The 447,812-nt window shown below is 68.6% G+C and carries 454 protein-coding genes, 1 tRNA gene, 3 pseudogenes and 3 riboswitches (2 of these 461 cut by a window edge); of the genes and pseudogenes, 239 read left to right on the forward strand and 219 right to left on the reverse strand.

Annotated features, from left to right (window positions below; genetic code table 11):
* From ACXYX3_RS01360 to ACXYX3_RS01400, 9 genes are all read right to left on the reverse strand, one after another.
* Nucleotides 1–567, reverse strand: partial view of an ABC transporter substrate-binding protein gene (locus tag ACXYX3_RS01360; RefSeq protein ID WP_458609840.1) — the 5' portion only. Its footprint begins 396 nt before the window's first position; 567 of the gene's 963 nt are visible here — the first part of the coding sequence; its start codon is at nucleotides 565–567; the stop codon falls past the left edge of the window.
* A gap of 47 nt (nucleotides 568–614) precedes the next feature.
* Nucleotides 615–1,199 (reverse strand): acyl-CoA-like ligand-binding transcription factor, encoded by a 585-nt coding sequence (locus tag ACXYX3_RS01365; RefSeq protein ID WP_458609841.1) that lies wholly within the window; start codon nucleotides 1,197–1,199, stop codon nucleotides 615–617.
* Nucleotides 1,200–1,243: 44 nt separating this feature from the next.
* Nucleotides 1,244–1,852, reverse strand: coding sequence for an L-lysine exporter (gene lysE, locus ACXYX3_RS01370; RefSeq protein WP_458609842.1), 609 nt, complete (start codon nucleotides 1,850–1,852; stop codon nucleotides 1,244–1,246).
* Nucleotides 1,853–1,947: 95 nt separating this feature from the next.
* Nucleotides 1,948–4,281: a transketolase-like TK C-terminal-containing protein gene (locus ACXYX3_RS01375; RefSeq protein WP_458609843.1), complete on the reverse strand. Its 2,334-nt coding sequence runs from the start codon at nucleotides 4,279–4,281 to the stop codon at nucleotides 1,948–1,950.
* A 20-nt stretch (nucleotides 4,282–4,301) separates the two neighbouring features.
* Nucleotides 4,302–6,083 (reverse strand): FAD-dependent monooxygenase, encoded by a 1,782-nt coding sequence (locus tag ACXYX3_RS01380; protein WP_458609844.1) that lies wholly within the window; start codon nucleotides 6,081–6,083, stop codon nucleotides 4,302–4,304.
* Nucleotides 6,084–6,086: 3 nt separating this feature from the next.
* Nucleotides 6,087–6,776, reverse strand: a complete 690-nt coding sequence (locus ACXYX3_RS01385) for a VOC family protein (RefSeq protein ID WP_458609845.1) — start codon at nucleotides 6,774–6,776, stop codon at nucleotides 6,087–6,089.
* The gene (locus ACXYX3_RS01390; protein WP_458609846.1) at nucleotides 6,773–7,684 is read right to left on the reverse strand and encodes a fumarylacetoacetate hydrolase family protein; all 912 of its coding nucleotides are present in this window, start codon (nucleotides 7,682–7,684) and stop codon (nucleotides 6,773–6,775) included. Before ACXYX3_RS01390 ends, ACXYX3_RS01385 begins: the two co-directional genes overlap by 4 nt.
* Nucleotides 7,685–7,851: 167 nt before the next feature.
* The gene (locus tag ACXYX3_RS01395) at nucleotides 7,852–9,174 is read right to left on the reverse strand and encodes a PucR family transcriptional regulator (protein ID WP_458609847.1); all 1,323 of its coding nucleotides are present in this window, start codon (nucleotides 9,172–9,174) and stop codon (nucleotides 7,852–7,854) included.
* On the reverse strand, nucleotides 9,167–10,459 hold the full coding sequence (locus ACXYX3_RS01400; RefSeq protein ID WP_458609848.1) for a cytochrome P450: 1,293 nt from the start codon (nucleotides 10,457–10,459) through the stop codon (nucleotides 9,167–9,169). Before ACXYX3_RS01400 ends, ACXYX3_RS01395 begins: the two co-directional genes overlap by 8 nt.
* A 207-nt stretch (nucleotides 10,460–10,666) precedes the next feature.
* On the opposite strand from ACXYX3_RS01400, the gene ACXYX3_RS01405 reads away from it, so the two are divergent.
* Nucleotides 10,667–11,500, forward strand: a complete 834-nt coding sequence (locus ACXYX3_RS01405) for a GNAT family N-acetyltransferase (RefSeq protein ID WP_458609849.1) — start codon at nucleotides 10,667–10,669, stop codon at nucleotides 11,498–11,500.
* 70 nt (nucleotides 11,501–11,570) lie between these two features.
* Here the strand turns inward: ACXYX3_RS01405 and ACXYX3_RS01410 are convergent, their stop codons facing one another.
* From ACXYX3_RS01410 to ACXYX3_RS01430, 5 genes are all read right to left on the reverse strand, one after another.
* On the reverse strand, nucleotides 11,571–12,647 hold the full coding sequence (locus ACXYX3_RS01410; RefSeq protein WP_458609850.1) for an NAD-dependent epimerase/dehydratase family protein: 1,077 nt from the start codon (nucleotides 12,645–12,647) through the stop codon (nucleotides 11,571–11,573).
* Between the two features lie 4 nt (nucleotides 12,648–12,651).
* On the reverse strand, nucleotides 12,652–12,780 hold the full coding sequence (locus ACXYX3_RS01415) for a hypothetical protein (RefSeq protein ID WP_255730977.1): 129 nt from the start codon (nucleotides 12,778–12,780) through the stop codon (nucleotides 12,652–12,654).
* A gap of 25 nt (nucleotides 12,781–12,805) precedes the next feature.
* On the reverse strand, nucleotides 12,806–13,888 hold the full coding sequence (locus ACXYX3_RS01420; RefSeq protein WP_458609851.1) for a YihY/virulence factor BrkB family protein: 1,083 nt from the start codon (nucleotides 13,886–13,888) through the stop codon (nucleotides 12,806–12,808).
* A 63-nt stretch (nucleotides 13,889–13,951) separates the two neighbouring features.
* A complete protein-coding gene (locus ACXYX3_RS01425) occupies nucleotides 13,952–15,142 on the reverse strand; it encodes a YihY/virulence factor BrkB family protein (protein WP_458609852.1) in 1,191 nt (396 codons plus the stop codon).
* 52 nt (nucleotides 15,143–15,194) lie between these two features.
* On the reverse strand, nucleotides 15,195–16,280 hold the full coding sequence (locus ACXYX3_RS01430; protein ID WP_458609853.1) for a spore photoproduct lyase family protein: 1,086 nt from the start codon (nucleotides 16,278–16,280) through the stop codon (nucleotides 15,195–15,197).
* Nucleotides 16,281–16,351: 71 nt separating this feature from the next.
* Between ACXYX3_RS01430 and ACXYX3_RS01435 the strand changes: the two genes are divergently transcribed.
* Entirely contained in the window at nucleotides 16,352–16,768 is a 417-nt protein-coding gene (locus tag ACXYX3_RS01435; RefSeq protein ID WP_458609854.1) for a phage holin family protein, read from the forward strand.
* On the forward strand, nucleotides 16,752–17,048 hold the full coding sequence (locus tag ACXYX3_RS01440; protein ID WP_458609855.1) for a DUF3618 domain-containing protein: 297 nt from the start codon (nucleotides 16,752–16,754) through the stop codon (nucleotides 17,046–17,048). Before ACXYX3_RS01435 ends, ACXYX3_RS01440 begins: the two co-directional genes overlap by 17 nt.
* A gap of 4 nt (nucleotides 17,049–17,052) precedes the next feature.
* On the opposite strand, the gene ACXYX3_RS01445 is transcribed toward ACXYX3_RS01440, so the two are convergent.
* On the reverse strand, nucleotides 17,053–17,175 hold the full coding sequence (locus ACXYX3_RS01445; RefSeq protein ID WP_255731004.1) for a hypothetical protein: 123 nt from the start codon (nucleotides 17,173–17,175) through the stop codon (nucleotides 17,053–17,055).
* A gap of 50 nt (nucleotides 17,176–17,225) precedes the next feature.
* Here ACXYX3_RS01445 and ACXYX3_RS01450 point away from each other — a divergent pair, with 50 nt between their 5' ends.
* The 8 genes from ACXYX3_RS01450 to ACXYX3_RS01485 all read left to right on the forward strand — a co-directional run bounded on the left by ACXYX3_RS01450 (nucleotide 17,226) and on the right by ACXYX3_RS01485 (nucleotide 24,798).
* A complete protein-coding gene (locus ACXYX3_RS01450; RefSeq protein ID WP_458609856.1) occupies nucleotides 17,226–18,035 on the forward strand; it encodes a DUF5718 family protein in 810 nt (269 codons plus the stop codon).
* A 114-nt stretch (nucleotides 18,036–18,149) separates the two neighbouring features.
* Complete coding sequence (locus tag ACXYX3_RS01455) at nucleotides 18,150–18,863, forward strand: cutinase family protein (protein WP_458609857.1); 714 nt, start codon at nucleotides 18,150–18,152, stop codon at nucleotides 18,861–18,863.
* Nucleotides 18,864–18,890: 27 nt separating this feature from the next.
* Entirely contained in the window at nucleotides 18,891–20,384 is a 1,494-nt protein-coding gene (locus ACXYX3_RS01460) for a flavin-containing monooxygenase (protein ID WP_458609858.1), read from the forward strand.
* Between the two features lie 31 nt (nucleotides 20,385–20,415).
* Entirely contained in the window at nucleotides 20,416–21,282 is an 867-nt protein-coding gene (locus tag ACXYX3_RS01465) for a LysR family transcriptional regulator ArgP (protein ID WP_458609859.1), read from the forward strand.
* A 24-nt stretch (nucleotides 21,283–21,306) separates the two neighbouring features.
* Nucleotides 21,307–22,077 (forward strand): precorrin-6A synthase (deacetylating), encoded by a 771-nt coding sequence (gene cobF, locus ACXYX3_RS01470; RefSeq protein ID WP_458609860.1) that lies wholly within the window; start codon nucleotides 21,307–21,309, stop codon nucleotides 22,075–22,077.
* Complete coding sequence (locus ACXYX3_RS01475) at nucleotides 22,077–23,540, forward strand: cobyric acid synthase (RefSeq protein WP_458609861.1); 1,464 nt, start codon at nucleotides 22,077–22,079, stop codon at nucleotides 23,538–23,540. Before cobF ends, ACXYX3_RS01475 begins: the two co-directional genes overlap by 1 nt.
* Nucleotides 23,537–24,277: a cobalt-precorrin-6A reductase gene (locus ACXYX3_RS01480; RefSeq protein ID WP_458609862.1), complete on the forward strand. Its 741-nt coding sequence runs from the start codon at nucleotides 23,537–23,539 to the stop codon at nucleotides 24,275–24,277. Before ACXYX3_RS01475 ends, ACXYX3_RS01480 begins: the two co-directional genes overlap by 4 nt.
* The gene (locus tag ACXYX3_RS01485) at nucleotides 24,274–24,798 is read left to right on the forward strand and encodes a bifunctional adenosylcobinamide kinase/adenosylcobinamide-phosphate guanylyltransferase (RefSeq protein ID WP_458609863.1); all 525 of its coding nucleotides are present in this window, start codon (nucleotides 24,274–24,276) and stop codon (nucleotides 24,796–24,798) included. Before ACXYX3_RS01480 ends, ACXYX3_RS01485 begins: the two co-directional genes overlap by 4 nt.
* 12 nt (nucleotides 24,799–24,810) lie before the next feature.
* On the opposite strand, the gene bluB is transcribed toward ACXYX3_RS01485, so the two are convergent.
* From bluB to ACXYX3_RS01500, 3 genes are read right to left on the reverse strand one after another with little or no spacing between them, the layout of a single operon-like run.
* Nucleotides 24,811–25,437 carry a 5,6-dimethylbenzimidazole synthase gene (gene bluB, locus ACXYX3_RS01490; protein ID WP_458609864.1) on the reverse strand — a complete coding sequence of 209 codons (627 nt, stop codon included), beginning with the start codon at nucleotides 25,435–25,437 and terminating at the stop codon, nucleotides 24,811–24,813.
* Entirely contained in the window at nucleotides 25,434–26,207 is a 774-nt protein-coding gene (cobM, locus tag ACXYX3_RS01495; protein WP_458609865.1) for a precorrin-4 C(11)-methyltransferase, read from the reverse strand. Before cobM ends, bluB begins: the two co-directional genes overlap by 4 nt.
* Nucleotides 26,200–27,408 (reverse strand): MFS transporter, encoded by a 1,209-nt coding sequence (locus ACXYX3_RS01500; RefSeq protein WP_458609866.1) that lies wholly within the window; start codon nucleotides 27,406–27,408, stop codon nucleotides 26,200–26,202. The genes cobM and ACXYX3_RS01500 overlap by 8 nt, the downstream gene beginning before the upstream one ends.
* A gap of 57 nt (nucleotides 27,409–27,465) precedes the next feature.
* On the opposite strand from ACXYX3_RS01500, the gene ACXYX3_RS01505 reads away from it, so the two are divergent.
* Entirely contained in the window at nucleotides 27,466–28,002 is a 537-nt protein-coding gene (locus ACXYX3_RS01505; protein WP_458609867.1) for a TetR family transcriptional regulator, read from the forward strand.
* 1 nt (nucleotide 28,003) lies between these two features.
* Here ACXYX3_RS01505 and ACXYX3_RS01510 read toward each other — a convergent pair whose 3' ends face one another.
* Together ACXYX3_RS01510 and ACXYX3_RS01515 are read right to left on the reverse strand one after the other, a co-directional pair.
* Nucleotides 28,004–29,092, reverse strand: coding sequence for an NAD(P)H-dependent amine dehydrogenase family protein (locus ACXYX3_RS01510; protein WP_458609868.1), 1,089 nt, complete (start codon nucleotides 29,090–29,092; stop codon nucleotides 28,004–28,006).
* An 8-nt stretch (nucleotides 29,093–29,100) separates the two neighbouring features.
* Nucleotides 29,101–30,132 carry a Rieske 2Fe-2S domain-containing protein gene (locus ACXYX3_RS01515; protein ID WP_458609869.1) on the reverse strand — a complete coding sequence of 344 codons (1,032 nt, stop codon included), beginning with the start codon at nucleotides 30,130–30,132 and terminating at the stop codon, nucleotides 29,101–29,103.
* 89 nt (nucleotides 30,133–30,221) lie between these two features.
* On the opposite strand from ACXYX3_RS01515, the gene ACXYX3_RS01520 reads away from it, so the two are divergent.
* The gene (locus tag ACXYX3_RS01520; protein WP_241207489.1) at nucleotides 30,222–30,854 is read left to right on the forward strand and encodes a TetR/AcrR family transcriptional regulator; all 633 of its coding nucleotides are present in this window, start codon (nucleotides 30,222–30,224) and stop codon (nucleotides 30,852–30,854) included.
* A 3-nt stretch (nucleotides 30,855–30,857) separates the two neighbouring features.
* Here ACXYX3_RS01520 and ACXYX3_RS01525 read toward each other — a convergent pair whose 3' ends face one another.
* The gene (locus ACXYX3_RS01525) at nucleotides 30,858–31,916 is read right to left on the reverse strand and encodes an NAD-dependent epimerase/dehydratase family protein (RefSeq protein ID WP_458609870.1); all 1,059 of its coding nucleotides are present in this window, start codon (nucleotides 31,914–31,916) and stop codon (nucleotides 30,858–30,860) included.
* Between the two features lie 65 nt (nucleotides 31,917–31,981).
* Nucleotides 31,982–32,977 carry a LacI family DNA-binding transcriptional regulator gene (locus ACXYX3_RS01530; protein WP_458612266.1) on the reverse strand — a complete coding sequence of 332 codons (996 nt, stop codon included), beginning with the start codon at nucleotides 32,975–32,977 and terminating at the stop codon, nucleotides 31,982–31,984.
* A gap of 155 nt (nucleotides 32,978–33,132) precedes the next feature.
* Between ACXYX3_RS01530 and ACXYX3_RS01535 the strand changes: the two genes are divergently transcribed.
* From ACXYX3_RS01535 to ACXYX3_RS01550, 4 genes are all read left to right on the forward strand, one after another.
* Complete coding sequence (locus ACXYX3_RS01535; protein ID WP_458609871.1) at nucleotides 33,133–34,038, forward strand: sugar phosphate isomerase/epimerase family protein; 906 nt, start codon at nucleotides 33,133–33,135, stop codon at nucleotides 34,036–34,038.
* A 10-nt stretch (nucleotides 34,039–34,048) separates the two neighbouring features.
* On the forward strand, nucleotides 34,049–35,080 hold the full coding sequence (locus tag ACXYX3_RS01540; RefSeq protein WP_458609872.1) for a Gfo/Idh/MocA family protein: 1,032 nt from the start codon (nucleotides 34,049–34,051) through the stop codon (nucleotides 35,078–35,080).
* 4 nt (nucleotides 35,081–35,084) lie between these two features.
* Complete coding sequence (locus ACXYX3_RS01545; RefSeq protein ID WP_458609873.1) at nucleotides 35,085–35,969, forward strand: sugar phosphate isomerase/epimerase family protein; 885 nt, start codon at nucleotides 35,085–35,087, stop codon at nucleotides 35,967–35,969.
* Nucleotides 35,970–36,045: 76 nt separating this feature from the next.
* Nucleotides 36,046–36,621, forward strand: a complete 576-nt coding sequence (locus ACXYX3_RS01550) for a TetR/AcrR family transcriptional regulator (RefSeq protein ID WP_241207494.1) — start codon at nucleotides 36,046–36,048, stop codon at nucleotides 36,619–36,621.
* Between the two features lie 82 nt (nucleotides 36,622–36,703).
* On the opposite strand, the gene ACXYX3_RS01555 is transcribed toward ACXYX3_RS01550, so the two are convergent.
* Nucleotides 36,704–37,483, reverse strand: a complete 780-nt coding sequence (locus ACXYX3_RS01555; protein WP_458609874.1) for an MBL fold metallo-hydrolase — start codon at nucleotides 37,481–37,483, stop codon at nucleotides 36,704–36,706.
* Here ACXYX3_RS01555 and ACXYX3_RS01560 point away from each other — a divergent pair, their 5' ends adjacent.
* Nucleotides 37,484–38,215 carry a TetR/AcrR family transcriptional regulator gene (locus tag ACXYX3_RS01560; protein WP_458609875.1) on the forward strand — a complete coding sequence of 244 codons (732 nt, stop codon included), beginning with the start codon at nucleotides 37,484–37,486 and terminating at the stop codon, nucleotides 38,213–38,215.
* Nucleotides 38,216–38,241: 26 nt separating this feature from the next.
* Here ACXYX3_RS01560 and ACXYX3_RS01565 read toward each other — a convergent pair whose 3' ends face one another.
* The 5 genes from ACXYX3_RS01565 to ACXYX3_RS01585 all read right to left on the reverse strand — a co-directional run bounded on the left by ACXYX3_RS01565 (nucleotide 38,242) and on the right by ACXYX3_RS01585 (nucleotide 44,234).
* Nucleotides 38,242–39,654 (reverse strand): NCS2 family permease, encoded by a 1,413-nt coding sequence (locus tag ACXYX3_RS01565; protein WP_241207496.1) that lies wholly within the window; start codon nucleotides 39,652–39,654, stop codon nucleotides 38,242–38,244.
* A 265-nt stretch (nucleotides 39,655–39,919) separates the two neighbouring features.
* A complete protein-coding gene (locus tag ACXYX3_RS01570) occupies nucleotides 39,920–41,128 on the reverse strand; it encodes an acyl-CoA dehydrogenase family protein (RefSeq protein WP_458609876.1) in 1,209 nt (402 codons plus the stop codon).
* Nucleotides 41,121–42,311 (reverse strand): acyl-CoA dehydrogenase family protein, encoded by a 1,191-nt coding sequence (locus ACXYX3_RS01575; RefSeq protein ID WP_458609877.1) that lies wholly within the window; start codon nucleotides 42,309–42,311, stop codon nucleotides 41,121–41,123. Before ACXYX3_RS01575 ends, ACXYX3_RS01570 begins: the two co-directional genes overlap by 8 nt.
* A gap of 126 nt (nucleotides 42,312–42,437) precedes the next feature.
* Entirely contained in the window at nucleotides 42,438–42,845 is a 408-nt protein-coding gene (locus ACXYX3_RS01580; protein WP_241207499.1) for an STAS domain-containing protein, read from the reverse strand.
* Between the two features lie 150 nt (nucleotides 42,846–42,995).
* On the reverse strand, nucleotides 42,996–44,234 hold the full coding sequence (locus ACXYX3_RS01585; protein ID WP_458609878.1) for a DNA polymerase domain-containing protein: 1,239 nt from the start codon (nucleotides 44,232–44,234) through the stop codon (nucleotides 42,996–42,998).
* 55 nt (nucleotides 44,235–44,289) lie between these two features.
* On the opposite strand from ACXYX3_RS01585, the gene fadD2 reads away from it, so the two are divergent.
* Both fadD2 and ACXYX3_RS01595 read left to right on the forward strand, forming a co-directional pair.
* Nucleotides 44,290–45,981 (forward strand): long-chain-fatty-acid--CoA ligase FadD2, encoded by a 1,692-nt coding sequence (gene fadD2, locus ACXYX3_RS01590; protein WP_458609879.1) that lies wholly within the window; start codon nucleotides 44,290–44,292, stop codon nucleotides 45,979–45,981.
* A gap of 41 nt (nucleotides 45,982–46,022) precedes the next feature.
* A complete protein-coding gene (locus ACXYX3_RS01595) occupies nucleotides 46,023–46,802 on the forward strand; it encodes an SDR family NAD(P)-dependent oxidoreductase (RefSeq protein ID WP_458609880.1) in 780 nt (259 codons plus the stop codon).
* A 4-nt stretch (nucleotides 46,803–46,806) separates the two neighbouring features.
* On the opposite strand, the gene ACXYX3_RS01600 is transcribed toward ACXYX3_RS01595, so the two are convergent.
* The 5 genes and pseudogenes from ACXYX3_RS01600 to ACXYX3_RS01620 form a co-directional block, all read right to left on the reverse strand.
* Nucleotides 46,807–47,136, reverse strand: coding sequence for a hypothetical protein (locus ACXYX3_RS01600; RefSeq protein WP_241207799.1), 330 nt, complete (start codon nucleotides 47,134–47,136; stop codon nucleotides 46,807–46,809).
* 41 nt (nucleotides 47,137–47,177) lie between these two features.
* Nucleotides 47,178–48,748 (reverse strand): annotated as a pseudogene (locus tag ACXYX3_RS01605) (acyl-CoA dehydrogenase family protein).
* A gap of 47 nt (nucleotides 48,749–48,795) precedes the next feature.
* A pseudogene (locus ACXYX3_RS01610) lies at nucleotides 48,796–49,745 on the reverse strand (2-hydroxyacid dehydrogenase).
* Between the two features lie 20 nt (nucleotides 49,746–49,765).
* Nucleotides 49,766–50,086 (reverse strand): EthD family reductase, encoded by a 321-nt coding sequence (locus ACXYX3_RS01615; protein WP_241207801.1) that lies wholly within the window; start codon nucleotides 50,084–50,086, stop codon nucleotides 49,766–49,768.
* 18 nt (nucleotides 50,087–50,104) lie between these two features.
* Entirely contained in the window at nucleotides 50,105–50,554 is a 450-nt protein-coding gene (locus ACXYX3_RS01620) for a DUF2000 family protein (RefSeq protein ID WP_458609881.1), read from the reverse strand.
* 80 nt (nucleotides 50,555–50,634) lie between these two features.
* Between ACXYX3_RS01620 and ACXYX3_RS01625 the strand changes: the two genes are divergently transcribed.
* Nucleotides 50,635–51,090 (forward strand): Lrp/AsnC family transcriptional regulator, encoded by a 456-nt coding sequence (locus ACXYX3_RS01625; protein WP_458609882.1) that lies wholly within the window; start codon nucleotides 50,635–50,637, stop codon nucleotides 51,088–51,090.
* Nucleotides 51,091–51,094: 4 nt separating this feature from the next.
* Here the strand turns inward: ACXYX3_RS01625 and ACXYX3_RS01630 are convergent, their stop codons facing one another.
* Together ACXYX3_RS01630 and ACXYX3_RS01635 are read right to left on the reverse strand one after the other, a co-directional pair.
* On the reverse strand, nucleotides 51,095–52,141 hold the full coding sequence (locus tag ACXYX3_RS01630) for a cupin domain-containing protein (RefSeq protein WP_458609883.1): 1,047 nt from the start codon (nucleotides 52,139–52,141) through the stop codon (nucleotides 51,095–51,097).
* A 105-nt stretch (nucleotides 52,142–52,246) separates the two neighbouring features.
* On the reverse strand, nucleotides 52,247–52,873 hold the full coding sequence (locus ACXYX3_RS01635) for a TetR/AcrR family transcriptional regulator (protein WP_241207805.1): 627 nt from the start codon (nucleotides 52,871–52,873) through the stop codon (nucleotides 52,247–52,249).
* Nucleotides 52,874–52,960: 87 nt separating this feature from the next.
* Between ACXYX3_RS01635 and ACXYX3_RS01640 the strand changes: the two genes are divergently transcribed.
* A complete protein-coding gene (locus ACXYX3_RS01640) occupies nucleotides 52,961–53,827 on the forward strand; it encodes an oxygenase MpaB family protein (RefSeq protein ID WP_458609884.1) in 867 nt (288 codons plus the stop codon).
* Between the two features lie 7 nt (nucleotides 53,828–53,834).
* Here the strand turns inward: ACXYX3_RS01640 and ACXYX3_RS01645 are convergent, their stop codons facing one another.
* Nucleotides 53,835–55,037 (reverse strand): alpha/beta hydrolase family protein, encoded by a 1,203-nt coding sequence (locus ACXYX3_RS01645; protein ID WP_458609885.1) that lies wholly within the window; start codon nucleotides 55,035–55,037, stop codon nucleotides 53,835–53,837.
* Nucleotides 55,038–55,077: 40 nt separating this feature from the next.
* Here ACXYX3_RS01645 and ACXYX3_RS01650 point away from each other — a divergent pair, with 40 nt between their 5' ends.
* Nucleotides 55,078–55,851 carry a trans-aconitate 2-methyltransferase gene (locus ACXYX3_RS01650; RefSeq protein WP_458609886.1) on the forward strand — a complete coding sequence of 258 codons (774 nt, stop codon included), beginning with the start codon at nucleotides 55,078–55,080 and terminating at the stop codon, nucleotides 55,849–55,851.
* On the opposite strand, the gene cysC is transcribed toward ACXYX3_RS01650, so the two are convergent.
* The 4 genes from cysC to ACXYX3_RS01670 are packed head-to-tail and all read right to left on the reverse strand — an operon-like array spanning nucleotide 55,839 to nucleotide 60,867.
* Nucleotides 55,839–57,701: an adenylyl-sulfate kinase gene (cysC, locus tag ACXYX3_RS01655; protein WP_458609887.1), complete on the reverse strand. Its 1,863-nt coding sequence runs from the start codon at nucleotides 57,699–57,701 to the stop codon at nucleotides 55,839–55,841. The two genes, ACXYX3_RS01650 and cysC, sit on opposite strands and share 13 nt — an antisense overlap.
* Nucleotides 57,701–58,624: a sulfate adenylyltransferase subunit CysD gene (gene cysD / locus ACXYX3_RS01660; RefSeq protein WP_458609888.1), complete on the reverse strand. Its 924-nt coding sequence runs from the start codon at nucleotides 58,622–58,624 to the stop codon at nucleotides 57,701–57,703. Before cysD ends, cysC begins: the two co-directional genes overlap by 1 nt.
* Nucleotides 58,621–59,421 carry a trehalose 2-sulfotransferase gene (gene stf0, locus ACXYX3_RS01665; RefSeq protein ID WP_241207811.1) on the reverse strand — a complete coding sequence of 267 codons (801 nt, stop codon included), beginning with the start codon at nucleotides 59,419–59,421 and terminating at the stop codon, nucleotides 58,621–58,623. Before stf0 ends, cysD begins: the two co-directional genes overlap by 4 nt.
* A gap of 51 nt (nucleotides 59,422–59,472) precedes the next feature.
* Nucleotides 59,473–60,867 (reverse strand): sulfatase family protein, encoded by a 1,395-nt coding sequence (locus tag ACXYX3_RS01670; protein ID WP_458609889.1) that lies wholly within the window; start codon nucleotides 60,865–60,867, stop codon nucleotides 59,473–59,475.
* 116 nt (nucleotides 60,868–60,983) lie between these two features.
* Here ACXYX3_RS01670 and ACXYX3_RS01675 point away from each other — a divergent pair, with 116 nt between their 5' ends.
* A complete protein-coding gene (locus ACXYX3_RS01675) occupies nucleotides 60,984–61,283 on the forward strand; it encodes a CDGP domain-containing protein (RefSeq protein WP_241207813.1) in 300 nt (99 codons plus the stop codon).
* A 3-nt stretch (nucleotides 61,284–61,286) separates the two neighbouring features.
* Here ACXYX3_RS01675 and ACXYX3_RS01680 read toward each other — a convergent pair whose 3' ends face one another.
* A complete protein-coding gene (locus ACXYX3_RS01680) occupies nucleotides 61,287–61,769 on the reverse strand; it encodes a hypothetical protein (protein WP_241207814.1) in 483 nt (160 codons plus the stop codon).
* 52 nt (nucleotides 61,770–61,821) lie between these two features.
* Between ACXYX3_RS01680 and ACXYX3_RS01685 the strand changes: the two genes are divergently transcribed.
* On the forward strand, nucleotides 61,822–62,493 hold the full coding sequence (locus ACXYX3_RS01685) for a phosphatase PAP2 family protein (RefSeq protein ID WP_458609890.1): 672 nt from the start codon (nucleotides 61,822–61,824) through the stop codon (nucleotides 62,491–62,493).
* Here ACXYX3_RS01685 and ACXYX3_RS01690 read toward each other — a convergent pair.
* Nucleotides 62,447–63,949 carry a bifunctional phosphatase PAP2/diacylglycerol kinase family protein gene (locus tag ACXYX3_RS01690; protein ID WP_458609891.1) on the reverse strand — a complete coding sequence of 501 codons (1,503 nt, stop codon included), beginning with the start codon at nucleotides 63,947–63,949 and terminating at the stop codon, nucleotides 62,447–62,449. The genes ACXYX3_RS01685 and ACXYX3_RS01690 overlap by 47 nt on opposite strands.
* 108 nt (nucleotides 63,950–64,057) lie before the next feature.
* Between ACXYX3_RS01690 and ACXYX3_RS01695 the strand changes: the two genes are divergently transcribed.
* Complete coding sequence (locus ACXYX3_RS01695; protein ID WP_458609892.1) at nucleotides 64,058–64,729, forward strand: L,D-transpeptidase family protein; 672 nt, start codon at nucleotides 64,058–64,060, stop codon at nucleotides 64,727–64,729.
* Here the strand turns inward: ACXYX3_RS01695 and ACXYX3_RS01700 are convergent.
* Nucleotides 64,724–65,188, reverse strand: coding sequence for a nuclear transport factor 2 family protein (locus tag ACXYX3_RS01700; protein ID WP_458609893.1), 465 nt, complete (start codon nucleotides 65,186–65,188; stop codon nucleotides 64,724–64,726). The two genes, ACXYX3_RS01695 and ACXYX3_RS01700, sit on opposite strands and share 6 nt — an antisense overlap.
* Nucleotides 65,189–65,286: 98 nt before the next feature.
* Here ACXYX3_RS01700 and ACXYX3_RS01705 point away from each other — a divergent pair, with 98 nt between their 5' ends.
* Nucleotides 65,287–67,122 carry an Hsp70 family protein gene (locus ACXYX3_RS01705; protein WP_458609894.1) on the forward strand — a complete coding sequence of 612 codons (1,836 nt, stop codon included), beginning with the start codon at nucleotides 65,287–65,289 and terminating at the stop codon, nucleotides 67,120–67,122.
* Between the two features lie 129 nt (nucleotides 67,123–67,251).
* Here the strand turns inward: ACXYX3_RS01705 and ACXYX3_RS01710 are convergent, their stop codons facing one another.
* Genes ACXYX3_RS01710 through ACXYX3_RS01730 form a run of 5 tightly spaced genes read right to left on the reverse strand, consistent with a single transcriptional unit; the run spans nucleotide 67,252 to nucleotide 72,885 of the window.
* Nucleotides 67,252–68,250 carry an ABC transporter ATP-binding protein gene (locus ACXYX3_RS01710; protein ID WP_458609895.1) on the reverse strand — a complete coding sequence of 333 codons (999 nt, stop codon included), beginning with the start codon at nucleotides 68,248–68,250 and terminating at the stop codon, nucleotides 67,252–67,254.
* The gene (locus ACXYX3_RS01715; RefSeq protein WP_458609896.1) at nucleotides 68,247–69,239 is read right to left on the reverse strand and encodes an ABC transporter ATP-binding protein; all 993 of its coding nucleotides are present in this window, start codon (nucleotides 69,237–69,239) and stop codon (nucleotides 68,247–68,249) included. The genes ACXYX3_RS01710 and ACXYX3_RS01715 overlap by 4 nt, the downstream gene beginning before the upstream one ends.
* A 29-nt stretch (nucleotides 69,240–69,268) precedes the next feature.
* On the reverse strand, nucleotides 69,269–70,231 hold the full coding sequence (locus tag ACXYX3_RS01720) for an ABC transporter permease (RefSeq protein ID WP_458609897.1): 963 nt from the start codon (nucleotides 70,229–70,231) through the stop codon (nucleotides 69,269–69,271).
* A complete protein-coding gene (locus tag ACXYX3_RS01725; RefSeq protein WP_458609898.1) occupies nucleotides 70,231–71,268 on the reverse strand; it encodes an ABC transporter permease in 1,038 nt (345 codons plus the stop codon). The genes ACXYX3_RS01720 and ACXYX3_RS01725 overlap by 1 nt, the downstream gene beginning before the upstream one ends.
* A gap of 3 nt (nucleotides 71,269–71,271) precedes the next feature.
* The gene (locus tag ACXYX3_RS01730) at nucleotides 71,272–72,885 is read right to left on the reverse strand and encodes an ABC transporter substrate-binding protein (RefSeq protein WP_458612267.1); all 1,614 of its coding nucleotides are present in this window, start codon (nucleotides 72,883–72,885) and stop codon (nucleotides 71,272–71,274) included.
* A 249-nt stretch (nucleotides 72,886–73,134) separates the two neighbouring features.
* Here ACXYX3_RS01730 and ACXYX3_RS01735 point away from each other — a divergent pair, with 249 nt between their 5' ends.
* Entirely contained in the window at nucleotides 73,135–74,577 is a 1,443-nt protein-coding gene (locus ACXYX3_RS01735) for an HNH endonuclease signature motif containing protein (protein WP_458609899.1), read from the forward strand.
* Nucleotides 74,578–74,691: 114 nt separating this feature from the next.
* Nucleotides 74,692–75,339: a VldE C-terminal domain-containing protein gene (locus ACXYX3_RS01740; protein WP_458609900.1), complete on the forward strand. Its 648-nt coding sequence runs from the start codon at nucleotides 74,692–74,694 to the stop codon at nucleotides 75,337–75,339.
* Here the strand turns inward: ACXYX3_RS01740 and ACXYX3_RS01745 are convergent.
* From ACXYX3_RS01745 to ACXYX3_RS01780, 8 genes are all read right to left on the reverse strand, one after another.
* Nucleotides 75,330–76,571, reverse strand: coding sequence for an FAD-dependent oxidoreductase (locus tag ACXYX3_RS01745; protein WP_458609901.1), 1,242 nt, complete (start codon nucleotides 76,569–76,571; stop codon nucleotides 75,330–75,332). The genes ACXYX3_RS01740 and ACXYX3_RS01745 overlap by 10 nt on opposite strands.
* A gap of 9 nt (nucleotides 76,572–76,580) precedes the next feature.
* Entirely contained in the window at nucleotides 76,581–77,348 is a 768-nt protein-coding gene (locus ACXYX3_RS01750; RefSeq protein ID WP_458609902.1) for an SDR family NAD(P)-dependent oxidoreductase, read from the reverse strand.
* A 17-nt stretch (nucleotides 77,349–77,365) separates the two neighbouring features.
* Nucleotides 77,366–78,166 (reverse strand): ABC transporter permease, encoded by an 801-nt coding sequence (locus tag ACXYX3_RS01755; protein ID WP_241207829.1) that lies wholly within the window; start codon nucleotides 78,164–78,166, stop codon nucleotides 77,366–77,368.
* Nucleotides 78,167–79,006 carry an ABC transporter permease gene (locus tag ACXYX3_RS01760; RefSeq protein ID WP_458612268.1) on the reverse strand — a complete coding sequence of 280 codons (840 nt, stop codon included), beginning with the start codon at nucleotides 79,004–79,006 and terminating at the stop codon, nucleotides 78,167–78,169.
* Nucleotides 79,006–80,196: an ABC transporter substrate-binding protein gene (locus tag ACXYX3_RS01765; RefSeq protein ID WP_458609903.1), complete on the reverse strand. Its 1,191-nt coding sequence runs from the start codon at nucleotides 80,194–80,196 to the stop codon at nucleotides 79,006–79,008. The genes ACXYX3_RS01760 and ACXYX3_RS01765 overlap by 1 nt, the downstream gene beginning before the upstream one ends.
* Nucleotides 80,193–81,305 (reverse strand): ABC transporter ATP-binding protein, encoded by a 1,113-nt coding sequence (locus ACXYX3_RS01770; RefSeq protein WP_458609904.1) that lies wholly within the window; start codon nucleotides 81,303–81,305, stop codon nucleotides 80,193–80,195. Before ACXYX3_RS01770 ends, ACXYX3_RS01765 begins: the two co-directional genes overlap by 4 nt.
* Nucleotides 81,306–81,382: 77 nt before the next feature.
* Nucleotides 81,383–82,258 (reverse strand): SDR family NAD(P)-dependent oxidoreductase, encoded by an 876-nt coding sequence (locus ACXYX3_RS01775; protein ID WP_458609905.1) that lies wholly within the window; start codon nucleotides 82,256–82,258, stop codon nucleotides 81,383–81,385.
* On the reverse strand, nucleotides 82,255–83,619 hold the full coding sequence (locus tag ACXYX3_RS01780) for an NAD-dependent epimerase/dehydratase family protein (protein ID WP_458609906.1): 1,365 nt from the start codon (nucleotides 83,617–83,619) through the stop codon (nucleotides 82,255–82,257). Before ACXYX3_RS01780 ends, ACXYX3_RS01775 begins: the two co-directional genes overlap by 4 nt.
* Before the next feature lie 153 nt (nucleotides 83,620–83,772).
* On the opposite strand from ACXYX3_RS01780, the gene ACXYX3_RS01785 reads away from it, so the two are divergent.
* Nucleotides 83,773–84,321 (forward strand): hypothetical protein, encoded by a 549-nt coding sequence (locus ACXYX3_RS01785; protein WP_241207835.1) that lies wholly within the window; start codon nucleotides 83,773–83,775, stop codon nucleotides 84,319–84,321.
* A 71-nt stretch (nucleotides 84,322–84,392) separates the two neighbouring features.
* Complete coding sequence (locus ACXYX3_RS01790) at nucleotides 84,393–85,793, forward strand: MFS transporter (RefSeq protein WP_458612269.1); 1,401 nt, start codon at nucleotides 84,393–84,395, stop codon at nucleotides 85,791–85,793.
* 4 nt (nucleotides 85,794–85,797) lie between these two features.
* Here ACXYX3_RS01790 and ACXYX3_RS01795 read toward each other — a convergent pair whose 3' ends face one another.
* Nucleotides 85,798–86,283, reverse strand: a complete 486-nt coding sequence (locus ACXYX3_RS01795) for a hypothetical protein (RefSeq protein ID WP_458609907.1) — start codon at nucleotides 86,281–86,283, stop codon at nucleotides 85,798–85,800.
* A gap of 42 nt (nucleotides 86,284–86,325) precedes the next feature.
* The gene (locus tag ACXYX3_RS01800; protein ID WP_458609908.1) at nucleotides 86,326–86,853 is read right to left on the reverse strand and encodes a hemerythrin domain-containing protein; all 528 of its coding nucleotides are present in this window, start codon (nucleotides 86,851–86,853) and stop codon (nucleotides 86,326–86,328) included.
* A gap of 52 nt (nucleotides 86,854–86,905) precedes the next feature.
* On the opposite strand from ACXYX3_RS01800, the gene ACXYX3_RS01805 reads away from it, so the two are divergent.
* Nucleotides 86,906–88,096, forward strand: coding sequence for an NAD(P)/FAD-dependent oxidoreductase (locus ACXYX3_RS01805; RefSeq protein WP_458609909.1), 1,191 nt, complete (start codon nucleotides 86,906–86,908; stop codon nucleotides 88,094–88,096).
* Here ACXYX3_RS01805 and ACXYX3_RS01810 read toward each other — a convergent pair.
* Entirely contained in the window at nucleotides 88,080–89,867 is a 1,788-nt protein-coding gene (locus ACXYX3_RS01810; protein WP_458609910.1) for a lipocalin family protein, read from the reverse strand. The genes ACXYX3_RS01805 and ACXYX3_RS01810 overlap by 17 nt on opposite strands.
* 81 nt (nucleotides 89,868–89,948) lie before the next feature.
* On the opposite strand from ACXYX3_RS01810, the gene ACXYX3_RS01815 reads away from it, so the two are divergent.
* Nucleotides 89,949–90,104 carry a DUF2256 domain-containing protein gene (locus tag ACXYX3_RS01815; protein WP_241205505.1) on the forward strand — a complete coding sequence of 52 codons (156 nt, stop codon included), beginning with the start codon at nucleotides 89,949–89,951 and terminating at the stop codon, nucleotides 90,102–90,104.
* Here ACXYX3_RS01815 and ACXYX3_RS01820 read toward each other — a convergent pair.
* Nucleotides 90,079–90,957, reverse strand: a complete 879-nt coding sequence (locus ACXYX3_RS01820; RefSeq protein WP_458612270.1) for a glycoside hydrolase family 16 protein — start codon at nucleotides 90,955–90,957, stop codon at nucleotides 90,079–90,081. The genes ACXYX3_RS01815 and ACXYX3_RS01820 overlap by 26 nt on opposite strands.
* Nucleotides 90,958–91,050: 93 nt before the next feature.
* On the opposite strand from ACXYX3_RS01820, the gene ACXYX3_RS01825 reads away from it, so the two are divergent.
* Complete coding sequence (locus ACXYX3_RS01825) at nucleotides 91,051–91,959, forward strand: short-chain dehydrogenase/reductase (RefSeq protein ID WP_458609911.1); 909 nt, start codon at nucleotides 91,051–91,053, stop codon at nucleotides 91,957–91,959.
* A 1-nt stretch (nucleotide 91,960) separates the two neighbouring features.
* Here ACXYX3_RS01825 and ACXYX3_RS01830 read toward each other — a convergent pair whose 3' ends face one another.
* Genes ACXYX3_RS01830 through ACXYX3_RS01845 form a run of 4 tightly spaced genes read right to left on the reverse strand, consistent with a single transcriptional unit; the run spans nucleotide 91,961 to nucleotide 96,020 of the window.
* Nucleotides 91,961–93,601 (reverse strand): hypothetical protein, encoded by a 1,641-nt coding sequence (locus tag ACXYX3_RS01830; protein ID WP_458609912.1) that lies wholly within the window; start codon nucleotides 93,599–93,601, stop codon nucleotides 91,961–91,963.
* A gap of 31 nt (nucleotides 93,602–93,632) precedes the next feature.
* Complete coding sequence (nagA, locus tag ACXYX3_RS01835; RefSeq protein WP_458609913.1) at nucleotides 93,633–94,763, reverse strand: N-acetylglucosamine-6-phosphate deacetylase; 1,131 nt, start codon at nucleotides 94,761–94,763, stop codon at nucleotides 93,633–93,635.
* 1 nt (nucleotide 94,764) lies between these two features.
* Nucleotides 94,765–95,550, reverse strand: a complete 786-nt coding sequence (gene nagB, locus ACXYX3_RS01840; RefSeq protein WP_458609914.1) for a glucosamine-6-phosphate deaminase — start codon at nucleotides 95,548–95,550, stop codon at nucleotides 94,765–94,767.
* Nucleotides 95,550–96,020, reverse strand: coding sequence for a PTS sugar transporter subunit IIA (locus tag ACXYX3_RS01845; protein ID WP_458609915.1), 471 nt, complete (start codon nucleotides 96,018–96,020; stop codon nucleotides 95,550–95,552). Before ACXYX3_RS01845 ends, nagB begins: the two co-directional genes overlap by 1 nt.
* A gap of 151 nt (nucleotides 96,021–96,171) precedes the next feature.
* On the opposite strand from ACXYX3_RS01845, the gene ACXYX3_RS01850 reads away from it, so the two are divergent.
* The gene (locus tag ACXYX3_RS01850) at nucleotides 96,172–97,698 is read left to right on the forward strand and encodes a PTS transporter subunit EIIC (RefSeq protein WP_458609916.1); all 1,527 of its coding nucleotides are present in this window, start codon (nucleotides 96,172–96,174) and stop codon (nucleotides 97,696–97,698) included.
* Nucleotides 97,699–97,700: 2 nt separating this feature from the next.
* Here ACXYX3_RS01850 and ACXYX3_RS01855 read toward each other — a convergent pair whose 3' ends face one another.
* On the reverse strand, nucleotides 97,701–98,096 hold the full coding sequence (locus ACXYX3_RS01855; protein ID WP_458609917.1) for a hypothetical protein: 396 nt from the start codon (nucleotides 98,094–98,096) through the stop codon (nucleotides 97,701–97,703).
* Between the two features lie 137 nt (nucleotides 98,097–98,233).
* Nucleotides 98,234–98,905 carry a TetR/AcrR family transcriptional regulator gene (locus tag ACXYX3_RS01860; protein WP_241205515.1) on the reverse strand — a complete coding sequence of 224 codons (672 nt, stop codon included), beginning with the start codon at nucleotides 98,903–98,905 and terminating at the stop codon, nucleotides 98,234–98,236.
* A gap of 82 nt (nucleotides 98,906–98,987) precedes the next feature.
* Here ACXYX3_RS01860 and ACXYX3_RS01865 point away from each other — a divergent pair, with 82 nt between their 5' ends.
* Complete coding sequence (locus ACXYX3_RS01865; RefSeq protein ID WP_458609918.1) at nucleotides 98,988–100,652, forward strand: alpha/beta hydrolase family protein; 1,665 nt, start codon at nucleotides 98,988–98,990, stop codon at nucleotides 100,650–100,652.
* On the opposite strand, the gene ACXYX3_RS01870 is transcribed toward ACXYX3_RS01865, so the two are convergent.
* The 9 genes from ACXYX3_RS01870 to ACXYX3_RS01910 form a co-directional block, all read right to left on the reverse strand.
* A complete protein-coding gene (locus tag ACXYX3_RS01870) occupies nucleotides 100,585–101,259 on the reverse strand; it encodes a lipocalin family protein (protein WP_458609919.1) in 675 nt (224 codons plus the stop codon). The genes ACXYX3_RS01865 and ACXYX3_RS01870 overlap by 68 nt on opposite strands.
* Before the next feature lie 582 nt (nucleotides 101,260–101,841).
* Complete coding sequence (locus tag ACXYX3_RS01875) at nucleotides 101,842–102,354, reverse strand: hypothetical protein (protein ID WP_458609920.1); 513 nt, start codon at nucleotides 102,352–102,354, stop codon at nucleotides 101,842–101,844.
* Between the two features lie 4 nt (nucleotides 102,355–102,358).
* On the reverse strand, nucleotides 102,359–102,940 hold the full coding sequence (locus tag ACXYX3_RS01880; RefSeq protein ID WP_458609921.1) for a Panacea domain-containing protein: 582 nt from the start codon (nucleotides 102,938–102,940) through the stop codon (nucleotides 102,359–102,361).
* A gap of 340 nt (nucleotides 102,941–103,280) precedes the next feature.
* On the reverse strand, nucleotides 103,281–104,693 hold the full coding sequence (locus ACXYX3_RS01885; RefSeq protein WP_458612271.1) for a phage major capsid protein: 1,413 nt from the start codon (nucleotides 104,691–104,693) through the stop codon (nucleotides 103,281–103,283).
* Nucleotides 104,694–104,808: 115 nt separating this feature from the next.
* Complete coding sequence (locus ACXYX3_RS01890) at nucleotides 104,809–105,336, reverse strand: HK97 family phage prohead protease (protein WP_458609922.1); 528 nt, start codon at nucleotides 105,334–105,336, stop codon at nucleotides 104,809–104,811.
* Nucleotides 105,337–105,497: 161 nt separating this feature from the next.
* Nucleotides 105,498–105,998 (reverse strand): hypothetical protein, encoded by a 501-nt coding sequence (locus ACXYX3_RS01895; protein WP_458609923.1) that lies wholly within the window; start codon nucleotides 105,996–105,998, stop codon nucleotides 105,498–105,500.
* A 464-nt stretch (nucleotides 105,999–106,462) separates the two neighbouring features.
* Nucleotides 106,463–108,100 (reverse strand): hypothetical protein, encoded by a 1,638-nt coding sequence (locus ACXYX3_RS01900; RefSeq protein ID WP_458609924.1) that lies wholly within the window; start codon nucleotides 108,098–108,100, stop codon nucleotides 106,463–106,465.
* The gene (locus tag ACXYX3_RS01905; protein WP_458609925.1) at nucleotides 108,097–108,450 is read right to left on the reverse strand and encodes a DUF2742 domain-containing protein; all 354 of its coding nucleotides are present in this window, start codon (nucleotides 108,448–108,450) and stop codon (nucleotides 108,097–108,099) included. The genes ACXYX3_RS01900 and ACXYX3_RS01905 overlap by 4 nt, the downstream gene beginning before the upstream one ends.
* Nucleotides 108,447–108,968, reverse strand: a complete 522-nt coding sequence (locus ACXYX3_RS01910; protein WP_458609926.1) for a hypothetical protein — start codon at nucleotides 108,966–108,968, stop codon at nucleotides 108,447–108,449. Before ACXYX3_RS01910 ends, ACXYX3_RS01905 begins: the two co-directional genes overlap by 4 nt.
* A 273-nt stretch (nucleotides 108,969–109,241) precedes the next feature.
* Here ACXYX3_RS01910 and ACXYX3_RS01915 point away from each other — a divergent pair, with 273 nt between their 5' ends.
* Both ACXYX3_RS01915 and ACXYX3_RS01920 read left to right on the forward strand, forming a co-directional pair.
* Nucleotides 109,242–109,838: a helix-turn-helix domain-containing protein gene (locus ACXYX3_RS01915; RefSeq protein ID WP_458609927.1), complete on the forward strand. Its 597-nt coding sequence runs from the start codon at nucleotides 109,242–109,244 to the stop codon at nucleotides 109,836–109,838.
* Entirely contained in the window at nucleotides 109,831–111,000 is a 1,170-nt protein-coding gene (locus ACXYX3_RS01920; RefSeq protein ID WP_458609928.1) for a tyrosine-type recombinase/integrase, read from the forward strand. The genes ACXYX3_RS01915 and ACXYX3_RS01920 overlap by 8 nt, the downstream gene beginning before the upstream one ends.
* Nucleotides 111,001–111,082: 82 nt before the next feature.
* Here the strand turns inward: ACXYX3_RS01920 and ACXYX3_RS01925 are convergent.
* Both ACXYX3_RS01925 and ACXYX3_RS01930 read right to left on the reverse strand, forming a co-directional pair.
* Nucleotides 111,083–111,156: transfer RNA gene (locus ACXYX3_RS01925), tRNA-Gly, on the reverse strand.
* A gap of 110 nt (nucleotides 111,157–111,266) precedes the next feature.
* On the reverse strand, nucleotides 111,267–113,702 hold the full coding sequence (locus ACXYX3_RS01930; protein ID WP_458609929.1) for an Ig-like domain-containing protein: 2,436 nt from the start codon (nucleotides 113,700–113,702) through the stop codon (nucleotides 111,267–111,269).
* A 525-nt stretch (nucleotides 113,703–114,227) separates the two neighbouring features.
* Between ACXYX3_RS01930 and dcd the strand changes: the two genes are divergently transcribed.
* The 10 genes from dcd (at nucleotide 114,228) to ACXYX3_RS01980 (ending at nucleotide 126,250) form a co-directional block, all read left to right on the forward strand.
* Nucleotides 114,228–114,800: a dCTP deaminase gene (gene dcd, locus ACXYX3_RS01935; protein ID WP_458609930.1), complete on the forward strand. Its 573-nt coding sequence runs from the start codon at nucleotides 114,228–114,230 to the stop codon at nucleotides 114,798–114,800.
* Between the two features lie 207 nt (nucleotides 114,801–115,007).
* On the forward strand, nucleotides 115,008–116,627 hold the full coding sequence (locus tag ACXYX3_RS01940) for a DUF7159 family protein (RefSeq protein WP_458609931.1): 1,620 nt from the start codon (nucleotides 115,008–115,010) through the stop codon (nucleotides 116,625–116,627).
* Nucleotides 116,628–116,785: 158 nt separating this feature from the next.
* A complete protein-coding gene (locus ACXYX3_RS01945; protein WP_458609932.1) occupies nucleotides 116,786–118,114 on the forward strand; it encodes a UDP-glucose dehydrogenase family protein in 1,329 nt (442 codons plus the stop codon).
* Nucleotides 118,111–118,434, forward strand: a complete 324-nt coding sequence (locus ACXYX3_RS01950) for a DUF1330 domain-containing protein (RefSeq protein WP_458609933.1) — start codon at nucleotides 118,111–118,113, stop codon at nucleotides 118,432–118,434. Before ACXYX3_RS01945 ends, ACXYX3_RS01950 begins: the two co-directional genes overlap by 4 nt.
* Nucleotides 118,434–119,756: a cytochrome P450 gene (locus tag ACXYX3_RS01955; RefSeq protein WP_458609934.1), complete on the forward strand. Its 1,323-nt coding sequence runs from the start codon at nucleotides 118,434–118,436 to the stop codon at nucleotides 119,754–119,756. Before ACXYX3_RS01950 ends, ACXYX3_RS01955 begins: the two co-directional genes overlap by 1 nt.
* Before the next feature lie 4 nt (nucleotides 119,757–119,760).
* The gene (locus ACXYX3_RS01960) at nucleotides 119,761–120,507 is read left to right on the forward strand and encodes a maleylpyruvate isomerase family mycothiol-dependent enzyme (RefSeq protein WP_458609935.1); all 747 of its coding nucleotides are present in this window, start codon (nucleotides 119,761–119,763) and stop codon (nucleotides 120,505–120,507) included.
* A gap of 44 nt (nucleotides 120,508–120,551) precedes the next feature.
* Complete coding sequence (locus tag ACXYX3_RS01965) at nucleotides 120,552–120,908, forward strand: nuclear transport factor 2 family protein (protein ID WP_458609936.1); 357 nt, start codon at nucleotides 120,552–120,554, stop codon at nucleotides 120,906–120,908.
* A complete protein-coding gene (gene rfbA, locus ACXYX3_RS01970) occupies nucleotides 120,908–121,771 on the forward strand; it encodes a glucose-1-phosphate thymidylyltransferase RfbA (RefSeq protein WP_458609937.1) in 864 nt (287 codons plus the stop codon). Before ACXYX3_RS01965 ends, rfbA begins: the two co-directional genes overlap by 1 nt.
* 85 nt (nucleotides 121,772–121,856) lie before the next feature.
* A complete protein-coding gene (locus tag ACXYX3_RS01975; RefSeq protein ID WP_458609938.1) occupies nucleotides 121,857–124,037 on the forward strand; it encodes an NHL repeat-containing protein in 2,181 nt (726 codons plus the stop codon).
* Nucleotides 124,038–124,039: 2 nt separating this feature from the next.
* Nucleotides 124,040–126,250, forward strand: a complete 2,211-nt coding sequence (locus ACXYX3_RS01980) for a hypothetical protein (RefSeq protein WP_458609939.1) — start codon at nucleotides 124,040–124,042, stop codon at nucleotides 126,248–126,250.
* On the opposite strand, the gene ACXYX3_RS01985 is transcribed toward ACXYX3_RS01980, so the two are convergent.
* Genes ACXYX3_RS01985 through ACXYX3_RS02000 form a run of 4 tightly spaced genes read right to left on the reverse strand, consistent with a single transcriptional unit; the run spans nucleotide 126,247 to nucleotide 131,115 of the window.
* Entirely contained in the window at nucleotides 126,247–128,352 is a 2,106-nt protein-coding gene (locus ACXYX3_RS01985; RefSeq protein WP_458609940.1) for a xanthine dehydrogenase family protein molybdopterin-binding subunit, read from the reverse strand. The genes ACXYX3_RS01980 and ACXYX3_RS01985 overlap by 4 nt on opposite strands.
* On the reverse strand, nucleotides 128,349–129,341 hold the full coding sequence (locus ACXYX3_RS01990; RefSeq protein WP_458609941.1) for an FAD binding domain-containing protein: 993 nt from the start codon (nucleotides 129,339–129,341) through the stop codon (nucleotides 128,349–128,351). Before ACXYX3_RS01990 ends, ACXYX3_RS01985 begins: the two co-directional genes overlap by 4 nt.
* Complete coding sequence (locus ACXYX3_RS01995) at nucleotides 129,338–129,847, reverse strand: 2Fe-2S iron-sulfur cluster-binding protein (protein ID WP_458609942.1); 510 nt, start codon at nucleotides 129,845–129,847, stop codon at nucleotides 129,338–129,340. Before ACXYX3_RS01995 ends, ACXYX3_RS01990 begins: the two co-directional genes overlap by 4 nt.
* A gap of 35 nt (nucleotides 129,848–129,882) precedes the next feature.
* Entirely contained in the window at nucleotides 129,883–131,115 is a 1,233-nt protein-coding gene (locus ACXYX3_RS02000; RefSeq protein WP_458609943.1) for a YibE/F family protein, read from the reverse strand.
* A 119-nt stretch (nucleotides 131,116–131,234) separates the two neighbouring features.
* Between ACXYX3_RS02000 and ACXYX3_RS02005 the strand changes: the two genes are divergently transcribed.
* A complete protein-coding gene (locus ACXYX3_RS02005; RefSeq protein WP_458609944.1) occupies nucleotides 131,235–131,906 on the forward strand; it encodes a DUF4304 domain-containing protein in 672 nt (223 codons plus the stop codon).
* Here ACXYX3_RS02005 and ACXYX3_RS02010 read toward each other — a convergent pair.
* The 5 genes from ACXYX3_RS02010 to ACXYX3_RS02030 form a co-directional block, all read right to left on the reverse strand.
* Nucleotides 131,890–133,158, reverse strand: coding sequence for a pyridoxal phosphate-dependent aminotransferase (locus tag ACXYX3_RS02010; protein WP_458609945.1), 1,269 nt, complete (start codon nucleotides 133,156–133,158; stop codon nucleotides 131,890–131,892). The genes ACXYX3_RS02005 and ACXYX3_RS02010 overlap by 17 nt on opposite strands.
* A 46-nt stretch (nucleotides 133,159–133,204) precedes the next feature.
* Nucleotides 133,205–134,206, reverse strand: a complete 1,002-nt coding sequence (locus ACXYX3_RS02015) for a nucleoside hydrolase (protein WP_458609946.1) — start codon at nucleotides 134,204–134,206, stop codon at nucleotides 133,205–133,207.
* A gap of 5 nt (nucleotides 134,207–134,211) precedes the next feature.
* On the reverse strand, nucleotides 134,212–137,364 hold the full coding sequence (locus tag ACXYX3_RS02020; protein WP_458609947.1) for a heterodisulfide reductase-related iron-sulfur binding cluster: 3,153 nt from the start codon (nucleotides 137,362–137,364) through the stop codon (nucleotides 134,212–134,214).
* A gap of 133 nt (nucleotides 137,365–137,497) precedes the next feature.
* Nucleotides 137,498–140,038 (reverse strand): isoniazid response ATPase/transcriptional regulator IniR, encoded by a 2,541-nt coding sequence (gene iniR, locus ACXYX3_RS02025; RefSeq protein ID WP_458609948.1) that lies wholly within the window; start codon nucleotides 140,036–140,038, stop codon nucleotides 137,498–137,500.
* Nucleotides 140,039–140,046: 8 nt separating this feature from the next.
* Entirely contained in the window at nucleotides 140,047–141,852 is a 1,806-nt protein-coding gene (locus ACXYX3_RS02030) for an Hsp70 family protein (protein ID WP_458609949.1), read from the reverse strand.
* A 236-nt stretch (nucleotides 141,853–142,088) separates the two neighbouring features.
* Between ACXYX3_RS02030 and ACXYX3_RS02035 the strand changes: the two genes are divergently transcribed.
* The 5 genes from ACXYX3_RS02035 (at nucleotide 142,089) to ACXYX3_RS02055 (ending at nucleotide 149,207) form a co-directional block, all read left to right on the forward strand.
* The gene (locus tag ACXYX3_RS02035; protein ID WP_458609950.1) at nucleotides 142,089–142,610 is read left to right on the forward strand and encodes an Rv0340 family IniB-related protein; all 522 of its coding nucleotides are present in this window, start codon (nucleotides 142,089–142,091) and stop codon (nucleotides 142,608–142,610) included.
* 255 nt (nucleotides 142,611–142,865) lie between these two features.
* Nucleotides 142,866–143,969, forward strand: a complete 1,104-nt coding sequence (locus ACXYX3_RS02040) for an IniB N-terminal domain-containing protein (protein WP_458609951.1) — start codon at nucleotides 142,866–142,868, stop codon at nucleotides 143,967–143,969.
* A 92-nt stretch (nucleotides 143,970–144,061) separates the two neighbouring features.
* A complete protein-coding gene (iniA, locus tag ACXYX3_RS02045) occupies nucleotides 144,062–145,891 on the forward strand; it encodes an isoniazid-induced dynamin-like GTPase IniA (RefSeq protein WP_458609952.1) in 1,830 nt (609 codons plus the stop codon).
* Between the two features lie 28 nt (nucleotides 145,892–145,919).
* Complete coding sequence (locus ACXYX3_RS02050) at nucleotides 145,920–147,401, forward strand: dynamin family protein (protein ID WP_458612272.1); 1,482 nt, start codon at nucleotides 145,920–145,922, stop codon at nucleotides 147,399–147,401.
* 48 nt (nucleotides 147,402–147,449) lie between these two features.
* On the forward strand, nucleotides 147,450–149,207 hold the full coding sequence (locus ACXYX3_RS02055; protein WP_458609953.1) for an Hsp70 family protein: 1,758 nt from the start codon (nucleotides 147,450–147,452) through the stop codon (nucleotides 149,205–149,207).
* On the opposite strand, the gene ACXYX3_RS02060 is transcribed toward ACXYX3_RS02055, so the two are convergent.
* The 6 genes from ACXYX3_RS02060 to ACXYX3_RS02085 are packed head-to-tail and all read right to left on the reverse strand — an operon-like array spanning nucleotide 149,143 to nucleotide 153,734.
* A complete protein-coding gene (locus tag ACXYX3_RS02060; RefSeq protein ID WP_458609954.1) occupies nucleotides 149,143–149,649 on the reverse strand; it encodes a hypothetical protein in 507 nt (168 codons plus the stop codon). The two genes, ACXYX3_RS02055 and ACXYX3_RS02060, sit on opposite strands and share 65 nt — an antisense overlap.
* Nucleotides 149,650–149,674: 25 nt before the next feature.
* Nucleotides 149,675–150,121: a hypothetical protein gene (locus ACXYX3_RS02065; protein WP_458609955.1), complete on the reverse strand. Its 447-nt coding sequence runs from the start codon at nucleotides 150,119–150,121 to the stop codon at nucleotides 149,675–149,677.
* Nucleotides 150,122–150,161: 40 nt separating this feature from the next.
* On the reverse strand, nucleotides 150,162–151,094 hold the full coding sequence (locus ACXYX3_RS02070; protein ID WP_458609956.1) for an LLM class F420-dependent oxidoreductase: 933 nt from the start codon (nucleotides 151,092–151,094) through the stop codon (nucleotides 150,162–150,164).
* Between the two features lie 14 nt (nucleotides 151,095–151,108).
* Nucleotides 151,109–151,732: a TIGR03085 family metal-binding protein gene (locus ACXYX3_RS02075; RefSeq protein WP_458609957.1), complete on the reverse strand. Its 624-nt coding sequence runs from the start codon at nucleotides 151,730–151,732 to the stop codon at nucleotides 151,109–151,111.
* Between the two features lie 9 nt (nucleotides 151,733–151,741).
* On the reverse strand, nucleotides 151,742–153,154 hold the full coding sequence (gene zwf / locus ACXYX3_RS02080) for a glucose-6-phosphate dehydrogenase (RefSeq protein ID WP_458609958.1): 1,413 nt from the start codon (nucleotides 153,152–153,154) through the stop codon (nucleotides 151,742–151,744).
* A 37-nt stretch (nucleotides 153,155–153,191) separates the two neighbouring features.
* Complete coding sequence (locus ACXYX3_RS02085) at nucleotides 153,192–153,734, reverse strand: hypothetical protein (protein ID WP_458609959.1); 543 nt, start codon at nucleotides 153,732–153,734, stop codon at nucleotides 153,192–153,194.
* A gap of 364 nt (nucleotides 153,735–154,098) precedes the next feature.
* On the opposite strand from ACXYX3_RS02085, the gene dnaK reads away from it, so the two are divergent.
* The 5 genes from dnaK (at nucleotide 154,099) to ACXYX3_RS02110 (ending at nucleotide 159,502) form a co-directional block, all read left to right on the forward strand.
* Nucleotides 154,099–155,958, forward strand: a complete 1,860-nt coding sequence (gene dnaK / locus ACXYX3_RS02090) for a molecular chaperone DnaK (protein ID WP_458609960.1) — start codon at nucleotides 154,099–154,101, stop codon at nucleotides 155,956–155,958.
* Nucleotides 155,955–156,581, forward strand: a complete 627-nt coding sequence (grpE, locus tag ACXYX3_RS02095; protein WP_458609961.1) for a nucleotide exchange factor GrpE — start codon at nucleotides 155,955–155,957, stop codon at nucleotides 156,579–156,581. The genes dnaK and grpE overlap by 4 nt, the downstream gene beginning before the upstream one ends.
* 40 nt (nucleotides 156,582–156,621) lie before the next feature.
* Nucleotides 156,622–157,803, forward strand: a complete 1,182-nt coding sequence (gene dnaJ, locus ACXYX3_RS02100) for a molecular chaperone DnaJ (RefSeq protein WP_458609962.1) — start codon at nucleotides 156,622–156,624, stop codon at nucleotides 157,801–157,803.
* Nucleotides 157,785–158,174, forward strand: coding sequence for a heat shock protein transcriptional repressor HspR (locus tag ACXYX3_RS02105; protein WP_241205550.1), 390 nt, complete (start codon nucleotides 157,785–157,787; stop codon nucleotides 158,172–158,174). Before dnaJ ends, ACXYX3_RS02105 begins: the two co-directional genes overlap by 19 nt.
* Before the next feature lie 68 nt (nucleotides 158,175–158,242).
* Nucleotides 158,243–159,502, forward strand: a complete 1,260-nt coding sequence (locus tag ACXYX3_RS02110; protein ID WP_458612273.1) for a DoxX family protein — start codon at nucleotides 158,243–158,245, stop codon at nucleotides 159,500–159,502.
* Here ACXYX3_RS02110 and ACXYX3_RS02115 read toward each other — a convergent pair.
* From ACXYX3_RS02115 to ACXYX3_RS02125, 3 genes are read right to left on the reverse strand one after another with little or no spacing between them, the layout of a single operon-like run.
* Complete coding sequence (locus ACXYX3_RS02115) at nucleotides 159,495–160,397, reverse strand: aldose 1-epimerase (protein ID WP_458609963.1); 903 nt, start codon at nucleotides 160,395–160,397, stop codon at nucleotides 159,495–159,497. The two genes, ACXYX3_RS02110 and ACXYX3_RS02115, sit on opposite strands and share 8 nt — an antisense overlap.
* Nucleotides 160,398–160,421: 24 nt before the next feature.
* Nucleotides 160,422–161,582 (reverse strand): FAD-binding oxidoreductase, encoded by a 1,161-nt coding sequence (locus ACXYX3_RS02120; protein WP_458609964.1) that lies wholly within the window; start codon nucleotides 161,580–161,582, stop codon nucleotides 160,422–160,424.
* Nucleotides 161,583–161,617: 35 nt separating this feature from the next.
* Nucleotides 161,618–162,289 (reverse strand): GAP family protein, encoded by a 672-nt coding sequence (locus tag ACXYX3_RS02125; RefSeq protein ID WP_458609965.1) that lies wholly within the window; start codon nucleotides 162,287–162,289, stop codon nucleotides 161,618–161,620.
* Nucleotides 162,290–162,323: 34 nt separating this feature from the next.
* Between ACXYX3_RS02125 and ACXYX3_RS02130 the strand changes: the two genes are divergently transcribed.
* Together ACXYX3_RS02130 and ACXYX3_RS02135 are read left to right on the forward strand one after the other, a co-directional pair.
* The gene (locus ACXYX3_RS02130) at nucleotides 162,324–163,283 is read left to right on the forward strand and encodes an antibiotic biosynthesis monooxygenase (protein ID WP_458609966.1); all 960 of its coding nucleotides are present in this window, start codon (nucleotides 162,324–162,326) and stop codon (nucleotides 163,281–163,283) included.
* 35 nt (nucleotides 163,284–163,318) lie between these two features.
* On the forward strand, nucleotides 163,319–163,672 hold the full coding sequence (locus tag ACXYX3_RS02135) for a VOC family protein (RefSeq protein WP_458612274.1): 354 nt from the start codon (nucleotides 163,319–163,321) through the stop codon (nucleotides 163,670–163,672).
* Here ACXYX3_RS02135 and ACXYX3_RS02140 read toward each other — a convergent pair.
* On the reverse strand, nucleotides 163,669–164,286 hold the full coding sequence (locus ACXYX3_RS02140; protein ID WP_458609967.1) for a CYTH domain-containing protein: 618 nt from the start codon (nucleotides 164,284–164,286) through the stop codon (nucleotides 163,669–163,671). The genes ACXYX3_RS02135 and ACXYX3_RS02140 overlap by 4 nt on opposite strands.
* 221 nt (nucleotides 164,287–164,507) lie before the next feature.
* Between ACXYX3_RS02140 and clpB the strand changes: the two genes are divergently transcribed.
* Nucleotides 164,508–167,054, forward strand: coding sequence for an ATP-dependent chaperone ClpB (clpB, locus tag ACXYX3_RS02145; protein ID WP_241205566.1), 2,547 nt, complete (start codon nucleotides 164,508–164,510; stop codon nucleotides 167,052–167,054).
* A gap of 84 nt (nucleotides 167,055–167,138) precedes the next feature.
* On the opposite strand, the gene ACXYX3_RS02150 is transcribed toward clpB, so the two are convergent.
* Nucleotides 167,139–167,813: an SDR family NAD(P)-dependent oxidoreductase gene (locus ACXYX3_RS02150; RefSeq protein ID WP_458609968.1), complete on the reverse strand. Its 675-nt coding sequence runs from the start codon at nucleotides 167,811–167,813 to the stop codon at nucleotides 167,139–167,141.
* 108 nt (nucleotides 167,814–167,921) lie between these two features.
* On the opposite strand from ACXYX3_RS02150, the gene ttfA reads away from it, so the two are divergent.
* Genes ttfA through ACXYX3_RS02170 form a run of 4 tightly spaced genes read left to right on the forward strand, consistent with a single transcriptional unit; the run spans nucleotide 167,922 to nucleotide 171,014 of the window.
* Entirely contained in the window at nucleotides 167,922–168,686 is a 765-nt protein-coding gene (ttfA, locus tag ACXYX3_RS02155; RefSeq protein ID WP_458609969.1) for a trehalose monomycolate transport factor TtfA, read from the forward strand.
* Between the two features lie 13 nt (nucleotides 168,687–168,699).
* Nucleotides 168,700–169,476 carry an SDR family NAD(P)-dependent oxidoreductase gene (locus ACXYX3_RS02160; protein ID WP_458609970.1) on the forward strand — a complete coding sequence of 259 codons (777 nt, stop codon included), beginning with the start codon at nucleotides 168,700–168,702 and terminating at the stop codon, nucleotides 169,474–169,476.
* Between the two features lie 6 nt (nucleotides 169,477–169,482).
* Entirely contained in the window at nucleotides 169,483–170,370 is an 888-nt protein-coding gene (locus tag ACXYX3_RS02165; protein WP_458609971.1) for a hypothetical protein, read from the forward strand.
* Entirely contained in the window at nucleotides 170,370–171,014 is a 645-nt protein-coding gene (locus ACXYX3_RS02170) for a TrmH family RNA methyltransferase (protein WP_458609972.1), read from the forward strand. The genes ACXYX3_RS02165 and ACXYX3_RS02170 overlap by 1 nt, the downstream gene beginning before the upstream one ends.
* Here the strand turns inward: ACXYX3_RS02170 and ACXYX3_RS02175 are convergent.
* Nucleotides 170,907–172,499, reverse strand: a complete 1,593-nt coding sequence (locus tag ACXYX3_RS02175) for an MFS transporter (RefSeq protein ID WP_458609973.1) — start codon at nucleotides 172,497–172,499, stop codon at nucleotides 170,907–170,909. The two genes, ACXYX3_RS02170 and ACXYX3_RS02175, sit on opposite strands and share 108 nt — an antisense overlap.
* Complete coding sequence (locus ACXYX3_RS02180; protein ID WP_241205573.1) at nucleotides 172,496–173,032, reverse strand: TetR/AcrR family transcriptional regulator; 537 nt, start codon at nucleotides 173,030–173,032, stop codon at nucleotides 172,496–172,498. The genes ACXYX3_RS02175 and ACXYX3_RS02180 overlap by 4 nt, the downstream gene beginning before the upstream one ends.
* Nucleotides 173,033–173,105: 73 nt before the next feature.
* Here ACXYX3_RS02180 and ACXYX3_RS02185 point away from each other — a divergent pair, with 73 nt between their 5' ends.
* From ACXYX3_RS02185 to ACXYX3_RS02200, 4 genes are all read left to right on the forward strand, one after another.
* Nucleotides 173,106–174,212 carry a glycoside hydrolase family 76 protein gene (locus ACXYX3_RS02185; RefSeq protein WP_458609974.1) on the forward strand — a complete coding sequence of 369 codons (1,107 nt, stop codon included), beginning with the start codon at nucleotides 173,106–173,108 and terminating at the stop codon, nucleotides 174,210–174,212.
* Entirely contained in the window at nucleotides 174,209–176,068 is a 1,860-nt protein-coding gene (nhaA, locus tag ACXYX3_RS02190; protein WP_458609975.1) for a Na+/H+ antiporter NhaA, read from the forward strand. The genes ACXYX3_RS02185 and nhaA overlap by 4 nt, the downstream gene beginning before the upstream one ends.
* A 158-nt stretch (nucleotides 176,069–176,226) precedes the next feature.
* On the forward strand, nucleotides 176,227–176,628 hold the full coding sequence (locus tag ACXYX3_RS02195) for a DUF2510 domain-containing protein (protein ID WP_458609976.1): 402 nt from the start codon (nucleotides 176,227–176,229) through the stop codon (nucleotides 176,626–176,628).
* A 156-nt stretch (nucleotides 176,629–176,784) separates the two neighbouring features.
* The gene (locus ACXYX3_RS02200) at nucleotides 176,785–177,429 is read left to right on the forward strand and encodes an Ltp family lipoprotein (RefSeq protein WP_458609977.1); all 645 of its coding nucleotides are present in this window, start codon (nucleotides 176,785–176,787) and stop codon (nucleotides 177,427–177,429) included.
* Nucleotides 177,430–177,840: 411 nt separating this feature from the next.
* On the opposite strand, the gene ACXYX3_RS02205 is transcribed toward ACXYX3_RS02200, so the two are convergent.
* Complete coding sequence (locus ACXYX3_RS02205; RefSeq protein WP_458609978.1) at nucleotides 177,841–179,277, reverse strand: MFS transporter; 1,437 nt, start codon at nucleotides 179,275–179,277, stop codon at nucleotides 177,841–177,843.
* Nucleotides 179,278–179,326: 49 nt separating this feature from the next.
* Between ACXYX3_RS02205 and ACXYX3_RS02210 the strand changes: the two genes are divergently transcribed.
* Entirely contained in the window at nucleotides 179,327–179,938 is a 612-nt protein-coding gene (locus ACXYX3_RS02210; RefSeq protein ID WP_241205577.1) for a TetR/AcrR family transcriptional regulator, read from the forward strand.
* Here the strand turns inward: ACXYX3_RS02210 and ACXYX3_RS02215 are convergent.
* The gene (locus ACXYX3_RS02215) at nucleotides 179,935–180,174 is read right to left on the reverse strand and encodes a helix-turn-helix domain-containing protein (RefSeq protein ID WP_241205578.1); all 240 of its coding nucleotides are present in this window, start codon (nucleotides 180,172–180,174) and stop codon (nucleotides 179,935–179,937) included. The two genes, ACXYX3_RS02210 and ACXYX3_RS02215, sit on opposite strands and share 4 nt — an antisense overlap.
* Nucleotides 180,175–180,237: 63 nt before the next feature.
* Here ACXYX3_RS02215 and map point away from each other — a divergent pair, with 63 nt between their 5' ends.
* The gene (map, locus tag ACXYX3_RS02220) at nucleotides 180,238–181,059 is read left to right on the forward strand and encodes a type I methionyl aminopeptidase (RefSeq protein ID WP_241205579.1); all 822 of its coding nucleotides are present in this window, start codon (nucleotides 180,238–180,240) and stop codon (nucleotides 181,057–181,059) included.
* On the opposite strand, the gene ACXYX3_RS02225 is transcribed toward map, so the two are convergent.
* A complete protein-coding gene (locus ACXYX3_RS02225; RefSeq protein WP_255730530.1) occupies nucleotides 180,965–181,639 on the reverse strand; it encodes a DedA family protein in 675 nt (224 codons plus the stop codon). The genes map and ACXYX3_RS02225 overlap by 95 nt on opposite strands.
* A 57-nt stretch (nucleotides 181,640–181,696) precedes the next feature.
* Here ACXYX3_RS02225 and ACXYX3_RS02230 point away from each other — a divergent pair, with 57 nt between their 5' ends.
* Nucleotides 181,697–182,710, forward strand: a complete 1,014-nt coding sequence (locus ACXYX3_RS02230; protein WP_458609979.1) for an alcohol dehydrogenase catalytic domain-containing protein — start codon at nucleotides 181,697–181,699, stop codon at nucleotides 182,708–182,710.
* A 52-nt stretch (nucleotides 182,711–182,762) separates the two neighbouring features.
* Nucleotides 182,763–183,800 carry a class II fructose-bisphosphate aldolase gene (gene fbaA / locus ACXYX3_RS02235; RefSeq protein ID WP_458609980.1) on the forward strand — a complete coding sequence of 346 codons (1,038 nt, stop codon included), beginning with the start codon at nucleotides 182,763–182,765 and terminating at the stop codon, nucleotides 183,798–183,800.
* Nucleotides 183,801–183,836: 36 nt separating this feature from the next.
* Here fbaA and ACXYX3_RS02240 read toward each other — a convergent pair whose 3' ends face one another.
* On the reverse strand, nucleotides 183,837–184,583 hold the full coding sequence (locus ACXYX3_RS02240) for an Rv0361 family membrane protein (RefSeq protein ID WP_458609981.1): 747 nt from the start codon (nucleotides 184,581–184,583) through the stop codon (nucleotides 183,837–183,839).
* A gap of 87 nt (nucleotides 184,584–184,670) precedes the next feature.
* Here ACXYX3_RS02240 and ACXYX3_RS02245 point away from each other — a divergent pair, with 87 nt between their 5' ends.
* Nucleotides 184,671–185,087: a DUF3151 domain-containing protein gene (locus tag ACXYX3_RS02245; RefSeq protein ID WP_458609982.1), complete on the forward strand. Its 417-nt coding sequence runs from the start codon at nucleotides 184,671–184,673 to the stop codon at nucleotides 185,085–185,087.
* Here ACXYX3_RS02245 and ACXYX3_RS02250 read toward each other — a convergent pair.
* Genes ACXYX3_RS02250 through ACXYX3_RS02265 form a run of 4 tightly spaced genes read right to left on the reverse strand, consistent with a single transcriptional unit; the run spans nucleotide 185,084 to nucleotide 188,966 of the window.
* Entirely contained in the window at nucleotides 185,084–186,655 is a 1,572-nt protein-coding gene (locus tag ACXYX3_RS02250) for an FUSC family protein (protein WP_458609983.1), read from the reverse strand. The two genes, ACXYX3_RS02245 and ACXYX3_RS02250, sit on opposite strands and share 4 nt — an antisense overlap.
* Nucleotides 186,634–187,533 (reverse strand): cation diffusion facilitator family transporter, encoded by a 900-nt coding sequence (locus ACXYX3_RS02255; protein ID WP_458609984.1) that lies wholly within the window; start codon nucleotides 187,531–187,533, stop codon nucleotides 186,634–186,636. The genes ACXYX3_RS02250 and ACXYX3_RS02255 overlap by 22 nt, the downstream gene beginning before the upstream one ends.
* Before the next feature lie 52 nt (nucleotides 187,534–187,585).
* Nucleotides 187,586–188,368, reverse strand: a complete 783-nt coding sequence (locus ACXYX3_RS02260; RefSeq protein ID WP_458612275.1) for a site-2 protease family protein — start codon at nucleotides 188,366–188,368, stop codon at nucleotides 187,586–187,588.
* A 25-nt stretch (nucleotides 188,369–188,393) separates the two neighbouring features.
* Nucleotides 188,394–188,966 (reverse strand): peptidase M50, encoded by a 573-nt coding sequence (locus tag ACXYX3_RS02265; protein WP_458609985.1) that lies wholly within the window; start codon nucleotides 188,964–188,966, stop codon nucleotides 188,394–188,396.
* 90 nt (nucleotides 188,967–189,056) lie between these two features.
* Here ACXYX3_RS02265 and ACXYX3_RS02270 point away from each other — a divergent pair, with 90 nt between their 5' ends.
* From ACXYX3_RS02270 to ACXYX3_RS02285, 4 genes are read left to right on the forward strand one after another with little or no spacing between them, the layout of a single operon-like run.
* Complete coding sequence (locus tag ACXYX3_RS02270; RefSeq protein ID WP_458609986.1) at nucleotides 189,057–190,346, forward strand: adenylosuccinate synthase; 1,290 nt, start codon at nucleotides 189,057–189,059, stop codon at nucleotides 190,344–190,346.
* Nucleotides 190,343–190,951 carry a PaaI family thioesterase gene (locus ACXYX3_RS02275; RefSeq protein ID WP_458609987.1) on the forward strand — a complete coding sequence of 203 codons (609 nt, stop codon included), beginning with the start codon at nucleotides 190,343–190,345 and terminating at the stop codon, nucleotides 190,949–190,951. Before ACXYX3_RS02270 ends, ACXYX3_RS02275 begins: the two co-directional genes overlap by 4 nt.
* 19 nt (nucleotides 190,952–190,970) lie before the next feature.
* Entirely contained in the window at nucleotides 190,971–192,065 is a 1,095-nt protein-coding gene (locus ACXYX3_RS02280) for a GGDEF domain-containing protein (RefSeq protein WP_458609988.1), read from the forward strand.
* The gene (locus ACXYX3_RS02285) at nucleotides 192,062–192,694 is read left to right on the forward strand and encodes a hypothetical protein (RefSeq protein WP_458609989.1); all 633 of its coding nucleotides are present in this window, start codon (nucleotides 192,062–192,064) and stop codon (nucleotides 192,692–192,694) included. Before ACXYX3_RS02280 ends, ACXYX3_RS02285 begins: the two co-directional genes overlap by 4 nt.
* Here the strand turns inward: ACXYX3_RS02285 and ACXYX3_RS02290 are convergent.
* The 3 genes from ACXYX3_RS02290 to ACXYX3_RS02300 are packed head-to-tail and all read right to left on the reverse strand — an operon-like array spanning nucleotide 192,636 to nucleotide 196,134.
* A complete protein-coding gene (locus ACXYX3_RS02290; protein ID WP_458612276.1) occupies nucleotides 192,636–192,794 on the reverse strand; it encodes a ferredoxin in 159 nt (52 codons plus the stop codon). The genes ACXYX3_RS02285 and ACXYX3_RS02290 overlap by 59 nt on opposite strands.
* A 50-nt stretch (nucleotides 192,795–192,844) precedes the next feature.
* Nucleotides 192,845–194,071: a cytochrome P450 gene (locus ACXYX3_RS02295; protein ID WP_458609990.1), complete on the reverse strand. Its 1,227-nt coding sequence runs from the start codon at nucleotides 194,069–194,071 to the stop codon at nucleotides 192,845–192,847.
* Nucleotides 194,072–194,100: 29 nt separating this feature from the next.
* Nucleotides 194,101–196,134 carry an MMPL family transporter gene (locus ACXYX3_RS02300; protein WP_458609991.1) on the reverse strand — a complete coding sequence of 678 codons (2,034 nt, stop codon included), beginning with the start codon at nucleotides 196,132–196,134 and terminating at the stop codon, nucleotides 194,101–194,103.
* A 60-nt stretch (nucleotides 196,135–196,194) separates the two neighbouring features.
* Here ACXYX3_RS02300 and ACXYX3_RS02305 point away from each other — a divergent pair, with 60 nt between their 5' ends.
* Genes ACXYX3_RS02305 through ACXYX3_RS02330 form a run of 6 tightly spaced genes read left to right on the forward strand, consistent with a single transcriptional unit; the run spans nucleotide 196,195 to nucleotide 200,303 of the window.
* On the forward strand, nucleotides 196,195–196,677 hold the full coding sequence (locus ACXYX3_RS02305) for a MarR family winged helix-turn-helix transcriptional regulator (RefSeq protein WP_458609992.1): 483 nt from the start codon (nucleotides 196,195–196,197) through the stop codon (nucleotides 196,675–196,677).
* A 24-nt stretch (nucleotides 196,678–196,701) separates the two neighbouring features.
* Nucleotides 196,702–197,826: a formate-dependent phosphoribosylglycinamide formyltransferase gene (purT, locus tag ACXYX3_RS02310; protein ID WP_241205595.1), complete on the forward strand. Its 1,125-nt coding sequence runs from the start codon at nucleotides 196,702–196,704 to the stop codon at nucleotides 197,824–197,826.
* Nucleotides 197,823–198,263 carry an Rv0361 family membrane protein gene (locus ACXYX3_RS02315; protein WP_458609993.1) on the forward strand — a complete coding sequence of 147 codons (441 nt, stop codon included), beginning with the start codon at nucleotides 197,823–197,825 and terminating at the stop codon, nucleotides 198,261–198,263. The genes purT and ACXYX3_RS02315 overlap by 4 nt, the downstream gene beginning before the upstream one ends.
* A 19-nt stretch (nucleotides 198,264–198,282) precedes the next feature.
* Nucleotides 198,283–198,696, forward strand: coding sequence for a rhodanese-like domain-containing protein (locus ACXYX3_RS02320; RefSeq protein WP_458609994.1), 414 nt, complete (start codon nucleotides 198,283–198,285; stop codon nucleotides 198,694–198,696).
* Nucleotides 198,693–199,898 carry an O-succinylhomoserine sulfhydrylase gene (locus tag ACXYX3_RS02325; protein WP_458609995.1) on the forward strand — a complete coding sequence of 402 codons (1,206 nt, stop codon included), beginning with the start codon at nucleotides 198,693–198,695 and terminating at the stop codon, nucleotides 199,896–199,898. The genes ACXYX3_RS02320 and ACXYX3_RS02325 overlap by 4 nt, the downstream gene beginning before the upstream one ends.
* Complete coding sequence (locus tag ACXYX3_RS02330) at nucleotides 199,899–200,303, forward strand: hypothetical protein (protein WP_458609996.1); 405 nt, start codon at nucleotides 199,899–199,901, stop codon at nucleotides 200,301–200,303.
* Here ACXYX3_RS02330 and ACXYX3_RS02335 read toward each other — a convergent pair.
* A complete protein-coding gene (locus ACXYX3_RS02335; protein WP_458609997.1) occupies nucleotides 200,267–201,124 on the reverse strand; it encodes an alpha/beta fold hydrolase in 858 nt (285 codons plus the stop codon). The two genes, ACXYX3_RS02330 and ACXYX3_RS02335, sit on opposite strands and share 37 nt — an antisense overlap.
* Nucleotides 201,125–201,185: 61 nt before the next feature.
* Between ACXYX3_RS02335 and ACXYX3_RS02340 the strand changes: the two genes are divergently transcribed.
* Nucleotides 201,186–201,797 (forward strand): TetR/AcrR family transcriptional regulator, encoded by a 612-nt coding sequence (locus ACXYX3_RS02340; protein WP_458609998.1) that lies wholly within the window; start codon nucleotides 201,186–201,188, stop codon nucleotides 201,795–201,797.
* On the opposite strand, the gene ACXYX3_RS02345 is transcribed toward ACXYX3_RS02340, so the two are convergent.
* The gene (locus tag ACXYX3_RS02345) at nucleotides 201,794–202,654 is read right to left on the reverse strand and encodes an SDR family oxidoreductase (RefSeq protein ID WP_241205602.1); all 861 of its coding nucleotides are present in this window, start codon (nucleotides 202,652–202,654) and stop codon (nucleotides 201,794–201,796) included. The two genes, ACXYX3_RS02340 and ACXYX3_RS02345, sit on opposite strands and share 4 nt — an antisense overlap.
* Before the next feature lie 123 nt (nucleotides 202,655–202,777).
* Between ACXYX3_RS02345 and ACXYX3_RS02350 the strand changes: the two genes are divergently transcribed.
* Entirely contained in the window at nucleotides 202,778–204,511 is a 1,734-nt protein-coding gene (locus ACXYX3_RS02350) for a DUF222 domain-containing protein (RefSeq protein WP_458609999.1), read from the forward strand.
* On the opposite strand, the gene ACXYX3_RS02355 is transcribed toward ACXYX3_RS02350, so the two are convergent.
* Nucleotides 204,469–205,194, reverse strand: coding sequence for a DUF899 domain-containing protein (locus ACXYX3_RS02355; protein WP_458610000.1), 726 nt, complete (start codon nucleotides 205,192–205,194; stop codon nucleotides 204,469–204,471). The genes ACXYX3_RS02350 and ACXYX3_RS02355 overlap by 43 nt on opposite strands.
* A 75-nt stretch (nucleotides 205,195–205,269) precedes the next feature.
* On the opposite strand from ACXYX3_RS02355, the gene ACXYX3_RS02360 reads away from it, so the two are divergent.
* From ACXYX3_RS02360 to ACXYX3_RS02375, 4 genes and pseudogenes are all read left to right on the forward strand, one after another.
* Nucleotides 205,270–205,599, forward strand: coding sequence for an ArsR/SmtB family transcription factor (locus ACXYX3_RS02360; protein WP_458610001.1), 330 nt, complete (start codon nucleotides 205,270–205,272; stop codon nucleotides 205,597–205,599).
* Nucleotides 205,596–206,024: pseudogene (locus ACXYX3_RS02365) on the forward strand (SRPBCC family protein); the annotation flags it as partial. The gene ACXYX3_RS02360 and the pseudogene ACXYX3_RS02365, both read left to right, overlap by 4 nt.
* Entirely contained in the window at nucleotides 206,004–206,498 is a 495-nt protein-coding gene (locus ACXYX3_RS02370; RefSeq protein ID WP_458612277.1) for a GNAT family N-acetyltransferase, read from the forward strand. The pseudogene ACXYX3_RS02365 and the gene ACXYX3_RS02370, both read left to right, overlap by 21 nt.
* Before the next feature lie 23 nt (nucleotides 206,499–206,521).
* Nucleotides 206,522–206,812: a hypothetical protein gene (locus ACXYX3_RS02375; RefSeq protein ID WP_374238376.1), complete on the forward strand. Its 291-nt coding sequence runs from the start codon at nucleotides 206,522–206,524 to the stop codon at nucleotides 206,810–206,812.
* Here the strand turns inward: ACXYX3_RS02375 and ACXYX3_RS02380 are convergent.
* A complete protein-coding gene (locus ACXYX3_RS02380; RefSeq protein WP_458610002.1) occupies nucleotides 206,794–207,534 on the reverse strand; it encodes an MBL fold metallo-hydrolase in 741 nt (246 codons plus the stop codon). The genes ACXYX3_RS02375 and ACXYX3_RS02380 overlap by 19 nt on opposite strands.
* Nucleotides 207,535–207,557: 23 nt before the next feature.
* Here ACXYX3_RS02380 and fgd point away from each other — a divergent pair, with 23 nt between their 5' ends.
* Nucleotides 207,558–208,568, forward strand: coding sequence for a glucose-6-phosphate dehydrogenase (coenzyme-F420) (fgd, locus tag ACXYX3_RS02385; RefSeq protein WP_458610003.1), 1,011 nt, complete (start codon nucleotides 207,558–207,560; stop codon nucleotides 208,566–208,568).
* On the forward strand, nucleotides 208,565–209,533 hold the full coding sequence (locus ACXYX3_RS02390) for an endonuclease/exonuclease/phosphatase family protein (RefSeq protein WP_458610004.1): 969 nt from the start codon (nucleotides 208,565–208,567) through the stop codon (nucleotides 209,531–209,533). The genes fgd and ACXYX3_RS02390 overlap by 4 nt, the downstream gene beginning before the upstream one ends.
* Here ACXYX3_RS02390 and ACXYX3_RS02395 read toward each other — a convergent pair.
* Genes ACXYX3_RS02395 through ACXYX3_RS02410 form a run of 4 tightly spaced genes read right to left on the reverse strand, consistent with a single transcriptional unit; the run spans nucleotide 209,479 to nucleotide 215,942 of the window.
* The gene (locus ACXYX3_RS02395) at nucleotides 209,479–211,134 is read right to left on the reverse strand and encodes a hypothetical protein (protein WP_458610005.1); all 1,656 of its coding nucleotides are present in this window, start codon (nucleotides 211,132–211,134) and stop codon (nucleotides 209,479–209,481) included. The two genes, ACXYX3_RS02390 and ACXYX3_RS02395, sit on opposite strands and share 55 nt — an antisense overlap.
* Complete coding sequence (locus ACXYX3_RS02400; protein WP_458610006.1) at nucleotides 211,131–213,098, reverse strand: hypothetical protein; 1,968 nt, start codon at nucleotides 213,096–213,098, stop codon at nucleotides 211,131–211,133. Before ACXYX3_RS02400 ends, ACXYX3_RS02395 begins: the two co-directional genes overlap by 4 nt.
* The gene (locus ACXYX3_RS02405) at nucleotides 213,095–214,519 is read right to left on the reverse strand and encodes a glycosyltransferase family 2 protein (RefSeq protein WP_458610007.1); all 1,425 of its coding nucleotides are present in this window, start codon (nucleotides 214,517–214,519) and stop codon (nucleotides 213,095–213,097) included. Before ACXYX3_RS02405 ends, ACXYX3_RS02400 begins: the two co-directional genes overlap by 4 nt.
* Entirely contained in the window at nucleotides 214,512–215,942 is a 1,431-nt protein-coding gene (locus tag ACXYX3_RS02410; protein WP_458610008.1) for a hypothetical protein, read from the reverse strand. The genes ACXYX3_RS02405 and ACXYX3_RS02410 overlap by 8 nt, the downstream gene beginning before the upstream one ends.
* Nucleotides 215,943–216,157: 215 nt before the next feature.
* On the opposite strand from ACXYX3_RS02410, the gene pta reads away from it, so the two are divergent.
* A complete protein-coding gene (pta, locus tag ACXYX3_RS02415; protein WP_458612278.1) occupies nucleotides 216,158–218,239 on the forward strand; it encodes a phosphate acetyltransferase in 2,082 nt (693 codons plus the stop codon).
* Nucleotides 218,239–219,399 carry an acetate kinase gene (locus tag ACXYX3_RS02420; protein WP_458610009.1) on the forward strand — a complete coding sequence of 387 codons (1,161 nt, stop codon included), beginning with the start codon at nucleotides 218,239–218,241 and terminating at the stop codon, nucleotides 219,397–219,399. Before pta ends, ACXYX3_RS02420 begins: the two co-directional genes overlap by 1 nt.
* On the opposite strand, the gene ACXYX3_RS02425 is transcribed toward ACXYX3_RS02420, so the two are convergent.
* From ACXYX3_RS02425 to glnX, 4 genes are all read right to left on the reverse strand, one after another.
* Complete coding sequence (locus ACXYX3_RS02425; protein WP_241205614.1) at nucleotides 219,319–219,750, reverse strand: STAS domain-containing protein; 432 nt, start codon at nucleotides 219,748–219,750, stop codon at nucleotides 219,319–219,321. The two genes, ACXYX3_RS02420 and ACXYX3_RS02425, sit on opposite strands and share 81 nt — an antisense overlap.
* A 181-nt stretch (nucleotides 219,751–219,931) precedes the next feature.
* Nucleotides 219,932–222,244, reverse strand: coding sequence for a serine/threonine-protein kinase PknG (locus tag ACXYX3_RS02430; protein ID WP_458610010.1), 2,313 nt, complete (start codon nucleotides 222,242–222,244; stop codon nucleotides 219,932–219,934).
* Nucleotides 222,244–223,206, reverse strand: coding sequence for a glutamate ABC transporter substrate-binding protein (locus tag ACXYX3_RS02435; RefSeq protein WP_241205616.1), 963 nt, complete (start codon nucleotides 223,204–223,206; stop codon nucleotides 222,244–222,246). The genes ACXYX3_RS02430 and ACXYX3_RS02435 overlap by 1 nt, the downstream gene beginning before the upstream one ends.
* Before the next feature lie 3 nt (nucleotides 223,207–223,209).
* Entirely contained in the window at nucleotides 223,210–224,529 is a 1,320-nt protein-coding gene (gene glnX / locus ACXYX3_RS02440; protein ID WP_458610011.1) for a protein kinase G-activating protein GlnX, read from the reverse strand.
* A gap of 156 nt (nucleotides 224,530–224,685) precedes the next feature.
* Here glnX and ACXYX3_RS02445 point away from each other — a divergent pair, with 156 nt between their 5' ends.
* Nucleotides 224,686–225,171 (forward strand): NUDIX hydrolase, encoded by a 486-nt coding sequence (locus ACXYX3_RS02445; RefSeq protein ID WP_458610012.1) that lies wholly within the window; start codon nucleotides 224,686–224,688, stop codon nucleotides 225,169–225,171.
* Between the two features lies 1 nt (nucleotide 225,172).
* Here the strand turns inward: ACXYX3_RS02445 and thiE are convergent, their stop codons facing one another.
* Nucleotides 225,173–225,817, reverse strand: coding sequence for a thiamine phosphate synthase (gene thiE / locus ACXYX3_RS02450; protein WP_458610013.1), 645 nt, complete (start codon nucleotides 225,815–225,817; stop codon nucleotides 225,173–225,175).
* A 45-nt stretch (nucleotides 225,818–225,862) separates the two neighbouring features.
* Nucleotides 225,863–225,972: riboswitch (TPP riboswitch) on the forward strand.
* Between thiE and thiO the strand changes: the two genes are divergently transcribed.
* The 8 genes from thiO (at nucleotide 225,965) to ACXYX3_RS02490 (ending at nucleotide 234,132) form a co-directional block, all read left to right on the forward strand.
* The gene (gene thiO, locus ACXYX3_RS02455) at nucleotides 225,965–226,984 is read left to right on the forward strand and encodes a glycine oxidase ThiO (RefSeq protein WP_458610014.1); all 1,020 of its coding nucleotides are present in this window, start codon (nucleotides 225,965–225,967) and stop codon (nucleotides 226,982–226,984) included. It overlaps the preceding riboswitch by 8 nt.
* On the forward strand, nucleotides 226,981–227,178 hold the full coding sequence (gene thiS / locus ACXYX3_RS02460; RefSeq protein ID WP_241205621.1) for a sulfur carrier protein ThiS: 198 nt from the start codon (nucleotides 226,981–226,983) through the stop codon (nucleotides 227,176–227,178). Before thiO ends, thiS begins: the two co-directional genes overlap by 4 nt.
* Nucleotides 227,171–227,932, forward strand: coding sequence for a thiazole synthase (gene thiG, locus ACXYX3_RS02465; protein ID WP_458610015.1), 762 nt, complete (start codon nucleotides 227,171–227,173; stop codon nucleotides 227,930–227,932). The genes thiS and thiG overlap by 8 nt, the downstream gene beginning before the upstream one ends.
* Before the next feature lie 38 nt (nucleotides 227,933–227,970).
* Nucleotides 227,971–228,702, forward strand: coding sequence for an SGNH/GDSL hydrolase family protein (locus ACXYX3_RS02470; RefSeq protein WP_458610016.1), 732 nt, complete (start codon nucleotides 227,971–227,973; stop codon nucleotides 228,700–228,702).
* 77 nt (nucleotides 228,703–228,779) lie between these two features.
* Nucleotides 228,780–230,249: a flavin-containing monooxygenase gene (locus ACXYX3_RS02475; RefSeq protein WP_458610017.1), complete on the forward strand. Its 1,470-nt coding sequence runs from the start codon at nucleotides 228,780–228,782 to the stop codon at nucleotides 230,247–230,249.
* Nucleotides 230,250–230,259: 10 nt separating this feature from the next.
* On the forward strand, nucleotides 230,260–231,159 hold the full coding sequence (locus ACXYX3_RS02480) for an alpha/beta fold hydrolase (RefSeq protein WP_458610018.1): 900 nt from the start codon (nucleotides 230,260–230,262) through the stop codon (nucleotides 231,157–231,159).
* A 1-nt stretch (nucleotide 231,160) separates the two neighbouring features.
* Nucleotides 231,161–232,675, forward strand: coding sequence for a M28 family metallopeptidase (locus ACXYX3_RS02485; RefSeq protein ID WP_458610019.1), 1,515 nt, complete (start codon nucleotides 231,161–231,163; stop codon nucleotides 232,673–232,675).
* A complete protein-coding gene (locus ACXYX3_RS02490) occupies nucleotides 232,672–234,132 on the forward strand; it encodes a M28 family peptidase (protein ID WP_458610020.1) in 1,461 nt (486 codons plus the stop codon). Before ACXYX3_RS02485 ends, ACXYX3_RS02490 begins: the two co-directional genes overlap by 4 nt.
* Here ACXYX3_RS02490 and ACXYX3_RS02495 read toward each other — a convergent pair.
* From ACXYX3_RS02495 to ACXYX3_RS02505, 3 genes are read right to left on the reverse strand one after another with little or no spacing between them, the layout of a single operon-like run.
* On the reverse strand, nucleotides 234,086–235,375 hold the full coding sequence (locus ACXYX3_RS02495) for a uracil-xanthine permease family protein (protein ID WP_458610021.1): 1,290 nt from the start codon (nucleotides 235,373–235,375) through the stop codon (nucleotides 234,086–234,088). The genes ACXYX3_RS02490 and ACXYX3_RS02495 overlap by 47 nt on opposite strands.
* 40 nt (nucleotides 235,376–235,415) lie before the next feature.
* A complete protein-coding gene (locus ACXYX3_RS02500) occupies nucleotides 235,416–235,940 on the reverse strand; it encodes a DUF6611 family protein (RefSeq protein WP_458610022.1) in 525 nt (174 codons plus the stop codon).
* Nucleotides 235,934–236,566, reverse strand: a complete 633-nt coding sequence (locus ACXYX3_RS02505) for a type III PLP-dependent enzyme domain-containing protein (protein WP_458610023.1) — start codon at nucleotides 236,564–236,566, stop codon at nucleotides 235,934–235,936. Before ACXYX3_RS02505 ends, ACXYX3_RS02500 begins: the two co-directional genes overlap by 7 nt.
* 457 nt (nucleotides 236,567–237,023) lie before the next feature.
* Between ACXYX3_RS02505 and ACXYX3_RS02510 the strand changes: the two genes are divergently transcribed.
* Genes ACXYX3_RS02510 through ACXYX3_RS02535 form a run of 6 tightly spaced genes read left to right on the forward strand, consistent with a single transcriptional unit; the run spans nucleotide 237,024 to nucleotide 244,955 of the window.
* Nucleotides 237,024–237,113: a potassium-transporting ATPase subunit F gene (locus ACXYX3_RS02510; RefSeq protein WP_458610024.1), complete on the forward strand. Its 90-nt coding sequence runs from the start codon at nucleotides 237,024–237,026 to the stop codon at nucleotides 237,111–237,113.
* Nucleotides 237,113–238,783 (forward strand): potassium-transporting ATPase subunit KdpA, encoded by a 1,671-nt coding sequence (gene kdpA, locus ACXYX3_RS02515; protein WP_458610025.1) that lies wholly within the window; start codon nucleotides 237,113–237,115, stop codon nucleotides 238,781–238,783. Before ACXYX3_RS02510 ends, kdpA begins: the two co-directional genes overlap by 1 nt.
* Nucleotides 238,783–240,891 carry a potassium-transporting ATPase subunit KdpB gene (gene kdpB / locus ACXYX3_RS02520; RefSeq protein ID WP_458610026.1) on the forward strand — a complete coding sequence of 703 codons (2,109 nt, stop codon included), beginning with the start codon at nucleotides 238,783–238,785 and terminating at the stop codon, nucleotides 240,889–240,891. The genes kdpA and kdpB overlap by 1 nt, the downstream gene beginning before the upstream one ends.
* 2 nt (nucleotides 240,892–240,893) lie before the next feature.
* Complete coding sequence (locus ACXYX3_RS02525; RefSeq protein ID WP_458610027.1) at nucleotides 240,894–241,739, forward strand: potassium-transporting ATPase subunit C; 846 nt, start codon at nucleotides 240,894–240,896, stop codon at nucleotides 241,737–241,739.
* 4 nt (nucleotides 241,740–241,743) lie between these two features.
* On the forward strand, nucleotides 241,744–244,278 hold the full coding sequence (locus ACXYX3_RS02530) for an ATP-binding protein (RefSeq protein ID WP_458610028.1): 2,535 nt from the start codon (nucleotides 241,744–241,746) through the stop codon (nucleotides 244,276–244,278).
* Nucleotides 244,275–244,955, forward strand: a complete 681-nt coding sequence (locus ACXYX3_RS02535) for a response regulator (RefSeq protein ID WP_458610029.1) — start codon at nucleotides 244,275–244,277, stop codon at nucleotides 244,953–244,955. The genes ACXYX3_RS02530 and ACXYX3_RS02535 overlap by 4 nt, the downstream gene beginning before the upstream one ends.
* Here the strand turns inward: ACXYX3_RS02535 and ACXYX3_RS02540 are convergent.
* The 7 genes from ACXYX3_RS02540 to thiC all read right to left on the reverse strand — a co-directional run bounded on the left by ACXYX3_RS02540 (nucleotide 244,918) and on the right by thiC (nucleotide 251,586).
* A complete protein-coding gene (locus ACXYX3_RS02540; RefSeq protein WP_458610030.1) occupies nucleotides 244,918–246,177 on the reverse strand; it encodes an APC family permease in 1,260 nt (419 codons plus the stop codon). The two genes, ACXYX3_RS02535 and ACXYX3_RS02540, sit on opposite strands and share 38 nt — an antisense overlap.
* Nucleotides 246,158–246,424 carry a hypothetical protein gene (locus ACXYX3_RS02545; protein ID WP_241205635.1) on the reverse strand — a complete coding sequence of 89 codons (267 nt, stop codon included), beginning with the start codon at nucleotides 246,422–246,424 and terminating at the stop codon, nucleotides 246,158–246,160. The genes ACXYX3_RS02540 and ACXYX3_RS02545 overlap by 20 nt, the downstream gene beginning before the upstream one ends.
* 7 nt (nucleotides 246,425–246,431) lie before the next feature.
* Nucleotides 246,432–247,922, reverse strand: coding sequence for a flavin-containing monooxygenase (locus tag ACXYX3_RS02550; RefSeq protein WP_241205636.1), 1,491 nt, complete (start codon nucleotides 247,920–247,922; stop codon nucleotides 246,432–246,434).
* A 37-nt stretch (nucleotides 247,923–247,959) separates the two neighbouring features.
* The gene (locus ACXYX3_RS02555; protein ID WP_241205637.1) at nucleotides 247,960–248,571 is read right to left on the reverse strand and encodes a septum formation family protein; all 612 of its coding nucleotides are present in this window, start codon (nucleotides 248,569–248,571) and stop codon (nucleotides 247,960–247,962) included.
* Between the two features lie 15 nt (nucleotides 248,572–248,586).
* Nucleotides 248,587–249,204: an alpha/beta hydrolase family protein gene (locus tag ACXYX3_RS02560; protein ID WP_458610031.1), complete on the reverse strand. Its 618-nt coding sequence runs from the start codon at nucleotides 249,202–249,204 to the stop codon at nucleotides 248,587–248,589.
* Nucleotides 249,197–250,036, reverse strand: a complete 840-nt coding sequence (thiD, locus tag ACXYX3_RS02565; RefSeq protein WP_458610032.1) for a bifunctional hydroxymethylpyrimidine kinase/phosphomethylpyrimidine kinase — start codon at nucleotides 250,034–250,036, stop codon at nucleotides 249,197–249,199. Before thiD ends, ACXYX3_RS02560 begins: the two co-directional genes overlap by 8 nt.
* Nucleotides 250,033–251,586, reverse strand: coding sequence for a phosphomethylpyrimidine synthase ThiC (gene thiC, locus ACXYX3_RS02570; RefSeq protein WP_458610033.1), 1,554 nt, complete (start codon nucleotides 251,584–251,586; stop codon nucleotides 250,033–250,035). Before thiC ends, thiD begins: the two co-directional genes overlap by 4 nt.
* Nucleotides 251,577–251,688: riboswitch (TPP riboswitch) on the reverse strand. (Overlaps the previous gene by 10 nt.)
* 141 nt (nucleotides 251,689–251,829) lie before the next feature.
* On the opposite strand from thiC, the gene ACXYX3_RS02575 reads away from it, so the two are divergent.
* Nucleotides 251,830–253,542 carry an MFS transporter gene (locus ACXYX3_RS02575; protein ID WP_458610034.1) on the forward strand — a complete coding sequence of 571 codons (1,713 nt, stop codon included), beginning with the start codon at nucleotides 251,830–251,832 and terminating at the stop codon, nucleotides 253,540–253,542.
* A 44-nt stretch (nucleotides 253,543–253,586) separates the two neighbouring features.
* Nucleotides 253,587–254,525, forward strand: a complete 939-nt coding sequence (locus ACXYX3_RS02580) for a lysophospholipid acyltransferase family protein (protein WP_458610035.1) — start codon at nucleotides 253,587–253,589, stop codon at nucleotides 254,523–254,525.
* Between the two features lie 19 nt (nucleotides 254,526–254,544).
* Here ACXYX3_RS02580 and ACXYX3_RS02585 read toward each other — a convergent pair whose 3' ends face one another.
* Nucleotides 254,545–256,101, reverse strand: a complete 1,557-nt coding sequence (locus ACXYX3_RS02585) for an HNH endonuclease signature motif containing protein (RefSeq protein ID WP_458610036.1) — start codon at nucleotides 256,099–256,101, stop codon at nucleotides 254,545–254,547.
* Nucleotides 256,102–256,394: 293 nt separating this feature from the next.
* Between ACXYX3_RS02585 and ACXYX3_RS02590 the strand changes: the two genes are divergently transcribed.
* Complete coding sequence (locus ACXYX3_RS02590) at nucleotides 256,395–257,612, forward strand: IS110 family RNA-guided transposase (protein ID WP_458610037.1); 1,218 nt, start codon at nucleotides 256,395–256,397, stop codon at nucleotides 257,610–257,612.
* 34 nt (nucleotides 257,613–257,646) lie between these two features.
* Here ACXYX3_RS02590 and ACXYX3_RS02595 read toward each other — a convergent pair whose 3' ends face one another.
* From ACXYX3_RS02595 to ACXYX3_RS02605, 3 genes are read right to left on the reverse strand one after another with little or no spacing between them, the layout of a single operon-like run.
* A complete protein-coding gene (locus ACXYX3_RS02595) occupies nucleotides 257,647–258,462 on the reverse strand; it encodes an exodeoxyribonuclease III (protein WP_241206605.1) in 816 nt (271 codons plus the stop codon).
* 5 nt (nucleotides 258,463–258,467) lie between these two features.
* A complete protein-coding gene (locus ACXYX3_RS02600; RefSeq protein WP_241206604.1) occupies nucleotides 258,468–259,361 on the reverse strand; it encodes an N-acetylglutamate synthase, CG3035 family in 894 nt (297 codons plus the stop codon).
* Between the two features lie 3 nt (nucleotides 259,362–259,364).
* A complete protein-coding gene (locus ACXYX3_RS02605; protein ID WP_241206603.1) occupies nucleotides 259,365–259,958 on the reverse strand; it encodes a peptide deformylase in 594 nt (197 codons plus the stop codon).
* Between the two features lie 138 nt (nucleotides 259,959–260,096).
* Between ACXYX3_RS02605 and ACXYX3_RS02610 the strand changes: the two genes are divergently transcribed.
* From ACXYX3_RS02610 to ACXYX3_RS02630, 5 genes are read left to right on the forward strand one after another with little or no spacing between them, the layout of a single operon-like run.
* Entirely contained in the window at nucleotides 260,097–260,414 is a 318-nt protein-coding gene (locus tag ACXYX3_RS02610; protein WP_241206602.1) for a DUF3263 domain-containing protein, read from the forward strand.
* Between the two features lie 31 nt (nucleotides 260,415–260,445).
* Nucleotides 260,446–260,904, forward strand: coding sequence for a LytR C-terminal domain-containing protein (locus ACXYX3_RS02615; RefSeq protein ID WP_241206601.1), 459 nt, complete (start codon nucleotides 260,446–260,448; stop codon nucleotides 260,902–260,904).
* A gap of 10 nt (nucleotides 260,905–260,914) precedes the next feature.
* Nucleotides 260,915–261,628 (forward strand): superoxide dismutase[Cu-Zn], encoded by a 714-nt coding sequence (sodC, locus tag ACXYX3_RS02620; RefSeq protein ID WP_241206600.1) that lies wholly within the window; start codon nucleotides 260,915–260,917, stop codon nucleotides 261,626–261,628.
* Nucleotides 261,585–262,748, forward strand: coding sequence for a glutamate--cysteine ligase (locus tag ACXYX3_RS02625; protein WP_458610038.1), 1,164 nt, complete (start codon nucleotides 261,585–261,587; stop codon nucleotides 262,746–262,748). The genes sodC and ACXYX3_RS02625 overlap by 44 nt, the downstream gene beginning before the upstream one ends.
* Nucleotide 262,749: 1 nt before the next feature.
* Entirely contained in the window at nucleotides 262,750–263,382 is a 633-nt protein-coding gene (locus tag ACXYX3_RS02630; protein ID WP_241206598.1) for an LON peptidase substrate-binding domain-containing protein, read from the forward strand.
* Nucleotides 263,383–263,388: 6 nt separating this feature from the next.
* Here ACXYX3_RS02630 and ACXYX3_RS02635 read toward each other — a convergent pair whose 3' ends face one another.
* Genes ACXYX3_RS02635 through ACXYX3_RS02670 form a run of 8 tightly spaced genes read right to left on the reverse strand, consistent with a single transcriptional unit; the run spans nucleotide 263,389 to nucleotide 270,954 of the window.
* Nucleotides 263,389–264,102, reverse strand: coding sequence for an SAM-dependent methyltransferase (locus ACXYX3_RS02635; RefSeq protein ID WP_458610039.1), 714 nt, complete (start codon nucleotides 264,100–264,102; stop codon nucleotides 263,389–263,391).
* Nucleotides 264,083–264,463, reverse strand: coding sequence for a monovalent cation/H(+) antiporter subunit G (mnhG, locus tag ACXYX3_RS02640; RefSeq protein WP_458610040.1), 381 nt, complete (start codon nucleotides 264,461–264,463; stop codon nucleotides 264,083–264,085). Before mnhG ends, ACXYX3_RS02635 begins: the two co-directional genes overlap by 20 nt.
* Entirely contained in the window at nucleotides 264,460–264,747 is a 288-nt protein-coding gene (locus ACXYX3_RS02645) for a monovalent cation/H+ antiporter complex subunit F (RefSeq protein WP_458610041.1), read from the reverse strand. Before ACXYX3_RS02645 ends, mnhG begins: the two co-directional genes overlap by 4 nt.
* Complete coding sequence (locus ACXYX3_RS02650; protein WP_458610042.1) at nucleotides 264,744–265,280, reverse strand: Na+/H+ antiporter subunit E; 537 nt, start codon at nucleotides 265,278–265,280, stop codon at nucleotides 264,744–264,746. The genes ACXYX3_RS02645 and ACXYX3_RS02650 overlap by 4 nt, the downstream gene beginning before the upstream one ends.
* A complete protein-coding gene (locus ACXYX3_RS02655; RefSeq protein ID WP_458610043.1) occupies nucleotides 265,277–266,896 on the reverse strand; it encodes a Na+/H+ antiporter subunit D in 1,620 nt (539 codons plus the stop codon). Before ACXYX3_RS02655 ends, ACXYX3_RS02650 begins: the two co-directional genes overlap by 4 nt.
* Entirely contained in the window at nucleotides 266,893–267,363 is a 471-nt protein-coding gene (locus tag ACXYX3_RS02660) for a Na(+)/H(+) antiporter subunit C (RefSeq protein WP_241206592.1), read from the reverse strand. Before ACXYX3_RS02660 ends, ACXYX3_RS02655 begins: the two co-directional genes overlap by 4 nt.
* Nucleotides 267,360–270,236, reverse strand: a complete 2,877-nt coding sequence (locus ACXYX3_RS02665) for a Na+/H+ antiporter subunit A (protein WP_458610044.1) — start codon at nucleotides 270,234–270,236, stop codon at nucleotides 267,360–267,362. Before ACXYX3_RS02665 ends, ACXYX3_RS02660 begins: the two co-directional genes overlap by 4 nt.
* Before the next feature lie 34 nt (nucleotides 270,237–270,270).
* Complete coding sequence (locus ACXYX3_RS02670; protein WP_458610045.1) at nucleotides 270,271–270,954, reverse strand: potassium channel family protein; 684 nt, start codon at nucleotides 270,952–270,954, stop codon at nucleotides 270,271–270,273.
* Between the two features lie 56 nt (nucleotides 270,955–271,010).
* Here ACXYX3_RS02670 and ACXYX3_RS02675 point away from each other — a divergent pair, with 56 nt between their 5' ends.
* Nucleotides 271,011–272,507: a potassium/proton antiporter gene (locus tag ACXYX3_RS02675; RefSeq protein ID WP_458610046.1), complete on the forward strand. Its 1,497-nt coding sequence runs from the start codon at nucleotides 271,011–271,013 to the stop codon at nucleotides 272,505–272,507.
* Between the two features lie 12 nt (nucleotides 272,508–272,519).
* Here the strand turns inward: ACXYX3_RS02675 and ACXYX3_RS02680 are convergent, their stop codons facing one another.
* The 5 genes from ACXYX3_RS02680 to ACXYX3_RS02700 are packed head-to-tail and all read right to left on the reverse strand — an operon-like array spanning nucleotide 272,520 to nucleotide 278,411.
* The gene (locus ACXYX3_RS02680; RefSeq protein WP_458610047.1) at nucleotides 272,520–274,706 is read right to left on the reverse strand and encodes an AAA family ATPase; all 2,187 of its coding nucleotides are present in this window, start codon (nucleotides 274,704–274,706) and stop codon (nucleotides 272,520–272,522) included.
* 1 nt (nucleotide 274,707) lies between these two features.
* Nucleotides 274,708–275,568 carry a CDP-alcohol phosphatidyltransferase family protein gene (locus tag ACXYX3_RS02685; protein ID WP_458610048.1) on the reverse strand — a complete coding sequence of 287 codons (861 nt, stop codon included), beginning with the start codon at nucleotides 275,566–275,568 and terminating at the stop codon, nucleotides 274,708–274,710.
* The gene (locus ACXYX3_RS02690; protein ID WP_458610049.1) at nucleotides 275,565–276,263 is read right to left on the reverse strand and encodes a phosphatidylserine decarboxylase; all 699 of its coding nucleotides are present in this window, start codon (nucleotides 276,261–276,263) and stop codon (nucleotides 275,565–275,567) included. The genes ACXYX3_RS02685 and ACXYX3_RS02690 overlap by 4 nt, the downstream gene beginning before the upstream one ends.
* A gap of 28 nt (nucleotides 276,264–276,291) precedes the next feature.
* Complete coding sequence (gene moeA, locus ACXYX3_RS02695) at nucleotides 276,292–277,494, reverse strand: molybdopterin molybdotransferase MoeA (RefSeq protein WP_458610050.1); 1,203 nt, start codon at nucleotides 277,492–277,494, stop codon at nucleotides 276,292–276,294.
* Nucleotides 277,494–278,411 (reverse strand): SDR family NAD(P)-dependent oxidoreductase, encoded by a 918-nt coding sequence (locus ACXYX3_RS02700; RefSeq protein ID WP_458610051.1) that lies wholly within the window; start codon nucleotides 278,409–278,411, stop codon nucleotides 277,494–277,496. Before ACXYX3_RS02700 ends, moeA begins: the two co-directional genes overlap by 1 nt.
* A 32-nt stretch (nucleotides 278,412–278,443) precedes the next feature.
* Here ACXYX3_RS02700 and ACXYX3_RS02705 point away from each other — a divergent pair, with 32 nt between their 5' ends.
* From ACXYX3_RS02705 to ACXYX3_RS02720, 4 genes are read left to right on the forward strand one after another with little or no spacing between them, the layout of a single operon-like run.
* Nucleotides 278,444–278,926, forward strand: a complete 483-nt coding sequence (locus tag ACXYX3_RS02705; protein WP_458611961.1) for a PH domain-containing protein — start codon at nucleotides 278,444–278,446, stop codon at nucleotides 278,924–278,926.
* A 32-nt stretch (nucleotides 278,927–278,958) separates the two neighbouring features.
* Nucleotides 278,959–280,386, forward strand: a complete 1,428-nt coding sequence (locus ACXYX3_RS02710) for a PH domain-containing protein (protein WP_458611962.1) — start codon at nucleotides 278,959–278,961, stop codon at nucleotides 280,384–280,386.
* Nucleotides 280,387–280,411: 25 nt separating this feature from the next.
* Nucleotides 280,412–281,227: an HAD-IIA family hydrolase gene (locus ACXYX3_RS02715; RefSeq protein WP_458610052.1), complete on the forward strand. Its 816-nt coding sequence runs from the start codon at nucleotides 280,412–280,414 to the stop codon at nucleotides 281,225–281,227.
* Between the two features lie 35 nt (nucleotides 281,228–281,262).
* Complete coding sequence (locus ACXYX3_RS02720) at nucleotides 281,263–281,736, forward strand: SRPBCC family protein (RefSeq protein WP_458610053.1); 474 nt, start codon at nucleotides 281,263–281,265, stop codon at nucleotides 281,734–281,736.
* Here the strand turns inward: ACXYX3_RS02720 and ACXYX3_RS02725 are convergent.
* The 4 genes from ACXYX3_RS02725 to ACXYX3_RS02740 all read right to left on the reverse strand — a co-directional run bounded on the left by ACXYX3_RS02725 (nucleotide 281,725) and on the right by ACXYX3_RS02740 (nucleotide 285,849).
* Nucleotides 281,725–283,425: a DEAD/DEAH box helicase gene (locus tag ACXYX3_RS02725; protein ID WP_458610054.1), complete on the reverse strand. Its 1,701-nt coding sequence runs from the start codon at nucleotides 283,423–283,425 to the stop codon at nucleotides 281,725–281,727. The genes ACXYX3_RS02720 and ACXYX3_RS02725 overlap by 12 nt on opposite strands.
* A gap of 91 nt (nucleotides 283,426–283,516) precedes the next feature.
* A complete protein-coding gene (locus tag ACXYX3_RS02730; RefSeq protein ID WP_458610055.1) occupies nucleotides 283,517–284,014 on the reverse strand; it encodes a cupin domain-containing protein in 498 nt (165 codons plus the stop codon).
* Nucleotides 284,015–284,023: 9 nt separating this feature from the next.
* Nucleotides 284,024–284,923 carry an SDR family NAD(P)-dependent oxidoreductase gene (locus ACXYX3_RS02735; protein ID WP_458610056.1) on the reverse strand — a complete coding sequence of 300 codons (900 nt, stop codon included), beginning with the start codon at nucleotides 284,921–284,923 and terminating at the stop codon, nucleotides 284,024–284,026.
* 26 nt (nucleotides 284,924–284,949) lie between these two features.
* Complete coding sequence (locus ACXYX3_RS02740) at nucleotides 284,950–285,849, reverse strand: SDR family NAD(P)-dependent oxidoreductase (RefSeq protein ID WP_458610057.1); 900 nt, start codon at nucleotides 285,847–285,849, stop codon at nucleotides 284,950–284,952.
* A gap of 98 nt (nucleotides 285,850–285,947) precedes the next feature.
* Between ACXYX3_RS02740 and ACXYX3_RS02745 the strand changes: the two genes are divergently transcribed.
* The 3 genes from ACXYX3_RS02745 (at nucleotide 285,948) to ACXYX3_RS02755 (ending at nucleotide 289,328) form a co-directional block, all read left to right on the forward strand.
* On the forward strand, nucleotides 285,948–286,502 hold the full coding sequence (locus tag ACXYX3_RS02745) for a TetR/AcrR family transcriptional regulator (RefSeq protein WP_458610058.1): 555 nt from the start codon (nucleotides 285,948–285,950) through the stop codon (nucleotides 286,500–286,502).
* A gap of 183 nt (nucleotides 286,503–286,685) precedes the next feature.
* Complete coding sequence (gene groL, locus ACXYX3_RS02750; protein WP_221361569.1) at nucleotides 286,686–288,311, forward strand: chaperonin GroEL; 1,626 nt, start codon at nucleotides 286,686–286,688, stop codon at nucleotides 288,309–288,311.
* Nucleotides 288,312–288,452: 141 nt separating this feature from the next.
* A complete protein-coding gene (locus ACXYX3_RS02755; RefSeq protein ID WP_458610059.1) occupies nucleotides 288,453–289,328 on the forward strand; it encodes an endonuclease domain-containing protein in 876 nt (291 codons plus the stop codon).
* A 3-nt stretch (nucleotides 289,329–289,331) separates the two neighbouring features.
* On the opposite strand, the gene ACXYX3_RS02760 is transcribed toward ACXYX3_RS02755, so the two are convergent.
* The gene (locus ACXYX3_RS02760) at nucleotides 289,332–290,639 is read right to left on the reverse strand and encodes an MFS transporter (protein WP_241206576.1); all 1,308 of its coding nucleotides are present in this window, start codon (nucleotides 290,637–290,639) and stop codon (nucleotides 289,332–289,334) included.
* 89 nt (nucleotides 290,640–290,728) lie between these two features.
* On the opposite strand from ACXYX3_RS02760, the gene ACXYX3_RS02765 reads away from it, so the two are divergent.
* Nucleotides 290,729–291,724, forward strand: coding sequence for a zinc-binding alcohol dehydrogenase family protein (locus tag ACXYX3_RS02765; RefSeq protein ID WP_458610060.1), 996 nt, complete (start codon nucleotides 290,729–290,731; stop codon nucleotides 291,722–291,724).
* 26 nt (nucleotides 291,725–291,750) lie between these two features.
* Nucleotides 291,751–292,563 carry an SDR family NAD(P)-dependent oxidoreductase gene (locus tag ACXYX3_RS02770; protein ID WP_458610061.1) on the forward strand — a complete coding sequence of 271 codons (813 nt, stop codon included), beginning with the start codon at nucleotides 291,751–291,753 and terminating at the stop codon, nucleotides 292,561–292,563.
* Here the strand turns inward: ACXYX3_RS02770 and ACXYX3_RS02775 are convergent.
* Nucleotides 292,560–293,108, reverse strand: coding sequence for a carboxymuconolactone decarboxylase family protein (locus tag ACXYX3_RS02775; RefSeq protein ID WP_241206573.1), 549 nt, complete (start codon nucleotides 293,106–293,108; stop codon nucleotides 292,560–292,562). The two genes, ACXYX3_RS02770 and ACXYX3_RS02775, sit on opposite strands and share 4 nt — an antisense overlap.
* Complete coding sequence (locus tag ACXYX3_RS02780) at nucleotides 293,105–294,832, reverse strand: N-acyl-D-amino-acid deacylase family protein (RefSeq protein ID WP_458610062.1); 1,728 nt, start codon at nucleotides 294,830–294,832, stop codon at nucleotides 293,105–293,107. Before ACXYX3_RS02780 ends, ACXYX3_RS02775 begins: the two co-directional genes overlap by 4 nt.
* Before the next feature lie 22 nt (nucleotides 294,833–294,854).
* On the opposite strand from ACXYX3_RS02780, the gene ACXYX3_RS02785 reads away from it, so the two are divergent.
* On the forward strand, nucleotides 294,855–295,259 hold the full coding sequence (locus tag ACXYX3_RS02785; RefSeq protein WP_241206571.1) for a VOC family protein: 405 nt from the start codon (nucleotides 294,855–294,857) through the stop codon (nucleotides 295,257–295,259).
* Here ACXYX3_RS02785 and ACXYX3_RS02790 read toward each other — a convergent pair.
* The 5 genes from ACXYX3_RS02790 to ACXYX3_RS02810 are packed head-to-tail and all read right to left on the reverse strand — an operon-like array spanning nucleotide 295,240 to nucleotide 299,765.
* Nucleotides 295,240–295,854, reverse strand: a complete 615-nt coding sequence (locus ACXYX3_RS02790; RefSeq protein WP_458610063.1) for a class I SAM-dependent methyltransferase — start codon at nucleotides 295,852–295,854, stop codon at nucleotides 295,240–295,242. The genes ACXYX3_RS02785 and ACXYX3_RS02790 overlap by 20 nt on opposite strands.
* Nucleotides 295,855–295,859: 5 nt before the next feature.
* The gene (locus tag ACXYX3_RS02795) at nucleotides 295,860–296,696 is read right to left on the reverse strand and encodes a glycosyltransferase family 2 protein (protein WP_458610064.1); all 837 of its coding nucleotides are present in this window, start codon (nucleotides 296,694–296,696) and stop codon (nucleotides 295,860–295,862) included.
* On the reverse strand, nucleotides 296,693–297,667 hold the full coding sequence (locus ACXYX3_RS02800) for a glycosyltransferase (RefSeq protein WP_458610065.1): 975 nt from the start codon (nucleotides 297,665–297,667) through the stop codon (nucleotides 296,693–296,695). Before ACXYX3_RS02800 ends, ACXYX3_RS02795 begins: the two co-directional genes overlap by 4 nt.
* Complete coding sequence (locus ACXYX3_RS02805) at nucleotides 297,664–298,773, reverse strand: glycosyltransferase (protein WP_458610066.1); 1,110 nt, start codon at nucleotides 298,771–298,773, stop codon at nucleotides 297,664–297,666. Before ACXYX3_RS02805 ends, ACXYX3_RS02800 begins: the two co-directional genes overlap by 4 nt.
* Entirely contained in the window at nucleotides 298,770–299,765 is a 996-nt protein-coding gene (locus tag ACXYX3_RS02810) for a glycosyltransferase (RefSeq protein WP_458610067.1), read from the reverse strand. Before ACXYX3_RS02810 ends, ACXYX3_RS02805 begins: the two co-directional genes overlap by 4 nt.
* Nucleotides 299,766–299,918: 153 nt before the next feature.
* Between ACXYX3_RS02810 and ACXYX3_RS02815 the strand changes: the two genes are divergently transcribed.
* The 8 genes from ACXYX3_RS02815 to ACXYX3_RS02850 all read left to right on the forward strand — a co-directional run bounded on the left by ACXYX3_RS02815 (nucleotide 299,919) and on the right by ACXYX3_RS02850 (nucleotide 307,733).
* Nucleotides 299,919–300,821: a WcbI family polysaccharide biosynthesis putative acetyltransferase gene (locus tag ACXYX3_RS02815; RefSeq protein ID WP_458610068.1), complete on the forward strand. Its 903-nt coding sequence runs from the start codon at nucleotides 299,919–299,921 to the stop codon at nucleotides 300,819–300,821.
* 5 nt (nucleotides 300,822–300,826) lie between these two features.
* On the forward strand, nucleotides 300,827–301,780 hold the full coding sequence (locus ACXYX3_RS02820; RefSeq protein ID WP_458610069.1) for a glycosyltransferase family protein: 954 nt from the start codon (nucleotides 300,827–300,829) through the stop codon (nucleotides 301,778–301,780).
* Nucleotides 301,777–303,111 (forward strand): glycosyltransferase family 2 protein, encoded by a 1,335-nt coding sequence (locus ACXYX3_RS02825; protein WP_458610070.1) that lies wholly within the window; start codon nucleotides 301,777–301,779, stop codon nucleotides 303,109–303,111. Before ACXYX3_RS02820 ends, ACXYX3_RS02825 begins: the two co-directional genes overlap by 4 nt.
* A gap of 34 nt (nucleotides 303,112–303,145) precedes the next feature.
* On the forward strand, nucleotides 303,146–303,664 hold the full coding sequence (locus ACXYX3_RS02830) for a mycothiol transferase (protein WP_458610071.1): 519 nt from the start codon (nucleotides 303,146–303,148) through the stop codon (nucleotides 303,662–303,664).
* Between the two features lie 53 nt (nucleotides 303,665–303,717).
* Nucleotides 303,718–305,238: an aldehyde dehydrogenase family protein gene (locus ACXYX3_RS02835; protein ID WP_458610072.1), complete on the forward strand. Its 1,521-nt coding sequence runs from the start codon at nucleotides 303,718–303,720 to the stop codon at nucleotides 305,236–305,238.
* 73 nt (nucleotides 305,239–305,311) lie between these two features.
* Nucleotides 305,312–306,169, forward strand: coding sequence for a polyphosphate kinase 2 (ppk2, locus tag ACXYX3_RS02840; RefSeq protein WP_458610073.1), 858 nt, complete (start codon nucleotides 305,312–305,314; stop codon nucleotides 306,167–306,169).
* A gap of 44 nt (nucleotides 306,170–306,213) precedes the next feature.
* Nucleotides 306,214–307,098: a hypothetical protein gene (locus tag ACXYX3_RS02845; RefSeq protein WP_458610074.1), complete on the forward strand. Its 885-nt coding sequence runs from the start codon at nucleotides 306,214–306,216 to the stop codon at nucleotides 307,096–307,098.
* Nucleotides 307,099–307,313: 215 nt separating this feature from the next.
* The gene (locus ACXYX3_RS02850; protein WP_458610075.1) at nucleotides 307,314–307,733 is read left to right on the forward strand and encodes a nuclear transport factor 2 family protein; all 420 of its coding nucleotides are present in this window, start codon (nucleotides 307,314–307,316) and stop codon (nucleotides 307,731–307,733) included.
* On the opposite strand, the gene ACXYX3_RS02855 is transcribed toward ACXYX3_RS02850, so the two are convergent.
* Nucleotides 307,714–310,335 carry a helix-turn-helix transcriptional regulator gene (locus tag ACXYX3_RS02855; protein ID WP_458610076.1) on the reverse strand — a complete coding sequence of 874 codons (2,622 nt, stop codon included), beginning with the start codon at nucleotides 310,333–310,335 and terminating at the stop codon, nucleotides 307,714–307,716. The two genes, ACXYX3_RS02850 and ACXYX3_RS02855, sit on opposite strands and share 20 nt — an antisense overlap.
* Before the next feature lie 327 nt (nucleotides 310,336–310,662).
* On the opposite strand from ACXYX3_RS02855, the gene ACXYX3_RS02860 reads away from it, so the two are divergent.
* On the forward strand, nucleotides 310,663–313,179 hold the full coding sequence (locus ACXYX3_RS02860) for a DEAD/DEAH box helicase (RefSeq protein ID WP_458610077.1): 2,517 nt from the start codon (nucleotides 310,663–310,665) through the stop codon (nucleotides 313,177–313,179).
* A 13-nt stretch (nucleotides 313,180–313,192) separates the two neighbouring features.
* Here the strand turns inward: ACXYX3_RS02860 and ACXYX3_RS02865 are convergent, their stop codons facing one another.
* The 8 genes from ACXYX3_RS02865 to ACXYX3_RS02900 form a co-directional block, all read right to left on the reverse strand.
* Entirely contained in the window at nucleotides 313,193–314,143 is a 951-nt protein-coding gene (locus ACXYX3_RS02865; protein ID WP_458610078.1) for an MvdC/MvdD family ATP grasp protein, read from the reverse strand.
* A gap of 12 nt (nucleotides 314,144–314,155) precedes the next feature.
* Nucleotides 314,156–314,578 carry a hypothetical protein gene (locus ACXYX3_RS02870; protein ID WP_241206556.1) on the reverse strand — a complete coding sequence of 141 codons (423 nt, stop codon included), beginning with the start codon at nucleotides 314,576–314,578 and terminating at the stop codon, nucleotides 314,156–314,158.
* A gap of 105 nt (nucleotides 314,579–314,683) precedes the next feature.
* Nucleotides 314,684–315,580, reverse strand: coding sequence for a crotonase/enoyl-CoA hydratase family protein (locus tag ACXYX3_RS02875; protein ID WP_241206555.1), 897 nt, complete (start codon nucleotides 315,578–315,580; stop codon nucleotides 314,684–314,686).
* 10 nt (nucleotides 315,581–315,590) lie between these two features.
* A complete protein-coding gene (locus tag ACXYX3_RS02880) occupies nucleotides 315,591–315,833 on the reverse strand; it encodes an anti-sigma factor family protein (RefSeq protein ID WP_241206554.1) in 243 nt (80 codons plus the stop codon).
* On the reverse strand, nucleotides 315,830–316,465 hold the full coding sequence (locus ACXYX3_RS02885) for an RNA polymerase sigma factor (RefSeq protein WP_241206553.1): 636 nt from the start codon (nucleotides 316,463–316,465) through the stop codon (nucleotides 315,830–315,832). The genes ACXYX3_RS02880 and ACXYX3_RS02885 overlap by 4 nt, the downstream gene beginning before the upstream one ends.
* Before the next feature lie 109 nt (nucleotides 316,466–316,574).
* The gene (locus ACXYX3_RS02890; protein ID WP_458610079.1) at nucleotides 316,575–316,880 is read right to left on the reverse strand and encodes a hypothetical protein; all 306 of its coding nucleotides are present in this window, start codon (nucleotides 316,878–316,880) and stop codon (nucleotides 316,575–316,577) included.
* Entirely contained in the window at nucleotides 316,877–317,518 is a 642-nt protein-coding gene (locus ACXYX3_RS02895; protein ID WP_458610080.1) for an LpqN/LpqT family lipoprotein, read from the reverse strand. The genes ACXYX3_RS02890 and ACXYX3_RS02895 overlap by 4 nt, the downstream gene beginning before the upstream one ends.
* A gap of 1 nt (nucleotide 317,519) precedes the next feature.
* A complete protein-coding gene (locus ACXYX3_RS02900) occupies nucleotides 317,520–319,550 on the reverse strand; it encodes a prolyl oligopeptidase family serine peptidase (RefSeq protein WP_458610081.1) in 2,031 nt (676 codons plus the stop codon).
* Between the two features lie 96 nt (nucleotides 319,551–319,646).
* Here ACXYX3_RS02900 and ACXYX3_RS02905 point away from each other — a divergent pair, with 96 nt between their 5' ends.
* Entirely contained in the window at nucleotides 319,647–320,729 is a 1,083-nt protein-coding gene (locus ACXYX3_RS02905; protein WP_458610082.1) for a GGDEF domain-containing protein, read from the forward strand.
* 12 nt (nucleotides 320,730–320,741) lie between these two features.
* Here ACXYX3_RS02905 and ACXYX3_RS02910 read toward each other — a convergent pair whose 3' ends face one another.
* Nucleotides 320,742–322,571, reverse strand: a complete 1,830-nt coding sequence (locus ACXYX3_RS02910) for an NAD(P)-binding domain-containing protein (RefSeq protein ID WP_458610083.1) — start codon at nucleotides 322,569–322,571, stop codon at nucleotides 320,742–320,744.
* A gap of 207 nt (nucleotides 322,572–322,778) precedes the next feature.
* Between ACXYX3_RS02910 and ACXYX3_RS02915 the strand changes: the two genes are divergently transcribed.
* The 9 genes from ACXYX3_RS02915 (at nucleotide 322,779) to ACXYX3_RS02955 (ending at nucleotide 329,898) form a co-directional block, all read left to right on the forward strand.
* Nucleotides 322,779–323,831, forward strand: coding sequence for a 2,3-butanediol dehydrogenase (locus ACXYX3_RS02915; protein WP_241206547.1), 1,053 nt, complete (start codon nucleotides 322,779–322,781; stop codon nucleotides 323,829–323,831).
* Nucleotide 323,832: 1 nt separating this feature from the next.
* A complete protein-coding gene (locus ACXYX3_RS02920; protein ID WP_458610084.1) occupies nucleotides 323,833–324,612 on the forward strand; it encodes an acetoin reductase in 780 nt (259 codons plus the stop codon).
* A gap of 23 nt (nucleotides 324,613–324,635) precedes the next feature.
* On the forward strand, nucleotides 324,636–325,919 hold the full coding sequence (locus ACXYX3_RS02925; protein WP_458610085.1) for a helix-turn-helix domain-containing protein: 1,284 nt from the start codon (nucleotides 324,636–324,638) through the stop codon (nucleotides 325,917–325,919).
* Between the two features lies 1 nt (nucleotide 325,920).
* Entirely contained in the window at nucleotides 325,921–326,397 is a 477-nt protein-coding gene (locus tag ACXYX3_RS02930) for a DUF779 domain-containing protein (RefSeq protein ID WP_458610086.1), read from the forward strand.
* Nucleotides 326,398–326,514: 117 nt separating this feature from the next.
* Nucleotides 326,515–326,793 carry a putative holin gene (locus ACXYX3_RS02935; protein WP_241206543.1) on the forward strand — a complete coding sequence of 93 codons (279 nt, stop codon included), beginning with the start codon at nucleotides 326,515–326,517 and terminating at the stop codon, nucleotides 326,791–326,793.
* On the forward strand, nucleotides 326,786–327,079 hold the full coding sequence (locus tag ACXYX3_RS02940) for a hypothetical protein (RefSeq protein WP_241206542.1): 294 nt from the start codon (nucleotides 326,786–326,788) through the stop codon (nucleotides 327,077–327,079). Before ACXYX3_RS02935 ends, ACXYX3_RS02940 begins: the two co-directional genes overlap by 8 nt.
* 11 nt (nucleotides 327,080–327,090) lie before the next feature.
* The gene (gene lpdA / locus ACXYX3_RS02945) at nucleotides 327,091–328,485 is read left to right on the forward strand and encodes a dihydrolipoyl dehydrogenase (RefSeq protein WP_458610087.1); all 1,395 of its coding nucleotides are present in this window, start codon (nucleotides 327,091–327,093) and stop codon (nucleotides 328,483–328,485) included.
* Nucleotides 328,486–328,764, forward strand: coding sequence for a hypothetical protein (locus ACXYX3_RS02950; protein ID WP_241206540.1), 279 nt, complete (start codon nucleotides 328,486–328,488; stop codon nucleotides 328,762–328,764).
* A 27-nt stretch (nucleotides 328,765–328,791) separates the two neighbouring features.
* Nucleotides 328,792–329,898, forward strand: coding sequence for a GGDEF domain-containing protein (locus tag ACXYX3_RS02955; RefSeq protein ID WP_458610088.1), 1,107 nt, complete (start codon nucleotides 328,792–328,794; stop codon nucleotides 329,896–329,898).
* On the opposite strand, the gene ACXYX3_RS02960 is transcribed toward ACXYX3_RS02955, so the two are convergent.
* The gene (locus ACXYX3_RS02960) at nucleotides 329,881–330,993 is read right to left on the reverse strand and encodes an FAD-dependent oxidoreductase (RefSeq protein WP_458610089.1); all 1,113 of its coding nucleotides are present in this window, start codon (nucleotides 330,991–330,993) and stop codon (nucleotides 329,881–329,883) included. The genes ACXYX3_RS02955 and ACXYX3_RS02960 overlap by 18 nt on opposite strands.
* Nucleotides 330,994–331,073: 80 nt before the next feature.
* Here ACXYX3_RS02960 and ACXYX3_RS02965 point away from each other — a divergent pair, with 80 nt between their 5' ends.
* Nucleotides 331,074–331,739: a TetR/AcrR family transcriptional regulator gene (locus ACXYX3_RS02965; protein WP_241206537.1), complete on the forward strand. Its 666-nt coding sequence runs from the start codon at nucleotides 331,074–331,076 to the stop codon at nucleotides 331,737–331,739.
* On the opposite strand, the gene ACXYX3_RS02970 is transcribed toward ACXYX3_RS02965, so the two are convergent.
* A complete protein-coding gene (locus ACXYX3_RS02970; RefSeq protein WP_458610090.1) occupies nucleotides 331,736–332,272 on the reverse strand; it encodes a carboxymuconolactone decarboxylase family protein in 537 nt (178 codons plus the stop codon). The genes ACXYX3_RS02965 and ACXYX3_RS02970 overlap by 4 nt on opposite strands.
* Nucleotides 332,269–333,711, reverse strand: coding sequence for an acetate metabolism transcriptional regulator RamB (gene ramB, locus ACXYX3_RS02975; protein WP_241206535.1), 1,443 nt, complete (start codon nucleotides 333,709–333,711; stop codon nucleotides 332,269–332,271). Before ramB ends, ACXYX3_RS02970 begins: the two co-directional genes overlap by 4 nt.
* A gap of 78 nt (nucleotides 333,712–333,789) precedes the next feature.
* On the opposite strand from ramB, the gene ACXYX3_RS02980 reads away from it, so the two are divergent.
* The 3 genes from ACXYX3_RS02980 to ACXYX3_RS02990 all read left to right on the forward strand — a co-directional run bounded on the left by ACXYX3_RS02980 (nucleotide 333,790) and on the right by ACXYX3_RS02990 (nucleotide 337,134).
* Complete coding sequence (locus ACXYX3_RS02980) at nucleotides 333,790–334,584, forward strand: acyl-[acyl-carrier-protein] thioesterase (protein WP_241206534.1); 795 nt, start codon at nucleotides 333,790–333,792, stop codon at nucleotides 334,582–334,584.
* A 238-nt stretch (nucleotides 334,585–334,822) separates the two neighbouring features.
* Nucleotides 334,823–336,115, forward strand: a complete 1,293-nt coding sequence (gene aceA / locus ACXYX3_RS02985; protein ID WP_458610091.1) for an isocitrate lyase — start codon at nucleotides 334,823–334,825, stop codon at nucleotides 336,113–336,115.
* 125 nt (nucleotides 336,116–336,240) lie between these two features.
* Nucleotides 336,241–337,134 (forward strand): 3-hydroxybutyryl-CoA dehydrogenase, encoded by an 894-nt coding sequence (locus ACXYX3_RS02990; protein ID WP_458610092.1) that lies wholly within the window; start codon nucleotides 336,241–336,243, stop codon nucleotides 337,132–337,134.
* Here the strand turns inward: ACXYX3_RS02990 and ACXYX3_RS02995 are convergent.
* The 3 genes from ACXYX3_RS02995 to ACXYX3_RS03005 form a co-directional block, all read right to left on the reverse strand.
* Entirely contained in the window at nucleotides 337,131–338,048 is a 918-nt protein-coding gene (locus tag ACXYX3_RS02995) for a DUF559 domain-containing protein (RefSeq protein WP_458610093.1), read from the reverse strand. The two genes, ACXYX3_RS02990 and ACXYX3_RS02995, sit on opposite strands and share 4 nt — an antisense overlap.
* Nucleotides 338,049–338,156: 108 nt before the next feature.
* The gene (locus ACXYX3_RS03000) at nucleotides 338,157–339,023 is read right to left on the reverse strand and encodes a polyphosphate kinase 2 family protein (protein ID WP_458610094.1); all 867 of its coding nucleotides are present in this window, start codon (nucleotides 339,021–339,023) and stop codon (nucleotides 338,157–338,159) included.
* Nucleotides 339,024–339,027: 4 nt separating this feature from the next.
* Nucleotides 339,028–339,732, reverse strand: a complete 705-nt coding sequence (locus tag ACXYX3_RS03005; protein WP_241206530.1) for a TetR/AcrR family transcriptional regulator — start codon at nucleotides 339,730–339,732, stop codon at nucleotides 339,028–339,030.
* 83 nt (nucleotides 339,733–339,815) lie between these two features.
* On the opposite strand from ACXYX3_RS03005, the gene ACXYX3_RS03010 reads away from it, so the two are divergent.
* The 6 genes from ACXYX3_RS03010 (at nucleotide 339,816) to deoC (ending at nucleotide 343,778) form a co-directional block, all read left to right on the forward strand.
* The gene (locus ACXYX3_RS03010; protein WP_458610095.1) at nucleotides 339,816–341,141 is read left to right on the forward strand and encodes a DUF445 domain-containing protein; all 1,326 of its coding nucleotides are present in this window, start codon (nucleotides 339,816–339,818) and stop codon (nucleotides 341,139–341,141) included.
* Between the two features lie 96 nt (nucleotides 341,142–341,237).
* Nucleotides 341,238–341,711 (forward strand): helix-turn-helix domain-containing protein, encoded by a 474-nt coding sequence (locus tag ACXYX3_RS03015; protein WP_221361511.1) that lies wholly within the window; start codon nucleotides 341,238–341,240, stop codon nucleotides 341,709–341,711.
* Between the two features lie 11 nt (nucleotides 341,712–341,722).
* The gene (locus ACXYX3_RS03020) at nucleotides 341,723–342,355 is read left to right on the forward strand and encodes a heparin-binding hemagglutinin (protein WP_241206528.1); all 633 of its coding nucleotides are present in this window, start codon (nucleotides 341,723–341,725) and stop codon (nucleotides 342,353–342,355) included.
* Between the two features lie 57 nt (nucleotides 342,356–342,412).
* On the forward strand, nucleotides 342,413–342,694 hold the full coding sequence (locus ACXYX3_RS03025) for a DUF2516 family protein (protein ID WP_458610096.1): 282 nt from the start codon (nucleotides 342,413–342,415) through the stop codon (nucleotides 342,692–342,694).
* Nucleotides 342,694–343,107, forward strand: coding sequence for a DUF2599 domain-containing protein (locus tag ACXYX3_RS03030; RefSeq protein WP_458610097.1), 414 nt, complete (start codon nucleotides 342,694–342,696; stop codon nucleotides 343,105–343,107). The genes ACXYX3_RS03025 and ACXYX3_RS03030 overlap by 1 nt, the downstream gene beginning before the upstream one ends.
* Nucleotides 343,107–343,778: a deoxyribose-phosphate aldolase gene (gene deoC, locus ACXYX3_RS03035; RefSeq protein WP_458610098.1), complete on the forward strand. Its 672-nt coding sequence runs from the start codon at nucleotides 343,107–343,109 to the stop codon at nucleotides 343,776–343,778. The genes ACXYX3_RS03030 and deoC overlap by 1 nt, the downstream gene beginning before the upstream one ends.
* Before the next feature lie 9 nt (nucleotides 343,779–343,787).
* On the opposite strand, the gene ACXYX3_RS03040 is transcribed toward deoC, so the two are convergent.
* The 5 genes from ACXYX3_RS03040 to ACXYX3_RS03060 all read right to left on the reverse strand — a co-directional run bounded on the left by ACXYX3_RS03040 (nucleotide 343,788) and on the right by ACXYX3_RS03060 (nucleotide 348,050).
* Nucleotides 343,788–344,624, reverse strand: a complete 837-nt coding sequence (locus ACXYX3_RS03040) for an LmeA family phospholipid-binding protein (protein ID WP_458610099.1) — start codon at nucleotides 344,622–344,624, stop codon at nucleotides 343,788–343,790.
* On the reverse strand, nucleotides 344,621–345,436 hold the full coding sequence (locus tag ACXYX3_RS03045) for a carbon-nitrogen hydrolase family protein (RefSeq protein WP_458610100.1): 816 nt from the start codon (nucleotides 345,434–345,436) through the stop codon (nucleotides 344,621–344,623). Before ACXYX3_RS03045 ends, ACXYX3_RS03040 begins: the two co-directional genes overlap by 4 nt.
* A 13-nt stretch (nucleotides 345,437–345,449) precedes the next feature.
* Nucleotides 345,450–346,613, reverse strand: a complete 1,164-nt coding sequence (locus tag ACXYX3_RS03050; RefSeq protein WP_241206522.1) for an agmatinase family protein — start codon at nucleotides 346,611–346,613, stop codon at nucleotides 345,450–345,452.
* Between the two features lie 10 nt (nucleotides 346,614–346,623).
* Nucleotides 346,624–346,690, reverse strand: a riboswitch (guanidine-III (ykkC-III) riboswitch).
* 53 nt (nucleotides 346,691–346,743) lie between these two features.
* Complete coding sequence (locus tag ACXYX3_RS03055; protein WP_458610101.1) at nucleotides 346,744–347,535, reverse strand: class I SAM-dependent methyltransferase; 792 nt, start codon at nucleotides 347,533–347,535, stop codon at nucleotides 346,744–346,746.
* Nucleotides 347,536–347,543: 8 nt separating this feature from the next.
* On the reverse strand, nucleotides 347,544–348,050 hold the full coding sequence (locus ACXYX3_RS03060) for a DUF2505 domain-containing protein (RefSeq protein WP_241206520.1): 507 nt from the start codon (nucleotides 348,048–348,050) through the stop codon (nucleotides 347,544–347,546).
* A gap of 26 nt (nucleotides 348,051–348,076) precedes the next feature.
* Between ACXYX3_RS03060 and ACXYX3_RS03065 the strand changes: the two genes are divergently transcribed.
* Nucleotides 348,077–349,126 carry a UDP-N-acetylmuramate dehydrogenase gene (locus tag ACXYX3_RS03065; protein WP_458610102.1) on the forward strand — a complete coding sequence of 350 codons (1,050 nt, stop codon included), beginning with the start codon at nucleotides 348,077–348,079 and terminating at the stop codon, nucleotides 349,124–349,126.
* A gap of 15 nt (nucleotides 349,127–349,141) precedes the next feature.
* Complete coding sequence (locus ACXYX3_RS03070) at nucleotides 349,142–350,434, forward strand: L,D-transpeptidase (RefSeq protein WP_458610103.1); 1,293 nt, start codon at nucleotides 349,142–349,144, stop codon at nucleotides 350,432–350,434.
* A gap of 90 nt (nucleotides 350,435–350,524) precedes the next feature.
* On the opposite strand, the gene ACXYX3_RS03075 is transcribed toward ACXYX3_RS03070, so the two are convergent.
* The gene (locus ACXYX3_RS03075; RefSeq protein WP_241206517.1) at nucleotides 350,525–351,283 is read right to left on the reverse strand and encodes an SDR family oxidoreductase; all 759 of its coding nucleotides are present in this window, start codon (nucleotides 351,281–351,283) and stop codon (nucleotides 350,525–350,527) included.
* A 190-nt stretch (nucleotides 351,284–351,473) separates the two neighbouring features.
* Between ACXYX3_RS03075 and ACXYX3_RS03080 the strand changes: the two genes are divergently transcribed.
* The 7 genes from ACXYX3_RS03080 to ACXYX3_RS03110 all read left to right on the forward strand — a co-directional run bounded on the left by ACXYX3_RS03080 (nucleotide 351,474) and on the right by ACXYX3_RS03110 (nucleotide 358,649).
* Entirely contained in the window at nucleotides 351,474–352,733 is a 1,260-nt protein-coding gene (locus tag ACXYX3_RS03080) for an ROK family protein (protein WP_458610104.1), read from the forward strand.
* 36 nt (nucleotides 352,734–352,769) lie between these two features.
* A complete protein-coding gene (gene mshA / locus ACXYX3_RS03085; RefSeq protein WP_458610105.1) occupies nucleotides 352,770–354,080 on the forward strand; it encodes a D-inositol-3-phosphate glycosyltransferase in 1,311 nt (436 codons plus the stop codon).
* Nucleotides 354,077–354,592 (forward strand): type III secretion system chaperone family protein, encoded by a 516-nt coding sequence (locus ACXYX3_RS03090; RefSeq protein ID WP_241206514.1) that lies wholly within the window; start codon nucleotides 354,077–354,079, stop codon nucleotides 354,590–354,592. The genes mshA and ACXYX3_RS03090 overlap by 4 nt, the downstream gene beginning before the upstream one ends.
* A gap of 19 nt (nucleotides 354,593–354,611) precedes the next feature.
* Nucleotides 354,612–355,364, forward strand: coding sequence for a phosphoglyceromutase (locus ACXYX3_RS03095; RefSeq protein WP_458610106.1), 753 nt, complete (start codon nucleotides 354,612–354,614; stop codon nucleotides 355,362–355,364).
* Between the two features lie 139 nt (nucleotides 355,365–355,503).
* Entirely contained in the window at nucleotides 355,504–356,688 is a 1,185-nt protein-coding gene (locus tag ACXYX3_RS03100) for a sensor histidine kinase (RefSeq protein ID WP_458610107.1), read from the forward strand.
* A gap of 7 nt (nucleotides 356,689–356,695) precedes the next feature.
* Nucleotides 356,696–357,382: a two-component sensory transduction protein RegX gene (gene regX, locus ACXYX3_RS03105; protein ID WP_241206511.1), complete on the forward strand. Its 687-nt coding sequence runs from the start codon at nucleotides 356,696–356,698 to the stop codon at nucleotides 357,380–357,382.
* 280 nt (nucleotides 357,383–357,662) lie between these two features.
* Nucleotides 357,663–358,649, forward strand: a complete 987-nt coding sequence (locus tag ACXYX3_RS03110; RefSeq protein WP_458610108.1) for an IS481 family transposase — start codon at nucleotides 357,663–357,665, stop codon at nucleotides 358,647–358,649.
* Here the strand turns inward: ACXYX3_RS03110 and ACXYX3_RS03115 are convergent.
* Together ACXYX3_RS03115 and ACXYX3_RS03120 are read right to left on the reverse strand one after the other, a co-directional pair.
* Nucleotides 358,646–358,885: a YciI family protein gene (locus tag ACXYX3_RS03115; protein ID WP_241206609.1), complete on the reverse strand. Its 240-nt coding sequence runs from the start codon at nucleotides 358,883–358,885 to the stop codon at nucleotides 358,646–358,648. The two genes, ACXYX3_RS03110 and ACXYX3_RS03115, sit on opposite strands and share 4 nt — an antisense overlap.
* A 56-nt stretch (nucleotides 358,886–358,941) precedes the next feature.
* Nucleotides 358,942–359,739, reverse strand: coding sequence for a DUF3109 family protein (locus ACXYX3_RS03120; protein ID WP_458610109.1), 798 nt, complete (start codon nucleotides 359,737–359,739; stop codon nucleotides 358,942–358,944).
* A gap of 12 nt (nucleotides 359,740–359,751) precedes the next feature.
* Between ACXYX3_RS03120 and ACXYX3_RS03125 the strand changes: the two genes are divergently transcribed.
* From ACXYX3_RS03125 to ACXYX3_RS03165, 9 genes are all read left to right on the forward strand, one after another.
* Nucleotides 359,752–360,744: a Ppx/GppA family phosphatase gene (locus ACXYX3_RS03125; protein ID WP_241206500.1), complete on the forward strand. Its 993-nt coding sequence runs from the start codon at nucleotides 359,752–359,754 to the stop codon at nucleotides 360,742–360,744.
* A 27-nt stretch (nucleotides 360,745–360,771) separates the two neighbouring features.
* On the forward strand, nucleotides 360,772–361,929 hold the full coding sequence (locus tag ACXYX3_RS03130; RefSeq protein WP_458610110.1) for a hypothetical protein: 1,158 nt from the start codon (nucleotides 360,772–360,774) through the stop codon (nucleotides 361,927–361,929).
* 5 nt (nucleotides 361,930–361,934) lie between these two features.
* Nucleotides 361,935–362,780, forward strand: coding sequence for a sugar phosphate isomerase/epimerase family protein (locus tag ACXYX3_RS03135; protein ID WP_458610111.1), 846 nt, complete (start codon nucleotides 361,935–361,937; stop codon nucleotides 362,778–362,780).
* 16 nt (nucleotides 362,781–362,796) lie between these two features.
* Nucleotides 362,797–363,615 (forward strand): thioesterase family protein, encoded by an 819-nt coding sequence (locus ACXYX3_RS03140; protein ID WP_458610112.1) that lies wholly within the window; start codon nucleotides 362,797–362,799, stop codon nucleotides 363,613–363,615.
* A gap of 33 nt (nucleotides 363,616–363,648) precedes the next feature.
* Nucleotides 363,649–364,539 (forward strand): pyrroline-5-carboxylate reductase, encoded by an 891-nt coding sequence (gene proC, locus ACXYX3_RS03145; RefSeq protein WP_241206496.1) that lies wholly within the window; start codon nucleotides 363,649–363,651, stop codon nucleotides 364,537–364,539.
* 139 nt (nucleotides 364,540–364,678) lie between these two features.
* Nucleotides 364,679–364,939: a helix-turn-helix domain-containing protein gene (locus tag ACXYX3_RS03150; RefSeq protein ID WP_241206495.1), complete on the forward strand. Its 261-nt coding sequence runs from the start codon at nucleotides 364,679–364,681 to the stop codon at nucleotides 364,937–364,939.
* Between the two features lie 92 nt (nucleotides 364,940–365,031).
* The gene (locus ACXYX3_RS03155) at nucleotides 365,032–365,133 is read left to right on the forward strand and encodes a 30S ribosomal protein bS22 (protein WP_003402602.1); all 102 of its coding nucleotides are present in this window, start codon (nucleotides 365,032–365,034) and stop codon (nucleotides 365,131–365,133) included.
* Between the two features lie 30 nt (nucleotides 365,134–365,163).
* Nucleotides 365,164–366,240 carry an SDR family oxidoreductase gene (locus ACXYX3_RS03160; RefSeq protein ID WP_241206494.1) on the forward strand — a complete coding sequence of 359 codons (1,077 nt, stop codon included), beginning with the start codon at nucleotides 365,164–365,166 and terminating at the stop codon, nucleotides 366,238–366,240.
* A gap of 66 nt (nucleotides 366,241–366,306) precedes the next feature.
* The gene (locus tag ACXYX3_RS03165; protein ID WP_458611963.1) at nucleotides 366,307–367,377 is read left to right on the forward strand and encodes a lysophospholipid acyltransferase family protein; all 1,071 of its coding nucleotides are present in this window, start codon (nucleotides 366,307–366,309) and stop codon (nucleotides 367,375–367,377) included.
* A 13-nt stretch (nucleotides 367,378–367,390) separates the two neighbouring features.
* Here the strand turns inward: ACXYX3_RS03165 and ACXYX3_RS03170 are convergent, their stop codons facing one another.
* On the reverse strand, nucleotides 367,391–367,924 hold the full coding sequence (locus ACXYX3_RS03170) for an FAS1-like dehydratase domain-containing protein (protein ID WP_241206493.1): 534 nt from the start codon (nucleotides 367,922–367,924) through the stop codon (nucleotides 367,391–367,393).
* Nucleotides 367,925–367,988: 64 nt separating this feature from the next.
* Nucleotides 367,989–368,900 carry an HAD family hydrolase gene (locus ACXYX3_RS03175; protein WP_458610113.1) on the reverse strand — a complete coding sequence of 304 codons (912 nt, stop codon included), beginning with the start codon at nucleotides 368,898–368,900 and terminating at the stop codon, nucleotides 367,989–367,991.
* A gap of 39 nt (nucleotides 368,901–368,939) precedes the next feature.
* On the opposite strand from ACXYX3_RS03175, the gene ACXYX3_RS03180 reads away from it, so the two are divergent.
* The 15 genes from ACXYX3_RS03180 to ACXYX3_RS03250 all read left to right on the forward strand — a co-directional run bounded on the left by ACXYX3_RS03180 (nucleotide 368,940) and on the right by ACXYX3_RS03250 (nucleotide 381,244).
* Nucleotides 368,940–369,194, forward strand: coding sequence for a glutaredoxin family protein (locus ACXYX3_RS03180; RefSeq protein WP_458610114.1), 255 nt, complete (start codon nucleotides 368,940–368,942; stop codon nucleotides 369,192–369,194).
* Between the two features lie 56 nt (nucleotides 369,195–369,250).
* Nucleotides 369,251–370,621, forward strand: coding sequence for a glutamyl-tRNA reductase (locus tag ACXYX3_RS03185; RefSeq protein WP_458610115.1), 1,371 nt, complete (start codon nucleotides 369,251–369,253; stop codon nucleotides 370,619–370,621).
* Nucleotides 370,622–370,628: 7 nt separating this feature from the next.
* Nucleotides 370,629–371,564 carry a hydroxymethylbilane synthase gene (hemC, locus tag ACXYX3_RS03190; RefSeq protein WP_458610116.1) on the forward strand — a complete coding sequence of 312 codons (936 nt, stop codon included), beginning with the start codon at nucleotides 370,629–370,631 and terminating at the stop codon, nucleotides 371,562–371,564.
* Nucleotides 371,565–371,572: 8 nt separating this feature from the next.
* Nucleotides 371,573–373,246, forward strand: coding sequence for a bifunctional uroporphyrinogen-III C-methyltransferase/uroporphyrinogen-III synthase (locus ACXYX3_RS03195; protein WP_458610117.1), 1,674 nt, complete (start codon nucleotides 371,573–371,575; stop codon nucleotides 373,244–373,246).
* Nucleotides 373,247–373,260: 14 nt separating this feature from the next.
* The gene (gene hemB, locus ACXYX3_RS03200; RefSeq protein ID WP_458610118.1) at nucleotides 373,261–374,241 is read left to right on the forward strand and encodes a porphobilinogen synthase; all 981 of its coding nucleotides are present in this window, start codon (nucleotides 373,261–373,263) and stop codon (nucleotides 374,239–374,241) included.
* The gene (locus ACXYX3_RS03205; RefSeq protein ID WP_458610119.1) at nucleotides 374,238–374,669 is read left to right on the forward strand and encodes a hypothetical protein; all 432 of its coding nucleotides are present in this window, start codon (nucleotides 374,238–374,240) and stop codon (nucleotides 374,667–374,669) included. Before hemB ends, ACXYX3_RS03205 begins: the two co-directional genes overlap by 4 nt.
* Nucleotides 374,670–374,687: 18 nt before the next feature.
* Nucleotides 374,688–375,140 (forward strand): hypothetical protein, encoded by a 453-nt coding sequence (locus ACXYX3_RS03210; RefSeq protein ID WP_241206486.1) that lies wholly within the window; start codon nucleotides 374,688–374,690, stop codon nucleotides 375,138–375,140.
* The gene (locus ACXYX3_RS03215; protein ID WP_241206485.1) at nucleotides 375,137–375,634 is read left to right on the forward strand and encodes a DUF3093 domain-containing protein; all 498 of its coding nucleotides are present in this window, start codon (nucleotides 375,137–375,139) and stop codon (nucleotides 375,632–375,634) included. Before ACXYX3_RS03210 ends, ACXYX3_RS03215 begins: the two co-directional genes overlap by 4 nt.
* The gene (locus tag ACXYX3_RS03220) at nucleotides 375,631–375,912 is read left to right on the forward strand and encodes a hypothetical protein (protein WP_458610120.1); all 282 of its coding nucleotides are present in this window, start codon (nucleotides 375,631–375,633) and stop codon (nucleotides 375,910–375,912) included. The genes ACXYX3_RS03215 and ACXYX3_RS03220 overlap by 4 nt, the downstream gene beginning before the upstream one ends.
* A gap of 96 nt (nucleotides 375,913–376,008) precedes the next feature.
* Nucleotides 376,009–377,088 carry an IS110 family RNA-guided transposase gene (locus ACXYX3_RS03225; RefSeq protein WP_458610121.1) on the forward strand — a complete coding sequence of 360 codons (1,080 nt, stop codon included), beginning with the start codon at nucleotides 376,009–376,011 and terminating at the stop codon, nucleotides 377,086–377,088.
* 432 nt (nucleotides 377,089–377,520) lie between these two features.
* A complete protein-coding gene (locus ACXYX3_RS03230; protein WP_458610122.1) occupies nucleotides 377,521–378,381 on the forward strand; it encodes an oxygenase MpaB family protein in 861 nt (286 codons plus the stop codon).
* A complete protein-coding gene (locus ACXYX3_RS03235) occupies nucleotides 378,368–378,958 on the forward strand; it encodes a TetR/AcrR family transcriptional regulator (protein WP_458610123.1) in 591 nt (196 codons plus the stop codon). The genes ACXYX3_RS03230 and ACXYX3_RS03235 overlap by 14 nt, the downstream gene beginning before the upstream one ends.
* Nucleotides 378,959–379,006: 48 nt before the next feature.
* Nucleotides 379,007–379,348, forward strand: a complete 342-nt coding sequence (locus ACXYX3_RS03240) for a hypothetical protein (RefSeq protein WP_241205344.1) — start codon at nucleotides 379,007–379,009, stop codon at nucleotides 379,346–379,348.
* A gap of 43 nt (nucleotides 379,349–379,391) precedes the next feature.
* The gene (locus ACXYX3_RS03245; protein WP_241205174.1) at nucleotides 379,392–379,877 is read left to right on the forward strand and encodes a pyridoxamine 5'-phosphate oxidase family protein; all 486 of its coding nucleotides are present in this window, start codon (nucleotides 379,392–379,394) and stop codon (nucleotides 379,875–379,877) included.
* Nucleotides 379,874–381,244: a cytochrome P450 gene (locus ACXYX3_RS03250; RefSeq protein ID WP_458610124.1), complete on the forward strand. Its 1,371-nt coding sequence runs from the start codon at nucleotides 379,874–379,876 to the stop codon at nucleotides 381,242–381,244. Before ACXYX3_RS03245 ends, ACXYX3_RS03250 begins: the two co-directional genes overlap by 4 nt.
* Before the next feature lie 520 nt (nucleotides 381,245–381,764).
* Here ACXYX3_RS03250 and ACXYX3_RS03255 read toward each other — a convergent pair.
* Nucleotides 381,765–382,145, reverse strand: coding sequence for a nitroreductase family deazaflavin-dependent oxidoreductase (locus tag ACXYX3_RS03255; RefSeq protein WP_458610125.1), 381 nt, complete (start codon nucleotides 382,143–382,145; stop codon nucleotides 381,765–381,767).
* A 76-nt stretch (nucleotides 382,146–382,221) separates the two neighbouring features.
* Between ACXYX3_RS03255 and hemL the strand changes: the two genes are divergently transcribed.
* From hemL to ACXYX3_RS03290, 7 genes are all read left to right on the forward strand, one after another.
* Nucleotides 382,222–383,526: a glutamate-1-semialdehyde 2,1-aminomutase gene (gene hemL / locus ACXYX3_RS03260; protein WP_458610126.1), complete on the forward strand. Its 1,305-nt coding sequence runs from the start codon at nucleotides 382,222–382,224 to the stop codon at nucleotides 383,524–383,526.
* 20 nt (nucleotides 383,527–383,546) lie between these two features.
* Complete coding sequence (locus ACXYX3_RS03265; RefSeq protein ID WP_458611964.1) at nucleotides 383,547–384,128, forward strand: histidine phosphatase family protein; 582 nt, start codon at nucleotides 383,547–383,549, stop codon at nucleotides 384,126–384,128.
* Nucleotides 384,125–384,706 carry a TlpA disulfide reductase family protein gene (locus ACXYX3_RS03270; RefSeq protein WP_458610127.1) on the forward strand — a complete coding sequence of 194 codons (582 nt, stop codon included), beginning with the start codon at nucleotides 384,125–384,127 and terminating at the stop codon, nucleotides 384,704–384,706. Before ACXYX3_RS03265 ends, ACXYX3_RS03270 begins: the two co-directional genes overlap by 4 nt.
* Entirely contained in the window at nucleotides 384,703–385,482 is a 780-nt protein-coding gene (locus ACXYX3_RS03275; protein ID WP_458610128.1) for a cytochrome c biogenesis CcdA family protein, read from the forward strand. The genes ACXYX3_RS03270 and ACXYX3_RS03275 overlap by 4 nt, the downstream gene beginning before the upstream one ends.
* A gap of 110 nt (nucleotides 385,483–385,592) precedes the next feature.
* Nucleotides 385,593–387,155, forward strand: a complete 1,563-nt coding sequence (locus ACXYX3_RS03280; protein ID WP_458610129.1) for a cytochrome c biogenesis protein ResB — start codon at nucleotides 385,593–385,595, stop codon at nucleotides 387,153–387,155.
* On the forward strand, nucleotides 387,152–388,123 hold the full coding sequence (gene ccsB / locus ACXYX3_RS03285; protein ID WP_241205179.1) for a c-type cytochrome biogenesis protein CcsB: 972 nt from the start codon (nucleotides 387,152–387,154) through the stop codon (nucleotides 388,121–388,123). The genes ACXYX3_RS03280 and ccsB overlap by 4 nt, the downstream gene beginning before the upstream one ends.
* A gap of 76 nt (nucleotides 388,124–388,199) precedes the next feature.
* Nucleotides 388,200–389,264, forward strand: a complete 1,065-nt coding sequence (locus tag ACXYX3_RS03290) for a MinD/ParA family ATP-binding protein (RefSeq protein ID WP_458611965.1) — start codon at nucleotides 388,200–388,202, stop codon at nucleotides 389,262–389,264.
* A gap of 4 nt (nucleotides 389,265–389,268) precedes the next feature.
* Here the strand turns inward: ACXYX3_RS03290 and ACXYX3_RS03295 are convergent, their stop codons facing one another.
* On the reverse strand, nucleotides 389,269–389,433 hold the full coding sequence (locus tag ACXYX3_RS03295; RefSeq protein WP_458610130.1) for a hypothetical protein: 165 nt from the start codon (nucleotides 389,431–389,433) through the stop codon (nucleotides 389,269–389,271).
* 48 nt (nucleotides 389,434–389,481) lie between these two features.
* Here ACXYX3_RS03295 and ACXYX3_RS03300 point away from each other — a divergent pair, with 48 nt between their 5' ends.
* Nucleotides 389,482–389,799, forward strand: a complete 318-nt coding sequence (locus ACXYX3_RS03300; protein ID WP_241205181.1) for a DUF4229 domain-containing protein — start codon at nucleotides 389,482–389,484, stop codon at nucleotides 389,797–389,799.
* Between the two features lie 76 nt (nucleotides 389,800–389,875).
* Nucleotides 389,876–390,253, forward strand: a complete 378-nt coding sequence (locus ACXYX3_RS03305) for an ester cyclase (RefSeq protein ID WP_458611966.1) — start codon at nucleotides 389,876–389,878, stop codon at nucleotides 390,251–390,253.
* On the opposite strand, the gene ACXYX3_RS03310 is transcribed toward ACXYX3_RS03305, so the two are convergent.
* The 7 genes from ACXYX3_RS03310 to ACXYX3_RS03340 all read right to left on the reverse strand — a co-directional run bounded on the left by ACXYX3_RS03310 (nucleotide 390,250) and on the right by ACXYX3_RS03340 (nucleotide 396,135).
* Nucleotides 390,250–390,969: a hypothetical protein gene (locus tag ACXYX3_RS03310; RefSeq protein WP_458610131.1), complete on the reverse strand. Its 720-nt coding sequence runs from the start codon at nucleotides 390,967–390,969 to the stop codon at nucleotides 390,250–390,252. The genes ACXYX3_RS03305 and ACXYX3_RS03310 overlap by 4 nt on opposite strands.
* Nucleotides 390,966–391,877, reverse strand: coding sequence for a vWA domain-containing protein (locus ACXYX3_RS03315; protein WP_458610132.1), 912 nt, complete (start codon nucleotides 391,875–391,877; stop codon nucleotides 390,966–390,968). Before ACXYX3_RS03315 ends, ACXYX3_RS03310 begins: the two co-directional genes overlap by 4 nt.
* Nucleotides 391,874–392,830, reverse strand: coding sequence for a hypothetical protein (locus ACXYX3_RS03320; RefSeq protein ID WP_241205184.1), 957 nt, complete (start codon nucleotides 392,828–392,830; stop codon nucleotides 391,874–391,876). Before ACXYX3_RS03320 ends, ACXYX3_RS03315 begins: the two co-directional genes overlap by 4 nt.
* Entirely contained in the window at nucleotides 392,821–393,294 is a 474-nt protein-coding gene (locus ACXYX3_RS03325; protein ID WP_458610133.1) for a hypothetical protein, read from the reverse strand. Before ACXYX3_RS03325 ends, ACXYX3_RS03320 begins: the two co-directional genes overlap by 10 nt.
* Nucleotides 393,284–394,147: a DUF58 domain-containing protein gene (locus tag ACXYX3_RS03330; RefSeq protein WP_458610134.1), complete on the reverse strand. Its 864-nt coding sequence runs from the start codon at nucleotides 394,145–394,147 to the stop codon at nucleotides 393,284–393,286. Before ACXYX3_RS03330 ends, ACXYX3_RS03325 begins: the two co-directional genes overlap by 11 nt.
* A gap of 10 nt (nucleotides 394,148–394,157) precedes the next feature.
* A complete protein-coding gene (locus ACXYX3_RS03335) occupies nucleotides 394,158–395,162 on the reverse strand; it encodes an AAA family ATPase (RefSeq protein WP_458610135.1) in 1,005 nt (334 codons plus the stop codon).
* 100 nt (nucleotides 395,163–395,262) lie between these two features.
* Complete coding sequence (locus ACXYX3_RS03340) at nucleotides 395,263–396,135, reverse strand: 1,4-dihydroxy-2-naphthoate polyprenyltransferase (protein ID WP_458610136.1); 873 nt, start codon at nucleotides 396,133–396,135, stop codon at nucleotides 395,263–395,265.
* Nucleotides 396,136–396,176: 41 nt separating this feature from the next.
* On the opposite strand from ACXYX3_RS03340, the gene ACXYX3_RS03345 reads away from it, so the two are divergent.
* On the forward strand, nucleotides 396,177–396,386 hold the full coding sequence (locus tag ACXYX3_RS03345) for a hypothetical protein (RefSeq protein WP_241205189.1): 210 nt from the start codon (nucleotides 396,177–396,179) through the stop codon (nucleotides 396,384–396,386).
* Nucleotides 396,387–396,389: 3 nt separating this feature from the next.
* On the opposite strand, the gene ACXYX3_RS03350 is transcribed toward ACXYX3_RS03345, so the two are convergent.
* Nucleotides 396,390–399,320, reverse strand: a complete 2,931-nt coding sequence (locus tag ACXYX3_RS03350; RefSeq protein ID WP_458610137.1) for an arabinosyltransferase domain-containing protein — start codon at nucleotides 399,318–399,320, stop codon at nucleotides 396,390–396,392.
* Nucleotides 399,321–399,458: 138 nt separating this feature from the next.
* Here ACXYX3_RS03350 and ACXYX3_RS03355 point away from each other — a divergent pair, with 138 nt between their 5' ends.
* Genes ACXYX3_RS03355 through ACXYX3_RS03365 form a run of 3 tightly spaced genes read left to right on the forward strand, consistent with a single transcriptional unit; the run spans nucleotide 399,459 to nucleotide 402,416 of the window.
* Nucleotides 399,459–400,235, forward strand: a complete 777-nt coding sequence (locus ACXYX3_RS03355; RefSeq protein ID WP_241205191.1) for an S-methyl-5'-thioadenosine phosphorylase — start codon at nucleotides 399,459–399,461, stop codon at nucleotides 400,233–400,235.
* Nucleotides 400,232–401,272, forward strand: coding sequence for an NAD-dependent epimerase/dehydratase family protein (locus tag ACXYX3_RS03360; RefSeq protein WP_458610138.1), 1,041 nt, complete (start codon nucleotides 400,232–400,234; stop codon nucleotides 401,270–401,272). Before ACXYX3_RS03355 ends, ACXYX3_RS03360 begins: the two co-directional genes overlap by 4 nt.
* A gap of 25 nt (nucleotides 401,273–401,297) precedes the next feature.
* On the forward strand, nucleotides 401,298–402,416 hold the full coding sequence (locus ACXYX3_RS03365; protein ID WP_458610139.1) for an NAD(P)H-dependent flavin oxidoreductase: 1,119 nt from the start codon (nucleotides 401,298–401,300) through the stop codon (nucleotides 402,414–402,416).
* A gap of 76 nt (nucleotides 402,417–402,492) precedes the next feature.
* Here ACXYX3_RS03365 and ACXYX3_RS03370 read toward each other — a convergent pair whose 3' ends face one another.
* Nucleotides 402,493–403,518 (reverse strand): sensor histidine kinase, encoded by a 1,026-nt coding sequence (locus ACXYX3_RS03370; RefSeq protein WP_458610140.1) that lies wholly within the window; start codon nucleotides 403,516–403,518, stop codon nucleotides 402,493–402,495.
* Nucleotides 403,505–404,221 (reverse strand): response regulator transcription factor, encoded by a 717-nt coding sequence (locus ACXYX3_RS03375; protein WP_241205195.1) that lies wholly within the window; start codon nucleotides 404,219–404,221, stop codon nucleotides 403,505–403,507. Before ACXYX3_RS03375 ends, ACXYX3_RS03370 begins: the two co-directional genes overlap by 14 nt.
* Nucleotides 404,222–404,323: 102 nt before the next feature.
* Between ACXYX3_RS03375 and ACXYX3_RS03380 the strand changes: the two genes are divergently transcribed.
* From ACXYX3_RS03380 to ACXYX3_RS03400, 5 genes are read left to right on the forward strand one after another with little or no spacing between them, the layout of a single operon-like run.
* Nucleotides 404,324–404,980 carry a glycosyltransferase family 2 protein gene (locus ACXYX3_RS03380; protein WP_458610141.1) on the forward strand — a complete coding sequence of 219 codons (657 nt, stop codon included), beginning with the start codon at nucleotides 404,324–404,326 and terminating at the stop codon, nucleotides 404,978–404,980.
* A complete protein-coding gene (locus tag ACXYX3_RS03385; protein ID WP_458610142.1) occupies nucleotides 404,977–405,642 on the forward strand; it encodes a TIGR04282 family arsenosugar biosynthesis glycosyltransferase in 666 nt (221 codons plus the stop codon). The genes ACXYX3_RS03380 and ACXYX3_RS03385 overlap by 4 nt, the downstream gene beginning before the upstream one ends.
* Nucleotides 405,642–406,271 carry a methyltransferase domain-containing protein gene (locus tag ACXYX3_RS03390; RefSeq protein WP_458610143.1) on the forward strand — a complete coding sequence of 210 codons (630 nt, stop codon included), beginning with the start codon at nucleotides 405,642–405,644 and terminating at the stop codon, nucleotides 406,269–406,271. Before ACXYX3_RS03385 ends, ACXYX3_RS03390 begins: the two co-directional genes overlap by 1 nt.
* Nucleotides 406,268–407,374: a molybdopterin-dependent oxidoreductase gene (locus tag ACXYX3_RS03395; protein WP_458610144.1), complete on the forward strand. Its 1,107-nt coding sequence runs from the start codon at nucleotides 406,268–406,270 to the stop codon at nucleotides 407,372–407,374. The genes ACXYX3_RS03390 and ACXYX3_RS03395 overlap by 4 nt, the downstream gene beginning before the upstream one ends.
* Nucleotides 407,371–407,838, forward strand: a complete 468-nt coding sequence (locus ACXYX3_RS03400) for a hypothetical protein (RefSeq protein ID WP_458610145.1) — start codon at nucleotides 407,371–407,373, stop codon at nucleotides 407,836–407,838. The genes ACXYX3_RS03395 and ACXYX3_RS03400 overlap by 4 nt, the downstream gene beginning before the upstream one ends.
* On the opposite strand, the gene ACXYX3_RS03405 is transcribed toward ACXYX3_RS03400, so the two are convergent.
* On the reverse strand, nucleotides 407,764–409,119 hold the full coding sequence (locus tag ACXYX3_RS03405; protein WP_458610146.1) for a hypothetical protein: 1,356 nt from the start codon (nucleotides 409,117–409,119) through the stop codon (nucleotides 407,764–407,766). The genes ACXYX3_RS03400 and ACXYX3_RS03405 overlap by 75 nt on opposite strands.
* 214 nt (nucleotides 409,120–409,333) lie before the next feature.
* Between ACXYX3_RS03405 and ACXYX3_RS03410 the strand changes: the two genes are divergently transcribed.
* Genes ACXYX3_RS03410 through ACXYX3_RS03440 form a run of 7 tightly spaced genes read left to right on the forward strand, consistent with a single transcriptional unit; the run spans nucleotide 409,334 to nucleotide 413,256 of the window.
* Complete coding sequence (locus tag ACXYX3_RS03410; RefSeq protein ID WP_458610147.1) at nucleotides 409,334–409,777, forward strand: Asp23/Gls24 family envelope stress response protein; 444 nt, start codon at nucleotides 409,334–409,336, stop codon at nucleotides 409,775–409,777.
* A 38-nt stretch (nucleotides 409,778–409,815) separates the two neighbouring features.
* Complete coding sequence (locus ACXYX3_RS03415; RefSeq protein ID WP_241205203.1) at nucleotides 409,816–409,995, forward strand: hypothetical protein; 180 nt, start codon at nucleotides 409,816–409,818, stop codon at nucleotides 409,993–409,995.
* Entirely contained in the window at nucleotides 409,988–410,377 is a 390-nt protein-coding gene (locus ACXYX3_RS03420) for an Asp23/Gls24 family envelope stress response protein (protein WP_458610148.1), read from the forward strand. Before ACXYX3_RS03415 ends, ACXYX3_RS03420 begins: the two co-directional genes overlap by 8 nt.
* A complete protein-coding gene (locus tag ACXYX3_RS03425; RefSeq protein WP_458610149.1) occupies nucleotides 410,374–410,958 on the forward strand; it encodes a DUF6286 domain-containing protein in 585 nt (194 codons plus the stop codon). The genes ACXYX3_RS03420 and ACXYX3_RS03425 overlap by 4 nt, the downstream gene beginning before the upstream one ends.
* Nucleotides 410,955–411,500 (forward strand): hypothetical protein, encoded by a 546-nt coding sequence (locus ACXYX3_RS03430; RefSeq protein ID WP_458610150.1) that lies wholly within the window; start codon nucleotides 410,955–410,957, stop codon nucleotides 411,498–411,500. Before ACXYX3_RS03425 ends, ACXYX3_RS03430 begins: the two co-directional genes overlap by 4 nt.
* Nucleotides 411,497–413,080 carry a phospholipase D-like domain-containing protein gene (locus ACXYX3_RS03435; protein WP_458610151.1) on the forward strand — a complete coding sequence of 528 codons (1,584 nt, stop codon included), beginning with the start codon at nucleotides 411,497–411,499 and terminating at the stop codon, nucleotides 413,078–413,080. Before ACXYX3_RS03430 ends, ACXYX3_RS03435 begins: the two co-directional genes overlap by 4 nt.
* A gap of 5 nt (nucleotides 413,081–413,085) precedes the next feature.
* Nucleotides 413,086–413,256 carry a CsbD family protein gene (locus tag ACXYX3_RS03440; protein ID WP_458610152.1) on the forward strand — a complete coding sequence of 57 codons (171 nt, stop codon included), beginning with the start codon at nucleotides 413,086–413,088 and terminating at the stop codon, nucleotides 413,254–413,256.
* Here the strand turns inward: ACXYX3_RS03440 and menE are convergent.
* Nucleotides 413,253–414,401, reverse strand: coding sequence for an o-succinylbenzoate--CoA ligase (menE, locus tag ACXYX3_RS03445; RefSeq protein ID WP_458611967.1), 1,149 nt, complete (start codon nucleotides 414,399–414,401; stop codon nucleotides 413,253–413,255). The genes ACXYX3_RS03440 and menE overlap by 4 nt on opposite strands.
* A complete protein-coding gene (locus ACXYX3_RS03450; protein WP_241205208.1) occupies nucleotides 414,398–414,718 on the reverse strand; it encodes a DUF3349 domain-containing protein in 321 nt (106 codons plus the stop codon). Before ACXYX3_RS03450 ends, menE begins: the two co-directional genes overlap by 4 nt.
* A 228-nt stretch (nucleotides 414,719–414,946) precedes the next feature.
* On the opposite strand from ACXYX3_RS03450, the gene ACXYX3_RS03455 reads away from it, so the two are divergent.
* Genes ACXYX3_RS03455 through ACXYX3_RS03465 form a run of 3 tightly spaced genes read left to right on the forward strand, consistent with a single transcriptional unit; the run spans nucleotide 414,947 to nucleotide 416,829 of the window.
* On the forward strand, nucleotides 414,947–416,209 hold the full coding sequence (locus tag ACXYX3_RS03455) for an inorganic phosphate transporter (RefSeq protein WP_458610153.1): 1,263 nt from the start codon (nucleotides 414,947–414,949) through the stop codon (nucleotides 416,207–416,209).
* A 25-nt stretch (nucleotides 416,210–416,234) separates the two neighbouring features.
* Nucleotides 416,235–416,519, forward strand: a complete 285-nt coding sequence (locus ACXYX3_RS03460) for a hypothetical protein (RefSeq protein WP_458610154.1) — start codon at nucleotides 416,235–416,237, stop codon at nucleotides 416,517–416,519.
* 10 nt (nucleotides 416,520–416,529) lie between these two features.
* Nucleotides 416,530–416,829, forward strand: coding sequence for a DUF3349 domain-containing protein (locus ACXYX3_RS03465; protein WP_221361388.1), 300 nt, complete (start codon nucleotides 416,530–416,532; stop codon nucleotides 416,827–416,829).
* On the opposite strand, the gene ACXYX3_RS03470 is transcribed toward ACXYX3_RS03465, so the two are convergent.
* From ACXYX3_RS03470 to ACXYX3_RS03495, 6 genes are read right to left on the reverse strand one after another with little or no spacing between them, the layout of a single operon-like run.
* Complete coding sequence (locus ACXYX3_RS03470; protein WP_458610155.1) at nucleotides 416,826–417,212, reverse strand: VOC family protein; 387 nt, start codon at nucleotides 417,210–417,212, stop codon at nucleotides 416,826–416,828. The genes ACXYX3_RS03465 and ACXYX3_RS03470 overlap by 4 nt on opposite strands.
* A gap of 17 nt (nucleotides 417,213–417,229) precedes the next feature.
* On the reverse strand, nucleotides 417,230–418,768 hold the full coding sequence (locus tag ACXYX3_RS03475) for a long-chain-fatty-acid--CoA ligase (protein WP_458610156.1): 1,539 nt from the start codon (nucleotides 418,766–418,768) through the stop codon (nucleotides 417,230–417,232).
* Nucleotides 418,765–419,649, reverse strand: coding sequence for an SDR family oxidoreductase (locus ACXYX3_RS03480; protein ID WP_458610157.1), 885 nt, complete (start codon nucleotides 419,647–419,649; stop codon nucleotides 418,765–418,767). Before ACXYX3_RS03480 ends, ACXYX3_RS03475 begins: the two co-directional genes overlap by 4 nt.
* A gap of 15 nt (nucleotides 419,650–419,664) precedes the next feature.
* Nucleotides 419,665–420,564, reverse strand: a complete 900-nt coding sequence (locus ACXYX3_RS03485; protein WP_458610158.1) for a 1,4-dihydroxy-2-naphthoyl-CoA synthase — start codon at nucleotides 420,562–420,564, stop codon at nucleotides 419,665–419,667.
* A gap of 3 nt (nucleotides 420,565–420,567) precedes the next feature.
* Nucleotides 420,568–421,023 (reverse strand): nitroreductase family deazaflavin-dependent oxidoreductase, encoded by a 456-nt coding sequence (locus ACXYX3_RS03490; protein WP_458610159.1) that lies wholly within the window; start codon nucleotides 421,021–421,023, stop codon nucleotides 420,568–420,570.
* An 11-nt stretch (nucleotides 421,024–421,034) separates the two neighbouring features.
* A complete protein-coding gene (locus ACXYX3_RS03495; RefSeq protein WP_458610160.1) occupies nucleotides 421,035–421,745 on the reverse strand; it encodes an HAD family hydrolase in 711 nt (236 codons plus the stop codon).
* 43 nt (nucleotides 421,746–421,788) lie between these two features.
* On the opposite strand from ACXYX3_RS03495, the gene ACXYX3_RS03500 reads away from it, so the two are divergent.
* Genes ACXYX3_RS03500 through ACXYX3_RS03515 form a run of 4 tightly spaced genes read left to right on the forward strand, consistent with a single transcriptional unit; the run spans nucleotide 421,789 to nucleotide 424,803 of the window.
* The gene (locus ACXYX3_RS03500; protein WP_458610161.1) at nucleotides 421,789–422,490 is read left to right on the forward strand and encodes a glycosyltransferase family 2 protein; all 702 of its coding nucleotides are present in this window, start codon (nucleotides 421,789–421,791) and stop codon (nucleotides 422,488–422,490) included.
* On the forward strand, nucleotides 422,487–423,419 hold the full coding sequence (locus tag ACXYX3_RS03505) for an acyl-CoA dehydrogenase family protein (RefSeq protein WP_458610162.1): 933 nt from the start codon (nucleotides 422,487–422,489) through the stop codon (nucleotides 423,417–423,419). The genes ACXYX3_RS03500 and ACXYX3_RS03505 overlap by 4 nt, the downstream gene beginning before the upstream one ends.
* Complete coding sequence (locus ACXYX3_RS03510; protein ID WP_458610163.1) at nucleotides 423,416–424,183, forward strand: PIG-L deacetylase family protein; 768 nt, start codon at nucleotides 423,416–423,418, stop codon at nucleotides 424,181–424,183. Before ACXYX3_RS03505 ends, ACXYX3_RS03510 begins: the two co-directional genes overlap by 4 nt.
* Nucleotides 424,180–424,803 carry an SAM-dependent methyltransferase gene (locus ACXYX3_RS03515; protein ID WP_458610164.1) on the forward strand — a complete coding sequence of 208 codons (624 nt, stop codon included), beginning with the start codon at nucleotides 424,180–424,182 and terminating at the stop codon, nucleotides 424,801–424,803. Before ACXYX3_RS03510 ends, ACXYX3_RS03515 begins: the two co-directional genes overlap by 4 nt.
* Nucleotides 424,804–424,888: 85 nt before the next feature.
* On the opposite strand, the gene fadD8 is transcribed toward ACXYX3_RS03515, so the two are convergent.
* Entirely contained in the window at nucleotides 424,889–426,484 is a 1,596-nt protein-coding gene (gene fadD8 / locus ACXYX3_RS03520) for a fatty-acid--CoA ligase FadD8 (RefSeq protein ID WP_458610165.1), read from the reverse strand.
* 94 nt (nucleotides 426,485–426,578) lie between these two features.
* Between fadD8 and ACXYX3_RS03525 the strand changes: the two genes are divergently transcribed.
* Complete coding sequence (locus tag ACXYX3_RS03525; RefSeq protein ID WP_458610166.1) at nucleotides 426,579–428,141, forward strand: long-chain-fatty-acid--CoA ligase; 1,563 nt, start codon at nucleotides 426,579–426,581, stop codon at nucleotides 428,139–428,141.
* 4 nt (nucleotides 428,142–428,145) lie between these two features.
* Here the strand turns inward: ACXYX3_RS03525 and ACXYX3_RS03530 are convergent, their stop codons facing one another.
* From ACXYX3_RS03530 to ACXYX3_RS03545, 4 genes are all read right to left on the reverse strand, one after another.
* Nucleotides 428,146–428,718 (reverse strand): SOUL family heme-binding protein, encoded by a 573-nt coding sequence (locus ACXYX3_RS03530; RefSeq protein WP_458610167.1) that lies wholly within the window; start codon nucleotides 428,716–428,718, stop codon nucleotides 428,146–428,148.
* Between the two features lie 86 nt (nucleotides 428,719–428,804).
* Nucleotides 428,805–430,028: an RNA polymerase sigma factor gene (locus ACXYX3_RS03535; protein ID WP_458610168.1), complete on the reverse strand. Its 1,224-nt coding sequence runs from the start codon at nucleotides 430,026–430,028 to the stop codon at nucleotides 428,805–428,807.
* Nucleotides 430,025–430,306, reverse strand: a complete 282-nt coding sequence (locus tag ACXYX3_RS03540; RefSeq protein ID WP_374238372.1) for a YciI family protein — start codon at nucleotides 430,304–430,306, stop codon at nucleotides 430,025–430,027. Before ACXYX3_RS03540 ends, ACXYX3_RS03535 begins: the two co-directional genes overlap by 4 nt.
* Nucleotides 430,307–430,451: 145 nt before the next feature.
* Nucleotides 430,452–430,919, reverse strand: a complete 468-nt coding sequence (locus ACXYX3_RS03545; protein WP_458610169.1) for an SRPBCC family protein — start codon at nucleotides 430,917–430,919, stop codon at nucleotides 430,452–430,454.
* A 47-nt stretch (nucleotides 430,920–430,966) separates the two neighbouring features.
* On the opposite strand from ACXYX3_RS03545, the gene ACXYX3_RS03550 reads away from it, so the two are divergent.
* The 4 genes from ACXYX3_RS03550 to ACXYX3_RS03565 are packed head-to-tail and all read left to right on the forward strand — an operon-like array spanning nucleotide 430,967 to nucleotide 434,123.
* Nucleotides 430,967–431,410: a MarR family winged helix-turn-helix transcriptional regulator gene (locus tag ACXYX3_RS03550; protein WP_241205227.1), complete on the forward strand. Its 444-nt coding sequence runs from the start codon at nucleotides 430,967–430,969 to the stop codon at nucleotides 431,408–431,410.
* A complete protein-coding gene (locus ACXYX3_RS03555; RefSeq protein WP_458610170.1) occupies nucleotides 431,407–432,372 on the forward strand; it encodes an o-succinylbenzoate synthase in 966 nt (321 codons plus the stop codon). The genes ACXYX3_RS03550 and ACXYX3_RS03555 overlap by 4 nt, the downstream gene beginning before the upstream one ends.
* 54 nt (nucleotides 432,373–432,426) lie before the next feature.
* The gene (locus ACXYX3_RS03560) at nucleotides 432,427–433,389 is read left to right on the forward strand and encodes a GlxA family transcriptional regulator (protein WP_458610171.1); all 963 of its coding nucleotides are present in this window, start codon (nucleotides 432,427–432,429) and stop codon (nucleotides 433,387–433,389) included.
* Nucleotides 433,390–433,403: 14 nt separating this feature from the next.
* On the forward strand, nucleotides 433,404–434,123 hold the full coding sequence (locus ACXYX3_RS03565; protein WP_458610172.1) for a DJ-1/PfpI family protein: 720 nt from the start codon (nucleotides 433,404–433,406) through the stop codon (nucleotides 434,121–434,123).
* 7 nt (nucleotides 434,124–434,130) lie between these two features.
* Here the strand turns inward: ACXYX3_RS03565 and ACXYX3_RS03570 are convergent, their stop codons facing one another.
* Entirely contained in the window at nucleotides 434,131–434,991 is an 861-nt protein-coding gene (locus ACXYX3_RS03570) for a type IV toxin-antitoxin system AbiEi family antitoxin domain-containing protein (RefSeq protein ID WP_458611968.1), read from the reverse strand.
* Between the two features lie 106 nt (nucleotides 434,992–435,097).
* Here ACXYX3_RS03570 and ACXYX3_RS03575 point away from each other — a divergent pair, with 106 nt between their 5' ends.
* From ACXYX3_RS03575 to ACXYX3_RS03585, 3 genes are read left to right on the forward strand one after another with little or no spacing between them, the layout of a single operon-like run.
* Entirely contained in the window at nucleotides 435,098–435,880 is a 783-nt protein-coding gene (locus ACXYX3_RS03575; protein WP_458610173.1) for an alpha/beta fold hydrolase, read from the forward strand.
* Nucleotides 435,881–435,882: 2 nt separating this feature from the next.
* Nucleotides 435,883–437,523, forward strand: a complete 1,641-nt coding sequence (menD, locus tag ACXYX3_RS03580; protein ID WP_458610174.1) for a 2-succinyl-5-enolpyruvyl-6-hydroxy-3-cyclohexene-1-carboxylic-acid synthase — start codon at nucleotides 435,883–435,885, stop codon at nucleotides 437,521–437,523.
* Complete coding sequence (locus ACXYX3_RS03585) at nucleotides 437,520–438,050, forward strand: DUF3592 domain-containing protein (RefSeq protein WP_241205233.1); 531 nt, start codon at nucleotides 437,520–437,522, stop codon at nucleotides 438,048–438,050. Before menD ends, ACXYX3_RS03585 begins: the two co-directional genes overlap by 4 nt.
* Here ACXYX3_RS03585 and ACXYX3_RS03590 read toward each other — a convergent pair.
* On the reverse strand, nucleotides 438,032–438,718 hold the full coding sequence (locus ACXYX3_RS03590; RefSeq protein WP_458610175.1) for a DsbA family protein: 687 nt from the start codon (nucleotides 438,716–438,718) through the stop codon (nucleotides 438,032–438,034). The genes ACXYX3_RS03585 and ACXYX3_RS03590 overlap by 19 nt on opposite strands.
* Before the next feature lie 91 nt (nucleotides 438,719–438,809).
* Here ACXYX3_RS03590 and ACXYX3_RS03595 point away from each other — a divergent pair, with 91 nt between their 5' ends.
* The 4 genes from ACXYX3_RS03595 (at nucleotide 438,810) to ACXYX3_RS03610 (ending at nucleotide 441,700) form a co-directional block, all read left to right on the forward strand.
* The gene (locus ACXYX3_RS03595) at nucleotides 438,810–439,937 is read left to right on the forward strand and encodes a glycosyltransferase family 4 protein (protein WP_458610176.1); all 1,128 of its coding nucleotides are present in this window, start codon (nucleotides 438,810–438,812) and stop codon (nucleotides 439,935–439,937) included.
* 138 nt (nucleotides 439,938–440,075) lie between these two features.
* Nucleotides 440,076–440,702 carry a methyltransferase domain-containing protein gene (locus ACXYX3_RS03600; RefSeq protein ID WP_458610177.1) on the forward strand — a complete coding sequence of 209 codons (627 nt, stop codon included), beginning with the start codon at nucleotides 440,076–440,078 and terminating at the stop codon, nucleotides 440,700–440,702.
* A gap of 108 nt (nucleotides 440,703–440,810) precedes the next feature.
* Complete coding sequence (locus ACXYX3_RS03605; RefSeq protein WP_458610178.1) at nucleotides 440,811–441,308, forward strand: nitroreductase family deazaflavin-dependent oxidoreductase; 498 nt, start codon at nucleotides 440,811–440,813, stop codon at nucleotides 441,306–441,308.
* Entirely contained in the window at nucleotides 441,305–441,700 is a 396-nt protein-coding gene (locus ACXYX3_RS03610) for a hypothetical protein (protein ID WP_241205238.1), read from the forward strand. The genes ACXYX3_RS03605 and ACXYX3_RS03610 overlap by 4 nt, the downstream gene beginning before the upstream one ends.
* A gap of 11 nt (nucleotides 441,701–441,711) precedes the next feature.
* On the opposite strand, the gene ACXYX3_RS03615 is transcribed toward ACXYX3_RS03610, so the two are convergent.
* On the reverse strand, nucleotides 441,712–442,536 hold the full coding sequence (locus tag ACXYX3_RS03615) for an SDR family oxidoreductase (protein ID WP_241205239.1): 825 nt from the start codon (nucleotides 442,534–442,536) through the stop codon (nucleotides 441,712–441,714).
* Between the two features lie 65 nt (nucleotides 442,537–442,601).
* Here ACXYX3_RS03615 and ACXYX3_RS03620 point away from each other — a divergent pair, with 65 nt between their 5' ends.
* Both ACXYX3_RS03620 and ACXYX3_RS03625 read left to right on the forward strand, forming a co-directional pair.
* Complete coding sequence (locus ACXYX3_RS03620) at nucleotides 442,602–443,288, forward strand: demethylmenaquinone methyltransferase (RefSeq protein WP_241205240.1); 687 nt, start codon at nucleotides 442,602–442,604, stop codon at nucleotides 443,286–443,288.
* 94 nt (nucleotides 443,289–443,382) lie between these two features.
* Nucleotides 443,383–444,441, forward strand: coding sequence for an alpha/beta hydrolase fold domain-containing protein (locus tag ACXYX3_RS03625; RefSeq protein ID WP_458610179.1), 1,059 nt, complete (start codon nucleotides 443,383–443,385; stop codon nucleotides 444,439–444,441).
* A gap of 81 nt (nucleotides 444,442–444,522) precedes the next feature.
* Here the strand turns inward: ACXYX3_RS03625 and ACXYX3_RS03630 are convergent, their stop codons facing one another.
* Both ACXYX3_RS03630 and menJ read right to left on the reverse strand, forming a co-directional pair.
* On the reverse strand, nucleotides 444,523–444,927 hold the full coding sequence (locus tag ACXYX3_RS03630; RefSeq protein ID WP_458610180.1) for a GAF domain-containing protein: 405 nt from the start codon (nucleotides 444,925–444,927) through the stop codon (nucleotides 444,523–444,525).
* Between the two features lie 82 nt (nucleotides 444,928–445,009).
* A complete protein-coding gene (menJ, locus tag ACXYX3_RS03635) occupies nucleotides 445,010–446,230 on the reverse strand; it encodes a menaquinone reductase (RefSeq protein WP_458610181.1) in 1,221 nt (406 codons plus the stop codon).
* Between the two features lie 21 nt (nucleotides 446,231–446,251).
* On the opposite strand from menJ, the gene grcC1 reads away from it, so the two are divergent.
* Together grcC1 and htpX are read left to right on the forward strand one after the other, a co-directional pair.
* A complete protein-coding gene (gene grcC1 / locus ACXYX3_RS03640) occupies nucleotides 446,252–447,259 on the forward strand; it encodes a nonaprenyl/(2E,6E)-farnesyl/geranylgeranyl diphosphat synthase (RefSeq protein ID WP_458610182.1) in 1,008 nt (335 codons plus the stop codon).
* An 80-nt stretch (nucleotides 447,260–447,339) separates the two neighbouring features.
* Nucleotides 447,340–447,812, forward strand: the 5' portion of a protein-coding gene (htpX, locus tag ACXYX3_RS03645; protein WP_458610183.1) for a zinc metalloprotease HtpX. The gene runs 406 nt beyond the window's last position; only the first 473 of its 879 coding nucleotides appear in the window; the start codon lies at nucleotides 447,340–447,342; its stop codon lies beyond the right edge, outside the window.

Consider the following 447,812-nt stretch of genomic DNA (forward strand, 5'->3'; position numbering starts at 1 on the left):
GTCCTTGACCTTCTTCAGCGATGCATCGATGTCCGAGACCATCGTGGTCATGTCGTCGTGGTGGAACGTGGCCTGCCCGATCAGCGCGGCCTGGTCGCGCCAGGGCTCGAAGAAGGCGTCGCGGCCGGATTGCGCAATGGTGGGGGCGATGGCCGTCAGCGCCTGGTAGGTGTCCTGATCCAGGCCTGCGTTCGTCGCCACGATGAGATCGGGCCGGGTGGCGGCGATCTGCTCGATCTGCAGGCCGTCTACCAGCGACAGCACGGCCGGGGTGGCTCCGCCCAGCTTGGCCTGCGCCCAGGGCCAGACGCCGAAGGGTTGCCCGCCGAACCAGTCGGTGACCGCCACGGGCACCACGCCGACTGCCAGCAGGTCGTCGGCGTCGTTGAGACCGGCGCTGACGACGCGCGTCGGGGGTCGGGGAATCCTGGTCTCCCCGAAGGCGTGTTTCACGGTGACCGAACCGTCGGAGGCCACCGCACCCGGCTTCTCGGATCGGCAGGCCGTCAGCACCGCCGCCACCGCCGTCAACGCCAGGACGTTCCGCCGGGTCCACACTTCTGGCACCCGGCGAGGATATAGAGCCCACCTCGTCATTGCCGGACATTGCGGTGCTAGTGAGTGAGCGGCAGGCCCTCGTCGAGGAGGTTCAGCCCGGCGACGATCGCGGCGGGATCGATGGGGGTGTTGTGCAGGGCGGCCATCATGACACCGGTCATCGCGCCCGCGGTAACGCGCAGGCGCGGATCGTCGGCGGGGAGTCCGACCCTGGACGCGAGGCCGTCGGTGATCAGCTCGATCGTCTCGATGTACGTCATGTAGAGCGCGCCATGTGCCTCTGGCAACGAGTACAGCAGCCGCTGGCGCGCCATCTCGTCGGCCCATTCTGGTTCGTCGATGCTGGCGAACATCTTCTCGACCGCGTGGCGGTAGGCCGCGATGGGAGACAGGTCGGCGGGGGCTGCGAGGAACATCTCGATTATGGGTTCCGTCAGCTGGTCGGGGATCAGCAGCGCGGCCTTGGTGGGGAAGTAGCGGAAGAAGGTGCGCGGCGAGATGTCGGCTTCGGCAGCGATCTGTTCCACGGTGGTGTTGGGGTAGCCGAATTGCTCGAACAGCCGGAAGGCGGCGCATCGCACCGCTTCGCGGGTCTGGCGCTTCTTACGCTCTCGAAGCCCCTCAGCGTGGTCGGGGGACATCCCTCGATTGTGGCGCAGTCGTCTGCCACGAACTGCCGTTCGGATCAGCCGAGAACAAGCGTCACACTTAGGGCGATCATCACGACGGCGATGACGCCGTCGAGCACCCGCCACGTACGGGGAGAGGCGAAGTGGCCGCGCAGCCGCGTGGCTCCGAAGCCCAGGGTCGTGAACCAGACGGCGCTGGCGGTCACCGCGCCGACGCCGAACAACCAACGGTCCTCCCGGTGCTCGTTGGCCAGTGTGCCGAGGAGTACGACGGTGTCGAGGTAGACATGCGGGTTGAGGAAGGTGAGCGCGAGGCAGGTCGCGAGCACACCGGCCAGGCGCGCGGGCCGGGCGTCGGCGGGGGTGAGCGCGGCCGGTCGCAGCGCGCGGCGCGCGGCGAGCAGGCCGTAGACGAACAGGAATGCCGCTCCGCCGTACGTCGCGACGTCGACGAGTCGCGGGTGGGCGTTGACGAGTGCCCCGAAGCCGGCGATGCCGGCGGCGATGAGGACGAGGTCGGACACCGTGCACACAGCGACGACGGGCAGGACGTGTTCGCCGCGGATGCCCTGTCGCAGCACGAAGGCGTTCTGTGCGCCGATCGCCGCGATGAGCGCCATCGAGGTGGCGAACCCGGTCAGCAGGACCAGGGAGGAGGCGGTCATGACGTCGACGGTAGATACCCGGCGCGATGCAGTACAGCTAAAAATTCTGCACGCACATCAGTGAAGCTAATGTGACGCGTGACCTCGTGCCGGGCCTACTGCACGTCGAGCGCGGCTCTGACGATGCTGTCGGTGTCGATGCCGTGATGGCGGTAGACGGAGTCCAGGTCACCGACCTGACCGAACGCGCTCACCCCCAATGACTTACACCGCACGCGATTGACGGTCGCGAGGAACGCCAGCGTGTGGGGATGCCCGTCGAGCACGGTGACCATGGGCGCGGCGCGATCGGCCGGGAGGACCTGGTCGAGAATCCAGGACGGTCCCTCGATGAGGCCGTCGCGAGCTTGGATCGCGCGGTACAGCAGGTCGGCGCTCGTCACGCAGATGACCTCCGCCTCGACGCCCGCATCGGCGAGCCGATCCGCCGCTGCCAGGGCCTCGGTGGCCAGCGCCCCCATCGTGACGATGCACACTGCCGGGGTGGTCGCCGCCCGCAGGATGTAGGCACCGGCGACCACCTGACGGCGCCGACGTTCCCGCGCCGCCGGATCCGTCGGGATGGCGGCCAGTTCTTGGCGAACCGGCCGAGTCGACAGTCGCAGGTAGGACGACGTCCCATCGGGCTTGCCCAGTCGGCGCAGGCACGCCAGCAGGATCCACTCGACCTCCGCGGCGAACGCCGGTTCGTAACTGGTGCAGCCGGGCTGCTCGAGACCGATGGACGGCGTCGTTATCGACTGGTGCGCACCGCCTTCCGCGGCCAGCGTGACCCCGGATGGGGTGCCGACGAGGATCGACTGTCCGCCCGCGTAGATCCCGAACGACCACGGTTCCAGCGCACGTTCGACAAAGGGGTCGTAGAGCACGCCGATGGGCAGCAGCGGCTGACCCCATCGGCTCCAGGTGGCGCCCAGTTCCCCGAGCAGGCCGACCAGGTTGACCTCTGCGATGCCGAGCTCCATGTGCTGCCCGGTCGGGCCTTCTCGCCAGTGCATGATCGTGTCCGAGTCGTCGGCGAACCAGTCCGGTCGCTCCGACGGGGTCCACACGCCCACCTTGTTGAGCCACCCGGCGAGGTTGGTGCTGGAGCTCACGTCCGGGCTCACGGTGACGACGCGCTGCGCCACCTCAGGCGCATCGCGCGTCAGGTCGAGCAACGTGCGCCCGAGGGCACTCTGGGTGGTGGACACCGCCGGCGGGTTGCGTCCGATGTCGGTCGGGACCTGTGGGGGTTCGACCTGTCGGATGTCCTCTCTACGTAGACGTTCGGCAACTTCCCGGCAGAGCCGACCGGGCGACGACTCGGGGTCGAACCGGTGGAAGGGCTGACCGGGGTTCTCACCCAGAGTTCGTGCCAGTTCGGCGAATTGGTCGTCTGTCAACAGCGATGAGTGATTCTGCGGGTGCCCCTGGGTGGGCAAACCGTAGCCTTTGATGGTGTAGGCGAGGATCACCGTGGGCCGGGTGTCGTCGATCCGGTCGTAGGCGTCGAGCAGCGTGGTGAGGTCATGACCGCCGAGATTCCCGATCGCCTGGAGGAGGGTTGCGTCGTCGAGGTCGGCGATCACCGCGGCCACGCCGGCCGACTCCCTCCCGTCACCGGGCAGCCTGCTGCGCAACTCCTCCGCCGAACAGCGCAGCAGCCGTTGATATTCGGCGTTGGGCATGGTCACGATGCGCGTCCGCAGATCGTCGCCGCCGGGGCGACCGAACAGCGCGTCGAGCACGGTGCCGAACTTCACGGTGAGCACCTGCCACCCGGCGGCGGCGAACATGGCCTCCAGCCGTCCGGAAGCGATGTGGGGGACCACACGGTCCAGTGACTGCCGGTTCATGTCGACGATCCAGACGATCTCCCCGAGCTCCGGCACCACCGGATCCAGCACCGCCTCCCAGATCGCCCCCTCGTCGAGTTCCGCGTCGCCGACGAGCGAGTACTGCCGGCCCGAACCGCTGCCGCCGAACACGGTGTCGACGTAGCGGCGCGCGACCGTGGCCCAGATCGGCGCGGTCGCGCCGATGCCCACCGAACCGGTCGAATAGTCAACGGGATCCGGGTCCTTCGTCCGGCTCGGGTAGCTCTGCAAGCCCCCGTACTCCCGCAGGCTCGTCATGTACCGCTCGTCGAGAAATCCGAGTAGGTAGTTGATGCTGTGCAGTACCGGAGAGGCGTGAGGCTTGACCGAGACCCTGTCCCCGGCGCGGAGTCGGCCGAAGTACAGCGAGGTCATGATGCCGACGATGGACGCCGACGACGCCTGATGACCGCCGACTTTCATGCCGCTGGCGTTGGAACGTATTCGGTTGGCGTGATGGATCATTGCCGTCGACAGCCACAGCACGCGGGATGCGATCGCGTCGAGGTCCGACACCGACGTCGGATCGATGGGCCGGGCCATGGGTTCGGGAGAGTGAGCGGTCGTCATGATGTCAGCTGTCCTTCGGTCTAGACAGAGTATTCACTGCGGTGAGTGCTCGCGTCGCGATAGACGCCACGCCATGCCCGCTCGATGAACGTCGCGAGTCGGTCGATCGCAGCCGGACCGGTTCGGGTCCGCCACACCACGTGGCCGTCGGGTCGGACCACGACTGCGCCGTGCGCACCGACCTCCAGCAGGCGTAGCGCATCGGCCCGGACCACCGGGACGAGGGTGAGCGGCGCGGCGAGGGGGTGGTGCGAAAGTGCGTCCGACCATCCCTGCAGGTCGGCGGTGAACAGGGTGAGTCCCCGTCGGCGGACGGCGTCATGGGTCGATGTCTCGACGCCGTCGTGCGATGTGATGATCGCGTGCGGGAGTCGCGCGCCGGGATGCGTGGTCGGGCGGTAGATCGCGACATCTCCGTCGGGGCATGGGCCTTCGGACGCGTCGATCAGCCTACCCTGGTAGGCGTAGCCGAACTCCAGACCGCTGGCGACGAAATGCTCCTCCTGCCCGGGAATCGCGTCGGCCATTCGCTGCCGTAGCCGGTCGCTCCGAGTGTTCTTGCGCAGAAGGCGCCGGGTGCGTGAGGTCTGAGCGGTGGTCAGCGCGTCTGCGACGGCCGCGATCGCACCGTCGGGCACCCGAGTCAGCCGGAGCTTGCCGATGAGTTCGGTGGCCCGGTGCAACGACCGGTTGGTGATGCCCATGGGAGCAGTGACATGGTCGAGTGCGAAATGGTTGTGGGTGCTCTGCTCGGCGAAGCGCTCGATGACCGGGCGCCGCTCGATCTCGTAGGTGTCCAGCAGCGATTCCGGTGCGCCGTCACGCATGATCGCGGCGAGCTTCCACGCGAAATTGTGGGCGTCCTGCACGCCGCTGTTGAGGCCGAACCCGCCCGTGTGGGGAAACCGGTGGGCGGCATCGCCGATCAGCAGCAGCTGCTCCGCACGGAACCGGTCGGCGATCTGCTTGGTCATCGTCCAGGTGCCGGTCGAACGGATCCGATAGTGGGTGGACCCGATCACGTCAGGGAGGATGGCGTTCCAGAAACGCCGGCTGTCACGCGCTATCGCCTGTGCGACATGCAGATACGGTGTCATCAACACGTAGTCGTCATCGGCGTGAGCGATCATCACCCCGCTGAAGCGAGGGTGGTAGATCCAGCTGAGAAGCGGTCGGCTCGCACCATTCGGGTACAAATCGGGCGCGTGGAAGAACACGCTGCCCATGTTGGCGAGAACGGGGCCGCTCATCGTGATTCCGGCGGCCTCCCGCAGGGCGCTGTTGGCGCCGTCCGCGGCGACGACGAACCTCGGTGCGACGACCACAGGATCGGCTGAATCAGGTCGCAGGACCACTCGCTTGCCGACGACTGCAGCGCGGCAACCGCGCCGGAACTCGACGAGGGGCTCGTTCTCTACCGCCTGCCACAGCTCCGGCATCAGCAGATGTTGGCCGATATGGGAGATGAGGTGGCGACTGTGCGTGCGGACCTCCGCGAGCCGATCCGGCTGGGACAGCAGATCGATCTCGCCGATCGGTTCGGAGCGGACGTCGGTGCACCAACGAATGATGTTGACGGTGTCGATCGGCGGGGTGATCGCATCGAGCGCCTCACGCAGGGCCGGAGACGCCTGGTTCCAGATCTCCAGCGTCCGGGCATTGATGACATGCGCTGCCGGATGCAGGCGAGGGTTCTGACGCTCCTCGACAAGGATGCTGGGAATGTCGTAACGCGCGAGCAGCAAGGCCATGGTCGATCCGGCGGCACCGGCACCGACAATGACGATCGGGTCACCGGCCATGTGTCACAGCGTCTTCCACGTGATGGCACGCTTGTTGGACCGCGGCTTGGTGCCGGGCCTGGTGCCGGCTCCCCGGGTGAGAAGCTGCTCGGAGTCGGCACCGTCGCGCAGTTGTTCGAGCAGGTAGTCAGGATCGATGTTGGTGCCGATCGGGTTGTCGTTGAATTCTCTGCTGTTGAAGTAGTCCGCCGTCTGCTGGGCGGTGGGGAAGTTCTCGGTCTGGAACTCCAGCCGGATCCCCTCGGGGTCCTCGTAGTACAGGCTGGTCGTCGGCCCGTGGTTGATGGCCCACACCGGGGTGATACCGACGCCCTTGAGCCGTTCGTAGGTCAGCATCAACTTCTCGATGGAGACGAAGGTGAAGGCCAGGTGGTCGATGCCGTATGTCTTTCGGCGCCAGCGCGATAGAGGAAACGCGTAGCGCACGGGTGGGGGAAGTTTGACCAGAGCCAGCCGATGGCTCTCGTGATCCCACGTGAGGAAGGCGATCTGGTCGTCTTCGTGGACCACTCGGGCCCCGAAGACGTGGCCGTACCACTCGATCATCTCGGCGCTGCGCGCCGTCTTGACGACCCAGTGCGCGATGAAATCGGGCACCAGGCGATCGGGAAGATCACCGAGGTCCGGTGCCGTGGTGACGGTGTCGGGCTCGTCCGAATGGGACGGCTGCAGAGGATTGGGTGTTGCACTCATGAGTTCGAACTCCTGTCTGTGGTGATGGTGGTCCGTTGTGTGCCCAGGTCGAGGGTCCCGGCGGCATTGCGGATCGAGGCCGTCACGACGTCACCGGGCTGCAGATAGGGCTTGCGTCGATTCATCCTGACGAAGGCGGCCCACAGCTTGTCCTCCGGCAGCAGCGCGGTGGCGAGCCGGCGGACCACGGCGGGTGGCGAGCCTGCCACGATGCCGTGCGGCGTGCCGGTCAGCAGGACGTCACCGGGATCGGAGTTGCAGAATTCGCTCATTTCCGTGAGGGTTTCGGCGGGTTTGTAGACCATGTTGGCGGTGTTGTCGGTCTGCCGGCGCGACCCGTTGACCTCCAGTCGCAGCTCGAGATCGTCCAGCAGCGGAAAGTCCTCAGGCTCGAGCACTGCAAGCACCGGCCCCAGGGGGCAGAACCCGCGATAGCTCTTGCCTTTCAGGAACTGTCCCTGCGGCAGCTGGACGTCGCGTGCCGAAAGGTCGTTGGCGATGGTGACACCAAAGACGTACTCGGGCAGGTTCTCGTTGGTGATCGTCACCGGTGCATCGACGGTTCCGCGCAGCACCAAAGCGAGTTCGATCTCGTAGTCGAGCAGGGTCACGTGCGCTGGGCGGATGACCGGGTCGCACGGTCCGGTCACGGCGGCGTCAGTCTTGTCGAAGAACAGGTTGAAATCTCGCGCGTCGGGGTCCATCCCGGATTCGATGGCATGTTGGCGGTAATTCGCCCCCTGGCACATCACCCGGCACGGAACGGTGACCGGGGAGAGCAGGTCGACGTCGTCCAGCCCGATGTCCCCGGGGTGTGCCATGGCCGCCGTCCAGTCGGCGCGGCCGCGTTGGATCAGATCCGCGGTACGCGGATAGTCACCGCTGAGCGGCGAGATACGGTCGCCCATGAGGACACCCCACGACGCACGCTCGTTGCGCGAATATCGGACGAGGTGGACGACCATCGACGGCTCCCGATCTGCCGGTCCCTCGACCGGCTCGATGACCAGTCAACTGTTGAGCCGACCCGTGGCGCCTGGTCTCTGATCCAGGATCAACGCGCAAGTCTGAGCGCTCAGTCCAATGCGGGGGATGTTCTTTCCAGCACGGCGTCGCCGAGCTCGTCGACGAGGGTGAGCGCGGCGTGCAACTGGAGGCGGCGAATCGTCGCGGGCCGGCCGCGCAGCTGCTCGGCGCGTTGCACCCGGTAGGCGACGGTGTTCCTCGCGACTTGCAGGTCGGCTGCAGCGCCGGCCAGGCTCCTGTCCCGGTCGAGGTAGCACTTCAGAGTGTCACGCACGGTTCTCACCGCTTCGGCGCTGCCCGCGAGGTCCCCGAGTTCACGCGCGACGAACTCCCGAGCGGCGGCTAGGTCGCTGCTCAGCATCGCCACGATGTCCAGATCCTCGTAGCGATACACGTGGTTCGGCCGCGTCGACATCGATCCGATGCGGGCGGCCTCTGCTGCCCGGCGATGACTCTCGCGAAAGCCCTCGATCCCCGCGCCGGCGGTGCCGACCGCGATGCGCACACCGGGCGGCGTCGCTGCCGCGGGCCTCACGGCTTTGGGGGGCGTCGCCGTCCGTGAACCCCAGGCCCACAACCGCTGTGTACCGATGGGGTGCACGAGCGTCGACACGCACCCAGCCGCGGTAAGAGTTTCCACCGCCACCGTTTTCAGTTGTGCCGGTTCCGCGGATGCTGCCGGACCGGTCCAGACGATGACGCCGAGGTGCCATCTGTTCAGGTCGTAACCGAGAACCCGGACAGCTCTGTCCGTCGGCAACGGGGTTCCCGCCAGCAGGTCCTCCACGATCTGTGCGCGGAGCGCGACCGAGCCCGCCACCCACTCGTCGTGGGCGCGAGTGTATTCCGCGGCCATGTGCGTGGTGAGGACGTCGACGATGCCGAACAGCGCCTCGTTGATCCGCCGCATCTCGGTGAACCGCTCCGTCTCCGGAACAAGACGTTCGGCGGCGTCGAGCAAGAATGCCACCGCGGTCGAGTGAGCGAGGTGAATGCTCCGCAGCATGTGCTCGATGCCAATACCGCGGGCCACCACTTCCATCGGTCCCGTGAGGACCTCCGGCATCTGCGCGAAAGATACGTCGTCGTCGAGGGCGACGAGGGCGAGCGCACCCAGCGCGACGGCTTCACAACCCTTCGCGATCTCATCCGCGACCACGTCCACCGCGAGCTCGGGTATGGCGGCGGTGACACGGGACGCCATGAGCGCACCCAGTTCGACGGCCCAGCCTGCGGGGCCGGGGCCCAGCGCCTCGGCGAGCAGCTGCGCGCGCTCGGGCAGCACGGAACTACCCGGAAAAGCCTCTGGCGCAAGCGGTCCGAGTTTGGCGAACCACGGCTTGATCCGTGTCGTCGGGTCGTCGTCAGGCAAGGGCGATCGGCAGCGTCGCCCATCCGCGCAGGACGCGGGTGTCCCGTCGTCGGCCGCCGTCGGTCAGGGTTGCGTTCGGATGGCGATCGAAGAAGGTGCGCAGGCCTACTGCACCCTCCGACCTCGCCAGTGCTGCGCCCAGACAGAAGTGCCGGCCCCCGGAGAACGACAGGTGCCGCCCGGCGTTGTCGCGGGTCACGTCGAAGGTGTGGGAGTTCGGGAAGATCTCGGGGTCCCGGTTGGCGCCGGCCAGGTACAGCACGACCGCGTCGCCCGTTCGGATCGGGTGTCCCGCAATCTCGCTGTCGGCCACGGCGATGCGCGCGGTGAGTTGCACAGGAGATTCGAGCCGCAGGATCTCCTCGACGGCGTTGGGCCACAGGTCGGGCTGTTCGCGCAGCAGATCCAGTTGATCAGGGTGGCGTAGCAACAGCTCGATCCCGTTGCCGAGCAGGTTCACCGTGGTCTCGAAACCCGCGGCCAGCACCAGACCGGCAGTGGCGAGCAGCTCCGAGTCATCGAGCCGGGTGCCGTCGTCGGTGGCCTCGATGAGCTGACTCATCAGATCGTCTCCCGGCGAGGCCCGCAACTGTCGAATGTGGTCGGTCAACCACTTCGTGAAGCTGCTGAGGCCCTCCTCGACGCGAAGGAACTGCGGCCACGACAACCCGATGTCCAGGCTGGGGGCTGCGAGTTCGCCGAACCGCAGGATCTGTGGCCGATCCTGTTCGGGCACCCCCAGGATGTCGCCGATCACCGTCACCGGCAGCTGCGAGCAGTACCGTTCGACGATGTCCACCACACCGGACTCACCGTCGAGATCTTTGATCAGCTCCACTGCCGTTGACTCGATGCGTTCCTGCAGCGCCGACACCGCGCGGGCGGTGAAGACCGAGGAGACAGTCTTGCGGTAGCGGGTGTGCTCGGGCGGTTCCACCGACAACAGCGATGGTGGCAGGAGCGGGTGGATGCGACCCCGGGTGCGCAAGCGTTCCTCGATCCGGCCGAGGAACGCGGGCAGCGAGTTACCGCTGGATGTGACGGCGAAATCGTCGGAGCGCAGGACCTGGTGCACCACGCCGTGGTCGGCCGTCAACCAGGCCGCGCGGGCCCGGGCGAGCCGCCCGTGGCGGCGGATCTCTTCGGAGAACTCGCCGGGGTTCGCACGGACGGCGGGGTCGGCGATCAGCCTGCCTTGCAGGTCGCCGCGGCGGGCCCCGACCGTGGTCAGGGCGCGGATGACGCCGTGCAGGGTCAACCAGTGCAGGCGCTGCCGAACGGTCATGTCCCCAGAGTAGAGAGTGCGAGCACCGACTACTTGGATCACAGTCCAAGTAGCCACGCGCGAAGTGAGTTTCCAGACCTAGGGTCGGTGTCGATCGGTTGTCGTCAAACGCTGACGTGTGGGCGGTGTTCTGCCCGGAACAAGGAGCGTCTCGGCTGGCGATAAATCGATGTCGCGACCGTGTCTCAGCGCCTTATCGTCGGCAACATGCAGGTCCGGGTCCACGACGACGCCGAGAGCTTCTCTGCCCTCGCCCATCCGCTGTACGCGCGCGAGCCGATCCGCCACACCGTCGAACTGACGGCGCTCGCCGCCGGCGTCGCCGACGATGCGCTGCTCATGACGATTCACGAGGGTCGCGATGTCATCGGTGCCGCGATGCAGACTCCGCCGTATCCCTTGCTGGTCAATGGCCTGCCGGTCGAATCCGTGGACAGCGCGGTCGAAGTGGTCGCGAGGGGTCACCCCGACTTGTGTGGGGTCCGTGGTCTGCGCGAGCGCGCCCAGTGCTTCGCGGCCAGATGGCAATCGACGGTGAACGCGGGCAGCGTCGTCAACGTCGAGGAGATGCTGTACCGGTTGAGCACCCTGCGTCCGCCGGTCGGTGTGTCCGGAACGCAGCGCCTCGCCACGGAAGCCGATCACCCGCTGCTCGCCGCGCGCGTGGAGGACTTCTTCGTCGAGGCATTCCAAGAGAAGCGCGACGAGGACGCCGGGCTGCGATACGTCGAAGACGCTGTGGCCGTGGGCAATCGGTTCGTGCTCTGGACGGTCGACGGCGATCCGGTGAGCATGGCGATGTTGCGTGCGCCCGCGTCGGGAGTCTCGCGGATCGGCCCCGTCCACACGCCCGTGGCGGCCCGCGGGCACGGGTTCGGATCGGCGGTGACGGCAGCGGCGGCGCAGTTGGCTCGTGACGAGGGGGTGCCCGAGGTGGTGCTCTTCGCCGACCTGGCCAACTCTGTGTCGAATGCGATCTACCGCCGCATCGGCTTCGAACCGGTCAACGAGAACATCCGCATCGACTTCGTCCCGCCATGACGCCGCGAGTGCACGGTTTCTGATGAAAATATGCCGTTTTCCATCAGAAAGCGTGCACTCGGCGAGACGACTAGGGCAGCTGTCGTCGGGTCAGCAACCCCTCGGTGAGGTCGCGGCGCACCTGCTCGATCATCGACCGCGCGCGAAGCGGCGGGCTGCTCGAATGTGACTGCAGCGCAACGCCGGCGATGAGGTCTGCCAGTGCTCCCACCGATGACCACCGCGGTTCCCAGCCCAGTTCGGTTCGGGCGCGGGAGCAATCGAGCAGCGGGACACTGAACGCCAGATCCAACCACCCGCGGTCGATCGGTTGCAGCCCGACCCGCCACGTGAGATCGGCGAGCGTACCGAGCACGCGGGACGGCACGTGAAGCTGGAAGGAGCCCAACACCTGCGCCACCTCGGCGCGGGTGATCGGCGGGTCGGCGGCCAGGTTGAACGCGCCGGTGGCACGCCGTTCGAGTGTGCGCAGGATCGCGGCGGCGACATCGTCGGCGTGGATCAGCGGGATGCACAGTCGGCGATCCAGGGGCAGCACCGGGAGCAACGGCACGGCGATCATCGGAACCCACCCCGGCAGTGCGTAGCGCATCAACCCGCTGGCCGCAGCGCGCTGGACGATGAAACCCGGTCGCATGCGGGCGATCCGGATACCGTCCGAGTCGTGCTCGCGCTCGTAGTCGTTGAGCAGCTCCTCGGCAGCGGACTTGTCCCGGCTGTACGGCGAGGACGGAATACCCGACGTGACCCAGGATTCGTCGACGCGCCGGGTGTACCGCCCTGCGGCGTAGGTGCCAACAGACGACATGTGGATCAGGTGCGGGACCGCGACCTGATGGGCCGCCTGCAACACGGCCAGGGTTCCTCCGACGCCCAGCCGCGTCAGATACTCGGTGTTGCGGGTCGGCTGGAACCCCCACGCGAGGTGCACGATGGCGTCGGCGCCTTTGACGATCGGCATCAGGCGTTGCGCCGCATCGGGTTCGGTGAGATCCAGTTCCTGCCAATCGACGTCCCGATAGACGCCGTCGGCGTCGGGTGGACGCCGCACGACGCCGACGATGTCCCACTCCGGTGCCTCGTCGGCGAAGCGGCGCAGCAGCGCTGTGCCGACGTTGCCGGATGCGCCGGTGATGACGACGCGCATCGCGTCAGGCCGTCGCCGCGGGACTGTCCGGCACCGGCAGCGAATCGGCGCTCGCCGACGACCGTGCCCGGTCCCGCCGGCGCGCGATGATCAGTGCGCCGGTCAGCAGCGTCGCAGTGAGCAGCGTGGGCACGAACAGGAATTGCGCCAGCGCGACCCTACGTTGGATTTTCAGCCCCGTGCGGGCCGCGGACCGGGTCTTGCTGGTGACGCTCATCTCTGCCTCCGCTTCGTGAGTGTGCGTCGGCCATACCCGGGTCATCGGTCTCGCAAACGCCGTCACCGGACTCCTGCGGGTGGAACGTGACATCGACGCGTTGGAAACCTTTGGCTTGCTGAGCTTCCGCCTGTCCGGCGTACATCTTGCGGTCCGCCTCGGTCAGCTCGACGTTGTCCGTGAACGGGGTCAGCAGGGCGCGCGGGTGCAACTGATCGACGCGCACCGCGTTGATCTCTGCGCAGATCAACAGCGTCGTCGACACCAGGTACAGGAACGCCAGCAGGCCGAGCACGATGGCGAACACGCTGTTGGTCGCGCTGGCCGAGCTCAGCACGTGCGCGACGTAGGCGGCGCCGAACCATTGCAGCAGCTGCCAGAGCACCGCGGCAGTGATCGCCCCGGGCAGCACATCGCGATAGCTCAACGGCCGCACGGTGGTGACCCGGAACGCGGCGACGATGACCGCCGTGTTCAGCGCCAGCGACGCGAGCACCACCCCGGTGGTGCCCAGAACACCCAGACCGGCCCAGGCCCGGCCGACAGCGGTCAGCACGGTCGTCGCGATGACCGCCGAGCCCAGCACGAACAGCAGCAGCAGGCTGTACAGACGCGCCCGAATCGGGTCCGGGCGGGTGTACCGCGGTACGGCCCACACGATGTTCATCGCGTTCTGCAGCGCGTTGCCGACGCCGAGACCGCCGTACAGGGCGCCCGCGATACCGATGATCACCGCGGTGGTGCCGCCGCTGAGCGCCTCAGGTTGGCTGAGCTGGTCACTGATGACCGGGAACTGGTCGATGGCGGCGTTGACGATCTGCTCGCGCCACTCCGGTCGGCCGGAGAGCACCACGCCCAGCACCGTGGTCAGGAGCAGAAGCAGGGGAAACAGCGAGACGAAGGCGTAATAGGTGATGAGGGCGGCGAGGTAGCCGGCCTGATCGTCGACGTACTTGTAGACGACGGCGATCGTGAACCCGGCCGCTCGGCTGCGTTGTTGCAGGCGATCCAGCCACTTGACCATCGTGTGACCTCCCACGCCTTCACGGCCCTGCGCCGCTGCGGGGATACCCGCTCACCTGCTGATTCACTCCCGCCGTCCGCGCGAGCGGCGCAGCCTGCGGCCGCGGCGGCGCAGCTCGTTCTCGCTGGTGATGTTCTTCTCGATCGCGGTGGTGTCGCGCAGAGGCAGCTGAAGGTCGTCCTCGGCCCTCATACCCGCCTGCAGTTGACGACCACGCTCGAGCTCGGAATCGACCTCGGCGCCGAACAGCAGAGCGAGGTTGGTCAGCCACAGCCACAGCAGGAACACGATGACACCCGCCAGCGTGCCGAAGGTCTTGTTGTAGCTGCCGAAGTTCGCTACGTAGAGGCCGAACAGCAGCGACGCGACGATCCAGGTCAGGATCGCGATCGCCGCTCCGACGCTGATCCAGCGGAATTTCGGCTGCTTGACGTTGGGGCCGGTGTAGTAGAGCGTCGCGACGCCCACGACGACGAGCACCAACAGAACGGGCCACCGCGCGACGTTCCAGATCGCCAGTCCGGTTTCTCCGATGCCCAGCCGGGCACCGACGACTTCTGCGACGGGTCCGCTGAGCGCGAGCAGGAAGGCGGCGACGGCCACGACGATCAGTCCGGCGAGGGTCAGCCCGAGCTGCTGTAGACGCAGCTTCCACGCCGGCCGGCCTTCCTCCACCTCGTAGATGCGGTTCATCGCGCGGCCGAACGCGCCGACGTATCCGGATGCCGACCACAGCGCACCGAGGAGGCCGGCGACCAACGTGAACCCGGCCGAGGGTGCGTTGACCAGTTGTTCGAGCGGCTGACGCAACACGTCGACCGCAGCGCCGGGACTGACGTCGTCGACGATCCCGAGGATGGTGTCGGCGGTGCGCTCACCCTGACCGAACACCCCCAGCAGCGACATCACCACCAGCAGCGCGGGGAACAGCGACAGCACCGCGTAATAGGTGAGGGCCGCGGCGAGATCCATGCACTGGTCGCGGGTGAACTCGCCGACGGTTTGCCGCAGCACGTACCGCAGCGACGGCCGTGTCAGTTCGGTCGGTGACTCCGGCTTGCTGGGGTCGTCGGGGGCAGGGCGGGTCTCGTCGTCGGGCGGCGGCGTGCGGTCGACGGCCGGCGCTACCGGGCGTGGCGGGTGTGCCGGGCGCGACGACCGCGTCAGCGCACCGGTCGCCAGCCCTGCCAGAAACGCTCCGGCCAGCGCCACGGGGCTGCGTCGCGACCTAGGTGCCTGGACCTGCTGCTGCATGGGCCGTTAGTGCCCCGCCCTCTGCGCGGGCAAACGCGCTTGCCAGAAGGCTTCAGAATGCGTAGCGGATACGACATTCCGGAAGGGTCGCGCCGATCAGGTCGGTCAGCTGGTCGACCCACCGGCCTTTCCACCCTGACTTGTAGCGCACGTTCCACTGGCCGCTCTCGCTGCGTTTGACCTGCTGCAGATCCGGGCGCCACAGCAGCTCCTCGCCGCGGGGATGCCAGCCGAGGTTGACGTCGTGCAGGCCTTCGTTGTGCGTCAGGAAGATGATCTCGGCCGCCAGCTGGCCGCGGGTTCGTGCGCTGGTGCCGTCCGCCACCTGCGTCAGCAGTTCGGCCCAGTCGGCCAACCAGTTCTCGTGCACGATGACCGGACTGAAGTTCAGGTGTACCTCGTAGCCGGCGTCGACGAAGTCGTCGAGCGCGGCGATACGGTCGGCGATCTTCGACGTGCGGACGTCAACGATGCGTGATGTGTCGGACGGCATCAGGCTGAAGCGGATGCGGGTGCCGCCGCGTGGGTCGTAGGTCAGCAGCTCGGAGTTCACCAGTTTCGTGGCGAAACTCGCTTTGGCGTTCGGCAGGCGCGCGAACAGGTCGACGAGGTCGCGCACGTTGTCCGAGACCATCGCGTCGACCGAGCAGTCGCTGTTCTCCCCGATGTCGTACACCCAGTCGACCGGATCACATTGATTCGGAACGGTTTTGGTGCCCTGGCGACGTGCGTGCCGCTCGAGGTAGCCGGTGATCTTCTCGATGTTGGCGAACACGGTGATCGGATTGGCGTAACCCTTGCGCCGCGGCACGTAGCAGTACGAGCAGGCCATCGCGCAGCCGTTGGACGTCGACGGCGCGATCCAATCGCTGGAGCGCTCGTTGCGACGCGCGCTCAGGCTCTTCTTCTCGCCCAGCACCAGCACTTCACGCTTGTTGCGCACCCAGTCCTCGACATTTCCCTCGTTGCCGTACAGGCCGGGAATCGCCTGGTGCGAGAGGACCTCGATGCGTTCGGCGTCGGGATGGCGGTCGAGTACCTGGCGGGCGCGGGGGAAGCGTCCGATGTCGGGCTCGTGGAAAATCCGTCTGACGTCGAGCAGCCGGCCGGCAAGGGGTTCGGGGGTCCGGCGGTTCACCGACAGACAACGACCATCGGGACGCGCGGGTTCCTGGTTTGTCGGGTAACGCAGCGGGCACTCAAACGCACATGACGGAACCGAAGACCGAACCCTCCACCGGGGAGTTGTTGGGTCAACTGTCTGCTCAGACGTCGCGGCTCATCCGCGACGAGTTGCGGTTGGCGCAGAAGGAAATGCAGGAGTCGGCCAAGCATGCCGGCAAGGGCGCCGGTCTGGCCGGTGCGGCCGGGCTGCTCGCAGTCCTCGGCCTGGCCACGTTGATCGCCGCGGCGGTGGCCGCGCTGTCTCTGGTGCTGCCGGTGTGGGCCGCGGCGGTGATCGTGGCCGTGGTGGTGTTCGCCGTGGCAGGCGTGGCCGCGCTCATCGGCAAGAAGCAGGTCGACAAGGTGCCGCCGCCGGCAGCCGTCGCGGTGGACAGCGTCAAGACGGACATCACCGAGTTGAAGGCCCACACGAAAGGCGCTCGCCATGGCAGCACAGCCTGATCAGCGGCCTGAGCCGGGCCCCGATGCGGGAATCGGCGAGATCGAGGCCGACATCGAGCGCACCCGCGCCGAACTCGGGGAGACCGTCGGTGCGCTGACCGACAAGCTGGACGTCAAAGGGCGCGCTCAGCAGAAGGTCGCGGACACCAAGGAGTCGGTGGCACAACGCAGCCACGATGCCGTCGACACCGTCAGGGCGAAGCCTGCTTTCCCGGTTGGGGCGATGGTCGCGATCGTGGCGACGGTCGGCGTTCTGATCTGGTTGCGGCGCCGGAACTGACGGATCACTCCTTCTCGGTCAACTCCGGCGAGTTCTCCCGCGTGGCCATGCCGCCTTCCTTGCCGTGATCGGCAGGTCCCGGCCGGTCTTTGTCGTCTGCGTGCTCGTCGTGCTCTTTGGTCATCACGTCCCCTCCTGACCGTCCCAGGCTATCGGCCGGGCGTACGCTGACCCACCGTGATCGACATCGCGCTGAGCGACATGCGGGACTGGTTCGGCTTCGGCGTGGCGGGCAATTTCGCCGGTCATCTCGAGCAGGCCGGCGAAGCCGTGGACTTCGTCAACGTGGCCAGCGAGGGTGAGGCGCCCAAGGGCATCTTCCCGTGGTACGCGCCGGGCTTCGACACCTTCCTCGGCGAGTTCCCGCTCTCCAACGACGAGACCCGCCTGCCCCCCGAAAGCCCCGAATTCTCAGGCCCACTCAACCTGCAGATCGAGCCCGAGGTCGGGCTGGCCTGCCGGGTGGTGTGGCGGGGCGACACTGTGGTCACACTGCAGCCGTTCGCGCTCGGCGCGTTCAACGACTGCTCGATCCGCCGGCCCGGCGCCAAGAAGATCAGCCACAAGAAGAACTGGGGACCCGCGTCCAAGGGGGTGTCCCGCTCGTTCTTCGAGATCAGCGATCTCACCCCGGACGGGCCGACCGCGACGCTGCGCTTGGTCTGTCTGCTCCACTCCGATGGCGAGGAGCACACCTATGGCGTCGACAGCCCCGTGATCGGCTACTCCTACTACGGGGAGGTGCTGCTCGACTGGATCGTGGAACGGCTCGCCAACCAGAAGGGGTCCGACGACACCCCGCTCGAGGACGTCGGCGCTCTGATGGTGGCCAGCGGGCACCCCGAGAACGTGCTGATCGGGATCGGGGCCACCCGCTACACCGAGCTCGGCGAGAGCACGTTCCTCAAGTCCGGCGACGACGCCATCGTGCGCGTCTACGACACCGCCGACGACGCAGCGGCCGAGCTGCGCCAGACCGTGCGGTAAGGAGCGCCTCGAGCGGTCCACATCACACCCGGGGTCGGGCCCGGAATTTTTCGCGCGGTCAGCGGCATTCATCCAAGTGTCGTCATCGGGGCGGCCACGACGGAGGAGACCGAGATGACCGATCAGCACACCGTTCGACGGGCTCTCCTCCTGGGCGGTATCGGCGCGGTCGCGGCCGCCGGACTCATCGGTCCCGGCGCAGCGAATGCGCATGCCGCGGAATCCTGCTCCGACGTCGCAGTGGTCTTTGCGCGCGGCACCGCGGAGCCGGCCGGGCTCGGTCGGGTCGGGCAGGCGTTCGTCGACGATCTGCGCGCAGAGCTGGGCGGGCGCAGCGTCACTGCGGCGCCGGTGAACTATCCGGCGTCCTACGACTTTCTGCAGTCCGCCCCTGCCGGCGCTGATGATGCCAGTGCCCAGATCCAGGCCACCGCCGCCCGCTGTCCCGATACCCGCATCGTGGTGGGCGGGTATTCGCAGGGCGCGGCGGTGGTGGACCTGATCGCCGGCGATCCCGCGGCCACCTTCGGTTTCGGGCGACCGATGCCGGCCACCGTCGCAGACCACGTCGCGGCCGTCGCGGTGTTCGGCAACCCCGCGGGGCACATCGGCCGAAGCCTCACGACCTCGAGTCCCCTCTACGGTGCCAAGACCATCGACCTGTGCAATGGCGCAGACCCGGTGTGCTCCGCCGGTGATGATCGGGCCGCGCACAGCAACTACGTGCAGGCCGGCTTGGTCTCGCAGGCAGCCGATTTCGCCGCCGGACGAGTGAAGGCCCCGGCGCCGGCCGGCGTGCTGGTCGACACCGCCGGCACCGTCGGCTGACGATTCAGCCCGCCCAGTGTCCGCGGCGTGCCACAGTGCACTGTGCACACGAGCGTCGCGGTCATCGGAGCCGGACCCGGCGGTCTGGTCGCGGCGCGTTGGCTCGCCGCCGAGGGCTTCGACGTTCACCTCTTCGAGAAGGGGCAGCAGCTGGGTGGCCAGTGGACGGGAACGCCCGGCACCAGCGGTGTCTGGCCGCAGCTGTACACCAACACCAGCCGTGTCCTGACCGCGTTCAGCGACCTCCCTCACGACGGGACCGAGACGTTCATGGCGGCTCCCGAGATCCTGTGGTATCTGCGCCGCTACGCTGACATGTTCTCATTGGTCGAACGAATCCGGTTGTGCACCAGAGTCACTCGCGTCAGCCGTGACGGTGACCGGTGGTCCGTCGAGACAGCGGACGGCGCCGAGGAATTCGACCGGGTCGTGATCGCGAGTGGGCGTTTCCAGACACCCGCGCTGCCGACGGTGCCAGGCCTGTCGACCTTCAGCGGGCCGGCGGGAGTGCGGTCCACGTTCGACTACCGCAGCGTCGAACCCTACCGAGGTAAGCGCGTTCTGGTCGCGGGCTGCGCTGTCAGCGCTCTCGAGGTCGCCACTGAGCTCGTCCATGGCGGCGCGGCCGCGGTGACGGTGACGCAGCGCCGACAGCGCTACGTACTGCCGAAATTCGCCGCCGGGGTGCCGTCCGACCACCGCATCTTCACCCGGTACGGCGCCCTGGCCGCCGAACGTCTTCCCGTGGCCGAAGTCGATCGTCAGCTCAAGGCGATCGTCACCGCCGCCGGTGGCAGTCCCGAACAGTACGGGGCTCCCGCGCCCGATCCGTCGCTGTTCGCCGCCGGGGTCACCCTCAGTCAGCACTATCTGCCGCTGGTCGCCGAGGGACGCATCGACATCCGGCCATGGCTTCAGACGGTGTCCGGTCCCGACGTCACGTTCGCCGATGGGGCGACCGAGCAGTTCGACGGGGTCCTGTTCGGCACCGGCTTCCGGCTGGATCTGCCCTTCCTCGCCGACGAGATCCGCACGACCCTCGGTGTCGACGACGTGCATCTGGAGGCCGATCGTTACACCTTCCATCCCGATCTGCCGGGGTTGGCGTTCGTCGGGATGTGGGACCAGTCCGGTGGCTACTTCGTGCCCCTAGAGCTGCAGGCCCGGTGGTTGGCCTACACCTGGTCGGGTCGTCTACCGGCCGACGTCGCGCAGCAGCGCGCGGCCGTCGATGCCTACCGGACCCGCCGCGGCCTGCCGCAGAAGACACGAATGAACATCGCCGCCATCGGTTTCGCGCGCGCTGCGGGCTGCGAACCGCAGCTCGATCGCTGGCCGGACCTCCGGCGTGCCCTGCTGTTCGGGCCGCTCCCAGCAAGCTGCTTTCGGTTGGACGGACCGGACGCCTTGCCCGGCGCCGCCGCGCAATTCGTCCGTGACGCAGCGGCGTTCGGAGCGATCACCTCGCCCGACTTCACCGATCGCGAACAGGTCGACTGGGATCTGCTGCAGAAATACTGAACACAACCTGCCTCCCATTAGCATTGCTGAGGTGGAGCAGGTGGACACCGGTCAGCTGGCCGCCCTGGCGGCGGTCGTCGAGTTCGGCAGCTTCGACGCGGCCGCCGCCCACCTGCATGTCACGCCGTCGGCGATCAGCCAGCGGATCAAGGCCCTCGAACAGCGCACCGGTCAGGTCCTCGTGATCCGCGAAAAACCCTGTGTGGCAACACCGGCAGGTGCGCCGCTTCTTCGGCTGGCAGCCCAGACCGCGTTGCTGCAGGCCGAGGCGCTGGCGGAGATGCGCGGCGGATCGGCCGAGACGATGCGTGTCTCGCTGGCAGTCAACGCCGACTCGATGGCGACCTGGTTCACCGGTGTCTTCGTCCGGCTCACCGACGCGCTGCTCGACGTCCGCATCGAGGATCAGGATCTGTCCGCACGTCTGCTCCGCGAGGGTGTGGTGATGGGCGCGGTGACCACGGAGAGCGCCGCGGTGCCGGGGTGCCGCGTCGAACCTCTCGGCATCATGCGCTACCGACCGGTGGCCACCCGTGCGTTCGTGGAACGGCACCTGCCGGACGGGTTCACCGCCGCGGCCGCCGCGCAGGCACCGTCGCTGGCGTGGAACCGGGACGATGCGCTGCAGGACCAACTCGTCAGGCAGGTTTTCGGCGCGGATGTGCGCCGCCCCGTGCATTACGTGGCGACCGCAGCGGGGTTCGGAGCCGCCGTGCACGCCGGGCTGGGTTGGGGCATGTATCCCGAGCAATTGATCGACGCGTCCTTCGTGCAGTTCAGCGACCAGCATCTCGACGTCCCGCTGTACTGGCAGTGCTGGAAGCTCGACAGCGCCACAGTCGCTCTGGTGACCGACGCGGTGAAGTCGGCGGCGGCGGGCCTGCTGCCGCCCCGGTGAGGCCGGCCGGGGACAATCGTGGCCATGGATGCGCGGGTTCGGGTTCGGATCCTCGGCGTCGGGATGGGGCCCTCCCAGGTGACGTCCGAGGTCGCCGCTGCGCTGAGGTCGGTCGACTACGTGCTCGCGGCCGACAAGGCCGGCCCCGAGACCGACCCTCTGCTCGACCTGCGCCGGGCGATCGTCGACGCGTTTCCCGGACCGGACGGCCCCGCCGAGGTGATCGCAATCAGCGATCCGCCGCGCGATCGCTCGGCCGGGCTGAGCACGCCGCAGTACGAAGCCGCGGTCGCGGACTGGCACGCGGCGCGCGCCGCTCGCTACGCCGAGGTGCTGCGGAGCCGCGGCGGAACGGCCGCATTTTTGGTGTGGGGCGATCCGTCGCTGTACGACTCCACCATCCGCATCGTCGAGCACGTGCGGGGACTCGGGGTCGAGCTCGACTACGACGTGCTGCCCGGCGTGAGCGCTCCTGCGCTGCTGGCGGCGCGGCACCGTATGGTGCTGCACGAGGTCGGACGGTCCGTGCACATCACCACCGGTCGGCGCCTGCAGGAGGCGGTCGCCGCGGGACTCGACAACATCGTCGCCATGCTCAACCCGCCGCCGCACCGCCTGGATCTCACCGGGCTCGACGACTGGACCATCTGGTGGGGCGCCAATCTCGGCGCACCGGGGGAGCGGCTGCTGACCGGCCGACTCGGTGATGTCGCACCGCTGCTGTCCGACGCGCGTGCTGCCGCAGCGGACATCGATGGGTGGGTGATGGACCTGTTCCTGCTGAGGCGCTCCTGATGGCCGGTCTCCTGATCGCCGGCACCACCAGCGATGCGGGCAAGACGCTGGTCACCACCGGGTTGTGCCGGGCGCTCACGCGCCGCGGCATCCGCGTCGCCCCCTACAAGGCGCAGAACATGTCGAACAACTCGATGGTTGCCGACGGGTGTGTGGAAATTGGTCGCGCGCAATGGATTCAAGCGCTGGCAGCCGGTGTCACGCCCGAGCCGGCGATGAACCCGGTGCTGCTCAAACCGGGCAGTGACCGCCGCAGCCACGTTGTGCTGATGGGCCGGCCGTGGGGCGAGGTGTCCTCGGCGGATTGGCTGGAGGGGCGCCGGGCCCTGGCCGTCGCCGCCCATGCCGCGTACGACGATCTGGCGTCCCGTTATGACGTCATCGTCGCCGAGGGCGCCGGCAGCCCCACCGAGATCAACCTGCGCGCAGGCGATTACGTCAACATGGGGCTGGCCCGCCACGCCGGAATGGCCACCGTGGTGGTCGGCGACATCGACCGGGGCGGGGTGTTCGCCGCGTTCCTCGGCACCGTCGCATTCCTGTCGCGTGAGGATCAGGCCCTGGTCGCCGGGTTCGTCGTGAACAAGTTCCGCGGCGACCTGGCGTTGCTGAGACCCGGCCTCAACTCACTCCAGAGAAGCACGGGAAGAACGGTGTTCGGAACACTGCCGTGGCAACCCGACGTGTGGCTGGACTCCGAGGACGCGCTGGACCTGACGGCGGTCCGACGGCCGAGGGCGGGGGCCCGCCGGGTGGCCGTGGTCCGGCTGCCCCGGATCAGCAACTTCACCGACGTCGACGCGCTGCGGCTGGAGCCCGAGCTCGACGTGGTGTTCGCCTCGCACCCCAGCGCCCTGGCCGATGCCGATCTGATCGTGCTTCCCGGCACCAGATCCACGATCGCCGACATGGCGTGGCTGCGCTCGCGCGGACTGGCCGACGCCATCATCGCCCACGCGGCGACCGGCCGCCCGCTGCTGGGCATCTGCGGCGGATTCCAGATGCTCGGCCGGGTGGTGCGCGACCCCGCGGGTGTCGAGGGTGAAGCGACCGAGGTGCCCGGTCTGGGACTGCTCGACGTGGAGACCGACTTCGTGGCCGAGAAGACACTGCGGCTACCGCACGGAAATTGGCTCGGCGCAGCGGCATCGGGCTACGAGATCCACCACGGACGGGTCACGGTGTCCGACGCCGCGCACGATTTCCTCGCGGGTGCACGCCGCGGCGCAGTCTTCGGCACGATGTGGCACGGCGCCCTCGAAGGCGACGCACTGCGCAGCCGGTTCCTCCACGAGACGTTGGGGATCGCGCCGTCGGGGGTTTCGTTCGCCGCGGCGCGGGAGAGTCGGTTGGATCGTCTCGGAGACCTCGTCGAGGAGCATCTCGACGTCGATGCCCTTCTCGATCTGGCGCGGCGAGGCGCGCCGGCCGACCTGCCGTTCCTGCCGCCGGGGGCGCCGTGAGAATCCTGCTGCTCGGGGGCACCGCCGAAGCTCGGGCCCTGGCCGACATCCTCACCGCCACCGACGATGTCACCACCTCCCTGGCGGGCCGCGTCGCGGATCCCCGGCTACCGGTCGGGGAGGTGCGCATCGGAGGCTTCGGCGGCATCGACGGCTTGCGTTCTGCGCTGGCACATTTCGATGCCGTCGTGGATGCCACACACCCCTTCGCCAAGACCATCTCAGCGAACGCGGCCGTGGCCTGCGCGCAGGGCGGCGTACCGCTGCTGAGGTTCGAGAGGCCGGGTTGGGCCGACCGCACGCGCGACTCCTGGCACTGGACGGACTCCCACGACGAGGCCGCGGCGGCGGCCGCCCGGCTGGGGCGGCGGCCGTTCCTCACCGTGGGCCGGCAGGAACTCGCCCGCTTCGTCCCCGCGCTGCGCGAGCACGCCACGCTCGCCCGCGTGGTGCAGGCCCCCGATGAGACGCTGCCGCCGAACTGGCACCTGGTCCTGAGCCGCGGCCCGTACGCGCTGGCCGGCGAACTGGAGCTGATGCGCAACCATGCCGCCGACGTGCTGATCACCAAGGATTCCGGTGGCGAGTTCACCTGGCCCAAAATGGAAGCCGCAGAGCAGCTCGGCGTCCCGGTCGTCATCGTCGCTCGCCCGGCGCGCGCGGTCGACGTGCCCACCGTCTCGGACATCGCTGACGCCGTCGCCTGGGTACGCGCGCTCTCTACGATGAACCGGTGAGGATCCTCGTCACCGGCGGTGTCCGCTCGGGCAAATCGCGACACGCCGAGGAGCTGGTCGCCGACGCCGGTGCGGTGACCTACATCGCGCCGGGCCGGCCCGCCGACGGCAGCGACCCCGACTGGGATGCGCGCGTGCACGCGCATCGCGCCCGCCGGCCCCCGCATTGGTCCACCGTCGAAACCTCCGACCCCGTCAGCGTTCTCGACGGCGAGGAAGGCCCCGTGCTGCTCGACTGCCTGAGCACGTGGGTGGTCGCCGTCGTCGACGAGGCCCGATTGTGGGAAGTGGAATCGGCCAGGGTGCATGACGTCGTCGGCGCCCGCACCGACGCGCTGTGCGAGGCGCTGCAGCGCGTCCCCCATGTGGTGGTGGTGACGAACGAGGTCGGCCTGGGCGTGGTGCCGGCGCATCGCTCCGGCGTGCTGTTCCGGGACCTGCTGGGCATGGTCAACCAGCGCGTCGCGGCCGTGTGCGACGAGGTGCACCTGGTGATCGCGGGCCGGGTGCTTCGCCTCTAAAGTCGCTCTGGATCACCGCGCCCGGTAACGCTCCTCGTGCACGACCGAATTGAGGGAGCTGCGGGCCCGCCAGCCGAAGCGTTCCAGATCGGGCACCTCGGGTACGTCCGCGACCGACCCGACGCAGAGCCAGGCCACCGGCCGAACGTGGGCGGGCATACCGACCAGGGTCCGCAGGAAGTCCTCCCGATAGAACGACACCCAGCCGACGCCGAGACCCTCGACGGTCGCTGCGAGCCAGAGGTTCTGGATCGCGCACACCACGGAGTAGAGGCCGGCGTCGGGGATGGCGTGGCGGCCGAGGACCTGCGAGCCGCCACGGGTGGGGTCGTAGCCGACCACGACACCGAGCCCAGATTCGCAGATGCCCTCGATCGTGATACGCGAAAACATCTCGGCGCGTTCACCTGTCAGTGTCGACGCGAACACCTCGCGCTCGGTGGCGACATGATCGCGGAATGCGCGCAAGGTTTCTCGCGAGCGCACCAGCACGAAGTCCCACGGCTGGCTCATGCCGACCGACGGGGCGGCATGGGCGGCCAGCAGAACGCGTTCGAGGACATCGTCGGGCACCGGTGCGCCGGTGAACTCTCGGCGCGTGTCGCGGCGCCGGCGGATCACGTCGTAGAGATCGCTCACGGTCGGATCGACCGATCACGCGCGGGGTCGTAGAGGTGACTTTCGCCGGCGCACGGATCGGCCTGGTCGGCCAGTGCGCGGCCGACGAGAATGACTGCGGCGTAGCGGAATCCGGCGTCCTGCACGGCGTCGGCGATGTCGGACACCGTGCCGGACAGCACGACCTCCTGCGGTTGCGAGGCCCGGTACACGACGACGACGGGGCAGTCCGGTCCGTAGTCGGGCGCCAGTTCGGCCATCAGCTCCCGGATGCGGGTGACGGCCAGGTGCAACACCAGCGTGGCACGGGTGGCGGCGAACGCGGCCAGCGATTCGGTCTCGGGCATCGCGGTGGACCGCTGCTGGGTGCGGGTCAACACCACCGACTGCGCGACCAGGGGCACGGTGAGCTCCCGCCCGACGCGTGCGGCGGCGGCCGCGTACGCGGGGACACCGGGGGTCACCGCCCAGGGCACGTCGGCCGCGTCGAGTCGGCGGGTCTGTTCGGACAGCGCGGAGTACACCGACGGATCGCCCGACACGAGCCGCACCACGCGGCGGCCGTCCCGGTACGCGGTGACGATGCGATCGACGATCTCGTCGAGGTCGAGATCGGCGGTGTCGGCGAGGTCGGCCGCGGGCGAACAGTGCGCGAGGACTTCCGGATCGAGGTAGCTGCCGGGGTAGAGCACGACGTCGGCGACGGCCAGCATGCGCGTGGCCCGCACCGTCAGCAGATCGGCCGCACCCGGACCGGCGCCGACGAACTGCACAGTCCGGTCGTCATCCATCGACCCGAAGTGTAGGGCAGGGCTCGGAAGTCACCGGCTCCTCCAAGCCACCGACGCGTCCCGTCGCGCGCACCGCGAGCGGACTCAGCGCCGCGACGACGGCGAACAGGGTCGCCGCGACGACGGCACCGGCGGGGCCGTGCGCATCGGTCGCCGCGCCGGCCGCAGAGGTGCCCAGCGCGGCACCGATCAGGGCACCGCTGTGCAGCCAGCCGAACGCCTCGGTGGCCACCTCGTCGTCGACGTCCTGCGACACCATGAAATACAGCGCCGACATCGCCGGCGCGAACCCCATGCCGGAGATGAACAGGGCACACATCTGCAGCGCCAACACGTGCGTGAGGCCGAACGACACGGTGCCCACCACCACGACAGAGAGCGCGGCGACGACGCCGCTCAGGCCCAGACGGCGGTGCCCGAACGTCAGACCGCCGAGCACCGATCCGACGCTCGCGAGCGCGATGGCGACACCCGCGGTCAGACCGCCGTTGCCGAGCTCGGCGACCACCCCGACCTCCAGTGCGGTGAACGAGCCGACGAGCGCGCCCCCGGCGACCATGGCCAACAGCACGCTGCGGCGCATCAGCACGCGGCCACGAGCACGGCCGCGGGGGCGTGAGCGCGGGCGCAGGCCCCGCGCGCTGGCCAGGAACCAGGCGGTGCCCACGGCGGTGATCGCGGCGGAGGCGATCAGCGGCATCGCGGTGGAGACCAGCGTCGACAGAGCCATCGCCGCGACGGGGCCGATGACCCAGATGATTTCCTGAGCCGTGGTGTCCAGCGCAAAGAGCGCACGCACGCCATCGCGCGGCAACATCTGCGGGTACAGGGCACGGACCACGGGCATCAGGGGCGGCACCGATGCTCCGACCAGCAGGCCGAGCGCCATCAAGGGCGGTCCGGAGAACGTCGCGCCGGCGAGTCCGAGCATGCCGGCGCCGTTGACCGCGGCGCACGCCGCCAGCGTCGCCGTCGTTCGATCACCGCGGCCGGCGAGCCGCGAAGTCAGCGGCATGGCGATGGCTTCGCCGACGGTCAGGCAGGCGACCACCACGCCGGCGGTGGCGTAGGAGCCGGTGCGGTGTTCGACGTGCACCAGGATCGCCAAGGACAGCATGCCGAGCGGCAGCCGTGCGAACAGCTGCGCGGCGGTGATGTTCGGTACGCGGGGGACGCGGAACAGTTCGCCGTAGATCCCCATGCCGGGGACTGTACCGTCCAGACGGTGCAGTGAACCACCGAGTTTTAGGCTGGGCCCATGTCCTCGCGGGATCGCATCCTCGATGCCTACGCAGTCCTGCTCGCCGAAGAGGGGGAGCGCTTCGCCACCATCGACGCGGTGGCGGCGCGGGCCGGGGTGTCCAAGGGCGGGGTGCTGTACCACTTCCCGTCGAAGGAACACCTCGCCGCCGCCGTATGCGAACGGCTGGACACACTCGCCGCCGAGGATGCGCGCGAGATGCGCACCGCCGCGGAGGGACCGGCCCGCTACTACGTGAGCTCGTCCCACTACGCAGGCACTCCGCTCGACCGGATCCTGGTCGCCGCGTCGCGGCTGCGGCAGGCCGGGGACACCCGAGCCCGCGCCGCCATCGAATCTGCGGCGCAGGAGTGGTTGTCGATCCTGCACGAGGCGATCGGCGACCTCGACACGGCCCGAGCGGTCAAGCTGATCGGTGACGGCCTCTACTACAACGCGCTGCACCGGGCGCTCGGTGGGCAACCCGTGGCGTCCGCTGCGGACGAGGGACTGCTCGCGGTGATCGACCGGATGGTCGCCGCCGCCGAACCCTGATTCAGCCGAGTGCGAACCGTCCGGCGAATCCGCGCAGGGGCAGGTCAGCGCTGGTCAGGATGCCCGGGGGAGCGGCGACGACGGCTGTGATGGCGTTGAGCGCGGGCATCCCGGTCACCGTCATACCGATGGACGCGAAGTTGGCGGGGTCGGACAGGTCGACGCCGGGCTTGGGGAAGATCATGTGTTTGTTGTAGATGCACGGATCACCCTTGATCTGAGTGATGTAGCAGCCCTTGATGTCCCAACTCGGATCGGTGTGCGGTGTCATCTGCCATTCGAGATGCGTTTCGATGCGCGGGATTCCGTCGACCGTTCCGATGTAGGAGATGTAGCTGCCGCCCACCGAACCCTTCGGTAATCGGTACCACCCCAGATCGACGTCTTCGGTGCACGCTCCCAATTCGAACTCGAATCTGACCTCGTCGAGTTCCAGCCCGAAGCAGTCGGCCATCATGTAGACGGAGTCGGCGAACACCTCCGTGTACTTGCGCAGCTTGCCCGGGATGCTCGGATCGTCGACGGGTAGGCCGTAGCCCACCTCGATCCAGGTCTCCTTGCTGTGATGGCATGACACGTCGACGGATTCGAGCGTGACGATGTTCTCGATCTCGGCGACATCGGCCGAGGCCACGACGCCGAGGATCTGGTTGAGGCCGGGGTTCATGCCGGTGCCGTAGAACGTCGATCCGCCCGCGCGACACGCATCGGCGAGCAGGTCGGTCACCTTCTTGCCGGAGTGGTGGGGATGGTTGGTGTCGCGGTGATACCCGGTGATCCAATCCGCGGTGGTGACGATGTCGATGCCGGCCTCCAGCACCTGCACGTAGAGATCCTCGTCGGGGAACACACCGTGGAAGGTCACGACATCCGGTGCGGCGGCGATGATCTCGTCGACCGTGCCGGTGGCGATGACGCCGTTGGGCGCCAACCCGGCGAGCTCACCGACGTCCTTGCCCACCTTCTCGGGCGAGTAGCAGTGCACGCCGATCAGTTCGAGATCCGGTTGGGTCGCGATGCGCTTGATCATCTCGGAGCCGACGTTGCCGGTGGCGACCTGGAAGACGCGTATCGGGGTGCTGTTCGTCATCTGCTGGTTCAGTCCTTCTGTCGGGCCGCGTTGACCTCGGCGGCGCTGCCGCCGATGCCGTCTGGGTAGAACTGGCGCGCCCACTCCCGGATCGCGGTGAAGCCCCGCATCTCCGAGGTGGCCAAAGCGGGTGGGTCCGAGTACCTCTGGTGCGACCAGATGTGGATGTCCTGCCTGAACTGGCGGATCACCTCGTTGCCGAACTGTTCGGCCTTCACGCGCGCCTTCTCGGGATCGCGGGGCGGCCGCTTCGGCTTGCCGATGTAGGTCATGAAGCGGACGTCGGACGTGCGATCGTCGACCGGGGTGATGCAGGAGATCGTCCGGTTGTCGATCATGCCCCAGCTCTTGGTCACCGCGATGCCGAGGCCGCCGTTGATGGCTTGCACGCCGCTGGTGACGTCGTCGATCGTCTGCTGCTCGTCTCCGTCGAAGGTGATCGTGAAATCGACGTAGGACACCGGTTGGTCGAAGTCGTGCCGCGTGAACACAGGATTGATCGGTGTCTCGTGGACGTAGCGGAAGTGCTCGACGTCGACGCCGTTCTCGAGCACGTACTGCGGGTGCATCTCGTGCCCTTGCTCGAACAGTCGCTGTTGGGGGTAGTAGTCGTCGGCGCTGGAACCGTCGCCGAAGCTGGCGAACACATCGGGCGCTGCGAAAAACGGCTCGCGGCCCGATGTGTCGTGCCAGATGTAGACGGAGGCATTGCGTTCCACCACCGGGAACGACGGAATCCGGCGACCCCGGTTCGGCCGCTTCTCATACGGGATGCAGACGTTGCGGCCCTCGGTGTTCCACTGCCACCCGTGGAAGGGGCACTGGATCACCTCGCCGATCACGCGGCCGCCGAAGCCCAGATGTGCGCCGAGGTGCTCGCAGTACGCGTGCATCACCGACACCTCACCGGCTTCGGTGCGCCACGCGATGAGGTCCTGGCCGAAGTAGTGCATGCGCTGGACGTCTCCGATGCCGATCTCATCGGACCACGCCACCTGGAACCATCCGGTCGGTGTCATCGACAACGGCGGCTTCGCCACAGCGATCCCCTTCCAGTATCGAGGATGACTCTATGAAAGCTTCATAGAAGAGTCAATGATTCTCGGTGATCCGGGGCTAGGATGGGCCGGTGCCGCAACCGGACAGCGCCGGCCGCACGGCGAACAGGCGCGGAATTGCCACGCGCCGAGCGTTGTTGAGCGCGGCCGTGGACGCGCTGGCCACCGGTGACCCCGCCGCGGTGTCGGCGAATCGGGTCGCGAAAGCCATCGGGGTCACGTGGGGAACCATCCAGTATCAGTTCGGTGACGCCGACGGTTTCTGGGCCGCGGTACTGCACCACACCGCGGAACGACGCGGTGACGTCGTCACCGCGTCGGAGACGGGGGCCTCCCTCCGCGACCGCGTCGCAGCGATCGTCGACACGCTCTACGACGGTCTGGAAGCGCCCGACTCGCGCGCCATCGAGAATCTACGGGCGGCGCTTCCTCGGGACCCGGCCGAGCTCGATCGGCTCTACCCCGCCACCGCTGCAGAGTTGCGCTCCTGGGGGCAGAGTTGGAACGACCTGTGCCAGAGAGCGTTTGCTGATCTCCGTGTCGATCCGCACCGCGTGCACAAGGTGGCGGTCTTCATCCCCGGTGCCATGCGGGGCCTGGTGTCGGAGAAGCAACTCGGGAGCTTCAACGATCTCGACGTCGCGCGAGATGGCCTCACGAGCGCCATCGTGGCCTACCTCGCGGGATCGGACACACCGGGCTGAGCATCAGTCGGGCGAGGCGTCACCGATCGTGCGGCTGATGGCGGCCCACGGATCGGCGTATTCCCCCGGTCGACCGTAGTAGGCCGATCGGCGAGCCAGGAGCACACGGACGACGGGGGCCACCAGGCGCAGGAGGTGCCGTGTGGGGCCGGCGTTTCGGCGGGCCTCGGCGAGCATGTCCTCCCAGGTGTGGTGCTGGAAACCGAGGGCCTGTTGCGCGCGGGAGGTGTCCATCCAGTCGGTGACGAACCAGTCGTCGTCGCGCTCGGGGTTCCCTCTGCGTCCCTGCGGGAGACCGCCGACGAGGCCGCGGGCGGCGGCCAGCGCAGCCCCGACCTCCCCTTGCACCCGGCGATGCGAGTCGTCGCCGGCGATGAGCAGGATCTCGCCGACGACGTCGGCGGTGGTGGCGGCGGCGAACGCCCAGGCGACGTCGCGGACGTCGACGGTGTGTATGCGGCCGTCGATGGGCAGGCAGCTCTCGAAGTAGAGCGCGTCGGCGCTGAAGGGGATGGCGCCGGGGTCGACACTGAGGACACCGCCCAGCCGCAGAACCACCCAATCCAGGCTGGAGGCTCGCACGATCGACTCCGCCTCGGCCTTGTGGGCGCTGTAGAGGTCGGCATGACGCAACGGCATGTCCGCCGTCACCGGTCCGTCCGCTCGGTGCGGGTTACGCGAGCCGTAGACCGCGTTGCTGGATGCCTGCACGAATCGCGGTGGTGCCGGCAGAGATTCAGCGATTTCGACCAGGGCGCGCGTGGCGTCGACATTGACCCGCCGGGCCAGCGTCCTGGTGCGGTAGATGCCCGGCGGGATGATCGCCGCCAGGTGGATGATGACCTCCGGCGCCACCTCGGCGACGACGCGCGCCGTCTGGTGTCGATCCGTCAGGTCGACCCATACCGCGCTCACGTTGTCGGGCAGGGTCGCCGCAGACCCGCGGTTTGTCGGGGTGTCGAGGTCGGCGACCACCACCGTGCGGCCCAGTTCCGCGAGCCGGCTCACCGTCGCCGTTCCCACCAGACCGAAACCTCCGGTCACCATCACCGTCCCTGGCACGTGGTCCTCCTCGACGTGGATGCGCTGAACCCTGATCAGCCTGATGTTCAGGCTCGCACACCGGGTCAGGCGCGTGGCGGCGCAGTCGTTCCGCGGACCACCAGTGCCGGCTCCAGCACGACGTCTCTGCTGCCGCCGACAGGGCCGTCGACGAGCATCTCGACTGCCAATTCGACGGATCGGCAGGCGATCTCGGGTGCATCCTGGTGGATCGTGGTCAGATCGATCCGTGGGTTGTCGGAGAGCCGGGTGTCGTCGTACCCGACGAGTGAAACGTGCTCGGGCACCGCGATTCCCGATCGCGTGAACACATCGAGAACGCCCAGGGCGCAGCGATCGTTGCCCGCCAGTACCGCGGTCGGGAGTTCGTCTGCGGTCAGCATCGTCCGCGCCGCCGCAGCGCCCGCTTCTTCGTTGTGGGCGCCCGCGATGACGGTGATCTCGCCGGTCAGGCCGTGCGCGCGCATCGCCGACCGGTAGGCCCGGGCGCGGTCGGCCGAACCCGGATCCGTGCCGCCGTCGACGTGGTGGATGCGGCGATGGCCCAGGCCCACCAGGTAGTCGACCGCCTGTCGGATCCCTTTGGCGTCGTTGGTCCGCACCGTGGCCAGTGGGGTGTCGGGCGCCAGGCCCGGCAGCCTGCGACAGGCCACCACGACGGGTACTCGCTCGGCGAGCCGCAGCAGGTCGGATCGATCGGAATGCGGCCCGAGCAGGACGAGGGCGCCGCAGCGGTGACTGAGGAGCGACTCGACCACAGCCTCCTCGGTGCGGTCCGGCAGATTGGCCGACAGCAGCACCTCGTAACCGAGGCGCTCCGCGGCGGGGTAGATCGCGGTGACCACCTCGGCCTGGAACAGCTGGCGGATGTCGATCATGACGCCGAGGGTGCGGCTGCGACCCTGGGCCAACAGGCGGGCTGCGGAATCGGGTCGATAGCCGATCTCCTCGGCGACGGCCAGGACGCGTCGGCGGGTCTCGTCGCTGGCGCCCGGTTTGCCGTCGAGGACGAAGGAGACCAGCGTGCGGGACACCCCGGCACGTTCGGCGACATCGGCCATCGTGGGACGACGCCGGCGCGCGGTGCTCACAGAGCGATTCCTCCGGGCAGGGGTGACGGTTGACACGGGTACGAGACGAGCCCCATAGTAGTCCTCACGCGCGTTACTAACGCGCGTTAGTTCCGAGTTTCAGCGACCCCGCCGAGAGGATGTCCATGAGTACCATTCGCGTCGGGTCTGCACCGGACTCCTGGGGAGTGTGGTTCCCCGACGATCCGCTCCAGACGCCCTACAGCCGGTTCCTCGACGAGGTCGCCGAATCCGGCTACGAGTGGATAGAGCTCGGCCCGTACGGTTACCTACCGACCGATCCGGACGAACTCCTGACAGAGCTCGGCGCGCGAGGGCTACGGCTCTCTGCGGGAACGGTGTTCGAACACCTTCACCGCGATGACGCCTGGGCAGCGGTGTGGGGCCAGGTCGAGGACGTGGCTCGGCTGACCGCCGCGGTCGGCGGGACGCACGTGGTCGTCATCCCCGAGATGTGGCGTGATCCGTCGAGCGGCGACGTGCTCGAAGACCGCTCACTCACGGCCGAGCAGTGGAAGAAGAAGACGGAGGGCATGAACGCCCTCGGCAAGGCGATGTTCGAAACCTACGGCGTGCGAGCGCAATACCATCCGCATGCCGACTCCCATGTGGACACCGAGGAGAACGTCTACCGATTCCTCGACGGCACCGATTCCCGGCATGTGAATCTCTGCCTGGACACCGGACACATCTCCTACTGCGGCGGGGACAACATCGCGATCATCCGTCGCGCGCCCGAGCGCATCGGGTACCTGCACCTCAAGCAGGTGGACCCGCAGGTGTGCGCCACGGTCGACGCCGACGATCTGCCGTTCGGCGAGGCCGTGAGGCGCGGCGCCATGATCGAACCCCCGATGGGGATTCCGGACATGCCGCCGCTGCTGGCCGAGATCGAACGTCTCGGCATCGACGTGTTCGCGATCGTCGAGCAGGACATGTACCCCTGCGACGTCGACGCACCGCTTCCCATCGCCCGTCGCACCCGCGCCTACCTCGGGTCCTGCGGCGTTCCCGCTGTCACGTTCCGTTAGGAGTCCAGTCATGTCCGATCTGCGCGTTGCCGTCCTGGGAGTCGGCGTGATGGGCGCCGATCACGTCGCCCGCATCCAGGCCCGGATCTCCGGCGCCCGCGTCGCCGTGGTCAACGACTACGTCACCGAGAAGGCCGAACAGATCGCCGCCGGCATCCCCGACTGCCGCGCGATCGCCGATCCCCTCGATGCGATCGCCGAGCCCGACGTCGACGCTGTCCTGCTCGCAACCCCGGGGCCGACCCACGAGAAGCAGCTTCTCGCCTGCCTCGAGCACCGCAAGCCCGTCCTGTGCGAAAAGCCGCTCACCACCGATGTCGACACCTCGTTGGCGGTGGTGCGCCGCGAAGCGGAGCTCGGAATGCGGCTCATCCAGGTCGGATTCATGCGGCGCTTCGACCACGAGTACGTCGAACTCAAAGCGCTCATCGACAGCGGCGATCTCGGCAACCCCCTTCTGCTGCACTGCGTGCACCGCAACCCCAGCGTCCCCGATCATTTCGACTCGGCGATGACGGTGCGCGATTCCCTCGTCCACGAAGTCGACGTGACGCGATTCTTGTTCGGTGAGGAGGTCGCCTCGATCCAGATCGTGACACCGACGCCGAATCCCTCTGCCCGCCAGGGATTATCCGATCCGCAGATCGCGATCCTGCGGACCGCGAGCGGCAAGCACGTCGACGTCGAGCTGTTCGTCACGACCGGGGTGGCCTACGAGGTGCGCACCGAGCTGGTCGCCGAGAAGGGAAGCGCGATGATCGGTCTCGACGTCGGCCTCGTGCACAGAAGTGCACCCGGCACCTGGGGTGGTGACATCACACCCGGCTTCCGTGAGCGCTTCGGCCGCGCGTACGACGCCGAGATCCAACGATGGGTCGATGCCGTCCGTACCGGGGCGACCACCGGCACGTACACCGACGGCCCCGGGGCGTGGGACGGCTACGCCGCGACCGCGGTCTGCGAAGCCGGGGTGCAGGCCCTGCGGTCAGGCCAACCTGTCGCGGTGAGCATGGTCGACCGCGCCTCGATCCCCGGAGCGTGACAGCGTGAAGATCGCCCTCGACCCCACGCCGTTTCACCACGACCACCCGCTGCTCGACATTCCGGCTCTGGTCGCCGAATTGGGCTTCGAGTATTTGCAATTGACCCCACACCGGGATTTCATCCCGTTCTACAACCACCCGCGCGCCGACGACGCGTTGGTGGCCCGGTTCCGCAGGGCCTGTGCCGCCGCCGGGGTGGGTATCGCGTCGGTCCTTCCGGTGTTGCGGTGGTCGGGTCCTGACGAGGACGCCCGAGAGGCCGCTGTGCGGAACTGGAAACGCGTCGTGCAGATCACCGTCGATCTCGGGGTCGACGTCATCAACACCGAGTTCTCGGGCAGACCCGAGAAAGCCGAAGAATCCGAGCGGGCCTTCTTCCGGTCGATGGAGGAGCTGCTGCCGCTCTTCGAGCGCGAGGGTATCGACGTCCGGATCGATCCCCATCCGGACGACTTCGTGGAGGACGGCCTCGAGGCGGTGCGCATCATCCGCGGCGTGAACTCGCCGCACATCGGGATGGTCTACGTCGCCTGCCACTCCTTTCACATGGGGGTCTACGCGGGCTCGAACATGGCGGAGATCATGTCGGCAGCAGGTGATCTGCTGCGACTGGTACACGTCGCCGACACCATGGACCACCACCGCTCCCACGGTTTGCGCTACATCACCAATCCGCCCGGCAATCCCGTCCGGGTGCATCAGCACCTCAAGATCGGTGACGGCGACGTGGACTGGCACGAGTTCTTCGGCGGACTCGCCCGTCTCGGCTTCTACGACCGGGACGACACCGTGATGGTGTCGAGCGTGTTCGCCGAAGACGAGACCGCTCACGAGGTGTCGCGTTTCCAACTGAAGACGATGACGGACTACGTGGCCAAATATCGCTAGGATCGCCAGTGTTGAGAACAAGCGAAAGCACAATGCTGCTGAGCGGCGTCGCCGGCTGTGCGACGCCGCCATCGAGTTGCTCGCCACCGAGGGACCACGCGGACTGAGCCATCTCAAGGTCGACCGGCAGGCCGGCGTTTCCGACGGCACCACGTCCTTCTACTACCGCACCCGCGCTGCGCTGCTGCACGGCGTCGCCGACCAGCTGGTGCGCTACGACGCAGAGACATTCACCGAGGTGTTCAAGGACGCGCCGAACGGCAGCGGAGAGGTCATCACGGGAATGCTCGCCGACCAGATCCTCGCCGTCAGGTGCGAGCCGCAGCTGTCACGGACGCGCGCCCGTCTGGAACTGACCATGTCGGCGCGGCGCGACCCCGGCATCGCGTCCGGCTTCCGGCAGATCTCCGAGAGTTACCGGGCGCTGGCCGAGCGTTTGGTGATCGCTTTGCATCACGACAACGGCACCGACATGGATCGCACGCTGTGCGACGAGCAGACCTCGGTGTTGATGGCCTATCTCGGTGGTCAGATGTTCGCTCTGGCCAATGATTCTCCCGACGTGCTCACCCGGGACGACATCGAACGGCAGATCCGTGCCGTCATCACCGGTGTCGCCGTCGAACGGTCGGCCCGTCAGACAAGCGGTTGATGTCGACTGCGTGACATCCGTGGATGTCTGCACCGTGTGGATCGGTATGCCGGTAGTCCGCGCCAGGTCGGGCCCCACCACCTCAGACGTCGTCGAGGCGATCGGGCACCGTGGGATCGTGCGCAGGTAGGAATAGACCGGCCGCCCTGAGCCGCTCCTGTAACCGGCGCACCCGGCGCATGTCGGAATGGATTCCCGCCGTGGGTGCGGACGGATCCATGCCGGCCGCGGTGAACGAGGTGTCGCCGGTGAACCAGATGTCGATGTCATCGGTTCGCAGTCGTACCGTCACTGACCCCGGCGTGTGGCCGGGTGTGTGAATGGCGGTGAGAGCACCGTCGCGAGTGAGGTGCACCGCAGTCCCCAGATCAGTTGATGTGCCGCTGATGTCGACGTGCCGGATCTTGGTCGATGAGTTGCGCCAGCGCCAATGAAGAGCCCCGATACGCCGCGCTGCGTCATCCTCGGCTCTCGTGGTCCAGATGTCGGCGTCGGGAAACGCGGGAACGGCGCCCGTATGGTCGATGTGTTGGTGAGTCAGAACAAGAGTGCGTACGTCGTTGGCTCGCAGGCCAATACGCGACAGGACGTGCGGCAGACTATCCGCGTGGCTCGCATCGATCCGGATGAACGATCGGATTGTCGCCCCGGTCCGCGGATCGCAGGCCCAGGACGCGGGGTCGTTGTACGACGGGTCGGCGCCTGCGTCGATCACGACGACGCCTTCGGGATGTTCGACGACGTAGCACCAGATCGGCATCGGTTCGGCGAAGCGTCGATCGGCCAGGATGGCGGCGAAGCGAAGGGCTGCGGGGGTTATTTCCGGAAGGCAACACACGGCGTGCGATCGCTTGACGGTCACGTGTCCGCACCGCAGCGCGTGCACGGCGATGCGAACACCGTCGACGCTGAATTGTGCTGTCGCGTGACCTCGCACCGGACGCCTCTCTCGTTTAACAGTGTTAATCTTGACTCGTTTGTTGAACACTGTCAATCTCTGACCATGGGACGCCCAGTCGGCCGCCACCATGGCGACCTTCGTCGTGGATTGATACGCGCGGCACTCGAGCTCGTCGCCGAATCAACGCCCGACGCAGTGACTTTGCGCGCCGTGGCGCGGCGGGCCGGTGTCTCGGCGGCCGCACCGTATCACCACTTCGAGGACAGGGACGCACTCTTCGCAGCCGTGGCGCGCGATGGTTTCGATGAGCTGACCCGGATCCAAGACGAGGTGCTTCACGGTCGCCGTTCATCCCGCCGCCGGCTGGAGACGATGGTCGAACGATATGTCTGTTTCGGAACGCAGCACCGAACTCACTACCGATTGATGTTTCGCACGGTACCGACGGAGGTCGGGGGGGTCGAGGGGGATGCACTGCGTGCAGCTGCGCTGGCCTCATTCGGCCGGCTCGTCGACGCCGTCGAGGCGGCGGCGTCATCGCCCGATGCGGCCGGCCGCGCGATCCATGTGTGGGCGTTGGCTCACGGGGCCGTCGAGGTCGGCCAGTGGGGCGAGGCGTTGACGCCGGGCACCACCGTGGAGCAGAGAGCGTCGGCGGTAGGAAAAGCGGCAGGCCTTCTCGTCTGCGCATAGGCGCCGAGGGACTGTGCGGTATGCCGTCAGACGCCGAGCAGGGATTCCAGTGGGGTGCGGGCGAAGTAGATCGCGAACCCGACCGCCACCACCCAGAGCAAAGGGCTGATCTCGCGTGCTTTGCCCGCGGCGGCCCGCATCACCACCCAGGAAATGAACCCGACACCGATGCCGTTGGCGATGGAGTAGCTGAAGGGCATCACGGCGACGGTCAGCACGACCGGGAGCGCAACCGAGAACTCCGAGAGTTCGATGTGGCGCAGATGCGAGACCATCATCGCCCCGACGATCACCAGCGCTGCCGCGGCCACCTCCGTCGGCACGATCGACGCCAACGGTGAGACGAACATGGCGGCGAGGAACAGCACACCGGTGACGAGGTTGGCCAGACCGGTGCGGGCGCCCTCCTCGATGCCTGCACCGGACTCGATGAACACCGTGTTCGACGACGACGACGTCGCACCGCCGACCACCGCACCGGCACCTTCGACGACCAGCGCTGCGCGCAGACGGGGGAAGTTACCCTGCGCGTCGGACAACCCGGCCTCCCGGGACAGGCCGGTCATCGTGCCCATCGCGTCGAAGAAGTTCGCGAACACCAGCGTGAAGATCAGGATCACCGCGGCGATCACGCCGATACGGCTGAAGCTGTTCAGGCTGAAGTCGCCGACGAGCCCGAGATCGGGCAGCGCGAACGGAGATCCGGACAGCGTCGGTACCGACAGCGACCACCCGCCCGGCTTCTCGGTGGCCGAGCCGAGGTGCCAGATGGCTTCGATGACGACGGCGACGACGGTGCCGGCCACGAGGCCGATCAGGATGCCGCCGCGCACCCGGCGGGAGACCAGGATGCCCGTCAGCAGCAGCGTGAAGATGAACACCAGCGTCGGCACGGTTGTCAGTGATCCGAGCCCGCCGGTACCCAAACCGACTGGGGGAGAGGCCAACTTGGTGGATGAGATGAAGCCGGAGTCGACCAGTCCGATGAACAGGATGAACAGGCCGATACCCGCCGTGATCGCCAGTTTGAGCGGCATCGGCACCGCGTCGAAGATGAGGCGGCGCAGCCCGGTGACGGCGAGCAGCACGATGATCACACCGTTGATGACCACCAGACCCATCGCTTCGGCCCAGGTCAATTGACCGACGACCGTGGTGGCCAGGAACGAGTTGATGCCCAGCCCCGCGGCGAAGGCGAACGGCAGACGCGCGATCAAGCCGAACAGGATCGTCATCGTGCCGGCGGCCAGCGCGGTGGTGGCCGACACCTGCGCGAAGTTCAGTGACTGCCCGCTGACGTCCTTCGGGCTCGACAGGATGATCGGGTTCAGCACGATGATGTAGGCCATCGCGATGAACGTGACCACGCCGCCACGTATTTCGGTGCCCACCGTCGACTGGCGGGCCGTGATCTCGAAGAAGCGGTCCACTCGGTTCATCGGCGGCTCAGTACTGAGACGACGGTGCCGGTGCTGGCGGCGGTGCCACCGGCATGCACAGACCCGTCTGCAGGTCGAGTGCTTTGCCCGGGAGACAGAACGGCGTGCAGCCATAGATCACGCCGGTTTGGCCCGGTGGGCACGAGCCGGGAGGTTGCGCGACGGCGCTCGGGGCCGCGGAGAGGGCGACGATTCGTGCGGCGAGAGCAGCGGCGATCACCGCCACTCCCAGAACCTGTTGCCTTCCAACCATTGTCGTCCCCTCTCACCGTGGCATGCCGGTAGCGACACGAGGTCCCGGCTTGTCGGTCCGGCCGTCGAGCACGAGTTCTGCGACCCGAGCCCGATGATCTTCTGCGCTGCCCAACAGTGCGGCGTCGGTGTATGCCCGCTTGTAGTACAGATGGGCCTGATGCTCCCAGGTGAACCCGATACCTCCGTGCACTTGGATGGTGTCGTTTGCAATTCGCGTCAGGGCAGCCGAGCACACCGCCTGGGCGATGCTGACCGCCAACGCCGGATCGTCGGTGCCGTGGGTCAGCGCCCAGATCGCGTGGTAGGCGGTCGAGCGGGCGTGTTCGACAGCGACCAGTGCGTCGGCCAGGCGGTGCTTGACCGCCTGGAACGAGCCGATCGGGCGACCGAACTGCAGCCGGCTCCGTGCGTAGTCGACGCTGAGATCGAGCAGATGCTGTGCCGCCCCGACCTGTTCGACAGCGAGCAGAGCCGAGCCGACGTGCAGCGCATGGTCGATGACGCGGTCCGCGTCCTGTGGTCCTGCGATCAGCCGTGCGGACGCGTCGGACAGTGTCACGGTGGCTTGTGGGCGGGTGGGATCCAGCGTCATCAGCGGAACTCGCTGCACCGCAGGAGAATCCGTGTCGACGGCGAACAGGGCCATGCCCTCGGGGCCATCGGCGGCGATGAGCAGCACGTCGGCGGAGCCGGCATCGACCACCCGCTCGACCGTGCCGGTCAGGCACCACTCGTCGCCGGCGTTCGCTGCTGTCACCTCGCCGATGGCGAACGCCGCGGTCTTCGTGCCCTCGGCGAGGGCATCGAGCAGCTCACCCGGAGCGGACGCCGCGACGAGCGCCGGGATCGCCAGATACACGGTGCCGAACAGCGGCCCCGGCGCGAGCGCCGCGCCGAGCTCTTCGATGGCGACCGCCTGGTCGATCAGCGTGCCGCCCACACCGCCGGCGGACTCGGGCACCGCCAATCCGAGGACGCCCAGCTCGGTGCCCAGCCGTGCCCACACGTCCCGGTCGTACGGCGGATCGGCTTCCATGGCCGCGCGGACCGCGCGCTCGTCGACGTGATCGGCGCAGAACTTCCGCACCGCCGCGCGCAACTGCTGTTGCTCGTCGGTGAACACGAACTCATCGCCCGCAAGCTCCTCAGCTGTGCCTTTGGGCTGATCCGCAAGCTCCTCAGCTGTGCCTTTGGGCTGATCCGCAAGCTCCTCAGCCACGCGGAACCTCCTTCCACGCCATCCCCGCATCCGCCCGCAGATCACCCGGCAGGCCGAGCACCCGCTCGCCCAGAATGTTGCGCATCACCTCTGACGTGCCGCCTTCGATCGTGTTGGCCCTGCTGCGCAGAAACCGCTGCTGGATGGGTCCGCGGTAGTCGTCGGGATCGCCGTCACCGGCGCCGTACCCGTCGTAGAGCAGCCCTTCCGGGCCCAGGAAGTCCATGCAGAACTCGTAGATGTGTTGATTCAGCTCGGCACCGACCAGCTTGCCGATCGACCCCTCCGGGCCCGGCCCGCCGACCGTGGCCGAAGCACGGGACCGCTCGGAGGTCAGCCGCTGGGCCTCGGCACGCAACCAGAGGCTGGTGAGGCGGTCGCGCAGCACCGCGGTCTGGCGGTCCGGCCGCGAGGACCACAACGCCACCGCATCGGCGATCGTTCCGGCGCCGCGCCGGCTGCCGCTGGCGCCCAGAGCGCTGCGTTCGTTCATCAGCGTCGTCATCGCCACGCGCCAGCCGTCCCCGACCCCACCCAGCCGGTGGGTGTCGGGAATCCGGGCGTCGCTGAAGTAGACCTCGTTGAATTCGGCGTGGCCGGTCATCTGACGCAACGGGCGTGTCTCGACGCCGGGGCCGTGCATGTCGATGACGAAGTACGTCAAACCCTTGTGCTTGGGCGCATCCGGGTCGGTCCGGGCGAGCAACAGTCCCCAGCGCGCCCGGTGAGCCAGACTGGTCCACACTTTCTGGCCGTTGACCACCCAGGCGTCCCCATCGGGCACGGCTGAGGTCGCCAGTCCGGCGAGGTCGGAGCCCGCACCCGGCTCGGAGAACAGCTGACACCAGATGTGCTCGGTGGTGGCCAGCGGTCGCAGCAACTCGCGGCGGACATCGTCGGTTTGCGCGTGTTCCCGGATGGTGGGTGCGGCCATGCCGTAGCCCATGGGATTGAGGCCGAGGGGGACCGGCCCACCGGCACCCTGCAGAATTCGATCGGCGACGGCCTGCAGGCCGCGCGAAGCACCCAGCCCGCCGAAGCCTTCGGGGAAATGTACCCAGGACAGTCCCGCGTCGTAGCACGCTCCGAGGAATTCCGGTATCGGTACCGAGTGCGGATCGTGCTCAGACACCACGCGGTGCGCGGCCTCGGCTACCCGGTCAGCGTCGACGGCAGTGCCCATACGAGCACCTTAACCGGCGACCGTGGTTCGTCTAGCCGGCAGTGAGCGCCGGGCGATCGAACTCGGACCGGTGATGGCGCTGCAGGAGGTAACGGAGCCACCGAACATCAAGTAACACAGTGATCCTTACGCAGTCTTGGTGAGAAGGGGGAGCAGCTGCCGACGCGCGACCATCGCATCGGCGAAGTGATTGAGGGCCTCGGGAACGGAGCCGGCCGCGTCGAACTCGATGTCGTGGGCACGCAGTGTCTGCTCGACCGCGCGGCTGGCCACCAGGGACCATTCCACGCCGGCCGCGCTGCACGCGTCGTCCACGGCGAAAAGAAGCGAAAGAGCCTCGGCGTCACAGGAAGTGACGGCGCTCAGGTCGAGCACGAACGGCTTCTCCGCGAGGACGAAGCGGCGCGTGTACTCGGTGGCGCGGGCGATATCGCAGTCGCCGAGCGCACCCGTGATCGTGACCACGGTGGCCAACTGGCGGCAGTGCGCACGAATCTCGGCGCCACCGCAATTGAACGTCGGATTGCCGTACATCGCCGCCTCCCTCGATCATGTGCTGAACCGGGTCCGTCGTCGAACCCGACACGATTGAAGGTAGTGAGCCAATTTAAGGCCGTGGGGTGTAACCACTAATACTTCGTTAAGAACTGCTTTCAGAGCGGCCAGCAAACTCATCGGTAACTTTCACCCGCGGCGTTGCTGCTGGGAGCCGGTGTATCCGACCCACGGGTTGTAGTCGGCCAGCAGGTCCTCCTGCTCGGGCCGGACCGGCTCGGGCACGTGCTCGAGGTTGATGCGGATGCGGTACCAGATCGAGCTCGGGCCGCGCATTCCGTCCACGAGAACGTCTGTCGGCGAGAGCTTTTCGGCCGCGTCGGGATGCATCTGCTGCCACTGAGCCAGTGCGGCCATCGCCTCGTCCTTGGTCTTGGTCCTGGCGATCTCGATCAGAGGTTTCGTCGAGTGTCGGCGGCCGTCGGTGACGCGGTGCGTCCCGCGGGGCGCCTTCTCCGCCGGGCCAAGTCGCTCGGCCAACTCCAGCAGGGACTCAAGCCCGCCGGGGGTGTCGTCCATCCCTTCCCAGGGATCGCCGTGCTCGGCGACCCGGTCCGGCACCGTCGCGATCGTGAACTCCTCCGGGCGGCAGCCGGCCACCTCGTCCCAGAACAAGGGCGTCGACACCCGGGCGTCCGGGGTGGCGCGCACCGAGTACGCCGAGGCCACCGTGCGGTCCTTCGCGTTCTGGTTGAAGTCGACGAAGACGCCCTGGCGTTCTTCTTTCCACCACCGCGCTGTCGCGGACTCCGGAGCGCGCCGCTCCACCTCGCGGGCGACGGCCTGGGCCGCCAGCCGCACCTGTGTGAAGGGCCAGCGCCGGTGGATGCGCGCGTAGATGTGGAAGCCGCGAGATCCGGACGTCTTCGGCCATGCCACCAAGCCGTGGTCCTCGAGCACTTCGCGGGCCACGAACGCCACGTCGAGGATCTGCCGCCATCCGACACCCGGCATGGGGTCCAGGTCGACGCGCAGTTCGTCGGGGTGGTCGAGGTCGTCGGCCCGCACCGGGTGCGGATTGAGGTCGACGCAGCCGAGGTTCACCGCCCAGATCAGACCGGCGGGGCTGGTCAGCACCGCCTCTTTCGCCGACGTCCCTGACGCGTACTTGAGCTCGGCGACGTCGATGAAGTCGGGGCGCTTCTGCGGAGCTCGCTTCTGGAACACCGCCTCCTCGGTGATGCCCTTGACGAACCGTTTGAGGATCATCGGTCGGTCGGTGACGCCCCGCAGCGCGCCGTCGGCCACGGCCGCGTAGTAGTCCATCAACGCGCCTTTGGTCACTCCCAGGTCCGGGAAGACGATCTTGTCCGGATTCGTGATCGGCACCTGCTGCCCGCCGATCTCGAAAGACTCCCGAGCAGCCATTCCTTCATCGTAGGTTCCAGACCGGTGTGCGAGGTGCGTCACATAAAGTTGACCCATGTCCACGCTCACCGACCTGGCCGCCCAGGCGCTCGGCAAAATCACTCAGTCCGCGGAGATCTACTGGGACCGCGGCACCGCGGAGCTGCACTACGCCCGCAAGATGTTCGAGGCGGGTGCGCTGAAACTCGAACCGCCACAGGACATCGCCGCATTCCTGGCCGACATCCGGCGCTGGGGCGAGATCGGCATGATCCCTGCGCTCAACGCCCGCCGCACCCCGAACGCCGTCGCGGTGATCGACGACTTCGGTGAGATGACGTTCAAAGAACTCGACGACGCGGCAAACGCCGTCGCCAACGGACTGCTCGCCAAGGGCGTCAAAGGGGGCGACGGCGTCGCGATCCTGGCCCGCAACCACCGCTGGTTCCTGGTGTCGTGGTTCGGCGTGGCGAAGACGGGCGCGCGCATCATCCTGCTCAACAGTGAGTTCTCCGGGCCGCAGATCAAGGAGGTGTCCGAGCGCGAGGGTGCCAAGCTGGTCATCTACGACGACGAGTACACCGCCGCGGTCTCGCAGGCCGAACCCGCGCTCGGGAAGCTGCGCGCCCTCGGCGTGAACCCGGACAAGGACGAGCCGTCCGGCAGCACCGACGAGACCCTCGAGGAATTGATCGCCCGCACGGGATCGACACCACCGCCGAAGGTCACCAAGCACTCGTCGATCATCATCCTGACCAGCGGCACCACCGGAACGCCGAAGGGCGCCAACCGCAGTGCTCCGCCGTCGTTGGCACCCATCGGCGGCGTCCTGTCCTCGGTTCCCTTCAAGGGCGGGGAGGTCACGTCGCTGCCCGCCCCGATGTTCCACGCGCTGGGCTTCCTGCACGCGACGGTCGCGATGATGCTCGGCACCACGCTGGTGCTGCGCAGGCGTTTCAAGCCGGCTACCGTGCTCGCCGACATCGAGAAGCACAAGGCCACCGCTGTCGTCGTGGTGCCGGTGATGCTGTCCCGCATGCTCGACGAGCTCGACAAGACCTCCCCGAAACCCGATCTGTCATCGCTGCGCATCGTGTTCGTGTCCGGCTCGCAGCTCGGCGCCGAACTCGCCACCCGCGCGCTGAAGGCGCTGGGCCCGGTCATCTACAACCTGTACGGATCGACCGAGGTGTCGTTTGCGACCATCGCTGGGCCGCAACATCTTTCGAAGAATCCGTCGACGGTCGGCCCCGTCGTCAAGGGCATGAAGGTCAAGATCTTCGACGACAACGGCAACGAGCTGCCGCAGGGCGAGGTCGGCCGCATCTTCGTGGGCAGCTTCTTCCCGTTCGAGGGGTACACCGGCGGCGGCGGCAAGCAGATCATCGACGGGCTGTTGTCCTCGGGCGACGTCGGCTACTTCGACGAGGACGGCTTGCTCTACGTCAGCGGGCGCGACGACGAGATGATCGTCTCGGGCGGGGAGAACGTGTTCCCCGCCGAGGTCGAGGATCTCGTCAGTGGTCATCCCGAGGTGGTCGAGGCCACCGCGCTCGGGGTGGAGGACAAGGAGTGGGGCCATCGGCTGCGGTGTTTCGTCGTCAAGGCCGAAGGTGCCTCGATCGACGAGGACGCGATCAAGGCCTATGTGAAGGAGAACCTGGCCCGGTACAAGGTGCCGCGCGAGGTCATCTTCCTGGACGAACTGCCGCGCAACCCGACGGGCAAGATCCTCAAGCGCGAGCTGCGGGAGATGGACGTCGACTGATCGGCGGAATAGTGGGCGCTCCGCGGTGGTAGTACCCCTGCGTGAACATCGACCTGACTGGTAAGACCGCACTCGTCACCGGCTCGACTCAGGGCATCGGGTTGGCCATCGCCGGGGGGCTCGCGGCTGCGGGCGCACGTGTGGTGGTCAACGGCAGAAGCAGGGACCGCGTCGACGCGGCGGTTGCCGGCATCGGCGGTGACGTCGTCGGTGTCGCGGCTGATGTCGCCGACGCCGACGGTGTCCAGGCCCTGGTCGACGAGGTGCCCGGTGTCGACATCCTGGTCAACAACCTCGGGATCTTCGGAGCGGTCCCGGCGCGGGAGATCACCGACGAGCAATGGCGGACCTACTTCGAGGTCAATGTGCTGGCCGCCGCGCGGCTGATCCGGCTCTACCTGCCCGGCATGGTGGACCGCGGCTGGGGCCGGGTGCTGCAGATCGCCAGCGACTCGGCGATCGTCACGCCGGCCGAGATGATCCACTACGGCGTGTCCAAGACGGCACTGCTGGCGCTCTCGCGCGGATTCGCCAAGGACGCGGCCGGTACCGGGGTGACGGTCAATTCGGTGATCGCCGGGCCGACGCACACCGCCGGGGTCGAGGACTTCGTCTACCAACTCGTCGACAAGTCCCTGCCGTGGGACGAGGCGCAGCGGGAATTCATGCGGCTGCACCGCCCGCAATCACTGATCCAGCGGCTCATCGAACCCGAGGAGATCGCCAACATGGTGGTCTATCTCGCCTCGCCGCTGGCGTCGGCGACCACCGGCGGTGCGCTGCGGGTCGACGGCGGCTACGTCGACGCCATCCTGCCCTGACCGGTTACTCCACGGCTCCGGTCATGATCGCCGAGCCGGGCACCGCGAGCGTGAAGAGCATCACCAGCATCAGGAACCAGCCGGCCGCCTGCCAGGCCGCCCATCCGCGCTCGGCCTTCCACTCCCGGTAGGTGCGGACGAACGCGCCCACTCCGCCGAGGAACAGGAACAGCGGCACCAGCGATGCGGCGTACACGGAGTCGCGTGCGCCGAAGGCGTAGAACGCGAACGCCAGCGCGGCCACGGCGACGACGACGGCGGTGTAGGTGACCGCCGCGCGCGCCGTGCCCGGCTTGTCGAGCCGTTTCTCGGCGAAGTCCCGGTCGTTGCTCATGTCGGTGGGGTTCCCGGCCGGGCAGCCGGAAAACGCCGGGCCTACGGATCGCGGGGCAGCCCGAGCAGGCGCTCGGCGATGATGTTGAGCTGCACCTCGGAAGTACCGCCGTAGATCGTCGTCGCGCGTCCGGCCAGCAGGTATTCGGCCCACTTGCCCGACAGCTGGCCCTTGTCGCCGATCGCGGCGTCGGTGCCGAACGAGGACACCCCGAACTCCGCGTACCCCTGGCCGGTCTTCATCGACAGCAGCTTCGAGATCGCAGCGGCCGGCATCGGATCGCCACCGGCCAGGGTCAGCAGCGTCGAGCGCATGTTGAGCAGCTTGGCCGCGTGGCCCTCGGCGATCAGGCGGCCCGCCTCGTTCTGCTCGATCTGGTCGAAATGGCCGTCACGGACGAACTCGACGAACTGGTCGAGACTGGCGAGGAACGGGGGTTCGCTGCTGCCGATCGAGACGCGCTCGTTGGTCAGCGTGTTGCGGCTGACCTCCCAGCCGCGGTCGACCTCGCCGAGCACCATGTCGTCGGGCACGAACACATCGTCGATGAACACCGTGTTGAACATCGCGTTGCCCGTCAGCTCTCGCAGCGGCTTGACCTCCACGCCTTCGGATTTCATGTCGAGCAGGAAGTACGTGATGCCTTGGTGTTTCGGAGCGCTCGGATCGGTGCGCGCCAGCAGTGCACCCCACGCGGAGAACTGCGCCCCGGTGGTCCAGATCTTCTGACCGGTGATGCGCCAGCCGCCGTCCACCTTGGTGGCCTTGGTGGTGAGGCTCGCCAGGTCCGAACCGGCGCCCGGCTCGGAAAACAGTTGACACCAGATCATCTCGCCGCGGAACGTGGGCGGGAGGAAGCGTTGCTGCTGGGCCTCCGTGCCGTACGCGACGATCGACGGGATGATCCAGGCCGCGATCCCCATCTGCGGTCGCTTGACCCGACCGGTGGAGAACTCCTGGGCGATGATGATCTGCTCGATCGGGTTGGACGCCCGGCCCCACGGCTTGGGCAGATGCGGCTGGACCCAGCCGCCCTCGGCGATCGCGGTGTTGCGCTCCGTTCCGCTCGGAATCGCCTTCAGCGCAGCCACTTCGGCGCGTATTTCTTCGCGCAGCTTCTGGGTGTCCGGGTCGAGGTCGATGTCGATCGAGCGCATCCCCGTCGTCGTCGCGCGGCGGCGGGCACTGCACGCACCTCGCCGCGGACCACCAGGCCGCTGCCCTGCCGGGTGGCGGTAAGACCCGAGTCGATGGCGTAGGCGGCGATCACCTCGCCGGCGGCGAGGCCGCCGAGCACCTCGGCCTTGGGGTCGTGCGCGGCGATGAGTGCGCTCGCGATGGCCGACGGCACGAAGGGGCCGGGAACGGCGCCGTAGCCGAACTCGGCCGCGACGATCGCCAGTTCGAGGATGCCGAAGCCCTGTCCGCCGACGTCTTCGGAGAGGTGGACGCCCTGCAGGCCCTGCTCCGCGGCGGCACGCCAGAAGGACGGCGGGTTCGCGATCGGGGTTTCCAGCGCTTCGTGCAATGCCTCCGAAGGCGCGACGCGCGCGACGAAGGACCGCACCGAATCGGCCAGGTCGTTGTGTTCTTCGAGAATGGCGATGGGCATGGGGAGAACCCTCCGTTGGGCTGGCTAACCGGTTGGTTGGGTCGAGGTTACCCCGGGACCTGGTTCACCAGGTTGGCTAGGTCCCTCCCGTCACGGAGCCGTTCGCAGTTGTCGAGGGCCACCTCGAGGTAGCGGCGCATGGTGTCCGCGGTGTACCAGGTGACGTGCGGGGTGAGTACGACATTGCGCAGCGTCAGCAGCGGATTGTCCGCCGGCACCGGTTCGCGACTCCGAAGACGTCGAGGCCGGCAGCCGCAAGGTGTCCCGATCGCAACACGTCGGCCAGTGCGGACTCGTCGACGATCGGCCCCCGAGACGTGTTGACCAGCACCGCGCCCGGCTTCATCGCCGCCAGCGCTTCGCGGCCGAGCAGGCCGCGCGTGGCATCGGTCAGTGGCAGGTGCAACGACACGATGTCGCTTTCGGCCAGCAGGTCGGTCAATGTGCGCCAGCCGGGCGTCCCGTCGTCGCGCGTACTGGTGTGTACGACCCGGGCGCCCATCGCCGAGACGATGCGCTCGACGCTGGTGGCCACGTTGCCGTAGCCGACCAGCCCGACGGTGCAGCCGCCGATGTCGCGCACGGTGTCGCCGAGGCCGGGGTCCGGCGGCCAGCCCCTGCCGGCACGGGTGGCGGCGTCGAGCTCGGGCAGCCTGCGCAGCGCGGCGAGCATCAGCAACAGGGTGCCCTCGGCGACCGAGGGGGCATTCGCACCCGGCATGTTGGCCACGGCGATGCCGCGTTCGGTGGCGGCGTCGACGGCGATCGTGTTCACCCCTGCTCCCAGTTTGTGCACCAGGCGCAACCTGTCGCCCAGCGCGATGTCGCGTGCCGACAGCGGCCGCAACACATGCCAGAGCACCTCGGCCTCGGGAAGCAGGCGATAGAACGTCTCGTCGTCGTCCTCCGCGCAGAACGTGACGTCGAGCCAATCGCTGTGCGGAGAAACGAAAGTCGCCACCCGCTCACCCGGGACGAAGTGCGCCAGAACCTTGATCGGCGCCACGGTGCCCGCCCCTAGTGCTGCGCGATCTCGATGTCGGAGAACAGGACTCGCACACCGCCGGTGGACACCCGCGCCATGGCCTCGAAGAACGCGGCTGCCTCAGGCGTCGTGACTGCAGCGCTCGCGGCGTCGTAGTCGGGGTAGTACAGATCGATCATCCGGTAGGCGGGTGTCGGGCTGCCGTCCTCCTTCGGCCACACGCGCGAGGTCTCCATCCGGACCCACCCCGGAATGCGTTTGGCGGCCTCCAATTGCTGTTCCGGATAGGCGGATTCGAACTCCGTCGGATCTGTCGGGTTGTCGTAGACGACCGTGATCTTGGTTTCGGGCACGGATCGAGCCTACGGGTTTCAGCGGTGCAGTGAGAGCCCGTCGACGATCTTGTCGACCACCTTGCGCTCGGCCCTCACCGCGATACCGACCAGGTCGAGCTGGTCTCTGGTCCTCGCCGACACCTGCGCCCTGTTCGTCTCGTCGTCTCCGGTGGAGAACAACACGTCCGAGAAGATGGCCGGCGTGACGCCCCGCGCGATCGCCCTGTCGAATGCGCGGTTCAACCGTGCCTGTGTCGCCGCGAACACCAACACGGGCTGACCGAACATGGGGGAATAGGGGGTGCCGTCTGCGTCGCGATAGGTCAACCCGATCGATTCGCCGGCGGTCGCCGCGATGCCACTGGCCAGGAACGCGGTGACGTTGAGCTTCTGCCATGTCGGCAAGGTGTCGAGTAGAACGACGGCGATCTTGGTCTCGTGACGGGTTCGTGCCGGTGCGATGTCGGATTCCAGAAGTTCGGTCATAGCCCTCGAAGTTAATGATCGTGGGCGTCTAACGGTGCTTTGCCCGAACGTCGTGCGAATTATGGTGCGATAATCCGGTCGTGGACGAATGGGATTCGGCGATCGTGGCCGCGCTGCAGGCAGATGGTCGGCGCAGCAATCGGGACTTGGCGGCCCAGATCGGGCTGTCCCCGTCGACCACGCTCGAGCGGGTGCGCGCGCTGCGCGAGCGCGGCGTCCTCAGTGGCGTGCACTACACCGTCGACCTGGCTGCGCTGGGCCGGCCGGTACAGGCGATGATCACCGTGCGGTTGCGCCCGCAGTCCCGCCAGGTCGTGCAGGGCTTCCGTGATTTCGTCCGGCAGTTGCCCGAGACACTGCAGGTGTTCGTCACCACCGGCGCCGAGGATCTCATCGTCCACGTCGCCGTGGCGTCGACCGAAGCGTTGCGCGACTTCGTGCTCGACTCGCTGACCGGACGCCGTGAGGTGGCCGGCGTCCGCAGCGAGGTGGTCTTCGAACACGTGCGCAACCCTGTGATCACACCGGCGCGATGAGCTCTCAGGCGTCGACGGGATTCACGCGGCTGACGATCAGCGGATCGGCCGGGGTGAAGGGGAACTTTGGGAGGTCGTCGACGTCAGTCTGGAATGTCGCGGCCAGCACCTCGCGGCTGTAGGCGCTCGCGGAGGCTTTGTAGCCGATGTCGGCGGGGAAGGGCTGGTCGAAGAAGATCAGGAAGTGCCACGGGTCGGTGCCGATGTTCTCGATGTGGTGCGGGTAGGCGCGCGGGATGAAATACATGTCGCCGGCGGACATCGTCCACGTGTTGAGGCGGCCATCGGGGGTCATCATCGTCATCCGGGCCTTGCCGTGCCGCACGTACCCCATCTCGGCGGTCACCGGGTGCCAGTGTGGTTCGCGCATACCGTCTTCGGTGACGCGCAGGCTGTACATCGAGATGTCCTTCAGAGCCGGCCAGAATTGATCGCGAGCAAAGCGTGCGTTGCCGCTGGCGTAGTTCAGCCCGGGAGCCTGCGCCTCGACGTCGAACTTGTGTGGATCACTGAAGTACGCCGAGGCGGGGATCTCCGGGTCGCCGGTGCGGCCGGCGAGCTTGTGGTCGACGGTGCTGCGCCGGAGTGCCGAGAAGTCCGCGGCGGGCAGGTCGTACGTGTTGCCCAGCACGGCATCGGTGAACGCCCCGAAGGTCGCTCCGAGGCCGAAGTCCTCGGGGCGCTCACTCCGGAACGCGATGATGAACTCCGCGGTCTCCTCGCCGATGTTCTCGATGTGATGCAGTGCGCCGGAGTCGATGTGGAACATCTGGCCGGCGGTGACGATGAAGTTGGCGAACCGGCTGTGGTCGTCGAGCACGGAGACCAGCGCGGTGCCCGCGACGCAGTAGGTGAGTTCGTTCGCGTTGGCGTGCCAGTGCGGAGTGCGCATCGCACCCGGCGCGAGCACCACCCGCTTGATCGAGAGATTCTCGAGCACAGGGAGGTTGTCTGCGGTGACCCGCCGCATGGAGCCGAAGTCGTTCTCCTCGACGATCTCCCCGTCGTGCAGCGATGTGGTGAACGGTGCCACTCCTGGAAGGGTGCTCATGATGGTGTCCTCCTGCGTCGGTGAGCGTGCGACACCTACTGTCACCGATGAGACGGCTTCTGTCATGGAAGCTGCCCGCCAGCATGATTACCGCTAGCCGGAAGATCAGCCGTCCGAGCGGTACAGACGCGGGTCGCCGAGCTGATCGATCAACGCGCCGAGCTGCGCCGCCAGTTCGGCGGGAGTGATCCGCAACTCTCCGAACAGCCAGGCGCTCAATGTCTGTGCCACCCCGCCGACCACGAAATGCGCTGCCGTGGCGATTCTTTCGTTGTCATCCAGCTGTAACGCGGCCCGCGCATGCCGGCCGGAGAGCAGGGCGAACAGTGCGCCGGACTCCGCTCGCTTGCGTACCACCACGGGATTGGTCAGGTGGACGCTGAACAGCAGGCGCCCCACCCGGGCATCCTCGGACACCACCCGGACGATGTTCGCCATCGCGGCGTGGGTCTGTTCTGTGGGCACCGCGGCCGCCATCGCCGCCTCGGTGGTGCTGGCGATGTCGGCGACGACCTGGTCGAACAGTGCGGCGACGAAGGCGTCCTTGTCGGCGAAGCTCTCGTAGAAGTACCGGGCCGCGAGCCCCGAGCGGGCGCACAGCGCGCGCACCGTGAGCTCGGCGGGCACAGGTGTGCCGCCGAGCAGGTCGAGACCCGCTTCGAGGAGACGGCGGCGTCGCTGGGCCATCCGTTGCGACGCGTCGACGCCGCGATACGGACGGACCTGAGCCATACCCCATCTTGACACCCGCCCGGCTCGGCAACACAATCAGGAAACGCACGTTCGCAACTTTGGGCGGCGGCGCGAGAGGAGCGGTCCGTGGCGGTACAGGACTCACCGGCAGCGTCGTCGTCGGGAAGTGCTTCGGAAAGCACGAAGCCCGACGAGGGGATGCTGGGGCTGGGGCTGCTGGCCGGCCCCGCGAACGTGATCATGCAATTGGCCAGGCCGGGCGTCGGCTACGGCGTCCTGGAGAGCCGCGTCGAAAGTGGTCGGGTCGACCTGCACCCGTTCAAGCGAGCCAGGACCACGTTCACGTACCTGGCGGTCTCCACCAATGGCACCGAGGCGCAGAAGGATGCGTTCCGGCGTGCGGTGAACCGCGCTCACGCGCAGGTCTATTCGCTCGAGGACAGCCCTGTCGCCTACAACGCCTTCGACAAGGACCTCCAGCTGTGGGTGGGGGCCTGCCTGTACAAGGGTGTGGTCGACGTGTACCGCCTCTTCGTCGGCGACATGGACGCCGAGACCGAGGCGAGACTCTTCGAGCAGGGCCGCAAACTCGGCACGATGCTGCAGGTGCCCGAGGACATGTGGCCGGCCGATCCGGCGGCCTTCGATCGGTACTGGCAGGAGTCGCTGGACAAGGTGCACATCGACGACACCGTTCGCGAGTACCTGTACCCGATCGCGGTGTCCCGGGTGCGCGGGGTCCGGCTGCCCGGGCCGCTGCAGCGCCTGGCCGAGCAGGCGGCGTTGCTGATCACCACCGGCTTCCTGCCGCAACGATTCCGCGACGAGATGCAGTTGAGCTGGGATGCCAAGCAGCAGAAGCGGTTCGACCGAATCATCCGGGTACTGCGGGTGGCCAACATGTGCTCGCCCCGCGTCGTGCGGCAATTCCCGTTCAACCTGTTGCTCGCCGATGTCGACTGGCGCATCCGAACGGGACGGCCGCTGGTCTGAGGTCTGGTCAGTCGAACATGACCGGGCCGAGGAAGCGCGTCATGCGCCGCAGGTAGTCCGGCTGGCTGACGTGCAACACGTGGTTGCCGGGGAACCAGTGGAAATCGCAGCGGTCCCAGTGGTTCCACAGCATCTCGGCCTGCTCCGGAGGTGCGAGCCGGTCCCCGAGGCCGGCGATGATCAGTCGTCGTTCCTTGGCCGGGAGGGGGCGGTAGTTCAGTGGCGAGGAGTACATGGTCGCCGCGTCGATCAACCCGCTGTCCGCCCCAGAGAGCCAATTCCGCAGTGCGACCACCTTGTTCGCCGGCAACCACTCGTCGACGGTGCGATCGGGCGTCACCACGGGAACGTTGGGGATCACGGCCTGGATGCGGTCATCGACGCTGGCGATCAGCGCCGAGGTGTACCCACCGAGCGACATGCCCGTCAACGCGATGCGATCGACACCGGTGTACTCGAGATAGTCCAGTATCGACCGGAAGTCGTGGACCGCCTGGGCCATCGCCTCGCAGAAGCCGGAGAACCCGTGTGCGAAATAGCCGTGTCCGCTGAACGGTGAGTACTGCTCGGCGCGGCGGCCGTGGAACGGCAGTGTGTACAGCATGACGTCGTAGCCGGAACGGTAGAACCACGGAAGTGCGAAGAAGAGCCCATTGAACAGGTAGGCCGACCCCATGAACCCGTGGATCAGACAGAGAGTCGGGCGGGGGCCGTCGTCGTGGCGCCAGTGCTGTGCATGGACGACGTTGTTGCGGGTGAAACCGGCACACTGCTCGCGCAGCGCCGGGTTGACGGCGGTGAAGCTGCTGGCGAATCGGATGTTGCGGACGTTGCCGTGGGCCACCCATTCCGCCACCGGATTGGCCGGCCGGGACGACACCCGCGGCGGTGACTCCGGGGCCGGGAACGCGACGGTCGGGTCCTGCATCGCGGCGAGCTCGGCATAGAACTCCAGCTGTTCCTGTTCGGCCGCCGAGCGTGCCCCCCGCAGCGCGCCGACAACCGACGGCGTCATGGTCACACTGAGCAGCGACGCGATCGAGGTCCGCAGGGCGAGGTCGGCGACCGCGGAGGAATCGACGATCAGCCGCTGCCGCAGCGTGAGGTCCATTCGGCGGGGCAGGCCGCGCGCCGTGGCGTCGGCGCCAGGCACATCGGGCACCGGTAGCGGTAACTCGTCGGGCTCCTCGGTCGCGACGACGGATTCCACGGTTGCCAATCTAGCCGCCCGCGCCTGCCAGACTGGCCACATGTGGAATCCCGAGGTCTATCTGGCCTACGCCGACCACCGGGGCCGGCCGTTCTACGATCTGACCTCGCGCGTGGCCGCGACGGCGCCGCGGCGAGTGGTCGACCTGGGCTGCGGTCCGGGGAATCTGACGCAGACACTGACCACTCGCTGGCCCGGCGCGACGATCGAAGCGTGGGACTCGTCGCCGGAGATGGTTGCCGCAGCACGCGAGCGAGGGGTGGCCGCCGAGGTCGGTGACGTGCGGGATTGGGCGCCGGCCCCCGACACCGACGTCCTCATCAGCAACGCGACGCTGCAGTGGGTGCCCGAACACCCCGAGTTGATCGTGCGGTGGGCCACTCACCTGCCGCGCGGCGCGTGGCTCGCGTTTCAGGTGCCCGGCAACTTCGACGCGCCGTCGCATCGCGCGGTCCGTGACCTCGCCGCCCAGCCGCAGTGGGCAGAACTGTTGCGTGACTTCCCGTTTCGGAGTGCTGACGTGGTCGAGTCACCGCAGACGTATGCTGGTCTGCTGCGCGATGCAGGCGCCACCACGGATGCCTGGGAGACCACCTACGTCCACGAGCTGACCGGTGAGCATCCGGTGCTGGACTGGATTCACGGCACCGCGCTGCGGCCGGTGCGCAGCGCGCTGAGCGGCGGGCAGTGGGAGCAGTTCCGCTCCGAATTGGCGCCGGTGCTCGCCGAGGCCTATCCGCAGCGGGCTGACGGCACCACGTTTTTCCCGTTCCGGCGGATCTTCGTGGTGGCGCAGGTGGGTCAGCGGCGCTGATCCAGCAGGGCGATGACCTGCGCGACGAGGGCGTCGATATCCGCGCCGGTCGTGTCCAGCACCAGGTCGGCGTCCTCGGGCGGCTCGTACGGGGCATCCACGCCGGTCAGACCCTTCAGTTCGCCGGCGCGGGCCCTCGCGTACAACCCCTTGGGGTCCCGCTTCTCGCACTCCTCCCGCGGAGTCGCGACGTAGACCTCGATGAACGGCAGCTTCGCCGCGTCGTTGAGCGCTCGTGCGATCTCCCGATCGGACTTCAACGGGGAGACCAGCGATGCCAGCGCGACCACGCCGGCGTCGGCGAACAGTCGCGTGAGATGACCCACGCGGCGGATGTTCTCGGCCCGGTCACCCGCCGAGAAACCCAGGTCGTCCGAGAGCCCATGGCGGATGTTGTCGCCGTCGAGCAGGTAGGCGACCTGCCCGGCATCGACGAGCGCTCGTTCGACGGCGACCGCGATGGTCGACTTGCCCGAGGCGGGGAGCCCGGTGAACCAGATCGTCGCACCGCGTTGCCCCGTGGCCGCCCGGCGGTACTCCCTCTCCAACGATGAGGGATGCCAACGGATGTCGTTACGCGTCTGCTCGCCCGGCTTCACTTCGCGCGGCTCGGTGATGGTGCCTGCGCCCACCGTGTCGTTGGTGGTCTCGTCGATCAGGATGAACGCGCCGCTGTCCCGGTTGTCGGCGTAGCTGTCGGCGACCACAACGGAGCTGGTGCGCAGGGTGACCGCCCCGATGTCGTTGAGCGCCAACTCCACCGGGTTGTCGAGATCGTCCAGGGTCTCGGGGTCGAGCCGTGAATGCAGAGCCTGCACCGTGGCGCGGACGGTGCGGGTGCCCTGCTTCAACGCGAAACGGTCACCGGCCCGCATCGGGGTGTCGCGGAACCAGCAGATCGTGGCGTCGAGTTCTCGGGCCAGGACGGGCACCACCGCGTCGTCGTCGCCGCTGACGAAGACATCGCCGCGACCGACGTCGATGTCGTCGGCCAGCTCGATCGACACCGAGAGCGGCGCAACCGCAACAGGACGATCATCGTCGAGGGTGTCGACCACGGTCACGGTGGACCGCGTGCCGGCCGGCAGGCTGACGATCGAGTCACCCACCTGGAGGGTGCCGCCCGAGAGCCGGCCAGTGTAGCGGCGGCGTTGCTCGGCCGTGGGCCGCGACACCCACTGCACAGGCAGCCGCAGCTTGCGCGATTCCGGTTGCGGCGCCGACAGTTCCACCGATTCGAGGTACTCGAGCAGCGTGGGCCCCTCGTACCAGCCGGTGCGGTCCGAGCGGTGCACGACGTTGTCGCCGTGCTTGGCGGCGATCGGGATCACGGTCAGATCAGCGCCGCCCAGTCGCGCCGTCACCGTACGCAGCTGGCGGTCGACCTCTCCGAAGCGTTCCCGGTCGAAATCCACGAGATCGATCTTGTTCACTGCGGCCACGAAGTGTTTGATGCCCAACAGATTTGCGATGCGTGCGTGCCGATTGGTCTGCCGCAGCACCCCGGCCCTGGCGTCGACCAGCAACACCGCGACATGGGCGTTGGAGGCCCCGGTGAACATGTTGCGGGTGTAGCGCTCGTGGCCGGGGGTGTCGGCGAGGATGTAGCTGCGGGTGTCGGTCGAGAAGAACCGGTAGGCGACGTCGATCGTGATGCCCTGCTCGCGCTCGGCGCGCAGCCCGTCGGACAGCGCCGCCAGGTCGGCCACACCCTCCTCGTCGGTGACCGCCTCGAGATGATCCAACGGCAGGCTGTCCGTGTCGTGCAGGAGCCTGCCGATCAGGGTGCTCTTGCCGTCGTCGACCGATCCCGCGGTGGTGATCCGCAGCAGCTGCCGAGTCTTGCCCATCAGAAATACCCCTCGCGCTTGCGGTCTTCCATCGCCGCGGCCGACGTCCTGTCGTCCGCCCGGGTCTCGCCCCGCTCGGAGACAGTGGCTGCGGAGATTTCGCCGATCACCCCGTCGATCGTGGTCGCATGGGATCGGACGGCACCGGTGATCGTCAGGTCGCCGACCGTGCGGTAGCGCACCCACTCGAGCGCGGCGGTCTCACCGTCGGCGGGCCGGGCGTAGTCAGAGACCGCCAGCAGGATTCCGTCGCGTTCGAACACCTCGCGTTCGTGCGCGAAGTAGATCGACGGGAGCTCGAGATCCTCCAGCGCGATGTAGCGCCAGATGTCGAGTTCCGTCCAGTTGCTCAGCGGGAACACACGCACCTGCTCGCCCCGGCGGATCCTGCCGTTGTAGAGCGACCACGGTTCCGGTCGTTGTGCTCGGGGATCCCATTGCCCGAACTCGTCGCGGAAACTCAGGATGCGCTCCTTGGCGCGGGCACGTTCCTCGTCGCGCCGCGCTCCACCGAACGCTGCGTCGAAGCCACCCGCCTCCAATGCATCGAGCAGTGTGCGGGTCTGCTGGCGGTTCCGTGAGGCGCCAGGACCCGGATCGGGTACTCGACCCGCGTCGATCGATTCCTGGACCGAAGCCACGATCAGCTTGTGACCCTGGCCCGTGACGCGCCGATCCCGGAACTCGATGACCTCGTCGAAATTGTGCCCCGTGTCGACGTGCATCACCGGAAACGGCAGCGGACCAGGTCGAAAAGCCTTCTCCGCCAACCGCAACAGCACGATGGAGTCCTTGCCCGCGGAGAACAGGAGGACCGGACGCTCGAGCTCGGCCACCACCTCGCGGATGATGTGCACGGCCTCGGCTTCCAGCAGCCTCAGCTCATCGACGTGCACGGTGTCGTAGGTGTCGGCGGTGCTCATGTCGGCAGACCGTTCTTCTCCGCGTCGGCGCGGTAGCGGTCCACCCATTCATCGGAGCGCTGATCGGCTTGGCGCTCCAACACCGGTGGCGGTGCCAGGCGCGGGTCCTGTCCGACCGCCTCCAGTACTGCGGCCACCACCTGGGTGAGGTTGCGCCACAGCACCGGATAGGACACGTCCATCGGCGCGATGCCCTCCTCGGCGAACCAGGATCGCCAGCCCTCCTCCTGGGCGCGCAGCATCGTCACCACATGCGCGATCGCGCCGGCGTGGTATTCGGCGCGCGCGTCGCGCACCGGGTCGGGCTGGCCGCGCCACACCCTGGTCTGCACCGCTCGCCAGAAGGACACCGCCTGTGACACGACGTCCGGCCGGTAGACGTGGATGAGGACGGGATCGGTGCCGATCACGTCGCGCAGCGCCGCGAGCAGTCCGGTGCCCGACCGATCGGGCAGACCCTCGGCGCGGTGCAACAGCAGCGGCGTCTGATTCCACATGAGCTTGCCACCCCAGATGCCGTTCGGCGTGCGCCCGACCGTGCGGATGTAGTCGCGCCAGATCTCCGGCGGTGCCAGATCGGGCTTGCCTTCGTCGAGCGGGTCGAGCAGGCGCAGGATCGACTCGTCTGTCACGCCCTCGAACCATTGCCGCGGCTGCGGCGATTGGCTGGTGGTCGGCAGGTACTGGAAGAACTCACCCGGCTCGCCGGCCACGCCGGTCGCACGCAGCGATTCGACGAGCAAGGTGCTGCCACTGCGCTGGGAGGCCAACACCAGGTAGGCGGTCGGGGCGGACATGGCCGTGAGCTTAGCCGTCATCGTCGCAGGTGAAACCACCTGCGCAAAGGATCACGGTGAGCTTAAGTCTTGTCCTGTCTGCTCGTCCTCTGCAATGCCGCGCTCGGCGGCAACCGCTGCGCGACTGGGCAATTGAACATCCTGTACCAGCAGATAGGTCTCCGTGTAGCGCGCCGCGATGCGCGTACCCGCGAAGTCGGAGGGGATGACGTCGCCGACGCTCTGGCGCCAGTCGTTGAGCAGCAGTGCCAGCTCGGTGCCGACGGCCTCCGCCTCGTCCGTCGGATGTGCGACGAGCAGATTGTGGGATTCTCCTGGATCGGCTGCGAGGTCGTACAGCTCGCGCTGCGGCCGTGGTGAATCGATCAGCGGTTGGACGGCCCGACCCGGTGCACTGTCGGCGATGTCCCATGGCAGGTCCAAAAGTGCTCGCGATGCGTAGTTTTCGATATAGCTGAAGCGCTTGGTCCGGACGGCGCGGATCGGATCGAAGGAGTCGTGGTACGTCTTCGTCGTGTAGACCGCGGTGCGCACGGGATCGGGGTGCTGTCTGTTCGTCACCAGATGTGGTGCGTGCGAACATCCTTCGACCTCGGGTGGGATACCGATATCGAGGAGCTCCAGCACCGTGGGCAGCAGGTCGACCCCGCTGAACAACTCGTCATAGACCCGCGGCGGCAGGTTCGCGTCCCGGGGTGGCCGCATGATCAGCGCGATGCCGGTCCCGGCGCCGTACAGGGTGGACTTCGCGCGGGGCAGAGCCGGTCCGTGATCGGTGACGAACACCACCCACGTGGTCCGGTCGAGACCGGTTGCGGTGAGGGCGTCCAGGAGTCGGCCGACAGCTGCATCGGCGACCGCGATGGAACCGTAGAAATCCGCCAGATCCTGACGCACCGCTGCGGTGTCGGGCAGGCACTCCGGAACCGTCACCGAACTCGGATCGGCGGGGTCGTAGCGATCGTGGGGGTAGGGCCGGTGGGTCTCGAAGAACCCGGTAGTGAGCAGGAACGGCTCGTCCGGCGGATCGGCCAGCCATTCGATCGCCTTCTCCACGACGTACTCGCAGTACGAGTTCGACACGTCGAACTCGTCGAATCCGAGCCGCGACGGGAACGATGTCTCATGCTGCATACCGAAAAGCGCGCTGTAGTAACCACTTTCGGACAGAATCTGCGGCAGGGTGCGCACCCCCGGCCGGTACTCCCAGCCGTGGTGGGCCAGCCCGACCAAACCGTTGCTCTGCGGATACCTGCCGGTGAACAGCGAACCCCGCGAGGGTGAGCACAGCGGGGCGGTGGCGTAGGCGTCGGTGAACAGGATCCCGTCGCGGGCCAGCGCGTCGAGGCACGGGCTGGACACATCCGAGTGCCCGTAACTGCCGAGATACCGGCCCAGATCATGCCAGTGCACGAGCAGAACGTTGTCCCGCCGGCCTTCACTCACAACTGCATCCTCTCGAGATCCGCTCCCACGCGCCGTCCGCGCCAACGGTAACGACAAAACGCCGAGAACGAGGTGGCCACGCGGTAGCGTCGGTGAGGCGGTGAGGGGAGACGTCCATGAGAGCGACGATCGTTGCGGTGACGACCGGACTTCTGAGCGCGTCGTTGTCGTGTCTGGGAGTGGCGACGTCTGCGCCGGCCAGTGCCGGCTGCATCTACGGCGGCGGATACATCAGCAAGTGCGACGAACCCCTCCAGCCGGACGGTAGCTGGCAGCGATGCGTCGGGATCGCCTCGGTGGTGCCCAGCGGCTTCGGCACGCATCTGGTCCCGGTGAAACAGTGCGCGGTCATGGGCCCCGGTCGCCCCGGTGGAGACCCGGCGTTCAACGACCCGCCGATGCACATCGACGGCTGAGGGCTACGGGTCGTACGGCACGCCGACCGCCCGGAACACGAACTCCGGCGGCACGTCGTAGGCCAGTGACCGGCGGGGCAACCGCGCCAGCACGTCGGCGGGCAGGTCTTCCTTGTAGTGCAGCGACAGCTCACCCGAGCAACGCGCATCGACCGCGGCCACGTCGACATCGAGGGTCAATCCGTGTTCGTCGAAGGTCGCGGTGACCGCGCCGGTCTGCGGCGCGTCCCAGCGCAGATCCATCGTGCGTCCGGCCAGCTTGGGTACCGACGACAGAGTTGCCAGCGCCCGCTGCTCGGTCAACACCAACGACCCGACGTAGCTGGCGATGCTGCCCGCCGAACGCAGGCCGGGCACGGCACCCCGGAACCGCCGCGTCACCGCCACGTACTCGGCGATGAACACGATCCCCTCGGCCTCGACCTCGGTGCGCAGCTCCCGCGGAAGCTTGCCGATGCGAAGCAACTTGCGCAGGAACACGGCCATGCACGCACGGTAGCTCAGTGGATATCCGGCGACGCGTGGTACTTGTGGTCGGATGGACGTGCGCAGAGGGCTGCTGGCCGGATCGGCCGTGGTCGCGCTCGGTGTCTTCGTCGCGATGCTGCTCGGATACCGCCTCGGCTGGGCACCGCTGACGCGCGTCGACGACGCCGCACTGGACGCCACCTTGCGGATCGGCGAACGGCACCCCGGCTGGGTCACGTTCTGGGACGTGTATTGCACACTGCTCGGTCCGACGGCCTTCCGTCTGGTGACCCTGGTGGTGATCGCCATCGCCTTCGCGCGTCGACGGCTGACGGTCGCCGTGTTCCTGATCGTCAGCGTCGAGCTGTCCGGCCTGGTCATCGAGGTCGCCAAGAGGCTGGTCGACCGGCCACGACCATCCACCGCGCTGGTGCACGCCGCATCGTCGTCGTTCCCGTCCGGGCACGCGTTGGGTGTCATGGTCGCAGTGATCGCGCTGCTCACGGTGTCGCTACCGCTCGTGCCCGCCGCTCGACGGCCGTGGTTGATCGTGGTCGGGGTCGCGGTGGTCGTCTCGATCGGGGTGGGCCGCGTCGTCCTCAACGTGCACCATCCGTCCGACGTGATCGCCGGGTGGGCGCTCGGCTACGCCTATGTGGTGTTCTGCCTACTGGTGGCGGGGCCGGTGCGCCCTGTCAGGGAGCCGGTCGAAATACCGGAAGTGAGCGGTACCGCACGCTGAAGCTGGCCTCGGTGACCTCGGTGCCGACCTCCCCGTCGAGCGCGAGCACCGTCGGTCCGTCGACGGACTCGAAAGCGAACTCAGGCACCCGGAGTTCGCGGTAGAGCGGGCTGCGCGTCAGGCGTCCGAACAACAGCGCGACGAGGATTCGCCACTTCGCGAGCGGCCGGCCCGTCTCCAAGATGCGGATGTCGATGAGCCCGTCGTCCATCCGTGTCCGCCGCGCCGGCGCGAAACCGGACGGCAGATAGATCGAATTGCCGAGGAAGAACAGCGACGTCTGCAACGTCTGGTTGTCGTACCGGATGCGCACAGGCTGGTCGCGGCGCAGTGTGTGGAACATGGCGTAGATCCCGGCCAGCGGCTTGCCGATCTTGTGTTCCAGCTTCTCGCGGGTCTGGACGAACTGCGGGTAGGCGCCGATGCTGGCCGTGTTGACCACCATCTGCTTCTCGTTCAGGCACACGATGTCCACGCAGGACACGGTGCCGTTCTGGATGGCGGCCACGGTCTTGGCCGTGCTGTCGCAGCCGATGTCCTTGGCGAAGTGGTTGAACGTGCCCGCCGGCAGCACCGCCAGCGGCACTCCTTCTTCCAGAGCGATGCTCGCCGCGACCGCCACCGTGCCGTCCCCGCCGCCGACGGCGAGGACCTCCGAACGCTGGGCGGCCGAGCGGAACACGGCGGGTACGTCGTCGTCTTCGGCCAACTCGACGATCTCCGCCTCCGGCAGGGTCGCGCGAACTTCGTCGAGCACCCGGGCCCCGGTGCCGCTCCCCGACGCGGGATTTACCACCACGGTCACCCCAGCTCCGCGCGGCCGGGCCGGCGCGTCCACGCGCAGAGGAGCCGCTCCGGGCAGCCGCTCCTCGACGATCGGCGGTACCACGCGGGCTCCCAGCACGGCGATGCCTGCACCGAGGCCCAGGCCCGCCAGCACGTCACCGGGGTAATGCGCACCGACCGCGATGCGCGACATGCCGACCAGCCCGGCCAGCAGGGCGAGCCCGAGGCCCACCGGCGCGTTCTCCAGGCCGACCCCCACCGCGAACGCCGCGGCGCTGGCTGAGTGGCCCGACGGCAGCGAATTCGAGGTGGGCGCCCGCCGCGTCTGCCGTGCCAGCGGCACCAGCAGGCGGCTCGGCCGGTCCCTGCGCCACACCCTCTTGGCGCCCTGATTGGTGACCAGGCTCGTCACCCCGAGCGTGAGCACACCGCGCATCGCGCCGCGCTTGACCGACGGGTTGCCGAACACGGCCAGGCCGGCGGCGATGCCGAACCACAGCTTGGAATGGTCGGCCGCCCTGGTCAGACGCGGCATGACGGCATCGATCAGTGGGCTCGGAGACTCCGCGATGGCCTCGAAGACCTCGCGGTCCAGCGTTCCCAGCCCCCGGCCGATCTGAGTGATGCCACGGTGTCGAGGCCGCCGCAGACGTGCGGGCAGTAGGTCCATCACGCCAACGTAGCCGAGACACTCCGGGGGCAAACCTCGCGGACTGCGACCCGATCGTGTCCGAATCTTGATCCCGAATGCAGGGTCGGGCGGCCACGATCGGAGCCCATGCGCCGACTGCTCACCGTGCTGTGCGCGGTCATCCTGCTCGCCGGCACACCGGCCGCGGTCGCGCGTGCCGCGCTCACCCCGTGGTTCTCCGCATCGGTGGGGCGGGCCACCCAGGTGCTCGCGGTGACAGGCACGGGCGGTTCCGACGCCACGCTCGACGTCTGGCAGCGCACTGCCGCCGGGTGGCAGCCCGTCACCGGAGGAGTCGGCATTCCCGCCAAGATCGGCGCGAAAGGCATGTCGCCCAATCATTTCGACGGATCGATGATGACGCCGGAGGGGATCTACAGCCTCGACTTCTCCTTCGGTACCCAACCCGACCCCGGCGGAGGCCTGCGCTACATCAGGGTGGGGCCGAACCACTGGTGGGACGGCGACATGAAGAGCCCCACCTACAACACGATGCAGGTGTGCGACAAGCAGAACTGCCGCTTCGACACCGCGCCGAGCTCGGGCACCGAAAACCTCGACATCCCGCAGTACGCGCACGCGGTGGTCATGGGCGTCAACAAGGAGCGCGTCCCCGGCAAGGGCGGGGCGTTCTTCGTGCACAGCACCGACGGCGGAGCGACGGCCGGCTGCGTGGCGATCGACGATGCGACGCTGGTGAAGATCATGCGGTGGCTGCGGCCCGGCGCGATGATCGCGGTCACCTCCGCCGCGTCATGACTCCTGTCTGATCGCCCGGCCGGGCTTGACCTTGAAGTTCAGCGTCTCCACCGACATCGAGGCGTCGTAGGTGCGGTCGTACCCGGTTTCGCTGATCTTCCAGCCGGCGTCGGTGCGGCGGTAGCGGTCGTGGTAGAAACCCGCGCCGATCAGCATGAAGTTGAAGGCCGGCGCGATGACCCGATCCTGCAGGTACCAGGTGGCTGTCGCCTCGTCGCCGTCGATCGAGATCTCGGGGTGGGTGACACGGTGCTCGGTGATGATCTCCGGGCCCAGGGAGCTGCGCATGAAATCGACCAGCTCGGTGCGGTTGGCGAAGTGGTGTTCCTCGCCGACCGATTCGCCGTAGTGGCCGATCACATCCTCGGTGAGGGTATCGGCGAACTCGTCCCAGTGCTTGGTGTCGAGCGTGCGGAGGTAGCGGTATTTGACCGTCTTGATGTCGTCGATGTCACCCATGGCCGTCATTGCAGCACAGTTGGGCGCGGCACAGGGTCTATGGGCGGCAGAGTGTCTGATGGGCTGGTGCTGCCCCGGCGATTAAGGTGTGCCCCGTCATGAGCGAAGCACTGGGGTTGTCCGTCGGTGCCACCAATCTGGTGGCGGCCGGGGCCGGGCGACCGCCGGTGCTGCGCCGGTCGGTGTTGACTGTGCACGGCCACACCGCCCCTGAGGTGGGTGTGCCGGCGGGCCGAGGCGACGGAGTGACGCTGAGCGGCTTCGTCGAACGCGTCGGCGATCCGGTGCCGCTGGTCGGTGACGACGGGACGCGCTACCCGGCCGACCAACTCGTCGTCGAGGCGCTGGAATCGATGGCCGCGCTGGCCGGTTCCTCGTCGCCCACCGATGTGGCGATCGCGGTGCCGTCGTACTGGGGACCGGGACAGGTCGACGCGCTGCGCGAGGAGCTGACCGCCAGCGGTTCGCTGGCGCCGGCGGGAACGCCGCCGCGACTCGTCCCGGACGCGGTCGCTGCGCTGACCGCGATGGTGGCCGACCCCGGCCTGGAACGCCGCGGCGTGCTTGCTGTCGTCGACATCGGCGGCAGCGGGACCAGTATCAGCCTCGCCGCGGCCGGCTCCTTGGAGCTGATCGGTCGCACCGAGCGGTTCGCCGAGTTCGCCGGGGACCAGATCGACCAGGCGCTGCTCACCCACGTCCTCGAGCGGGTGCCTCACAGCGGCGAGGACACCGGCGCCACCGCCGCGGTCGGTTCGCTCGCGCGGCTGCGGGAACAGTGCCGCGCCGCGAAGGAAACGCTCTCGGCGCAGACCGAGGCCAGCATCGATGTCGACGTCCCGGGCTATCGCGGCGCCATCGTCGTCACGCGCGCCGATCTCGAGTCGTTGCTTGCCCGCCCGCTCGAGGATGCGGTCGAGGCGCTGCGAGACACGCTGCAGCGCAACAACAGCGCCGCATCCAGCGTCTCGGCGATCGTGTTGGTCGGAGGCGGGTCGGCCATTCCGGCTGTGCGCCACAGTTTTTCCGCTCACTTCGGCCGGATACTGTGGTCCCCGCGGCCGGCGCTGGATGCGGCCGCCGGTGCGGCACTGTTCGCGGCTTTCGGCGGCGCCGCCGAGACCGCAACGCGCGCAGCGCCTGCCGCTGCCCCTCCCGTCGGAATCGACGCCGGGGCCGACGCTGGGACCGACTCCACGTATGCGCTCGCGTGGTCGCAGGACGATGCGTCCGCCGATGACGTGGTGCCCTATGCCGGCGAGGACACCTACGTCGTCGACGACTACGACGACAGTGCCACCGGGAGGGCCCAACGGCCGAACCCGTATCGCCTCGATGATGCGCAGGACCAGCGCGTCGCCGACGAGGCCACCGGGTGGCGGCGGCTGCCGCTGTCACTGCTCGGTGTGGTCGCGGCCATCGCTCTGGTGGCCGTCGGCGGCGTCGCGATCGCCCTGACCAGTGTGCAAGGTTCGGACCCCGACAAGCCGAAGCCCGGGACCGCGCCGTTGAGCAGGGAGCTGACCCCGACGAACCCGGCCGGGCAGACGGTCACAGTGCCGGGGCAACCTGCCGCGCCGCCCACCAGCGCGGCGCCGCCGCCGGCCCCGGTGGTCACGACCACGGCACCGGCGCCGAGTACCACGGTGCCGACGACGACCACCACGACAACCACCACGACCACGACGACCACGACGACCACGACGACGACGACAACGACCACGACGACCACCACGCCGTCGACGACCACGACCACCACGACGACGGTGCCGACCACGACCACGACCGTCCCCACCACCACCACGGTCCCCACCACCACCGCACCGACGACGACGCGACCGCCGACGACCACGCAAGCGGTGACGACGACGAGCTACCTCACCGTGCCGTTCGTGCCGGTGCCTATTCCGATACAGGTTCCCGCGCAGCCCTGAGCACGCAGATATAGGGGTTTCCCCGATTGGCTGCGGCCCGCGCGTCGGCTTAGCTTGACCACGATCGACTCGATCGGCTGCGGAGGGGACAGCCGATCGGGTCGTTTGTCATTCAGGACCAGGCCGGCGTCAGACCGGCATCCTCTCTACATTGCGCGGATGGTGGCACGCGGCCGCGTGACCGGCCTCGTAGGGCACCAATGCCGGCTCCTCGGCGGAGCAGATCTCCGTCGCCCACGGGCAGCGGGTGTGGAACCGGCATCCCGACGGCGGATCACTCGGGCTCGGGACGTCACCCTCGAGAACCACGCGTTCACGAGCCGCGTTGAGGCGCGGATCGGGGATGGGAACAGCCGACAGCAAGGCATTCGAATAGGGATGCACGGGGCGGTCGTAGAGGCTGTCGGTGTCCGAGTTCTCCATGACCTTGCCCAGATACATCACCGCGACGCGGTCTGAGACGTGTCGGACCACCCCCAGATCGTGGGCGACGAACAGATACGACAGCCCGAACTCAGCCTGCAAGTCCTTGAGCAGGTTCACGATCTGCGCCTGAACCGAGACGTCGAGAGCGGACACCGGTTCGTCGGCCACGATCAGCTTCGGTTGCAGCGCCAGCGCGCGGGCGATACCGATGCGCTGCCGTTGACCGCCAGAGAATTCGTGGGGGAACCGGTTGTAGTGCTCGGGCCGCAGGCCCACACGGTCCAGCAGATCCTGCACCCGCCGCTTCAGTTCGGCGCCGCTCGCCAGACCGTGCAGATCCATCGGATCGCCGACGATCTGCCCGACGCGCTTGCGTGGGTTCAGGGACGCGTACGGATCCTGGAAGATCATCTGCATCTGTCGGCGCAGCGGTCGCAGCTCCCGTCGCGACAACCCGACCAGTTCCCGCCCGAGGAACTTGACCGACCCCGAGGTCGGCGGGATCAGCTGCAGGATCGCCCGGCACAGCGTCGACTTGCCGCAGCCCGATTCGCCGACCAGACCCAGGGTTTCGCCTTCGTTCAACGTCAGGCTCACCCCGTCGACGGCGCGCACCGTACCGACTTCGCGCTCGATGACCAGACCCGAGCGGATGGGGTAGTGCTTGGTCACATCGGTGACTTCGAGCAGCGGTTCAGTCATGCGCGCACCCGGGCCTTCTCCTCGAGGTCGAGCCAGCAGCGGTCCAGATGCGACCCGCTCTGCGTGGCCGCCAGGTCGGGCGGCTGCGAGCAGCGGTCGAATTCGAACGCACACCGGGGCGCGAAGCGGCACCCCGGCGGCGGGGCCAGCAGTGACGGTGGCTGGCCGGGGATCTGCTCGAGGCGCTCCGAGCGGGGTCGGTCCAACCGCGCCAACGAGCCGAGCAACCCCCAGGTGTAGGGATGCTGTGGGGAGTAGAAGATGTCGTCCAGGCTGCCGTCCTCGACGATCTGCCCCGCGTACATCACCGCGACCCGGTCGGCGATCTCGGCCACCACGCCGAGATCGTGGGTGATCAGCACCACCGCCAGGCCGCGTTCGGCGTTCAGTCGCGCGAGCAGCCGCAGGATCTGCGCCTGCACCGTCACGTCCAGCGCGGTGGTCGGTTCGTCGGCGATCAGCACTGCAGGCTCCAGAGCCAGTGACATCGCGATCATCACGCGTTGTCGCATGCCGCCCGAGAACTCGTGCGGATAGCTGCGCAGACGCTCCTCGGCATTCGGGATACCCACCGCGGCAAGCAGTTCGGCGGCCTGACGGGCGGCCTCGGACTTCGGCACGTCGCGGTGTGCACGAATCATCTCGACGATCTGATCGCCGACCCGGTACACCGGGTTGAGCGACGACATCGGATCCTGGAACACCATGGCGATCTCCTCGCCGCGGATGTCCCTCAAGCCGTCGTCATCGAGGCCGACGAGTTCCCGCCCGCGGTAGGTGACCGATCCGGTGATCCGGCTGTTCGGCGACCGCGTGAGCCCCGTCAGTGTCTGGGCGGTCACGCTCTTGCCCGAGCCCGATTCACCGACGATGGCCAGGATCTCACCGGGGGCCAGGGAGAAGGACACCCCGTCGACCGCCTGCACCACACCGTCCTCGGTGGCGAAGCTGACCCGTAGGTCGTCTACCGTCAGCAGTTCTTGGCTCATGGGTCTGTCGATTCGCTCGCAAGCGTCGCTCATGCCGGTGCCGCCTGTCCCAGTCGGATTCGCGGATCCAGCACGGCGTAGGCGATGTCGACGATCGTGTTGAACAGCACGATGAAGAACGCGCCGAACATCGTCACCGCCATGACCGGCGGTAGATCGAGGCTGCGGATCGCCTCGCCGGCATACAGACCCACACCGTCGAGGTTGTACACCGTCTCGGTCAGAATCGCCCCTCCACCGACGACCATGCCGAAATCCAAGCCGAACAGTGTGACGATCGGAATCATGGAGTTGCGCAGCACATGTCGAATCCGGACCTGACGTTCGGTCAGGCCCTTGGCCCGCGCCGTGCGGACATAGTCCTCGTTCATCGCATCGAGCATGTTCGACCGCAGCACCCGGCTGTAGAAGCCGATGAACAACACCGCCAAGGTCAGCCACGGCAGCACGAGGTGATAAGCCCAGTCGAGCGGACTCTCGGTCAGCGGAACATAGCTGCCCGTAGGGAACAACTGGACCTTGTAGGTGAAGAAGTAAAGCAAGATCGCGGCCAACCAGAACACCGGCATCGAGATGCCGACCAGAGACAGGATGCTCAGCGCGCGGTCGCCGAATCGGCCGGCGTGCACGGCGCTGAGGTACCCGAACAGCACCGCCAGCGTCATCCAGATCACCGCCGCGCCGATGCACAGTGAGAACGTCGCGGGCAACCCGTGCCAGATCTGTTCGCCCACATTGCGATCGCTCGCATAGGACGTCAGTTCACCGGTGAAGATCTGTTTCATCATGGTCAGGTATTGCACGGGCAGGGGCCGGTCGAGTCCGAGGTCGGCGTTGACCCGGGCGATGAGATCGGGATCGGCGTTCTTGCCGGCGATCCGCGCCGCCGGGTCAGAGTTCGGCACCACGTTGAAGATCAGGAAGACGATCACCGAGATCGCGAACAGCACGGCGACCATGCCGAGCACCCGGCGCAGGACGAACCGTGCCATCAGTGCTCCAATCGCAGACGTGCCTTCGGGTCCAACGCGTCGCGCAGCCCGTCCCCGAAGACGTTGAGCGCAAGCACCGTGATCACGATCAGCAGGCCGGGCACGATGGTCAGATGCGGTGCGGTGTAGATCAATTGGTAGCCGTCGGCGATCATCGTGCCCCAGGAGGCGTTGGGTGGCCGAACCCCTGCGCCGAGGAACGACAGCGCCGACTCCAGCAGCATGTTGTTGGCGATGTTCAACGTGAAGAACACGATGATCGTGGAGATGATGTTCGGGAGCAGTTCGCCGACCATGATCCGCAGCGGACCCATGCCTTGCGCGACGGCGGCTTCGACGAATTCCTTCTCGCGCAGGGCCAGGATCTCCCCGCGCAGCGGCCTGGCCATGTAGGGCACGTACACCAGGCCGATGATCAGGATGGGGATCCAGATCGAATCGCCCGCGATCTGCAGGACGCCCAGCTTGAGGCCTCCGATGGCCAGCGCCGTGCCCAGGGCGATCCCCAGCAGCAACACCGGGAAGGCCCAGATCACGTCGAGGATGCGGGACAGCACCGCGTCGATCCACCCGCGGTAGTACCCGGCGAGCAACGCGACGACGACCGCGAGCACCGTGGTCACTGCCGCGGCCGCGAGCCCGATGTAGATCGAGGTCCGCCCGCCGTACATGAGACGCACCATGACATCTCGGCCGTTCTGATCGGCGCCGAGCAGGTAGCGGCCGTGCAGACCCGGCCCGAGCGGGGTTCCGTCCGGCGCGACGATGTCCGTGTCGACGCCGTTGATGCTGACCGTGTCGGTGATGTGGTTGTCGTTCGGCCCGGTCTGCGCGACGTAGTGCGCCCACAGGGGCGCGGCCAGGCAGAACAGCACGATCAAGATGAACAGCACACCGCAGGCCAGGGCAACCTTGTTGCGGCGCAGTCGAAGCCACGCCAGGTACCACGGATTACGGCCCTGGATCTGCTCTTTGGGCACCCCGACGGGCAGCGGCGGCTCGTCGGGGGCCTCGACGTCAGGGACAGAGGCGACCATCGACTACTTCACCGCGAACGAGGTGAAGTCCTGCTTGAACAACAGATGTTGATAGGACTTGTCGAAGTCCATGCGCTCGGACAGGAACGTCGTGAACTGCTCGTTGCCGTAGGGCGCCCACACCGCCTGCTCCATGTAGGCCTTGTCGAGATCGGCGTACTGCTGTTCGACGCCGGGGTCGGTGATCTGCTTGGTCAGCAGCTCGTTCATCTTCGCGTCGAGCTCTGGCAGGTTGGCCCGGGAAAGATTGTTGCCGTTGGTCGGCAGGATGCTGGCGCCGTTGAGCAGAGGACGGAAGAAGTCGTCCGGGTGCGGGAAGTCCTGGAACCAGTCGGCGAATCCGGTGTCCACGTCAGGGGTGGACTGGTTGCCGATCGTGGTCCAATAGACGTCTCCGGCAATCACTTTCAGCGTCGCGTTGAAGCCGAGCTGGGTCAGCAGGTCGTGGTAGTACTCCCCGATGCGCTTGCGGTCCGGCTCGTCGTCGGTCCACACCGTGATGTCACGGTCAGCCGGGTTGGCCTCGGCGAGCAGCTGCTTGGCCTTGTTCATGTCGGGGCCCGGGTAGAGCTTGTACTCCTGGTAGCCGGGCATTCCCGGTGGGAGGACCTGCTGGGTCGGGTGCAGACGGCCACCGAAGATGCGGTTCAGCGCCTCCGGGTCGACGGCGTAGTTGATGGCCTGGCGCACCTTGACGTCGTTGAACGGGGCTTTCTGGGTGTTCATGAAGAAGTAGTAGGTGTTGATCGATTCCTCCATCCGGAAGCGATCGGCGTAGCGGGTCTTGACCTCCTGCAGCCGGTCCGAGGGCACCGGGTCGACCATGAAATCGACCTTGTTCTGCGCGATGTCGGTGACCTGCGCGCTCTGGTTCTTGTTCTCGACCACCGTGATCTTGTCGACGTTGGCGTCGGCGACCTCGGATGCGCCGGCGTCCTTGACGGTCGTGAACTGCGGGTTGCGCTCCATGGTCAGCGTCCGCGGGGCATCGACGTTGCTGATCATGAACGGACCACTCGCGGGCGGCGGCGTGTTGGTGGTGTCGCCGTCCAGCTTGGTCGTGGGCGGCACCGGGGCGGCGAACATCAACGCCAGCAGGTTCTCGAAGGTGCCGTTGGGGCCGGTCAGCTTGATGGTGATGTCGCCGGTGTTGTCGTCGGTGGTGATGCCGGTGATCGTGTCGGCCTTGCCGTCGGCGTACTCCTTGGCGCCGACGATCACGTCATAGAACACCGATCCGCCCGAGTCCGCCTTGAACAGGCGCTGGACGGCATAGGTGAAGTCGGAGGCTTTGATCGGGGTGCCGTCGGAGTACTTCATGTTCTTGCGAAGCTTCAGCCTGTAGGTCGTGCCGTCCGGGGAGATGTCCGGCATCGCCTCGGCGAGCCCCGGCACGATCTCGGTGCCGTCCTTGCCCTTGGCGTGCTTGTAGGTCAGCAGGGGCGTGTAGACGTTCCACAGGATCTCCCAGCCTTCGACCGTGTAGGACAGCTGGGGGTCGACGTAATCAGGGAACGACGTCAGCGCGACGGTGATGTCTCCGCCGCCCCCTCCGCCGGAGCCGCCACCCGATCCGCTGTCGTTGCCGCATGCGGCCACGCCGAAGGCGGCCAGCACGATGATGCAGACGAGCGCGAGTCCATGTCGAACCGAACGTGCGGTGTTCACAGTGTTCCCCTCGGTCGGGTGGCCCGAAATCCAAGACTTGTCCGAGCCTCTGAGCATTTTTCAGAAATTTTTCCGATCGGCAACTCGTGTTCACAGAAAACTGCCGACCGCACTGCTGGAGTCACCTTAGTGCGGACTGTGCGCCGCGTCGCGTGATCCGAGATCTGTGGCAGCCCGACTGAGTTTGTCGGACATCGAATGTATGTTCGAGGAATGTCGGAGGCGCGGGAGGCGGTGGCGGGGCTACGGGCTGCCGTGGATGCCGTGCTCGCCGCCGATCTCGACCTGTCCACCGCCGCCGAGGTCGTGGAGCTGCTCGATGAGCTGCAAACCGCGAGCTGCCGGCTGCCCGCCGCCGGACATCGCGCCCTGGCCCGGCTGCAGGTCGAGACCACCCCACAGAAGATGGGCGCCAAAAACTGGAAAGACGTGCTGGCGATCCGCTACCGGATCAGCGGCTCCGAAGCGCACCGTCGCCTGACCGAAGCCGCGCTGCTCGCCCCACGACAGTCGATGACCGGAGAACCCCTCCCGCCAGCCCTGCCGGCGACCGCGACGGCGCAGGCCGAGGGGCGGATCACCCCGGAGCATGTCGAGGTGATCCGCAAGGTTTTCGACAAGCTGCCCGGCTTCGTCGACGTGACAACTCGGGAGCAGTTCGAAGCCGATGTCGTGCGTATCGCCGCCGGTGCCGGCCCGAAAGCCACCCACGACGCCGCCGAGCTGGAACTGTTCTTATTGGATCAGGACGGACCCGAACCCGACGACACTGAACGCACCCGCAAACGTTCCCTGAGTAAGGGGCGGCAGGGGCGCGATGGGATGACGCCGTGGCGGGCGGATCTGACCCCAGAAGCGGCGGCGATATGGGAGGCGATCTTCGCCAAGTACGCCGCCCCGGGGATGTGTAACCCCGACGATGACGAGCCGTGCACGTCGGGGACGCCCACCCAGGCGCAGATCGATGGTGATCACCGCAGCCTGGCCCAACGCCAGCACGACGCGCTGGTCGCAGTCGGGCGGATCGCGTTGATGAGCGGTGAGTTGGGTCAGCTGAATGGGTTGCCGGTGACGGTGATCGTGCGGACCACTCTGCAGGACCTGGAATCCCGGGCCGGGATCGGCACCACCGGCGGCGGCACAAAGTTGCCCATCAAAGACGTGATTCGGATGGGGGCGCACTCCAGCCACTACCTCGCAATCTTCGACCGGGCCACCGGCGCCGCCCTGGACCTGTTCCGCACCCGCAGGGCGGCCTCGGCGGCGCAGCGGATCATGCTGATCGCCCGCGACGGAGGCTGCACCAAACCCGGCTGCCCCGTAGGGGCCTACGGCTGCCAGGTCCACCACGTCACCCAGGATTGGGCCGACGGCGGACTGACCAACGTCGACGAGCTGGGGTTGGCTTGCCCACCCGACAACCGCTCCGTCGGACCGGGCGGCTGGACCACGTCGATGAGCGCCCGCCACGAGGTGGAATGGGCTCCGCCCCCAGAGTTGGACACCGGCCAGACGAAAGTCAACACCCACCACACCCCCGAACGACTCCTCCGCCCACCCGACGACGAGAAGCCCACCCAGGAATCGGCCGACCCATCAGAACCCGGCGGACCCGCACCACCCGACAACCAGGTCGCCTGATCGGCGCGGTGAATCCTGTGGCCGATGATGCCTATGATGCCAGCGTGGTGCTTTGTTATCGAAAGTTTGCCATGCGTCTGTGATTTCGTGATGTCCCCACTTAGTGTGCAATGCGTGGGCAGGCACTCCCAGGTTCGACAGCGGCGTTCGCGCGCGCGAGTGCTGACTGCCCTCGGCCTTCCCGCGGCAGCGTTACTCGTGGCGGGTGCTGACGTGCAACGCCCGATCACCCCACCGGTCGAGCCGGCCGTCGCAGAGGCACCGCCGTGCTGCATGGAGCTGGTGGCCACGCCGCCGACGGGATTCGCATCGAACAGCGGGCCGACCGGCAGCCGGGTGCAGTGGGTGGCCAGCTCCCGCGCGGCCGTTCGCCAGCCTCAGATTTTGCCCGTCGGACGGGCCCCCGAGCAGGGCCTGCAGGTGAAGACGATCCTGGTCGCCCGCGCAGTCAGTGCGATCTTCCCCGAGATCCACAGCATCGGCGGTGTTCGGCAAGACCCGCTGCCGTGGCATCCCAACGGACTGGCCATCGACGTGATGATCCCGAATGCGGGCAGTGCCGAAGGGATCGCGCTGGGCAACCAGATCGTCGCGTTCGCCCTCAAGAACGCCGAGCGGTTCGGTCTCCAGGACTGCATCTGGCGCGGCGTCTACTACACCCCGGGCGGCGGACGCGCCGGCGGCTACGGGCACTACGACCACGTGCACATCACCACACACGGCGGCGGTTACCCGACCGGCGACGAGGTCTACTACCGCTGACCGGCCCGTCGGCGCGCGAACGATGGAGCGCGCTCCGGGCGCACACCCACGCCGACCAGGTAGGCCGGGATCACCGACAACCAGGGCGCCCGTTGCACCGCCCGCAGCAGTCCCGCCGGCGGACCGGTCGCGCCCTCTTCGCCCCGCACGACCGGACCCAGCAGCCGCGCGTCGAGCTGACGCTGTAGGGCCTGGGTCAGCGCGGTGGCGACGATCCGGCGCCGTCGCACTTTCTCCAGGTCCCGCTCGGTCACCGCACCGCGACGCAGCGGGCCGGCGAGCAGCCGCGCGGTGGCCACGCCGTCCTGAACGGCCATGTTGATGCCGACCCCGCCGGCCGGGGACATGGCGTGGGCGGCATCGCCGATGCACAGCAATCCGTCAGTGTGCCAGCGCCGCAGACGATTCAACTTCACGTCCAGACACTTGACGTCATCGAGCGAGGTGATAGCGGACACGGAGTCCCCGGCCTCGGGCAGGAGTTCGAGGACGTCGGCGTGGAAAGCGGCCAATCCCCGGCGGCGTAGCTGAGCGTCGGCTCCCTTGCGGATCAGCAGGGCGATCTGCAGATACCCCTCGCGCGGAATCACGATGATGGCCTTGCCCCGCCCGATGCGGGGGAACAGGCTGAAGTCAGCGGTCGCGGAGTTCCGGGGCAGCCGAAACCACCAGGCGTCGAAGCTCACCGGGTACTCGCGCACCGCCAGCCCGGCGGCTTGTCGGACCACTGAGCTGCGGCCGTCGCATCCGACCGTCAGATCCGCACGCAATTCCCCTGCGCCAGTTGGGGTTTCGTAGCGCACCCCGACGACGCGGCCGGACTCTTGAATCAGTCCGGTGACGTCGTGATCCAGCCGCAGGGTGAAGGACGGTTCTGCCTCGCCGGCCTCCGCCAGCAGGTTCAACAGATCCCACTGGGGCACCATCGCCACGTACCGGTGGGGGAGTCGAAGCCGATCGAAGTCCACGACGGTGACCGGGTGCCCCGGGACGGCATCGACGGTGAAGTGGTGCAGCCTGCTCTGCGGCAACCGGTCGAAGGCAGGGAACAGCCCGAGATCGTCGAGCAGTCGCAGCGTGCTGGGATGTACGGTGTCGCCGCGAAAGTCGCGCAGGAAATCGCCGTGCTTCTCGAGCACCGTGACCGCCACACCCGCGCGGGCGAGGAGCAGGCCGAGCACCATGCCGGCCGGCCCGCCACCGACGACCACACAGGTGGTCTTCTCGCTCATGGCGTCACACTAGAACTTCAGATAGCCGCCGTCGATCCTCAACACGTCCCCGGTGTGGTACCTGCTCGCCCCGCTGGCCAAGTAGACCGCGACACCGGCCACGTCGTCCCCGGCTCCCCACCGCCGCACGGGCACCCGCGGCAGCACCCGGGATCGGAACCGCTCGTCGGCGAGGCCGGCCGCCGTCATTTCGGTGTCGAACCATCCGGGCGCGATGGTGTTGGCGCGGATACCGTGGCGCGCCAGTTCCACAGCCATGCTGTCGATCAGCGAGATCACCCCGCCCTTCGACGCGGCGTAGGCGGGCTGACGGGGCATGCCCTGAAAGGCGCCGAGACTGGAGACGCCGACCAGGCTGCCGCCACGACCGACCTCGACCATCTGCCGGGCCGCCTCCCGCAGGGTGACGAACACACCGTCGAGATCGACCGCGGTGATCGACCGGAACTCCGCCAGCGAGGTCTCCAGCGTCGGGGTGAACCGCCCGCCCACCCCGGCGTTGGCGAAACACGAATCCAGCGAACCCCATTCGTCGCGGACGCGGGCCATCGCCGCGGTGATCGCCGCTTCGTCGGTGACATCGCATGGCAGGGCGAGTACCGCATTGCCGTGGGCGCGCAACGACTCTGCCGCCGCCTCCAGGCGCGCGACACCACGGCCGATGATGGCGACCGACGCGCCGGCGCGTGCCAACCCGTCGGCCATGCCCAGCCCGATGCCTGACCCGCCGCCGGTGACGACGCTGACATGGCCGGTGAGATCGAAGAGGTCGGTCACGGGGCCACCCTAACCGCTCAGATCCGCGTCCCTGCGGGGTCTCCGCCGATGCGCTGGGTCAGCCACACCGGCACGATCGCGATGATCGTCAGCGCGGCCGCGACCACGTTGATCACGGGCGCCTGATTGGGGCGGAACAGATTTCCGAAGATCCAGATGGGCAGCGTCTGCACCGTGGGGCCGGCGGTGAACGTCGTCACGACGATCTCGTCGAAGCTCAGTGCGAACGCCAGAATCGCTCCGGCCACCAGCGCACCGCGCATCATCGGCAGCGTCACGAACCGGAACGTCTGCCACGACGACGCCCCCAGGTCGGCTGAGGCGTCCTCGAGACTGGTCCCGAGCCGGCGCAACCGTGCCTGGGTGTTGTTGAACACGATCACGATGCAGAACGTGGCGTGTCCGACGATCACCGTCGCCATGCCCAACGTGATACCCAGCGCGGAGGTGAACGTCGCATTCAACGCGATACCGGTGACGATGCCGGGCAACGTGATCGGAAGGACGATGAGCAGGTTCACCGTCTGCTTGCCGAAGAACTCGTACCGCTGCACCGCGAACGCGGCCATCGTGCCGAGCACCAGAGCCAGCGCCGTGGCGGCCAGACCGACGACCACCGAATTGCCCAGCGCCGTCCACATCCCGTCACTGGCCAGCGCGGTTCGCCACCACTGCAGCGTGAAACCGCTCGGCGGGAACGCGAAGGTCTTCGACGCGTTGAACGCATTCACCACCACCAGCGCCAGCGGCGCGTAGATGAAGACCAGCACCAGCACCGTCCAGAAGCGGGTGGCGCCCCGCATGCGTGACGAGAGCATCTACACGTTCTCCAATGCTCCGGTGCGTCGCATCGCGAACAGGTACAGCAGGATCGCGGCCAACGGGATCAGCGACAGCGCCGCGGCCATCGGCTGATTGTTGGCCGTGACGAGCTGTCCGTAGATCACGTTGCCCAGCAGCTGTGTCTTGCCGCCGACGATGGTGACCGCGATGTAGTCGCCGAGCGACAGCGAGAACGTGAAGATGGAGCCCGCGGCAATGCCGGGGAACACCATCGGTGCGACGACCAGCCGCAGCGTGGTCAGATCCGAGGCACCCAGGTCGGAGCTGGCGTCGACGAGTGAATCCGGGACGCGTTGGAAGGCGGCGAACACCGGAATCACCATGTACGGCAACCAGAGATACGTCAGCGTGATGACCGTGGCCGTCAGCCCGTAGCCCGGTGAGTAGCCGACCGCCCAGTCCATCGGCCCCTCGGGGGACAGCAGCATCCGCCACGCGTACGCCTTCACCAGGTAGCTGGCCCACAGCGGGGTGGTGACCGCGACGACGAGGGCGACCCGCTTGGCCGGCGAGGCCACCTTGGCCATGTAGAGCGCCAACGGCACCGCGAGCGCCGCGCACACCACGGTCACCGTCAACGCCACCCCGACTGTGCGCAGCGTGGTCGTCCGGAACACCTCGGAGGTCGCCACCCTCACCAGGTTGTCGGTGGTGAACGTGCGCACCACCGCACCGGTGAAGCTGCTGCGGCTCCAGAAAGCCGAAACCAGCAGGACCGCAAGCGAACCGAGGTAGGCGACGATCAGCCAGGCCAGCGGCGGAACGAGCAGGAAGGCCAGCGTCACCCGCTGCCGCAGCCGCGGGGCGGCGAGCATCAGCCCTTGATCTCCTGCCACTTGTCCACCCACTGGTCATAACTGGTGCAGTTGTCCCCGCTGCCGTCCACGCACGTCGTCTGCGGCGTGGTCCAGTAATGGATCTGCGACGCGTACTGCTCGTCGGTGGCGTGATAGGTCGCGCAGTGCGCCTTGTCGGAGGTGAGGTCGCACGACTTGGTCTGTGCCGGTGCCTCACCGAAGTATTCGGCGACTTCGGCGTTGGCCTTCGGCGAGATGATGTAGTCCATCCACTTGTACATGCAGTTGGGGTGCGCGGCTTTCGCCGACAGCATCCAGGTGTCCGACCAGCCGGTGGCACCCTCCTTCGGCAGCACCGTCGCGACCGGAACCTTGTTGTCGGCCTTGATGGTGTTGGCGATGACCTGCCAGCTGGTGCCGATCACCGTGGTGCCGGATTCGAACGCCTGCACTTCCTTGGTGTAGTCGGACCAGTACTCGCCGATGTTCTCCTTCTGCTGCTTCAGCAGATCGACTGCGGCGTCGAGTTGTTCGGTGGTCAGCGAGTAGGGATCCTTGATCCCCAGATCGGGCTTCGTCTTCGACAGGTACAGCGCGGCGTCGGCGATGTAGATGGGGGAGTCGTAGGCGGTCACCTTGCCCTTGAGCTCCGGTGCGCCGGGGAAGACCGCGCCCCAGCTGTCCGGGTTGTTCTTGACGACGTCGGAGTTGTACATCAGCAGGTTGGCGCCCCACCCGTGCGGGATGCCGTACATCTGGCCGTTCACCGAGTTCCACGGCTTGTCCTTGAGGAACGGCACCACGGTCGCGTAATTCGGCACCAGGTCGGTGTTCACCGGTGCGACGTCGCCGGCGTAGATCAGCCGCAGCGTCGCATCGCCCGACGCTGACACCCCGTCGTACTGGCCGGTGCGCATCAGCTGCACCATCTCATCGGAGGTGTTGCCGATCTTCACGTTGACCTTGCACCCGGTCTGCTGCTCGAACGGCGTGACCCAGTTGACCGCAGGGTCGTTCGAGCCGTTCTCGGCGTATCCGGGCCAGGCGATCAGGTTCAGCTGGCCCTCTCCGGCGCCGACCGATGCCGCGGGTTCCATCGACGGGGGGCCTTCTGCGGTGCCGCCGGAATCCCCGGAGCTCGAACAGCCGGCGAGCAGCACGCCACCTATGGCGAGCACGACGCCCAGGCGGTGCAGCGGATTCTTCATGACTCCTCCTCGGGATGGGTCGACAGGTCGGTGAGATCGCGGACGGCCGCTTCGGGCCAGGTCAGGACGACGCGGCTGCCGTGGGTCAGGGCGGTCGACGCTTCCGCCGAGAGCAGGGTGGCCGTGAGCCGGATGTCGTGGTCGGTGACCGTGGCCGCGATGCGCGTGATCGGGCCGGCGTAGACGACCTCGGCGATCCGCGCTGCGACGCTGGGCTGGCCGGCCGGGGCGGCGACGTCCGGATCGAGCACCGCGATACGTTCCGGGCGGATCGCGAACGTGCCCGGCCGGCTTAGCACCGTCTGCGCGCTGTCGGCGTCGAGCACGTTCGACGTTCCGACGAAGTCCGCGACGAAGCGGTTCGCAGGATGTTCGTACACCTGCCGGGCCGCGCCGACCTGTTCGATGCGGCCCTCGTTGAGGACCACCAGGCGGTCGCACAGCGTCAGCGCCTCGTCCTGATCGTGGGTGACGATCACGAACGTGATGCCGACCTCGCGCTGAATGGCCTTGAGCTCCACCTGCATCTGTTCGCGCAACTTCAGGTCGAGCGCGCCGAGCGGCTCGTCGAGCAACAGCACGCGGGGGCGACCGACGAGCGCACGCGCCAACGCGACCCGCTGCTGTTGGCCGCCGGAGAGCTCGGCGGGCTTGCGTGCGGACTGCCCCGAGAGCCGGACCATCTCGAGCGCCTCCCCGGCACGGCGGCGGCGCTCCTGCTTGTCGACGCCACGCACCCGCAGCCCGTACTCGACGTTCTGCGCGACCGTCATGTGCGGGAACAGGGCGTACTGCTGGAACACGGTGTTCGTGTCGCGGCGCGCCGGAGGCAGCCGGGTGACGTCGCGACCACCGAGTTTGATCGTGCCGGCCGTCGGGGCCTCGAAGCCTGCGATCATCCGCAACAGCGTGGTCTTGCCCGATCCGGACGGTCCGAGAATCGCGAACAGCTCCCCGTCGGCGATGGTCAGATCAGCGCCCGCGACGGCCACCACGGGGTGCCGCGGATCGCCGAACTCCTTGCGGACGCCGACCAGCTCGATCTGGGGAACGGCTGCGTCGTCGAGGGGGTCGGCGCCTGGTCTCGACACCGCCGTTCCGGATGGCATTCACGCATCCTAGGAATTCCGTTGCCGAAGCGCAGTTCAAGCACGAATTTCGTGGCGCGCGCCGACCGACGTCGCGGTCACCGTCGCAGTGCGGCCGGCGGTGGCTCGAACACGTTGCCGGTGGATGCCGCCTGGGAGTTGGGGGAGGCCTCGGAGGTGAACATCATCCGGCGGACGACCGGACCGACCAGTGCGTCGAACAAGAACGGGACCACGCGGTAGGTCGCGATCGCCGGTCGGTTGAACCAGCCGATCTGACGTTCGGTGGACGTCGTCTTCTCGGCGGCACGCACGATGGCGGCTGCGATCGTGCCCGGGGCGTCGGAGGTCGGCGGCACCCGTGGGGTCTGCTGGTCCAGGAAATTGGCCGCCGACGCATAGACCGGCGTGTTCACCGGTCCGGGATAGATGCCGTGTATCCGAACCCCGGGAAGGTGCCGATTCTCCTGCCGCAGGGCCCGGACCAGTCCGCAGAGTGCGAATTTGCTTGCCACATAGGCGGATTGGTACGGCACGGCAGTCACGCCGAGAAGCGAACCGACCAGCACGAGCTGACCGCGACCGCGTGGCTGGAAGTGAGCCAGTGCGCAGCGGGCGACGTTCGCGGCGCCGATCAAGTTGGTGGCGATGATCGCGTCGAAGACCTCGGCCGGGATGTCTTCGAAGCGACCGAACGCGGTGATCGCGGCGCATTGGGCCGCCACGTCGACGCCGCCGAAGGTTTCGATCGCGCGCTCGAAGGTCTTCTGGACCTGGTCGGCGTCGGCGATGTCGGTGGGCGCGACGAGCACACCGTCCGCGCCCGCCCGGCGGCACTGTTCGGCGACGTCGTCCAGATCGCGTTCGGAACGAGCCGCGAGCACCAGGCGGGCCCCGCGAGCGGCATACCGCAGCGCCGTCTCCCGTCCGATACCGCTCGACGCCCCGGTGATCACTACGACTCGTGCACTCATCCTCGGCCTTTCCGTCGTTTGCGCTCAGCCCATCCCATGCCACCGAGCACGGTGGTGGCTGCAGCGGCGGGCCACCCTCCGCGTCGCGTCGCCAGCACTGCCGCTGCGACGGCGACGGGGGCGAGCACCGCCACCGGATCGCGGCGACGTTGTCGGAGGCGTTGCAGCGCAGCTGGTGTGCCCGACACCAGATTCGCCGCAACGACACTGCGATGGATCGCGCCGGGTCGTCGGCCGCGGGCCGCGGCCGCGACCGCCATCGCCCACCAGAGCGTCAACGTGACGTCATGGGTCGACGACAGCGCTGCTTCCCGGCTCGGCGCGTCGTCGTCGATCGCGCCCAGAGCGGGACTCGTGCCCGTCGTTCCGTCAGCGAGTCCGTCGATGAGCTCCCTGGCCGCGTCGGTCGACGAATGCCTTGGCTGCCAATGCAATTCCTGGCGTGCCTTGGTGGTGTCCATCACCGGAGAGCGGGTCGCGACGTCGTACCAGCCGGGGGTGACGGCCAGCAGGCCCAGCCGATGGAGGGCGATGACGACCGACCGCATCGCCGCCGGGTTGACCCGCACCGGACGCGCTCCGACCAAACCTGCCAGCGCGGAGCCCGACAGAACGTCGGAGGCCACGTTGAACGAGCCACCCAGCCGCCGCCGCAGGAGCTGCACCACCGCGTCGCCGACGTCGTCGGCGTGGACGAACTGCAGTGCGAGCCCGCGAGGCAGCGGCAGCAGGGGCAACCTGCGACGCTGTGCCACGGTGAAAGCCGCCCGCGGGATCACCGATCCCACGTACAGCGAACGGATCTCGAAGGCAGCGTGGCGGGCGACGACCACCGTGGGCCGGAAGCGCGACACGACGACGTCGGGATGGTCGCGTTCATACTGATCGAGCAGGGACTCCACGGCGACCTTGTGTCTGCTGTACACCGACGTCGATTGGCCCGTCGCCGGATACGTCTCGGGGACCGGTGCCGTGGACTCGCTGGGGGCGTAGACGCCCAGGCTCGAGGCATAGATCAGATGCGACACCCCGGTGAGCGTCATCGCCGCGAGAACCGCCTGTGTGCCAACGACATTGACACGATACAAGTAGTCCTCGTCGTCGACCGGGTGTACGGCCAGAGCGAGGTGGATCACCGCGTCGACACCACGCATTGCCGCCGTCAATCGGGTGGTCGCATCTGCTGCGGAGAGATCGACGGGACACCAGTGGACGCCGTCGTAGATCTGACCACGCGTCGGCGGGCGCCGACACACGCCGACGAGTTCGGCCTGCGGAACCTGGCGGCGCAGCTCACGCAGCACGCCGGCGCCGACATTGCCGGAAGCGCCGGTGATGAGGATGCGTCGCCGCTGCTGCATGGCACGGGCATACACCGTGGCCGGCGGTCGAAACCGGAACGCGGGCAGGCAAATTCTTACGTCTTCGGATCCTCGCGGCCGGGTGTGGCACGACGTTTGCCGATGCCGGCGCGGGGTAGCACGGCGAGGGTCCCCCACAGTCGAAGGAGAAATATGGCTCGCGCAACGCTGTTCCATCAACTGCACGACGTCGGTCTGGCTGCCTGGTTCGGCGGCACGCTCGCCAACGCCGTCACGCTGAACCGGGCCGCATCGTCGGCCGGGTCCGACCGCAACGTCGGCGCCGTCGCCAACGAGGGCTGGGACCGGTGGACCCCGGTCAACGCCGCCGCGATCGGCGCCCACCTGATCGGATCGGCCGGTCTGGTCAAGCACGATACCGGCCGCATGAAGGCGCAGAGCGGTGTGCCGAGCATGGCCGCGGTGAAGACGGGGCTGACGGTCCTCGCCCTCGGGGTCACCGCCTACAGCCGCGCACTCGGGGCCAAGGTCTCCGCGCATGACGCGGTGCCGGCGGCGGATGCGACCTCCCCGGCGCCGTCGACGCCCCCTGAGGTGGCGTCCGCGCAGAAGCAGCTCAAGGCCCTGCAGTGGGTGGTTCCAGCCGCCACCGGTGCGCTGGTGGCCATCGGTGCCTACGCAAGCGAGCAGTACCGGCCGGAAGAGGTCGCCAAGGGAGCGCTGCGCCGCGTACTGTCCTGAGCGTGCCCCAGAGCGGACCTCCCTCCGCGCGCTGGGTGTTACTGGCCACGGTTCTCGGCTCGGGCATCGTGATGATCGACGGCACCGTGGTCAATGTCGCTCTGCCACACATCGGCGCCGACCTCGGCTCCGGTTTCGGTGGGCTGCAGTGGGTCGTCAACGCCTACACGCTGTCGCTGGCGTCCCTGATCCTGCTGGGTGGTTCGTTCGGCGACCATTTCGGCAGGCGCCGGGTCTTCCTCGTCGGTGTCACCTGGTTCGCGCTCGCATCGGTCGCGTGTGGCCTGGCGCCGACCACCGAATGGCTGATCGGCGCGCGGGCATTGCAGGGCATCGGAGGCGCGCTGTTGACTCCCGGAAGCCTGGCCTTGATATCGGCCTCGTTCCAGGGCGCCGACCGGGCGGCCGCGATCGGCGCCTGGTCGGGCCTGGGAGGCATTGCGGGCGCGATCGGACCGTTCGTCGGCGGCTTCCTCGTGGAGTGGAGTTGGCGGGCCGTCTTCTGGCTGAACGTTCCCCTGGCAGCGGTGGTGATCGTGGTGACGCTGCTGCACGTGCCCGAAAGCAGGGACGACGCTGCGCCTGAGGGTCTCGACATCGCCGGCGCCCTGCTTGCGGCACTGGGTCTGGGGACGCTCACCTACGGCTTGACCCGGGTGGGCAATGATGACGCGGATGTCCCGGCGGCGGTCACGATCTGCGTCGGAGTGCTGGCGTTGGCCGCCTTCGTCGTCGTGGAACGTCGCTCACCGCACCCGCTGATTCCGCCACGGCTGTTCTCCGACAGGATTTTCCGAGTCACCAACATCATCACACTGCTGATCTACGGCGCCTTGGGCGCCGCGTTCCTGCTCCTGGTGTTGCAGCTGCAGACGGTCGCCGGATTCAGTCCCGTCGCGGCAGGGACGGCGCTGCTGCCGTTCACCGTCGTGATGTTGATCTTCTCCGCACGGGCCGGTGCGCTGGCGGCTCGTATCGGGCCGCGCGTCCCGATGACCGTGGGTCCGTTGCTGTCTGCAGCGGGCTTGCTGCTGATGACACGCATCGGGCCGGGTGCCACCTGGGTGGGTGACGTGCTGCCCGCGGCCCTGACCTTCGGCGCCGGCATGGTTCTCGTGGTGGCACCGCTGACCACCGCCGTCCTCGACGCAGCACCACGCGCCATGGCCGGAGCAGCGTCCGGGGTGAACAACGCGGTGGCCCGCGTCGGGGGACTACTGGCCGTCGCGGTGCTGCCCGGCCTCGCCGGTATCACTGGCGCCGACTACGCCGACGCTGTCGCGTTCAACGCGGGATTCCATGTCGCCGTGAGCATTTCCGCGGGCCTGATGGTGCTGGCCGCGGTGATCGCGGCGGCCGGCATTCGTCGCACCCGTCCTCCGATCGCCGATGATCGGTTCCGGATCGACGAATGCCGGCACTGCGCGATCAGCGGGCCCCCGCTGAACCCCAGCGAGGTCCGCGAGCCGTGATGTCCTAGCCCGCCGGGACGGCGCCGCAGCCGACGCCCGGGATGCAGCCCGCCGCGCCACCGGGGCCGGCCACTCCACCGGGACCGCCGGGTATCACACCGGCCGCACCGCCGGGACCCGCCACTCCGCCAGGACCGCCCGGGATCACACCGGCCGCACCCGCGGGTCCGGCAGCGCCACTCGGGCCGCCCGGGATGGTGCCGGCAGCGCCACCGGGTCCGGCGACACCACCCGGTCCGCCGGGTATCGCGCCGGCTGCACCGCCGGGTCCGGCCACGCCGTAGCCGGGAGCAGGCGGCGGCACATAGCCCGCGGGCGGAGGCGGCGGAGGCGGGGCGTAACCGGCCGGCGGGGGAGGAGGAGGCGGCGGCGCGGCGCAGCCCGTGCCGTACGGGTCGACGCACCCGGCCGGGCCACCGGCGGATGCGAGCGGGGCGAAAGCGAGTGCGGCAGCGGCGGCACACGCGGCGATCACAGGTTTTTGCAGCATGTCGACACCACTACCCTGGCCGCAACGAATCTAACCCGCTGATCACTCGCTGTGTTCGGCGATGTACCGGTCGGCGTCCTTGTCGGAGGTGTCGATATCGGTGACGGATTCGCGTTCGGCATAGAACCGGAGCCACTGCATGCCGAGGTCGTGGCGCATCTGGAGGCTGGCGCTCTTGATGAAGTCAGGCATCGCCTCGCGCTCCTCTTCGTCGAGGTGCGAGCCGTTCTCCTTGCGGGCTTCGTTGACCGCCGCGAACCACTCGTCGCTGCCGGGCTCGTGCTCTCGGGACCGGCGCACCGCGTCGCGGATGGAGTTGTGGTCGGTGATCGCGTCCTCGGTCTCGTCCTCCGGATCGCCTTCCGGATTACCCGGGTGGTCGCGCCCTCCGTGGGCCAGCAGCGCCGGGTAGAACACCGTCTCCTCGGCGTCGGCGTGCGCGTCCAACCGGGTGCCCAGCGCGTCCCAGATCGCAGCCAGCTCGTCGGGGGAGTGCGCGTCGTCGAGCCGGAAGAACTGCCGGCGGAGCCAGTCGTGATCGGCGTAGATGAGATCGATGATGTCGGCCATGTGTCCAGGCATACCCGGGTTTCTCCCCGAGGAACCCGGGTACCACGGGGCGGTGGAGCAGGACACCGAGCAGCGTTTCGATGTCGTCGTCGTCGGGGGCGGGAACGCCGGAATCAGCGCGGCGGCACGGTTGCTGCGCAAGGGCTTTCAGCGGATCGCCGCGGTCGAGCCGCAAACCGTGCACACCTATCGGCCGCTGCTGTCCTATGTCGGCGGCGGGCAGGCGAACTTGCGCCGCGCCGAGCGGACCCAGCGTTCGGTGACGCCGTCGAGGTGCACCTGGATTCGCGACGCCGCGGTGTCCGTCGACCCGGCGGGCTCGACGGTCGAGTGCGCCACCGGTCGCCGGCTTCGCTACACCGATCTGGTGATCGGTACCGGACTGGTCCCCGACGACGACGAATTACCCGGCGTCACCGCCGCTTTGAAGACTCCGGCCGTCGCCAGCAATTACCTCGACCACGCCGAGAAGACGTGGCGGCGTATCCGCGCGATGCCGTCGGGTGGCCACGCGGTGTTCACCGTGCCGCGTGCGCCGGTCAGTTGCACTGCCACCACGATGAAGCCGTTGTTCCTCGCAGCCGCACACTGGCGCGACACGGGGCGCCTGCCGGGGGTGAACATCACCCTGGTGATCGACCGCCCCCATCTCGTGGGTGTGCCAGAGATCGATGCCCGGCTCTCGAAACGGTTGGCGGAGTTGGATGTTCGCATACTGTACGACACCGCGGTGGGCGAGCTGAAACCGGAGGCGAACGTCATCAGTGTCGGGGGCGGTGAGCACATGCACTATGACTTCCTACATCTGGTCCCGCCGTTCCGGGGCCCGCGTTGGTTGCAGACGTCGGGTCTGACGGGGAAACAGCCCCACGGACTCGTCGACATCGACTCGACCACGCTGCAGCACCGCACCTATCCGAACATCTGGTCGGCCGGCGACGTCGCCGCAGTCGACACCGACCCGTCCGGCGGCGCACTGCGCCGGCAGATCGCGATCCTTGTGCACAACATGCGCGCGGCTCGCGACGGCACGGCGATGAAGCGCTACGACGGGTACACCGTCGCGCCGATCACCACCGACCGGCACCGGTTGATCGCCGGTGAGTTCGACCGCAGTGGGCGGCTGGCGTCGTCACTGCCGTCGTTCGTCGACTCGACCACACCCAGGCGCTCGGCCTGGGCCTTCGATCGTCATGTGCTTCCGCAGACCTACTGGCACGGCATCCTCAGAGGGCGGTTGTGACCGCTCCCGGCTGACGGGTCGGGGTGATGCGGGCCTTGACGCCGTAGACCGAGGCGCGGGCGAGCAGTTCCCGATAGAACTCGTCCGACACCACCGGCGTGCGGCTGAGGAGGAAGCCCGACAGGCCCGTCGGGTCGGTCACGATGGCCCACTGGTAGTCGGGATCGAGGTCGACGATCCAGTAGTTGCCGGGCGGGTTGGCGTTCGGCTTGCCGAAGAACGTCACCTTCAGCTTGCTGTTGGTGGAATCGACGGGCAGCGCGGTGCCCTGGATCGTGGACTCCGGTCCGTTGTCGAAGAAGTAGTTCCCGGAGTTCGCGACGCTGATCGACCCGTCGGGGTTCAGGCCATAGACGGCCTTGGTGTTCACCAGCCCGATCGAGAAGAACTGCTTGACGCTGCCGACCTCGTACCAGGTACCGAGGTAGGAGTCGACGTCGACGACCGGCGGGGGAGCCAGGACGACGGCCGAGGTGTCGCCGAGCACGATGTACTGGTCGGGGGCGCCGTAGATGCCGGTGCCGTCGGCCGGCCCCAGCCCCTGATACAGGTCGTTGATCCACCCGGACGCCAGCGTGTAGGCCGCCGCGGTGTTGCCGGGCGCCGAGAACCGGGTGAACAGCTGCGACAGGAGGTCGATCACCGGATTGCCGCCGAGCAGCGAGTCGACGTGGGAGCCGCCTGCCAGCGTCACCCCGACGAACTGCCCGGGTCGGGCGGCGACGAGTTCCTTGGTGGTGGCGCCGAAGAGGTTGCCGGCCTGCGGCGGCGCCGCGATCTGGTACACCGGGATGTCGCCGAGTCGGGTCAGCGCCTCGGGGACGACGTTCTTGTAGGCGAACCCGTCGAACATCACGACGCCGCGCAGGTTGTCTCCGTTATCGGGATCGGCCTCGTAGTAGCCGCCCGCCGCGGCAGCCAGACCACCGCCGGCGGAGTGCCCGCTGAGCACGAAGTCCTTCGGCAGATCGCCCGTGTAGCCCGCGGCGATGGCGCTGGTGAGGAGCTCGTTCTCGTCGCCGAGGAAAAGATCGGCCACCGCCTGCTGGGTTTGCGTGCCGTTGAGCCAACAGCCTCCGCAGCGCAGCGATGGGAACGACGGGATGTTGGGCACCACGACGATGCTGTTCGTCTGCTGCGACAGGTCCTTGGCCAGCGCCGAGTAGAAGAACTTGCGGCCCATGAAGCCGTGCTGCAGATAGATGACGCCGGTGGCGTCGACTGAGCCGTCGGACTGCGTGGGGAAGTACCAGTCGGCCCGCGTCTTCAGATCCTTCTCGCCGACCGGGATGTCCAGTTTCGCCCGCCCGGTCCGCACACCGGTGACCGTGCCGGTGGCCGCGACCTGCGCGACGACCGGGGGTTCGACGGCGGCGCTCTCGGCGACCACGGATTTCTCGGCGTCGGCGTTGTGGCGCAGTGTGAGCAGCCGGGGCCGCTTGCCGGCGGCGGTGTCGGTATCGGCGGCGGTGTCGGTGTCGGTGTCGGTGTCGGTGTCGCGGAGTTTCGCGCGACCACGGGGCGTGGTGGACGTGGGTGCGGTGGCCGGATCGTCGTCGGCGCGAGCGACCCTCCGATCGCGTTTCGCCTCTCGCTTCGCCTCGGTGGAGGCGGTCCCTGCGTCGCGGGAAGGCCCTGCGTCGGTCGAGCGCGTCGGCGAGGTGTCGCCGGTGTCGGAGTCGGCGGCAGCCACTCCGTGCCCGGCGCCGAGCGCGATGCATGCACCCGCGCCCGCAGCGAAGAACCAGTAACCCCAATGTCTTGACGTCACGGCAAAGAACCTAGACCCGCGACACCGTCTCGTGGAGAGATTTGTCGGCGACGTCAGTCAGACGTCACGTACAAAGGCAGGATGCGGGCACAACCCGAGGTGAAGATCTGTCCGGTGTGCGGTCGCCCGTTCCACAACCGGAAGAAATGGGCCTCGCGCGGGCAGTGGGATCAGATCGTCTACTGCTCGCGCCGCTGCCGTGGTGCTGCGGTCAGAAGACCCGAATCCAGTCGATGAGCATCTGCGCCGGGTACGTGCCGCCCGCGGGTTCGCGGCCTCCCGAGCCGCCGACGGCGATGTTGAACACCGGTGCCAGCGTGTATCCGGGATCGTTGAACGGCCAGTCCTGGAGCGAGTTCGCGGGCACGGTGAAGAACGGCTCCATGCCGGGCTGATAGTCCTTCCAGAAGTACATGCCCGTCGGCAGCCACGTCATCCGCCAGGTGTGCCAGGCGTTGTCGACCGGGTGGCGGTCGGTGGCGAACGACGTGCCGTCCAACCGGGCGTGCACGGTGGTTCCGGACGGCCAGTCGTTGTTGCCGTACCACTCGACGAGGTCCACCTCGCCGCCGCGCACCGGGTTGTCGTTCAGGAGCCAGAACGCGGGCCACGCGCCGTCGGTGAGGCAGTCGAGCTTGATGCGCGCCTCCCACGTCGTGCCGACGGCACCGCGCCAGTTCCCGATGATCTTGGCGCTGGCGTACTTCTCCTGGATCGTCGTGCCCGGTCCGCGGGTGGCCCGGATGACGAGGTTGCCGTTGCCGTCCTGGAAGACATGCTCCTGATCGGTGACATAGCGGCCCATGTTGTAGGGCTTGTCCCACTCGACAGGGTTCCGGATGGTCTCGCGTGCAGGGACGATGAACCACCACGCCGGATCGGGCGGTGTGCCCGCCGGGCCGTTGAACTCGTCCTGGAACAGGAACACCGGGCCGGGGTCGACGTTCGCGGCCGGGGCCGGCGGCGCGCCGGGCGGAGCGGGGACGGGTGGTACGTCGCCGGGAAGGGGTTGTGCATGGGCGGTCGCGGTGGGCAGCGCGACGGCTGCCGCGCCCAGACCGAACATGAACATCAGGTGACGACGATCCATTTCTGGCACCGAACGACCATAAATGATCCCGGCCTTCTCGTCGCGGATGTGCACCGGTTTCGCTGCACCGCCTTGCGGCTACCTTCTGTAGCTGTGATCCTCGACGATGCCGTGCGGTTGGTCGGCCGAACGGTTGCCCGGATCGTCACCCGCCCGCCTCGGTACGAGCTGGCCGGCCGCGTCGTGTTCATCACCGGTGCCGCCAGGGGATTGGGTGCCGAGACCGCGCGCCGCGCCCATGCCCGCGGCGCGCGGGTGGCCCTCGTGGGCCGTCGGCTGGCGCCACTTCAGCAGCTGGCAGCGGAATTGGGTTCTGGCGCAGCCGCGTTCGAGGCCGACGTGACGTCGGCGGAGCGCCTGCAGCGCGCCGCCGACGATGCCGTGGCCGCCTTCGGTGGCATCGACGTCGTCATCGCCAATGCCGGGATCGCACCGCCCTCGCACACCGTCGCGACCATCGCTGCGGACGACTTCGAGCACACCGTCGACGTCGACCTGCTGGGCCAATGGCGCACCGTGCGCGCGACGCTGCCAGCGGTCCTCGAGCGCCGGGGACACGTCCTGCTGGTCGGCTCGATCTACGCCTTCTTCAACGGTGTGCTCGCCGCGCCGTACGCGGTGAGCAAGGCCGGTGTCGAGCAGCTCGCCCGGACGTTGCGGGTGGAGCTGGCGTCCCACGGCGCCACCGCGGGCATCGCCTACCTCGGGTTCATCGACACCGACCTGGCCGCCGACGCGTTCGCCGACGCGTCGGCCGCAGCGATCAGGCAGGCCGTGCCGCGGGTGTTCACCAAGGAGATGACCGTCACGGAGGCGGCCGATGCCATGTTGGACGCGATCGAGCGGCGCGCACCGCGGGTCAGCGCACCGGCCTGGGTGCGGCCGCTGCTGGCGCTGCGCTCGGTGACCACCGCGGTGATGGACGACGTGCTGCTGCACAACCGGAACGTGCAGGCCGCCATCGCCACTGCCGAACGAGGTGCGCGGCAACGCGATTCGTGAGCTACGCGGCGACGACGGTGGCCTGTGCGTTGCCCGACACGACGGTGAGCAGTTCGGGGATGGTCAGCTGGCCCCAGCCGGTGTTCACCGGTCCGCGCGCGGTGCCCAACCACGGCACCACGCCCGGATCGGGTGTGACGCCGAGGTGGTAGGCCTGCACGCCCGGCAGGTGGTACTGGAAGAAGTTGCCGAAGAAGTCGGCGAGGAAGACCAGGTTCCTGATCGGACCCGTGTGCCACAGCGTCGCTGCATTCAGCAGGGGTGTCATGGCGTTCGGGTCGCCGATCAGCACGATGTTGCCGTAGTGCGGCTTGCTGCCCCCGCCCGGGACGTAGGGCGGCATGAGTGGTTGCAGCCCGGGCAGGTCGGTCGCCATGAAGCCGGCGGGGTCGCCGTAGGTGATGATGTTGACGAACATCGAGTCCCGGCCATTCCCTTCGACGGTGGTGTTCATTCCCGGGGCCTCGAAGCTGACGCCGGGCAGACCGAGTTGCTGCGCGACGTACTGCGCCTCCCAGCCGCCGAGCGAGTGCCCGGTGACGAAGATGTCGTCGGCGTCGTAGCCCTGGCTCTCTGCGGCGGATCGAACCCTTTCGGCGAAGCGCAGCGCGTCATGAAACGCGCGCGGGGTCTTCGACGTGAAGACGACCTGCAGGTCGGTGAACAGCTGAGCCCCGGCTATCAGCGGATTGAACAGCAGATTCGTTCCTCCGGTGGTGCCCTGGTAGGCGATCACGATCTGTCCATCGGCGGTGACCCACGCGCGAGCGGCCATCCCGGACGGGATGTTCGCCGAGGCCAGCTGAAAACCGTTGACGGTGAACGGGACCAGACCCTCGGGTGTGGTGCCGAGTCCGTACGCCGACGCCGACGCGTTCAGGAACTGAGCCACGGTCGGCGTCGCACCTATCGGCGGCCCGTCGTAGGTCACCTCGGGAATGGCCGGTTGCGGCGGTGGCGTCCGATCCAGTCGGAACCACTTCTCGGTCTCGCGGAAGACCGCGAACAGCAGATCGTTGATGGGGGGAATGATCTTGACCGGCGGCTGCGGACCGCTCGTCGACGACGTGATGTCCAGCACCTGCAGCACCGTGTTGATCAGGCGCCCCGGTAGTTGCACGAGTTTGCCCAGCGGCGACAGCGGCTGCGGCACCGGCGCCCCGGGGGCGACGGTCGGTTCGGTGACCGCCGCGACGGTGGGTTCGGTGGCGACGTCAGCAACCGGCGGTGATTCGGAGCGGACGATCGTCAGACGTCGCGTCGGCCGCGTGGTCTCGGTGGCGGTGTCGGTGACCGCCTCTGGAGCGGGTTCGGTCGCGGTGCGGGCGCGCTTGCCGACTCGGGCCTCGATGCGCTCGTCGCGCCGCGCCTCGCGGTCAGCCTGGCGCTGCTCCCTCTTCTCCTGGACCCGCTCGGCGAACCGTTTCCACGAGGGTCGTTCGGGGCGATCACTCGAGTCGTCGTCGCCTGACGCCCCGGCGCGATCAGGCCTGTTCGGCGTGGCGGAGTCCGAGGAATGCGTCACCGTCGTCGTCTCGGTCTGGCCGGAATCGGCCCACGCAGGTGCGGGCGAGGCGGCTAGTCCTGCGCACAGGGCGAGTGCGGCAACGCCGTAGCAAAGGCGCCGGGAGGTGTCTGGCATGGTGACAACCTACGTTGTCCTGTGACAGCAGTCACACCCAGGTGCCTCGGCGCATCACCCCGGTCACCGCCAGTTCCTCGTCGAGCACCACCAGGTCGGCGACCGATCCGACGGCGAGTTCGGCGCTGGGCAACCCGAGCGCGGCGGCGGGGTTGACCGATGTCTGCGCCACCGCGGCCTGCAGCGCGTCACTGCGCGAGGCGCCGCTGTGCAGAACAGCAAACCGGAGCACCCGGTCCATCGTGGCCGTGCTGCCCGCGATGGTGTCACTGCCCGCGAGCCGGGCCACCCCGTCGGCGACGTCCACCGCCAACGGGCCGAGGTCATAGCGCCCGTCGGACATACCGGTCGCAGCCATGGCGTCGGTTATCAACGAGATACGTTCGGGGCCAGCCGCTTTCGTGACCAAACGGTAGATGGCCGGATCGATGTGTACCCCGTCGGTGATCAGTTCGACGGTGATCCGTGGGTCCTCGAGCAGTGCCGTGATCGGACCCGGTTCGCGGCGATCGATCGGGCGCATCGCGTTGAACAGGTGGGTGCCGACCGTAGCGCCGGCGTCGATCGCGGCCCGCGTCTGCGCGTAGGTCGCCTCGGTGTGCCCGACGGCGACCACCACCCCGGCGGCGGTGAACTGGCCGATCGCGGCGCCCGCCCCCGCACGCTCGGGGGCGATGGTGACCATCCGGATCGCGCCGTCACCGGCGTCGAGGACGGCGTCGATCTCGGCAGGGTCCGGATCGCGCATCAGCGCCGGCTGATGCGCGCCACAGCGCTGCGGTGAGAGCCACGGACCTTCCAGGTGGATTCCGTCGATGAGACCGGCCCGGACATCGCGCGCCAACGCGGCGACCTGTCGGAGCAAGTCCTCCCGGTCGGCGGTCACCAGCGATGCGACCAGCCGGGTGCTCCCACGGCTGCGGTGGACGGCGACGGCGGTGGCGGTCTGCTCCGGGTCGGCGGCGGAGAAGTTCGCGCCGCCGCCGCCGTGCAGATGGGTGTCGACGAACCCCGGCACCACGGTGACCGGGCCGAGGTCGCGATCGGCGGGCGTCGGCGCATCGCCCTCGCCGAGCCTGCGGATGGAGCCGTCGACCACCTCGATCCATCCTGGCCGTAGGGCTTTTCGTCCCGTCAGGATGGCGTCGGCACGCAGCAGCACCTCAGATGCCCTGCCAGTCGGGCTTGCTGCGATACGTCTCGCGGTAGTAGTCGACCAGTTGCAGCCGCCGCGCGGCCGCGTCGTCCAGCAGCACCGTCACGTGCGGATGATGCTGCAGCACCGTCGCGGGCCACATAGCGCTCACCGCCCCTTCGACCAGGTGGTGTACCGCCTCGGCCTTGCCCCGTCCTGTCGCCACCAGCACGATGTGCCGTGCCTCGGAGATCGTGCCCAACCCCTGCGTTAGGCAGTGCGTCGGCACCGCGTCGACGTCGTCGTCGAAGAATCGGGCATTGTCGAGGCGGGTCTGCCGGGTCAGCGTCTTGATCCGGGTCCGCGACGCCAGCGACGACCCGGGCTCGTTGAACCCGATGTGCCCGTCGGTGCCGATCCCGAGGATCTGCAGATCCACCCCGCCGGCGGCGCGGATCGCCTCCTCGTACGCCGCGCAGGCGGCCGGTATGTCGGCGGCCAGGCCGTCGGGGCCCTGCACCGCACCGTCGGCGAAATCCACGCGGGAGACGAACACCGCGTCGATGACGTTGCGGTAGCTCTCGGGATGATCGGCAGGCAGTCCGACGTATTCGTCGAGCGTGAAGCCCTTGGCCTGCCGGAAGGACAGCTCACCGGCCTCGTACCGGGTCACCAGCTCGTCGTAGATGCTCAAGGGCGAGGAACCGGTGGCCAACCCGAGAACCGCGCCGGGGTTGCGTTTCAGCAACGCGGTCACCGCGTCGGCGGCCACCCGGCCGATCTCCTTCTGGTCCTGCAGGACAACGACTTCCATCAGGTGCCGGCCGTGAAGAGGCCGTCACCCGACGTCAGCACCGCGCCTTCGAGCACGGCCTCGTCCGGGGTGATGTTGCCGGGCTCCCGCTCGTCCATCACCACAACGGGCACAACGGGATTCAATCCCTTGGCCACGATCGCGGGCACGTCATAGGTGGTCACCGTCTGACCCGCGGTGACCTCGTCGCCCTGGCTGACATGCGTCGTGAAACCCTCACCCTCGAGCGCGACGGTGTCCAGGCCGAGGTGTACCAGCACACCGACGTTGTCGGCCGTCATGATCACGTAGGCGTGTGGCAGGAGCTTGAGCACCTTGCCCGACACCGGGGCGACCGCCTCGATCACCTCGTGGGGAGGATCCACCGCGGCGCCGTAGCCGACCATGCCCGCGGAGAACACCGGGTCGGGGACATCGGAGAGGGGGACCGCGCGGCCCGGAACGGGGGCGATGACGGATGTGGTGCTCACAGGCGCAACTCCTTTTGTCGATCGGATGAAAGCCGATCGCACCAAGAATAGGCTTGCAGAACTTGCGCACGGGCACGAAATCGGCGAGAAGGAAGGCTGACCTGTGACGGATCGATCTGCGAAACCACAAGAAGCGCAGAGCAAGTCAGGCATGCGGATACCCGGATTCGCCCAGCTCCAACGGCTGGGCAAGAGCCTCATGCTGCCGATCGCGGTGCTGCCCGCCGCGGGCATCCTGCTGCGGCTCGGGCAACCGGATCTGCTGGGCCGGATCGAGACCCCGGTCATCGGGGCCTTCTTCAAGGCGATGAGTGCGGCCGGCGACGCGCTGTTCACCAACCTGCCGCTGCTGTTCGCGGTCGGTGTCGCCATCGGGTTCGCGAAGAAGGCCGACGGGTCGACCGCCCTCTCTGCGGTGGTGGGCTACCTGGTGGTGCAGGCCGTGTTCAAGACCATGTCGCCGATCGTGCTGGCCGGCGAGGTCGACAAGTCCGGGGAGCAGGCGCTGATCAACTACAGCGTGTTCGCCGGCATCGTCGTCGGATTGCTGACAGCGTGGCTGTTCGACCGCTACCACACGATCGAATTGCCCTCGTATCTCGGCTTCTTCGGCGGCAGACGCTTCGTCCCGATCATCGTCTCACTGGCATGTCTGTTCCTCGCGTTCGCGATGAGCTACTTCTACCCGATCTTCGACGCCGGGCTGACCGGCCTCGGTGAGTTCATCGGCGGCTCGGGAGCAATCGGCGCGTTCGTCTACGGATTCGCCAACCGCATGCTGATCCCGCTGGGCCTGCACCACATTCCGAACTCCTACATCTGGTTCCTCTACGGCGACTACCAGACACCGGGCGGGGAGAACGTCACCGGCGAGCTGACCCGGTTCGCGGCAGGAGACCCGACCGCGGGCATCCTCACGTCGGGCTTCTACCCGATCCTGATGTTCGGTCTGCCCGCGGCGGCGCTGGCGATGATCCACGTCGCCAACAAGAAGCAGCGCAAGGTCGCGGTCGGCATCCTGTCGGCGGCAGCCCTGACCGCGTTCCTCACCGGTGTGACCGAGCCGCTGGAGTTCGCGTTCATGTTCGTCGCGTTCCCGCTCTACGTGATCCACGCGGTGCTGACGGGTCTGTCGCTGGCGATCGCCTATCTGCTCGACATCCACCTCGGGTTCTCGTTCTCGGCCGGGCTGATCGACCTGCTGCTCTACGGCACGGCGCCGGCCGCGAAGAACATCCCGCTGTTGATCGTGATGGGCGTGGTGTTCTTCGCGGTCTACTACCTGCTGTTCCGGTTCGCGATCACGAAGTTCAACATGCGCACCCCGGGCCGTGAACCCGAGAACGAGTTCGAGGCCGAAGAACAGGCGAACGTCGAATCGGGCACGGAGGCGCCGGAAGCAGGTGCGGGGCCGACCGCCGTCGCGGCGCCGACGCAGACCGCGACGTCGTCGAAGGCCGAGCAGTTGATCGCAGCGTTCGGCGGCCGGGAGAACCTCGTCAACGTCGATGCGTGCATCACGCGGCTGCGGATGGAGGTCGCCGACAAGTCGAAGGTCGACCAGGGCCGTCTCAAAGCGCTCGGCGCGGCCGGCGTCATCGAGGTGGGTAACAACGTGCAGGCGGTGTTCGGCACTCAGGCAGAAGTGTTGAAGAACGACATCCGCGAGGTGCTGTAGGGCTAGCCGACCTTCTGCAGCTGGAAGGGGCTCTGCGTGACGATGCCGCCGGAGCAGCCGTAGTTGGAGTCCGATGAGACCACGCCGGCGAGCGTCACGGGGTCGACGGACATCGACACCACGGCGGGCTCGTAGTGGCCGTCGTCGCAGGTGAGGCCACCCGGCTTGGACACTGTGAACACCCAGCGACCGTCGGTGAAGGTCGTCGGTGTGGTCCAGCCCTGGTTGCTCGAGACGGTGCCGGTGCACCCGGCGGGACCGCAGCTGGTGGCGATCGTCAAGACGTTGTACGGATCGCCGTCGGCAGAGCCGTAGGTGCCGTTGAGCAGCGGGGGATCGGCGGCCGCGGCGCCGGCGAACACGAGAACGGCGATCGCCGGCGCCGTGACGGCGGCCATCGTTCGGAGAACACTGCCGGAAACCCTTGCCATAGTGATTCGCAGAGTACGGCCTGGTCAGCGCGGGAAGCGGCAGGCGGATTCGGTTGTGTCCGTTGTGTCGCCGAACCGAGACGTAGGGCCGGCCAGAACGGCGGTCAGGAATCCGGGAAGACCCGCACCGGGGCGGGCGGGTTGCGCAGCAGGGCAGGCAGAACGAAGGTCCGTAGGTAGCGACGGGTGGTGTCCGGATCAGTCGAACCCGGAAGCACGCCCATCAGCAGCGTGATCGCGGTGGAAACGAGGAACTGCGCCAGGTCCGCGGGGTCCAACCCGTCCCGGAGCCCGTCGCGATCGGCGTCGAGCGCGTCGACGAGCACGGTGACCAACTCGGTCAACGACCGGTCCTGGGCGATCAACTGGGCGATGGTGCCATCCTGGGTCTGCTCCGACAGCGTCTGCAACAGAGGATCGTCGACGAGTTCGGTGGCCACGATCACGAGACTTTCGACGAGCATGTCGGCCAGGCTCGCACCGTCGGGTAGGCGCGCCACGATCGCCTGCTGGTGCCCGCGAGTCTTGCGGGCCACCAGCTCCTCGAGCAGGCGTCGGCGGTTGGGAAAATGAAGGTACATCGCGGCGCGTGAGTAGCCTGCTTCGCGCGCAATGAGTTCCATGGTGGAGGCCTGGAACCCGCGTGCCAGGATCGACCGCTCTGCCGCATCCATCAGCACGGTCCGGGCCTCCTCGGCGGAATGGCCACCACCCGGAGGACGCCCACGCGGACGTCGCGGCGGTTCCGCTCCGGCGGCGTCAGGGGATCTGCTCATCGTGGGTCCTTCGAGTGAACAGTATGTCCGACGCTCTTGCCGTGGCGAGACTGTGGCCCTATAAATAGACGAAAGTCATCAAATGTCTATTTTGGGGGCGGGCATGCAGCGTCGGGCGGCGATCATGACGGTGAGTGTTCTGACGGCGCCGATCGCGGCGGCCCTGTTCTTGGGCACCGCGACCGCGACGGCCGAGCCGGACGCGGCGGCTGGGCGAACGGCGGTGAGTGCAGAGCGAGACCCGGGACCGCGGACCGAACCGTCGCTGCGAGCCCGCCGGGACGAAAGGGGCGACGCCCCACGACGCGGTACTCGGATGGTGCTGCGGCAGGCGTCGCCCCGAGACGACGACGCACCCCCGCGCCGTATCGGACCGAGAGTCAAAACGCGCACGCCGGCAGAGGGTTTCACCGATACCTCCGCCGTGAACCTCACGTCGGCGAAGAGCGAGCGCCCGACGCTGCGGGACAGGATCGCCCACCGTGCCGCGTCACGCGCGACAACGACGTCGTCGGTCCCCCAGGTCAGACCGTCCGTCGCGACCCGTATGGACAGCGCCGGCGACTCACCCGTGCCGAGCCCGCCGCGTCGCGCAGGCCTCCTCAGCGCCGTCGGGTCCCTGCTCGTCAACACACTCGTCGGAGCGATCCACCTCGCCGATGGGCCACCGGTTCTGCCACCGAACAGCACCGTCACTGTTCGAACCTCCAGCCTCACGCTGCCCATCGGAGCGGGCCGCTCCGTGCAGGCCGACTGGTACTTCCCCGAAGACGCCGACGCCTCGACGCGGCTGATCTACTTCCAACACGGCTTCCTGGCCAGCGGACCGATCTACAGCTACACGATCGCCCATCTGGCCGAACGCACCGACAGCATCATCGTCGCCCCGTCGCTGTCGTCGAACTTCTTCTCACCATCAGCGGAGTGGGTGGGTGGCTCCACGGTCCAGCGTGCCGTCGCCGACCTCTTCGTCGGCGAACGTGCCGCGCTCGTCGACAGTGCCAGTGCCGCAGCCGGATACGAGGTCACGCTGCCCCAGAAATTCGTCCTCGTCGGCCATTCGGCCGGTGGCACGCTGGTCACCAGCGTCGCCGGCTTCCTCGCCGACAACGGGGCGATCGGCGACCTCCAGGGCATCGTGATGCTGGACGGCGTCGAACCGGCCGGATCACCGTTCGTCAGCGACGCGCTGTCCAAGCTGACCGGCGCCGACTACCGGCCCATCTATCTCATCTCCTCCGACCGGTACTTCTGGAGCCGCAACGGCGACATGGCCGACAAACTGCAGCTCGCGCGGCCTGACGACTTCACCGGGGTCAACCTCGTGGATGGCCGGCACATCGATTACATGCTGGGCGGCAACAAGATCATCCAGTTCTTCGAATACCTCACCGCCGGCTTCTCCAAGCCGCAGAACATCGAGGCGGCCGAGCTTCTCACCGCCGGTTGGGTCGACGACCTGTTCTCGGGGACGGAGTCGCAGGGGGTCTACGGATCACCCGGGGAGAGCATCGCGATTGCGACGTCCGCGGGCACGGCCGACGCCGTCGTGCTGCCGTTGGGTTATCCGTCCCGCCCGGTCTGGAATCCCGTGCTTGAGGCGGTGCTGACCGCGATCTTCGACTTCGGCGGCCGGAACTGGTTCGTCTACGAACCGTTGCCGGGGCACGAGGTCTCGGTCAGAAAAGCGCTGTCGCCGTTGTGGTCACGGTGGCCTGACGCGCGCCCGGCTGGCGGGTCTTGGTGATGATCCCTCGCACACCGCTGGCTTTCGCTTCGGCCTTCAGCGCCTGGTACTGCTCGGTGGTGACGACGGGGTCCCGGCTGAGGATGAACCCGCTGCGGCCGGTGGGGTCGGTGACGATCGCGTACTCGTAGTCGTCACCGAGGTCGACGATCCAGTAGTTGCCGGGCGCGTTGTTCGACGGCGGCCCGAAGAAGGTGACGTTCAACTTGGCGTTGGTGTCGTCCACCGGTGAGGCCGTGCCGTTGATCGACGACTTCGGGCCCCTGTTGAAGAAGTAGTTGCCGGAGTTGACCACCTTGATGGTTCCGTCGGGGTTGAGGCTGTACTCGGCCTTGGTGTTGACCAGTCCGACCGAGAAGAACTGCTTGACGCTGCCCACCTCGTACCAGGTGCCGAGGTAGGAGTCGACGTCGACCGACGGCACGGTCACCGGGGTCGGCCGTGCCGCTGGCCGTGCCACGGCAGCACTCAGCGCGGCCAGTGCGTCGGCGATGGGGCGCTTCGCGGGGTTCGGCGGTGCGGAGTCGCCGGCCGCCTCGGTGGCCGAGGTGCTGCGCCGCAACGACTTTGACTCCGTGCCCGAGTTGGACGACTGCCGAGCGGCCACGCGCTCGGCTCGCCGTTCAGCCCGGTCGGCGGCGCGCTCCGACCGTTCGGCTGCCCGCTCCGTTCGCTGGGCGGTGCGTTCGGTGCGGCGCGCATCCCGACGGTCCTTCGCCGTCGAAATTCCCGCGCTGGACTGGCTCGCGCTGTGGCTGGAGTCTGCCGAACCGGTGTCTGCCGCGGCGGTGCCCGCTCCGAGGCCGAGGGCCAGGCTCGCGCCGGCGGCGCACGACCAGGGACAACTGCCAGCGACGATGCGTGATCATGATCGAGAATGTGACCAACCGTCGACCGCGACAAACCGATGTGACGTGGACGTCAGAAATTGGTGCGCCCGTGGAGCCGATGACGGGAATCGAACCCGCGTATTCAGCTTGGGGTTCAAGGGTTCACCATAGAGTGCCGAAGTCCGTTAAGGTGTTGTGCTACAGACTATTACGCGAAGGCCGATACGGGACGGTACAGGTTCATCCGCGACGGGTTGCAGGCGTTTATACGGGGAAAATGCGGAGCGCCTGCAACTATGCAAACCGCATCACTGGGGCTCACCTAACTGTGGTGCAGAATGTGGGCACTCTCGGCCTCGTCAGATGCGCGCCTGAACTGCTCGTCGGGCGGTCGACATCTTCATGTACAGCCGGAGGGGGTTCGCACGTGTGGGGGTGAAGCTGCGCGCCGCGTACCATTCGGCGAGACGATCATTCTTCGCGTCGAGGACGATAAGACGACTTCCGACAGCGGTCGAGGCTCCGACCGCCAGGCGCAATGCTTCAAACAGCAGATCGGTTCCGATGTTCTGTCGCCGAAGATCGTCGCGAAGCCCCATCCGAGCTAGAAGCGTCGCTGGGATTGTCGTCAACCCGCCGGTATCTCTCGGAGCAACACCAACATCTGTTGTTCGAACCTCGTGGTTCACCAGGGCAAAGAATCCCACGATGCCGTCGTCGGGATGTGTGCAAACAGTGACGGCGGCCGAGCCGACGGCAGTGGCGTGTCGCGCGTTCCCGTGAAACCAAGCGTCCATATCGTCGTCGCCGCAAGTGAAGCCGTCCAGGACGTGGTCAGCACACAGTGGCTCCACTTTGTTCCAGTACGACAACCGATTACTTCCAGTTGCGCGACAGCGCCGAGAGCAGCCCTTGAGCGTCGTCCGGTTCGTCCAGGGACTCGGCGATCTCGCGGAACTCGTCGTCCTCAACGTAGGTCACTCGAGCGTCAATTACCCGCGGAAGGACCGGCGTTGTGCGTTCATTCTTCGACTTCACCATCTCGGCGGCGTAGTACCGCCGCATCGCTTCATGTGAAATCACGCGGTCGCCGCCAGACGCGTTCCAAGCATCAACCCATGGGTCTTCGACGTGGGTGAGTGCGGACATTTCGAAGGGCTGAATCCGTCGGTATGCTTCAATCACCGCGTCGACCACCTCGCGCTCCGTTTCGGTTAGCGCATCCGGGTTACCGACGGCTTGCCTACGGGTGATCGTGATCGTGCCGCGGTAATTGCTCCAGACCGAATGAACCACCGGGCCGAGTTCGAAGGCTTTGATCTGATCCTCAAAAAGAGGCGCGTCCATCGTGACGAGGTGCCACGCCTGCGCGTAGTACAGCAGCTTCTGCAGCCGCACGGATTCGACCGCAATACGCTTCTGCAAGATGTATGCCGCGACGTCGTTCGCCGTTGTCACTCTGGAATCACCTCCTGTCAACCTCAAGGGTAGCTATGTCAAGCGCTCCAGGGTAGAACGACCCACTGACAGAACGCCGATTACCAGGCGATACAAGGGCGTGTGCGAGATGTGTGCGTAAGTATCGGCTCCCGCAGGAGAGGAGCCACCTCGGTGCTCGTCGCTTTTGACTGAGCAGCGGGGGAAGATCTGGCCGCGGTTCTTCGCCGTGGCTTTCGCACTGATTGCAGTCGCGGCTGAAAGCGTCTTGGTGGGGCGACTGCATGGTTGGGTGGGCCGAGAAGAAGAGCGGGGTTCCGCGGCTGGGTCGGTCAGCGGCGGCCGACCCAGCCGCGGTTCATCAGGCCGTCGTCGGGACGGACAGCAGGCGGAACGCGTTCGGGATGACGACGTCGGAGCCGGTGCGGAACCACAGGATGGCACCGCGCTGGCCGGTCGGCCGGCGGTTGGCGCCGAACAAGTGCGGCACGAGCTCAAGCGTGGAGCCGATGCGGTCGACGATGGTCATGCCGCGGGCGAAGTCGCCGTAGACGATCGGATAGTTGTTCTCCGTCGCCGCCGGGTTGAGCGTGCCGTCCAGGTTGGAGATCTCGTTCATCGGGCGGCCGAGCAGCATCGGCGGGTTGTCCTGCAGTGACGGGAACTTCAGTGCACCGTTGGTGGTCTCGAACTGCCGCAGCGTGTTGATGATGCTCAGGTTCGATGCCCACTGCGCGCCGGGTTGGAATCGCGGCGGCAGCGCGTTCTGCACGGCGTAGACATCGCCGGCTACCAGTGTCTCGGGCGTTGCCGGCGAGATCAGCGGAACCGAGCCGGCCGCGGCCACCAGAGCAGTGATCAAACCCTTGGGCTGGGTGGTGCCATTGCCGGTTGTGTAGGCGGTGGCGCAGAGCTGTTCGGCGCCGTCGACCAACAGCTTGGACAGCTCGGACAGGAAGTTCACCGCGTCGCCTTCGACCTCGAAGCTGAACGGCACGAAAGCATCGCCCTTGAACACGGGAATGCTGGGGCCGGCCAGTGTCGGTGACGCGTCGGCCATTTCGGCCGCCTCGGCTGTCCACTCGGCGGTCACGCCAGCGGAAGTGACGCCCTGCCAGGTGTCTGTGGTTGTCTGCACGACTCGGGCGAGCAGACGGAGCGGGTTGATGCTGCCGCCCGAGCTAAGCTGGATCGCCGGGTCGAGGGTCAGGGGCACCATGTAGCCGCCGACGTTGTCGGTCAGCCCCATGGCGCGCTGCTCGGCCTGCAGCGCGGCAACGGTCCGGTATGCCTCGGCCTCGTCGGGCGTCCAGCGAAGGTGACCGTGGGTCGGATTGGCGAGCAGGTGCGCGAAGGCCCGTTCGTAGGCCTCAGATCCCGCCGCGGCGGCCCAGCGCTGCGTCCAAGACTGCACGGCCGCCGTGCCGGTGCCCATCAACTCGGTGATTACTTCGGCGCCGCGGGCGGGCAGGCGATCGGCCTGGACGGCGCGGTCGAGAGCGCGGGTCGCGTCGTCGCGCATCGCGACGGCCGGCGGCCGTTCACGTGACTGCGCGTCGCCGGTGTCGGAGGTGCCTGCTTCGGTGTGCAGAGCGCCGGAGGCTAGGCGCTGCACCATGTCCCGGGCCGCGGTGGCGCGCTGCTGGTTCTGCGCCCGCACCTGTTCGGCGCGCTGGGTCAGTGCCTGGAACCGTTCGGCGTCGGCGCCTTCGAGGTCGCCGGTGGTGCTGTCGAGCAGTTCCTGGGCGGCCGCGCGGGTCTGTTCGAGGGTCATGGTGGAGACCTCGTCGACGGAGCCGCCGAGCACGGGCCAGATCGGGCCGCGGCGGGTGTATCCGATGGCTCGCAGGCCGGTGACGGGGTGAGTGGGAAGTGCTGTGGTCATGGGTTCACCAATCGAGTAGGGACAGCCGCGCCTGGGCGACCGACCGGGGGATGACAAGGGATTGCGATCGCACGCCCGCCACGGCTGCCCCGGTGTATGCCGGGTAGGCCGTGAGGGATACCTCGTTCAGCGCTGCCTCGACTCGCACGCGGACTCCGGCCTCCATCCGATCCCGAATGCCGCGGAAACCGACCGAGAAGCCGTCCACCGTGCCCGACTGCACCAGCTCGAGGACATCGTCACCGACGCGGGTGTTGGCGATCTCGAAGGCGGCGTGGAGCCCGTCGCGCTGTTCGTCCAGCTCGACGGCCTTTCCCACGGGGAACTGCCTGTAGTCGTGGTTGGCAAGGAGTTTGACCTTGTGGCCCCGTTCGCTGATCGACCGCGCGAAAGCGCCGAACTCGAACCGCTCCCGGTACGGTCCGGCGCCGTCATCGACGGTGACGGTCTGGCCGTAGGGCACCGCAATGCCGTGCACCGTTCGACCGGACCCAGCCGTCAAATCAGCTGTGCGAAAGAGGATTTCACTCAAGACAAGTCACCTGCCATAGGACGTGCGAATAACGCTGCGTCGCATGGTGACCCGAATGTCCAGGTTGGCCGCCCCTGCGGTTCCCGGCGCTTCGGCGATACCGAGCTGGGATCAAGCGTAGCGCCGCCATTGCCGAAACGGCAAGAGGACTTGTCACGATCTCAGCTTTCGTCCTCGTCGGGCAGAAACTCAGCTTCCCGCATCGCCGCCGCGTTCGCATCGATGAACGCGATACCGCCCGTGCTGCTGAGTTCCGGCAGCAACACCTCGAATTGGTCGAGCACGGCGTTGATCGTCTGCATGGCGCGACCGTCGGCGACCGCGGCCTGCATGATCGCAGCGATGCCAGCACGGTTGTTGTTGCCGTCGTGATCGATAATCTGAGCTGCCCGCACCATGTCGGTGGAACTCTCGTCGACGGGAGCGAGGCCCGCGATTCCCGCGATGTAGTCGGCAATGAGATCAATGCCCTCGTCCGTGCGGAAGCGGACCACGAACGTCCTGTGCAGGACCAGCAGCGCCGACAGCAGTTCTCGTGCGCGCTTGGCTTCGTTGACCTCCTCGACGATGACGCGCTGGGCGGCTTGGTTGCCTTGGCGCCGGTACTTGGTCAGAAGGGACGCCCGGCGGAAGTCGCCGGCGCGGTCTTGGTGATCAGTCATGGGTCTACCTCTTTCTTGTTACGGAACGTGTTACGGAAAATGCCACACTCTTGGGTCGTTTCCGCAGGTCAGGGGGGCAATGGCACTTTATCCGTGCGCACACTTCTGGGGGAGGGATCGAAAGCAAGATTGGCGGTCCCACCTGGGGATTCACCGTTCGCGATGCCGCCCCACCCCCCGGGGTCACGCTGACCGCCGTGGTCGCCCAGGAGATTTCGGTCCGTTGACCAGGCCAGCCACGACCCCACGAGGGCGCCTACTCGGGGACAGCGACTCAAACCAGTCGACACACCGACCCAACACCGGACACCTGGCGCACAGCCCGATCGCCACCGAGTGCCGCTCTACGACAACGTCAGGGTTCTCACCCTTGGCGGCTTCGTCAAACAGACGATGACGGCCACGACACGCAGCACCGGGCAGCGAGGGCGCCAGCCCGATGGCGTCAAAAAGACCCTGCGCGCTCACGGCAGCCTCCTTTCCTTGGTGGGTTTGCTGTTCATCACAAACACCTCGGGGAGGCGCGGTATATGTGCGTACCCCGTACTGCCGCTGTGGACCACGCGTAGTGCTGGGCCGACCTGCTTCGGGGGCGGTGGCGGTGGGACCTCGTCACCGTCGTGCTCGTCGCAACGTGGCCGGGTCGCCGCGCTCGGCAGGCTGATACAGCAAACTTCGCAGACGGTCGGGCGGGGTGGTTTCACGTGGTCCTCGCTCGGGTCGGTGATCGAAGGCTGCGACGCCGGGGAGTCGGCATCGGGAGTCGACGAACAGGGAGAATGCCGGTCCAAAGGTGTGGGAGTGTGGTCATGGGTGACCGAGTTGGTCACGGATGCTGACCTGCTGTTTTCATGCGTGACCGGGTTGGTCACCCGTGACCAGTAGGTGAACGTCCGGCCGTTGTACTCGCCTGACCGCGAGCAGGCCATTCCCTCGCCCTCTAGCAACGGCATAGCCTGGTCGAACAGTTCTCGCTTCTCTTTGCGGCCGAGCCTGCGCCGCAGATCTCCTTCGCTCAGTTCCCCGTCTCGTTCGAGCATCCGCACGATCGAGCGCTTAACCGTCTCCAGCCGGCTAGCGTCGTAGAACTCCTCGCCGGCCGCACGGGAGACCGCACGGTCACGGACCTTTGCTCGGGCGGCCTGTCGGGCCTGCTCGACCAGCCAACTCCGCGTTCGATCGGAAACCGTCATGACGACCTCGGAGAGCCGCCAGTCCTGCTCGGATACGACGCTGCGGTGGTGCATGATCGCGAGCACCGCGGCTACCTTGCAGCGGGTCAACATGGCGTGTCCGTCGAGTGCGTCGGCTTCCCCGCGCTGGCGCGCCAGGTGGGCGGCGATGATCGCTGACGTGATCTCCTCGTACCCGTAGATGATCTCGACTACGTCTCCACTAGTTCTTGTGGCCCAGGAGGGCAGAGTGGTGTCCAGTGGCGCGGGATCTGGAGTCACCGAGGCCGGCATGTCGGGATCGATCGTCATGGCCCACAGGAACCGTTGTGGCGTACCGCCGGTGACGTCGTTGAAGATGACGCCCGTGTGGCCCGGTTGGGCGCCCACCGAGAGGCAACCTCGGTACGAGTGCGCCGGGACGTTGCGGCTGTTGGCCTTCGATGCGTTGGTCGACCCGAGCTGCTCGCCCATCGCGAACGCCTTCAGCGTGCCCAGGATCGTGGAACCTTGCCTCGACTCCAGGCCCGTCAGGATGTCGATCTCAGAGCAATTGAAGATCGCCGCAGTGACGCCTTCGTTGTCCTCGTCCTCCTTGCCGCGCCGCGTGAACGTCTCGGCGATGCCCTCACCGGTCCCGATAGGCAGCTCGACGATCGGGGTGGGCCACGCGAGCCGGCCGACCTTGTCTGAGATTCCCTTGCCACCGCCGGACGGGGAGACAAAGGCGCACAGCAGGTTCAGCGAGGCGTGGCCGCCGATCACACCAGGCAGCCGCACATGAGGCCCGGCGCTGGCCGCCACCCGCAGCAGGACCGCGAAGAACACCGCCCACGGAGCCGCATAGCGCGCGCGAGCCCACTGGTGAATCTTGCGCAACTGCTCGGAATCGGATTCGAGAAAGAACTCCTTCGTCAGGTCGTCGGTCACGACGCCCTCCGCATCTCGTCGATCTCGAGTCGACGCTGCACCTGACGGCCTACCTCGGTCCAGTTCTCGCCGCCCTGCACGTCCTCGGCGGCCCGGGCGCGGGCCTCCTGGCCGAGCTGGAGCCGAAGAACGTGGTGTTCACCAGCGACAGCCAACGCGAGCAGCTTTCGTGGGTCACCGTCAGCCAGCGCGGCCCAGGCGGGCGTTCCCGCAGTGGGCAGCGGCCCGCAGTTGGCCTGAGCGACAGCGGCCTCGATGAACTTGTGGCAGGCCCACCAGCAGACCTCTCGCGACGCGGGAGCGCCCCCGCCCAGTCGGGCGGGGGCCTCCTGCTCGTTCTCCACGGTCACAGCTGGGGCAGCCTCTCCATCGCATCGGCAGCCTCGATCAACTTGGCGGCCAGAGCACGGGCGTCGGCGGCGTCGAGGTCCTGGCTGCTCGGATACAGCGAGATGCACCGGGTCACTTCGCCGGTGGCGTCCTGGAATCCGTCAACCCCGACACCAACTTTCGCCGTGTCGAAGCGCCCCCATTCAAGGGATCGGACCGGGTTGCCGTCGAGTGTCAGACTGTTCCATCCGTCGGCGTTTGCACCGTCCGGCACCGGGACATCCGGATCGGGGAGGTTGATATCGCAGAACACGCTGTGATCGCCGATGCCCCCGCAGCAGTGGCGAGTAGCCATGTCGACCGGGTGATTGTCCTTGCTCTGTGCCATGATGAACACACCTACTTTCTTGTTGGGGAGTGGTTCTGAAGCCTCGAAGGCGGCAACCTTCGGGGCTTCGCTTTTTGCCGGCCGAAGATCCTCGGTCCGGTCCGCCTCGGGATTGAGTCCCAGATCCTCGGGGTGCGGGTAATCGCGCATTACGCCGCGCCTTCGAGCCGTGCGATGTAGTCCGCCAGTTGCTTGTCTGTGCTGAATCGACGCTTCCCGATTCGCACGGACGGCAATTCGCCTGACGCCCACAGCCCGAAGACTGTCGATCGACCGACGCTGAGCTTTTCCGCGACGGCCCTCCAATCGTTCATCGCCCCTCCTGTGCTCCGTTATGCAACATACATCTACCAAATCGTGGTATTACAGAGCAGCCTACAGCGGATGTTCGTAAACGCAAGCGAATCGTGTCAAGATGTCGCAATGCCGAACATCGATCCGGATGCGAAAGAGTGGCAGAAGGAGCTAGCTGGCCGCGTTGGCCGCGCAGTCCAGCAGGCGCGCAGGGCTGCCGGTTACACCGCGCTCGAGTTGTCGCGCAGGTGCGACGACCTCGGCTACCCGATTAGTCGCGTGGCCATCTCGAAGATCGAAAGTAACTCTCGCGCGGGGAAACTAGACCTTGCTGAGTTGATCGCTCTCGCGGCGGCGCTGCACACGTCCCCGGTAGCACTGGTTTTCCCCGGTCCTTATGACCGGGACGTCGAACTTTTCCCGAGGCAGAATTGGCCGCAATTCACTGCGGCACAGTGGTTTTCGGCACTGTCGTCGGAGCCCTTTGAAGAGATGACTGAATGGCGGTCAGCAACCTGGGAGTTGAATACCTGGCGCAGGCTCGACGAACTCGAAACCTCTCGGGATGTGTTGACAATTCGCGCCGCCAACATTGCGCCAGATGAGCCGCCACCAACCCTCATATACAAGCAGATCGAGCTGTACGAGAAAGAGATCCGCGAACTGAGGGAAGCTCTGGACCATCGAAAGCGAGTGGAGCAGGCGTGGGGGATCGACGATGCCTAGGCAACGGATGGCGCCGGGTGAGCACGGCAAGATCACCAATAGTCGACGTGGTGAAATATTCTATGCCACAACATATTTGCGCTTGCATAGTGGAGTCCTGCGCGAGCGCGAAGCGTCATCCCGCAAGTCGGCCGAGGATGCCCGGCGCGAGTTGAAGAGGCGTATCGCGGCCGAACTGGAAGCCGGTGAACCTAACGGCGTTATCGACCGGCGCACAACGCTTTCCGAGCTGTTTGAGGCGTGGATACCCGCCAAGGTAGCTGAGGATCGGATCGGGGAACGGACTGCAACCCTGTACCGGGATACGTGGCGGCTGCACGGTGATCTCCAGCTCGGCGCGCTGCGCATCGGAGAGCTGACAACGAGCCGCGCCGATTCGCATCTGAAGTCATTGCCAGTGTCAGCGGCCACCTACATGCGGATCATCCTGGTCGGCATGTACGGGCTGGCAGCCCGGTTCGACGTGGTGAAGCACAACCCGATGCGCGAGACCAAGACAGCCAAGGTTGACCGCAAACCGGCGCGTGCCTTGTCGGCCATGGAGTTCGAAGAGGTGCGACAGGCCATCACCGAGTTCTGCGCGCGCAAGGGGCCGGGACCGCGGCGCGGCCTGATGCTGCCCGCGTTCGTCGAGCTGCTGGCAGCGACCGGAGTGCGGCCGGGTGAAGTGCTGGCGATCGATTGGCCCTCCGTCGACCTGCTCGCGGACATTCCGACCGTCACGGTCAACGGCACCGTCGTCGACGCAGGCCGGGTGGCCGGCAAGCCACTGCACCGCCAAGACGAACGCAAAGGCCGAGCGCCGGCCCACACGGTCACGTTGCCCGAGTTCGGGGTGAAGGTACTCACAGAGCTGTACGGGGTCACCGGCCCGGACGGGACCGTGCTGAAGAACCGCGACGGCGGCCTGGTGAGCCTGTCGAACATCAGGTCATCACTGCGGGAGGCGCTAGCACCGCACGAACATCTTCGGTGGGTGACGCCGCACAGCTTCCGGCGCACAACCGGAACGGTCGTCAGGGACGGGCTCGGAGTAGAGGCCGCGCAGCGCCAGCTCGGGCACGCGCAGCTGGCCACCACCGAAGGCCACTACGTGCAGAGAATCACCCGGGGTCCGGATACCCGCGCTGTGCTGGAGAAATGGGCCAGCAACCAGCATTGAGGATCGAATCTACGGGGAAAGTACGGGATTCCGTCAAGCGCGGTTTGCTAGCTAACTTTGATGAGCCCGTGACCAGGGCGTATGGAGCCGATGACGGGAATCGAACCCGCGTATTCAGCTTGGGAAGCTGATGTTCTGCCATTGAACTACATCGGCCGTGTTACGAAGGGCAAGGCTAACACGTGCGAAACCTCACCTGGTGTGCGCTCAGATCGCAGATCGGGCGCACAGCACGATCGGGCCGCACACCAGGCGAGGTCGCTGCGTCAGAGCGCGGACACCGCCGGCAACGGTGTGATCGGCACCGTCACCGAGACCGCCGCCGTCGCGCCGCTCGAATCGGTGGCGGTGACGACGAACGTGTCCTCCTGCGGTTTCGCGCCGAACCCTCCCGGGCCTGTCGCATAGAAGCTCTGCGGCAGACCGAGCGGCCGGTCAGCCGCCCACGTAGTGACCACGATCGAGACCCGCTGGCCCGCCATCAGGTCGAGCGTCACCTCGGGACAAAAACTCTTGCCACCGCCACACCCGGTCACCGCGACGGCGTGTGTCCCGGCGTCGTCGTTCAGCACCAGAGCGCCCGTCTCCGGCGAGTCGGGGTCGAACGTTCCGCTGTACACGATCATCAGGGTGTCCTCTGGCGCCTGGCTCTGGCCGATCGTGTACGACTGCGTGGCGGTGGCCGTGAAGGACGTCGCGATGTAATTGCGGGTGGCATCGCGTCCGGTCAAGTCCGAAAGATCGTTCAGGCCAAGTGCAGTGCTGGCGAACGTACCCTGCGTGACCTGGGCGGGATCGGTGAAGGTGATGGTTGCGCCATTTCCACCGCCGCCTTCCCGGAACTCCTCGTTCGGCAGGTACACGAACGCCCCGGTGTCCGGGTCGATCGTCACGGTGCCGTACTGCGTGGTGGCCGGCGCGCTGTAGGTGACGGTGCCGCCGTCAGGGTCCGTCGCGGTGACGGTTCCGCGCACCTCTGCTGTCGTCGGGTCACCGGCGCCGACGTTCACGCCGGTGATCACCGGGGCGTCATCCACAGCGTTGACGACCACGGTGACGGTCGCGGTGGCCGTCGTCGTGCCGTCGGTGACGGTGTAAGTGAAGGTGTCGGTGCCGTTGTAGTCGTCGTCGGGGTCGTAGCTGATGGTGCCGTCGCGGTTGATCCAGAGATCGCCGTGTTCGGGCTGGGTGTAACCCTCGACGGTGAGGTTGTCGCCGTCGATGTCGGTGTCGTTGGCCAGCAGTTCGGCGGGGTTGGCGATGAGCAGCCCGTCTTCGTCGACGGTGACGCTGTCGTCGGTGGCCACGGGCGGGTCTTTGACGGGATCGACGGTGACAGTGACTGTGGCAGTGGCGGTTTCGGTGCCGTCGGTGACGGTGTAGGTGAACGTGTCGGTGCCGTTGTAGTCGTCGTCGGGGTCGTAGCTGATCGTCCCGTCGCGGTTGATCCAGAGGTCGCCGTGTTCGGGCTGGGTGTAGCCGTCGATGCTGAGGTTGTCGCGGTCGATGTCGGTGTCGTTGGCCAGCAGTTCGGCGGGGTTGACGATGAGCAACCCGTCTTCGTCGACGGAGACCCCGTCGTCGGTGGCGACGGGCGCGTCGTTGACGGGGTTGACGCTGACGGTGACTGTTGCGGTGGTGGTCTTGATCCCGTCGGTGACGGTATAGGTGAAGGTGTCGCTGCCGTGGAAGTCGTCGTCGGGGTCGTAGCTGATGCTGCCGTCGCGGTTGATCCAGAGATCGCCGTGCTCCGGTTGGGTGTAGCCGTCGATGGACAAGTCGTCACCGTCGGGGTCGGTGTCGTTGGCCAGCAGGTCGGCGGGGTTCACCACCAGCAGTCCGTCCTCGTCGACAGAGACGCTGTCACTGCCGGCGACAGGTGCCCGATCGGTCGCGGCGACGTTCACGGTGATGACTGCCCAGTCGCTGTGCCCCCCGAACAGACCGTGCACGTGGAAGTCGTCGCGGTTGTAATCGGAGACCCGCACCAGGAATCGGTCACGGCCGCCGGTGAGCGCGAACTCGTTGTCGGCGTCGTAGGTGAAGGTTCCGGTTGCCGGGTCGACGGTGACGGTGCCGTGCTTGGGCCCGAAGAGTCCGCGGCGGACCCGGTAGGTCAACGAATCGCCATCGGCGTCGGTGCCGTTGAACGCGATCGGAACGCTGACATCGTCGTACTCGTCCAGCGTCACGTCGACCTGCTGGTTGTCCAGCACGGGCCGGCGGTTGAACAGCGTGCGCCGCGACTCCCGGCCCGCCGCGCTCAGCATGGTCCACAGACCGGTTCCGGCGGGCGCATCGGGCGTTGCAGGGGTAGCGGGCGCGGCAGGTTGGTCCAACTCGACAGTTGCTTTCGTGTCGTTAGCGACCTCCACGTGGGGTGCGGTCGCCACCGTGTTCGAGGTGACGACCTTTCGTGCCGGTCGAGACGTGCTGACTCGCGTCGGCGCGATCGACTCTGCGGGCTTTTCGGCGGCGGCGGGTGTGTCGGCCCGCTCGACGGTGGGGTCCTCGCCGGCGTCCGCTGTCGTCGAACGTGCCGGTGTATCCGCCTTTGGCGCCGTGGCGCGGCGGTGGCTGCGCGACGGCGCATCATCAGCTTCCGTCGCGTCTCCGTTCACCTCGGAGCTGACCTTCTTGTCCGCCTTCTTCTTGCCGCGGGACGGAGAAGTGTCCGACGGCGCTGCATCCGGCCGCGACACCGACCGATTGTCCGAGGACGCGCTGCTGGATGTGGAGTCGCTGTCAGCCCAGGCGACGCCGGTGGCCCCGCCGGCAATCGCAAAGCCAACTCCCAGTGCGACAGCTAACCCACCGACACGGCCGATGCGGGTCGCGCGGGCGAGGGCTGCCGCTGTTGTCGTCGCGTGGCGGTCGTGTGGCCGAGCAGTCATGAGTGTTTCCCCCAATTGTCAACCCGGACTGTCTGTCTAAGGCACCGCGGTAGAACGTGTCGACGCAATGGCCCCCGGGCAGCAGCGCAGCACAACGACACGCGGGATAGAGGAGAGACACCAGTCGCCGCAGTACGCGACCATCCCCGATAGCAAAACTGGTGACGGAGAAGAAGCTAACACGCGTTCGCAACATCGTGAGGCAAACTGTGAGAAAAATTGTTGCGGACGTAAGATCTTCTGTGGATTCTTCTCACCCGTTTCACAGCAGGGCGGTCTGCTCTGCGCCCCGCCGCCTGCTACCGGGGCGATTCCCGCCGTTACTCTCGTCCCGTGCTGCTCTCCGACCGTGACATTCGGGCCGAGATCGACGCCGGGAGGCTCGGCGTCGACCCGTTCGACGACAGTCTGATCCAGCCGTCCAGCGTCGATGTCCGGTTGGACTCCTTGTTCCGCGTCTTCAACAACACGCGCTACACCCACATCGACCCCGCCCTGCGGCAGGACGACCTCACCACGCTCGTCGAGCCCAAAGAGGGGGAGCCCTTCGTGCTGCACCCCGGTGAGTTCGTGCTCGGTGCGACGCTCGAGCGGTGCACTTTGCCCGACGACCTCGCCGGCCGCCTGGAGGGCAAGTCGTCGCTGGGTCGTCTCGGCCTGCTGACCCACTCGACCGCCGGCTTCATCGACCCGGGTTTCTCCGGTCACATCACGCTCGAGCTGTCGAACGTCGCGAACCTGCCGATCACCCTGTGGCCCGGCATGAAGATCGGCCAGCTCTGCCTGCTGCGGCTCACGAGCCCCGCCGAGCATCCCTACGGCAGCGACAAGGTCGGCTCCAAGTACCAGGGCCAGCGCGGTCCCACGCCGTCGCGGTCCTACCAGAACTTCCTGCGGTCGACCTGACGTCGAACTGACGGCGGGCGGGAATCTCCGCGCGGCGAGTAATGTCATAACCACTGGCGCGCCGGCCGCGCATCACCGCCGTGCAGCTAACCGCGACGTGTGTAACGCCGTGGCCGTCCGCGTCGATGAAGTACTAGTTGTCGGCGCTCAACCTGCAGGTGGGCCCGTACAACAACCAGGCTGCAGCAAAATTTTTGGAGGGGTCGAGTGGACATCGTTCTCGGTGTGTCGATGACACCTACGACGGTCCGCATGGTGCTGGTGGAGGGCGAAAAAGCGGACGGCGTCACCGTCGATCACGACGTCTTCGACGTCACGTCCCCGGAGGCGTCAGCAAACGTCGCCGAACAGGTCGTCGCAGCCGTCCAGGGCACCAAGGAAAGCGCGGAGTCAGGCGGGCATCACCTGAAATCCATCGGCGTCACCTGGAGTGACCACACCGAGGCCAGCGCCCTTCGTGACGTGTTGTCGGCGCACGGCATCGACGACGTCATGCTCGTCGCCGAGAGCCACGCTGCCGCGTCTCTCGCGCAGGCGGTGGGACGCGCGGTCGGATACGACACCACCGCTCTGCTCTTCGTCGACCGCGACACCGCGACGCTGTCGGTGGTCCGCACCGACGACGGCTCGGTGGTCAAGGTGCTCAGCCGTTCGCTGCACAGCACCGACGCGATGGCCGTGCTCACCGAGATGGCGCACGCGGTGGCCGCGCAGGATGCCCCACCGCAGGGCATGTTCGTCGTCGGTTCCGGCGTCGACGTCAGCTCCGTGAAGTCTCATCTCGAACATCTCGTCGACCTCCCCGTCAGCGCGCCCGACGACGCGGATCTGGCACTGGCCCGGGGTGCAGCGCTGGCATCGGCCGCTGCACCCGCGTTCGAGGCGACGACCGTGGGGCTGGCCTACTCACAGGACCCCGACGGTGACACCGCCGGCTCGGTCTACGCCGGGCTCGCCGGCGCGGACACCCAACTCGCGCCGGTCGGCGCTGAGGTGGTCGACGAGTTCGCCCAGACCGAGATGCGTGAGGCCGAGGAGGGGCGCAAGCCGTTCCTCCTTGTCGGCAGCGCGTTGACGTCGGTGTTCGTCATCGGTGTCGTCGCCCTGGTGATCTCGCTGGCGGTCAGCATCCGCCCGACCGTCGACTCGCGGCCCAGTCCCGCGCAGGCGGCCATCGTGCCGACCAGCCAGGCACCCGCGCCCGCGCCGATCGAGCAGGCCGCCCAGGTGCCCGCCGATCCGCCGCCGTCGGCCGAGACCATCAAGCCTCCGGTGCCGGTCGCGGTGCAGCAGACGCCGCAGGCTCCCCGCACCGTATTCGTGGAGAAGCCTGCGCCTGCGCCCGCAGCGCCGGCCCCTGCGCCCGCTCCTGCGGCACCCGCCCCGGCGCCTGCTCCCGTGGCCCCGGCCCCGGCGCCGCCGGTCGTCGCGCCGGTTCCCGCTCCGGTGGTGGTTCCGCGGCCGGTCATCGTGGTGCCCCAGCGGCAGTGGCCGGTGTTCTCGCCGCCGAAGCCGGCGTGGACGTGGCCGAGCAAGCCGGAGGCGCCTGAGCCGGATGAGCCCGAGACCCCGCAGTGGACGCCGCCGGTGACGCAGCCGCAGGTTCCCCAGGTGCCGCAGACGCCGCAGTGGCCCGGATCGAACTCCGGCAGCGGCCGCGGCAGTGACGACTACGGGTCCGGCGGTTTTGGTGGCTCTAGCGGGTTCGGTGGCTCGGGTGGCTCCAGCGGCTCCGGCTCGTCGTCGCGCGGCGGATCGGGCAGCGGCTCCTCTGGTGGCGAGAAGTGCTTCCTGATCTTCTGCGCCCCCGGCCGGGGCCGCGGGTAGCGGTCAGCCGACGTCGCGCGAAAGTGCACCCACGGCTGTGAAAACCCGCAAGTCACGACCCTGAGTGCACTCTCGCGGCACGGGACCGTCACGCTCCGTTGGTCTGGCGGCCAGTGTCGCGTAGCAGCCCTCTCATCCCGGCTGCCTATAGAGGCAGTATGCGATGCACCGTCTTCGGCACCGGCTACCTCGGCGCCACCCACGCGGTCGGGATGGCAGAACTCGGCCACGAGGTGATCGGTGTCGACATCGACCCGGGCAAGATCGCCAAACTGGCCGGCGGTGACGTCCCGTTCTACGAACCCGGGCTGCCCGAGATGTTGCGGCGCAACCTCGATGCCGGTCGGCTGCACTTCACCACCGACTATGCCGAGGCCGCTGACTTCGCCGACGTCCACTTCCTGGGCGTCGGCACACCCCAGAAGAAGGGGGAGTACGGCGCCGACCTCCGCCACGTCTACGCCGTCATCGACGCGTTGGTGCCGCAGCTGCGCCGCCCCGCGGTGATCGTCGGAAAGTCCACTGTGCCCGTCGGAACGGCAACCGATCTCGTCGAGCGGGCCGCTGCGCTGAACCCGTCCGGGATACCCGTCGAGATCGCGTGGAACCCCGAGTTCCTGCGGGAGGGCTTCGCCGTTCACGACACGCTGCACCCCGACCGGATCGTCGTCGGCGTGCAGCACGATTCACGGTTCGCCGAGGAGGCGATCCGTGCGCTGTACGCACCGCTTCTCGACAGCGGGGTGCCCTTCCTGCTGACCGATCTGCAGACGGCCGAACTGGTCAAGGTTGCGGCCAATGCCTTTCTCGCCACCAAGATCTCGTTCATCAACGCGATCTCCGAAGTCTGCGAGGCCGCCGGCGCCGACGTGACGACGCTGGCCGATGCGCTCGGCTACGACGCCCGCATCGGGCGCCGATTCCTCAACGCGGGCCTGGGTTTCGGGGGCGGCTGCCTGCCGAAGGACATCCGCGCGTTCATGGCGCGTGCCGGAGAGCTCGGCGCCAACCACGCACTCACCTTCCTGCGCGAGGTCGACAGCATCAACATGCGTCGCCGCACCCGCATGGTCGAATTGGCCACCACCGCGTGCGGAGGCTCTCTGCTCGGCGCGAACGTCGCCGTCCTCGGTGCGGCGTTCAAACCCGAATCCGACGACGTCCGCGACTCACCCGCCCTCAACGTGGCCGGGCTGCTGCAACTGAACGGCGCCACCGTCACCGTCTACGACCCCAAGGCGATGGAGAACTCCCGCCGGCTGTTCCCGACCCTGACGTATGCGACATCGGTCGCCGACGCCTGCGATCGGGCCGACGCCGTCCTGGTGCTGACGGAATGGGCCGAGTTCGTCGATCTGGACCCCGAGACGCTCGCCGACACCGTGCGCACCAAAGTCATTGTGGACGGCCGCAATTGTCTGGACCGGCAACGCTGGCGGCAGGCGGGCTGGCAGCTCTACGCGCTGGGCCGTAGCGTCGGGATGTGACTGTTTACGCGCTGAATCTCTTCGACATCGCCGACCCCGCCGAGTACCGGGCCTACTCGAAGCGCTCACCGCAGGAGGTTGCCAGGCACGGCGGCCGGGTGGTCGCGCTCGGCAAGTTCGCAGACTCGATCACCGGGGAGATCGAGCCGCGCACGGTGCTGATCCTCGTCGAGTGGGATTCGAGAGAGGCGTTCGACAGTTATCGCAACGACCCGGAGTTGGCCGAGCTGCACGCTCATCGGGAGAACGGGGCGTCCTCCTACGTCTGGCATCTGTTCGATCGGCTCGACGACCTGCGGCCTTTGCTTAAGCTCGGGTGATGGAGAAGTTCCAACACCGGCTGCGATGGGTGATCCTGCACGGGATCGTCCGCGGTCTGTCCAAGGTCGGCGCGCGTCGCGGCGATCCGCAGGCGCGGCTGATCGCCGACCCCGCAGTGCGCGCCGATCCCGCGGCGTTCGCCGACGAGATGCGCGCTCGCGGGCCTGTCGTCCGTTCTCGCACAGCGCTGATGACGTTCGATCACGCCGTCGTCAACGAGGTGCTGCGGTCCGACGACTTCCATGTCATGAGCCTCGGCGCCGGCCTGCCGGCGACGTTGCGCCGCATCAACGACAGGACCCGCACCGGACTGTTGCATCCCATCGAGCCGCCGTCGCTGCTGTCGATCGAGCCGCCCGAGCACACCCGCTGTCGGAAGATGGTGTCCTCGGTGTTCACCAGCCGCGCCGTCGCCGCGTTGCGCGACCGCGTTCAGGACACCGCAGACGGTTTGCTGGACCGGATGGAGGGCCGAACGGGAGTCGTCGACGTCGTCGACGCCTACTGTGGCCAGCTTCCTGTCGCGGTGATCAGCGACATCCTGGGCGTGCCCGAAGCGGATCGACAGCAGATCCTGCACTTCGGCGAGCTCGCCGCGCCCAGTCTGGACATCGGCCTGTCGTGGAAGCAGTACACGAGCGTGCACGAGGGCCTGGTCGGGTTCAACGCCTGGCTCACGCGTCACCTCGACGAGCTGGCCCGCAACCCCGGCGACGACCTGATGAGCCAGCTCATCCAGGCCAGCGCTGCGGCCGACGAGAGCGCCCGGCTGTCACAGCGGGAATTGTTGGCCACTGCGGGCCTTGTCCTGGCTGCCGGCTTCGAAACGACGGTGAACCTGCTCGGCAACGGCATCCGAATGCTGCTGCAGACACCCGAGCACCTCGAGACCCTGGCCGCCCGACCGGAGCTGTGGCCCACCGCCGTCGAGGAAATCCTGCGACTTGACTCCCCGGTGCAGATGAGCGCCCGCTTCGCGCGCATGGACGTCGACATCGCCGGCACCCGCATAGCCCGCGGTGAGCTGATCATCCTCCACCTGGCCGGGGCGAACCGCGACCCGACGGTGTTCACCGATCCCCACCGGTTCGACCTCGAGCGGGAGAACGCGGGCAAGCACCTGTCGTTCTCCGGCGGGCGGCACTTCTGCCTCGGCGCCGCGTTGGCGCGCTCCGAAGGCGAGGTCGGATTGCGCACCTTCTTCGAGCGTTACCCCGGGGCGCAGCTCGCCGGACAGGCCCACCGGCGCGACACCCGCGTGCTGCGAGGGTGGTCAACATTGCCGATCACGCTTGGGAGCGCGCGCACCGCGCTAGCGTGAGCGGGTGGACTTCCGAGCAGCTCTGCTCGAGCAGACTCGAGCTTTCGGCGATCTGATCCGGACGGCAGACCCCGCGACGCCGGTGCCGACCTGCGGGGACTGGACCCTCACACAGCTGTTCCGCCACGTGGGGCGCGGAAACCGTTGGGCCGCACAGATTATCCTCGAGCGACGCAACCAGGAGCTCGATCCGCGGGATGTCCGCGACGGTAAACCGCCAGACGACCCGGACGCCGCCGCGGACTGGCTGATGGCGGGGGCGGAACTGATCAGCAACGCGATCGACCGCGTCGGCGCTGAGACCAGGGTGTGGACGTTCATCGGCCCGCGGCCTGCCGGCTGGTGGATTCGGCGGCGCCTGCATGAGGCCACCGTGCACCGCGCCGACGCTGCCCTTGCCCTCGGCGTCCCGTTCGAGTTGTCCCCCGATCTGGCCGCCGATGCTCTCAGCGAGTGGATCGACCGGGTATCGGTGGACCGGCGCCACCCGCCGGCACTCGATCGGGGCCAATCCATCCACCTGCACGCCACCGACCCCGAGCTCGGACCGACGGGGGAGTGGATGATCGTCCACGACGAGGAAGGCGTCTGGTGGTCCCACGACCACGGCAAGGGCAGTGTTGCGTTGCGGGGGCCGGCGAAGGATCTGCTGCTGGCCGCCGTGCGCCGTGTCAGCGCTGCCGACGCGGGCCTCGAGGTGCACGGCGACACAGCCGTATGGGAGAAATGGTTGGACCGCACGCCCTACTGAGCGGCGCTGCTGTCGCGACGGAAGACCGGCCTAAGCTTTCGATCATGACCACTTCGGAGATGGCGACTGTTCTCGCCTGGCACGACGCCCTGAACGCCTGCGATCTCGACACGTTGGTGTCGCTGTCCAGTGACGACATCGAGATCGGCGATGCGCACGGCGCGGCGCAAGGCCACAGCGCGTTGCGTGAGTGGGCGCAGGGGCTGGGCCGCACGATCGAACCCGGTCGCATCTACGTCCACGACGGCGTCGTCGTGGTCGAGGAAAAGGTGGGCGGCGCGGGGTCTGCGGCATCGGCCTTCCGGGTGGTCGCCGATCACGTGACGTCAGTGTTCCGGCACGACGATCTGGCCGCCGCGCTGGCCGCGACGGAGCTCACCGAAGCCGACCTGACCGGCTGATGCGCGGCATCATCCTGGCGGGCGGATCGGGCACCCGGCTGTATCCGATCACGATGGGGGCGAGCAAACAGCTGCTGCCGGTGTACGACAAGCCGCTGATCTACTACCCCCTGTCGACGTTGATGATGGCGGGCATCCGCGACATCGCGGTCGTCACCACCGCGCAGGACGCGCCGGCGTTCCGCCGCCTGCTCGGCGACGGCTCCGACTTCGGCATCGACATCAGCTACGCCGTCCAGGACGAACCCGAGGGTCTGGCACAGGCTTTCGTGATCTGTGCCGACCACATCGGCGACGATTCGGTCGCGCTCATATTGGGCGACAACATTTTCTACGGGCCGGGGCTGGGCACCAGCCTGCGTCGATTCCACACCGTCGAGGGCGGCGCGATCTTCGCCTACTGGGTGGCCGACCCGTCGGCCTACGGTGTGGTCGAATTCGCCGACGACGGGACGGCGTTGTCGCTGCAGGAAAAGCCGGCGGTGCCGAAGTCGCATTACGCGGTGCCGGGGTTGTACTTCTACGACAACGACGTCATCGAGATCGCACGCTCGCTGCGCAAGTCCGCGCGGGGCGAGTACGAGATCACAGAGATCAACCAGCGCTACCTGGAGCAGGACCGGCTCAGCGTCGAGGTACTCGCCCGCGGCACCGCATGGCTCGACACGGGCACCTTCGACTCGTTGCTCGACGCGAGCGACTACGTGCGGACGATCGAGCGCCGGCAGGGCCTCAAGATCAGCGTGCCCGAAGAGGTGGCGTGGCGGGTCGGGTTCATCGACGACGATGAATTGGCTGCGCGCGCAAAGAAATTGATCAAGTCCGGATACGGCGCCTACCTGTTGGAGTTGCTGGACCGCTGACCCGAACTGCGCTTAAACCGGCCATTGCCATACAGCTGTATTGCCCTGTAGGGTTTGCTGTGAAGTCAACGGGGAGGGGCTGCGCATGGGCTGGGAAAAGTACGTCGGTCGTGTCGGGGCGCTGGCTGTCGCCTTGGGAATCGGCTCCGCGGTGGCGTCCCTGCCGGGTGTGGCTTGGGCCGATTCCGGTGACTCGACCTCGGCCGGCGTTTCCGCCCCGGCACCACGTCAGACGGTCGATCGCCCCGCCAAGAGCTTGACCAAGCCGAAGTCAGCGCGCGAGGACCGGCCGGCTCGCAAGCGCCTGTTCGGCGGGGCCAAGGTGACCGAGTCCGAGACGAGTTCGGTTGACGTCGAGGTCGATTCGCCCCCGGTCGCCGACGACGAGCCCCCCGTCAAGAAGGTAGTGCGGCCACTGTTTCACCCGCGTGCCGACGCGCAGCCTGACAAGGAACCCGAGTCGCCGGCAGCCGCACCGCTGCTGTTGACCATGTTGGGCACTGCCCGCCAGCACGTCGAGGAGCGCCGAGCCGACAGGGCAGCGGCGGCGGCGACGTCGAGTTCCGTTCAGGTCAACCCTGCCGCCGACGCTGACCCCGCCGACACCGAAATCCGCGGGGTGCCGGACGGACCCGTGGTCGTCGGCTCCACCGGGACGATCTATCAAGTCACCACCGATGCGGACGGAACCCGGGTCAGCATCGTCGACCGGGACGGTCGCGTGATCACCACCAGCGACGCGTTTCCCGACGCGCCGGTACCGAGGACGACGTCGGTCGCCAGACCTGACGGGTCGGTCGTCGTCATCACGGTCAACGATCGCAGAACACGCTCCACGGTGTGGTCGGTGAACGAGCAGGGCGACCTCACGAAGATCACGACGGTCAGGGGCTTCGCCGACGCACCCAAGGTCGGGGCGGACGGATCGCTCTATTTCGGCAGCGACATTCCCTTCTTCTTGAGCCCGATCGGGTTCGTCGGCTACCGCACATTCCGAATCTCGCCGACCAACACCGTGCGGACGTATTCGCCGCAGACCAGGGTCACCGTGGCGCCTGACGGCAGTGTGTACCTGCTGCCCACCGGGTCAGGGAGAACGTTGCGCGCTTTCGGGGCGGACGGCACGACCAGGACGGTCATCCTCCCGGGTGAGATTCAATACGGTTCCCCGATCGTCGGCGAAGACGGCTACCTCTACCTACCCGTTCCTGTTCAGACGTTGTTCGGCGGCAAGACAACTCGGTTGTACACGATGCGCGGTACGCAGATCGCCAAGCAGACGCTGACGGGTGTGCCCGGAAGCTACGTCGTGAAGAACGACGGTGTCTACCTCGAAACCTACACGTACTCAGGCACCAACGATCTGGGCGACGGGAACACCTACATCTACAAGATCACACCGACGGCCGTCGCCGATCCGCGGTTCATCGAGGGGCGCCTCAAGCAGCTCTACGACGGCAGGCGCCTCCAAGTGTCCGCAGACGGCACGATCTACGCCTTGCTCGAGGATCCTGACGGCCTTCCGGTCCTCATCATCAGCCCCGACGGCACCAGCCAAACCACAATCGACCTGCTCGGCGACTCGGCGGTGTCCGAGGGAGACGGCGAGCAGGCCGACAACCACGGCTACTTCACCTACGCCTCCAACGGCACGACATTCCTCGCGGTGCTCAACGGCGACGGCTCGATCGATCGCACCATCGAGCTCCCGGCCGGCACGAAGCCGGGCTCCGTGTTCTTCGGCCCGGACGGAGCGGCTTACCTCCTGAACTACACGCAGGATCCTGGCTCTACCTATCAGTCGCGGGTGCTGTTGACCCTGTCGAATGACACGTTCTCGCCCGTTCTGAACCCTGGGTCGGACTATGACTCCTCGCGCAGTATCCAATTCGGCCCCGATGGCAGCGGATACCTGTTGTTGCGGCCGGATTCTGGGCTCGGGGTGAAGATCGTCGGCTTCGACGCGTCCGGGTTGACGGGAACGGTTCTCACAGTCATGGACAGCCGTCACTTCGGCTACAAGATCAGCCCCGATCAGGCGCTGGCGTTCGCTGCCGACGGCACCGCCTACCTCGCCACCGACGACCCCGCCGGCCCCGCGGTGTACGCGCTCACAAAGACCGGGGTCACCAAGGTCCTCGACCTTGCCGGTACGCCACCGGCGTCTGGCGCCGTCATCGCTCCCGACGGCACGGTGTACGTCACCACGGCCACGGCCGACGGCTTCACCAGCGTGCGCACCATCGCGCCGCCGACAGCGGTCTGAATATGCGCGACCACAACGACATCGGAGGACACATGGGGTGGGAGAAGTACGTCGGGCGCGTCGGTGCGTTGGCTGTTGCCTTGGGAATCGGCTCGGCGGTGGCCTCTCTGCCGGGCGTGGCGTGGGCAGACTCCGATGGTGCGACGTCGGCCGGCGGCTCGGCGCCCGCCACCAGCCAGACAACCGAGCGTCCGGCCGCGAAGCTGACCAAGCCCAAGGTGGCCCGGGAGGATCGACCGGCCAGGAAGCGGGTGTTCGGTGCACACCGCGCCTCGGCGGACGCGACCGAGGCCGCACCGAGTTCCGGTGAGCCTGAGTCTGATTTGAAGCCCGCGGTTGACGAGCAGGAGCCGGTCAAAAAAGCGGTGCGGTCGCTGTTCCAGCCGCGCGCAGCCACGGAGCACAAGAACGATCCTGAGTCGCCGGCCGCCGCGCCGCTGCTGTTGACGATGCTCGCGACCGCGCGTCAGCACGCCGAGGAGCGCCGCGCCGACAGGGCGGCCGCGGCGGCAACCTCGAGTGCGGTGCAGGCGAGCCCTGCCGTAGAAGCCGACGCCGACCCCGCCGGGATTCCCGGCGGGTCAAGGGGACCCGTGGTCATCGGCTCGACCGGCACGGTTTACCAGGTCACCCACGACACGGACGGCACACGGGTCAGCATCATCGACATTGACGGTCACGTGATCACGACCAGCCAAGCCATACCTGGGATGCAGGACCCGTCGACACGGTCGGTCACCAGGCCGGACGGCTCCTTGGTGGTCGTCACGATGAACGACCGTCAAACCCGTTCCACCCTCTGGTCGGTGAACAGTCAAGGCGAGGTCAGCAAGATCACGACGGTCGTCGGCATAGCCTCGACGCCGCGGGTGGCGGCCGACGGGTCGCTGTACTTCAGCACCAACATCCCGTTCATCTTCAGTCCCATCGGGAACATCGACTATCGCACGGTCCGCATCTCGCCGACCAACAGAGCGCAGACCTTCGCGCCCAACTCGACCGTGACACTGGCTCCCGACGGCAGCGCGTACCTGGTGTCGACGCAGTTCGGCGGTCGCACGCTGCACGCCTTCGGGGCGGACGGCAAGACCAAGACGATCCTGCTGCCGCGCGAGGACCGCGCCCGTTCCCCCATCCTCGGCGAGGACGGGTACGTCTACTTGCCCGTCGGCGTCACAACTCTGTTCGGCGGTAAGACGACGCGGCTCTACACCTTTCACGGGGCGCAGAGCACCACCCGTACCGTGACAGGGCTGCCGGGCAACGTCGTGGTGAAGAACGACGGCCTGTACCTCGAAACCTTCACCTACCCGGGGAACAAAGACGTCGGAGACGGCACCACCTTCATCTACAAGATCACCCCGACGGCCATCGCCGATCCGAGAGTCATCGAGGCACGTCTACGCAGCTTCACGGTGACGGCCGAGGGCACCATCTACGCGGTGGTCAGGGACTCCGCCACCACGCCCGTGGTGGTGATCAGTCCTGACGGCACCAGCCAGAGCACCGTTGTTCTGCCGGGCACCGCACTCTCGGTGACTGCCTTCAACCGGATCGTGGGCGCCGGGGAACAAACCGACGACCACGGGTATGTCACCTACACCGCGAACGGCACGAATTACCTTGCCGTGCTCAACTCTGACGGCACCGTCGATCGCACCATCGAGCTGCCCGAAGGCAGTGTTCCCGGCCAGGTCTTCTTCGGACCCGACGGCGCGGCCTATCAGATCAACCAGCTGGGTGAGCCCGGTGCCGTCGCTACCACGCAGATTCTGCTGACTCTGTCGAACGACAGCTTATCGCCGCCGGTGCGGGGCCCGTTGCTCGGCGGCGCGGCCAATGTCCAGTTCGCCCCGGATGGCAGCGGATACCTGCTCCTGCGCAACGATCCGCAGATCGGTGCGCAGTTCGTCGGCTTCGACGCCGCCGGTCTGACGGGCGTGACACTGACTCTGACACAACCGGTGGGCACCGATTACGGTCCCGAACAGTTCATGGTGTTCGGTCCTGACGGCACCGGCTATGTCGCGAGTAACGCACCCGGCGACGCCGGGGTGTACGCGTTCACCACGACCGGGGTGACCAAGGTACTCGACCTCGACGGCACACCTCCGGTGGAACCCCCCGTCGTCGGTCCCGACGGCACCGTGTACGTCACCACGGGTACCGCCGACGGCTTCACCGTGGTGCGGACCATCGCTCCGTCCGTCTAGTCGAGCCCGGCGAGCACCTTGTCCAGCGTCACGGGCAAGGCGCGCACCCGCACACCGCACGCGTGGTGGACCGCGTTGACGACGGCGGCCGCCGAGCCGACGATGCCGATCTCCCCGGCTCCGCGCGAACCCATCGGATTCGCGTGGGGGTCAGGCTCATTCAGCCAGATCGCGTCGACGTCGACCACGTCGGCGTGCGCGCTGAAGTGATAGGTCGCGAGGTCCTGGGTGACGACGTGACCGAACCGCGGATCGCGAACGCTCTCCTCGTGTAAGGCCATCGACAGCCCCATCGTCATCCCACCGATCAACTGCGAACGCAACGTGCGCGGATTGATGGCCCGGCCGATGTCGAAGACGCCGAACATCCGGGGGACACGGATCTCGCCGGTGTCCGCGTTGACGTGCGCCTCGACGAAGTGGGCGCCGAACGACTGCAGCGTCATCGTCTCCGCGTCGGGGTTCTCCGGAGCCTCGGCGTCGACGGAGGTGCCGACGGCGGGCGGATCACCGTGATCACTGCGGAAGCGTTGCGCGGCAGCGACAATGGCGCGGCCCCAGGAATTGATGCCGGACGACCCGCCGGCCACCGACGCGTCGGGTAGTGCGCTGTCGCCGATCTGCAGTTCCACCGCGTCCACGCCGCACCCCAGCGCGTCCGCCGCGATCTGGGTCAGCGTCGTCCAGGTTCCGGTGCCGACGTCGGCGGCCCCGATCTGCACCAGGTAATGACCCTCGCGGTCGTAGGTGATGCGGGCGGTATTGCCCGGCATCTGCATCGCCGGGTACGTCGCCGATGCGACGCCGACACCGCGATACCAGTCGCCTTCGCGGTGCCGGCCCGCGGCACGGTCCCACGATGACCAGCCGAAGCGATCAGCCCCTATTTGCAAGCACTGCATCAACTTTCGGCTCGACCACGGGTTGCCGGTCTCCGGATCGACGTCCGGATCGTTGCGGACGCGCAACTCGATCGGATCGATCCCGCAGGCGATCGCGAGTTCGTCCATGGCGACCTCCGCGGCATAGGTGCCAGGACACTCACCGGGCGCACGCATCCAGAACGGTACCGGCACGTCCAGCGCCGCCAGTCGGTGTGAGGTCCGTCGGTTGGCGGCGGCATACATCTTCCGCGAGGTCACGGCCGTCTGCTCGGCGAATTCCTTGATCGCCGAGGTCTGTTCGATGACGTCATGACTGATCGCGGTGAGGCGGCCGTCGGCATCGGCGCCGAGGCGGACCCGTTGGATCGTCGGAGTGCGATACCCGACCAGTGCGAACATCTGCTGGCGGGTCAGCGCCAGCTTTACCGGGCGCCCACCGGCACGCTGGGCCGCGAGCAGCACCAGCGTGTTGTGCGCGTGCGGTGCACCTTTGGAGCCGAACCCGCCGCCGACATACGGCGCGATCACCCGCAGCTGGTCCACCTCCAGTCCGAAGATCGGCGCCATCGTCTTGCGCACCACGTGCACGCCCTGCGTGGAGTCGTAGAGCGTGACCTCGGGCGCGCCGTCTCCGGTGTGCCACTGCGCAATGCACGCGTGGGGCTCCATCGGGTTGTTGTGCTCGATCGGTGTCTCGTAGGTGTGGTCGACGGTCACCTCCGCTGCGGCCAGCGCGGCGTCCACATCCCCGTCCTCGGAGTCCGGGGGGTAGGACGGGTTCACCGTCTCCGGAGTGTAGAGGCGCGGATGGTCTGCTCGCAGCTCTGCGTCGTGCGGCGAGGTGTCGTACTGCGTTTCCACCAGAGCTGCTGCCTGACGGGCGATCTCGGCTGACTCGGCGATCACGCCGCCGATGATCTGCCCCCGAAAGTGCACCTCGGCATCCTGCAGGATCGCCAGCTCGCCGTCGGAGGAGTCCGCGAGTGTCGGAGCGTCGAACACGGTGAGCACATCGAGCACACCGCTGACGGCACGTGCCGCGTCCACCTCCATCGCGGTGACGCGTCCACGTGCGATGGTGGCCTGGACGGGATGCAGATAAGCGGGGCTGTCGGTGTGGTGCTCGAACGCGTACGGCGCGGTGCCGGTCACCTTGGCGCGTCCATCCCGGCGCGCCACCGGCTCGCCGATGGCGCGGGGATCGAGGAGAGACGTCATTGCCGGCCCCGTTCGGTGAGGATGCGCAGCTGGGCGAGCATGGTGCGGCGCGCGAGAGGGACTTTGAACTCGTTGCCGGGCAACGGTTCTGCAGCGTCGAGCTCGGCGTCGACAGCGGCTGCGAAGTTCTCCTCGGTCGCAGCAGCGCCGGTCAGTCGGTCCTCAGTGGCCCGGGCGCGCCACGGCTTGTGCGCGACGCCACCCAGCGCAATGCGGGCGGACAGGATCCGGTCGCCGTCCATGCTCACCTCCGCGGCCACCGACACCAACGCGAACGCGTACGAGGCGCGATCGCGGACCTTGCGGTAGTCCGACACGGCGTTCGGCGGCGGTGGCGGTATCTCGACCGCAGTGATCAACTCGCCGCGGTCGAGCACGGTGTCACGATGTGGCGCGTCGCCGGGCAGCCGGTGAAAGTCGGTGGCGGGGATGAGGCGCGATCCGTCCGCTCCCTGCACGAGCACGACCGCGTCCAGCGCGCTCATCGCCACCGCCATGTCCGACGGGTGAGTGGCGACGCACTCGGCGGAGGCGCCGAGGATGGCGTGGTAGCGGACGTATCCGCCGATGGCCGAGCAGCCGGTACCGGGAACTCGCTTGTTGCACGGCGTGGTGACGTCCTGGAAATACACGCAGCGGGTGCGCTGCAACAGGTTTCCCGCGGTTGTCGCGGCATTGCGCAGCTGTCCGGACGCCGCCGACAGCATGGCCCGCGACAGCACCGGATACCGGGACCGGATCAGCGGGTGGGCCGCCAGCTCGCTGTTGCGCACATTGGCGCCGATGTACACGCCGCCGTCGTCGGTCTCCGTGATGTCGTCGAGACCCAGCCGACTCACGTCGACCAACAGATCCGGCTCGGCGACACCGAGTTTCATGTGATCGACCAGGTTGGTGCCTCCGGCGAGGTAGGCGGCGCCCGGGTGCGCGGTGAGCGTGGCGACGGCATCAGCCGGGCTGGTGGCCACGTGATAGGCGAACGGCTTCATCGCTGTGCCCTGACGATCGCCGCGACGATGTTGGGATAGGCGGCGCAACGACACAGGTTGCCGCTCATCCGCTCTCGAATCTCCTCGCCGGTCAGGTCGGGCGTGCTCGCCAGATCCTCGGTGACAAAGCTCGGCGCCCCTGATGTGAACTCGTCCAACATGCCGACCGACGAACAGATCTGACCCGGCGTGCAGTATCCGCATTGAAAGGCGTCCTCGTCCTGGAAGGCCTGTGCCACGGGGTGCAGGTCAGTGTCGGTGCCGAGACCCGCGGCCGTGGTCACCTGGGTACCGTCTGCAGCCACCGCAAAGGTCAGGCAGCTCGTGACGCGCTTGCCGTCGACCAGTATCGTGCACGACCCGCACTGTCCGTGATCGCATCCCTTCTTCGGCGCGGTGACGCCGAGGTGTTCGCGAAGGGCGTCGAGCAAGGTGACCCGGTTGTCGAGCGTCAGCTCGTGGTCGCGGCCGTCGACGTGCAACGTCACCGAAGAGGTGTGGTCCACGGCGCCCGCATACCCGAGGCGATCGGCACCAAACGCTAGCCAGCCGAGCGGTTCGGAGTGGCCAGCACCGCCGCGATGCCGGTGGTCAGCGGCACCGACAGCGCCAACGCGATGCCGCCGACCGCCGAGCGCGCGATCTCGATCGCGACGCTCTCGCTGGTCAGCACGTCACCCAGCGATCGGTTGGCCACGCTGAACAACAACAGCAGCGGCAGAGCGCTGCCCGCGTAGGCGAGTACCAGCGTGTAGACGGTGCTCGCGATGTGGTCCCGGCCCACCCGCATCGCGCCGACGAAGACCGCCCGCCGACCTGCCGACTCCACGCCCGCGAGTTCGAACACCGCCGACGCCTGAGTGATCGTGACGTCGTTGAGCACACCCAGGGAGCCGATGATGAAGCCCGCGAGCAGCAGCCCGGTGATCGACACATTGCCCAGATACGCAGCGACCTCGTTGTTCTGGTCCTCGGACAGCCCGGTCAGATGTGCGACCTCGACCGCTGCCCAAGACAGCAGGGCGGCGAGGAGCAGGGCGCTCAGCGTGCCGAGCAGCGCGGCGCTGGTCCGCAGGCTCACACCGTGGGCGAGATAGATGACCGCGAACAGGATCGCCGCCGACGCCACCAGCGCGACCGGAACCGCGGGTGCGCCGTCGCGCAGCGCCGGTAGCAGGAACACCACCAGGACGCCGAACGCGATCACGATGCCGACCAGCGCGCGCAGCCCGCGCCAGACCGCGACAGCGACGATCACCACGGCGAACACCGCGGCCAGGACGGTCAGCGGCCAGGTCCGCTCGTAGTCGAAGAACGCGTAGCTCGTGGTCCCGGCGTCGTCGACCTGGCGGCTGATGCGGATGTGGTCGCCGACCGCCAGATGTGGTTGTCCTGGGCCACCACTGAACTCGAGCAGCGTGGTCGCGCCCTGATTCGGTCCGGAATCGATGTCGACGAGCGTCTGCACGCACTGCGCACCCCCACCTGGCGCCGGGATCGGATCGGCGGTGAGGACCGCCCCGGCCGACGGACTGCCACACGTCGCGGTCGCGCTGGACACGACGTGACCCGCCTCGGTCGTGACGGCCCCGCCGGCGGCGTTCTGGAAGGGGAGGGGGATGTCGGCCTTCTGGCTGCTCGGCCAGAGCGCCACGGCACCGACGGCGACCGCGACACCGCAGGCGGCCAGGAGTGCGACGACGATCTTGGCGGCCAGCGGCCCGAGTGGCGACGGGCCGCCCAGTGAGTGCGAATGCGAATGGGAGTGCGCCACGTCCGACAGAGTAGGCGGTGTGGCTGCCTGGCTACTGCCGCCGGTCGGCGAAATTGCTGCGGAACAGCCCCCTTCGGCGGGCCTAGTGTTTTCTTCAATCGATCTGACAGGGGGTTGCGATGGGCAGGCAGAACAACGAGACCGAGTCGATGAAGCGAGCCTACGACTCGATGCTGACCACAGATGTGCCGTCGTTTCTCGGTGAGCGGGGATTCGTGAGGACACTTAACGAGTTTCGCCGTCACCGCGGCGCGATCTACGACGTCATCGATTTCCAGGAGAACTGGCACAACGGCTCCGTGCGGTGGCACGGCTTCTTCATCAATGTCGGGGTGGGTTCGACCGAGGTGGACGGGGCGTGCGCAGCGCAGGGGCGCCCCAAGATGGGGAGAAACCGACATCTGCTCGACCGCCGTTGGGAATCACTCGTTCCCGAACTGCCGTACGAGTTGCGGTTCCGGCCGGACACCGACATGGCGGCGTTCACCGCGGGGCTGTGCCGGGGCCTCGGCCTGCTGCTCGATGCGCTCGAACACATCGACACGACAGCGGCTTTGGTGCGATATGCCGTCGACAACAACCTGTTGATCGCCTACGAGACCACGTGCTGCTACCTCGCCGCGATCGACGACATCGAGACGTTGACGTCGTATGTGGCGACGCTACGAGATTGTTTCGGCCATCAGGAGCGGTGGGCGGGCTTCAGTCGCCAGATCAGGGATGAGACGGGACGGTGGGCGTCGGCGCTGAGTGAGCGGGGCGTCCTGGAGCCGGTCACTGCCGATAGCTGACCAGGAAGTTGCCCAGCCTCTCGATGGCGTTCGACAGATCGCGTGCCCAGGGCAGCGTCACGATACGCAGGTGATCCGGTGTGGGCCAGTTGAATCCGGTGCCCTGTACCACCAGGATCTTCTCCTGCAGCAACAGATCGAGCACCAACTGCTCGTCGTCGTGGATCTCGTAGACCTCGGGGTCCAGCCGCGGGAAGGCGTACAGCGCGCCCTGCGGTTTCACACAGGAGACGCCGGGGATGTCGTTGAGCTTGCTCCACGCCACATCCCGCTGCTCGAGCAGTCGGCCGCCCGGCAGTACCAGATCGTCGATGCTCTGATGACCGCCGAGCGCAACCTGAATCGCATGCTGGGCAGGTACATTCGGGCACAGGCGCATGTTCGCCAACAGGCTGATGCCCTCGATGAAGCTGCCGGCGTTCTCCTTGGGCCCCGTGATCACCAACCACCCCGACCGGTAACCGGCGACCCGGTAGGCCTTCGACAACCCGTTGAACGTCAACGTCAGCACGTCGGGCGCCACCGACGCCATCGAGATGTGCTTCGCGTCGTCGTAGAGGATCTTGTCGTAGATCTCATCCGAGAGCAGCAGGAGTTGGTGTCTGCGCGCCAGGTCGGCGATCTGCTCCAACGTCTCGCGGCTGTACACCGCACCCGTCGGGTTGTTCGGGTTGATGACCACGATCGCCTTGGTGCGGTCGGTGATCTTCGATTCCAGATCGGCGACGTCGGGATTCCACCCTTGCGTCTCGTCACACAGGTAGTGCACCGGGGTGCCGCCGGCCAGCGATGTACACGCCGTCCACAGCGGGTAATCGGGCGCGGGGATCAGCACCTGGTCGCCGTTGTCGAGCAAGGCCTGCAACACCATCTGGATGAGCTCAGAGGCACCGTTACCGAGGAACACGTCGTCGATGTCGAAGCGCGGGAACCCGTCGACCAGTTCGTAGCGGGTGAACACCGCGCGTCGGGCGCTGACGATGCCCTTGGAGTCGGAGTAACCCTGTGCGTAGGGGAGGGCCGCGATGATGTCGCGCATGATGACGTCGGGCGCCTCGAAGCCGAACGGCGCGGGATTGCCGATGTTGAGCTTGAGGATGCGGTGACCCTCGGACTCCAGGCGCGCGGCGTGCTCGTGTACGGGTCCGCGGATCTCGTACAGGACGTCCTGCAGCTTGGACGACTGCGTGAACTCGCGTTGACGCGCGTGCTGGCCGCTTCCTGTCTGCCAGGGCACCTGATGCGTACTCATGCGTTCGATCCTCCCACGCTCTGTCCAGGCGATTTCTGACATACCACTAGGCGTACGACACGGAACTGTTGGTGCGCTCCACCCATGCGCGCTGGAAATCCGCAGGGCTCAGCGTCGTTTCCCGGTACGGGCCGACGTCACGGAACAACTCCGCGGCGAGCAGTTCGAGAGCAGCCGACTGGTCCCAGAACAACGAGCGCCCGCCGTAGCCGGAGTTCTCCCACGTGTCGAGGGCCCACGAGTTCGTGTGGTTCAGCAGGATCTGCTTGAGCGTGTTCGGCAGGCCGACCGGGCCCAGCGCGCGGACCATCTCGAGTGTCGGACCGTAGACGGTGCCTTTGCACCCGGCTCGGTTGGGGGTCAGATCGCAGTCACTGCGCGGTACATCGACAAAACTGTGCGTCAGGCCAGGGAGTTGGTCGTGGAAAACCGTTGCGCACGAGGGTCTGTCGTAGCTGCAGTTGAAGGACTCGACGGCTTCGAGGTCGCTGTCCGCGTTGACGGGCCTGCCAGAGATCACCACGCGGCCGATCGTGGATCTGATGGCGGGACCGTAGTGTGCGAACGAGGTGAAGGGGCCCAGAAGGAGTACGTCGACCTGCCGGCAGGTCGCGACCGCGTCGCCGACTCGCTGCACGTAGTCCTCGGCGCGAGGCGCCGGTGGCAGGGCGGTGGGCAGGAAGTCGTTGAGCCGGTTCATCAGCTCTCGGAACACGAGCACGAAATCGCCGAATCCGGCGGCGATGTCGGCGTCGGATCGATGGACTCCGGCGCCCACGATGACGGGAATCGTGCGCTGCTCGGGCTCGGCCAGTAGCCGACTGATCGCCGCCGCGCCCAGCTCCGGTGTCGTGAATCCCTCGGTGGCGACGACGGCTGCGACGTGGCGGTTTCCGACGACCATCGGCATGGACATCATGTCGTCGATGTCGAGATCGGTGTCGATCACCACGCATGCATCGGCAGCCGCACGGCCGTGCGGCGGGGCGGCCAGGGCCGAGAACGCCAAAGCCGCCGTCGCAACAGCGACGGCGGCCAGGCGGAACACCGGAATTACCGCTTGCCGGGGCGGCGCGCGCCCTTCGCGATGCCGAGACCCTTCACCGGCGGCTCGTCGCCGACGATGCGGGCTTCCCCGTTACCAGAACCATTGCTCGAGCCATTGCTGCTGCCGTTGCTCGCCGGGGCGGCGGGCTCGGGCTCCGGCTCAGCAGCGGCGGCCGGCTCAGCAGCGGCGGCCGGCTCCGGCTCGGGTGCCGGCTCGGCCTTCGGCGCGGCGGTAGGAGCCTTCTTCGCTCCTGGGCGGCGGGCACCGGCCGCGATGCCCAGGCCCTTGACCTCGGGCTCCGGCTTGGGCTCGGGTGTGGCGTCCAGACCGCGGTCGGAGTCGGCGGTGTCCGCGGCCTCGGTGCCGGCCACGGCCTTGTCCGGCTCCACATTGGGAGGCTGCACGACGGTCGGCGCACCTTCGTTCGGGGACGCGGGGTCCTTCGCAGCTGCGGCCGCCTTCTTCGCGCCGGGGCGCTTGGCGCCGCCTGCGATGCCCAGACCCTTGACCGGAGCCGGCGCGGGCTTGTCTGCGGCGGGAGCCTCGGTCGGCTTCTCGGCAGGAGCGGCGGCAGGTGCAGCGGCGGCCTTCTTGGCGCCGGGCCGCTTGGCTCCACCCGCAATACCCAGGCCCTTGACCGGGGCGGCTGCCTCGGCGGGCTTGTCCTCGACCGGAGCGGCGGCGGAGGCGGCCGGAGCCGCCGACTTCTTCGCCCCGGGACGCTTGGCGCCACCGGCGATGCCGAGCCCCTTGGCTTCCACGGGCTTGGCGTCTGTCGGCGCGGTCTCGGCCTTGGCTTCGGCTTCTGCCGGCGCCTCAGGCTCCTTCTCCTCGACGACCTCGGCCGGCGCAGAGGCCTCCATGCGAGCCGCCCGCTCCTCGGCTTCCTTGGCGGCGGTGCCCTTCTCGGGCAGCGTGATACCGGTCTTGTCCAGAGAGCCGAGCAGCAGCTGCGCGACGTCGAGAACTTCCGGCGTCTTCTCCAGGCTGCGCGTCGACGTCACGTCATCGACGCCGTCGGTCATCATCACGCGGCAGAACGGGCAGCCCGTCGCGATCGCCGACGCCCCGGTGTCGACGGCCTCCTCGGAGCGCTCGACGTTCACGCGCTTGCCGATGTGCTCTTCCATCCACATGCGGGCACCACCGGCGCCGCAGCACAGGCCGCGCTCGGCGTGACGCGGCATCTCGGTCAGCGTCGCTCCGGACGCGCCGATCAGCTCACGCGGCGCCGAGTACTCCTTGTTGTGCCGGCCCAGGTAGCAGGGGTCGTGGTAAGTGATGTCCATTCCGCCATCGGCCTGCTTGACCGGGATGAGCTTCTTGTCGCGCACGAGCCGGTTGAGCAGCTGGGTGTGGTGCAGCACCGTGTAATTGCCGCCGACCTGCGGGTATTCGCGGCCCAGCGTGTTGAAGCAGTGCGGGCAGGTGACGACGATCTTGCGGTCCACCCGCTCGACGCCTTCGAACAGATCGTTGAGGGTCTCGACGTTCTGCGCAGCCAGCTGCTGGAACAGGAACTCGTTGCCGGAGCGGCGGGCGGAGTCGCCGTTGCAGGTCTCGCCCTCACCCAGCACCAGGTACTTCACGCCCGCGGTGGCGAGCAGCTCGGCGACGGCCTTGGTGGTCTTCTTGGCACGGTCCTCGTAGGCGCCGGCGCAGCCGACCCAGAACAGGTACTCGTAGCCCGCGAACGACTCGACGTCCTTGCCGAACACCGGCACGTCGAAGTCGACCTCGTCGATCCAGTTCGTGCGGTCCTTGGCGTTCTGGCCCCAGGGATTGCCCTTGTTCTCCAGGTTCTTGAAGAGGCCGCTGAGCTCGGCGGGGAACTCGGACTCCATCATCACCTGGTAGCGACGCATGTCGACGATGTGATCGATGTGCTCGATGTCCACCGGGCACTGCTCGACGCACGCGCCGCAGGTGGTGCAGGACCACAGCACGTCGGGGTCGATGACGCCACCCTGTTCGAGGGTGCCGACCAGCGGGCGGGTCGCCTGCTCGGGGCCGGAGCCCAGGATGCGCTCGAAGCCGGACTCGGGCACGTGTTCGTGCGCGTGCTCCTCGCTGTGCTTCTCGCCGCGCACCTCTTCGCCGAGACCGCCCTCGGGCGTGTTCTCCAGCGGAGATTCCTTGTCGCCGAGGATGTAGGGCGCCTTGGCGAACATGTGGTCGCGCAGGTTCATGATCACGAGCTTGGGCGACAGCGGCTTACCGGTGTTCCATGCCGGGCACTGCGACTGACAACGCCCGCACTCGGTGCAGGTGGTCATGTCGAGGTAGCCCTTCCAGGTGAAGTCCTCGATCTTGCCGCGACCCAGCACAGCATCTTCGGCGGGATCCTCGAAGTCGACGAGCTCACCCTTGGATTCGACGGGCAGCAGCGGGCCCAGGCCGTTCGGCAGTCGCTTGAAGGTGATGTTGATGGGCGCCAGGAAGATGTGCAGGTGCTTGGAGTGCAGCACGATCAGCAGGAACACGAGCGCGACGCCGATGTGTCCGAGCAGCGCGACGGTCTCGATCCACTCGTTCGCCGGCTCGCCGAACACCTCCATCCACGACCCCATGCCGTGCGAGAAGAAGGCGCCCCAGCCGTACGGGAGGTTGCCGTTCACCACGGCGGCACCGCGGGAGAATGCGTAGGTCAGGATGACCAGGAAGATCATCCACAGGATCAGCCAGGCGCCGCCGGTGTGGCTGCCGTAGAAGCGGGAGTCACGACCGTGCTCCTTGGGCTCCGAGCGCAACCGGATGATCGCGAATGTGACGATGCCGCCGAGCACGGCGAGCGCGATGAAGTCCTGCAGGAAGCCGAGCACCTCCCAGTGACCGACCACCGGGATCGCGAACTTCGGGTCGAACAGCACACCGAAGGCCTCGATGTAGACGGTGATGAGGATGAAGAAGCCCCACATGGTGAAGAAGTGGGCGAGCCCCGGCACCGACCACCGCAGCATGCGGGTCTGCGCGAGCACCTCTTTGGCCTGGGTCCCGATCCGGTCGCCCATGTGATCGAAGCGGTTGTTGCTCTCGCTCATCGGTTGGCCCGCACGCACGAGCGTGAACAGCCACAGCACGCGTTTGACCGCGAACACGGCGACCACCGCCGTCATCAGCAACCCGACAATCAACCTGATCATGGTTTGGGTGTCCACGCGCATCCTCCGGTTCTGGTTACCAGTGGGTAACTTAGACCATGTTACTGACAAGTAACTTAGCTCGCTGCCAGCTCATAGTCGCATCATGCGAGGAATCGGCGCTACGAAGGTCGCCCTAACTACCGGTTGGTCAGGTCGCCGGAGCCAGCATCACCCTCAGCATCGACAACATTTCCGACCGCGATTCCGCACCCAGCCGGCGACGGATCCGGGCGACGTGATGCTCCACCGTCTTGGCGGAGATGAACAGTTGTGCCCCGATGTCGCGGTAGGGCAGACCCTGAAGGAGCAACTCCGCGACCTCTCGTTCGCGTTCGGACAGCGTGGCGGCCGGCCGCGTGCGCGCCGGCGGGGTGGACGGACGGGGATCGTCGGAATCGATGGGCGCCTCCGGTGCCGCGACCGCCTGCTTGAGGTCGCGCGCCAACTGCAGCATCGCCTGGGACACCCGCGGATCGGTGGTGTGCAGGGCGGCCTGCCCGGCCAGCCGGGTCGCATCGGAGGTGTGCCCCACATGCGCGAGCCCCCTCGCCGCGGCGGCCACCTCGTCGGTGTCGACGGCATCGGCGAGTACCCGTAACCAGGTGCGCCCCGCCGTGGCCAGCACTTTCGCCATGGTCGAGTGCGCTGCGGCGGCGGTCAGCGCCTGACCGTGCGGCGCGACGTCGCCGGGGGAGTTCGCCAGGATCCCCGCGTGCACGCCGGCCCAGTGCAGCGGCACCGACCACAGCACCGGATTCCCGAGCCCGGCCAACACCTCGAAGGCCTGGTCCACCGCGTGCCGCAGCCGGTCGACCTGCCGCATCCGCGCGGCGGCCGTCCACAGTTCGCCGAGGGGTAGCAACGAGAACAGATCGGGCGCGCACTCGGCGAGCACCTCCATCGCCGCATACCAGTGCTGCTGCATCGCGCCGGTGTCACCGCCGCGGCGGGCGATGGCCGTCTGCAGCGCCGCAGCCCAGAGCGCGTCGCGCCGATGCACGTGCTGCCCGGGTGCTGCCGCGGCGGCCGCAGCGGCAGCCTGCAGATGCCCATCCTGCATCAGCGTCCACCCGTGCAGCAGCCGGTGCCGATACGTGACGAAGATCGCATCCGATCCGTGGTCGCCGTCCCGGCCGTCGCTGTCGGATCCCGCGCGCACAGCACGCCCGATCACCGATCTGGCGCGTACCGGATCGCCGCCGTGCAATGCGGCCAGGGTCACCAGTGCCGCCGGGGTGTCGGGGGTGACGACGGGCGGGTTCGCGTCGGTGCCGATGGCCTGGCTGAGACGGGTGAGCGCCACGGGATACGGCGCGTCCAACGTCAGCACCAACCCGTCGGTGACGGCGCGCGCGGCCCGCGCCGCCGAGGTGGGCGGACCCGATCGGGGCGCGTCCGTGCCGGCACGGGCTGCGGCCGCGTCGCCGGCGGCCATCGCGGAGATCGTCGCAGCGGCACCGACGGTGGGGTCCTCGAAGGCATCGGGCGCCGACCCCAGCCAGGCGAACAGATCGCGGGCCTGGGCCGAGTTGCCGTCGTGCAACGCGATACTCGCCGCGATGCGCACGGCGCCGGCCCGGTCTGCGGTGTCTGACGAGGTCAACATGTCGTCGGCCAGCCGGGCCGCCGTCGCGCAGTCTCCCGTGAGCGCGAGGGCGTCGGCAAGGTGCACTGCCGGCACCGAGTTGCCCGCGCGCGCTGCCGCCCGGTACAGCCGCGCAGCGCGTGCCGGTGCCACGGTGTCCCGTCCGGCCAGTTCGGTCAGCGCGGCGGCCAGCCGCTCGTCCCGCAAGCCGTGCTCGGCCAGCTGCAGCGCGAGTTCGGGCGTCAGGGTCGAGGTCGCCACCTGTGACGTCAAAATCGACACCTCGACGTCGTGGTGGTGCGCGGCGCCGACGATCGACGCGACGGCGTCGTGGACGTCGCGGGCGAAACCCGGGGGATGGAAGGGATCGAGAAGTCCGCCGGCGCGTGCACGGTCGACGGCGCCCCGCGCCTCGTCGGGTGTCATGCGCAATCCGGCCGCGACGTCATCGGGTCCGAGGCCCAGGGCCAGCGACGAGACCAGCAGCGTGTCGAGCAACGGTTCATCGAGGCGGTGGAGACGTTCGACCAGCGCGAACCGTGCGGCTTGGCGCACCGCACGGTTCCCCTCGCCCACCGAGCCGATCGCGGGCCGCAGCAGAAACGGCAGGCCGGCGGTGGCGGCCACGAGCATCCGGACCGTGTCCGCAGCGGCGGGCTCCCCGAGTGCGGCGGCGGTCATCCTGCCCACGTCGACCGGCGTCAGCGGACCGAGCGCGACGGGCAGGTTCTCCCGCTCGAGTGCGAGGAACAGGCGCCGCAGCGCGGCGTGATGCGCGAGCGGCTGCGCCCCGATGACCACCGTCGCCGCAGGCTCGGCGACCAGCGCGGTGACCCGGTCGACGTCGTCGGTCTCGAGCAGGTCGGCGTCGTCGATCAACACCGCCGCGCCCTCGGTGTCGCCCGGACGGGGCGGCCGGGACAGCACGGCCCGGCCGGCAACTCGCAACAGCTGACGCAGCGCCGCCAACACCGTGGACTTGCCTGTCCCGATCCCACCCGTCACCAGCAGCTTCGTTGGCGTGTGGGGGTCGCGCTCGACCAGACCGACCGCTTCGCGCGCCGCCGGCGGCACGTCGGTGAGCCGGGGCCCGGGACCGGTCATCGCCGAGATCAGGCGCCGGTGTCCGGGACGACCGTCGTGGTCGCCGGTGGCGCCTCTGTCGTGGGCGGCGCGGCCGTCGTCGTCGGGGGAGCCGCCGTGGTGGTGGGCGGTTGCGTCGTCGTCGGGCGGGTGGTCGTGGTGCGTGTCGTCGTCGTGGTCGGCGCGGTGGTCGTCGTGGTCGTGGTGGTGCTCGTGGTCGTGGTGGTGGTCGGTGAGGTGGTCGTCGTCGACGACGGCGGGGTGGTGTCCGTCGTCGACGAGGGCGGTGGTGGCGGGGGCTGGCTCACGGTGGTGGTCGCGACACCGTCGGGGCCGATGGTCACCGTGGTGACCGGAGGCGGGAGTTCGACCGGCGACGACGCCGCGGGCGGCGTCGCGGTCTCGGTGACCGTGCCCGGGTTTCCGTCCGAGCTGGTCAACGTGATGGCCAGGCCGCCGGCTGCCAGCAGCGCAGCGGCGGCAGCGATGCCGAACAGCACGGGCGGGCGTTTGTACCAGGGCAGCGGCGCGACGTCGTCGTATTGGGTCTCATCAGGAGCGAAGGCCACCGGCGGCCGAGCCGGATCCGGCTCGGCCACGTAGTCCTCGCCGGCGTAAGGCACGGGTTCACCTGCAGGATCGTCGTCCTGCGACCACGCCAGAGCACGGAAGGTCGCCGATGCCGCCCCGTCGTCGGCGGCCTGACCGGCGGCCAGGCCCGCCGCGCCCGCTGCCCACGCCGCGGGTGCCATCGCTGTCGGCTCCCCGGCTGCGGGGGCGAGGCCGGTGGCGGCCTGGGCGTCGAGACTCTGGTTGGCCACCAGAGCCGCACCTGCGGCGACGTTGAGCGCCGGCTCCGGCGTGGTGATCACCGGTGCGCGGAGACGTTCCGACAGCCGCTGGGTGACAAGAGGTATGGCCGCTCCACCGCCGACAGTGGCGATGGCCGCGACACCGGCCGCGGGGACGGCGGCACGCTGCAACGCGTCGTCGATGACACCGAGGAGGCCGTCGAGAGGTTCGCCGATCAGTTGCTCGAGCTCGGGCCGGGTGACCCGGATGTCGGACCGGACTCCGGGCAGCTCAGCGGGCACCACGGTCGCGGTCTGCTCGGACAGCCGCTCTTTGGCCTGGCGGCATTCGTCCCGCAGCCGGGCCAGGGAGCCGACCGCGGTCGTGCCCGCGGGGTCCGCGTCATTGGCGTCGGCGATGCCCGCCAGCACGTGGTCGAGCAGACGCTGGTCGATCCCGTCGCCGGAGAAGTCCGGATACCGCACCGTTTGGCCGACCAGATCCAGGTTGGCGCCCGCGTCGGCAAGCGTGACGCTGGTCCCGCTGCCGCCGAGGTCGACCAGGACGACCACGCCCTGATCCGGCAGTCCCGGCGCGGCCTGCAAGGCGGCCAGCGCTGCGGAGGCGTCGGGGATGAGCGCGGCGGGCACGCCGTTCGGCGCGAGGATCGGGCGGCTTCGCAGCGCGCCGCGCAGGGCTCCGAGTGTTCCCGGCCCCCAGTGCGCGGGGACGGCGATGGCCACCGGAGAGCCGCCGTCGACCAGGCGCGCCATCGCGGCCAACGCCTCGGCGAGCACGACCTCTCCGCGATGCGCCGAACCGTCGGCGGCCACCAGCGGAACCGGATCCCCGACCCGGTCGACGAACCCGCTCAACACCTGTCCGGGCTGTGCTGGATCGGTCGAGGGATCGCTCGGGACCCCGACCTCCGGGGCTCGATCGGGATAGACGGTCAGGATCGCCCGGCGCGTCACCGGTGGCCGGCCGACGCGCGCGGCCACCAGGTTCGTCATCCCGATCGACAACCCCAGTGGTTCGGTCATGGCGCTGGTGTCCCTCCTCGGCCGTCCGGCCCGTCCCGTGCTGTGGACCGCACACCACCTTAACGGTGGGACGCCGCCGCGCCGGGCACGCGCCCCTAGTGTCGCGAATGCCCCTAATGTGCCATCCCCTAATGGCCCTAGATGCGGGGTGGGCTCAGCACCGATCCGCCGACGGCGCTGCGCCGATAGCATCGAGCACACAGAAGCCAAGTGGATGTCGAGGGGAAGGTCGGGACGTGGCGAACTCACTGGTCGACTTCGTGGTGTCGCTCGTTCGTGATCCGGCCGCGGCGGCGGCCTATGCCGCCGATCCGGCGCAGGCTCTCGCCGATGCCCATCTGACCGATGTGACCAGCGCCGACGTGCAGAATCTCCTCCCTGTCGTCGCGGAATCGCTGTCGACGGCGGTGCCGGCACACAGCTTCGACGCCTTCGCCGATCCCGGCCTCGACGCGGTCCCCAACGTCTGGTCAAGCGGAGCTGCCAGCGCGGCGTTCGACGCTTTCGAAGACCACGTGCCGTCTGCTCGAGTGATCGACACCGAACACTCCGTGCCCGCCATCGTCGACCACCTCGACGACACGTGGGACGTGGCCCCGGCCGTCCCCACACCGGATGCGGTCCCGTCGGTGCAGCTGGACGACCCGGCGGTAGAGCACGCGGGCCTCGCCGAACCCGCGGGCGCCGAGCAGTGGGTCCACGACATCAGCGGCGACCATCCGGTCGACCACCTGCCGGACGTCGATCTGTTCCACTGACCGCCCGGAGTTCCCTCCGAAGCCCGCGCAGACCCGTCTGCGCGGGCTTTTTCTGTGCGCTGAGCTGGTCAGAAGCGGCATATCCCCCGCCTCCCCAGCGCACCCCCTAATCCCCTAACCGAGATAGCCGGGAATCCCGCATGGGGCTTCTGCAGCAGCGGGTGGCATCCCCGTTTCCGGGCCGATGTGCAGTCCATAACGTGGTCTCCAGATCGCCGGGGAGAACCGGCGAGTGCATCCCAGAAAGGCACTGCCATGACGACTCTGATCGACTTCATCCTCGACCTGTTCCGCAGCCCCGCGTCGGCCGCCTCGTTCGTCATCGACCCCGACGGCGCCCTGCGCGACGCCGGCCTGCCGAACGTGACCGCCGCGCAGCTCGCCTCGGTCGCGGCCACCGCCGCACCGGCCGGCTACGCGCTCGGCGGCGGCGACCCGATCGTCGGGCTGCAGCGCGCTGTGTCCGACCACCACCAGCTGGCGTCCAGCTTCGCCTCCCCGTTCTCGCCCCAGACCTCCTGGGCCCCGCAGAACACCTTCGCCCCCGAGACGAACACCGACCTGCTCAGCGGGAACAACGTCCCGGTGGCCAGCCCGGTCCAGGACGCGGGCGCGAACGCTCAGAACGGCGCGTTCAACCTCGGCTTCGGCGACATCACCCTCGGTGACAAGAGCACCAACACCGCCACCAACGGCGGGGTCGTGGTCGACGGCGACAACAAGGGCGACATCGTCAGCGGCGACGGCGCCGTGCTCGGCAACAACAACGACGTCAACAACGGCGACATCCTCGCCGGGTCGGGCTCACACGTCGCGGTGGGTAGCGGCAACGAGATCGAGGACAGCAGCCAGCACGCCGGTGGCGACGTGGTCTCCGACAACTCCGGCGCCGTGATCAAGGACAACGACCTGTCCGGCGGCAGCGGCGGTGGCTCGCACGGCGGCGGCAGCCTGCTCGGCATCGGGAGCGGCAACTCCGCGGGCGGCGACGGCGGCAACGCCGGGTCGATCATCGTCTCCGACAGCCATGCCAACAGCGGCACGCAGACCACCATCGGCGGCGACTCCGGCAGCCACAACTCGGTGGATGACTCGACCCACACCTCGGTCGACACCGAGACCTCGCACGACACGTCGATCGAGGACCACTCCACCAGCTACGAGTCCAACATCGGATCGGGCAACGAGACCGCGATCGGGTCGGGCAATCACACCGACACGTCGCTGTTCTCGGGCAACGACGCCGGGTTGTCGTCGCACACTGACATCGCCTCGCACAACTCCAGCGCTTTCAACAACGACGTGGCGTCGCACAACCCCGACATCGCGTCCCACAACCCGATGCTCGACGCGTTCTGATCCATCCACCAGCCGGCGGGGACCACACCGGTCCCCGCCGGCGCCGCGTTTACCGTTGATCACCGATAGTGCCGCCGACGAGAGGGGCCGTCATGACCCAACCGAACCGGGTGCTGATCGAGCTCCTCGACCACACCAGCGCGATCGCCGAGACCCGTCAGCGCGGTGATCTGGCGGCCCGGCTCGCCCGGGCCAAGGCCCGTGTCGAGGATCCGCAGATCCGGGTCGTGATCGCCGGGCACCTCAAGCAGGGCAAGAGCCACCTGCTCAACTCGCTGCTCAACATGCCGGTCGCCCGCGTCGGCGACGACGAGTCGACGGTGCTGCCCACGCTGGTGTCCTACGGCGAGCCGGCGTCCGCCCGGCTCGTGGTGGCCCGCGAAGGTGGCGACGAGCCGGAGCTGGTCGAGATCCCGGTCACCGACCTGGGGACCGATCTGCGCCGGGCTCCGGCGGCCCGCGGCCGGGACGTGCTGCGCATCGAGGTGACGGCGCCGAGCCCGCTACTCAAAGGCGGCCTCGCCTTCGTCGACACCCCGGGAGTGGGCGGGCACGGGCAACCGCACCTGTCGGCCACGCTGGGGCTGTTGCCCGACGCCGACGCGATGCTGCTGATCAGCGACACCAGCGCCGAATTCACCGAGCCCGAGATGACGTTCCTGCGCCAAGCGCTCGAGGTGTGCCCCGTCGCGGCGATCGTGGCGACGAAGACCGACCTGTACCCGCACTGGCGGCAGGTCGTCGACGCCAACGCCGCACACCTGCGCCGAGCCGGCATCACCACGCCGATGATTCCCGCGTCGTCGGTGCTGCGCAGCCACGCCGTGCAGCTCAACGATAAGGAACTCAACGAGGAATCCAACTTCCCGGCGATCGTTAAGTTCCTCTCCGAAGAGGTGCTCGGACGCCAGAAGGACCGCGTCCGCAACCACGCACTCGGCGACATCCGCTCCGCCGCAGAGCATTTGATGCTCGCCGCGCAGGCCGAACTGTCCGCACTCAGCGACCCACACACCCGGGAGAAGCTGACCGCCGACCTGGAGGCGCGCAAGCAGGAGGCCCAGGACGCGCTGCAGCAGACCGCGCTGTGGCAGCAGGTGCTCTCCGACGGCATCGCCGATCTGACAGCAGACGTGGATCATGATCTGCGGCAACGGTTTCGGACCATCACCTTCCACACCGAAGCGGTGATCGACGCCGGCGACCCGACCTTGCAGTGGGCCGAGATCGGCGCCGAACTCGAAGACGCCGTCGCGACCGCGGTCGGCGACAACTTCGTCTGGGCCTACCGGCGCGCCGAGACGCTCGCCGCCGAGGTGGCCCGTACCTTCTCCGAGGCCGGGCTGGACTCGGTGCAGATGCCCGCCCTGGACCCGCGCGCCATGGGGGCGGAGTTCGCCGAGTTCTCGTCGCTGGCCCATCTCGAGGCGAAGCCCATCAAGACCGGCCACAAGATCGTCACCGGGATGCGCGGCTCCTACGGCGGCGTGCTGATGTTCGGCATGCTGACCTCGTTCGCCGGGCTGGGCATGTTCAACCCGCTGTCGCTGGGCGCCGGCCTCGTGCTGGGCCGCAAGGCCTACAAGGAGGACATGGAGAACCGCATGCTGCGGGTGCGCAACGAGGCCAAGACCAACGTGCGCCGGTTCGTCGACGACGTCGCGTTCGTCGTCGGCAAGGAGTCCCGCGACCGGCTCAAGGCGATCCAGCGGCAGCTGCGCGACCACTACCGCGAGATCGCCAACCAGACCAGCCGCTCCCTCAACGAGTCGCTTCAGGCGACGCTGGCCGCGGCCAAGGTGGCCGAGACCGAACACGCGGGCCGCGTCAAGGAACTCGAACGGCAGCTCAACATCCTGCGCCAGGTCGTCGAGCACGCCGACAAGCTCGCCGCCGAGGGGTCACTAAGCTCGAGGAGCTAGACAGTCGGGCGAGCAGGACGGGACGGCACTGAGCACCAGCGACCGCGTGCGGGCGATCCTCGGCGGCACCATCGCCGCCTACCGGGGCGACCCTGCCTATCGGGACCGCCCCGCGCTGCATCACGAGCTCGCCCGTGTCGGTCACCGGCTCAACCAGCCGATGCGCATCGCGTTGGCCGGCACGCTCAAAGCCGGGAAATCGACCCTGGTCAACGCGCTCGTCGGCGACACCATCGCCCCCACCGACGCCACCGAGGCCACCCGCATCGTGACGTGGTTCCGGCACGGACCGACCCCGCGGGTGAGCGCCAACCACCGCGACGGCCACCGCTCCAACGTGCCGATCACCCGCGACCCGACCGACCGGGGCCTGACGTTCGACCTGGCCCGGCTCGACCCCGACGACGTCGTCGACCTCGACGTCGAATGGCCGGCCGCCGAGCTGGTCGACGCGACGATCATCGACACCCCGGGCACGTCGTCGCTGTCCCGCGACGTGTCCGCCCGCACGTTGCGCCTGCTCGTCCCGGCCGACGGGATACCGCGCGTGGACGCGGTCGTGTTCCTGCTGCGCACCCTCAACGCCGCCGACATCGCGCTGCTCCAACAGATCGGTGAGCTGGTCGGCGGCTCGGCCGGCGCGCTCGGCGTCATCGGCGTCGCGTCCCGGGCCGACGAGATCGGGGCCGGCCGCATCGACGCGATGATGTCGGCCCGCGATGTCGCTCAGCGGTTCACCGCCGAGATGGACCGTACCGGGATCTGCCAGGCCGTGGTGCCGGTGTCGGGCCTGCTCGCGCTGACCGCACGCACCCTGCGGCAGAGCGAGTTCGTCGCGCTGGAGAAGCTCGCCGGCGTCGACGCCGCCGAGCTGACGAAGGCGATGCTGTCGGTCGACCGCTTCGTCCGCGAAGACAGCACGCTGCCGGTGGATCCCGCCACGCGCGCCGCGCTGCTCGACCGTTTCGGGATGTTCGGCATCCGGATCTCGATCGCCGTGCTGCGCGCCGGGGTCAGCGACTCGGTGGCGCTGGCCGACGAGCTGCTCGAGCGCAGCGGGCTGGTCGCGCTGCGCGAGGTGATCGACCAGCAGTTCGCCCAACGCTCGGACCTGCTCAAGGCGCACACTGCTCTGCTGACACTGCGGGAGATCGTCACCCGCAATCCGATCCCCGCCACGCCGCACATCCTCGCCGACATCGAGCCGCTGCTCGCCGACACGCACGCCTTCGAGGAGCTGCGATTGCTCAGCGCGCTGCGGTCCCGCCCGACCACGCTGAACCCCGACGAGATGGCCTCGCTGCGGCGGCTGATCGGCGGGTCCGGCGCCGACGCCGCGAGCCGGCTCGGGCTCACCCCCGAAACCGCCGACGACGGTCCCCGGGCCGCGTTCGCCGCGGCGCAACGCTGGCGTCGTCGCGCCGAGCACCCGCTCAACGACCCCTTCACCACGCGAGCCTGCCGGGCCGCCGTCCGCAGTGCCGAAGCGCTGGTCGCGGGCTATTCCTGAGTGTCGGCGCGCACTTAACGTTTCGGCCGCGCCGAGCGATGAAGAGGTATGCGCACTTCCGTGGGGATCTCGCTGGGTTCGGCGAACCTCGTCGCCGTGGCCGGCGGCCGGCCGATCGTCCGGCCCGCCGCCGTGACTGTCCGGCCCGGCGTGACGATGACCGGCTTCGTCGACCGCGTCGGAGATCCGGTGCCGATGCTGGCCACCGACGGCTCCGCGCACCGGGCCGATCGCCTGGCCGCTGCCGCGATCGAAGCCGCCACCCGGCAGGCCTCCCCGCGATACCGGCCGGAGCTGGGCGCCGTCGCGGTGCCCGGTCACTGGTCGGACACCGCGGTCGCCGCGCTGCGCGACGCCGCGCCACACCTTGTCATCGTCCCTGACTCGACCGCAGCGCTGACCGCGATCGCCGCCGGCCCCGGCTTGCCGACGCGGGGCGTGGTCCTGCTCTGCGACTTCGGTGCCGGCGGCACCAGCATCACGCTCGCCGACGCCGGCGCGGGGTTCGCCGCGATCGGGCCGACCGTGCGCTGCGATGACTTCTCCGGCGACCTCGTCGATCAGGCGCTGCTGCGCCATGTGCTCGACGGGTTCAACCTCGACCCGGCCGGTACCTCCGCTGTGGCCTCGCTGCACGATCTGCGGGCTGAGAGCCGGGCCGCCAAGGAGCGGCTTTCGCAGGTGACCGCGACCGCACTGGTCGGCGCCCGCGGCCCGGTCCGCGTGACCCGCGGCGAGCTCGAGGCGCTGATCGCCGAACCGCTCGACCGCCTGGTCGCGGCGATCCTCGACGTCGTGCACCGCGCGCGCGTCGCACTGGCCGCGGTCGTCACCGTCGGTGGCGGGGCGCGCATTCCGCTGGTGACGCAGCGGCTCTCCGACGCCCTGCGCTGCCCGGTGCGCACCACCGCGCACCCGCAGATCGCTGCAGCCAGCGGAGCTGAGCTGCTCGCGCGGCGCAGCGTCGACCAGCAGGCCGCCACCGTCGCGGTGCCCGCACCCGACACCGTCCTCGCACCCGCACTGGCCTGGTCGGCGGAGGACATCGACGCCGAGGAGACCCAGTTCGCCATCCCCGCCGCCGAAGGTGGCGCAGACACCGGTGCTGCCCGGCCCGCGGTGCACTTCACCCCGCCCGCTGACGATGAGACCCCAGCGAAGAAGCGTGCTGCTGCCCCGGTGTGGCTCGCCGGCGCGGCGTGCGCCGCGGCCATCGCCACAGCGGCGGTGTTGCTGACGACCCAGATCGCCCGCAGTGACGAGACCACGCCGGCGTCGGGCATCAGCACGCCCGTCGCCATGCACGCGCTCGAACCGTCGGTGGCACCCCCGGCAGCGCCCCCGGCCGACACCGTCACGCAGACGGTCCGGGCGGCCGCACCAGCGCCCCAGCAGGCCGTCGTTCAGGCTGCCCCGGCGCCGGCGGCTCCCCAGGGGCAGGTGGTCGCCAAGGAGGCCGCGCCGGCTCCAGCACCCGCGGCGCCCGCTCCGGCGCCAGCACCCGCGGCGCCCGCTCCAGCCCCGGCGCCCGCGGCTCCTGCTCCGGTGTGGCCGCGAATCCCATTGCCGCAGTTCACGTTACCGGCGCCGACGCCCAAGCCCAGTCCCACGCCGGCGCCGTCGTCCACTCCGGAACCCACACCGACGCCCACCAGCCAGGCGCCCACCAGCGAGGCGCCGACCCAGACGTCCGAACCGGCGCCCACCACCGGGGCGCCCACCAGCGAGGCGCCCGCGACGACTACGGCGCCGGAGGTGGAGCAGACGACTGCGTCACCGTCTGTGTCTCCGTCTCCGTCTGCGTGACGGTACTGGTACTCGTACTCACCGATGTCGACGGAGTCGTCGTCGTGGTCGGGCTGGTGGTCTCGGTGGTCGTCGGCGTCGTGGTCGTGGTCGACGTGGGAGAAGTGGTCTCCGTGGTGGTCGCGGTTGTCTCGTCGACGGTCGAGCTCGGCGCGACCGCCGGCGCGGAACTCGACGTCAGCGGCGTCAGCGGCGTGGTCGTCGGCTCAGACGGGGCGTCCCCGGTGATGGCCTTGGCCAGGCCGTAGATGATCAGCGCGACGATGACCGCGCCGAGCGCGCCGAACGCCACCAGCGCGGCGGGCTTGCGGTACCACGGCGTGGGCTGGTCGTAGCCGCCCTGGTAGTCGTCCGGGTATCCGCCCTGTCCGTAGTTGCTGAGCTGGGTCGCATCGTCGTCGGAGTAGTAGTTGTCGTCGTCACCGGATCCGTATCGCGCCACGGATCCCGATAGTAGGCTCTCGCCGCTATGTGCCCGGGTAGAGCGTGCGTGTCACGTTGGTCCTGGGTCGTTTGCGCGTCGTCGTGGCGTCGTCGTCATCGTCGTCGTCGCGGGTGCGCGAAGTACGGGGTGGCCGCGAGGTGCTCGGTGTCTCGGATTCCGTGGTGGTCGGCGGGGTCGACTCCGGGTTGATGTCCGTGGTCACCGGCGGGCTCGCGCTGGTGATCGTCTCCGTGGTGGTCGGTGTCGACGACGCGGATTCGGACGCGCTCGAGAACGTGGGATCGACGTAGTTCAGCGGCGCCTGCTCCGGCTCGGTGAACTGGCGGCCCAGCCACAACCCGCCGGCGATCAGCGCCGCGATGACCGCGAGCGCGACCACGCTGGCGCCGAGAAGTGTCGAGGTCCGGTTGTGCCACGGCACCTCCGACGCATCGCGGTGCGCGCCCTCGTCTCGATCCGGCCTGGTCACGGCCACCGATAGTAACCGCGGGCCGGCTCGGTCCGCTGACTCAGCCGAGCTGGGGAGCGACGGCCTCGGCGAAGAAATCGACGTGGTCGAGGTCGGACATGTCGAGGACCTGCAGGTAGACGCGCTGGACGCCGGCCTCGATGAAAGGGCCGAGCTTGTCGACGATCTCGTCGGGTGAACCGACCGTCGGGGAGTTGGCGCGCAACTCGTCGACCTCGCGGCCGATGGCCGAGGCCCGTCGGGCCACCTCGTCGTCGTCACGACCCGCACACACCACGAAAGCAGCCGAGTAGACGATCGAATCGGCAGGCCGGCCCGCTGCCTCGACGGCGTCGGCGACCCGGCCGAACTGCGTGCTCAGCGTGTCCAACGGCACGAACGGGATGTTGAACTCCGCGGCGAAGCGCGCCGCCAGCGCCGGGGTCCGCTTGGCCCCGCCGCCGCCGATGATGATCGGTGGATGGGGCGACTGGACAGGCTTGGGCAGCGCAGGGGAGTCCGCGACGCTGTAATGGGTGCCGTCGTAGTCGAAAGTCTGGCCGCTCTCGGTGGTCCAGAGCCCGGTGATGATCTCGAGCTGTTCGGTCAGCCGGTCGAACCTCTCGCCCAGCGGCGGGAACGGGATCGCGTACGCCTTGTGCTCGGCTTCGAACCATCCCGCACCGATGCCGAATTCGACGCGGCCACCGCTCATCTCGTCCACCTGCGCAACCGAGATGGCCAGCGGTCCCGGATGTCGGAAGGTCGCCGAGGTGACCATGGTGCCGAGGCGGATGGACGTGGTCTCGCGGGCCAGGCCCGCGAGCGTCACCCAGGAATCGGTGGGGCCGGGCAGACCGTCGCCGCTCATCGCGACGTAATGGTCGGATCGGAAGAAAGCAGAGTAGCCGGCGCTTTCGGCCGTCCGTGCGACCGCGAGCTGATCGGCGTAGGAGGCGCCCTGCTGGGGTTCGACGAAGATGCGGAAGTCCACTGATCTCTCCTTTGTCACAGTCCGCCGCGCGCGGCCTTCACCTTGGCCACCAGCTCGGGCGGGCCGTCGAACTCGACCTGGGCTTCATCGCGGCCGGTGATGAACAGCAGCAGCTCGCCGGGCTCGCCGATGACGGTGAGCGTGGGACCGCGTCCCGCCGTCGCGAGCCGCTCGCCCTGCGGAGACTGCACGACCACCTTGGCCGGGGAGCGGCGCAGCGTCATCCGCGCCATCAGCCCGACGGGGCGACGCAGCGCGGAGACGGTGTGGTCGTCGAGCGGGCGGGGTTCCCACTCCGGCTGTGCGCGCCGGACGTCCTCGTGGTGGATGAACATCTCGGCCACGTTGGCGATCGGGTCGAGCAGCTTGAACGGCGAGTACACCGGTGGGCCCTCGGCCACCTGGTCGACGAGCGCGTCCCAGTCCGTCGCAGCGGAGACCTGTTTCTGCACGCGGTCGGTGTAGCCGGCGAGCGCGGGGATGAGGATGCCCGGCGCGGCGTCGAGCCGGCGTTCGCGCACGACGAGGTGGGCGGCCAATTCGCGAGCGTCCCACCCCTCGCACAGCGTGGGAGCATCCGGCGAGAGAGTGCGGAACGTGGACACCAGGGCGGCGCGTTCCCGCTGGGCGACGGTCATGGGTGCAGCCTAATCGTCGTCGCGTCGATCGGGCAGTCGCCAGCCGCGTTCGCCGGGCAGCTCCAACGCGGATTGCGGCCCCCACGAACTCTTTTCATACGTCTGCACCGGGGGCGGGGCGTCCAGCACCGGCTGGCACACCTGCCACAGCCGGTCCACCTCGTCGGAGCGGGCGAACAGCGTCTGATCACCGCGGATGACATCGAGCAGAAGGCGCTCGTAGGCGGTCAGGGAGTCATCGGCGTGATCGGACGGCGCGAGCTCCAGACGCGAGCCGATACGTTCGATCGCGAGGTCGGGGCCCGGGCGCTTGACGTTGACATCCAATGAGGCGACCGGGGTGTCGGTGAGGTCCAGCGCGAGTTCGTCGGGTTCAGGGGCGTCGCCCGGGAACGGGGACGGTGGGGTGCGGAACGTCAACGTCACGGTCCTTCGCTTGTCCGCCAACGCTTTTCCGGTACGTAGATAGAACGGCACGTCTCGCCACCGATCGTTGTCGATGTGGATTTCCGCGGCGACGAAAGTCTCCACCTGTGAGTTGTCGTCGACATCGTCCTCGTCGCGGTAACCGTCGAACTGCCCGAACACCACTCGCCGGGGGTCCAGCGGTCGCATCGCGTCGAACACCGCGGCCTTGGCCTCCCGCAGATCGCCGGCGTCCAACGTGGCGGGTGGTTCCATCGCGACGAAGCCGAGCACCTGGCACAGATGGGTCGACACCATGTCGCGCAGGCAGCCGGTGGCTTCGTAGAAGCTGCCGCGGCCCTCCAGGCCGAGTTCTTCGGGAACGTCGATCTGCACGGACTCGACATGTGTTGCGTTCCATGCGGGTTCGAGCAAACCGTTGGCGAACCGCAGCGCCAGGATGTTCTGCACCGCCTCCTTGCCCAGGAAATGGTCGATGCGGTAGATGTGGTCCTCGTCGGCGACCGAGGTGATGGTCTCCTGCAGGGCGCGGGAACTCTCCAGGTCGATGCCGAAGGGCTTCTCGACCACCAGGCGCGCCCCCTCCGCGAGACCCTCACGGCCCAGCATCGCGATCATGGGCTGCATCGCAGTCGGGGGGACCGACAGGTAGATGAGCGTTGTCGCGTCGGGCCCGAGCTCTTCCTGGGTGCGTTTCACGGTCTCGGCCAAGTCTGCGCCGTCGTCGGCGCTGGAAGACTGGAAGTCCAACCGTTGCAACAGGTTCTGTACGACCTCGTCGTCCAGATCGTCGATCGAATCGGCCAGGCCGTCGCGCACCGACTCGCGGAAATCGTCGACGCTGTCCGGTGCGGTGCGTCCCGATCCGATGATGGCGTAGTCGTCCGGCAGGAGACCCGCCGCGGCCAACCGGTAGAGGCTCGGGAACAGCATGCGGCGGGCCAGGTCACCGCGGGCACCGAAGAGCACGAGGACGACGGGATCGGGTGAGCTCATCTGCACGCTGTTCCCGGCGCAGCGGGCTGGTCAAACCCTAGAAGCTCTCGACGCCCTCGGTGCTGATCGTCATGCCGTGCCCGGTGCCGTCATTGGTGAAGGTCGTGCCGTCTTCGGTCGCGTCGATGGTCCAGCCGAGCGCGGAGTAGGTGCGGTAGTCCAGGGTGACGGCGGGAATGGCGCCGAGATTGCCGAGCACCCAGCTCACCCTGCCGTCGGCGGTCAAGCGCACGCCGTTGGCCGGCTCCCCCTCCACCTCGGGAGCGTTGATGAAGGCCGATTCGCAGCCGACCTCCTGCTCATCGAGCTGGCAGCGGGTCTTGCCGGACTTGGTCTCGATGAACACGTAGCCGTTCTGCGGGCTGAGCACCTCGCCGGACGGTGCGCGGGTGGTCGTCGGGGACGGCGCGGGCTCAGGTGTACTCGGCGGGGGAGGCGTCGAGCGGCTGGGCCGCGGCGTAGGGAAGTCGGGCTCGATGCCGGTGTCCGGGCTGCGGGTGGCGGTGCCCTCGATCGAGGACTGGCAGCCGGTGAGCGCGGCAATGGCCAGCAAGCCTGCCGCCACCAGCCGCGTGTTCACCTGGCCCAGCGTACGCAGCATGTGATCGGTGTGACGGGAGTGACTCGCGGACGAGCGTAGAAGTACTTCGCACCAGCCCGCTGAGAAGCCATGGTCGTGTAATGCGCGTGTTCACAGCCTTGAGTGCGCTCCCGCCGGAACGCGCCCCGCGAAAGTGCCCTGAAGGTAGCGGGGGTCGCGGTGCGACGACGCTGACGGCACTCTCGCGGGTCGCGGGGAACAAATGGCGCGGACGCCCCGTTGACCACTTCGACAGTTGAGTGACACAGACTCAAGTTCTGCTTGACAGGACCCCATGCCGAGGAGCAGTGTTGAGCCCGGTGCACTCAGTACACACGTTTCGTCTAATCAGGAGGCAGTAACTATGGCTCGTGCGGTCGGCATCGACCTCGGGACCACCAACTCCGTCGTCGCAGTTCTGGAGGGTGGCGACCCCGTCGTCGTCGCGAACTCCGAGGGCTCCCGCACCACCCCGTCGGTCGTGGCGTTCGCGCGCAACGGCGAGGTGCTGGTCGGTCAGCCCGCCAAGAACCAGGCGGTGACCAACGTCGACCGAACGATCCGTTCGGTGAAACGGCACATGGGCTCCGACTGGACTGTGGAGATCGACGGTAAGAACTACACCGCGCAGGAGATCAGCGCCCGTGTGCTGATGAAGCTCAAGCGCGACGCCGAGTCCTACCTCGGCGAGGACATCGCGGACGCGGTGATCACCGTGCCCGCGTACTTCAACGACGCCCAGCGGCAGGCCACCAAGGAAGCCGGCCAGATCGCCGGCCTCAACGTGCTGCGCATCGTCAACGAGCCGACCGCGGCCGCGCTGGCCTACGGCCTGGACAAGGGCGAGAAAGAGCAGACCATCCTGGTGTTCGACCTCGGTGGTGGCACGTTCGACGTGTCGCTGCTGGAGATCGGCGAGGGTGTCGTCGAGGTGCGCGCCACTTCCGGTGACAACCACCTCGGTGGCGACGACTGGGACGACCGGATCGTCGAATGGCTCGTCGACAAGTTCAAGGCCACCTCGGGCATCGACCTGACCAAGGACAAGATGGCGATGCAGCGGCTGCGCGAAGCGGCCGAGAAGGCCAAGATCGAACTCTCGAGCTCGCAGAGCACCTCGATCAACCTGCCCTACATCACCGTCGACGCGGACAAGAACCCGCTGTTCCTCGACGAGCAGCTGACCCGCGCGGAGTTCCAGCGCATCACGCAGGATCTGCTGGACCGCACCCGCAAGCCGTTCCAGCAGGTGATCAAGGACGCCGGCATCGCCGTCGGCGACATAGATCACGTCGTGCTGGTCGGTGGTTCGACGCGTATGCCCGCGGTCTCCGAGCTGGTCAAGGAGATGACCGATGGCCAGGAGCCCAACAAGGGCGTCAACCCCGACGAGGTCGTCGCCGTGGGCGCCGCGCTGCAGGCCGGCGTGCTCAAGGGCGAGGTCAAGGACGTGCTGCTGCTGGACGTCACCCCGCTGAGCCTGGGCATCGAGACCAAGGGCGGCGTGATGACCAAGCTCATCGAGCGCAACACCACGATCCCGACCAAGCGTTCGGAGACGTTCACCACGGCCGACGACAATCAGCCGTCGGTGCAGATCCAGGTGTTCCAGGGCGAGCGTGAGATCGCCGCGCACAACAAGCTGCTCGGCAGCTTCGAGCTGACCGGCATCCCGCCGGCCCCGCGCGGTGTGCCGCAGATCGAGGTCACGTTCGACATCGACGCCAACGGCATCGTGCACGTCACGGCCAAGGACAAGGGCACCGGCAAGGAGAACACGATCAAGATCCAGGAAGGCTCCGGCCTCTCCAAGGAAGAGATCGATCGGATGATCAAGGACGCCGAGGCGCACGCCGACGAGGACCGTCAGCGTCGCGAAGAGGCCGATGTCCGCAACCAGGCCGAGTCGCTGGTCTACCAGACGGAGAAGTTCGTCAAGGAACAGCGCGAGGCCGAAGGTGGGTCCAAGGTCTCCGAGGACACGCTGACCAAGGTCGACGGCGCCATCGCCGAGGCCAAGTCCGCGCTCGCCGGCACCGACATCTCGGCGATCAAGGCCGCGATGGAGAAGCTCGGCACCGAGAGCCAGGCGCTGGGCCAGGCGATCTACGAGGCCACCCAGGCCGAGCAGGGCGCTGCCGGCGGTGAGGCGACCGATGGTTCGAGCTCCAACGACGACGTTGTCGACGCCGAGGTTGTCGAGGACGATCAGGAGCGCAAGTGAGTGACGATCGCGAAGAACCGATCACCGTCACCGACAAGCGCCGGATAGACCCGCAGACCGGCCAGGTGCGCGACGCACCTGAGCCGGCCTCCGGGCCGGCCGAGGAGGTGCCGACCGTGTCGGAGGAGTCGCAGGACAAGGCCGCCGAGCTGTTGGCCGACCTGCAGCGGGTACAAGCCGATTTCGCGAACTACCGCAAGCGCTCGCTGCGCGATCAGCAGGTGGCCACCGAGCGAGCCAAGGCTCACGTGGTGACCCAGCTGCTGCCCGTGCTCGACGACCTCGAGCGGGCCCGCGCGCACGGCGACCTGGACTCCGGACCCCTCAAATCCGTTGCGGACAAGCTGGTTTCGACCCTCGAAGGGTTGGGGCTCAAACCGTTCGGCGAAGAGGGCGACGCCTTCGACCCGTCGCTGCACGAGGCCGTGCAGCACGAGGGCGACGGCACGCATCCGGTGGTCGGAACGGTCATGCGCCGCGGCTACACCGTCGGTGATCACGTGGTTCGCCACGCGATGGTCGGCGTCGTCGACACCGTGCCTGACTCGGGGCCTGACTCGGGGCCCGACGCGGCCGGATCGGCGAATACCGACCAAGAACCGCAAAAGCCAGCAGAATCATAGGAATTGACAACCGCGACGAAAGGTGAGGAGGTGACGCGGTATGGCCCAGCGTGAGTGGGTTGAGAAGGACTTCTACAAGGAGCTCGGCGTCGCCTCCGACGCCGGCCAGGACGAGATCAAGCGGGCTGCCCGAAAGATTCTCGCCGAGAACCACCCCGACCGGAATCCCGGCAACGCCGCGGCCGAGGAGCGGTACAAGGCCGCCTCGGAGGCCAAGGAAGTGCTGACCGATCCCGCCAAGCGCAAGGAGTACGACGAGACCCGTCGGCTCTTCGCGGGCGGCGGGTTCGGCCGCGGCCGCTACAGCGGCGGTGGCGGATTCGGCGGGTTCGGCGGTGGCGATGGTCAGGAGTTCAACCTCAATGACCTGTTCGACGCCGCCGGTCAGACCGGCGGCGCGAACATCGGTGACCTGTTCGGCGGCTTGTTCGGCCGCGGCGCGCAGCAGCCACGGCCGAGCCGTCCGCGGCGGGGCAACGACCTCGAGACCGAGACGGAACTGAGTTTCCTCGAGGCCACCAAGGGGGTGGCGATGCCGTTGCGGCTGACCAGCCCTGCCCCGTGCACGAACTGCCACGGCAGCGGTGCCCGCCCGGGCACCAGCCCGAAGGTCTGCCCGAACTGCAACGGCGCCGGTGTAGTCAGCCGCAACCAGGGTGCGTTCGGGTTCTCCGAGCCGTGCACGGAGTGCCGTGGCAGTGGGTCGATCATCGAGCACCCTTGCGACGAGTGCAAGGGCACCGGGGTCACCACCCGCACGCGCACCATCAACGTGCGGATACCGCCGGGAGTCGAAGACGGACAACGTATCCGGCTCGCCGGTCAGGGCGAAGCAGGGTTGCGCGGCGCCCCCTCGGGGGACCTCTACGTCACCGTGCATGTGCGCCCCGACAAGGTGTTCGGCCGCAACGGCGACGACCTGACGGTCACCGTGCCCGTCGCCTTCCATGAACTGGCCCTGGGCACAACGCTGTCCGTGCCGACGCTGGAAGGCAAGGTCGGGGTGCGGGTGCCGAAGGGCACGTCGGACGGACGCATCCTGCGGGTGCGCGGTCGTGGGGTGCCCAAACGCTCCGGCGGCAACGGCGACCTGTTGGTCACCGTGAAGGTAGCCGTGCCGTCGAATCTCGAAGGTGAGGCCGCCGAAGCGTTGGAGGCCTACGCACAAGCCGAGCGCGCCAGCGGCTTCGATCCGCGGGCGGGATGGGCCGGTGCCCAGTGAGCCCCGGGCGCAAGGACCAGAAGGACCAGGCCAGGACGTTCCTGATCTCGGTCGCCGCCGAGCTGGCCGGTATGCATGCGCAGACGCTGCGCACATACGACCGGCTCGGCCTGGTCAGCCCCGAACGCACATCCGGTGGGGGACGGCGCTATTCGCAACGCGACGTCGACCTCCTACGCGAAGTGCAGCGACTCTCGCAGGACGAGGGCGTCAACCTGGCCGGCATCAAGCGCATCATCGAACTGACCAATCAGGTCGAGGCGCTGCAGGCACGGGTGCGTGAACTCTCCGCCGAGGTCGAGCACCTGCGCGCGCAACCCCGGGCCAAGAGCACAGCGCTGGTCGTCTGGCAGCCGCGTAACCAACGCTGAGCCGGGGGTCAGCCCCCGTCTGTCCGCGGGGGCAGGCACGGTTGAGCGTCGACGCCGTCCCGGCCACGATGGACTGTGTGTCCACTACCTGGCATCCGATGACGCGAATCGCCTTCCGGTTCTGCGTCGTCTACTTCGGCCTGTTCTGCCTGCTGTTCGCGCAGATCCTCTTCGTCTACCTCGGGGTCCTCGCCCGGTGGTTGCCCTCCGACGCGGTGATCTGGCAGATGACGCTGATAGAACCGGCGCTGACGTGGATCGGGCAGCACGTCTTCGGCATCGACGCGGTGCTGCATCGCGATTCGGGTAGCGGCGACCAGGCCGTCATCTGGGTGATGCTGTTCGTGCTCGTGGTGATCTCGGCGTCGGCCACCCTCGCCTGGTCGATCCTGGACCGTCGCCGAGAGAACTACACCCGTCTGCACGCCTGGTTCTGTGTGTTCCTCCGCATGTGCCTGGGCGGGCAGCTGCTGTTCTACGGCATCGCGAAGGTGATCCCGACTCAGATGCCTGCCCCGCCGCTGGCGGCGCTCCTGCAGCCGTTCGGTGACCTCACCCCCGCCTCGGTGCTGTGGCTTCAGGTCGGCACCTCACTGCCGTACGAAATCGCGCTCGGCACAATAGAACTGGTCGCCGGACTGCTGCTGTTCTGGAACCGGACGGCCACGCTCGGCGCGCTGATCGCCGCGATGGCGATGGCGCAGGTGTTCCTGCTCAACCTCAGCTACGACGTCCCCGTCAAGATCCTGTCCTCACACCTGCTCCTGATCAGCCTGTTCCTACTCGCGCCGCAGGCCCGCAGGATCGCCGACCTCCTGGTGCTCCAGCGGCCCGCCCAACCCACGACGCAGCCGCCGTTGTTCGCCGATGCCCGCCGGAATCGAATCGCCGCCACCATGGTGGCCGTGCTGGGGGTGTGGGCGCTCGCCGGCTGCCTGGTCGGGGGAGTGACTGCCTGGTACGACTACGGGGGTGGGCGGACAAAGCCCGAGCTCTACGGTATTTGGGAGATCACCGACTCCGGCATCGGCGACAGCGACTGGCGCCGTGTGGTTTTCGACGTACCCGGGGTACTGACCTATCAGCGCGCGGATGGCACGCTGCGCGACGAGCCGATCACCGTCGATGCCGACGGCACGATCAGGGCCGACGGGCTGGCACTGCGGCCGCTGCGACAAGGCCCGGATCGGCTCGAACTGGACGGCCGGATCGCGGACCGTCCGATCACCCTGACACTGCAAAGGGTCGAACCGCAGTCATTTCCATTGCACAGCACCGGTTTTCGCTGGGTGCAGGACTACCCGCGGTTCGCGCGGCAGATCAGCTGACGACGACGCGGAAGACCGCGGACACCGATTCGCCCGGCGCCACCTCGCGATACCCGCCGCGGCGCAGCGCGTCGGTGGGCGCGGCCATCGGCTCGAAGCAGATCACGTCGTCCTCGCCGGGTGCGAACACCTGCGCGGCGGTGTAACCCTGGTCGTAGTGCACCTCGATGCGGCGGCCCCCACCGGAGACCGCGAACACCGAGCCCGGCGCCACCTCGTCGAAACCCTCGTCGATGAACCTGTCGCCCAACATCTCCGACGCAGCCGCACGCGGCTCGACCCGGCCGGTCGGGATGCCCCAGGCGTTGACCGGCTGATAGCGCATCGCCGGCGTCTCGACGAGCCACTGCGCGCGCGGCACCCCCGGCAACTGCAGGTACGGATGGAACCCGAAACACAGCGGCACCCGCGCACCCGTCGTCGCGGTCACCGTCGTCGTCACCGTCAGCGTGCGGTCACGCAGCGTCGCATCGAGGGTGAGCAGATGCGGGAAGGGGAACGTGGTCAGCAGCGCGGGCCGCGCGGCGAAGTCCAGTTCGGCGGTGATCTGCGATTCCAGCGCCGTCGTCACGGTCCAGTCCGGGTACGCCGCCAACGTCCCGTGGATCGGCACCCCGTGCTCGTCGGTGCGGACCCCACCCGTGCCCGGCGTCAATGTCACCACCGCGCCGTCGACCCCGTAGCCCATGCTGCTCAACCGGTTGGCCCACGGGTAGAGGATCGGGATGCCCATGGTCTTGTGGTTCGACACATAGGCCTGCAGTCCCCGCCGCTGGCCCAGCAGTTCCACACCGTCGTCGGACAGCGAGCTGGTGACCATCCCGGCGGCCGGAACGTAGGTGGCGGTCAGCGCGGAGGACGGATCACGCAGCGTCACGGTTTCGAACGTGTCCATGGCATGCGATCCTGCCACGTGTGCTCAGCTCGCCAGAGGATCGTGGCGAATTCGTTCGGCGGGCGCGCCTTTCGCAATGAGCGCGGCCTTCGTGGCGGTCACCATCTCCGGGCGGCCGCACACCAGGATCTGGCGGTCTCCCCAGCTGCCGTAGCGGGTGACCACCTCGGGCAACCGCCCGGTCTGGCGGACGTGCAGGCCCCGCGGCGGGGTCACGTCGGGGTACTGCGCCGCCCACGGCGGGTCGAAGTCGAACTCGGACACCGGCGTCACCGACAGCCAGGGGTTGGTCGCCGCGATCTCCCACAGCGTGCGCAGGTCGTAGAGCTCGCAGGGGTGTTTCGCGCCGAAGAACAGGTGCACGCGCGGGTTCTCCCCGAACCTCGTCAGGTCCATGATCAGGGCCCGAAGCGGTGCCAGACCGGTGCTGCCGGCCACCATCAGGACGTCCCCGTCGTCGCGGTCGATGTCCAGCGCGCCGTGCGGGTTGGACACCCGCCAGCGGTCACCCGGGCGTGCTTCGCCGACGATCGCCCGGCTGACCATGCCACCGGGCACCGACCGCACGTGGAACTCGACGTAACCGGCGGGATCGGCCGGGATCGACGGGCTCAGGTAGCGCCACCGCCGCGGCCACTGCGGAACCTGCACCGGCACGTATTGGCCGGGGTGGTAGCCGAGCGCGTGATCCATCTTCAGCCGGATCACCGAGACATCGCGGGTGGGCCGCAGGTGTTCGAGGACGGTGCCGTCGCAGAACGGGGGGCTGGTCTCCGCATCGGCGGCGCCGCTCATGACGCCGACCATCAGCGACACCACGTCGGTGACCGCCTCGTCGAGGCGGCGATCCCAGCGGTGGGCCAGGTGCCTGCGCAGCGTCGCCAGCAGTGCGAGCTGCAGTGTCTCGTAGTGGCCGGACGTCACACCGTACTTGCGGTGATCGCGCCCCAGCTGGGCGAGGAACGCCACCGGTTCCTCGGCCCGCTGGGCGATCAGCTCGTCGCACAACCAGCTCAAAGCTTGTCCGAACACCTTGCGCTGGGTGGCCATCTCCGGGGGGAAAAGGTCGCGCGCCGACAGATCGGAGGCGAACCAACGGGTGTAGAAGTCGCCGACCAGCGCATCGTCACCGGTGTCGAGCGCATCCCGCAGGATGTACATCGACTCGCGATCTTCCAGGCCCACGCCGCACGATCCTAGGTCACCCGCGGCCAGGCCACCTACAGGCCGTGAATGCCCTTGTAGAGCACCAGGATTCCGATCACGACGAAGATGGCGGCGATCAGCGCCGCGTGCTGGCGTTCCAGCCAGACCCGGACCCTGGCCAGTGTCGGGTCGAGCCGCTGACCCGACACGGCGTAGGCCAGCACGGGCAACGCCACCGTGCATCCCGCGACCAGCACATACCAGGCCTCGGCGATCCACACCGCCGGGACGTCGATGCCTGCCGATCCGATCGCCAAACCGGCTGCCGCGCAGAGGAACAGCACCTTGGGGTTGACGACGGTCAGGGCCAACGCGGTCGCTGCGGCCTTCGGCGGGGTCATGGAGCTCATCCGGGTCATCCAGCCGGGCATGTGCTCGGACTTCGCGCGGTTGATCCAGCGGTACACGCCGAGCGCGATCAACGCCGCCCCGACGACGATGCGCAGCCAGGACGCCCAGCCCGGCGGCTTGGTGCCGATACCGCCGATCAGGTTCGACAGCTCGAGGAACACCGCGGTCAGCGCCGCGAGCCCGATGATCCAGCCGACGAGGAAGGCCAGTCCGGTGGGCCGGGGCCGTGGGGTCTGCAAGACCAGCACCGCGGGAATGATGGTCAGCGGGGACAGCGCGACGACGAGGCCCAAGGGGACGAGCTCGGCCAGCACGGATCCCCACGACACGGCCAAGAACCTAGCAAAGCCCCGCCGCTATCGTCGTCTAATGACTCAGCCCGGACCGCGCCCGGCGACGGCGGTGACGGTCTTCCACGCCGATGGTGACGACGCGGAGTTCACCCGCTGGGCCGCCCGGCTCCTGGCCTGCGCCCGTGACGCGCACGGACACCTGTCGGGCCGGGTTTCCGACGTGGTGGACGTGACGTCGGATCGCGCTGTCGCCGTAACGTTTTGCGACGATGCCGCGTTGCACCGGTGGCTCGACAGCCCCGACCGCGAGGCGGTGCTGCGCGACGGGCGGGCGCGGGGATTCTGGACCGCGACGCCCGACGTGGTGACCACGGCGGACAACGTGCAGGCGTCGGGCATCGGCGTGTTCGGGCATGTCGTGGCCGCCGGCTGTGACGACGAGTTCCGGGCCACACAGGCCCGGCTCTCGCGGGCCGCGGCGACGCAGCCGGGCTACCTGGGGACGGTCCTGGTGGCGGGCGAACAGGACGGCGAATGGACCTCGGTCGTGCGGTTCCGCACCGGTGCGCAGCTCGCGCAGTGGCTCGCCTCCGCCGAGCGCGGTGCTGCGCTGGAACAGATGCGTGGCACCCTGAGCAGGGACTTCAGCACCGGCACCACGCCGTTCGGCACCACGGTGCGGGTGCAGGACGGTCAGACGTTGATGACGCCCAACTGGAAGTCGGCGATGTTGGTCCTCGCCGTGCTCTACCCGACGGTGATGTTGCTGTCCCGGTTCCTCGGGCCGGTCGTCGATCACGCGGGTGCGCCACCGTGGCTGGCCCTGTGGATCAGCCAGATCGTCAGCATCGTCGCGATGCAGTGGTGGTTGATGCCTGCGGCGTCGCGCCCGCTGCGCCGGTGGCTGGACCCGGTCGACGGCGCCGGTGCTCGCGTGAGCGGGGTAGGCGTGGCGGTGATCCTCGTGGTCTACGCGGTGACGTTGACGGTGTTCGCCAGCGTGCACGAGCTGCAGTTCTGGGATTACGCGTCGTGACGATGACTCCCGGCGGTACCGACGGTCAGAACCGTATGACGATCGACCACCTCCTCGCCGTCCTGCCCGTCAGCAATGTCGAGGCCAGCCGCCCATGGTTCACCGCGCTGTTCGGCAGGCCGGAGGACAACCACCCGATGCCCAGCCTGATCGAGTGGCAGGTGCTGCCCGGAGCGTGGCTGCAGGTGTTCTGCGACCCTGTCCGCGCCGGGTCGGGGTTGTTCAACCTGGCCGTCGACGACCTCGAGGCCACACTTGCGGAGCTGCGGACGCGCGGGCTGGAGCCGGGCGGGGTGGTCGAGGCCGACAAGGGCGTGCGATTGTCCGCGCTCACCGATCCCGACGGGAACACCGTCACCGTGATCGGCGGGTTCCGCGTCGAGTATTAGGGGCCGTCGAAGCGGTTCTGACCCAGGCTGTCGACGAAAGCCGGCCCGCGGGAGTCGAGTTCGCCTCCGAACTGCTCTGCCCACGATCCGAACGGATGGTGGGCCAGGTATTCGTTACGGAACCGGTCGTCTTCGGACACTTCGGTCGTGCAGAACGCGGGGATCGCGAGATCGACCACGGGGTTGTCGCGTTCGACCTCGGCCATCAGCAACGGGGCGTTGGCGCCCAGGAAGCGATCGATCACCCACCCGTCCTCGCCGAGCCAGACCGAGGAGCGGATCTTGACCACGACATGGTCGGCCCGCGAGACGATCTGGCCCGCCAGCAGCGGATCGAGTTCGCGCTCGGCCTCGTAGCGGGTTCCACCGGCGGCCGGGCCCTTGGCGGTCATGGTCCCCATCGACTCGTCGCCCAGGGCCGTCACCAGCTCGGCCGGCGTTGCGTCGAGGTCGGCGGGGGCCGGTCCCTGCACACGTACCCGCACGGCGTATCCGTCCGAGACGAACAGGTAGGCCTGCGCGATCAGTAGCGGGCTCGGGTCGGACGCCGCGACCGCCGGCATGTCGCGAACGAAGAACTTTCGTTCGTACTCGAAGTCGCCGATGTCGGACATGCGTTGACGTTAACCCTGGTCGCAGTCCAGGTCGGGAACATGGCGTCCGTGTCCACCAGGTGAAATGTCCGCGAGGCGATCGGTGACGTTCGGCCCCTGGTGTCGCGTCGGCAAAAAAGTTAAAGTTGAGCGGAACAGACTCAAGGTTGTCCGCGTTGATTCTGTCGACAAATAATTTTCCGGGTCACCCGTGTGGCCCGTCGGACCCGTAAAGGAGTGTCGTGGACTCGTTCAACCCGACGACCAAGACCCAGGCGGCCCTGACGTCGGCGCTGCAGGCGGCAACGGCCGCGGGCAACCCGCAGATCACGCCCGCTCATCTGTTGATGGCGCTGCTGACGCAGAACGACGGCATCGCCGCCCCGTTGCTGGAGGCCGTCGGCGTCGATCCCGCGACCGTGCGCGCCGAGACGCAGCGTCTGCTCGACCGGCTGCCCAGCGCCACCGGCTCGGCGTCGCAGCCCCAGCTCGCCCCGCAGGCCGTCGCGGCCATCACCGCCGCCCAGCATCTCGCGACCGAGATGGACGACGAATACGTCTCCACCGAGCACCTGCTCGTCGGTCTCGCGACCGGCGACAGCGACACCGCCAAGCTGCTGACCGGCCACGGCGCATCGCCCCAGGCGCTGCGTGAGGCGTTCACCAAGGTCCGCGGCAGTGCCCGCGTCACCAGCCCCGATCCCGAGGGCACCTACCAGGCGCTCGAGAAGTACTCCACCGATCTGACCGCACGCGCCCGCGAGGGCAAGCTCGATCCGGTCATCGGCCGGGACACCGAGATCCGTCGCGTCGTGCAGGTACTGAGCCGCCGAACCAAGAACAACCCGGTGCTCATCGGCGAACCCGGCGTCGGCAAGACCGCGATCGTCGAGGGCCTGGCCCAGCGCGTGGTCGCCGGTGACGTGCCGGAGAGCCTGCGCGACAAGACCGTCATCTCGCTCGACCTGGGCTCGATGGTGGCCGGCGCGAAGTACCGCGGTGAATTCGAGGAGCGCCTCAAGGCCGTCCTCGACGACATCAAGAACTCCGCCGGACAGATCATCACGTTCATCGACGAGCTGCACACCATCGTCGGAGCCGGCGCGACCGGTGAGTCCGCGATGGACGCCGGCAACATGATCAAGCCGATGCTCGCCCGCGGTGAGCTGCGGCTGGTCGGTGCGACCACGCTCGACGAGTACCGCAAGTACATCGAAAAGGACGCCGCACTCGAGCGGCGCTTCCAGCAGGTGCTGGTCGGCGAGCCCTCTGTCGAGGACACCGTCGGCATCCTGCGCGGGCTCAAGGAACGCTACGAGGTGCACCACGGCGTGCGGATCACCGACTCCGCGCTGGTGGCGGCCGCGTCGCTGTCCGACCGCTACATCACCTCGCGGTTCCTGCCCGACAAGGCCATCGACCTCGTCGACGAGGCCGCGTCCCGGCTGCGGATGGAGATCGACTCCCGGCCCGTCGAGATCGACGAGGTCGAGCGGCTGGTGCGTCGCCTCGAGATCGAGGAGATGGCGCTGGCCAAGGAGGAGGACGCGGCGTCGAAGGACCGGCTGGAGAAGCTGCGCGCCGAACTGGCCGACCACAAGGAGAAGCTCTCGGAGCTGACCACCCGCTGGCAGAACGAGAAGAGCGCCATCGACGTCGTCCGCGAGCTCAAGGAGCAGCTCGAGGAGCTGCGCGGCGCGGCCGACCGGGCCGAACGCGACGGTGACCTGGCCAAGGCCGCCGAGCTGCGGTACGGCCGGATTCCCGAGGTCGAGAAGAAGCTCGACGCCGCGGTGCCGCAGGCGGAAGCCCGCGAGGACGTGATGCTCAAGGAGGAGGTCGGCCCCGACGACATCGCCGATGTGGTGTCGGCGTGGACCGGAATCCCGGCGGGCCGGATGCTCGAGGGCGAGACCGCCAAGCTCCTGCGCATGGAGGAGGAGCTGGGCAAGCGCGTCATCGGGCAGCGCAAGGCCGTGCAGGCCGTCTCCGATGCGGTGCGCCGGTCGCGTGCCGGTGTCGCCGATCCGAACCGGCCGACGGGCTCGTTCATGTTCCTGGGTCCAACCGGTGTCGGTAAGACCGAGCTGGCAAAAGCGTTGGCGGAGTTCCTGTTCGACGACGAGCGGGCGATGGTCCGCATCGACATGAGCGAGTACGGCGAGAAGCACTCGGTGGCTCGGCTGGTCGGTGCGCCTCCCGGCTACATCGGCTACGACCAGGGCGGTCAGCTGACCGAGGCGGTGCGTCGTCGTCCGTACACGGTGATCCTGTTCGACGAGATCGAGAAGGCCCACCCGGACGTGTTCGACGTGCTGCTGCAGGTGCTCGATGAGGGCCGGCTGACCGACGGCCAGGGCCGCACGGTCGACTTCCGCAACACCATCCTCATCCTGACGTCCAACCTGGGCGCCGGCGGTACCGAGGAGATGGTGATGGCGGCGGTGCGCTCGGCCTTCAAGCCCGAGTTCATCAACCGGCTCGACGACGTGATCATCTTCGACGGGCTCAACCCCGAGGAGCTGGTCTCCATCGTCGACATCCAGCTCAACCAGCTGGCCAAGCGGTTGGCGCAGCGCCGGCTCACCCTCGAGGTGTCGCTGCCGGCCAAGAAGTGGCTCGCCGAGCGCGGCTTCGACCCGCTGTACGGCGCGCGGCCTCTGCGCCGGTTGGTGCAGCAGGCCATCGGCGACCAGCTGGCCAAGATGCTGCTCGCGGGCGACGTGCACGACGGCGACATCGTGCCCGTCAACGTCAGCCCCGACGGCGACCGGTTGGTTCTGGGCTGAGCTAGGTCCCGCGACCAGACACAAACTCGCGTGTTTTCTGCCGAAAGCACGCGAGTTTGCGTCTGCCTGGGAAAAAGGTGCCGCCTAAGAAAACGCGGTGCTCGGGAGGTCCGTCTCGTCGCTGAGCAGCGCGTCGACGATCCGCTCGGCCACCGCATCAGGCTCCAACCCCTGCGGTAGCCGCGGCGGGTCGCCGGCGATCGCCCGGCCCGCCAGGCCGGTCTCGGTGTGGGGTGGCCGCACGTCGACAACACGGACCTTGCGTCGGCGTGCCTCGCTGCGCACCGCGGTGAACAGCGCCGCCGTCGCCGCCTTGACCGCCGAATAGACGGCCATGTTGGGCAGTGGCTTCTCCGCGACGACCGCGCTGATGCCGAGGATCACCCCGCCGGGCTCGAGCGCCGGCAGCGCGGCGCGCATCACCCGTAACGGGGCCAGGAAGTCGACCAGCACGAGATCGTCGACGGTGTCGTCGTCGATGTCGGTGAACGGCCCAAACGCCACCACACCAGCGGCGATGACGACGCCGTCGAGCCGGCCGTGCTGTTCGCGAGCCGCCTCGACCACGGTCCGCCCGGCGTCGGGCTCGCGCAGATCGGCGGTGACGGCGTGGACGTCGCCGAGCTGGCCGAGCGCGTCGGCGTTGCGGCCCGTCACCGTGACCGCCGCCCCGCGGTCGATCAGGAGCCGCGCGATGTGTGATCCGAGCGCCCCGCTGGCCCCGACGACGAGGTAGGACGTGCCGGTCAGATCGGTCATCGGGCCAGTATGCGGGGCAGACGACGACGAGAGATCCCGGAGAAGGTGACCGGGTTGTGACCCAAACGGATTCGGACCGGACCCCCGGGAGCGGATACTCTGGTCGCAATGGTTCCGCTCTGGTTCACGCTGTCCGCACTCTGTTTCGTGGGTGCGGCAGTTCTGCTGTACGTCGACCAGGACCGCCGTCGCGGTCTGGGCCGGCGCCGCAAGTCGTGGGCGAAGTCGCACGGCTTCGACTACGAACCCGAATCCGCCGATATCCTGGACCGCTGGAAGCGCGGCGTGATGTCCACTGTCGGCGATGTGACGGCCAAGAACGTCGTCCTCGGGCAGATCCGCGGCGAGGCCGTGTTCATCTTCGACCTCGAGGACGTCGCGACGGTCATCGCGCTGCACCGCAAGGTCGGCACGAACGTCGTCGTCGACATGCGGCTCAAGGGCATCAAGGAGCCGCGCGAGAGCGACATCTGGCTGCTCGGGGCCATCGGGCCCCGCATGGTCTACTCCACCAACCTCGACGCTGCCCGGCGCGCGTGCGACCGGCGCATGGTGACGTTCGCCCACACCGCGCCCGATTGCGCCGAGATCATGTGGAACGAGCAGAACTGGACGCTGATCAGCATGCCGGTGACCAGCACCCGCGCCCAGTGGGACGAGGGCCTGCGCACCGTGCGTCAGTTCAACGACCTGCTGCGCGTGCTGCCGCCGGTGCCGTCGGCCGCGGCCGGTCAGCCCGTGGCGCGCCGCAGCGGCTCCCCGAGCCGGCCGCTGACCCCGACGCCGCCGCGGCCTGAGCAGCCGCGCCGTCCCGTGCCCCCGCCACCCCCCGGGCAGCGCAACGGCCGGCAATCGCCGAACTATCAGCGGTAGCTATCCTCTGGGCATGTCCCGTCCCGTCGCGTTGATCACCGGACCGACCGCCGGGATCGGCGAAGGTTTCGCGCGCCGCTACGCGGCCGACGGGTACGACCTGGTGCTCGTGGCCCGCGACACCGCGCGGCTGGACCGGTTGGCCGATGAGCTGCGGCAGCGGCACGGCACCGGGGTGGAGACCATCACCGCGGATCTGTCGTCGGCCGCCGATCGGGACACCGTCGCCGAGCGGTTGCGGGCCGGGGTGCGTGTCCTGGTCAACAACGCCGGGTTCGGCACCTCCGGCGAGTTCTGGTCGGCCCCCTACGAGCAGCTGCAGGCGCAGCTCGACGTCAACGTCACCGCGGTCATGGCGCTGACCCATGCGGCGCTGCCCGCGATGATCGCCGCGGGCAACGGCACCGTGCTGAACGTCGCGAGCGTCGCGGGTCTGCTGCCCGGCCGGGGGTCGACGTACTCGGCGTCCAAGGCGTGGGTGGTGTCCTTCTCCGAGGGGCTGGCCAACGGGCTCGGCGGCACCGGCGTCGGCGTGCACGCGCTGTGTCCGGGATTCGTGCGGACCGAGTTCCACGCCCGCGCCGGCATCGACATGGCGGGCACCTCCTCGTTCCTGTGGCTCGAGGTCGACGACGTGGTGGCCGAGACGATGAGCGACATGGCCAAGGGCAAGGTCGTGATCATCCCCGGCCTGCAGTACAAGGCGCTGACCACCGGCGGGCGCATGGTGCCCCGCACGCTGGTGCGCGCCCTGACGCGAACGGTGGGCAAGGGCCGTGGCCGGACCTGAGATGCCGTGCGGCTGATCGCGTTCCTGGTGGTCCTGGTGCTGACCGCCACCTCCTGCTCGAAGGACGACGACCGTCCCGACGTGTACTCGGCGCTGACCGCGACGATCGGTGAATCGCTGGCCGTCCTCGGCTGGAACATCGCGGTGACCGACCTGCGCTTCGACGCCGACTACGTCCTCGTCGACATCGACGCCGCACCGTCTCAGCAGGGCGCCCCCCACGCCGCGCCGGGCGACATGCGCTTCGGTCTGTACGGGGCGCTCGATCACCCCGTCGAGGCCAACGTGATCGGCGGCTGCGAGGACGTGACATCGCTTGCGCTGCAACCGGTTTCCGCGCAGGACCCGAACCGTATGTCGGGCACCGTCTGCATCGGGCCGTTCCGCGACCAGAGTCAGGTGCGCGGCGTCTACGCCTACTCACCGCGCGACCGCATCGCCGGGTCGACGGTCGCCTATCCCGTCGCGTTCCCGGTCGGTCTGCCGGAGATCAACGCCAACGACACGGGACTGGACCTGACCGCCACCAGCCTGGACGCGTTCCGCGCCGACGGCACCGCGCTGAACCCGACCGCACTCGGCGATCCCGAGGCGTTCACCGGTAAGGGATACATGCTGATCGGGCTCGACATCAGCGGGTTGGCCGCTCGCTACCGCGATGACGCCGCCGCCCGCGGCGGCCCGCTGATGGTGGTCGCCGCCCCGACGATGCCGGGTCGCGGCCTCAGCCACGCCTGTGACGTCTACGGAGCGTCCGTGCTGGTCCTGCCGGAGGCGTCGCGCGACGGCGTGCATGTGCGTGCGTCGCTGTGCACGCAGGGGGAGATCAACGAGGCGCTGCTGTATGCGACGGTGTCGGTGGTCGGCACGCATGCGGCGCTGTGGACGCGGTGATGACCGATTCGCCCGGTCCCACCGAGTGGGGGGAGGGGCCGGGCGTCGGACCCTGGCCGGGTCCTCTGCCCGACGACCCCCGTTACGATCCGAACCTGTTGCGCGACGGCGACACTCGCAACGTCGTCGACGCGTACCGGTACTGGACGCGGGAGGCGATCGTCGCCGACATCGACGCCCGACGGCATCCGCTGCACATCGCGATCGAGAACTTCGGCAACGACGCCAACATCGGCGCCGTGGTCCGCACGGCGAACGCGTTCGCCGTGCACACCGTGCACATCGTCGGCCGGCGACGCTGGAACCGGCGCGGCGCCATGGTGACCGACCGATATCAGCGGTTGTGCCACCACGACAGCACGGCCGCACTGCTCGACGCCGCTGCCCGGGACGGGTTGACCCCGGTGGCCGTCGACAACGTGCCGGGCGCGGCGCGTATCGAGGAGGTGACGTTGCCGCGGGCGGCGCTGCTGATCTTCGGCCAGGAGGGGCCCGGTATCACCGACGACGCGAAAAGCGGTGCGGCGCTGACAGTCTCAATCGCGCAGTTCGGCTCCACACGAAGCATCAACGCGGCGGTCGCCGCCGGCATCGCGATGCACACCTGGGTCCGCCAGCACGCCGACCTCGACCTGGCCTGGTGATCTCAGCAGAATCCACACCGCGACGGCCGAGGACAGCAGCAGGAGCGCGCCGACCCCGGAGGCCACCGACAATCCGTGCGTGAATGCGGTGCGCGCGGCGTCGAGAAGGCCCTCGGCCTGGGCCGGCCGCAGTGTCTGCGCTGCCTCCAGGGCATGCGGCAGCGAGTCGCGGGCCTGCGCGGCCGCTGCGGCCGGCACCCCCGGCGCGACGACCACTGTGCGGTACACCGCGGTGACGATCGAGCCCAGCACCGCGATACCCAGCGCCATGCCGAGCTCGTAGGCCGTCTCCGACACGGCCGCCGCCGCACCGGCGCGCTCCTTGGGCACGCTGGCCAAGATGACGTCGCTGGCCACGGTGAACGCCAGACCCAGCCCGACGCCGACGACGAACAGCGCGATGCCCAACGGCAGATACGGGGCGATCGGGGTGAAGACCAGCAGCGTGACCATCATCCCCGCCATCGCGGCGCCGACCAGCGCCAAGCCGGTGGCGAGCACCGCCCGGTGGGACACGTAGCGCACCAGCAGGCCGGCGAGCACACCGAACACGGTGGCGGTGAGAGCGGCCGGCAGTTCGGCCAACCCGGCCTTCAGCGGGCCGTAGCCGTGCACCAGCTGGAAGTACTGCGACAGGAAGAACACCAATCCTGACAGCCCCAGCACCGAGAGCAGGTTGCCGGCGACGACGCCGGAGAACCGCGGGTTCGCGAACAGCCGCACGTCGATCAGCGGGTGCGGCAGCCGCAGCTGCCTGCGCACGAACGCGACCAGCGCGGCAGCGCCGAGCGCGCCCGCGACCACCACGTCGGCCCCGACGCCTTCGGCCAGGCTGGTGAAGCCCTCCTTGATCGCGTAGACCACGCCGATCATGCCGACCATCGACAACGCGACGCTGGGCAGATCCCACGGGCCTGGCTCGGGATCGCGGTGCTCGGGTAGCAGTAACAGCCCGCCCACCACCAGGACCACCATCACCGGGATGTTGATCAGGAAGACCGACCCCCACCAGAAGTGCTCGAGCAGCACGCCACCCACCACGGGTCCCAGCGCGGCGCCGGCGGAGAACGTCGCGGCCCAGATGCCGACCGCGATGCTGCGTTCCCGTTGATCGGCGAACAGGCCGCGGATCAGCGCAAGCGTGGCCGGGGCCAGCGTCGCACCCGCCATGCCGAGAAGCGCGCGGGTGCCGATCAGCATCGGCGCGGTGCTCGAGTACGCCGAGATCGCGGAGACCGCGGCGAACCCCGTCGCGCCCCAGAGCAGCAGTTTCTTGTGACCGATGCGATCGCCCAGGCTGCCCATGCTGATGAGCAGCGCGGCGAGCACGAAGGAGTAGATGTCGCCGATCCAGAGGATCTCGGTGCCGGTGGCGCCGAGGTCGGCACTGATGAACGGTGTTGCCAGCGCCAGGACGGTGCCGTCGACACCGATGAGTAAGACGGCGAGGGTGAGGACGCCGAGTGCGAGCCAGCGGCGAGTCATGAGGTGCGTACTCCGTTCAAGAGAAGGTCGATGATCAGTCGGGTGCCGTCCCGGGCGGCCACTCGGCCGGCGCGGATGGACCAGTCGGTCGCGGCGACCAGGCTGTAGAAGGACTCGGTCAGCCAGGCGGCAGGCAGGTCGGGCCGGAACACTCCGTCGCGTTGCCCGCGGACGAAGAGCTCTGTGATCGCGCCGTCGACCTCGTCCCACACCTCGATGCAGGCGGTCACATCGTCCTGGCTCTGGCTGTAGAGCAGCGCCAGGTAGGGCGCGATGGGCTCGCACGCCATCACCAGCCGGCGCAGCGCCTCGTCGGCAGGTCCCTCGTGGAGACGGACGACGGCCAGCACCTCGCTCATCTCCCTGATGGCGAGCTCCTCGAGCGCCGCCATCAGCGCGGTGCGACCCGAGAAGTGCCGGTGCAGCGTCGCGCGGCTGACGCCGACCGCCGAGGCGATCTCGTCCTGCGTCGCGTTGGGCCGCCGCCCGAGGTAGTCGGCGGCGGCGCGGAGCAGATCTTCTCGCGTCGACATGAGACGACTATAGCTCACGTGAGACATATTTGTCTCATGGCTTTTGGGGGAGCGGGTGAGGCAGGATCGACGCATGGATCAGATGTGGGCCAACCGCGCGGCCAGCGCCGAAGCCGCGATCGCCGCGCGCCACCTCCGCAAACTGTGGGGGCTGCCGGGCACCCAGCTCGGCGTCGTGGCGTGGCCGGCGACGGGCGGGCAGCGGCGCTTCGGTACCTGGCACTTCTGGTGGCAGGCCCACCTCATCGACAACCTGGTCGACGCGCAGGTGCGGGACCCGCAGCCTGACCGGTTGACGCGCCTCACCCGCCAGATCCGCAGCCACCGGCTGCGCAACATCGGCCGGTGGACCAACGACTACTACGACGACATGGCCTGGCTGGCCCTGGCACTCGAACGCGCCGGCCGGCTGGCCGACGTGGGCCGACCCAAGGCGCTGGACACCCTGGCCGACCAGTTCTTGAGCGCGTGGGTGCCCGAGGACGGCGGCGGCATCCCATGGCGCAAACAGGACCAGTTCTTCAACGCCCCCGCCAACGGTCCCGCCGGAATCTTCCTGGCACGCACCGAAGGACGGCTGCGCCGGGCCCAGCAGATGGCCGACTGGATCGATGAGACGCTGATCGACCCCGAGACGCACCTCGTCTTCGACGGCATCAAGGCCGGCTCCTTGGTGCGCGCCCAGTACACCTATTGCCAGGGCGTGGTGCTGGGCCTGGAAACCGAGCTCGCCGTCCGCACCCAGGACTCGCGGCACGCCGAGCGCGTGCACCGGCTGGTCGCCGCGGTGGCCGAGCACATGGCCCCCGACGGGGTGCTCAAGGGCGCCGGCGGCGGTGACGGCGGACTGTTCCATGGCATCCTCGCGCGCTATCTCGCGCTGGTGGCGACCGATCTGCCCGGTGACTCGCCGGAGGACGAGTCGGCGCGCGCCACCGCCGCGACGTTGGTGCTGTCCTCGGCGCAGGCGGCGTGGGACAACCGTGCGACGGTCGAGGATCTGCCGCTGTTCAGCGCGTTCTGGGAGCGCGAGGCGCAGCTGCCCACGGCCACGTCCGGTGATGCCGAGTTCGTCGCCGGTGCCGTGAACTCCTCGGAGATCCCGGAGCGCGATCTGTCGGTCCAACTGGCAGGGTGGATGCTGATGGAAGCAGCCCACGCCGTTTCCGGTCGGCCGTGACCGAAGCCGGTACCCCGCCGCGGGGTTTCCCGCTGCGGCCCTCGCGTCTGAGCCGCGGCAGTGGCACGAACAAGACGACCGACAACACCGCGGCGGCGCTGCTGCTCATCGCCACCATCGTCGCCATCCTGTGGGCGAATTCGCCGTGGGCGCAAGCGTATTCGACGCTGCTGCACACCGAGGTCGGGTTCACCGTCGGCTCGTATCACGCCGAGATGTCGGTGCAGCACCTGGTCAACGACGCGTTGATGACGTTCTTCTTCTTCATCGTCGGCCTCGAGGTGACCCGGGAGTTCACCATCGGCGAGCTGACGGACCGCTCCCGCGCCGCGGTACCCGTCGTCGCCGCGATCGCCGGGCTGGTGCTGCCCGCGGTCGTGTTCCTGGCGCTCAACCCGTCGGGGGAGAACGCGCACGCGTGGGGTGTGGTGATCTCCACCGACACCGCGTTCCTCGTCGGCGCGCTGGCGATCATCAAGCCGGTGTTCCCCGCTCGCGTACGGCTGTTCCTGCTCACCCTGGCCGTCGTCGACGACGTCGGCGCGCTCGGGGTGATCGCGCTGTTCTACTCCGACGAGATCCGATGGGTGCCGCTGCTGGTGGCTGCGGTGCTGCTGGGTGCGCTGGCGCTGGTGCGTAGGCTGCCCGTCGCACGCGGGCCCGCCTACGCGGTCCTCGGCGTGGCGCTGTGGGTCGCGCTGTACATGGGCGGGGTGCATCCCACCCTGGCCGGGGTGGCGGTCGCGCTGCTGATCCCGGTCTTCACCCCGGAACGACGGCCGGTCGAGCGCGCGGTCGAGCAGATCCGCGCGTTCCGGCAGTCGCCGAATTCGCGGTACGCCCGCGCCGCGAGCCGCTCGCTGCAGGAGTCCATCTCGATCAACGAACGGCTGCAGACGGCGGTCGGGCCGGTGGTGTCGTTCGGCATCCTGCCGATCTTCGCGTTGGTCAACGCGGGGGTGAAGCTGGATGCGGCGAGCGTGGGCGCGGCGCTGCGGTCACCGCTGACGTGGGGCATCGTCGCCGGCCTGGTGATCGGCAAGTTCGTCGGCATCACCGGTGCGACGTGGTTCATGCGCCGCACCGGGCTGGGCGTGCTCGCGCCGGGGCTGACGCTACGCAGGGTGATGGGCGGCGCCGCGCTGTCGGGCATCGGGTTCACGATCTCGCTGTTCATCGTCGACATCGCGATCGAGGACCCGGGCCGCCAGGACCAGGCCCGTATCGGCGTGCTGGCGGCCTCGGTGCTGGCGTTCGCGCTGGGCTGGGCGATTTTCCGGATCACCGATTGGCTCAGCCCGCCCGAGCCCGTGGGCCTGCACCTGTTGCGTCCCGTCGATCCCGAGCGGGACCATCTGCGCGGCCGGCCCGATGCACCGCTGACGCTGGTCGAGTACGGCGACTTCGAGTGCCCGTTCTGCAGCCGCGCGACCGGCGCGATCGACGAGGTCCGCAAGCACTTCGGCGATGAGTTGCGGTATGTATGGCGGCATTTCCCGCTCGAGCGGGCACATCCGCGGGCGTTCGACGCGGCCCGCGCCAGCGAGGCGGCGGCGCTGCAGGGGCGGTTCTGGGAGATGTCGCGGCAGCTGTTCGCCCATCAGGACGATCTCGACTGGGCCGATATCTACCGCTATGCCACGGCCGCTGGCTGCGACATTGAACAGTTCGACCGCGATGTCCGGCTGCATGCGTCGAAGGTGCTGCACCGGGTGACCGACGATGCCGAGGACGCGCAGGCGATGGATCTGAATGCGACGCCGACGCTGTTCGTCAACGGTGTCCGGCACAGGGGGCCGTGGGATGCGGCGAGTCTCATTCGCGCGCTGGAAGGCGGTCGCACGGAACGTGGGTGAGCGACGGGATGTCCATCCTGGTAGCCATACGACCTTCACCACAGCGTCGACCTCGATGCCGACGAACTGACGGTCGAGGTGGTGGAGTTGGGGGCACCCCGGAAAAAGGACATCGTTGTAGCAATTTTCGGGCCGCTTCTGACCTAGGCTCGGCAAACGTGAATGCGTCGCCGAACCCCGCGCCCGGCTGGTATCCAGATCCGTTGAATCCAGGCAAAAAGATCTACTGGGATGGTTCGACTTGGGGCGAGCCGGTCGGTGTGCCAGATAAGGCTGACTACAACAAAAGAACGGCGGTCGCCATTGGCGTGTCCGTGCTCGCCGTGGTTGGTGTTGTGATGTCCATGCAATCGGTGAGCCTTCTGTCTGGTTCAGGTCCTGTGTGGACCGGTGTCGCGGTGGTTGGACTCGCGACGGCTTTGGGGTTCTTCATGGGCGCTGCGACATGGGTCCGTGCCGTCGCCGCACTGCTGTTGGCCGTCGCCCTATTGAATGCTTTCTATATCGAGAGTCAGCTTGCCGAGAAACGTGATGAGCTGACCCGCGTTTTCGACGGATAAGGAGTTGCGCCCCGAACGTTGCTGTTGTTGCGATTATCGACCGGCTTGACGGGGACTGCGTCTATCGCTCTGAGGGTTACCTCGTCGGACGCTGTGATTACGCTGGGCGCAGGGGCAGCTAATGTCGTAGGCACTCAACTTCGCAGAGGGGACTCTATGACGCAGCCTAGAGCCGGTTGGTATCCCGATCCAGCGGACCCCAGCCGGCAGCGTTATTTCGACGGCACGACCTGGACTGAGAACTACGCACCGTTCGGGCCTCCGCTGCCCGCCGTAGGCCACGCTGCGAAGCCGGCAATGTCGAGAAGCGCGAAGATTGTCATAGGGGTTGCGGCTGGCTTCTTCGCGCTTATCGTCGTCGGTTCACTTGGCGACAGCAACGAGGACAAGACGTCGTCTTCGTTGTCTTCGTCGTCCGCTACGACGAGCCGGACTCTGTCTGCAGCACCAACCTCGGCCGCCCCAGCTGAGACAGTCGAGGCGCCGCAGCCCCGTTTTAGTCCTGCTCAAGAGAACGCAATCAAAAAGGCGCAGAGTTACCTCGACTACACCGCGTTCTCCAGGCAAGGGTTGATTGAGCAACTGGAGTACAGCGACTTCGACACCGCAGACGCGGAGTTTGCTGTCCATACCATCGAAGCCGACGGCGGCGTGGATTGGAATGAGCAGGCGGTGAAAAAGGCCGAAAGCTACCTTGAGTACACATCGTTCTCCCTCCGGGGGCTGATCGAGCAACTGGAGTACAGCGGCTTCACGCCGAGCGAAGCTCAGTACGGCGCCAATGCGGCGTATGGAGGCTGATGGGAATGCTGACAACAGCGTTCTAGTTGAAGGATCTTGAGCCGAAGAACGAGCACGGTTGTTCCGCTTACATCCTCACGAGGCGGGGACACGCTAGCGTGATGGCACGCCTTGAGAGCCCATACGCAGACTTCGGGATCGTCGTCGTCCCTACGGAGCAATCTTTGGCATCCTCGCCGCGGTGAGCAGCGAGCCGAAGTAAACGAAAGGGTTTCGGCTCCATAGGATTGGACGGCCGGTCAGCTGGTCGGGTCAGGCGGCGCAAATTCGTCGTCCGGCTACAGACGCTGCGGATTGGCGGTCGTGAGCGGACGTCCCTTGGAGTCGCTCAAGAACTCGGCGATCGCTCCTTCGAGAGCCTCGCCCGCGTGATCCGTGGTGATCCATTTATTCACACAGCGTTCTCGATAGTCAGCCGAGGAGCTCGGCACCATCTCGCGCGCGAACAATTCCGGACGCGACCAACGCCGCGGCGATCCCGGTCAGTGCGAGCCCCGCGACGGTGACCGCCTCCCGGAACTGCGTCGTCTGACTCGCCGTCCAGTGCGCGGCGGTGATGGTGCCGGTGAACATGGCCGCCAGGATCGTCCCGCTGACCGCGATGCCGACGCCGGACGTCACCTCGCTAGACGTGTCGACCAGCGCTGTGCCGATCGTGGTCCGGTTCTCCGGCAACCCGCGCAACACGTTCACCGCCGCGACCACACCGACGACCCGCAGGCCCGCCGCGACGAGCACCAGTGCCAGCGCGACCCAGGCATATCCGACGCGGCCCAGCCCGGCGTAGACCGCGAGCCCCAGCACGACGGCCGATGCGCTGAGCCACGCGGCGCGTTCCGGCCCGACCCTCTTCACGAACGGGTTGACGACGAAGCTGCCCGTGATGAGCACCGCGACCTGCGGCAGCATCCCGATCGCGGCGAGCGCCGGCGGCCAGCCCCAGTCGAGCTGCAGCTGCAGCGTGACCAGGTAGCCCAGCCCCGCGATCGCCAGCCCGGCTGCGGCCTCGAACGCCAGGCCGCTCGCCACCAGCGGGTGCGCCACGAGCTTCAACGAGATCAGCGGGAACCGCGCGGTCCGCTCCCGGATAACGAACGCCACGAATGCGGCCAGCGCCAGCGCGGCAGTCACCCACGGCTGCCACGCGCCGGCTCCCTCCTCGACGAACAACGTCGGCGCGACCAGCGCGCACGCAATCGCGACCGTGCCGAGAACGCCACCCGCGACGTCCAGCGGATCGCGATGCAGATCCTCGGCGCGGTCGGCTGTGATGCCGACGCGCACACCCACGACCGCGAGCAGCGCGATCGGCACGTTGACCAGCAGCAGCACCTGCCAGGGTGCGATCTCGATGACGAACCCGCCCACTGTCGGGCCGATCGCGAGACCGACCAGTCCCACGGTCGAGATCAGCGTGATCGCACGCATGCGCAGCGTGTCGTCGTCGAACAGTCGGAACGCCAGCGCCATCGCGCCCGGTGTCGTCATCGCCGCCGCGACGCCGGTCAGCACGCGGACGGCGATGAGCTGTTCGGCCGTCGTGACGAACGCGGTCGCCAGGCTCGCGGCGGCGAGCAGGGCGAGGCCGACAAGCATGACGCGTCGCCGTCCGACCCGGTCGGCGACGGCCCCGAGTATGAGCATCAGCGCGCCGAACACGACGGCGTAGGCGCCCGTCACCCATTGCAGTGCGGCGGTGGAGGCGTGCAGGTCGCGGCCGATCGTGGGCAGCGCGACGGTCAGGATCGAGTTGTCGAGCATCTCGAACAGGAACACGGCCGACAGGCCCAGAAGGGCCGGCCAGGCCTGGGTGAGCGAGCGAGGAGAGACAATGCTCTGGATGGTCATGTCACTAATCTAAGTGACTAAACTAAGAGAGTCAACAAAGTGAGGTGGAATGCCCAGGACCTCGGAGCGCGGCGGGCCGATGACCCGGCGAAAGATCTCGGATGTCGCGACCCGGATGTTCCTCGATCGCGGGTTCGACGAGGTGACGGTCGCGCAGGTCGCCAAGGAGGCCGGAGTCTCGAGCGTGACGGTGTTCAAGCACTTTCCGCGCAAAGAGGACCTGCTGTTCGACCGCGTCGACGACGCCGTCGAGATCCTGCGGGCGGCGGTGCGTGACCGCGCCCCCGAAACCGCCGTACTGACGTCGCTGCGCGACATGGCGTTCCGTCTCGTCGACGAACGCCACGCCCTGTCCGGGGTCAAGGACGGATCGATTCCGTTCTATCGAACCGTCGCAGGATCGCCGGTGCTGATCGCCCGGCTGCGGGAGATCGCCGCCGAACTCGTGCAGGCGCTGCGCGAGGCGCTCGACGCGGATCCGCAGTTCGAAGGTGACCCGGCCCTGTTCCCCGCGCTCGTCATCGCCGGATACTCGACCGTCCTGACCGAAACGGCACGCCGCGTCATCGGCGAAGGGTCGCCGGAACCGGTTGTCGACGACCATCGCCGCCGTCTGGGTCAACTCTTCGATGCACTGCAGAACGGGCTCGAACAGTCCTAACGGCAGGTGCGGGCGAGCTCGTCGAGGCGGATGTCCAGCACCGCGGCCAGTGCGGCGACCGTGGTGAACGCCGGTGTGGCCAGGCGGCCGGTCTCGATCTTGCGCAGGGTCTCCGGTGAGATGGCTGCCGCGCGCGCGACATCGGCCGCCTTCCGGGTGCCGCGGGCGGCGCGCAGATAGGCCCCGAGGCGAGCGCCTGCTGCCCGCTGCTGCGGGGTCAGGGGAGAACGCACCATGGGCCAAGGATAAGCCCCTGGGCCTACACTGGTATTTTTATACCGGTCTGCGGAAGGGTGTTCATGGTCGAGTTGAAGACGGCGGCTGAGGTCGACGCCATGGGCGTCACCGGAGCGTTCATCGCCGCACTGCTCGACGAGCTGGCCGAGCGCGCGCAGGTCGGGGTCAACCTGCTCGACCTCGAACAGCGCGCGCGGGAGCTGATCGCCGAGCGCGGTGCGCAGTCCTGCTACTGGGACTACGACCCGTCCTTCGGTCGCGGACCGTTCCGCAACGTCATCTGCTTGTCCGTCAACGACGCTGTGCTGCACGGACTTCCGCACGACTATGTGTTGCGCGACGGGGATCTGCTGAGCATGGACATCGCGGTCTCGATCGACGGATGGGTGGCCGACTCCGCGCGCAGCATCATCGTCGGCACCCCGCGCCCCCAAGACCAGCGGATCATCGAGGCCACCGAGCACGCGCTGGCCGCGGGCATCCACGCGGCCCGCCCGGGCAACCGCCTGGGCGACATCTCGGCGGCCATCGGCGCGGTGTCAGCCGAGTACGGCTACCGGGTGAACACCGACTTCGGTGGGCACGGCCTGGGCCGCACGATGCACGAGGACCCGCACGTGTCCAACGTCGGGCGTGCAGGACGGGGCATGGTGCTGCGGCCGGGTCTGACACTGGCATTGGAGCCCTGGCTCGCCCAGGGCACGAACCGGATCGTCTACGACCCGGACGGGTGGACGATCCGGTCGGCCGACGGGTCCCGCACTGCGCACAGCGAGCACACGATTGCGGTCACGGATGGTGCGGCTCGGGTGCTGACGGCCCTGCCTGACCGGCCGCCTTCGCCGCCTTCCGGCGCTTGTACCACTCCCAGATCATCGGCGTGATCGAGGCGACCGCGATCAGGATGAAGATCGGCTCGAGGAGCTTCTGCACCACCTCGAACTGGCCGAGGCCGTAGCCCATCAGCGTCAGGCCCACACCCCACACGACGGCGCCCAGCACGTTGAACGCGGTGAACAGGCCGTAGCTCATCTTCGCCGCGCCCGCGGTGATGGGCGCCAGCGTGCGCACGATCGGCACGAACCGGGCGATCACGATCGCGAACGGCCCGCGTTGCTCGAAGAACAGGTGCGCCTCGTCGAGGTAGCGCTGCTTGAGCACCCGCGCGTTCGGCTTGAACATCGCGGTGCCCAGGCTGCGGCCGATCCAGTAGCCCACCTGGCCACCCAGTACGGCGGCGATGGGGATGAACACCAGCAGCTGCCACAGGTGGAAATTGGCGTCCACGGCGTCGGCGCGCGCGGCCGTGCCCGCCGCCAGCATGCCCGCCACGAACAACAGCGTGTCGCCCGGGAGCACCGGGAACAGCACACCCGATTCGACGAAGACGACCACCAGGATGCCGACCAGCGCCCAGGTGCCGAAGTATCCGATGAGATTGATCGGGTCCAGGAAATCGGGCATCAGCGCGAGATTGTCGACGACCACGGCCCCAAGGGTACCGGCGGCTTAGGCTGAGGCATGCCCACGCACAAGGCCGTCCAGGTTCCCGAAGCCAACGCCGCGCTGACCGTCGTCGAGGTCGACACCGCCTCCCCGTCGGCCGGTCATGTCCGGATCGACGTCGCCGCCTGCGGCGTCTGCGGCACCGACCGCGAATTCCACGCCGGGCACTTCCCGGGGCTGCAGTGGCCGCTGACGCTCGGCCACGAGATCGCCGGCACCGTCGCCGAGGTCGGGGACGGGGTCGAGGACTTCGCCACCGGTGACCGGGTCGCGGTAGGCTGGTTCGGCGGCAACTGCAACCGCTGCATCCCCTGCCGCCAGGGCCACTTCATGCAGTGCGTGCGCATGGAGGTGCCCAGCTGGCACTACCCGGGCGGTTACGCGGAATCGGTGACCGTGCCGGCCACCGCGCTGGCCCGCATCCCCGACGGGTTGTCGTTCGTCGAGGCCGCACCGATGGGCTGCGCCGGGGTGACGACGTTCAACGGGTTGCGTCAGACCCGCGCGAAAGCCGGCGACGTCGTCGCGATCCTCGGCGTCGGCGGGCTCGGCCACCTCGGGGTGCAGTTCGCCCGGGCGATGGGCTTCGAGACCGTCGCGATCGCGCGGGGGACCGGCAAGGCCGAGGAGGCCACCCAGCTCGGCGCGCACCACTACATCGATTCCACCGCCCAGGACGTCGCTGCCGAACTGCAGAAGCTCGGCGGGGCCGCGGTGGTGTTGGCGACGGCGAACAACGCCGAGGCGATGGCCGCGACCGTCGGAGGTCTGAGTCCGGAAGGTGAGCTGGTGGCCGTCGGCGTCACGCCGGAGAACCTGCCGATCAGCCCGCTCGATCTGATCAACTCGGGCCTGTCGGTGAGCGGCCACCCGTCGGGCACCTCCCGCGACGTCGAGGAGACCATGCACTTCGCCGTGCTGTCCGGCGTGCGGGCGATGGTCCAGGAGCGGCCGCTGGCCGAGGCCGCCGACGCCCTCGAGCTGATGGATTCGGGCAAGGCGCGCTACCGCGTGGTTCTGACCGTGTGAGCGCAGACCGCACCTGAGATACTCCAACCACCCCAAGCCGAGAGGAACAGTCATGCCCATCGCCACGCCCGAGGTCTACGCCGAGATGCTGAGCCGGGCCAAGGAGCATTCGTTCGCGTTCCCGGCGATCAACTGCGTCGGGTCGGAGAGCGTCAACGCCGCGATCAAGGGCTTCGCCGACGCCGGCTCCGACGGCATCATCCAGTTCTCCACCGGCGGTGCCGAATTCGCGTCGGGTCTCGGTGTCAAGGACATGGTCACGGGTGCGGTGGCGCTGGCCGAGTTCGCGCACGTGATCGCCGACAAGTACGACATCACGGTCGCGCTGCACACCGACCACTGCCCCAAGGACAAGCTCGACGGCCTGGTCCGGCCGCTGCTCGCGATCTCCGCCGAACGCGTCGCCAAGGGCCAGAACCCGTTGTTCCAGTCGCACATGTGGGACGGCTCGGCGGTGCCGATCGACGAGAACCTGGAGATCGCGCAGGAGCTGCTCAAGCAGGCCGCCGCGGCGAAGATCATCCTGGAGATCGAGATCGGCGTGGTCGGCGGCGAAGAGGACGGTGTCGAGGCCGAGATCAACGACAAGCTCTACACCACCCCCGAGGACTTCGAGAAGACGATCTCCGCGCTCGGTGCGGGTGAGCACGGCAAGTACCTGCTGGCGGCGACCTTCGGCAACGTGCACGGCGTGTACAAGCCGGGCAACGTCAAGCTGCGTCCCGAGGTGCTCGCCGAGGGGCAGAAGGTGGCGGCCGCCAAGCTGGGCCTGCCCGAGGGCTCCAAGCCGTTCGACTTCGTCTTCCACGGCGGGTCCGGTTCGCTGAAGTCCGAGATCGAGGACTCGCTGAAGTACGGCGTGGTCAAGATGAACGTCGACACCGACACCCAGTACGCGTTCACCCGGCCCATCGTCGGGCACATGTTCACCAACTACGACGGCGTGCTGAAGGTGGACGGCGAGGTCGGCAACAAGAAGGTCTACGACCCGCGCAGCTACTTCAAGAAGGCCGAGGCGTCGATGAGCGAGCGCGTGGTCGAGGCGTGCAACGACCTGCACAGCGCCGGCCGCAGCGTGACCGCGGGCTGAACGAAGAGAAGCCCGCAATCAGATACCGCGGGCTAGCTACTGCGGGGCCTGGCAGATCTTCCACTGCTCGTCGGTGAACTCCAGGTCGAAGCTGCGCGTCGAGCGGGTCTGCGGCGCGTAGGCCATGAACGTGGTCACGTTCGCTTCCGCGTGGTCGCCGTTGACGACGACCTGGTCGATGCTGGCGACCACGGGGTACTGCTTGGCCGCCGCGACCCGGGCGTGGGTCTGCTCCCACGCGTCGTCGTTGTAGGCGACGTAGGTGTCGCGGGTGCTGCCGCAGGTGATGCTGCGCAGCGCCGCCAGGTCGCCGTTCTGCACCGCGACGTCGAAGTCGGAGATGGTGTCGCGGACCTTGTCCTCCTGCGAGGCGGCCGCTGACGACCCGCGGGTGAGCAGGATCGTGCCCAGGATCGCGACGGCCGCGAGCGCGGCGATCACCAGCACGATCGCGATCACCCAGCCCCAGCTGCGTTTCTTGCCGGGTGGTTTGGGGGCGTCGTCGCGGGCCGGGATCTTCTGTGGCGCAACGTTTTGCGCCGCGAAGGCCTCGGTCTCGGCCGCCCCGCCGGTGTCGAAGACCTCGGTGGCCGGTTCCTGTGGCCGGTTGATGATCTGGGTGGACCCCGCGTCGAAGCCCGACGGTGCCGTGAAGCGTCGCTCACCCTCCGGCGGCTCGGTGGGCTGTGCCGAGGGGTCGGCCGGCGCGAACACCTCGGTGGCGGGCTCATCCTGTGAGTGCGTTGCTTCGTCCGGTTGATCCGGGCCAGTGGGGTTCGACATCGGTGCTGCGGTCCTCCTGACGGCTACGGGCGAAGCTTATCCATCCGCGGTGACGGTCGGGTAACTGTGCACGGCACAATGGGGGCCATGACTCGGATGGGCGATCTCCTCGGACCGGAACCTGTACTGCTGCCCGGCGATCCCGAGGCCGAAGCAGAGTTGGCCGCCGCGGAGAGCCCGGCGATCGTCGCTGCCGCGCACCCCTCGGCGTCGGTGGCGTGGGCCCAGCTGGCCGAGGATGCGCTCGCCGAGGACCAGGCGGTGACCGCCTACGCCTACGCCCGCACCGGCTATCACCGCGGGCTCGATCAGTTGCGCCGCAACGGCTGGAAGGGTTTCGGCCCGGTGCCCTACGCCCATGAGCCCAATCGCGGCTTCCTGCGCTGCGTGGCGGCGCTGGCCCGAGCGGCTGACGCGATCGGCGAAATGCCCGAGTATCAGCGCTGCCTGGACCTGCTCGACGACTGCGATCCGGCAGCGCGCGGTCAACTCGGGCTGGCCTAGACACCCCAGAGCGCGGCGATCGTCTCCGACGACGCCCGCTCGACCGCCAATACCTCCGGCCGCAGCCGGACTGCGGCTTCCCGCTGATCCCGCGGCCCGGCCTCGGCGGCATCGAGCACGTCGAGCATGTCGAGCGTCGTCCGCTGCAGATCCCGTCGCGCGGTGCGCGCTGCGAGGCTGGTCGCGTCGCCCGCCGCCGCGAACGGCTGGGCGAGTGCCAGCGCGGCTCGGGTCGACGCCAGCGCGTCGGCGAGCCGGTGGGTCTCCTGTCGGCCCGCCAGTGCCAGGTACACCGCCAGCCCGATGGCGCAGCCGATCAGCGTGTCGACGCCGCGGGTCAGGAGCAGGTGTCCGACCTGCCCCGGCTCCAGCGGGTGGCTCGCCGTACCGATGGTCAGTGCGGTGGCGGTGATGAACACCGAGGCGAGGAGATAGTTGCGGGCCACCAGCATCTCGATGGCGAAGTTCAGCAGGGCCAGGACCGCGGCCAACAGCCAGCCCTGCGGGTGGACGACGATGATCGCCGCGGCCAGTGCCAGCCCGATCCAGGTGCCGAGGAGGCGCTCGGCACCGCGGCGCATCGCATGGCGCAGCGGCGCGCCCTGGTGCAGGATCAGCACCGCCGCGGCCATCGCCCAGTAAGCCCGGTCGACACCGAGGCCCACGGCGGCGAATCCGGCCAGCGGCACCCCGATCGCCACCCGGACCATCACCCGCCGCGTCTGCGAGCCGGTGCGAAGCGCCGCCCGCAGCAGATGCCAGGCGGGCACCGGCGCCGGCGGGCGCTGACCGGCGTCACGATGAGCGATCGTGTCGGGGTCGATGTCGAACCGCCCGAGGGCGCGCGCCACGTCCGCGTCGTCGCGGTCGGCGCGGGCGTAGAGGACGTGCACCGCGTGGTTCGTGGCGCGCAGTCGGTGCAGCCGGCGGGTCCCGAAGGCGACGGGCTGTTGGTCGATCAGGGCTGTCCATGCCTGATGCAGCGCGTGCGCCGCCTGATGACGTGCGGTGTCCTCGCCGGGCCCGCCGATGGCGTCGAGGTAGCCGGCCACCCGATCGGCCGCCGTGCGCACCGCCGCGCGCTCCGGGCGCCGTAACCCCGTCACCGCGCCGATCATCTGGACGGCCCACGCCACCGCACCGCCCGCCAGCACGAGTCCGCCGATCTGCCAGGGGCTCAGCCGGGACGCCGAGACACCAATCCCCGCGGCACAGGCCACGACGAAGACGTACGCTCCGGGCGGCCCGACTCGTAGCGCGCTGCACAGCCATACCGCGATCAGCGCGACGGCGGAGACGGTCAAGACCCCGGCCCATGCGACGTCTGCGGCCCAGGAGCCGGCGGCCACCGCCAGTGCCAGTGCGGTCGCCACCACGGCGAGGTGGACGGCGCGGCTGAGGTAGGGCCGCCCCACCCCGAACCGCGACGTGAAGGCGCCGAGGGTGGCGATCAATCCGGCGCCGACGCTGCCGGTGGCCGCGCCGACGAGGACGGGGATCGCGGTGCTGACCGCGGCGCGGACGGCGCCGGGCAGCCGTGGCGGGGTTACCGGTTCTGGCTTTCGCACTCGCAGTCGGCGGCCGAATCCGGCGGCTCGACCTGCACGGTCGCGTGGTCGAGCCCGCGCGCGGTGAGTACGGCGCGCGCATCGTCGAGCACCCGTGCCGAGTCACTGCCGCTGGTCAGGTGCGCAGTGACCATGTCCTTGCCGGGCACCAGGGTCCACACGTGCAGATCGTGTACCTCGGTCACGCCCTCCACGGCGCACAGTGCGGCGCGCAGTTCGTCGACGTCGATGTGGCTGGGGGAGCTCTCGGACAGGATGCGCAGCGCGGCGCGGGCCAGCGCGATCGCGCGGGGCAGCACCCAGAGTGCCACCAGCACCGCGACCACGACGTCTGCATAGGGCCACTGCGTGGTGACGGTGACGATGCCGGCGATCAGGACGCCGATGCTGCCGACGGTGTCGGCGACGACCTCCATGTAGGCACCCTTGACCGCGAGGCTGTTCTCCGACTGCGAGCGCAGCAGCAGCACCACGGCGGCGTTGGCGAGAAGTCCGGCCAGCGCGACGACGATCATCGGCACGCCGGGCACGTCCGGTGCGCCGCCGAGCCGTTCGAATGCCTCGTACAGGATGAATCCGGCGACGCCGATCAGCAGCACCGCGTTGGCGACCGCGGTGAACACCTCGGCCCGATGCCAGCCGTAGGTCCGCGACGGCGACGTGCTGCCGCGCTTGGCCAGCAGCACGGCAGTGAGCCCCATGAACATCGCGACCAGGTCGGTGAGCATGTGCCCGGCGTCGGCGAGCAATGCGATGGAGTTGATCGCGAGAGCGGTGCCCAGTTCGACGGCGAAGAACACCGTCAGGATCGCCGCGGCGATCACCATGCGGGAGACGCGCGCATCGCCCCCGTGGCTGTGATCGTGTCCCGCACCCATGACGGCGAATATATGCGTGCTGACGCATATATGGCAAGGCTGCCGAGGGGTGCTATTGCCAGGCGGACCAGAACCGCGTCAGCTCACCGCCGACGGCCGACAGGTACGCCGGGACGCCGGACAGCTCGAAGAGGGTGTAGACCCCGGAGAAGAACCACCGGTTCACCCCGGGCGCGAACAGCAACAACACCAGCAGCAGGAAGCCCCACTGTTTGGCCGGTTCGACCGCACGCTGCGTCTGCGGGCTCAGATGCGGCTCGAGAGCGCCGTAGCCGTCGAGCCCCGGGATCGGAAGGATGTTCAGCAGGAACGCGGTGATCTGCAGGAACCCCAGAAACGCGACTGCGGCCCAGAACACCGAGTGCGCCGGGTCGTAGAACAGCCGGGTCGCCGTCAGCAGCAGCACCGCGCACACGACGTTGGCCGCCGGGCCGGCGAGGCTGATCAGCGTCCGCTGCCACGCACCCATCCAGCCGGTTCGCAGGTACACCGCGCCACCGGGCAACCCGATACCGCCGAGCGCGATGAACAGCACAGGCAACCCCAGCGACAACAGCGGATGCGAATACTTCAGCGGGTTGAGCGTCAGGTAGCCGAGCGCCTCGACGTCGCGGTCGCCGCACCGCCACGCCGAATACGCATGGCCGAATTCGTGCAGGCACAGCGACACCAGCCAGCCGAAGATCACGAACACGAACACCCCGAGGTAGGCCATCGGGCCGACCTGCGACGTCGACAGCCACGCCACGACTCCGCCGGCGACCGTCACGGCGATCAGGACCAGGAACAGAGGACTCGGCCGCACCGACCGGTGCAGCGGACCCCGGTCGTTCATCCTGATGAGGCCCACGCACCCCAAGCTACCTGCGCCCGACGCGCAACCAGCCCTGCGTGTGGCGATAGAACGTGGAACGCCGCACCGGGCGCGGCCCGGGCATCCCGTCACGCACCACCTGCGCGCCGGTGGTGCCCAACTGCGCCGCCCGCCCGGCCACCCAGCGGCGCGGCCGAAACGGGCCGGTCAGCACCGCGGCGCGCAACCCGGGCAGCTGCCCGGTCGGCTCCACACGGACGGCCGCCACCTCGCCGTCGAACAGCACGGTGTCGTCGACGACGGCTTCGCCGTGCACGGTGCGCTGGTTCTCGGGCGGCCGCCACAATGCCGAGCCGACGACGACGGCACCGGTTTCGTCCCTGATCAACGGAACGCGGGTGGCCGGTGCGTGCAGGGCCCGGCCTGCGCCGAACGCACGGCGAACGTGGGCCACCTCGACGTCGAGACGGTCGGCGCGCAGCAAAGCCTTGAGCACGGCGGCCAGGTCGGCGTCGCTGCCGACCACGACGACGCGACGCCACGTCGCGATCTCGTCCAGATCGGTGCGGGGGAGGTCGCGCAGCGGCCGCGGCACCCGTGCGCCGCCCGGACTGAGCACCGCGACTGACGGAGGTGCTGCTCGCGATCGGATAAGGTAGCTCACCGGCTGCACACACTATGCACAGCATTCGAGCGGGAGAGGCGCGGCATGCCGGCAATCGTCCTCATCGGCGCCCAGTGGGGCGACGAGGGCAAAGGTAAGGCCACCGACCTGCTCGGTGGTCGGGTTCAGTGGGTGGTGCGCTACCAGGGCGGCAACAACGCCGGCCACACGGTGGTGCTCCCGACGGGGGAGAACTTCGCGCTTCACCTCATTCCGTCGGGCATTCTCACCCCCGGCGTGACCAACGTGATCGGCAACGGCGTCGTCGTCGACCCGGGCGTGCTGCTGACCGAGCTGCGCGGCCTCGAAGACCGCGGTGTGGACACCGACCGGCTGCTGCTGTCGGCCGACGCGCACCTGCTGATGCCCTACCACGTGGCGATCGACAAGGTCGTGGAGCGGTACGCCGGCAGCAAGAAGATCGGCACCACCGGTCGCGGTATCGGCCCCTGCTACCAGGACAAGATCGCCCGGCAGGGCATCCGCGTCGCCGATGTGCTGGACCCGGATCTGCTGGCCGAAAAGATCGAGGGCGCCCTGGAATTCAAGAACCAGGTGCTCGTCAAGATCTACAACCGCAAAGCGCTCGACGCGAACGAAGTGGTCGACAACCTGTTGGCCCAGGCCGAGGGCTTCCGGCATCGCATCGCCGACACCCGGCTCCTGCTCAACACCGCACTCGAACGGGGCGAGACCGTGCTGCTCGAGGGGTCGCAGGGCACGCTGCTCGACGTCGACCACGGCACGTATCCCTTTGTCACGTCGTCGAATCCGACCTCCGGCGGGGCGGCCGTCGGCTCCGGCATCGGCCCGACCCGCATCACGACGGTGCTGGGCATCCTCAAGGCGTACACGACAAGGGTGGGGTCCGGTCCGTTCCCTACTGAACTGTTCGACGAGCACGGTGAATACCTGGCCAAGACCGGCGGCGAGGTCGGGGTCACCACCGGCCGGCGGCGCCGCTGCGGCTGGTTCGACGCCGTCATCGCCCGGTACGCGACGCGGGTCAACGGCATCACCGACTACTTCCTCACCAAGCTCGATGTGCTCTCCAGCCTGGAGACGGTGCCGATCTGCGTTGGCTACACCGTGGACGGCAAGCGGACCGACGAGATGCCGATGACCCAGAGCGACATCGCCCGCGCCGAGCCCATCTACGAAGAACTGCCCGGGTGGTGGGAGGACATCTCCGGCGCGCGGGAGTTCGACGACCTGCCCGCCAAGGCGCGCGACTACGTGCTGCGTCTGGAGGAGCTCGCCGGCGCGCACGTCTCGTGCATCGGCGTCGGGCCCGGCCGTGACCAGACCATCGTGCGCCGCGACGTGCTGGCGTGACCGATCCGACCCCGGGCGGGTTCCCTGATCTGCAACCGATCACCCCGCCGCCCGGGTTCGGCCGCTTCCTGACGGCCATGCGCCGCGCCCAGGACCTCGCGGTGTCGGCGGCCCCCGATGCGGCGACGTGGGACAAGGCCGCCGACCAGGTGGAGCGGCTGATCGAGGTGCTGGCCCCGTTCGAGGCGGAGGAAGGGGTCGGCCCCGCCAACCGCGCGCCGTCGCTGCCCGGCACGGGAAGCTTGCTGATGCCGCCGTATCGCATCATTTCTTTCACTGACGCGGGCGTCGAACTGCAGGTAGAGTTCAGTCGGTTCTCGGTGGGCGGGAACCATGCCGTTCATGGCGGAGTGTTGCCGTTGCTGTTCGACAGCGTCTTCGGAATGGTGATCCATGCGACCGGACGCCCGATCAGCCGGACCGCGTTCCTGCACGTGGACTACCGCAACGTGACGCCGATCGACACGGTGCTCACCGCGAAGGGCTGGCTTCGCGAGGCCGAAGGCCGTAAGGCCTTCGTCAACGCAGAGCTCCGCGACCCGGACGGCACCCTGCTCGCCGAGGCGAACGGACTGATGATCCGGCTGCTCCCCGGACAGCCGTAGCGCTGCTCTCAGGGGGGCGATGGAGAAGGGCTTTCGCGAGTACCTGCTGATCTGGTGGCGGCAGCCGTTCGACTTCGAATGGACCCGGCGGCACCTGCAGTCCCGGGGTGTGATGCGAATCCACCAGGTGTTCATCGGCTCGTTCTCGCTGCTCTACGGGCTGACCGCGCTGCTGACGGTGGTGTGGGCAGCGCGCGACGGCGGCGCGGTGAATGGCCGGCCGCTGGTGATCGCGGTGGCGATCAGCTCGGCCATCCTGGGCGCGATCTGGATCTTCGGCCCGCCGCCGACCGAGCGTCGGTCCCGTGCCTTCGCGGTATACGCCGACATCGCGGTGATCGTGGTCATCGCGTGCTATCACGACGCCTTCACCGCGATGCCCGGCCTGGCGCTGCTCGCCGCCAACGGAATCTACGTCGTGGTACTGCACGGCCCGCGGGCACTCGCCGCGCACCTCGCCTTCACCGTCGCGGCGTTCGCCGCGTGGTACGCCATGGCGCTGGCGCAGGACACGCAGGCCGTCAGTGTCATCACCATCCGTCTTCTGGTCCTGCTGCCGACCGTGGTGGGCGTGCCGGTGATCGTGCAGTCGTATCTGCTTGCTCTGCGGATGGGTGCGCTCGACTCGCTCTACGATCCGCTGACCGGGCTGCTCAATCGCCGGGGGTTGGAGGACGAGGTGATCGGGCTGGTGTCCGAGGACGGCGCGCATCTCGGGGTGCTGGCCGTCGACATCGACAAGTTCAAGGCGATCAACGACGGCCACGGCCACGACGCCGGGGATCAGGTCCTGGTGTCGGTGGCCAAGGGCATCCGCGACGCCGTGGCGGCCGCCGGTGTGCGGTCATTGATCGCGCGCACCGGCGGGGAGGAGTTCGCGGTGGTGGTCCTGGCCCCGCCTGCCACGGTGCGCTCGGTCGCCGCGCAGCTGCACGACGCGGTGGCCCGCTGCGACGCCGCGGTGGTGCCGACCGTCAGCGTGGGTGTCGCGACCGGGTGGACCACCGACCGGGAGGCGCCCTCGACGGTGCACTCGCTGCTCGAGTTGGCCGACGGCGCGATGTACCGCGCGAAGAGCGTGGGCGGTAACCAGACCGTGGTCGTCGGCGCATGACAGAGCACCCGCCGGGCCAATTGCGCAGCCTCACGACTCCCCGCGCCGCCGCATTGGCCGGGGTGGTGTTCGCGCTGCTGTTCGCGGTGATACTGGTGGCGCTGCGGCTGCCGGAGCCGACGACGAGCACGCGCCTGCGTATCGCGGTCGTGCTGACACCGTTCGCGGGCATCGCATTCCTGTGGTTCATCGGCGTGGTCCGCGACAGCCTGGGGCGCCTGGAGGACCGGTTCTTCACCACCGTCTTCCTCGGAAGCGGTCTGCTGTTCCTGGCGATGGTGTTCGCGGGGACCGCGGTCGAGGCGGGCCTGCTGGCCGGCAGGAAGGCGGGCATCGCGGCCGACCCGGAGGTGGTGGCGTTCGCCCACGGGTTGCTGCTCGCGTTGACCAACACCTACGCGCTGCGGATGGCCGCGGTCTTCATGATGTCGCTGGCCACCATCTGGCTACGGACCGGCTTGATGGCACGGTGGCTGGTGGTGACGACGTACCTGGTCGCGCTCAGCGTGCTCGTCGCCGGCGACGTCAGCCCGTGGATGACGTTGACGTTCCCGGCGTGGGTGCTGGTGGTCAGCCTGCTGATGTTCCGTCGGCATCCAGGGCCAACGCCGCTGCCGGACAGAGGTTGACGGCCTGGCGCGCACGCTCCTCGGCGGCCCCGCTCACCTCGGCGGTGAGCACCACGACCACGCCCTCGTCGTCCTGGTCGAAGACGTCGGCGGCCACCATCACGCAGTTGCCGGCCTGAATGCAGATCTCGCGGTCCGCGCTGACCCGGTTCACCAGCGCACCCCCAGCGACGCCACGCCGTAGATGAAGTGGAACGACCGGAACGCGATGTCGTCTGTGTCGTCGTCGAGCTGCAACGTCGGGAAGCGGCGCAGCAACGCCGGGAAGGCGATCTGCATCTCCATCCGCGCCAGCGGAGCGCCCAGGCAGTGGTGCACGCCGTGGCCGAAGGCCAGATGGCCGGGCGCTCCCCGGCGGATGTCGAGTTGCTCTGGAGCAGAGATGAACTGGGGATCGCGGTTGGCGGCAGGCAGCGAGGCGAACACCAGCCGGCCGGCCGGGATGGCCACCCCGGCGAGCTCAACGTCGGTGGTGGTGATGCGAGGGATCGAGGTGTGCACGATCGACAGGTAGCGCAGCAGTTCCTCGATGGCCGGGCCCACCGCGGCCGGATCGTCGCGCACGGCCGCCATCTGGTCGGGATGGCTCAGCAGCGCCACGGTGCCGAGCGCCAGCATGTTCGACGTGGTCTCGTGCCCGGCGAGCAGCAGTAGCCCCGCGATACCGATCAGCTCGTCGTCGGTGAGCTCGTCGCCGTGCTCGCGCACCAGCATGCCCAGGATGTCCTCGCCCGGGGCGGCCCGAGCCCGCTCGACGAGCGAGCCCATGTAGGCGCGACCCTCCTGGGCCAACTGCAGGCGTTCGGGAATCGGGATGGACAGGTCGAGTTGGCGTGCGCTGCGGCGCTGGAAGTCGTCGCGATCGGCGTAGGGCACGCCGAGCAGTTCGCAGATCACCAGCGACGGGATCGGCAGCGTGACGTGTTCGACGAGATCGGCCGGGGAGCCGGCGGCTTCGAGTGCGTCGAGCTGCGCGTCGACGATCTCGACGATGCGAGGCGCCAGCCGCTGGATCCGGCGGATCGTGAACTCCGGGGTCAGCATGCGCCGAAGTCGTTGGTGCTCAGGGGGATCGAGGCCGAGCAGGTTGCCGGCCCTGTTGCGGGCGGCCTCCTCCTCGTCGACCGGGGGTGCACCGGCCACGACGAATCCGGGCGGCCTGCCGTTCGAGAACCGCGCGTGATCGCTGAGCACCGTCTTGACGTCTTCGTGGCGCGTGACGAGGTAGACCTGCATGCCGAAGGCATTGGTGACGCTGGCGACGCCGACGGACTCGCGGATCTGGCCCAGTACCGGCGTCGGATCGAGCCCGTCGCGGCGCATGTGCAGCGGCGGTTGCCCGGCCGCCGGTTCGGTGCGGGTATCGGCCTGACTCATGTCTCGACGCTACCTGCCCGTTAGCCCAGCTACCTTTCCGCGCGCAGCGCCGGCCACCAGATCTTCGGGCCGATGAGCGTGAACAGCGCCGGGATGACGACGGTGCGTACGACGAACGTGTCCAGCAAAATACCGAGCCCCACGATGATGCCGACCTGCGTCAGCGCGATCAGGGGCAGCACCCCCAGCACGCAGAACACCGCCGCCAGCACGATGCCTGCGCTGGTGATCACCGCTCCCGTCGCCGAGACCGCCCGCACGATGCCGTCGCGGGTGCCGTGCTCTGGGGTTTCCTCGCGGGCCCGGGTCACCAGGAAGATCGTGTAGTCCACGCCGAGTGCGACCAGGAACAGCAGCGCGAACAGCGGCACGCTGTTGTCCAGCGCAGGGAAGCCGAATACGTGAACGCTGGCCCACCCGCCGAGCCCGAGGGCGGCAAGGGCGCTCAGTACGGTCACCGCGACCAAGATCACCGGCGCCAGCGCCGAGCGCAGCAGCACGAACAGCACCACCAGCACGACCGCGAGGATCGCGGGCACGACCAGCATGCGGTCCCGGCCTGCGGCGGCCGCCGCGTCCCGGGCCTTGGCGTCGGAGCCGCCGACCAGGCTCTCGGGATCGGCGCCGTGCACGGCGTCACGCAGTGCGTCGACGGTGTCGAACGCCTCGTCGGAGGCGGGCTCGGCGGCCAGCACGACCGACCACTGAGTCAGGCCCTGCGGTGAGGTGCCTGTCGGGTTGGCGGAGACCACGCCCGGGGTTGCGGTGATCGCCTGCTGTACGTCCGCGGCCCGGTCGGTCGAGGCGATGACGAGGGTCGGATCGGTGAGGCCGCTGGGGAAGTGGTCGGCCAGGGTCTCGAAGCCGCTCACCGATTCGGCTTGCACGCGGAACTGCTCGGTCTGCGACAACCCGATCGGCGTGCTGACCAGCCCGGTGCACAACAGCCCGAGCACCGCGAGCGCGGCGACGGACACCACCGCCGGCCTGCGCGCCACCCCGTCGGCGACGCGATGCCACGCACCACCTTCGGTCAGTGCCGTCGCTCCCATCCAGGGAATGAAGGGCCAGAACAGTTTCCGACCGAAGAGGTCGAGGAACGGTGGCAACACCAACAGGACGAACACCGCGGCGACGACCAGTCCGGCGGCGGCCTGGACGCCGAGGCTGCGGGTGCTGGGGGAGGAGGCGAGCAGCAGGGTCAGCAGTGCCAGCACCACCGTCGCGTTGCTCGCGATGATCGCCGGACCAGCCCGGCGCACCGCTATCGCGAGCGCGTCGTGGTGGCGGGCGTTGCGGCCGAGCTCTTCCCGGTACCGCGAGATGAGCAGCAGCGCGTAGTTGGTGCCCGCGCCGAACACGAGCACGCTGGTGATCCCGGTCGTCGAGCCGTCCGGGGACATGCCGAGACCTTCGGCGACGGCGGTGCCCACCACGCCGCCGACCCGGTCGGCGAACGCGATCACCAGCAGCGGCACCAGCCACAGCACGGGCGAGCGGTACGTGACGATGAGCAGCAGAGCGACCACGGCCGCGGTGACGGCGAGCAGCGTGATGTTGGCACCGGAGAAGGAGTCCGCGATGTCGGCGCCGAACGCGGGACCGCCGGTGACCTCCGCGCGCAGTTGCGGGTCCAGCCCGTCGGAGGCCGCTGTGCGGAGTGCGCTGACTTCGTCGCCGAGCGCGAACCCGGACAGGTCGGCCGGCACGGGGACCACGGCGATCGCAGCCTGTCCGTCCTCGGATACCTGGACGGGAGGTCCGCCGGGCCCGGCAGGGTTCTCGCCGGTCGCGGCCAGCATGCGCTCGCGCGCCGCGTCGGCGGCCGCCCGGTCGGCGGGACTGAGCGGCGCGCCGTCGGTGCGGGTCAGGACCAGCAGTACCGGTGCCTGATCGCCACCGGGGAAGTCGGCGCGCAGCGCATCGGCGCGCGTCGACTCGGCGTTCGCCGGTACGGGTACCGGCGACTGCTCACCTGCGGAGCCGCCGCTCAGCAGTCCCAGGAGTGCGCCGGACACGACGATGATCAGCACCGCGATCGTCCACGACAGTCGTCTGCTCATGACGGCCAATATTTCAGATACTTAATCGTTAATCAAGTGAACAAGCGGTAAGGTGTGGGCATGGCCGAAGAGGACCGCGCAGCGTTGGAAGCGCTCATTGCCGCCGATGTGCGTGCGCTCACCGCGCAGTCCGACCAGATCGGTCACGCCTTTGCCGCCCGCCACGGCCTGTCGGACAACGACTTTCGTGCCCTGCTGCACGTGATGGTGGCCGAGACCAGCGGTGACCCGCTCGCCGCCGGCGGATTGCGCGCCCGGATGGGTATGTCCGGCGCGGCGATCACCTATCTGGTCGAGCGAATGATCGCCTCTGGTCACGTGCTGCGCGAACCCGATCCCGGGGACCGGCGCAAGGTCAAGCTCCGGGTGGCCGAGCACGGCGTGGCGGTGGCCCGCGAGTTCTTCACCCCCCTGGCCGAGCATCTGAACCACGCGCTGACCGAAGTGCCCGACGCCGATCTGCAGGCTGCCCACCGGGTGTTCAGCGCCGTCGTCGACGCGATGGGTGCGTTTCGGACCGATCTGCGCGTCACCCCCGAGTGAAGGTTCTGGCAGGCTGGATGCTCGATGAGTGAGACGACTGCTGCCGAGACGACATCGGTGCTCCTCCTGCGGGGTGGCGAGCACGCGAATGACCTGGCGCTGGCCTTCGAGCGGCTGGGCGCACGGGTCACGGTGTCCGACGACATGGCCGCGCTGACCGATGCGGACGCGCTCACCGCGCTGATCGACGCGACCCGGCCCCGGATCGTCGTCGCCGACGCCGGCGGGGTGGCCATCGATGCGCTGCTCGCCGCCGCCGACCGCGAGGACGTCGAGGTGCTCCCGACGCCGCGCGCGTTGCGGTTGTCGGTGGACGGGGAGGCGCTGCGCCGGCTGGCCGCCGACGAGCTCGGATTGCCGACGGCGCCGTTCTGGTTCGCCGGTTCGGTGGCCGAGCTCACGGCGGTCGCCCAGCATGCCGGCTACCCGCTGCTGGTCAAGCCGGTGACCGCCGCGCCCGGCGAGGGGGAGTCGGTCGTTCTGCGGTCCGACGACATCGAGCCGGCGTGGCGCAGCGCGGTGGCCGGAGGCCGACTGAGCCTGCAGCGGGTGCTGGCCGAGACAGTGGTCGAGGTCGACGTCGCGGTGACTCTGCTGACCGTGCGCACCACCGGACCGTCGGGGCCTGCCGTCAGCTTCTGCGAACCGATCGGACACCACCGGGAGTCCGCCGAGACACTGGAATCGTGGCAGCCGCAACACCTCTCGGCCGCCGCTTCGGACGCGGCGAAGTCGATCGCGGCGCGGATCGTCAACTCCCTCGGTGGTCGGGGCGTGTTCGCGGTCGAGCTGCTGGTCCGCGGCGACGAGGTGTATTTCAGCGATGTCACACCCCGGCCGCAGGACAGCGCGCTGGTGACTCTGCGCTCCCAGCGTCTGTCGGCACATGAACTGCATGCCCGGGCGATCCTCGGGCTCCCTGTCGACACCATCATGATCTCCCCGGCGGCGATGGAGATCTCTTCCGACGGGCACGATCCCGACGACACCGCCTGGCGGGCCGCTCTCGGTGAGGCGCTCGCGGTCGCCGAGAGCGACGTGCGGTTGTTCTCGGGGCGGCGCTGGTTGGCCACCGCCACCGCGCCCGATCCGATCGTCGCCCGCGACCGCGCACGGCGCGTGGCGTCGGCGGTGCGCAGGCTGACGTGACCGAGCCCGAGGAGTCCACCGGTAACTCGGCCGCGCCGTTCCTGGGTGCGCTGGCCATCATTGTCGCCATCGTGATCGCAATCTGGTTGTTCAACGTGTTCTCCAGTGACGAACTCACCGACGAGCAACTCATCGGCCGTGCCGCCGCGGGCCAGAACGACGCCCTACAGCGCGACGACTACGCGGACTTCCGCAGCTACACCTGCGCCGCGCAGCTCGGCACCGAGGCGGAGATCCTTGACCGGCAACGAGATTCGAAGGCCGCGCAGGGTGAGAGGTTCCTCGACGGGGTGACCGACGTCGAGATCGATGGAAACCGCGCCACCGCATCGGTCACCTACCACTTCGCCAATGCCCCGGATGCCAAGCAGACGTCCGACATCCCGTTCGCGAAGGAGGACGGGGCGTGGAAGGTCTGTTCGACCGGTCCCAGCTAGCTGTGCGACACTCACGACCGTGAGTTATGCCGGAGACATCTCGCCGGAGGAGGCCTGGAAGCTCCTGAGCGAGAACCCCGACGCCGTGCTGGTCGATTGCCGCACCGATGCCGAATGGCGCTTCGTGGGGGTTCCGGATCTGTCGCCGCTGCAGCGCGAGACGGTGTTCATCGAGTGGAACCGGACCGACGGCTCCCGCAACGACGGGTTCGTCGACGATCTGCTGGCCGCCGGTATCACCCCGGGCGAGCGTCCGGTCGCATTTCTGTGCCGGTCCGGCAACCGGTCGATCGGGGCGGCCGAAGCGGCCACCGAGGCGGGCATCGGGCCGTCGTACAACATCCTGGACGGCTTCGAGGGCAACCTGGACGAGCACGGCCATCGCGGTGCCACCGGCTGGAAGGCCGTGGGCCTGCCGTGGAGGCAGTCGTGACCGAATCGGTACGCACGCCTGCCGCACTGCCGGAGGGCGTCAGCCAGGCCACGGTCGGCGTGCGCGGCGGCCTGCTGCGGTCCGGATTCGAGGAGACCGCCGAAGCGCTGTACCTGACGTCGGGCTACGTGTACGAGAGCGCGGCTGATGCGGAGAAGGCGTTTACCGGCGAGATCGACCGGTACGTGTACTCCCGCTACGGCAACCCGACGATCTCGATGTTCGAGGAGCGGCTTCGGCTGCTCGAGGGCGCGCCGGCCTGCTTCGCGACGGCCACCGGCATGTCGGCCGTGTTCACCGCGCTGGGCGCGCTGCTGGGTGCCGGTGATCGTCTGGTGGCCGCGCGCAGTCTGTTCGGCTCGTGTTTCGTGGTGTGCAACGAGATCCTGCCCCGCTGGGGTGTGGAGACGGTCTTCGTCGACGGCGACGATCTGTCGCAGTGGGAGGAGGCGCTGTCGGTGCCCACGCAGGCGGTGTTCTTCGAGACGCCGTCGAACCCGATGCAGTCTCTGGTCGACATCGCCGCGGTGTGCGATCTCGCCCACGCCGCGGGCGCAAAAGTGGTGCTGGACAACGTCTTCGCCACACCCATCCTGCAGCAGGGCTTCCCCCTCGGCGTCGACGTGGTCATCTACTCGGGCACCAAACACATCGACGGGCAGGGCAGGGTGCTCGGCGGCGCGATCCTCGGCGGCGCGGACTACATCGACGGTCCGGTGCAGAAGCTGATGCGCCACACTGGTCCGGCGCTGAGCCCGTTCAATGCCTGGACGTTGCTCAAGGGCTTGGAGACGCTGGCTCTGCGTGTGCAGCACCAGAATTCGTCGGCGCACCGCATCGCAGAGTTCCTGGAGTCCCACCCGTCGGTGAGTTGGACCAAGTACCCGCTGCTGGAGTCGCACCCGCAGTACGACCTGGCCAAGAGGCAGATGACCGGTGGTGGCACCGTCGTCACGTTCGAACTCGCCGGCGGCACGAAGGAACGTGCTTTCGAGGTGCTCGACAAGTTGCGCATCGTCGACATCTCCAACAATCTCGGCGACTCCAAATCGCTGATCACGCATCCGGCGACCACCACCCACCGCGCGATGGGTCCCGAGGGGCGTGCAGCGATCGGCTTGGGCGACGGCGTCGTCCGGATCTCGGTGGGCCTGGAGGGCACCGAGGATCTGATCGCCGACCTCGACCAGGCGTTGGCCTAGGTGTCGCGCCGCTCCGAGCAGAAGAAGGCCCGCCGCAAGAAGCGGCGGGCGGTACGCGACGAGGGCTGGATCCCGGCGCGCGTGCTCGAGCAGCTCGAGATCGCTTCTGATCTGCAGGCTTTCGACGAGCAGCTGACCGAGCGCGGCTGGGAGTTCTCCGAGGACATCGACGACGAGGCCGGCGCGGCGTGGTACTGGGTGCCTTCGGAGGCCGATGTACCCGACGAGGACGAGGTGGTCAACGTGACGGTCGCGCTGTTGTCCCCCGAGGAGGACGGCAAGATCGTGCACGTCGTATTCGTCGGTACCGCCGACGATTACCAGTTTGGCGTCGAGGAGTTCCTCGCCAACCTCGACGTCATCGAGGCCTACCGATTGGGCGATTCGATACCGGAATTCGCCTGACGGATCGCCGCACTGACGGCTTCCGGCGCGTCGAGCGGCACGAACGTCGTGGCGTCCGGCACGTCGATGATCGTCGAGTTCGGGAACAGTGCGGCCAGGCGGCGGCCCAATGTCGGTGTGAAGCAACGGTCCTCGGCGCCCCAGACGATGGTCACGGGTTTGGTGAAGCGGTGCAGGCGCGGCGCGACCTCGGTCAGGTCGGTGCGGCCGATCCCGCGGGCCAGCGCGGCGAAGTCACCGGCGATACGACGATCAGTGCGGGCCGGGCTGAGCCACGAGGCGGTCAACTCGGGGTCGAGTCTCTTGGCGAGTAGCCCGAAACCCAACGGAGAGTGCCGCAGCGCGGTGATGCCCATGGGTGCCATCAGCGCACTGACCGTGGCTCGGGTACGCATCGCGGCGAAAACGGCGTTGAACGGAAACGGCGGAAACGTGTCGAAGGCATCGCAATTGGTGAGGACGAGCCGGCCGATGCGGTCGGGGTGCGCGTCGATGAGGAACTGGCAGATGCCGCCCCCGGTGTCGTTGCCGACCAGGGTCACATCGTGCAGATCGAGCTGGGTGATGAGCTGGTGCAGCATCTCTGCGACACCTTCAGGTGTCAGGGCGGCACGCTCCCGCACCGGGATGCGGTGGGCGCCGAGTGGGAGATTGGGTTGCAGACAACGGAATCCGCGTTCGGCGAGGTCGGCGGCCACGGCGTTCCACAGCCTCGAGTCGACGAGGGCGCCGTGCACGAACAGCACCGGCGGCAATGTCGAGTCCGCCGGGCCCGACTCGCGGAACTCGATGGTGGCGGCAGGCAGGTCTACGGACGGCATACCGGATATCCTTTGCGTCGACATTTACGAACACTGAGTACGAAAGTTACGTGCAGACTGTATGGAAGTCAACCCCCGGCCTCGTCGTACCCAGGCGGAGCGCACCGCGGCGACGCGCGCGAAGCTGCTCGCTGCATCGCGGAAGCTGTTCGCCGTCAACGGCTTTGCCGACGTGTCCACGCAAGAGATCGTCGCTGTGGCCGGTGTGACGCGAGGCGCGTTGTATCACCAGTTCGGGGACAAGGCGGAGCTATTCGCGGCCGTGTACGAGGATGTCGAAGCCGAGCTCGTCGCCCAGATAGCCACGCGGATCGCCGAGGCTGCGCCTGCTGACCACCTGGCGGCTATGCGGACGGGTGCTCGGCTGTTCCTCGACCTGTGTTCGGCGCCTGATGTTCAGCGCATCGTTCTGATCGATGCGCCCGCCGTGCTCGGTTGGCAACGCTGGCGTGAGGTGGGTATGCGATATGGCCTCGGCGTGGTGGAGGCGATGCTCGCGCAGGCGGTCTCCGACGGCGTGATTCCGGACCAGCCGGTCCGGCCGACCGCGCACGTGCTGCTGGGCGCACTCGACGAGGCGGCATTGTTCATCGCGCGCGCCGCGGATCAGGACACGGCGAAGGCCGACATGTATGCAGTCTGCGACCGCCTGATCGACGGCATCGCGCGTTAGTTCTTGTCGGCGCCCTCGACGACGCCCAGGGCCGACTGGGCACGCTGCTCGTAGCCCGCTCGCTTGGTGGTGTCGAACTCGAGAAAAACGTTGTCCAAACCGAGCTTTCGGTTCATCCAGCGTCGTCCGCGAGGTCCGAGCATTTGCGCGGCCTGTGCGGTGAACCGCAGGAACGGCGGCACGGACACGTGTGTCTTCGGCTTGTTCAGCGTTTTGACGATCGCGTCCGCGATGTCCTGCGGCTCAGCGGGTTTGATGGACATCTCTTTAGTGCCCGAGATCAGCTCGGTGTTGGTGAACGGCGGCATGACCACCGACACGTGCACACCGTGCGGTGCCACCTCATCGGCCAGCGCTGCGGAGAGGCCGACCACGCCGAACTTGGCACCGACATAGACCACTTGGCCGGGCACCGGGATGACGCCGGACAGTGATGCGATGTTGATGATGTGGCCGCGACGACGGGCGATCATGTCGGGCAGGGCCAGCTGGCAGCCGGCGATCACGCCGTAGAGATTGACCTCGATCGACGAGCGGATGGACTGCTCGGACTGCTCCAGAAACGGTCCGATCGGCATGACGCCCGCGTTGTTGATCAGCACGTCGATGTGGCCGCCGCCGTCGGTGCGGGCCTTGTCCAGGAACGTGGCGAAAGATTCCCGATCGGTGACGTCGAGCGGATAGCCCGACGCCGGGCCGAGATTCGAGAGTTTGGCGACCGACGACTCCTGAAGAGCGACGTCGCGATCGCCGATCACGACTCGCGCGCCGCGCTTGAGCAGCGCCTCGGCAGTGGCGTAGCCGATGCCCCGCGCGGCACCGGTGATGGCGATCGTCTTCCCGCGGATGTTGTCCATGGCGCCGAACTTTACACGTGTCAAGTTTCGCGGGAAAGGGGGTTGTCCCCAGCCGCCGGGTTATCCCCAGGCGTGGGATTTCGGTGCTGCCGGGTGGCGTGGACGCGGATTATCGTCGTACATATGTTCGAGCTGACGCGGGTGGCGGAGGCGGATCTGGTCGAGGTGATGACCAGCTCCGCAGCCGCTGCCGCGCGGGCGGAGGCGATGAAGCTGGCCGCGATCGCCGAACTGTGGCGGCGGCGCCGCCGCCCCGAACGTGAACGCTGGGTATGCGCCGACTGGGACGCTGCGGCCGCCGAGATCGGCGCCGCGCTGGGAATCAGCGCCGGGCGGGCGTCGGTGCAGATGGACCTGGCGGTGGCGATGCGTGACCGCTTCCCCCGCGTGGGGGCACTGCTGGCCGACGGGCAGGTCAGCCTCGACGTGGTCAGGGCGGTCGTCTCGCGTACCGCGCTGGTGCTCGACCCGTCCACCCTGCGGCTGCTCGACGGACACTTCGTCGACGCCGTCACCGGGTGGGGGGTGTTGTCGCAGAAGAAGCTCGAAGCCGCCATCGACGTGTGGATCCAGACCTACGACCCCGACGCGGTGCGGCGGGTGCGTCAGCGGTCACGGGATCGGTCGTTCACCATCGGCGATCGTCACGACGGCTCGGGCATCACCGAGGTGTACGGGCGGCTGGCCACCCCCGATGCGGCCCTGCTGGCCACCCGGTTGGCGATGATGATCGCCTCAGTGTGCGACCACGATCCCCGCACCCGGGATCAGAAACGCGCCGATGCGGTCGGCGCGATCGCCGCAGGAGCCACCGCGTTGGCGTGCCGCTGCGGGCGCCCTGACTGCGCCGCCGCGCAGGTGGATGACGGGCGCGCCACGTCCATCACGGTCACCGTGATCGCCGACCAAGCTTCCCTCGACGCTCAACCCCACCCGGAGCTGCATGGCGAAGCACCCCCACCGAACTACACGCCACGAAACACCACGCCCGCCGAGGTTGACACGACCGAACGGGTCGAGGAGCCCGCCGACGAAGATGTCGACAGCACTGGCCGGGAGATGGATTTGGCGGCGACAGGATCCGTCGGCTCTGCGCAGCCTGTCGAGCCCGCCGACGACGGTGTTGAGTCCGGCGGCAGGCCTGACTCATCCACCGAATCTTTCGCCGTGTCGCCCCCTACCACCACACAGCCGCGTCGGGCGGCACTGATCCTGGGCCCCGGGGGTGGGATCGTGCCCGCGCCGCTGCTGGCCGACCTGATCGCCCACGGCGCCACGGTCCGCGTCGTCGGCGACCCCGAGGGGCTGGGCACCGCGGGTTACCGCCCGTCGACGGCGCTGGACCGGTTCGTGCGCTCCCGCGATCTGACATGCCGCTTCCCCGGCTGCGATCGCCCCGCCACCCACGCCGACATCGACCACACCGTGCCCTACCCCGCCGGGGCGACGCATCCGGCCAACACCAAATGCTTGTGCCGCGCACATCATCTGCTGAAAACGTTCTGGGACGGCTGGACCGAACAACAAACCCCCGACGGGCGCCTGCACCTGATCAGCCCCACCGGCCACACCTACACCACCACACCCCTGTCGACGCTGCTGTTCCCGTCCTGGAACACCCGCACCGGACCCCCGCCAGCCACCACCAACACCACGCAACGACCCACCCGGGGGCGCCACCTCAAGATGCCCACCCGCCACCGCAGCCGCACCCAGAACCACACCGCCTACATCCGAAGAGAACGCGCACTCAACCACCGCGAACGCACCCGAGAACACAGCGAAACCGGTCCACCACAACAGAACCGGACCACCTACTCCACCCCACCCACCGGCGCCGACCCCCCACCGTTCTGACCGCAAGACTCGTACAGGTCGTGGTGCCGCCACCACTGATACGGCGGCGACTGCGGGTAACCCGGCGGGGAGTCCTCCCACGTCTCCTGCCGTCCCAGTGCCGTGATGTCGAGGAGGTTCCACGTGCTCACGAACGCCTCGTCCCCGCGGTTGTCGACGAAGTACGTGCGGAACACCTCGTCGGTGTCCGGGTGCCGGATGAACGCGTTCGTGCCGTGCCATTCGTCGACGTCGAAATCCACATCGAAGAAGCCGTCCTCGCCGTCGATCATGGTGAACCACGGCATGTTCCAGCCCATCCGGTCCTTGACCCCCGCGATGTCGGCCTGCGTGCCACGCGACACGTACACGAGCGTCGTGTCGCGTGCGTGCAGATGCGACAGGTCCGGCACGTGGTCGGCCATCAGCGAACAGCCCACGCAGCCGCGCTCGGGCCATCCGTTGACGCTGGGATCCATGAAGGCCCGATACACGATCAACTGGCGCCTGCCCGCGAACAGGTCCCGGAGCGTGACCTGCCCGTCGGGGCCGGAGAACCAGTACTCCTTGTCTACCGGAGTCCACGGCATCCGCCTGCGCATCGCGGCCAATTCGTCGCGCTCCCGGGTGAACTTCTTCTCTCGAATCAGCATCTCCGCCAACGCCTTCTGCCACTCCACTGCCGACACGACCCGAGGCTCCATCGCCACTCCATCCCGAAACGTTCAACACTGTAGTTGAATGTCAGCACACCATCACCCGTCGCTATAGTCAACAATGTGGTTGAAGATCTTCTCGATCGCGCCTACGCCGCACTCGCCGATCCGACACGGCGGCAGCTCCTCGAGGCCCTGCGACACGGCGACGCGCGCATCACCGACCTGGCCGCGCCGCTTCCGATGAGCTTCGCCGGGGTGTCCCGGCACGTCGCCGTCCTCGAGTCCGCCGGGCTCGTCCGCCGGGAGATCCGCGGCCGCGAACACTGGCTCTCGCTGGACCCCGACGGACTCTCGCCGGCGCGGCAGTGGATCGACGAGCAGGCCGAGTTCTGGTCCGCCCGCGCCGACGCGCTCTCCGAGCGGCTCCGCGCGAAAGGCAAGACCCGATGACCGGACCCGTCGTGCGGGTGCGCCGCGTGATGCCCGCTGTCCCCGAGGACGTCTTCGACGAATGGCTCGACCCCGACGCCCTGATGGCTTGGATGTGTCCCCGGCCGACCCACTGCGTCGCCGTCGCCGTCGACCCTCGCGTCGGCGGACGCGTGCGCTTCGACATCGACGACGGGGGCCACTCGGTCCTGATCTGCGGGCAGTTCCTCGTCGTCGACCGACCCCGCCACCTCAGATTCACGTGGAGCCACTCGGGCTGGGCCGATCCGACGGCCGCCAGCGTCGTCGACGTCACCTTCGAGCCCCACGGTGCCCACGACACCCTGATGTCGATCGAGCACACCTTGCTTCCCGCCGAAGGGTTCGACGACCACGACCACGGCTGGGCCGTCACCGCGGACCAGCTGCAGTCGCGGGTGAACCGACGGTTGCGCTTCGTCCCCGTCAATCAGGACGATCCGCTGGCCACGCCGCTGATCGACGAACTGGCCGTCGAGTACGCCGACCGCTACGGCGGCCAGCGCGATCGTGTCCACGCCTGGCTGCGCAGCTATCCGCCCGCCGAGTTCGAGCCACCGTCGGGCGGCCTGCTGATCGGGCTGCTCGACGGACGTCCCGTGACCGGCGGTGCGTTCCGCCGCTTCGACGACACCACCGCCGAACTCAAACGGATCTGGACCGACAGTCGCCATCGCCGACGCGGCCATGCCAAAACGCTGATGGCCCAGCTCGAATCGGCCATCGCGGCGCGCGGTTACACCCGCGTGTACCTCACCACCGGGGACCGCCAACCCGAGGCGGAAGCGCTGTATCACTCGATGGGGTACACCCGGCTGGACGAGCCACTGCCCTATGACGGTGAGTCGTACGCGGTGGCCTTTCTCAAAGATCTCTCCTAGGAGCGCCCTATAGGCTTGCCGATGTGTCGCAGGCGACCGTGGGCTGGTTGATGCTGGCCGCTGCTGCGCTGACGTTCGTCTTCGGCGGGCTCTCCCGAGTCTTCGTCGGGCGTCGTCGGCACTCCGCGGGTGTCCAGCGGATGGTTCACGTGTTCCGCCGCACCGGCATCGCCCGGGTGCTGTTCGGCCGCTTCGACGACGACGTGCTCAACGACGACGAGCTCGACACGATGATCCTGATGCCCGCGATCGTCCTCGCCTGCGGCCTGGCTCTGACCGCGATCTTCCTGTTGGGCTACGACACCCTGGCTTGAGCAGCCCGCGCCGCCTCCGCGACGGGACCCCGCCACACCGGGCCGTGACCGGGCAGCAGAACCTCCGACTGCACTCCCGACAGCACGTCGAGGCTGCGCCGGCACGCCTGCTCGTCGTGGTTGAACAGCGACGGCAGCAGCTGCGGACCGGGGCGCGGTGCCACCGGATGATCGGTCACCAACGCGTCGCCGCTGACCAGGACGCCATCCACCAGATACGAGCAGTGCCCGCCCGTGTGTCCGGGCGTCGAGATCACCTGCGGCGTTCCCGGCAGCCCGGCCGCCACCTCCTCGGTGAGCGGTTGCGCCGTCGGAATGCCCTCGTGGGTCAAGCCGCCGTTGCGCACGAGCGCCAACGACCAGAGCAGGTACGCCGGACGCCAGGCCCGGGCGAGGACATCCCGCGGCGACGCCTGCTCGAGGTACTCGCGCCGGACGTGCCCCACCTCCGGGCCGTCGCAGAACACCGGCGTGCCGTGCTCGCGGGCGAACCAGATCGCGGAGCCGAGGTGATCGACATGGGCGTGCGTCAGCAGGATCGCCCGCACATCGGACGGCCCGAAACCGAGTCCGGCCAACGACCTCAGGACGTCGTCGCGGTCACCCGGATAGCCCGCGTCGATCAGGATCACCCCACCGTCGCCGGCCACCAGCGTCCAGTTCACGAGATCGGTTTGGGCGAAGTGCACGCGGTCGGTGACGGCCGCGACAGCCAGGGTCATGTCGCGAGTGTAGAAACATAGGTATGGCTGAACTGAAACTGGGCTACAAGGCGTCGGCGGAGCAGTTCGCGCCCCGCGAACTCGTCGAACTCGCGGTGCTGGCCGAGGAACACGGCATGGACAGCGCCACCGTCAGCGACCACTTTCAGCCGTGGCGCCACGAAGGCGGGCACGCCCCGTTCTCGCTGGCCTGGATGACGGCCGTCGGTGAGCGGACGAAGCGGCTGGTGCTCGGCACGTCGGTGCTCACCCCGACGTTCCGCTACAACCCCGCCGTCATCGCGCAGGCCTTCGCGACGATGGGCTGCCTGTATCCCGATCGGATCTTCCTCGGCGTCGGCACCGGCGAGGCCCTCAACGAGATCGCCACCGGCTACGAGGGCGAGTGGCCGGAGTTCAAGGAGCGCTATGCGCGGCTGCGCGAGTCGGTCCGCCTGATGCGGGAACTGTGGCTCGGCGATCGGGTCGACTTCGACGGCGAGTACTACAAGACCAAGGGCGCCTCGATCTACGACGTCCCCGAGGGCGGCATCCCGATCTACATCGCCGCGGGCGGACCGCAGGTGGCCAAGTACGCGGGCCGCGCCGGTGACGGCTTCATCTGCACCTCGGGCAAGGGCGAGGAGCTCTACAAGGAGAAGCTGATCCCCGCGATGCGCGAAGGTGCCGAGGCCGCGGACAAGAACCCCGATGACGTGGACCGCATGATCGAGATCAAGATCTCCTACGACACGGACCCCGAACTGGCGCTGGAGAACACCCGTTTCTGGGCGCCGCTGTCGCTGACCGCGGAGCAGAAGCACTCCATCGACGATCCGATGGAGATGGAGAAGGCGGCCGACGAGTTGCCGATCGAGCAGGTCGCCAAGCGCTGGATCGTCGCCTCCGACCCGGACGAGGCCGTCGAGAAGGTCAAAGACTACGTGGACTGGGGCCTCAACCATCTGGTGTTCCACGCTCCCGGACATGATCAGAAGCGTTTCCTGGAACTGTTCCAGCGCGATCTCGAACCCCGGTTGCGCCGCCTGGGATGATCCGCGTCCTCGCGGCGGTGTTCGGCCTGCTGGGCCTCGCCGTCGCCGCGGCCGGCATGGCCGCCCGTTATCTGCCGCTGCCCAATCAACCGCTGTTGATCGTCGCGGCGGCGTCGCCCTACCTTTTGCTCGCGGCGCCTGTCTCTGCCCTGCTGTTGCTGGTCGGCCGGCGCTGGGTGCTGGTCATCCTGGCCGTCGCGGTGACCGCCGCGGCCGCGGTTCTGGTGTACGTACCGCGGTATCGGCCTGCCACCCCGCCGGTGCAGCAGGCCGTCGATGTCCGCGTACTCACCACCAATCTGGCGATGGGGCAAGCGGATCCGCGTGCCTTCGTCGCCCTGGCCGGTGAACGCGCCGACATCGTGACGGTGCAGGAGATGACGCCACAGGCGGCCGCCGGGCTGTCCACCGCAGGTATGGACACCGTGTTCCCCTACCGGGTGATCGTGCCCGCCGAGCTGGCCTCCGGCATCGGGATCTGGAGTCGCTACCCGATCGTCGACTCCGGGCAGATCGACGGGTACTCGCTGCCGATGATCGGCACCCGCGTGCGCATCCCCAGCGTGACCGTTGACGCGACCGTGCTGTCGGTGCACCTGGCTGCGCCGTGGCCGCAGGACATCAGCCACTGGCGCGGCGACATCACCCGGCTGCCCGACACATTGGCGGAGATCGGCCGCACGGCCGGGGCCGGCGCGGTGATCGTCGGCGGCGACTTCAACGCCACCGCGGACATGGCGCCGTTCCGGGCGTTGCTCACCGGCGGATACGCCAACGCGGTCGCCGGGAGTGGCCTGCTTCGGACGTATCCGCAGAATCGTTTCTTCCCACCGCTTCTCGGCATCGACCACATCCTGACGAAGAACGCCGACGCGACGGCGGTGTCGACGGTGGACGTGGCGGGCAGCGATCACCTCGGGCTGGTGGCCACTGTGAGCGTGCCGGTCGACATGACGTCGAGCTGAGCGGGCGGCACCGGGCGGCCCGTGGTCCGGTACACCCGGAACATCTCGTCGGAGGTGGGGCCGTCGGTGGTGTACCCGAGCGCCGCGATGCCGGCGCCGTCATCCCAGAGCGACGGGTAGCGGCGGTTCAGCGCATCGGGGACGTTGCGCTTCGGGTTGGTGGCGACGATGTACCGAATCCCGAAGTCCCACGGTCGATTCAGTGCGGCGACGAAATCGTAGTCACTGGTGATCACGAACTGCTTCGGATGCTCGGAGGACAGCCAGATGCCCCAGGTGAGGAACGTGTCCATCAACACCGAGCCCTCCGGCAGGCCCTTGTCGTCGAACCACTGCGCCAGGCGCCGCTCGCTGAGGAGCCGACGCCGAGCAGGGTCCTCGCTCGGCGGGTGGGTCTCGGGATCGATCAGCGATGCGAAGCCCGCTTCCAGCTGACCGTAGGCGATGTCCTGATCCACGATCAACGGCGTGGTCACCGGTATGGCCACCACCACCGAGGCGGCCACCAGCGCGGCGGCCGCCGCCCGCACAGCGGTTCGCTTCTGCCAGCACGCCAGCCCGACGCAGATCACCAGCGGGATGGCCAGCAGGTAGAAACGGAACCAGCCGAACGTCATCGACTCGTGCTGTGCCACAGCTGCAAACGTGAGCGTGGCACCGAACACGACGACCGGCACCAACGGTGCCGCCCGCCGACATGCCACGGCGACGACCACTGCCACCGCGACGGCAACCCCGACCAGCGGCTGCATGCCGAACAGCCGGGAGGCCACCACCGACCACTGCGCTCCCGCGTCGACGGTGCCGCGGGCGAGCCGGCCCGCGACCTGACTGGCATTGCCGTACTGCGAGGACATCGTGGCGAAGAACTCGTCGTTGATGATCCAGCCCGTGACCGCCCACACGAAAAACGCTGTCACAACCGGGAAGGCGACGATCACGACGTCGGTCACCGTGGCCGACCACCGCGTCTCACGCGCGGATCGCCGCCACGTCAGCAGCGCGACCATCGCGACGGCCGCAGCGGCCGCCGGGATCACCTCGTAGCGCGCGAGATACCCGACTCCCAATGCCATTCCGGCCCATCCGAGATCGCCCACCCACCGGGTGGTGTACCAGCGCATCAGGTAGCGAACGCACCACAGCAGACAGAACATCTGCGCCGCCTCGCTCAACCCCGACGCGCCGTAGATGACGATCACCGGATGCAGCGCGAATCCCGCGGTGGCCACGCGCCGCAGGAGCGTGGACGCCCCGACGTCGATTGCGATTCGCCGGATCATCAGTGCCGCACCCGACATGAACAGCGCGCTCTGGAGCACGCCGGCCAGACCTGCATGCTTCAGAGCGGACAACCCGGGCCACTGGCTGAGCCACACGAGCGGGAGTTCCACCAGGCTGGGCAGGGGGTTCCACACGAAGCCGATCGCCGACAGGTGGGGATGCCGGGATTGCAGCGCGAAGCCGGCGTTGGCCACTCGGTTCGGTGCGTCGGGCTCGAAGATGTTGTACCGCAACACCAGGATGGATCCGACGACGGTGTAGAGAAGGCAGAGCGCGCCGAAGAGCGCGACGCCGGGCCACCGGCGCGACGGGGTCACGCGCGGCGGCGGATCAGCACTGTCGCCCCGGCGGCCACCGCAGCGGCACCGACGGCGGCGATGCTCGCCCAGGCCCACCAGTGCCAGCCGGCGCCCGGCGCGGGTTGGTGAGGCATGGCATCCCCCTCGTTCACCGAGAGTGTCACCGTCTCGCCGGCGATCCCTGTGGCGACCACGTCGCCGGCCAGTGATCCCCACCGGTCCGGCAGACCGCGCACATGATTGAGTGTCGCGTCGACCAGCGTCCAGTCACCCGTGCCGGTGACGGCGACCACCGCTCGGCCGCTGTCGGTGAACGCCTGGACCATGCCCAGTGGCGCGTGCAGATCCACCAGTGTGGCGGCCGCCGATGACTCGGCGCCGCCGACGTCGACAGTCTCGGCCATGCCAGGCAGCAGCGGCGGATGTAGACCGGCGTCGGCCAGCTCGCGTCCGCCGCTCACCACGAGCGCGCTCGACCCCGACGCTGCCGCGTCGGACAGATGAGTCACTCTGGGCCGCAACGTGATCTGTGTCTGCTGAGCGATCAGGTTCAGCGCGGCTGCGGCATACCGCAGGTGATCCGGTTTGTCGATCGCGACCTCGAAGTCCGGTGTGAACGCCATCGGCAGGGCGGCGAAGCCACCGCGATTGCCCGCGCCCGGCCGGACCGTCACGGTGGACTGCGGATCGATCGAGAACGTGACGCGATCGCTCAGCGGCGGGCAGTCCTGGCGGGGAATGTAGCGCAGTTCCATGGCCAGACCCACATTGGAGGCGATCGATTCGGCCGGGATCTCACCGGCGATGTCGAGGGTGCCGGAGCCGTCGAGGCTGTGCGTGGCCAGGACGGTCTCTCCCGAACGCACCAGAACGGATCCCTCCCCGCCGACGACCGGGGTGTAGTGCGCTTTCAGGTGCACCGTGGCGCCGTTGATCGCGCCGACGCCGAACGCGGCGGCGTCGAAACCGGTGTAGAGGGTGGTGGTTCCGGCCACCGAGGTCTGTGCGGAAATGCCCAACTGGCCGAACGTCTTCATGGTCGTGGACACATCGGAGGGTTCCCGACTCGACACGAGCGTCGCCGAGTTCCCCTGCGCCAGGCCGATTCGACGGTCGGTGAACAGGCTGACCTGCGTGGCGAGCTGCTCACCGGTGCCCGTGATCGCGAGGACGGCTGCCGGTGTGCCCGGGTTTTCCACCGTGACGGCGGGGCGGCCGCCGTCACGGATGTCGATCACCCGGGTGGTGCCCGACAGGGACTGCAGCGAGACGACCCCCGGCTCTTCGCCGGTTGTCACGTCGATGCGGACCGGCATCGGCCGGTAGAGCCGGGTGAGCTTGGCGACAAGGTCGAGCGCTGCCTGGGCGACGGCGGGGGAGGGGGTGCGGTCGACGCGGATCACCACGTGATCGAGGTAGCCCGGCAGGAAGCCGGCGACGGTGGTGGGATCCGGAGCGGGCCCGGAGAACGTCGTGGCCAAGCGGCTCAACGTTATCGCGGGCGGTTGCGTGCACGCTGTCGCGACGGGTCCGGCGTCGCGGACGACGAAGCTCAGCCTCGCCCGCCCGTCGACCACCTGCGCGGCCGAGGTGTCGATCGTGAACGGAACACTGATGGCGCCCGCCGGCAGCGCGATCACACCGAGGACCACTCCGCGGCCGTCGAGCACGTCGACGCGCCCGTCGGTGACGTTGACGATGGAGCCCACCTCGCCGGTGAGGACGCTCGGTACCACCCCGGCGGGCACCGGAACCGACGTGTCGGCGGGAACATTCGCGCCGACGATGTCCATCCGGTCGGAGAGTCCGAGCTGTGCCCAGCCGATGGCCGGGGTCACCGACGGTCCGGCCACGGCCTCGACGTACGGGTCGGCCCAGGCGGGTGCGAGGGCCGGCGTGACGCCGGGCAGCACGGCGATGGCGGCCGTCACCGCCAGGGCAGTGGCGAGGTGGGCGAGCTGTCGAGGGAGCTCGAGCATCATCGGGGGGAGCCTTCCGTGGGGATGGAATGGGGATTGCTCAGTCCGTGCACCGTCTTCTCCCAGAAGGACGGCCGAAACATCAACTGGTAGATCGCTTTCAGCGCTGCGATCGACTGCAGCACCCAGTAGAGCGGGGTCAGCAGCGCGGCCCAGGTGAGGTGCGGTTTGCCGAGCGCCCGCGTGACGATCACCCCGGAGTAGACCGACAGCGGAGAGCCGATGAGGAACAGCGTCAGGCACACGTAGTAGGTGACCGGGGGGAACAGCACCTCGATGAACGGGGGGCGGCCCAGCACCCAGACCAGAAGCGCGAACCAGAAGACGATGTTCACCGCGCTCGTGAGCGGGACGCCTCCGGTCATGTTGATCAGGCGCAGGGTGGCCTTGGTGCCGATCGTGCGGTGCAGTCCGATGGGGTCGCGCAACGCCACGAGCATCGTCTGCAGGTAGCCCTTGTACCAGCGGGACCGTTGCCGTATCCAGTTCACGACGTCGGAGTTGGCCTCTTCCAACGTGATCGAATCCAGGATCAGTGTGCGGTAGCCATGCCGGGCCAGCCGCACGCCGAGGTCGGCGTCCTCGGTCACGTTGAACTCGTCCCAGCCACCGATCTCCCGCCAGACCGAGGCGCGCATGTGGTTCGACGTCCCACCTAGAGGCACCACGCAGCGAGCCTGCTCGACCGCGGGCAACACCACGCCGAACCACTGGTCGTATTCGAGCGAGAAGAACCGGGTGAGCAGATTCTGTCGTTCGTTGAAGTAGCCCAGCCGCGCCTGCAGGCATCCGATGTCGTTCGGCAGACGCCGGAAAGCTGCTGCTGCGCGCCGCAATTGCAGCGGATCGGGGATGTCTTCGGCGTCGTAGATGGTGAGCAGTTCTCCGCGCAGGTCCGGCAGGGACATGCCGTAGTTGCAGGCTTTGGGTTTGGTCTTGGGCAGGCTGTGCGGAACGATCACCACCCGCACCGAGGTCAGATCCGCATCCAGAAGTGCGGTTTGCGTTGCGATGTCGTCTTCCTCGACCAGCAGCAGGATCTCGAGCCGGTCGGCCGGATAGTCGAGCTTGCCGACACCGTTGATCAGGTTGGTCACGATCGAGGGTTCGTCGTAGACCGGCAGCAGCACGGTGTAGACGGGCAGGTCCTCGTCCGGGATCGCCAGCGCCTCGGCGGCGTCGATGCGGATCAGAGCCGACGCGTGAAGTCTCCTGAGCAGAAGGATGTTTCGATCCAGGCTGGACACCAGGTACAGCAGTGCCACCAGTCCGGTCACCGCCGGCAGGATGACGTGCGGCCAGCAGAGCATCGCGGCCACGACGGGTACGGTCGCCAGACCGGCGCGTACCAGGGTGCGGCGGCCGAGCAGCGTGCGGGCGGACAGGTGCGCCGCCAGCATGGTTTCCACAGGGTGATCAGACATGGGCCGCTGCGGTCACCTGGTCGATGACGGCGCGGGCTCGCATCTGTACCAGCTCGTCGATTCCGCCGCTGTCGTCGGGCTGTTGGCGCGCGAGCCACAGCAGCGGGCGCACCGAGGTGTCGGGCAGGGACAGGGGAGCGGGAGCCGGGGGCGGGATCGTCCCGCTCAACGACTGACTGACGATCACGGTGATCCGTTGGTGCAACGTCCCGCTGGACCAGGTCCACGTCACCGCGTACCAGGGGGCGTCGACGCCGGTGGTGACGGCATCGGCGTTGCTGTGCAGGATCTGTGCCCCGTCGGGCAGGGGATGTGTTGCGGGGCGGTAATCCAGGGGGCGGGCCGACGGATACCAGACCGCGTCGGCCACGTCGTGCAGCGTGGCGGTGTCGGGTGTGCTCATCACGTCGACGGCGGCGGCGGGCAGCCCGTCCACCGGGAGCATCGAGTAGCGCCGCAGCGTGCTGCCGGGACCCAGGTAGCGGGTGATGAAGCCGAAGTCGCGTGGCGATCCCCAGGCGGTGTGCTCGATCCAGTCGGGGTCGACCGCCGAACCGGCCGCACGTGCCGGCGTGGTCGGCACCGCGAGCAGCGGCAGCAGCGCGGCCAGCAGCGCCAGGATCGCCATGGTCCGGGCAGACCGCGCAGGAAGCGGAAACTCGACGGTGGCGATCCGCTGGGTGCGCCGGAGCGCCAGGATGGCCAGGGCCGGTGCGACGCCGGCGACCAGAACGGTGGCGGCGATCAGATGGCTGTGCGGCGTCACCCCCGCGATCACCACGCCGAGGCACAGGCAGGTCAGCATGCCGAGCGTCCGCCGCCGCCACGGTGTCCCCGGGGTCCCGATCGCCACCGCTACGGCGCCGATCCCCGCGGACACGATGACCGCTGCGTGATCGCTGCCGCCGAACTCCGCGGTGAGCAGGAGGAACGGCAGCGGGGTGGCGGTGGCCAGCGCGAACACCCACACGGCCCACATCCGCACCACATGCCGCACCCCGAACAGCACGGTCAGCACACACACCGACCAGATCACGCCAGTGAGCGCGGGCAGTCGCCACAGCCCGGCCAGGGTGGGCAGCCGCTCGGCGAGGACCGCGATCCCTGCAACGCCGGCGACGCCGAGGAGGACTGCGATGATCCAGTCCGACTCGGCGTCGCCGACGCCACAGGGCGGGGTCCGGTAGCCGTACGCGAGCACGGCGAGCAGCACGGGGACGACCAGTAGATACGCACAGCGCGATTCGTGGGGGAGATCCCGGAATGCCCCCAGGTAGAGAGGCGCCCAACCCGGCGCAGCGAGTGCGGTGGCGGCGAACATGCGGACCGCGAAGGGGCTCAACCGAACAGCCCCGGTGACGATCTCACCCGTGCCGGGCAGCGCTGCCGGAACCGCCGTGCCGGGCAGATCCAGAACGGACATGCGACCCCCTGATGACGAGCTCTGTCGGAAAAACGTCGACACGTGCGATTTCAGCGATGTATCTCAAAAAGCTAATTAACGCCACTGTCAGCACGTTGTACGCAGTGAACCATGTTCAGCAAACTCAGACAACTTACTGTCGAGTAAATTCGATCCTCACGGTTCCGTAATGCGTGGCGCTGGCCATCGTCGGCCGCATCGGGCAGGCTTTCGATGTGCCTGACGCCTCTGCGACCGCCACCGCGATCTACGTCGCCTCGCCCGAAGGGGACACCGGAAAATCGACCATCGCGCTGGGCGTCCTGCACCGGCTCGCCGCGACCGTCGCCCGCGTCGGGGTCTTTCGGCCGATCACCCGCATCAGCGAGGGCCGCGACTACATCCTCGAGCTGCTGCTGACCCACACCACTGCCGAGCTGCCCTACGAGGAATGTGTCGGGGTCAGCTACGAGCAGCTGCACGACGACCCCGACGGCGCGCTGGCCGACATCGTCGACCGGTTCCACCACGTCGCCGACAACTGTGACGCGGTGCTGATCGTCGGCAGTGACTACACCGACGTCGCCACCCCCAGCGAGCTCTCGACCAACGCGCGCATCGCCGCCAACCTCGGCGCCCCGGTCGTGCTGGCCGTCAAAGGGCTCGGTCGCACCCCCGAACAAATCGCCCAGGTCGCCGAGCTGTGCATCGACGAGATCGCCGCGCAGCACGCGCACACCGCCGCCGTGGTGGTCAACCGATGCGATCCCGCCCAGCTCGGCGCGGTCGCCGACGCACTCGCCGCCCTCGACCCGCCGAGCTATGTGCTGCCCGAGGAGCCGCTGCTGGTGGCCCCCTCGGTGGCCGAATTGCAATCTGCCGTCGAGGGTTCCGTGGTCAAGGGCGACCGCGCGCTGCTGGTGCGGGAGGCGGAGGACGTGCTGGTCGCGGGAATGACCGCCGAGCACGTCCTGGAACGGCTGACCGAAGGCGTCGCGGTGATCACCCCCGGTGATCGCTCCGACGTGGTGCTGGCTGTCCTCAGCGCCCATGCCGCCGAGGGGTTTCCGTCGTTGTCGTGCGTGATCCTCAACGGCGGGCTGCCACTGCACCCAGCCATCGATGCGTTGGTCAGCGGGCTCGGGCTGCGGGTGCCGATCCTGCAGACACGGTTCGGCACCTTCGAGACCGCGAGCCGGGTCGCGGCGACCCGCGGTCGCGTGACCACGGAATCGCCTCGCAAGGTCGACACGGCGCTGGCCCTGATGGACACCTACGTCGACACCGCAGACCTGTTGTCCCGCTTGACCATCCAGATACCGTCGGTGATCACCCCGCAGATGTTCACCCACCAGCTGCTCGAGAAGGCGCGCAGCGACCGGCGCCGTATCGTGCTCCCGGAAGGAGACGACGACCGCATCCTGCAGGCGGCCGGGCGGCTGCTCAAACGCAACGTCGCGGACCTGACGATCCTCGGCGAGGAGCAGCAGGTGCGCGCCCGGGCGGCCGAGCTGGGCGTGGATCTCGGCGCCGCCGACATCCTCGATCCGCAGCGCAGTGAGCTGTGCGACCGGTTCGCCGAACAGTACGCCGAGATGCGCAAGCACAAGGGGGTCACCGTCGAGCAGGCCCGCGAAACCATGCACGACGTCTCCTATTTCGGCACCATGCTGGTGCACAACGACATGGTCGACGGCATGGTGTCCGGCGCCCGGCACACGACAGCGCACACGGTGCGGCCGGCGTTCGAGATCATCAAGACGCTGCCGGACACCTCCACGGTGTCGAGCATCTTCTTCATGTGCCTGGCCGACCAGGTGCTCGCCTACGGCGACTGCGCGATCGTGCCCGATCCCACCGACGAGCAGCTCGCCGACATCGCGCTGTCCTCGGCGCGCACCGCCGCCCAGTTCGGGATCGAGCCGCGGGTGGCGATGCTGTCCTACTCCACCGGCACCTCCGGCAGCGGAGTGGACGTCGAGAAAGTCAGGAAGGCAACGGAATTGGTCCGAGCGCGGGACCCCGAGCTACTCGTGGAAGGGCCGATCCAGTACGACGCGGCGGTCGAGCCGTCGGTTGCGGCCACCAAGATGCCCGACTCGCCGGTCGCCGGGCGCGCGACCGTGCTGATCTTCCCGGATCTCAACACCGGAAACAACACCTACAAGGCGGTACAGCGCAGCGCCGGTGCGATCGCGATCGGTCCGGTGCTGCAGGGGTTGAACAAGCCCGTCAACGACCTGTCCCGCGGTGCGCTCGTCGCGGACATCGTCAACACGGTCGCGATCACGGCGATCCAGGCGCAGGGGCGCAGCTGATGACCTATACCGTCCTGGTCCTGAATTCCGGCTCGTCCTCGCTGAAATATTCGGTGGTGCAGCCGGATTCCGGATCTACGGTCGCCGACGGGATCGTCGAGCGCATCGGCGACGACCCGAAGGTGCCCGATCACCGCGCCGCGCTCGACGTGGTTCACGAGGCGCTCTCCGGGGACGGTCACAAGCTCGACGAGCTCGGCCTCGTGGCGGTGGGTCACCGGGTCGTGCACGGCGGGCCCGACCTGTACCGGCCGACCGTCATCGACGACGACACCATCGAACAGTTGGAACGCCTTTCGCCTCTCGCACCCCTGCACAACCCGCCCGCCCTCCTCGGTATCGAGGTCGCGCGCGCAGCCCTGCCCGACCTGCCGCACGTCGCGGTGTTCGACACCGCGTTCTTCCACGATCTCCCCCCCGCGGCGGCCACCTACGCGATCGACAGCGAGGTGGCCCAGCAGTGGCGCATCCGCCGCTACGGCTTCCACGGCACCTCGCATCAGTACGTCAGCGAGCAGGCTGCCCGCTACCTCGGCGCCCCGCTGGATTCGCTGCGCCAGATCGTGCTGCACCTGGGTAACGGCGCGTCGGCGTCGGCGATCGTCGGCGGCAGGCCGGTCGAGACGTCGATGGGGCTGACCCCGATGGAAGGCCTGGTGATGGGCACCCGCTCGGGAGATGTGGACCCCGGCATCCTCACCTATCTGGTCCGCGAGGCGGGGATGAGCGTGGAGGATGTCGAGAGCATGCTCAACCGCCGGTCCGGTGTGCGCGGCCTGGGTGGGGAGATCGACTTCCGGGAGCTGCATCGGCGGATCGACGCCGGTGACGATGACGCACGGCTGGCCTACGACGTCTACATCCATCGACTGCGCAAGTACATCGGCGCGTACCTGGCGGTCCTCGGTGCTGCCGATGTCATCACGTTCACCGCCGGGGTGGGGGAGAACGACGCGCTCGTGCGACGTGACGCGCTGTCGGGGTTGACGGCGTTCGGCATCGAGGTCGACGAGCATCTCAACGAGAGCCCGTCTCGCGCGCCGCGACGGATTTCGGCGGCGGGCGCGGCGACGACGGTGCTAGTGATCCCGACCGACGAGGAGCTTGCGATCGCGCGGGCGTGCACGGACGTACTTGGCGGAGCCGGCGGCGACGGGTAGTTCACGGTCCGGATCGCAGATACGCAGGAGCCGGAGCACGTGTGAGCCGGCGAGCAACGACCAGCGCACCCCGGCCCGGCTGCACAGCACGTCGATGTGGGTCAGCGCGGCGAACCCGGCCGCGCCGAAGAACTCCACGGTCTGCAGGTCGAGGATCAGCTTGCGCGACTGGCCCAGTCGTTTCTCGATGTAGAGGGCCAGGGCCGTGGCGTTGGCGGCGTCGATCTCGCCGTGGATGGTGACGAGCACGGTGTAGGGCGGCAGTTCGCACGCCGAGAACGTCGCACGGTGCTGTTCCTCGCGTAGATCGAACGACGTCGGGTCCGGTCGGAACACGCGCTGTGTGCTCATGCGAGCCTCCCTGGGCGAGGATGCCGGAATGTGGGGGACAGCCCTAGGTCTCAAAGCGTGGCGATGACGATACTACGGATTTCGTAGGTTGACCATAATCTCGCCGCAATTCACCGAGGTGGCAGGGCCCCGCCCTCGATCGCCGGTAAAGGTATAGACGCTAAGGCTACGGATTTCGTCGTCAGAACGTCGACATGGGCCGCACACTGTTGGCGAGGTCGATCAGCGCGTAGCGGTGCGCCTGCGTCGGCGCCACCCGGGCGAGACTGCGCAGTGAGGCCTCCACCCCCAGCTGCAGGCCGTGCTCGGTGAACGGGAACCCGAGGATGTGGTTGGTGCTCGCGGTGTGGTCGGCCAGCCAGTCCATCGCGGTGCCCAGCACCAGCGCGCGGATCTGCAGTACCCGGGGCTCGGTGTCGGGGAGCGCCTCGACCCGGCGGGCGGCGTCGCGGATGTGCTGTTCGGTGATCTCGCCGCTGGACCGGCCCGACAGCAGCGTCACCGCGCTGGTCAGCCGCGCCGTCGTGAAATGCCGTGACGTGGCGGGTACCTCGTCGAGGGTGCGGACCGCGGCGTCGCGTTCGCCGACTGCCGACTGGGCACGCGCCAACCCGAACCCGGCGGAGATCACGCCGTTGTCGGTGCCCCACACGGTCTTGTAGAACTTCTGCTCGGGGGCCATTTCACCGGCCGAGCCGGCGAGCTCGGCGGTGGCCGCGAGCGCCAGCTTGGGGGCGAGCTCGCCAGGCAGGGTGTCCAGCACCTCGGTGAAATATTTTGTCGCCGAGTCGTAGTCGGCGGTCAGCAGGGAGGCGACCGCACGGAACCAGAGCAGTCGCCACCGCCAGCCGACTCGTTCGGCGAGCTCGTCGAGTTTGCGGGTGGCCTTGGCGACGTCGCCGAGGTCCAACAGTGCGCGCACCTCCATCAGCGGCAGCTCGATCGACTGCGAGAGGTCGATCCCCTCGGAATCCAGTGCGCCGTGCCGCGCCGCCCGGAGCGAATCCAGTGTCTGCACGGGCTGACTGAGCACCGTCGCGCTCAGGATGGTGGCGCCGACGTCGGTGGGGTCGACGAGCGGCACCTGCAGCGCCCGCACGATCTCCTGGGCGGTCAGCTTTTCCGAGTGCACCTGCCCGTCGAGGTAGACGTCGGTGTGGGCGACCAGCAGATCCACCCCGAACGTCGACCGGGACCGGCTGAAGGTGGTGGACAGACCCGGCCGCGGCAACCCGGTGTCCTGGGCCACCACCTCGCGCAGCACACCCATCAGCTGGCTGGACATCTCCTCGGCGGTGCCGAACCGTCGCCGCGGATCGGGATCGATCGCACGGCGCAGCAACCGGCCGAACGAGTCGTACTCGGCGAGCACCGGGTCGTCCTCGGGCAGCCCGTCGGCGTATCGGCCTTTGCGGGTGCGCATCCGCAGTGTCAGCGCGGCCAGCGTGCGGCCCACCGTGTAGATGTCGGTGGCCACCGTGGGTCCGGTCCGCACGATCTCGGGAGCCTGGTAACCCGGTGTGCCGTACAGGTATCCGAACGAGTTGATGCGCGACACCGCGCCCAGGTCGATCAGCTTGAGCTGGTCTTCGGTGACCATGATGTTCTCGGGCTTGAGGTCGTTGTAGACCAGACCGATCGAGTGCAGATAGCCCAGCGCGGGCAGGATCTCGAGCATGAAGCCGATCGCCTCGGCCACGGGCAGCCGGGTCCGCTCGCTGGACTTCAGATGGGTGGCCTGCTTGAGCGAGGTGCCGCCGACGTACTCCATCACGATGTAGCCGACCGGATTGCCGTGCTTGTCCTCGTGCTCGACGAAGTTGTAGATCTTCACGATGCCGGGATGGGTGACCTGCGCCAGGAATTGACGTTCGGCCATCGCGATCGCCTGGGCTTCGGCATCGCCGGAATGCACCAGGCCCTTCAACACCACCGGCCGGTCGTTGACGTTCTTGTCGAAGGCGAGGTACACCCAGCCCAGGCCGCCGTGTGCGATGCACCCCTTGATCTCGTACTGGTCGGCGACGATGTCGCCGGCCGACAGCTGGGGCAGGAACGAATACGCGCTGCCGCAGTGCGGGCACCAGCCCTCCGACAGCGCCTTGCCGTCCTTCGACGAGCGTCCCACCGGTCGGCCGCAGTTCCAGCAGAACCGTTTCGATTCGGCGACCACCGGGTCGGTCATCAAGGCGGCCAACGGATCTCGCGCCGGAACCCGCGGGATCTCGACCAGCCCGCCGCCGAGGCGGCGGGTGGGGGAGAGGGTCCGCGTCAGCGTCGTCGCCTGATCCTGCGGTTCGGTGTCCCCGGTGTGGAAAAAGGTGTCGTCGTCATCGTCGTCGTCGAAGTCGGGCCGGAACACCGCCTGGGTGGACATCGGCCGCATCGTCGAGATCGAATCGTCGTTCAGCTCGGCCAGATCGGCGAACGAGGCGGGCTGGGTGCCGGGGTCCTCGGCGTTGTCGTCGGTGTCGTCGGTGCGCTGGTCGGTCATCAGTCCGAGTACCTCGCCGGCGGTGGGGAGGGCGCGGGTCCCAGTACCGTCAACCACTTCCGGTACAACGTGTTCCACGTGCCGTCACGCCGGATGCGTTCCAGCGTCCCGTTGACGAATCGCACCAGGCCTGGGTTGTCGAGGCTGATTCCGATGCCGTAGGGCTCCTGGTTCATCGAGGGCCCGACGATGTGCAGGTACGGATCCTGGGACACCAGCCCGGCCAGGATCGAGTTGTCGGTGCTCACCGCGTCGACCTGGCGTTGCTGCAGCGCCACCAGGCAGTCCGCCCATGTCACCACGCCGACGATGATCGGCGGTGGCGAGATCTCCTGGATGCGCTGCAGCGACGTCGTGCCCTTGGCGACGCACACCCGCTTGCCCGAGAGGTCGGCCGCCCTGCGGATCGTCGAGTCGCGCGGAGCCAGGATGCGCTGGTCGGCGGAGAGGTACGCGGTGGAGAAGTTGACCAGCTTCTTGCGCTCGCAGGTGATCGTCATCGTCTTGACCACGACGTCCACCTCGTTGTTCCGCAGCGCCGCGATCCGGTCGGCGGAGGACAGGATGCGGTACTCGACCTGCGAGGGGGTGCCGAAGATGTCGCGGGCGATCTCCCCGGCGATGTCGACGTCGAAGCCGGTGATCTCGCCGGTGATCGGGTCGCGGAAGCTGAACAGGTTGCTGCCGATGTCCAGGCCGACGATCAACCGGCCGCGGGCCTTGATGTTGGCCACCGCGGCCTCGGCCTCGGCTTCGGTGTCGAACGGACGCAGGCTCGCCGTGCGGTCGCACTGGTCGTCGGGCAGCGACGGCGGCTGGGCCGGCCCGGGTGGCAGCTCGACCATCCCCGACGGGGACGGCGGGGCGAGCGTGACCGTCGGCGTCGGCACCACCGGCGCACTCTGCCCGCAGCCGGCGAGCAGCACGGCACCCGCCCCGAGAATCGCTGCCAGTCTCTTCATGGTCTACCGGTACTCGCTCAGTCGCGGCCAGATGCCCAGGGCCACCGCGATCGCCGCCATCACCGACAGCACCGCGGCGCCGACCGTAGCCCCGGAGAGCACCCGACGCGCGTTGACGATCTCGTTGCGCAGCTGGGCCCGGCTCTGCTCGATGCCGTTGGTCAAGGCCTCGTCGAGTTTGTCGAAGGCGGGCGTCGCATCGTCCTCGCCGATACCGAGGGCGACCTGCGTCGCGGCCTGGTAGTTGCCGACGGCGATGTAGGCGGTGATGCGATCGTCGGCGGCACGCCACCGGTCGAGCAAGGCCCCTGCGTCGGCCAGGTTGGTCTTGTCGATGGAGTTGTCCGTGCTCAGATAGCGGGTGAGCTGCTGCTTCATCTGGTCGATGCGCTGGTAGTAGGACTGCTTGCGGACGTTCTCGTCGCCGCGCCGGATCAGCGACAGTGTCTCGTCGGCGCGGGCCTGCTGGGCGGTGATCGCGAGCGTGGTGACGGTCTTGAGGGACTCGGCCGCCGTCTCCTTGGCGCTGCGGCTGTCCGAGGTCGAGATGATCAGCGCCGTCCCCACCCAGATCAGCATGATCAGCACCGCCAGCCCGCCGGCCACGAAGCCGATGTTCACCCGGCGGCGTGTGCGTTTGGCCAGCCATCGGTTGGCGAACGCCCCGAACAGCAGCGTGCCGACGACGATCAGGATGACCGGGCCGGGGATGCGGGTCGACGCGGTGGTCTCGGCGTCGACGCGTGCCGAGGTCTGTTCGTAGAGCCGCTGGGCGTCGGGCAGGATCTGCTGCTGCATCAGCGAGGACGCCTCGGACAGATAGGACGACCCGACGGGGTTGCCCGCCCGGTTGTTGGTGCGTGCGGTCTCGACCAGCCCGGTGTAGACGGCCAGCCGGGCGTTGATGCGGCCGAGCAGCTGCACCAGCGGTTCGTCGGTGAGCCCGCTGGATGCCCGCGCGACGGCGACCGAGGCGTCGGTGATGGCCTGCTCGTAGCGTTGCCGCACGGCCCGCGGTTCCGCTCCGGCGATGAATGCGGTGGCGGCGGCGGCGTCGGCGACCGACAGCGTGGTGTAGAGCTGGCCTGCGGCGAAGGCCAGCGGTTCTGTCCGGTTCAGCACCGTGGTGAGCGCCTGCTGGCGGTCGTTGATGGTGGTCGACGTGGCGAAGGCGCTGGCGATGACGAGGGCGGCGAGGATCAGGCCGATGGTCAGGATGCGGCCCGGTGTGGTCCACAGGAACCACCACCGCGGGTGAGCCGTGACCGTCGGTGACCGCGAGGCAAGAGGCTCGGTCGACGGATGCGCCAACTCGACAGTCACGTGTGCGCGGACCTCATCCCGGTCTCGATCTCAACGACGGTGAAGATTCTATCGGTGCCAAATCTCTGAGGGAATTCTAAGAGATCCGGGTCCGGCGCGTGCGTATTCGAGGTCGCGACTCGCCCCCGATGTCATCGGGTTCCTTAAGCTGGACGGGTGCGTGGTGACGGTGACGGGTGGGTGGTATCGGCCGGCGGGACCGCCTACTGGGGCAGGCACGGCGCCGCCGGTCTGCTCCTGCGGGCCCCGCTCTCGGACGGATCGCTGGCGGTGCTGCTGCAGCACCGTGCGCCGTGGAGTCATCAGGGCGGGACGTGGGGACTGCCGGGAGGCGCCCGCGACAGCCACGAGACCGCCGAGCAGGCCGCGATCCGCGAGGCGCACGAAGAAGCGGGTCTGCCCGCCGAGCAGGTGGTGGTCCGTACGACCGTGGTCACGGCCGAGGTGTCCGGATGGACCTACACGACCGTGATCGCCGACGCCGAAGCGGTCCTCGAGACCGTGCCGAACCGGGAGAGCGCCGAGCTGCGCTGGGTGGCCGAGGACGAGGTGGCCGACCTGCCGCTGCATCCCGGGTTCGCAGCCAGCTGGAACCGGCTGCGGGAGGTCGCCGCCGGTATTCCGCCGTTGACGAACACGTAGCTCAACCCGCGGCGCGCAGGGCCGCCTTCAGGTGTGCCGCCGCAGCCCGCGGATCGTCGGCGGCGGTGATGGCGCGCACGACGACGATGCGGCGTGCGCCGGCCTCGAGCACCTCGGGCAGCCGGTCGGCGTCGATGCCGCCGATCGCGAACCACGGCTTGTCGGGATTCAGCGCGGCGGTCGCGCGCACCAGGTCGAGCCCGGGCGCGGGCCGGCCGGGCTTGGTCGGTGTCGGCCAGCAGGGGCCCACACAGAAATAGTCGACGGGTTCGTCGAGCGCCGCCCGTACCTGGTCGAGGTCGTGCGTGGAGCGCCCGAGGGTCCCGGAGAAGATGTGCCGGGCCACCGGCAGCGGCAGGTCGTCTTGACCGAGGTGCAGCACGTCGGCGTGCGCCGCGTACGCGACGTCGGCGCGATCGTTGACCGCGACCAGCGCGCCGTGGCGTCGCGCGGCGTCGGCGAGCACCTCCAGGGCCGCGAGTTCGTCGCGGGCCTCCAGCGGGCCGAATCGCCGTTCCCCCGGCGATCCCTTGTCGCGCAACTGGATGATGTCGACCCCGCCGGCCAGTGCGGCGTCGGCGAACTCGGCGAGATCGCCGCGCTCTCGGCGGGCGTCGGTGCACAGGTAGAGGTGGGCGTCACGCACACTGCGAACCGTAGCGTCCCCGCGACGTAGGCTGGACGGCGACAAGACCGTCCACACGGGAGTCCCGGGTACGGGGACTGAGAGTGAGCCCGCCGGCTCTGACCGTCGCACCTGATCCGGGTCATGCCGGCGAAGGGAGTAGCAGCCGTGAATCCGCATTCTCGCCGGCTCGCCGTCATCGGCGGTGGCGTCATCGGCCTGGCGATCGCACGCCGCGCCGCCCAGGACGGCTGGCGGGTGCGCGTGCACCGGACCGGCACCCCGGGCGCCTCCTGGGTGGCCGGCGGGATGCTCGCCCCGCACAGTGAGGGCTGGCCCGGCGAGGAACGGCTGCTCCAGATAGGCCTCACCTCCCTCGCACTCTGGCGCGACGGCTTCCTCGACGGCTTGGCGCCCGAGGTCGTCACCGCGCGGGAGTCCCTCGTCGTCGCGGTCGATCGTGGTGATGCCGCCGACCTGCGCACGGTCGGGGACTGGCTGTCGGCGCAGGGGCACCCCGTCACGCCGACCACCTCCGCTCGTGACATCGAGCCCCTTCTGGCGCAGACGATTCGGCACGGGTTCATCGCCGAAACCGAACTCGCGGTGGACAACCGTGCCGTGGTCGACGGGCTGGCCGCGCACTGCGAACGCCTCGGTGTCGAGTGGGCGGCGCCGGTTACCGCGCTCACCGAGGTGAGCGACGCCGACACGGTCGTGATCGCCAATGGCATCGACGCGCCCACGCTGTGGCCGGGTTTGCCCATCCGGCCGGTCAAGGGCGAGGTGCTGCGGTTGCGCTGGCGGCGCGGTTGTCTGCCGATCCCGTCGCGGGTGGTGCGCGCCCGCGTGCACGGCCGGCAGGTCTACCTCGTGCCGCGCGCCGACGGCGTGGTGGTGGGTGCCACCCAGTACGAGCACGGACGCGACACCGCGCCGACGGTGACCGGTGTGCGGGAACTCCTCGACGACGCCTGCGAGGTGATGCCGGCGCTGGGCGAGTACGAGCTCGCCGAGTGCGCGGCGGGCCTGCGACCGATGACCGAGGACAACGTGCCGATCGTCGAGAGGCTCGACGACCGGACCCTGGTGGCCGCCGGCCACGGTAGATCGGGCTTCCTGCTCGCGCCGTGGACCGCAGACACGATCGCCGCCGAACTGCGTGTGCGGGAAGGAGTCACGACGTGAAGCTGACGGTCAACGACAAAGCGGTGGAGATCGACGGTCAGGTCACCGTCGCTGCGCTGCTGGATCGTTTGGGCTACCCGGAGAAGGGCATTGCGGTGGCCGTGGACTGGGCGGTGATCCCGCGGTCGCAGTGGGACATCGAACTGAGCGAGGGAGCGAAGATCGACGTGGTGACGGCGGTGCAGGGTGGTTGATACGGGAAAGCTGACCATCGCGGGCCGCGAGTTCGGCTCGCGGCTGGTTCTGGGCACCGGCGGGGCGGCCAATCTCGCGGTCCTCGAGGACGCGCTCGTGGCGTCGGGGACGGAGCTGACCACGGTCGCGATGCGCCGGGTCGACGCCGACGGCGGCACGGGAGTGCTCGATCTGCTCACCCGGCTCGGCATCACGCCGTTGCCGAACACCGCGGGCTGTCGCGGCGCCGCCGAGGCGGTGATGACCGCGCAGCTGGCCCGGGAGGCACTACAGACCGACTGGGTCAAGCTCGAGGTGATCGCCGACGAGCGGACCCTGCTCCCCGATGCCATCGAATTGGTCAGGGCGGCAGAGCAATTGGTCGACGACGGCTTCATCGTGCTGCCCTACACCAACGACGATCCGGTGCTGGCGCGCCGGCTGGAGGACACCGGCTGTGCCGCGGTGATGCCGCTCGGGTCGCCGATCGGGACCGGGCTGGGGATCGCCAACCCGCACCACATCGAGATGATCGTCGACCGCGCCTCGGTCCCGGTGATCCTCGACGCGGGCATCGGGACCGCCAGCGATGCCACGCTGGCGATGGAGCTGGGCTGTGACGCCGTGTTGTTGGCGACGGCGGTGACCCGTGCCGCGGATCCGGCGGCGATGGCATCGGCGATGTCGGCCGCGGTGCGGGCAGGCTATCTGGCGCGCCGGGCCGGCCGCATCCCGAAGCGGTTCTGGGCGCAGGCCTCGAGCCCCGCGCTGTGACACCCGCGGCCACGAGGTACGTGGCGCTGGGCTCTTCGATGGCCGCAGGGCCCGGCATCTCGCCCAGGGTGCCCGGCTCGCCGCGCGCCGCCGGCCGCTCGGCACGCAACTACGCGCATCTGGTCGCCGAAGCCCGTGGCTGTGACCTCGTCGACGTCACCTATTCGGGGGCGACGACCGAGCACATCCTGACGGAGTCCCAGCGGGGTGCGCCACCGCAGATCGCGGCGCTCGACGGGTCCGAAGCGCTCGTCACGATCACGATCGGCGGCAACGACGTGGGCTACGTGCCGATGCTCTTCGCGGCCGGCCTGCCCCGTGCGACGCGCACGATCCCGCTGCTGGGCGGCAAGCTCCGGCATCTGCTCAACCCGGCCGAGCGGTACCTCGCGCTCGACGCCGTCGGCGCCGCGCTCGTGGATGTGGGCCGATCGGTGCGACAGCGAGCCCCCGCGGCGACGGTGCTGTTCGTCGACTACCTGACGCTGCTGCCGCCCGCCGGTGACGCCGCCCCGCCTCTGGATGATCAGGACGTGACGCTGGGCCGCCACGTCGCCGGTGAGCTGGAGCGGTTGACCGCCGAGGCCGCCGCAGCCACCGGATGTGGGCTGGTGCGGGCCGGTGCCGCCAGCCGTGAGCATCATGCGTGGTCGGCGGATCCGTGGACCACGCGGTTCGGCTGGCCGGTGCCGCGCAGGCCGGCGCCGCTGCATCCGAACGAGGCCGGCATGCGTGCCGTCGCGAACCTCATCGTCGACACCCTGCGTTGACACTTTGCTGTTGACATGATGTCGAATCTCTCAACACAGTGTTGACCATGTCGACACGATGTTGATAGCTTTACATCATGACCGAATTTGTCGACGTCGTCATCGTCGGAGCCGGGATCTCCGGCATCAGCGCCGCATGGCATCTCCAGCAGAACTGCCCGGGTAAGGACTATGTGATCCTGGAGCGCCGGGAAAAGCTCGGCGGTACCTGGGACCTGTTCAAGTACCCCGGTATCCGGTCGGACTCCGACATGTACACACTCGGCTTCCACTTCAAGCCGTGGGCGACCGACCAGATGATCGCCGACGGCCCGTCGATCTGGAACTACCTCAACGAGGCCGCCACCGAGAACGGCATCGCCGAGCACATCCGTTACGGCCAGCGCGTGACCGCGGCCAACTGGTCCGACGAGCACAGCCGGTGGGAGCTGACCATCGAGCGAGACGGCGAGACGGTCGAACTGCACGCCCAGTTCCTGTGGGCCTGCAGCGGCTATTACAACTACGACCAAGGCTTCTCACCCGAATTCCCCGGCGCCGAGAACTTCACCGGCACCATCGTGCATCCCCAGCACTGGCCGGAGGACCTGGACTACCAGGGCAAGAACGTCGTCGTCATCGGTAGCGGGGCCACCGCGATCACGCTGATCCCCGCCCTCGTCGACAGCGGCGCAGGCCACGTGACGATGCTGCAGCGCACCCCCACCTACATCGGCTCACTGCCCGACAAGGACCCGTTCGCCGCGCGCGCCTACCGGCTGCTACCCGAGAAGGCCGCCTACACCGCGGTGCGCTGGAAGGCGATCCTGCAGGCCACGGCGCAGTACCAGCTGGCCCGCACCCTGCCCAACGTCTTCCGGAAAGCGTTGCGCACCATGGCCGAACGTCGGCTGCCCGATGGCTTCGACTATGACAAGCACTTCGCCCCCGACTACAAGCCGTGGGACCAGCGCGTGTGCCTGGCGCCCAACGGTGATCTGTTCAAGACGATCCGCAAGGGCAAGGCCGACGTCGTCACCGATGTGATCGACCACTTCACCGAAGACGGCATCGCGCTGAAGTCCGGCCAGCAGCTCAAGGCCGACATCATCATCACCGCAACGGGATTGAACGTGCAGTTCTTCGGCGGTGCGGAGGTGCTGCGCAACGGAGAGCCGCAGGACCTGTCGACGTCGGTGGCCTACAAGGGGCTGATGCTGTCGGGTCTGCCCAACGTGGCGTTCACCTTCGGCTACACCAACGCGTCGTGGACACTGAAGGCCGACCTCACCTCCGAGTACGTCAGCCGGCTACTGCAGTACATGGACAGCCGCGGCTACGACACCGTGGTGCCCCGGGACCCGGGCCCCGACGTCGAGGAACTCCCGTTCGTCGACCTGACGTCGGGCTACATCAAGCGTGCGCTGGACCGGCTGCCGAAGTCGGGGTCGAAGGCACCGTGGCGGCTCAAGCAGAACTATCTCGTGGACCTGCGGGTCATCCGCAACGGCAAGATCGACGACGGCACGCTGGAGTTCAGCAAGCAGCGGGCTCTGGCCAGCGCGTAAGTTCCATGGCGTGACCGACGCACAGCGGCTGACCTTCGAGCTCGACCATCTGAAGGTCAGTGCGCTGGCGTGGGGGCCGGCCGACGGCCGGCTGGTGTTGTGTCTGCACGGCTTCCCCGACAGCGCCTGGGGCTGGCAGAAGTTCGCGCGGCTGCTCGCCGCGCGCGGAATGCGGGTGGTCGCCCCGTTTTCCCGCGGCTACGCGCCGACGGGTCCGGCGCCCGACGGGGACTACAACATCGGGGCGCTGGTGTTCGACGCCCTGGCCGTGCACGCCGCGCTCGGGGCGCCCGACGACGCGGTCGTGATCGGCCACGACTGGGGGGCGTTCACGGCGGCCGCGCTCGCCGCCCATCCCGAGTCCCCGTTCGCCGCGCACATCACGATGGCGGTCGCGCCGATCGGCGCGGTCAACCGGGCGCGCGGGGACGTCGCCCGGCAGCTGCAGCAGCTGCCCCGGCAGCTGCGCAAGAGCTGGTACATCATCTTCTTCCAGCTGCCCGGCGCACCTGAACGCGTGCTGCCGCGCGTCATCCGCCGGCTCTGGCGCGATTGGGGGCCCGCCGGTTTCGACACCGACGCCGAGCTGGACGCCGCGCTGGCCGCGCTGCCCAGCGGGGCGCACCGACGTGCGGCGCTCGGCTACTACCGGGCGCTCGTCCGCCCGGGCGCACCGCAGGCGCGGTACGCCGACCTCCACCGGTACCGCTTCGACCTGCCGCGCGTCCCGATCCTGCACCTGCAGGGCGTGCAGGACGGCGCGATGCTGGTCGACTACGCCGAGGCCATCCGAGACGTGCTGCCCACCGGGAGCACCGTGGTCACGCTGCCGTCGGCCGGTCACTTCCTCCAGATCGAGGAACCGCAGCTGGCAGCTGAGGCAGTGCTGGAGCATCTGGGCGCGCGCTAACGTGGTGCGGGTGATCCACACCCGACTGCGACCGGCGGTCCTGCTCGCCGTCGCACTGCTCGTCGCGGGCGGATGCAGCCGCGACAGCCAGCCTGCTCCGTCCCCTACGCCCTCGGTCGACGCGGGCGCGGCAGGGCAGTTCGCCGATTCCCTGGCCCGCAAGGTCACCGTCGACGCGACGATGGCCCACATGCGGGCGCTGCAGGACATCGCCGACGCCAACGGCGGGAACCGGGCGCTGGGCACCGGCGGCTACGCAGCCAGCGTGGACTATGTGGCAAAAGCGCTGCGGGACAAGAATTTCGACGTCGACACCCCGGAGTTCGAGGTCCGGTTGCCGTTTGCCGACGCGCCGAAACTCACCGTCGACGGCGCTGACGTCACCGCCCGGCCGCTCCAGTACACCGCCGGTGCGCCCGGCGCGGGCGTGTCCGGGCCCATCGTGGCGGCGCGCGTCGAGGACACCCCCGGGTGTACGGCGCAGGACTACGACGGGCTGCCGACCCAGGGTGCCGTCGTGGTCGTCGACCGCGGCTCGTGCCCGTTCGGGGAGAAGCAGACCGCCGCTGCCTCCCGCGGCGCCGCCGCGCTGATCGTGGTCAACAACTCCGACGGCGAGATGACCGGCGGGACGCTCGGCGAGGACACCGACGTCACGATCCCGGTCGTCAGCGTCGCCAAGGCCGAGGGGCCGCGACTGCGCGAGGCAGCCGGCGAGCAAGCCACGATCCGGATGAACGCCGGGGTGCGAACCGAGAAGACCCGCAACGTGATCGCACAGACCAAGACCGGTTCCACCTCAGACGTCGTGGTCGTCGGTGCTCATCTGGACAGCGTGCCCGAAGGCCCCGGGATCAACGACAACGGCTCGGGAACGGCCGCGGTCCTGGAAACGGCTCTGCAACTGGGCAGTTCGCCGCAGGTCGCCAACGCGGTGCGGTTCGCATTCTGGGGCGCCGAGGAAGAGGGCCTGCTCGGTTCCTACAACTACGTCAACTCCCTCGATGTCGACCAGCTCACCGACATCGCGCTCTACCTGAACTTCGACATGCTGGGGTCGCCGAACCCGGGCTACTTCACCTATGACGGTGACCAGTCCGCCGCCCTGGGCAACCAGCCTGTCCCGCGGGTGCCTGAAGGATCGGCCGGAATCGAGCGGTCCCTCGTCGCCTACCTCGACAGTGCCGGAAAGCAGGCCGAGGACACGTCGTTCGACGGCCGCTCCGACTACGACGCCTTCACCCGCGCCGGCGTACCGTCGGGCGGACTCTTCTCGGGGGCGGAGGACAAGATGACCGCCGAGGAGGCCGAGCTCTGGGGTGGAAAGGCCGATCAGCCGTTCGATCCGAACTACCACAAGGCCTCGGACACCTTCGACAAGATCGATCGCACGGCGATGCAGATCAACGGCAGCGGTGTCGGCTACGCCGTGGGGCTCTACGCGCAGGATCAGCGTGGCCGCAACGGCATTCCGGTGCGCGACGACCGCACTCGGCACACCCTGCGCGACTCATGACGCGGTGGCCGCGGGCTGTCGTCGCGCTGGCCGCCCTCCTGACTGCGTGCTCCTCGCAGTCCGCTGCGCCGCCCGCGGATCTGGCCGACGAGATGGCCGAGCGCGTCACCGTCGACGGTGTGCACCGCCACCTGAGCGAGCTGCAGACGATCGCCGACGAGCACGACGGCACCCGTGCCGACGGCACGCCGGGCTATCAGGCGAGTGTCGACTACGTCGCGAAGGCATTGCGGGACAAGGGCTTCGATGTACAGACGCCGGAGTTCCAACGGCTGTCGGGTTCCCGCGGCGGTGCGCCCGCGCTGACCGTCGCCGGACGCAGGTTCCGCGTCGACCAGGCGTCGTTGCTGCTCACCACCGCGCCGGGTGGGGTGAAGGCGCTCACCTGGCGGCCCCGCTCGGCCGCCGGCTGCACCGCCGCCGACTACGCCGGCGTCGCCATCAAGGGGGCCATCGCGGTGGTCGACGACAGCCGATGCTCGGTGGTGGCCAAACACGATGCGGCCGCCGCCGCCGGCGCAGTCGGTGTACTCGTGGTCAGCGAGGCCACCCCGTCCCGACCGGTCGGGGCCCCCGCCGGTCTGTTCACTCCCGGCTACTACCAGCACATGTCGATTCCCGTCGGCATCATCGACCCGGCCGCGGATGCCGCGCTGCGGCGCACCGCCGACCCCGTCACGCTGGTGCTCGACGACAAGCCGGTGATGACGACGTCGCGCAGCGTGATCGCCCAGACGTCGTCGGGTGACCCGGACAACGTCGTGGTCGTCGGTGCCCATCTCGACAGCGTGGCGGGCGGGCCCGGTATCGACGACAACGGCTCGGGCGTCGCAGCGGTGTTGGAGACCGCGCTGCAACTGGGCCCGACACCGAACGCCGACAACGCTGTTCGGTTCGCATTCTGGGGCGGGGGCGAGGTGTCGGCCGACGGCTCCGCGGCGTACCTGCGCGCGATGGAGCCCGACGAACTCGCCGCCATCGCGCTCTATCTGGATCTCGACGTCATCGGGTCCCCGAATGCGGGTTACTTCACCCTCGACGGCGATCAGTCGGCGCAGACAGCGGCGAACGTGCGCCCGCTGCCGGACGGATCTGCGGGCATCGAGCGCACTCTGGCCGCGCGACTCTACGACACGGGTGTGCGGCCGGCCGACATGCCGATGACGAGCGGTACCGACTACGCGCCGTTCGTCGCCGCAGGCGTACCGGTCGGCGGCCTGACCACCGGGACATCGCAGATCAAATCAGAGGTGCAGGCCCGTATCTGGGGTGGTCGCGCCGGTGTCGCGTTCGACCCCGACTATCACCGGCGCGGTGACACCATCGAGAACGTCGACCGAAAGGCGTTGGGCGTCATGGCCTCGGCCGCGGCGGCCGCGGTCGGCGGCTATGCGCAGTCGATCGAGGGCGCTAACGGGGTTCCGGCGCGGGATCAGCGGAATCGGCGTGCGCCCTAGGACCCGATCTGTACCCCAGCAGCCGCATCCCGTGGTAGACGATCAGCGCGGCGATCGACCCCAAAGCGATACCGGTGAACTGCAGATCGCCTGCGGTCCAGGTGAAGTCGGCGATGCCGATGATCAGCGGGATGGCCGCGGTCATCTGGTTGACGGGTAGTGAGAAGTCCACGTGGTTGGTCAGCCAGATCCGCACACCGAGAATGCCGACCAGACCGTAGAGCACCACGGTCGCACCGCCCAACACTCCCGCCGGTACCGCGGAGATCGCCGCTCCCACCTTGGGGCATAACGACAGCAGGATCGCCACGCCGGCAGCGATCCAGTACGGCGCGGTCGAATAGACCCGGGTCGCGGCCATCACGCCGATGTTCTCCGCATACGTGGTGGTCGCCGACCCGCCGCCGAAACCGGCGAGGGTGGTCGCCACCCCGTCGGCGGCCAGCGCCCGGCCCATCAGCGGGTCCATGTCGCGCTGCGTCATCTGGCCCACCGACTTTACGTGGCCGATATTCTCGGCGATCAACGCGACCACCGCCGGCAGGAACAGCGGCAGCACCGACAGTGAGAACGTCGGTGCCTGAAACTGCGGTAGCCCGATCCACGGCGCCGCCGCGATGCCCGAGGTGTCGATCTGCCCGAGGATCAGCGCGAGCACGTAACCCGCTGCGACCGCGAGGAAGATCGCGAGCCGGCCGATCATCCCGCGGAAGAACGCGAGCACCGCGACCAGCAGCACCAGCGTGACGATTCCGAGGACGGGCCCCTTCTCGAAGTTCGACTTGGCCACCGGGGCCAGGTTGAGTCCGATCAGCGCGACGATCGCCCCGGTGACGACGGGCGGCAGCGTCAGGTCGATCCAGCGTGTGCCGGCGACGTGTACGACGGCACCGACGATCATCAGCAGCACGCCGACGGCGATGATGCCGCCCAGTGCGCTGCCGGCGCCGTCGGAGGCCACCGCCGCGGTGATCGGTGCGATCACCGAGAAGCTCGACCCCAGGTAGCTGGGCAGCCGATTGCCGGTGATCAGCAGGAACAGCAGGGTGCCGACACCGGAGAACAGCAGCGTGGTGGCCGGTGGGAACCCGGTCAGCACCGGCACCAGGAACGTCGCGCCGAACATCGCGACGACGTGCTGGGCGCCCAGCCCGATGGTGCGGGGCCAGCTCAGGCGCTCGTCGGGCGCGACGACGAAGGACGGGTCGGCTTTCGAATCGACACGTTTCCAGGAGACGGGCATCCTGGCACTACACACCATTTCGGGGTGTGCCGCAGCGCAATCAGCTGAGCTGCCGGGACGCTGAATCCGCCCGGATCCACGCCATCGCGTCGTAGACCGTCCACCACGTCATCTCGAATTGCTCGCCGGTGATTTGTCCGGTCGCCCGCCGTGATGCGGCGTCCCGCAGAATTTTCGCCAGGTACTGCATCGCCTCACACATATCCGCAGACACAGGATCGTAACGCCGCGGAAGCAACGTCGCCGCAAGCACACGGACCCGCGCGCGAGCCGCACCGGCACCCGAGTAGGCGGCGCCGGCGCAGACGACGAGGAGACCTGTCGACGCCGTCAGAGCGAGCCACGGATCGAGGTGGAGTGCCAGCACGAACTCCGACAGGACCCACAGCGATGCCCCCCACAGGGGCCAACCGCGCCAGATCCTGATCCGACGCCGTTCGGCGCAGGTGGTCCCCGGCGGGTAGACGACCAAGAGGTAACGGGTGCCGAAGCGGTCGGGCTGAATCGTCAGCGAACCCCACGCCGCATCACCGTCGAGGACACGCCGCACGCCGGCGGTCAGCATCGCACGACCAGTGCCGGCCGGGGATACCGGAAACGTGCGCAGGCGTCCTCGACGCACGATTCGAGCCCGACGGCGGCGTCGCGGAGCTGTCGCGGCGCCACATCGTGAGTCGGCGCCAGACCGTCGACGCTGAGTCGGCCGGCGATGGTGCCGTGATGATGACGCAGGCAGCTCAGGGTGGCGATCACCGACGCGACCGTGTTCGCGCTCCAAGCGCCACGGTCGAGCGTGCAATGGGCGCCGATGATCTCGAGGCGCGGCGACATCGCCACGTGACGGCCGAAGTGAGGGTCGGTGCTTGCGGTGACATCGAGCAGCACTCGGTGCGTCACCGTTGCCGTATCACTGAGCATGTCGCACTGAGTCTTCGAGGTGAGGACGAATTGGCCTATGGCGGGGTATATTTCGCGCTGCATCAATGCAGGATCATCGCTGCAGTGCAGGGTGATGTGCATCGGCTCTATTCCGGCAGACAGCGCCCCGTCCAATCCGGCTGCCGAGTGAGCATGCACGCCGACTCCGCTGCGTCGCGCCCACTCGGCGACCGCCGGGGCGCGCAACGTTTCTGCGGCAACGCTCATCGACGCGACGCGCAGGGCCCGCCGATGAGCGGAATAGCTGAGCACCGGCTGACCGCGTCTCGCGCCGGGGCGTCGGCAAGGTTCACGGCGCGCCGGTGCGTCCCAACGTTTCCGGCGATGGTGTTGAACACCGTCGAGATCGTCACCCCGTCCTCCTTCATCTCGAAGTCCTCACAGTCCAGAGTCACGCGTCGGGGCGTTGGGGGCCAGACACCTAGCGGACTCTTTACGGTCGGGTCGTCAAGCTTCACGGATCCTTGACGGGCGGATCCACGGGGCGTCCGCCGTCCTTCGGTGGGAAGCCGTAAAGGTGTGCAGGCCGGGCGTCAAAAGACCGTAAAGACGCTGGGCGATGCGGTCAATGCCGTTGAAGCTGGTTCAGGCCTGCGAAATCCGCGGGCTCGCATTCGTGTGGGAGAACCATGTCTGTAGTCGTCTTCGTTGCGCTGACCGTGGCGGTGTTCGCCGTGCTCGGCCTGCTGCAGAAGCTGGTCGAAAAGTTATGAGCTTCGCCAACACCGTCGGCCTGGTGCTGGGGGTCCTGATCGCGCTCTTCGTGTTCGCCGCCCTACTGTTTCCCGAGAGGTTCTAGTGAGCAGTACCACTGCGGGGATCCTGTTCCTCGTCTCGCTCGTCGTCGCCTTGGTGGCCATCCACGTGCCGCTCGGCGACTACATGTACCGCGTCTACTCGTCCGAGAGGCACCTCGGGGGGGAGCGTGTGATCTACCGGCTGATCGGCGCCGATCCGAGGGCCGAACAGACCTGGGGGGCGTACGCCCGCAGCGTGCTCGCTTTCTCGGCGGTCAGCATCCTGTTCCTGTTCATCCTGCAGCTGGTGCAGGGCAAGCTGCCGTTGCACCTGAACGACCCCGCAACTCCGATGACGCCTGCGCTGGCCTGGAACACAGCGGTCAGCTTCGTCACCAACACCAACTGGCAGGCCTACTCCGGCGAATCCACCAACAGCCACCTCGTGCAGATGGCCGGCTTCGCCGTGCAGAACTTCGTCTCCGCCGCCGTCGGCATGAGTGTCGCGATCGCGGTGGTCCGGGGCTTCGCCCGCAAGAGCACCGGTGACCTCGGCAACTTCTGGGTCGATCTGGTGCGCACGACCATTCGGATCCTGCTGCCGATCTCGATCGTCGGCGCCATCATCCTCGTCGCGGGCGGTGTGGTGCAGAACTTCCACAACTACGACCAGATCGTCGACACGCTCGCCGGCGCACAACAGACCATCCCGGGCGGGCCCGTCGCCAGCCAGGAGGTCATCAAGGAGTTGGGCACCAACGGTGGCGGCTTCTACAACGTCAACTCCGCGCACCCGTTCGAGAACCCGACGAGCTGGACGAACTGGTTCGAGATCCTCCTGATCGGCGCCATCGGTTTCTCGTTGCCCCGCACGTTCGGTCGTATGGTCGGCAGCAAGAAGCAGGGGTATGCGATCGCCGCAGTCATGACGACGCTGGCGCTGATCAGCTTCACCATCACACTGTTCGTGCAGCTGCAGGCACACGGCACGGTGCCGACCGCGGTCGGGGGTGCGATGGAGGGCGTGGAACAACGCTTCGGCGTGGCCAATTCGGCCGTCTTCGCCGCGATGACCACACTGACCTCCTGCGGAGCAGTCGACTCGTTCCACGACTCATACACCAGTCTCGGCGGGGGAATGTTGCTGTTCAACATGCAGCTCGGCGAGGTCGCACCGGGCGGAGTCGGCTCGGGGCTCTACGGCATGCTCATCCTCGCCGTCATCACCGTATTCGTGGCTGGTCTGATGGTCGGTCGCACCCCGGAGTACCTGGGAAAGAAGATCACGCCCCGCGAGATCAAGTTGGCTGCAACGTATTTCCTGATCACTCCGCTGATCGTGCTGACTGGAACCGCTGCAGCGATGGCGATGCCCGGACAGCGGGCCGGCATGCTCAACACCGGCCCGCATGGAGTCTCCGAGGTGCTGTATGCGTTCACCTCGGCCGCCAACAACAACGGGTCGGCATTCGCGGGCCTCACCGTCAACACCGAGTGGTACAACACCGCCTTGGGCCTGGCGATGGTCTTCGGTCGCTTCCTTCCGATCATCTTCGCGCTGGCCCTCGCCGGTTCCCTTGCCCGACAGGGCAAGACCCCGGAGTCGATCGGCACGTTGCCCACCCACCGGCCGCAGTTCGTCGGCATGGTCGCCGGCGTGACACTGATCCTCGTCGCATTGACTTTTCTCCCCATGCTCGCCCTCGGGCCCCTCGCCGAAGGAATCCACTGATGTCCGTCACCAATGCCCACAGTGGCCTTCTCGATCCGGCCATGATGCGCACGTCGTTGCCCAGCGCGTTGGCCAAACTGGATCCACGCACCCTGTGGCGCAACCCCGTCATGTTCATCGTCGAGATCGGCGCTGTGTGGAGTACCGTCCTGGCGCTCGTCGATCCGAGCTGGTTCGGCTGGTTGATCGTCGTATGGCTCTGGCTCACTGTGATTTTCGCCAACCTGGCGGAAGCTGTCGCGGAAGGCCGGGGGAAGGCGCAGGCGGAATCGCTGCGCAAGACCAAGACCTCGACGATGGCACGTCGGCTCGTCGACTGGCAACCGGGGGCGCCGACCCGCGAAGAGGGGGTCGCCGCCCCGCTGCTGCAGCAGGGCGACGTGGTGGTCGTGGAAGCCGGCCAGGTCATCCCCGGGGACGGTGACGTCGTCGAAGGCATTGCCTCGGTCGGTGAATCGGCGATCACCGGTGAATCCGCGCCAGTGATCCGGGAATCCGGCGGCGACCGGTCGGCCGTCACCGGCGGTACGACGGTGTTGTCGGACCGGATCGTCGTGCGGATCACGCAGAAGCCGGGCGAGAGTTTCATCGACCGGATGATCTCCCTCGTCGAGGGGGCCAACCGGCAGAAGACGCCCAACGAGATCGCCCTGAACATCCTCCTGGCGTCGCTGACGATCATCTTCGTGTTCGCCGTCGTCACGCTGCAGCCACTGGCGATCTATTCGAAGACGAACAACCCGGGCGTGCCCGACAGCCTCGCACTCGACGGCAACGGCGTGACCGGCATCGTGATGGTGTCGCTGCTGGTGTGCCTGATCCCCACCACCATCGGCGCGCTGCTGTCCGCCATCGGCATCGCGGGCATGGATCGCCTCGTGCAACGCAACGTCTTGGCCATGTCCGGCCGGGCCGTGGAGGCCGCCGGTGATGTCAACACCCTGCTGCTGGACAAGACCGGCACCATCACGCTCGGCAACCGGCAGGCGGGTGCCTTCGTGCCGATCAACGGCATCAGTGAGGACCAGCTCGCCGATGCGGCGCAGCTCTCCAGCCTCGCCGACGAGACCCCCGAGGGGCGCTCGATCGTCGTGTTCGCCAAACAGCGGTACGGGCTGCGGGCCCGTACCCCCGGCGAGTTGGCGCACGCCACCTGGATCGAATTCTCCGCCACCACCCGGATGTCCGGTGTGGACCTCAAAGACGGGACCGACGACCAGCAGCTCCGCAAGGGCGCCGCCAGTTCGGTCGCGGAGTGGATCCGCAGCCAGGGCGGTGAGGTGCCGACCCAGCTCGGCGACATCGTCGACGGCATCTCGGCGGCCGGCGGCACCCCGCTGGTGGTCGGCGAGATGCGCAACGGCGTCGCACGGATCCTCGGGGTGATCCACCTGAAGGACGTCGTCAAAGAGGGCATGCGGGAACGCTTCGACGAGATGCGCCGCATGGGCATCCGCACCGTGATGATCACCGGGGACAACCCGTTGACCGCCAAAGCGATTGCCGATGAAGCGGGAGTGGACGACTTCCTCGCCGAAGCCACCCCGGAAGACAAGATGGCGCTGATCAAGAAGGAGCAGGCCGGCGGCAAGCTGGTGGCGATGACCGGCGATGGGACCAACGACGCGCCCGCGCTCGCGCAGGCCGACGTCGGCGTCGCGATGAACAGCGGCACGTCGGCGGCCAAAGAGGCTGGGAACATGGTCGATCTCGACTCGGACCCGACGAAGCTGATCGAGATCGTCGAGATCGGCAAACAGCTGTTGATCACGCGGGGCGCGCTGACGACGTTCTCCATCGCCAACGACATCGCGAAGTACTTCGCGATCATCCCGGCGTTGTTCGTCGGGCTGTTCCCCGGCCTGGATCTGCTCAACATCATGCGGCTGCACAGCCCGCAGTCGGCGATCCTGTCGGCGGTCGTCTTCAACGCGGTGGTGATCGTCGCACTCATCCCGCTCGCCTTGCGCGGTGTCCGGTACACCCCGAGCAGTGCCTCGAAGCTGCTGAGCCGCAACCTCTCTCTGTACGGGCTCGGTGGGATCGTCGCGCCGTTCATCGGCATCAAGCTGATCGATCTGCTCGTCCAACTCCTCCCAGGAATGTGATCATGAAAATCTCGAACCTCATTCGGCAGCATTGGGCTGCGCTGCGGGCGCTGCTCGTCTTCACGGTGATCCTCGGTATCGGCTACCCGGTGCTGATCTGGCTGGTGGCACTGCTTCCCGGCCTCTCGCACCATGCCGACGGCTCGATCATCGACGTCGACGGAAAGCCGGTCGGCAGCAGCATCATCGGTCAGTCGTTCACCGATGCCGACGGAAACGCCCTGCCGCAGTACTTCCAGAGCCGACCGTCAGCAGCCGGAGATGGATACGATCCCCTCGCGACCAGCGCGAGCAACCTCGGGCCGGAGGACATCGTCGACACCGCCGACACGCCGAGCCTGTTGACTCAGGTGTGTATGCGCAGCAAGGCGGTCGGCGAGCGCGAGGGTGTCGACGGCTCGCGCCCGTTCTGCACCAGCGGCGGAGTCGGTGCGGTGCTCTCGGTGTTCGGAGACTCCCGGGTGGTGAGCGTCAACGAACCGTGCGACACCGTGGCGATCCCGTTCGTGCGCACCTACCAGGGCGTGCGCGTCGAGTGCGCGCAGGCCGGCGCGGACTACAGCGCCGGTCGGATCGTGCCGATTCGTGGAAGCGCCCCGGCGGATCCGGCCGTTCCCGCCGACGCGGTCACCGCCAGCGGCAGCGGTCTCGACCCGCACATCTCCCCGGCATACGCCGCGTTGCAGGTGCAGCGGGTCGCTCGCGCACGGGGAGTGTCGCCCGACAAGATCGAGGCTGTCGTCGCCGACCACACCTCCGGGCGCGTGCTCGGGTTCTTCGGGGAGCCGGCGGTCAACGTGCTGGAAGTGAACCTCGCCCTCGATGAACAGTATCCGGCGCGACAATAGATCCATGTCCTCCGACGATCGGCAGCCCAAGCGCGGGGAGCTGCGCATCTACCTGGGCGCAGCTCCCGGCGTCGGCAAGACTTTCGCCATGCTCGGTGAGGCGCACCGACGCCTCGAGCGGGGTACCGATCTGGTGGCCGGCGTGGTCGAGACGCACGGCCGTAAGAAGACCGCGGAGCTGCTCGAGGGCATCGAGGTCATCCCGCCGCGCCACATCGCCTACCGCGGGAGCCGGTTCCCCGAACTCGACGTCCCGGCGATCCTGGCACGCAAGCCCCAGGTGGTGCTCGTCGACGAGCTCGCGCACACCAACACCCCGGGCAGCAAGAACACCAAGCGCTGGCAGGACGTCGACGAGCTCCTCGACGCGGGCATCACCGTGATCACCACGGTGAACGTGCAGCACCTGGAAAGCCTCAACGACGTGGTCACCCAGATCACCGGCGTCGAGCAGCAGGAGAAGGTGCCCGACGAGGTGGTGCGCGCCGCCGACCAGATCGAGCTCGTCGACATCACCCCGGAAGCCCTGCGGCGCAGGCTTTCCCACGGCAACGTCTACGCACCGGAGCGAATCGACGCCGCCTTGTCGAACTACTTCAGACGGGGCAATCTGACCGCGTTGCGGGAGCTGGCACTGCTGTGGCTGGCCGATCAGGTCGACGCCGCGCTCGCGAAATACCGCGAAGAGAACGCCATCACCGCGACCTGGGAGGCACGCGAGCGGGTGGTGGTCGCGGTCACCGGCGGCCCGGAGTCCGAGACGTTGATCCGCCGGGCATCACGGATCGCCTCGAAGTCCAGCGCCGAGCTCATGGTCGTGCACGTCGTGCGCGGCGACGGTCTTTCCGGCGTGTCGGCCTCCCACATGGGCAGGGTGCGGGAGCTCGTGGCCAACCTCGGTGCGACACTGCACACCGTCGTCGGTGACGATGTGCCCGCCGCTCTGCTGGACTTCGCCCGCGAGATGAACGCCACCCAGCTGGTGCTGGGAACCTCGCGGCGCTCCCGCTGGGCGCGCATCTTCGACGAGGGCATCGGGGCGACGGTCGTGCAGGAGTCCGCGGCGATCGACGTGCACATGGTGACGCATCCGGAGGCCGCTCAGGGGTTTCGCTGGGCAGCCCTCGTGCCGCGGAACCGGCACGTGTCCTCGTGGCTCGCGGCAGTCCTCGTACCGACGGTGATCTGCGCGTTCGTCGTCGGGGTGCTCGATGCGGTGCTCGACGTCAGCGGCGAGAGCGCGATCTTCTTCATCGGTGTGCTCGTGGTCGCGCTGCTCGGCGGGATCGCGCCGGCGGCGCTGTCGGCGGTGCTCTCGGGTCTGCTGCTGAACTTCTTCCTCGTCGAACCGCGGCACACGTTCACCATCGCTGAGCCCGACAGCGCGGTGACGATCGTCGTCCTGCTGCTGGTGGCCGTCGCCGTCGCCGCGCTGGTCGACCAGTCGGTCAACCGCACCCGGGAAGCGCGCCGCGCCGCGCAGGAGGCGGAACTGCTCGCACTGTTCGCAGGGTCGGTGCTACGCGGCGCAGACCTCGACGCGCTGCTCGAGCGGGTCCGGGAGACCTACGCACAGCGGGCCGTCAGCCTGCTTCGCCGGACCGACGGCACCGACGAGATCGTCGGCTGCGTCGGTGCGCAACCCTGCGTCGACGTCGACACGGCCGACACGGCGATCGAGGTCGGCGACGACGAGTTCTGGCTGTTGCTCGCGGGCAAGAAACTACCCGCCCGCGATCGACGCGTGCTGACCGCCGTCGCCAAACAGGCCGCCGGCCTGGTCCGGCAGCGCGAGCTGGCCGCAGAGGCGGGCGAGGCCGAATCCATCGCGCGCGCGGACGAATTGCGCCGCTCGCTGCTCTCGGCCGTCAGCCACGACCTGCGCACGCCCTTGGCCGCCGCCAAGGCCGCGGTGTCCAGTCTGCGCAGCACCGACATCGCGTTCTCGGAGGACGACACGGCTGAACTCCTGGCCACCATCGAGGAATCGACCGATCAGCTCACCGCGCTCGTCGGGAATCTGCTCGACTCGTCCCGGCTCGCGGCCGGAGTCGTGCGCCCTCAGCTGAGCCGGGTGTACCTGGAAGAGACCGTCCAGCGGGCGCTCGTCGGTATCAGCCGCGGGGTGACCGGATACGGCCGGGCCGAGCAGCTCGACCGGGTGAAAGTGGATGTGGGACACCAGGTCGTGGTGGCCGATGGCGGGCTGCTCGAACGTGTGCTCGCGAACCTGATCGACAACGCGCTGCGCTACGCGCCCGACGGTCCGGTCCGGATCACCGCCGGCCAGGTGGGCGATCGCGTGCTGATCGCGGTCGCCGACGAAGGACCGGGCATCTCCCGGGGCAGCGAGGAACAGATCTTCGACGCCTTCCAGCGCCTCGGAGACCAGGACAACAGCAGTGGCGTCGGCCTCGGCCTCTCGGTCGCGCGGGGATTCGTCGAGGCGATGGGCGGATCGATCTCCGTCGCGGACACCCCCGGAGGCGGTCTGACCGTCGAGATCGATCTCCCTGCCCCGCAGGAGGAGACACGGTGACCCGCGTACTCGTCGTCGACGACGAGCCCCAGATCCTGCGGGCGCTGCGGATCAACCTGTCGGTACGGGGATATGACGTCAGGACGGCGGCTACCGGAGCCGAAGCGTTGCGCGCCGCCGCCGACTTCCGGCCCGACGTCATCGTGCTGGACCTCGGCCTGCCCGACATGAGTGGCATCGACGTGCTCGGCGGGCTGCGCGGCTGGCTGTCCGCGCCGGTGATCGTCCTCTCGGCGCGTACGGATTCGTCGGACAAGGTGGCTGCACTCGACGCCGGCGCCGACGACTACGTCACCAAACCCTTCGGCATGGACGAATTCCTGGCCAGGCTGCGGGCTGCTGTCCGCCGTTCCTCGTCGACGGGCCCCGGAAGCGATCCTGTCGTCGAGACATCCTCGTTCACCGTCGATCTGGCCACGAAGGAAGTCACCAAGAACGGTGCGGTGGTACATCTGACACCGACCGAGTGGGGGATTCTGGAACTGCTGGTCCGCAACAGCGGCAAGCTCGTCACCCGTGAGCAGCTCCTGACCGAGGTGTGGGGACCGACGTATGCGAAGTCCAGTCACTATCTTCGGGTCTACCTGGCGCAGCTGCGCCGCAAACTCGAAGACGACCCGGCGCACCCGGTGCACCTGGTCACCGAAGCCGGGATGGGTCACCGCTTCCGGCCCTGAGCCGCTGCACGGCGTAGGTGCCCATGCCGGCGGCCACGACCGCGGCGCCCGCCACCACCGAGCTCAGGGGCAGAGTGAAAGCCAAAGTGAGACAACCGATCAGGCCGACCGCGGGTACCACGCGGCGGCCCAGCGTGAACGCCGACGCATTCGCGATCGCGTAGTAGAGCAGGACGCCGAACGACGAGAAGCCGATCGCGCCGCGCACATCGACCAGCGCGGTGACGACCGCGACCACGGCGCCGACCGCCAACTCGGCGCGGTGCGGCGTGCCGTGGCGCGGATGCACCGCGGCGAGCGCGTGCGGCAGGTGCCGGTCGCGGGCCATCGCCAACGTCGTGCGCGACACCCCGAGCATCAGGGCCAGCAGTGCACCCAGCGCACTGATCGCCGCGGCGACGCTGACGATCGGCGCCAGGGGACCGAAGCCCGCGGACCGGATCGCTTCCGACAGCGGCGCATCCGCGGCGGCCAACCGTTCGCTGCCGAGCTCGGCGAGCACCGCGACGGCCACCACCGCGTACACGACCAGCGTGATGCCCAGCGCGATCATCACCGCCCGCGGAATGGTGCGGGCCGGGTCGCGCACCTCCTCGCCCAAAGTCGCGATCCGGGCGTACCCGGCGAACGCGAAGAACAACAACCCGGCGGCCTGCAGGACGCCGTACGGCGACGGATCGTCACCGGCCAGGCGGCCTGCCTGCGGATCGCCGCCGCTGACGATCAGCACGACGACGAGCACCAGCACCGCCAGCACCGCGGCGACGATCACACGGGTCAGAAGCGCCGACTTCTGCACTCCCGCATAGCCGATCGCGGTCAGTGCCACCACCGAGGCCACCGCCACCGCGGTCGCATGTGCGGGCCACGCGTAGTGGCCCACCGTCAACGCCATGGCGGCGCACGACGCCGTCTTACCGACCACGAAACTCCAGCCGGCCGTGTGCCCCCAGAACGGGCCCAGACGTTCGCGGCCGTACACGTAGGTGCCGCCGGACTGCGGATGGCGCGCGGCCAGCCACGCCGAGGACAGCGCATTGCAACACGCGACGACCGCGGCAATGCCCAGCCCGATCAGCAGCCCGGTGCCGGCGACGGCCGCGGCGGGCGCGAGCGCGACGAAGATGCCCGCGCCGATCATGGCGCCCAGCCCGAGCACGACGGTGTCGAGAGTGCCGAGCCGTCGCTGCAGCGCGGGCTCGTTACTTCTTGCGGATGACATTCCCGGCCAGATAGGCCAGGTAAACGAGCGCCCCGACCAGCGCGAGCTTGCGCGTCTTGGGCGCGGCAATACCCAGTCCGAGGGCGGTCTCGATGCCGCCGTCGATGAACACGTGAGTGCGGGTGTTGTCGGGGAACGCAGCCTTGGTCATGCCCTCGTAGATCTGCGGGGCGACGAAGTGTGACAGGCCGGTTGCAGCCAAGGCGAGGCCCGCGGTCTTGGCGGCGGGGGAATTCTGTTGCGGCACAGCAGTCCTAACTGATCTGGTAGTCGCTCAAGGGGAATTCCGACGCTTCCCGGATCGCGGTGCGCGTCGACATCGGCCGCAGCAGGCTCGGTTCGCCGTGCGGGTTGAAGTAGTACGAGCGCGAGCTCGCGCAGTTGCCCAGCTTCCAGAGCGAATCGCCCAGCAGCTCGGTCATCCGGTCCAGGTACTCGGCGTTCGCGGTCTCGGTGACCTCGAACGTCGTGGCGCCGCGGCGCTTCAGCTCACCGAACAGCCGGTCCATCAGTCGCATCTGGTATTCCATCGTGTTGAAGAAGTTCAATCCGAGGAACGCGTACGGGCTCGCCAGCGACAGATAGTTCGGGAAGTAGGGCATCGACACGCCCTGGTAGGCCTGGAACCTGTTCTCCCGCCACCACTTTCCGAGGTTGCGGCCGTCGCGGCCGATCACTTCGATGGCGGGGAAGTTGGCTTCCCACAGGTCGAACCCGGTGGCCAGCACGAGGGTGTCGATGACGGTCTCGGTGCCGTCGGCGTTGACGATCCCGTCGGCGGTGACATGGTCGATTCCGTCGCTCTGCAGGTGCACATGCGGTTTGGTGAACGTCCGGAAGTAGCTGTTGGAGAACGTCGGCCGCTTGCAGCCGATGTCGTAGTCGGGGGTGAGCCGGCGGCGCAACTCCTTGTCGCGCACCTGGATGAACTGGTTGATCTTGCACAGGTCCATGGCGGAGATGTTCAGCCGGCGGAACAGCGGCACCTTGTAATGCACCACACCGACGTTGATCATCATCTCGTAGATGGTGTCGGTGATCGCCCGGACGATGCGCTGCGCCAACGGGATTCGCGCGAACACCCGCTTGGTGCGCTCGGAGATGTGGAAGTCGAGCTTGGGGGCCACCCAGATCGGGGTGCGCTGGTAGACGGTCAGGTCGGCGGCGGACTTCGCCAGCTCGGGGATCAGCTGCACCGCGGTCGCACCGGTGCCGATCACCGCGACCCGCTGACCGGCCGGGTCGAAGGAGTCGTCCCAGTCGGTGGTGTGCAGCACCCGTCCCTCGAACGTCTCGATGCCGGGGATCTCGGGCAGGCGCGGCTGGGACAGGAACCCCGTCGCGGTGAACAGGTAGCGCGCCGACATCGTCTCTCCGTCGGCCAGCGCCACCTGCCAGCACGCGGCTTCCTCGTCCCACCGGGCTCCCGCGACCACCACGTTGAACCGCATGTGGCGGCGCACGTCGTACTTGTCGGCGACGTCGTCGGCGTACTGCTTGATCTCCGCACCCGTGGAGAACAGCCGCGACCAGTTCGGGTTCGGCTCGAAGAAATACGAGTAGGTGGTGGTCGGGACGTCGACCGCCAGCCCGGGATAGTGGTTGACGTACCAGGTACCGCCCAGGTCGTCTTCCCGGTCGAGGATCACGAAGTTCTCGTAGCCCATCCGCTTGAGTTGGATGGCGGCCCCGATTCCAGCGAATCCGGCCCCTACGATGACCGCGTCGTACTGCACCGAAGTCATGCGCTAGACGGTACTAGAGGTCCCGGCAAACGCCGGATCAGCCCTTGATGGAACCGGCGCGGGGCGGGTTCAGCGTCGCCACGCACGTCACCGCTCGATCGCCGCTCGCCCACGTCTCGGACGTGGGGTACAGCACGTACAGCTGCACACTGTTGTCGGTGATCGAGGCGGGGGAGTAGCTGGCCAGCGCGGGAGCGCACCTCTCGCTGTAGGCCTCGACGGCGGCCTGGCCCGGGAAATCTCCGTCCGGCATGTTCAGCACCGCGAACACCTCGCCCGCGTGGGTCTGCGCGCAGTCGGTGGTCTGCACCCGCATCACCTTGTCCCCGGCGGGGATCTCCGACAGGCAGTCCCCGACCTTGACGTCGGTGGCCGTGACGTTGCCCGAATTGGCCACACCCCACACGATCACGCCACCGACGACCACGAGCAGCAGCACCGCGGCGAGGCCGCCCAGCAACCACCACTTCGCGCGGCTCTTCTTCTGCGGCGGCGGGTACTGGCCGGGATAGCCCTGGTAGGGCATGGGTGGCGGCGGCGGGTACTGCGGATATTGGGGGTACTGCTGGTATTCGCCCGGGCCCTGCGGTGGCGGGCCGTACGGCGGAGGTGGCGGGGGTGGCGGCGGCGGCCCGGGCGGAGTGCTCACCGTGCCGACGATAGCTCAGCCGAGCAGGCGCAGTGCCGCTTCAACAGCGAGAACGGGCACGTCGAAAGTCTTCGATCTCAGGTCGTGACGGGCGCCGGTGACCTCCACGATCGCCGTCGGTGCGTCGATCAACGCGGCCGCCGGTCGCAGCTCGTCGAGCGTGCCGAACGGGTCGGCGGTGCCGTGGGTGAACACCGTCGGCACGGTGATACGCGGCAGGTGTTCGGTGCGGGCCTTCTCGGGCTTGCCCGGCGGATGCAAGGGATAGGAGAACAGGGTCAACACGTCGAGCGCCAGTCCGTGGTCGGCGACGGCCATCGAGGTCAGCCGGCCGCCGTAGGAGTGGCCGCCCGCGAACACCGGGCCGTCGGCCAACCCGCGCACCACGGCGACGGCCTCGACGATGCCGGCGAGGTCGGCGGCGGCCCCGGACGGCGGGCCTTTCGGGCGGCGGCGCCGGTAGGGCAGGTTGTAGCGAACGGCGAGCCAGCCGCGCCGCGCCCACTCGTCGCACACGGCGACGAGCATCGGCGAATCGCGGTTTCCGCCGGCGCCGTGCGTGAGCGCGACGGCGCCGGCGGGCCGGCCCTGTGGTCGATGGGCGATCCCGGCGATGTCGTCGAGGTCAGCCATCGGTGAGCCGGAACAGCGGTGAGACCGGGCCGTGGCCGTGACCCAGCGGGTAGGCCGCGCGCAGGCACCCGGTGATCCATTCCTTGGCGAATGCCACCGCCTCGGGCATCGGGTAGCCGTGGGCGAGCGCCGCGGCCGTCGCCGCGGCCAGGGTGTCGCCCGCACCGTGGTCATGGGGAGTGTCGATGCGGGTGGAGTCGTACTCGTGGAAGTCGCTGCCGTCGAACAGCAGGTCCGGGCTGTGCGACGAGCCGCGCAGGTGCCCGCCCTTGACCAGCGCCCACCGTGGTCCCAGGGCGTGCAGCGCACGCGCGGCGGTCCGCTGGCTGTCCGGGTCGACGACGTCGATGCCGGTGATCAACCGGACCTCGTCGAGATTCGGAGTGACGAGAGTAGCCAGCGGGAACAACCGGTCCTTCAACGAGCCGAGCGCGCTGGGGTGCAGCAGCGGGTCCCCGTGCATCGACGCGCAGACCGGGTCCACGACCAGCGGCACCGTGCCGTCGAGCCCGAGCCGCACCCAGGTGTCGGCGACGGTGTCGATGATCTCCGTCGACGCGAGCATGCCGGTCTTGGCGGCCTGGACGCCGATGTCGGTGGCGACCGCGTCGATCTGCCCGGCGATGATGTCCAGCGGAATCTCGTGGAACCCCTGCACGCCGACGGAGTTCTGGATCGTCACAGCCGTCACCGCGACCAGGCTGTGCAGACCGAGCAGCGCCAGCGTGCGCATGTCGGCCTGGATGCCGGCGCCGCCGCCGGAGTCGGAACCGGCGATCGTCAGCACGCGCAGCGGGGTCTGCCCCGGTGGCGTCAGTGGCAGGACGTTCACGCGCCCACCACCGGCAGCGCGATCGCGTCGCGGTGGGCCTCTCGCACGTCATGGCTGATGCGCATCGAGCAGAACTTCGGGCCACACATGGAACAGAAGTGTGCCGTCTTCGCCGGCGTCGCGGGCAGGGTCTCGTCGTGATACTCCCGCGCGGTGTCCGGATCGAGCGACAGGTTGAACTGGTCCTCCCACCGGAACTCGAAGCGCGCCGTCGACAGCGCATCGTCGCGCTGCTGGGCGCGGGGATGCCCCTTGGCCAGGTCAGCTGCGTGGGCAGCGATCTTGTACGCGATCACGCCGTCCTTGACGTCCCGGCGGTTCGGCAATCCGAGGTGCTCCTTGGGCGTCACGTAACACAGCATCGCGGTGCCGGCCTGGGCGATGATCGCCGCGCCGATCGCAGAGGTGATGTGGTCGTAGGCGGGCGCGATGTCGGTGGTCAGCGGCCCCAACGTGTAGAACGGCGCCTCGTCGCACACCTCCTCCTCGAGGCGGACGTTCTCGACGATCTTGTGCATCGGCACGTGGCCGGGCCCTTCGATCATCACCTGCACGCCGTATCCGCGGGCCACCTGGGTGAGCTCGCCGAGGGTGCGCAACTCGGCGAACTGGGCGGCATCGTTGGCATCGGCGATCGACCCCGGCCGCAGCCCGTCGCCGAGGGAGAACGTCACGTCGTAGCGGGCCAGGATCTCGCACAGCTCGTCGAAGTTGGTGTAGAGGAACGACTCTCGCTGATGGGCCAGGCACCAGGCCGCCATGATGGACCCGCCCCGCGACACGATCCCGGTGACGCGGTCCACGGTCAGCGGGATGTGGCGAGCCAGCACCCCGGCGTGCACCGTCATGTAGTCGACACCCTGTTCGCACTGTTCGATCACGGTGTCGCGGTAGCACTCCCACGTCAGCCGCGTCGGGTCACCGTCGACCTTCTCGAGCGCCTGGTAGATCGGCACCGTTCCGACGGGCACCGGCGAGTTGCGCAGGATCCATTCGCGGGTGGTGTGGATGTCGCGGCCGGTGGACAGATCCATGATGGTGTCGGCGCCCCAGCGGGTGGCCCACACCATCTTGTCGACTTCCTCGGCGATGGACGAGCTGACGGCCGAGTTCCCGATGTTGGCATTGACTTTCACCGCGAACGCCTTGCCGATGATCATGGGCTCGGCCTCGGGATGGCGGTGGTTGGCGGGGATGACGGCGCGGCCGCGCGCCACCTCGGCGCGGACCAGCTCAGGGCTCACGCCTTCGCGCGCGGCGATGAACGCCATCTCCGCGGTGGTCTCCCCGGCACGGGCGCGCTGCACTTGCGTACCGCGGTCGGTGACCACGCCGGCCCGCGCCGGTAACCCGGCTTCGAGATCGACGACTGCCGAGGCGTCGGTGTAGGGGCCGGAGGTGTCGTAGAGATCGAGGTGGCCGCCGGTGCTCAGGTGCACGCGGCGGAACGGCACGCGCGCCCCGTCGGGCTGCTCGAGGTAGACCTTGCTGCTCCCGGTGATCGGCCCGGTGGTGACGGTCAGGTGGTCGGGGGTCGACAAATGAGCCATCTTCGCTACTCCCTACGCCGGCATTACCCGGTCAGGTTCGTACGGTCGACGGGCCTACCCGTCCTCTCAGCGCGCTCGGTGCGTGCTCCCGTGGGGACGTTTCCAACATAGCCCAACCCCTGACGCAGCCGGACAGGGAATACGGTTTGGCCACGATGATTTATATAGCTAACATATGTGTTTTCGGCGCGGTGCTGCGCCGACGCTGGGGATACGAAACCGATTGCGAAAAGACGGCTGGACATGACGACGACTGGCATGAGCGAGACCACGATCCGGCGCACCCGGATGGATCACGAGCACCCCTTCTACAAGTGGATCGTGCTGTCCAACACCACGTTGGGCGTCCTGCTGGCCACCATCAACGCGTCGATCGTGCTGATCTCGCTGCCTGCGATCTTCCGCGGCATCGGACTCAACCCGCTCGCCCCGGGCAACGTCAGCTATCTGCTGTGGATGCTGATGGGCTACCTCGTGGTGACCGCCGTGCTCGTGGTGCCGTTCGGCCGCCTCGGCGACATGTTCGGGCGCGTGCGGATGTACAACATGGGCTTCGCGGTGTTCACCGTCGCCGCCATCGCGCTGTCGTTCGACCCATTCCAGCTCGGCGGCGGGGCGATCTGGCTGATCGCTTGGCGCGTGGTGCAGGGCGTCGGCGGCGCGATGCTGATGTCGTCGTCATCGGCGATCCTCACCGACGCGTTCCCGGCCAATCAACGGGGCATGGCGCTCGGGGTCAACATGGTGGCCGCCGTCGCCGGATCGTTCCTCGGCCTGCTCATCGGCGGGTTCCTGTCCGAATGGCACTGGAAGGCGATCTTCTGGGTCGGCGTGCCGATCGGCATCCTCGGCACGATCTGGAGCGTGCGCTCGCTCAAAGAACTCGGGGTTCGCACGCCGGGCAGGCTCGACTGGGCCGGCACGCTGACGTTCGGGATCGGGCTGACGGTGCTGCTGATCGGCATCACGTACGGCATTCAGCCCTACGGGAATTCGACGACCGGCTGGACCAACCCGGCCGTTCTCAGCGCCATCGGGCTCGGGGTCGCGCTGCTCGTCGTGTTCTGCATCGTGGAGTTGCGCGTCAAGCAGCCGATGGTCAACATCCGGCTGTTCCGCTCCGCGTCGTTCGGCATGGGCAACCTCGCGGGGTTGATGTCCTCGGTCGGCCGCGGCGGGCTGCAGTTCATGTTGATCATCTGGCTGCAGGGGATCTGGCTGCCGCTGCACGGCTACAGCTTCGAATCCACACCGTTGTGGGCGGGCATCTACATGCTGCCGATGACGGTCGGGTTCCTGGTCGCGGGCCCGCTGGCCGGATCGCTGTCCGACCGATTCGGTGCCCGGCCGTTCACCGTGGGCGGCATGCTGCTGATGGCGGCGACGTTCGTGGCGCTGGTGATGATCCCGGTGAACTTCGACTACTGGCTGTTCGCCGCGCTGGTGTTCCTCAACGGGCTGGGCGGCGGCATCTTCACCGCGCCCAACACCGCGGCGATCATGTCGAGCGTTCCGTCGTCCGAACGAGGCGCCGCATCCGGTGTCCGCGCGACGTTCTTCAACGCCGGCTCGTCACTGTCAATCGGGGTGTTCTTCTCGCTGATGATCGTCGGGCTCGCCAACACCCTGCCGTCGGCGTTGAGCAATGGCCTGCAGGCGCAGGGCGTCTCGTCATCGGTGGCCCACGACGTGGCCAACCTGCCGCCGGTGGGCAGTCTGTTCGCCGCGTTCCTCGGCTACAACCCCATCGCCGAACTCCTCGAGCCATCGCACGCGCTGCAGCAGCCGGGCGTCAACGCCGACGTGTTGACGGGTAAGACGTTCTTCCCAGAGCTCATCACCGAGCCCTTCCACTCCGGTTTGACGGTGGTGTTCCTCGCGGCCGCGGCGATGATGTTGATCGGCGCCGTCGCCTCGATGTTCAATCCCGGCCGTTACGCCGAGGATCGCGCCTAGAAATCGGCGTGTGACGCGGCACACTCTGCGGGTACCCCCGCGAGATGGCCGCGACGTCCGATTCTCGTCCCGACGACATACGTCGGCGAGCACACGAGCACGCCGACGGCGCTCGTGAGGCGATGGCAGCCAAACGGGCCGAACACGATGGCGGGTTGTCCGGCTGGGTGGCCCAGCGCGCTGGAGACTGGGATCTCAGCGGCCAGGACGAGACCACGATGCAGCGCCAGAAGTACGTCTGGAACACGTTGGTGGATCACTGGTTCCGGATGGAGTTCGACGGGTGGGAGAACCTTCCCGAGGCGCCGGTGCTCCTCGTCGGCATCCACTCCGGCGCTCCGTTCGTCTGGGATGCCTGGACCGTGGGCGTTCAGTGGTGGCGACGTTTCGGCCAGGCTCGTCCATTGCACGGCACCGCGCACGACGCCCTGATGGCCATACCGGTGATCGGCAGGTACTTCCGCGCGATGGGCGTGCTGCCCGCCGCCCCGGACTCCATCGCGACGGCTCTGGCGGAGGGCCGTGACGTCGCGTTGTGGCCCGGCGGTGAGGTGGATTCGCTGCGGCCGTGGAAGGAGCGCGATGAGGCCAATCTGGCCGGGCGCACGGGGTTTGTGAAGATGGCCATCAAGGCGGGAGTACCGATCGTGCCGATAGCCACTGTCGGTGGTGCGGACGCGATGCCGGTGCTGATCCGCGGGGACGGGCTGTCGCGTGCCCTGCGGCTGGACAAACTGCTGCGGCTCAAGGTCTTTCCGCTCGCGGTGTCCTTGCCCTGGGGCATCGCACCCGCGGCGCTACCGCAATTCCCGCTCCCGGCGAAGATCCGCACCCGGCTGATGCCCGCGATCGAGCTGGACCACGACCCCGCACGCGCCGACGACGAGGCCTACATCGAGAAGAAGTACCGCGAGGTGCAGGACAGCATCCAAAGCGGAATGGACGCGTTGGCGCGCAAGCGTGCTTTCCCGCTGTTCGGCTGACCCGCCGCGAGGAGTGCGCCTAGAACGGCGGTGGTTGCTCGGGGTCGGTGGCGGGTAGTGGCGGTGGCTGCCAATTCGGTTCCAGTTCTTCGCGTTCGATGGGGTCGTTGACGAAGCGGGCGAACGGGCTGGTGCTGGGTTTCACGCTGGTGGGTTCGCCGTGGAAGAACTCCCGGAATCGGCGGAATTGGTTGCGCCAGCACCGGACTCGGATCTCTTCTCGGGCGGCGCGGTTGCGGTGGCGATTGATCGTGTTGGCGTGACGGGTGGTGCACATCTGCTCGCGGGCCACCACGAGGGCGTGCGGGTCGGGGGTGCGGTGGCGACCGGTGAGATCGGGGAACAGAGCGGCCCCGCCGGGGAAGGTGGTGTAGGTGTGGCCGCTCGGTGAGGTCCACACGATGACTCCGCCGGCCACCTGCCGATCGCGCCAACCCTCGTCGAAGGTCTTGCGGCGGTGGTGTTCTCGGCAGTAACAGGCCAAGTTCTCGGCCACGGTCTGCCCCCCGGCCGCGGGGTCGGCGTGGTCGAAGGGTTCGGTGTGGTCGATGTCGCAGCGCGCGGCGGGAACGGTGCAGCCGGGAAACCGGCAGGTCAGATCGCGGGTGCGGATGTAGCGGGCCAGCGCAGCGCCGGGTCGGTACCGAAGCGCCTGCTCGGCGCTGACCTGCGGTAGGCCGACCAGGCGGCGGGTGGCGTCGCGGGCCAGTTCGCGCACCAGTTCGGCGTCGATGATGCCGTGCCCGGCGAGGTAGCCGGGCTGATCACTGCGTCCGGTGACGGTGTCGGCGGCTGCCACAATATTGACCACCACTGGCACGACCGGGGCGGGCGCCCGGTCACGGGCCGGGCAGTCGGGTGTCCCGCAGGCACATGCCAACTCGAGGCGACCGTGCCCGAGCGCGGTCAGGGCGTCCGCGCGACGCTGCATCAGCGTGCGCGGATCGCGCGGGCACACCGAATCGGCCATCGCCGCCAGGCGTCGATCCAGCACCGCGCCGTCGGCGCGCGACAGACTCGCCCGCACCCGGGCCATCCCGTCCAGGTCAGGGCGCACGTCGACCCGGCGCTGGTCATAGGCCGCGGTACGGCGTTCCTTGGCGGCAGCGGCGTCCATCGAGGTCACCACCGCGTCGATCGTGGTGATCAGCTTCTCCCGCGACCAGCACCGCCAGCTGCCGATCTGCTCGGCCAGCGCAGCATCCACCGCGCCGATCACGTCGTCGGTGACCAGGGCGGTGCGCGTGCAGATCAATTCGGTGGCGCGCCAGTCGATGTGACCGGCGGCCAGCGCGGCGGCGACAGCGGGGAGCCGCACGGCGAGGGTCTCGGCGTGGCCGACCAGGACCCGGGCCCCCGCGGCGGTCATGTTCAGCGCGGCCGACACCTCAGCGGCGGTGCGGTGGAACCCGCTCATCACCGAGGCGGCGTCCTCCTCGACGGCCAGCTCCTCTTCGGTGCGGCGGCCCAGCAGCTCAGCGATCGCGGCCAGCTTGCGGGCCATCAGCACCGCCTCCTGCCGATGCGCATCATCGACCACGGCAACCAGATCGCCATCGGACCAATCGTCGAACACGTGTTCGAGTCTACTCGGGCCCACCGACATTGATGCTGTTAATCAGTTTCGGGTGAGGATGGTCTTGCTCGTTCGCCGCCGGTGATGACTCGTCCGCTGACTGACGCCCTGTTGGGTTGTCTTCCAATTGATTTGTCTCACCGGCGACGTGCGGGCAAGCACCGCAACAGCCCTGGTAGGGCGGACATGACTTAATCAGGAGCCTGTCCGCTGCCTCATCAATGTCTTGTCTGCCCGCCCTACCGGGTTGTCACTCATCGCACGGTTCATTGCACGGAGAGGACACCACCATCGTGACACCCCGACGTCGCGTCGTCATCGGCATCGACACCCACCTCGACACCATTCACCTGGCCGCGATCACCGATACCAGTCAACTGCTCGGTGATGCCGAATTTGCCACCAGCCCGACCGGGTATTGGGCGGCGATCTGCTGGGCGCGTAGCTTCGGCGAGGTCGTCTCCGTCGGCGTTGAGGGAACCAGCTCCTATGGCGCGGGCATCACACAGGCATTGCAGGCCAACGATATTCACACCGTCGAGGTCAATCGTCCCGACCGCGCCGCACGGCGTAAGCAAGGGAAATCTGATCCACTCGATGCCTACAGCGCTGCCCGCGCGGTGTTGGCCGGCCACAGCCTAGCCGTGCCCAAAGACCCCCACACCGGGGCGCTCAAAGCTCTATTGGTCGCCCGCCGCGGCGCGATCAAAGCCCGCACTGCAGCGATCAATCAGATCAAAGACCTCCTGGTCACCGCTCCGGCCGAGCTCCGCGAGCGTTATCGCCGCTACCCCACGACGCTGCGCCTGATCGACGCGCTGGCGCGGTGTCGCCCCACCGCGCACGAGGACCCTACCGCCGTATCGGTGCTGATCGCCTGCAAAGCACTGGCACAGCGCATCGAGTTCCTCGAGCGCCAAGACCGCGACCTGGCCGCCGAGCTCGATTCCCTGACCACAGCGCTCAACCCCGCCCTGCGGGCGGCCTACGGCGTCGGGCCCGATACTGCCGCCCAACTGCTTATCACCGCCGGCACCAACAGCCACCGCCTCCGCAGCGAGGCAGCGTTCGCGATGCTCGCCGGCGCCGCGCCGATACCCGCCTCCTCGGGAAAGACCACCCGGCATCGGCTCTCCCGCGGTGGAGACCGCGCCGCCAACAACGCTTTGCACCGCATCGCTCTAGTGCGTTGGTCCCATGAGCCGCGCACCCGCGATTACGTCGCCCGACAACTGGCTGTCGGACGTTCCAAAAAGGACGTCCGGCGGCTGCTCAAACGAGCCATCGCCCGCGAAATGTTTCGACACCTCACCGCACCCAGCCCGATCGACGACTACAGCGATCTACGCCCCACCCGACAAGCCCGCAAGATCACCCTCACCACCGTCGCCAACCATTTCGGGGTCTGGCCCACCCAGATCTCCCGACTCGAACGTGGCCTCAAACGCGACGACACCCTCGCCACCAACTACCGCCGCTGGCTAAACACCCAGCTCATCGATGTCGCTTGACGCTTAACAGAGATAGGAGCATCACGTTCTGGTGCTAAGCCAGCGTCACCACGACCGGGGCGTGATCGCTGGGCGATCCCACTCGTTCCTTGCCGGTCTTGCGTTCGTCGCGCGCGATCTCGGCGTGCTCGACGCGGGTGGCCAGCGCCGGCGAGCCGAGGATGAAGTCGATGCGCATGCCGCGGTTCTTCGGGAAGCGCAACTGCGTGTAGTCCCAGTAGGTGAAGACCCCGGGCCCCGGCGTGAACGGCCGCACCACGTCGGCGAATCCGGCGTCGACGATCGCGTCGAACGCGGCGCGTTCCGGTTCGGTGACATGCGTGCTGCCCGCGTACGCCTCGACGCTCCACACGTCGTCGTCGGTGGGCGCGATGTTCCAGTCCCCGACCAGTGCGATCTGCGCCGAGGCATCGGCTGCCAACCACGATGACGCTGACTGCCGCAGAGCGGCAAGCCATTTCAGCTTGTAATGGTAGTGCGGGTCGTCGACGGTGCGGCCGTTGGGCACGTAAAGGCTCCACACCCGCACCCCGCCGCACGTCGCGCCCAGCGCACGCGCCTCGGCGGCGGCCTCGACGCCGGGGGTGGCGCCCCACGTCGGCTGATCGTCGAAGCCCACCGCGACATCGTCGATGCCGACCCGTGAGGCGATGGCCACCCCGTTCCATTGGTTGAACCCGCAGTGCACCACCTCGTAGCCGAGCGCGGCGAACGGCATCGTCGGGAACTGCTCGTCGGAGCACTTCGTCTCCTGCATCGCGAGCACGTCGACATCGGCGCGTTCCAGCCAATCGGTGACCCGATCAACCCGGGCGCGAATCGAATTGACGTTCCAGGTCGCCAACCGCATGCCGTTCACAGTAGATCCTCGGCACGCACATAGCGGGACCGGTGATGCAGCGTGAAGCCCATCTTCTCGTACAGCCGCCGAGCGCCGTCGTTGTCGGTGACCACCTGCACATAGGCGCGTGTCGCGCCGTGCGCACCGGCCCACCCGAGCAGGCCGTCGCACAACCGGCGAGCCAGGCCCTGACGGCGGGCCGACTCGACGACGTGGACCGCCGACACCCCGGCCCACCGGGTGCCGTCGGGCGCCTCGGTGATCGCGACTCGCCCGACCGCGGCGTCGGCCAGCGTGCCGAACCCGACCTCGCCGTCGATCACGGCCGTCAGTACGGCCGGCGGCACGTCGCGCTCGTAGAGCGCGAGCCAGCGTTCGTCGGGAGTCGCGGCCATCGTGACCTCACCGGCGGATCCTGGCTCGACATCCGCTGTCATGACCAGGTTCTCGGCATCGGTGGGCACCCCGTCGGGGATGCGGAACAACCGATCGGGCGCGGAGATCAGCGCGGGCAACGTGCGCGCGGCGTACGCCCCGGCGACCGCGGTGATCTCGGCATGAGACGTGAAGTGCAGCGGCACAGCAGAATTCGCGCGCCGCGTGGCGCCGCCACCGAACCTCAGGAACCAGCCGTCGAGCCATTGCTGCTCGGTACCCGGCCAGGCGAGGGCCGCCGCGTGCTCCAGGTTACGGATCGCGCCGACGCGCACCGGCTGCTCAGGCACGACCCGGACCGCGACGACGTCGTCTCGGGAGATCGCGACCAGCTCACCGTGGCGGGTGCGCACGACGACCGCGGGCTCGATCTCTTCGACGTGGCCGATCACATCGGTGAAAGGTCGCGCCTCGTCGGAGGGGAGGCGATAGCGCAGACTCACCCGGGTGCCGGGCGGTGGCAGCTGCGGCACAGCTCAGTGACCGAACGGGTCGGGGTCCTTGCCGGGCAGCCACGTCAGGCCGGGGACACCCCAGCCGTGCGATTTCACCGCCCGCTTCGCACTGCGGGCGTTGCGGCCGACGAGGCGGTCCAGATAGAGGAAGCCGTCCAGGTGCCCGGTCTCGTGCTGAAGCATGCGGGCGAACAGATCCTCGCCCTCCAAGGTGATGGGCGTGCCGTCGGCGTCCAGGCCCGTCACCCGCGCCCACGACGCGCGCCCGGTGGGGAAGGACTCGCCGGGTACCGACAGGCAACCTTCGTCGTCGTCCTCGGGGTCGGGCATCGTCTCGGGCACCTCGGAGGTCTCGAGCACCGGGTTGACCACCACGCCGCGCCGTCGCAGCGTCTTGCCGCGCGCGTCGGCGCAGTCGTAGACGAACACGCGCTTGGCGACACCGATCTGGTTGGCGGCCAATCCCACTCCGTTGGCGGCGTCCATCGTGTCGTAGAGATCGGTGATGAGATCGGCGAGGTCGGCGGGCAGAGACCCGTCGGCGCCGACGGGGATCGGCTCGGTGGCGGTGTGGAGGACCGGGTCCCCCACGATGCAGATCGGTCGAACAGCCATGGCCGAAAGCTTAGGGTGACGCGCGCAGGAGCCGACTCGCGGTCATTGGTGACGATGTCCGTGACCGAGCCGTGATTGAATACGACCTGCAAACCACACTGATGTCATTTCGACCGTTGGAAGGGTCCAAGAGGCGATATGGACGGCGCGATCGTGCGGACTGATCAGTCAGGGGACTCCGCAGACGGCGCTGAACCCGCCGACGGTCTGACCCGTCGGGAACACGACATCCTGGCGTTCGAGCGGCAGTGGTGGAAATACGCCGGATCCAAAGAAGACGCCATCAAAGAGCTCTTCTCGATGTCGGCGACCCGCTACTACCAGGTGCTCAACGCGCTGGTGGACCGGCCCGAAGCGCTGGCGGCCGATCCGATGCTGGTCAAGCGACTGCGCAGGCTGCGTGCGAGCCGGCAGAAGGCGCGCGCGGCGCGGCGCCTCGGCTTCGACGTGACCTGACGCCGCCGGCGAGCCGATACAGTAGGCGCCGATGAACCAGCGAGAATCCTCAGGACTGCCCCTGCGGGCCATGGTGATGGTCCTGCTGTTCCTCGGCGTGGTGTTCCTGCTCGTCGGCTTCCAGTCGATGGGCAGCAGCGACGACGACTCGGGCAGCGACTCGATCGCGACGTCGATCACCAGCACCCCCACCACACCGTCGACCACCGCGCCGCCGGCGAAGGCCGACGTGCGGGTCTTCAACATCTCGACCACCGAAGGGGCCGCGCAGAGCACCGCCGACCGGCTGCGCGAGGCCGGCTGGAACGTCACCGAGACGGGCAACCTGACCCTGCCGGACACGACGGTCACCACGGTGTTCTTCAGTGACGCACCGGGTGAACAGCGGGCCGCCGAAGAGGTGGGCCGATTGCTCGAAGCACCGGTGGCGCCGCGGCTGCCCGAGCTGACCGAGCAGCCGCCGGGCGTCATCGTCGCGGTCACCGGTTAGGCTCTTGCCCATGCGCAGGACCGTCGCCGCCGCCACCTTGTTCGCAGCGCCCGCACTCGCGTTGGCCGCCTGTTCGCCTCCGGGCGACGTGCCCAGCGATACGCCGGGCACCACACCCCCGATCTGGACCGGTTCACCGTCACCGTCGGCGCCTGCCGGCGAGGGAGAAGCCGGCGAGGGTGAAGGGCAGGCCCAGGCCGCCAACGGGGAGACGCTGAAGGCCGACCTCAAGACCGCCGACGGCACCACCGTCGCCACCGCCGACATCGCGTTCTCCGGCGGTTTCGCCACGATCACGGTGCAGACCTCGGCGACCAGCCAGCTCACGCCCGGCTTCCACGGCATGCACATCCACTCCGTCGGCAAGTGCGAAGCCAACTCGGTCGCCCCGACGGGCGGCGCCCCGGCGAACTTCAACTCCGCGGGCGGACATCTCCAGGTGCCCGGCCACAGCGGCCATCCCGCCAGCGGCGACCTCGCCTCGCTGCAGGTGCGCGAGGACGGCTCGGCCAAGCTCGTCACCACCACCGATGCTTTCACCGCCGACCAACTCCTCGACGGCGCCGGCACGGCGATCATCATCCACGAAAAGGCGGACAACTTCGCCAACATCCCGCCGGAGCGCTACCAGCAGGTCAACGGCGCGCCGCCGCCGGATCAGACCACCCTGGCGACCGGCGATGCCGGAGCTCGGGTGGCGTGCGGTGTCATCACTCGGGGCTGACCGACGGGCTGACCGCATCGACTTCGCCGGGTCCGCCCGGCCCTCACTCGGCGTCGAGTGGGAGTTCGCGCTCGTCGACGCGCAGACACGTGACCTGAGCAACGAGGCCGCCTCGGTGATCGCCGAGATCGGCGAGAACCCGCGTGTGCACAAGGAATTGCTGCGCAACACCATCGAGGTCGTCACCGGCGTGTGTGACACCGTGCCCGAGGCGATGGACGATCTGCGGTCGACGTTGCGGCCCGTGCGCGAGATCGTGCGCGACCGAGGCATGGAACTGTTCTGCGCCGGCACCCACCCCTTCGCGAAGTGGTCGGCGCAGAAGCTGACCGACGCGCCGCGCTACGCCGAGCTGATCAAGCGCACCCAGTGGTGGGGCCGGCAGATGTTGATCTGGGGTGTGCACGTGCACGTCGGGATCTCCTCGGCGCACAAGGTGATGCCGATCATCACCTCGCTGCTCGACTACTACCCGCACCTGCTGGCGCTGTCCGCATCGTCGCCGTTCTGGGACGGCGGCGATACCGGTTATGCGAGCAATCGCGCGATGATGTTCCAGCAGCTGCCGACCGCGGGCCTGCCCTTCCACTTCCAGGAGTGGCGGGAGTTCGAAGGCTTCGTGGCCGACCAGAAGAAGACCGGCATCATCGACCACATGAACGAGATCCGTTGGGACCTCCGGCCTTCTCCTCATCTGGGCACCGTGGAGGTTCGGATCTTCGACGGGGTGTCGAACCTGAAGGAACTCGCGGCGCTGGTCGCGCTGACGCACTGCCTCATCGTCGACCTCGACCGCCGTCTCGACGCGGGGGAGGCGCTGCCGGTGATGCCGCCGTGGCATGTGCAGGAGAACAAGTGGCGGGCCGCGCGCTACGGGTTGGACGCAATCATCATCCTCGACGCCGACAGCAACGAGCGGCTCGTCACCGAGGATCTCGACGAGCAACTGGAGCGACTGACCCCGGTGGCCCGCTCGCTGGGATGCGTCGACGAACTCGCCTCGGTCGCGGACATCTACCGCGACGGTGCCTCCTACCAACGTCAACGGCGGATCGCCGAGGAGTCGGACGGGGATCTGCGCGCTGTCGTGGACGGGTTGATCGCCGAGTTGGTGATCTGACGTGCCGACGATCCCGATGTTCCCGCTCGAGGTGGCGATGCTGCCTGGAGAAACGTTGCCGCTCAAGATTTTCGAGCCGCGCTACTCGGCTCTCGTGCAGGCGTGCCTGGCCGCACAGGATCCCGCCTTCGGGGTGGTGTTGATCGCTGCAGGCCGGGAGGTCGGCGGGGGCGACAGCCGCAGCGACGTCGGCACCGTCGCGCACATCACCGAACACCAGGACCTCGGCGCCGGTCAATACGTGATGAAATGCGCCATGCGGGAACGGTTCCGGGTTCTCGAATGGTTGCCCGACGCGCCGTATCCCCGTGCGGTGATCGAGCTGTGGCCCGACCAGCCAGGGCCGGTGGTGACCGCGGACGCGATCCGGGACATCGAGGACCGGATGGTCGCATTGTTCGAGCGGATCGCCACGGCGCGGGGCGCTGAGGTCAATGCGCGCGACATCGTGCTCGGCGCCGACGAATCCGGTGATGCCGCTCTGTGGTTGTACGCGTTGACCGCTCGGTTGCCGATGGGTCAGGCTGACCGCTACTCGATACTGGCCGCACCGACGGTCGCTGATCGCGTGGTTGCGCTCTCCGAAGCGGTCGAGACCGTCACCGCGATGGTGGAGTTCCAGCTCTCGGAGTGAGCTGCCCTACAGCAGTGTCCCGCAGACGAGCACGTAGGGCGGCGCATCGACGGCGTCGCGGTGATAGCGGTGCATGACATCGCGTGCGTCGATCGACGACGCGTCCCAGCGGTGGCAACACAACCATTGCGCCACATCCGGTTTCGCCGTTGCCTCAACCGCGATCCGGCTGCCCCGCGCGCTGTAGAGCGCGACCTGCTCCAACAGCGTGCCCAGGCCGTCGTCGTCCAGGTCGGGGAGCAGACTCTCCGCCAGCCAGGCTGTCGGCTCGTTGTGATCGAACCCGGCCGCCCGCAACGCTTTCGGCCAGTCATCGGTCACGGCAGCGGGGACCGGTACATACTTGGCGCCCAGCTGCGCGTCGGAGGCGTCCATGATCCGTGTCTTGTGCGCCAGCACCGCGGGCTCGTCGACGTCGAAGACCACGGCATCGCTGAGCCACGGCAGACGCCACGCCCGGGTGTCGAGGCCGGCATCGAGCACCACCACCTGCGAAACCCCGGCGGCACCCGCGGCCAGGACGTAATCGTCGAACCACTTCGTGCGCGCCGCGGGGTAACCCGGACCCGACGCCGGCAGGTCCACCTGGCCGGCGCCGGCCAGCAGCAGGTGTGCGTACGGATCGGTGAACAACGGATGGTCGGCCTCGGTCTCCGAGGCGCGGACCGCAGCGACACTCAGGGCGGTACGACCCTGCTGGTCACCGCTGGGGCGCATCATGGCCGCCGGGTTCCCTGTCGTCGGCGAAATCATGCATCTCGTCTGTGGTCATCAAATCGTCGCGGATGTTCTGCTCGCGGTAGGCGAGCTGGCCCACCCGGTTGGCGATCACCGGAGCGGTGATCACGGTGAACAACCCGGTCAAAATCAGCATGCCGACGTCGATCTGGCCACGCAGCCGCAGCGCCGCGCCGATCAGCACGAGCAACAGTCCGAGCACCTGAGGCTTGGTGGCCGCGTGCATCCGGGACAGCGTGTCCGGGAAGCGGACCACACCGATCGCCGCGGTCAGTGCGAGTGCCGATCCGCTGAGTATCAGCACAGCCGCTGCGACGTCGAATCCGTTGTCGAACCCGGTCATCGCGCCGGCCCCTTGTCCGCGGGATCGGCGACGTCGGGAACACGGAAGCGGGCCACGCTGACCGAGCCGACGAAAGTGATCAGGGCCAGCGCGGTCAGGCTGTAGGTGACCGTGGTGTCCAGGCTGAATGCCGCCCACGTGCCGATCGCGCACATCGCCACGGCCACCAGCGTGTCCAATGCCACCAACCGGTCCAGGGTGGTCGGGCCCAGCAGCATCCGCAGCATCGTCGCCAGCGCGGCGGCTGACAGCATCGCTCCCGCGGCGATCCACACGACCGTCATGACGCGTTCTCCTTCTGCCCGGCGGCCCGCCAGTCGCTGTCCCGCTCGAACGACGCGACCAACAGCTTCTCCAGATTCGCGACCTGCCGGTAAAACCGCGTGACGGTGCGTTCGGACCCCACGTCGAGCACGTGCACGTAGATCATCCGGCGCGGCTGGTCGATCTCGAGCACCATGGTTCCCGGGGTCAGGTTGATGATGTTGACCGCCAGCACCAGCACCAGGTCCGACTTGATCGCCAGATGTGCACGCAGCACCGCGGTCAGCGGCGGTGGCCCCGGCTTCAACGCCAGCGCAGCGACCTGCACCGAGGAGGCGAGCAGTCGATAGACGATCGTGACCACGAGACGCATCAGCGAGATCGGGTGCAGCCGGCCCTCGACGGGCACCGGCGGCAGCGGCAACAGCAGTGTGATCACCAGCGCGACCAGCAGGCCGGACAGGATGTTGGCCGCTGACACGGTGCCCCACAACAGAACCCACACCAGGATGAGCCAGCATACCATCCAGACGCGCAGCGCCATCGTCCTCACGGTGCGCGCACCTCCCCGAGCACCGCGGTGATGTACTGTCCGCGGTCGATCACCTCGGCGGCCGCCCTCTCGCTGTAGGCGAAGATCGGCCCTGCCGCGACCGTCAAGGTGAGCCCGACGGCGATCAGCGCCGCGGTCGGTATCAGCATGCCGATCGGCATCTTGCCCACGTCGTCGCGGTCGACGAACTCGATGTCGCTGTCCTCGGGGCTGTCCATCAACACCGTCGGCGCACCACCGGACAGGTGGCCTTCCGGGGCGTCCTTGCGGGAGCGCCAGAACGCCTTCGTCCACACCCGGGCGATGACGTAGAGGGTGAGCAGGCTGGTGATCACGCTGCCCGCCACCAGCAGCCACGCCAGCACCGAACCCGATTCCGAGCCGGCCTCCAACAGGGCCACCTTGCCGATGAACCCCGAGAACGGCGGGATACCACCGAGATTGAGGGCCGGCACGACGAACACGAACGCGAGTACCGGGCTCGCGGCGGCCAGCCCGCCGAGGCGCTCGAGCGTCGAGGCACCCGCCTGGCGTTCGATCAGACCGACGACCAGGAACAGCGTGGTCTGCACCAGGATGTGGTGGGCGACGTAGTAGATCGCGCCGGACATGCCGAGCTGGTTGGACAGTGCGATACCGAACACCATGTACCCGATGTGGCTGACGAGCGTGAACGACAGCAGTCGCTTGATGTCGCTCTGGGCGATGGCGCCGAGGATGCCCATCACCATCGTCGCTAGGCCGGCGATCAGCAGCACGTTGTCCAGGGCACCGCCAGGGAAGAGCAGCGAGTGGGCCCGGATGATCGCGTACACACCGACTTTGGTGAGCAGACCGGCGAACACGGCGGTGACCGGGGCCGGCGCGGTGGGGTAGGAATCGGGCAACCACGTCGACAGCGGGAACACCGCCGCCTTGATGCCGAACGCGACGAGCAGCACGGCGAACAGCGCGGTGCGGGTGCCCTCCGAGACCCCGCCGAGCCGCACCGACAGCTCCGCCAGGTTCAAGGTGCCGGTGGTCGCGTACACCAGCGCGATGCCGAACAGGAACACCAGCGACGACACCATCGAGACCATCACGTACGAGATGCCCGCGCGGACGCGCTCCCGGCTGGCGCCGATCGTCAACAGCACGAAGCTGGCGTTGAGCAGCACCTCGAAACCGACGAACAGGTTGAACAGGTCACCGGCCAAGAACGCCATGAACACGCCCGCCGACAACACCAGATAGGTGGGCAGGAAGATCGACACCGGCTGGCGCCCGTCACCGTCGCGGATGCCCTGCCCGATCGCGTAGAACACGACGGCGAGCAGCACGATCGACGAAACCATCAGCATCAGCGCCGAGAGCCGGTCGACGACGAGCGTGATGCCCAGCGGACCCATGCCCGGTTCGGTGGGCCCCCAGCCGCCGACCTGCAGCGCGATCGTGCCGTCGCGGTCGGCGAGGTGGACGAGCAGCGCCGAGACGACGACCACCGCCGAGAGCGCGACGATCGCGATGAGGCGCTGCAGGCGGGGCCGGCGGCCCGCGACCAGCGTCGCGGCGGCGGCCAGCATCGGGATCAGGACGGGCAACGGGGTGAACACCGCGCCGAGATGCGAACCGATCATCGGGACCCCTCGTGACCGGGCAGCGCGTCGAGTTCGTCGGGCAGATCGGTGTCGCGGGTGCGGTCGGGTTGCAGACGGCCCTCGAGCTCCTCACCCACCTCGGTGCCGGACTGCTGCGACACGCGGATGTCCTCGGGATCGTTGCTGACCTCTTCGCGGGTGTTCAGCCGGTAGGAGCGGTAGGTCAGCGCCAGCACGAACGCCGCCACCCCCATCGTGATCACGATCGCGGTGAGGATCAGGCCCTGCGCCAACGGATCCGCGGTCGCGGTGTTGTCCGCGCTGGTGCGGCCGCGCACCGGCGGATTGCCCGCAGAGCCACCCGCCGCCAGCAACAGCAGGTTGATCGCATTGCTGATCAGCAACAACCCCAGCAACATCCGGGTCAGGTGCCGTTCCAGCAGGAGATACACCCCCGCGGTGGTCAACCCCGCGATGATGACCAGCGAGACCACATATGTCGTCATCGTGCCCTGCTCATCTCGTCGTCGATCTGCGCGCCCAGGCTGCGCAACACGTCGAGCACCAGGCCGACCACGATCAGGTACACCCCCATGTCGAAGAACAGTGCGGTGACGAACTTGACCGTGCCCAGCACCGGCACGTCGACCTGGATCAGCGCCGACGACAGCACCGGAGCGCCCAGCAGCAGCGAGGCGGTCGCGGTGCCCGCCGACAGCGCCAGGCCCACCCCCAGGATCTTCCCCGCGTCCAACGGCAGGGCCTCGCCGAGTTCGTAGCGGCCACCGGCCAGATACCGCAGCACCAGCGCGAGACCGGCCATCAGCCCGCCGGCGAAACCGCCGCCCGGGGTGTTGTGGCCGGCGAAGAAGAAGTACGCGGACAGCACCATCATCACCGGGAAGATCAGCCGGGTCGCGACCTCGAGGACCAGCGACCGGTTGCGCGGGTCGCGCAGCTCGCTGCCACGCAGCCACGTCACCTCCCCCGCAGCGGGGCTGTTCTGCGAATAGACCGCGAGCTTGCCGATGTCCGGCTGACCGGCATCGGCCACCCGGGGAGCCGCCCCGAACCGACGGTTGCGGAACACCATCGACGCCACCCCGGTGGCCGCCACCAGCAGCACCGAGACCTCACCCAGGGTGTCCCAGGCGCGGATGTCGACGAGCAGGACGTTGACCGTGTTGGCGCCGTGGCCGCGCAGGTACGCGGCGTCGGGCAGCAGCTCGGCGATCGGCCGCCCGGACCGGGCCGCCATCGCGAACGCGGCGAGCGTGGTGACCGTCGCGCCGACGGCGACGGCCAGCGCTGCGCGCGGAACGCGGAAGCGACGGATGTCGGCGCCGCCGGTCTCGGCGGGCAACACCCGCAGCACCAGCACGAACACCACCAGCGTCAGGGTCTCCACCAGGAACTGCGTCAGCGCCAGATCGGGCGCGCCGTGGAAGGCGAAGATGACACCGCAGCCGTAGCCGGTGACCCCGACCAGCAGGACCGCGGCCAGCCGGTTGCGCATCACGCAGGCCGCGAACGCAGCGGCGAGCATGATCACGCCGACGACGGCGTGCGGCGCCGAATCCCACAGCTGGAACTGCGGTCGGTCACGGGAGCCGAGGGCCAGCACGGTGAGCGGGAGGAGCACCAGCGTCGTCAGGATCACCGACTGTGTGGCCGGGATCGATCCGCGCTGGGTGACCGCGGTCAACCGCACCGACATCACGTCGGCGCCGCGCAGCACCGCGTCGTAGATGCGATCGGCATTGGCCAGCGGCAGGAAGCTCAGCCGGGCGCGCCGCGACCAGCGACGGCTCGCGTACAGCGCGACACCGGCCGCCAACACCAGCACCGACAGCAGCAGCGGGAGATTCACGCCGTGCCACAGGGCGAGGTAGTAGTCGCCGTCGTAGCCGACGGGGTCGGGCACCCGGTCGGCGTAGTCGCTCAGCATGTGATCGAGGCCGGTCGGCCAGATCCCGAATACCAGCCCGGCAGTGGCCAACATCGCAGGCGGCAGCAGGAACGACGCCTGGGGCCGGTGCATCTCGCGGACCCGGGTGCTCGGCTGCGGCATGCCTTTGCGCCCGAACGCGCCGAACACGAAACGCAGGGTGTAGGCCGTCGTCAGCACCGACCCGCACACCACCCCGGCGAGCACGAACGGCGCGGCCGCCCCCAATGTCGGGCTGTGCAGCACGGTCTCGAAGTCGGCCTCCTTGGCGACGAACCCCAGGAACGGGGGCAGTGCCGCCATGCTGGCCGCCGCGGCGCATCCGATGACGAGCAGCGGTCTACTCCGGTCGCCGAGCCAGGCGAGCCTGCGGATGTCGCGGGTGCCGGTCGCGTGATCGATGATCCCGACGACCATGAACAGCGTCGCCTTGAACAACGCGTGCGCACACAGCATCGCCAGCCCGGCCAGCATCATCTCGCTGCCGCCCGCGCCCACCATCAGCGTGATGAAGCCGAGCTGGCTCACCGTGCCGAACGCCAGGATCAACTTCAGGTCGTACTCGCGTAGCGCCCGCCAGCCGGCCATCAGCATGGTCAGCAGGCCCAACCCCACCACCGTCGGCCGCCACTCCGGCGCGTCGGAGAACCCCGGCGTCAGCCGCGCGATCAGATAGACGCCGGCCTTGACCATCGCGGCGGCGTGCAGATATGCGCTCACCGGGGTGGGTGCTGCCATCGCACCGGGCAGCCAGAAGTGCAACGGCACGATCGCGGACTTCGACAGCGCACCGACGAGGACCAACACGATCGCCACCGAGGCGGCCACCCCCGTCGGCGGGTTCGCCACCAACTCCGAGATCAAGAACGTTCCGGCGCGGTTGCCCAGGATCACGATGCCGACCAGCATCGCCAGCCCGCCGAACGTCGTCACCAACAGTGCCTGCGTCGCCGCGCGCCGGCTCATCGCTCGCTCGGCGTAATGGCCGACCAGCAGGAACGACAGGACCGTCGTGGTCTCCCAGAACACGTAGAGGACCAGCATGTTGTCGCTGGTGACCAGGCCGAACATCGCTCCGGAGAACGCGACCAGTTCCGCGGCGAAGCTGGGCAGCCGCTTCTCGGTGTGCCCGTCGTGGTGGTGGAAGTAGTCGGCGCAGTAGAACAGCACCAGCGCGCCGATGCCCAACACGAGCACGCTCACGATCGCCGCGAGCGCGTCGAAGCGCAGAGTGATGTCCATCGAGAGGCCGGGCACCCACGGAACGGTCAGGCCCTGCCCCGGTCCGCGGCCGGGCCAGTTGCCGGCCACCCAGACGAGCGAACCGAGGGGCACCAACGCCAGCGGATAGAACGCGCGCCGACCGAAGCGGTGGACGAGAACGGGCGCTACCAGGGTGGCCACTGCGTGCGCACAGAGGATGGCGAGCATGGCTCCGTTTCGTCAAGATCGGCGGGGCCCCAGTCTACGGGCCCGTGACCATCACCTCGATCCTGTCCTCCCCGTCGGGCCCGCACACGAACAGGATCTCGTCACCATCGCGCAGCACGTCCCCGGCTTCGGGGACGATCAGACGATTCCCGCGCAACACCGTCACCAGCGCGCTGTCCCGCGGCATCGTCAGATCGCCGACCCGCCGTCCCACGAGCGGGCTGTCCGCGGGCAACGTGAACGAGGCGACGTTCGCGCTGCCCTCGCCGCGCAGCTCCCGCGGGCCGCGGCCCAGCGCCATCAACCGGACGATGTGGCCGACGTCGATGGCGCCCTCGACGGCGGCGACCATCGCCACCGGCGTCGACACCGCGACATCGATGCCCCAGCCGTCGGTGAACAACCACTCGTTGCGGGCATCGTTGATGCGTGCCACCACGCGGGGAATGCCGAACTCGCTCTTGGCGAGCAGGGCCATCGCGAGGTTTGCCTTGTCGTCGCCGGTCGCGGCGATCGCGACGTCGCAGATGTGCATCTCGGCCTCCTCGAGGGAGGTCACCTCGCAGGCGTCGGCGAGGAACCATTCCGCACCCGGTACCGCGGCCGGTTGGTAACGGTGGAACTCTTTCTCGATGAGCAGCACCTTGTGGCCGTAGTCGACGAGTTCCTGGGCGACCGAGCGGCCCACTGCACCTGCTCCGGCGATGGCGATCCGCATGAACACGACTGTGCTGATTTACTGACTGCGACACAAGTGCCTGCAGCGAGGAAACAGTGACACTGCACGAGCTGTACGTGGCGCTGTTCATCGGGGGCCTGGTGCTGCTGGCGAGCATCGCCGCCACCAGGCTGGCCACCGGAGTCGGCCTCCCGAGCCTGCTGCTGTTCCTCGGGGTCGGCGTGCTGGTCGGCGAGGACGGGCTGGGCCTCGACTTCGACAACGCGCAGCTGGCCCAGGATCTGGGCACCGCCGCGCTCGGCGTGATCCTCGTCGAGGGTGGTCTGACCACGAGGTTCGCCGACATCCGCAAGGTGCTGGCGCCGGCCGCCGTGCTCGCGACGGTCGGCGTGCTCGCCAGCACGCTGCTCACCGCGGCGGCCGCGCACCTGCTGCTCGGGATGGACTGGCAGCTGGCGCTGCTGCTGGGGGCGATCGTGTCGAGCACCGACGCCGCGGCCGTGTTCTCGGTGCTGCGGGTGGTGCCGCTGCCGCGCCGCCTCGGCGGCCTGCTGGAAGCCGAATCCGGGTTCAACGATGCGCCCGCGGTGATCCTGGTGCTGCTGTTCAGCGCGACACCGTTGGTCCTCGAACCGGTGTCGGTGGCGGGGACCATGGTCTACGAATTGGGGATCGGCGCCGCGATCGGGCTGGGGTGCGGGTTCTTCGGCGCGATGGCGTTGCGCCGCACCGCCCTTCCCGCCGCCGGTCTCTACCCGCTGGCGACGTTCGGCCTCGGCATGCTGGCATTCGCCGCCGCCGGCTCGGCGCATGCCAGCGGGTTCCTGGCCGCCTACCTGGCCAGCGTGGTGCTCGCCAACTCCGGTCTGCCGCACCGCTCGGCCACCCGCTCCTTCGCCGAAGGATCCGGGTGGTTGGCGCAGATCGGGCTGTTCGTGATCCTCGGTCTGCTCGTCTCACCCGATGAGCTGGTCGACGAGCTGGTGCCCGCGATCGTCATCGGTCTGGTGCTGCTCCTGCTGGCACGCCCGGCGTCGGTCGTCCTGTCGCTGATCGGTTTTCGCGTGCCGTGGCGGGAGCAGACGTTCCTGTCCTACGCGGGGCTGCGCGGTGCCGTGCCGATCGTGCTCGCGACCTATCCGATCGTCGAGGGCGTGCCCGGCAGCGACCGGTTGCTCAACATCGTGTTCATCCTCGTGGTGGTGTTCACGCTGGTTCAGGGGCCGAGCCTGCGCCGGGTCGCGGAATGGCTCGATCTGGTCCCGCGCGACACCACGCGTGAGATCCAGGTCGACGCCGCGCCGCTGGATGTCCTGGGGGCCGAGTTGATGACGATGACGGTCGCGCCGGGATCGCGGTTGCACAACGTGACGGTTCTCGAGCTGCGGCTGCCCGATCCGAGCGTGATCACGTTGATCATCCGCGACGGCCGTGCGTTCGTGCCGGAGCCGTTGACCAGACTGCAGATCGGCGACGAGGTGATGATCGTGACGACGACGACCACCCGCGACGAGGCCGAGCGACGGCTGCGTGCGGTCAGTCGCCGCGGCAAGCTCGCCTACTGGTTCGACGAATACGGCGAGCCGGGGTAGCTCACTGGCAGGTCAGCGCGCGTCGGCGAAGGCTCGCAGCGACGCCACCTGCACCGCGTCCAGCGACGGGCGCACCGCCTCGCGGGCCGCGGCCACGTCGGCGGAGGTGACGTCGGCGGCGTCGATCGAGCGGCGCATCGCGGTCAGCGCGGCCTCCCGCAGCAGCGCCACGCAGTCCGCGGCGCTGTACCCGTCCAGCTCGGCGGCCAGCGCATCGAGGTCGACCGCGTCGGCGCCCTCGCGGGCCAGCGGCACCGATTTGCCCGCCGTTCGCAGGATCTGCGCGCGCGCCTCGGCGTCGGGCGGCTCGACGAACACCAGCTTCTCCAATCGGCCCGGCCGCAGCAGCGCGGGGTCGATCAAGTCCGGACGGTTCGTCGCACCCAGCACCACGACGTCGCGCAGCGGCTCGATCCCGTCCAGCTCGGTGAGCAAAGCGGCCACCACGCGATCGGTGACCCCGGAGTCGAAACTCTGCCCGCGCCGCGGCGCCATCGCGTCGATCTCGTCGAGGAACACCAGTGACGGTGCGGAATCTCTTGCGCGCCGGAACAATTCGCGGACCGCCTTCTCTGACGAGCCCACCCACTTGTCCATCAGCTCAGCGCCCTTGACCGCGTGCACACTGAGCCGCCCGGAGCTGGCCAGCGCGCGCACCACATAGGTCTTCCCGCAGCCGGGCGGACCGTAGAGCAGCACGCCGCGCGGTGGCTCCACGCCGAGACGGGCGAACGTGTCCGGATGCTGCAGCGGCCACAGCACCGCCTCGGTGAGCGCCTGCTTGGTGGCCACCATGTCGCCCACATCGTCGAGCGTGACCGAGCCGACCGAGATCTCTTCGGCCGCCGAGCGCGACAGCGGCCGGATCACGCTGAGTGCCCCGAGGAGATCGTCCTGGCGCAGCTGCGGTGCGGTGTCATCCTCGCTGGCCCGCGCCGCGGCCCGCAGTGCGGCCTCACGGATCAGTGCGGCCAGATCGGCCACAACGAAACCTGGTGTGCGCTGGGCGATCTCGTGGAGATCGAGGTCGGCGGCCGGGACATCGCGTAGGAGCACCTCGAGCAGTTGCTCGCGCACCCCGCCGTCGGGCAGGCTCAACCCCAGCTCCCGGTCACACAGATCCGGTGCCCGCAGCCTCGGATCGACCGCATCGGGCGTCGCCGTCGTCGCGATGAACGCCACCCCGGATGTCGCCACCGCCGAACGCAATTCGGCCAGGATCAACGTCGCCACCGGGTCCGGGGGAACCGGCAGCAAGGTGTCGATGTCGGTGATCAGCAGCACGCCGCCGCCGTCGCGTACCGACGCCACCGCGGCGGCCACGTTCTTGAGTCGATCGTCGGCCCGCAGCGACCCCACTTCGGGGCCGTCGAGCTCCACCAGACGCCTGCCACTGCACACCGTCCGGACCAACCTGGTCTTACCGACCCCCGCGGGCCCCGACACCAGGACTCCGAGATTCGCCGTGGCGCCGAGCGTGTGGAGCAACTCGGGCTGGTCCAGGGCCAGCTTGAGCCATTCGGCCAGCCGGCCCGCCTGCGTGTGAGCACCTTTGAGGTCATCGACGCTGGATGTCGGCGCCGCTTGCTCGGTGATCACGTGGGTCTCCGACGGGGAAGCGGCCGGCCCGGTGCCCGCCGCGCCGTTCGTGTCTGCCCAGCACACCAGCGAATTCGGTTGCACGCTCACGGGTCCGGCTGGGTCGACCTCGGTGACGGTCAACAGCTCGGAGGTCCACACGATGCCGACCGACGCCGCAAGCGCCGCCGTCGCCGCGGACGTCGACGTGCCCGGACCCAGGTCGCGCGGCAGCAGCGACACGGTGTCGCCCACCGTCATCACCTTGCCCAGCAGTGCCTGTCGCAACGTGGCCGGGGTGATCGACCGGCTCGCCAGGTTGGACCCCGTCAGCGTCACCGACCGGGCGCCGTACACGGTCGCGGCGGCGATGAGCACCGCCGTGTCCTCGCGCAGGCCGGCGTTGCTGAGCGTGACGTCGTCGAGCAGGGCGGTGCCGGCGGGCACCCCGTCGGGGGCTTTGCCGACCACCGCGGCCGTGGTGCGTGACCCGGTCAGCGACACCGCATCCCACTCGCGGATGCCCAGTGCAGCAATCGCTTCGGGATGCAGCCGGACGACGCCGCGGCGGGAGTCCAGCGCCGAGGTGTTCAACCGCGCGGTGAGCGTCAGCTGGGCCATGTCAGCTCCGGGGCGGTCGGCGCAGGCCCAGTCGCATCATCGATCGGCGGTGCGGCTGCGCCCGCCGGATCGCCCGTCGCGCGGCCCGCTGTTGCCTCGGCTTGTCCTCCCACACCTCGGGGTGAGCGGCCAGGAAGCGCCGGGTCCGGATCGCGAACGGGATGTGCAGGATGTAGCCGATGATGATCAGCAGGATCACCAGGTAGCCGTACAGGATCGACGCGGCGACACCGATGGCGAGCAGCGCCAGCAGCGGGGCGACCATGTTGGGCGGCACCGAGAACGTGTGCACCTTCCGCATCGGCAGCGTGCTCACCACCAGCAGCGAGACCGCGATCATCCAGATCACGACGGCCGGTTCGGAAGTCCACCAGCCGTCGCCGAACTGCATTTTGGCCGCCAGCGGGCCGATGGCGCCGATCGCGCCCGCCGGGGCGGGCATGCCGACGAAGTACTTCTTCTCGTAGTCGGGCTGATCGAGATCCAGCATCGCGTTGTAGCGGGCCAGTCTCAGCACGATGCACACCGCGTACAGCAGCACCACGATCCAGCCCACCCGGGAGTGCGACAGCAGCGTGCCGTAGACGATGAACGCCGGCGCCACACCGAAATTCACCGCGTCAGCCAGCGAGTCGATCTCCTCGCCCATGCGCGACGTGGCGTTCAGCGCACGTGCGGTGCGGCCGTCGAGGGCGTCCAGCATCGCAGCGATGGCCAGGAACGCCATCGCCTCGGTGGGCCGGTCGTCGAGTGCGAACTTGACCGAACTCAAGCCCAGGCAGATCGCCGCGACCGTCATCGCGCTCGGCAGGATGCGGGCGCTGACCACGGGCGCCTTCAACCGCGGCTTGCGGGGTTTCATCGCAGTTCTGCCAGCACGGTCTCACCGGCCAGGGTGCGCTGGCCCACCGAGACCAGCACCCGGGACCCGGCCGGCAGATAGGTGTCCAGGCGAGAGCCGTACCGGATCAGCCCGTAGGTGTCGCCGATGCCGATCGAATCGCCGGCCCGCACATCACACACGATGCGGCGGGCCAGCAGACCGGCGATCTGTACGGCGATCACCTGCGCGCCCTCCGGGGTGCGGATGACCACGCTGTTGCGCTCGTTGTCGGCGCTCGCGGCGGCCAGTTCGGCCGACACGAACAGGCCGGGGCGGTGCGCCACGGTGACCACTTCACCGCCGATGGGTGCCCGCTGCACGTGGGCATCAAGCAGCGACAAGAAGATGCTGATCCGCGGCAGCGGCTCGGCGGGCAACCCGAGTTCAGCCGGCGGCACCTCCTCCTCGACAAGGCAGATCAGCCCGTCGGCGGGGGCGACGACGACACCGGGCCGCGTCGGTGGGGTGCGCGGCGGATGCCGGAAGAAGGCGGCGTTGGCCGCGGCGGAGGTGAGGCCGGCGCGACGGACGAAGCGGTTCCGGCGTCCGGCCAGCGCCACCGCCAGGCTGGCGCCGACGAACGGCAGGCCTGCGGGGTGCATGGGGGGAACGGACGTACGGATCAGCGCCGCCAGCCGCGCGGGGCCTGTCTTGAGGTCGGGGCGTCTGGCCATCGTGGGGCCAATAGTACGGTGGCGCCCTCTAGCGGAGGTCCCACACCTGCACGCGGCTACCCGAGGCCACCTCCGAGGTGTCCTCGTCGATCTCCAGCAGGCAGTTCGCCGACGCCAGCCAACGCAGATGATGCGACGCCGGCGGCCCGTAACTGGTGACGGTGTCGGTGACGGGGTCCAGCACCCCGCGCCGGAACTGCCGCTTGCCGCGCGGGGAGGTCAGGTCTTCGGTGAGCATCGCGGTGCGCCGGGGCCGCTCGGGCTGGGGTAACCCCATCGCTTGACGCAGGGCGGGCCGGACGAACACCTCGAACGACACCAGCGCGCTGACCGGGTTGCCCGGCAGCGTGACCGCGGGAGTGCCGTCGATCGATCCGGCACCCTGCGGCATTCCGGGCTGCATCGCGACTTTGACGAACTCGACACCACCGGACGGGCCGCCCAGCGCGTCCTTCACCACCTCGTAGGCACCGGCGCTGACCCCGCCCGTGGTCAGGATCAGGTCCGCCTGACCGGCGTGGGTGCGCAGCATGGCGCGGAAGGCGTCGACGTCGTCGCCGGTGGTGGGGGAGGCGACCACGTCGGCGCCGGCGTCGCGGACCGCAGCGGCCAGCATCACACCGTTGGATTCGTAGATCTGCCCCGGGGCGAGTTCGGCGCCCGCGGCCACCAGCTCGGTGCCCGTCGACACGACCAGCACCCGTTGGCGCGGCGTCACGGTCAGTGTCTGAAGGCCCAGTGCGGCTGCCAGGCCGAGCGCAGCCGGCGTCAGCACGTGACCGGCCTTCAGCACCGTGGTGCCTGCGGTGACGTCTTCCCCCGCGTGCCGGATGTGCTGGCCGTCGCGCGCCGCGGCGCGGATCGTCACCGTGTCGGTGGCGCCGTCGGTGGCTTCGACCGGGACCACGCCCGTCGCCCCGTGGGGCAGCGGCGCGCCGGTCATGATGCGGTGGGCGGTGCCGGGGTGCAGCGTCGGGATGTCGGTGCGTCCGGCGGGGATGTCCTCGGCGACCGGCAGCCGCACCGGCGTGCCGTCCGTGGCCGTCGCGACGTCGGCGGCGAGCACCGCGTACCCGTCCATCGCCGAGTTGTCGAAGCCCGGCAACGACAGCGGCGCGACGACATCCTCGGCGAGGGCGAGGCCGAGCGCGTCGGCCAGCGGGAGTGCCACAGGGGCACGCGCCGTGATCAACGAGCCGACCAGCCGGCGGTGCTCATCGACGCTGCGCATCAGACGGGATAGCTCACGCCGGTCAGCTCCTCGGACACCGCCCACAGCCGTTGCTGCACTGCGACATCGTGGGACTTGCGGTTCGACTGCACGAGCACGGGGTGCCCGACGAGTTCCCGGAAACCGGAGGGGCCGTAGTACTGGCCGCCACGCACCTTCGGATCGGTGGCCGCGCGCAGCGTGGCCAGCGCACCGACGGCGGGGCTGTTGGTCACCAGGCCGGCCAGCGCGGAGAAGCCGGGCAGGTTGGAGCCCGGCACGTGGCGCATCAGCTCGGTGTTCGAGATGCCCGGGTGTGCGGCCACGGCGATCGTCTTGGCGTCTGCGGCGGCGAGCCGACGCTGCAGCTCGTAGCTGAACATCAGATTCGCCAGCTTGGACTGGCCGTAGGCGGCCACCCGGTTGTACCCGCGCTCCCACTGCAGGTCGTCGAAGTGGATGTCGGCCTCGATGTTGTGGGCGATGCTCGCGACCACGACGACCCGGGAACCCTCGACTGAGAGCAGGTGGTCGAGCAGCAGCCCGGTGAGCGCGAAGTGTCCGAGGTGGTTCGTGCCGAACTGCAATTCGAAGCCGTCGGCGGTGACCTGCTTGGGCGGATACATCACCCCGGCGTTGTCGATGAGCAGATCGATCGCCGGGTACGCCGCCCGCAGCGCCTCGGCCGCGGCCCGCACATTGGCCAGCGATGTCAGATCCAGCTCCTGGACCTCGACCTGCGCCCCGGCGTGCGCCTGGCGGATCCGGTCGGCGGCTTGGTTCCCTTTGGTCAGGTCACGCACGGCGAGCACCACCCGGGCGCCGCGGCCGGCGAGAACGAGGGCGGCCTCGTAACCGATGCCGGAGTTCGCGCCGGTGATCACGGCGACGCGGTCGGACTGGTCGGGGACGTCAGCAGCGGTCCATTTCACGCTCATGCGATCACGATACTGAGACGATGGTCGTGACCATGGATCTCCTCGACCCCGCCCACCCGCCGAGTCGGAAGGCGCCGCGGGTGTGGGCGCTGTCGGCGGCGATCCCGTGGACGGTGGCGGTCGCGGCGCAGGTGGTGTGGATCGTTGTCGACCCCCGGGTGGGCTGGCTGCACGCGCTGGTCGCTGCGGGCACCATCGTGGGGATCGTGACGTCGGTGGTCGTCGCCCCGCTGTGGCGCTACCGGGTGCACCGCTGGGACATGGATGCCACCGCCGTCTATGTGCGGTCTGGCTGGTGGGTGCAGGAGCGTCGCATCGCTCCGATCTCGCGGGTCCAGACCGTCGACACGCACCGCGGTCCGCTGGACCGGCTCTTCGGGTTGTCGAACGTGACCGTGACGACGGCGTCGTCCGCCGGCGCGGTGCGCATCGTGGCGCTCGACGCCGACGTGGCGGACCGGGTGGTGGCACGGGTGACCGACATCGCGGCGCTGGGTGCCGAGGACGCGACGTGACCGACGACGGCTGGCTGCGGCTGAGCCCACGGATGCTGCTCGTGCACCCGATCCACGAGGTACTGCGCCAACTGCCGGTGCTGATCGCGTCCCTGGTTCTCGGGTCGACGACCGGCAACCCCGGATGGACGCTCGGCGGCGTGCTGCTGGTCGTCGGCTACGGCGCGGCCCGGTGGTTCACCACGACCTATCGCATCGGTGCCGATGACATCCGGCTCCGCAGTGGGGTGCTGCGGCGCTCGGTGCTCTCGCTGCCCCGCAACCGCATCCGGTCGGTGTCCACGGATGCGCGCCCGCTGCACCGGCTCCTCGGACTCACCGTGGTGCAGATCGGCACCGGCAGGCAGGCCGGCGGAGACACGATGTTCGCGCTCGACGCGCTCCCGGCCGGCGATGTGCCGCGACTGCGCGCGATGCTGCTGGCCGACTCGTCGGTGCCGTCCGAGCGCCAGGGTGACGCCGGATCCGGCCGGGTGCTGGCGCGCTGGCAGCCGTCATGGCTGCGCTACAGCCCGCTCACGGCGACCGGGGTCGTGATGATCGCCGCGGGTTTCGGTCTGCTCGGCCAGACGGGCGCACTTGCCGCCTTTTCGGACAGCGCCGTCGCGAGGGCCGGCGAGGGGGCGGCGCGGACGTTGGGAACGGTCGGCACGGTGGCGGCCGTGGCGTTGCTCCTTCTCGTCGCTTCGGTGGTCGTGGCGGTGACGCGGTCGCTGCTCACCTTCGGCAATCTCGAGCTGAGACGCGACGCCGACGTGTTGCACCTGTCGCACGGTCTCCTGCGCGTCCGCGAGCACACGTTCGACATGCGCAGGCTGCGCGGCGGCACGCTGCGCCAGCCGCTGCTGGTGCGGTGGTTCGGCGGCGCGCGGCTGGACGCCGTGATGACGGGTGTCGGCGGGGCGGGCGAGGCGTCGCAGCTGTTGCCACCGTGTCCGCGGGCCACCGCCGAGTCGGTGCTGACGCAGCTCATCGACGCGCCCGAAGCGGTGCGCGGCCCGCTCACCCGACACGGGCCGGCGGCGACCCGGCGGCGGTGGACGCGTGCGCTCGCCGCACCGGCTGCGCTGGCGTTGGCGCTGACCGTGACCGCGGCCGGCTGGGGTGTCCCGCTGTGGACCTGGCCCGTGCTGGCCGCGGCGACCGCGGCCTGCGCGTGGCTGGCCGCGGACCGATCCAGCGCGCTCGGGCATCGGGTGGGTGACGGCTGGCTGGTGTCGCAGGCCGGCAGCGTGCTGCGCCACCGTGACTGCGTGGCCGCCGCGGGTGTCGTCGCGTGGACCGTGCGGCAGACGCTGCCGCAGCGCCGCGCCGGGGTGGCGACCGTGATCGCGGCGACGGCGGCCGGCGAGAAGCGCTACGAGATAGTCGACGTTCCCGTCGCGGCGGCATGGTCGATCGCGGCCGCGACGTCACCATGGCTGGCCGCCGTCGCATGGGCCGGGGCCGAGTTGCGCTGAGACCGGCGCGGTTTACTGTCGCACCATGGCGATCGGTGGAGTGCTGTTCGACATCGACGGCGTGCTGGTCACCTCCTGGCAGCCGATCGATGGCGCGGCCGAGACGTTGCGCACGCTCAACGAGCATCAGGTGGCGTGCGCATATCTGACCAACACCACCACGAGGACGCGCGCCCAGATCGCCGAGTTGCTGACCGATGCGGGGATGGACGTGCGCGCCGACGAGGTGATCACCGCGGCCGCGCTGACCGCAGATTACGTCCGCGACCGGTACCCGGATGCCCGCTGCTTCCTGGTCAACAGCGGGCAGATCGGCGAGGACATGCCGGGCATCGACCTCGTCTACTCGACCGATTTCACCGGCCCGGAGGCCCCGGAGGCGCCGGACGTTGTGCTCCTGGGAGGAGCTGGGCCCGAGTACACCCACGAGACGTTGTCGTGGGTGTACGACTGGATGGCCCAGGGCGTGCCGGTCGTCGCCATGCACCGCAGCACCGCATGGACCACCACCGACGGGCTGCGCGTCGACACCGGCATGTACCTGATCGGAATGGAGGAGACCTCCGGTCGCAAGGCGACCGCGGTGGGAAAGCCGGCGCCCGAAGGCTTCCTGTCTTCGGCGGGCCGGCTCGGCGTCGACCCCGACGAGATGTACATGATCGGCGACGACCTCAACAACGACGTGTTGGCCGCACAGGTCGTCGGGATGACGGGTGTCCTCGTGCGCACCGGCAAGTTCCGCCAGGACACGTTGGACCGTTGGGCTGCAGACGAATTCGCGATGCAGCCCAACCACGTGATCGATTCGGTGGCTGATCTGCCGACGCTGCTCGACCTGTAGCGATGAGTTCCGCGCCGGCGCGGAGTCGGAACTGCATGACCGAAACGCTGATAGTCGAGACCGTCGTCAATGCCGAGCCCGCTGCGGTTTTCGCGGTGCTCGCCGACCCCGCCAACCACGCCGCCATCGACGGCACGGGGTGGCTGCGTGACTCACTCGACCCAGGTGTCGTGACCGAGAACGGCCAGATCTTCCGCATCCGGATGTTTCACGACAACCACCCGGACGGGTATTACGACATGGCCAACAAGGTCATCGTCTTCGACCCCGGTCGGACGATCGCCTGGGAGCCCGGACAAGCGGGCGAGAGCGGGGAGCTCGAATTCGGCGGCTGGACATGGCGTTACGATCTCGAACCCACCGGGCCCGCCCAGACCCGGGTGCGTCTGACCTACGACTGGTCGGCCGTTCGCGCCGACCTGCGCGAGCACATCACGTTCCCGCCGTTCCCGACGAGCTATCTGGACGGCTCGCTGGCCAACCTGTCGGCGCTGGCGTCAGGCCGTTAACTCCCGCTGCAGCACACGGATCGCCTCGATGCGTTCCTTGAGCTGATCGCGGGTGGCGGCAGCGACCGGCGGACCCCCGCAGCGGCGGCGCAGCTCGTTGTGGATCCAGCCGTGCGGCCGGCCCGTGCGGTGGTGCGCCAGCGAAACCAGCGTGTTGAGTTCACGACGGAGCTCACGCAGCTGTCCGTGCGTCGTCGCCGGCACCACGGCACCCGATTCGGTGCGCTTCTGCAGTTGTTCGTCCTGCCGTCGGCGCAGCAGGTCGCGCATCGCTTTCGCGTCGAGCAGACCGGGGATGCCGAGGTAGTCGGCTTCCTCGTCGCTGCCTGCGGGGGTGGCCGTGCCGAACGAGGCGCCGTCGAAGATCACCTGATCCAATTCGGCGTCGGCACCGAGGTATTCGATCTTGCCCTCGTTGTCGTCGGGCTCGTCGCGCTTCTGCTCGGCCAGCTCGGCATCGAGCGGATCGTCCTCGGTCTCCCGGTGCGGCTTGCCCAGCACGTGGTTGCGCTGGGCTTCCATCTCGCTGGCGAGCATCAGCAGGTTCGGCACCGAGGGCAGGAAGATGCTGGCCGTCTCGCCGGGCCGGCGCGACCGCACGAAGCGCCCGATCGCCTGGGCGAAGAACAGCGGCGTCGACGCGCTCGTCGCGTACACGCCGACGGCGAGGCGCGGCACGTCCACACCTTCGGACACCATGCGCACCGCCACCAGCCAGCGTGACGTGTCCGCGGCGTACTGCGAGATGCGGTCCGAGGCGCCCTTGTCGTCGGAGAGCACCACGGTCGGCGCCTCGCCGGTGATCGTGAGCAGCAGGTCGGCATAGGCGCGGGCGGCGGTCTGGTCGGAGGCGATGATCATGCCGCCGGCGTCGGGAACGTGCTGACGCAGGCCCCGCAGCCGGGTGTCGGCGGCGGCGATCACCGCGGGCATCCACTGCCCGGCCGGGTTCAGCGCCGTCTTCCAGGCCCGCGCGGTCTGCTCGGCGGTCAACGGCTCGCCGAGCCGGGCCGCGTGCTCCTCGCCGGCGCTGTCGCGCCAGCGGGCCTCACCCGAATACGCCATGAACATGACCGGCCGAACCACACCGTCGGCGAGAGCGTCCGAGTAGCCGTAGGTGTGGTCGGCCTTGGACCTCTGGAAACCGTCCGGTCCGGTCTCGTAGGTGACGAACGGGATCGCACTGTCGTCGCTGCGGAACGGCGTCCCGGTCAGCGCGAGGCGCCGGGTGGCGTCGTCGAAGGCCTCCCGGATCGCGTCACCCCAGCTCTTGGCGTCACCGCCGTGGTGGATCTCGTCGAACACGACGAGCGTCTTGCGGTTCTCGGTGCGCACCCGGTGCCGCGACGGATGGCTCGCAACCTGGGCATAGGTGACGACGACGCCGTGGTACTCCGAGGACGTCTGCGAGTTCGAGTTCGAGAACTTCGGGTCCAGCGCGATGCCCTGGCGCGCTGCGGCCTGCGCCCACTGGATCTTCAGGTGCTCGGTCGGCACCACGATCGTCACCGCCTCGACGGTGCGCTGGGCCAGCAGTTCGGCGACGATGCGCAGCGCGAACGTGGTCTTCCCGGAACCGGGGGTGGCGACGGCCAGGAAATCGCGAGGTTGCGCCGACAAGTATTTGACCAGCGCCCGTCGCTGCCAACCGCGAAGCGTCGGGGTGCTGGGCGCTGCATCAGCCCGCACCCACGACTCCTTTCGACCGAATCGCAGTCTAGGGCAGGCGCTTCCGCGATCGCATCCGACGCGGCGTGTCCACCCCCGGCGTGTCTGGTGCCTACTCGACGAAGTGGTTGTCGTTCTTGGCGAACCACTCGCGGCGTTCCTCGTCGGTCAGCTCGCCGAGCTGGGCCAACCCCTCGAAGTAGTGCTCGCGCGGCGCACCCGGGGCGAACAGCATCAGCATCGTCGCGGGTTCGTCGGCCCGGTTGCCGAAGCCGTGGATGCCGCCCGGCGGGACGTAGAGGAAGTCTCCCGCCCCGCCGTCGGTCCACTCGCTGCCGTCGTACAGCGCCACGGTGCCCGACAGGATGTAGAACGCCTCGCTCATGCCGCGGTGGTAGTGCGGGCCCGGCCCGCCCCCGCGCGGGGCGATCCTCACCCGGTACAGGCCGTAGTCGCCGCCGGTGTCGCCCTGGCCGGCCAGATAGTGGTACTGGACCAGGCCGAAGGAGTCGTAGTCCGGTGGTGCGTCGCCACGCTTGAGCCACGCGCTGACCTCGGGCTCGTCGGCGGTGTAGCGGGGCGGGGGATAGGGCGGCACCAGCAGCGACATGCGCCCACGCTAAACGGGGAAGGTGACTCCGGTGAGTTCTTCGGAGACCGTCCACAACCGCTGCTGCTGGGCCACGTCGTAGGACAGCGCGTTGGACGCCACGACGACGGGCGCGCCGCGCTGTTGGCCGATGCCGTCGGGGCCGTAATACTGCCCGCCGAGCACACCGGGGTCGGTGGCGGCGTGCAGCGATGGCAGCGCACCGCCATCGGGCTTCTGGGCGAACAGCAGCGGAGCAGCCGCCAGGAAGGCGCGTTCGACCGGGCGTGGGAAGCTGCGCGCCAACTCCGTGGTGGCCGTCCCTGGGTGGGCCGCGACGGCGATCGTCTTCCCGCGCGGGGCCAGGCGGCGCTCCAGCTCGTAGGTGAACATCAGGTTGGCCAGCTTGGACTGCGTGTAGGCGCCCATTCGGCTGTAGCTGCGCTCCCACTGCAGGTCGTCCCAGTGGATCGCACCGCCCATCTTGTGGCCGTTGCTGCTCACGGTCACCACGCGGGAGCCGGGCACGTCGACGATGTTGGGGAGCAGCAGCCCGGTGAACGCGAAGTGGCCGAGGTGGTTGGTGCCGAACTGCAGCTCGAAGCCGTCCTTCGTGGTGCCCTTGGGGGTCGTCATCACGCCGGCGTTGTTGATCAGCAGATCGATGCGCTCGAACCGGCCCTTGAGTGCGTCGGCGGCGGCGCGGATGGAGACCAGGGATGTCAGGTCCAGCTCCTGGACCTCGACGGTCCCGCTGATCCTGTCCGCCGCCTGCTTGCCCTTCTCGACGTTGCGCACCGCGATGACGACGGTCGCGCCCTTGTCCGCCAGCGCCTTGGCGGTCTCGAAGCCGAGGCCGGTGTTGGCGCCGGTGATGACGGCGACGCGGCCGGTCTGGTCAGGGATGTCGGCTGTGGTCCAGTCGCTCATGGGTGTCCTTTCGTGGGAGGGGATCGCTAGACGGCGACGGTGATTCCGGTGAGTTCTTCGGACACGGTCCAGAGGCGTCGCTGCAGCTCGACGTCTTTGGACTGCTTGCTCGAGTCCACCACCTCGGGGTACCCGCGCAGCTCGAAGGGTCCTGACGGGCCGTAGTACTGGCCCCCGCGGGCGGCCGGATCGGTCGCGGCCCGCAATGTCGGCAAGGCTCCCGTCGCCGCGCTCTGCGACACCGCGCGGAACACCGGATCGAGCAGTGGCAGGTGTCGGCCGAGGTCGGTGTTCGACCCGCCCGGGTGTGCCGCCAGTGCGGAGGCCGGCGATCCGGCGGCGGCCAACCGCCGCTGCAGCTCGTAGGTGAACAGCAGGTTGGCGAGTTTGGACTGGCCGTAGGCCACGACGCGGTTGTACCTGCGCTCGAGTTGGAGGTCATCGAAGTGGATGCTCGCGCGGATTCGGTGGCCGATGCTGCTGACGGTGACGATGCGCCCCGCCGGGGCCGCCGTGACACGATCGAGAAGCAGCCCGGTCAGCGCGAAGTGGCCGAGGTGGTTGGTGCCGAACTGCAGCTCGAAGCCGTCTGCGGTCTCTTGGCGGGGCGTGTACATGACGCCGGCGTTGTTGATGAGTAGGTCGATGGTGGCGTGATCGCTTTTGAGTCGGTCCGCGGCAGCGCGTACCGAGGCCAGTGAGCTGAGGTCGAGCTGCTGCAGCACGACGGTCGACTCAGGTGCCGTCTGCTGGATGCGGCGGACCGCGTCCTTCCCCTTGTCGGTGTTGCGGACCGCGACGACGACCGTCGCTCCCTTCGCTGCCAACGCCTTGGCGGTCTCGAAGCCGAGGCCGGTGTTGGCGCCGGTGATCACGGCTGTGCGGCCGGTCTGGTCGGGAATGTCGGCTTCAGTCCATGTCGTCATGACGTTCTCCTAGAATGAATGAAAGCGGGGCGTCCGCTCCGGTTGTTGATCACTATACGGAACGCACGCCCCGTTTATCTATTCCTGAGGAGCTCGTCATGAATCGGCCCCTGCGCGCAGACGCGGCACGCAACCGCGCCCGGGTGCTCGAGGTCGCCTACGAGACCTTCGCCGAGGAGGGGCTGGCGGTGCCGATCGACGAGATCGCCCGCAGGGCCGGGGTCGGTGCCGGCACGGTCTACCGACACTTTCCGACGAAGGAAGACCTGTTCCGCGCCGTCGTCGACGACCGAATTCGCAGCATCATCGCGTGGGGCAGCGCCCTGCTCCAGGAGGTTGCGCCAGGGGAGGCGCTGTTCGCCTTTCTACGCACCCTGGTCCTGCAATGGGGGGCCACCGACCGGGGTCTCAGCGAGGCGCTCGCCGGAGCCGGTGTCTCGGTGGACGTGGCGATCCCTGAGGTCGAAGACGAGTTCCTCGCAATGCTCGGAGAGTTGCTGCGCGCCGGGCAGGAGGCAGGCACCGTGCGCGGCGAGATCGGCGTGGCGGAGGTCAAGGCTCTGCTGGTCGGGCTCCAGGCGATGCAGGGCTACAACGGGGAGGCTGCGACCAGGGTCATCGACGTCGTGCTGGACGGCCTACGCGTTCGATGAACAGCCTTGCACTCTCCCAGGTCGAGTGCTAAGAATGCAGTTGGCACTCGCGACCGGTGAGTGCTAGGTCGGGACGGTGAGGCCGGGGCCGCATTTCCGCGAGCACATCCCCAGCCGTCCGTCGCGGGCACTGCGCCCGACCAGCAAGACGTGCATCCCCAATCCCGGAGGAAACACTTCGCAATGGCCAAGACAATTGCGTATGACGAAGAGGCCCGTCGCGGCCTCGAGCGGGGCCTCAACAGCCTCGCCGACGCGGTAAAGGTGACGCTGGGCCCCAAGGGTCGCAACGTCGTCCTCGAGAAGAAGTGGGGTGCCCCCACGATCACCAACGATGGCGTGTCCATCGCGAAGGAGATCGAGCTCGAGGATCCGTACGAGAAGATCGGCGCCGAGCTGGTCAAGGAAGTCGCCAAGAAGACCGACGACGTCGCGGGTGACGGCACCACCACCGCCACCGTGCTGGCCCAGGCGCTCGTGCGCGAGGGTCTGCGCAACGTGGCCGCCGGCGCCAACCCGCTCGGCCTCAAGCGTGGCATCGAGAAGGCCGTCGAGGCCGTGACCGAGGGTCTGCTCAAGTCGGCCAAGGAGGTCGAGACCAAGGAGCAGATCGCCGCCACCGCCGCGATCTCCGCCGGTGACGTCCAGATCGGCGAGCTCATCGCCGAGGCTATGGACAAGGTCGGCAACGAGGGCGTCATCACCGTCGAGGAGAGCAACACCTTCGGCCTGCAGCTCGAGCTCACCGAGGGCATGCGCTTCGACAAGGGCTACATCTCGGGCTACTTCGTGACCGACGCCGAGCGCCAGGAAGCCGTCCTCGAGGATCCCTACATCCTCCTGGTCAGCTCCAAGGTGTCCACGGTCAAGGACCTGCTCCCGCTGCTGGAGAAGGTCATCCAGTCCGGCAAGCCGCTGCTGATCATCGCCGAGGACGTCGAGGGCGAAGCCCTGTCGACCCTGGTGGTCAACAAGATCCGCGGCACCTTCAAGTCCGTCGCCGTCAAGGCCCCGGGCTTCGGTGACCGCCGCAAGGCGATGCTGCAGGACATGGCGATCCTCACCGGTGGCCAGGTCATCAGCGAAGAGGTCGGCCTGTCCCTGGAGACCGCCGACGTCGCGCTGCTCGGCAAGGCCCGCAAGGTCGTCGTGACCAAGGACGAGACCACCATCGTCGAGGGCGCCGGTGATTCCGACGCCATCGCCGGCCGCGTGGCCCAGATCCGCGCCGAGATCGAGAACAGCGACTCCGACTACGACCGCGAGAAGCTGCAGGAGCGCCTGGCCAAGCTGGCCGGCGGTGTTGCGGTGATCAAGGCCGGAGCTGCCACCGAGGTGGAGCTCAAGGAGCGCAAGCACCGCATCGAGGACGCCGTCCGCAACGCCAAGGCTGCCGTCGAAGAGGGCATCGTCGCCGGTGGCGGCGTCGCCCTGCTGCAGTCGGCCCCGACGCTGGACGGCCTCGGCCTCTCCGGTGACGAGGCGACCGGTGCCAACATCGTGCGCGTCGCGCTGTCGGCCCCGCTGAAGCAGATCGCCTTCAACGGTGGTCTCGAGCCCGGTGTCGTCGCCGAGAAGGTGTCCAACCTGCCCGCGGGTCACGGCCTCAACGCCGCGACCGGCGAGTACGAGGACCTGCTCAAGGCCGGCGTCGCCGACCCGGTGAAGGTGACCCGCTCGGCGCTGCAGAACGCAGCCTCGATCGCGGCGCTGTTCCTCACCACCGAGGCCGTCGTCGCCGACAAGCCGGAGAAGGCCGCCGCACCTGCCGGCGACCCGACCGGTGGCATGGGCGGCATGGACTTCTAAGAAGTCGCCTTCAAGAGGCCCGGTCCCGTTCGCGGGGCCGGGCCTTCTTGTTTATCCCCAACGTGGGCCCTGTGCACAGGTTCGGCCCGAAAAGCGTGCGGGAGGCCCACTCTCGTCGGATGCCGCGGTGACGGTGCCCGTATGGAACCTTTCATCGGCAGCGTCGCGGTCCGCGACGGCCACCTCACCCGCCGCGCCCTGGCCCGTCACCACCGCCCGGTGTTCCGCGACGTCTATCTCGCGAAGGACGTCGAGTTGACGGCCCGCATCACAGCGCATGCCGCATGGCTCGCAACCGGCGCAGTTCTGGGCGGGACCTCGGCCGCCGCGGTCTTCGGCACCAAGTGGATCGACCCTCACGCGCCCGCGGAGATCGTCCGCGCGGACCGGCATGCGGCACCCGGCATGATCGCGCACTCATGGACCCTCGCAGCCGGAGAGACGTGTCTCGTCGCGGGGGTCGATGCGACCACGCCGGCGCGCACTGCGTTCGATCTCGGCCGCACCCGACCTTTCGACGAGGCGGTCCCCGTCATCGACGCGCTGATGAACGCAACCCGCTTGTCCGCGGCTGAGATCGCAGCCGTCGCAGCAGCGCACCCCGGCGTTCGCGGTGTTCGGCGTATCCCCGGGTTACTGAAGTTGATCGACGGGGGTGCGGAGTCGCCGCAGGAAACCCGGGTGAGGCTCATCCTGGTCCGCGCCGGACTCCCGCGGCCCGAGACGCAGATCGCGTTCAAAGATCTGCGTGTCCGTGTCGACATGGGCTGGCGGCAGTGGAAGGTCGCCGTCGAGTACGACGGTGTTCAGCACTGGAGTGACCGGCGGCAGCGCACATGGGACATCGACCGGCTGGCGCTGTTGGACGAGGCCGGGTGGGCGGTAATCAGGGTGAGCGCTGAGATGCTGCGGCGTCCCGACGTCATCGTCGAACGTGTGCGCGCCAAGCTGCTCGAACGTGGGGCCTGTGCACAACTTCTCGGCGGATGCCGTGCACGAGGCCCACGTTCGGCCTAGCTTCTAGAGCTCCCGCAGCGGCGTCGGCTTCAGAGCCAGCGTCGCGGTCACGCTGATCACCGCGGTCAGCACCAGGTAGCCGCACGCCAGCCAGGGCGAACCGCCCACCGCTCCAATCAGGGCGGTCAGGATCAGCGGTGTCAGCCCCGAGGCGAACACGCCGGAGAGTTGGTAGACCGTCGAGAGCCCCGTGTAGCGGATGCGGGCTGGGAACAGCGACGCGTACAGCGAGCCCTGCGCGCCGTAGAACAGCGCATGCACGACGCCGAACACCACGAGCATGCCGACGGCGTACAGCCCGATGTCGCGGGTGCCGAACAAGGCGAACACCGGGAACACCGCGACGCCGTAGGCGCCGATGCCGATCGTGTAGATCCGCTTCGGGCCGTAGCGGTCGGTCAGCAGACCCGATACGGGCAGCAGCACCGCCATCAGCAGGGCGGCGGCAGTAACGGAGATCAGCACCGGCACCTTCTCCAGCTTCAGCGTGCCGGTGGCGTAGGCGATGGCGAACACGCCCCAGGTGTTGAACGCGGCCCCTTCGCCCCACCGCGACAGCATGCCCAGCACGGTCGAGCGCAGCACCGGCGGTCGGAACACCTCCCGCACCGGCACCGCGGCCCGGTCGTCCTCGTCGCGGACCTTCTCGAAGGCCGGTGTCTCACTGGCCTTCAGCCGCACCGCGACACCGAAGATCACCAGCACGATGCTGAACAGGAACGCAATGCGCCAGCCGTAGGCCAGGAACGCATCATCGGGCAGCGCGATCTGCAGCAGGGCGAAAACGCCTGTGCCGAGGGCGAGTCCGAGCGCCAGGCCGACCTGCGGGATGCTGCCGAAGAGCCCTCGCCTGCGCGCCGGGCCGTGCTCGACCGCCAGCAGTACCGCGCCCGCCCACTCGCCGCCGAGCGCGAAGCCCTGCACGATGCGCAACAGGAGCAGCAGGATCGGTGCGAGCACACCGATCTGCGCGGCGGTCGGCAGCACACCCATCAGCGCGGTCGCCGCGCCCATGAGCAGCATGGTCAGCGCCAGCGTCTTCTTACGGCCGATGCGGTCGCCGATGTGGCCGAACACGAACCCGCCGATGGGCCGGACAACGAACCCCACCGCGAACGTCGCGAACGACAGCAGCGTGCCGACGAACGTCGTCTGGTCGGGGAAGAAGGCCCGGTTGAACACGAGGCTGGCGGCCGTCGCGTAGAGGAAGAAGTCGTACCACTCGATCGTCGTCCCGACCAGGGACGCCCACAGCGCGGTGCGCGCTGCCGGTGTGGCGGGCTCGGTGTCGGGTGGGGCTATGACAGTCACGAGGATCCATCACCGCATGTCGCCGGGCTCCGAACAACGTTTGCGATCGGCATGGATGAAAGTCGGCGCCGCTGAGGTTCACTGTCAGCATGGACACGATGACTGCGATCGGCGCGTACGCCGCCGACTCGATCGACGACAGCCTGCGCGACATCACCGTCCCGGTGCCCGAGCTGAGGCCCCGCGACGTACTGGTCCGGGTACTCGCGGTGTCGGTGAATCCGGTCGACGTGAAACAGCGTGCGGCACTGGAGTCCTCCTCCGAACCAAAGATTCTGGGTTATGACGCGGCCGGTGTGGTCGAGGCGGTCGGCCCGCAGGTGTCGACGCTGTCGGTGGGCGACGAGGTCTGGTACGCCGGGGACATCACCCGCGCCGGCAGCAACGCCGAGCTGCAGGCGGTCGACGAGCGCATCGTGGCCCGCAAGCCGGCATCGCTGTCGTTCGCCGACGCGGCCGCGCTGCCGCTGACGACGATCACCGCGTGGGAGTCGCTGTTCGACCGCTTCGGACTCACCCGCGAATCGACCGGCGATCTGCTGGTGCTCGGTGCCGCCGGCGGAGTCGGCTCGATCATGATCCAGCTCGCGAAGGCGCTGACGCAGGTTCGGGTGGTCGCGACCGCCAGCCGTGACGAGTCCCGGGCGTGGGCGCAGCGGATGGGCGCCGACCTGATCGTGAACCACCACCACCTGCGGGACGAGACGCTGGCCGCGGTGCCGGGCGGCGTCGACTACCTGTTCTCCCCGCATTCGGCAGGCAACATCGACGACTACGAGGCGATCGTCAAACCCTTCGGCCACATCACGGCGATCGACGAACCAGAGGGCCTGGAGCTGGTGGATCTGAAGGCGAAAAGCATTGCGTGGCACTGGGAGTTGATGTTCACCCGGGCCATGTTCGAGACACCCGACATGATCGAGCAGCAGCGGTTGCTCACGCGCGCGGCCGAACTCGTCGATCAGGGCACGCTGAGCACCACGGTCACCAAGACCATCACCGATTTCTCGGCGGCCGGGCTGGCCGAGGCGCACCGCGACGTGGAATCGGGGCGGATGACGGGCAAGGTCGTGCTCACCCGCTGACGGGCGGCGGCGTAGGTTCCCACACCATGGCCTTTCCCCGCCCGTCCGAGAACACCACCGCCGTCGTCACCGGAGCCTCGTCGGGCATCGGCGCCGACCTGGCTCGCGAACTCGCGGGGCGCGGGTACGGCCTGACGCTGGTCGCCCGCCGCGAGAACCGGCTGCGTGAACTGGCCGACGAACTGTCGGGCCGGGTCCGGGTCGAGGTCATCGCCTGCGACGTCGCCGACGCGGCCGCCCGCGCGGATCTCCTGGAGGAAGTCGGCCGCCGCGGCCTCACGATGGACATCCTCGTCAACAACGCCGGCATCGGCACCATCGGCCCGGTCCTCGGCTCGACCCCGGAAGCCGAGATCGGCCAGGTGAGGGTCAACGTCGAGGCGGTGATCGACCTGACCACCCGTGCGGTGCAGCAGATGGTGCCGCGCGGCCGTGGCGCGATCCTCAATGTCGGGTCGACGGCCGGCTTCCAGCCGTTCCCCGGTCAGTCGGGCTATGCTGCGACGAAGGCGTTCGTGCGGTCCTACACCGACGGGTTGCGCGGTGAGCTGGCCGGCACGGGCGTCACCGTCGCCGCTCTGCATCCGGGGCCGGTGCGCACCGAGTTCCTAGAGACGGCAGGCATGGACGAGCGGACCTTCGCTGCGGCGTTTCCGAAGTTCCTGTGGATTCCGTCGCGCACCGTCGCCAGGAAGGGCATCGAGGCACTGGAGAGCGGGCGCAGCGTCATCCCGGGTTGGCAGAACGAGATTCCGGCACGGGTCTTCGAAGTCATGCCGCGCCGGCTGCTGTTGCCCCTGCTACGTAACCAGCACCCGGCGCTGAAGCGGTCGAGCTAGCCGGGCCAAGGCCGCATCCAGCCTTCGACGGGAAGGTCCATCCCGTTGCACAGCGTGCAGATGGTGCGGTACCAGCCGACCGCGATCAGCAACTCCATCCGCTGCTCGTCACTGAGGGTGCCTCCCAACGCCGTCCAGGTCCGCTCAATCCACGAGCCGGTCGCCTCGAGCTCGTCGACCGCGGATATCAGCGTGCGTTCCTGAGCTGACCATCCGACGTCGGCGCCGGTGACCAGCGCGTCGCATTCGGACTCGGACACTCCCGCGATCGGACCCCAGAACGCGGCCTGCCCACCCCACTCGTAGGCGCATCCGACGAGTGCGCAGATGCGCAGGATCGCGATGGTGCGCAATCGAGGGGGCAGTGTCGCATCGACATACAGGGCCTCACCCAGCGCGCGCAGCTTCGCGGCCAGCGCCGGGTGACGCTGCAGGCACCGCACCAGCAGCAGCGGCTCGTAGGTCCGGTCGGGGTGACCCCAGCGGTTGATGCCGTCGGCGTCCTGCTCGCTCCACGGCGGGGCAAGTGGCGCAACGCGACTCACGTGTTCGGCGCCTCCCGTCGGCCGCGGATCAGGGTCCCGGGCCGGGCGTCGGTGGGGACGCCGTTCTCGGCGATCACCTGCCCGGAGACGACGGTGGCGACGTAGCCGTCCGCGCTCTGGTCGAGCCGCCGGCCGCCGGCCGGGAGGTCGGCGACGACGACGGGCCGGTGCAGCCGCAGCGCCGCAGCGTCGATGACGTTCAGGTCGGCCTTGTAGCCGACGGCGATACGGCCGCGGTCGGCCAGGCCCGCCACCGACGCCGGCACCGAGGTGAGTTCGCGCACCGCGTCGGCCACCGTGAGCCGGCCGGTCGGCCGGTCTCGCACCCAGTGCGTCAGCATGTACGTGGGAAAGCTTGCGTCGCAGATCATTCCGTAGTGGGCGCCGCCATCGCCCAGACCCAGGACGACGTCGTCGCGGCGGATGAGCTCGGCGACGGTGTCGAGTGAGCCGTCCCGAAAGTTGGCCAGGGTCATCAGCAGCATGGCCTGGCCATCGTCGTCGAGCAGGCGGTCGTAGGCTTCTTCGGCGGGGCTGACACCGCGGGCCTGTGCGCGGGCGCCGATCGAATCCGATGGCGCCGGTTCATAATTCGGCGGATCGGCCAGCGGGAACATGTAGTTCCAGGCTTGGGCGGCGAACATCAGCGGGTGTCCGTCGGCGGCCGGGCGATCGTTCAGAATACGTTCGCGCACTACGGGTTCCCGCATCTCGGCGACCCGCTCGGCCAGCGGCAGGTGCGCGATCGCCTGGTAGGACGGGTACATCACGAACGGGTTGCCGGACAACTCGAGGCCGAGCATCAGCCCGATCGGGCGCGGGAAGATCTGCGCGCTGATCCGGCCGCCGTTGTCGTTGGCCTTCTCGACCATGCGCAGCGCGTCGAGGAAGAACGGGTCACCGGCGTTGCCGATCGCGAGGGTGAACGTGACGGGCAGGCCGACGTCGGCGGCCACGTCGAACACCGTGCGCAGCGCCGGCTCGTAGTCCCCGGCCATCAGGTCGGGCACGAACTGGATCAACCCGCCGCCGGCGTCGTCGACACCCCGCGCGATCGCCTCGATCTCGGCGTAGCCGGCGTCGTAACTCGGGATGGGGTGACCGCTCTCGGACTTGTGCAGCGTCAGCCGCGACGACGCGAAGCCCAGCGCCCCGGCCTGCACCGCCTCGGCGGCGAGCTTGCGCATCATCGCGAGATCCTCGGGCGTCGCCGGTTCCCGGTCGACACCGCGGCGACCCATCACGTACACGCGCAGCGGGGAGTGCGGCAGGAACGCGGCGACGTCGATGTCGTGCGGGCGCGCCTCGACCGCGTCGAGGAACTCGGGAAAGGTCTCCCAGTGCCAGGGCAGCCCGTCGACCATGACGACCCCGGGGATGTCCTCGACCCCGGCCATCACGTCGACGAGCACGTCGTGATCATCGGCTCGGCACGGAGCGAAGCCGACGCCGCAGTTGCCCATCACCGCCGTGGTGACACCGTGCGCCGAGGATGGGGTCAGTCGGTCCGACCAGATGGCTTGACCGTCGTAGTGGGTGTGCAGGTCCACGAACCCGGGGGTGACGAGCAGGCCGGTGGCGTCGATCTCGCGGGCGGCCGGGCCCGAGATGCCGGGCCTCACCTCGGTGATCACGCCGCCGGTGACCGCCACGTCGGCGACGAACGGTCCGCCGCCCAGGCCGTCGACCACGGTCCCGCCACGAATGATCAGGTCATGTGTCATGCCTCGAATGTACGGTCAGGAGATGATCGACCACTTCGGAATCAACTGCGTGCACTGGGACGAGTCGAAGACGTTCTACGACAAGGTCCTCGGGGTGCTCGGCTACACCCGGCAGATGGACATGGAGGTCGCCGTCGGCTACGGCGCCGACGGCCATCCCTCGTTCTGGATCGGGGACGCCTCGGTCGGCGACGTGTCAGGTCCGAACCGCGAGATGCACGTCGCGTTCGTGGCCAAGGACGCCGAAGCCGTGCAGGCGTTCTACCGCACCGCGCTCTCGCTGGGGGCCGAGCCGCTGCACGAGCCGCGGATGTGGCCCGAGTACCACGACAACTACTACGGCGCGTTCGTGCGCGACCCCGAGGGCAACAACGTCGAGGCCGTGTTCCACGGCGGCGGCCCGGCGGTCACCGGTCCGCCGGTTTGAGCCAGCGCCACTGACCTTTCGACCATCCGGTGGCGCCGTCGAGGGTGTCCGCGACGGCCTGCACCACGCCGGGCCACTGCCACTCGTCGTAGTCGTCGCCCGACAGCCAGCCGCCGGGGCGGACTTTGGGCAGCCAGGCGGTGATGTCGGCGCACACGCTGTCGTAGTCGTGCCGGGCGTCGAGGTGCACCCAGGCCAGGGATTCGTCGGCGAACAGCTTCGCTGCGGCCACCGAGTCGCTGATCAGGAGCTGCACCTGATCGGCCGCGCCGCACGCGATGAGGTTGCGGTGCAGCAGCCCGGCCAGCGTGCCGCCGCCGTGGCTGACCGCGGGGGCGTGCGCGTTGGTCCCGCCGCGCCCTTCGGGCCCGCTGCCGCGGGCGGTGTCGACGCCGACGATCACCAGGTCGCGACCGCGGGCGAGTTCGGCGAGCGAGCAGAGGCTGCGGCCCAGGTAGCAGCCGACTTCGACGATGCGGTCGCCGGCAGCGAAGTGCTCGACGGCTTCCTCCTGCCCCGAGCGCCACTGGAACCAGCCGGGGATGTCCTCCCAGGACTGCACCGGCTGGTCGAATCCGGCCATCGGATCAGGCATCTTGATCAGGCACCTGCGGTCACCGTCCTGTCGGTCATCTCGATGTCGTCGCCCCGGCGTGTGATCAGCCCGTCGCGTTCGAACGCGTCCAGCCAGCCCGTCATCGGCCACCGCCCCCAGCGCCGGTGGAAGATCCGCGCGTTGCCGACGATGGCGGCCACGTGCTCGACGGGCGGGTCCGAGACCGGGTGGTGCTGGTGGTAGGCGTGCGCGCCGCCCACCCAGATCAGCGGAATGCCTTGCGCTGCAGCGGAAGCCGCGAAGTCGGTGTCTTCCCCGCCGTAGCCCGTGTAGTCCTCGCAGAACCCGCCGAGGCGGGCCCACGTATCCGCCGAGCAGGCGAAAGACAGCGACCAGAACAGGTCGTGGTTCGGCTCGATCTGCAGCACGCCCGGCGGAGGGTCCGGTCGCGCGGGATGGGGGTCGGTCTGCTCGTCGAGGCGATCGAGGGGGTAGCCGCCGGGTGCGGGCGGCAGGTAGGTGACGGGCCCGCAGAGCAGGGCCGGCCGCTCGATGCGTCCGTGCGCGTCGAGGTACCGGCCGATCAGATCCCGGCCGGGGATGCAGTCGACGTCGAGGAAGATCAGCAGCTCGGCACCGCGATCGAGGGCGGCCTGGGCGCCGACGTTGCGGGCACGGGCCAGCGGCAGCGCCGCGGGATCTGCGGAGCACGGGACGACGTGGACGCCGGGGCCGGCGAGCTCAGGGACGGTCGGATCGGCCATCGCGACCACGATGCGCTCATGCTGCCCGGGCACGCACTGCGCCAACCCCGCCTGCTGGGTCCGCAAATGTGCGTGCCGCCCGTGCACGACGGTCACCACGGCGGCGCGAGGACTCACGCGGCGATCACCTGCGCGGCGCGGGCGGCGGCCCCGCGAACCTGCAGCCGTGACCACGCCGACCGGTCCAGCGCGAGGGTTCCGGTGAGCAACGCGGGCCACCGGTCACGGGTGGGCCACTCGGTCAACTCTACGGTCAGCCCCGCTCGCGCCAAAGCTGTTGCGGTGGCGTGCTGTTCGGCGAAGGGGCGGTGCTGGGGGATCACGATCACCGCGGCGTCGGTGAGCGCCACGTCGGCGACGGCGTTCTGTCCTGCGTGGGTGACCACGACGTCGGCCTCCTCTAAGACCGGCCACGGATCGTCGACCCATCCCGATGTGCCCAGCGCGATCCACCGGTAGTGCGGAAGGGCCGTGCGGAGCTGGTCGAGGGCGTCGGCGGGCAGATCGTCGCCACCGGCACCGCCGAGCAGGACCCCGGTCCGCGCGTCCGACCTGGCGCGACGCTCTCGATCCTCGAACTGGCTGATCGATCCGACGAAGTGCGTACGGTCCGCGTGATCGTGGAGCCAATCCGGTCGGTAGACGTCGGCGGACCAGGGCGCCACGATCTGGTCGGCGATGTCGTAGGCCAGCCGGTGGGCCGGATCGGTGCGCTCGCCGGGCATCGCCATCACGGTGACGGGGATGCCCGCCAGCCGGCCCAGCATCGCGATCTCGACCGATACGTCGACGACCAGGCGGCGTAGCCCGGAGTCCGCGGTGACCTGGAGCAGATCGGCGGCGCGCCGCGCCAGACCCGCCACATGTGTTGGTGCCCAATGTAATCGGCCACGGCTCTGCGGATCGACGGGCAGCTCGCCGTCGGGCGGGACGTCGAGGGCGAGCTGCACCCAGCGGTCCTGGGGCCGCATCTGCGCGGGGCGGGGCAGCGAGGAGAAGAAGGTCACGGGCTCGTCGAGGCGGGCGCAGATGGACCGGGCCCGGGCCGCGTGCCCGCGGCCGTGGTGGTGCACGTAGTAACCGATCACGCCGACACGCCGTCCATCGCCGAGATCCCCGGAGCGCACAGCAGCTGTCGATACTGGTCGAGATACCGCGACACCATCACCTCGTGCGAGCAACAGCGCTCGGCGCGGGCGCGCGCGTCGCTCCGGTTCAGCCTCATGGCGTCGAGCAGGGCCAGGCTCAGCCCGTCGATGTCTCCGGGCGCCGCGAGCCGGCCGCACGATTCGTCGATGATCTCGGGGATCCCGCCGCGGGCGAACGCCGCGACGGGCGTGCCTGCGGCGAGCGCTTCGGCGACGACGCGGCCGTAGGGCTCGTCCCAGTGGGGGGTCACCAGTGCGACCGCCGCGCCGCCGACCAGCAGGTTCAGGTCGTCACGCCGCAGGTGTCCGTCGTAGACGACGCCGTCGCCCAGCAGAGGGCGCACCGCGGCGTCGAAATACGCGGAGTCGCCGATCGGTCCGGCGATGCGCAACGGGATGCCTGCAGCGCGCGCGGCGGCGATGGCCGAGGTGACGCCCTTCTCCGGCACCAGTCGCCCCGTCCACACGGCGTAATGGCCGCCAGGACCCATCGGCCGGTGTGCCATGTCCACTCCGTTGAGGATCACCGGGATGGGCCCGCTGATCGGAGACCACTGCCGCGCGGTGAACTCACTGACGGCGACGAAGCTGCTGGCCACGCCGCCGGGGAGTGCGACCGCCTGCTCCTGCCACTTCAGGGGAGGGGTGTGCAGCGTGGTCAGCATGGGGGCGTCGACGGTGTGGGCCATGGCAAGCGGCAGGTAATGCGGACTGTGGTTGTGGATGACGTCGAACGCACCGAGCTCGGCCCGGCCCAGGCCCACCATCACCGACAGGTAGGCGTGCGTCTCCTGCACCACCCATTCAGGAGTCGTGGGATCGAGACGGCGGGTTTCCTCGCTCATGTGCAGGGTGCGCAGCGGCACCACGTTCCATGGCAGGCCCATGTCGGAGCCCGGCGCGGCGAACACGGTGACGTGGTGTCCCGCAGCGGTGAGGCCGTGAGCGAGTTCGAACACGAACGCTTCCAGTCCGCCGGCGAACGGTTGCCGTACCGGGTAGCGGGACGAGGCCAGAAGCGCGATGCGTAACGGGCGTGCGCTCATGCGGTTCTCGCACTCCGGCACAGTCCGCGGTAGAGCCGCGCGGTGTCCTGCCGCACCTGGTCGCGTTCTGCGGCCCGCGCGCGCCGGCGGCTCAGATCGTCTGTTCGTTCCCCGATCTGTCCGAGCGCGTCGTCGACGGCCGCGAGCAGGCCGGCTCGGTCGAAGCGTCCGAGGCCGAAACCGAAGGTGGTGCAGGGCCGTTGTTCATGCAGATGTCCGCAGTCGGGGACCACGGGAACGACACCGCTGTCGTGGCAGGCCTCGACCCAGCCGGAGTGGGTGCCGAAGCGGTAGGGCAGCACCAGGATGTCGATGTCGTGGAGGAAGCCGACGAGTTCGGCGTCGGTGAACGGTGGATGGACCCGGACGTCGACACCGCGCGCCCGGTAGGCCGCCAGCCGATCGGCCAAATGCTCGTCGGCCCGAGGTGAGTCAAGAGCGTTGCCATCGAGATCCAGCCGCAGCGAAACATGCTGCGCTGCAAGCAGTGTGTCCATCACCGGCCACGGGTCGATGTTCGCCCGCAGGAACTTCGCATGGATGGCGACGACGGGCGCGGTGCGGTGCTCGCGCGGTGACCCGACCTGGTCGATCGGCAGCAGGTGCGGGTGCGGCAGCACCGTCGCCGCGACGCCCCACCGATCACGGACCTCCCGGGCCGCGCCCTCGGTGAGGGTGATCACGGCATCCGCGCGGTGCAGCAGGGTGCCGAGCTTGGCGAGGTGACCGGTCTGGTCCTCGAGATGCGGGTTCGCGAGGTCGTGCACGGTGACCACGAGCGGGACGCCGTAGGCGGCGAGTACGTCGGCGACGGCCACGAGATCGTCGTGCTCGATGCTCTCGAACCCGAAATGCACGTGCAGAATGTCGATCTCGGTGACATGTGCGAGCACGTACTGCGGATCGAGCCATTGTGGCGGCCACCACTGGCCCGGCTGGCTCGCATCCGGAGGAACCGGATCGGGGAGCAGCGTCACGAGCGTGGTGTCCACGGTGGCGGTGATGTACGGGTGTGCAGCCGGAACGGAGGCAACACGAATCAGATTCACACAATCCTTTCGACAGAGGCGATCAGTCTCGCCGCTGTCTCGACGATTGCTCTGGGGAAAGATATACCACGCCGAGGTGACACGTAACCTCTCGGCGTGGACTTCTCCAGCTCGCCCGCCGAGCAGTCAGCGCACGACGAGCCGCTGTGGTTGGTCGTCGGCAATTGTCAGGCCGAGGCGCTGCGCCGGGTGCTCGACAGCGTGCCGGCGCGGCCGTACCGGACGGTGCGGATTCCGCCGGTTCATGAACTGACACAACAGGATCTGCCTCATCTCGACGCCTTGCTGGGGCAGGCTACGGTGTTGCTCAGCCAACCGATCCGGCCCGATTACCGGGGCCTGCCGGTGGGGACGGGCCAACTGATCGAACGACTGAATCCCGCTGCCCGCGTGATTCGTTGGCCCGTGATCCGCTACGCCGGGCTCTATCCTTTCCAGGTCATCGTGCGCCGACCCGCCGACCGATCGCTGACACCTCCGGTGGTGCCGTACCACGACCTGCGGACCATCGCGGCGGCGCGCGCGGGGCGCTCGCCCGACGACCCGTGGGACGTCGAGGTCAGCGCAGAACAGCTCCGGACGGTGGCCGCCCTCAGTCGCGACGAGCTGGCGATGCGGGAAGCCAGAGACTGTGACGTCGGCGTCTCGGATCTGTTAACGGGCTTGGGCGTAGACGCGGCGCACACGATCAACCACCCCGGTAATGCGGTGTTGATCGCCCTGGCTGCCCGCATCCTGGACCACCTCGGAGCGGCGGTGACCGTCGGCTCCCTGGGCACCGTCCTGCTGTCGTCGGTGACCGCGCCGTTGGAGGCGCGGGTGCTCGACGCGCTGGGGCTGTCCGGGACGCCGCGGCGGGCCTGGTGTCAACACGGCACCACCATCGCGCCCGAGGACGTCCACTCCGCGCAGCTACGGTGGTACGGACGCAACCCCGACTTCCTCGACCTCGCCGTGCAGCGTCACGGAAACGTCATGGATTCACTGGGGCTTCTGTGAGCGAGGTGACGCAGGCCCTCGTGGGGCCACGCCACCACGGCGTGGTCCGCTTCGGGCTCGCGCTGAGCCTGCGGCATGTGTGGTCGCCCGATGTCGAGGGCCTGCTGAGCAGCGTCGGCGAGGACGGGATGCATCTGCAGTTCACCGACCGGCTCTTCGGGGACACCCCGGAAGCGGCGGCCTGCGCCGTCGCGGCGATCGCTGCCCGCACCCGCGTCACCGTGACGCTGCACGACCTGCCGCAGTGCTCCGACGGCCGCAACGCCGACCGTCGTGCGACGGCGTACGCCGACGTCGCCGCACGCTCGGCCGGTGTGGCGGTGAGCAGCGAGCACGAGCGAGAACTGTTGCGGGACATCGGTGTCGACGTGTCGTCGGTCGCGGTGATCCCGTTACCGATCGGACGACCGGCGCCGGTTCGTCGCCGCCCCGCGGAGGTGCGCACCATCGGTGTGTTCGGCTTCCTGTACCCCGGCAAGGGGCACGAGGAGGTGATCGCGGCTGCTGCAGATCTGCCGCGGGACGTCGAGGTCCACGCGATCGGCGAACCCTCCTCCGGGCACGACGATCTGGTGACCGACCTGACGGGGCGCGCCGCCGAACAGGGCCGGTGCTTCCACGTGACGGGGCACGTGGGCGACGACGAGCTGATCGACGTGCTGCAACGCGTGACAGTGCCCGTCGTCGCGCACACGCACGTCTCGGCGTCGGGCTCACTGGGTTCGTGGCTCTCGGCGGCGCGCCGCCCCCTGGTGGCGACGAATCGCTACACCCGCGAGATCGCCGACCGCAATCCCGGCATGCTCACGCTGTACCCGCCGCGCGGACTGGGTGGGGCGATCCGCGCCGCGCTCGATGATCCGCCGTCCACCTGGCTGACCGACGAGTCGGTACCGCGGCCGTCACCGACGGACACCGCGCGTGCCTACCGCGCCTTCTTCGACAGGTGGCACCGATGACACCGGAGCTGTTCCCACTGCCGGACGGCAGGTTCTGTGTGGCGGGCAACCGGTGGGACGTGCTGGACGGCAGGCCGGGACGCGACGCGAGTATCGCCGTCGTGGTGCCGTTCTACGACCAGCAGGACGATCTGGACCGGCTGCTCGCCGCGCTGGAGCTGCAGGACTACCCCCTGCACCTGGTCGAGGTCGCGGTCGCCGACGACGGCTCCCCGATGCCGCCCGACATCTCGTCGACGTCGTTGCGGTGCACAGTGGTTCGGCAACCCGACCGCGGATTCCGCGCCGCGGCGGCCCGCAACCTCGGTGCCGCCGCCACAGCCGGCGAGATCCTCTGCTTTCTCGACGCCGACACCGTGCCGGAACCCGGTTACCTGCGGGAGATCTCGCGGTTACCGTCGCTGCTGCCGGATGCGTTGGTAGTCGGTCGGCGTCGCCATGCCCGCCTCGACGGCTGGTCGGCGGCAGACGTGGCGCGATGGTGGGCGGGCGAGCGCACCCCGGTGGTGCTGGGTGAACCGCGCTGGCTTGCCGACGCGTATGCCCGTACCGGGGACCTCGCCATCGCCGACCACACCGCCTACCGCTATGTGATCAGCTCGGTGATGTGTTGCAGCAGAGAGCTGTTCGATTACTGCGGAGGTTTCGACGAGTCGTTCGAACAGTACGGCGGAGAAGACTGGGAGTTCGCGCACCGGGCCGCGGTCTGTGGCGCGGTGTTCCATCACGCGCGCCGGGCGGTGGCGTGGCACAACGGTCCCGACTGGGCCGGTCGTGAGGTGTCGGACCGGGCCGCCGCCAAGAACGCCGAGGGTCTTGCGCTGGCGAGGCTGATCACCGATCCGGCGGCACGCACCCATGGTTTGCGCTACGAGATCCCGGACGTGGCAGTGGCAATCGATGCCGACGAGCACGGACTGGGGTCCTTCGTCGCGACGCTCGCCGGCTTCCTCGCCCACGACGTCGGCGTCTGGATCACGGGCGCGGGAGCGGAGTCGCTGTGCGCGCGAGCCCATCTGCAGGATGACCGTATCCGTATCGGTCCGGTGCCCGACGACATTCGGCGCCGCACCCGGTTCGTCGTCGCCGTGACCGGACGGCCCGTGCTGTCCGCGCAGGGCGTGGCCGACCTCGTCGCCGCCTGTGCGCGACCCGGCGTCGCCGAGGTGCATGTCAGCGAGGGGGCCGCCCACGTGGTGTGCCGGGCGTCGTGGGCGCTGCACCGGCAGGCGCGGTGGCAGTGCGCGACGGAGTTCGGGGCCAAGGTGCACCGCCCGGGCGATGAATTCGGGGTGAGAGAAGGAGACGCCGAACCCGATCTGTCGTGGTGACCACGTGTCCGACGGCGGGCGTAGCTTGGGCAGCATGGCCGACACCGACGCTGCGCGCGAACTCCTGCGTGATTCGTTCACCCGCCTGATCGAGCACGCCGACGATCTGACCGACGGTCTGACCGACGAGGTGGCCTACTACCGGCCGACGCCGGAGGCCAACACCATCACATGGCTGCTGTGGCACAGTGCCCGCATCCAGGATGCCCAGCTGTGCGACATCGCGGGCATCGAGCAGGTCTGGTTCCGCGAGGGCTGGGTGGACCGCTTCGCCCTCGACCTCCCGCGAGATGCGCACGGCTACGGCCACACCCCGCAGGACGTGGCCAAGGTGCGCGCGTCGGCGGACCTCCTCGCCGGCTACTACCACGCGGTGCACCGCGAGTGCCTGTCATACGTCGCCTCGGTGTCGGGCGAGGACCTGGCCCGGGTCGTCGACGAGCGCTGGACGCCGCCGGTGACCGCGAGCTCGCGACTGGTGAGCATCATCGACGACGCCGCCCAGCATCTCGGGCAGGCGGCCTACATCCGGGGCATCGCACCGCAAAGTTGACACCTGTCAACCCCGCGTGCGACCTGCGTCACACCGCTCGTTAGAGTAGGGGCATGACTGCGACCTCCGACGTCACGCCCTTCACCGGAACCGGCACCATCACCAACCCCGCGACCGGCGCTTTGGCCGGCCAGGTGCGCTGGACCGACGCTGCGGACGTGCCTCGCACCGCTGCCGCCCTGCGCGACGCCCAGCGCGAATGGGCGGCCCGCGGCGCTGCGGGCCGGGCCAAGGTCCTGGCGCGGTACGGGGTGTGGCTGGGCCGCCACCGCGCGGAGATCGAAGAGCTGCTGATCGCCGAGACCGGCAAATCCGCGACCGACGCGGCCCAAGAGGTGCCGCTGCTCCTGATGATCCTGTCCTACTACGTGCGCACCATGGAGAAAGCGCTCGCCCCCGACCCCCGCCCCGCGGCGCTGCCGTTCCTGTCGATCAAGAAGATCGAGGTGCACTATCGGCCCCGCCCCGTCGTCGGCATCATCGCGCCGTGGAACTACCCCGTCGCCAACGCGCTGATGGACGCGATCGGGGCACTCGCTGCCGGCTGCGCCGTCCTGCTCAAGCCCTCGGAGCGCACCCCGCTGACCGCTGAACTGCTGCTGCGCGGCTGGCTCGACTCCGGCGCCCCCGACGTGCTGGCGCTGGCCCAGGGCGCCCGGGAGGTGTCCGAGGCCGTCATCGACGTGAGCGACTACATCCAGTTCACCGGCTCCAGCGCCACCGGTGCCAAGGTGGCCGAGCGCGCCGCTCGTCGGCTGACCCCGGTCAGCTTGGAGCTGGGCGGCAAGGACCCGATGATCGTCCTGGAGGATGCCGACATCGAGTTGGCCGCCCACGCCGCAGTGTGGGGCGCGATGTTCAACGCCGGGCAGACCTGCGTGTCCGTCGAGCGCGTGTACGTGCTCGAGCCGGTCTACGACCAGTTCGTCGCCGCCGTGGTCCGCGACGTGCAGAATCTGCAGGTGGGCGCCGGCGAGGGCCACCACTTCGGCGCGATGATCGACGACAGCCAGATCGCCGTCACCGAACGTCACGTCGCCGACGCGCTGGCCAAGGGCGCGCGGGCACTGACCGGCGGGAAGCGCCGACCGGGCCCCGGGAGCTTCTACGAGCCCACCGTTCTGGTCGACGTCGACCACTCGATGGCGGCCATGACCGAGGAGACCTTCGGCCCGACGCTGCCCATCATGAAGGTCTCCTCGGTGGCCGAGGCGGTCCGGCTGGCCAACGACAGCCCCTACGGCCTGTCCGCGGCGGTCTTCTCCCGCGATGTCGAGCGAGCCAAAGAGGTTGCACTGCAATTGGATTGCGGCGGAGTCAACATCAACGACGTGATCTCGAACTTGATGTGCACCACCGCCCCGATGGGCGGCTGGAAGACCTCAGGCATCGGGGCCCGCTTCGGCGGTCCCGAGGGGCTGCGCAAGTACTGCCGCATCGAGACCGTGGTCAGCCCGCGCACGGCCGTCGGCGCCGGCGGCAACTACTACAACAATTCGCAGCGCGCGCTGAAGCGGATGGACACGATGATGACCAAGCTGGCGCTCATCCGGTCCAAGCGCGTCGCCAAATAGGGCAGCCAAGTAGTCCACCGGCTGTTCACCTCGCCGTCACGATCCCGACGGCGGGGCTGGTTAGCGTCGCCCGGTGACTCTGGAAATCTCCGGCTACGACGTGATCGACGATGACGACGACGATCCCGTACTCGTCCTGGCGCACAGCGGTGAGCCCGTCGACACCTGGCGGGAGAACTACCCCTACGACGACCGCATGTCGCGGGCGGAGTACGAGGAGCAGAAGCGGCTGCTGCAGATCGAGCTGCTGAAGCTGCAGAAGTGGAGTCAGGCCCACGGTCTTCGGCACGTGATCGTGTTCGAGGGCCGCGACGCCGCCGGCAAGGGCGGCACGATCAAACGCTTCATGGAGCATCTCAACCCTCGCGGTGCGCGCGTCGTCGCGCTCGAGAAGCCCACCGAGAAGGAACAGACGCAGTGGTACTTCCAGCGCTACGTCACCCACCTGCCCGCCGCCGGGGAGATCGTGCTGTTCGACCGGTCCTGGTACAACCGTGCCGGCGTCGAACGAGTCATGGGCTACTGCTCGCCCAAACAGCACGCCGAGTTCATCCGGCAGGCCCCGCTGTTCGAGCAGATGCTGGTCAACGACGGCATCAGCCTGACCAAGCTGTGGTTCTCGGTGACGCAGTCCGAGCAGCGCACCCGGTTCACGATCCGGCAGGTCGACCCGGTGCGGCAGTGGAAGCTCTCGCCCACCGATCTGGCCTCGCTGGACAAGTGGGACGACTACACCTCGGCCAAAGAGGACATGTTCGCCTGGACCGACACCGAGATCGCGCCGTGGATGGTGGTCAAGAGCAACGACAAGAAGCGCGCCCGCATCAACGCGATGCGCTACGTGCTAAGTAAATTCGACTACGACAACAAGGACCACGAGGTGGTCGGCCGGCCCGACCCGTTGATCGTGGGACGCGCGCTGGGCGACTGACCCGTCTGTCCGCCGGAGGCGTCCCGAACAGGAAGGACGCCGGAGTGCGTTTTCTCGCCACGCTGATGCTGTGGCTGCTGACCACGCTCGCGCTGGCGATCGCGGTTCCCGCGGGATGGGCGCAGCGCGACATCGTCGACGAGGACGGGTACGCCGCGCTGGCCGCCCGCGCGGCCGGTGACTCCCGGTTGCAGGACGCGATGGCCGGTGAGCTGACCACCCAGATCATCGCCCTGGGCGGCGACAACGGCTACCAGCTCAACCCGCAGTTGGTCCGCACGGTCGCCGATTCCTACACCCGCAACGACGGCTTCCCCGGGCAGTTCGCGCAGGCCAACCGGATCGCGCATCGGTGGATGTTCACCGGCGCCGTGCCCGAGGGCAATTCGACCGATCGGTGGCTGATCGACATCGCGCCAATGCTGTCGGACCCGTCGTTCCACGCGACACTGGGCAACCTCGACCTCGCGGTGCCGCCGACGCTGACCGTGCCGATCACCGTCGAATCACCCGATCTGCGCCCCGGCAAGCTGCGCCCGCTGGCCACCTGGGGCCCGTGGGCCAGCGTCGGCGCCGCGGTGCTGACCGGTCTGCTGGCGCTGCTGACCCTGGCCGCCGCCCGGTCGAAAGGCCGCGCGCTGTGCGCGCTCGGAGTGTCGGCGCTGCTGGTCGGTGCTGCCGGGTGGGCGGGCATAGAGATGGGTCGGCGCTTCATCGACGCGGCGGTCAACCGCACCAGCGGAGACATCCGCACCGTGGCCGAGGTGATGGTGCGCACTGCCGAGAACAGCGCGCACCATTGGCTCAACATCACACTGCTCGCCGGTATCGGGCTCGTCGTGGTCGGCGTGCTGGGCGCCACCGCGGGCGCGGCTCTGCGCCGGCCTACAGATGGTCCATCATCCGCGACATCGCCGCGTTCTCGATGAAATCGTGATGGTGCGGATGCAGGTGCACGTCCCAGTCTGACCTGACGTGCTTCGGGTGCTTGGCCCGCCAGTTCGTCAGTGCCGATGTCGGGCGCGGCATGTGGATCGTCATTGGAGTCCCCCTTCGTTCGATTTCCCCCGAGGGAATCGTCGCGCGCGTCAACGGCGTCATTCTCAGTGGTGCGGTACTGATTTTTCTGCGGCTCACGGGTGCTATGCCTGAGTACATGGACGAGCACACGATGCGAGCCCTCATCGATCGCCACATCGAGGCCGAAGGCCGTGGTGACATCGATGCGGCGGTCGCGGTTTACACCGACGACGTCGAGCACGATGTTGTCGGGTTCCCCGAGGGAGTGCGCCACGGCCGGGACGGAGCCCGGGAGTTCTACCTCGAGCTGACCGCGAACTTCCGGTCCGAGACGTGGACGCAGCGCCGTAGTTTCGTCACCGACGACGCCATGATTCTCGAACAGGACATGACCGGAACGGTGATCGGTTCGATGTTCGGACTCCCGGGACGAGGGCGGCGCATCACCTTCAGGATGCTGCACGTCTTCGAGTTCCGGGACGGGCTGATCAGCCGGGAGAACGTCTGGCTCGATGATGCGGCTGTCATCGCTCAGTTGAGCTGATCGGACTGTCGACCAGGAGCATCGCGAGTTCCTCCCGGCTCGTCGTGCCGGTCTTGGCCATGGCGTTGTAGATGTGACTCTCGATCGTGCGGACGGATACCCCGAGCCGGGAAGCCATGTCGCGGTTGGAGATCGATTCCCCGAGTAGCCTGACGACCTCACGCTCACGAGTCGTCAACGGAAGCGTGTCGATGCATCGCAGCAGAGTCGGCGTTCGGGCCCCACCGCAGGCCGCCGCCAACGCTTCGGCCCGTCGGGAACACCGCAGCCCGGAACCACGCAACCCCGCGGTGCGGAAACACATCGACGCGTGCGCTACCGCGTCGACAGCGGCGATGAGATCGCCCATCTCCTCGAATTGCAGTGACACGGTCTCGAGTTCGGCGGCGTCCGCGCACCGCAACGCCGCGGCGAAGCGCGCGGCGATCGACACGCGCGGACCCTCGACATGGTGCTCGAGCTCGCGTAGCCGATCGGTGGTGGATGCGTCCCCGAACTGGGTCGCCGTCTGCAGACAAAGCACCTCCGCGGCGAACTGACCACGCGCACCGGCGATCTCGGCCGCTTCCCGGACCACGGCGATGGCCTCACTGACTGCCTCCTGGGCGGCGGCCACCCATCCGTGGGCGATCGCGCGAGAGTAATCCAGATATCGCCAGCCGGGATGCCGGTCGGCCTCCATCGCGGCTTGCGCGCGGCATGCCTCGTGAACGCGTCCCCGCATGGCGAGCGCGGTGGTCATCAGGATCTCATACCGGTAGCGGAAACCGGTGGCGGTGTTCCAGGCCGTCACCCGCTGCAATGCCGCGGACAGATGGGTGCACGCCCGGTCCAGGTGACCCGCGCCCAGCTCGGCCTGGCCGGTCACGGCGATCGCGATCTGTCCGAACGGGGCACCGCGCGATGCCGTGGCGCGGCCGCGCATCATCTCGGCGACCTCGAAGGCCTTCGTCGTTTCGCCGGCAAGCAGCAGGGCATTGGTGTGCGCGTCGGAGATGACGATGAAGGCGCGCACAGGTATCGGGTAGCCGGCGTGGGCGGCGGCAGAGGCCTCTGCTGTCGCGCCGGCTTCACCGCAGGCCACTGTGACCGCCCACGCCGTCAACCGCTGCTCGAGACGGTCGGGAAGCGCGTTCGAATCGAGCGATCGCGCCAGTGCCCGTGCAGTGTCGGGCGCGCCGAGGGCGGCGGCCGCGACACATCGAAAGGCGTCCAAACAGTGGCGCCCGGGTGACGCGGTGATCTCCACACCATCGACGACAGCCTGAGCGGCTTCCGGATCGGCCAGGGTGAAGAACAGGTTGACCGCGCGCAAGAAGATCAGCCGTGCCTGTTCGGAGGCGGTGAGCGCGCCCATGTCCACGGCGGCGAGCACGGCCTCAGCCGCCGCACCCTCGCCGCACCAGGAGAGAACGAAGGCGTGGATCAGACTGGCCTCCATTCCTCCTCCGCCCGCCGAGATCGCCGCCTCGGCGAGCCGATTGGCCAGCGGTAGATTCAGCATCCAGGCTGCTCCGCGGGCCGCCTCGAGAAGCAGATCGATATCGGGCTCGAGGTCGGACTCGACGCTCAACGCTGCCCGACGCACCACGGCGTGGACATCGTTGCGGTGCCCGTTCGTGGCGAGCTCTGCGGCGACGACGCCTCTAAGCCGGCGCAGCGTCGTGAGTGCGGCACGTCGGCGACGGACCTCGCCGTACAGCGGATGTGCCAGGCGCACAGACACGCAGCCGTCCGTGGAATCGCAGGTGATCAACCCGCGACGGTCCGCCTCCTCGACAGCCGTGGTGCCGGCGATACGCGTCAGGGACTTCAGGTCGAGGGGCTCCCCGACCGCGAGGATGTCGATGACATCACTGACCGGCTCGGGCAGCCCGCCGGTGCGGGACTCGACCAGCTCGATGAGACCCGGTGGGACCACCGGATCGCCGGTCCATGTCCACACCTCGTCGCCGCGGGCGAGCCGGCCGTCGGCCACCTCCTTCTCCACGATCAATCGGAGGTACAGCGGATTACCTTGCGTCAAACTCCAAAGGTGTTGTGCAGCACTCGAATCGATGGAGCCGCCGACGACACGGCACACCAGCTCCTCGACGTCTTCCAGGGTCAAAGGTTGGACGTCGAGCCGGTCGAACTCGCCGGCCTTCCACAGCTCCCGCGTCGCCTTCGCCAGCGGTTCGCCGGTCCGAAGTGTCAGAACCACTTTCGCCAGTCGGCGTTGGATGACCTGGTGCATCACAACGGTCGAAAGATCGTCGAGCAACGGCACATCGTCCACCACCACTACAACCGGCGCGCCGTCCGGCGACACCGTCAACGCGTGGATGACCGTGTGCACCAGCTCGAGGCTGTCGTCGCCACCGGTCGCCGTCCACGGTGTCAGAGCGCCGAAAGGAAGATTCCGCGCCGCCGAGGTGCCCGCCACCCACCGGAGCTGCCATCCGCGAGCGGTGAATGCCTCCATCGTCTCCCGGACGATCCGGCTCTTTCCCACGCCTGCCTGGCCACTGACGACGATGCCCGCGGAACCAGGATCGAGCAGCGCGGCTTCGATGAGCCGTGTCTCCTGGATGCGACCGGTGAGCGGCCACGTCAACCGCACTCATCCAGGTTAGAAGGGCGGGCAGCTCCAGGGAAACACCTGCACGGAAAGCTCTTCGCGTGCTGTCCCCGTTTGCTCGATTCTCACCATCTGACGACGGAGATCGCGGCATACGCAGCTAACGGCAGTGAGATGGCTTAACTCTGTAGTCGTCACCACATTGCGCGAGATGTAGTGCGAGATCATGTGGGCGCTGACCTCTGCCTACAGGCGATCAGAACTGGCGGCCCGGTATGACTGAGCAACGACATCCAGTCCGCCGGACGAATTTTCTCCGCCGCGGCCGAGTGTCGGGTCCGATCACCAGTGGGGCAGTCTGGTGTCACGATGACAACTGCCCGACCGCTCCTGGCGCCCCCGGCTGACGCCGACCCCGACGAGCTGTTCACCGCGTTCGCCGCGTGGGCCGAAGACAGCGGCACCCCGCTGTACCCCGCGCAGGAAGAGGCGTTGATCGAGTTCGTCAGCGGTGCCAACGTCGTGCTCGCGACGCCCACCGGGTCGGGAAAATCCCTGGTTGCGACCGGGGCGCAGTACGCCGCGCTCGCGGCGGGTCGGCGCAGCTACTACACGGCGCCGATCAAGGCGTTGGTGAGCGAGAAGTTCTTCGCCCTGTGCGGTGTCTTCGGGGCGGAGAACGTCGGCATGCTCACCGGCGACGCCGCGGTCAACGCGCACGCGCCGATCATCGTGTGCACGGCCGAGGTGCTCGCGAACACGGCGCTGCGGGAGGGTTCGGGCTCCGACATCGGCGTGGTCGTGATGGACGAGTTCCATTTCTACGGTGACCCCGACCGCGGCTGGGCCTGGCAGGTGCCGCTGCTGGAACTGCCTGCCGCGCAGTTCCTCCTGATGTCGGCGACGCTGGGCGACGTCACGTTCCTGCGACAGGATCTGACCCGGCGCACCGGGCGGCCGACGGCCCTGGTGGCCCACGCCGAACGCCCGGTGCCGCTGTTCTATTCGTACGCGACGACGCCGATGCACGAGACCGTCGGCGACCTGTTGGACACCCGCCAGGCGCCGATCTACATCGTGCACTTCACCCAGGCCTCGGCGCTGGAGCGGGCGCAGGCGCTGATGAGCGTCAACGTCAGCACCAAGGCCGAGAAGGCCGCCATCGCCGAGCATCTCGGCGCTTTTCGATTCTCCACCGCGTTCGGTTCCACGCTGTCGCGACTGGTGCGCCACGGTATCGGGGTGCATCACGCCGGCATGCTGCCCAAGTACCGGCGGCTGGTCGAGCAGCTCGCCCAGGCCGGACTGCTGAAGATCATCTGCGGCACCGACACGCTCGGTGTCGGCATCAACGTGCCGATCCGGACCGTGGTGTTCACCGCACTGTCGAAGTACGACGGGACCCGCACCCGGTTGCTCACCGCGCGGGAGTTCCACCAGATCGCCGGGCGTGCGGGGCGGGCGGGCTACGACACCGCGGGCACCGTGGTGGTGCAGGCGCCCGACCACGAGGTGGAGAACCTCAAGCAGTTCGCGAAGGTCGCCGACGATCCGAAGAAGCGCCGAAAACTCGTGCGGCGCAAGGTGCCCGAGGGCATGGTGCCGTGGAGCGAGAAGACGATGACCCGGCTCGTGGACGCCGCACCTGAGCCGCTGACCAGCAACATGCGGGTGTTCACCGCGATGATCCTCGATGTCGTCGACCGCCCGGGCGACCCGTTCGAGGCGATGCGCCGGCTGCTCACCGACAATCACGAGCCGCGCAAGCGGCAACTGCGGCTGATTCGGGAGGCGGTCGGCATCGCACGGTCGCTGTTGCAGGCCGGGGTGATCGAGCGGATGGCCGAGCCCGACGCCGACGGGCGCCGCTACCGGCTGACTGTTGACCTGCCACGCGACTTCGCGCTGAACCAGCCGTTGTCCACGTTTGCGCTGGCCGCCATCGACATGCTCGACCCTGACGCGGAAAGCTATGCACGCGATGTGGTTTCGGTGATCGAGGCGACGCTGGAAGACCCCCGTCAGATCCTGGCGGCACAGCTGAAGAAGGCAAGGGGCGAGGCGGTGGCGGCGATGAAGGCCGAGGGCATCGAGTACGAGGAACGCATCGAACTGCTCGACGACGTCACCTACCCCAAGCCGCTCGACGAACTGCTGCGCGGGGTGTTCGAGATCTATGTGCAGACCAACCCGTGGGCAGCGGACGGGCAGCTCTCGCCGAAGTCCGTGGTGCGCGAGATGTGGGAGGGCGCCTTCACGTTCCGCGAGTACGTCAGCCTCTACGGGTTGACCCGGTCGGAGGGGGCGGTGCTGCGCTATCTGTCCGACGCAGTCAAGGCGCTGCGCTCGGGGGTGCCCGCCGCGGCGCGCACCGAGGAACTGACCGACATCACCGAGTGGCTCGCCGAACTCGTGCGGCAGGTCGATTCGAGTCTGCTGGACGAGTGGGAGCAGCTCACCAGTCCTGACGAGCCACTGGACGCGCCGGTGTCCGTGCCGGTGCGGCCGCGGCCCGTGACGGGCAACGAACGGGCGTTCACCGCGATGGTGCGCAACGCGCTGTTCCGTCGCGTCGAACTGTTCGCCCGCGAGCGCTGGGATGAGTTGGGCGCGTTGGACAGTGGCTCCGGGTGGACGGCGCAGCGCTGGGGTGCGGTCGGCGACGAGTACTACGCCGAGCACGCCGACGTCGGCATCGGCCCGGACGCGCGGGGCCCGGCGTTGCTGCTCATCGAACGCGGCACCGACGTGTGGCGGGTGCGGCAGATCCTCGACGATCCGGCCGGCGACCACGACTGGGGTATCGACGGGGAGGTCGATCTGCCGATGAGCGACGAGGAGGGTGTCGCGGTGCTGCGCGTGCTCGACGTCGGTCGGATGGATTAGCGGGTCGGATGCACTAGGCGGCCGTCAGAGCCGCCCGCGCCGGATCCGCCAGCAGCCCCGCGACGCTGCGGGTGATGGGCAGGCCCGTCTTGATCTCCAGGTACGCGAACTGCCCCTGCGGGTTGACCTCAAGGAAGTAGACCCTCCCGTCGGTTGCCGACACCCTCAGGTCGATCACACCGAACGCGAGCCCCAGTGACCCCATCAGCTGGTGCAGTGCTGCGGCGAGGTCGTCGTCGAGGTCATAGGGGGTGAACGCAACCGAGTTGTCCATCCTCGAATCCACCCACCCGGCGCCTGTCTGGGAATCGATGCGCACCGCCCAGGCCTCACCGGCTACCCAGACGATCCGCAGGTCATAGCGACCATCGATGAATTCCTGGAAGGTGGTGGGGGAGGAGCGGATTCCGGTCAGGCGCGGTAGATCGGCAGTCGTGACCAATCTGGTCTCGGTGAACGTGCTGCCTGTGCCCGTGCGCTTGCAGATCGCGCGGCGCTGCAGTCCCTCGAGGAATTCCGAGGCCACCGTCGCGTCGTTCGTCACGACTGTGTCGGGCACGTTGAGACCCAGCGATCGGGCGGTGTGCAGCTGGACGAGTTTGCGCGCGGCGCGGTGTTGTGCGGCAGGGTCGTTGACGAACACCGCGTCGAGTGACCACAAAAGGCCTTCGGCGAAGTGGTCACACTCGGCCTGCCGGAAGGTGTCGACGTCCGGGTCGACGCTGCGCCCGACGGTGCTCCGCGCCGGTCGGCGCCACCAGACGGCACGGACGGAATCGAGATCGATGCCATCCCAGGAGTGTGCCCGGCAGTCTCGCGTCGACGTGAATCGGGCTGTGCTCGATGGGAACTGGGCGAGATCGAGCTGCAGCGCAGCGATGCCGAAGTGTTCTCGCAGGTGCGAGGACACTGCGGCCGCGTGCACGTCGAGCTCGTGGGCGACGATGAGTACCGGTGTGGTCATGATCGGTGGTCGTTACTGGCAGTCGTCGCCCTGGCACACGGTTCCGAACCCGCTGGGATGGTCCCAGCAGCTCACCGATGTGTGGCCCGCCTCGGCCGTCACGACACGATTGAAGGCGAAGCCGTGGGCGCGGCCCCACTCCTCACTCTGGCGTGCGAGGTCCTCGGAGCCGACAACGGTGCGGTAGCGGTCCGGCAGTGTCATCGGCCGCTCGAGTGATTCGATGGTCAAGGTCTGCAGCCACCCGATCGACGCGCCGACACGGACGACCACCTCGACGGGTTTGCCGCCCTCCTCGGCCACCGTCGGATTCACCCATTCCGATTGCCTTTCGATGTCGGCCCGCTGGATCACCCAGGTGCCGCCGGGCACGTTGATCCGGACCTCACCGTCGGCATCGCTGGCAAGCAGGCCTTTGAGCGGTGTGTTCGTCATGTCGGTACTCCTCGTGGCGTGATGGTCCCGGTCCTGTCGCCGGGCTCGCTCATGAGGATCACTCGCAGATCGTGCCTTGGCCTGCGTAGTGGACTACCTGACTTTTCAGGGTTCGATCACGTGTGACGGGTCCGGCCGCCGCTCTGCCGGGGCCTGGCTGTAGTCGCCCCACGGCCCGTCGCGCTGCTCGACGGCGGCGCGTACACCGTCCCGTTCGGCCGTCTCGACGAAACGGAGCGCATCAGGGGTGTTGCGCATCAGCCCGTCGAGGATTCCGCCGAGGGTCTGCGTCGACGCCAGGCCCATGTTCTCGTAGGCCTGATTGACGATCAGCTTCTGTGCCTGCAGTTGCGAGAGCGGAATCTTCGCCAGCGATGCCGCGATCTCGGCCACCCGCGCCTCCAGCCGCTCGAAGGGCACCGACTCGTTGATCAATTCGACTGCGGCGGCTTCTTTTCCGGTCAGCGGCTCACCGGTGAGCGCATGCCACTTCACCTTGGCCAGGCTCAGCCGATACAGCCACATCCCGGTCAGGTAGGCCCCCCACATGCGGGCGTACGGCGTCCCGATCACCGCGTCGTCGCTGGCGATCACCAGATCCGCGCACAGGGCGTAGTCGCTGGCCCCGCCGACGCACCAGCCGTGCACCTGGGCGATCACCGGTTTGGACGCCCGCCAGATCGCCATGAATTTCTGCGTCGGCCCGGTCTCCCGGGAACTGACCATCGCGAAATCCTTGCCGGGGTCCCAGCGCCCATCGGTGTTCATCGCCTCGCCCCAGTGCTCGAAGCCGCCGCCGAAGTCGTAGCCGCCCGAGAAGGCGCGTCCGGCCCCGCGGAGCACGATCACCTTGACGGCCGGATCGCGTTCTGCCAGGCCGATCGCGGCCTCGATCTCGTCGGGCATCGGGGGCACGATGGTGTTGAGCCGCTCAGGGCGATTCAGCGTGATGGTCGCGACGGGCGGTTCGGTGCGGTAGAGCACCGTCTGGAACTGGCTCACCTGAGCAGTTCTAGCGCCAGTCGCGGAAGGCGTCCAGCAACCGGTCGCGAAACGGCGGGTCGACGTCGTCGTCGCAGAGCACGCTCAGGGTGCGCACCGTGGTGCGGAACTGTTGCAGATAGGTCAGGCAGCCGTCGCAGCCCGCCAGGTGCTGCTCGAATCGCGTCTGGGTGACGCCGTCGAGCGCGCCGTCGAAGTAGGCGGTGATCAACGCGACGAGCTCATAGCAGTCCATCGGTGCGGGCTCGCTCATGTCACGTCCCTCACGTAATCCTCGAGAACCTGCCGGATCGCCGTCCGCCCGCGGTGCAGCAGCACCCGCTGGTTGGCGAGCGTGATGCCGAGCAGCCGGCTCACCTCCGCGGAGTCGACGTCGAGCACGTCGCGCAGGGTGACCACGAGGCGTTGCCGCTCGGGCAGGGTGTCGAGTGCGTCGCGGGTCAACGCAAGCAACTCCGAGCTCAGCACCGAGCCCTCCGGTGACTCGGGGAACGGCACCGGTTCTTCCCCGTCGCGCCAGTGACCCGCCCAGCGCTCGTCGCGGTCGTGGAACCGGGCCGGGTGCACGGTTCCGTTCGTGTACGCGGCGATCTGGGCGTCGGACTCCCGACGGTCCCGCATGCCGCGTTTCTTGGCGATGTTGATCAGCACCGTGAACAGCCACGTGCGCAGAGAGGACCTGCCCTCGAAGCCGTCGATACCCTTGAGCAGCGCGATCCACGCCTCCTGCACGACGTCCTCAGCGACCTCGCGGGACGACACGTAGCCCTGCGCGATCCGCAGCATCGCCGGCGTGTGCCTGTCGACCAGCGCGGCGAACGTCGCCTCGTCACGCGCCCGCAGCGCCGCGACGATGGCAGCCTCGTCCGCGGAAGTGGCGGTCATGTCCGCGAGATCGTAACCCAGCACGTCACACCGGGGCGCCCTGAAGCACAGCGGCTCCCTTCGTCGACCGGTAGTGCCCGCCGGGCCCGCCGGCGTTACACGTCGGCGGTCACCGGCCCCCGTCGCGCATCGTCGGATCGGCCGACCGGATGCGGCCGCCGATCACGATGTTCGGCGTCCGGAAGTAGGCCCACCCCAGGGTCAGCACCGTTGCGGCGGCGGCCAGCGCCAGCGCGCTCTGCAGGTCGGGAAGGCCGGACAGGAACAGCACCACGATGCCCGCACCGGTGCCCGTCCAGTAGATGCGCCGCTTGACCGCTCGCCGATCCATGGTCGCGGTGTCCCAACCGGGCGCTGCGATACCGGCCAGCACCAACGCCGCGCCGACGATCAGCAGGATCTCGGAGAGCGTCATGGCAGCAGCAGCTGGAAGCCGTCGACGATCTCCGCGGAGTCGCGCACGTAGGTGGGGTTGGTCGCATCGGTGGTCTGCACCGTCAGCGTCGACAGGTAGGTGGCCGACGGTGTCCGCGCCACGACGGCATGCATGATGATGGGCCGCTGCGGTGCCGGCCCCATCGCGGGCGCGATGTATGTCGTTGTCTCCGAGGGCAGTCCGCAGGTGGTGTTGCTCTCGGTCTGCAGGTCGAAGGCGCCCATCATCGTGGTCAGGTTGGACCGGTTCTGTTCGAACACGATGTCGGGATCGGCGCTGCCGCGCACCGACTCCAGGGTCACCACCGCGTTGGGGGCGAACTGATCGGCGACGAGATCCTGTGCGACGATCGCGAACCGGATGATCTGGTTGTCCATCATCGTGTTGCGTTCCCACCCCTGCGGTTGCGGGACGCGCAGCTGTGGTTCGCGGGGATTCTTCTGCGGGATGTCGACCAGAGGCGCGGTGACGGTGATGCACTGCGCGTCATCGCCGGCTTCCGGGGCGGGCGCGGGTCCGGCGGCGGTCACCGCGGTACCGGTGATCTCCCGGCCGCAGCCGGTGAGCACCATCGCGGACGCCAGCAGCAGCGCTCCGGCCGATCGGGCGATCGTCACGTCACTGCCCTCCCAGCGTCGAGAGCAGGAACTCGTAGATCAGAGCGGCGCGGAACGCGATCTGCGGATTGTCCGACGCACCCGCGTGCCCGCCCTCCATGTTCTCGTAGTACCGCACGGGGTGGCCGGCCACCTCCAGCGCCGCGGTCATCTTCCTGGCGTGGCCCGGATGCACGCGGTCATCGCGGGTCGAGGTGGTGATCAGCACCGGCGGGTAGCGGCGCTCGGTCGAGATGTTCTGGTACGGAGAATATTTCGAGATGAAATCCCAATCCGCGGGATCGTCCGGGTCGCCGTACTCAGCGACCCAGGAGGCGCCGGCCAGCAACAGGTGGAACCGCTTCATGTCCAGCAGCGGCACGCTGCACACCAGGGCGCCGAACAGCTCCGGATACTGCGTCAGCATGATGCCCATCAGCAGCCCGCCGTTGCTGCCACCCTGTGCGCCGAGCCGGTCCACGGTCGTGATCCCGCGCGCGACCAGATCCCGTGCCACGGCTGCGAAGTCCTCGGCGACCAGGTGTCGGCCCTCGCGCATCGCCTGGGTGTGCCAGGTGGGGCCGTACTCACCGCCACCGCGGATGTTGGCCAGCACGTATGTGCCGCCCCGGGAGAGCCACAGCCGGCCCATCACACCGTCGTAGTACGGGGTGCGGGCCACCTCGAACCCGCCGTATCCGCCGAGCAGCGTAGGACCGGCGCTCTGCGTGTGGCGATGCCGCACGACGAAATACGGCACCGCGGTGCCGTCGTCGGACGTCGCGAAATACTGCTGCACCTCGAGATCGGCTGCGTCGAAGAACGACGGCGCCCGCTTGATCTCGGTGAGGGCGCCGCCGGCAGCCCCGTGCATCAATTGTGACGGTGTGACGAAACCTGAGCAGTCGCAGAAGATCTCGTCACCGAGGGGATCGACGGCGACCAGGGACACGGTGGTGTTGTCCGGCAGTCCGGCCACCGGTTCGTGCTCCCACGAGCCCGGCGTCACCACCTCGACGTGGCTGGCGACATCGGCGAGTGTGACGAGCACGAGACGGTCGCGGGTCCACCCGTAGTGGTGCAGGCTGGTGTGCCGGTCCGGGGTGAACACCGTACTCAATTCTGCGCTGCCGGAGAGGAATTCGTCGTAGTCGGCGGCCAGAAGGGAACCGGCGGGGTAGTGCTGGGTGCCCGTTCCGTAGCTGTAGTGCCAGTCGCTGCGCAGCTCGATCAACAGCCAGGTGCGGTGAACAGAGATGCTGGCGTCGGTCGGGGTGTCGATGCGGACCAGTTCGGCGCCGCGCAGCTCGTAGACCTCTTCGTTGAAGAAGTCCAGCGCGCGGCTGATCAGCGTGCGTTCGAACCCGGGCGTGCGATCCACCGACGCCGCGACCAGGACGTCGGCCGGGTCGCCCTCGAAGATCGTCACCGCCTCGTCCAGTGGTGTCCCGCGCGTCCAGCGCTTCACGATCCGCGGGTAGCCCGACTCGGTGAGTGACCCTTGCCCGAAGTCCGTGCCGACCAGCAGCGTGTCCTCGTCGGCCCAGGTGACCTGAGACTTCGCCTCGGCCAGCTCGAACCCGCCGTCGACGAAGGTGCGGGTCGTCATGTCGAACTCACGCACCACCGCCGCGTCCGACCCGCCCCGGGAGAGGCTGACCACTGCGCGCAGGTGGTCGGGTTCGATCACGTCTGCCCCGGCCCAGACCCAGTTCTGGCCGTCGGTGCGGGCGAGCTCGTCGACGTCGATGACGACGTCCCAGTCCGGCTTCTCCTGCCGGTAGCTCTCGAGCGTCGTGCGGCGCCACAGACCTTTCGGGTTGGTCGCATCGCGCCAGAAGTTGTAGAGGAACTCACCGCGCCGGCGCACATAGGGGATGCGGGTGTCGGTGTCGAGGACGTCGAGGGCATCGGCACGCATCTGCTCGAACCGTTCGCCGCCGAGTTCGGCGATCGTCGGATCGTTGTGCGCGCGCACCCACGCGAGTGCGTCGTCGCCGGTGATCTCCTCGAGCCAGAGGAACGGATCGTCCGTCTGCGGGGGGTTCGTCACGCCCCCATTCTGCGCACCGCCGTCGGCGGTGTTCGAATCGGCTGTGGGAATGGGTGGGGTCGGTACGATCACCCCAGCTGAGCATCGGGGGCCGCGGTGAACCACATCCGCCAGTGGTGGAGACAGCCGGACCGCTACGACTGGCTGGCCGGCTACCTCGCGTCCCGCCGGCTGCTGCGCATCTCCTCGGCGGTGATGGCCACGATCATGGCGGTGCTCGCCGTCGCGGTGGCGTTGACATCGCTCAGTCCCGCCGGCCCACACGGGGCCATGCGGGGGGTGGTGGCGGTGATCGCGGTAGGTTTCGCCGGTGTCGCCGTGGCCTACGCCCGGCGGTGGCCCACCCGGCGGCACTCGGCGGTGTTCGCGGTGTGCGGCTGTGCTGCTCTGGCGGTGGTCGCCGTGGCGCAGTCGGACCCGCATGCCGGGCTGCTGACCTGCTGGGCCTTCGTCGGGCTGGCGGCCTACGTCGCCTCCGCGCACAGCCCGCGTCTGCTCGCTCTCACCGTCGCCATCGCGCTCGGCACGGCGGCCGCGTGCGCGGTCCGGATGGGGGTGGCCGGCGACATGCCCTTGGGCGTGGCCACCCTGCTGATGTCGATGGGCGGCCTCTTGACGGTGCCGTTCGGTGGACACATCCTGACGCGACTGCTGTGGAACGATGCCGTCTCGACCGACCCGCTGACCGGGTTGACCAACCGGCGAGGGTTCCGGCGGGCGGCGCAGGCCCTGATCACCGACGCGGCCCGGCGCGGCTCGGGGAGCTTCAGCGTGGTGATGATCGACCTCGACGGGTTCAAGCGGATCAACGACACCCTCGGCCATGCGATCGGCGACCGGGTGCTCGTCGACGTGGCCGCCAGACTGCGTGACGCGTGCGGCTCGGGGGCCATCGCGGCACGGGTGGGCGGGGAGGAGTTCGTGGTCGCCCAGACGTGCCCGCCGCGCGAGATGGACCTGCTCGCCCGGCGGCTCTGCTCTGCCATCGCGTCGAACGCGTGGCACGTCACCGCGAGCCTCGGGGTCGCCGGGGTCTCCCGGGTATCAGGGGTCGTCGCGCACGACACCGCTGCTGACGCCCGCACGCTGATCGAGCGCGTCATCGCGGCCGCCGACATGGCGATGTACGAGGCGAAACGGGCCGGCGGCAACCAGATTCGCATCTCCGATGCCGCCTGAGCCCGTCGCGTCCTAGCTGAGGTGGTGCACCTCCTGCAGGCCGTACACCGGCGTGGGCAGGCCTTCGTAGCGGGCCTTGAGCTGCAGCGCCAGATACAGCGAGTAGTGCCGGGACTGATGCAGGTTGCCGCCGTGGAACCACAGGTTGGGCTGCTGCGTGGGCTTCCACATGTTGCGCTGCTCGCCCTCCCACGGCCCGGGGTCCTTCGGGGTGTCACTGCCCAGACCCCACACCTTGCCGACCTTGTCGGCGACGTCCTGGCCGATCAGATCCGCCGCCCAGCCGTTCATCGAGCCGTAGCCCGTCGCGTAGACCACGACCTGGGCGGGAAGCTCGGTGCCGTCGGCGAGCACCACCGAGTCCTCGGTCAGATGGTCGACCTGGCCGTGCGCCAGCTTGATTCGCCCGTCGGCGACCATGTCGCAGGCGCCGACGTCGATGTAGTAGCCGGAGCCGCGCCGCAGATACTTCATGAACAGCCCGGAACCGTCGGCGCCCCAATCCAATTCGAACCCGGCGGCTTCGAGCCGGTCGTAGAACTCCTTGTCGCGCTCCCGCATCTGGTCGTACAGCGGGATCTGGAACTCATGCATGATCCGGTACGGCAGTGAGGCGAACGTCAGGTCGGCCTTCTCGGTCGTCATCCCCGCGGCCAGTGCCCGCTCGGAGTACAGGTCGCCCAGGCCGATGTCCATCAGGGTGTCGGACTTGACGATGTGGGTCGACGACCGCTGCACCATCGTGACGTCGACGCCGTTCTCGTAGAGCGCCTTGCAGATGTCGTGGGCGGAGTTGTTCGACCCGATGACGACGGCCTTCTTGCCGGCGTAGGCGTCGGGGCCGGGGTGCTGCGACGAGTGGTGCTGATCGCCGCGGAACACGTCCTGGCCGGGCAGCGTCGGCACATACGGCTTGCCCGACATCCCGGTGGCGAGCACCAGCTGGGTCGGGTGCAGGGTCAGTCGCTCGCCGTTGCGGTCCACCTCGACGGTCCAGCGGCCCTCGGCGTCGTCGAATGTGGCGGACAGGCACGTCGTCTTCGACCAGTAGGGCACCTCCATCACGCGGGTGTAGAACTCCAGCCAGTCGCCGATCTTGTCCTTGGGTGCGAACACCGGCCAGTTCTGCGGGAACGGCAGGTAGGGCAGGTGGTCGTACCAGACCGGATCGTGCAGGCACAGCGACTTGTAGCGCTTGCGCCACTGATCGCCGGGTCGCTCGTGTTTGTCGACGACGATCGCCGGCACACCGAGTTGACGCAACCGTGCGCCGAGGGCGATGCCGCCCTGACCGCCGCCGATCACCAGCGTGTACGGCTGGATCGTGCGGCCCAGCTCAGCGTCCTCGGCCGCCTTCTTCTCCGCCCAGGAGCGGGGATCGGGGTCGTCGCCGTGCACGGCACCGAGGACGCGTGTGGCGCCCTTGCGCTCTTCGTGGCCCTTGAGTTCCTGCAGCGCGGTGAGCAGGGTCCAGGCCTTGTCTTCGCCTGCGTCGTCCTTGATCCGCAGATGCCCGGTGCCGCGTCCGGCGGCGGTCTCGAACTGGATGAACGCGGAGACGACGTCCCCGTCCTGGGTGGGTTCCTCTCGCGTCGCGAATCCCGACGGGTCGGTCTCGGCGAGACGGGCGGTCAGCATGTCGGTGATCTGGTCGCGGCCCTCCAGGGTCTTGAGATTCCAGGTAAAGGACACCAGGTCACGCCAGAAGCCGTCGACGGCGAACATGCCGGCGGCGCGTTCGATGTCGCGGACGGCCAGCGCCGCCTCGAAGTCGGCCAGCCAGGCGTCGACGCGCTGCTGCGGGGTCAGGGTGGTGGTTCGGGGGTCGAGAGTGGAAGTCATGTGAGCCAGACCACACCTGTGTCATGGCCGGGCACAAGAGTTGCGAAGCGTTGCAACCCCCGCGCTTCCTCCACCCCCGCTTCATACGCCCAAACCAACGCTTGGGTCACGACACGCCGCGTTTTCTCGCCCAAACCGACGTTTGGGCGTCGTGCAACCCCCTGCAACTCTTTCGACGTGTGGCCGCCGTCACATAGAACTGGCCGCATGAAAGCAGCTGTCTACTACGGCCCCAACAAGCTCGAGATCGACGACGTCGCCGAACCCGAGGTCCGCCCCGGCACCGTCAAGCTGCAGGTCGGCTTCAACGGCATCTGCGGCACCGACCTGCACGAGTACTACGCCGGCCCGATCTTCGTGCCCACCTCGCCGCACCCGCTGACCGGCGCGCAGCTCCCGCTGACCATGGGCCACGAGTTCTCCGGCACCATCACCGCCGTCGGCGAGGGCGTGACCGGATGGGCCGAGGGCGACCGCGTCGCCGTCGAACCGATCTACAAGTGCGACCACTGCGGACCCTGCCGCGCCGGCAACTACAACGTCTGCCAGCAGATCGGCTTCCACGGCTTGATGTCCGACGGCGGCATGGCCGAGTCGACCGTCGTACCCACGTCGATGTTGCACCGGCTGCCGGACAGCGTCTCGTTGGAGCTGGGCGCCCTCGTCGAGCCGATGTCGGTGGCCTATCACGCCGCCACCCTCGGCGACGTCAAGGACGGTGACTCCGCGATGGTGTTCGGCGCCGGGCCGATCGGCATCGGTCTGTGGTTCGCGTTGCGCGGCAAGGGTCTCGAAGACGTCTTCGTCGTCGAGCCGTCGCCGACACGGCGCGCGGCCATCGAGGCACTCGGGGCGCAGACCCTCGATCCGACGACGACCGACGTTCCCGCGTTCATCGCCGAGCACACCTCCGGTGCGGGCGCCGACGCCGTGTTCGACGCCGCCGGGGTGGCGCCCGCGGTGAGTACCGCGCTGGCGTGCGTCGGCTCCCGGCGACCGATGGTCAGTGTCGCGATCTACGAAAAGCCCCTCGAGACGCCGCTTCTCAACCTCGTGATGAACGAGTCCCGCATCCAGGGCTCGCTCTGCTACACCGGCGCGGACTTCGAAGCGGTGATCGCGCTGATGGCCGACGGTCGCTACGACACCACCGGCTGGGTGACCCGTATTCCGTTGGACGACGTCGTCGACGAGGGATTCGAGGCACTCCATGCCGGCACCAAGATGAAGGTCCTCGTCGACCCGAACGGAGGGAACTGACATGGCAATCACCGGAAAAGTCGCACTGGTGACCGGTGCCGGCCGCGGCATCGGACGGGGGATCGCGCTGCGGTTGGCACGCGACGGCGCCGACGTGGCGCTGGTCGACGTCACGGCTGACGGCATCGCGGCCGTCGCTGATGAGATCGCCGAGATCGGCTCCAAGGCAACCACATTCGTCGCGGACGTGAGCGATCGCGACCAGGTGTTCGCGGCCGTCGACCACACGGCGAGCGCGCTCGGCGGCCTGGACATCATGGTCAACAACGCCGGCATCGCGCTGGTCGGACCCATCACGGACGTCACACCCGACGAGCTCGAGAAGCTCTGGGCCATCAACGTCGACGGCGTGCTCTGGGGGATCCAAGCCGCGGTCGCGCACTTCACGGCCAACGGCAAGCCAGGCAAGATCATCAATGCGTCCTCGATCGCCGGCCACGATGGCTTCGCGATGCTCGGCCCCTACAGCGCGACCAAGTTCGCGGTCCGGGCGCTGACCCAGGCCGCGGCCAAGGAGCACGCCGCCGACGGCATCACCGTCAACGCGTACTGCCCCGGGGTGGTCGGCACCGACATGTGGGTGGAGATCGACAAGCGCTTCGCCGAACTGACCGGCGCCGCCGAGGGCGAGACCTACGACAAGTTCGTCGGCGGCATCGCGCTCGGGCGCGCCGAGACACCCGACGACGTCGCCGGCTTCGTGTCCTACCTCGCCGGCCCCGACGCCGACTACATGACCGGCCAGGCCGGGCTGATCGACGGCGGCCTGGTCTACCGCTGAGATGGGGAGCACAATCGCAGGTGATGCAGTCCGTGCCTGAACCCGCCGTCGCCGTCGGGGAGGATCCGCGCAGCTACGCGCGGTTGATGTCGGCTGTCTACGACGCGACGATGGCCGGACATCGCGCGCCGGCCCGCCCTCGTGAGGTGATCGGCGACTCCTGGCAGCGACTGATGGCCAGCGGTGTGGAACCGAGCGACACCCCGGTCGTGGAAACCGGCGGCCTGGAGGCGCTGCGCCGCGCGTCGGGACTGATGGACGTACTCGACGAGATCTCGCACGGCCTCGAGTCGTTGGTCGCCGAGGGCGAGAACATCCTCGTCGTCGCCGACGCAACCGGGCGGGTGCTGTGGCGCTCCGGGTCGCCGTCGGTGCTCAGCAACGCCGACCGGCTCGGGTTCGTCGAGGGCGCGCACTGGGGTGAAGGTGCCGTCGGCACCAACGCGATCGGCACCGCGCTCGCCGCGCAGCGGGCCGTCCAGGTGTTCTCCGCCGAGCATTTTCTGCGCAGCCACCACTCCTGGACCTGTGCGGGAGCGCCGATCCGCGACCCCCGCACCGGCCAGGTGCTCGGCGTCGTCGACGTCTCGGGTCCGGCGGCCACCGTCCACCCGACCACGATCGCGCTCGTCGACGCCGTCGCCAGGCTCGCCGAATCGCACCTGCGCTCCGAGCACGACCGGACGTTGAACCGGCTGCGCTCGGTGGCCGCGCCGATTCTGGCCCGCATGGGCGCCCCGGCGCTGGCCGTGGACACCGAGGGCTGGGTCGCTGCGGTCGACGCGATGCCGCTGCACAACCGCATCCTGCTGCCGGACCAGATGGGGCCAGGGCGGGTGTGGCTGGCGACGTTGGGTTTGTGCGCGGTCGAGCCGCTGCCCGGCGGGTGGCTGGTGCGCCTGGCCGACAGCGACGACGACTCGGCGGCCGCGCACGTCTCGCAGGTGACGCTGGACTTCGCCGATCCGGACAAGCCGGGGCTGCGCATGGTCGGGGAGTTCGGCAGCTGGCGTCACGACCTGTCGCTGCGGCATGCCGAGATCCTCTGCGCGCTGGCCCGTTCTCCGCAGGGCCGCACCGCGCCGGAACTCGCCGAGGACCTCTACGGCGACCGCACCCGCGTGGTCACCGTGCGTGCCGAGATGTCGCGGTTGCGCAAACAGTTCTCCGGGCTGCTGGCCGCGCAGCCCTACCGTTTCGCGTCGTCGGTGGGGCTGACGGTCTGCTATCCCGCCGACCGGCGCATGCTGCTGCCGCCGTCGATCGCACCGGCCATCAGAGCCGCGCGACTGGAGGAAGATGGTTGACGTGCCCGCACCGAATCGAGCCCTCATCACCGCTGCCGCAGCCGACCTGCTGCGCACGCTGCAGGACCGCCACGGGGCGTTGATGTTCCACCAGTCCGGCGGCTGCTGCGACGGGTCGTCGCCGATGTGCTACCCCGACGGCGACTTCGTCGTCGGCGACCGCGATGTCCTTCTGGCGATCTTCGACGTGGGCGACGGGGTCCCGGTGTGGATCTCCGGGCCGCAGTTCGACGCGTGGAAGCACACGCAGTTGGTGATCGACGTGGTGCCCGGCCGCGGCGGCGGGTTCAGTCTCGAAGCGCCAGAAGGCAAGCGGTTCCTGTCGCGTGGCCGTGCGTTCACCGACGACGAGCTGGCCGCACTCGCGGACGAGCCGGTGGTCACCGGGGCGTCCTACGAACGAGGTGAGCGGCCGTCGGCGCACGGCACGCTGGTCGTCGCCGAGGCGGTCGACGCCTGCCCGGTGCCGCTGCGCTAGGGCACAGCTGGTGTGCATCCAGGTCGCTTCAGAGCGCGAATTAGCGCTCTGAGTGCACACCACAGTCCCCCGCGCGCCTGACCCGCAACGCGCCGCGCCGGCGTTACCGTCGCAGACGTGATCCCGCTGCCCCGCGCGTCGGTGCTGGCCGGGGTGATGCTCATCGGCGTCGCCCTCGGAGTCGCCGGTGCCCTGTTCGTCGCGGGCGAGGTCTCCACCACCCTGAAGCCCGCGGCCGTCGTCGCGCTCGCGGTCGGCATCCCGAGCCTCCTCGGCACGCTGACGATCCTGGTGTCCGGCCGGCGCTGGGCCACCGCCGTCGGTGCGCTGGTGGTGGCCATCGGACCCGGTTGCCTCGGCGCGCTGACGGCAGTCCAGGTGGCCGCCGGTGTCTGAGCAGCTCGTCGCCGAACACCTCAGCCGGTGGAAATTCGCACTGGTCACGGTCACGGTGTGGGCGGTCGCGGGTGCCGCCGGTGCAGGCCTCTATCACTGGTGGGCCCAGTCCCCGGACAAGGCCGTTCCGGTGTTCGCGGTGCTCGTCTACCTCGTCGCCAGCATCGTCGGAAGCCTCCTGACGGCGCTGGTGCAGGACCGCCCCGCGGTCACCGCGCTGGCCATCGCGTTCATGTCGGCACCGTTGGCCGCGGCCATGGGTGCTGCGCTGTTGCGCGGCCACTAGGGTGTAAAGGCGTGACCCACTATGACGTCGTCGTTCTCGGAGCCGGCCCCGGCGGGTACGTCGCGGCTATCCGCGCCGCTCAGCTCGGACTCAACACTGCCATCGTCGAACCCAAGTACTGGGGCGGCGTCTGCCTGAACGTCGGGTGCATCCCGTCGAAGGCGTTGCTGCGCAACGCCGAGCTGGCACACATGTTCACCAAGGAAGCCAAGACGTTCGGCATCAGCGGTGACGTCAGCTTCGACTACGGCGCCGCGTTCGACCGCAGCCGCAAGGTCGCCGACGGCCGGGTCGCCGGTGTGCACTTCCTGATGAAGAAGAACAAGATCACCGAGATCCACGGGTACGGCAAGTTCACAGACGACCACACGATCGTCGTCGACCTCAACGAGGGTGACACCGAGACGGTCACGTTCGACAACGCGATCATCGCGACCGGCGCCCACACCAAGCTGGTCCCGGGTACGGAACTCAGCAAGAACGTCATCACCTACGAAGAGCAGATCATGGAGCGCGATCTGCCCGGCTCGATCGTCATCGCCGGTGCCGGCGCGATCGGCATGGAGTTCGCGTACGTGATGAAGAACTACGGCGTCGACGTCACGATCGTCGAGTTCCTGCCCCGCGCGCTGCCGAACGAGGACGCCGAGGTGTCCAAGGAGATCGAGAAGCAGTACAAGAAGCTGGGCGTCAAGATCCTCACCGGCACCAAGGTCGAGTCGATCAACGATGACGGCTCGACGGTCACGGTCAAGATCAGCAAGGACGGCAAGGAAGACGAGCTCAAGACCGACAAGGTCATGCAGGCCATCGGCTTCGTGCCCAACGTCGACGGCTACGACCTGAAGAAGGCCGGCGTCGAGCTGACCGACCGCGGCGGCATCGGCATCGACGACTACATGCGCACCAACAAGCCGCACATCTACGCGATCGGTGACGTCACCGGCAAGCTGCAGCTCGCTCACGTGGCCGAGGCGATGGGCGTCGTCGCCGCCGAGACCATCGCCGGCGCGGAGACGCTGGCGCTCGGTGACTACCGGATGATGCCCCGCGCGACGTTCTGTCAGCCGCAGGTCGCCAGCTTCGGGCTGACCGAGCAGCAGGCCAAGGACGAGGGCCATGACATCGTGGTCGCGAAGTTCCCGTTCACCGCCAACGGCAAAGCCCACGGCCTGGCCGATCCGACCGGCTTCGTCAAGCTGATCGCGGACAAGAAGTACGGCGAACTGCTCGGTGGCCACCTGATCGGTCCCGACGTCTCCGAACTGCTGCCCGAGCTCACTCTGGCGCAGAAGTGGGATCTGACCGCCAATGAGCTCGCCCGCAACGTACACACCCACCCGACCCTGTCCGAAGCGCTGCAAGAGTGCTTCCACGGTCTGGTCGGCCACATGATCAACTTCTAATTGAGGGCGATCTGGATCGCCGGTATCGGCGGGTTGGTCATCGGCCACATGCTGTGGCTGGCGGGCATCTCGGCGGCCATCGCGTCGTCTGATGTGCCGACCTGGGTGCTGGTCGTGGCGGCGGTGTCGTTCCTCGTCGCGATCGTGTCCGGGTACCTCGGCTGGCGTCAGTGGCAGAAGAAGTCGCGCACAGCCGAGGCGTGGGCGGTGTTCTGCTGGGCGCTGCCGGTGTCGCCGTTGTTGTTCTCGCTGGCTGTCTTGGGCGTGACGTACTTGTAGCCGTCCACTCGGTGCCATGATGTGCCGGTGGGGGATGGCGGTGTCAGGGCTTTGCTGCGTCAGTGGTGGCATCAACGGGATGACTACGACTGGCGCATCGACTTCCTGCGTACGCGTGCCCTGCTGCCGATCCTGCGGTACCTGATCGCCGGCATCGGCGCGGTGCTCGGGCTTCTCAGCGCGATCAACGCGGTGGCACCGCCGATGGCCGACAGTGCCCTCGTCCGCGTGGGTTGGGCGGTGGTCTCGCTCGGTTCGCTGGTGTGGGCGGTGCGCTGGGCGATGCGGCCCTGGCCGACGCTGCGCGAATCGACCGCGCTGTTGACCTACGTCGACATCCTCATCACCCTGTCGACACTGCTGTTCGGCGACCCCAATCTGGCGATGTCGGGCATGCCGCTGCTGTTGTGCGCCGGCGCGTACGTGGTGTTCTTCCACGGCCCGCGACTGCACCTCGTGCACATCGGCTGGTGTGTGCTGGCCGTGGGTGGAGTCGCGGTGTGGCTGGCCGCCGACACTGCGGTCGGCGGTGTGCAGGTCGCGGTGTCGCGGGCCGTCATCGCGCTGGTCGTGACCGCGTGCATCCTGCCTGCGCTGCAGTTCGGTTTCTGGTTGCTGCAGGGCAGTTCGAAGCAATCGTTGACCGATCCGCTGACGGAGCTGACGAACAGGCGTGGGCTGTCCGTGGCGATGAAGCAACTCAACGAGCGCGCACCGGCCGGCGCGGACCTGTGTGCGTTGCTGATCGACGTCGACGGGTTCAAGGCGGTCAACGACACCCTTGGTCACGCGGTCGGCGACGAAGTGCTGATCCGGATCGCCCGCAGGATCCGCCAGAGCGTGCGAAGTGATGCGGTCGTCGTGCGGTGGGGCGGCGAAGAATTCCTCGTGGTCGACCGGATACCGGCGGCTCAGGCAGGGACGGTGGCCGAGCGGGTGCGCGCGGCGGTGGCGGCGCCCGCACAACCGACCGTGACGGCGAGCATCGGGGTCGCGGCCACCACGGCCTCGGGGGCCACGGGCACCGATCTGATCGACGTGATCTCTGCGGCGGACGCCGCGATGTACGAGGCGAAGGCCCGTGGCGGTGACCGGATCGCGATCGCGGCCGCAGTCTCAGCCCTGCACCGTTGAGGCGAAGAACTCCACCAGCCCCTGCGGTGCCCTGGCGTCGAGGAGGATGTCCAGCGTCGCCCACGAATCCCGCGCCGATTCCCTGCTGCGCGAGAACATCTCGGTCTCGTACGCCGCGACGGTCGCGGTGATGTCGCCGGGTCGTTCGGCAAGTGCCACACCGAGCGCGGCGGCGTCGTACATGGCGGTGTTCGCGCCTTCTCCGCCGGGAACGGTCAGATGCGCCGCGTCACCGAGCAGCGTCACCCCGGGCGACGGCGGCCAGCGATGGTCGTCAGGGAGCGCGTAGATCGGCCGGCGCACCGGCGCGGTGTCGGCCTCGGTGATCAACGCCCGCAAAGGTGTTGCCCACCCGTCGAATTCGGCTGCGACGCGGTCGATCAACCGCGTCGTCTCGAACCACTCGACCGGTCGCCGCAGCGCGACGTAGACGTGTAGCACTCCGCCGGCCTCGCGGTGGGCGATGATGCCACACTCGGGCGCCACCGCGTACATCGCGCCGGCCCCCACCAGCGCCGCAGCGCCCGGGTGGCGGGTATCGGCGTCGTACAGGTAGGTCTCGACGAAGGTGACCCCCGAATACGTCGGCGCCGCATCGGACAGAAGTGGGCGGACCTTCGACCATGCGCCGTCGGCGCCCACGAGAAGTGTTGTGGTGAGCTGTTTTCCGTTGGTGAACAGCACGTCGTGGCGACCGTCACCGCGCGGGTGGATGCGGTCCACCTTGTGTCCCCACTGCACGGTGTGCTCGGGCAGCGACTCGAGGAGGATCCGACGCAGCTCGCCACGCAGCACTTCGGGGCGACCGCCGGTGCCGTCATCGGCCTGCTCGAACAGCACGGAACCGTCGCAGCCGACGATTCGCGCCGCCTCGGCGCCCTGGTGGATGATCGACCCGAATTCCCGCGTCAGCCCCGCCACCTCGAGTGCGAATTGGCCTGTGCCCCGGTGCAAATCGAGTTGTCCGCCTTGGCTGCGACTCTGTGGCGCCGGTTCGGCTTCGTACACCGTTGCCTCGACGCCGTGAACATGCAGCACCCGGGCGAGGGTGAGGCCGCCCACGCCCGCGCCGATGATGGTGATCGAGGTGTCCATCTGGTGCTCCGCTCGTCATGGAACGACGTTCCAACCTAACGCCAGCTTGGAACGACGTTCCAGAAATGTCAAGATTAGCCATGTCGCCCCGTACGTCCCGCCGGCCTGAGGCGTTGACGACCGACCGCATCGTTGCCGCCGCCGTGGAAATCCTCGATCACGACGGGGAATCCGCCCTCACCTTCCGTGCGCTCGCCGCGCGCCTGAAGACCGGCGCCGGCGCCATCTACTGGCACGTCGCCGACAAAGACGCCCTGCTCGGTGCCGCGACGGAGAGCGTCATCGCCGCTGCACTTCCCGACTCAGGGCTCGTTGACCCCCCGGACGTCGGGATCCGCGCTGTCGCGCTCGGCATCTTCGACGCCGTCGACGCTCATCCCTGGGTGGGCGCGCACCTGGTCCGGCAGCCGTGGCAGCCTGCGATGGTCGAGATCTACGAGCGGGTGGGCCGGCACCTCACCGCCCTCGGCGTCGCCGACGAGGCGCTGTTCCACGCCGGCTCGACCCTGGTCAGCTTCGTTCTCGGCGTGGCCGGACAGAACGCCGCCAACGCCCGTCAGCGGCCGCCCGGCGCCGACCGGGCCGCGCTTCTCGACGACATGGCGCAGCGATGGCAGCGCTACGACGCGCAGCGGTATCCGGTGGTGCACCGGATGGCCGCACAGCTGCGTGACCACGACGATCGCGAGCAGTTCCTGGCCGGCATCGACATCCTGCTCGCAGGACTCGCGCCGCCGGGCGGCTAGTCCGGGAAGTCCAGTGGCACACCCAGTGTGGTGATGGTCGCCGCCAGGCCGTCGTATTGCGCTGTGAGCACACAGAATTCGATGAGCTGGGCGGGTGTGTAGTAGCGGGCCAACGCCTGCCATGTCTGGGGTGACACGCCCCGCGTGACGACGAACTCGTCGGTGGCGGTGAGCAGGGTTCGTTCCCGGTCGGTGAGGCCGTCGGCGTCGGGACCGGCGAAGATCGCCGCCTGGGTCGCGGCATCGACACCGCGGGTGCGCGCCAGCCGGCGATGCTGCTGCAGCTCGTACTCGCAGTCGCGCAGATGCCCCACGCGCAGGATCACGAACTCGGCGTCGCGCCGTGAGAGCTTGCCCGCGCCCAGCAGATACCCCGAGAGCGGCAACCAGACGAGGAACAGCGTGCGATGACGGCCCAGCACGTTCATCAGGCTGAACCGCGGTCGGCGGATGCCGCGCGCGCCGACCTTGGCGATCGTCCAGTTGATGGGGCCGAGTTCCTTGAACCCTCCGGGGGAGATGCGTTCGCTCATGACTGCCTCACCAGGTACGGGGACACCGTCGAGCGGTGTTCGTCGATGTCGAGTGCGCGGCCGAGCGCGGGGAAGGCCCGCTGCGGGCAGTTGTCCCGCTCGCAGACGCGGCATCCCGCCCCGATGGGCGTCGCTGAAACCTTGGGGTCACCACTGAGGTCGAGGCCTTCCGAGTAGACCAGCCGATGCGCGTGCCGCAGTTCGCAGCCCAGGCCGATCGCGAACGTCTTACCCGGCTGACCATAGCGCGAGGCGCGCCGCTCCACCGTGCGCGCCACCCACATGTAGGCCCGGCCGTCGGGCATCTCGGCGATCTGAACACTGATCTTGCCGGGGTAGGCGAACGTCTCGTAGACGTTCCACAGGGGGCACGTGCCACCGCTGGACGAGAAATGAAAACCGGTGGCGGACTGACGCTTTGACATGTTGCCTGCGCGGTCGACACGCACGAACGAAAACGGCACGCCGCGCATCGAGGGTCGCTGCAGCGTCGACAGGCGGTGGCAGATCGTTTCGTAACTCGTCGAGTAGTAGGCAGACAGCCTCTCGACGTCGTAGCGGAAGCTCTCGGCGATCTCGTGGAACTGGGCATAGGGGAGCACGGTCGCGGCTGCGAAGTAGTTGGCCAATCCGAGGCGGGCCAGTCTGCGGGATTCGTCGCTGGTGAAGTGGCCCTCGTCGGTCAGCTTGTCGATCAGCGCGCCGTACTCGAGGTAGGCGAGCTCGGCGGCCATCCGGAACACCCGCTGCCCCATCGACAGATGCGCGGTGATCTCGAGTGTCTTGGTGGCGGGATCGAAGCGGTGAAGCACACCTTCGCCGAGGTCTTGTCGGCGGATGATGCGCACGCCGTGCACGAAGCGCAGCCTGTCGGAGAGGTCGCCGGCCAGCTCACCGCGTTGCACTCGCATCCCAGCCGTCAGCTCCTCGGCCGCGGTGTCGAGCTCGTGGAGGTAGTTCTGCCGCTGGTAGAAGTAGTCGCGCACTTCTTCGTGCGGCATCGAGATCGATCCCGTGCCACTGGCCCCCGGGTTGACGCTCGCGACGTTGAACCGGCCCTCGGTGGCCGCGGCCAGCTGGGTCGTGGTCAGTTGGTAGCGACGGTGCAGGTTCACCATGGCGCGAGCGAGATCGGGGTGGGCGCCGACCATCTCGGCGACCTCGGCTGTGCCCACGTCGACGTCGAGGTCACGGTCCATCAGCACTTCGCGCAGCTCGGCGATCAGACGGGTGTCGTCCTGGGAGGCGAAGAACGTCGCGTCGACGCCGAACACCTCGGTGATGCGCAGCAGCACGGCGACGGTCAGAGGCCGCACGTCGTGCTCTATCTGGTTCAGGTAGCTGGGAGAGATGTCGAGCATCTGGGCCAGGGCCGCCTGACTGAACCCCCGCTCGCTGCGCAGTTGACGCACCCGTGCTCCGACGTATGTCTTGGCCACGTCGAACCAGCGTAGCGGGCTGCTAACACGGTATTCGCAGAATTTGCACGACGGACCTGTGTGGCATCATCAGGTTCCGTGACCTTGGCCAAGACGCTGATGCCGGTGCCCGACGGGCACCCCGACGTGTTCGACATCGAGTGGCCGCTGCGCGTGGCCGACGTCGATCGTGAGGGCCGGCTGAAGTTCGACGCGGCGACCAGGCACATCCAGGACATCGGCACCGATCAGCTGCGCGAGATGGGCTTCGAGGAGACCCACCCGCTGTGGATCGTCCGCCGCACCATGATCGACATGATCGAGCCGATCGTGTTCAAGGACATCCTGCGGCTGCGCCGCTGGTGCTCGGGAACCTCGAATCGGTGGTGCGAGATGCGGGTGCGCATCGAGGGGCGCAAGGGCGGGCTCGTCGAATCCGAGGCGTTCTGGATCAACATCAACCGGGAGACCCAGGGGCCGGCGCGCATCGCCGACGACTTCATCGAGGGGCTGCGCCGCACGACCAGCGAGGGCCGGCTGCGGTGGAAGGCGTACTTGAGTGCGGGGTCGCGCGAGGACGCCGAGCTCGTCCGCGATTACCCGGTGCGGGTCAGCGACATCGACATCTTCGACCACATGAACAACTCCGTGTACTGGTCGGTGGTCGAGGACTATCTGCACGCGCACCCCGAGTTGATGCGCGTGCCGCTGCGCGTGACCATCGAGCACGACCTGCCGGTGGCCCTCGGCGACAAGCTGGAGATCCTGCAGCACACATATCCGGCCGGATCGACCGAGAAGTTCGGTCCTGAGCTCACCGATCGGAGTGTTACAACGCTCACATATGCGGTCGGCGACGAGGTCAAAGCGGTCGCGGCGATCTTCCCGCTCTGAATCGCTCCACCAAACAGTACGGGCGTACTGACCTGCGACGATCGTTTACCAGCCGGTAACTTCTGAACCGGTTCAGCACAGGTATGCCTTCGCAATCTTCGCAAGCTCGGCCCGGGTGTTGGCGAAACTTTACAAGCGAAACGGGTGGACCTGCGGTTATGCCGTGATGCATCCTCGTCTCAGCAGTCCGGTGAAGACGCTGGAACGTTAACAACCGTTTGAAGGAGTGGGTCACCTCATGACCAAGTCGACCGTGGGCACGCCGAAGTCCCCCGAACAGATCCAGCACGACTGGGACCACAACCCCCGCTGGAAGGGCATCACCCGCACCTACACCCCCAAGGATGTCGTCGCCCTGCAGGGCACCGTCGTCGAAGAGGCGACGCTGGCCCGCCGCGGTGCCGAGGTGCTGTGGGAGCAGCTGCACGAGATGGACTTCGTGAACTCGCTCGGCGCCCTGACCGGCAACATGGCCGTGCAGCAGGTGCGCGCGGGACTCAAGGCCATCTACCTGTCCGGGTGGCAGGTCGCCGGTGACGCCAACCTCTCCGGCCACACCTACCCCGACCAGAGCCTCTACCCGGCCAACTCGGTGCCGCAGGTCATCCGCCGCATCAACAACGCGCTGCTGCGCGCCGACGAGATCGCCAAGGTCGAGGGTGACACCTCGGTCGAGAATTGGCTCGCCCCGATCGTCGCCGACGGTGAAGCCGGCTTCGGTGGTGCGCTGAACGTCTACGAGCTGCAGAAGGCGATGATCGCCGCCGGTGTCGCCGGGTCGCACTGGGAGGACCAGCTGGCCTCGGAGAAGAAGTGCGGCCACCTCGGTGGCAAGGTGCTGATCCCGACCCAGCAGCACATCCGCACCCTGACCTCGGCCCGTCTGGCCGCCGACGTCGCCGACGTCCCGACCGTCGTCATCGCCCGTACCGATGCCGAGGCCGCGACGCTGATCACCTCCGATGTCGACGAGCGCGACCAGCCGTTCATCACCGGTGACCGCACCGCCGAGGGCTTCTACCGGGTCAAGAACGGCCTCGAGCCCTGCATCGCGCGCGCCAAGGCCTACGCGCCGTACTCCGACCTCATCTGGATGGAGACCGGCACGCCGGACCTGGAGCTGGCCAAGAAGTTCGCCGAGGGCGTCAAGAGCGAGTTCCCCGACCAGATGCTGGCCTACAACTGCTCGCCGTCGTTCAACTGGAAGCAGCACCTCGACGACGACACGATCGCCAAGTTCCAGCGTGAGCTGGGCGCGATGGGCTTCAAGTTCCAGTTCATCACCCTGGCCGGCTTCCACGCCCTGAACTACTCGATGTTCGACCTGGCCTACGGCTACGCCCGTGAGCAGATGAAGGCATACGTCGATCTGCAGGAGCGCGAGTTCGCCGCCGAGGAGCGTGGCTACACCGCGACCAAGCACCAGCGCGAGGTCGGCGCCGGCTACTTCGACCGGATCGCCACCACTGTGGACCCGACCAGCTCGACCACCGCGCTCGCCGGCTCCACCGAAGAAGGCCAGTTCCACTAGGCCTGCCCCGCGAGCGCGCGTGTCAGCACAGCGACACGCCGCACGGCGCGTACACCCAGCGCGCGCTCGCGAAGCTTGACAGCGCAGACCCCGCCCAGAAATCTTGGGCGGGGTCTGACGCATGTATGCCGAAGACAGTCCCGCACGCGAGGAGGATCAGTCCAGTGAGCATCGAACGAGTCGGCGTCGTGGGCGCCGGGCAGATGGGCGGCGGCATCGCCGAGGTGTGCGCCAAAGCCGGTGCGCACGTGACGGTCTACGAACCCACGCAGGAGCTCGTCGAGGCCGGCCGCGCGCGCATCACCGCGTCGCTCGAACGGGCCAAGGCCAAAGGCAAGCTGGCCGCCGACGACTTCGAGATCACCCAGGCCCGCCTGACCTACACCAGCGACCTCGCCGACATGGCGGACCGGCAGCTGGTGATCGAGGCGATCGTCGAGAACGAGGCCGTCAAAGCCAAGGTCTTCGCCCAGCTCGACGAGATCGTCACCGACCCCGACGCCGTTCTCGCGTCGAACACCTCGAGCATCCCGATCATGAAAATCGCTGCGGCGACCAAGAATCCGAGCCGCGTGCTGGGGCTGCACTTCTTCAACCCGGTGCCCGTGCTGCCGCTGGTCGAGGTGATCAACACATTGGTGACCTCCGACGAGGCGATCGCGCGGGTCGAGAAGTTCGCAGGCGAGTCACTGGGCAAGAAGGTGGTGCGCTGCGGCGACCGGTCGGGCTTCATCGTCAACGCGTTGCTGGTGCCGTACCTGCTGTCGGCGATCAGGATGGCCGAGGCCGGGGTGGCGTCCGTGGAGGACATCGACACGGCGGTGGTCGCGGGGCTCTCGCACCCGATGGGCCCGCTGCGACTTTCGGACCTGATCGGGCTGGACACCATGAAGCTGATCGCGGACTCGATGTACGACGAGTACAAGGACGCGCACTACGCGCCGCCGCCGCTGCTGCAGCGGATGGTGGAGGCTGGCCAGCTGGGTAAGAAGACCGGCCAGGGCTTTTACACCTACTAGGCAGCCCGCCGAACGTGCAGGTCTTGTAAGCATCTCTCGAGTGAAGCGTGCGAAACATGCACGCTCGGCTGTACGCCCAACGCTCGAGCCACGCGCGCGACCATCGCATCGGGGTGGTCGCGCAGTTGCGCCCAGCTCACCCGGATGATCGTCCACCCCTGCTCGGCAATGAATTCCCACCGCTCGATGTCGCGCGCACGCCGAGCGTGGTCGGTCCAGTGGTGCTCGCCGTCGTACTCCACGGCCACCGCGGGATCCAGCCAACCGAGGTCGAGGCGGTAGCGCACCCGTCCGCTCCCGGTGCGCACCGGGATCTGCGTGACCGGCCGCGGCAGACCCGCCGCGAGCAGGAAGAGCCGCGTGAGACTCTCGGTCGGCGACTCGGCTCCGGCATCGGCGAGGTCGAGCACCTTTAGTAACCGGCGCAGGTTTCGGGCGCCGGGGTGGCGCTCAGCGACGTCCTCCACGTCCTCGATCCGGCAACCGGTGGCGTGCAGAAGGGCATCGACATGCTTCACCGCGGTGACGATCGGGTGATGCCGACCGATGTCGAAAGCCGTGCGCGCGGGGCCGGTCAATAAGACCTGTCCCCTTCGTACGATGTCGCGAGCGTCGACGGTGTCGCTGTACACCGCGATACCTGCGGGCGTGCGGCGGTGTGGCCGGATCAGTTCGGCCGCAGCCCCTGTCGTGGTGAACCGGCTTCCGAGAAGGGCGGCGGCGCTCACGCCGGCCACCGTGGCGGACCGGCCTGACCACAGCCACGCCGCCATCGCCTTGTCCTGCGCCGTGAGCGCGACGTCGCGGCGTGCGTAGACATTCTGGAAGACCTTGGTGTAATCGCGTACCAGTTCGCGACGGGTGACCTGACGGGCCGCGAGGGCTTCCGAGGCGACGAGAAGGGTTCCGTGCATGGCCGGATCATCGGCAGGGGCTCTGACGATTTGCGCCAGCGTGCAGAAGTTATACACAAAGCCTAGGTGAGGCGTGCGTAATCTGCACACTCGGCGGGCGCCGACAGATCACGCCTTGGCCAGCCGCTTCTTCTCCGCCGCCACGTCGAAGTCCGGCGGCGGCCACGACATGTTCAGCCGCTTGAGTGCCTCGATCATCAGCTCGGTGATCGCCAGCCGGCTGTACCACTTCCTGTTGCACGGCACCACGTGCCACGGCGCGTAGTCGGTCGACGTCCGCTCCAGCATGGCCTGGTAGGCCTCTTGGTATAGCGGCCACTTCAACCGCTCATCGATGTCGGCGGGGTTGTACTTCCAGTACTTGTCCGGGCGGTCGAGGCGTTGGGCCAGCCGTTTCTTCTGCTCGTCGAGAGAGACGAACATCGCGACCTTCACCACCGACGTCCCGCTGTCCACCAATTCCCGCTCGAAGGCGTTGATCTCGTCGTAGCGGGGCTCCCACACGTTCTGCGGCACTAGGTTGTGCACGCGCACGATCAGCACGTCCTCGTAATGGGAGCGATCGAAGACGCCGATATGGCCGGCGGTCGGCAGCGCCTTGCGGATGCGCCACAGGTAGTGGTGCGAGAGCTCCTCGGCGGTCGGCTTGCCGAAGCTGCGGTACTGCACGCCTTGCGGATTGCAGCCGCCCACAACGTGTTTGACGATCCCGCCCTTGCCTGCGGTGTCCATGCCCTGCAGCACCAAGAGCACGGATCTGGTGTCACCCGAGCGGCTGTTGGCGTAGAGCATTTCCTGCAGCTCGGCGAACCGTACGTTGCGCTCTTCCTGCAGGGTCGGCGCATCGGATTTGGTGCCGCGGAACCCGGGCGTCGCATTCGGATCAATGTCGGCGACGCGGTCCCCGGGTTCGAACTTCAACAGGGAGTGCGGCTCGTGCGACCACAGCGACGGGAAATCCAGGGGCTCGCTCACCGGTCTAGTCAAGCAGCTGAGGTGGTAATTCCGGCGAAGGATGATCTGAGGAGCGGAATCTCTTCAGCGATCCCCCGACCTCGACGATGCCGCACAGTGCGCTCCACGACAGCATCGTCAGATAGTCGATCAACTCGTCGGCGCTCATCCGGGGATGCGACATCCACGAGTGCGTGGCCAGCTGCACGCCGCCGACGATGTGATACGCCCACGGCTCGACACCGCCGGTGTCCATGCCGACCGACACCATCCGCCGGCGCAGCATCACCGCGAGCATGCGGGCGATGATCGCCTCGGAGTTCGCGACGGCCTTGCTCTTGCTCGCCGAGTTGTTGGCCATGACGAAGCGGTAGGGCTCCGGCTCGGCCGCAACGGTTGCGACGTAGACGCGGATGACCTCGCGTGTGAGCGCATAGCCGTCCAGGTTCGAGGACAGCGCGGCGGCCATGTTGGGGATCAGCGTGGTCTGCGCGAACCGCATCATCACTGCGGTGGTCAGATCGTTCTTGTCGACGAAGTAGCGGTACAGCACCGTCTTGGAAACCCCGATGTCCGCGGCGATCTCGTCCATGCTGACGTTGCTGCCGAGGCGGCGGATGGCCTCCAGCGTGCCATCCACCAATTCGTTGCGGCGTTCGACCTTGTGCCGATGCCAGCGCCGTTTGCGCCCATCGGTTTTGACCGCCACCTGGGGGGATTGTTGTGCCACGTTCGCGGTGATCCGTTCCTTCGTCCTCGTCGATAATACGGTGGTCGACGATTCGCAGTTGCCCGCGCAGGGAAGATGAAGGCGTGGCTCATCGAGTGAACGTCCCCGACGCCGGGCAGCGCCCCCGTGCGAGCTTCGCCGAGAAACTCGCCGGAGCGGATTCGCCGGCGGACGAAGAACGACGGCGCGCGCTGCGGCGCATGAAGGCCGTCGCGCTGAGTTTCCTGATCGGCGCATCCGTGATCTTCCTGCTGTGTACGTGGGCGCAGACCCACGGCGCGCCGACGTGGGTGGGCTACGTGCGGGCCGCCGCTGAGGCCGGCATGGTCGGTGCGCTGGCCGACTGGTTCGCCGTCACGGCGCTGTTCAAGCACCCGCTGGGTCTGCCGATCCCGCACACCGCGATCATCAAGCGCAAGAAAGACCAGCTCGGCGAGGGTCTGTCCACGTTCGTGCGGGAGAACTTCCTGTCGCCGGAAAACGTGGAGACCAAGCTGCGCGACGCGGACGTGGCCAGCCGCACCGGCAAGTGGCTCGCCGAGCCGGTGAACGCCGAGCGAGTCGCCGCCGAGGTGTCGACGGTGGCCCGCGTGCTGGTGGAGATGTTGCGCGACGAGGACGTGCAGCAGCTGCTGGACCGGATGATCGTCAAGCGCATCGCCGAGCCGCAGTGGGGGCCGCCGGTCGGTCGGGTGCTGTCCTCGCTGCTGGAAGAGGGTCGGCAGGAGGCGCTGCTGCAGCTGCTGGCCGATCGCGCGTTCCAGTGGTCGCTGGGCGCCGGTGAGGTCATCGAGCGGGTCATCGAACGTGATTCGCCGACGTGGTCGCCTCGCTGGGTGGATCACGTGGTCGGGGACCGCATCCACCGGGAGTTGATGGATTTCACCGACAAGGTGCGGCGCAATCCCGACCACGAACTGCGCCGCTCGGCGACGAAGTTCCTGTTCGAGTTCGCCGACGATCTGCAGCGCGACGAGGCGACGATCCAGAAGGCCGAGAACGTCAAAGAACAGATCATGGCCCGCGACGAGGTGACCCGGGCGGCCGAGACCGCCTGGACTGCGGCCAAACGGATCATCCTGGAGTCCGTCGACGATCCGTCGTCTGCGCTGCGGGCCCGTATCGCCGACACCGTCGTCCGGATCGGGGAATCGCTGCGCGACGACGCCGCCCTGCGCGACAAGGTGGACAACTGGGTGGTGCGCGGAGCGCAGCACCTGGTGAGCCAGTACGGCGCGGAGATCACCACGATCATCACCGACACCATCGAGCGCTGGGACGCCGACGAAGCGAGCCGGCGCATCGAGTTGCACGTCGGCCGTGACCTGCAATTCATCCGCATCAACGGCACCGTGGTCGGCTCGCTCGCCGGTCTGGCGATCTACACGATCGCGCAGCTACTGTTCTGACCTGCGCTAACTGAGTGCTTGCAAAAGTTAGCACTCCGCCGTACCGTGGAAACGTCGGTCATTTCGGATACCCCACGGCAGCGAAGGAGGCGAGCCATGGCACAGGACGAGAACCTCGCCGCGGTCGTCACCAACGCCGCCCAGGACATCGGCAGCTTCATCCGATCCCAGCGAGAGGCCGCGCACGTCTCTGTGCGGCAGCTCGCCGAGAAAGCCGGTGTCAGCAATCCCTACCTCAGCCAGATCGAGCGGGGATTGCGCAAACCCTCGGCGGACGTGCTGAACCAGATCGCCAAAGCGCTGAGGGTGTCGGCGGAGGTGCTCTACATCCGGGCAGGGATCCTCGAGCCCAGTGAGACCAATCAGGTGCGCGACGCCATCATCACCGACACGGCGATCAACGAGCGGCAGAAGCAGGTGCTGCTCGACATCTACACGTCGTTCTGTCAGCAGAACGAGGCGGCGCTGCTCGAGGCTGCCGCGCAGGCGGATCAGGCCCCATCCGAAGACAGCCTCCTGCAGATCACCGGATCACCTCATGAATCACCCGAGACCTCTGTCCCTCACTGAAAGGAAACACCATGGCTGAGAAGAACCAGCTCGACATCGACGACCTGAAGGCCCCGCTGCTCGCCGCGGTCGGCGCCGCGGACCTCGCGCTCGAGCGCGTCAACGAAATCGTCGCGACGCTGCGCGAGCGTGCCGGCGACGCCCGCTCCGACGCCGAGACCCGCGTCGAGGAGAGCCGCGCCCGCATCACCAAGCTGCAGGAAGATCTTCCGGCGCAGTTCGGTGACATCCGCGAGAAGCTGAACTCCGAAGAGCTGCGCAAGTTCGCCGAGAGCTACGCCGAGAACGCGCAGACGGCCTACACCAAGCTGATCGAGCGCGGCGAGGCCGCTCTGGAGCGTCTGCGCAGCCAGCCGGCTCTCGAGGGTGCCGCCAGCCGGGTCGAGGAGTACACCGACCAGGCCGTGGAGCTGACCCAGGAAGCGCTGGGCAACGTCGCCTCGCAGACCCGCGCGGTCGGTGAGCGTGCCGCCAAACTGGTCGGCGTGGAGCTGCCCAAGCGCGCCGAGTCGGCCGCCGAGCCGGTGAAGACCGCCGCCAAGAAGGCCCCGGCGAAGGCTCCGGCCAAGAAGGCCCCGGCCAAGGCCACCGCGAAGAAGGCCCCGGCCAAGAAGGCCCCGGCCAAGAAGGTCACCCAGAAGTAAGTCGACTCCCGACCCGGGAAGTCGAAAAGGGGACGTAACCCGCCTAGGCTGTGGAGCGTGGAGCTCCAAGGCCTGACGGGTTACGTCCTCATCGCGTTGCAGTTCGCCGTTCTGGCGACGACGGCGTATGCGTTCGTCCATGCCGCGATGCAGCGAACCGACGCCTACCCCGCGGCCGACAAGCTGACCAAGCCGGTCTGGCTCGTGATCCTCGGTGTCGCGGGTCTGCTCGCCCTGGTCCTGAGCATCACCGGTGTCGCGATCGCCGCGGTGGCCTCCGGCGTGTACCTCGTCGACGTACGGCCCAAGATCCTCGAGGTGCAAGGGAAATCGCGCTAGTGCGACGGAGTCTGGTCGCCGCCGGATGTCTTGCCGCCTCGGCACTCGTCCTCGCCCCGACCGCGGTCGCCGCGCCGGTGCTGCAGCCGCCGCCCTACATCGACCACGTCACCTGGGCCAAGTGGGGTGACCTGTCCAGTCTGCGGGTGTATCCCACCCCTGCCGGCCGCGACACCTCCGGACGGCCCGGCACCTCCGCGCAGGCCGATGAAGCCTGGAGTGAGGTGCTCGCCCTGTCTCCCGATGCCGCGATCGCCGGTATGAAGGAGCAGTTCGTCTGCCACTGGCGGTTCGCCGAGATCGCCGAGCCGGGCAAGGTGAGCTGGAACCTGGAGCCGTGGCGGCCGGAGGTCAGCCCGGATCAGATGATGGCCGCCCGGTGCAACCCCGGCGGCACCGAAGAGCCGTTCTGATGGGCTACACGCGCGCGGACGTCGCCGCCGTCGTCGACCACACGCTGCTCAAACCCGAAGCGACAGAGGCCGACATCGTCGCGCTGCTCGCCGAGGCCGTCGAACTCGGGGTGTACGCGGTGTGCGTGTCTCCGACGTTCGTGCCGACTGCGGTGGCGCTGGCTGCGGGCCGGACCGTAGCGGCCGTGGTGGGATTCCCGTCAGGCAAACATCTTTCGGCGATCAAGGCGCATGAGGCCGCCGTGGCGGTCGGCAGCGGCGCCGCAGAGGTCGACATGGTCATCGACGTGGGCGCCGCGATCGGAGGTGAGCTCGACGTGGTGCGTGCCGACATCGCCGCGGTGCGGGACGCGACGCCGGGCGCGGTGCTCAAGGTGATCGTCGAATCGTCGGCGCTGGTGGAGTTCGCCGGGTGGCCGCTGCTCACCGACGTGTGCCGGGTGGCCGAAGACGCCGGTGCCGACTTCGTCAAGACCTCCACCGGTTTTCATCCCGCCGGCGGTGCCTCGGTCCGCGCCGTCGAGGCGATGGCCGGCGCGGTCGGCGGTCGGCTGGGCGTCAAAGCGAGCGGCGGCATCCGGTCGGCAGCGGATGCGGCGGCCATGCTGAACGCGGGCGCGACACGACTCGGATTGTCAGGCACGCGTGCCGTTCTCGACGGTTTGGGGTGACGGCCCGCGCTACAGGTTGGCGAAGCAGGGGTCGTCGGTCTGCTTGGGCATCGAGGCGTTCTGCGTCGAAAAGCGGCTCTGCACACCGCTGTCGGTGACCGACACCGAGTCGGCCTTGATGTCCATCGGGTAGTCCTGGGTCAGCCGTGAGGTGAACGCGTCGAGCGCCGGCTGCACCGATTCGCGCGGCAGCGTGAAGCCCAGCCCCGTCACCTTCTGCACGGCCAGCGAGATGCCGCCGTCGACGACCTGAGGCTTGGCGGTGATGCTGCCGAGCGGGCCTTCGAGCTCGATCGTGCCGTCGCCGGCGTTCGTGCTGACCCCGGAGACGAAGCTGCCGATCAGCGGGATGGCGCCCTGGATCGTCTGCTTGATGCCATCGGCCGACCAGTCGATGGTGGCGACCAGTGAGCCGACGGTTCCGCTCGAGTTCGCGGTGTCCTGCAGGCGCACGTCGTTGATGTCCAGGTTGAGCTTCATGCCCTTGGCGTCGCGAACCTGGTTACCCGCGGTCTCGATGTGGATGTTCGTGTAGTGACCCGACATGTGCTGCATCAGGAACGGCGGCAGCACCCCGAACGACGCGGTGGCCTTGTCCTGCACCACGCACTCGACGGTGGAGGCGACCACCGTGTCCGCCCTGTTGCGCGCGTAGAGTTCGCCGCCCAGCAGTCCGGCCAACACCAGGGCGACCACGATCACCGCGACCAGGACGATGGACAGCGGATCGCTGAAGAACTTCGAGAGCTTCGCCGGCAACGCTGATCCTTTCTGGGCCGAACCTTTCTGCTGGGGTACGGGCGGTGGGCCGGGCTGCGGTTGCGGACGGGCCCAGGGATCGGTCATCTGTGGGATTCTGCCTTACCCAGATGAGCTGAACCTGAGCGGTTGTCCATGACCGCGACGGCGGCGCGGGCGGCCCGTGCGGCCTCGACGTCGACGTCGTGGAGCAGCAGCGCAGGGTCGGGACCGGCTGACGCCAGGATCTCACCCAGCGCCGAAGCCACGAGGCTTCCGCCGACGCCGGTGGGTCCGTGGGCGGCGACTTCGTCGCCCGGATACGCCTGACCGACGGCGGCAACGACGGTGGAGGTGTCGATCGCCCTGGCGCGCGCCAGCAACGTCCACTGCTCGAGCTTGCCCGGCCCGGTGCCCCACGAGGCGTGCACGGTGATGACGTCGGCGCCGCGCGCGGCGAGCTCGACGTACAGCTCGGGGAAGCGGACGTCGTAACACAGCGTCAGACCCACCGTCAGGCCGGCGACGACGATCGTCACCGGTTCGGTGCCCGGGGCCACGGTTCTCGACTCGGTGAATCCGAACGCGTCGTACAGGTGGATCTTGTCGTAGCGGGCGTCCACGCCCGGGCCGGTGGCGATCAGCGTGTTGGTCACGCGTCCGTCCCCGGAGGGCACGAACATCCCGGCGACGGTGACGATCCCGGCCCGCTCGGCGATCCGGCGGACGCCCTCGGCCCACGGCCCGTCGAACGGTTCGGCGATCGGGGCCAGCGGCACCCCGAAGCGGCACATGGTGGCTTCGGGGAACAGCACCAGATCCGCCCCGGCGTCGGCCGCGCGGCGGGTGTACTCGTCGACGAGGGCGAGGTTGGCGGCCGGGTCGGCGCTGCTGCGGATCTGGGCCAGCGCGATACGCATGCCGCCAGCCTAGTTACGGACCCCAGGCGGGACGGTTCGCCTTGGCGGCTTTGCGGCCGAGTTTCCCGGAGTTGATCTGGGCGGCCAGGCTGTCGAGGATCACCCGCGAGCTGAGCAGTGCGGTCTGTTCGGCCCAGTCGTACGGCGGCGAGCACTCGACGACCTCGATGCCGGCCAGTCCCGGCTCGGAGATCTTCTTGACCAGGTTGAGCGCCTCACGCGGGAGCAGGCCACCGGGCTCGGGCCAGCCGGTCCCCGGCACGAAGCCGGCGTCGATCACGTCGATGTCGAAGGACAGATACACCGCCTTGGCGCCCTTCCACGCGACCTCGAGGGCGATCTCGGCGATCTTGTCGATGCCGACGCGTTCGACGTCGCCGACGGTGATGACCGTCGACTTGCGGTCGCGGCCCACCTTGACGCCCTCGCGAGGCGCCTGCCACCCCCCGATCCCGACCTGGACCAGGTTGGTCGCGGGGGCGTTCTTGATGTTGGTGGCGTGGAACCACGGCGTGGTGTGCATCCGCTCGTCGAGGTCGGTCTCCTGGGTGTCGACGTGGCGGTCGAAGTGGATGATCCCGATGTTGCCCTCCATATAGGGCGCCAGACCGCGGATCGTCGGGAAGCCGATGGAGTGATCGCCGCCGAGGACGATCGGCATCACGCCCTTGCTCGCGACGTGGGCCATCGCCTGGCTGATCTGGTCGAAGGACTTCTCGAGGTTGCCGGGGATGGTGAAGACGTCGCCGATGTCGACGATGTTGAGCTGCTCGCGCAGGTCCACGCCGGTCTCGTAGTTGTAGGTGCCGAACAGGTTGGTCGAGCGGCGGATGCCCTGCGGGCCGAACCGGGTGCCGGGCCGGTAGGTCGCGCCGGCGTCGAGGGGGACGCCGAACACGGCGACCTCGGCGTCGTCGACCTCGTTGACGTCCTCGATGAACGGGCATTTGAGGAAGGTGCCGCGCTCGCCGGCGAAGTGAGGCTTTTCCCCGCGCACGAACGTGGAGATGGTCCGGTCGTTGATGGTCGGCGCGGCCTCGAGGCCGTAGCTCAGGCCGCGGTCGATCTCCTCGCGCAGGCGGCGGTCACCGAGGCGGGCTTCGGCCTGCTGAGCCCAGGCGCCTTCGGCGTTGGCCAGATTCGGATCGGGGCCCGGGAAGTCGGATTCGTCGGACATGAGTGCTCCTCACGCGTCGTCTTGTCGCTGACCGGGTACGACGCACCTCGTCCGGGGAGTGGGGTCACCAACTCCTGCGAGTCATTGTCAGCACGCTCCCGAGAACCTGTCCACTCGAAGAGCCGACATCTCAGCCCAGCGGTGCGACCGCTGACCACGGCACCGTCAGCACCCCGTCGCGCAGCGGCCGCCGTGGCGCAGTCACCGGAAACCCCTGTGCAGCAAGGATTTCCATCATCGCTCTCCACCGCACCCGGGGGCCGAACACGCCGTGAGGGGCGCTGCTGGCCCACGCCCGGTCGCAGGCGGTCAGCAGTGTGTGGATGGGCTGGCCGGGCACGTTGTGGTGGATCAGCACCTTGGGTAGCCGCTCGGCGAGATCCGACGGTCTGTCGATCGCGAACGGGTCGCAGGCCAGCGTCAGGCTCACCGCCGAGATCGCGTCGAGCAAGACCCAGCAGCAGCGCCGTCCCAGCTCGTCGCAGGTGCCGTCGACGATCAGCCCACCCGGGGTCAGCCCGTCCCGCATCGCCGCCCACGCGTCGGCGACCGCATCGAGCGGGTACTGGCGCAGCACGTTGAACGCCCGAACCAGCACCGGTCGGTGCCCGGCGAGCTCGAAGCCCCCACGGGCGAAGTCGACCCCGGGTCCGGCCGCCGCGCGGGCCACCTCCACCCGGTGCGGGTCGATCTCCAGACCCAGCACGCGCACGTCGGAGCGCACCTGGCGCAGCCGCACCGCGAGTTCCAGCGTCGTCACCGGCAGCGCGCCGTACCCCAGGTCGACGACCAGCGGGTCGGCAGCGCTCTGCAGCGCGGTGCGCACCCGCGCCGAGTGGACCAGCCACCGGTCACTGCGGCGCAGCCGGTTGTGCCCGGTCGTGCCCCGCGTCACCGCGCCGAGCGGACGGGAACCGGTCACCGTCTCCCTCAGCTGTTCTCGGCGATCCACACGGTGGTGAACCGTTGCTCGGCGATCAGCAGGTCGACCAGTTGGTGGCCGATGAAGTTCTCGATCTTGCCGCCCACCAGCGGCACCCGGACCTCGACGGTCGCGGTGAACGCCAACCGCGAGCCCGTCCCGGTCGGCGCCAAGACCGCGTCACCCCGCAATCCGGCGGGAGCGCCGGGAATGGACCCGGACACCGTGGCCGAGGTCCGGCCGTCGACGACGGGTGCCCAGCGCTCCTCGCGGACGAAGCTGAGATCTCCCCGGTGGAACTGCGTGACGACGGCCGGCAACCGGTCGGCGCGCAGCGTCTGCGTGGTCTTGATGCGCAAGCCACCGTCTGCACCGATGGTCATCTCGTCGAGGGTGGCGTGGTCGGCGCCGGAGTCGCCGAGCCGGACCAGCCAGTACTCCTCGTCGGCGAATGCGCGGTGCACCTGTTCGACGGTGCCTCCGTACTCGGCGGCCATGTCGAATGAACGCGGCATGGCAAACCACGCTACCGTTACCGCCCGTGGTCACTCCGTCTATCGCGGGCGTGGCGGTCGCCGAGAATGTGCCGCTGGCGCCGCTGACCACCCTGCGTGTCGGGCCTGTCGCGGACCGCGTGGTCACGTGCGCCACGACCGAGGAGCTGGTCGACGTGCTGCGCGCGGTCGGGCCGGAGGCGCTGATCCTGGCCGGCGGCTCCAACGTGGTTCTCGCCGACGACCTGCGGCCGCCGATGGTGGTGCGGATCGCCACCCGTGGTGTCAGCGTCGACGGGCCACTGCTGCGCGCCGAGGCGGGCGCGGTGTGGGACGAGGTCGTCGCGGCGTCGCTCGCGCACGGGCTGGGCGGGCTGGAGTGCCTCTCCGGGATTCCCGGGTCCACGGGTGCGACGCCGGTGCAGAACGTCGGGGCGTACGGCGCCGAGGTGGCCGACACGATCAGCAGGGTGCGCCTGCTGGACTGGGACACCGGCGAGGACCGCTGGGTCTCCCCGGACCATCTCCGATTCGGTTACCGCACAAGCATTCTCAAGGGCGCTCCGGTGGCGGTGGTGCTCGAGGTGGAGTTCGGGCTCGACGCGTCAGGCCGCAGCGCCCCGCTGCGCTACGGCGAGCTGGCCGCGGCGCTGGGCGTGGCGCCGGGGGAGCGCGCCGACCCTGCGCGGGTGCGCGAGACGGTACTCGCGCTGCGGGCGGGCAAGGGCATGGTGCTCGACGCGGCCGATCACGACACCTGGAGCGTCGGCTCGTTCTTCACCAATCCGGTCGTCACCGAGGAGCAGTACCGGCGCATTCTCGATCAGGTGGGGGGCGGGGTGCCCCGCTATCCGGCCCCCGGCGGGGTCAAGATGGCCGCGGGTTGGCTCGTCGAGCACGCCGGTTTCAGCAAGGGCCACCCCGGGCCGGACGCGCCCGCACGGCTGTCGACCAAGCACGCGCTGGCGCTGACCAACCGTGGCGGCGCGACGAGCGCGGACGTGATCGCGCTGGCCAGGACGATTCGCGACGGCGTCGCGGCGCGGTTCGGGATCGATCTCACACCCGAACCGATTCTGCTCGGCTGCGTTCTCTAGGTACGCTGGCAACACGTGAGCCCTGCCAAACCGATCAACAGGCGGCGAGCGCTTGCCGCTCTGGCGGTCGGCGTCGCGGCGCCAGGAATTCTGGCGGCCTGCCGGAACGAGAACGGTACCGCCGCCTCCGAGCAGGCGGCCGACGACGCACCGGCGGCTCCGGTCCTGAGGTACCAGCCGAAGAACGCCGCGGACGACGTGGCGCCCACCGCCCGCATCGCGGCCCGGGTGGAGAACGGCTGGTTCCAGAAGATCAGCCTCGCCAACGCCGACGGCAAACTGGTGGCGGGCGCGCTCAACCGCGATCGCACCGAGTTCACCGCCTCCGAACCGCTCGGCTACGGCGTCGAGTACCGCTGGGCGGGCACGGTGGTCGGGCAGGACGGCAAGTCCGTTCCGGTGAAGGCGTCGTTCACCACGGTGAACCCGACCACGCAGGTCAACGGGCAGTTCCAGCTCTCGGACGGTCAGACCGTCGGGGTGGCCGCGCCGATCATCCTGCAATTCGATGCCGCCATCGCCGACGAGGACCGCGCCGAGGTCGAGAAGGCCGTGAAGGTCACCACGACCCCGCAGGTCGAGGGCAGTTGGGCGTGGTTGCCCGACGAGGTCGGCGGCTCGCGCATGCACTGGCGGACCAAGGAGTACTTCCCGTCGGGCACCACCGTGCACGTCGACGCCAAGCTCTACGGCGTGTCGTTCGGGCAGGACGCCTACGGCGCCACCGACTCCACACTGGACTTCACGATCGGCCGGCGTCAGGTGGTCAAGGCCGAGGCGTCCAGCCACCGCATCCAGGTGCTCGACGAGTCGGGGGCGGTGATCATGGACTTCCCATGCAGCTACGGCGAAGGCGACGAAGACCGCAACGTCACGCGCAGCGGCATCCACGTGGTGACCGAGAAGTACGAGGACTTCTACATGTCGAACCCCGCGGGCGGCTACACCAACGCCCACGAGCGGTTCGCGGTCCGGATCTCCAACAACGGCGAGTTCATCCACGCCAACCCGGCCAGCTCGGGTGCGCAGGGCAACAGCAACGTCACCAACGGGTGCATCAACCTGTCCACCTCGGACGCCGAGCAGTACTTCCAGACCGCGCTGTACGGAGACCCGGTCGAGGTGACGGGCACCCGCATCGACCTGTCCTACGCCGACGGCGACATCTGGGACTGGGTGGTCCCCTGGGACGAGTGGAAGGCGATGTCGGCGGTCAGCACGGAGAAGCCGTCGTCGAACATCCCGGCGAGCGCGCCGGCCACCCCGCCCGGGGCGCCGACGTCGGTCAGCGGCCGCCCCGGCGGCTGAGTTCTCAGACGCCCAAACCGACGCTCGGGCGTGAAATCGGCCCCTTTTCGCACCCGAACGTTGGTGTGGGCGTAGTGGACCGGCGGCCGGTCACGTGCGGCGGTTGAAGCGTGAACCCGCGGCGCCGCTGACCTGATCCCGCGGCCGCACCACGATCAGATCGAGGTCGACGTGCGATGGGCGGCTCGCCACGAACCCGATCACCTCGGCGATGTCCTCGGCCACCAGCGGCGTGACCCCCTGGTAGACCTTCGCGGCGCGCTCGTCGTCACCGGAGAAGCGGTTGAGCGAGAACTCCGTCTTCACCATGCCCGGCGCGACCTCGGTCAACCGCACCGGCTGCCCGAGCAGCTCGCTGCGCAGCGTGCGGTGCAGCACGCCCTGGGCATGCTTGGCCGAGGTGTATCCGGCGCCGTTGTCGTAGATCTCGACCGCGGCGATCGACGTCACGGTCACGATCAGCCCGTCGCCGGAGGCGATGAGCTTGGGCAGCAGCGCCCGCGTGACGTGCAGGGTGCCCATCACGTTGGCCTCCCACATCCACCGCCAGTGCTCGATGTCGGCGTCGGCCACCGACTCCAGTCCGCGCGCCCCGCCGGCGTTGTTGACCAGCACATCGACCCGGTCCAGCCGGCCGGCCATCGCCGCCACCGCCTCGGGGTCGGTGACGTCGGCCACAATCGCGGTACCGTCCAATTCGGCCGCCAGCGCCGTGATCGGGCCCTCGCGGCGAGCCACGCAGACAACGTGAAAGCCTTGTGCGGCAAGGGTTCTGGCGGTGGCTTCCCCGATTCCCGCGCTCGCGCCGGTGACCACGGCGACGGGGCGGGCATCTGATGGCGTCGTCATGATCCCAACCCTAGGCCCCGTGCTAGATTGACCGCGTGTCCGGTATGAGTCAGGCAGTCACGGCTGCCGCGCGGCGTGCGTGTTGTTGTTGCGCACCTCGCCGCGCCTGACTGCAACCCGACGCCCGCACGTCCCGTCGCGTCGCCAGGTGTGGCCCCGCCCACCGACAGACCGATCCGGAGACGATTCCATGACCAGCTCGATTCCCGCCCGTTCGCACCGCACCCGGCCCGCGCAGGCCCTGGTGCACCAGATCGTGCCGCCGGCGCTGCGGATGCCCGAGGCGGCCGCGGCGACGGTGTTCGCCGCGGCGCGCCACCGCGGTCCCATCGCGCGCGACGCGATCGCCGGTGTCACCGATCTGTCGATCGCCACGGTGAACCGGCAGGTCACCGCCCTGCTCGACGTCGGGCTGCTGCGCGAGCGCGCTGACCTGTCGGCCTCCGGTGCCATCGGCAGGCCCCGCGTGCCCGTCGAGGTCAACCACGAACCGTTCCTGACACTCGGCGTACACATCGGCGCGCGGACCACCAGCATCGTGGCGACCGACCTGCTCGGCCGCACGCTCGATGTGGTGGAGACGCCCACACCGCGCGGCACGCAGTCGGCGGCGATCGCGGCGATCGCGGCAAGCGCCCAGCGCTACCTGAGCCGGTGGCATCGCAGACGCCCGCTGTGGGTGGGGGTCGCGGCAGGCGGCGTGGTCGACAGCGCCACCGGCTACCTCGATCACCCCCGGCTCGGCTGGTCGGATGCGCCGGTGGGGCCCGCCTTCGCCGAGGCGCTCGGCCTCCCCGTGTCGCTGGCCGCCCATGTCGACGCCATGGCCGGAGCCGAGTTGCTGCTGGGGCCGCGCCGGCGCTCCGGCCGGCCGACGACCAGCCTGTACGTCTACGCCCGCGAGACGGTCGGTTACGCGCTGGCCATCGCCGGGCAGGTGCACTCCCCGGCCAGCGGTCCCGGCACGATCGCCGCGCTGCCGACGCACTCCGAATTGTTGGGCGGCACTGGAGAACTGGAGTCGACGGTCAGCGACGAAGCGGTGCTCGTGGCGGCGCGCAGAGCCCGCATCGTGCCGGCGGACGGGCCCGGGTCGACGGTGACCGCGGTGCTGCGCGCCGCCCGGCAGGGTGACGACGCGGCCGTCGCGCTGGTCACCGAGCGCGCCCGGGTTCTCGGCGAGGCCGTCGCGCTGCTGAGGGACATGCTCAATCCCGACGACCTGGTGGTCGGGGGACAGGCTTTCACGGAGTACACCGACGCGATGGGCGTCGTGGAGCAAGCGTTCGCGCGGCGCTCGGTGCTCGGCCACCGCGACATCCGGATGACCGCATTCGGCAACAGGGTGCAGGAAGCGGGCGCGGGCATCGTGTCGCTCGGCGGCATCTTCGCCGACCCGGTCGGAGCCATGCGCCGTGCCGAGGCCCGTCGCCCCGAGGTGAGTGCCTGAGAGGGCGGTGAGGTCGCGCGGTGTAGACATGATGTTGTGCGCCCGACGACCGACCCTTTGCCCGTGCCGCGCCGGGTGGCGGTGTTGTCCGTGCACACCTCGCCGCTCGCGCAGCCCGGTACCGGTGATGCCGGCGGCATGAACGTCTACGTCCTGCAGACCGCGCTGGAGATGGCGCGCCGCGGGGTCGACGTGGAGATCTTCACCAGGGCGACCTCGTCGACGGACGCACCGGTGGTGCCGGTGGCGCCGGGCGTGCTGGTCCGCAACGTGGCCGCCGGCCCGTTCGAGGGGCTGGAGAAGAACGACCTGCCCACGCAGCTGTGTGCGTTCACCGCCGGCGTGCTGCGCGCCGAGGCCACCCACGAGCCCGGCTACTACGACGTCGTGCACTCGCACTACTGGCTCTCCGGGCAGGTGGGCTGGTTGGCCGCCGACCGGTGGGCGGTGCCGCTCGTGCACACCGCGCACACGCTGGCCGCCGTCAAGAACGCCGCGCTGGCCGAGGGTGACACCCCCGAACCTCCCCTGCGCTCCATCGGTGAGCAGCAGGTGGTCGACGCCGCCGACCGTCTCATCGTCAACACCGAACACGAGGCGGCGCAACTGGTTTCGCTGCATCACGCGGACCCGGGTCAGATCGACGTCGTGTATCCGGGGGTCGACCTGACCACGTTCACCCCCGGCGACTCGGCGTCCGCCCGAAGCGCGCTCGGCCTGCCGCAGGGTGTGCCGATCGTGGCGTTCGTCGGCCGCATCCAACCGTTGAAGGCGCCCGACGTGCTGCTGCGCGCAGCGGCCCTGCTCCCCGGTGTGCATGTGGTGATCGCCGGCGGGCCGTCGGGATCGGGTCTGGCACAGCCCGACGGCCTGGTACGGCTTGCCGCCCAGCTGGGTGTCGCCGACCGCGTGACGTTCCTGCCGCCGCAATCCCGGGCCGGCCTGGTGGAGGTCTACCGCGCCGCCGACGTCGTCGCCGTGCCCAGCTATTCGGAATCGTTCGGCCTGGTCGCCGTCGAGGCTCAGGCGTGCGCCACCCCCGTTGTCGCGGCGTCGGTCGGGGGCCTGCCGGTCGCGGTGCGCGACGGCGTCAGCGGTGCGCTGGTCGACGGCCACGACCCGGCCGACTGGGCCGCCACACTGTCGCGGATCCTGACGGCCGACCCCGAATCGCTGGGGCGTGCCGCCACCGAACACGCCGCCCGGTTCTCCTGGGGGCACACCGTCGATGCGCTGCTCGGCAGTTACGGACGGGCGATCGCCGAGCACCAGGGACGCCACCAACCACTCGTCGCGGCCCGCCGAGGCGGGCGACGGTTCTCGATGCGCAGAGGAGTACGGGCATGACCACAGACAATGTGCAAGCCGTCATCGAGCGCACGCTGGCCGAACACGATCTGCCCTACACCCTGCACAAGGGTGCGGCGGGCGGACTGCCCGGTCTGGTGGTCGCGCTCCCGGGTGAGCGTCGGCTCACGACCAACACCATCCTGACTGTCGGCGAACACTCGGTCCGCATCGAGGCCTTCGTGTGCCGCAAGCCCGACGAGAACTTCGAAGGTGTGTACAAGTTCCTGCTCAAGCGCAACCGACGGCTCTACGGCGTCGCCTACACACTCGACAACGTCGGCGACATCTATCTCGTCGGCCGGATGTCTCTGGCGTCGGTCACCCCCGAGGAGATCGACCGGGTGCTCGGCCAGGTCCTCGAGGCCGTCGACAACGACTTCAACACGCTGCTGGAGTTGGGTTTCCGCACCTCCATCCAGAAGGAGTGGGAGTGGCGGGTCTCGCGGGGCGAGTCGCTGAAGAATCTCGAGGCGTTCTCCCATCTCATCGAGGACCACGACAAGAACTGACCCATGAGAAGATCGGCCCATGGCAGATACCGCGACGCTGATCCTCGTTCGCCACGGCGAGAGTGAATGGAATGCGCTGAACCTGTTCACCGGATGGGTCGACGTCGATCTGACCGACAAGGGTCGCGCCGAGGCCGCCCGGGCGGGTGAGCTGATCGCCGAGCTCGACCGGCTGCCCGACGTGCTCTACACCTCACTGCTGCGCCGGGCCATCACGACGGCCAACATCGCGCTGGACAAGGCCGATCGGCACTGGATTCCGGTGCACCGGGACTGGCGGCTCAACGAGCGGCACTACGGCGCGTTGCAGGGGCTGGACAAAGCCGAGACCAAAGCGAAGTACGGCGACGAGCAGTTCATGGCGTGGCGGCGCAGCTACGACACCCCGCCGCCGCCGATCGAGCCGGGCAGCAAGTACAGCCAGGACGCCGATCCCCGCTACGCCGACGTGCCCGGCGGGCCGCCGCGCACGGAGTGCCTCAAAGACGTCGTCGAGCGGTTCGTGCCGTACTTCACCGACGTCATCGTGCCCGACCTGCGCAGCGGTAAGACCGTGATGATCGCCGCACACGGCAACTCGCTGCGGGCGCTGGTCAAGTACCTCGACGGGATGTCCGACGACGACGTCGTGGGACTCAACATCCCGACCGGTATCCCGCTGCGCTACGACCTGGAGGGCGACCTGAAGCCGACCGTCGCCGGGGGCACGTATCTGGACCCCGACGCGGCGGCCGCGGGCGCCGCCGCCGTGGCGTCCCAGGGCGCGAAGTAGGACGCCCCGCCCGCGTCGGGCGAACAGAAGGTGAACGGTTGTCGGCGCCCGGCCGAACATCGGTCTCTGGGTGTGTGACTTGTCCGGTTTTCGCCGCACGCTGCTGGGATGACGTTCACCGAGTGCGTACGATTTTCGCGTGAGTGTCTCCTCGGCGCTGCTGCTCGCAGCGGTCGTGGCACTGCTCGGCGTGTCGATCGGCGTGGTCTTCGGCCTGGGGGCGGCCGCGCGACTTCGTCAGCGGCGTGAGCGCCGCGCGGTCGAGCAGACCGGGATCACGGTGTCGCAGATGCTGCGCCACGCCGTGGCCCAGTCACCGGTCGGCATCGTCGTCGTCGACACCTATCGCGACGTCGTCTACACCAACGAACGCGCGACCGAACTCGGGCTGGTCCGTGACCGGTTGCTCGACGACAGGGCGTGGCGGGCCGCCCAGCGGACACTGGCCAGCGGCGATGACGTCGAGTTCGACCTGTCGCCCCGCAAACGCGAGCGGTCGGGACGGTCCGGGCTCTCGGTCCGCGGCCACGTGCGACTGCTGACGGAGGACGATCGCCGGTTCGCGGTGCTCTACGTCGACGATCAGTCCGAGCATGCGCGCATGGAGGCGACGCGCCGCGATTTCGTGGCCAATGTCAGTCACGAGCTCAAGACGCCGGTCGGGGCGATGGGGGTGCTCGCCGAGGCCGTGCTCGCCTCCGCCGAGGACCCCGAGACGGTTCGGCACTTCGCCGAGAAGATGGTCACCGAGTCCCACCGGCTGGCCAGTATGGTCGGTGAACTCATCGAACTGTCCCGATTGCAGGGCGGCGAGCGGCTGCCGGATCTGGAAGCGGTCGACGTCGACACGGTGGTCGCCGAGGCGTTGTCGCGGCACAAGGTCGCCGCCGACAACGCCGACATCGCGGTCACGACCGATGCGCCCACCGGCTTCCAGGTGCTCGGCGACGAGACATTGCTGGTGACCGCGATCGCCAATTTGGTCTCCAACGCGATCGCGTACTCCCCGGACGGCTCCTCGGTGTCCGTCAGTCGCCGCCGGCGTGGGGACGACATCGAGATCGCGGTCACCGACCGCGGTATCGGCATCGCCCCCGCCGATCAGGAGCGTGTGTTCGAACGATTCTTCCGGGTGGACAAGGCCCGATCCCGGGCCACCGGAGGCACCGGGCTGGGGCTCGCGATCGTCAAACACGTCGCCGCCAATCACAACGGCTCGATCCGGCTGTGGAGTCAGCCGGGAACGGGCTCCACGTTCACCCTGTCGATCCCCGCGTATCTGCGGGAGGACGACCCCGACGAGCATGACGACCGAGAGGACTAGGACTGCGATGACCAGTGTGCTGATCGTGGAGGACGAAGAGTCCTTGGCCGATCCCCTGGCCTTCCTCCTGCGCAAGGAGGGCTTCGAGGCCACCGTGGTGGCCGACGGGCCGTCCGCGTTGGCCGAATTCGAGCGGTCCGGCGCCGACATCGTGCTGCTGGACCTCATGCTGCCTGGTATGAGCGGCACCGACGTGTGCAAACAGCTGCGGTCGCGGTCGAGCGTGCCGGTGATCATGGTGACGGCCCGCGACAGCGAGATCGACAAGGTCGTGGGCCTGGAGCTGGGCGCCGACGACTACGTGACCAAGCCGTACTCGGCGCGGGAGTTGATCGCCCGAATCCGGGCAGTGCTGCGCCGAGGGGCCGACACCGACGATGCGGGCATCGATGACGGTGTGCTCGAGGCGGGACCGGTGCGCATGGATGTCGAGCGCCACGTCGTCAGCGTCAACGGGACTCCGATCACGCTGCCGCTCAAGGAGTTCGACCTGCTGGAGTACCTGATGCGCAACAGCGGGCGAGTGCTGACCCGCGGGCAGTTGATCGATCGCGTGTGGGGCGCGGACTATGTCGGCGACACCAAGACACTCGATGTGCACGTCAAGCGGCTGCGCAGCAAGATCGAGGCCGATCCGGCCAATCCGGTGCACCTGGTCACCGTGCGCGGGCTGGGATACAAGCTCGAGGGCTGATCCGACCCGCCGAAGCGCTTCTCGGTTCGGATCCGGGCGGCTGGCAACGCTTCCGGTCCACGTCGATTCGTGCCGGCCGGCCGAATTGTAGCCATTTGAAAGCGTTGACCGTCAATGGATCCACACTGCACTCAGCCGCGTGCGCGACCTCTGAAGTCAGTACAACTCGCTAGCTGTACTGACCACGGACGTTAGGTACGGCGTGGCGTGGTGACATGAAGAAGACCTCCGAGTGAAGTGCGAGCTGTCTAGGAACGCACCAACCACCTCGGAGGTCTTCGTGTCCCACCGTAATGCCCCGTTGTCAGAAACCGGACGACTGCGTCTGGCCCGTTGCGTCGTCGAGGACGGCTGGACGCTGCGACGAGCGGCCGAACGCTTCCAGGTCGCGGTCACCACGGCCCAGCGCTGGGCCTCGCGATACCGAGAGCTCGGCCAGGCCGGCATGGCCGATCGAAGCTCACGACCGCACCGATGCCCCCACCAAACGCCCACCCGTACCGAGCGCCGCATCATCAAGGTCCGGGTGTTGCGCCGGTGGGGACCAGCCCGGATCGGTTACCTGCTGGGCATTCATCCCTCGACCGTGCACCGAGTGCTGACCCGCTACGGGGTCGCCCGGCTGCGCTGGCTGGACCGCCCGACGGGCCGCGTCATCCGGCGCATCGAATCCAAGGCTGTCGGAGACCTCGTCCACGTCGATGTCAAGAAAGTCGGCAAGGTCCCTATCGGCGGTGGCTGGCGGATGCAGGGGCGCAGCGTGGGGAACCGCAACGCGCAGGCCAGCAGAGGACCGGGCCAACACCCCAATCGCCGTCTTGTGCGTGGCTATCACTTCCTCCATACCGCGATCGACGGGCATTCCCGGCTGGTCTACAGCGGACTGTTGGCTGATGAGCGCAAAGAGACCGCTGCCGCGTTCTGGACACGCGCCAACGCTTGGTTCAACCAGTGCGGGATCATCGTACGGAAAGTGTTGACCGACAACGGTTCCTGCTACCGGTCGCACGTATTCCGTGACGCACTGGTTGGTATCGAGCACCGTCGCACCCGCCCCTATCGACCGCAGACCAACGGCAAGGTGGAGCGCTTCCACCGAACTCTGGCCGATGAATGGGCCTACGCCCGGCTCTACACCAGCGACGCGCAACGCTGCCAGGAGTATCCGCGCTGGCTGCACACCTACAATCACCATCGCGGCCACACCGCACTCGGCGGTCAACCACCAGCCAGCCGTGTACCTAACCTCTCAGGTCAGTACACCTAGCCCGTGCGGCCGTCCATGATCTCGAGCACCTCGAAGGTGTTGACCCCGGCGATCACCGAGGGGTCCGCCTCGCCGAGGGCCAGCGCCTCGGCACGGTCGGCGGCCCGCAACACCCCGAGTCCCCACACCCCTTCCGGATCGGCCACCGGCCCGTAGACGACCACCCGCCCCGCGGCCAGCAGTTCCTTCCAGTACTCGGTGTGCCCGGCCATCGCGTCCTGTTCGGCGTCGGTCATCGTCTGCGCGAAATCGGCGCGCGGGGGGATGAGCCGGAACAGGTAGAGGGGATCGCTCACTGCGCGGCCCGTGTGGCGGGATGAACGGCGATCAGCCCTAAACCGCTGCGCCGCTTGCACAGTGCCGCCAATTCGCCGTACGCCTTCTCACCGAGCAGCTCGGTCAGCTCCGGTGCATAGGATTGCCACACCGGCTTCTCTCCGACATGGGCGTTGGGGTCGCCGGTGCAGTACCAGGTCAGGTCGAGCCCGCCTTCGCCCCAACCGCGCCGGTCGTACTCAGTGATCGTCGACTTGAGGATCTCGGAGCCGTCGGGACGGGTGACCCACTCCTGCGTGCGCCGGATCGGCAGCTGCCAGCACACCTCCGGTTTGAGAGTCAGCGGTTCCACGCCCAACTGCAGCGCCTTGGTGTGCAGCGAGCACCCGATGCCGCCCGGCCAGCCGGGACGATTGAGAAAGATGCACGCCCCCTTGTACTTTCGCGTCCGCCACGTGGGTTCGTCGTCGTATTCGTCGAGCTCCAGGTAGCCCTTCTTGCCGAGGCCCTTGTCCCGGAACTGCCAGTCCTCGTCGGTGAGCAGTTTCACTGCGTCGTCGAGCTTGGCGCGGTCGTCGTCGTCGGAGAGAAACGCGCCGTGGGAACAACATCCGTCGTCGGGGCGGTCTGCGACGGTGCCCTTGCACGCCGGGGTGCCGAACACACACGTCCAGCGCGACAGCAGCCATGTCAGATCCGCCGCTATCAGGTGTTTGGGGTCTTCGGGGTCGTAGAACTCCACCCACTCCCGGGCGAAATCGAGTTCCACCTCACCCGGGTACGGACCAGTCACGGTTTTCCACGGTAGACCCATTAGGTTGGACGGGTGCGATTAGGCGTGCTCGACGTGGGCAGCAATACCGTTCACCTGTTGGTGGTGGACGCGCGCCGCGGTGGGCATCCCACGCCGATGAGTTCGACGAAGGCCTCACTGCGGCTCGCCGAGGCCATCGACACGTCGGGGAAGTTGACGCGCAGAGGCGCCGACAAGCTGATCGGCACGATCGACGAGTTCGCCAAGATCGCCACCAGCTCGGGGTGCTCGGAGCTCATGGCGTTCGCGACGTCGGCGGTACGCGATGCGAAGAACTCCGAAGACGTGCTGGCGCGGGTGAAGTCGGACACCGGCGTGGATCTGCGGGTGCTCAGCGGTGTCGACGAGTCGCGGCTGACGTTCCTGGCGGTGCGGCGCTGGTACGGCTGGAGCGCCGGCCGCATCATCAACATCGACATCGGCGGCGGGTCGCTCGAGCTGTCGAGCGGGGTGGACGAAGAGCCCGATGTGGCGATGTCGCTACCCCTGGGCGCCGGCCGGCTGACCCGCGAGTGGCTGCCCGAGGATCCGCCCGGCCGCCGGCGCGTGGCGATGCTGCGGGACTGGCTGGCCAATGAGCTCTCCGAGGCCGGGGCCGCGATCACCGAGGCGGGCACCCCCGATCTGGCGGTCGCGACGTCGAAGACGTTCCGTTCGCTGGCCCGGCTCACCGGTGCGGCGCCGTCGGGCGCGGGTCCCCGGGTCAAGCGCACGCTGACCGCAGCGGGTCTTCGCCAGCTCATAGCTTTCATCTCTAGGATGACCGCGTCCGACCGTGCCGAGCTGGAAGGAGTCAGCGCCGACCGTGCGCCGCAGATCGTGGCGGGCGCCCTGGTGGCCGAGGCGAGCATGAAAGCCCTAGGTATCGAAAGCGTAGACATTTGCCCATGGGCGTTGCGGGAGGGCTTGATCCTGCGGAAACTCGACAGCGAAGCCGACGGTACGGCGCTCGTGGGCGGGCATTCGCCCGCCGGGCGGGTGTCGGTGCGTAATGCTGGACGGTAAGCAGGCAACCGCGAGAGCGAGCAGGCGATGACTGGACCAGACGACTACACCAACACCCGACCGATCTCGGTCGCCGAACTGCTGGCCAAGAACGGCACGATCGGCGCACCCCCGGTCGGTGGCCGGCGTCGCCGTCGCCGCGGTAACGCCGATGCCGTCACCGTTGCCGAGCTCACCGGTGAGATCCCGATCGTCCGGCCCGACGAACCCGCCGAGCCGGAACCGGAACCCGAACCGGAACCGGAGCAGGCCGCAGCCGCCGAGGCCGACGTCGACCACGAGGCCTCCGTCGAGCAGAGCGACGACGTCGCTGATGCGGCGGAGGTGACCGAAGCCGACGACGAGCTCGTTGAGGTCGAGGACTCCGACGATTCCGGTGAGTCCGACGCCACCTCGACCGACGTCTCCGACGATGAGGACATTGCCGAGGAGTCGAAGGACGCCGGCGCCGCGCCGCGCCGCTCGCCGTTCGGCCGGTTCGGCCGCAAGAGCGCCCCGGCCGTCGACGCGGAGCTGATGAGCCCCGACCCGGTGGATGTCGACCCCGATGGCCCCGTCGACGGCGTCGTCGGCCCTGCCGACATCGACGACACGGTGTCCGAGAACCTCGAGGACGAGGCCGGCGAGGCCGACGACACGGCGCTCGACGACGCGGACGACGACGACACAGCCCTCGACGACACGGCCCTCGATGACGCTGACCATGACACGGCGCTCGACAACACGGACCATGACGGCACCGACGATGACGAATTGCCGTCGTACCTGCGGTCGACGCAGGATCCGTTGTTCGGTGGCGAGACCGTCGCCGACGACGTCGCGCGCCGCAGCGGTCGGCAGCAGACGGCCGACCCCGCCGACGATCTTGCCGATGACCTCGCCGACGATGAGGACGACGACGAACTCGAGCCGCAGCGGCAGATGTCGCCGCTGGTCCACGGTCTGTGGGTGGTGGGGCAGAGCGTCGTCGCCGTCATCTTCGGCGCCGGTCTCTTCGTCGCGTTCGACCAGCTGTGGAAGTGGAACAACATCGTCGCGCTGGTGCTGTCGGTGCTGGTGATCCTCGGCCTCGTGGTCGGAGTCCGGGTGGTGCGCAAGACCGAGGACATCGGTAGCACGCTGATCGCGGTGGCGGTCGGCGCGCTCGTCACCCTCGGGCCGCTCGCGCTTCTGCAATCAGGCTGATCGGGGTGCGTCCCGCCATCAAGGTCGGTCTGTCCACGGCCTCGGTCTACCCACTGAAGACCGAGGCCGCGTTCGAGATGGCCGCCGCCCTGGGCTATGACGGCGTCGAGCTGATGGTGTGGGCGGAGTCCGTGAGCCAGGACATCGACGCCGTCGAGGAACTGTCGAGGCGCTACGGCGTCCCCGTGCTGTCGGTGCACGCGCCCTGCCTTCTCATCTCCCAGCGCGTGTGGGGTGCGAACCCGATCGCGAAGCTCGACCGCAGCGTGCGGGCCGCCGAGCAACTGGGCGCCCAGACCGTCGTGGTCCACCCGCCGTTCCGCTGGCAGCGGCGCTACGCCGAGGGGTTCGCCGCCCAGGTCGCCGAGCTCGAGGCGGGCAGTGACGTCATGGTCGCGGTGGAGAACATGTTTCCCTTCCGCGCCGACCGATTCTTCGGTTCCGGGCAGACGTCGATCGACCGGATGCGCAAGCGCGGCGGTGCCCCCGGTCCGGGCATCTCGGCCTTCGCGCCCTCCTACGATCCGCTCGACGGCGGCCACGCGCATTACACGCTGGACCTCTCGCACGCCGCGACGGCCGGCTCCGACGCCGTCGACATGGCGCGGCGGATGGGGGAGGGGTTGGTGCACCTTCACCTGTGCGACGGCAGCGGCGGCCCGACCGACGAGCACCTCGTCCCCGGCCGCGGCACACAGCCGGCCGTGGAAGTCTGCGAGACGCTGGCCGCCAGTGACTTCGCGGGCCACGTCATCCTCGAGGTGACGACCTCGGGCGCGCGGTCGGCGGCCGAGCGGGAAGAGTTGCTGACCGAGTCGCTGCAGTTCGCCCGCACACACCTGTTGCGCTGACCCTGCAAGGACATCCATGACGAGTTCGACCCTGTTCACCGATGCGATGGCACTGACCCCCGACGGTGCGGGCATCTATCACGGGCTGCTCAACGAGCACTGGACCATCGGCCCCAAGGTGCACGGCGGCGCGATGCTCGCGCTGTGCGCCCACGCCGCGCGCACCGAACTCGCCGAACCCGGAACCGAACCCATCGCGGTGTCGGGCAGTTTCCTGTGGGCTCCCGACCCCGGCCCGATGCAGGTCGTCACGACGGTGCGCAAGCGCGGGCGGCGGGTCAGCCTCATCGATGTCGAGCTGAACCAGGGTTCGCGGACCGCGCTGCGGGCAGCCATCACGCTGGGCCGCCCCGAACACCATGTGCCGCCGCTGTTGTCGGTCAACCCGGTGCTGCCGTTGATGACCCCCGATCCGCCGCCCGGGCTGAAACCGATCGGTCCCGGGCATCCGATGGCCGACGTCGTCCACCTCTCTCGCGGCTGCGACATCCGTCCGTCGTTGACGTCGTTCGCCCCGCGCGGCGACGGTGGCCCACCGCTGATCGAGTACTGGGTCCGGCCCAAGGGCGCGGCGCCCGACGTCCTGTTCGCCCTGCTGTGCGGCGACGTGTCGGCCCCGGTCACGATGGGGCTCAACAGGTTCGGCTGGGCGCCCACGGTGCAGCTGACGGCCTTCGTGCGGGCCGTGCCGGCCGACGGGTGGCTGCGGGTGATGTGCACGACGACCCAGATCGGGCAGGTGTGGTTCGACGAGGACCACATCGTCGTCGACCAGGACGGTCGCATCATCGTGCAGACCCGGCAACTCGCGATGGTGCCCGCCCCTCCCGACTGATTCCGAAGGGCCCGCCGTGTCATGCTGTCCCGCATGGCCAGAATCGCGATCATCGGCGGCGGCAGTATCGGCGAGGCGTTGCTGGCGGGACTGTTGCGTGCCGGGCGTCAGACCAAGGACCTCGTCGTCGCGGAGAAGAACCCGTCCCGCGGCACGTATCTGGCGGACAAATACGGCGTGCGCATAGCGTCGGTGGCCGAGGCGGTCGACACCGCGACGTACGTGATCGTCGCGGTCAAGCCGTCCGACGTGGGCAGCGTGATCGGAGACATCGCCGACACGGCGGCGCGCGCCGAGAGCGACGCGGCCGAGCAGATCTTCGTGACGGTGGCGGCCGGGGTCAGTGCGGCCTACTTCGAGAACAAGCTTCCCGCCGGGTCTCCCGTGGTGCGGGTGATGCCGAATGCGCCGATGCTGGTCGGTGGCGGGGTCAGCGCGGTCGCCCCCGGTCGTTTTGCCACCGCCGAGCACATCCGCGGGGTGTCGTCGCTGTTCGACGCCGTCGGCGGCGTGCTGACCGTCGCGGAGAGCCAGATCGACGCCGTCACCGCGGTCTCCGGGTCCGGTCCCGCGTACTTCTTCCTGATGGTCGAGGCGCTCGTGGACGCCGGGGTCGATGCGGGTTTGACCCGCTCGGTGGCCACCGATCTGGTGGTGCAGACGATGGCCGGCTCCGCAGCGATGCTGCTGGAGCGGTTGGACGCCGAAGGTGCGGGCGGGGACTCCGCGTCGGGTCCCGCCGGGGCGATGGCATCGCCGACCGACACCTCGGCCGCCCAGCTGCGGGCCACGGTCACCTCGCCCGGCGGCACCACCGCCGCTGGGCTGCGGGAACTGGAACGTGGGGGCTTGCGTGCGGCGGTCGCCAACGCCGTGGAGGCCGCAAAAAACCGCTCTGAGCAGCTCGGAATTACACCCGAGTAGTTCAGGAATTTCTCACTGATTAGCCCACACCCGTCGCAGTAACCCCACCCGCCACGCTATTCTCCCAGTGGTAAGCGTGGGTCGGTGCCAGCGGTGGGGAAGCCGCTGGAACTGCCCACGCCTGATGGATTGGGTTGCGATGACGTCTATGAACGGGCCGTCGGCGCGGGATTCCAGCGGAAAGGCGGCGCGCGACGCCGGCCAGTCCGAAGGTCAGCCGCCTCGAGCTCAATTTCTCACCGTGGCCGAGGTGGCCAGCCTGATGCGAGTCAGCAAGATGACCGTGTATCGGCTGGTGCACAACGGTGAGCTGCCCGCCGTGCGGGTCGGCCGCTCGTTCCGCGTCCACGCCAAGGCCGTCCACGACATGCTGGAGAGCTCTTACTTCGACGCGGGCTAGTTCGGGCTCCAGATGGCTGATTTCGGCGCTGGGACTGTCGCCAGGTAATGTCGTCGGTCGAGATCGTCGAAAAAACCGAGGTAGCGGAGTTCATGGGTTCAGTCATCAAGAAGCGGCGCAAGCGCATGTCGAAGAAGAAGCATCGCAAGCTTCTTCGTCGTACCCGGGTGCAGCGCAGAAAACTCGGCAAGTAGTCCGCTTGCGCCTGCCGCTAGGCTGCGGAGATGGATGCTGGGGGTGACTCGGGTGGCTCCGATGCCCGGGACGGTCTGACTTATCCCAAGGTCGTTCTGGTCACCGGCGCGTGCCGGTTCCTCGGCGGTTATCTGATCGCCCGGCTCGCGCAGAATCCCTTGATCAACCACGTCATCGCGGTCGACGCGATCGCGCCGAGCAAGGATCTGCTGCGGCGCATGGGCCGCGCGGAGTTCGTCCGGGCCGACATCCGGAATCCCTTCATCGCCAAGGTGATTCGCAACGGCGACGTCGACACCGTGGTGCATGCGGCCGCGGCGTCGTATGCGCCCCGGTCCGGCGGTCGCGCCACGCTCAAAGAGTTGAACGTGATGGGCGCGATCCAGTTGTTCGCGGCCTGTCAGAAGGCGCCGTCGGTGCGTCGGGTCATACTCAAATCGACCTCGGAGATCTACGGGTCGAGCTCCCGTGACCCCGTGCTGTTCGCCGAGAGCAGCAGCCGGCGGCGGCCGCCCGGAGAAGGGTTCGCGCGCGACAGCATCGACATCGAGGGGTACGCCCGCGGACTGGGCCGGCGACGGCCCGACATCGCGGTCACCATCCTGCGGCTTGCCAACATGATCGGTCCCGCGATGGACACCGCTCTGTCGCGCTACCTGGCCGGGCCGGTGGTGCCGACGATCATCGGACACGACGCGCGCATGCAGTTGCTGCACGAGCAGGATGCGCTGGGCGCGATGGAGCGCGCGACGATCGCGGGCAAGGCGGGCACGTTCAACATCGGTGCGTCCGGAGTGATCATGATGAGCCAGGCGATCCGGCGTTCCGGACGTCTCGCGCTCCCGATGCCGCGCGCAGCGCTGTCGCTGTGGCGACCCGGCCGCCCGACCGAGCTCGACCGGGAGCGCCTGGACTACCTCAGCTACGGCAGGGTCATGGACACCACCCGGATGCGCAGCGAACTCGGCTACACACCGAAGTGGACCACCACGGAAGCCTTCGACGACTATGTCCGCGGTCGGGGACTCAAGCCCATCGTGGACCCCGGCTGGGTTTCTGCTGTGGAGCGCCGCGCTGTGACGGCGGCGGCGCGGTTCGGGCGCTAGACTCAGGGCTCAGCGAGGGGGGCGGGGTCACCCCATCTCGAGGCGAAGAAGGTGAGAAGCAAGACGGTGGCGGGCGAGTCGAAGGCGAAAGTCATTCCCCTGCATTCGAATTCGGGGCGAAGTGCAGCGGCCCGTCGGGCGGCGGCCCAGCGGGGAGACCGCTCCCGCCGCCATCCTTCTCTCTACGGTGACGGCGACGGCCGCGCCACCGCCGAGGAGCTGTCCGCCGTCGTCCGCGACATCGACGCCCATCGTGACGCCGGTGGCTTCGGCGCGGGGCCGGACACCGAACCCAGTGAGCTCGCCAATCGGATCGCCGCGGTGGCCGACTTCATCCGCAAGCGGATGGTCGGGGACTACACCGTCGACGAGTTCGGCTTCGATCCGCACCTCAACAACGCGATCTTCCTGCCCGTGCTGCGGGTGCTGTTCAACTCGTGGTTCCGCGTCGAGGTCAGCGGGGTGGAGAACCTGCCGGAGACCGGCGCGGGCCTCGTGGTAGCCAACCATGCCGGCGTGCTGCCGTTCGACGGTCTGATGACCTCGGTGGCGGTCCGCGACCACCATCCGGCGCAGCGTGATCTGCGCCTGCTGGCCGCCGACATGGTGTTCGACATGCCGTTCATCGGGCAGGCCGCCCGCAAGGCCGGCCACACCATGGCATGCACCGACGATGCGCACCGGCTGCTGGCTGCCGGAGAGCTGACCGCGGTGTTCCCCGAGGGTTACAAAGGCCTGGGGAAGCACTTCAAGGACCGCTACAAGCTGCAGCGATTCGGCCGCGGCGGCTTCGTCTCCGCCGCGCTGCGCACCAAGGCGCCGATCGTGCCGTGTTCGATCGTCGGCTCCGAGGAGATCTACCCGATGGTGGCTGACGTGAAGCTGCTGGCGCGGCTGCTCGGTCTGCCCTACTTCCCGGTCACGCCGCTGTTCCCGCTGGCCGGCCCCCTCGGCGTGGTGCCGCTGCCGTCGAAGTGGTACATCCAGTTCGGCGAGCCCATCGACACGGCCGATTACGACGATTCGGCGGCCGACGACCCGATGATCACCTTCGAGATCACCGATCAGGTGCGCGAAACCATCCAGCAGACCCTCTACCAGCTGCTGGCCAACCGCAGGAACACGTTCTTCGGCTGATCCGGGGCAGGTCCTACTGGGCGGTCTGCTTGGCCACCATCGCGCGCAGCGCTTCGTCGCGTCGAGCGGCGATCCGGTCGCTGATCTCATCGGCCTCGGTGTCCGACTGCGCCTCGCCCATCACCGTGACGACGCTGGTCAGCACCGGCTCACCACGCTCGTCGGTGACTTCGCCACGGACCTCGGTGACGACGGCGCCGTGCGACTCGGTCACCGAGTCCAGATAGGAATCGAAGAACAGCTTGTCCCCGGCGAGGATCGGCCGGTGGAAGGTGATCTTCTGATCGCGGTGCAGGACCCGCTCCATGTTGATCGGCACGTCGAACTGGTTGAAGATCTCCAACTGCACGCGCCGGCCCGCGACGGCCAGGAAGGTCAGTGACGCGATCAGCGCGTCGTGGCCGCACTCCTTGGCGGCCTCCTCGCTGTAGTGCGCGGGGTGGTCGTCTTTGACGGCGCGGGCGAACTCCCGGATCTTCTCGCGGTCGACCTCGAAGTAGTCGGGGTACCGGTAATGGGTCCCGATGATGTTCTGGGCAATGGTCATGCGTGACCCGCTTTCGTCTCCGCTGTCGTCACTGCGGCGCGAGCCTATCAGCGGCGCCCGGGAGCTATTTCGGGTCGCGACGGGACACCACGGCAGCGAGCGCGCCACCGACGGCACCGAGGGCGAGCGCCGAGGGCACCCCGATGCGGGCCGCTTTGCGTGCGGTGCGGAAATCGCGAATCTCCCAGCCTCGCTCGCGGGCGAGCTCGCGCAGGTCGGCGTCGGGGTTGATCGCCACCGCCGTCCCGACCAGCGACAGCATCGGCACGTCGTTGAAGCTGTCGGAGTACGCGGTGCATCGGCGCAGGTTGAGGCCCTCGCGGATGGCCAGCGAGCGCACGGCGTGCGCCTTGCCGGTGCCGTGCAGGATGTCGCCGACCAGGCGCCCGGTGAACACACCGTCGATCGACTCGGCGACGGTGCCCAGTGCGCCGGTGAGCCCGAGTCTGCGCGCGATCGTGTCGGCCAGCTCGTACGGCGTCGCGGTGACCAGCCACACCTGCTGACCGGCATCGAGATGCATCTGCGCCAGCGCGCGGGTGCCCGGCCAGATCTTGTCGGCGATGATCTCGTCGTAGATCTCCTCGCCGAGCGCCACCAGCTCGGCGGTCGAGCGGCCCTCGATGAACGCCAGCGCCTTGCGTCGCCCCGCCGCGACGTCGTCGCTGTTCTCGCGTCCGGTCAGCTGAAACTTCGCCTGCGCCATCGCGAAGCGGGCCAGGTCTTTGTAGGTGAAGTACTCGCGGGCCGCCAGGCCACGAGCGAAATGCACCAGCGACGAGCCGTGCACCAGCGTGTTGTCCACGTCGAAGAACGCGGCGGCGGTCAGGTCCGGAGGCGGCGGGGGCGGGCCCGGTAGCTCGTCACCCAGCTCGATGGCCGGTTCGGTGACGCCGTCGGCGGCGACCGCGGAGCTGCTCTCCCCGGCGATCTCCTGCGCCCGTGATTCGATGCCGATCTCAGTACCGTCGGACACGGGTACAACACTAGGTCACCGGGTCGGGATACTGGTGGGGTGGATCGCGCCGTGCACCTGCTCACCCGTCAGGGTTGCTCGCTGTGTCAGAAGGCGGCCGAGCGGCTGGATGCGTTGCGGGACGAGCTCGGGTTCACGCTCAGCGTCACGGACGTGGACGAGGCCGCCGCGGCCGGTGACAAGGCCCCGCGCGCCGAATACGGGGACCGGTTGCCCGTCGTGCTGCTCGACGGGGTCGAGCACAGCTACTGGGAACTCGACGAGGCGAGGCTGCGAGCGGATCTGGCCGGCTGAGCGAATTTGGCCGCCCACTTGGTCAGCGACTACCTTGGTGGGGTGGTGAGGAAGCCGTGAGCGTATTGCTTTTCGGGGTTTCGCACCGGAGCGCGCCGGTGTCGGTACTCGAGCAACTGAGCACCGACGAGGCCGATCAGGCCAAGATCATCGCGCAGATTCTGCAATCTTCGCTGGTCACCGAGGCCATGGTGTTGTCGACCTGCAACCGCGTCGAGGTGTACGCGGTGGTCGAGGCGTTCCACGGCGGACTCTCGGTGATCGGTCAGGTGCTCAGCGAGCACTCGGGGATGTCGCTGCAGGATCTGACGCGATACGCCTACGTGCGCTACGCCGAAGCCGCGGTCGAGCACCTCTTCTCGGTGGCGAGTGGGCTCGACTCCGCCGTCGTCGGTGAAGCACAGGTGCTCGGCCAGGTGCGCCGCGCCTACGCCACCGCCGAGGCCAACCACACCGTGGGCCGTACGCTGCACGAGTTGTCCCAGCGGGCACTGTCGGTCGGCAAGCGGGTGCACTCCGAGACAGGTATCGATTCGGCCGGTGCATCGGTGGTCTCGGTCGCCCTGGCAATGGCCGAAGCCCGCATCGGATCGCTCGCCGGCCGGTCGGCCGTGGTGGTGGGTGCTGGTTCGATGGGAGCCCTGGCGGCCAAGCAACTGATGCGTGCCGGAATCGAGCGCGTCCATGTGGTGAATCGCTCACTGCCGCGCGCCAAGCATCTCGCCGAGAACATCCGCAGCCACGGGCTGAGTGCCGAAGCCTTCCCGTTCGATCATCTCCCGCCGCTGCTCACCGACGCCGACGTGGTCGTGAGCTGCACCGGCGCGGTGCGGCCCGTCGTCACGCTGGCCGACGTGCACCGCGGCCTGGCGCAGCGCTTGGGTGGCACGAAACAGCTGGTGATGTGCGATCTGGGCATGCCCCGTGACATCGATCCCGCGGTCGCCGGGCTCCCCGGCGTCGACGTCATCGACATGGAACGGATCCTGCGGGAACCGACCGCACGCACCGCGAACGCCGACGCCGAAGCGGCCCGCACGATCGTCGCCGCCGAGGTGGCCGAGTACCTGACCGGTCAGCGGATGGCCGAGGTCACCCCGACCGTCACCGCACTGCGTCAGCGTGCCGCCGACGTGGTCGAGGCGGAACTACTGCGCCTGGACAACCGGTTGCCGGAGCTGGACTCGGCCCACCGCGACGAGGTCGCCAAGACCGTGCGCCGGGTCGTCGACAAGCTCCTGCACGCCCCCACGGTGCGCGTCAAGCAGCTGGCCGGCGCACCCGGCGGGGACAGCTACGCCGAAGCGCTGCGCGAGCTGTTCGAACTCGACCAGCACGCCGTCGACGCGGTGGCCCGCAGCGAGCTCGGCACTGTCGCTGTCGATGAGATGAGCATCCCTGCAACCGATCTCGATAGCGCAGAGTGATCACAGAGTGATCCGTATCGGCACGCGGGGCAGCCTGCTGGCCACCACACAGGCCGGCGCGGTCCGCGACGCACTGACCGCGCGCGGGCACGCCGCCGAGCTCGTCATCATCTCCACCGACGGGGATCGCTCCTCCGCGCCCATCGCCGATATCGGCGTGGGCGTGTTCACCGCCGCGCTGCGCGAGGCGATCGCTGAGGGCACCGTCGACATGGCGGTGCACTCCTATAAGGATCTGCCCACCGCGGCCGACCCCCGGTTCGTCATCGCTGCGATCCCGGTGCGCGAAGACTCCCGGGACGCGCTGGTGGCCCGCGACGGGCTGGTGCTCGGAGAGTTGCCGGTCGGCTCGGTGATCGGGACGTCCTCCCCGCGGCGGACCGCGCAGCTTAGAGCACTGGGTCTCGGTTTGGAAATCCGCCCCCTACGAGGCAACCTAGATACCAGGTTGAACAGGGTAAGCAGCGGTGATCTCGACGCCGTCGTCGTGGCCCGGGCGGGATTGGCCCGCATCGGTCGCCTCGACGCAGTCACCGAGACGCTGGAGCCGGTACAGATGTTGCCGGCGCCGGCCCAAGGTGCATTGGCGCTCGAATGCCGTGCCGGTGATTCCGGCCTGGTCTCGGTGTTGGCGGAGCTCGACGACGCCGACACCCGGGCCTCGGTCATCGCAGAGCGGACCCTGCTCGCCGAACTGGAGGCGGGGTGCACCGCACCGGTAGGCGCGATCGCCGAGGTGGTCGAGTCGATCGATGAGGACGGCCGCGTCTTCGAAGAGCTGTCGCTGCGCGGCTGCGTGGCGACGCTGGACGGATCCGACGTGATCCGTGCGTCCGGTATCGGGACACCCGAGCGGGCACGAGAGCTGGGGCTCTCGGTGGCCGCGGAGCTGTTCGAGCTGGGCGCGCGGGAACTGTTGGACGAACGCGGGAGAGGGACATGACTCGCCAGATGACCTTGCGAGGACGCAAGGGCAAGCCCGGCCGCATCACCTTCGTCGGTTCGGGACCCGGTGACCCGGGCCTGCTGACGACGCGCGCCCGCACTGTATTGGCCAACGCGGCCTTGGTGTTCGTCGACCCCGACGTACCCGAAGCGGTGCTCGCGCTGGTCGGCTCCGAACTGCCTCCGCCGTCAGGGCCGCTGCCGGCCGAGGCGGCAGAGCCCAAAGACGCGTCCGCGGCTGACGCGCCCGCGGAGGCGGCCGAGGCCGCCATCCCCGGTGGCCCCGACATCCGGCCCGCGCTGGGCGATCCGTCAGAGGTCGCCAAGACGCTGGCCACCGAGGCGCGCACCGGTGTCGACGTGGTCCGGCTGGTCGCCGGTGATCCGCTGTCGATCGACGCGGTCATCACCGAGGTCAACGCGCTGGCCCGCACCCAGCTGACGTTCGAGATCGTTCCGGGTCTGCCCGACACCTCGGCCGTGCCGACCTACGCGGGCCTGCCGCTGGGCTCGTCGCACACCGTCGCCGACGTGCGCGATCCGCAGGTGGATTGGGCGGCGCTGGCCGCCGCACCCGGGCCGCTGATCCTGCACGCGACCGCATCGCACCTGCCCGAGGCCGCCCGCACGCTGATCGAATACGGCCTCGCCGACGGCACCCCCGCCGTGGTGACCGCCAACGGCACCACCTGCGCGCAGCGCTCCGTCGAGACCACACTGGCCGGCCTGCTCGACAAGGCTGTGCTGGACAAGCCCGCCGGCGTGGAGCCATCCGGTCCGCTCACCGGCACGCTCGTCGTCACCATCGGCCGCACCGTCGCCAACCGCGCCAAGCTGAACTGGTGGGAGAGCCGCGCCCTGTACGGCTGGACCGTGCTGGTACCCCGTACCAAGGACCAGGCCGGCGAGATGAGCGAGCGGCTCGTCGGGCACGGCGCGCTGCCGATCGAGGTGCCGACCATCGCGGTCGAGCCGCCGCGCAGCCCCGCCCAGATGGAAAGGGCCGTCAAGGGTCTGGTCGACGGCCGGTTCCAGTGGGTCGTGTTCACCTCCACCAATGCCGTGCGCGCGGTGTGGGAGAAGTTCAACGAGTTCGGTCTCGACGCCCGCGCGTTCTCGGGCGTGAAGATCGCCTGCGTCGGTCAGGCCACCGCGGACCGGGTCCGAGCCTTCGGGATCAACCCCGAGCTGGTGCCCACCGGCGAGCAGAGCTCGCTCGGGTTGCTCGACGAATTCCCGCCCTACGACGACGTTTTCGACCCGGTCAATCGGGTCCTGTTGCCGCGCGCGGACATCGCGACCGAGACACTGGCCGAAGGGCTGCGCGAGCGGGGCTGGGAGATCGAGGACGTCACCGCCTACCGGACGGTGCGTGCCGCGCCGCCGCCGGCGCACACCCGCGAGATGATCAAGACCGGTGGTTTCGACGCGGTCTGCTTCACCTCGAGCTCCACGGTGCGCAACCTGGTCGGCATCGCCGGCAAGCCGCACGCCCGCACCATCGTGGCGTGCATCGGACCGAAAACCGCCGAGACGGCAGCAGAATTCGGGCTGCGCGTGGACGTCCAGCCGGAGGTGGCCGCAGTCGGACCGCTCGTCGAGGCGCTGGCCGAGCACGCCGCCCGGCTACGGGCCGAGGGTGCGCTGCCGCCGCCGCGGAAGAAGAGCCGCCGCCGCTAACCGCAAGGACGGTCATGCCCTACCCGAGTCATCGTCCCCGGCGGTTGCGGTCCACGCCTGCGCTGCGCCGGTTGGTGTCCGAGACGTCGCTGCAGGCACGTCAACTCGTGCTGCCGATGTTCGTCGCCGACGGTATCGACGAACCCCGGCCCATCGCCTCGATGCCCGGGGTCTACCAACACACCCGGGAGTCGCTGCGCCGCGCGGCCGCCGACGCGGTCGACGCCGGTGTCGGCGGGCTGATGCTGTTCGGCGTGCCGCGTGACGAGGACAAGGACGCGCGCGGCTCGGCCGGTACCGATCACGACGGCATCCTCAACGTCGCACTGCGAGATCTGTCCGCCGATCTCGGGGACGCCACGGTGCTGATGGCCGACACGTGCCTCGACGAGTTCACCGATCACGGACACTGCGGCGTGGTCGACGAGCGGGGCCGGGTCGACAATGACGCCACCAACCGTCGCTATGTCGAACTCGCTGTGGCGCAGGCGGATTCGGGTGCCCACATGGTGGGACCCAGCGGCATGATGGACGGCCAGGTGGCGGCCATCCGCGAGGGACTCGACGCCGCAGGCCACCTCGACACCGCGATCCTGGCCTATGCCGCGAAGTTCGCCTCCGGCTTCTACGGCCCCTTCCGCGATGCGGTGTCCTCCAGCCTGCAGGGCGATCGCCGCACCTATCAGCAGGAGCCGGGCAACGCCCGCGAAGCGCTGCACGAGGTGGACCTCGACATCGACGAGGGCGCCGACATCATCATGGTCAAACCCGCGATGTCGTATCTCGACATCGTCCGGGCCGCGGCGGACCGGTCACCCGTTCCCGTCGCCGCATACCAGGTGTCGGGGGAGTACTCAATGATCTGCGCGGCCGCCGACAACGGCTGGATCGACTTCGACACGGTGGTGCTCGAGTCGTTGACCGGAATCGTCCGGGCAGGCGCCGACATCGTGCTGACCTACTGGGCCGCCGACGTGGCACGTCGCCTCTCGTGACGGAGCCGAATCCAGCCCGCCCGCCCGGGCCTCCTCCCACCCGCCCGCCCGATGTGGACACCGGCTTCTGGCTGTGGGTCGTCGCGCTGCCGCTGCTGACGGCCGGGTTCGTCGTGGACCTGGTGTCCGGCCCGCAGCGGGCAGGCGGGCTGATGCTGGCCATCACGATCGTGTTCCTCGCGGTACTGGTCTCGGTGGTGGCGACGTTCCTCGTGCTGTTGCGGCAGGGCTACCGGTGGGTGCGCACGTGTCTGACCGGCGGGGCGATCGCGGCCGTGGTGTTCTCGGTCAGCGAGTTGTTCACCGTCGACCGTCCCGAGGTGGCCGCCCTGATCTACGCCGCGGTGGTGATCGTCGGCTCCGTGCTGGTGTGCGGCGGCGTGTTCCTGCTCCACCGCAAAGACGCCCACGACTTCTTCAGCCGCTGATTGGCTACCCTGACCCCGATGCCGACCTCCGCTTCCCGTCCCCGCCTCGTCGACGCCGCGTTCTGGTGCTTCATGGGCGGCGCCGTCATCATGATCGTCGGCGGGTTGCTGTCGGCGACCGCGACGTTCGACGCGGCGAGGCTCGCGATTCCGGCCGAAGTGAGTGACGAGCGCGTCCGCAACTACCTGACGGTGTACCGCCTGATCGGCGTCGGGGCGGTGCTGGCCGCCGGCGCCCTGGCGTTTTTGGCGGGCAAGGCCCGCGCGGGCGACAGCCGGTTCCGGATGGCCACCTTGGCCCTGGCGTTCTCGCTGGTCGGCGTCGTCCTGCTGCTCGCCGTGGGTTTCGGGGTGGGGCAACCGCTGATCCTGGTGGCCGCGCTTCCGATCCTCGTGGGCGCGGCCCTGATGACGCGGCCGCACGCTCGTGCCTGGTACGACCGCGCACCGGAGGGCAAGGAGCTGCCGTGACCGAATCTCCCGCACCGCCGCCTGCGAGCGAGGTGCTGTTCTACGAGCAGGGTGCCAGCTGGCTGTGGGTGCTGGCCGGACCAGGGGCCGGTATCGCCATGGCGCTGATCCAGATCTCGGCAGGCTACGTCCAGTGGCTGGTCCCCGTCGCGTTCTTCGTCCTCGTGACGTTCTTCCTCGGCATCCAGGTCAAAGCGGCACGAATCCACACCTCGGTCGAGCTCACCGCCGACACGCTGCGCCAGGGGACCGAAACCACGCGGACCGCCGACATCGTGCGGGTGTATCCCGAGGCGGACGGCGCGGAGGCGCCGAAGTGGCAGTACGCCCGCGCGCTGGGCGAGCTGACGGGCGTACCGCGGGGCCGCACCGGTATCGGGCTGCGGCTGACGAACGATCGGACCGCGCAGGCGTGGGCCCGCAAGGACAAGCAGCTGCGCGCGGCCCTGACCAACCTGCTCGAGGAGCGCATCCCGCCGGAGAAGGCCTCGTGACCCGCAGGCGGACCCTCGTCGTTCTGACGCTCGCGGTGCTGGCGGCCGTCGGGTGCGTGGCCAGCTGGCTGGCGGCGAGCCGGACCGTGGTCGTCGCTCCGGTGCTCGACGGGCAGCCGTCGACCACGTCGGTGGTGTACTACGCGCCGCTGCTGACGCTGTCGCTGCTGCTGGCGACGATCGCCGGAGTGTTGGTGGTGCTAACGGTCGCACGGCTGCGGGCACCCGATCCGGCTCCCGCCGCCCCACCTCCCGCGCCCCCACCTCCCGCGGAATAGACGGTATGGGGAGGCTGGGGCCTCACCACATGTGAACGTGGGTTGCCGTCAGGAATTGGGTCCTGGCCGGTAGAGCCACAACTGTGGGAGGCCCCAGTGAAGATTCAGCGTACGAGTGTTGGTCTGGACGTGCATGCACGTTCGGTGTTCGGATGTGGGTTAGACGGTGAAACCGGTGAGGTGTTCTCGCGCCGGTTGAGTACTGATCACCGCGAGATCCTGGACTGGGTCAGCGGGTTACCCGGGCCGGTCGCGGTCACCTACGAAGCGGGCCCGACGGGTTTCGGGTTGGCCCGTTTTCTTGTCGATACCGGCGTGCCGTGTCTGGTGGCGGCGCCGTCGAAGTTGGTGCGCCCCAGCGGTGATCGGGTGAAAACCGATGCCCGTGACGCCGCGCATCTGGCCCGGTTGCTGCATTTGGGCGAGATCACCGAGGTGTGTGTCCCCAGTGTCGAACGCGAAGCAGCCCGGGATCTGGTGCGAGCACGCGAGGACTGCCGCGCTGATCTGATGCGGGCCCGCCACCGCGTGCTGGCGCTGCTGCTGCGCCACAACATCATCTACTCCGGCGGGCCGGCCTGGACGCTCACACACCTGGCCTGGCTGTCCCGCCAGCACTTCCCCACCCCGGCCCAGGCCGCCTATGACACCGCGCTCGAAGCCATGCTGGCCTGCATCGATCGCCGTGACCGGCTGGATGCAGCGATCGCCGCGATGGCCACCGACAGTGAGTTCACCCCCGTGATCCGGCGGCTGGGCTGTCTGCGTGGGGTCTCGACACTGACCGCGTTCGGATTGGCCGTGGAGATCGGGGACTGGTCCCGGTTGAGCGGGCGCGCGATCGGCGCCTACCTGGGTTTGGTGCCCACCGAGTACTCCTCGGGCGCCTACCGGGCGCAAGGCTCGATCACCCGCACCGGAAACGCCCATGCCCGGCCCTTGTTGATCGAAGCGGCCTGGCATCATCGCCGGCCCTACCGTCCCGGTGTCGAGCTGCGGCGGCGCTGGCAGGCCGCCAGCCCGGCCGCCCGCCGGCGCGGCCAGCAAGCCAACCATCGCCTCCACACCCGGTGGCGCGGATTCGATGCTCGCGCCAAACGCCCCGCGGTGGCCAATGCGGCCATCGCTCGCGAGTTGGCCGGCTGGTGCTGGTCACTGGCCATCCTCGAGGAGTAAGGGGCTTACCGATAACGTTCAGTAGCTGACGTCGTTACCGGTCCTGGCGGGCACGCTGACGATGACCCGCGTGAATGCTATGAGTAACCCCGAGCGCCAGCGACGGGTCACGCTCGTGAATAGACAGCGGTCCATCGTCACTCGAAACACCGATCTGCGGTAGCCAATCCGCGCATTTCAGACTGACAAGCCGTCGCTACGACACGCGCGCCAGTCCCCGGTACACCGACACCCAGCACTGACCGAGGAAGCGGCGGCCACGACGACGGTCGAGGCCGCCGCTTCACCCTGCCCACTTGACAAACCACTCCCCATATCAGCATTCCAGGCTGCCGGCTGGCCCGAATCGCAGCCCTGGCTTCTCACTCGCGCCCGATGTGCCCCACACCACACCCTCTTGGTACAAAGTGCAAAATTTGTAACACTGTTCCCATGACGGAGTTGGCGCAGCAGACCGAACCCCTCGACGACGCGCTGCCCCTGGGCCCGGGCTCGCTGGTGTGGAAGTACTTCGGCGACAACCGGATGTATCTCATCGGCCCGCGTCCGGCGGTGCTGCAGAACATGCTCGCCGAGCTCGGGCAGGGCGTCTACGACCACTCGACGTTCTTCGCCGACACCGCCGAACGGCTGCGGCGCACCATTCCGCCGATCTTCAACACCGTCTACGGCTCCGACACCGACAACGCGGGGACCCAGGTTCGCGACTTCCATCACCACGTCAAAGGCGAACTGCCCGGTACCGACCGCCGCTACCACGCGCTCGACCCGGACACCTATTTCTGGGCGCACGCGACGTTCGTCGAGCAGATCTACTACTTCGTCGACACCTTCGTGAAACGTCTGAGCCCTGCCGAGCGCGAGCAGATCTGGCTGGAATCCAAGACCTGGTATCGCCGATACGGGGTCAGCGACCGGCCGATGCCCGCGACCTATGCCGATTTCGAACGCTACTGGGACACGATGATGGAGCGCGTGCTCATCGCGCACCCGTCGGCGAAGTACGGCGTCGGCTATGTCACCAAGGGGTTCCCCAAGCCCAAGGCCGTGCACCCGCTGGTGTGGCGGATCGTCGCACCGATCTTCAACCCGATCGCCGCCTTCCTGACCACCGGCGGACTCCCGCCCCGAGCCCGCGAGCTGCTCAACCTGCCCTGGTCCGAGCGTCAGGAACGGCGCTATCGACGATTCGCGGCCTTCTGGCGGTCACGGCCAGTCACCTGGACGTGGGACCATCTGCCGATGCGTGTGCGGATGACCGGATATGCGCTCAAGGGCTATGCCCGCGGCTGACGCGACGACACAGATCCTCGACGCCGCCGTGCTCGAGTTCGAGCGGCACGGCTACCGACGTGTCGCGCTCGACGACGTCGCCCGTCGCGCCGGGGTCAGCCGCACCACGATCTACCGGCGCTTCGCCAACAAGGACGAGCTCGTCGGCGCCGTGATCGAACGGGAGAACATCAGGCTGTTCGCGCACATCGCTTCCGAGCTGAAAAGCATTGCGCCGCAAGAGGACTACTATGTCGAGGCGTTCACGCTCTCGATCATGGAGTTCCGCAACCATCGGGTGCTGCACCGCATGGTCGACGACGATCCCGGGCTGGCGCTCGAACTCGCCGGGCGGTATCACCGCGCCGCCGTCGCGCGGATGATCGACGCGCTGCAGCAGATCTTCCCGCCCGGCTTCGCCGAACGCATCGGCCCCGATGCCGTCGAGGACTTCGCCGACTGCATCCTGCGGTACGCCGAGATGGTGCTGCTGCTGCCCAGCGCGCAGCCGGTCGAGACACCCGACGAGATCCGCGCGTTCGCGCGCCGCCACTTCCTGCCGAGCCTCCCCACAGTCCTGCGTGGCGCGCTGGCCTGAGCGCCGTCGACTGTTTCGTTGCTCACACTTTCGGGCAGTCCCATGGCCATGAGCGCCGACGACACCTCCACCGAACAGCGGTCCCCGGACGACACACCCGACGTCCAACTCGAGCACGTGACCGAGACCCCGGATCCCGACAACCAGGAACTCACCGAGAAGCCCGAGGTCACCGACGAGCACCGCGAGAAGGCCAAAGAAATGGCCGAGGCCTACAAAGAAGAGAACCTGCAGACCACCACGCTGCCGGGCAGCAGTGGCACCGTGTCGGGTACGTCGGTGACGGACTGGGTGGACGACGACGACAAGGGCAAGATCGAGACCAGTGCCGACATCGGCAACGTCGAGTACCGCAACACCGAAGAGTTCAAGAAGAAGCTCGACAGCTGACACTTCCGTCGCGACGCGGCGCGTTTGCCTAGGCTTGACGGTCGTGACCCCTCTGGCTCAGATCGCGCCCGCGTTCGTCGAGATGGCCCACTCGATCGTGTGGGCCTCGGTCGCCACCGTCGACGCGGACGGCAAACCGCGAACACGCATCCTGCACCCGATCTGGGAGTGGGACGGCACCGATCTGTTCGGCTGGATCGCCACCGTCCCCAGCCCGGTGAAGCGGGCTCACCTGGCCGTCCATCCCGAGGTGTCGGTCAGCTACTGGACCACGACGCACGACACCTGCAGCGCGGAGTGCCTAGTGGAGTGGTACACCGACGAGGAGACGCGCCGCGATGTCTGGCAGCGGTTCGCCACGGCACCGCAGCCCGTCGGCTATGACCCGGCGATCATCCCGTTCTGGGCCGACGGGCCCACCAGCGAGCAGTTCGCCGTTCTGCGGTTGGCGCCCTACCGCCTGCGGGTGATGCCCGGGTCCACGATGACCGCCGGCGCCGGCGAGGTGCTGACCTGGCGGTCCACGTGACGGTGCGCGACGATCGCACGGTCGACGTGCGGTCGCTGCCTCCGGTTCCGCGCAATCCGTTGCCGTTGCGTGACCTCGTCAAGCTGGTCCGGCGACTCGACACCGGGCAGGAGGTCATCCGCGACGCGGGCGGTCCCGTCACCCGAATCCAGCTGGGGCCCACCGGCGTCGTCCCGGCGATCGTCGCGGTGATGTCCCCGGCCGGAATGCGAGATGTGTTGGGCCGCAACGACGCCGCAACCGATCGGTGCATCATCCACGACGAGGTGCGCCAGATGGCAGGCGACAGCCTGTTCGTGCTGCCCAATGAACAGTGGCGTCCGCGCAAACGCGCGCTGCAGCCGGTGTTCACCAAGCTCAACGTGCGTACGTTCGGCGGCCACATGTCCGGCGCAGCGCAGGCATTCGTGGATCGCTGGCCGGCAGGCGGCGAGGTCGACCTGGACACCGAGTGCCGTCGCGTCGCGATGCAGTCGCTGGGCCGCTCGGTGCTCGGCGTCGACCTCAACGAACGCGGCGGCACTATCGCCCGGTGCATGCACGTCGCGTCCTCGTACACCGCTGACCGCGCGTTGCGTCCGGTGCGGGCACCGCGGTGGCTGCCCACCCTGGCGCGGCGGCGCGCGCGCCGCGCCGTCGACGAGATGCGCCGCATCACCGACGAGATGGTCCAGGCGTGCCGGGCTGATTCGGACCGGGACGCGCCGCTGGTGCAGGCGCTGCTCCGGGCGACCGATCCGCAGACCGATCGCCCGCTCACCGACGAGGAGATCTCCAACGATCTGCTGATCTTCATGCTGGCCGGGCACGACACCACGGCGACGGCGTTGACCTACGCGCTGTGGATTCTCGGACGCCACCCCGACATCCAGGACCGGGTGTCCGCCGAGGCCGCGGCGATCGGTGACGGCGAGCTGACCCCGGCCGACGTGTCCCGCCTCGGCTACACCGTGCAGGTGCTGCACGAGGCGGTCCGGCTGTGTCCGCCGGCCGCGGGGGTGGCCCGCGTGGCCACCCGGGACATCGAGGTGACGGGCTATCGGGTGCCGGCGGGCAGCCTGGTGGCTCTCGGCTTGTACGCGCTGCACCATGATCCTGCGCTGTGGCCAGATCCGATGACTTTCGATCCGGACCGCTTCAGCCCGGAGAACGTCGCCGCCCGGGACCGTTGGCAGTTCCTGCCCTTCCTGGGCGGCTCGCGGCCGTGCATCGGCGAGCACTTCGCCCGCCTGGAGACGACGTTGGCGCTGGCCACGGTGGTCCGCGAGATGACCGTGGAGTCGCTCGACGACGACTTCGCCTGCGAGGTGCCGTTCACCACTGTGGCCAAGGGCCCGATCAGGGCACGGCTGACTCCGCGGCGATAGGCGCCCGCCGCCTCGCGTCGGGGTGTCGACCGCCCTCCGCGATCCACACCGACGTCAACCGTGTGATCGGGCAGATGATCAGCAGGGTGAGGGGAACCAGATACGACATGTTCACGCTCTCGTGCTGCCGATGCGTTCATCCGGGGTCATCGTCGTCGGACGTCCTTTCGCTCTCGCGTCGCCACCGATTGTGTTCGGCATACGGGCTCGTCGGGGCGTCCTTGACGCTTCCCTGACGGTCGGACGCGGAACTTTTGCGATGTCCTGACAGCGCGTCGACAGCCGTCGATTCGGCGCCGTAAAAAAGCGCGGCGGGGCCGTAAAGGTTCCGTCAGCGAGCCCGAACTCGATGACCGGCGGGGGTGGAATGTGAATGTGAACCCTGCTCACGCACCCGAAATGAGTGACTTCGTCGAGACCCTGCTCGTGGTGGCGGTGCCGGTCGTCGTGATGGTGCTGTTGCGCTACCTGGTCAGACGTGACAATCGCCTGGCGGAGATGGAGTCACCAGGATCGCGCGTCAGTTCCGACGCAACAGCACCGCCTGCTCGAACGGCAGCACTGCGAACAGCGGCCGCATCCACCCGGTCACCGTCGGTGCCGCCTCGGCCCTGCTCACCACCTGCGGATCGGTGACCGTAAACGATCGGCCGTAGCGGCGCATCGTGCCGCCACCGGCCGCGGTCAGGTTCTTCAGCCAATCCCGGTCCGGGCCGTAGGTCAGCAGCACGGCGATCCCGTCGCGGGTCGGGAACACCGTCAAGGGCGTGCGGTACTGCCTGCCCGACGTGCGACCGACGTGGGTGAGAATCCCCATCGTCGGAGCCCAGCCGGCCCACAGCCGCTGAATCGGGTTGGTGACGTGGCGGTTGAACCGCGCCAGTCGTTGCGGCAACTGCATGTGACCATCATCGCCCCGGGGCCGACCACTACACCCTGTAGTTGACCGTTTTGACCCGGCTGGGACACTGGGTGCCATGAGCAGTACCGACGTCTCCGCGAAGCTCTTCGCCGATGCGGCCTCGGTCATCCCCGGTGGCGTGAACTCGCCGGTGCGTGCCTTCGCCGCCGTGGGCGGCACGCCACGGTTCATCACGTCGGCGCAGGGGTGCTGGCTGACCGACGCCGACGGCAACCGCTACGCCGACCTGGTGTGCTCGTGGGGCCCGATGATCCTGGGCCACGCGCATCCCGCCGTGGTCGAGGCCGTGCAGCGCGTCGCCGCCGACGGGCTGTCGTTCGGGGCGCCGACGCCCTCGGAGTCCGAGCTGGCCCGCGAGATCATCGACCGTGTGGCGCCCGTGGAGCGGCTGCGCCTGGTCAACTCGGGCACCGAGGCGACGATGAGCGCGATCCGATTGGCGCGCGGATTCACCGGCCGGGCCAAGATCGTCAAGTTCTCCGGGTGCTACCACGGCCACAGCGATGCGCTGCTCGCCGACGCCGGCTCCGGGGTCGCGACGCTGGGTCTGCCGTCGTCGCCCGGGGTAACGGGTGCGGCCGCCGCTGACACGGTCGTGCTGCCTTACAACAACGTCGCCGCGGTCGAGGACGTCTTCGCCCGGTTCGGCGACGAGATCGCCTGCGTGATCACCGAGGCCAGCCCCGGCAACATGGGCACCGTCCCGCCGCTGCCCGGGTTCAACGCCGCGCTGCGCCGCATCACCGCCGCGCACGGCGCGTTGCTGATCAGTGACGAGGTGATGACGGGCTTCCGGGTCAGCCGGTCCGGCTGGTACGGCCTCGATCCGGTCGACGCCGACCTGTTCGCTTTCGGCAAGGTCATGAGCGGCGGACTGCCTGCGGCGGCGTTCGGCGGCAGCGCCGAAGTCATGCGCCGCCTCGCCCCGCTGGGCCCCGTCTATCAGGCCGGCACGCTGTCGGGAAATCCCGTCGCGATGGCGGCGGGGCTGGCCACGTTGCGGGCCGCCGACGATGCCGTGTACGCGACGCTGGACGCCAATGCCGACCGGCTGATCGGCCTCATCGGTGGCGCGTTGACCGAAGCCGGTGTGGCCCACCAGATTCCGCGCGCAGGCAACATGTTCAGCGTGTTCTTCGGCGACGCCGATCCGGTCACCGACTTCGCCTCGGCGAAGGCCACCGAGACGTGGCGGTTCCCGGCCTTCTTCCACGCGTTGCTCGACGCGGGTGTCTACCCGCCGCCCAGCGCTTTCGAATGCTGGTTCGTCTCCACGGCTCTCGATGACGACGCGTTCGCGCAGATCGAGAAGGCGCTGCCCGCTGCGGCGCGCGCCGCGGCTGCGGCGAGCCGCCCGTGATCAAGACTGTGGTGCACGTGATGCGGCACGGCGAGGTGCACAACCCGGAGAAGATCCTCTACGGCCGGCTACCCGACTACCACCTCTCCGAGCGGGGTCAGGCGCAGGCGCGGCGGGTCGCCGAGTGGCTCGCCGGCCGCGACATCACCTACGTGGTGGCCTCACCGTTGGAGCGGGCGCAGGAGACCGCCGCGCCCATTGCCGCCCATCACGGCCTGTCCGTCGGCACCGATGCGGAACTGATCGAGTCGGCCAACGTGTTCCAGGGCCAGAAGGTCTCGCCCGGTGACGGGGCGCTGCGCGATCCCCGCAACTGGTGGCATCTGCGCAATCCACGCACCCCGTCGTGGGGGGAGCCGTACACGGAGATCGCGGAGCGCATGATCCGGGCCGTGCGACGCGCCAGGGGTGCCGCCGCCGGTCACGAGGCCGTCTGCGTCAGCCATCAGCTACCGGTCGAGACGCTGCGCCGCGCGATGACCGACAAGGCGTTGCACCACTTCCCGACGCGGCGCATGTGCAACCTCGCCTCGGTCACGTCGTTCTATTTCCACGACGACGCCTGCGTGGGCTGGGGGTACGCGGAGCTGGCCGGGCAGTGACTCGTCTGGTTGCCCTGCTGATGGCGGCGGTCGTGCTCGCGGGATGCTCGACCGGCAGCGACGCCGTCGCCCAGGGGGGCAGCTTCGAATTCGTCGCTCCCGGCGGCAAGACGGACATCTTCTACGACCCGCCGGCCGAGCGCGGCACACCGGGTCCGGTGTCGGGCCCCGACCTGATGGACACCGACAAGACGTTGTCGCTCAGCGACTTCACCGGCAAGGTGGTCGTGCTCAACGTGTGGGGTCAGTGGTGCGGGCCGTGCCGCACCGAGATCGCCCAACTCGAACAGGTGTACCGGGCGACGAAAGACCGTGGCGTCGCGTTCCTCGGAATCGACGTGCGGGACAACAACATCGATGCGGCGCGTGACTTCATCGTCGACCGCGGTGTGACGTTCCCGTCCATCTACGATCCGGCGATGCGCACCCTGATCGCGTTCGGTGGGCGCTATCCGACCACGGTGATCCCGTCCACGGTGGTGCTCGACCGCCGGCACCGGGTCGCCGCGGTGTTCCTGCGGGAATTGTTGGCCACCGACCTGCAGCCGGTCGTCGAACGGTTGGCGGACGAGAAGTGAACGTCGCCGAGATCGCCTCCAGCGGACCGCTTCTGATCGCCGTCGGCATCAGTGTGCTGGCCGGTGTGGTGTCGTTCGCCTCGCCGTGTGTGGTGCCGCTCGTGCCGGGCTACGTGTCGTATCTGGCCGCCGTCGTCGGTGTCGAGGATTCGCCGGCCGCACCGGGGGCGTCGGTGACGATGCGCGGGGCGCGCCTGCGGGTCGCCGGCGCCGCGGCGTTATTCGTGGCCGGTTTCACCGCGGTGTTCCTGCTCGGCACCGTCGCAGTGCTGGGGATGACGACGACGTTGATCACCAACGAGGTGCTGCTGCAACGTCTCGGCGGCGTGGTGACGATCCTGATGGGGCTCGTATTCGTCGGGCTGGTGCCCGCGCTGCAGCGAGATACCCGGTTCACCCCGCGTCAGATCTCCACCCTCGGCGGCGCTCCGCTGCTCGGGGCGGTGTTCGCGCTGGGGTGGACGCCGTGCCTGGGGCCGACGCTGACCGGCGTGATCGCGGTGGCCTCGGCGACCGAGGGCAGCAATGTCGCTCGCGGCGTGGTCCTGGTGATCGCCTACTGCCTGGGCTTGGGAATCCCGTTCGTCCTGCTGGCGTTCGGTTCCGCCCGTGCGGTCAGCGGGCTGGGCTGGCTGCGTCGCCACACCCGCGCCATCCAGATCTTCGGGGGCGTGCTGCTGATCCTGGTCGGCACCGCGCTGGTCACCGGCCTGTGGGGTGAGTTCGTGTCCTGGGTGCGCGATGCGTTCGTCAGCGACGTGAGGCTCCCGATCTGATGGTCACCTCCTCTGCGCGAGCAGACGCGACGTCGAGCGATCGGGGCCCGAAACGTTCGAGTTCGCGTCTGCTCGCCCTGATCCGGAACACCTGGCGGACGCTGACGTCGATGGGCACCGCGCTGGTGCTGCTGTTCCTGCTGGCGCTCGCCGCGATCCCGGGCGCACTGCTGCCGCAGCGCAGCCTCAACGAGACGAAGGTCGCCGAGTACCTGGCCGAGCACCCGACGATCGGGCCCTGGCTGGACCGCGTGCAGGCCTTCGACGTGTTCTCCAGCTTCTGGTTCACCGCGATCTACGTGTTGCTGTTCGTATCGCTGGTCGGCTGTCTGACCCCCCGGCTGGCCGAACACGTACGCAGTCTGCGCGCCGACCCGGTCGCCGCACCGCGCAACCTGGGCCGGCTGCCCAAGCACCACACCGCACAGGTCGACGGCGAGATCACTGCGGTGGCCGAGGCGATGGACCGGCAGCTGTCCGGCTGGCGGCGGTTCACCCGCACCGAAGGCGGTACGGCCGGAGCCGCTCCGGCGGCGACATCAGGCACGGAGATCTCCGCGGAGAAGGGCTATCTGCGCGAGTTCGGCAACATCGTGTTCCACTTCTCGCTGCTGGGTCTGCTCGTCGCGGTCGCGGCCGGCAAGCTGTTCAGCTACGAGGGCAACGTCATCGTCGTCGCCGACGGTGGGCCCGGCTTCTGCTCGGCGTCGCCCGCAGCGTTCGACTCCTTCCGGGCGGGCAACACCGTCGACGGCACCTCGCTGTATCCGATGTGCGTGCGGGTCAACGACTTCCAGGCGAATTACCTCGACAACGGACAGGCCACGTCCTTCCAGGCCGACATCGACTACCAGGCCGGTGACGATCTGACGTCGGGCACCTGGCGGCCCTACCTGCTGAAGGTCAACGAGCCGTTGCGCGTCGGCGGTGACCGCGTCTACCTGCAGGGCCACGGCTACGCACCGACGTTCAGCGTGACGTTCCCCGACGGCCAGACCCGCACGCAGACACTCCAGTGGCGCCCCGAGGACCAGATCACCTTTCTGTCCTCGGGCGCGATGCGCTTCGACCCGCCGGGCGGGACGTATTCCGACGAGCGGGAGCGGCGCCGCAACCAGATCGCGATCCAGGGCCTGTTCGCCCCGACCGAGCAACTCGACGGCACGCTGCTGTCTTCGAAGTTCCCGGCGCTGAACGATCCCGCGGTCGCCATCGACATCTACAAGGGCGACACCGGACTGGACACCGGCCGTCCCCAGTCGCTGTTCTCACTGGATCCTCGGATGATCGACCAGGGCCGGTTGACCAAGGTCGCCCGCGTCAACCTGAGCAAGGGCCAGGACACGCGGCTGCCCGACGGCACGATCGTGCGCTTCGACGGCGCGGTGCCGTTCGTCAACCTGCAGGTCTCCCACGACCCCGCCCAGGTCTGGGTGCTGGTGTTCGCGATGACGATGATGGGCGGACTGATCGTGTCGCTGGTGGTGCGTCGTCGCCGCGTCTGGGTGCGTCTGACGTCGGGACCGCCGGGTACCGTGAACGTCGAGCTCGGCGGGCTGGCGCGCACCGACAATTCAGGGTGGGGCGACGAGTTCGAGCGCCTCACGGCGAAGTTGCTCTCGGCTGCCGGGGTCACCACACCGTCCAGGGAGAAGGAAACGGATCGGGCATGAACACCACCCACATCGATCTCGGGCTGGCCCGCTACTCCGACTGGGCGTTCACGTCGTCGATCGTCGTGCTCGTGGTGGCCCTGCTGCTGCTCGCCGTCGAGCTGGCCTACAGCCGTGGGCGCCGGGTCGAGCATCGCGATCTCGTGGCCGCCGGCTCGGTGGCCGGTGACGGACCCGGTCGGGTGTACGACGCGCCGCGGCGGCCGTTCGACGAGCGGATCGGGTCGGCCGGCCTGGCCATGGTGTACGTCGGCATCGGCCTGTTGCTGGCCTGCATCGTGCTGCGCGGACTGTCCACGGCGCGGGTGCCGTGGGGCAACATGTACGAGTTCATCAACCTGACCAGCTTCTGTGGTCTGGTGGCGGGTGCCGTGGTCCTGCGGAAACCGCAGTACCGGTCGCTGTGGGTGTTCGTGCTGGTGCCGGTACTGATCCTGCTGACGGTGTCGGGCAAATGGCTGTACTCACATGCCGCCCCCGTGATGCCGGCGCTGCAGTCCTACTGGCTGCCCATCCACGTCTCTGTCGTCAGCCTCGGCTCCGGGGTGTTCCTGGTGGCCGGGGTGGCGAGCATCCTGTTCCTGCTGAAGATGTCTGCGCTGGGAGATGCCGGCCGCACCGACACCATCGGCCGCATCGTGTCGCGGCTGCCCGACGCGCAGACACTCGACCGCATCGCCTACCGGACCACCATCTTCGCGTTCCCGATCTTCGGGTTCGGCGTGATCTTCGGCGCCATCTGGGCCGAGGAGGCGTGGGGCCGGTACTGGGGCTGGGACCCCAAGGAGACGGTGTCGTTCATCGCCTGGGTCGTCTACGCGGCGTACCTGCATGCCCGGTCGACGGCCGGCTGGCGCGACCGCAAGGCCGCCTGGATCAACGTGGTCGGCTTCGTCGCGATGGTCTTCAACCTGTTCTTCATCAACCTGGTGACGGTCGGACTGCACTCGTACGCCGGCGTCGGCTGAGACCGGGTGTAGGAATGATCGGGTGGTGACCGATACGCCGGGGAGCTTTCGCGCGCAACATCGATTCTCCGACCCGATGGCCGAGGTACCGGCGGAGTGGACGGCGCCGACACCGCCGCGGGGCTTGCCGAGGGTGACCCTCGCCGACGCTGCACCCCGACCCGGCTCCGACGTTCCCGATCCGCCGCCGTATCTCGATCTGTCGACGGTCGCGCTGCTGGGCAAGGCCCGCAAGGGGCCGTCGTCGGGATGGCGGAAGTGGCTGTACCGGGGTTCCGGTGGTCTCGTCGACGCGGGGGAGAGCCCGCGCGCCGTGCGGCACGACCAGCTGGTGGCGCAGGTCCAGACACCGCTGCGCAGCTGCTACCGGATCGCGATGCTGTCGCAGAAGGGCGGCGTGGGCAAGACGACGATCACCGCGACGCTCGGTGCGACGTTCGCGAGTACCCGTGGCGACCGGGTGGTCGCGGTGGACGCGAACCCCGACCGTGGCACGTTGAGCCAGAAGGTGCCGGTGGAAACCGCCGCGACAGTCCGGCACCTGTTGCGTGACATCGAGGGCATCGACTCCTACAGCGATGTGCGGCAGTACACGTCGCAGGGCGCCAGCCGGCTCGAGGTGCTGGCGTCGGAGAGTGATCCGGCGGTGTCGGAGGCGTTCAGCGCCGACGACTACGGGCGCACGCTCGACCTGCTCGAGCGGTTCTACAGCGTGGTGCTCACCGACTGCGGGACGGGCATGCTGCATTCGGCGATGTCAGCCGTGCTCGATAAGGCCGACGCGCTCGTGGTGATCAGTTCGGGCTCGGTGGATGGGGCGCGCAGCGCGTCGGCGACCCTGGACTGGCTCGACGCGCACGGGCGAGAAGACCTGGTGCGCACCTCGATTGCCGTCATCAACGGGGTGCGGCCGCGGTCGCGGCGCAGCGACAGGAAGGTCGACCTCGACAAGGTCGTCGACCACTTCACCCGACGCTGCCGAGCCGTCTGCCAGGTTCCGTTCGATCCGCATCTGGAAGAGGGCGCCGAAGTGGCCCTCGAGCGATTGCGCCCCGCGACCTCAGAAGCGCTGCTGGAGTTGGCTGCGACCGTCGCGCAAGGCTTCCCGGGCGCGCGGCAGTCGTCGCCGTCGCCGGGCTAGCCGATCAGGACCGCGGTTTGTCGTCGCGCGGGGTGATCCGGCGCAGGAAATCGGGATCGTCGTCGGGTCCGATGGTCCGCGTGCGCGGGCGCTGCGCAGACATCCGGGCAGCCCGCCATCCGACGTAGACCAGTGCGGCCAGCACGAGAATCAGGAGCAAATAGGCCACTCGAAACCTCCTTCCTGTCAATATACGCGCCCTCGGTAGGCTCGGACCGTGACTGACGAACGGCCTCGATCCCGGCTGCTGCTCGACGTCGCGGCGTACGTGGTGGCCCGCCTCGTCCTCGTCGTGGTGGTCACCGCGGCCATCCTCGGCATCGGAGCACTGATCGGTCTGCAGGACTTCCCCGTCGTGGTGGCACTGATGTTCGCGATCGTGATCGCACTCCCGCTGGGCATCTGGTTGTTCGCCCCGCTGCGGCGGCGGGCCACCGAGAGCATCGCCGCGTTCGACGAGCGCCGCCGCACCGAACGCGCGCAGCTACAGGCCCGGCTGCGGGGAGACGATCCGTCCGGCCCCGAGAAGGGCTGACCGGCCCCAGCAAACTTCAGCGGAATACTCACCGGAAGCGGTGGGTAACCCGCGTCACATGAGCGAGCACGATCTCATGACCGAACAGGGCGCCACCGGCGAGGGTGACGCAGGGGGTGCGGTAGCGCTGTACCAGCGCTGGATCAAAGAGCTGTGGGCCGGCAGGACCACCGCAGCCGAGTTGGTGTCCGACGATTTCGTGGGTCATTGGCCCACCCGTGACGTGCAGGGGCCCGACCAGCTGCAGGCGATCGTAGACGACACACGCAAGCGACTGCGCGAATTGATGTTCGTCATCGATGTCGGGCCGCTCGTCGACGGGGATCTCGTGGCGGCCCGGTGGATCAGTACGGGGGCCACCTCATCGGGCCCGGCACGCTTCACCGGCAACGACATCCTGCGGGTGGCCGACGGCAAGGTCGTCGAATACTGGACCGGCACGGCCCCCGCTTAGCGGGGTGCGGCGTCGGTGAGCAGTCGCTGCAGCGCGTCGAGGGGATCGCCTTGGCCCGGGTCGAGACGACGTGTCTGCGGCGACTGCTCAGGGTTCGTTCCGCCGCTCGGCGCCGGCGGTGCGGCGGCTACCGCGGGCGGGGGCGGCGGGGGCGCAAGATGTGCGACGGTCCCCAGGTTCTGGAGCTTGGTCGCGATTCGACCGGCGGCGTCCGCCCGCACCGCACGCCGATCCGCGTCCGGGTCGTCGTTGCCCGTGAAGCATCCCGGCGGGGCACCGTCGATGACGTCCAGGGCGGCCGCGTAGCGCTCGCGGGCGTCGTCGAGCCGCGCTTCCCACGCCGCGACGTCACCCTGGCGTTCCCGTACCAGTTCGAGGTTCACCCGCACCGGGCAGGAGCGGTCGAAGGCGCTGCGCGCCAACGACTCCGAGAACTCGGCGTCGGCGTCGGCGAGCCGGTCCTCGCGCACCGCCAGCGCGCCCGCGGCGAAATGTGCTGTCGCCGGTTCGATCACGCCGAACTTCTGCAGCACCGCGACGTCGTCGGAGAGCGCTCCGGTGGCGCCGGAGGCGAAGTCCTGCTGCGCCGATCGGCCTGCGACGACGACGGAGATCAGTATGCCGCCGATGAGCAGTGCGATAACGGCGGGCAGCGCCGACAGCAGCATGACGCGTCGCCGCCGCCGCAGCCGAGCGGGGCGGGGAGAGCCGGTCATGTCAGTACCTCGCGTGCCGTGGCGCGGGCGCGCCGTAGATCCCGCAGCGACCAGCCGATCTCGACGAGTAGCAGGGCCGACGCGACGAGCGTGAGCAGCCAGTAGAACTCGTCGCGCCGCTCACCGGCGATGCCGTCGGTCGGTGACGATTCGCTGGGCTGGTCCGTCGGTGGGAGCGGCTGGCCGGGGGACCGTGCCGACATTCCGACGCCGAGTTGGTCTGCGACCTCACGCAGCCGCTGCTCGCCGAGTGCGTCCGAGCCGTACCCGAACACCTGACCGCCGTCGACCCGTCCGACCTCGAACTGCCCTTGCGGGACGGTGGACTGCGGCGCCCCTGAGCCGAAGTAGTAGACCAGGTTGTCAGAACCGGGGTACTGCTGAGCCGCGGAGATGAGCTGGTAGCGCAACACCGTGGCGGCGGCGGCAGCGTCGACCGCATCGACGTCGTCACCGGCCACGGGCTCGAGTCCGGCGACGACGGGACGAAGGCTCCAGGTGTCCGCGGACAGCGGCCAGTCGATGGCGGGCCGGTCGGCGAAGGAGATCAGCGCGAACCGGGCGTCGGGATGGGCGTCGATCACGGCCCGGATGTCGTTGCGGATGCCGGTCATCCGGGGCCGGCCGGCGAAGTCCGGGATGGCCGAATCGGGGGAGCGGTCGACGACGAGGTAGATGTTCTCGCCGCCTCGAGCGGACGACGGTGCGCGCACCTCTGAGCGCATGCCGCCCGCCGGGCGCGCTGCGGCCAGCAAGAGCAGGGCCACGGCGAGTGTCATCGCGCCCCAACGCAGCGGTGCCCACCCGCCGGACGTGATCGCGGGCCAGGCGGACAGCGCGCGCAGGAGCAGCAGCACCGCGGCGACCGCGGCCAAGACCAGGGGAGGCAGCACCGGGTCGAACGTCATCGCCGCACCGCCAGCAGGGAGACCCCGAGCAATCCGGCCAGCGCGAGACCGGCCACGAGGACCACGGTGGGAGCGTCGCGTCGCTGGTCTGCGACACCGCGCCCCCCGGCGCTCATGGCGTCGAGCTCGCCGTCAAGGGTTGCCGCATCGAACCGGACGAACGTGCCGCCGCTGGACCGGGAGATGGCGGCCAGGTCGTCGGTTCGGCGTCCGGCTGTCGCGACGGCGTCGATCTGGATGCCGCCGCGGCGGGCCATGTCGATCACCTGCTGGTCGGTGAACAGCGACGGCCTGTCGTCACCGGGCGCCCGCAACGATCCCGGCCCCAGGTAGATCACGGAGCGCCGGGTGTCGCCGGGCGCGTCGAAGCCGGGAAATCCGGTCAGGCACAGCGACAGGACGTCGGCGACGGTCGGGGCGTAGTCGGTGTATTCGACCGCGCCGGTGAAGGATTCCAGGCGCGACCGATTGTCGGTGCGGCCCGCGTCGGCGTATTCGCCGAATCGTCCTGCGGCGAACTGGTAGTCGCGGGTCAGGGGCACGAGCCGGCGGTCAGCGGAGGTGAGCCCGATTCGCTGGGTGCCGTAGGTCAGTGCCTGGCGCGCGAAGTACCCGAGGAATTGTCCGGTCGCCGGATCGGTGGCGGGTTGACCGACGCAGAGCATGATGTCGTCGCGCGGTCCGGCCCCGGTGTCGACCGGCGCAGTCGGTCGCGCGGTGGCCCAGACCGCCGTTGCGAACAGGAGGATCAGCAGCGCGACGGCGATCGCCGTCGCCCGGGTCTGCCGCCGCACCACCGCGCGGTATTCCGGGAGCCGCGTCATACGGCTGGTGTGCGCCAGCGGTTCTCGTCGCTGCGCCGCGCGCGGGGTCGGGAGCGCCACCGCGGCGACGACGACCAGAGTCAGCACGACCGCCCCGATGACGGGCACGGTCCACCAGGTCAGCCCCATGAGCGGATCACGTCCTCGGTGTCGGCGCCGAGCTCGTCGACGTCGGCCGCCGGGTCGGCGCTGAACTGGGCGTCACCGAGCGCTTCGAGGATCGGGGCCGCCCCGGCGAGATCGCTCGCGGCGATATCCTTGAGCTGCATGTATTGGGCGCGTCGGCCGGTGGCCTGATGCAAGAAACTACGCAGCGTCCGGCTCAGGGCGGCGCTGGCCGCGACGTCGGTGAGCTCGCCGGCCCGGTGGCGACGCAGGATCGTGCGGACGCGTCCTGCGAAGCGATGCCGCAGCAGACGTGCGTGGGCGTCTCGCACCAGGGGCATCGTGCGCAACCGCCCTGACGGCAGTGTCGAGACGAAAACGGCGGCGTACCAGAGGAGTACGGCGAGGATCAAGCCCAGTCCGAGCCACAGCCACCACAGGGAGTAGCCCGGCGGTCCACTGACGAAGCGCAGGAGATCATCCGGCACGGGATCGCACCCTCGTCAACTCGGCGACGCGAGAACGCAACTCGGCGCTGCTCGCCACCCTCACATGGGGAATCGCGTGCTCGGCCAACATCTCGGCAAGGCGCTGCCGGCGCCGGTGTTCGGCCCGCTCGTAGGCTGCGACCACTCGGGGATCGGCAGCCGCGGTCGCGAGCACCGGCCGACCGTCGCCGACGTCGTAACCGCCGTCACGGCCCACCTCCGTCGGCGAACGGTCGGCGACCATCGCCCAGAGCACGTCATGGCGGGCTGCCAGGCGGCCCACGACATCGCCGAGCCGGTCGTCCACCTCGGGTTCGTCGGAAACCACGACGATGAGCATCGGGTGCCGGTAATGCGTTGCCACATACTGTAATTGGCACGTGATGTCGCTTCCGGCGCGATCACTGCCGGCGTCGTGGAAGCGGTGCAGCATGCTCTCGATGTGGGTCTCACCGCGGCGCAGCCGGATGTTCACGCTGCCGCGCCGGTCTCCGAACACCATGCCGATCTCGTCGGATCGGCCCAGCGTGATCAGTCCGATCGCACCGACGATGAGCCCGGCGATGTCGCCTTTGGTCTCTCCGCTCGGGGTTCTCGCGGTCATGTCGCGACCGGTGTCGGCCACCACGAGCACCTTGTGGTGCTTTTCGGAGACGAAGCGTTTGATCAGCACGTCGCCGGAGCGCGCGGAGGCCTTCCAGTCGATGTCGCGGACGTCGTCGCCGGGAACGTAGGGCCGCAGTTCGTCGAACTCCAGGGTGCGGGTGTGCACCAGCGCGTGCCGACCCCCGTCGAGCATGCCGCGGGTGTCGCCGCCGAAGAGCGACCGGACCCTGCCCAGGTACTTACCCACCGCCGCCCCGCTAGGGCACCCGCACCGCAGCCAGCGCCGCGTCGATGACCCGGCCGGGCGTCACGCCCGTACTGGCTGCCTCGAAGCTCAGGATCAACCGGTGCTGCAGGACGCGGTGCGCGAGATCGGCGATGTCGCCGGGCAGGACGTGGGTACGGCCCGACAGCAGCGCCAGCGCACGCGCCGCGGTGCACAGCGCGATGGTGGCGCGCGGGCTCGCGCCGTATTTGACGACGCGGGCGACGTGGGAGGGCAGGTACTTCTCGGCGTCGCGGGTGACGCCGACGAGGCGGCCGGCGTAGAGCATCAGATCCCGGCTGAGGTGCACCTCGCGTACGACGCGCTGGACGGTCCGGATGTCGTCGAGCGTCGCGACGGGGCGAGTGCGGTGCCCCCGGTCGTACAGCCCGGTGTCCCGCCGGATGAGCACCTCGACCTCTTCCTCAGGCGAGGGATAGCTGACGATCTCCTTGATCAGGAACCTGTCGGTCTGTGCCTCCGACAGCGCGTAGGTGCCCTCCTGGTCGACGGGGTTCTGCGTGGCGATGACGAGGAACGGCTCCTCGATCGGATAGACGGTGCCCGCGATCGTGGTCTGGCGCTCTTCCATCGCCTCGAGCATCGCGCTCTGGGTCTTGGCGCTGGAGCGGTTGATCTCGTCGAGCAGCACCACGTTGGCGTGGACGGGTCCGAGTTGTGTGACGAACGATGTGGTCGACGCGTCGTAGACCTGGGTGCCGATGATGTCGCTGGGCAGCAGGTCAGGGGTGCACTGGATGCGGCGGAACTGTCCGTCGATGGATTCGGCGATCACCCGCGCGGCGGTGGTCTTGGCCAGACCCGGCACGCTCTCGAGTAGCACGTGGCCGCTGGTCAGCAACCCGATCAGCAGGGATTCCCGCAGGTGTTGCTGGCCCACCACCTTTGCCGAGAATGCCGTCGACAAGGCGGCGACGACCTGCTGCGCGGCGCGCGCGTCGTCGTCGAACGCTCGGGGTGCGGGGGCTGCGGTCATCCCGCGGTTAATACCACCGGGATCGGGCCGGCAAACGGGCGAGGCAGCGGGACGGGTCTTTATCCTGGTGGGCGTGGCCGAGGGGGTCTCTGTCGCCGCGTCAGCCGAGGGCCAGCGCGGCGGCCACCGCCACCGACCAGACCAGCATCGTGAGGCCCGTGTCGCGCAGCACCGGGATCAGGTCCCGGCCACCCAGCCCGGCGCGCACGGGCCGGGTCGCGCGCACGGCCAGCGGTGTCGCCAGGTACCCGGCGCCGCACGCCGGCGTCGCCACGAAGCACAGCACCAGCGTGAGAAGCACCCAGACCATGAGCAGCCCCTGATACAGCACCCGGGTCCGCGCATCGCCCAACCGGACCGCGAGCGTGATCTTGCCGGTCTCTGCGTCGGTCGGGATGTCGCGCAGGTTGTTCGCCACCAACACGGCGGACGACAGACAGCCCATCGCGACGGCGCACAACACGCCCACCCCGTCGATGCGCAGCGCCTGGGTGAACTGGGTGCCCAGCACGGCGACCAGCCCGAAGAACACGAACACCGCGATCTCGCCGAAACCCAGGTATCCGTAGGGCTTGGAGCCGCCGGTGTAGAGCCAGGCGCCGGCGATGCAGAATGCTCCGACGGCGATCAGCCACGGTGCGGAGAACAACGCGAGCACCATCCCGGCGACCGCGCCGACGGCCAGGCTCACCACCGCGGCCGTGAGGACGGCGCGGGGCGCCGCGAGCTTCGAGCCGACCAGTCGCAGCGGCCCCGCCCGCACGTCGTCGGTGCCTCGGATGCCGTCGGAGTAGTCGTTGGCATAGTTGACCCCGACGATCATCCCGACCGCAACGAGCAGCGCCAGCAACGCTTTCCACCACGACGCCGCATCGAGCCACGCCGCGGCGCCGGTGCCGGCGATCACGGGTGCGACGGCGTTGGGCAGCGTGCGTGGACGTGCCCCTTCCACCCACTGGCCGAATGTCGCCACGAGGTCAGTCTTGCAGGTGCTTGCCGTGGCAGACTGAGCGCATGGACGACCGACTCAGCAAGGGCGAGATCAGCAAGGACATGGTGCAGGAGATCGTCGGTGCGGGTGCCACGGCAGTCGGTGAGGTCGCCTCGATCATCACGACCGCGGTGCGTGATGTCGCGAACGCGATCGGTGGTTTCGCCACGGACGTCTTCGAGATCCGTGACGGCGCCCGGCGCGCCGCGGAGCAGCACGTCGACGGGGAGTGATCCTCACCGCTCGGGCCGTGGGCCGGGACTGCCGACACCCCAGTTCGTCGATCTCGTCGTGGCACGCGCGTAGCGGTCCTGCACCGGCGAGGACACCCGCACGCTGCCCCAGTCGATCTCGGGGTGACCGACCACTCGGCTCGGGATCTCACCGAGCGCCGCGAACTCGCTGAGCCCGGCGAAGGTGCCCCCGATCGCCGGATTGCGATCGTCGGTGAGCCACGGCCGCGGTGACTCGACCACCGTGCGCGGCGTCTGGGCCACGCCGCCGGAGACCACGGCGAGGTCGTGCACGCACGGGAACAGGAAGGCTTGCGGCCAGCTGATCAACACCGGGCCGCTGGCCGCCAAGAAGGTGGACAGCGGAACCGTCGAGCGCAGCCGCGGACCGGTGAAGGCCAACCATCCCCGCTCGTCGGTGCGGTCGTCGGTGGCGTGGATGCGGACCCGATCCGAGCCCGCCGGCACGTCGGCGGCGTCGACCCCGATCGAACGCCACAGCGGCTTGTCGGGCGTCTCGTCGGCTGCGGGCCGATCGACCGGAACGCGCGCACCGGTCGGTGCGACACCCGAGCCTGCGGACGAACCGAACTCCAGGCGCAGCGCGTTGCCATCGGTGATTCGGCCCGACACCGACAGTGCCACGCCGGAGTCGGGGGCGAGCGGGGGCAGCGTGAACCACGGGGTGGTGACGTCGGCGGTGGCGCCCGAGCCGGTCGTCCAGCTGCCCCAGAGGTACTGCGACGTGCCCGAGCCAGGGGCGTCCGGCGGTGGTGCGCCCGGGTAGAAGCCCGCGCCGATGGCGAAACCCAAGTCCGAACTGTCGGATTCGGCGGCGGTGAGCACCTCGCCGTCGGGCAGGACCTCGATGTCGTCGGCCAGCCCGCACACGCGGGTGGACGCGATGCGGTGCAGGTTCGCCAGCGCCAGCGAGCCTTCGGGTCGCCGGATCGGCGCCGCGGCGAACGATGCGACGAGCACGGTCAGCACTGTGCCGAACGCGACCAGGGTCAGCACGGCCGGACCGAGGGCCAGCAGCGGCGCCGGCGTGCTCCGGCGGAGAGTGAGCATCGCGAGGGTCCCCGCCGCGAGCAGCCCGATCCACAGCACGGGGTTGTCGAGCGGCACATCGGCGGGCCGGATCGGGCTCGACGCCCACGGCAGGTCGTACAGGTTCGGCAACCACCAGGCGTTCGGTCCCGCGAAGGCCAGCGCGACGGTCGCGGCCAGCAGCACCGATCCGACGACGCCGACGACGACCTCGCGCCGGCCGGCAGCACGGGACCGGCGCGCCAGCGCCACGACCGCGACCGTCACGAACGCCGCGACCACGCCGGCGCCCGCGCCGAAGTGGTAGGACCACTTCGACGGCACCACGGCGAACAACGCGAGCATCACCACCAGGACGGCCGCGAGTCGTCGCATCGCCGCGGCCGTGCGGTCACGGCGGCGCAGTGCCAGCAGCGTCGCCACCGGCAGCAGCGCGACACCGACCAGGATCGGCATCCGCTTGGCGAAGCTGCCCTGCTGGTCGGTCTGCAGGAGATAGCGGTACCGCGTCGGCTCCTCGTACCACGGCAGCGACGGCCCGAAGAAGGCGTGCCAGTCGGTCGCGGTGACCAGCGCGTCCCAGGTCTGGTCGGCGAAGATCACGGTGAGTCCCACGGCGCCGACGGCGCCCACCAGCGCGGCGACGGTCAGTCGCGAATGAGGTCCGTCCCGCGCCGCCGCGCGCAGCCGGCCCGCGAAGACCAGGACCGGGGCGAGCACGAGCACCCCCGTCGGGCTGATCGGCACGGTCAGCGCGCAGACGAGCGCCAGCCAGCCCAGCGAACTCGGGGTGCGTGCGCGCCAGGCGAGCGCCAGCGCGGCAGTCAACCCCAGGGCGACGAAGGACTCCGGTCGCGTGCCGAGGTTGAACGGCAGCCACGCGCACAGCAGGGCCAGCGCTGCGAGGATGCGGACCCGGGCCGTCGCGGCGATGGTCGGCAGCGCCGCGGCGAGCACGCCCCGGCTGAGCACGAACCAGGTCGCCGTCGCGAGCACGGTGCTGGGCAGCCGCAGCCACAGGGGAGCGATGCTGACCTCGGTCAGCGGGGCCAGCAGTTGCTGGCTGAAGGCGAACGGCACCTCGGCCGCATCCCACCACCGGTAGTAGTTCCCCGGGTTGCCGGTCATCGCGGCATGGCGGGCGATCATGGTCGCCCACCCGTCGTCGACGGCGAGCGGGCCGATCACCGCCCAGCCACAGAACGTTGCGATCACCGCTGCGTCGATCAGCCACAGCCGGGACCACCTGCTCGGGAGCGGCAACGGGGCGCCTCGACCGGAGCGCAACAGAACCAACGCCGCGCCAGCGGCGAGCAACTGCACGGTCAGCAGCGCCGCCTTGATCGCCGTCGGCGTCGTCGTGAACGGAGCCGCGATGACCGCTTTCACGGAAAGACCCTCGGCTGCGGCGGGATCGAGGTCGGTGTGCATGCCGAACACTCGAGGCACCGGCTGGCCGGCGAGTTGGGTGACTCGGCCGTCGGCCTGGGTGATCGAGACCCCCGCGGGGCCGGCCTGGAAACGGACCGCGCAGTCGGTCCGACCGGGCAGGGGCACGCGCACCTCGACATCGCCCGTCCGCAGCGTCGCGCCGCCCTCGCCGTCAGTGATCGACAATCCACCGGTTCCGGTGTCCAGCACGCTGACCGCGGTCGGCGACACGGTGCGTAACGCCGCACACGGCACCGTCGCCGTCAACTGCTGGGGGCGGTAGGGCACCACGAGTGCGGCGCTCGAGACGGTCGGCTGCCCGGGGGCGGGCCAGCTGATGGTCGTCGTCTCGGTGATGACGGGTGCGAACGGCAGCGCCAGCCCACTCACGACACCGACGAGCCCGATCAGCGCAGCGATCCAGGTCCGAGGGCTCCGCTGTCGGTGTCGCATGGCTGTCGGCCAGCCTGCCGAGCCCGGGGCGGTTTTCCCCGCACTCGGGCCGAGACGTCACGCCACCGTCACCGTCGCAGCGGCAATCGCATGCACCACAATGGTCTCCAGTGTTCGACAGACGTGAGGAGCAAGTGAGTGCTGGGAGTCATCGGCGGCAGCGGGTTCTACTCGTTCTTCGGTCCCGACGCGCGGACGGTGAATCTCGACACGCCCTACGGTGCACCGAGCGCGGCGATCACCATCGGGACGGTGGGACAGCACGAGGTCGCGTTCCTGCCCCGGCACGGCGTCGACCACGAATTCTCTCCGCACACCGTGCCGTACCGCGCCAACATGTGGGCGTTGCGTGCGCTGGGGGTGCGCCGCATCTTCGGCCCGTGCGCCGTCGGCAGTCTCGACCCGGCGCTCGGTCCCGGCGCGATGGTGGTGCCCGACCAGCTCGTCGACCGGACGTCCGGCCGTGCGGACACCTACTTCGACTCCGGCGGCATCCACGTCGGCTTCGCCGATCCGTACTGCCCGACGCTGCGTGAGGCGGTCACCGGACTGCCCGACGTCGTCGACGGCGGCACGATGGTGGTGATCCAGGGCCCGCGCTTTTCCACCAGGGCGGAGAGCCAGTGGTTCGCCGGACAGGGCTTCCATCTGGTCAACATGACCGGCTACCCGGAGGCAGTGCTCGCGCGTGAGCTGGAAATGTGTTATGCAGCAATAGCTTTGATCACCGACCTGGACGCGGGCATCGAGTCGGGGGGTGGCGTGACGGCGGTCGACGTGTTCGCCGAGTTCGAACGCAACCTCGTGCCGTTCAAACAGCTCGTGCACGAGGCGATCGCCAATGTCGACTCCGAGCGCACGTGCACCCACTGCCTGCCGCACGCCGGCGTCACGCTGCCGTTCGAGCTGCCGTGAGGGTGCTGCTGACCGGCGCTGCCGGCTTCATCGGTTCCCGCATCCGGGCCCAGCTCGCCGATGCCGGGCACGACGTCGTCGCGATCGACGCGATGCTGCCCGCCGCCCACGGGGAGGGTGCCGAACTCCCGGCCGGGGTCACACACGTCGACGTCCGGGACGCGGCGGCCGTTGCGCGCGTGCTGGACGGCGTCGACGTGGTCTGTCATCAGGCAGCGGTCGTCGGGGCCGGGGTGAACGCTGCCGACGCGCCCAAGTACGCGTCGCACAACGACGTGGGCACCGCGGTGCTGCTGGCGGAGATGTTCGCGGCCGGCTGCCGACGTCTGGTGCTGGCGTCGTCGATGGTGGTCTACGGCCAGGGGCGGTTCGTCTGCCCCCAGCACGGCGACGTCGAACCGCAGCCGCGTCGACGCGAGGATCTCGACGCGGGCATGTTCGATCACCTCTGCCCGGTCGGCGGTGAGCGGGTGGACTGGGCGCTGGTCGACGAGGACGCCGCGCTGCGGCCGCGCAGCCTGTACGCGGCGAGCAAGGTGGCGCAGGAGCACTACGCGCTGGCCTGGACCGAGTCGACGGGTGGTTCGGTCGTCGCGTTGCGCTACCACAACGTCTACGGGCCGGGTATGCCGCGCGACACCCCGTACTCCGGCGTCGCCGCGATCTTCCGCTCGTCTCTCGAAAAGGGCGACGTGCCGAGGGTTTTCGAGGACGGCGGGCAGATGAGGGACTTCGTCCACGTCGACGATGTGGCGGCGGCCAACGTCGCGGCTATCGAGGCGGATGCACGGGGCTTCGACGCGTTCAACGTGTGCTCGGGGCGCCCCATCTCGATCATGGACGTGGCCACTGAACTGTGCGCTGCGCGAGGTGACGTGACCCCGGTCGTGACCGGGCAATACCGCAGCGGCGACGTGCGACACATCGTCGCCTCTCCCGCCAAGGCGGCGGAGGTGCTCGGCTTCCGCGCGGCGGTCGACCCGGCCGATGGCCTGGCCGAGTTCGCCACGGCACCGCTGCGGGGCCTTCCCTCTTGACACCTGTCAAAGCCATACTGTGCCCATGAGCTCAGCGTTGTGCGACCAGTTCGGTATCGACTTCCCCCTCTTCGCGTTCAGCCACTGCCGGGATGTGGTGGCCGCGGTCACCAACGCCGGCGGGTTCGGCGTGCTGGGCGCGACGGCGTACAGCCCGTCGCAGCTGGATCGCGAGCTGGCGTGGATCGACGATGCGGTGGGCGGCAAGCCCTACGGTGTGGACCTGATCGTGCCGGCGAAGTTCGAGGGCAAGGGGGAGAAGCTCTCGGGCGCCGACCTCGCCTCCCGGATCCCCCAGAGCTACCGCGAGCTGGTCGACGATCTGCTGCGCGCGCACGACATCGAGCCCGAGCCGGAGCGGCGGCTGGGCGGTTCGTCGTTGTCGGGCAACACCGGCCCGGAGCTTCTCGACGTGGCGCTGACGCACCCGGTGAAGCTGATCGCCAACGCACTCGGCGTACCGCCGGACTACATGATCGAGGCGGGCAAGGAGCGGGGCATCCCGGTCGCTGCGCTGGTGGGCGCCAAGGAGCACGCGGTCAAGCAGGTCGCCGCGGGGGTGGATCTGATCGTCGCGCAGGGCACCGAGGCGGGCGGCCACTGCGGCGAGGTGAGCACGCTGGTCGTCGTGCCTGAAGTGATCGAGGCCGTCGAAGGCGCGGTGCCTGTGTTGGCGGCCGGCGGCATCGTGACCGGACGGCAGATGGCCGGCATGGTGGCGATGGGCGCGGCCGGGGCGTGGACCGGTTCGGTGTGGCTGACCACCGAGGAGGCCGAGACGGCGCCGCACACGGTGGCCAAGATGCTGGCCGCGTCCTCCCGCGACACCGTGCGATCGGCGGGCCGTACGGGTAAGCCCTCGCGGCAGCTGAAGTCCGAGTGGACCGATGCGTGGCTGCCGAGCGCGCAGGGCCATCAGCCGCTGCCGTTGCCGTTGCAGTCGATGCTGTGCGAGCCGGTGATCCGCCGCATCGACGTGCTCGCCGCCCAGGGGCACGAGGGTGCCCAGGCGCTGGCCACCTACTTCGTCGGCCAGGGCGTCGGGCTCATGAACAAGGTGAAGCCGGCCCGCGAGGTCGTGCGCGAGTTCATCGAGGACTACCTGGCTGCCGCGGAGCGCCTGAACACCTCACTGCCCGGCTGACCCACCCGCGACAGTGCTTTCTCGGTAGCTGCGCAGCAATCGCCGCTACCGCCACGGCACTCTCGCGGAAGCCCTCTCAGTCGACGGCCAGCGGCAGCCGCACCTCGAAGCGGGCTCCCGTCGGCAGGTTGTGCGCCGACAGCGTGCCGCGGTGTGCCTGCACCAGCCCGGCCGCGATCGCCAGACCCAGCCCGGAGCCGCTCGGGAGCGAGGAGTCGGCGCGCGGCACCCGGCTGTTCGAGCCGCGGTAGGCGACGTCGAACACCCGCGGCAGGTCGGCCTCGTCGATGCCGACGCCGGTGTCGTCGACGCGCGCCCACGCGCTGTTCTCGTCGGCGCCCAGCGCCAGCTCGACCCTGCCGCCTTCGGGTGTGTGCGCGATCGCGTTGGCCACCAGATTGGACAGCACCCGCACCAGCGCCCGATCGCTGCCGACCACCCGCACCGGCTCCTCGGGCAGGTTCGCCTCGAGCTGTACGCCTGCGCGTTCGGCGGCGATCCGGTGCGCGGCCAGGACGTCGTCGACCACCTCGTCGAGCGCGACCTTGTCGAAGGACGGCGTCAGCGCGCCTGCGTTGATCTTCGACATCTCGAACAGGTCGTCGACCATCTCGGACAGGCGTACCGATTCGTGCTCGATGTGCTTGGCGTGCACCCGCACCTCGTCGTCGGGAACCACGCCGTCGGCGATGGCCTCGGACACGGCGCGGATGCCGGCCAGCGGCGTGCGCAGATCATGACTGACGAATGCGACGAGCCGGCGCCGCGAATGCTCGGCGGCGCGTTCGGAGTCGCGGATCTCGGCTTCCCAGACCGTCCGCCTGGCCTGGTAGCGGCCCAGCATCACGGCGGCGGGGATCGTCACCACCGAGACGATGACCAGCACCACCGCCGTCCGCTCGAATGTCTCGGTGATCATGAACCCGCTGGCGCCGATCACCCCGGCCAGCGTCGCGAGCAGTGGGATCAGGACGAGCATCACCATGCTGACGGCCAACGACCACGTCCGCGCCAGCCGGATCATCACCCCGCCGACCAGGACCACCGGCACCGAACATGCCAAGGCCCAGCCGACGATCTCCCAGAATTCAGTCGTCGGCATCCGGGCTTCCGGCGCTCGGCTCGTCGGAACCCTCGGAGGCCCACATGTACCCGCGACCCCACACCGTCTGCACCCGATGGCGGTCGCCGAGCTTGGATCGCAGCCGCTTGACGTGCACGGTGACCGTGGACAGGTCACCGAAGTCCCAGTGCCACACCTGCTTGAGCAGGTCCTCGCGGGTGAACACGGTGTCGGTGTGGGTGAGGAAGAACAGCAGTAGGTCGAACTCCCGGTTGGTGAGGCTCACCGGTTTGCCCGCCGAGCTGACGGTGCGCGCAGCGGTCGACACGGTCAGCTCTCCGGCCCGCAGCTCCATGGGCAGCACGCCGGGGGCAGCCGGGGCGCGGCGCAGCACCGAGCGCACCCGCAGCGCGAGCTCACGCGGACTGAAGGGCTTGGTCAGATAGTCGTCGGCGCCCGCCTCGAGCCCGGCGATGCGATCGTCTTCTTCGCCGAGAGCGGTCAGCAGGATCACCGGCACGGCGTATCCGCCGCGTTTGCGCAGGTTGCGGCACAGCGACAGACCATCCGGCCCGGGCATCATCACGTCGAGAACGGCCACGTCGATGCGCTGGGAGCCCAGGAGACGCAGCGCTTCGGTGCCGTCGTGCGCGGTGGACACGTCGAGTCCGTCGCGTTCCAGGTATCGGCGCACGACATCCCGGACGACGTCATCGTCGTCGGCGATCAGCACACGGGTCACCCCCCGAGGTTAGCTGGACGCGGCCACTACCTGCACCTATGTCACGCATTCGTCAGGCTTGCCGCTCGCGCCCACCGCCCTGCTGGCCTAGCGTTGCGAGCTATGCCCGACAGTCCGGTCACGGTGGTGCTCCCGTGCCTCAATGAGGCCGAGTCGCTGCCGGGGGTGTTGGCGGCGATCCCGGCGGGGTACCGCGCTCTGGTGGTGGACAACAACAGCACCGACGCGACGGCGCTGGTGGCCCGGCGATGCGGTGCCACCGTGGTTGCCGAGACGACGCCCGGGTACGGGGCTGCCGTGCATGCGGGGGTGGAGGCGGCCGAGACGCCGATCGTGGCGGTGCTCGACGGCGACGGTTCGCTGGACCCGCTGAATCTGCCCACCCTCGTCGACGACGTCGAGCGGGGCGCCGACATGGCCATCGGCCGGCGCCGCGCCACCCCCGGGTTGACGTGGCCCTGGCATGCGCGACTCGGCACCGCGGCGGTGTGCTGGCGGCTGCGCAGCCGCTACGGCCTGCCGGTGCACGACATCGCGCCGATGCGGGTGGCCCGCCGCGACGCGCTGCTCGGCCTCGGGGTCACCGATCGCCGCTCGGGCTATCCGCTCGAGCTGTTGGTGAAGGCGGCGCAGGCGGGGTGGACCGTCGTCGAACGCGACGTCGCCTACGGCCCCCGCACCGGCGGCACCTCGAAGGTGAGCGGCTCGATGAAGGGCAGTGCCGTCGCGGCACTCGACTTCATGAAGGTGATCCGGTGACGGGCACGTGTCTGCTGGTGGTGGCCAAGGCTCCGGTGCCGGGCCTGGCGAAGACGCGGTTGGCGGCCACTGTCGGTGACGCGACGGCCGCCGATATCGCCGCGGCCGCCCTGTTGGACACCCTGGACGCGGTGGCGGGCACCTCTGCCGATGCGCGCGTGGTCGCGATGACCGGCGATCTCGCCGCCGCGGCCCGCTCCGCGGAGATCCGGGACCGGCTAGGCGATTTCGTCGTGGTTCCCCAGCGCGGGGAACACTTCGCCGATCGGCTGGCCAATGCCCACGTCGACGCCGCCGCTGCGACCGGGACGACCGCGGTGGTGCAGATCGGGATGGACACGCCCCAGGTGAGCCCGGATCTGTTGGCCGAGTGCGTCGACGGGTTGCGCGACGACGACGCCGTGTTGGGGATGGCCCGCGACGGCGGGTGGTGGGTGCTCGGCGTGCGCGTCGCCGCGGCCGCGGACTGTCTGCGGGAGGTGCCGATGTCGGCACCCGACACGGGTGCCGTAACGCTGGCTGCGCTGCGGGACACCGGGTTGTCCGTGGGGCTGGTCACCGAACTCGCCGACGTCGACACGATCGACGACGTCGAGGCGGTGCGCAGCGCCTGTCCGGCGGGCTCGCGATTCGCCCGGATCACAGCGACGGTGGAGGCCTGATGTTCGGACAGCTCTACGACCGAGCCCTGACCGGGGAACGATGTTGGGTGCGCCGCGACGACGGCCGGGTGAGCCGGTTGCCGGTGCACAACTGGTTGGGCGGCAGGCACGCCGACGACCGGTTCGACACCGCGGTCGTCGACATGTGCGAGGGCCCGACGATCGATTTGGGTTGCGGCCCTGGCCGTCTGGTGTCGTACCTGGTGCAGCGCGGCGTCCCCGCGCTCGGGGTCGATCTCTCGCCGACCGCCGTGCGGCTGGCGCGCAGCAGTGGAGCGCCCGCGCTGCACCGCGATCTGTTCGAGCCGTTGCCGGGGACGGGCCGCTGGCAGACCGTGCTGCTGGCCGACGGCAACATCGGGCTCGGCGGCGACCCGGCGAGGGTGCTGCGCCGGGCCGCCGAGCTGCTGCGCAGCGGCGGTCGCTGTCTGGCCGAATTCGATTCCGCGGCAATAGGAATCGATGTCGGTTGGGTGCGGTTGGAGTCATCGAGCACCATCGGGCCGTGGTTCAAGTGGGCGTCGGTGGGTATCGACAGCATGCCCGCGCTGGCCGCAGAGGTGGGTCTCGCGGTCGCAGGCATCCGGCACATCGGCACGAGGGTGGTCGCCACCCTCGCCGCAGCGTGACGCGCTTCTCGACGCTGCGCGGCACCCCGATCACCGCCCGGGTCGGGCTGGCACTCGGTGTCGCCGTGGGGATCTGCTTTCTGACCGGGCTGATCAGCCACCTCATCCAGCACCCGCAGCCCTGGTTCTGGTGGCCCACCCGACCGGTGTGGCTCTACCGCTTCACCCAGGGTCTGCACGTCGCCAGCGGCATCGCGGCGATTCCCCTGCTCGTGGTCAAGCTGTGGTCGGTGTGGCCGAGACTGTTCGAACGGCCGTTGCTCGGCGGCCCGGTCCGCGCGCTGGAACGGCTCTCCATCCTCGTCCTGGTCGCGTCGATCATCTTCCAGCTGAGCACCGGTCTGCTCAACACCGCGCAGTGGTATGTCTTCGGATTCTTCTTCACCACAGCGCATTACGCGGTCGCCTGGGTCGCGGTCGGCGCGGTCGTCGTGCACATCGGGGTCAAGCTGCCGGTGATCCGGCGTGCGCTCGGCGAACCTCTCGACGACCCGAAAGTGCGCAGCTCCGGGCCGACCCGGCGCACCGTGTTGATCGGAACGTGGCTGGCGGTCGCGGCAGCCACCGTGGTCACCGTGGGGCAGACGGTCCCGCTGCTGCGCCGGGTCTCGGTGCTGGCGCCGCGTTCGGGTCAGGGGCCACAGGGGCTTCCGGTCAACCGCTCGGCGATCGCGGCGGGCGTGATCGCCGCGGCTCGGTCACCGCAGTATCGGCTGACCGTGGTCAACGGCACTCGCAGCCGCGAGTTCAGCGTCGCCGAACTCGCCGCTCTGCCGCAGAGCACGCACCGGCTGCCGATTGCATGCGTGGAAGGGTGGAGCGTCGACGCGCAGTGGTCCGGGGTGGTGCTCGCCCAGTTGCTCGCCGCGGTCGGCGCGTCCCCGGACTCCGATGTCCGGATGATCTCGCTCGAAGGCCCGGGGCCGTACTCCCGAACCGTGCTCCCGACGCAGCACGCGCGTGACGACCTGACGCTGATCGCGCTGCAGTTGAACGGGGAGACGCTGAACCTGGACCACGGCTACCCGTGCCGGCTGATCGCGCCCTCGCGACCCGGTGTGCTGCAGACGAAGTGGTTGACGCGGATCGAGGTGGTGCCGTGACGGTCGTACGAACGGTGTTGGTGGCCGCGGGCCTCGCGCTCGCGGGCTACGGTGCGCTGCTACTCGTCGACTTCTCGACGGCGGTGTTGATCCGCATCGCGATCTGGGCGGCGGCGGGCGTCATCCTGCACGACTTCGTGTTCGCTCCGCTGTGCGCCGCACTGGGTTTCGCGGGGCGGCGCCTGATCCCGGCCGGGTGGCGCGCCCCGGCGGGGATCGCCGCGCTGTGCAGCGTGGTGCTGGCACTGCTGGCGGTGCCGGTGTACGACAAACCGGGTATGCGGCCGGACAACATGACGGTGCTCGACCGTGACTACGTGACCGGGTTCTGGGTCGCGCTGGCGGTGGTGTGGGTGTTGGTGCCGCTGTCGGTTCTCGCGCGGCGGCTGCTACCAGTTAGTCAGGATGAAATGGTTGATCGCCAACGCCCCGATGACGTTGAGCGCCAACCACCAACGGTGTGACCGCCGCGGCAGCAGAGCCGCCGCGGCCACCAGCCACACCATGAACGGCAGCCAGATGCGCTCGGTCTCGGCCTTGCTCAATCGGGACAGATCGGCGGCCACGATGGCCAGCAGGGCACCGAGCACCACCAGGTGCAGCCCGCTGCGACGGCGCAGGGCAGCGAGATCGAACACCCGGGCCAGGCCGGCCACGCTGCCGAGGCCGATTGCGCACACCACCGCGGCAAGGTTGCCCCACCCCCAGTAGGCGAACGGCCGGTCGTTGGCGATGCCCTGCCAATATCGCTCCTGCACGAGGTGGTAGCCGTCGAGCCACCAGAATCCGGCGGCCGCGAAGATCGCCACCACCAGCAGCGCGCCCAGCACCGCCGGCACCAGCGCGGTCAGCAGCGCCCGTGTACTGCGCGCAGTGATCAGCACCGCCACCGCAGGCAGCGCGATCAACCCCAGGCCGTAGTTGCAGAAGATGCCCCAGCCGAGCAGCAGCCCGGCGCCCGCCGCCGCGACGAGGGGCCACCGCGCCGTCCCGGTGACCGCGAGGGCGAGCAAGGCGATGCCCCAGGCGGCGACCCCGGCGAAGTAGCCGTCGGCCGACACCGCGATCCAGATCGCCGTCGGCGCCACCGCGACGAACGGGGCGACCCGGCGTGCGGTGTCCTCGTCGCTCAGCGCGCGCGCGGCGACGACGATCGCGGCAGCGGCGCTGGAGCCGGCCACCAGGCACAGCAGTCCGGCCCACGCCCCACCGCCGAGCCCGATGCGATCCAGCCACACGAACGTCAGCAGTGCGCCCGGCGGGTGCCCGGAGACGTGGGTGATCCAGGAGTCGGGCTGGTAGTCCAGGATCCGGCCGGCGAAGGTGCGGACGGCCTCGCCGACGTCGTCGATCGTCGGCACCTGGCGCAGGTATTCGTGGCGGGCGGTCAGCCGCCCCGCGAAACCGCGCTGCCAGCCGTCCACCATGGCGAGGCTGAAGGCCCACGCACAGGATGTCGCCCACGCCGCCCACGGCACCGCGCGCCACGGCAGCCGCGCGGCCAGCGCAGGCCCCCACAGCACCGCGGCCAACCCGATCGCGATCGCCGGGACGGTGCCCGGGCCCACGTGGGCGTTCCACCATCCGAAGATGGGTGCGGTGTCGGCGAAGTCGCGGAACCGGTCCGGGCCCGCGTTGAGCAGCGGGGTGACCACGGGCAGATGCAGGCGCGGCACGACGAAGGCCGCCGCCACCAGGATCACGGCGCAGGTGACGGCCACTGCTTCTCTGCGAGACACGGACATCCCCGACAGCCTAGGGACCGCGACCCCGTCGCAGGTCTGACAGGTCGGTGACGGCCGTTTCACCTCGACGAACGCGGGGGTACCGGAACATATCGCTCGTGGGCGCACATCTGGTGGTGTGTGCGGGATTACATCGAGTCGGCATTCGGATCGGACGCGGGGCGACGACTGAAGACCTGTAGGAACACCGACACATCACCGTAGGAGGACCATCATGACCACCCCCACCACCACCGTTGCCAAGGCCGGCTCCGGCCCGCTGGTGACCACCCAGGGCAGCACCACCATCGCCGATGTCGTGGTGTCCAAGATCGCCGGTCTGGCCGCGCGCGAAGTCCACGGCGTGCACGACCTCGGCGGCAACGCCAGCCGCGCCGTCGGCGCCCTGCGTGACCGCATCCCCGGCGCCTCGACCAACTACTCGCAGGGCGTCTCCGTCGAGGTGGGTGAGAAGCAGGCCGCAGTCGACCTCGACATCGTCGCCGAGTACGGCGTCTCGATCTCCGACGTGGCAGCGGGTATCCGCCGTAACGTCATCGCAGCGCTGGAGCGCATGACGGGCCTGGAGGTCGTCGAGGTCAACATCACCGTCCACGACATCCACGTGCCCGACGAGGATGGTGACGACACCGAGGACCGGTCGGGCCGGGTCGAGTGACGGACTACGGCAGCGACGTACGGCAGAGGAGAGAGACGATGACGACAGCGACAGTCGGCATGCTGGCCGGGGTGCTTCTCGGAGTGGCCGCCGCGGCCGGTGGATTCACCGGCTTCCTCATCGCGTTCGTTCTCGGCGCGATCGGGTATGTGATCGGGGGCCAGCGCGACGGCGAGTTCGACGTCACGAGCTGGCTGCAGGGCCGGGGCCGTGGCTGAGGAAGGCACCGCCGTCGTCGATGAGGAGGCTGCGGTCACCGATCCCGGTGACCGCGGCAGCCTCCGGGTCCGCGACCGCGCGATCGAGCACCTGGTGGAGGCTGCCGTGCTCACCACCCCCGGAGTGCGGCGGCACGGCCGAGCGTTGACCAACCTGGTCGGCCACGACCTGCCTCGCGTCGACGCCGTCGTGGCAGCCGACCACGTCCGCACCGCGGTCGAAATCGCCGTCGAATGGGGCCGGCCCCTGGCCGCGCTGTCGGCGGATGCACGTGAGCGTGTCAGGACAGCCCTGCGCGACCACGCGGGGTTGGCCGTGGACGGCGTGACGGTGCACGTGGCGGCGATCATCCCGCCCAGTACTGAGAGGAAACTGTCATGACCACAGTGAACGAGACTGTGGGAGCCGAAGCGCCGCAACGTTCGTCCGTGCGTGCGGCGCCGGTTCCGGTGGCGGCGGCCGGGGCGAGCAAGGTCGCGGTGGTGCTGGCGATCCTGCTGGCCGCACTCGGTGTGGTCGCTGTGCGCGACGCCGCCATCGGGCTGGGCTGGGCCTCTGGCTCGACGTGGCTTCCTGCTGCTGCCGCCGCCGTGGACGGTGTCGAACCCGCCGGTTGGCTGGCGGTCGCCGGCGTCGCGGTGCTGCTTTGCGGTCTGGTGTTGACCGCGACCGCCCTGGCGCCGCGTCGGCGCACGGCGGTGGCCGTCGCCGCGCAGACACCGATGTACCTGACCGTCGACTCCGTCGCGGCACTGGCGGGTGCTGCGGCTCGCGAGGTCGCCGGGGTCGTCGACGCGCGCGCCTCGGCGTCGCGGCGTCGCGTCGTCGTGCGCTGTCGCGTCACCCGCGACGACGCCGACGCGATGCGCCGTAGCATCACCGACGCGGTGACGCGCAGATTGGCCGTGCTGCAGAGCCCGCCACGCATTGTCGTCCGCACCCGAACGGAGGAGATCCGATGAGCCGCGCCGCTGTCGCGTTCGACCGCGTCGTGACCCTGCTGACCGGCATCGCCATGGTGGCGCTCGGGCTGGCTGCAGTTGCCTGGACCCGAGGGGACCTCGGCGCCGGGCGAGCCCTGACGACGCCGCTGGCCGGCTGGACGTCGGCGCCGTGGTGGCCGTGGGCGCTCGGCGGTGCCGGGGTCGTGCTGATCCTGGCGGCGCTGCGCTGGCTCGCCGCGCATCGCTGGCCGGCCAAGGCAGCCCGGGTCGATGTGAGCGGTGACGCCACCGCGACCGCTGACACGACCTCGGTGGCCTCCGCTGCCGCTGATGTGTTGGCTGCCGATCCGGCCATCCTCAAGGCCTCCGGAAGCGCCACGCGCAACCACGGGCGCCCCACCGTGACGCTCACCGTGCGGGTTCCCGCCCGGTCCGGTCTGTCCGCCGCCATCACTGCTGCAGACGACACCGCCCGCACGGCCGTGGCGATGCTCGGCGGCAGTGTCGCGATCCGCACCGTTCTGCGCGTCGACGCCAAGGCCGGAACCGTCGTGCGATGACGGCTGGCGAGCAGACGAGCGCCGTCCTCGAGCCGGGTGTGACGTGCTGGCGCAGTGAACGCGCCGGCACGTTCAGCCGGCTCGTCGACGGTGCGGACTACCTCTATTACGTCAAAGAGGCGATGCTCAACGCACGCCGCCGCATCATGCTGATCGGCTGGGACCTGGACGCGCGCACGGCGTTCGAGCCGACCGGTTCGACGCTGAGCGGGCCCGACACCCTCGGGTTGTTCCTGACCTGGCTGGTGTGGCGGCGCCCCGAGCTCGAGGTGTATCTGCTCAAGTCGAACCTGAACCTGCTGCCCGCACTCGACCAGTTCTGGTTCGGTCTCACGCCTGTCTCGCTGGTCAATCGATTCACGTTGCCCCGCATGCATTTCGCGGTCGACGGGGCCCGGCCCACCGGCGCCGTGCACCACCAGAAGATCGTCGTGATCGACGACGCGGTGGCGTTCTGCGGCGGCATCGACCTGACGCTCGGCCGCTGGGACCGGCGTGATCATGCCCGTCGCGACCGCGGCCGATCGTCGGCAGGGCACACCTACGGACCTCGTCACGAAGTGGCGGCTGTGGTCGACGACGCCGCCGCGCTGGCGCTGGCCGAGGAGGCCCGGCGACGATGGTGCGACGCGACAGGAACCGACCTCGATCCGGTGACCCCGGTGGGGCCGACGTGGCCGCGGGGGTTACGCCCCGACGTGCGCGACGTGGACGTCGCGATCGCCCGCACCCTTCCTTCCTTCGGGTCGCGCGCAGAGGTGCGTGAGGTCGAAGCACTCAACCTCGCCGCGATCGCCAGCGCCCGCTCCGTGATCTATCTGGAGAATCAATATCTCGCCTCGCGGCGCCTGGCTGACGCACTCGCGGCCCGGTTGCGCGAACCCGACGGCCCGGAGGTCGTGATCGTCCTGCCCCGCAGCTCGGAGAGTCGCCTCGAGCAGGAGTCGATGGACAGCGCGCGCGAGCGGCTGCTGCGAATGCTCTGGAAAGCCGATCACCACAACCGATTCGGTGTCTACTGGCCGGTGACCACCGGAGGAATGCCGGTCTACGTACACTCCAAGGTGATGGTGATCGACGACCGCCTACTGCGGATCGGCTCGTCGAATCTGAACAACCGATCGCTGGGCTTCGACAGCGAGTGCGATGTGGCCATCGAAGCCGGCGAGCGCACCGACGTGGCCCATGAAATCCTGCTCACGCGAGACGATCTCGTCGCCGAACACCTCGGCGTCTCCGTCAGTGACTTCCGCCGGGAGTTGGAGCGCCGCGGTTCCTTCCTGGCCGCGGTCAACGCCCTGCGCGGCACCGGTCGTTCACTGCGAACGTTCACCCGCTACATGGTGTCGAGGGAAGCCGGGCCCTTGGGCGAGAACGACCTGATGGACCCCGATCATGTGCCGCCCTCCCTCCTGGAGGGACTGGCCAGCATGGTGACCGGGCTGGTGTTGTGGCCGGTGGCCCGCGTCTACCCGAACATCGTGTCGCACATCACCTCCTGGGCACGTACGGAATCCGCCGACGCAGACGACCAAGTGATGTCAGCGCCCAGAGGGGGCGCTCATCACGAGAAAGGGTGAAACAAATGGGTTTCATCGACAAGGCCAAGAACGCCGCTGAGGATGCCGTCGGCAAGGCCAAGGAAGTGGTCGGCGACGTCACGGGCAACGACGACCTGAAGGCCGAAGGCCAGAAGGATCAGGGCGTCTCGGGCGCCAAGAAGGTCGGCGAGAACATCAAGGACAGGCTCAGCTAGTCGCCCACGGTGAATCGGCGGATGAGTTCGCGTCTGTCGATCTTGCCGATACCGCGCCGCGGCAGCTCGGCGACGACGTGCACCTCCCGGGGTGCCGCCGTCGCCGGAAGGTCCGCAGCGACATGCGAACGCAATTCGGGCAGCGTGATCGTCGCCCCGTCCGTCACGACGACGGCCGCGACGACACGCTGCCCCAGTCTTTGGTCGGCCACCCCGAACACCGCGCACTCCGCCACCGCGGGGTGGCTGGCCACCGCCGCCTCCACGATCCCCGGCAGCACGGTCAGCCCGCCGGTGCTGATCGCATCGTCGACGCGACCCAGGACCCGCAGAACCCCCGAGTCATCCAAAGCGCTAATGTCATCCGTGCGGAACCACCCCGGTTCGACGAACGGGTCCGGTGTGATCGGGTTGCGGTAGCCCAGCGCCACCGTCTCGCCGCCCAGAGAGATGCGGCCGGACCCGTCGAGGGCCACCTGCACCCCGGTCAGCGGCATGCCGTCGTAGACGCACCCACCCGCGGTCTCGCTCATGCCGTAGGTTTGGATCACCGGAACGCCTGCGGCAGCGGCTTTCTCGGCCACCGCCGCGGGCATCGGACCGCCGCCGATCAGGACCGCATCCAACGAGGCCAGCGCATCGGCGGCCGCTGGGTCGTCCAGTGCTTTCGTCAACTGGGCAGCGACCAGTGACGCGTAGCGCCGGCCCGTACCCATCACCGAGACGGCCAGGGCCAGGTCGGCCGGCGGCGCATTGGCTGGGATCGCGACCGGCGTGGTGCCGGCCACGACGCTGCGGACGAGCACCTGGAATCCCGCCACGTGATAAGCGGGCAGGGCCAACAACCATTTCCCCGGCCCGCCGAGCCTCTCGTGCGTGGCGTGCGCACTGGCCAGCAGCGCCGAGGTGCTCAGCAGTGCGCCCTTGGGAGTTCCGGTCGTGCCCGATGTCGACAGCACCGCCGCCACCGCATCGGCGATCTCGTCCCCGGCGCGCAGTGCCCGGGCCAGCATCGCGGACTGGTCCGGATCCTCGGCCGGTACCGGAAGCAGACTGGCCCGGTCCTGCAGCGCCGCTTCGACGTCGGGCAGCGCAGCCAACGCCGCGACGCCGGCGGCCACGGGAAGCGGGCGCAGGGTGGCTATGGCGTGTCCTCACTGTCGCGCGGATCATCGAGCGGCCAGCCCTGCGCGGCGAGCCGTTCGCGCACCCGCTCGACGTCGTCGGGGGACGGCAAATCGTCGGTGATCTGGGTGATCAGGACGCCGATGTCGACGGTGTCGATGCCGGGCGGGTCAGAGGGAGAGGAACCGTCGGTCAGGGCGGCCACCACGGCTTTGACCTCGTCGTCGGTCAGCCGGCGGCGCAGGAGCGCCAGCAGCGGGATGCGATCAGGGCCGGGCACCCCTTCGGGATAGCCGGCCGCGACCCACGCCACGATCCTTGCCAGGAATTTGGTCAACGTCTCATCTCCCGTGCAGACGTCGGGGCGAGGTGCCCTCGGCAGCTCGATAGTAGCCGCGGGCCGGTCCGGAGGGTGTTCGGCGGCGCGGGGACACAACGGTTGCCGGCGCCAAGATGAACAGCAGATGAACACCTGGCCCGCTTTGGAAAAAGTGCCATGTGGCACCTCGGTTGGGGGCCTGTGTCGATTAGTCAAAAACGATTGCGGGCCAGCAGAATCATCACCATGAGCGGAGAGCTGATCATCCTCGTGCTGTTGATTGCCACGGCGCTGGCATTCGACTTCACGAACGGGTTCCACGACACGGGGAACGCGATGGCGACGTCCATCGCGACCGGTGCGCTCAAGCCCAAGACGGCGGTGATCCTGGCCGGCGTGCTCAACCTCGTCGGTGCGTTCCTGTCGGTCGAGGTCGCGATCACGATCACCACGTCGGTGCTCAAGATCCAGGACAGCAAGACCGGTTCGCTGGTGGCGGGGATCGACGCCTCCACGGGGTTGACGATCATCTTCGCCGGCCTCATCGGCGGCATCCTGTGGAACCTGCTCACCTGGCTGTTCGGCATCCCGTCGAGCTCGTCGCACGCGCTTTTCGGCGGGCTCATCGGCGCCGGCCTCGCCGCGCTCGGCACCTCCGGGGTCAACTGGAGTGGTGTGATCAGCAAGGTCGTCATCCCCGCTCTGGCGGCGCCGTTCATCGCCGGGCTGGTCGCCGCATGCGGCACCTGGCTGGTCTACCGCCTCACCCGCAGCGTCCTGAAGAAGCGCCGTGAAGAGGGATTCCGCTGGGGCCAGATCGCCACCGCTTCGCTCGTCGCTCTCGCGCACGGCACCAACGACGCGCAGAAGACGATGGGCGTGATCGCCCTCGCGTTGATCACCACCGGCCACCTCACCGGCAACGTGAAGGAGGACGGTCTGCCGTTCTGGATCATCGCGTCCTGCGCCCTGGCCATCGGACTGGGCACCTACATCGGCGGTTGGCGCGTGATCCGCACCCTGGGCAAGGGCCTGGTCGAGATCGAGGCCCCGCAGGGCCTGGCCGCCGAGGCGTCGTCGGCCGCGATCATCCTGTCCTCCAGCGCCGCGGGCATGGCGCTGTCCACCACCCACGTCGCGACCGGCTCCATCCTGGGCAGCGGTGTCGGCAAGCCCGGCGCGCAGGTGCGCTGGGCCGTCGCCGGCCGGATGGCCACCGCATGGGTGATCACCCTGCCCGCCGCCGGCATCGTCGGCGCGCTCTCGTTCTGGCTGTCGCACATGGTCGAGAAGATGACCGGTAACGCGCTGGCCGGTGACGGTCTGATCTTCGTCATCCTGGTGGCCCTCTCCGGCTACATGTACTGGCGTGCCCAGCAGCAGAAGGTCAACCACCACAACGTCAACGCCGACTGGGACGAGGCCACCAACTCGGTGGTCCCCGCCGACGCGCGCGCCCTCACCCAGGCCGCCGACAAGGCCACCGACAAGCCCGCTGCCTCGGTGTAACCGGGCAACGAGACAAGGAACGTACATGTCCTATCTGGAAGCGATCCTCAAGGTGCTCGCCGTGGGCCTCGTCCTCGGTGCCGGCCTCCCCGCGCTGTTCGCCGTCGGGCTCGTCGCCTACTCCCGCGGAGCCGGCGGCGCCGAGGCCGACGGAACGGTCGACGCCCCCAACCCGGCGCTCAAGGCACTCGGTCTACTGCTGTTCGCCATCGTCGCCGTCGTGATCGTGATCGGCATCCTCTACATCACCAAGGGCACCATCAACCACCACTTCGGGTTCAACCCCGTTCCCTTCCTTCCCGGAAAGTGAGCTGATCGCGATGGCCGAGAACAGTTTCAGCAACATCCTGACCTGGCTGCACGACGGCTATCCGCAGGGTGTGCCGCAGAAGGACTACTTCCCGTTGCTGGCGTTGCTCTCGCGCACGCTGACCGAGGAAGAGGTCGTGAAGGCGGCCCAGACCGTCCTCAAGGGTTCCAACTCCGATGAGGTCACCGAGCAGGAGATCCGTGCGGCCATTCACGTGGTGACCGACAAGGAGCCCAATCCGGAGGAGATGCACCAGGTCGCATCCCGTCTGGCATCGGTCGGCTGGCCGTTGGCGGCGCCGGCACGCTAGCCGCGGGTGTCGCGACGCAGCGGGTGCTCGTCGGGCACTTCGACGACGATCAGCAGTACCCCGTCCGGGTCGTGGACGTGCATCTCGAGCAACCCCCACGGCTCCTGCCGTGCCTCTCGGGAAATCTGAATTCCGCGCTGCCGCAACGTATCTTCGGTCGCGGCGAGATCACGGACCTGCAGCCACAGCGCCCCGGGAAACGGCGGTGCCCCCGCGGTCGGCTTCCCGTGCCCGGCGATCTCGATCAGAGACTGGCCGGCGTGGAACACGGTGCCCCCGGGATACTCGCGGGCGATCGCCAACTCGAGGCCGTCGCGGTAGAACGCCAGGGAGCGGTCGTAATCCGCGGGCCGCAACAGCACCCTGCTGGCCAGGATCTCCATGGCCCGTGTCTATCACGTCAGCCGACGGGCTGGCTGTGGCCTCGCCAATAGGGTTCCCGCACAGTACGTTTCAGGATCTTGCCGCTCGGGTTGCGGGGTAGCGCATCGACGAAGTCGACGCTCTTGGGGAGCTTGAAGCCCCCGAGATGCCCGCGCGCGAAGTCGATGAGGGCGTGCTCGCTCGGGTGTGCTCCCGCCGCGGGCACCACGACGGCTTTGACCGCCTCGCCCCATCGATCGTCGGGCACCCCGATCACGGCGACGTCGGCCACGTCGGGATGGGTCATCAGCACGTTCTCCACCTCGGCGGGGTACACGTTCTCCCCGCCGGAGACGATCATGTCCTTGATCCGGTCGTGCAGGTACAGCCGCCCTCGGGCGTCGAGGTAGCCGGCGTCGCCGGTCCGTAGCCAGCCGTCGGGGGTCAGTGTCGCCGCGGTGGCCTCCGGGTTCTGCCAGTACCCCAGCATGTTCTGCCGCGACTTCGTCCACACCTCACCAACGGCACCGGTCGGCACGTCCAGCCCGTCGGGGTCGGTGATGCGCACCTGCACCCACGGATACGGTGTGCCGCAGGATCGCATCGTCTCGGCGCTCAACTCGGACGCCGCCAGCTGAGTGATCGAGCCGGTGGTCTCGGTCATCCCGTACACCTGGGCGAACACTGCGCCGAACCGCTCCACCCCGCGCCGCAGCACATCGTCGCTGATAGGGGAGGCGCCGAACACCACGATTCGCAGGCTCGACACGTCGGCCGTCGCGATGCCCGGGGTGTCGAGCAGCATCCGCACCACCGCCGGCACCACCAGCATGTTGGTGACGCGATGGGTGTCGATCGCGTCGAGGATCGCCACCGGGTCGACGTCGCGCAGCACCACGGTGCGCGCGCCGTGCCACAGCCCGGCGAACGCCCAGCCGGAGCCGGCCATGTGGAACAGCGGCATCACGGCCATGCTGACCGCGCCGGGGTCCAGCAGCCACGGGCCCGCCACGCCGCGGGTCTTGCAGACGTAGTTGGCGTTGGAGAGCATCGCGCCCTTCGGCCGGCCCGTCGTCCCCGAGGTGTACATCAGCAGGACGAGGTCGTCGGGGCCGGTGACCACTCCCGGATCGATCGCGGGGTGGGCGCGCACCCAGTCGTCGAAGGCCGGCCAACGGGGATGGGCGCCGATCGCGATGACATGCGGGCCCAGTTGTGCCTCGATGGCTTCGACGTGGGCGAAGAAGTCGCTGCCGACGATGACGACGGCGGCCCCGCAGTCGTCGAGAATGTGCGCCATCTCTGCCGGCGCGAGCCGCCAGTTCACCGGCACCCCGACGGCCCCCAGCTTGGCCAGCCCGAAGATCACGTCGAAGAACTCGACGCCGTTGCGGTCGATGAAGGCCACCCGGTCACCGCGGCCCACACCCATGGCGGCGAACGCCTGGGCCACCTGGTTGGAGCGGGCGTCGAGCTCGCCGTAGGTGATGGTGCGGTCGTCGACGATCAGTGCGGGGGCGTCGGGACGCTGCCGGCCGTGCCCCCGGACGACATCCGCCAGGCCAGCGAACGTCACTGCCGTGGCTGCATGCGCTGACGCTTCATGATCGTGTCGACCGCCGCGGGGGCGATGCTGTTGATCGCGTGCGCGGTGACGGCGATGCGGGGAGCGATGCTGACGGGGCGATGCCGCGCGGCGGTGACGATCCAGCCTGCCGCCTCGCTCGCCGAGAGGCCGGGCAGCCCGTCGTAGGCGCGCGTCGGGGCGATCATCGGAGTCTTCACCAGTGGGTAGAACAGCGTCGTGGCGCGCACGCCCCGGTCACCCCACTCCGTTTCGATGATCCTGCTGATCGACGTCAGCGCCGCTTTTGAGGCGTTGTACGCCCCGAACAGCGGCGGCGACTCGGTCTTCACGCCCCAGGTCGAGACGTTGATGATGTGCCCATCGCCCCGCTCGAGCATGCCGGGCGCCAGGCCGCGGATCAGCCGCATCGGGCCGTAGTAATTGAGCGTCATCGTGCGTTCGACGTCGTGCCACCGCTCCAGGGACTCCTCCAGCGGCCGGCGGATCGAGCGCCCGGCGTTGTTCACCAGGATGTCGACGCCGCCGAACTCGGCGTCGACGGTGTCGACTAGCGCGTCGATCGCGTCGAGGTCGGACAGATCGCAGGCGTGGGCACGCGCGCTGCCCCCGGCGACGGTGATGCGGGTGACCAGCTCGTCGAGGAGCTCCTGCCTGCGGGCCACCGCGATCACCGTCGCGCCGCGGCGGGCCAGCTTCTCAGCCGCGGCCTCTCCGATGCCCGATGAGGCGCCGGTCAGCAGGATGCGCTTGCCGGCCAGGTCGACGATCTCCCGGTCGGGCCGATACTGCAGCAAGGTGGGGATCAGCGGCGGCCGCATGCTCGTCAACACGACCTGCTCGGCCAGCCGCCGCAGCGGATTGCGTGCCATGGGGATCTCCTGCTGTCAGAAGTAGCGGGGGAACGGGGTCCAGTCGGGGTCGCGCTTCTCCAGGAACGCATCACGCCCCTCGACGGCCTCGTCGGTCATGTACGCCAGCCGGGTCGCTTCCCCGGCGAAGAGCTGCTGGCCCACCAGCCCGTCCTCGGGAAGATTGAAGGCATACTTCAGCATCCGGATCGCCTGCGGTGACTTCCCGTTGATCTCCGAGGCCCACTGCAGCGCAACGGTTTCCAGCTCAGCGTGGTCCACGACCTCGTTGACCGCGCCCATCGCGTGCATCTGCTCGGCGGTGTAGGGCCGGCCGAGAAAGAAGATCTCGCGGGCGAACTTCTGCCCGACCTGGCTGGCCAGATACGCCGATCCGTACCCGGCGTCGAACGAGCCGACATCGGCGTCGGTCTGCTTGAACCGGGCGTGCTCGCGCGAGGCCAGCGTCAGGTCGCACACCACGTGCAGCGAATGGCCGCCGCCGGCGGCCCAGCCGTTGACCAGACAGATCACCGGCTTCGGCATGAACCGGATCAGGCGCTGCACCTCGAGGATGTGCAGCCGGCCGGCGCGCGCTGGGTCGACGGTCTCGGCGGTGTCGCCCGAGGCGTACTGATAGCCCGAGCGGCCGCGGATGCGTTGGTCACCGCCCGAGCAGAACGCCCAGCCGCCGTCCTTGGGCGACGGGCCGTTCCCGGTCAGCAGCACGGTCCCGACGTCGGAGCTCATCCGGGCGTGGTCGAGGGCGCGATACAACTCGTCGACGGTGTGCGGGCGGAACGCGTTGCGCACCTCCGGCCGGTCGAATGCGACGCGCACGGTCGGCTGGCTGACGTGCCGGTGGTAGGTGATGTCGGTCAGGTCCTCGAAGCCGGCGACCGGCTGCCACAGACTGGGATCGAACGGGTTGCTCACCCGTCAGACGGTATCGAACCGGAAGACCGCGCAGCGCCCGGCCAGGGCCTCGAACTCATCAGGGTTGGGGCCGGTGACCAATCCGGCGTTGCGCATGAAGCTCACCCCGGTCGGCACCAGCACGGGGAACTGCCGCAGCAGCGGACGGGCCTCCTCGGCGGACAGCTCGACCATCCGGACATGTTCGCGGGTCTTCCCCTGCGTGAGCACCGCCTCGGGGTTGGCTCGCGCATTGCGCACCCAGTCGGCCCCGGGGAATCCGCCGACGACGTAACGGCGACCGTCCACCTCGAACGGCGTGATCGGCGTCGACCGGGGTTGGCCGGACGTACGGCCCGTCACCGTCAGCACCATCGGCCCGTCTCGGATGATCCCGATCCGCGTCGCCGCCATCAGGATCTTGTTCATCGGCTTGAGCCACCACGGCGGCCGGGGATTCGCCGGCTTGGGATTCGCCATGCTTCTCGACGCTACAGCGGGATCCCCTGTGCCCACAGCGCCGCGACCAGCCCGTCGCGCCGATCCCGAGTCGGCAGCGGGTCGACGAGAGCGAACCGGCAGCCCAGGGCGCGGGCACCTCCGTCTGCCTCGTCGCTGTCGCCGACCATCAGGGCCCGCTCGGCGGGCACCCCGAGCTGCTCCAGGGCGGCCGTGAAAATCGCCGGGTCCGGCTTGGTCGCGCCCACTTCGAACGACAGGACGAAGACGTCGACGTCGTCGGCGACACCGAGCGCGTCGAAGGCCGGCCGGATGTCGAAGGCGATGTTGGACACCACCGCAGTCTTGATGCCTCGCTCCGTGAGCCCGGCCAGGACGGTCGCGGTGTCGGGGTAGGGCGTCCAGTAAGCAGGGTCGATCACCTTGGCGTACAGGGCTTCCGCGTGGTGGCGAGCCAGCCCGGATTCACGCAGGACATGCAGATACGCCTCGCGATGTAGATGCGGGGCCAGGTCCCGGTTGACCCACGCGTCGAGCGCCTCGGGGGTCATCGAGACCGTGCGCCCGGTGGGGGCGGTCAGTCGGTGCACCAGCTCGGCCTGGACATGCGCGTCCACGACCCTGTCGTCCTCGAGGGTTATGCCCTCGAACCAGCTGTCGTCTTCCTCGAGCCGGAACAGGGTGCCGGAGAAGTCGAACAGCACTGCATCCACGTCGGTCACGGAGTCGGCCACGTCGACCATCGTGCCAGGTGTGAAACCGAGGTTTTGCGGCTAACTAAGCGGTATGCGCACCCAGGAGTCGTCTCTGCAGCAGATCGTGGTCGTGGTGCCGGCCCACAACGAGATCGATCAGCTGCCCGAGTGCCTGCGCGCGCTGACCACCGCGGCGTTGTGCGTGTCCGTGCCGGTGTCGATCGTCGTCGTGCTCGATGCCTGCGATGACGGCAGCGAGACACTGGCCGGGCAGTTCGGCCCCGACGTTCACGTCGTGTCGGTCGACGCGGGCAATGTCGGTGCCGCACGTGCCGCGGGCTTCGAGTACGCACGCACACTGTGCGACGACGGGCCGACGACCTGGTACGCCACGACGGACGCCGACAGCGTCGTCAGCCCCGACTGGCTGATCAGGATGACTGCCCCCGGTGCCGACATGGTGCTCGGTGTGGTGCGGGTTCCGTTGTGGCGCAATCTTTCTGCCGCAGTGGTACGCCGTTACCTGCGTGCCTACAACGCGGACGGGCCGGGGCATTCGCACGTGCACGGCGCGAACATGGGGTTCCGCGCCTCGGCCTACTGGCAGGTCGGGGGCTTTCGGGCTCTCGCGACGGCAGAGGATGCCGACCTGGTGGAACGTTTCCTGTCGGCACGGCTGCTGGTCCACCGGGACCGGGGACTGTCGGTGGCGACGTCGGATCGTGTCGATGGTCGCGCACCGGGCGGCTTCGCCGCGCACCTGCGGGGGCTGTCCCGAAAAGCCGCCTCGTGAGTGTCGGGCTGGTCGAGCGCTGGCTGGCCGCAGGCGAACTCGACCTGCCCCTGCCCGGTCGCGGTGAGACCCGGCAGCGGTGGGGACGGTTGGCGGCGATGGCGGAGGAGGACGTGACGGCCGGCCGGTTGGCCGAGGCGCACGCCGATGCTGTCGCGATTCTCGCCGAATTGGGCGGGCCCCGTCCGGAGCCGGGACAGTGGTGGGGCGTGTGGGCGGCAGAACCTCCCGATGCGGTGGTTGTGGCCACCGGCGACGGTGACGCGTTCCGGCTCGACGGGGTGAAGGCGTGGTGCTCCGGGGCGGGGCTGTGCTCGCATGCCTTGGTGACGGCGCGGCTGCCGGGTGATCGCCGTGGGTTGTTCGCCGTCGACCTGGCTGCGCCCGGCGTGCGTCCGCTGCCGAGTACCTGGCAGGCGGCGGGGATGGCCGAGTCCGACACCCGTTCCGTGCAGTTCGACGGTGTGGCGGCAGTGTCCGTCGGTGGGCCGGGGGAGTACCTGAGCCGGCCGGGATTCTGGCAGGGTGGCGCCGGCGTGGCGGCGTGCTGGCTGGGCGGCGCACGCGCGGTGGCGCAGCCTCTCTACCGTCGGGCGGCTGCTGGCACCGCGGATCCGCATGCGCTGGCACACCTGGGCGCGGTCGACGCCGCGCTCGCCGCCGCGGACGCCACCCTGGCCGTCACCGCTGCTGCCGTCGACGCGGACCCTGCGGCGCCTGCCGAGCTGTGGGCCCGACGCGCGAGGGCTGTCGCCGAGACCGCAGTGGAGGAGGCCATCGGGCGGACCGCCCGCGCGCTCGGCCCCGCACCGCTGGCCCTCGACGGTGAGCATGCGCGACGGGTTGCCGATCTTTCGGTCTACGTGCGTCAGAGCCACGCCGAGCGCGACCTCGAACGTCTCGGTCAACTGGCAGGAGCCTCGGCGTGACGGCGGCTCAGGTCGGCAACGGCACCAGGTTCGCCGCGCAGCCCGTCCCGGACGGCGGTACTCCCACCCGCGTCTGGGTCGACGCCGAGCTGCAGTTGCCGGAACTCGACCTCACCGGGTGTCCGGAACTCGTCGTGATCGGAGCACATCCGGACGACGAGACCCTCGGTTTCGGCGCGACCGCGTCGCTCCTGGCGCGCGCCGGGGTGCGGACGCAGATCGTCTCGGCCACCGACGGCGGGGCGGCGTACCCGGAATTGTCCGTCTTGCAGCGATACCAGCTCGAGCGGACGCGGCGCGACGAATTGCGCAGGGCAGCAACGGTTTTGGGCATGTACGCGCCGATGAGTCTCGGATTGCCCGACGGGCGGGTGGCCCAGCACGAAGGGCGGCTGACCGATCTGCTGGTCGAGATCCTCGACGGGAAGCCGGCGGGGACCTGGTGCGCGGCACCGTGGCGCGGGGATGGTCACCCCGATCACGAGGCGGTCGGGCGGGCCGCGGCGGCCGCGATTGCGCAGACGGGTGCGGTGTTGGTGGAGTATCCGGTGTGGATGTGGCACTGGTCGTTTCCGGGCGACATCGCCGTCCCGTGGCAGCGGGCGCGGATGGCCCGGCTCACCGCCGAGGCGCTGGAGACCAAGCGGCAGGCCGCGCGGTGCTTCGAAAGTCAGTACGCCGCACCCACTCCCGGCGGTGATCCGGTGTTACCGCCCGAGGTGCTGCATCGGCTGCTGACGGTCGGCGAAGTGGCGTTCTGTTGAGTGCCCGACTGCCCGACGACTTCTTCGACCGCATGTACGCCGAGGCGGAGGACCCGTGGTCGCTCGGCACGCGCTGGTACGAGGAGCGCAAGTATGCGATCACGACGGCGGTGCTCCCGTATCGGCGCTACCGCCACGCATTCGAACCGGGCTGTTCGGTCGGCGTGCTCACCGAGCGGCTGCTGCACCGCTGCGACAGGATCACCGCGATCGATGTGAGCGTCGCGGCGCTGGACGCCACGCACCGACGTCTGGCCGGGGCGCGCATGATCGGCCGCGCCGATCTGCGACGCGGGTCGATCGACGCCCCATGGCCGAGCGGGCCCTTCGATCTGGTGGTGCTCTCAGAGGTGTGCTACTACCTGCAGCCGGAGACTCTGCGAACGGTGCTGGAGCGTGAGGTACCGCGGCTGCCACGCCCTGCCACGGTCGTGGCCGCGCATTGGCGGCATGCGGTCGAGGACTATCCGATGGCCGGCGACGAGGCCAACGACATCATCACGCGGGCGGCCGGCCTGCACCGTCTCGGCGGTTACCGCGACGACGACGTCGTCATCGACGTCTTCGACACCGCAGGCCCCGACTCCGTCGCGACCCGCACCAACATCCCGGGCGCCTAGTTCGGCGAGCGCGCGCGTCTGCACGCAACACGCCGCGAATTTCTGGCATTTCGCGCGCGCTCGCCGCAGCCGAGCGCACGCATCGTCACACGTTCCTGGCCGCGCCCTCCCAGAACTGCGCCCGCACCGCCTTCTTGTCCGGCTTGCCCAGCGCCGTCACCGGCACGGAGTCGACCACCACCACCTGCTTGGGCGTGTGCACCGAGCCCTTGCGATCCTTCACCGCAGCCTGGATCTCGCCGATCATCGTCGCCACGGCACCCTCGTCGGACGCGGCGTCGGGCCGCAGCACCACCACGGCTGTCACCGCTTCGCCCCACTTCTCGTCGGGTGTGCCGATCACACACACCTGCGCTACCGAAGGATGCTCTGCCACAACATCTTCCACTTCGCGCGGGAACACGTTGAAGCCGCCGGTGACGATCATGTCCTTGGTCCGGTCGACGATGTAGTAGAAGCCGTCCTCGTCCTCGCGAGCCAGGTCGCCGGTGTGCATCCACCCGTCGCGGAACGTCTCCGCCGTCGCGTCGGGCAGCTTCCAGTACCCGCCCGACAGCAGCGGCCCGGACACGCAGATCTCGCCCACCTCGCCCTGCGGCACCGGTTGCCCGTCGTCGCCGAGCAACGCCACCCGCGCGAACAACGTCGGCCGTCCGCACGAGGTCAGCCGCTTCTCGTCGTGGTCCTTCTTCGACAGATAGGTGATCACCATCGGCGCTTCGGACTGCCCGTAGTACTGGGCGAAGATCGGGCCGAACCGGCGGATCGCCTCCTTCAGGCGCACCGGATTCATCGCCGACGCACCGTAATACACGGTCTCCAACGACGACAGGTCCCGCGTGTGCGAGTCCGGATGATCCATCAGCGCGTAGATCATCGACGGCACCAGCATGGTCGCGGTGATCTTCTGCTCCTCGATCACCCGTAGCACCTCGGCCGGGTCGAACTTGGTCAGCACGATCAGTTCGCCACCCTTGACGACGACGGGCGTGAAGAACGCCGCGCCGGCATGGGAGAGCGGTGTGCACATCAGGAAGCGCGGGTTCTCCGGCCACTCCCACTCGGCCAGCTGCACCGTCGTCATCGTGGTGATCGACTGTGTCGTCCCCATGACGCCCTTGGGCTTGCCCGTGGTGCCGCCGGTATAGGTCAGGCCGCCGATGTGGTCGGGCGGCAGGTCCGCGGCCACCAGTGGCCGGGGCGGGTACTTCGCGGCCTCGGCGCTCAGGTCCACCGCGACGTCGGCCAGCTCGGACGGCACCGGGCCGATGGTCAGGATCTGCTTCAACGACGGCACCTTGTCGAGCAGCCCCAGCGCACGTTCGACGAACATCGGGTTCGGGTCGATGATCAACGACGTCACCTCGGCGTCGGACAGCACGTAGGCGTGATCGTCGAGTGAGCCGAGAGGGTGTAGTGCCGTGTGGCGGTATCCCTGGGTCTGCCCGGCGCCGATGATCATGAGCACCTCGGGCCTGTTCAGGCTCAACAACCCCACTGCGGCACCGGTGCCGGCGCCCAGCGCTTCGAACGCTTGGATGTACTGGCTGATGCGATCGGCCAGCTCACCGCCGGTGAGCGTGGTGTCGCCGAGGAACAGCACGGGCCGGTCGCGGTGCCTCTTGAGGGCGCCGACGGTGAGGTGTCCGGAGTGCACGGGGTGCCGCAGCAGATCGGTCATGCGCTCCAGACTAGAACGTGTTCCAGTTCTGACCAAGCCTCAGATCCCACGAAACGACGGTTCCGACGAGCACCGGCGTGGCACGCTGCTGCCCATGGCTGATCTGCCCGAACCCCGCTTCCTCGACGAACGCGTCGCCCACTGGGCCGCGACCCAGCCCGACGCGGAGGCGATGGACTATCTCGACCGGAACTGGACCTGGGCGCAGTGGGACGACCGCATCCGGCGGCTCGCCGGCGCGCTCACCGAGCGTGGCGTCACGCGCGGCGACGTCGTCGCGTTCCTCGACAAGAACCATCCCGCATGCGTCGAGCTGACCATCGCCGCCGCGTCTCTGGGTGCGGCCACCGCGATCATCAACTTCCGCCTCGCCGCCGACGAACTCGACTACGTGCTCAACGACTCCGACGCCAAGGTGCTCATCGCCGGCAAGGAGTTCATGGCGTCGATCGACAAGATCCGCGACAAGCTCACCAACATCGAGCACGTCATCTCCGTGACGCCCGAGGGGGACGACGAGTACGAGAAGGTCCTGGAGGCCGCGACACCGGTGCAGCGCTCCCGCGATGTCGAACCCGACGACGTCGCGATCATCATGTACTCGTCGGGCACCACCGGCCGCCCCAAGGGCGTCGAGCTCACCCAGGCCAACATCATCGCCCACACCGTCAACGCCCACGAGGGGTTCGAGTTCGACGAGGGCGACAAGAACATGGTGTCGATGCCGCTGTTCCACGTCGGCGGTTCGTCCTACGCGCAGTTCGCGATCCACGACGGGTTCCCGAGCGTGATGACCCGCGAGGTCGACGGCGCATCGCTGGCCGGCGCCATCTTCAAGGGCGCCAACCGAACCTTCCTCGTCCCGGCGGTGTTGGCCAAGGTGCTCGACTCCGGTGAGGACGCCGTGAAGCTGTTCGCCTCGCTGAAGACCTACGGCTACGGCGCGTCTCCGATGCCGCTGCCACTGCTGCGGCGGGCGCTCGAGGCCTGGCCGGACACGGATTTCATCCAGGCCTACGGCCTGACCGAACTGTGCGGGGTGGTCAGCCACCTGCTGCCCGAGGCGCACCGGGATCCCGGCCGGGAGGAACGGCTTTCCAGCGCAGGGACACTGGTGCCCAACGCCGAGGTGCGCGTGGTCGATCCCGACACGCTCGAGGACGTGCCCGCCGGTGAACAGGGCGAGTTGTGGTTCCGCTCACCGCAATTGATGAAGGGCTACCACAACAAGCCCGACGCCACCGCCGAGGCGATCACCGAGGACGGTTGGTTCCGCACCGGGGACATCGGCCGGGTCGACGACGGCGGCTTCATCTTCGTCGAGGACCGCCTCAAGGACATGATCATCTCCGGCGGCGAGAACATCTACTCGATCGAGGTCGAACGCGTGCTCGCCGAGCACGACGCCGTGGTCGAGGTCGCGGTGATCGGTGTCCCCGACGAGAAGTGGGGTGAGGTGGTCAAGGCGGTGGTGGTGGTCGAACAGGAGGTGTCCGAAAAGGACTTGATCGCGTTCGCCCGCGAGCGCCTGGCGGCTTACAAGTGCCCCAAGACCATCGACATCACCGACGAGTTACCTCGCAATCCCACCGGCAAGGTCTTGAAAAAGGAGCTACGCAAACCGCATTGGGACGGCCGGGACCGCACGACGGTCTAGCTCCCTAGATGGTGACGACGACCTCGTTGCGCCGCCGGAACGGCAGCGTCCACGGGGGATCGTAGAACCACGCGGTCGTCTCGCCTTTGGGTTCGACACCGTTGTCCCGCAGCGTCGTTCGGAGTTCCTCGCTGCGGGCGGCGACGGCTCCCGCGCTGCGATCGCCGGTGAACGACAGCACTGCGACCGTCTGCGGTGGCACGGTGACCAGCCGGACGTTCTCGTCGTCGGGCTGCGGCAGCGTTTCCATCGACCACTTCGACGGCATGAAGAACCGGACCGTCCAACCGTCCTCGGCGTTCCCGGTCTGCGAGACGGGCGCGGTCATCGCGATCTCGGTGTCGCGGTGGTTGCCGCCGAAGATGTAGCCGGCCAGCCGCCGGAAGCCGGCGTTGAGAGCCTTCTGCTTCTCGCCGGTCACCGTGGTCTCGGCAGCGATCCGCGAGCCGTACTGGCGGATCTCCACCCGATCGGTCAGCGGCCGCTTGATGTAGTGGGGTTCCTCGACGGTCCGCACGCCGACGATGGACAGCGCAGACTCACCGAGCTGGCTGGCGAACTTCAGGATCGGATTCACAACGTGCTCCTCGGCATATCGGCGATCTACCCGCGTGGTACTCGACGCAATCTTTCTTCGTCGCCGCGACGCAATCGGATAGGCGGTCACATCGTCGGAGGCGTCCATTGTGCGATGAGAGCCCGCCGATGATCGGCTTCCGCGGTGCTGAGGGGCCCGGCGAGTGAGGCAGACATCTGCTCGATGGCCTCGGCGAAGCGCCCCTCCCGGGCGAGCAACTCGGCGCGAACGGCGTGTCCGCGGTGGTCGAGATCGATGTCGGAGAGTGCCCGTAGTCCCGCCGCGGGGCCCGACATCTCGGCGATGGCGACGGCCCGTGCCACTCGGTTGGCGGGGCTCGGTGCCACCTCTGTCAGCAGGGTGTAGAGCCGAACGATCTCGGCCCAGTCGGTGTCGCGGTACGACGTGGCGCGCGCATGCTCCATCGCGATGGCAGCTTGCAGCTGGTAGGGATCGGCGATGCCGTCGGAGCGCCGCAGCGACGCTGCGAGCAGCCGGCAACCCTCGTCGATCGCCGCGCGGTCCCATCTGGCGCGGTCCTGATCGGCCAGAACCACCGGATGCCCGTCAGGGTCGGTGCGCGCGCCGCGACGGGCCTCGGTGAGTAGCAACAGTGCCAGCAGGGACATGGGCGCCCCCTCATCAGGCATCAGCTCGACCACCAGACGGGCGAGTCGCACGGCTTCCCGGCAGCCGTCGACATCGCTGAGGTGTGGACCCGATGTCGCGGTGTGCGCGCTGGTGTAGAGGGTGTACACGACCGCGCAGACTGCCGCGAGTCGTGACGGCAATTCCGCTGCTGATGGCACCTGGTACGGAATTCCGGCGCGGGCGATCTTGGCGCGCGTCCGAGTCAGTCGCTTGGCCACGGCTGCCTCGCTGGTCAGCAGCACCGACGCGATCTGGGTTGTCGACAGCCCGCACAGCGTTCGCAGCGCAAGGGTGACCTGGGCGGGCAGGCCGAGGGACGGATGTGCGCAGGTGAAGATCAGCCGCAGCATGTCATCCTCGACGATGTGCTCCAGGGGATCGTCGTCGACGTGGAGATCCACAGCGGCTCGCTCCTTGAACGTGCGCGCCGTCTCCCGGCGCAAGACGTCGATGGCTGCTCGCCGGGCAGTGACGGTCAGCCACGCCCTCGGGGAGTCGGGAACGCCTGTGACGGGCCATTGGGCCAGAGCCCGCAGCATCGCGTCCTGCACGGCATCCTCGGCCAGGTGCAGATCGCCGAGCTTCCGGACCAGCGTGGCGAGGATGCGCGCACCCTCGGCCCGGACCGTCTCGGCAAGCTGTTGATCTGCCCGGTTCACTCCCCGAATTCGATCACCGGACGGACCTCCACTGCTCCGCCCCACGCGGCGGGAATGTCCGCGGCGATTCGCAGAGCCTCGTCGAGATCGGCGGCCTCGAGGAGGTAGAAGCCGGTCAACGCTTCCTTTGTCTCGGCGTACGGGCCGTCGCTGAGCACGACCTCGCCGCCGCGAGCGCCGCGCACCCGCACCGTGGTGGCCGTCGCGGTGGGGTACAACGCGGCTCCACCGCGAATCGAGGCGCCATGGGCCGCGCCGAACTCGCCATACTCGGCCATGGTGGCCGCGTGCTCAGGCGCCGTCCAGTCGACGTCGGCGGAAAAGATGATGGCGGCGTACTGGGGCATCGTGTTCTCCTTCGTTCGGGCGGTCCCACTGTTGGGATCACATCAGTAAGACGATCGCGACGAACGGAAAAGGACATCACCGGACTTCTCGTTCTTCTGCGTACGCCTTGAGCTGCTCGAGATCCTTGATGTGGAGGCGGCGGACCCGACGCGCCATCGCTGCCTCCACCAGCTGGCGCAGGCCCGGTGGCAGTGGTGCCGTGGCGCTGAAGTCCAGGTACACCCGCGTGTGCCGGCCATCGATGTCCTCCAGGCGGAAGGTCAGCTGCGGAGTCATCTCCCGGCCACCGGGCCCCCGATTGCGTAACCGGTAGTCGACCGTCCGCTCGTCGGCGGCGTGGAGCACCTGACGACCCTGGGTGACCCCCTTGGTGTCGGTGAACACGATCGCCGATCCGGGGCTGCGCCCGTCGCCGTCGATGCGGCAGCTGTAGCCGGTGGCGTCCGGCCACGCCGACCACTTCAGCAATTCGTGTTCATCGGCGATCGCCCTCTGTACCGCGGCGACGGGGCGGGCGATGAGCACACTCTCGGTCCAGCGCATGACACCTCCAGAATGATTCGATGATCGAATGATACGTTGATCGAATCATGGTGGACAGCGGTGCGGACGTTCTGACGGCATGTCGCGACCTCTGGCGCGCCATGGAGAATTTCGACGAAGCGGCATGCCGGGCGCTGAGGATCGGGCGCAGCGATCTGCGAGCGCTCAACGCTCTGGAGGAGGGCCCGCGCAGCGCGGCGTGGCTGGCCGAACACCTCGGACTGTCGCGCGGATCGGTGACCGCGCTCGTCGATCGCCTCGAAGCGGCACGCCTGGTCGAGCGTCGCGCCGCCGAGCGTGACCGGCGCAGTGTGATGGTCGCGCTCCGGGACGCCACCTGGCGTGCGCTCGCCGACATCTACCGCCCCCTCGGACAGCGGGTCGCCGCGGCGGGCGCCGGGCTGACCGAGCGGGACCGGCGCGCGCTGGTGCAGGGGCTCGACGCGATCGCGGCGGCCTTCACCCAGGCGCAACCCGGGGATGGCCGATGATCGACGAGATGGATCTCGCCGACCTTCTCGACCGTGTGCACGTCGTCGCCCTTCCGATGCGCGTGCGATTCCGAGGCATCACCACGCGGGAGGTGGCGCTGATCGAGGGCCCCGCGGGCTGGGGCGAGTTCGGTGCGTTCGTCGAATACGGCCCCGCCGAGGCCGCGCACTGGCTGGCCGCCGCGCTCGAGGCCGCGTATCAGCCGTTGCCGTCGACGCAGCGAGACCGCATCCCGATCAATGCGACGGTGCCCGCGGTGCCTGCCGGGCAGGTCCCGGAGGTACTGGCCCGGTTCCCCGGTGCCCGCACCGCGAAGATCAAGGTCGCCGAACCCGGGCAATCGCTGGCCGACGACATCGCCCGTGTCAACGCCGTGCGCGCGCTCGTACCCACCGTTCGCGTCGACGCCAACGGCGGCTGGACCGTCGAGGACGCCGTTGCTGCCGCCGCGGCGCTGACCACCGACGGGCCGCTGGAGTACCTCGAACAGCCCTGCGCGACGGTCCCTGAGCTGGCCGAAGTGCGCCGCCGCGTCGATGTTCGGGTCGCGGCCGACGAGAGCATCCGCAAGGCCGAGGATCCGCTGCACGTCGTGCGCTCGCAGGCTGCCGACATCGCGGTGCTCAAGGTCGCCCCGCTGGGCGGGGTCCGTGCCATGCTGGCGATCGCCGCACAGATCGACATCCCGATCGTCGTGTCGAGCGCCCTGGACTCGGCGGTCGGCATCGGCGCGGGCCTCGTCGCCGCCGGCTGCCTGCCCGACCTGCCGCACGCCTGCGGGCTGGGCACCGGCAGCCTGTTCGTCGAGGACGTCGCCGCGCCCACGCCGCAGGTCGACGGGTTCCTGCCCGCCACAGCCGTGACGCCGGACCCGGCACGGCTGAGCGCCTTGGCAGCAGACCCCCAGCGCCGTCGGTGGTGGATCGAGCGCATCCGGGAGTGCTGGCCGCTCGTGTCCTGATCTGTGGGGTGCGTGGCCTGGACGCCATGACTACAGTCCCCGAGACTGAGGACCATGGCGCGGCAGGTTGTGATCCTCGGCTTCGAGGGTGTGCAGGCGCTCGACATGATCGGTCCGTTCGACGTGTTCACCGGGGCGTCGCTGTACGCCGGCAGCCTCGGGGTAGACGGCTATGACGTGCGCGTCGTCTCCGCGGGCGGCGCACCGGTCAGCACCGGCACCGGCCTGACGCTCGTGGCGAATCCGCTGCCCGATCCCGCCGCGCCGATCGACACCGTCGTGCTGCCCGGCGGTGCCGGCACCGAGGTCGCCCGCAAGGACCCCGCCGTCATCGACTGGATCGCCGCTGTCGCGCCGCACGCCCGGCGCGTCGTCAGCGTGTGCAGCGGCGCGGTGCTGGCTGCCGAGGCCGGGTTGCTGGACGGGTGCGTGGCCACCACGCATTGGGCGTTCGCACCGCAGCTGGCATCGGAGTTCCCGGCGATCACCGTCGACCCGGACCCGATCTTCGTCCGCAGCTCCGAGCGGGTGTGGACGGCCGCGGGCGTGACGGCTGGCATCGACCTCGCGTTGGCGCTCGTCGAGGACGATCTGGGCACCGACGCCGCGCAGACAGTGGCCCGTCACCTGGTGATGTACCTGCGCCGGCCGGGCGGGCAGACGCAGTTCGCGGCGCCGGTGTGGATGCCACGCGCCCGCCGCACCCCGATCCGCGACGTGCAGGAGGCCATCGAAGCCGCGCCCGGCGACGCGCACAGCATCGCCGAGTTGGCCCGGCGCGCGGCGATGAGCCCGCGGCATTTCACCCGGGTGTTCACCGACGAGGTCGGTGAGGCGCCCGGCGCCTATGTCGAGCGGGTCCGCGTCGAGGCGGCCCGCCGCCAGCTGCAGGAGACCGACGATCCCGTCACGGTGATCGCCGCGCGGTGCGGATTCGGCTCGGCCGAGACGCTGCGCCGCAACTTCGTCCGCCGTCTCGGTGTGTCCCCCGATCAGTATCGAAAGACGTTCGCCTGAAAGGAGTCTCGACCATGCAGGTCGCGATCGTGCTCTATCCCGGGTTCACTGCGCTGGACTTCATCGGACCCTATGAATGCCTGCGATGGCTGCCCGACACCGAGGTCCGCTTCGTCTGGCATGAGCCCGGGCCCATCGCCGCGGATTCGCAGGTGCTGCTCGTCGGGGCCACCCACAGCTTCGACGAGACCCCGGCGCCGGACATCGTGCTGATCCCCGGCGGCATGACCACACTCGAGCACGCACGCGACAAGAAGGTGCTCGAGTGGGTGCGCCGCGCCCACGAGACGTCGACGTGGACGGCGTCGGTGTGCTCGGGGTCGGTGATCCTGGCCGCCGCCGGCCTGCTCACGGGGAAGCGGGCGACATCGCACTGGGCGGCCCTGCCGGTGCTGCGGACGTTCGGGGTGACGCCGGTCGGCGACGAGCGGATCGTGGCCGCCGACGAGCGCATCGTCACCTGCGCCGGCGTCTCGGCGGGCATCGACCTGGGCTTGTGGCTGACCGGCCGCATCGGCGGCGAGGCCAAGGCCAAGGTCATCCAGCTGTCGATGGAGTACGACCCGCAACCGCCGTTCGACTCCGGGCACATGTCGAAGGCGTCCGCGTCGACCAAGGCCGCCGCCACCGCGCTGATGAGCCGCGACCTGGCCAAACCCGCGTCGCTCGCGGCGGCCGGCGGCCTGATGTGGGATGCCGCCCTCGCGCGAATCCGGCGCGCCAATCGACACTGAGCGTCGGTCAGCGCGCCGAAATCGCGGCCCGAACAGTCGCGATCACCTTCTCCGGATACTCGACGATGTCGAGCCACGTGAAGCGAAGGACCTGCCAGTTCATCAACACGATGTCGTTCTGACGGCTGCGATCACGGTGGAATTCCGCTGTGCCGCTGTGGAAGGCGAAGCCGTCGACCTCGATCGCCACCTTGGCTCGAACGAACGCGATGTCGACCCGGTAGTTGCCGATGCGGTAGTTGGCTTTCCACCCGGTGATCCGGGCACCACGGAGCAGCCCGTGAATACGGCGTTCCGCCTCGGACCGGGCTCCATCGGATGCGGCGTGCAGGAGCATCCGTGCCCGGGGTGCACCCGTTCGTCCCTTGTTCCGCAGATGCGCCTGCCACAGGCTGTGTACATCGACACGTAGCTGCAGCGCGTTGTCCATCAGCTTGGCGCCGTCGCGACGTCGCGCAGCGGCTTCCACGACGGTCAGCGGCAGGGCGGTCACCCGTACGCCCCGCAGCTCGACCACGTCGGGCGGCATCAAGTCACGTCGTCGCACGCGTGTCCCATCGTGCCGTCGACCGTGGCTGTCACGCGGCACCGTCACCTCGAGCCTCTCCGGTACGAACTGTGTCAATCCATGCCACCAGGCTGCGGTCAGTCCGCTGGCAGCCGAGCGGGCACCGTAACCCCAGACGGCCGCGCGGACCCGGGCTGCGTCGGTGAACGGACGGTCATCGACGAAGTACACGCCCCGTCCGGTTCTGCGCCAGCGGCCCGATTGCACGCGATGGCGCACTGCCCGTCCGCTAAGACCGGCCGATCGCGCCTGGTCGAGGGTGATCACGCCGTCCTGGTCGCGCAGATAATCGCTGAGCACGTCAGGTGGGACGCACACGACGCGCGAACGGTTCCACTCCCGGCGAATCCGGCGCGCAAACCGACGCCGCATGTCGGTTGGCGCGCCCGATTCGTACGATTGCGGGGTGAATTTGGCCTACGACGATCGCGGTACCGGCGATCCGGTGCTCTTCATCGCGGGTCGTGGGGGCGCAGGTCGCACCTGGCATCTGCATCAGGTGCCGGTCTTCGCCCGCGCGGGCTACCGATGTGTGACGTTCGACAACCGCGGGGTGGGCGCCACGGAGAACGCCGACGGGTTCACGACCGAGACGATGGTCGGCGATGTCGTCGACATCATCGAGAAGCTGGGCCTGGCCCCGGTGCGCATCGTCGCGCTGTCGATGGGCTCCTACATCGCCCAGGAGCTGATGGTCGCGCGTCCCGACCTCGTGCGCTCGGCGGTGCTGATGGCCACCCGCGGCCGCCACGACCGCGCCCGGGATTTCTTCTGGCGCGGCGAGGAGGCGCTGGCCGCATCGGGGATCGAGCTCCCTGTCGAGTTCGAAGCCAAAGTGCGCCTGCTGGAAAGCTTTTCGCCGAAGACGCTGAACGACGACAACGCGGTGCGCGACTGGATCGACATGTTCACGATGTGGCCGCAGAAGCCGACCCCGGGGATGCGCACTCAGCTGTCGATCGCGCCGCAGAGCAGCCGGCTGGCCGCCTACCAGAACGTGCAGACCCCGGCGCTGGTGATCGGGTTCGCCGACGACGTCGTGCTGCCCGCCTACCTCGGCCGCGAGGTGGCCAACGCGATGCCGAACGCGACGTTCCTGGAGATCCCCGGCACCGGACACCTCGGCTTCATCGAGAAGCCGCAGGTGGTCAACACCGCGATCCTCAATTTCTTCGCCGATACCCTGTAGTGGTGAACCCCTCGACCGCGCAGGCTCGGGTGGTCGTCGACGAGCTCGTCCGCGGCGGCGTCCGCGACGTCGTCCTGTGCCCGGGCTCGCGCAACGCTCCGCTCGCCTTCGCCCTGCACGACGCCGACCGTGCCGGCCGCCTGCGGCTGCACGTCCGCATCGACGAGCGCACCGCCGGCTTCCTGGCCATCGGCCTGGCTGTCGCGCAGGGCGCCCCGGTGTGCGTGGCGATGACGTCGGGCACCGCGGTGGCCAACCTCGGGCCTGCCGTCGTGGAGGCCAACTACGCCCGCGTCCCGCTGATCGTGCTCAGCGCGAACCGGCCCTACGAGCTGCTCGGCACCGGCGCCAACCAGACCTTCGAACAGCTCGGCTACTTCGGCACCCAGATGCGGGCCAACATCAGCCTCGGTCTGGCCGAGGACGTGCCGGAGAAGATGGCCTCCCTCAACGCCCAGTGGCGGTCGGCGACGTGCCGGGTGCTGGTCGCCGCGACGGGCGCGCGGTCGGCCAACGCGGGGCCCGTCCAGTTCGACATCCCGCTGCGCGAACCGCTGGTGCCCCCCGTGGACGAACCCGGCGAGCCCTACGCTCCCGAAGGCCGTCCCGGCGGGCGGCCGTGGACGATCACCCCGCCCGTCACGTTCGACCAGCCGCTGGACATCGACATCACCCCGGACACCGTGGTGATCGCCGGCCACGGCGCCGGCGGGCATCCGAACCTCGCGCATCTGCCCACGGTCGCCGAGCCGACCGCTCCGTATGCCGCCAACCCGTTGCATCCGTTGGCGCTGAACCTCATTCGTCCCCAGCAGGTGATCATGCTGGGCCGGCCGACGTTGCACCGTCCGGTGTCGGCGCTGCTGGCCGACCCGTCGATTCCGGTGTACGCGTTGACCACCGGGCCGCGGTGGCCGGACGTGTCGGGTAACTCGCAGGCGACGGGCACGCGCGCGGTCACCTCAGGTGAGCCGAGCCAGGAGTGGCGCGACCGGTGCGCGCAGGCCCACCGGCAGGCCTGCGAGGCGGTGCGCGGTCAGCTCGCCGCCCACCCGCTGACCACGGGGCTCCATGTCGCCGAAGCCGTCGCCGACGCGGTGCGGCCGGGCGACCAATTGGTCCTCGGCGCAAGCAATCCGGTGCGCGACATCGCGTTGGTCGGCTTCAACACCCCCGACGTCACGGTCCGCTCCAATCGGGGCGTCGCCGGGATCGACGGCACCGTGTCGACGGCCATCGGGGCGGCCCTGGCCCATGAACGCGCGACGGGCGGGCGCACCGTCGCGCTGATCGGTGACCTCACGTTCGTGCACGACAGCTCGGGCCTGCTCGTCGGGCCGACCGAGCCGATACCGACTGCGCTGACGATCGTGGTGTCGAATGACAACGGCGGCGGCATCTTCGAGCTGCTCGAGCAGGGTGATCCGCGCTTCGCCGACGTGTCCTCGCGCATCTTCGGCACCCCGCACGACGTCGACGTGGGCGCGTTGTGTCGCGCGTACCACGTGGAGAACCGGCAAATCGAGGCCGCCGATCTCGCGGCCTCCCTCGACGAACCGCACGACGGTATCCGGGTGTTCGAGGTCAAAGCCGACCGGTCGTCGCTGCGGTCGCTGCACGCGTCGATCAAGGCTGCCCTGTGACGGCACTGCTCGCGCGCCTGAAGGCGTTGTGGCAGTTCATCATTCCTCATCTGTACGGCGAGCCGGGGGAGACGCGCCGGGGCCGGGTGCTGCGCAGGATTCGGATCGGCATCGTGGTGGTGGCGTGCCTGGTGACGCTGCAGTCGGTGCTTCTGGTGGTGGGCGCGTGGCGTGACGACCGCCAGATCGAGCGGCACATGGGTGTCGCCGAAGCGACTGTCCTGGATGCCGGACCGCGGCGGTCGACGATCGAATTCGTCACGCCCGACAGGGTGACCTACCGACCGGAACTGGGGGTGTTGTACCCGTCCGAGTTGGAGAACGGCATGCAGATCTACGTCGAATACGACACCAACAACCCGGATCTGGTACGGGTACGGGACCGCGATGCATCGTTGGCGATCATCCCGGCGGGTTCCATCGCGGTCCTGGCATGGCTGGTCGCCGGTGCCGCGTTGGGCGTCACCGCGGCGGTGCAGCGCCGCCTGGAAAACCAGGACGCACCGACTCAGGGCGCGACGAGCTGATCGAGCCAGTCGGCGTCGGAGATGTCGACCTTCCCCCCGGAGTCCAGGTCGACGACGGTCGGAGTGCCGGTGTCGACCGGATCCGCGGTGTAGAGCAACTCGAAATTGGCCTGCTCCAGTTCGTCGACGTCGACCACCTCCTTGGCCTGGGAGATGGTGTCGGCGACGGGTTCGGGCAGCCCTGCACTGCGTGCGATGGTGCGCAGCTCGTCGCCGGTGAACGCCGGGCCGCCCGGATCCTGCTGTGCCCACAGCTCTTCGACGAAGTGCTGGAACTGCACACCTGACGTGGTCGAGTCGCCTGCGGGTTCCGCGGCGGCGAACATGGCGTTGACCACGGCCGCCGAGTAGCCCTGCCCCTCCTCGTCGAGGAACGTGAGGGGGCGGTAGGTGACCTGAACCCCGCCCACCGCCAGGTAGTACGCGATCTGGTCGCCGAACTGCTGCTGAAGCTCATGGCAGTGAGTGCACTGCGGCTCGGTGAAGATCTCGATGTGCGCCGGCGCGTCGTCGAATCCGGCGACGACGCCGTAGCCGTCGGCCGACAGAGCCAACGGGGCGGTGACGGGATCGGGACGGGCGGTGCCGGCGATCTCTTCGGCGCAGCCGGCCGTTGAGAACAGCAGCCCGACCACGATCAGGAGCCGCGCCGTCCGCGTCGTCTGCATGTCGGGAAGAATAACGCCGCACCACGGGCAATTCGTGCGACATATCCCTGCTCGCAACCTCCGGGACAGGTCGTCCTGTCACCGTCGGGACGTGCGCGTCGCAATCGTCGCAGAGTCGTTCCTCCCGAATGTCAACGGCGTCACCAACTCGGTGCTTCGGGTGATGGAGCATCTCCGTCGCACCGGCCATGAGGTCCTGGTCATCGCCCCGGACACCCCGCGGGGCGAGCCGGCGGCCGACCGCGTTCACGACGGCGTGCGCATCCACCGCGTGCCGTCCATGATGTTCCCGAAGGTGACCTCGCTACCGCTGGGTGTGCCGCGACCGCGGATGGTCGGTGTGCTGCGCGGCTTCGATCCCGACGTGGTGCACCTGGCGTCCCCTGCGCTGCTCGGCTGGGGTGGCGTCCACGCGGCCCGGCACCTCGGTGTTCCCTCGGTCGCGGTGTTCCAGACCGATGTTGCCGGCTTCGCGCAGAGCTACGGCATCGGCGTGATGTCGCATGCTGCGTGGGCGTGGACCCGCCGGTTGCACAGCAAGGCCGACCGCACCCTCGCACCGTCCACTGCGGCCATGGACGATCTTGTCGCGCACGGCATTCCGCGGGTACACCGGTGGGCGCGCGGCGTGGACATCACCGGATTCGCCCCGTCGGCGCGCGACGAGCAGCTGCACCGGGTGTGGTCCCCGGACGGAAAACCCGTCGTCGGCTTCGTCGGCCGGCTCGCCCCGGAGAAGCATGTGGAACGGCTCGCCCCGCTGGCCGAACGCGACGACATCCAGGTCGTCATCGTCGGTGACGGCGTGGACCGCGCCAAACTCGAGGCTCAGCTGCCGAAAGCAGTGTTCACCGGCGCGCTCTACGGCGCCGAGCTCGCCGCGGCCTACGCCAGTATGGACGTCTTCGTCCACCCCGGCGAGCACGAGACGTTCTGCCAGGCCGTTCAGGAGGCGATGGCGTCAGGGGTGCCGGTGATCGCCCCGGACGCGGGCGGCCCGCGCGATCTGGTGGCCCCGTACCGCACCGGGCTGTTGCTGCCGGTGCCAGAGTTCACCGACCGGCTCTCGGAGTCGGTGGACCATCTCGTCGCCGAGCGGCGGCGGTATGCGGTCGCGGCGCGACGCAGTGTGCTGGGTCGTACCTGGCCGGTGATCTGCGACGAGCTGCTCGGACACTACGACGAGGTTGCTGGTCGGCGCGGGGCCCGGGCCGCGTGACCCGGTGGCTCCGACGCGCTGGTTCGACTGAGCGGGGTTAATCCGCCTGCCGGGCGGGTACAGCACTCGCCACGGCTCCGCTGCTGCTCCGATGGCGACACAGCGTTGTGCCGGTGTCGCGGCGGAGAGTGAGGATCCATGATCGGTGCCCTGTATGACGCTGCGCTCAGCGGGCAGCGATGTTGGATCCGCAGCGCCGACTACCAAACCAGGGTTCTGCACGTCGACCGGTGGCTGGCCGAATGCGACGACGACCCCTTCGATGCTGCGCTGGCCGCCCGCGCCGAGGGGCCGACGATCGATCTGGCGTGCGGCCCGGGACGCTTCGCCGCCTGGCTGAGCCGCCGCGGCATCCCCGCGATCGGCATCGATCAGTCGGCGGTCGCGGTACGCCTGGCCGAGCAGCGGGGCGCGCGGGCGCTGCGTGGCGACGTCTTCGACACGGTGCCGCGGGAGGGCTGGTGGCAGACGGTGCTGCTGGCCGACGGCAACATCGGTATCGGCGGCCACCCGCAGCGCATGTTCAACCGGTGCCGCGCCCTACTGCGCGAGGGCGGCCACTGCGTCATCGAGTTCGACCCTGCGGTGACCGGGACGGTGACGACGATGGTGCGGTTGGAGACCGACGGCGAGGTCGGCCCGTGGTTCACGTGGGCCTCCGTCGGCCTCGATGCCGTCGAGGAACTCGGTCAGCGAGTGTCGTTGCGGCTCAAGGACGTCGAGATCATCGGCGGGCGCGGCATGGCCGAACTGGCTGCCATCTGAGCCGGTCCGATCCGATCCGGTCGGTTGCGCATTTGTTGCACATTGGCAACTGTTTTCGCTATGACGGAGGGTGCAGACGCAGTTCGCTCGCGTAGAGGAGGCCCTTCGATGGCAGGAGCGTCGTTTCCCGACGCCGTGAGCAGGCCGATGGTGGCCGTGGCCGACAGGGCACTGCGCTGCCGTCCGCTCATGCGCGCACCGATCGCCCTCTACCGGGCGGGTCTCGGATCACTCTTCGGAGCGCGGTTGCTCGTGCTCGAGCACACCGGCCGTCGAACCGGGCTGCCGCGCTACGTCGCGCTCGAGGTCGTCGATCATCCGGACCCGAACGTGTACGTGGTCGCATCCGGCTTCGGAGAGAAGGCGCAGTGGTTCCGCAACGTGATGGCCCACCCCGATGTCAGGGTCTGGACGGGCGGTCGCCGGGGCGTTCCGGCGTCGGCGCGACGGATGGCAACCGCCGAGGCCGACGCCACGTTGCGGCGCTACATCGCAGCACACCCCCGCGCCTGGGACGCGATGAGTGCGGTCCTCGACCGCAGCATCGACGGGCAAGTGGCACCGCCCGACACGAAGTTGCCGATGGTGGAGCTGAGGATCACATGAGCCGTCGACTCTGCGCGGGCGTGGTGCTCGCCCTGTGCTGTGCGGGGTGCTCCGGAACGTCGCCGTCCGAGTCGGAGACCGTGACCCACAGCGCCCCGCCGGCGGCGGTATCGGTGGCGCAACTGGTGGTGGACCGTCTCCAGAGTGAGGACCACGTGGTGCTGCATCCGGTGGACACCACCCGTTCGGACTGCCCGCAGGCAGGCTGCGCTCAGGCCGTCACCACCGACAGGTTCACGATCATGTCCTTCCCAGGCACGGGTGTCGCGCAGAGGTATGCCGCAGACCGGGGCCTGCGCCAGGTCGCGAGCATCGTGGTCGCGTTCGCCCCGACGGTGCCCGAGAACGAACGCGATCAGCTCTGGGCGGAGATCACCCACACCGTGGACTGACCGCCCGCGGTCTAGCCCTGCGCCTCGACAGCCACCGGCTGCCACTCTTCCCACGTCGCGAGACGCTTCTCGTAGTCGGCCTTGGCCAGCTGCAGGGGCAGCTCGCCGAAGAACACCCGCAACGGCGGCTCGGGAGCGTCGACGACCTTGAGGATCGCCCGCGCCGAGGCCGTCGGATCTCCCGGCTTCGAGCTGCGCGACTTGCGCGATTCGGCCGCTTTGGCGTGGATGTCGGCGTAGTCGGGAAGTTCTTCGGCGTGCTTGGCCGAGGGGCCGGCCCAGTCGGTGGAGAAGCCGCCGGGCTCGACCAGCGTGACGTGGACGCCGAAGTCGGCGATCTCCTGCGCCAGCGCCTGGCTGAAGCCCTCGAGCGCCCACTTGGAGGCGTGGTAGATGCCGACGTTCGGGAAGGCGGTGATGCCGCCGATCGACGAGACCTGGATGATGTGCCCGCTGCGTTGGGCCCGCAGATACGGCAGCGCGGCCTGGGTGATCCACAGGGCGCCGAACACGTTCGTCTCGATCTGGTCGCGGGCCTCGGACTCGGAGAGCTCCTCGATGAAGCCGAACTGTCCGTAGCCGGCGTTGTTGACGACGATGTCGAGCCGACCGAAGTGCTCGTGGGCCTGTGCGACGGCCGCGAAGTCGGCGTCACGGTCGGTGACGTCGAGGCGGATCGGCAGCAGCGCGTCGCCGTGCTTGGTCTTGAGGTCGTCGAGGGTGGACAGGTCGCGGGCGGTGGCGGCGACCTTGTCGCCGCGCTCGAGGGCCGCGATCGTCCATTCGCGTCCGAAGCCGCGCGAAGCACCGGTGATGAACCACACTTTTTCACTCATGAGCGGTTCAATGCCCGTGGCGCTGGCATCCATTCCCGAATCGCGTCGGTGATACGTTCGCGGGTGTGAACCGTGCGTCGCTGGAGAAGGACCCACACGAGGTCGCGTCGATGTTCGACGGCGTGGCGCGGCGCTATGACCTGACCAACACGGTGCTCTCCGGTGGGCAGGATCGGTTCTGGCGGCGGGCCACTCGTGAGGCGCTTGGGATCGGGCCGGGTGATCGGGTGCTGGATCTCGCGGCGGGGACGGCGGTGTCGACGGTCGAGCTGGCCGCATCGGGTGCATGGTGCGTGGCGGCGGACTTCTCGGTGGGCATGCTGTCGGCGGGGGCGGGCCGGCCGGTGCCCAAGGTCGCCGGGGATGCGACGAAGTTGCCGTTCGCCGACGGTGTGTTCGATGCGGTGACGATCAGCTTCGGTCTGCGCAACGTGGTGGACCACGTCGCGGGGCTGCGGGAGATGGCGCGGGTGACGCGTCCCGGCGGCCGGCTGGTGGTGTGTGAGTTCTCGACGCCGACGAACGGTCTGTTCGCGACGACGTACAAGGAGTATCTGATGAAGGCGCTGCCGCGGATCGCCCGCGCGGTGTCGTCGAACCCCGACGCGTACGTCTATCTCGCGGAGTCCATTCGCGCGTGGCCCGATCAGGCGGAGCTGGCCCGTCGCATCCAGGCGGCCGGCTGGACGGACGTGGCGTGGCGCAACCTGACGGGTGGCATCGTGGCGCTGCACGCCGCCACCAGACCGTAACGTCGTCCCGCGAGCGCGCGCGTCTGCACGCAGACACGCCGCTATTTCTGTACTTTTGCGCGCGCTCGCCACCCGCGAACGTAGCGTCATGCTCATGCCGTACGGACGTCATGCCGATCCCGACGCCACCCTGGGCTCCGACCCGCGTTCCGATCCCCGCATGGTCACCGCGCTCGCGGCCTTCGGTCTCGACGGCCGGTTCCCGCTCTCCGGCCTCGGCGCGCACTCACCCCTGGACCAGCGGCTCGCCTACGCGACGATGGCCGAGAACGCCATCGGCTCGGTCTTCGCTGCCCTGGCTGCAGACATGGCCCAACCCGCGGGCGTCACCACTTCCACGACGACCATCACCGGGGTCGACGGGAACTCGATCTCGCTGTTCGTCAGCCGGCCGACCGACGAGGCGGGGCCGCTCCCGGCGCTGCTGCACCTGCACGGTGGAGGTATGGCGATCGCCAGCGCCGCCGACCTGCCGTACATCCGGCTGCGGGAACACCTCGCCGCCACCGGCCTCGTGGTCGTCGGCGTCGAGTTCCGCAATTCGGGCGGCGCGCTCGGCCCCCATCCGTACCCCGCCGGCCTCGACGACTGCGCCGCGGCCGCCCGGTGGGTCTTCGAGCAGCGCGCCGAGCTCGGGGTCAGCCACGTCGTCGTCAACGGAGAGTCCGGCGGTGGAAACCTGACACTGACGTTGGCGCACAAGGCGAAACGGGATGGCTGGATCGGCGAGATCGCGGGCTTCTATGCACAGTGCCCGTTCATCTCCAACAGGTGGCAGGACGTCTGCGAGGACCTGCCCTCGTTGGAGGAGAACGACGAATACTTCATCAGCCGTGAGCAATTGGCGATTCTCGGTTCGCTCTACGATCCCGACGGGAGCCACGCCGACGACCCCGCATGCTGGGCGTCGGCAGCCACCGAAGCTGATTTGTCCGGTCTGCCACCGCATGTGGTCTCGGTCAACGAGCTCGACCCGCTGCGCGACGAGGGGCTGCAGTACTACCGTCAGCTCGTGCGGGCGGGGGTGCCGACGGTCGGTCGCCTCGTCGCCGGTACCTGTCATGGTGGCGATCTGCTGCTGGCGCACGCGATGCCGGACGTGTTCGCCGCGAGCATCAGAGACGTCAGCGGCTTCGCCCACTCCCTGTCCTGACCTTCGGCGAGCGCGCGTGTCTGCACATCGACACGCCGTGGCACGCGTACATCGGGCGCGCTTTCGGCGCCGACGAGCGCGCTACTGCGTCCACAGACGCGCCGATTCCTCGCTCACACGCTCGTCGTGGATCTGCTGGAAGTTCCGCCCGCCCCGCGCGAAGGTGGCGACAACTGCAGCAGGGCAACGACTCTCGTCGAAACCGCAACCCCACTGACATGGCCGCACGTGCACGAGGTCGACATCGAGGCCGTCGGCATCGAAGAAGTACGGCCCGCGCAACCGCCCCAGCCGGTACAGGCCGTCCTCGTCGCGTGTCCACACGAACGCTCCGTCGGCCACCGCGGCGAACCGCTCGACCTGGCGCTGCGGCACGTCGACACACCCGAATCCACACAGCCCCAGGCGCAGCGCACGCTCCACCGCCAGCAGATGATCGATGCCGTCGTCGCGCGAGCGCATCGGCGCCCGGTACACGGACGTCACGCTCGTGGCCCGCGAGCGCGCGCACAGCGCCGCGACACACCGCGCGGGGATGTGCAGACGCGCGCGCTCGCCAAACCAACGCTCACGTGAACGGGCGGCGGGCGTCCACCCGCTCCGACAGCCGGCCCGCGCCCCGCCAGAGCCGCGCCACGGTGTCCGCGTCGTCATCGGTGACGAAGTTGCCCATCACGCGCACCGCCACCGTCATCAGCGCCGACGACCGCATCGCCAGCGGCCCCGTCGCCGGCAGAAACCGGGGGAACGTCAGCAGCAGCGCCAACCGCCGCGCGATCGAGAACCCGCGGGCATAGTGCCCGTCCAGAACCGCCGGCCACGCCCGCGAATAGTCGCCGGTGCCCAGCATGGAAGCCGCCAGCCGGCCGGTCTCCAGGCCGTAGTCGATGCCCTCCCCGTTGAGCGGATTCACGCACGCCGCGGCATCGCCGATCAGCATCCAGTTCGGGCCGGCCACCCCGGACACCGCGCCACCCATCGGCAACAAGGCCGAGCGCGCGGCCCGCACGTCGGAGTCGAAGCCCCATTCGGATCGCCGCAGCGCGACGTAATGATTCAGTAATGGCCGTAGTGCGGCATCGGCCGGGCGCTTGGACGTCGCGAGCGCGCCGACGCCGATGTTCACCTCGCCGGTACCCAGTGGGAAGATCCAGCCGTAGCCGGGCAGTACCTCACCGCTCGGCGAGCGCAGTTCCAGATGCGAGGTGATCCACTCCTCGTCATGGCGCGGCGTGGCGATGTAGGCGCGGATGGCGGTGCCGTACACGGTGTCCCTGTGCCATTGCCGGCCGAGGACGCGCCCCACGCCCGAGCGGACCCCGTCGGCGACGATCAGGTCGCGGCACCCCACCACCTCGCCGTTGTCCAGCACCACCGCCGACACTCGGCCATCCGAACAACGTTGCACATCAACGGCTTTCACGCCGAGCTTCATCTTCGCCCCGTCGTCGGCGGCCACCTGCCGAATCCGGTCGTCGAGTTCGAGGCGCGGCACCGCGCTGCTGATCGGCGGGAACGACCGGCCCGGCCAGCGGACCTCGACGTCGGCGCCGAAGCCGGACATCCGCAGTCCGTGGTGGGTGACCCGACCGGTCAACCACCCGTCGAGCCCCAACCGCCGAATTTCGGCCACCGCCCGAGGGGTCAGGCCGTCACCGCATGCCTTGTCGCGGGGGAACGTCGCAGAGTCGATGGCCAGCACCTCGTGCCCTGCGCGGGCGGCCCACGCCGCAGCCGCCGAACCGGCCGGACCGGCCCCGACGACCACCACATCAGCGCTCGTGTGCATGGCTCCCAGTATGTTGGCTGTGTGAGGACACCGGCGAACGTGGTGGCGGGAGTGGACTTCGGCGATGCCGAGTTCGCCCAGGACGTCCGTGACGGAGTGGCCCGGATCGAGGCGCTGATGTCGGAGGAACTCGGCCGCGCCGACGAGCTGATGGCCGAGGCGGTGACGCACCTGTTCCAGGCCGGCGGCAAGCGGTTCCGCCCGCTGTTCACGGTGCTGTCCGCTCAGCTGGGTCCCGAGCCCGACTCCTGGCAGGTCACCGTCGCCGGCGCCGTCATCGAGCTGGTGCACCTGGCCACGCTGTACCACGACGACGTGATGGACGAGGCGCAGGTGCGCCGTGGCGCTGAGAGTGCCAACGCCCGGTGGAGCAACAACATCGCGATCCTCGCCGGGGATTACCTGTTCGCGACGGCGTCCCGGCTGGTCAGCAGGCTCGGGCCCGACGCTGTCCGCGTCATCGCCGATACGTTCGCGCTGCTGGTCACCGGCCAGATGCGGGAGACTCGCGGCGCGGCCGAGCACGTCGACGAGGTCGAGCACTACCTCAAGGTGGTGTACGAGAAGACGGCCTGCCTGATCGCCGCGTCGGGTCGGTTCGGGGCGACGTTCTCCGGTGCCGACGAGGAGCAGATCGAACGGCTGGCCCGCCTCGGCGGCATCGTCGGCACGGCCTTCCAGATCTCCGACGACATCATCGACATCGACAGTGATCCCGACGAGTCGGGCAAGGTGCCCGGGACTGATCTGCGGGAGGGCGTGCACACGTTGCCGGTGCTCTACGCGTTGCGCGAGACCGGCCCGGACGCCGAACGGCTGCGTGACCTGCTGGCCCGCCCCCTCGAGGACGACGACGACGTGGCGGAGGCGCTGCGGCTGCTGCGCGCCTCGCAGGGCATCGCGAAGGCCAAGGAGACCGTCGCCGAGTACGCGCGCCGGGCCGAGGCGGAGATGGCCGCGTTGCCTGACGGCCCCGGGCGTCAGGCGCTGGCCACTCTGGTCGATTACACGATCCACCGGCACGGCTGAAGCGCCCCGGAACCTGCGCGACCTGTCCGGGCGTTGGAGGGACGTATGAGTTCGTCAGGTCAGATGAGGAGGACCGGTCGATGACGTGGCATCCGCACGCCAACAGGGCGAAGACGTTCCTGTTGCTGGTGCTGTTCTCGGGATTGATCGTGGCCGTGGGCGCGATGTTCGGCCGCAACATCATGTTCCTGGCAGTGCTGTTCGCGATCGGCATGAACGCCTACGTCTACTTCAACAGCGACAAGTTGGCGCTGCGGGCGATGCACGCGCAGCCGGTCACGGAGATGCAGGCGCCGGTGATGTACCGGATCGTGCGGGAGTTGGCGACCACCGCGCGTCAGCCGATGCCGCGGCTCTACATCAGCGACACCGCCGCCCCGAACGCGTTCGCGACGGGCCGCAATCCGCGTAACGCCGCGGTGTGCTGCACGACGGGCATCCTCGGCATGCTCAATGAGCGGGAACTGCGGGCGGTGCTCGGTCACGAACTGTCCCACGTCTACAACCGCGACATCCTGATCAGCTGTGTGGCGGGCGCGATGGCGTCGGTGAT

The organism is Mycobacterium sp. Panama NTM2 (genome assembly GCF_054355555.1).

Coding starts and splice junctions, on each gene's coding strand:
- ACXYX3_RS01980 (WP_458609939.1), top strand. CDS start 124,040: ATGCGCGACCACAACGACATCGGAGGACACATGGGGTGGGAGAAGTAC.
- ACXYX3_RS02765 (WP_458610060.1), top strand. CDS start 290,729: ATGGACACGATGACTGCGATCGGCGCGTACGCCGCCGACTCGATCGAC.
- ACXYX3_RS02720 (WP_458610053.1), top strand. CDS start 281,263: ATGACCGAAACGCTGATAGTCGAGACCGTCGTCAATGCCGAGCCCGCT.
- ACXYX3_RS03120 (WP_458610109.1), bottom strand. CDS start 359,739: ATGGGTCTACCGTGGAAAACCGTGACTGGTCCGTACCCGGGTGAGGTG.
- ACXYX3_RS02285 (WP_458609989.1), top strand. CDS start 192,062: ATGACAGAGCACCCGCCGGGCCAATTGCGCAGCCTCACGACTCCCCGC.
- ACXYX3_RS01855 (WP_458609917.1), bottom strand. CDS start 98,096: ATGGCCGCCGTCACGGCGCCGGCGATCGCCGTTCTCGTGTTCGCCGGC.
- ACXYX3_RS02735 (WP_458610056.1), bottom strand. CDS start 284,923: ATGAGCGACTGGACCACAGCCGACATCCCTGACCAGACCGGCCGCGTC.
- ACXYX3_RS01760 (WP_458612268.1), bottom strand. CDS start 79,006: ATGCTCGCCGCCCCGCGGCTGCGGCAGCGGGTGACGCTGGCCTTCCTG.
- ACXYX3_RS02665 (WP_458610044.1), bottom strand. CDS start 270,236: ATGCTCGCCATCCTCTGTGCGCACGCAGTGGCCACCCTGGTAGCGCCC.
- ACXYX3_RS03560 (WP_458610171.1), top strand. CDS start 432,427: ATGGCGCGGCAGGTTGTGATCCTCGGCTTCGAGGGTGTGCAGGCGCTC.
- purT (WP_241205595.1), top strand. CDS start 196,702: ATGAGTGAGACGACTGCTGCCGAGACGACATCGGTGCTCCTCCTGCGG.
- ACXYX3_RS01820 (WP_458612270.1), bottom strand. CDS start 90,957: ATGGATCGTCGTCACCTGATGTTCATGTTCGGTCTGGGCGCGGCAGCC.
- ACXYX3_RS01790 (WP_458612269.1), top strand. CDS start 84,393: ATGATCGACGGCACCGTGGTCAATGTCGCTCTGCCACACATCGGCGCC.
- ACXYX3_RS02425 (WP_241205614.1), bottom strand. CDS start 219,750: ATGAGCACACAGCGCGTGTTCCGACCGGACCCGACGTCGTTCGATCTA.
- ACXYX3_RS03410 (WP_458610147.1), top strand. CDS start 409,334: ATGACCACCCCCACCACCACCGTTGCCAAGGCCGGCTCCGGCCCGCTG.
- ACXYX3_RS02920 (WP_458610084.1), top strand. CDS start 323,833: ATGGCAATCACCGGAAAAGTCGCACTGGTGACCGGTGCCGGCCGCGGC.
- ACXYX3_RS02345 (WP_241205602.1), bottom strand. CDS start 202,654: ATGGACAACATCCGCGGGAAGACGATCGCCATCACCGGTGCCGCGCGG.
- ACXYX3_RS03150 (WP_241206495.1), top strand. CDS start 364,679: ATGACGTCTATGAACGGGCCGTCGGCGCGGGATTCCAGCGGAAAGGCG.
- ACXYX3_RS02770 (WP_458610061.1), top strand. CDS start 291,751: ATGGCCTTTCCCCGCCCGTCCGAGAACACCACCGCCGTCGTCACCGGA.
- ACXYX3_RS02105 (WP_241205550.1), top strand. CDS start 157,785: ATGGGCCGGTGCCCAGTGAGCCCCGGGCGCAAGGACCAGAAGGACCAG.
- ACXYX3_RS03235 (WP_458610123.1), top strand. CDS start 378,368: ATGCCCGCGGCTGACGCGACGACACAGATCCTCGACGCCGCCGTGCTC.
- ACXYX3_RS02745 (WP_458610058.1), top strand. CDS start 285,948: ATGAATCGGCCCCTGCGCGCAGACGCGGCACGCAACCGCGCCCGGGTG.
- ACXYX3_RS02475 (WP_458610017.1), top strand. CDS start 228,780: ATGACCGAATTTGTCGACGTCGTCATCGTCGGAGCCGGGATCTCCGGC.
- ACXYX3_RS02635 (WP_458610039.1), bottom strand. CDS start 264,102: ATGATGCGCCCCAGCGGTGACCAGCAGGGTCGTACCGCCCTGAGTGTC.
- ACXYX3_RS01830 (WP_458609912.1), bottom strand. CDS start 93,601: ATGCCAGACACCTCCCGGCGCCTTTGCTACGGCGTTGCCGCACTCGCC.
- ACXYX3_RS01705 (WP_458609894.1), top strand. CDS start 65,287: ATGAGCGAAGCACTGGGGTTGTCCGTCGGTGCCACCAATCTGGTGGCG.
- fgd (WP_458610003.1), top strand. CDS start 207,558: ATGGCTGAACTGAAACTGGGCTACAAGGCGTCGGCGGAGCAGTTCGCG.
- ACXYX3_RS02990 (WP_458610092.1), top strand. CDS start 336,241: ATGCCGAAGACAGTCCCGCACGCGAGGAGGATCAGTCCAGTGAGCATC.
- fbaA (WP_458609980.1), top strand. CDS start 182,763: ATGCCCATCGCCACGCCCGAGGTCTACGCCGAGATGCTGAGCCGGGCC.
- ACXYX3_RS01635 (WP_241207805.1), bottom strand. CDS start 52,873: ATGGCTCAGGTCCGTCCGTATCGCGGCGTCGACGCGTCGCAACGGATG.
- ACXYX3_RS03040 (WP_458610099.1), bottom strand. CDS start 344,624: ATGACCGATCCCTGGGCCCGTCCGCAACCGCAGCCCGGCCCACCGCCC.
- ACXYX3_RS03155 (WP_003402602.1), top strand. CDS start 365,032: ATGGGTTCAGTCATCAAGAAGCGGCGCAAGCGCATGTCGAAGAAGAAG.
- ACXYX3_RS01420 (WP_458609851.1), bottom strand. CDS start 13,888: ATGGTCAAGTGGCTGGATCGCCTGCAACAACGCAGCCGAGCGGCCGGG.
- ACXYX3_RS03490 (WP_458610159.1), bottom strand. CDS start 421,023: ATGGCGAATCCCAAGCCGGCGAATCCCCGGCCGCCGTGGTGGCTCAAG.
- ACXYX3_RS02185 (WP_458609974.1), top strand. CDS start 173,106: ATGGATCAGATGTGGGCCAACCGCGCGGCCAGCGCCGAAGCCGCGATC.
- ACXYX3_RS01745 (WP_458609901.1), bottom strand. CDS start 76,571: ATGAGCGAGAAGACCACCTGTGTGGTCGTCGGTGGCGGGCCGGCCGGC.
- ACXYX3_RS03240 (WP_241205344.1), top strand. CDS start 379,007: ATGAGCGCCGACGACACCTCCACCGAACAGCGGTCCCCGGACGACACA.
- proC (WP_241206496.1), top strand. CDS start 363,649: ATGGCCAGAATCGCGATCATCGGCGGCGGCAGTATCGGCGAGGCGTTG.
- ACXYX3_RS02340 (WP_458609998.1), top strand. CDS start 201,186: ATGGAAGTCAACCCCCGGCCTCGTCGTACCCAGGCGGAGCGCACCGCG.
- ACXYX3_RS01815 (WP_241205505.1), top strand. CDS start 89,949: ATGCGGGCACAACCCGAGGTGAAGATCTGTCCGGTGTGCGGTCGCCCG.
- ACXYX3_RS02965 (WP_241206537.1), top strand. CDS start 331,074: ATGTCGCCCCGTACGTCCCGCCGGCCTGAGGCGTTGACGACCGACCGC.
- fadD8 (WP_458610165.1), bottom strand. CDS start 426,484: ATGACCGATCTGCTGCGGCACCCCGTGCACTCCGGACACCTCACCGTC.
- ACXYX3_RS01695 (WP_458609892.1), top strand. CDS start 64,058: ATGCGCCGACTGCTCACCGTGCTGTGCGCGGTCATCCTGCTCGCCGGC.
- ACXYX3_RS01700 (WP_458609893.1), bottom strand. CDS start 65,188: ATGGGTGACATCGACGACATCAAGACGGTCAAATACCGCTACCTCCGC.
- ACXYX3_RS02925 (WP_458610085.1), top strand. CDS start 324,636: ATGCAGTCCGTGCCTGAACCCGCCGTCGCCGTCGGGGAGGATCCGCGC.
- ACXYX3_RS01775 (WP_458609905.1), bottom strand. CDS start 82,258: ATGAGTGCACGAGTCGTAGTGATCACCGGGGCGTCGAGCGGTATCGGA.
- ACXYX3_RS03095 (WP_458610106.1), top strand. CDS start 354,612: ATGGCAGATACCGCGACGCTGATCCTCGTTCGCCACGGCGAGAGTGAA.
- ACXYX3_RS03615 (WP_241205239.1), bottom strand. CDS start 442,536: ATGAGTGAAAAAGTGTGGTTCATCACCGGTGCTTCGCGCGGCTTCGGA.
- ACXYX3_RS02915 (WP_241206547.1), top strand. CDS start 322,779: ATGAAAGCAGCTGTCTACTACGGCCCCAACAAGCTCGAGATCGACGAC.
- lysE (WP_458609842.1), bottom strand. CDS start 1,852: ATGACCGCCTCCTCCCTGGTCCTGCTGACCGGGTTCGCCACCTCGATG.
- ACXYX3_RS01715 (WP_458609896.1), bottom strand. CDS start 69,239: ATGAGCCAAGAACTGCTGACGGTAGACGACCTACGGGTCAGCTTCGCC.
- ACXYX3_RS01725 (WP_458609898.1), bottom strand. CDS start 71,268: ATGGTCGCCTCTGTCCCTGACGTCGAGGCCCCCGACGAGCCGCCGCTG.
- ACXYX3_RS02030 (WP_458609949.1), bottom strand. CDS start 141,852: ATGACCGAACCACTGGGGTTGTCGATCGGGATGACGAACCTGGTGGCC.
- ACXYX3_RS01910 (WP_458609926.1), bottom strand. CDS start 108,968: ATGCGCGATTACCCGCACCCCGAGGATCTGGGACTCAATCCCGAGGCG.
- ACXYX3_RS02160 (WP_458609970.1), top strand. CDS start 168,700: ATGTCCCGTCCCGTCGCGTTGATCACCGGACCGACCGCCGGGATCGGC.
- ACXYX3_RS03435 (WP_458610151.1), top strand. CDS start 411,497: ATGACGGCTGGCGAGCAGACGAGCGCCGTCCTCGAGCCGGGTGTGACG.
- zwf (WP_458609958.1), bottom strand. CDS start 153,154: ATGAGCTCACCCGATCCCGTCGTCCTCGTGCTCTTCGGTGCCCGCGGT.
- ACXYX3_RS02595 (WP_241206605.1), bottom strand. CDS start 258,462: ATGCGGTTGGCGACCTGGAACGTCAATTCGATTCGCGCCCGGGTTGAT.
- ACXYX3_RS02825 (WP_458610070.1), top strand. CDS start 301,777: ATGACACCGGAGCTGTTCCCACTGCCGGACGGCAGGTTCTGTGTGGCG.
- ACXYX3_RS02495 (WP_458610021.1), bottom strand. CDS start 235,375: ATGCCCGTCTCCTGGAAACGTGTCGATTCGAAAGCCGACCCGTCCTTC.
- ACXYX3_RS02200 (WP_458609977.1), top strand. CDS start 176,785: ATGACGCAGCCTAGAGCCGGTTGGTATCCCGATCCAGCGGACCCCAGC.
- ACXYX3_RS02290 (WP_458612276.1), bottom strand. CDS start 192,794: ATGGTGGCCGCCGACGTCTTCGACCAGGACGACGAGGGCGTGGTCGTG.
- ttfA (WP_458609969.1), top strand. CDS start 167,922: ATGGTTCCGCTCTGGTTCACGCTGTCCGCACTCTGTTTCGTGGGTGCG.
- ACXYX3_RS03075 (WP_241206517.1), bottom strand. CDS start 351,283: ATGACGACGCCATCAGATGCCCGCCCCGTCGCCGTGGTCACCGGCGCG.
- ACXYX3_RS02225 (WP_255730530.1), bottom strand. CDS start 181,639: ATGCCCGATTTCCTGGACCCGATCAATCTCATCGGATACTTCGGCACC.
- ACXYX3_RS03550 (WP_241205227.1), top strand. CDS start 430,967: ATGGTGGACAGCGGTGCGGACGTTCTGACGGCATGTCGCGACCTCTGG.
- ACXYX3_RS02170 (WP_458609972.1), top strand. CDS start 170,370: ATGACCGATTCGCCCGGTCCCACCGAGTGGGGGGAGGGGCCGGGCGTC.
- ACXYX3_RS03315 (WP_458610132.1), bottom strand. CDS start 391,877: ATGACGTTCGACCCGGTGCTGCCTCCCCTGGTCTTGGCCGCGGTCGCC.
- ACXYX3_RS01690 (WP_458609891.1), bottom strand. CDS start 63,949: ATGGACCTACTGCCCGCACGTCTGCGGCGGCCTCGACACCGTGGCATC.
- ACXYX3_RS03280 (WP_458610129.1), top strand. CDS start 385,593: ATGGGCACCGCGCTGGTGCTGCTGTTCCTGCTGGCGCTCGCCGCGATC.
- ACXYX3_RS01920 (WP_458609928.1), top strand. CDS start 109,831: ATGCCTAGGCAACGGATGGCGCCGGGTGAGCACGGCAAGATCACCAAT.
- ACXYX3_RS01585 (WP_458609878.1), bottom strand. CDS start 44,234: ATGGCTGCTCGGGAGTCTTTCGAGATCGGCGGGCAGCAGGTGCCGATC.
- ACXYX3_RS02685 (WP_458610048.1), bottom strand. CDS start 275,568: ATGAAACCCCGCAAGCCGCGGTTGAAGGCGCCCGTGGTCAGCGCCCGC.
- ACXYX3_RS01540 (WP_458609872.1), top strand. CDS start 34,049: ATGTCCGATCTGCGCGTTGCCGTCCTGGGAGTCGGCGTGATGGGCGCC.
- ACXYX3_RS01385 (WP_458609845.1), bottom strand. CDS start 6,776: ATGAGTGCAACACCCAATCCTCTGCAGCCGTCCCATTCGGACGAGCCC.
- ACXYX3_RS02500 (WP_458610022.1), bottom strand. CDS start 235,940: ATGCTGACCGCCGGCGTGCGGCGTGTCCTCGACGGTGATGCGGCGTGG.
- ACXYX3_RS02865 (WP_458610078.1), bottom strand. CDS start 314,143: ATGACCACACCGGTACTCATCGTCGCCCACGAGCTCGACGTGCACGCG.
- ACXYX3_RS02140 (WP_458609967.1), bottom strand. CDS start 164,286: ATGTCCGACATCGGCGACTTCGAGTACGAACGAAAGTTCTTCGTTCGC.
- ACXYX3_RS03495 (WP_458610160.1), bottom strand. CDS start 421,745: ATGGTCGACGTGGCCGACTCCGTGACCGACGTGGATGCAGTGCTGTTC.
- ACXYX3_RS03015 (WP_221361511.1), top strand. CDS start 341,238: ATGGCACAGGACGAGAACCTCGCCGCGGTCGTCACCAACGCCGCCCAG.
- ACXYX3_RS03350 (WP_458610137.1), bottom strand. CDS start 399,320: ATGCGACACCGACAGCGGAGCCCTCGGACCTGGATCGCTGCGCTGATC.
- ACXYX3_RS01375 (WP_458609843.1), bottom strand. CDS start 4,281: ATGACGACCGCTCACTCTCCCGAACCCATGGCCCGGCCCATCGATCCG.
- ACXYX3_RS01390 (WP_458609846.1), bottom strand. CDS start 7,684: ATGGGCGACCGTATCTCGCCGCTCAGCGGTGACTATCCGCGTACCGCG.
- ACXYX3_RS02405 (WP_458610007.1), bottom strand. CDS start 214,519: ATGTCTGATCACCCTGTGGAAACCATGCTGGCGGCGCACCTGTCCGCC.
- ACXYX3_RS02350 (WP_458609999.1), top strand. CDS start 202,778: ATGTTCGAGCTGACGCGGGTGGCGGAGGCGGATCTGGTCGAGGTGATG.
- ACXYX3_RS02295 (WP_458609990.1), bottom strand. CDS start 194,071: ATGAGTCAGGCCGATACCCGCACCGAACCGGCGGCCGGGCAACCGCCG.
- mnhG (WP_458610040.1), bottom strand. CDS start 264,463: ATGACCGGGTTCGACAACGGATTCGACGTCGCAGCGGCTGTGCTGATA.
- ACXYX3_RS01755 (WP_241207829.1), bottom strand. CDS start 78,166: ATGCTCTCGTCACGCATGCGGGGCGCCACCCGCTTCTGGACGGTGCTG.
- ACXYX3_RS02400 (WP_458610006.1), bottom strand. CDS start 213,098: ATGATGCTCGAGCTCCCTCGACAGCTCGCCCACCTCGCCACTGCCCTG.
- deoC (WP_458610098.1), top strand. CDS start 343,107: ATGGGCTACACGCGCGCGGACGTCGCCGCCGTCGTCGACCACACGCTG.
- ACXYX3_RS01785 (WP_241207835.1), top strand. CDS start 83,773: ATGGCTCGCGCAACGCTGTTCCATCAACTGCACGACGTCGGTCTGGCT.
- ACXYX3_RS03565 (WP_458610172.1), top strand. CDS start 433,404: ATGCAGGTCGCGATCGTGCTCTATCCCGGGTTCACTGCGCTGGACTTC.
- ACXYX3_RS01865 (WP_458609918.1), top strand. CDS start 98,988: ATGTCTATTTTGGGGGCGGGCATGCAGCGTCGGGCGGCGATCATGACG.
- ACXYX3_RS01505 (WP_458609867.1), top strand. CDS start 27,466: ATGTCCTCGCGGGATCGCATCCTCGATGCCTACGCAGTCCTGCTCGCC.
- ACXYX3_RS01425 (WP_458609852.1), bottom strand. CDS start 15,142: ATGCAGCAGCAGGTCCAGGCACCTAGGTCGCGACGCAGCCCCGTGGCG.
- ACXYX3_RS02205 (WP_458609978.1), bottom strand. CDS start 179,277: ATGACCATCCAGAGCATTGTCTCTCCTCGCTCGCTCACCCAGGCCTGG.
- ACXYX3_RS03170 (WP_241206493.1), bottom strand. CDS start 367,924: ATGACCATTGCCCAGAACATCATCGGGACCCATTACCGGTACCCCGAC.
- ACXYX3_RS01365 (WP_458609841.1), bottom strand. CDS start 1,199: ATGTCCCCCGACCACGCTGAGGGGCTTCGAGAGCGTAAGAAGCGCCAG.
- groL (WP_221361569.1), top strand. CDS start 286,686: ATGGCCAAGACAATTGCGTATGACGAAGAGGCCCGTCGCGGCCTCGAG.
- ACXYX3_RS02355 (WP_458610000.1), bottom strand. CDS start 205,194: ATGGAGCCTCGGGTCGTGTCGGCAGTGGAGTGGCAGAAGGCGTTGGCG.
- ccsB (WP_241205179.1), top strand. CDS start 387,152: ATGAACACCACCCACATCGATCTCGGGCTGGCCCGCTACTCCGACTGG.
- ACXYX3_RS01600 (WP_241207799.1), bottom strand. CDS start 47,136: ATGAGCAACGACCGGGACTTCGCCGAGAAACGGCTCGACAAGCCGGGC.
- ACXYX3_RS03130 (WP_458610110.1), top strand. CDS start 360,772: ATGACTGGACCAGACGACTACACCAACACCCGACCGATCTCGGTCGCC.
- ACXYX3_RS01955 (WP_458609934.1), top strand. CDS start 118,434: ATGGAGAAGTTCCAACACCGGCTGCGATGGGTGATCCTGCACGGGATC.
- ACXYX3_RS02560 (WP_458610031.1), bottom strand. CDS start 249,204: ATGGCTGACCTCGACGACATCGCCGGGATCGCCCATCGACCACAGGGC.
- ACXYX3_RS03060 (WP_241206520.1), bottom strand. CDS start 348,050: ATGCCGCGTTCATTCGACATGGCCGCCGAGTACGGAGGCACCGTCGAA.
- ACXYX3_RS02040 (WP_458609951.1), top strand. CDS start 142,866: ATGACGACTCTGATCGACTTCATCCTCGACCTGTTCCGCAGCCCCGCG.
- ACXYX3_RS02215 (WP_241205578.1), bottom strand. CDS start 180,174: ATGGTGCGTTCTCCCCTGACCCCGCAGCAGCGGGCAGCAGGCGCTCGC.
- ACXYX3_RS01945 (WP_458609932.1), top strand. CDS start 116,786: ATGCGATGCACCGTCTTCGGCACCGGCTACCTCGGCGCCACCCACGCG.
- ACXYX3_RS02420 (WP_458610009.1), top strand. CDS start 218,239: ATGACCTATACCGTCCTGGTCCTGAATTCCGGCTCGTCCTCGCTGAAA.
- ACXYX3_RS03045 (WP_458610100.1), bottom strand. CDS start 345,436: ATGCGTATCGCGCTGGCCCAGATCCGCAGCAGCGCCGACCCGGCCGCC.
- ACXYX3_RS02260 (WP_458612275.1), bottom strand. CDS start 188,368: ATGAACGACCGGGGTCCGCTGCACCGGTCGGTGCGGCCGAGTCCTCTG.
- ACXYX3_RS02870 (WP_241206556.1), bottom strand. CDS start 314,578: ATGACGAACACACCGCTCAAAGGCCTGCTTGCCAGCGATGCCGACGGT.
- ACXYX3_RS01735 (WP_458609899.1), top strand. CDS start 73,135: ATGTATGTTCGAGGAATGTCGGAGGCGCGGGAGGCGGTGGCGGGGCTA.
- ACXYX3_RS03405 (WP_458610146.1), bottom strand. CDS start 409,119: ATGTCCGTGTCTCGCAGAGAAGCAGTGGCCGTCACCTGCGCCGTGATC.
- ACXYX3_RS02490 (WP_458610020.1), top strand. CDS start 232,672: ATGACGCGGTGGCCGCGGGCTGTCGTCGCGCTGGCCGCCCTCCTGACT.
- ACXYX3_RS02180 (WP_241205573.1), bottom strand. CDS start 173,032: ATGTCGACGCGAGAAGATCTGCTCCGCGCCGCCGCCGACTACCTCGGG.
- ACXYX3_RS03050 (WP_241206522.1), bottom strand. CDS start 346,613: ATGTCCGACGAATCCGACTTCCCGGGCCCCGATCCGAATCTGGCCAAC.
- ACXYX3_RS01780 (WP_458609906.1), bottom strand. CDS start 83,619: ATGCAGCAGCGGCGACGCATCCTCATCACCGGCGCTTCCGGCAATGTC.
- nagB (WP_458609914.1), bottom strand. CDS start 95,550: ATGGAAGTCGTTGTCCTGCAGGACCAGAAGGAGATCGGCCGGGTGGCC.
- ACXYX3_RS02690 (WP_458610049.1), bottom strand. CDS start 276,263: ATGGCCAGACGCCCCGACCTCAAGACAGGCCCCGCGCGGCTGGCGGCG.
- ACXYX3_RS02645 (WP_458610041.1), bottom strand. CDS start 264,747: ATGACGGTCGTGTGGATCGCCGCGGGAGCGATGCTGTCAGCCGCCGCG.
- ACXYX3_RS01565 (WP_241207496.1), bottom strand. CDS start 39,654: ATGAACCGAGTGGACCGCTTCTTCGAGATCACGGCCCGCCAGTCGACG.
- ACXYX3_RS03590 (WP_458610175.1), bottom strand. CDS start 438,718: ATGCAGACGACGCGGACGGCGCGGCTCCTGATCGTGGTCGGGCTGCTG.
- ACXYX3_RS02245 (WP_458609982.1), top strand. CDS start 184,671: ATGACTCGGATGGGCGATCTCCTCGGACCGGAACCTGTACTGCTGCCC.
- ACXYX3_RS02790 (WP_458610063.1), bottom strand. CDS start 295,854: ATGCCTGATCCGATGGCCGGATTCGACCAGCCGGTGCAGTCCTGGGAG.
- ACXYX3_RS02075 (WP_458609957.1), bottom strand. CDS start 151,732: ATGACCGTCGCCCAGCGGGAACGCGCCGCCCTGGTGTCCACGTTCCGC.
- moeA (WP_458610050.1), bottom strand. CDS start 277,494: ATGCGCAGCGTCGATGAGCACCGCCGGCTGGTCGGCTCGTTGATCACG.
- ACXYX3_RS02715 (WP_458610052.1), top strand. CDS start 280,412: ATGGCGATCGGTGGAGTGCTGTTCGACATCGACGGCGTGCTGGTCACC.
- ACXYX3_RS02175 (WP_458609973.1), bottom strand. CDS start 172,499: ATGACTCGCCGCTGGCTCGCACTCGGCGTCCTCACCCTCGCCGTCTTA.
- ACXYX3_RS02130 (WP_458609966.1), top strand. CDS start 162,324: ATGACTCAGCCCGGACCGCGCCCGGCGACGGCGGTGACGGTCTTCCAC.
- ACXYX3_RS01795 (WP_458609907.1), bottom strand. CDS start 86,283: ATGCTGCAAAAACCTGTGATCGCCGCGTGTGCCGCCGCTGCCGCACTC.
- ACXYX3_RS02755 (WP_458610059.1), top strand. CDS start 288,453: ATGGAACCTTTCATCGGCAGCGTCGCGGTCCGCGACGGCCACCTCACC.
- ACXYX3_RS02610 (WP_241206602.1), top strand. CDS start 260,097: ATGGACGGCGCGATCGTGCGGACTGATCAGTCAGGGGACTCCGCAGAC.
- ACXYX3_RS01510 (WP_458609868.1), bottom strand. CDS start 29,092: ATGACGAACAGCACCCCGATACGCGTCTTCCAGGTCGCCACCGGCAAC.
- menJ (WP_458610181.1), bottom strand. CDS start 446,230: ATGCACACGAGCGCTGATGTGGTGGTCGTCGGGGCCGGTCCGGCCGGT.
- ACXYX3_RS03525 (WP_458610166.1), top strand. CDS start 426,579: ATGGCTGATCTGCCCGAACCCCGCTTCCTCGACGAACGCGTCGCCCAC.
- ACXYX3_RS03020 (WP_241206528.1), top strand. CDS start 341,723: ATGGCTGAGAAGAACCAGCTCGACATCGACGACCTGAAGGCCCCGCTG.
- ACXYX3_RS02335 (WP_458609997.1), bottom strand. CDS start 201,124: ATGCCGTCCGTAGACCTGCCTGCCGCCACCATCGAGTTCCGCGAGTCG.
- ACXYX3_RS02135 (WP_458612274.1), top strand. CDS start 163,319: ATGACGATCGACCACCTCCTCGCCGTCCTGCCCGTCAGCAATGTCGAG.
- ACXYX3_RS03305 (WP_458611966.1), top strand. CDS start 389,876: ATGACCGAACAGGGCGCCACCGGCGAGGGTGACGCAGGGGGTGCGGTA.
- ACXYX3_RS02005 (WP_458609944.1), top strand. CDS start 131,235: ATGGGCAGGCAGAACAACGAGACCGAGTCGATGAAGCGAGCCTACGAC.
- ACXYX3_RS03230 (WP_458610122.1), top strand. CDS start 377,521: ATGACGGAGTTGGCGCAGCAGACCGAACCCCTCGACGACGCGCTGCCC.
- cobF (WP_458609860.1), top strand. CDS start 21,307: ATGGATGCGCGGGTTCGGGTTCGGATCCTCGGCGTCGGGATGGGGCCC.
- ACXYX3_RS02055 (WP_458609953.1), top strand. CDS start 147,450: ATGCGCACTTCCGTGGGGATCTCGCTGGGTTCGGCGAACCTCGTCGCC.
- ACXYX3_RS02470 (WP_458610016.1), top strand. CDS start 227,971: ATGGCCGCAGGGCCCGGCATCTCGCCCAGGGTGCCCGGCTCGCCGCGC.
- thiC (WP_458610033.1), bottom strand. CDS start 251,586: ATGGCTCATTTGTCGACCCCCGACCACCTGACCGTCACCACCGGGCCG.
- ACXYX3_RS03440 (WP_458610152.1), top strand. CDS start 413,086: ATGGGTTTCATCGACAAGGCCAAGAACGCCGCTGAGGATGCCGTCGGC.
- ACXYX3_RS01895 (WP_458609923.1), bottom strand. CDS start 105,998: ATGACTGATCACCAAGACCGCGCCGGCGACTTCCGCCGGGCGTCCCTT.
- ACXYX3_RS03370 (WP_458610140.1), bottom strand. CDS start 403,518: ATGCCGACGACTGAATTCTGGGAGATCGTCGGCTGGGCCTTGGCATGT.
- ACXYX3_RS02860 (WP_458610077.1), top strand. CDS start 310,663: ATGACAACTGCCCGACCGCTCCTGGCGCCCCCGGCTGACGCCGACCCC.
- ACXYX3_RS02380 (WP_458610002.1), bottom strand. CDS start 207,534: ATGACCCTGGCTGTCGCGGCCGTCACCGACCGCGTGCACTTCGCCCAA.
- ACXYX3_RS01405 (WP_458609849.1), top strand. CDS start 10,667: ATGCAGGTCCGGGTCCACGACGACGCCGAGAGCTTCTCTGCCCTCGCC.
- ACXYX3_RS02300 (WP_458609991.1), bottom strand. CDS start 196,134: ATGAGCAGACGACTGTCGTGGACGATCGCGGTGCTGATCATCGTCGTG.
- ACXYX3_RS02605 (WP_241206603.1), bottom strand. CDS start 259,958: ATGGCTGTTCGACCGATCTGCATCGTGGGGGACCCGGTCCTCCACACC.
- hemB (WP_458610118.1), top strand. CDS start 373,261: ATGCCCTACCCGAGTCATCGTCCCCGGCGGTTGCGGTCCACGCCTGCG.
- ACXYX3_RS02210 (WP_241205577.1), top strand. CDS start 179,327: ATGCCCAGGACCTCGGAGCGCGGCGGGCCGATGACCCGGCGAAAGATC.
- ACXYX3_RS03600 (WP_458610177.1), top strand. CDS start 440,076: ATGATCGGTGCCCTGTATGACGCTGCGCTCAGCGGGCAGCGATGTTGG.
- ACXYX3_RS01455 (WP_458609857.1), top strand. CDS start 18,150: ATGACCGATCAGCACACCGTTCGACGGGCTCTCCTCCTGGGCGGTATC.
- ACXYX3_RS02835 (WP_458610072.1), top strand. CDS start 303,718: ATGACTGCGACCTCCGACGTCACGCCCTTCACCGGAACCGGCACCATC.
- ACXYX3_RS03555 (WP_458610170.1), top strand. CDS start 431,407: ATGATCGACGAGATGGATCTCGCCGACCTTCTCGACCGTGTGCACGTC.
- ACXYX3_RS01915 (WP_458609927.1), top strand. CDS start 109,242: ATGCCGAACATCGATCCGGATGCGAAAGAGTGGCAGAAGGAGCTAGCT.
- ACXYX3_RS02230 (WP_458609979.1), top strand. CDS start 181,697: ATGCCCACGCACAAGGCCGTCCAGGTTCCCGAAGCCAACGCCGCGCTG.
- ACXYX3_RS03140 (WP_458610112.1), top strand. CDS start 362,797: ATGACGAGTTCGACCCTGTTCACCGATGCGATGGCACTGACCCCCGAC.
- ACXYX3_RS03605 (WP_458610178.1), top strand. CDS start 440,811: ATGGCAGGAGCGTCGTTTCCCGACGCCGTGAGCAGGCCGATGGTGGCC.
- iniA (WP_458609952.1), top strand. CDS start 144,062: ATGACCCAACCGAACCGGGTGCTGATCGAGCTCCTCGACCACACCAGC.
- ACXYX3_RS01400 (WP_458609848.1), bottom strand. CDS start 10,459: ATGACCGTTCGGCAGCGCCTGCACTGGTTGACCCTGCACGGCGTCATC.
- ACXYX3_RS03265 (WP_458611964.1), top strand. CDS start 383,547: ATGCGGCACGGCGAGGTGCACAACCCGGAGAAGATCCTCTACGGCCGG.
- ACXYX3_RS03210 (WP_241206486.1), top strand. CDS start 374,688: ATGCCGACCTCCGCTTCCCGTCCCCGCCTCGTCGACGCCGCGTTCTGG.
- cysC (WP_458609887.1), bottom strand. CDS start 57,701: ATGGGCAAGACTCGGCAGCTGCTGCGGATCACCACCGCGGGATCGGTC.
- ACXYX3_RS03320 (WP_241205184.1), bottom strand. CDS start 392,830: ATGGGGCTGACCTGGTGGACCGTGCCCGTCATCGGGGCGGTCGTGCTG.
- hemL (WP_458610126.1), top strand. CDS start 382,222: ATGAGCAGTACCGACGTCTCCGCGAAGCTCTTCGCCGATGCGGCCTCG.
- ACXYX3_RS02655 (WP_458610043.1), bottom strand. CDS start 266,896: ATGATCGGTTCGCATCTCGGCGCGGTGTTCACCCCGTTGCCCGTCCTG.
- ACXYX3_RS01675 (WP_241207813.1), top strand. CDS start 60,984: ATGAGAGCGACGATCGTTGCGGTGACGACCGGACTTCTGAGCGCGTCG.
- ACXYX3_RS02785 (WP_241206571.1), top strand. CDS start 294,855: ATGATCGACCACTTCGGAATCAACTGCGTGCACTGGGACGAGTCGAAG.
- ACXYX3_RS01620 (WP_458609881.1), bottom strand. CDS start 50,554: ATGACCGAACTTCTGGAATCCGACATCGCACCGGCACGAACCCGTCAC.
- ACXYX3_RS02890 (WP_458610079.1), bottom strand. CDS start 316,880: ATGACGCTCTCCGAGATCCTGCTGATCGTCGGCGCGGCGTTGGTGCTG.
- ACXYX3_RS02580 (WP_458610035.1), top strand. CDS start 253,587: ATGGCCGCGACGTCCGATTCTCGTCCCGACGACATACGTCGGCGAGCA.
- ACXYX3_RS02660 (WP_241206592.1), bottom strand. CDS start 267,363: ATGACGACATATGTGGTCTCGCTGGTCATCATCGCGGGGTTGACCACC.
- ACXYX3_RS02540 (WP_458610030.1), bottom strand. CDS start 246,177: ATGTCATCCGCAAGAAGTAACGAGCCCGCGCTGCAGCGACGGCTCGGC.
- ACXYX3_RS03090 (WP_241206514.1), top strand. CDS start 354,077: ATGACCACAGACAATGTGCAAGCCGTCATCGAGCGCACGCTGGCCGAA.
- ACXYX3_RS02780 (WP_458610062.1), bottom strand. CDS start 294,832: ATGACACATGACCTGATCATTCGTGGCGGGACCGTGGTCGACGGCCTG.
- ACXYX3_RS01575 (WP_458609877.1), bottom strand. CDS start 42,311: ATGGGCACTGCCGTCGACGCTGACCGGGTAGCCGAGGCCGCGCACCGC.
- ACXYX3_RS02740 (WP_458610057.1), bottom strand. CDS start 285,849: ATGACGACATGGACTGAAGCCGACATTCCCGACCAGACCGGCCGCACA.
- sodC (WP_241206600.1), top strand. CDS start 260,915: ATGCGCAGGACCGTCGCCGCCGCCACCTTGTTCGCAGCGCCCGCACTC.
- ACXYX3_RS01535 (WP_458609871.1), top strand. CDS start 33,133: ATGAGTACCATTCGCGTCGGGTCTGCACCGGACTCCTGGGGAGTGTGG.
- ACXYX3_RS03480 (WP_458610157.1), bottom strand. CDS start 419,649: ATGGCACGCAATCCGCTGCGGCGGCTGGCCGAGCAGGTCGTGTTGACG.
- ACXYX3_RS01685 (WP_458609890.1), top strand. CDS start 61,822: ATGGACGTGCGCAGAGGGCTGCTGGCCGGATCGGCCGTGGTCGCGCTC.
- stf0 (WP_241207811.1), bottom strand. CDS start 59,421: ATGTCCGCCCCGACCGCCTACCTGGTGTTGGCCTCCCAGCGCAGTGGC.
- ACXYX3_RS02670 (WP_458610045.1), bottom strand. CDS start 270,954: ATGCGGATCGCCATCGCCGGAGCAGGTGCAGTGGGCCGCTCGGTCGCC.
- ACXYX3_RS03115 (WP_241206609.1), bottom strand. CDS start 358,885: ATGACCGACGCCGAACAGGACGCGATGGCCGGGCACACCGAGTACTGG.
- ACXYX3_RS01860 (WP_241205515.1), bottom strand. CDS start 98,905: ATGAGCAGATCCCCTGACGCCGCCGGAGCGGAACCGCCGCGACGTCCG.
- ACXYX3_RS03310 (WP_458610131.1), bottom strand. CDS start 390,969: ATGACCGGCTCTCCCCGCCCCGCTCGGCTGCGGCGGCGGCGACGCGTC.
- ACXYX3_RS02255 (WP_458609984.1), bottom strand. CDS start 187,533: ATGGGTGCGGGACACGATCACAGCCACGGGGGCGATGCGCGCGTCTCC.
- ACXYX3_RS02885 (WP_241206553.1), bottom strand. CDS start 316,465: ATGACCGCCACTTCCGCGGACGAGGCTGCCATCGTCGCGGCGCTGCGG.
- ACXYX3_RS01885 (WP_458612271.1), bottom strand. CDS start 104,693: ATGACCCTCGAACAGACCCGCGCGGCCGCCCAGGAACTGCTCGACAGC.
- ACXYX3_RS02550 (WP_241205636.1), bottom strand. CDS start 247,922: ATGACTTCGGTGCAGTACGACGCGGTCATCGTAGGGGCCGGATTCGCT.
- ACXYX3_RS02305 (WP_458609992.1), top strand. CDS start 196,195: ATGGCCGAAGAGGACCGCGCAGCGTTGGAAGCGCTCATTGCCGCCGAT.
- ACXYX3_RS02680 (WP_458610047.1), bottom strand. CDS start 274,706: ATGGCCCAGCTGACGCTCACCGCGCGGTTGAACACCTCGGCGCTGGAC.
- ACXYX3_RS02850 (WP_458610075.1), top strand. CDS start 307,314: ATGCCTGAGTACATGGACGAGCACACGATGCGAGCCCTCATCGATCGC.
- ACXYX3_RS01435 (WP_458609854.1), top strand. CDS start 16,352: ATGACGGAACCGAAGACCGAACCCTCCACCGGGGAGTTGTTGGGTCAA.
- ACXYX3_RS02995 (WP_458610093.1), bottom strand. CDS start 338,048: ATGCACGGAACCCTTCTCGTCGCCTCGGAAGCCCTCGCGGCCCGTCAG.
- ACXYX3_RS02705 (WP_458611961.1), top strand. CDS start 278,444: ATGGATCTCCTCGACCCCGCCCACCCGCCGAGTCGGAAGGCGCCGCGG.
- ACXYX3_RS02390 (WP_458610004.1), top strand. CDS start 208,565: ATGATCCGCGTCCTCGCGGCGGTGTTCGGCCTGCTGGGCCTCGCCGTC.
- ACXYX3_RS03380 (WP_458610141.1), top strand. CDS start 404,324: ATGCCCGACAGTCCGGTCACGGTGGTGCTCCCGTGCCTCAATGAGGCC.
- ACXYX3_RS03540 (WP_374238372.1), bottom strand. CDS start 430,306: ATGGCCGAGTATGGCGAGTTCGGCGCGGCCCATGGCGCCTCGATTCGC.
- ACXYX3_RS02115 (WP_458609963.1), bottom strand. CDS start 160,397: ATGGACACGTTCGAAACCGTGACGCTGCGTGATCCGTCCTCCGCGCTG.
- cysD (WP_458609888.1), bottom strand. CDS start 58,624: ATGAGCACCGCCGACACCTACGACACCGTGCACGTCGATGAGCTGAGG.
- ACXYX3_RS02525 (WP_458610027.1), top strand. CDS start 240,894: ATGAAAATCTCGAACCTCATTCGGCAGCATTGGGCTGCGCTGCGGGCG.
- ACXYX3_RS02625 (WP_458610038.1), top strand. CDS start 261,585: ATGCCGGAGCTCGGGTGGCGTGCGGTGTCATCACTCGGGGCTGACCGA.
- ACXYX3_RS01985 (WP_458609940.1), bottom strand. CDS start 128,352: ATGACGTCTCTCCTCGATCCCCGCGCCATCGGCGAGCCGGTGGCGCGC.
- ACXYX3_RS03470 (WP_458610155.1), bottom strand. CDS start 417,212: ATGGAGATCCTGGCCAGCAGGGTGCTGTTGCGGCCCGCGGATTACGAC.
- kdpB (WP_458610026.1), top strand. CDS start 238,783: ATGTCCGTCACCAATGCCCACAGTGGCCTTCTCGATCCGGCCATGATG.
- ACXYX3_RS02700 (WP_458610051.1), bottom strand. CDS start 278,411: ATGAGCGTGAAATGGACCGCTGCTGACGTCCCCGACCAGTCCGACCGC.
- ACXYX3_RS01800 (WP_458609908.1), bottom strand. CDS start 86,853: ATGGCCGACATCATCGATCTCATCTACGCCGATCACGACTGGCTCCGC.
- ACXYX3_RS01990 (WP_458609941.1), bottom strand. CDS start 129,341: ATGAAGCCGTTCGCCTATCACGTGGCCACCAGCCCGGCTGATGCCGTC.
- ACXYX3_RS01380 (WP_458609844.1), bottom strand. CDS start 6,083: ATGGCCGGTGACCCGATCGTCATTGTCGGTGCCGGTGCCGCCGGATCG.
- ACXYX3_RS03625 (WP_458610179.1), top strand. CDS start 443,383: ATGCCGTACGGACGTCATGCCGATCCCGACGCCACCCTGGGCTCCGAC.
- ACXYX3_RS02150 (WP_458609968.1), bottom strand. CDS start 167,813: ATGACCGATCTGACCGGCACGTCCTACCTCGTCGTCGGGGCCAGCGGG.
- ACXYX3_RS03610 (WP_241205238.1), top strand. CDS start 441,305: ATGAGCCGTCGACTCTGCGCGGGCGTGGTGCTCGCCCTGTGCTGTGCG.
- ACXYX3_RS01410 (WP_458609850.1), bottom strand. CDS start 12,647: ATGCGCGTCGTCATCACCGGCGCATCCGGCAACGTCGGCACAGCGCTG.
- ACXYX3_RS01710 (WP_458609895.1), bottom strand. CDS start 68,250: ATGACTGAACCGCTGCTCGAAGTCACCGATGTGACCAAGCACTACCCC.
- ACXYX3_RS01440 (WP_458609855.1), top strand. CDS start 16,752: ATGGCAGCACAGCCTGATCAGCGGCCTGAGCCGGGCCCCGATGCGGGA.
- ACXYX3_RS02430 (WP_458610010.1), bottom strand. CDS start 222,244: ATGACCGACCAGCGCACCGACGACACCGACGACAACGCCGAGGACCCC.
- ACXYX3_RS02910 (WP_458610083.1), bottom strand. CDS start 322,571: ATGACTTCCACTCTCGACCCCCGAACCACCACCCTGACCCCGCAGCAG.
- ACXYX3_RS02110 (WP_458612273.1), top strand. CDS start 158,243: ATGGACTGTGTGTCCACTACCTGGCATCCGATGACGCGAATCGCCTTC.
- ACXYX3_RS01975 (WP_458609938.1), top strand. CDS start 121,857: ATGGGCTGGGAAAAGTACGTCGGTCGTGTCGGGGCGCTGGCTGTCGCC.
- ACXYX3_RS02270 (WP_458609986.1), top strand. CDS start 189,057: ATGCCGGCAATCGTCCTCATCGGCGCCCAGTGGGGCGACGAGGGCAAA.
- ACXYX3_RS01475 (WP_458609861.1), top strand. CDS start 22,077: ATGGCCGGTCTCCTGATCGCCGGCACCACCAGCGATGCGGGCAAGACG.
- ACXYX3_RS03500 (WP_458610161.1), top strand. CDS start 421,789: ATGCGCACCCAGGAGTCGTCTCTGCAGCAGATCGTGGTCGTGGTGCCG.
- ACXYX3_RS03290 (WP_458611965.1), top strand. CDS start 388,200: ATGGCCGAGGTACCGGCGGAGTGGACGGCGCCGACACCGCCGCGGGGC.
- ACXYX3_RS03455 (WP_458610153.1), top strand. CDS start 414,947: ATGAGCGGAGAGCTGATCATCCTCGTGCTGTTGATTGCCACGGCGCTG.
- ACXYX3_RS02970 (WP_458610090.1), bottom strand. CDS start 332,272: ATGAGCGAACGCATCTCCCCCGGAGGGTTCAAGGAACTCGGCCCCATC.
- ACXYX3_RS03160 (WP_241206494.1), top strand. CDS start 365,164: ATGGATGCTGGGGGTGACTCGGGTGGCTCCGATGCCCGGGACGGTCTG.
- fadD2 (WP_458609879.1), top strand. CDS start 44,290: ATGTCCACGCTCACCGACCTGGCCGCCCAGGCGCTCGGCAAAATCACT.
- ACXYX3_RS01650 (WP_458609886.1), top strand. CDS start 55,078: ATGTGGAATCCCGAGGTCTATCTGGCCTACGCCGACCACCGGGGCCGG.
- ACXYX3_RS01765 (WP_458609903.1), bottom strand. CDS start 80,196: ATGAAGAATCCGCTGCACCGCCTGGGCGTCGTGCTCGCCATAGGTGGC.
- ACXYX3_RS03335 (WP_458610135.1), bottom strand. CDS start 395,162: ATGACCGCAGCCCCCGCACCCCGAGCGTTCGACGACGACGCGCGCGCC.
- ACXYX3_RS03460 (WP_458610154.1), top strand. CDS start 416,235: ATGTCCTATCTGGAAGCGATCCTCAAGGTGCTCGCCGTGGGCCTCGTC.
- ACXYX3_RS02530 (WP_458610028.1), top strand. CDS start 241,744: ATGTCCTCCGACGATCGGCAGCCCAAGCGCGGGGAGCTGCGCATCTAC.
- ACXYX3_RS03345 (WP_241205189.1), top strand. CDS start 396,177: ATGGACGACCGACTCAGCAAGGGCGAGATCAGCAAGGACATGGTGCAG.
- ACXYX3_RS02575 (WP_458610034.1), top strand. CDS start 251,830: ATGACGACGACTGGCATGAGCGAGACCACGATCCGGCGCACCCGGATG.
- ACXYX3_RS02435 (WP_241205616.1), bottom strand. CDS start 223,206: ATGAAGAGACTGGCAGCGATTCTCGGGGCGGGTGCCGTGCTGCTCGCC.
- ACXYX3_RS03390 (WP_458610143.1), top strand. CDS start 405,642: ATGTTCGGACAGCTCTACGACCGAGCCCTGACCGGGGAACGATGTTGG.
- ACXYX3_RS01680 (WP_241207814.1), bottom strand. CDS start 61,769: ATGGCCGTGTTCCTGCGCAAGTTGCTTCGCATCGGCAAGCTTCCGCGG.
- dnaJ (WP_458609962.1), top strand. CDS start 156,622: ATGGCCCAGCGTGAGTGGGTTGAGAAGGACTTCTACAAGGAGCTCGGC.
- ACXYX3_RS01500 (WP_458609866.1), bottom strand. CDS start 27,408: ATGGGGATCTACGGCGAACTGTTCCGCGTCCCCCGCGTACCGAACATC.
- ACXYX3_RS02410 (WP_458610008.1), bottom strand. CDS start 215,942: ATGTCCGTTCTGGATCTGCCCGGCACGGCGGTTCCGGCAGCGCTGCCC.
- rfbA (WP_458609937.1), top strand. CDS start 120,908: ATGCGCGGCATCATCCTGGCGGGCGGATCGGGCACCCGGCTGTATCCG.
- cobM (WP_458609865.1), bottom strand. CDS start 26,207: ATGGATGACGACCGGACTGTGCAGTTCGTCGGCGCCGGTCCGGGTGCG.
- ACXYX3_RS03430 (WP_458610150.1), top strand. CDS start 410,955: ATGAGCCGCGCCGCTGTCGCGTTCGACCGCGTCGTGACCCTGCTGACC.
- ACXYX3_RS01530 (WP_458612266.1), bottom strand. CDS start 32,977: ATGGCCGATGTCGCCGAACGTGCCGGGGTGTCCCGCACGCTGGTCTCC.
- ACXYX3_RS02710 (WP_458611962.1), top strand. CDS start 278,959: ATGCTGCTCGTGCACCCGATCCACGAGGTACTGCGCCAACTGCCGGTG.
- ACXYX3_RS03465 (WP_221361388.1), top strand. CDS start 416,530: ATGGCCGAGAACAGTTTCAGCAACATCCTGACCTGGCTGCACGACGGC.
- ACXYX3_RS03080 (WP_458610104.1), top strand. CDS start 351,474: ATGACCAGCTCGATTCCCGCCCGTTCGCACCGCACCCGGCCCGCGCAG.
- ACXYX3_RS02010 (WP_458609945.1), bottom strand. CDS start 133,158: ATGAGTACGCATCAGGTGCCCTGGCAGACAGGAAGCGGCCAGCACGCG.
- ACXYX3_RS03255 (WP_458610125.1), bottom strand. CDS start 382,145: ATGCAGTTGCCGCAACGACTGGCGCGGTTCAACCGCCACGTCACCAAC.
- ACXYX3_RS02240 (WP_458609981.1), bottom strand. CDS start 184,583: ATGTCGAACCCCACTGGCCCGGATCAACCGGACGAAGCAACGCACTCA.
- regX (WP_241206511.1), top strand. CDS start 356,696: ATGACCAGTGTGCTGATCGTGGAGGACGAAGAGTCCTTGGCCGATCCC.
- ACXYX3_RS01965 (WP_458609936.1), top strand. CDS start 120,552: ATGACCACTTCGGAGATGGCGACTGTTCTCGCCTGGCACGACGCCCTG.
- ACXYX3_RS01770 (WP_458609904.1), bottom strand. CDS start 81,305: ATGCCATCCGGAACGGCGGTGTCGAGACCAGGCGCCGACCCCCTCGAC.
- iniR (WP_458609948.1), bottom strand. CDS start 140,038: ATGACCGGTCCCGGGCCCCGGCTCACCGACGTGCCGCCGGCGGCGCGC.
- ACXYX3_RS01850 (WP_458609916.1), top strand. CDS start 96,172: ATGCGGATACCCGGATTCGCCCAGCTCCAACGGCTGGGCAAGAGCCTC.
- ACXYX3_RS02510 (WP_458610024.1), top strand. CDS start 237,024: ATGAGCTTCGCCAACACCGTCGGCCTGGTGCTGGGGGTCCTGATCGCG.
- ACXYX3_RS01720 (WP_458609897.1), bottom strand. CDS start 70,231: ATGGCACGGTTCGTCCTGCGCCGGGTGCTCGGCATGGTCGCCGTGCTG.
- ACXYX3_RS02730 (WP_458610055.1), bottom strand. CDS start 284,014: ATGTCGCTGCTGGTGCCGCCCTATCCCCCGCCCCGCTACACCGCCGAC.
- ACXYX3_RS01630 (WP_458609883.1), bottom strand. CDS start 52,141: ATGAGCACCCTTCCAGGAGTGGCACCGTTCACCACATCGCTGCACGAC.
- ACXYX3_RS02615 (WP_241206601.1), top strand. CDS start 260,446: ATGAACCAGCGAGAATCCTCAGGACTGCCCCTGCGGGCCATGGTGATG.
- ACXYX3_RS02830 (WP_458610071.1), top strand. CDS start 303,146: ATGGCCGACACCGACGCTGCGCGCGAACTCCTGCGTGATTCGTTCACC.
- ACXYX3_RS02280 (WP_458609988.1), top strand. CDS start 190,971: ATGGAGAAGGGCTTTCGCGAGTACCTGCTGATCTGGTGGCGGCAGCCG.
- ACXYX3_RS03195 (WP_458610117.1), top strand. CDS start 371,573: ATGACCTTGCGAGGACGCAAGGGCAAGCCCGGCCGCATCACCTTCGTC.
- ACXYX3_RS03415 (WP_241205203.1), top strand. CDS start 409,816: ATGACGACAGCGACAGTCGGCATGCTGGCCGGGGTGCTTCTCGGAGTG.
- ACXYX3_RS02805 (WP_458610066.1), bottom strand. CDS start 298,773: ATGAGCGCACGCCCGTTACGCATCGCGCTTCTGGCCTCGTCCCGCTAC.
- ACXYX3_RS02960 (WP_458610089.1), bottom strand. CDS start 330,993: ATGGACACCTCGATCACCATCATCGGCGCGGGCGTGGGCGGCCTCACC.
- map (WP_241205579.1), top strand. CDS start 180,238: ATGGTCGAGTTGAAGACGGCGGCTGAGGTCGACGCCATGGGCGTCACC.
- aceA (WP_458610091.1), top strand. CDS start 334,823: ATGACCAAGTCGACCGTGGGCACGCCGAAGTCCCCCGAACAGATCCAG.
- ACXYX3_RS02880 (WP_241206554.1), bottom strand. CDS start 315,833: ATGAGCGAGCCCGCACCGATGGACTGCTATGAGCTCGTCGCGTTGATC.
- ACXYX3_RS01580 (WP_241207499.1), bottom strand. CDS start 42,845: ATGTACGGCAATCCGACGTTCAATTGCGGTGGCGCCGAGATTCGTGCG.
- dnaK (WP_458609960.1), top strand. CDS start 154,099: ATGGCTCGTGCGGTCGGCATCGACCTCGGGACCACCAACTCCGTCGTC.
- ACXYX3_RS03365 (WP_458610139.1), top strand. CDS start 401,298: ATGAGCTCAGCGTTGTGCGACCAGTTCGGTATCGACTTCCCCCTCTTC.
- ACXYX3_RS03425 (WP_458610149.1), top strand. CDS start 410,374: ATGACCACAGTGAACGAGACTGTGGGAGCCGAAGCGCCGCAACGTTCG.
- ACXYX3_RS03545 (WP_458610169.1), bottom strand. CDS start 430,919: ATGCGCTGGACCGAGAGTGTGCTCATCGCCCGCCCCGTCGCCGCGGTA.